Origin of the sequence: Thioclava marina, assembly GCF_002020135.1 — a bacterium.
Lineage (GTDB): Bacteria > Pseudomonadota > Alphaproteobacteria > Rhodobacterales > Rhodobacteraceae > Thioclava > Thioclava marina.
Window position 1 is genome coordinate 1,173,895 of sequence record NZ_MPZS01000001.1, and the last position, 447,378, is coordinate 1,621,272.

The following is a 447,378-nucleotide window of genomic DNA, read 5'->3' on the forward strand; positions in this document are numbered from 1 at the left end:
ACACCAAGCTCTTCCCGAAAATGGCGGCCTCCGCGGCCGACGTGATCAACCTCGACCTCGAGGATTCGGTCGCACCGAACGACAAGGCCCAGGCCCGCCGCAACATCATTGCCGCCAGCCACGAGATCGACTGGAACACCAAATATCTCTCTGTCCGCATCAACGGGCTCGACACCCCCTACTGGTATCGCGACGTGGTCGAACTGCTCGAGGAAGGCTCCGAGCGCATCGACCAGATCATGATCCCGAAAGTCGGCTGCGCGGCCGATGTCTATGCCGTGGACGCGCTCGTGACCGCGATCGAGGCCGCCAAGGGCCGCACCAAGAAAATCTCGCTCGAGGTGATCATCGAGAGCGCCGCGGGCATCGCCCATGTCGAAGAGATCGCCGCCGCCTCGCCGCGCCTGCAGGCGATGAGCCTCGGCGCGGCCGATTTTGCAGCCTCCATGGGCATGCAGACGACCGGTATCGGCGGGACTCAGGAAAACTACTACATGCTGCGGGACGGCGCGAAATACTGGTCGGACCCCTGGCACTGGGCACAAGCCGCGATCGTCGCCGCCTGCCGCACCCATGGCATCCTGCCGGTCGACGGCCCGTTCGGCGATTTCTCCGACGATGACGGCTTCCGCGCGCAGGCGCTGCGCTCGGCCACGCTCGGCATGGTCGGCAAGTGGGCAATCCACCCAAAACAAATTGCCCTTGCAAACGAAGTCTTTACGCCTTCTGATGAGGCCGTGACCGAGGCCCGCGAGATTCTCGCCGCGATGGAAGAGGCCAAGGCACGTGGTGAAGGTGCGACCGTGTACAAGGGTCGTCTTGTCGATATCGCTTCGATCAAACAGGCCGAGGTGATTGTCAGACAGGCCGAAATGATTAAAGATTAAGCCCCGCGCGAACGAATCGCGGCAAGATTTGAGATCCCGGAGTGGTTGGGAGGGGAGGCCCGACCGCATGAGGGAAGAGGAACGCCCCGGCCCATGGCTGGGGCGTCTCCGTTCAGCCCTCTTGACGCGAACGTAAGCGGCCCGCAGCTCACCCCTTCAGGGCAAGCCGGACTTCGGTGATAAGATCTTCCGGTTTCGTGTCGGACGGGTCGTTGAGATAGGCCTCGAAGGCAGGCAAATCGCGGTGCCGCTCGCCAGAGGCCGGGAACCACTCTTCCGACAGCCACCGATAGGCCTCGGGCAATTGCGCGTAGGGCCCCTTCACCGTCATCACCGCGTATTTCCCCGCCGGATAACGGATCTCCTCGAGAGGCGGCACCATCGCGAAACCCTCGCTCACGATGAAACAGGCATGCGAGCGCAGCTTCTCGGGCGCGACCTCGCGTGGATTGTCATGGCCGATCATCGCCGCGCCCTCGACCTCCACCCAGGAGGGCTCCGGGATCAGCCCGGCCAACTCCTGAAAGATCGGGCCGATCGTCGGATAGGGTCCGCAATGTGGCAATCCGGCCAGACGCACCGCCGGCAGATGTTTCAGTTCGATATCAAAAGCCATCTTCGCCCCCTCATGTCAGCGCGCGCGTATCCTCAGGCACAAAGCATATCACCCCCGGCGACCTTCGCATATGCGGCATGACCCCGCCCCCCGGCCCGAGCCCCGGACCAAGCCCCGGACCGAGCCCCGTTGCATTTCCCCCCCGACCACGACATACAGGCCCGAGTTTCGGATGCGGAGTGATCCATGACCTATCTTGAATTCGAAAAGCCCCTGGCGGAAATCGAAGGCAAGGCCGAAGAGCTGCGCGCGCTCGCCCGGCAGAACGAGGAGATGGATGTCGAGAAAGAGGCTGCGGCCCTCGACAAAAAGGCCGAGGGCATGTTGCGCGACCTCTACAAGGACCTCTCGCCCTGGCGCAAATGCCAGGTCGCGCGCCACCCCGACCGTCCGCATTGCAAGGATTACATCGACCAGCTCTTCACCGAGTTCACGCCGCTCGCGGGCGATCGCAACTTCGCCGACGACCACGCGGTGATGGGCGGCCTCGCACGTCTGGGCGACAAGCCGGTGATGGTGATCGGCCATGAGAAGGGCCACGACACCGCCTCGCGCATCGAGCGCAATTTCGGCATGGCCCGTCCCGAGGGCTACCGCAAGGCGATCCGCCTGATGGACATGGCCGCTCGCTTCGGCCTGCCGGTCGTGGCGCTGATCGACACCCCCGGCGCCTATCCCGGCAAAGGCGCGGAAGAGCGCGGCCAGTCCGAGGCCATCGCCCGCTCGACCGAGAAATGCCTGCAGATCGGCGTGCCGCTCGTGTCGGTGATCATCGGCGAGGGTGGCTCCGGCGGCGCCGTGGCCTTCGCCACCGGTGACCGGGTCGCGATGCTCGAACATTCCGTCTATTCGGTGATCTCGCCTGAAGGCTGCGCCTCGATCCTGTGGAAGGATGCCGAGAAGATGCGCGAAGCCGCCGAGGCGCTGCGCCTGACCGCGCAGGACCTCAAGAAGCTCGGCGTGATCGACCGCATCATCAAGGAACCGATGGGCGGCGCGCAGCGCGACAAACAGGCCGCGATCGCCTCGGTGGGCTCGGAAATCTCGCTGATGCTGGCCGAGCTCGAAGGCAAGAAGCCCGCCGAACTGATCAAGGCGCGGCGCAAGAAATTCCTCGACATGGGGTCGAAGGGCCTCTCGGCCTGATCACCACATCGTCCTGGCGGCGCGCCCCGGCCAGTCCCGGTCATAGCCCGCGCCGTCGAAATCGCCTTCGCTGATCTCGCGCAGCATGTCGCCCACCGTGGGCAACCCTCCCGAGAGATCCCCCTCACGCCAGAGCCCCGCGCGCATCACCGCGCGGGCGCATTGCGAATAGACCTCCGCAATCGCGATCTCGACCACCGTGCGCGGCTGCTTCCCCTGCCGTTCGAAACGCGCCACCATCTCGGGATCGGCGGTGATCCGCGCCCGCCCGTTCACCCGGATCACCGTGTTCGACCCGGCAATCATGAACATCAGCGAGACCCGCGGATCCCGAAGGATATTGCGCAGGCTGTCGATCCGCTCATTGCCGCGCCAGTCGGGCAGCAACAGCGTTCCCTCGTCCTCGACGTGCACCACCGGACCGTCATCGCCGCGCGGGCTGCCATCGGTGCCCTCGGGCCCGACCGTCGAGAGCACGCAAAACCGCGAGCGTTCGATCCAGGCCCGATAGGCAGGGGTCAGGCGCGGCGTGACCTTGATCGCCGCCGCCTCCCCCGGCGTGCCGTAAATCGCCTCGAGATCCTCGATCCGGTCGAGATAGCGCATCGCCATCTCCTTCCTCTTGGCTCAAATATCCCCGCCGGAGGCTCCCGCCCGCGTCACCTTGCGGGCCCTTAGCCGATCTTGAACCCGGCCTCTGCCATCAGCGCATCCGATTGCGGCTCGACCACCGCCTCGATCGCCTTGAGCATCGCCGCGGCATTGCCGTCCGGCTCGATCGGCGGCAGGAACTCGGTCACCGCGACCCCGGACAGGATCGGCCAGCCCCGCTTCGACCAGAAGAGACCGGCATTGGTCGCGACGGGCACCACCGGCAGCCCCGTGGCCTCGGCGATCACGCCCGCCCCCTGCTTGTAGCGGCGGCGCTCTCCGGGCGGCACACGGGTGCCCTCGGGATAGATGATGAGCTGACCGAGGCCATGCGTCGCCCGCGCCTCCTCGACCGCTTCGAGCATCACCTTCATCGCCTCAGATCCTTTCGAACGGTCGATCGGGATGCAGCCCGCCTTATGCGCGAACCAGCCCATGATCGGCACGCGCAGCAGGACCTTCTTCATCACGAAGGCCCGGCGCGGCAGGTGATTGGCGAGGATCAGGATGTCGAAGAAGCTCTGATGTTTCGCGGCCACGATGCAGTCGCCCGTGGGCGGGGTGCCGCGCAGCTCGTAGCGCAGCCCCAGATAGATCCGCGCCATGTCGAGCAGATGCTGCGTCCAGACGCTCGCCGTGCGATGGACCCCCTCGCGCCCGCGCGGCAGCACCTGGAACAGCAGCCCCCAGGCGCCGATCAGCACCGTCGCCAGCGCGATATGGACATAGTAGAGCGCCGTCATCACATAGGTCACCGGCGTTGCCTTCCCGGGAAGGCGCGATTTGTCGGCCATCAGCGAATTCTCCTCAGCATCCGCAGCGCGGCGAAACGCGTTGCGGCAAAAGCCACGATCGCGGCGATCGGCGGAATGATCAATGGCCAGAGCCAGCTGAGCCCCGAAAAGCCCAAGCCTGTCAGGAAGCCGCCCGCCGCCTCCGCCGAAGGCAGAAGCGCAATCGCCACCATCCCCAGCACCGTGCCCGCCACCGCGCCAATGAGCCCGCGCGTCGTAAAACGGCGCACGAAGGCGCGCGCGATGAAGGCGTCTTTCGCGCCCACGAGCCGCAGCGTCGCGATCACCTGCCCGTTCGCCGCGAGTGCCGCCTGCGCGGCCAGCGTGATCATCCCCGCCATCGCCCCGAAGATCAGCAGAAGCGACATCAGGCCAAGCATCCTGAGCCGCTCGGCCGCGGCCACCAGCGGGCGGCGCCAGCGCGTGTGGTCGTCGAAGATCGCACCGGGCGCCTCGGCTTGGAGCCGCAGCCGCAGCCCCTCGGCATCGACGCCTTCAGCGGTTTCGGTCACCGCGATCAGCTTGGGCAGCGGCAGCGCATCGACCGGCAGGTCGGGGCCGAACCAGGGCTTTAGAAGCCCCTTCATTTCCGCGTCGTCCAGCACCCGTGAACTCTCTATCCCCGGGGTCGTCTTGAGCACCTCCTGCACGGCGGCGACCTGCGCCTCCATCTGCTCGGGCGGGGCCGAGATCCGGATCGTGGCCGAGCGCGCAAGGCTGTCGGCCCAGCGATCGGCCAACCGCCCCGTCGCAAGCGATAACGCCAGTGCAAAGACCGCAAGGAAAGCCATCGCCGCCGCCGTGACCAGCGTCAGACGCGCGGTAAAGCCGGTCGGCGGCACGACCCGGTCGGGCCCGGTCGTCTCGGCACTCAGGATCGCGAAGGTCGCGCGCATCACAGATCCGCCCCCGCCGCTTGCAGATGGCGGTTCGCGATGCGCAGCACACGCGCGGAGACCTGCGCCTTGGTCTGGCGGATCAGGTTCAGGTCATGGGTCGCGATCACCACCGTCTTGCCCATCCGGTTCAGCTCCACCAGCAGCGACAGCAGCCGCAACGACATCTCCCAGTCGAGATTGCCCGTCGGCTCGTCGGCGAGAATCACGTCAGGCGACATGATCACCGCCCGGGCCAGCGCCGCGCGTTGTCGCTCGCCGCCCGAAAGCTGCGGCGGGCGCGCATTCGCCTGATGCTTGAGCCCGACCCAGCTGAGCAATTCGCGCAGCTGATCCATGTCGGGCGCGCGGTTCGACACCGTCAGTGGTAGCGCCACGTTTTCCTCGACCGACAGGTGATCGAGGAACTGGCAATCCTGATGAACGACCCCGATACGCTGACGCAGGCCCGCGATCTCGTCACGGCTCATCGCGCGCACGTCCTTGCCAAAGAGCGACAGATGCCCCGCCGAGGGCAGCAATTCCGCATAGCACAGCTTGAGAAAAGTCGTCTTGCCTGCGCCCGAAGGGCCAGTCAGAAAATGGAACGACCCGGGTGCGAGATGCAGGTTCATGTCGCTCAAGAGCTCTGCCCCGCTATAACTCATAGCCACATTTTGCAGCTCGATCACTGCCAGCCCCTTTATTTGGTGCGTTTCAAGCGAGTTTTCCGCCCGTTTTTCTTGGACATTCGCCCAGCGCTTGCTACAACATAAGACAACTGTTGGCCAGAACAGCAAACGACCAACAAGGGCAGGGGTGGGACAGAATGCGGTTGGTTTGCCCCAATTGCGGAGCGCAATACGAAGTCGATGACGCGGTCATTCCCGAAGGTGGGCGCGATGTGCAATGCTCGAATTGCGGCCACGGCTGGTTTCAGCCGAGCAAATCGATGCTGGAGGCCGATGCCGATCCGGTAAGCCCCGATCCGATTCCCGACGAATGGGACGTCGAACCCGCGCCTTTCGCCGCAGCGCCCGCCCCGGAATCCGAGCCCGAAGTCACGCCCGAACCGGAACCAATCGCAACGGCGCCTGAGCCTGAGCCTGAGCCTGAGCCTGAGCCTGAGCCTGAGCCTGAGCCTGAGCCTGAAGAGGATGAGGCTGCCTCCGCCATCTCGGCAATGATGGGCACTCAGCCCGCGCCGGTGCTCGAGGTGCCGCCGGAACCCGAGGACAGTTACGAAGACGACGCACTCACCCCGGCCCCGCAACCCGGCGTCACCCCGCGCAAGGCGCTCGACGACGGCTTGCTGTCGATCCTGCGCGAAGAGGCCGAGCGCGAAGCGGCCCATCGCCGCGCCGAGGGCGTGAGCGAGCTCGAGACCCAGGAAGAGATGAACCTCGAAGAGGGCGAAAGCTCTGCCGATGCCGAACAGGCCGCCGCAGCCGCCGCAGCCCAGCTCGCACAGGCCCGCAAGTCGCGCTTCGATTTCAGCGACCTGAGCGAGGAGACCGAGGAAGACCGCGTCGCCGACCTCCTTGCCGAGGAAGAGGAAGATCTCCGCGCCGCGCGTGGCCGCGAGCGCCTGCCCGATATCGACGAGATCAACTCGACCCTGACCGCCACCTCCGATCGCGAGGGCGACAGCGTGGCTGAGTTCTCGCCCGAGATGGCCAAGCGCCGTCGCAGCGGGTTCAGCGCGGGTTTTCTCTTCGTGATGGCGATCGCGCTGCTTCTCGCCGCGCTCTACATCTTCGCACCGACGATCGTGTCGCGCGTCCCCGCGCTCAAGACCCCGCTTCAGGCCTATGTCGTGAACGTGGACGAGGGGCGGATCTGGCTCGACCAGCAGCTGCGCGGGGCGATCCTTCGGCTCCAGCCCGATAACGGCAGCGAGGCCCCGATAACCGAATAAGCGTGCCGCGGGCTGTCCCGGGGCGCGCCGACCTCGTGTCGGGCCGCGCATAAGTTCCGCTTATCTGCCTCTCAAATGAATAAGCGCAGCTTATCGCGCGCCTCCGCGAGACAGGCCCTCAGCCCGCATTCCCGAACTGGTCGAGCAGCCGCTTGAGATAATCGAGCTCTTCCTCGGGGCGCAGCCGGTCGGCGGAGCGGCGACGGATCTCGTCGAGCAGATCCTGCGCGCGGCGATAGACATCCTCGCCCTGCAACATGTCGCGATCGGTACCGACACGGCTGCCGTCGCCCTGCGAACGGCCCAGCGGATCGCGCGGCATCTCGCGTCCGCCCATCTGGCCTGGCTGGCCCGACTGCTGCTGGCCGGTGTCTCCGGGGGTGCCCTGCTGGCGCGCCTGATCCTGACGCATCGCCTGACCGAGCGCGCGCATGCCTTCGCGCAGCGCCTCGATCGCATCGGCCTGCCGGTCGATCGCGCGGGAATTGTCGCCCTCGCGCAGGGCTTCCTCGGCCTGATCCATCGCGCGGCCCGCCTCGTCGAAGCGCTTTTCGGCCTGCTGGCCCGCCTCGTTGCCGAAGCCCGGCAACAGACCGCGCTGACGGTCGAGCTCGCGGCGCAGCGCGCGCTGGCGATCGGCGAGGCTCTGGCCGTCCACACCGCCCTGCCCGCCTTCGAGACCGGGCTGGTCGCCTTGTCCCTGACCGTCACGCTGGGCCTGGCCATCCTGCCCCTCGCCCTGCCCTTGCTGGTCGCCCGGCTGCTGGCCCTGACCCTGCTGGCCCTGCCCCTGCTGCTGGCCTTCGCCCTGCGGCATGCCCTGACCTTGCTGCGGGCTCTGGCCCTGCTGACCTTGCTGGCCCTGCTGTTCGGCCTGACGCTGGCGTTCCTCGGGCGTCATGAACTGGTCCTGCAAATTGCGGAACGCATCGTCGGAGAGCTCCTGCTGCTTGCGCAGCGTGTCCTGCATGTCGCGCATCGCCTGACCGCCGGGCATGTCGCCCTGACCGCCCTGCCCCTGCTGGACCTTGAGGTTCTCCATCATCCGGGCGAGCTGATCCAAGAGCTCCTGCGCCTCGGCCATCCGGCCCTCCTCCATCAGCTTCTGGATCTGGTCCATCATCTGCTGGATCTGGTCGCCGGTGATCTGCTGGCTGGGCTGGTTCTGCTGGCCGAATTCGGGGCCTTGATCCTGCTCCTGCGCACGCTCGGCGAGCATGCGGATGTAGTTGTCGGTGGCCTCTTTCAGCTCCTGCATGAGCTTTTCGATCTCGTCTTGCGAGGCGCCGTTGCGGATCGCCTCCGAGAGCTTCTGTTGCGCCTGCTGCATCGCGGCCAGCGCATCGGCCAGACCGCCATCCTCGACCAGCTCGGCGATTTTCCACAGGGCTTCGGCTATCTCGTCGCGCGCCTCGGGGCTGAGGTCGGGGTCGTCGAGCCGGCCGATCACGAGGCGGATCATCATGTAGACCTCCTCGCGCTTGATGAAGCCCTCGTGCCGGTTCGAGATCGCCCGCAAAAGCTGATCCGAGACGGCGCGGTTGTCGCGCGACCAAAGGAGATCGCGGCGCACCTCGATCAGGGCAGCGGCGAGCGGGTCGAAGAAGCGCTTGCCGGGCAGGATGATCTCCTGAACGCCGGAGCTGCCGGTCTGGCCGCGGCCGTCCTCGACCTCGAGCGTCAGTTTCACCGGCAGGTTCGCCCAAGGATGCTTGGCCGCGTCTTCGACCAGCGTCTCGGTGAACTCGGCGCGCGAGCCCGAGATCGGCAGCGGCAGATCATAGATGAGATCGCCGCGCGGCTCGGGGTCGATCCTGAGCCCGTAGCGGCGGTCCACCTTGGCCAGATCGAGCGAGATCAGCGCCCGCCCCGAGGTCACGGCGTAATCGTCCTGCGCGGTGAACGGCAGGCTCAGCTTGCCATCGGCGCGGCGCTCGGGCGTGCCCGCGAGGCTGATCGAGGGCGCGGTGTCGGGGCGCACGGCGACGTGGAAGGTGCGCCCGGCCGGCCCCTTCATCGCGATCACCCCGTTGCGCACGGCCTCGAACTCACGGGTTTCGATCCCGGAGGTTTTCTGCGCAGCGCCCTGTTCGGGCAGGGCCGCGGGGTTCGAGACGCTCTCGGAAAAACCGATCGCGCCCGCAGAGCCATAAAGCCGGATCGAGAAGCGGGTGCCTTCGGGCACGATCAGCTCGTCGCCCTCGACCTTGTTGAGATAGAGCCCCGGCTTGCCGGTGTAGCGCGGCGGCGAGGCCCAGCCCTCCCAGCTCGGCCCCATCGCGGCCTCGGCCGACCCGCTCGTTCCGGGCAGCCCCTCGGTCGGGTTCAAAAGCCGCTGCGGCACGCCGAAGACAATCGCGATCACCAGAGCGGTGAGCGCGGTGATGCGCAGTGCATAGGGGTCGCGGCGGGCGAGATCGGGATCGGGGCGCGGCGCGCGGGCGGCCTGAGCCGCTTTCGCCATGCGCCGCAGATGCGCGGCCCAGAGCGCGCGGGCGGCGGGGTCATCCTGCCCGAGCGCCATCTCGTCGGTGAGCGCGGAGAGCGGCCGCCCCGGAAGCGTCGCATCGAGGCGCGCGATTGCCTCGGCGCGGCTGGGCCAGCGCAATTTCCACAAGCCCCAGCCCAGCGCGATCAGCACCGCCACGAGCGATGCCAGCCAGAACCAGCGCGATTGCGCGCCCAGATAGGCGGGCAGCGCGAAGGCGATGGCGGTGGCGACAAGGGCCAGCAGCGACAGGAGGGGCCAGAAGGCACGAAGCGTGCGTTCAAGCATCAAGCCCGCATGGGTCAGGGCGATCGGACGCGCGAAGGGTACGAGCATCAGCTCCCCATCCACGACCGTCGCCCCGTCGCGCGGCTTGCGTCTAAACCAGTTCCTGACCGGCATGTCTCCCTATCCGTCGGCCCCGATTCCCTGACTACGGATCAGAGCCACTCCGGGATCGTATCGCGGGAGAGCATTTCCTCAAAGCTCGGTCTTGCGCGGATGAGAGCAAATTCGCCGCCCTTGACCAGCACCTCCGGGATCAGGGGGCGGGAATTGTATTCCGAGGACATCACCGCGCCATAGGCACCGGCCGAGCGGAACGCCACCAGATCGCCCGGACCAAGCGGGGTCAGATCGCGCGCCTTGGCGAAGGTGTCGCCGGTCTCGCAGACCGGACCCACGATGTCGTAGGGGGCGGATTCCGTGCCCGCTGCGGGCTCGACCACCGGGATGATGTCGTGATGCGCGCCATACATCGAGGGCCGCACGAGGTCGTTCATCGCCGCGTCGAGAATGAGGAAATCGCGCCCCTCGCCTTCCTTCAGCCAGATTACCGAGGAAACGAGAAGCCCGGCATTGCCCGAGATCAGGCGGCCTGGTTCGATCTCGATCTCGCAGCCCAGATCGCCCACGGTGCGCTGGATCACCTGCCCGTATTCGATGGGCAAGGGCGGTGCGGAATTCGAGCGCTCATAGGGAATGCCAAGCCCGCCGCCAAGGTCGAGACGGCGGATGTCGTGGCCGTCTTCGCGCAGGGCCAGCGTGAGATCGCGGACCTTGAGGAAGGCGGCCTCGAAAGGTTCGAGATCGGTCAGCTGCGAGCCGATATGCACATCGATGCCCACGACCTCGATGCCCGGAAGCTTCGCAGCCTCGGCATAGACGGCGCGGGATTTGGCGATCGGGATGCCGAACTTGTTCTCGGATTTCCCGGTCGCGATCTTCTCATGGGTCTTGGCGTCGACATCGGGGTTCACGCGCAGCGCGATCGGGGCAGTGACACCCATCTTGCTGGCGATTTCCGAAATCGCCAGCAGCTCGGGCTCGGATTCCACGTTGAACTGGCGGATGCCGTTTTCGAGAACGTAAGCGATTTCCTCGCGGGTCTTGCCGACGCCCGAGAACACCACCCGCTCGCCCGGAACGCCTGCCGCCCGCGCCCGGCGATATTCACCGCCCGAGACCACATCCATCCCCGCGCCAAGATCACCCAGCACCTTGAGAACGGCGAGGTTCGAGTTCGACTTGATCGCGAAACAGATCAGGTGATCAGTCCAGCCCAGAGCCTCTTCGAACAGCTTGAAATGGCGCTCCAGCGTGGCGGTCGAATAGACGTAGAAGGGCGTGCCGACAGCCGCCGCGATCTCGGGGATCGGCACGTCCTCGGCATGGAGGATACCGTCGCGATAGAGGAAATGATCCATGGGAGGTCTCGATTGCTGGGCCGGGGTTACTGGGCCGGGTTACTGGGCCGGGGCCGTCTGGGATTGCGCGCTGTCCGCTTGCGACGGCGGGACGGGCTCGCCGTCCACCCCGCAGGCTGCGAGTGCGAAAAGGGCGAGAAGCGCGAGCGTGGCGGGCTTGGTCATGGCGTCACCGACAGTGTCATGATGCCGACCCGCGCGGTCGCGGCGGGGGTGACATGCACCCCGTCGCGATTCAGGCCAATATCGGTATGCAATGTCGGATCTGCGGCGCAGGCGCCGAGCAGGCCGAAAAACGCGAACGGTGCCACGAGTCTCATCCAAGGTGGTCCTTCCAGCGAGCGATCTGGGCGCGCACCTGATCGGGCGCCGTTCCGCCGTAAGATTGCCGCGAGGCGACCGAGTTGTGAACCCCGAGCACGTCGAAGACGCTCTCGGTGATGGCGGCGTTGACCGATTGCATCTCGGCCAGGCTCAGATCGGGCAGATCGCAGCCCTTCTCTTCGGCCATGGCCACCAGCGAGCCGGTCACGTGATGCGCGTCGCGGAAAGGCAGCCCCGCCTCGCGCACCAGCCAGTCGGCCAGATCGGTCGCGGTCGAGAACCCGCCCGAGGCCGCGGCCTCCAGCTTGTCGGCATTGACCACCATGTCCGAGATCATCCCCGCCATCGCGCCAAGCGCCAGCATCAGGTTGTCGGCCGCGTCGAAGACCTGTTCCTTGTCTTCCTGCATGTCCTTGGAATAGGCGAGCGGCAGGCCCTTCATCACCGTGAACAGCGCGACCGAGGCCCCGAGGATGCGGCCGATCTTGGCGCGGATCAGCTCGGCCGCGTCGGGGTTGCGCTTTTGCGGCATGATCGAAGAGCCCGTCGACCACTTGTCCGACATCGCGACGAAGCGGAATTGGGCCGAGGACCAGATCACAAGTTCCTCGGCGAGGCGCGACAGATGCACCGCACAGATCGAGGCGGCCGAGAGGAACTCCAGCGCGAAATCGCGATCCGAGACCGCGTCGAGCGAATTAGCCATCGGGCGATCGAAGCCAAGCGCGGCGGCCGTCGCATGACGGTCGATCGGGAAGCCGGTGCCGGCGAGCGCCGCGGCCCCGAGCGGGCATTCGTTCATCCGCTTGCGCGCGTCTTCAAAGCGGGATTTGTCGCGCGCGAACATCTCGACATAGGCCATCATGTGATGGCCGAAGGTCACGGGCTGCGCGGTTTGCAGATGGGTGAAGCCGGGCATGACCCAATCGGCGCCCTCCTCGGCCCGGCGCAACGCCGCGCGGATCAGCGCGTCGAGCCCCGAGATCGCGGCGTCGCATTGCTCGCGCACCCAGAGACGGAAATCGGTCGCGACCTGATCGTTGCGCGAGCGCGCAGTGTGCAGACGGCCCGCCGGTTCGCCCACGATCTCCTTCAGCCGCGCCTCGACATTCATGTGGATGTCTTCGAGCGCGGTCGAGAAGGGAAAATCGCCCGCCTCGATTTCTGACAAAACCGTGATCAAGCCTTCCCCGATCGCCTCGGCATCCTTATCAGTAATGATGCCTTGCGCGGCGAGCATCGCTGCGTGGGCCCGGCTGCCGCGGATATCTTGCGCGTAGAGCCGCTGGTCGAACCCGATCGAGGCGTTGATCGCCTCCATGATCGCGTCGGGACCTGCGGCGAAACGCCCGCCCCACATCGCGTTGGAGGCCTTGTTCTCAGCGGTGTCGTCGGTCATGGTTTGGGCCCTTTTACGGAGGCGATATGTTACGTTTTCTCGTCCTTTATACGGCGCTGGCGCTGGGTGCAAATGTTGCGCAGGCCGCAGATCTCGATGCGGTGAAGGATGGGCAGATGGAGTCGCTCGTCACATATTCGAAGCCGCTGCCGCTTCCGCCCTTCTCCTTCACCGACGAGACGGGCGCCGAACACTCGATGAAGGAGTTCGAAGGCAAGGTCGTGCTGATCAACTTCTGGGCCACCTGGTGTCCGCCGTGTCGCGAGGAAATGCCTTCGCTGAACGCGCTGCAAAAAGAGTTCGGGCCCGACGATTTCGCGGTGTTGACGATCGCGACGGGGGGCTCCAACTCGCCCGAGAAAGTCGCCTCCTTCTTTGACAAGGAAGGTATCGACGTCCTGCCGCGCTTTCATGACGACGCGAATTTCGCCGCGCGCGCGATGGGCGTGCTGGGCCTGCCGGTCTCGGTGCTGATCGACCATAATGGCCATGAGGTCGGGCGGATGATCGGCGGGGCGGAGTGGGATTCGCCCGAGGCCAAGAAAGTCATTCAGGCACTGATCGACGACAAGTAAGCGTATCGGCCCGAAGAGCGGGGTCGCGGCACGAGCCGGCGATCCGAGGCCGCGAACGCCAGAGGCGCTCGCGGCAAACGGATGCGGGAAATCCGTGTGACCGAGATCTCCCGGGCGGCATTTCCACGGCGGCAGGAGCGCATCTGGCGAACCATTTGGGGCCCGCGCCATCGTCGGCCCGCGTCGCTCGGCCTCTCGCCGCTGGCCCCGCGAGCCCGCGAAAGATAAAGGCGGCATCGGGCGTCATTCAGGCGGCCTGGGCGAACTGCGGGCCCCGCCGCACCGCCACCGTCCCGACCCTGCGTCGCGACGCTAGGCCGCAGCCTGTTCAAGCCGCACGTAGCGCATCAGCGAATGCTCCACCCCCTCGGACAGGCGCATGATCGACTCGAGCCGAGACTTGATATCGTCGTGGAAGGTATCGAGCTGGTCGATCGTGGCGCTGAGCCCTTCGCTCGCATCGCGCATCCGTCCGCACTCGACCCGGCCAAGCACCCGGATCGTATCGAGCCCGAGCATCTGGCGGCGGATATCGCGGCTTTGCTGCGTCATCTGCGCGGCGAAATCGGTGGCCGATTGCATTGCCGCGCGGGCATCCGCGATGCCTTTCGCTTCGAGTTGCGCGAGAAATCTCCGCTCCCCCTCCAGGTCGATCTGCGCATTTGCTTCTTCCGCGCGAAAACCGCGATTCATCTCGGGCAGGATCCGGCTGCACCCAAGCAGAAAGAGCGCGCGCGCCACTTGCCAGGCCATCTGCGCGCAGAGATTGTCGCGCCCGACCACGAATTGACGCAATCGCTCGGAGATCACCACCGAGGAGGCCTTGTAGTTCTCGGAAATCGCCGAGACAGGCCCGCCCGAGGGTTCCAGCCGGGAGGCCACGATGCGCATGTTGTTGGGCACGGATTGCAAGGCTTCGAAACTGCGCAGCAATCCCATCTGCTCCTTCGTCAGCTCCGCCATCGCCTCGTTCATCTCGCCAAGCATGCGCGTGCGCGCATCGTCGGGGCGCCGAAGCTGGCGGTCGCGCTCGGCCAGTTCGAGCGACAGCGCATGGGCCATGAAAGCGGTGTAACTGCCATAGCCGTCGGCCTCTGCCCGGTTGCGCAGGATCGCCACCGATTGTTCGGGGTCGAGCCCCTCGGCCCGTTCACGCGCGGCAATCTCGGAATAGAGTTTCAGCATCCGGCCCGAGAGCGCGCTGGACGGCTTGAGCCGCACCGACAGATAGCCGCCGTCGAACGGCAGCATGACGGCGAAGACCCAGTACCAGCCGCCGTTCTTCGCGCGGTTCTTGACATAGGCGCCCATCGGATGGCCCTTCTGGATCGCGTCCCAGAGCAGGCGGAACACGCCTTTAGGCGTGTCCGGGTGACGCACGAGCTTGTGCGGGGCACCGATCAGTTCGGACCAGTCATAGCCCGAGACCCTGCGAAAGATCTCGTTTCCCGCACGGATCACCCCGCGCGGGTCGGTGCGCGAATAGAACAGCTCATGCAATGCGAAGGGTACTTCCCCGCCAAAGCGGTCGTTCGGATCGGTCTCGGGTTTCATGGCGCGCGGCATCCTACCACCTGAAGATTCGTCCCGAGCCTAGCGCCCGCACCCTTACGATTCCCTTTACGCCCCCGTGCTCACGCAGGCCATTAACCTCAATGCGACGACGCCGGGCGCTCTTTACACCTTCTTAGCCGCTTGGCGCGATGGTGGGCGGCAACGGTGTCGGTCGGAGGGACAGATGACGAATCGAGAGGCGCAAACGGGCAAGGGGGTCAGTCCCGATCTCGACAGCCCGCTGAGCTACGCGGTGGCGGAGCAGGATCGCGCCACCATTTCCATGGTCCGACGCGCGATCGAGCGCCGCGATGTCATGCTCGCCTACCAGCCGGTGATCCAGACCCGACGCCCCGAACAGCCCGCCTTCTACGAGGCGTTGATCCGCGTGCTCGACGACACCGGACGGATCATCCCGGCCAAGGATTTCATCGAGACGGTCGAGATGACGGAGCTTGGACGAAAACTCGACTGCATCGCGCTCGAGATGGGATTGCAGGCTTTGCTCGAACGCGAGGATCTGCGCCTGGCGGTCAACATGTCGGCGCGTTCGATCGGATATCCGAGCTGGATGAAGGCGCTCAATCGCGGACTGGCGATCGACGAGACCATCGCTGACCGGCTGATCCTGGAAATCACCGAAAGCTCGGCCATGCACATGCCCGAGCTGGTGACGGTCTTCATGGAGGATCTGCAGGCGCGCGGGGTGAGCTTCGCGCTCGACGATTTCGGCGCCGGCCACACCTCGTTTCGATACCTGCGCGATTTCTACTTCGACATCCTCAAGATCGATGGACAGTTCATCCGCGGCATCGCGATCGACCCCGACAATCAGGCGCTGACGAAATCGCTGCTCGATATCGCGCGCCATTTCGAGATGTTCACCGTGGCCGAAACAGTGGAGTGCAGCGCCGACGCCGATTATCTGGCCACACTGGGTGTCGATTGCATGCAAGGATTTTATTTTGGCGCCCCCACCGTGCATCCGGCATGGGAGCTGCAGTCAACTTCGGGGCGAAAGACTGCATGAGTTTGGGCGCCCATTTGCGCAATAAAATTGCGCTAACAATCGGATGATCCGCGCGATTCGGCTTGACCTCACGTCCGCTTCCGCCATGCTGCGCGGCAGCAAGCGGGCGCGTATTGGCGCCCGCTCCTAACGTGATGAGGAGGTTCCCATGACAAATGTCGTCATCGTCTCGGCCGCGCGCACGGCCGTCGGCTCGTTCAACGGCTCGTTCGCCAACACCCCGGCCCATGATCTCGGCGCCGCGGTGCTCGAGGCGGTCGTCGCCCGTGCGGGTATCGAGAAAGGCGAGGTCTCGGAAACCATCCTCGGTCAGGTCCTGACCGCCGGTCAGGGCCAGAACCCCGCCCGTCAGGCCCATATCAATGCAGGTCTTCCGATCGAATCCGCCGCGTGGTCGATCAACCAGGTCTGTGGCTCGGGCCTGCGCACCGTCGCGCTCGGCGCCCAGCACATCATGTGCGGTGACGCCGATATCGTGATCGCGGGCGGCCAGGAAAGCATGTCGCTGTCGCCCCATGTCGCGCATCTGCGCGCGGGCCAGAAGATGGGCGACATGAAGATGATCGACTCGATGATCAAGGACGGGCTGTGGGACGCGTTCAACGGCTACCACATGGGCCAGACCGCCGAGAATGTCGCGAACCAGTGGCAGATCTCGCGCGAAATGCAGGATGAGTTCGCGCTCGCCTCGCAAAACAAGGCCGAGGCCGCACAGAAGGCCGGAAAATTCGCCGACGAGATCACCCCCTTCACCGTGAAGACCCGCAAGGGCGAGACGATCGTCGACAGCGACGAGTATATCCGCCACGGCGCGACGCTGGAATCGATGCAGAAGTTGCGTCCGGCCTTCACCAAGGATGGCTCGGTCACCGCAGGCAATGCGAGCGGCATCAACGATGGCGCGGCTGCCGTGCTGCTGATGACCGAAGAAGAGGCCGCCAAGCGCGGGCTCACCCCGATGGCGCGGATCGCCTCTTACGCGACCGCCGGTCTCGATCCGTCGATCATGGGCTGCGGCCCGATCCCGTCGTCGCGCAAGGCGCTGGAAAAGGCGGGCTGGAAAGCCTCCGATCTCGACCTGATCGAGGCGAACGAGGCTTTCGCGGCGCAGGCCTGCGCGGTGAACAAGGACATGGGCTGGGATACCGACAAGGTGAACGTGAACGGCGGCGCGATCGCCATCGGTCACCCGATCGGTGCGAGCGGCGCGCGCATCCTCAACACCTTGCTGTTCGAGATGAAGCGTCAGAGCGCGCAGAAAGGCCTCGCCACGCTGTGCATCGGCGGCGGCATGGGCGTCGCAATGTGCATCGAAGGGCTCTGATCCGACAGGTCAGCGCGTAATAAATTGCTGCAAAAGCAAAAAAGGCGCGCAACAATGTTGCGCGCCTTTCTCAATTTCGGTAACAGCGTTTCAACGGAATTTCACCTGGAGGAGGAATCATGTCCAGAGTTGCATTGGTCACCGGCGGGTCGCGCGGCATCGGCGCCGCCATCTCGAAAGCGCTTCAGGCGGCGGGCTACACCGTCGTCGCGAACTATGCCGGCAATGACGAGGCTGCGGCCAAATTCACCGCGGAAACCGGCATCAAGACCTACAAATGGTCGGTCGCCGATTACGACGCCTGCTCCGCCGGTATCGAGAAGATCGAAGCCGAGGTCGGCCCGATCGACGTGCTGGTGAACAATGCCGGCATCACCCGCGATGCGCCCTTCCACAAGATGACCCGCGAGCAGTGGAACGAGGTGATCGACACCAACCTCAGCGGCATCTTCAACATGACCCATCCGCTCTGGGCGAAGATGCGCGAGCGCAAGTTCGGCCGGATCGTGAACATCTCGTCGATCAACGGTCAGAAGGGGCAGTTCGGTCAGGCAAACTACTCGGCGGCAAAGGCGGGCGATCTGGGCTTCACCAAGGCGCTGGCGCAGGAGGGCGCGCGCGCGGGCATCACCGTGAACGCGATCTGCCCCGGCTATATCGCGACCGAGATGGTGATGGCGGTGCCCGAGAAGGTGCGCGAGGCGATCATCGGTCAGATCCCGGTCGGCCGTCTGGGCGAGCCCGAAGAGATCGCGCGCTGCGTGGTCTTCCTGTCCTCGGACGACGCAGGCTTCATCACCGGCTCGACGATCACCGCGAATGGCGGTCAGTATTTCGTCTGATTTCGCCTCTTGGCAATCGGACCCGAGGCCCGCATCTTGCGGGCCTCTTTCATTTCGCGGGGGCAACATGACGCGGGGCAAGGCAACATCCATCGGTTTCAGCGCCGTCCTGCTCTGGGCGCTGCTCGCCTTGCTCACCGTGGGCTCGGCGCCGGTGCCGCCACTGCTGCTCAATGCGTTGTGCTTCGCGGTCGGCGGCGTGATCGGAGTGATCTGGCTGATCGCCACCGGCACGCTCGGGCAATTGCGCGAGGTGTCTTGGAAGGTCTATGCGGCGGGCACGGCGGGGCTGTTTGGCTATCACCTGTTCTATTTCTCGGCGCTGCGCCTCGCGCCCCCGGCCGAGGCGGGTCTGATCGCCTATCTCTGGCCGCTACTGATCGTGCTGTTCTCGGGGCTGCTGCCGGGGGAGCGGTTGACGATCTGGCATATCGCGGGGGCGGCGATGGCGTTTCTGGGTGCGGCGTTGATCCTTGGCGGCGGGCTCTCGGCGGATGCGAGCGCGCTACCCGGCTATGCGCTGGCGCTGGTCTGCGCGCTGACATGGTCGAGCTATTCGCTGCTCTCGCGGCGCTTCGGCTCGGTGCCGACGGCGGCGGTGGCGGTTTATTGCCTCGCGACCTCGGTGCTGTCGGGGCTGGCGCATCTGGTGCTGGAGCCGACCGTCTGGCCGGAAAATGCGCTTGGCTGGGCCTCGGTTCTGGCGCTGGGACTGGGGCCGGTGGGGCTGGCTTTCTACACCTGGGATCTCGGCGTGAAGCGCGGGGATATCCAGCTTCTGGGCACGGCCTCCTATGCCGCGCCGCTGGTCTCGACACTGGTGCTGGTGGCGGTGGGGATTGCACCCGCGAGCGCGACATTGCTGATCTCGGCGGCGCTGATCGCGGGGGGCGCGGGGTTGGCGGCCCTTGGCGGGCGTCGGAAGGTCCGCCCGGAACCGGGCGTCTGAACGAGACCCTGAAATGCCACGGGCCGCCCCAAAAAGGGCGGCCCGGAAAATTCGTGAGAGGGGCCTGAACTCAGGCCGATTCGAGCCGGTTGATCTCCTCTTTCAACCGCAGCTTCTGCTTCTTCATCTGGGCGATTTCGAGATCGTCGATACTCGGGCGGCGCGTAGCGCGCTCAACCTCCATCGACAGAGCCTCATGTTTTTTGCGAAGTTCGTTGATATGCGAACCAAGCGACATGGCAGTCTCCTCTCTAGTTGTCAGCATCATGATTGCAGCACAGGATTTGAGTCGTGTCACGAGATTGTCGTGAAAAGATGCCTTATCCCCAGATTTTTCGCGAAATCTTGCGAAAGCGTTAACGCGAGATCGGCAATATTTGACCATCACGCAGGATTGCGCGCGCAACTTTCGTTAAATCCTCCGCATCCCGTGAATGCTCGGGGGCTGCATGCAGCACGAGCGGCGCAAGCAGTTTCAGGGGCGTCCGTGCACCCTTTCGGGCGGTGACGATGACGCGCCGGGCCGCGCGACCTTCCCGCGGGGCTATAGGGAGAATCGTGGTGGCTCCGGCGCGCGATTTCAACCCTTCGAGCAGATCCGCCAACCTGTCCGCCTGCTGAATGATGGTGATCCAGCCCTCGGGCTTGAGCCGGCGCAATCCCGCATCGATCCAGGCGGCGATCGGCGTGGCCTCGCGCTGTGCGCGTTCGCGGCCCGGATCGAGGGCGGGCGTTCCGTCCGAGCTGCCGAAATAGGGCGGATTGGCGATCACGTGATCGAAGCTGCGCGCCCTCAGGTCGGGCGGCATCTGCGAGAGATCCCCCTCGACCACCTCGAAGGGGATCGCGTTGCGCGCGGCATTGGCGCGGGCGAGCGCGGCATAGGCCGGTTGCAGCTCGAGCCCGGTCAGCGCGAGCCCCGGCACGCGGTAGCCCAGACACAGGCTCGCCACCCCTGCCCCGCAGCCCAGTTCCAGCACCGACTGACCCGGGCGCGCATCGCAGGCGGCCGCCAGAAGCACCGGGTCCATCGCCGCGCGATAGCCCGCACGGGGTTGCGCGATGCGCAAACGCCCACCGAGAAAGCCGTCCTCGGTCAGGTCCTCGGGGGCGAACGGCGCGACCTGCATCAGTCCGACCGGATCTCGTTGTCGCGCAAGACCGCCTGCGCCATGAACAGATCGCTGTCGCGCACCATCAGCCGCCGCGGCAGAATGCCCAAGGAGCCTTCGAGCACGCTCGTATGGACGTCGAGCTGAAAGGTGCTTATACCCTCGCCCTCGAGAAGGGCGGTGGCCATGGCCAGTTTCACCGGGTCCGTGCTGCGCAGAAGCTCTTTCATATTCCTCACTTACGGCCCCGATGCCGGGCTGTCGAGATGAGGCAGAGCGAAGGGATGACGATGAGCCTCGACGACAAGGCGGAGAAACCGCATGACAGGCTGGCCAAAGCGCTGGCGGGCGATATGGCGGCGGTGGACGCGCTGATCGCCGAGCGTATGGCCTCGCGCCACGCACCGCGCATCCCCGAAGTGACAGCGCATCTGGTGGGCGCGGGCGGCAAGCGGCTGCGGCCGATGCTGACGGTGGCCGCCGCGAAGCTCTGCGGCTATGAGGGCAACCTGCATCACAACCTGGCCGCCGCGGTCGAGTTCATCCACACCGCGACGCTCCTGCATGACGACGTGGTCGATGAAAGCAAGCAGCGCCGGGGCCGCCCGACCGCGAACCTGCTGTGGGACAACAAGTCGAGCGTTCTGGTGGGCGATTACCTCTTCGCGCGGTCCTTCCAGCTGATGACCGATACTGACAATCTGCGGGTGCTGTCGATCCTGTCGAGCGCGAGCGCGGTGATCACCGAGGGCGAGGTTCTGCAACTGAGCGCCGCGGAGGACATGAAGACCACCGAGGAGACCTATTACACGGTGATCCGCGGCAAGACCGCCGCGCTGTTCTCGGCCTCGACCGAAGCGGGCGCGGTGCTGTCGGGTGCTCCGGAGGAGCAGGTCGAGGCGTTGCGCGATTACGGCGAGGCGCTCGGGATCGCGTTTCAGGTGGTCGACGATCTGCTGGACTACCTCAGCGACGCGGAGACCATGGGCAAGAACGTGGGCGACGATTTCCGCGAGCGCAAGCTGACCCTGCCGGTGATCAAGGCGATCGCGAAAGCCGGTGACGAGGATCGCGCCTTCTGGATCCGGGTGATCGAGAAGGGCGACCAGCGCGAAGGCGATTTGGAGCATGCGCTGGAGCTGATGCAGACCAATGGCGCGCTCGACGAGACCCGCGCCGCGGCGCTCGACTGGGCCGATCGGGGTCGTGCGCGGCTGGCGGTACTGCCCGAGAGCGAGCTGCGCGACATGCTCGACGATCTGGCCGATTACGTGGTGGCGCGGCTGCGCTGACCGGCGGACGCACCGGGGGGCACACCCGTCGCCGCTTGGTTCTCGACCCAATGGCGTACCTGTCGACGCCCCCCGCGAGATATCTGGATCAAGAAGAAGGGGCGTGGCTTCGGGGCTGCGCCTTTTGCGTCTGATCGCCGAGGTTCCCGGAGGCGATCCACCAGCCGGGGCGTTGCGCGGCAAGGCGCACTTCGGCATCGCACGCGGCGTCTTCCGTCTCGAAAAGCGCAACACAGGTGGCTCCCGATCCCGACATCCGAGCAAGGCGGCATCCGGGCAACGTGCTGAGCTCCGTGATCACCTCGGCGATGACCGGCGCGGTGGCGATGGCCGGCGCCTGAAGGTCGTTGCGCTGGGTGGCCAGCCACTCGATGCAGTCGGAAGTGCCTGCGAAATTCGGCAGCGTCTCGGGCATGGCCGGATTGTCCTTGAGCGCGAGGGCCTTGAAAACGGCAGGCGTCGGCACCTCGACACGCGGGTTCACCAGAAGCGCGGGCAAAGGCGGCAAATCGACACGCGTGAGCACCTCACCGATGCCGCCGACGCGCAGCGGTCGCGGGACCAAGCACATCGGCACATCCGCCCCCAGCTTCGCCAGCCCGCGAGAGAGCCCCGCAAGACGGGGCGGCATCTCTGCCGTCATGGCCTCTTGTTGCGCCGGGTCTTGCGCGCGCGCCCCATGCGCGGGATCGAGATCGGTTTCGGGCGAAAGCTCCCAGAACGCCATCAGCCCCCGGATCGCCGCCGCCGCATCCGACGAGCCCCCACCGATGCCCGAGGCGGGCGGCAGGCGCTTGTCGAGAAGGAAGGACGCCCCACGTGCGACGCCCGCGCTCTCTGCCAGAAATGCGGCGGCCTTCAGGACAAGGTTCGACATGTCGGCCGGCACGCCGGCCGCCTCGGGCCCCTCGACGGTCACCGAAAGCGTATCACCCGGCTCGATGACCAGCCCGTCCCCTACCGGCGCGAAGGCAACGAGGCTGTCGAGCAGGTGATAGCCATCCGTCCGCAGGCCGGTGACGTGAAGCGTGAGGTTGATCTTGGCCGGCGCGAAGACGCTAGTTGCTCGCATCGGCACCCTTGCTCGGCCCCAGATCCTTGAGCGGCGGCAGCCCCTCTTCCTTGCGCACCTGATCCAGACCCACTTCGATCTTGCGGCGGATCTGATCGGGATCGAGCTCTTCGGTGGTCTCCGCGTCATCGGTCGCGAAAGAGAGCGCGCGGCGCCACTGGAACTCGGCTTCGCGCTTGCGCCCGACCGCCCAGAGCACATCGCCCAGGTGATCGTTGAGTAGCGGATCGCGGGGCTCGAGCTCGACGGCGCGTTCCATCTCTTCGGCGGCTTCCTGATAGTGGCCAAGCTTGAAGAGCGCCCAGCCCAGACTGTCGATGATGAAGCCCGCATCGGGGCGTTCCTCGGCCGCCTTGCGGATCATCGCGAGTGCCTCGTCGAGATTCTCGCCGCGATCGACATAGGAATAGCCCAGGTAGTTGAGCACCGAAGGCTGGTCGGGCGAAAGCGTGAGCGCCTCGCGGAAGCCTTTCTCGGCCTCGGACCAATTGCCCGAGCGCTCCTGCGCGATGGCGCGCGAATACCAGACGAACCAGTCGTTGGGCTTGGGCTCTCCCAGAAGCGCAACCGCCTTGTCATAGGCCTTGGCGGCCTCGGGGAAGCGGCTCTCGCGGCGCAGCGTGTCACCCAATGCGGTCCACACGCCCACCAGATTGGGCCGGATCCGCGACAGGTTTTCCAAGACCTCGATCGCCGCATCGTTGCGGCCCGCGCGCACCATCGACTCCGCCCGGCCGATCTCGGCGGCATGGTAGATCGGGCTCTCGGGCGAGATCGCGGCATAGGCCGCAATCGCGAGGTCGTACTGCTTTTGCTGATCGAGCAGCGAGGCCGTCAACAGGTTGGAATCGTCAAGCCCCGGGGCGACCAGATTGGCCAGCCGCGAATGCATCAGCGTGAAGGTGTCGGGCGCATCCCCCACCAGTGCCTGGGCGACCGAGTAATAGACCTCGGCCACGCCATCGGTGGCGTTGCGCACGATATCATAGGGCAGCGTCTCGCCCTTGAGCAGCGCGGCACGCATCGCCTCGAGCTGCGGATCGAGATCGGGGCCGAAGCTGTCCTCGATCAGCTTGGCCGCCTCATCGTTCTTCTCGAGCTGCGAGAGGATCTCGGCATGGGCGATCACGCCGCGCCGGGTCGAGGTGATGGTCGCGCCATGCTCGCCGGTGAAGATCTTGTCCGCGCCCTCGTAATCCCCCACCAGCGCAAGCGCGAGCGCCTTGTGGAAATCGGCGAATGCGCCGAGCCCCTTCTCTTCGCCCACCTTGTCGAAAGCGGAAGCGGCATCGGACATCTTGCCCTCGCCCACCAGCGCCCAGGCCCGCGAGAGGCCGCCCACGAGCGGTCCGGGATCGGCATCGCTGTCGAGCAGAGCAAGCGCACCTGCCCAATCCTTGTCGCGCGCGAATTGGGCGAGATCGACGAGCGCCGCGATCTGGCTGCCGGTTTCGGCGTCGATCATCTGCCGGGCCAGCGGGACCGCCCGTTCGAAATCTCCGATCGCGATTTCCGAAACCAACGTCGCCTCGGCGGTCGCAGCGCTGCTATCTCCGCTCGCCATCAGCTTGCGGTAGTAATGCGCGGCCTCGGCGAAATCGAATTGCTGCGAGGCGATGCGCGCCGCGAGATAGGCGCCCGCCTCCTGCGGGCTTGGGTCGTTGGACGTATCGCCCGCCGCCTGCGCAGCCGCGGCGGCGTCGGCCGCATCGGCTGCGGCCTCTGGGCTGTCCGCTGCCGGTGCGTCTTGCGCATGGAGCGGCAGGGCCGCGGAAGAGCCCATCAGGAAAGCAATCAGCGCAAGGCGCAGCGGGGTCGGAAAACTCGGCACGAAACGGTCCTTTCGATCGGTTCGGCGCGAGGGTAACGGGGCGCCCCCGGCAAGGCAATGCGGCGCGCACGCCCGCGCGGGAAGCTGCCGGTGAGGACACGACGTTGTGACCGACGAGAACGGCCAAGGGAAAGGGGGCAGCGCCCCCTGCCCACTCAGCCGTCGACGCGGATGCGGATGTTCGCGGGATCGTGCGGGCTGTCTTCGGTCACTTCGGCGGGGTAGTCGGCTCCGAGGATACGCACGCTCAGCTTCGTGCCGGGTTCCGCCAGATCGGGGCGCACATAGCCCATGCCGATCTGCTTGCCGAAGGTCACCGACCAGCCGCCCGAGGTCAGACGACCGACCCGCTCGCCATCAAGCTTGATCACTTCCTTACCCCACGGATCCGCGTCCTCGGGCCCGTCGATCAGCAGCGTCACGCATTTCGAGCGGATGCCGGTGTCGAGCATCGCCTGTTTGCCGGTGAAGTCCTTCTCGAGATCGATGAAGCGGTCGAGACCGGCCTCTTGCGGGGTCGCGTCGCGGCCAAGCTCGTTGCCGAAGGCGCGGTAGCTCTTTTCCTGACGCAGCCAGTTCTGGGCGCGCGCACCGACGAGCTTGAGCCCGTGCTTCTCGCCCGCCTTGACCAGCAGTTCCCAGAGGTAGCGCGACATCTCGACGGGGTGGTGCAATTCCCAGCCAAGCTCGCCCGTATAGGCCACGCGCACCGCGCGCACCGGGCACATGCCCAGCTCGATATTGCGCATCGACAGCCACGGGAAGCGTTTGTTCGACAGCACGGTTTCCGGATAGGCGTCCTTTACCACGTCCTGCAGGATCGCACGCGCATTCGGCCCCGCAAGCGCGAAGACACCCCATTGCGTGGTGATGTCGTGGCAATCGACGTAATCGCCGCCCGCCGCGCGGAAATCCTCGATCGACTTGCGCAGGAAATCTCCATCATAGTCGGCCCACGCACCGGCCGAGATCAGGTAATATTCGTCCTCGGCCAGACGCACGATGGTGTATTCGGTGCGCGTCGTGCCCGCTTCGGTCAGCGCGTAGGTCAGGTTGATCCGGCCGACTTTCGGCAGCTTGTTGCAGGTGAACCGGTCGAGGAAGGCGGTTGCGCCGGGGCCGCGCACGAGATGCTTGGCGAAGGCGGTCGCGTCGATCAGACCGGCGGTTTTGCGGATCGCGCGAGCCTCGGCCTCGGCATATTGCCACCAGCCGCCCCGGCGGAAGCTGCGGCTGTCATGATCGAAGCTCGCGGGCGCATCCTTGGGCCCGTAATAGTTCGGGCGTTCCCAACCGTTGACCTGCCCCATCTGCGCGCCCTCGGCGATCTGGCGGTCGTAATTCGGCGCGGTGCGCAGCGGACGGCACGCTTCGCGCTCTTCATCGGGGTGGTGCAGGATGAAGACGTGCTCGTAGCATTCCTCGTTCTTGCGCGCGGCATATTCGGTCGTCATCCACGAGCCGTAACGCTTGGGATCGAGGCTCGCCATGTCGATCTCGGCCTCGCCGTGCACCATCATCTGGGCGAGGTAATAGCCCGTGCCGCCCGCGGCGGTGATGCCGAAGCTGAAACCCTCGGCCAGCCACATGTTGCGCAGCCCCGGCGCGGGACCGACCAGCGGGTTGCCGTCGGGCGTGTAGCAGATCGGACCGTTGAAATCATCCTTGAGGCCGACGGTTTCGGAGGTCGGCAGACGATGGATCATCGACATGTATTCTTCCTCGATCCGCTCCAGATCGAGCTGGAACAGGTCGGCGCGGAAGCTCTCGGGCACGTCATAGCAGAACCGCGCGGGCGCGTTGCGCTCGTAAGGGCCGAGGATCCAGCCGCCGCGCTCTTCGCGGACATACCATTTCGCATCGGCGTCACGCAGCACCGGGTGCTCGGGATTGCCCTCGGCGCGCCATTTCACCAGCGCGGGATCGGGTTCGGTCACGATGAACTGGTGCTCGACCGGGATTGCCGGGATCTTGATGCCCAAAAGGCGCGCGGTGCGCTGCGCGTGGTTGCCGGTGCAGGTCACGACATGCTCGGCGCGGATTTCGATCTCTTCGCCCGAGCCGACGAGGTTGCCGCCCTTCTCGACCATCTTCTCGAGCGTGACGACCCATTCCGAGCCGGTCCAGCGATAGGCGTTGACCTGCAGCTTGCGCGCGATCTCGGCGCCGTGCTGGCGTGCGCCCTTGGCCATCGCCTGCGTCACGTCGGCGGGGTTGATATAGCCGTCCTGCGGGTGGAACAGCGCGCCCACGAGATCTTCGGTGTTCAGAAGCGGCCAGCGTTCCTTCATCTGCGCAGGCGTCAGGAACTCGTGATAGACCTCCGCCGTATCGGCGACGCTCGAATAGAGTTTGTATTCGTCCATCCGCGCCTGGGTCTGCGCCATGCGCAGGTTGCCGCAGATCGAGAAGCCCGCGTTCAGACCGGTTTCCGCCTCGAGCGTCTTGTAGAAATCGACCGAGTATTTGTGGATGTGGGTCGTCGCGTAGCTCATGTTGAAGAGGGGCAGCAGACCGGCCGCGTGCCAGGTCGAGCCCGAGGTCAGCTCGTCGCGCTCCACCAGAAGCGTATCCCAGCCCGCCTTGGCCAGGTGATAGGCGACCCCGCATCCGACGGCACCGCCGCCAACGACCAGAGCTTTGACATGGGTTTTCATCGCGGGCTGTCTCCTTGGGGATCTCCGAACTCAGATTGCCCCGTTCGGGGCGCTCGGCAATCCGATCCGGGCGACATTCGCGCGACAAAAACGACATTGCATCGCGGGCGCAGCGCGCGTGACCGATCGCGGCGGCGCTTGCGACAGCCTCGCGCGACGAAAACCTGCGCGGCGATCCGCCGGACGCGACGGGCCGCAAGTCACCGGTTTGGGCAAGTTTCAGCCGCTTCCGCCGCCCGGGATTTGTCCTGAGACAAATCTCCCCGCGCATTCACGAAACCCCGCCATGGTTCCCCGAAAATTAAAAAATTTTTGCCTGTCCGGGACAGGAACTGAGCGCCGCGGCACGGGTTTGGTCACCATCTGACGGCGGCACAACCCGACGGGTCCGGAGCCGCCCGAACTCGCAAAAACCAAGGGAGACGAGAATGAAAAAGCTCATCACCACCACGGCCATCGGCCTCATGCTGGCGCTGCCCGCGGCGGCGGAAACCAAAACCGACGTTCAGGTGACCTCGCCCACCGATTCGGCGCAGGTCAATGTCGAACAGGGCACGACCAATGACATGTTCTTCAAGGCGATCCCGCATTCGATCAGCGCCTCGGGACTGATCGGCAAGCGCGTCTATGTCTCGGAGGCCGCGATGGACCCGAGCGAGGCGGTGAAGGCTGCCGACCAGAACTGGGAAGATATCGGTGAGGTCAGCGATGTCGTGATCGACATGAACGGCAATGTCGACGCGGTGCTCGTCGATGTGGGCGGCTTCCTCGGCATTGGCGAGAAGACCATCGCGATTTCGATGGGCTCGCTGCGCCTGATCCCCGATGGCGACACCGAGAACGCCTATTTCGTCGTGATGAAGGGCGACAAGGCGATGCTCGACCAGGCGCCCGCCTATGAAGGCAACATGCAGACGAGCTGGGCCGACACGAGCGAGACCGAAGCCACGATGAACAAGACTGGCGATGAAGCCGAAGCTTCGGCTGAATCCGCGGGTCAGGCTATGGATGACGCCGCCGATGCGACCAAACAAGCGGCCTCGGATGCGGCGGACAAGACCAAGGCGATGACCGAGGAAGCGGCGCAAAACACCGAGCAGGCGGCGCAGAACGCCGGCGAGGCGATGGGCGATGCCGCCGACAAGGCGGAGGCCGCGACCAAGGACGCGGCGGCCAAGACCGGCTCGGCGATCGACAATGCCGTCGACAGCACCGCGGCTGCGGTCGGCCAGGCCGGTCAGGCCACGGCTGAGAGCGGCAAGCAAGTCGACATCGCTTCGGTCGATCCCGACGTGCTTCGCGGCGAAGGCGTCTACGGCCCGAACGATGACAAGGTCGGCGATGTCTCGGAACTCGTGACCGGTCCCGATGGCTCGATCCAGGGCGTGGTGATCGACGTGGGTGGCTTCCTCGGCATCGGCGCCAAGCCGGTCCAAATCGAGGCCAACCAGCTCACCGTGCTGCAAGACGACCACTCGATTACGGTTCATACCGACCTGACCGAGGAACAGCTCAAGCAGATGCCGAAATACGAAGGCTGAGCTTCAAGAGAGTGATGGAGAGCGGGGGTGACCCCGCCTCCAAGACGAAGGCCCCGGGCGAACCCCGGGGCCTTTTGTCCATCACACCATCGAGGGCACGACGAGATCCGGCGGGCGGTGCCCGTCGGCATAGGTCTTGATGTTCACGAGAACCTTTTCGCCCATCTCGATACGCCCCTCGACCGTGGCCGAGCCCATATGTGGCAACAGCACGACATTTGGCAGCTCGCGCAGGCGCGGATTGACCTCGGAGCCGTGCTCGAAGACGTCAAGCCCCGCCCCGGCAAACTCGCCCGCACGCAGCGCCCGGGTCAGCGCGTTCTCGTCGATCACCTCGCCGCGCGACGTGTTCACGATCACCGCCTCGGGCTTGAGCATCTTCAGGCGACGTGCGTTCAGAAGATGGAATGTCGAGGGCGTATGCGGGCAATTCACCGAGATCACGTCCATCCGGCTCACCATCTGGTCGAGGCTGTCCCAATAGGTCGCCTCCAGCTCGGCTTCGATATCGGGATGGACCTTGGTGCGATTGTGATAGTGGATCTGCATGCCGAACGCCTTGGCGCGACGCGCCACCGCCTGACCGATCCGGCCCATCCCCAAAATACCTAGCCGCTTGCCGCCGATGCGGTGCCCCAGGAAAGCCGTGGGCGCCCAGCCCTGCCAGTTGCCCGCCTGCATATGGGCAAGCCCCTCGGGGATGCGCCGCGTCACCGCGAGCATCAGCGCAATCGTCATATCGGCGGTGTCATCGGTCACGACGCCGGGCGTGTTCGACACCAGCACCCCGCGCTGACGGGCCGAGGTCACGTCGATATGATCGACCCCCGCGCCGTAATTCGCGATCAGCTTCAGCTTGTCGCCCGCCTGCGCGATCATGCTCGCATCGATCTTGTCGGTGACGCAGGGCACGAGAACATCGGCGCGCATCATCGCATCGACCAGCTCGTCGCGGCTCATCTTGCGGTCGTCGTGGTTGAGTTCGACGTCGAACAATTCCTTCATCCGGGTCTCGACAACCTCGGGCAGGCGTCGCGTCACGACAACACTCAGGCGCGGTGCGGGCATCTCGGGCCTCTCCTCTCTTCCATCGCTGGGCTCTTGCATGCAAACTGCCCATCAACGCGGGCAGGCACAAGGCCCGGAACGAGCAGAAATGGCCCGAATCGACATGAAGGCGTAATTTTATTGCGCGCCGAAATGCCGACGAGCCGCGAAGGGCGCGGGATCGGGCCGTGGACATGGGGCAAGCAATGACGGTCAGCAAGATCTTTGCGGCGGTTTCCGGGATCGCGATTCTCGTCGGGGCGACCTGGAGCGTCTCGGGCGGCAATGCGCAGGCGACGTCAAAGGCGCAAGGCGCGCCCGAACAGACGACCGTGCAGACCTCCGAGGTCGCCGACACGACCGCCCCACAGCCCAAACCCCAGCCCAAACCGGAATCGGTCCAGCCCGGGCCAAGCACGCCCGAGGTGCAACTCTCGGCACCGGTCGCGCGCGGTCCCGTCACACACTTGCCGCTCCCGCGCTATGTCTCGCTCAAGGGCGGCAAGGGCAATGCCCGGCGCGGCCCCTCGCTCTCGCATCGCATCGACTGGGTCTTCACCCATCCAGGCATGCCGTTGCGCGTGACCGCGGAATTCGGCCATTGGCGTCGCGTCGAGGACAGCGAGGGCCAGGGCGGCTGGATCCATTACACCCTGCTTTCGGGCGTGCGCCATGTGATCGTGACGCAGGATATGGTTGACCTCCACGCACGCCCCGACGAAAAGGCCGAGGTTACCGCCAAGGCCCAGATGGGCGCGATCGCACGACTCGGCGCGTGCAATCATGACTGGTGCGAGATCGAGGGCGGCGGGGCCGATGGCTGGCTTCGCAAGGCCGCTCTCTGGGGCGTGGACCCCGACGAGACGCGTGACTGATCCGGGCAGCCGCGCTAGGTAAAGCCGCGGCAAGGAGTCCGAAGACAAGATGGCCTATTCCAACCAAGAGCAGCGGATGAACGCCTCGGCGGGTCTCGCCTCGGTCGGCACGGCGGGCCTGCTCGTCGCGATCAAGGCCTGGGCGCTGTGGCAGACCGGGGCGCTCTCGGTCGGCGCGTCACTGGCAGACAGCGCGGTCGATCTGGTGATCTCGGCGGCGGGGCTGGTGGCGATCCTTTATGCCGCGAAACCCGCCGATGACGATCATGCCTTCGGACATAGCTCGGCCGAGGATCTCGCAGCCCTCGGGCAGGCGCTGATCGTGCTGGGCTCGGCCGCGGCGATCGGGATTGCCGCAGTCCGGCGCCTGCTGTCCCCCACCCCGCCCGAACTGGCCGCTCAAGGGGCGGGCATCGCGGTGATGATCGCCTCGGCCCTGATCACGGCAGCGCTGGTCTGGTGGCAGGGCCGCGTCGCGCGTTCGACCGGCAACAAGGTCGTGGCCGCCGACCGGCTGCATTACGTGGGCGACCTGCTGCCGACGCTGGGCGCGATCCTCGCGCTCTGGCTGTCGCATGATTTCGGCTGGAGCGATGTCGACAGTATCGTCGCGCTGATCGCGGCGGCGATCATGCTGTCGGGCGCGGGGCGGATCGGTGTTGGTGCCTGGAACGCGCTGATGGACCGCGCCGCGCCCGATGACGTGATCGAAGGCATCGCCGCGATCGCCCGCGACTGGCCCGGCGTGCGTGGCTTTCACGACCTCAAGACCCGCACAGCCGGCGCGCAGATCTTCGTGAACCTGCATATCGAGCTCGATGGCGATCAGACGCTGGAGGAGGCCCATGACATCGGCGCTGCCCTCAAGCGCGCCATCGTCGAGGCCTATCCGCAGGCCGATGTCATCATCCACAAGGATGTCTATCGCAGCTGAGCGTCGAGGGGGCGCCGCCCCCGCGCTTCGCGCCCCCCGGGATATTTCCAGCAGTTGGAACGCAGGAGCCTCGCCGGAGGCTCTTGCCCCGCGCCGCCCGCTCAGGCGGCGGGATCGAGCAGACCACGGCCTTTCAGAAGCGGCTCGACGCCGGGCATTCTGCCACGGAACTCGGTATAAAGCTCTTCGGGCGGGCGCGAATTGCCGGCCGAGAGGATGAAACGCTCGAGCTTGGCCGCCGTCGCCGCGTCGAACACATCGCCCGCCTCCTCGAAGGCCTCGAACGCGTCGGCATCCATCACTTCCGACCACATGTAGCTGTAATAGCCCGCCGAATAGCCGTCGCCCGAGAAGACATGTGAGAAATGCGGGGTCGCGTGGCGCATCCGGATCGCATGCGGCAGCCCGATCCCGGCGAGAACCTCGGCCTGTTTTTCCATCGGATCCTCGGGCGCCGCGCCCTCGTGGAAGGCCAGATCGACCAGCGCCGAGGCCAGATATTCCACCGTCGAGAAGCCCTGATCGAAGGTGGCGGCGCCCTTGAGCTTGTCGCGCAGCGCCACCGGCATCGGTTCACCCGTCTTGTAATGGCGGGCGTGCTTTTCGAGCGTCGCGGGCACGTCGAGCCAATGTTCGTAAAGCTGGCTCGGCAGCTCCACGAAATCGCGCGCAACGGAGGTGCCCGAGAGGAACTGATAGGTCACGTTCGACAGCATCTGGTGCAGCGCGTGGCCGAATTCATGGAACAGCGTGCGCGCATCGTCATGGGACAGAAGCGCCGGATCGCCCTTGGCGAAGTTGCACACATTGACCACGATCGGCACCGGCGCGCCGCCGAGCTTGCGCTGCGAGCGCATCGCCGAACACCAAGCGCCCGAACGTTTCGAGCCGCGCGCGAAATAGTCGCCCAAGAACACGGCCAGCACGTCGCCGTTGCGCGAAACCTCCCAGCCACGCACATCCGGGTGGTAGAACGGCCCCTCGATTTCCTTGAACTCCAGCCCGAAGAGGCGGTTCGCGGTGTCGAACGCCGCGCCGATCATCGCGTCGAGCGACAGGTAAGGCTTGATCTGCCCCTCGTCGAAATCATGCTCGGCCACGCGGCGTTTCTCGGCGTAGTAGCGCCAGTCCCAGGGCTCCAGATCGCCGTTGATCCCGTCTTCGCGCATCATCTCGGTCAGCTTCGCGGCATCCGCCTCGGCCGCCGCCTTGGCAGGAGCCCAGACCCGCATCAGCAGATCGCGCACCGCCTGCGGGGTCTTCGCCATCTCGGGTTCGAGCTTGTAGGCCGCGAAGCTCTCATACCCCAGCAGCTTGGCGCGTTCCTCGCGCAGCTTCAGGATCTCGGCGGCGATGGCGCGGTTGTCGGTCTCGCCCCCATTCGCGCCGCGCGCGGTCCAGGCCTCATAGGCGATCCGGCGCAATTCGCGATTGGGCGAGAATTGCAGGAAGGGCACGATCAGCGAGCGCGAAAGCGTGAGCACCGGGCCTGCCTCCCCGCGTTCCTTGCCGGCCGCGCGCGCGGTGTCGATGACGAAATCGGGCAGGCCTTCGAGCTCGTCCTCGGCCAGAGGGCGGAACCATTCGCTCTCATCGGCCAGAAGATTCTGGCTGAACTGCGTGGTGATCGTCGCGAAACGCTGCTTGATCTCCTTCATCCGCTCGGCCGCCGCCCCCTCCAGCCCCGCGCCGGCGCGGGTGAACATCTGGTGATACTGTTCGAGAAGCCGTGCCTGTTCGTCGCTCAACCCGAGGCTGTCGCGCGACTGCCAGAGCTCGTCGATGCGCGCAAACAGCGCCTTGTTCATCGTGATTTCCGAGGAAAACGCCGCGAGCTTCGGCGCCAGATCGCGCATCAGGGTCTGCCGCGCGGGCGTCGCATCGGCACCGGCGAGATTGTAGAACACACCCGCCACCTTATCGAGCGCACCTTCGGCCAGTTCCATCGCCTCGATCGTATTGGCGAAGCTGGGCGGCGCGGCGGTTTCGGCAATGGCAGCGACATTCTCACGGGCTTCCGCGAGCGCCGCGTCGAAAGCAGGGGCGAAATCCTCGTCGGAAATCTTTGCGAAGGGCGGCAATTCGTAGGGGCCGGTCCAGTCGGAAAGAAGCGGGTTGGTCATGGCGGGTCTCCTTTGACGGAGAAGCTAGGGCCTGCCCTCAGGAATGACCATCCCCCGCCGCGGGCCCCGGGCCGCATACCGCGCAATCGGCGCGGCGCTTGACCCCGATCTGGCGGCTCTCTCCCCAGAGCGCGTCATAAATCATCAGCCGCCCGCGCGCGGACTGGCCCGCGCCGGTGATCTCCTTGATCGCCTCTGCGGCCATCATAGCCCCGACCACGCCGGGCAGCGCGCCGACCACCCCGGCCTCGGCACAAGAAGGTGCCAACCCCGGCGCGGGCGCTTGCGGGAAGACGCAGGCATAGCAGGGCGCGCCACGCGCGGGATCGTAGAGCGAGAGCTGCCCTTCCCATTGCGTGATCGCGCCGGAGATCAGCGGCTTGCCCGTCGCCACGCAGGCGGCGTTCACCAGATAGCGGGTGTCGAAATTGTCGGTGCCGTCGAGGACGAGATCGTATTCCGAGATCAGCGCCTCGGCATCCTCCGCCGTCAACCGGCGGTTAAAGGGCCGTATCTCGATATGCGGGTTGAGCGCAGCCATCGCCTTTTGCGCCGAAAAGACCTTGGGCATCCCGATATCGGCGTCGCGATGGATCACCTGCCGCTGCAGGTTGGAGTTCGACACCACATCGTCATCCACGACCCCGATCTGTCCCACCCCGGCGGCGGCGAGGTAAAGCAGCGCGGGCGAGCCCAGCCCCCCGGCCCCGATCACCAGCACTTTCGCCTGTTTGAGCTTCTTCTGCCCCGGCCCGCCGATCTCACGCAGCATGATATGGCGGGCGTAGCGGTCAAGCTCTGCCTCCGAGAACGCGCCGGGCTTGGGCACCGTTTTCGGCTCGGGATCGGCGGCGCGCGCGCGGATGGCACGCAGGAGTTTGCGATAAATGAGAACGAGAGCGACCAGAACGCCAAACCCGAGCCAGGCCGCGAGCGATCCCCCCAGCACCCGGCCGATCGGGGCGAAACCGGGGATCGGCAGATGGGCGATCACCAACGCGGCCCAGACCAGAACGAGCATGCCGGAAATCGCACGCGCCGAGGCCTTGAGCACCAGTCCCAACCCCACGATCGCCGCCAACAGGACCAGTCCGAGCATCGCTTACCCCTTGCCGGTCGAGCCGAACCCGCCCGCGCCGCGCGCCGTCTCGCCGAGCTCTTCGATGATTTCGAAGCGCGCCTGCACGACCGGTGTAATGATCGCCTGCGCGATGCGTGCGCCATGTTCTATCAGGTAAGGCTCAGTGCCAAGATTGATCAGCAACACACCCAGAGGCCCTCGATAATCGGCGTCGATCGTGCCGGGGGTGTTGGGCAGGCTGATGCCATGTTTCAGCGCCAGACCCGAACGCGGCCGGATCTGCATCTCGAAACCCTCGGGGATCTCGACGCGCAAGCCCGTCGGGATGATCGCGCGCTGCATCGGGGAAAGCATCATCCCGGAGGCGCGGTCCTCAAGGGCAAGATTGGCGCGGATATCTGCGCCCGCCGCCCCGTGCGTCTCGTAGCGCGGCAATGCGATTTCGGGATCGGCCCAGTCCTCGCGCAGCACCTTGATCGTGGGTGTGTTCACTGTCGCTCTCCTGCCCCGCCTTGCGCGGGTGTCACTTGCGGATGCCTCCGGCGGGGATATTTGGACCAATTCGAAAGATGCACGTGGCTTCGAATTGGCTCAAATATCCCCCGCGGAGCGTCCTTACTCTCCAGATGCGCTCAAGGCCCGCGCGATGCGCGCAGCGAGCCGCTGGGCGACCTCCGCTTTGCTCATCCGCTCCCAGCTCTCGGCACCCTTTGCGTCGATGATCGTCACCGCGTTCTCGGTTCCGCCCATGATCCCCGTGCCGGGGCTCACATCATTGGCAACGATCCAGTCGCAGCCCTTGCGGGCGCGCTTTTCGGTGGCGTGGCGGGTGACGTCATGGGTCTCGGCGGCAAAGCCCACGACGAGGCCGGGGCGGCCCGTTTTCATCTGCGACACGGTCGCGAGAATATCGGGGTTCTCGGCGAAATCGAGCGCGGGCAGGTTGCCGGTACCATCCTTCTTCATTTTCTTTTCCGCCGCATTGGCGACGCGCCAATCGGCCACGGCCGCCGAGAAGATCGCGGCATCGGCGGGCAGCGCGGCTTGTACGGCTTCGAGCATCTCGCTGGCGGTCTCGACCTTGATCACCTTCACGCCATCGGGCGGCGAAACAGTGGCCGGGCCGGTGACGAAACTCACCTGCGCGCCCAGATCACGCAGCGCCGCCGCCAGCGCCGTGCCCTGCGCCCCCGAGGAACGGTTCGCGATGTAGCGCACCGGGTCGATCGGCTCATGGGTTGGGCCGGAGGTCACGAGGATATGGCGGCCTTTCAGCGGCCCGTCGGCAAGCGCGTCCTCTATCGCGGCCAGGATCTGCGCGGGTTCGACCATCCGGCCCTCACCGAACTCACCGCACGCCATATCGCCCTCGGTCGGACCCGCGAAAAGCACGCCATCGGCCCTCAAGGTAGCGATATTGCGCTGCGTCGCGGGATGCTCCCACATGCGCACATTCATCGCCGGCGCGATCAGCACGCGCTTGTCGGTCGCAAGGAGCAGCGTCGAGGCCAGATCATTGGCCAGCCCGTTCGCCATCTTCGCCATCAGATCCGCGGTGGCCGCGACCACGACGACCATATCGGCCGCGCGCGAAAGCTGGATATGGCCGATCTCGGCCTCGTGGGTCAGATCGAAGAGATCGGAATGCACCGCTTCGCCCGCGAGTGAGGACACCGTCAACGGCGTCACGAATTCGGCCCCGGCCTTGGTCAGCACCGGGCTGACGGCCGCACCCGCGCCCCGCAGGAGCCGGATCAGCTCGGGCGCCTTGAAGGCCGCGATGCCGCCGCCGATGATCAACAGGATGCGTTTGCCCGCAAGCATTTGCCCCTCCGCATAAACTCCCCAAAGGGATAAGCGCCGGGGCGCAGCGGCGCAAGGTTCACTTGAAGGCGGCGCAGGGGTCCTCGCGCGGCGTGGGCGGGGTGACGATCCACAGATCGTAGGGCAACGCGCCGGTCTCCTTGCCCGGCTCGGCCTCGACCTGCCCCAGAGCGAGCACCTTCGCCGCGGGGTCGGCCTCGCGGATCAGGGCAGGCACGGCGAGGTCGGTCTTGGCATGGCCCGAGCCGGTGATGACCGCGACCGGGCCGCCGGTTTCCTTGAGCGCCTGAAGCGCGGTGCGCGCAAAGGCGGCATCGCGGAAGCGCTGCGCCGCAACCATTCCGGGCAGCATCGCGGGCGGCAGCGCATTGCAGTGATCGACCTGAGCTTCGTCCTCAAGCGTCTTCTGAAGATCTTCGGGATAAGGCTGGTCGAGCCCGTAGGCGGCAGCATCGGCGCCAAAGATCTCTGGCAGCGGCTCGGTCATCGCGGCGCGCACCACGTCGCGCGGCTGGGCAGCGCCGTAGATCTTCGCATCGCCCAGCGCCTCGAAAATCGGATAGTATATCGCGAAATCGGGCCAGCCCGCCTGCTCCCAGCCCAGCGTCATCCCCAATGCCTTCTCGTCCTTCAGAAGCGCGGGCGTGATCTTGGCCGCCTGCCCCGGCGTGAGCTGTTCGAAGACCACGGCCCTGGGTTTCAACGCCCGGATCGCGCGGGCCTGATTGAGGTGATGCTGCGGGTTGTCGTGGATTTCGCCCAGCACAACGACATCGCCCGAGATCGCGTCAAGCGCCTCGGGCGTGACCTCCTCGGCGAGAACCGGAGAGGCGAGAGCGAAGGTGATAAGACCGAAGAAAAGCCGCTTCATACGAAGAAGCTTTGCACCTCGCCCTGATGCGTTTCAAGCGATTTGCGCATCTTGCCGAAGGCCTGCGCCTCGAGCTGCCGGATGCGCTCCTTCGACAGGCCCAGCTCTTCGCCGAGGCTTTCGAGCGTGCGCGGATCTTCGATCAGGCGGCGCTCGGTCACGATATAACGTTCGCGGTCGGTCAGCGTCTGCATCGCTTCGCCAAGCCAGACGCGCATCGTCTCGCCGTCATGGGTCTCGGCCACGGCCTCTTCGGGGCTCGCACCGTCATCCTCAAGCGTGTCGACCCATTCGCGGCCCTCTTCATCGCTCGACTGGGTGGCGTTGAGCGAAAAATCGGAGCCCGAAAGGCGGCCTTCCATCATCTCGACATCCGCGATCGGCACGCCGATCACTTCGGCGACGCGCTGACGCAGCTGCATCGCATCGAGTTGCTGACCCTCTTGCGCGGCTTCGCGCGAGAGCTGCGCCTGCACCCGGCGCATGTTGAAGAACAGGGCCTTTTGCGACGAGGTCGAACCGGTGCGCACCATCGACCAGTTGCGCATCACGAATTCCTGGATCGACGCCTTGATCCACCAGACCGCATAGGTCGAAAAGCGAACGCCGCGCTCTGGGTCGAACTTGTCGGCGGCCTTCATCAGGCCCAGCGAGGCTTCCTGGATCAGGTCGTTCATCGGGGCGCCGTAGCGGCGGAATTTGGAGGCCATGGAGATCGCGAGGCGCATATAGGCAGTGACGAGCCGGTGGAGCGCCTGTTCGTCACGTCGATCGCGCCAGGCGCGTGCAAGTTCCGCTTCGGTTTCGGCATCGAGGAACTCCGCGCGCATGGCTTCGCGCGGAAGGGTTTCATCGGTCATACCATCAAGTGCCATTTACCAATCTCCCTGGGTCTCCCGCCCATTTGGACGCAGCCTAATGCGAGTGGCTGCATTGCTCTTACAATCCGCTTCTCATGAAAAGGTTCCTCACGGAAATGTTGATTTTGAGCTGTAACTTTGTGCGCAGGCTGCCCTTGACGCGTGAATTTTGTAAAAAACAATGGGATTTCAAATTCATAAGCCATGCTTACCGTATGATCTTGAGCGCCACATATCGTAAGCCTGCTCACGAATACTTGACCGGCTGTAACGCTGCGCCATACGAACCTGCGCAAGAATGCGAAATTGGTTGTGCAATCACGCGCAAAATCAACGAATTGGAGCCTCCCGGCCGGATGACGGCATCGAGGATCGAGCGCCTGAGTCGGCGCCTTCTCAGCCCTCTAAGCGCGTCTATCGAACGTTAACCTTTCCTAAACCATGCTCCCCTAGCACTGGGACGAGCACCCGGAGAGGAAATGGTCAGCCAGAGCTACACGGTCGCGTTCGAAGGGGTGGAGGCCCGGCTGGTCGAGGTGCAATGCGCACTTTCCGACGGGCTTCCGGCTTTCGCGGTCGTGGGGCTGCCGGACAAGGCTGTGCAGGAAGCGCGTGAGCGGGTGCGTGCAGCGCTTGGTGCGCTCGGCGTGGCGCTTCCGATGCAGCGGATCACGGTCAATCTCTCGCCGGCCGATCTGCCAAAGGAAGGTTCGCATTTCGACCTGCCCATCGCGCTGGCACTGCTGGGAGCGATCGGGCTCGTACCGCGCGACAAGCTCGAAGCCCTTGTCGCACTCGGAGAGCTATCCCTCGACGGCAGGTTGCTGGCAGTCGCCGGCGCGCTGCCCGCGGCAATGGCCGCCGCAACCAGCGAGCGGAGCCTGATCTGTCCGAAAGCCTCCGGCGCCGAAGCCGCCTGGGTCGGCGCGACCGAGGTGTTCGCGCCCGCAACACTTTCCGCCGCGATCGACCATCTGACAGGGCGCGCGCCGCTCGACCCAGCCCGCCCCGGCCTCATCTCGCCCGATCCGCACCCGCGCGACCTGCGCGACGTGAAGGGGCAGGAACGGGCCAAGCGCGCGCTGGAGATCGCAGCCGCAGGCCGCCACCACCTGATGATGATCGGTGCGCCCGGCTCGGGCAAATCCATGCTCGCCGCGCGCCTGCCCTCGATCCTGCCGGAAATGAGCCCCGAGGAGATGCTGGAAACCTCGATGATCCATTCGCTCTCGGGACTGATCAACGAGGGCGGGATTTCGCGCGCGCGCCCGTTCCGCGAGCCCCATCACACCGCCTCGATGGCCGCGATGATCGGCGGCGGGCGCGGCGCGCGGCCCGGCGAAGTGAGCCTTGCCCATAATGGCGTGCTGTTCATGGACGAATTTCCCGAATTCCCCCGGGCCGTGCTCGAAACCCTTCGGCAGCCGATCGAAACCGGGGAAGTCGTCGTCTCGCGCGCCAATGCGCATATGCGCTACCCCTGCCGCTTCCTGCTCGTCGCGGCAGCGAACCCATGCAAATGCGGCTATCTCGGCGATGCCGGGCGCGCCTGCTCGCGCGCCCCCTCTTGCGGCGAGGATTACCTTGCACGGATCTCCGGGCCCCTGATGGACCGGTTCGATCTGCGGCTCGAAGTACCGCCTGTCCGTTACGCGGATCTCGATCTTCCCGCGACCGGAGAAAACTCGGGCGCGGTCGCGGCCCGCGTGGCCCAAGCGCGCGCGCTCCAGTCCCGGCGATTTGCCAAAGCTCCGACGGTGCGGGTCAATGCCGAGGCGGAAGGCGCGCTGCTCGAGGAAATCGCGACGCCCGATGCGGAGGGCCGCGCGCTGCTGTCGCGCATGGCCGAACGGGTCGGCCTCTCGGCGCGGGGCTATCACCGGGTTTTGCGGGTCGCGCGCACGATTGCCGATCTCGATGCCGAAGACGCGGTGCGCCAGCCCCATATCGCAGAGGCGCTGAGCTACCGGATCACCGTGCAGGCAGGTTGAGCATCGCGCGCGCAGCCTTCGCCGCATCTTCGAGCGCCGCCCGCGCCTCGGGCACGCGCCCGTCGAAGAACTGCCAGACATGCGGGGCGTCAGGCCAGCTTTGCACCGTCACACTCGCGCCGAATTCGCGCAACCGGTCGGCCATGCGCAACGCGTCGTCAGCCAGGATCTCGGTCATCGAATGCTGGATCAGGACCGGCGGCGCATCGGGGAACGCGGCAAAGAGCGGAGAGACTTCGGGATCGCTCGCGGGATGGCCTTGCAGCGCCAGATCCACCGTGTCCCCGATCCGCTCCACCGGCAACAGCGCATCCTTGCGGGCATTCGTGCGCAGGCTGCCCCCCGAACAGGTCAGGTCGGTCCAGGGCGAGAAGGCGATCACGCCCGCGGGCGCCCGCCCCTGCCGGCAAAGCCGTCCCAGAAGCGAAAACGCCAACCCGCCACCGGCGCTATCACCCGCAAGAACGATCTGCGCGGGCTCATAGCCCGCAGCAATAAGCCCATCGAAGGCCGCCTGAGCATCCGCAATCGCCGCCGGAAACGGTGCCTCGGGCGCGAGCCTGTAGTCGACCGCCAGAACTTCGATCCCGCTCAGCTGCGCCAGTCGCGCGGCGACACCGCGATACATCCAGGGCGAACCCGCGATATAGCCGCCGCCGTGGAAATAGAAGATCACCTTGCCGATCGAGGTCTGGCCCACGCGCAACGACAAGGCCGGCCGCCCGCCGAGCGTTGTCCGCAACAGGCACAGGCCTTCGGGTTCGCGCACCACCCAGCTCGCCATCCGCTCCATCTCGCGCCGCGTTGCAACCGGTTCGCGGAACCGTCGCACCATCGGCTTGGCCGCGATCCGCAGCCAGGCGTTCAGGAATCTGAGCCGGATAGACATTTCAGCCCCGCTTTGCCTCGATGGCCTCCCAGATCCGCGCAGCGATATTCACGCCGTCGAACCGCTCAAGTTCCTGAATGCCCGTGGGCGAGGTCACGTTGATCTCGGTAAGCCAGTCGCCGATCACGTCGATGCCAACGAAGATCTGCCCTTTCTCGCGCAGGACCGGCCCAATCGCGGCGCAAATCTCCCGATCTCGCGCTGTCAGTTCGACCTTCTCGGGCCGCCCCCCGACATGCATGTTCGAGCGCGTCTCGCCCTCGGCGGGCACGCGGTTGATCGCGCCGACCGCTTCGCCATCGACGAGGATGATCCGCTTGTCGCCTTTCGAAACCGCGGGCAGGAACTTCTGCGCAATCAGCGGCTCGCGATTGATCCCCATGAAGAGCTCGTGCAGCGAGGACAGGTTGCGATCGTTCGGATCGAGCCGGAAGACGCCTGCGCCACCATTGCCATAAAGCGGCTTGAGGATGATGTCGCCATGCTTGGCCTTGAAATCGCGAATCACCGACAGATCCCGCGCAATCAGCGTCGGCGGCGTGAGATCGGGGAAATTCAGCACCAGAAGCTTTTCAGGCGAATTGCGCACCCAGAACGGATCGTTGACGACAAGCGTCTGCGGATGGATCCGCTCGAGCAGATGCGTCGTCGTGATATACCCCATGTCGAACGGCGGATCCTGGCGCAGCCAGACGACATCCCAATCCGCGAGGTCGACTTCGGTTTCCTCGCCAAGCGTGAAATGATTGCCCCGCTCGCGCCGCACCGTCAGCGGCCATCCCCGCGCAAGGATCCGCCCCTCGCGATAGATCAGCCGGTCAGGCGTATAGTAGAACAGCTCATGGCCCCGCGCCTGCGCCTCTTCGGCGATGCGAAAGGTACTGTCGGCCCCGATATCGATTGCTTCGATCGGGTCCATCTGAATTGCGACTTTCAAACCCATTCGCGCCCCCTTTCATTGCAGCCTTGATGCAATGTGGCGCGCGCCAATGCAATCTCAACTCACATTCCGAGATAGGCATTCTCCAAAACCCGGATTTTCCCGACCTCATCGACCAGCGCGAGGTCGAAGCGGACCTTGCGGTTGGTATTGGCCGGCACGGGATGGCGCATCAGATACTCTTCGACCGAGATGCAGATCCGCCGCATCTGGCGCGGACTGAGACGTTCGGCGGCCCGGGCATGGCTGCGCGATTTCTTCACCTCGATGAAGATCAGCATATCACCGTCGCGCGCGATCAGGTCGATCTCTCCGCCGAAACGACCGCGCCAACGATGTGCCGCCACTTCGCGCCCATCGCGCTCATAGAGACGCGCGACCTGCTCTTCGGCAGCAAGCCCGGAATAATAGGACAAAGCTCCGCTCATTTTTCCTTCTCCAATGCCAGCGCGGCCTGATACACCTTTCGCCGCGGCAGCCCGGTCTGGGCCACGACCTCATCCACGGCATCACGCAGACTTGCCTGTGCCATGACCTCCCGCAGCCGTTCCTCGAGTTCCTCCGCCCCGATCTCCACCGCATGGGCGCGGTCGATCACGAGCACGATTTCCCCTTTCACGGGGGTTTCTTCGAGGCTCTCGGAGATCTCGCTCAGGCTACCCCGGCGGACCTCTTCGAAGCGTTTGGTCAGTTCACGACACAGCGCCGCTTGCCGTTCTTCTCCGAAGGTTTGCACGCAGTCCCTTAACATTTCGCGAATGCGTTTGGGACTTTCATAAAAGACGAGTGTCGCCGGGACAGTCTTGAACTCCGACAACCAGTTGAGCCGTGCACCGCGGGTATTGGGGGCGAATCCGGCGAACAGGAAACGATCGCTTGGCAGGCCCGACAGGGTCAGTGCAGTCAGCACCGCCGAAGGCCCCGGAGCGCTGTGCAGCGCAAATCCCGCCTCGATCACCGCGCGGGCGAGCTGATAGCCGGGATCGGCCACCAGCGGAGTACCAGCCTCCGAAGCATAGACGACGCTGCGCCCATCCTCGATCGCGCGGAGAATTTTCGGGCGCATCGCGGCCCCATTGTGGTCGTGATAGGCCAGTAGCGGGCGACCGGCGAGCGGGACGCCATGGATCTCCATGAGGTGACGCAAGCTGCGGGTATCCTCGGCCGCCAGAACATCCGCGGTGCGCAGCAGGTCGAGCGCGCGCAGGGTGATGTCGCGCGCGGCCCCGATCGGCGTCGCGATAAAGTAGAGCCCGGCGGCAAGCCCACCCTTGCTGCGCGCTTGCGCCTCTGCGCTCGGCATGGTTTCGCCGGTTTCGTCTGGCTCCTGCATGGGCCCTCTCATCCGCTGCGTGGATCGTTTACTTCGCGCCGGGTTATGCGTAGGCTCGGCCGCGCGCCATAGCGCTTCGCGCACCAGTTTTCCCGAACGCCCATAAAGGACGTAGCATGTTTGATCTTCTCCGTAACCCCCGTGCCCTCGCTGCCCGAATCGTCGCGGTTTTCGCGCTCTTCTGGCTTGCCGCCTGTCAGCCCGGAGGTATGGGGAATACCGGCCAGCGCATCGACACGAGCGCGCCTGTGAAGGTCGCGTTACTGGTGCCTGCGGGTTCGGGCAATGCCGGAGACGAAACCCTCGCCGCCCAGCTGCGCAACGCCGCGAACATGGCGATCGCCGATCTGCAGGGCGTGAAGATCGACCTCCAGGTCTACAACACCGCCGGCAGCCCCGCGCAGGCGGCGGCGATGGCGAGCAAGGCGGTCGACGAGGGCGCGAAGATCATTCTCGGGCCGGTCTATGCGGAATCGGCCAACGCTGCGGGCCTCGCGGTCGCCTCGCGCAATGTCAACGTGCTCGCCTTCTCGAACGTCACCAGCGTGGCTGGCGGCAATGTCTTCGTGCTTGGCCCGACGTTCGAAAACACGGCCAACCGGCTCGTGTCCTACGCGGTGCGCCAGGGCAAGCGCCGGATCATGGTCGTGCATGAGCAGACCACCGCAGGCGAGATCGGCGCACAGGCGATCCAGACCGCGATCTCGCGCCGAGGCGGCGCGCTCGCGGGCGTTGCCTCCTACCCGTTCTCCCAGCAAGGGCTGGTCGATGCGATGCCGCAGATTGCAGGCCGCGTGAAAGCCGGCGATATCGATGCGGTCTTCATGACGGCAGATACCGCAGGTGCGTTGCCCTTGCTCACTCAGCTCATGTCCGAACAGGGCGTGAACCCACAGAGCACGCAATACCTCGGCCTCACCCGCTGGGACATCCCGCCGGCGACGCTCGCGCTGCCGGGCGTGCAAGGCGGCTGGTTCGCCAAACCCGATCCGGGTCTTCAGGCACAATTCGCGGCGCGCTACCAGGCGGCCTATGGCTCGGCGCCGCTCGCGATCGCGGGGCTGGGTTATGACGGCATCGCCGCGATCGGCGCGCTCGTGAAATCGGGCAATCCGAACGCGCTGACCAAACAGGCGCTGACCCAGCGCTCGGGATTCGTCGGGGTCAACGGCGTCTTCCGCCTCCTGCCCGACGGCACCAACGAACGCGGGCTTGCCATCGCGCAGGTCCAGAACGGCCAGGCCGTGGTGATCGACCCCGCGCCGCGCAGCTTCGGCGGAGCCGGGTACTGACCCGCGCCCTTCCATGACATCAGAGGGCCCGAGAGGGGACGAGACCGAGAAGTGAGCACCAAGACCGACCTCGCCCCGGACCAGTCCGGGGCGCCCCTTCTTCTGAATGGCGACCATCTCTTCGAAGCGCTTGATGCCGCGATCGGGGATCTGAGCGAACCGCGCGAGATCCGCGCCGCCACCGTCTCCTTCCTCGCCGAGGAGCGCGCCCGCGCCAATGACTGGATCGAGGCGGATTTCCGAACCCACCCGCGCGCTGCGCGGGCGACCGTCGAAGCCTACGCGCAGATGACCGACGGCATCGTGCGATCGGTGCTGCGCATCGCCACGACCCGGCTGCACCGGCTCGGCACGCCGACCGAGGCCGAGCGCTTCGCAGTGCTGGCGGTGGGCGGTTATGGCCGCGCCGAGATGGCCCCCCATTCCGATGTCGATCTGTTGTTTCTGACCCCCTACAAGATCACCCCTTGGGCCGAGAGCGTGGTCGAATCCATGCTCTACATCCTGTGGGATCTGAAGCTGAAGGTCGGCCACTCCTCGCGCACGCTCGACGATTGCATCCGGCTCGGGCGCGAGGACATCACGATCCGCACCGCGCTTCTCGAACACCGCTGCGTGGGTGGCGACGAGAAACTGGCCGAAGCGCTTTCGCAGCGGTTGCGGCACGATCTTTTCGAGGGCAGCGAGGCCGAGTTCATCGAGGCGAAACTGGCCGAACGCTCGGCCCGCCACCGGCGTCAGGGCGGGCAGCGCTATGTGCTCGAACCCAACGTCAAGGAAGGCAAGGGCGGCCTGCGCGACCTGCAGACGCTCTACTGGATCGGCAAATATATCCACCATGTCGGTCGGGCGCGCGAGCTGATGGAGATCGGCGCCTTCTCACCCGAGGAATACGAGACGTTCCACGATGCCGAGGATTACCTCTGGGCGGTGCGTTGCCACCTGCACCTGATCGCGCGGCGCGCCGCCGATCAGCTGACATTCGACATGCAGGTCGAGGTGGCCGAGCGGATGGGCTATCGCGATCTCGCGGGCCGTCGCGCAGTCGAGGTCTTCATGCAGGATTATTTCCGTCACGCGACCGCCGTTGGGGATGTGACCCGGATCTTCCTCACCAAGCTCGAAGCGCAGCATGTGAAGAGCGCGCCGGTGCTGCAGCGCATCTTCCGCAGGCGGCGCAAGCTCAAGGCGCCCTATTCCGAGCAGAACGGGCGTATCAACGTCGCCGACGAACAGGCTTTTCTCGGCGATCCCGTCAACCTGCTGCGGCTCTTCGAGGAAGGGCTGCGTACGGGGATGCTGATCCACCCGGATGCGATGCGGCTGGTCTCGGCCAATCTCGATCTGATCGACGACGAGATGCGCAACAATCGCGAGGCGCAACGGATTTTCCTCGACCTGCTGCTGAAGCACGGCAATCCCGAACGCGCGCTGCGGCGGATGAACGAGCTGGGCGTTCTCGCCGCCTTCATTCCCGAATTCGAGCCGATCGTCGCGATGATGCAGTTCAACATGTATCACAGCTACACGGTGGACGAGCACACGATCCAGGTCGTCTCGACACTGGCCCAGATCGAGCGGCGCGAACTGATCGAAGACCTGCCTCTGAGCTCGCACATCCTCGAGGAGGGGATCAATCGCAAGGTGCTCTATGTGGCGCTGTTGCTGCACGATATCGGCAAGGGGCGGCCCGAGGATCATTCGATCCTGGGAGCCAGGATCTCGCGCAAGGTGGCGCCGCGTCTCGGGCTCAATCAAGAGGAGTGCGAAACAGTCGAATGGCTGGTGCGCCATCACCTGTTGATGTCGGATGTGGCGCAGAAACGCGATCTGAGCGACCCGCGCACGATCCGCGATTTCGCGCGACAGGTGAAGTCGCGCAAGCGGCTCGACCTGCTGACCGTGCTGACCGTCTGCGACATTCGAGGGGTCGGCCCGAACGTGTGGAACAACTGGAAAGCGACACTGCTGCGCAAACTCCACGCCGAGACATCGCTTGCGCTCGAACACGGGCTCGAAGCGATCAATCGCGAGCAGCGCACCGACGAAGCCAAGCGCGCGCTGCGCGAAGTGCTCGAGACGCTCGGCGACTGGGACGCGCGCGAGATCCGCACCGAGCTTGGGCGTCATTACGATCCCTATTGGCAGTCGCTCAACACCGCCAATCACGAGATTTTCGCACGATTGCTGCGCGGGCTTGGCGACAATGAGATCCGCATCGATCTGCACCCCGACGACGATCACGACGCGACGCGGGCGAGTTTCGCACTCGCCGACCACCCCGGCATCTTCTCGCGGCTCGCGGGCGCTCTGGCGCTGGTCGGTGCGAACGTGGTCGATGCGCGCACCTACACGTCGAAGGACGGTTACGCGACGGCGGTGTTCTGGATTCAGGACGCCGAGGGCCACCCTTACGAAGCCTCAAAGCTGTCCCGCCTGCGCGGCATGATCGAGAAGACGCTGAAGGGCGAAGTGGTCGCGCGCGATGCGCTCAAGGATCGCGACAAGATCAAGAAGCGCGAGCGGGAGTTCAAATTCCCGACCCATATCACCTTCGACAATGAGGGCTCGGATATCTACACGATCATCGAGGTCGATACACGCGACCGCCCCGGCCTGCTTTATGACCTGACGCGGGCGCTGGCCTCGAACAATATCTCGATCTCCTCGGCGGTGATCGCAACCTACGGGGCGCAGGTGGTCGACAGCTTCTACGTCAAGGACATGTTCGGGCTGAAGCTGCATTCCAAATCGCGTCAGGGGGCTTTGGAAAACCGTCTGCGCGATGCCATCGCGTCGGGCGCGAAACGAGCGGGCAACTGACATGAAACCGATCCGGCTGGTGCGCGGCTTCATGACGGTGGGCGGCTGGACGATGGCGAGCCGCGTGCTCGGCTTCGCCCGAGACATGATGATCGCGGCTTTCCTCGGCGCAGGCCCGGTGGCCGAGGCGTTCCTCGTGGCGTTCTCGCTCCCCAACCTCTTCCGCCGTTTCTTCGCCGAGGGGGCGTTCAACACCGCCTTCATCCCGATCTTCTCGAAGAAGCTCGAAGGGGGCGAGGATGCGCAAGGGTTCGCCCGCGAGGCGATGGGCGGGCTGGCCTCGGTGCTGATCGTTCTCACGCTGATCGCCTCGGCCGCGATGCCGTGGCTGGTGCTGGCGATGGCTTCGGGCTTTGCCTCCGATGAGCGTTTCGAGATCGCGACGACCTATGGGCGCATCGCCTTTCCCTATATCCTTTTCATCTCGCTTGGCGCTCTGCTCTCGGGCGTGCTGAATGCCGCCGGCCACTTCGCCGCCGCAGCCGCCGCGCCTGTGCTGCTGAACGTGACCTTCGTCATTGCGATGCTTCTGGCGGATCATTTCGGTCTGCCGGTGGGCGATGCGCTGGCCTGGTCGGTGCCGCTCGCGGGGGTGGCGCAATTGGCGCTGGTCTGGGTCGCGGCATGGCGTACTGGCTTCAGGATCATCCCGGCCCGACCGCGCCTGAGCCCCGATATGAAACGCCTGATCCGCATCGCGATCCCGGCGATGCTGGCCGGTGGCGTGGTTCAGATCAACCTGCTGGTGGGCCGTCAGGTCGCCTCGCATTTCGACGGCGCGATTGCCTGGCTCAACTATGCCGACCGGCTTTATCAACTGCCCTTGGGCGTGGTGGGCATCGCGATCGGCGTGGTGCTGCTACCGGACCTGTCGCGCCGGTTGCGGGCGCGTGACGTGGCGGGCAGCCGTTACTCCTTCTCGCGCGCGGGCGAATTCGCGCTGCTGCTGACGGTTGGCCCCGCCGTGGCGCTTCTGGTCGCGGCGCAGCCCATCGTCTCGGTCCTCTTCGAGCGCGGGCAGTTCACCCATGACGACACCATCGCCACCGCCTGGGCCACCGCGATCTACGGGCTGGGGCTGCCCGCCTTCGTGCTGCAAAAGGTGCTGCAACCGCTCTATTTCGCTCGCGAGAATACTCGCACACCGTTCAATTACGCGCTGGTCGCGATGGTGGTGAACGCGGTGCTGGCGATCGGCCTTTCACCCTTCATCGGTTATCTCGCCGCCGCCTGCGGCACCACTTTCGCCGCTTGGGCCATGGTCGGGCAGCTCTGGCTCGGCTCGCGTTCGATGGGAGAGGCTGCGCATTTCGATCACCGCTTCCACCGCCGCCTGCCGCGCATCGTGGTTTCGGCTCTGGTGATGGGCGCGGCGATCTGGGTCGTGACCTGGGCCGCTCCGGGCCTCTTCACCGTGCCGGGACTGCGCGCATTGGCGCTGCTGGGGCTCGTGCTGTTCGGGATGGCGGTCTATTTCGGCACTGCGATCGCGATCGGCGCGATGCACATGGCCGATCTCAGGGGCGCGGTGCGCAAGGGCCCGGGCGGCGCCTGACGCCGACCCTTAGCGCAGCCAGAGCTTCGCGCGCTTGATCCGGTTGCGCAGCATCTTCTCGGTGCGCGGCATTCCCTCGCTCGCGATGATCTCGCGCAGTTTGCGGCCCTTGCCCTGATAGATCAGCTTCTTCGCAGGCTCGTAGAGCTTGAGCACCTTCTTGATCGGGTTTGGCGCCACGACCGTCTCGACCATCTCGATTGCCGCATCGCTTTCGCGCGCATAGAGCAGCGGCAGCGCACGGTAATGGCAGCTCACCGCCCCGTCGACCCCGTCGAGCTCGGGCCCCGGCCTTCCGCCTCCGAAGGAATGGATCACCAGCGGCAGCGCCACCTGATCGAGCCAGGGATCGAGCGACTGACACGCGAGCTCGTCAGGCGTCTCGTCGCGAATAGCCCGGGCATAATTCAGGAAGCGCGCGCCGAACTCTGCCGGATCCGCCCCGAAGAACCAGCCCGCGTTGAAATACATGTAGCGCCGCCAATACTCGTCGGGTTGGCTCAGATCGAGCGTCTCCTCGAATCCGTCGAGGCCGAACTTGTCGTAAAGCGATTTCCAGATCGCAGTATAGCCGGGCCCGTAAAGCGGCGGCTCGGGCCAGGTCCCCGTGCGGCGCATCGAGGCGGAGGGCTTCGTGAAATCGAAACCCACATCCGAGAGCGGACCGGTGAAGACCGTATCGGTATCGAAGAAGACGAAAGGCTCGCCCGCAGGCAGCGCCGCAAGAGCTTCGATCTTGTTGCCATAGGGATAGGACTGGCCGAAGACCTTGCTTTCGAAAGGCACGATTTCGGCCCCTGCCCCTTCCAGAATCGCGCGCACCGGCCCCGAGATTCGCACTTCCTCGGACCAGCGCGGCCCGGGTTGCGGTTCGGCCACCAGAAGCCTGCCGGCGAAATCGGGATTGGCCGCGCGGAAACTCAGCACGAACAGAATAGCCTCGTATTCCAGACGACCCGATTGTGCGATGCAGAAGACGTTGAAGGGTTGAGGTCTCGGGGTTTTCGCCGTCATACTGCCGCCCAGGGAGGATTTTTGCGCAGTATAGCGAGAAAGCCCGGGGGTGAAAGTGATGAGCGTGCGGAAGTTGAGCGGGGCCGTACTCGCAGCGATGCTGGTGGCGGCGCCGGTGGCAGCGCAGAATTTCACCACCGCCGCCGAGGTCCGCCCGATCCTCGACATGACCCGCGATTCCTGGGTGGCGATCCGCGAACGCGGTGACAAGGATCTGGTCTATTTCACCCATCTTCTCGCCTGGCGCTGCGGGCTGAGCGAGATCCGCTACGGCTTCAACGGCGCGGCCCCCAACGCGAAATTCAAGATGGAAAAATGCCACGAAGGCAGCGCCCAGCCCAATGCGATCTCGGGCGACAATGTCTTCGTGTCGCAGCCCAAGGGGTCGGTGAAGGACGTCCGCGTGAAGCTGATCTACGATGACGGCAGCTCCGAGGAAGCCCGCTTCAAGCGCAACGCAGTGCTCTCACGATGAACCGCCTGCAAGCCCCGGAGGCTTGCGAGATCACCAGTTCCGAAAAGGGGGGAAGTGGTGGGTGACCCTGGAATCGAACCAGGCATGGGTCTCCCCGGCGGAGTTACAGTCCGCTGCCGCACCTTGCAGCACGTCACCCGACGCTTGGCGGGAGATACAAAAGGGGGCGGGGGGCGTCAAGAGCCGGATTTGCGAAAAATCGCGCTCCGAGATCGCCGCTTGCCAAAGCCCGCCTTTGCGCGCAGGTAGGGGCAAAGGAGACAGCGATGAAAAAACCGGCCTGGGTGATCGAAAAGGAACGTGCCAAGCGCGCAGCGGCATCGGAAACGGTGTGGCTGTTCGGCCTGCACGCGGTGCGCGATGCGCTCCAGAACCCGATGCGCGAGAGACTTCGGCTGGTCTGCTCGAAGAATGCCGCCGACAAGCTGTCCGACGCGATCGCTGCCTCGGGCATGGAGCCCGAGATCGTCGATGTGCGCAAGTTCGACAAACACGTGCCGATCTCGCAGGATTCGGTGCATCAGGGCGCGGCCCTCGAGGTCAAACCGCTCGACTGGGGCGCGCTGAAGGATGTCTGCTATGATGCACGCATCGTGGTGCTGCTCGACCGGGTGACCGACCCGCATAACGTGGGCGCGATCCTGCGCTCTGCCGAGGTGTTCGGCGCTGCCGCCGTGATCGCCCCGCACCGCCATTCCGCCCCCGAGACCGGGGCGCTCGCCAAGACCGCGAGCGGCGCGTTGGAGCGTCAGCCCTATCTGCGCGTGAAGAACCTCTCCGACGCGATGGAGGAGCTACGTTCGATGGGGTTCCGGCTGCTTGGCCTCGCGGGCGAGGCGAACATGAGCCTCGAGGACGGGCTGAGCGAGGCCGGGATGGAGCCGGTGGCGCTTGTGCTTGGCGCCGAAGGTCCGGGCCTGCGCGAGAAAACCCGCGAGACCTGCGACCGGCTGGTGCGCATCCCCTTCGCCGGGGAGTTCGGCTCGCTCAACGTCTCGAACGCCGCGGCCGTGTCGCTCTATGCGGCGGCGAACCGCTGATTTTCACAAGAACGCGAGCTTGTGGCGCGAAGGTCTTTAAGACCGGCGGGGGGCTTCCTATCTCATTAACAGAAGCGCCGCTCCGGAACCGCAGCGCTTCTAGTTCACTGTCCCTCGTTCCGCCACTTATGCGCCCTTGCTTCATGCTCGGGCGCATTTTTCTTTGGCGGGAAAGCGAACGGACAGGGCAACCCCGCCGTCGGCGCGTTCTTGAAGCGCCCCGGCATTTGTCCCTATACCAACAAGGCAAGACAGGAGGCCCCAATGCAAGACGAGATCCGCGATATTCTGCGCGAGGCGAAGGTAATCGCCGTGGTGGGGATTTCCCACAAGACCGATCGCCCCTCCTACGATGTCGCGCGTTACCTGCAATCGAAGGGCTACCGGGTCATCCCGGTCAATCCCGGCCTCGCTGGGCAGGAGTTGCTGGGTGAGACGGTCTATGCCGATCTCGGAGCGATCCCGGACGAGATCGAGGTGGACATGGTGGATGTGTTCCGGCGCTCCGAGGCCGTGCCCGAGGTGGTCGAGGACGCGCTCGCCCATCTGCCGAAACTGCGCACGATCTGGATGCAGCTTGGCGTCACGCATGAAGAGGCTGCGGAAAAGGCGCGCGCGAAAGGCGTGCGCGTCGTGATGAACCGCTGCCCGAAAATCGACTATCCGCGCCTGATGGTGGGCTGAGGGGGCAAGCCGCCCCCTCCCCCATTCAATCAGCGCGAGCGGATCATTCCCATGATTTCGAGCGTGCGCGCGAGGATCGGCTGCGCAATCTCGTCAGCGCGATTTGCACCGTCGCCCAGGATCCGGTCGATCTCGGCAGGGTCGTTCATCAGCCGGGTCATCTCATCCGAGATCGGCGCGAGTTTCGCGACCGCGAGCTCAGCCAGCGCCGGTTTGAACTTTCCGAAGCCCTCGCCGCCGAACTCGCCCAGCACCTGGGCCGGCGTCATGTCCGCCAGCGCCGCGTAGATGTTCACGAGATTGCGTGCCTCGGGCCGGTCCTTGAGCCCGTCCAGCTCGGAGGGCAGCGGCTCGGGATCGGTCACAGCCTTGCGGATCTTCTTCGCGATCGTGCCGGCATCGTCGGTCAGGTTGATGCGGCTCGCATCCGACGGGTCGGATTTCGACATCTTCTTCGTGCCGTCGCGCAGGGACATCACGCGGGTCGCGGCGCCCTCGATCAGAGGCTCGGGAGCGGGGAAGAACTCGGTCTTGAAGTCATGGTTGAACTTCGCCGCGATGTCGCGGGTCAGCTCCACATGCTGCTTCTGGTCCTCGCCCACCGGCACCATCGTCGCGTGATACAGCAGGATGTCGGCGGCCATCAGCGCGGGATAGGCGTAAAGGCCAAGCGAGGCCTTCTCGGCATTCTTGCCCGCCTTGTCCTTGAACTGGGTCATCCGGTTCATCCAGCCCAGACGCGCCACGCAGTTCAGGAGCCATGCCAGTTCCGCATGGGCCGACACTTGCGATTGGTTGAACAGGATCGAGCGTTTCGGATCGACGCCCGAGGCGATGAAGGCGGCGGCGGCTTCGCGAGTGTTGCGGCGCAGCGCTTCGGGGTCTTGCCAGACCGTGATCGCGTGCAGGTCGACGAGGCAATAGATCGTCTCGATCCCCTCATCCTGCTTCTGGGCAAAGCGCTTGAGCGCGCCCAGATAGTTGCCCAGCGTCAACCCGCCCGAGGGCTGGATGCCTGAGAAGATCCGCGGTTTGAAATTGGCGTTCGGGGTCTGCGCGTCGTCGCTCATCTGATGCTCCTGATCTGCGGGGGGTGGAAGCCCGCCTCCTGCGGTTCCCGGGGTGGAAATCCGCTCCCCGCTCGCTTATCGCTAAAGCGCATAGGGCGCAACTGAGCCCCGGCGAATTGGAGACGAGATGCGCGACGGCTATGATGAGAACCCGGTGAACCCGCTCCCCCCGGTGGTGTGGCTGCTCGCGCTGCCGATCATCGCGACCGAGCTGTTCTTCGCGATGGGGAGCAGCGGTTTGATCGGTGGGCCGGGCGCTGCGGGCTGGCGGCTCGATGCGCTGCAGAAATTCGCCTTCTCGCCGCAGTTGATGCGCGCCATGGTCGAAACCGGGCAATACCCGCCCGAACATCTGATGCGGTTGGTGACCTATCCGTTCGTGAATGCCTCCGTGACCCAGGCGATCTTCGTGCTCGTCTTCCTTCTGGCGCTTGGCAAGATGGTGGGCGAGGTCTTCTCGAACCTCGCCGTGGCAGTGGTGTTCCTCGGCGCGAGCATCGCCGGCGCTCTGATCTATGGCGCGATGCCCTTCACCGAGATCGGACTCTATGGCGGCTATCCGGGCGATTACGGGCTGATCGGCGCGTTCACCTGGATCCTGTGGACACGGCTGGGGCAGGAGAACGCGAACCAGTTGCGGGCCTTCTCGCTGATCGGCGCGCTGATGGGGATCCAGTTGATCTTCGCGATGATCTTCGGCGCACAGCCCGACTGGATCGCAGATATCGCGGGGTTCGCGACCGGCTTCGTGCTGAGCTTCCTCGTCGCCCCCGGCGGGATGAAACGTACATTGGCGCGGCTGCGGCGGCGTTAGTCCCGCAGGACAAGGGCAGCCGCCCCCACCGAGCCAAGAACGACCTCCCGGTATTCCATCACCAAAAACGAATGTGTTTGAAGCCCCTCGGGTGCGCCGCTAACGTCGCGCCCGAGAACAGAGGAGCCCCGAGATGTCCGACTACAAATTCGACACGCTTCAGATCCACGCCGCCGCCGCGCCCGACCCGACGACCGGCGCATTGCAGGTGCCGATCTACCTGACCACCGCCTACGCGTTCAAGGATGCCGATCACGCGGCACGGCTCTTCAATCTCGAGGAAGTGGGCTACATCTATTCGCGCCTCACCAACCCGACGGTGATGAAGCTCGCCGAAAAGGTCGCCGTGCTCGAAGGCGGCGCGGGCGGGGTGGCCTGCTCCTCGGGGCACGCGGCGCAGATCATGGCGCTCTTCCCGCTGATGGGGCCGGGGCTCAACGTGGTCGCCTCGACCCGGCTCTATGGCGGCACGATCACCCAGTTCAGCCAGACGATCAAACGCTTCGGCTGGTCGGCCAAGTTTGTCGATTTCGACGATCTCGACGCATTGGAAGAAGCGATCGACGAGAACACCCGCGCGATCTTCTGCGAGTCGATCTCGAACCCGGGCGGCTACATCACCGATATTCCGGCCGTGGCGAAACTGGCCGACAAGGCTGGCCTGCCGCTGATCGTCGACAACACGCTTGCCACGCCCTACCTGTGCCGCCCGATCGAGATGGGCGCGACGCTCGTCGTGCACTCGCTGACCAAATACATGACCGGCAACGGTACCGTCACCGGCGGCTGCGTGATTGACAGCGGCAAGTTCGATTGGTCGGCCTCGGACAAGTTCCCCTCGCTCAGCGCGCCCGAGCCCGCCTATCACGGGTTGAAGTTCCACGAAGCGCTGGGGCCGATGGCCTTCACTTTCCACTCGATCGCGGTGGGGCTGCGCGACCTCGGCATGACGATGAACCCGCAAGGGGCGCATTACACGATGATGGGGCTCGAGACGCTGAGCTTGCGCATGGACAAACACGTCGCCAACGCCAAGGCCGTGGCCGAATGGCTCGAGAAGGACCCGCGCATCGATTTCGTGACCTATGCCGGACTCGAGAGCTCGCCCTGGCACGATCGCGTCGCCAAGGTCTGCCCGAAAGGCGCGGGCGCGCTTTTCACCGTCGCGGTGAAGGGTGGCTACGAGGCCTGCGTGAAGCTGGTGAACAATCTCAAGCTCTTCAGCCATGTCGCGAATCTGGGAGATGCGCGCTCGCTGATCATCCATTCCGCCTCGACCACGCATCGCCAGCTGACCGAGGCGCAGCAGATCGCGGCAGGCGCGGCGCCGAACGTGGTGCGGCTCTCGATCGGGATCGAGAATGCCGAGGATCTGATCGCCGATCTCGATCAGGCGCTGACGGCGGCAACCGCCTGATCCGCAAGCGTCCGATCGCAGGTTTTCACAATTTGGCTCGCCCCGGATCCGCTCCGGGGCGAGCTGACTGTGGAAAACCGGCAATCTGCCGCTCGCTCCCTCCGCGACGCTTTTCAGGGGCCGCAAACTGCTTTACGAAGATGTGAGTATCCAGCGTTCCTGACGGCCCAAGCCCACCCAAATGAAACCCGATTTTGCATTGATCCTTTCGCATGACGGCATCGCCCTGGTGCATCGCGCGAAAGAGGGTTGGCGGCTTCTTGGCGAGGTCTCGCTGGAAGACGACGATCCCGGCCCCGCGATCGAGGCATTGCGCGACAATGCGCGCGCGCTTGCGCCGCGCGGGTTTGCCACCAAGCTGGTCCTGCCGGATTCGCAAATCCTGTACACGGCAATCTACGCCCCTGGGCCGAGCCCCGCGCAGCGCCGCCGTCAGATCGAGGTCGCCCTCGAGGGGATGACCCCTTACCCCGTGCCGGACCTCGTCTACGATTTCGCAGGCGGCGGGCAGACTGTGCAGGTCGCCGTGATCGCACGCGAGACGCTGGGCGAGGCGGAAGGGTTCGCAGAAAGCTACGGCTTCAACCCGGTCGGCTTCGTCGCGGCCCCCGAGCTTGCGGATTTTCCCGGCGAGCCGCATTTCGGCCTGACCTCCGTCGCGGCGCGCTACATCCCCGAGGGCGCGCGGGTCGATCCCGATCCGCAGGTGATCGTGCTCCTGCCCGGCCCGGTCGCTGCAAATGAGCCCACCCCAGAGGCCATCGCCGAACCGCAGGCCGGGCCTGTCGCGGATATGCCCGCCTCTCCCGCGGCACCCGCGCTCGAAGCGGACGCCCGCGACGAAGCCGCCGAGCAGGATCCCGAGCCCAATACTGAAATTGCCCCGGTGCCTGACACCGGGCGGGAAGCCCTCGCCATAGAGCCTGAGCCTGAGCCTGAGCCTGAGCCTGAGCCTGAGAAGGCTGAGGCCGAGCCTCCTGTCACGCAAGAGCCCGCCGAGCTTTCCGACCCCGAGGAAGACGGGATCGAACCCGAGGAATTGGCCGAGCTGGGCGCGCTCGATCTGCCGCCCGAGCCGGTCGCGGATCTGCCGCAGGAAGCGGCGATGCTCGAAGGGCTGCTCGACGAGGCCCCCTCGACAGAGACAAGCGATGCGCCCCAGGTGGACGCCTCCGACGACATCGCACCTAAGACGACCGACGAGGCCGCGTCCGACGCCGCGCCAACGGACATGCCCGACGAGGCTGCATCCGAAGAATCCGCCGTGGATCTCCCGCCCAAGCTGCCCGAGAGTCTCATCGCAGCCTTTGCGACCCGTCGCGATCGGGACACCGCGCAGGAGGAGACAGCGGCGCCGCGTCTCGGCGGCGTCGGCCGTCTGAGCCCGCCGCAGCCGGACCGCAAGAAGATCCTGACCGGAGAGGCCGGGATCAACGCACCCAAGCTCGATCTGCCCGAACCCGATCCGCGCTTCGCCCCTCCCGAGCCCAAGGCCACGGAAAAGGCGGCAAAGGCGATGGGGCGCGCCGCGCGCAAGGGGCTCGGCAGTACGGCGGCCCTTGGCCAGAAAACCGCGAAGGCGCTGACGAAATCCCGGGCGAAACCTGCGCAGGTTCCGCCGAAACCCGCCGATACGCCAACGGAAAAGACCGTCTTTGGGGGCGACAAGCGCGCTGCTGTACCCGGCAAGCCGCGCTATCTCGGCGCGATGTTGACCGGCGCGCTGGTGATCTTACTGGCGATCATCGCGCTTTGGTCGAGCCTGCTCAAGGATCCCGTCGGCCCCGAAGAAATCGCGCAGATCCCTGCCGCGCCAAGCGCGCCGCCCGAGGTCTCGCAACCGGTCGAAACCGCGGCTGCGCCACAAGCCGAACCCTCCCCCGAAGCGGAACCGGTCGCGCCCGTTCCCGAGCCCCAACCCGAGGCGAGCGCGCCCGAGCCGCAAGCGCCCCCGGCCGAGATGCCCGCCTTGCCGCAAGTCACGCTCGCTCCGCCGCAGGCGACGACCGCGCCGGAAACCGAGACGCAATCCGGGTCTGAACCGGAGCCGACCGGCACGCTGTCGACCGCGAGCCCCGAAGGCATGCCGTCCTTCGACGCCACCCCGCTACCCCCGCCAGTGGCCGAGCCTGCCCCCGAGCCGGAGGTCACGCCGACCCCCGAGGGTACGCAGATGCCGGGCGGCTTCACGCTTTACGCCGGCAAACCCGATACCCTGCCCGCGCCGCGCCCCGATGCGGTAAGCGACGCCTATGCCGCGACCCTGCCGCCCACGCCCGACGCGACCTTCGAGGCAATCCCGGCGCTTCGCGGCTTCAGCCCCCGGCCCCGGCCCGACGATCTGACCGGCGCTGCGGCCGCGCCGCAACCCGCCCCTGCGACGCCTCCGGCGGATCAGACCGCCCCGCCGACGCCCACGCCGCCCGTCGACCAGGGCGCGCTCGATCCCGCGCTCCAACCGCACCCGGAGCTGCAAGATGCGCGTCCGACCGCCCGCCCCGAGGCCGTCACCCGTTTCGCGGCAAGTCAGGCGCCCGCAGGCGAACCTGCCGCCGCAGCCAATCCCCAACTCGCCGAGATCCGTCCCGAGCGTCGTCCCGCGACGATCCAGGAGGCCGTGCAGGGCGCAGTCGCCGCGCAAGATGCCGCCGCCGCCGCCAATAGCGACCCGTTCGCGGGCGCGACCGCGCTTGCGGTGGCACGCTCTGCGAATCCGCCGGAGAAACCGCGCAACTTCTCGCGTTCGGTCGAGCGCGCGCTGGCTGCGGCAATCGCTGCCGAGCCTGCGCCCTCCGTTGCCGTGGCGGCTGCCGCAGCACCCGCCGCAGCGCCCAAAGCCCAGCCGGTCGAGATCGACGAGCCCGAACCCGTCGCGCCTGCGCCCAAACTGCCGACTTCGGCTTCGGTCGCCAAACAGGCCACCGAAAAGAACGCGATCAACCTGCGCAAGATCAATCTGATCGGGCTTTACGGCTCTTCGTCGAACCGTCGCGCGCTGGTGCGTCTGGCCAATGGGCGCTTCGTGAAGGTGGGGGTGGGCGACCGGCTCGATGGCGGTCAGGTCACAGCGATCGGCTCGGGCCAGCTGACCTACAAGAAAGGCTCGCGTAGTTACACGCTCAAGCTGCTCGAAGGCAGCTGACGCAGAGCCGCCCCGCCGCCGCTGCATATCCCGCAACGCCGCGCCCTCTTGAACCCGCCCGTCCCGAAGCTACGCTAGAACTGACCGTTATTTTCTCAGGCGCACATCGCGCCCCAGCCCGAGGACGCACGCCCCGCGATGGAAAGCTTCCTGTTCCAAGCCACGCTCTATCTCGTTGCGATGGTTATCGCGGTGCCGCTCGCCTCACGTGCCGGGCTCGGCTCGGTCTTGGGCTACCTGATCGCGGGCATCCTGATCGGTCCGGTGACCGGGCTGTCGGGCGCGGAAATGAGCGACTTGCAGCACTTCGCGGAGTTCGGCGTGGTGATGATGCTCTTCCTGATCGGGCTCGAGCTGGAACCCCGTGCGCTCTGGGCGATGCGCGACAAGCTGATCGGCCTGGGCGGCATGCAGGTTCTGATCACGATGGTGCTGGTCACCGCGATCGTGATGGCGATGGGCGAGGATTTCCGCGTCTCGCTGGCGATCGGGATGACGCTGTCGCTGTCCTCGACCGCGATCGTGTTGCAGACGCTCAATGAAAAGCAGCTGATGCAGACCGCGGGCGGGCGGTCTTCCTTCGCAGTGCTTCTGACGCAGGATATCGCCGTGATCCCGATGCTCGCGCTGATGCCTCTTTTGGCGCTGCCGGGCGCTCGCGCCGTCGCGAAGGCCGATCATGGCGATCACGTCGTGGCCCGCCTCATCGACGCGCTACCCGCCTGGGGCGTGACCTTGATCACACTGGCGGCGGTGGTTTTCACGGTGCTGATCGGGCACTACCTCGTGCGGCCGCTGTTCCGCTTCGTCCAGACCGCGAAGCTGCGCGAAATCAACACCGCAATGGCCCTGCTGATCGTGGTGGGCATCGCGAGCCTGATGAACCTCGTGGGGCTTTCGCCCGCGCTCGGCACCTTCCTCGCCGGCGTGGTTCTCGCCGACAGCGAGTTCAAGCACGAGATGGAATCCGATATCGAGCCCTTCAAGGGACTCCTGATGGGGCTCTTCTTCATCACCGTCGGCGCGGGCATCAATTTCGCCGTCATCACGGCTCAGCCCTGGAACATCTTCGCCCTCGTGGGGCTGCTCGTCGGGCTGAAATCGGCGATCCTTTATGGCCTCGCCCGTGTCTTCAAACTGCGCGGCAAGGACCGCTCGCTCTTCACGCTGAGCCTCGCACAGGCGGGTGAATTCGGTTTCGTGCTCGTCTCATTTGCTGTCGGGCAGCGCATCTTGCCCAATGTTCTCGCCGAGAAGCTGCTGGTCGTCATCGCGCTGTCGATGCTGATCACGCCCTTGCTGTTCATCCTGCACGAGCAGATCGGCAAGCGCCTGCGCAGCTCGGACGCGCCCGATCCCGACGCGATCGACGAACAGCAGCCGATCATCATCGCCGGCGTGGGCCGCTTCGGTCAGGTGGTGAACCGGCTGGTGACCATGTCGGGGCTGCGCACGACCGTTCTCGATGCAGACCTCAAGACGATCCAATTGATGCGCACCTTCGGCTTCAAGGGCTATTTCGGGGACCCCACGCGGCCGGACCTGCTCGCGGCGGCTGGCATCAATCAGGCGCGCGTGCTGGTGGTGGCGCTCGACGGGCGAGAGCAAACCACGAAGCTGGTCGAATATGCCCGCAGGATCCGGCCCGATCTGCATATCGTCGCGCGCGCGCGCGACCGCACCCATGTGTTCGATCTCTACCGGGCTGGCGCGAACGACATCGTGCGCGAGATGTTCGACAGCTCACTGCGCGCAGGCCGTTACGTGCTGGAAAATGCCGGCCTGTCGGAATTCGAGGCGGCCGAACTCGAGAAACTGTTCTTCAAGCTGGACCGGGCTGCCGTGCGCGATCTCGCCAAGCTGTGGAAGCCGGGTGTACCGATGGAGCAGAACGCCGATTACATCGCGCGCACTAAGGAACTGAACGCCGATCTTGAAGCTGCGATGATGGAGCAGTTCCGCCGCCGTGACGATCGCGAGGAGAGCGACCGAGAGGCTCCAGGCACACTAGAGGGTGGGCCCGACGCGTGAGCTCACGCTGTGGGCGCGGCGCCTATCTCTGAAAGCGGAAAAGCCCCGCTCACAACAAAAAACGCGAGGCCCGAAAGCCTCGCGTCTCAATCAGTCTATTCGTCTCGGGATCAGGCGGCGCGGCCGACCAGAACCTCGTCGACGGTTTTTGCGGCACGGGCCTCATCGGTGCCCGACACGGCGGCGACTTCGCGGGTCAGGCGTTCGAGCGCGGCCTCGTAGAGCTGGCGCTCCGAATAGGACTGCTCGCGCTGGTCGTCATTGCGGTGCAGGTCGCGCACCACTTCGGCGATCGACAGCAGGTCGCCCGAATTGATCTTCTGTTCGTATTCCTGCGCGCGGCGCGACCACATCGCACGTTTGACCTTCGCCTTGCCCTTGAGGGTCTCAAGCGCCTTGGTCACGATGTCGGGCGAGGACAGGCTGCGCATACCCACTTCCGTCGCCTTGTTCGTCGGGACACGCAGGGTCATCTTGTCCTTCTCGAAGGAAATCACGAACAGCTCAAGCTTGAGCCCGGCGATTTCCTGTTCTTCGATGGACATGATCTTACCCACCCCATGCGCCGGATAGACGACGAAATCATTGGGGCGGAATTCGGTCTTCTTGGTTTTGGTCATGCGGTTCGTTTCCTTGCAGCCAGCCTCGAACCCCGGCATCAGGCGAGCACAAGACGCCCACGGGGCGCTTTGGCTCCGCGTTCGTCCGTTTATCGCGAGATCGCATCCGCAGGCGAGCAGGTCACTGCGAAAGGTGGGGTCGAAACTCTTATGTAACAATAATATAGCAGAAAACGCATGTATTTCAAAGCGCGATACGCTCGCGCTTTGTTGAACACCTTGTTTCCCAATGGGTTACGCAGCTAAAAGGGGCAACATGCCGCAGCGTAACCCAGGCTCCGAAGGCTCGAATCGACCCCCGGCGCGGTAGAATCGGGGATCAGCTGTCCCCTTCGCCCGGCTTCTCCGAGAAATACTTCTCGAGCTTGCCCGTCTCGCCATCATACTTCTCGGCTTCAGGCATCGGGTCTTTCTTCTGGGTGATGACCGGCCAAAGCTCGGAGTATTTCCGGTTCATCTCGACCCAGCTTTCCATCCCCGGCTCGGTGTCGGGACGGATCGCATCGGCGGGGCATTCTGGCTCGCACACACCGCAATCGATGCACTCGTCGGGATGGATCACCAGCGTGTTCTCACCCTCGTAGAAACAGTCCACCGGGCAGACCTCGACGCAGTCGGTATATTTGCAGTTGATGCAGTTGTCGATGACGACATAGGTCATGGCGAAACCCCGGTTTATCAGCTTCCTGACCCGTCCTAGCGGGGGAAGCGTCGTGTTTCAAGGGAACGTTCGGCCTTTTCGCTGCGGCATGACGCGCAGGTTTCAGGCTTCGGGTACGATCTCTTCGTAGAGGCCCTGCGCCTCGCTCGCCGGGCCGCGCCGGGTGCCGCATTCGAGGATGCGCAGCACCCGCACCTGTGCCCCGAGCCGAACCGTCAGAACATCTCCCGGGCCGACACCGCGGCCCGGTTTCTCGATACGTTGCCCGTTGAGGCGCACCTTGCCGCCCTGCACCGCGTCCTGCGCAAGGCCGCGGGTCTTGCAGAACCGCGCCTGCCAGAGCCATTTGTCGATGCGGATGCGCTCGGGCGCGTCCATGGCAGGGGCTTACTTCTTGTCCTTGAGGGCTGCGAGCACCGCGAAAGGATTGTCCGGATCGATCGGCTTGTCCTTCTTCGGCGGGCGCGCCTCGAAGTTGCGCGCGCCTTGCGGTTTGCCGCCCTTCTTGCCGCCCTTGAACCCGTCGCGGTCGCGCTTGCCCTGCGGCTTGCCGCCGCCCTTGCGCTCACCACGCTCGCCACCGGGCTTTCCGCCCTGCCCCTGATCACGGCGCGGCGGACGATTGCCGCGCGGACGCGGCGCCCAGGTGAAGGTGAAGAAGGTCTCGACCTCGTCGCCCGCAACCTCTTCGGCGGCGATCATGTCACCGCCCGCCTCGGCCGCGGCTTCCGCCTCGGGATGGGTCTCGGGGGTCTCCTCGCCGCCACCGGCTTCGGCCGTGGCTTCGGTCGCGAGCTCATCGGAGAGCGCCTGCGCGCCGGCCTCTTCCTCGGCCTTCTCGAGATCGGCAGCTTTCACCTTCGCGCGCTCGCCCTTCTCGGCCTTGTAGCCGAGCCCTTCCATAAGGTCGGCGAACTGCTCGAGCGTCATGCCGGTGATCGAGAGCATGTCCGGGTTGGCCTCGAAGCCGCCACGGCTGTCCTGACCGCGCAGCAGATCGGCGAGGCGTTCGAGCATGTCGATACGGATCGCGCGCGCGCCGGCCGGACGATAGCCCGAGAGGCGATAGGTCTCGGCGTCGAAACTGCCGAGATTGGGAATCGTCACGAGGCCCGGGGGCGGGCTTTCGGGGAACTCATCCGCACCCGACCAGAGCGAGGCCAGCACCAGCCGAAGCCGGGTCGGCGCGGGCTTCAGAAGCGCGGGCATGAAGATCGTATACTGGCCGAAACGCACGCCGTGCTTGCGCAGAGAACCGCGCGCGTCCTGATCGAGATCCTTGACCTCGGCGGCGATCTGCTCGCGCGGGATGATGCCGAGCGCTTCGACCATGCGGAAGGCGAAGCCGCGCGCGAGGCCCGTCAGTGCCTCGTCACGGCTCATCGCGAGGAGCGGTTCGAACAGGGCCGCGACCTTGCGGTCGATGAAATGCTGAAGACGGCGCGTGACCTTCTCGGCCACGTCCGAACCGGCTTCTTCGTCGACGAAGGCCTGCACGGAGGGGCGCAGCAGATCGGCCCCCTTCACCAGTTTGCCCACGGCGATCTCGCCCCACATCAGGCCGCCCTGTTCGGTGAAATCCATCTCCGTATCGGGCGCGTTGTAGAAGCGGTCCGCGCGCAGGGAGAACTCGGGTGCGAGCGCCTCATAGGCCGCGCGGGCGAGCATCTTCGCCTCGTCGGGCGATCCGGTTTCGTCCTGACGGAAGCGGAATCCTTCCAGACGGCCTGCGAATTCGCCGCTTACCGTCACTTCGCCCTTGTCGTTCACCTCGGCCACGAGGGTCTCCTTCTGCTTGAGCCGGCGCAGCAACACGGATGTGCGCCGGTCCACAAATCTTTGCGTCAGAGCGCCATGCAGCGCGTCCGACAGGCGGTCTTCTACAGCGCGGGTCGCGTCGCGCCAATGACTTTCGTCATCGACCCAGCCCTTGCGTTGCGCAACGTAAGTCCAGGTCCGGATGAAGGCGAGACGGCGGCTCAGCGTGTCGATATCGCCGCCTGTCCGGTCGATGCGCTCGATCTGACGCGCAAGCCAGTCCGAAGGCACGCCCTTGCCCGTTTGCAAGAATTCGAAGATGCGCGCGAGAAGGGTGGCATGTTCGGCCTCGGAAATCGAACGAAAATCGGGGATTCGGCAAACATCCCACAGGAGTTGCACATCCTTTGGGCTGTTGACCCGATCGCGGATCGCAGGGTCTTCGCCCAGCATTTTGAGTGCGCGCAGATCGTCGGCCTCGCGGCCTTTGGTCAGCCATTCGCCGCCATCGCGCTCGGCGGGGCGCGCCTCGAGCGACTGGATCAGCCGGTCGAGCGAGCCGAATTCAAGTCGCGCGCTGCGCCATTGCAGCCGTTGCAGCGGTGCGAAACGGTGCTGTTCGATCGCCTCGATCACCTCGGGCTGGAGAGGCCGCGCCTCGCCCGTCACGCCAAAGGTGCCGTCGGAGGTATGCCGCCCTGCCCGCCCCGCGATCTGCGCCAGCTCATGCGGGAAGAGCGCGCGCATCCGCCGCCCGTCGAATTTCGAAGTGGCCGAGAAGGCGACATGGTCGATATCGAGGTTCAACCCCATCCCGATCGCATCGGTGGCCACCAGATAATCGACGTCGCCATTCTGATACATCGCCACCTGCGCGTTGCGGGTGCGGGGCGAGAGCGCCCCCATCACCACCGCGCAGCCGCCCTTCTGGCGGCGGATCAGCTCGGCGATGGCATAGGTATTCTCGACCGAGAACCCGACGATGGCCGAGCGCGGCTTCATCCGGGAGATCTTCTTCGAGCCCGCATAGGTCAGCTCGGAGAACCGCTCGCGCTTGGTGAACTGCACCTTCGGCACCAGCGCGGCAATCGCCCCGCGCATCGTCTCGGAACCAAGAAACAGCGTCTCGTGCAGACCGCGCGCGTGCAGCAACCGGTCGGTGAAGACATGGCCGCGCTCGGGGTCGCCGCAAAGCTGGATCTCGTCGATGGCAAGGAAATCCGCGCCGATCCCCGTGGGCATCGCCTCGACCGTGCAGACCCAGTATTGCGTGCGCTCGGGCACGATGCGCTCTTCGCCGGTGACCAGCGCCACGACGGAAGGCCCGCGCTGCTCGACGATCCGGTCATAGACCTCGCGCGCCAGAAGCCGCAAAGGCAGGCCGATGACGCCGGTACGATGCGCCAGCATCCGCTCGATCGCGTAATGCGTCTTGCCGGTATTGGTCGGCCCCAGAACGGCCGTGATCCGCCCGCTTTGCATCGCTGCTCCGTTCCGGCCTCAGAGAGCCGTGCCCTGATGCGCCTTCTCGAGACGCGCAATGGCGTCTTTCACATCCTGTTGATGCGGGTTCAAGGCGAAAGAGGCGCGATAGGCTTCCAACGCGCGCGCATCGTCGCCCATCTCCTCGAGAATCGCGCCAAGCCCTGCGAGCGCACCCCAGTGGCGGGGCTCCAGTTGCAGCGTATGCGCGATATCGGAGGCCGCGGGGCCATAGAGACCGGCCATGAAATAGGCCGTGGCGCGTCCGTTCCATCCGGCGGCGAAATCCGGCGCATGATCGGTGAGTGCGGTGAAATGCTCGATCGCGGCATCTGCATCGCCTTCGTCAAGCGCCTGTTCACCGCGTTTCAGCAGCAAATCCATTGTCGCCGAACCCGAACGCGACCACGCCCTGCGGATATCCGCCTCGGCGCGCGCCCAGCCCTGTTCGGAGGGGTCGGCGAGCTCCTTGAAATAGGGATCGAGCCCCTCCGTTTCGGCGCGGGCAGGGAAAGCCGCAATTGTCGCGAGCGCGAGGCTTACGCAAAATGCCGTGACGACACATTTGTATCTGTGAATTCGGTGCCACATAGTTTCGACTGTAACGCAAATGCCGGAGAAAGCGAGAGCCCGGCCATCAAAACTGGAGGACTTCCATGAGCGAGGTAATCGACAAGGCTGTCGAGGCGCTGCAGGCGAAAATGCCGGACGGTTTTTCGTCCACCGCGAAATTCGTGATCGAGGATGAAGGCTCGATCATCGTCGACGAAAACGGCGTGCGCGCCGGCGACGACGAAGCCGAGGTCGTGCTGACCGCCGATCGCGACACCTTCGAAGGCATGCTCAACGGGGATGTGAACCCGACCTCGGCCTTCATGTCGGGCAAGCTCAAGATCGACGGCTCGATGGGCCTTGCGATGCAGCTGGGAGCGGCTCTGGCCTGATGGAGCGCGCGCCCCTTTTCGAACAGATCGCGCGCGGCCCCGGGGGCGGCGCGGCCTATTGGCTGACGGCCCGCGACGGTGTTCGCATCCGCTTCGGTCACTGGCCCAGCCCCCCTCAGCCGCGCGGGACCGTGTTCCTGTTGTGCGGGCGCACCGAATACATCGAAAAATACGGCCCTGCCGCGGCGGATTTCGCCGCGCGGGGCTACGCGATGCTGGCCATCGACTGGCGCGGCCAGGGCCTTGCCGATCGCATTCTGACCCATGCCCCCGAAAAGGGCCATGTCGGCGGGCTTCAGGACTACCAGTGGGATCTTCACGCGGTGATCGACGCCGCGGACGAGTTGGGTCTTCCCCAGCCCTATTTTCTGGTCGGGCATTCGATGGGCGGCGCAATCGGCCTGCGCGCGATCGAACACGAGCATCACCGTTTTTCCGCAGCCGCCTTCTCCGCTCCGATGTGGGGGATCAAGGCCCCCGCGCTGCTGCACCCGTTCCGCATCCTGATCGCGCAGCTTCTGGGGGATTCCTTCCTTGCCGAAGCCTACCCGCCCGGGATGAATGGCACGACCTATGTCTACCGCGACAGCTTTCTCGCGAACCGGCTGACACGCGACCCCGAGATGTGGTCCTGGCTGATCGACCAGGCCGCGAAACACCCCGACTTGACGCTTGCCGGCCCGACGATCCACTGGGTTGCCGAAAGCCTTCTGGAGTGCGAGGCGCTGGCTGCCCTGCCTTCGCCCGACCTGCCCTGCTATTGCGGGCTCGGGGCGGCGGAGAAAATCGTGCATTGCCCGGCGGTGCATGACCGCATGAACCGCTGGCCCAAGGGCAAGCTCGACGTCATCCCCGAGGCCGAGCACGAACTCATGATGGAGATCCCCTCCACGCGCGCGCGCTTCTATGACGGCTGTGCGGCGCTGTTCGATGCGGCCGGCGGGCTCGCGGCCCGCGACGGCCTTACAGCTGAATCTGCGTGAACCCTTCGCGCAGCGCGTTCGACCAGGCTTCGGACATGCGCGCGAAATCGGAATCACCCGCCTCGATCCGGCGGCGCGTGCCGATCTTGCATTCGTCCTTGCGGATCACCGCGAGATCGAGCGGCATCCCCACCGAGAGGTTCGAGCGCAGCGTCGAATCCATCGACAAAAGCACGGCCTTTTGCGCGTCCTCGAGACTCGTCTCGGGGCGCACAACGCGATCGAGGATGGGCTTGCCATATTTGTGCTCGCCGATCTGCAGGAAGGGCGTGTCCTCGGTGGCTTCGATGAAATTGCCTTCCGGGTAGATCAGGAACATCCGCATCTCGCCGCCCGCGCGCTGACCCGCGACGATCATCGAGGCCGAGGTCGAAATCCGCTCGGCATCCATGCGGCTGACGATATCCTTGCGAACGCCCGCCATCGTGTTGCCGATGATCTCGGCCACTTTGAGCATGGTCGGCGCTTCCATGATCGAGGTCTCGCCGGTCGCGTCCGACGCATCGACCGCTTCGCGCAGGCGCGCAAGCGTCGTCTGCGTGACCGAGAGCGAGCCCGCCGTCATGATCGCGATCACCCGCTCACCGGGGTCTTCGAAGGTAAACATCTTGCGATAGGTCGCGATATTGTCGAGCCCGCCATTCGTCCGGGTGTCGGACAGCAAAACCATGCCTTCATTGAGCAGAAGGCCCACACAGTAGGTCATAGTCGTCCCCTGATCCCCTGACAGACGCGCAATCTATTGCTGGAGCTGTTCCAGCGCAACTGTGACGTCCAGTCGCTCCTCGCCCGCGCCCTGAGTGATCCCACGGATCGGCGCGGCCTCGCGCGCATCCAACCCGGAGCCAAGCCGGATATAGCGCTCGTCGGGGCAGCATGCGTTGGCCGGGTCGAAGCCGATCCAGCCGATCCCCTCGACCCAGATCTCGGCCCAGGCATGGGCCGCCTCATGCGGCGCGCCATCTTCGGTCGCGAACAGGTAACCCGAAACGTAACGCGCTGGCATATCGACCGCGCGCGCCGCCGCGATCAGCGCATGGGCATGGTCCTGACAGACCCCCTCGCCCTGCGTCAGCGCCTCGGCGGCGGTGGTGTGGGTGTGGGTGACTCCGGGCTTGTAGGCGATCGCCTCGGCGACAGCGGAGCTGAGACGGTGCGCCCGATCAAGCATGTCCGACGCGCCCTCGACGGCGCTCTCGCCCAGTTCCTGAAGCGCATCGTCGATCCAGGTCGCAACGGTCTCGCGCAGATATGCCATGGGATGAACGAGCTCGCGGTGGCCGCGCAGCACGCCCGAGGTGTCGAAGGTTTCGACCTGCCCGGTGACCGTGACCGTGACGGCCTCCACCGGCGGGCGGATCGACCAACCCTCGACCCGGTCACCCGCGCCATCGCGAAACGCCCCCCCCTTCACGCCCCCTTCGACGGACACCGACCAGTCGATCGTGCGTTGTCCGTCGAAGCGCGAGGGAAAGAGGCGCAGCGATTGCACCGCAGCCCCCATCGGCGCGTCGTAATCATAGGTCGTGACATGATTGACCGTGAGGATCATCGCGCATCTCCCGACAGGTAGTTGCGTTGCACAAGCCCGGCCAGATCGCCGATCTCACCGATGAAGCGGGTGAGAAACTCGTGCAGCCCCTCGTCGAATATCTCTGTCACCTGGGTTTGTTCGAGTTCGCGCACGAGGCCGCGCACCCGGATCTGCACCGGTCCGCTCGCCGTCTCGTCCCCATAGAAGCGCCCGATATTCTCGAGATGATGCAGCGCCTTGCGCATTGCCGACATCAGCGAGCGCGGGCTCGCCGGGTTGAGAATGAGGAAATCGGCGATTTTCGAAGCGGTGATGTCGCCGCCGTAAGCCCAGTGGAAGGCGCGATAGGATTGAAGTGCCCGCAAGAGGACCTGCCACTGGTAATTGTCGAAGCCCGTGCCGACCATCTCCACCGAGGGCAGCAGCACGAAATACTTCACGTCGATCAGGCGCGCGGTGTTGTCGGCCCGTTCCAGCGCATAGCCGAGGTTCATGAAGAAGAACCCGTCATTGCGCAGCATCGTCGCGTCCATCGCGCCGCGCATCATCGCGGATTGGCGCGCAACCCATTCGCAGAGCTCCGTCGTCTCCCATTCCGAACGCGGCTGGCGTTCGATCTGGCGGATTTCCTGAAACGCGGTGTTGAGCGTATCCCAGACCTGACCGGTGATCGCGGTGCGCACGATCCGTGCATTCTCGCGGGCACGCTCGATGCAGGAAATCACCGAGGACGGATTGTCGCGGTCAAAGAACAGGTAGCTCTCGATATTGCGCTGTACCGGATCGCCATATTTCTCGGCAAAGCCATCCGCAGTGCCCGAAGCCTGCAAAAGGCTCTCCCATTCCGAGCGATAGCCGTGCCCTGCCGAGGGCGTCAGCGCGATCCGGGCACCCACCTCAAGCAGGCGCGCCATGGTTTCCGCACGCTCCATGTAGCGCGCGATCCAGAAGAGGTTTTCCGCCGTCCGGCTCAGCATGTCACAATCACTCCGCCAGAACCCAGGTATCCTTGACCCCGCCACCCTGCGACGAGTTCACCACGAGCGAGCCTTCGGTCAGCGCCACGCGCGTCAGCCCACCCGGCACCAGCTCGACCTTCTCGCCCACGAGGCAATAGGGACGCAGGTCGACATGACGTGGCGCCACCCCCTCTTCCACGAAGGTCGGCGTCGTCGAGAGCGCCAGCGTCGGCTGGGCGATGTAGTTAACCGGGTTGTCCTGGATCTTGATGCGGAAGGTCTCGATCTGCTCCTTCGTGGCTTTCGGCCCTACGAGCATCCCGTAACCGCCCGATCCGTGAACCTCCTTGACCACCAGCTCGGGCAGGTGATCGAGCACGTATTTCAGGTCATCGGGCTTGGCGCACTGCCATGTCGGCACATTCTCCAGAAGCGGCTCCTCACCGAGATAGAAACGCACCATCTCGGGCACGAACGTGTAGATCGCCTTGTCGTCGGCCACGCCCGCTCCCGGCGCCGAACAGATCGTCACCCCGCCCGAACGGTAGACATCCATCAGCCCCGGCACGCCCAGCATCGAGTCGGGCCGGAAACAGAGCGGGTCGATGAAAGCGTCGTCGATGCGGCGATAGATCACGTCGACCTTCTTCGGGCCTTCGGTCGTGCGCATCCAGCAGAACCCGCCCTCGACAAACAGATCCGCCCCCTCGACCAGCTCGACCCCCATCAGGTCGGCAAGGAAGGAGTGCTCGTAATAGGCGGAGTTGAAATGACCCGGCGTGAGAATTGCGATCGTCGGTTCACGGTCGCATTTCGCGGGCGCCACCGAGGCCAGCGTACGGCGGAGCGCGTCGGGATAGCCATCGACCGGCTCGATCCGGTTCTCGCGGAAGAGCTGCGGGAACATGCGCATCATGATCTCGCGGTTCTCGAGCATGTAGGAGACGCCCGAGGGCGTGCGGCAATTGTCCTCGAGCACATAGAACTCGTCCGGCCCGGTCCGCACGAGATCGATGCCGACGATATGGGAATAGATACCGCGCGGCGGAATAAACCCTGAAACCGCCCGCTCATAGGCCTCGTTCTGATAGACAAGCCGCGCCGGGATGCGGCCAGCGCGCACGATCTCGCCGCGCCCGTACACATCGAGAAGGAAGGCGTTGAGCGCGCGGGCACGTTGCTTGATGCCGCGCTCGAGCTTGCGCCATTCGCTCTGCGTGAAGACACGGGGGAACATGTCGAAGGGGATCAGACGATCCGGGTCGCCGCCTTCGCCATAAACCGCGAAGGTGATGCCGATGCGGCGAAACAGCGCCTCGGCCTCGGCCTGTTTCATTGCGCGCAGTTCCGCAGGCATTTCGCGCATCCAGCCATCAAGCCCGGAATAGGGCTGGCGAACCCTGCCCCCATCGAACATCTCGTTGAAATACTCGGTCATCGCGAACGCATTCACTCCCCTGCTCTTTCCCCATCTCTAGGTCGTGATCACGATGAGGAAAAGCCGATCCCCGATGTTAACGTTCCCAATAGCTTCAGAGAAACGCCATTTGACAGGCATTGCCTAAAATTTGTGCACACCCTTTACACCTGCCCCACCCTTGCCAGTCCCGCCTCGCTGCCCCTATCTGAGTGACAACGCCAAACGTTGAGAGGATAGCATGACCATTTCGCCCCGCCGCCCCGTCTTCGATGCCAATGCAACCGGAGGCGCGTTCGGAGATCTGCCCGAATGGAACCTCAGCGACCTCTACACCGCCCCCGACGCACCCGAGCTGGCGCAAGACATGGAATGGCTGGAAAAGGCCTGCGCCGCCTTTGCCGCCGACTATGAGGGCAAACTCGCCGATCTCGACGCTGCGGGCATGGCAGAGTGCATCGCGCGCTATGAGGCGATCGAAGAGAAGGCAGGTCGCGTGATGTCCTATACGGGGCTGCGCTACTACCAGAACACCGTGGACGCCGGCCGGGTGAAACTGCTGTCGGATGCGCAGGACAAGATCACCACCTACACCACGCCGCTCGTTTTCTTCAGCCTCGAATTTAACCGCATCCCGGACGACAGATACGAGGCCGTCTTCGCCGATCCGAAAGTGTCGCGCTACAAGCCCGTCTTCGACCGGATGCGCGCGATGAAGCCCTACCAGCTCTCCGACGAGCTGGAGAAGTTCCTGCATGATCAATCGGTCGTGGGCGCTGCCGCCTGGAACCGCCTCTTCGACGAGACCACCGCCGCGCTGGAATTCGACGTCGACGGCGAGATGCTCTCGCTGGAAGCCACAACCACGCTTCTCTCCGATCACGACCGCGCCAAGCGCGAAGCGGCCGCCCATGCGCTCGCCAAGGTCTTCGGCGAGAACATCCGCACTTTCTCGCGCATCCACAACACGCTGGCGAAGGAAAAGGAAATCGAGGATCGCTGGCGCAAGATGCCGACGCCCCAGACCGGCCGGCACCTGTCGAACGATGTCGAGCCCGAGGTGGTCGAGGCCCTGCGCAATGCCGTGGTCGCCGCCTATCCGCGCCTGTCGCATCGCTACTACGCGCTGAAAGCGAAATGGCTCGGCCTCGACAAGCTTCAGGTCTGGGACCGCAACGCACCCCTGCCGACCGAGGCGCCGCGCGACATCCAGTGGGACGAGGCGAAGGAAACCGTGCTCGACGCCTATGCGGGCTTCGATCCGCGCATGGCCGAGATCGCCCAGCCCTTCTTCGAGAAAGGCTGGATCGACGCGGGCGTGAAACCGGGCAAGGCGCCGGGTGCCTTCGCCCATCCGACCGTGACCACCGTGCACCCCTACGTGATGCTCAACTACCTGGGCAAACCGCGCGACGTGATGACGCTCGCGCATGAGCTGGGCCACGGCGTCCATCAGGTGCTGGCCGCGAAACAGGGCGAAATGCTCTCCTCGACCCCGCTGACGCTCGCGGAAACCGCGTCGGTCTTCGGCGAGATGCTGACCTTCCGCAAGCTGCTCGCCGCCGCCAAGACCCGCGAAGAACGCAAGACGCTGCTCGCCGGCAAGGTCGAAGACATGATCAACACCGTCGTGCGCCAGATCGCCTTCTACGATTTCGAATGCAAACTGCACGCAGCGCGCGCCCAAGGGGAGCTCACCCCCGAGGATATCAACGCGCTTTGGATGTCAGTGCAGGGCGAAAGCCTCGGCCCGGCCTTCGAGTTCATGGACGGATACGAAACCTTCTGGTCCTACATCCCGCACTTCGTCCACTCGCCCTTCTACGTCTACGCCTATGCCTTCGGCGACGGGTTGGTGAACGCGCTCTACGCCGCCTACGAGGCCCAGCCGAAGGGCTTCCAGGACAAGTATTTCGCGATGCTGGAGGCGGGCGGCTCGATGCACCACAAGCAACTGCTCGCCCCCTTCGACCTCGACGCCTCGGACCCGGCCTTCTGGGACAAGGGCCTGTCGATGATCGAAGGCTTCATCGACGAGCTGGAGGCAATGGAAGAGGCCTGATCGCCCCTTCCTCTTGGCCTAAATATCCCGGGGGTGAGGCGCATCGCGCCGAGGGGGCAGCGCCCCCTCCCCCTCCCGAAAAGCAAACGCCCGCGCCGAGGTCATTGGCACGGGCGTTCTTCATTTTCGGCTGCCCGGACAGGGATCAGATCAGCATTTCCTCGACCTCGAAGCGGGTCAGGCGCGGCGCGCAGAGCGGGCCGAAATCGCGCAACCGTTCGATTTGCGGGAAAAGCGCGGTGAAGAGCTCGGCCATGCGCGGGTCGATCATTCGCTCGATCCCCTCTCCGGGATGATAGCTCTCGATCTCCATGCCGCCGACCTTGAGCGACCCGTGATGCTCAAGCAAGACGTGATAGGCGCTGACCGGCGAGGCCGGCGTGACCTCGATCACGCTGACCCCGTCGACGAAACCCGCGATCGGCGCATAGGCGGTTTCGATCCCCATCCGCGCGCGCAGCCGCGCATCGCGCAGGCAAAGCCGCGCATGTGGGCCAAGCACCAGATCTGGCATCGGACGGCCATGGCCAAAGGCCTCGGCTGTGATACGGATCAGCTTGTGCGCCTCCTCGGCCGAGGCGGGAAAAAGCGTCATCGAGCCGATCCAGGTCACGGTTTCGATACGCTCGTCGGCGGTGATCACCCGCATCCCCGGCACGAGATCCTCGACCGCGACGGGGCCGTCCTCGGTCGCGAGGACCGAGCCGCGCGCGAGCGCCGAGAAGGCTTCCTCGAAGAGCGGAATCGCCGGGGCAATGCGGACTTCCTCCTCGATGTGCCCGGTCGGGCCGAGCCACATCGTGGTATAGCGCCGCGTCATCGCCGAAGCGCGCAGCGTGCGCTTCGGCGAAGGCGGTGTGGCACGCAGAACGCGGGGCGCCTGCATGTCAGTCGCAGTGCGGAGAGAACCTGCCTCCGCGGACCGGTGGGTCATATTCATGCGATCAGCCTTTCGGTCTGGTCACATCTGCTACGGCCCCCACCGGTTGCAGAGAGACAACCCAAAAATGCGCAGCTTGGGGCTCTGCGTCAAATTTTCCGTATTATTGTCCTCGCAGTGGAGCGCAGTCCGCAGGTGGCTTGTCGGAGTGTTTCGGGTGCGCGAACCGGCGGCCGTAATTTCGCCACATTGCAGATTCGAATCACCCGCGCCCCGGGAGCAGACCGAGACGCGGGTGACAGTGGCCGGACTTGGCAGCGTCCGGCCGGGTCTCGCCCCGCGCGCCGGCATGACCAAAAGCGGTGCGCGGACGAGGTTCGGATCAGCGTGCGGCGGAGCGCGTCCGCTGCGGCCGCTCGGCGGCACGACGCTCGGCCAGCGGCTTGCGGTTGGCGCGCGCCCAGGGCATGGGCGTTTCGCAGCGGGCGGCCTCGGCCAGCATCGATTTCATCCAGCGGCGCGTCGGGTTTTTCTGGGTCATTTTTCTGTGCCTCCTCTTGGGACCGGCTAGGTCCGGTTCGCCCCTTATATTACGAGCCAATGGGGCCAGCTTGAGGCGTTGAACATTTTTTTCAGGGGCCTGGCAGCGACCGATTGTGGCGCAGGCGCATTGTTTCAAATCACTGTGAAATCAGGGGCGTTTTACCAGCTTTGCCGCTGGAGCCGTCACAAATGGGGCGTCATTCGGTCCATCGCCCCCGCATTCATGCCCAATTCATAAACGAATCGCCGAGATCAGGCGGCCGTAATCAGCCTCGCCGGCATGGGTCGTGCGGCGGTAGGAATAGAAGCGGTCGGGATCGGCATAAGTGCAATGGCGGATCCATTCCGCCTCCCCCACACCCGCTGCACGCAGACGATCGAGAGAGAAGCTCGGCAGGTCGAAATGCGGCCGACCATTCGGCCCACCCGAGAAGAACCGCGCATAGGCGGGATCCTCGATGATGAAGCGCTCCATGAATTCCTCACCCACCTCGTAGGCATGGACGGAAATGCACGGCCCGATCACCGCGACCGTGTCCTCGCGATGCGCGCCGAGCGCCTCCATCGCGTCGAGCGTGTTCTCGAGAACCCCTTCGAGCGCTCCGCGCCAGCCCGCATGGGCCGCACCGATCACGCCCGCCTTGGCATCGGCAAAGAGAACCGGCTGGCAATCCGCCGTCAGAACGGAGATCGCGACGCCCGGCGTGGCGGTGACGATGGCATCGGCTTCGATGGGCCCGGCGGGCGGACCGGCGAGCGTCGCGACATCGGGGGAATGGATCTGGTGAACGCCAAGCAACGCCTCGGGGGCAATACCAAGCGCATCTGCGGCACGCGCGCGGTTGGTGCGCACCGCCTCGGATTGATCCGACGAACCGGGGCCGCAATTGAGCCCCGAGAAGATACCGGACGACGCCCCTCCGCGTCGGGTGAAAAAACCGTGCCGAACGCCGTTCAGCGCAGGGGAGGTCAGGATTTCGAGCGTAGTCGCCATCGCGTCCTCTCGGGCTCAGGGTCGGGCAGGATCGAAACCGGGCGGCAAGGCCGCACCCGGCGCAACGATCGCCAGAGACTGGAACAGGTGACCCATTTCCTCGGGGTGGGTCAAGCGGCGATGCGCGGCGATATGGGCATCGAGCGCAGCACCGTCCAAGCTTTGAGCAAGCATCTGCGCACGCGCCGTGATCCCGAGCCGTTCGAGTAGAACGCCCTGTGCCGTCATGGCAGAGACCTCAGCGCCAGCCGCGCGCGCAGCCAGGGCGAGCGGCTCGAAATCGACATGGGCCGTCAGGTCCGCTTCACCGGGCGCCTCGAAGGGATCGACGGGCTGATGCGCCTTGAGCGCCTGGAAGGTGTCGCCAAGGCTGTGCCAGTTCCCGTAGTCGATCAGCAGCGCCGCTCCGCCCTGTGCAGCGATCCGGGCCGCCAGCGTTTCGGTGAAACTCCGCGCGGGTGCGCAGGTTTCGACCACGTCACAGGGCTTGGTATCCATGATACGCGGCTCCAGCGCCTCGAGCCGCACGGGGGGCGCGAGACCGGGGGCCAGCGATCCATCAGGGGCAAGCCCCACCTGACGCTCGGCCCAGCCCTTTTCGACCCGCTGGAATTGCCGGATCGGCAGCGCGTCGAGGAATTCGTTGGCGACGAAGAAGAGCGGCGCCTCGGGCAGCGTGTCGATACTGTCATGCCAGGTGACCGCATGCCCCTCCAGTCGCGCGCGCTGGATCTCGCGCAGAGTGGACGAGGCTTCGATCAGGTGGACCTGCGCGGCCTCGACCATCCCCGGCACCGAGCGCATCGCGCGCAGCATGTCGGCCATCAGCGTGCCCCGCCCCGGCCCGGCCTCGGCCAGCAGGAACGGTGCAGGCCGACCCTGATCGAGCCAAGCCTGCGCCAGACACAGCCCCAGCATCTCTCCGAACATTTGCGAGATCTCGGGGGCGGTGATGAAATCGCCCTTGCCTCCGAACGGGTCGCGCGTCGCGTAGTAGCCATGCTCGGGATGGAGCAGGCAGGCCCCCATATAGCGGTCGAGCCGCATCGGCCCTTCGGCGACGATCTGCGCCGCGAGTATCCGGCCCAGCGGCGTCACGAGGCTTTCGGCGCGCGCAACGCGCGGATCACGAAATACAGCCCCACCGCGATCATCGGCAGCGAGAGCACCTGCCCCATCGTAAGCCCCAGCCCGTCGGTAAAGCGGATCACATGACCGTAGGGATTGTCGAGGCTGACGAATTGCACATCGCCTTGGCGGAACAGCTCGACGAAGGCACGCGCGGCCCCATAGCCCGTAAGGAAGATCCCGAGGCTGAGCCCCGGGCGTTTGAGGGACCGGGCAAAGCGCACCAGCCCCCAAAGGATCAGGCCCAACAGCAGTCCTTCCAGCCCCGCCTCGTAAAGCTGCGAGGGGTGGCGGGCACAAGTGCCGTCCACCTGCCCAGCGATACCCAGACAGGTCTGCGCCACCTCGCCGGGGAAGATCACGCCCCAGGGCACATCCGTCGGACGCCCCCACAACTCGGGCTTGATGAAATTCGCGATACGGCCAAGAAACAGCCCGATCGGCACGACCAGCGCCATCGCGTCGGCCAGCTGCAGTTTCGGGATCGAATGGCGCCGCGCGAACCACCATCCCGCAACCAGCGTGCCGAGGAAACCGCCATGGAAGGACATGCCCCCTTCCCAGACCTTGAAGATGTCGAGTGGATGCGAGAGATACCAACTTGCATCATAGAACAGCACGAAGCCGATCCGTCCGCCCAGCACCACACCGAGGATCACCGCCGTCAGGAGATCCTCGACCTTGCTCGCCTCCATCGGCGCGCGGTCGCCGGGCCAGAGACCCGGGCGCTTCATCAAGCCTACGATGATCCGCCAACCCGCCACGAGCCCCGCGATATAAGCCAGCGCATACCAGCGGATCGGCAGGCCAAGTCCGGGAATGGTGAAGGCAACCGAGTCGAATTGCGGGAAGGGAATGGCAAGGGGCAGCACGCTTGTCTCCTGTCATGGGCCGCGGCGAGAAAGCCCTGCGCGCGTCGGGAAGTCAACCTTGCCACCGCCGCGCACACAGCCCATATAAACGGGGAACCTTTTTTTGACCGTGAGGGGATGGACATGCAGCCGCCCAACAAGATTTTCGACGAGATGTCCAAGCTTATGACCAACGCGATGGGCGTTGCTCAGGGCGCGAAGGACGAGGCCGAAACGGCGATGAAGAGCTGGATGGACCGCTGGCTCGCCGATCGCAACCTCGTGACCCGCGAGGAGTTCGACGCGGTGCGCGCGATGGCCCAGAAGGCGCGCGAGGAAAACGAGGCGCTTAAGGCGCGGATCGAGGCGCTCGAAGGCAAGAAATAGGGCTGATTGCGGTCCTGTCGGAATTGGAAACGCCCGGTCGTGAGGACCGGGCGTTTTCCGTTTTGTTGATGGCACAGGGCGACGAGCCCCGGTGCCGCGCCCGACCCTCCAGCCGGGAGGGCGCGTTGGCGATGGCGTCGCGGGTTCAAGCGACCTGCGGGCTTTTGAGATAAAGTGTAGACCACTGAGGTCGCAGAGCGCCCACCCGAGGCTCGGGCGCGTCCCTCAGTTAGACGTCCCGCCGTAGCTCATAACGAAACCAGACCTTCTCCCCACAGCTCGGGCAGGTAATTTCCAGTCTTGGCGAGGAACGAGAGTGTCTCTCGCCCCGGCACGCAGGCAGGAGCGAGAGGAAAAGCCGTCAGAAGGCGTTACTCGCCTTCGGCCTTGTCGTAGGCGTCAATGATCTTCGCGACCATCGGGTGCCGCACCACGTCCTTGGCGGTGAAGTAGTTGAAGCTGATCCCCTCGACATGGCCGAGGATGCGTTCGGCATCGGCGAGTCCCGAGGGCATGCCGCGCGGCAGGTCGACCTGCGAGCGGTCGCCAGTGATCACCATGCGCGAGCCTTGGCCCAGACGTGTGAGGAACATCTTCATCTGCATCGTCGTCGCGTTCTGCGCCTCATCGAGCACCACGAAGGCGTTCGACAATGTGCGGCCCCGCATGAAGGCAAGGGGCGCGATCTCGATGCGCTTTTCCTCCATCAGCTTCGCGAGCTGCTTGGCGGGCAAGAAATCATTCAGCGCGTCATAGAGAGGCTGCATGTAGGGATCGACCTTCTCCTTCATGTCGCCGGGCAGGAAGCCCAGACGCTCGCCCGCCTCCACGGCCGGACGCGAGAGGATGATCTTGTCGACATGGCCGCCCACCAGCATCGTCACGCCCACGGCGACAGCGAGATAGGTCTTGCCGGTCCCCGCCGGGCCGATCCCGAAGGCCAGCTCGTTCTCGAAGAGGTGTTTGACATAGGCCTTCTGCGCCTCGGTGCGCGGCTCGACCTGCTTCTTGCGGGTGCGGATCTCGTATTTGCCGGCCTCGAACATCTCGAGCTGTTCGTCCATCGACGTGCCAGCCCCGCCCAGATCGGCCATGCGCAGCGCGGCATCCACCTCTTCCGCGTCGATCGATTTGCCCTGTTCGAGACGCTGATAGAGCTGATGGAGAACCGAAGCCGCCTGAAGCTGCGCCTCTTGCCCTCCGACCACGGCCAACTGGTTGCCGCGTCGCAGGATATGCACCTGGAGCTTGTGCTCTATCTGGGCCAGGTTGCGGTCAAATTCACCGCACAGGTCGATCAACAGCCGGTTGTCGGGGAACTCAAGAAGCGACTCGTGAGCATCCTGAGTGCGGGGCGGGGGTGTGATCGCGCTGAAGCCCAAAAACAGTGTCTCCCTAGCTGGTATGGTAAAGATATGGTGCCTCCGACCGGAGATTCACGCAAGCACTGGTTTCGTGAGCCTCGGGCAACCGGGTCCAGATTTCATCAAACCGAAACAAAAAGGCCCGCGCGGCAATGCGCGCGAGCCTTTTGCACAAATTTTGTGCAACTCGGTTTTCGATCAGAGCGGATCTTCGACAGTCGAGCCGGATTTGAAAGGGCCCACGACAGTATTGGCGGGCCCTGCGCCCGAACAGATCGGGCGTCCGTAATCATCGACTCGGGCGGTCAGGTAGCCCTCGACGCCATCGTCGATAATCCAGTGATCGCAGCCCTCGGGGTCGATCCAGACCCCGGCCTTGAGCTGGCTGAGATGCTTTGCGTCGACGCCCCGGTCGATGGATTTGTCCGGTCCGACATCGCCCATGTCGAGCGCGGCGCAGCCCGAGATCGAAAGCGCAGCCGCAGCCAGCGTCAGGTATTTCAGAATTGCCATGTCCCCAGCCCTCACTTCACGCAGATGATCTCGACCCGACGGTTCTGGGCCATACCCACTGCCGTCTTGTTGGTCGCACGCGGCATCCGCTCGCCATACCAGTTCACCGCCAGAACCGACGCACCGACGGATTTGGCCACCGAGGCGACCGCCTCGGCCCGACGCTTGGACAGCCGCATGTTATATTCGTCCGAAGCGCGACTGTCGGTATGGCCGGTAATGATGAAGGCCCGGGCCTGCGCGCTGGTGAAAAACTTGCGCAGGTATTCCCGGCCCGAAGCCGAGATCCCGGAACGGTTGGTCGCGAAGAGCTGATCGGTGGGGACGATGCCGCAGACATTGCGGTGACAGACCGGACGACCGTCGCGGGTCTTGCGTGCATCCATGTACCCTTCGGCGCCGTCATCCATGACCCAATGCTCGCAGCCGTCGGGATCAATCCAGATCGTCGGTTTGTAGGTCTCAGGGGCTGCGCCTTTCTGTTGCGCGGCGACCGGCAGCGGCGCCGTTGCGAGAGCGATCATGGCCACCCCCAACACCCCTGCAAAACGAGTTACAAAGGAAGAAAATATCATATCCGCCAGCGTCCCTTGCTCCGAGGGCTTGCTCGGCAAAATTCGCGCCGCCGGCCCTGCATTGTTAACTCTTGCCATTGTAACGAAAATTTGTGGGTTAGAAAGGAACAATCTCCACATATTGTGGCCTACACGGCGCGAAGCGCGAGACTCGGGCCAGATGCCTCAAGGACGCGCTGATCCTTGTCTTGCACCTGCACGATACGCACCTCCGTCCGCGAATCGCGCACTCTCTTGGGCGCCACAGTCCGAGCTGCGGAAATCCGGGTGTGAAATATGGCAAGAACTCGCCCCAAACGGGAATACTGTAGCAATCAGAAAAACATCTCGGATTTTTGATCCAGATTGTCCCCCAGAGAGGCGTAAATGCCGACAAAGTCTCGCCAAAATACGAAAAATGACAGAAGAATAGCGCGGGTCGACGCCGGCTTAGTAGGGATGGCGGGCGTCGGGATCATTTTCGCTGCCCGAAACAAGGGCTGCCCGACCAGGAGTGTCTCTGAGATGAAGTTCTTTGCAATCACCGCTTCCGTGCTGCTGTCCGGCATGGTGCTCGCCGACAGCGCACAGGCCGGCTCGAGCTGCTATACCGGCCCGGTCGGACGCGAGCGCGCCAACAACGTCACCACCTGCGGCCCGGTCCGCAAGCAACCCATTCATATCGACTGCTTCCGTGGCCCCTGGCGCGAGACGATCTGGGATCATCCGCAGGGCAGCTTCGTCAACGACCTGGTGAAATTCGGCTACGATTACGGCGACGCGATGGGGATCGCGACCAACATCTGCAGGGACATCAACCTCGTGGGCGATGAAGAAGGACTGCGTCGCGCGCTGATGCAGGCAATCGCCGCCGACCCGCCGGGCTCGAAGTAAGACTGACGCCGCGCGGCGGGCTCAGACGAGCTCGCCGGCGAGCGAATTGGGGGCCGATGCGGTGATCCGCACCCGGGCCAGAACGCCCGGAGCCAGCCCCTCGCCGGTCACATGGACGGCCTGTAGGTAGTCGGATTTGCCGACCCACTGGCCCTCCAGCCGACCGGGCTTTTCGAAAAGCACTCCGACCTCACGCCCGACCATCGAGTTCTGGCAGGCACGTTGCTGCGCGGTCAGCAGCGCCTGCACCTCTTGCAGCCGCGCATCGGCGATCTCGGACGGCACCGCGCCCTTTGCACCGGCTGCCGGCGTGCCCGGGCGGGGCGAGTATTTGAACGAATAGGCCATCCCGTAATTGACCTCGCGGATCAGCGCCATCGTGTCGGCGAAGTCCTGATCGCTCTCGCCCGGGAAGCCCACGATGAAATCGCCCGAGATGACCATATCGGGACGCGCGGCGCGGATGCGTTCAATCAGACGGATATATTCCTCGGCGGTGTGCTTGCGGTTCATCGCCTTGAGGATCTTGTCCGAGCCCGATTGCACCGGCAGGTGCAGATAGGGCATCAGCTTCGGCTCGTCGCCATGCGCCGCGATCAGGTCGTCTTCCATGTCGTTCGGGTGCGAGGTGGTGTAGCGGATGCGCTCCAACCCGTCGATCTTGGCCAGCGCGCGGGCGAGCCGTGCCAGCGACCAGTCGCCCCCCTCACCCTCGCCATGATAGGCGTTGACGTTCTGACCGAGCAGCGTGATCTCGCGAACGCCCTTTTCCACCAGAGCCCGCGCCTCGCGCAGGATCTTCTCGGCCGGGCGCGACACCTCGGCGCCTCGGGTATAGGGCACGACACAGAAGGCGCAGAACTTGTCGCAGCCCTCCTGCACCGTCAGGAAGGCGGTCGGACGCGCCTGCACGGGCCGCGCGGGCAGGTGGTCGAACTTGTCCTCGGCAGGAAATTCGGTCTCCACGGGGCGCGCCCCATTGCCTGCACGCGCCACCAATTCGGGCAGCTTGTGATAGCTTTGCGAGCCCACCACCAGATCAACCAGATCCGAGCGGCGCAGGATCTCGTCGCCCTCGGCCTGTGCGACACAACCCGCCACGCCGATCTTCAGATCGGGCTTGGCCTCCTTGAAGGGACGCAGCCGGCCCAGATCCGAATAGACCTTCTCGGCGGCCTTCTCGCGGATATGGCACGTGTTGAGCAGCACCATGTCGGCCGCCGCCACATCGTCGGTCAGCTCATAGCCTTGGGCCCCCATCGCCTCGGCCATGCGTTCGCTGTCATAGACGTTCATCTGACAGCCATAGGTCTTGATGTGCAGCTTCTTCGGAGCGTCGCTCATGGCATCCTCGCGCGTTTGCCTTGAGCGGGCCTGATACAGCCAAAAGACCCTTTGCCGCAAGGCCGCCCGGAGCGACCGGCCGTAAACGCTTGATTTCACGCGGGGCTTGCCCGATCCTGCCGCGAAAGACCCCGCGAAAGGGCCGGATCGGGCATGAAACACACCTCACTCACAGAGTTTCTCACTCACCATCGCGCCGTCTTCGCGAAGGGTCCGGTCGGCGTCATTCTCGCCGAGGATGGTGTCGAACTCGAAGGCACGATCCGCCACCATCTCAATCTCGGCTTTCCGGTGCTTCTGGTGATCGGGCGCGCGGCGATGGAGCTGGACGAAGGCCTCATTGCCGAGCCCCCCGCGAAGATCCATTGCATCGATTTCAATCTCGCGCGGCGCGATGCGGCGCCGATGGCTCTCAACCCGATCATCTCGGCGCTGCCCGAGGGCACTTGGGCCTATTACTGCTTCAACGCGGAATACCTGTTCTACCCGTTCTGCGAGACGCGTTCGGTAGGCGAGTTGCTGACCTTCCATACCGAAGAACGCCGCTCGGCGATGCTGAGCTATGTGATCGACCTCTATGCAGGCAATCTCGAGACCCATCCCGGCGGTGTTGATGTCGACGGAGCGATGTTCGACCGGGCGGGCTATTACGCGCTCGCGCGTCCCGATCCGGACAATCACGGCCACCCCAAGGAACGGCAGCTCGATTTCTTCGGCGGACTGCGCTGGCGCTTCGAGGAGCACGTCCCCATGCTTCGCCGCAAGATCGACCGGATCGCGCTGTTTCGGGCCAAGCGTGGGCTGGTCCTGCGCAGTGACCACACGTTCAACGACGAGGAATACAACACCTTTGCCTGTCCCTGGCACCACAACCTGACCTGCGCGATCGCCTCATTCCGGGTCGCAAAGGCGCTGAAATTCAATCCCGGCTCTACCTATGACGTCCGGAGCTTCACCTGGGTAAACTCGGCGCGGTTCGACTGGTCGAGCCAGCAATTGATGGACCTGGGACTGATGGAGCCCGGTCAGTGGTTTTGACCATCTGCCGCTTTGTGCATCGGCGCAGAACCACCTGCGCAAAACCCGACTGAAAGAATCAACTTTACAAATCCGATCATTTCACTCAGGTTATCCGCACCAGCCAGTCGATCCCCGACGAGCCCGCTGCAATAAAGGAGACCGGAGATGAAACGCGCCCCCATTCCCGGCCCCCGTTTCGGGGCCGACCCTTATCACGAGACCGAACCGCCGTTGAGCCTGCGCGACATCGTCGATGCGCTGTGCTGCGGTCTGACCCCTGCCCCGAGCGCGCTCGAAGCCGCGCTCGACCGCATCGAGGGGGCCCGCAGATGAGCATCAACGAGCAATTCACCTCTGCCCTGCCCGTGCATGACGCGCTGGCGCTCACCGGTCAGGGCAATCTCGCCCATATCGTGCTGGCCGGGCAGGTCTACACCTTGCGCATCACCAAGGCCGGCAAGCTGATCCTGACGAAATAAGATCGTGGCGCGCATCCCACGTCCCAAACTCCGCGCGCCCGTCACGAGAAACCGCCCGGGAAGTCCCCTCGGGCGGTTTCTTCATACCTGCTACTGCGCGACAGCCATGTGGCGGTTGCGCGGATGATCCGGCGATGTCTCGGGAAGAGTGGAGCGGGTGATGGGAATCGAACCCACGTCTTCAGCTTGGAAGGCTGCGGCTCTACCATTGAGCTACACCCGCACTCCGGCCCCTCTTAGCCGCCCGCGCAGCACCATTCAAGCACGATCGGCAAGCGGCGCGCGCAAACCCGGCCCCGAGGCCCGGTTCGAATTCACCTGCGCGCCCACCCGCCAGGCCTGCAAGATGCCCTCCGGCCGCGGCTTCATCAGAAGGGCGGCGCCGCGCCCTTCCTCGCCCAGCCATTTCGCCCAGTCCTCCTTTTCGAGAACCAGCGGCTCGCGGTGATGGATCGGCGCGAGCGCCGGTCCCGCCTCGACCGTGACGATGGCGCAGGTGGTCAGCAATTCACCACCCCGCTCCCAGTTCTGCCAGAGCCCGCCGAAGACCAGGGGCTCGCCATCGCGGCGCGAGACATAAAAGGGCAGTTTCGCCTCGCCCTCACGGTGCCATTCGTAAAAGCCATCGGCCGGGATCAGGCAGCGCCGCGCGCGGATCGCCTCGCGGAAGGCCGGTTTCTCCGCGACCGTCTCGGAACGCGCATTGATCAGAAGCGGCCCATCGGCCGGGCTTTCATACCAAGTCGGCACGAACCCCCAGCGCATCGCGCGCAACTGTCGCTGCCCCTCGGTCGAGATGCAGACCGGCAGGCTCTCGGTCGGGCAGATGTTGAACCGCTCACCATCCGGCACGTCATTGCCCGGCACGGCCTTGAAAAGCCGCGCCATCGCATCGACGGGAAGGGTATTGGCCATGCGTCCGCACATGGGCCAAGCCTACCCCGCCCAAAGTCCCGCTTGAAGCCCCGCGCTTGACCGGGCGCCCCCTTTTCGGGCAAGGGAAAGCGATGCTGATCTACAAGATTTTCCGCCGCCCCGAATGGGATGCGTTTCGCGAGGCCGGGCACACGCTCGGCGCGCCCGTGGATCTGGCCGATGGCTATATCCATTTCTCCACCGCCGAGCAGGTCGTCGAGACCGCCGCGAAACATTTCGCGGGCGAATCCGATCTGGTGCTGGTCGCCTTCGAGCCTGACGCGATGGGCGCGCAACTGAAATGGGAGCCCTCGCGCGGCAACCAGCTTTTCCCACATCTCTATCGCCCGCTGCAAATGACCGAGGTGGTCTGGGATCATGCCCTGCCGCTTGGGGCCGCAGGCCATATCTTCCCGAAGGAAATGTCGTGACCTCCCTCATCGAGCGCGCCGGGCTCGCGGCGCTGCATTGCATCGACCCGGAAACCGGGCATGGCCTGTCGCTGCGCGCGCTGCGCATGGGACTGGTGCCGCTGCCCGGGCCCGTTACCTCGACGCGGCTGAAAACCGATCTCGCGGGACTGTCCCTGCTCAACCCGGTCGGCCTCGCTGCGGGCTTCGACAAGAACGCGGAGGCCGTCCCGCAACTGATGCGCGCGGGGTTCGGCTTCATCGAGGTGGGCGCCGCCACGCCGCGCGCACAAGAAGGCAACCCGCGCCCGCGCCTCTGGCGCCTGCCCGCCGACCGCGCCGCGATCAACCGCTTCGGTTTCAACAATCAGGGCATGGGGCCGATCACCGCGCGCCTCGCGCAGCGCCCCCAAGGCATCCCCGTCGGCCTCAATCTCGGGGCCAACAAGGACGCGGCCGATCGCGCGAAGGATTTCGCCACCGTGCTGGCCCATGCCGGACCGCATCTCGATTTCGCGACCGTCAACGTCTCCTCGCCCAATACCGAGAAGCTGCGCGACCTTCAGGGCAAAGCCGCACTTTCGGCCCTGCTCGCGGGCGTGATCGAGACCCGCGACGGTCTTGCGAAGCAGATCCCGGTCTTCCTGAAGATCGCCCCCGATCTGAGCCACGAGGAACTGGCCGAGATCGCCGAGGTGGCGCTGGAGAGCGGTATCGACGGGATCATCGCAACCAATACGACGCTCTCGCGCGACGGCCTCACCTCGCCCAACCCCTCGGATCAGGGCGGGCTTTCGGGCGCGCCGCTCTTCGAGAAATCGACCCGCGTGCTCGCGCAGCTCTCGAAGCTGACCGACGGCAGACTGCCCCTGATCGGCGTCGGCGGTGTCGGCTCTGCCGAACAGGCCTACGAGAAAATCCGCGCGGGCGCTTCGGCCGTGCAGCTTTATACGGCCATGGTCTTCTCGGGCCTTTCCCTCGCCGCCGAGATCGCGCGTGGCCTGGATGCCCTGCTGGAACGCGATGGGTTCGCCAGCGTAGCGGAGGCGGTCGGAACCGGGAGGGACACATGGCTCTGACGATCTGGCACAATCCCCGCTGCTCCAAATCGCGCCAGACACTCGCGTTGCTGCAAGAGCGCGGGCTCGACCCGGTGATCCGCGATTACCAGAAAGACCCGCCCACCATGGCGGAATTGCAGGACGCGATGATGAAGCTCGACCAGCCCGCGTCCGCCCTGATGCGCTGGAAGGATAGCGACCTTCCGAAAGACTCGGGCGAGAACGAGATCCTCTCGGCCCTCGCGGCCAATCCCAAACTGATCGAACGCCCGCTGGTCCTGACCGACACCGCCGCGCGGATCGGCCGCCCGCCCGAAGCGGTTCTGGAAATTCTCTGACAGCAGGGGCGCTGCCCCTCTTCGGCTACGCCGAATTCACCCCGAGATATTTTCATCAAGAAGAAGAAAAACGCGGCTTCTTCTTGATCCAAATATCTCGGAGGGCCCGAAGGGCGGGGGCAGCGCCCCCTAGTCGTTCAGATCCTTGATCAGACGTCCGTGCTTGCGCAGCTCGGCGACCAACTCGCCAAATGTTTTCAGACCGCGCGCCTGAAGTGCAGGCATCATCTTGAGGAAAGCATCCGCCGTGGCCACCGTGTCGCCGATCGCGGTGTGGCGCGCCTCTTCGGGAATGGTGATTCCGAGCCGGTGGGTAAGCGCGTCGAGCGTGTGGGTCTCGGACTGCCCGAACACCACCGCCGAGAGCAGCACCGTGTCGAGGATCGGATGTTCGAAGCGCTCACCGATCACAGTTTCCTTGCGATGCAGGAATTCCATGTCGAAAGGCGCGTTATGGGCGATCAGCACCGCCCCTTCGGCAAATTTATGGAAACGCCGCCCCACCTCGGCGATATCGGGCGCGCCCTGCACCATCGCGTTCGAGATCCCGTGCACCTCGGTCGAGCCGGGCGGGATCGGGCGTTTGGGATCGACGAGCGTATCGAAGACTTCGGTGTCGATCCGCCGTCCGTTGACGATACGCACGGCGGCGATCTGCACGATCTCGTCACCCTCGGTGGGCAAGAGCCCCGTCGTCTCTGTGTCGAAGACGACATAGGTCAGATCGATCAGCGGCGTGTCGGCGATCTCGGCCACGCGCTCGCGAGAGAGCAGGTCGAAATCGTAGACGACCGCGCGCGGCACCGGCTTCGGGCGCCTGGTGACATGGCGCGCCTCGCGCAGCGGCAGGCAGAGGCGCGCTCGGCTGTCGCCCAACTTCTCGGGCCAGATTTCGGCGGCGTGGGTCGTCAGCACGCGGTGGCCGGTGACATCCTCGAGCCCGACATCGAGCGGCTGGTCGAGCCAGCTTTCCAGCTCGGCGATCGGCACGGGCGCGCCTTCCCATTCCAGCGCGATCAGCGCGCCGGGTCCATCCTCGGTGATCTCGAGACGGAAATTGTGGCGCCCCTTGAGATTGCGCACGAGACCTGCAAGCAGCGCCACCATCTCGAACCCCTCGCAGCGCAGCATCAGCGCGGCGGTGACGGGCAGGATAGAGCCCCCCTCGGCCTCGACCCGCGCCGCCACGGCCTGCCCCAGATCGGAGGCACGGATCATCGCGAGCGGCCACCAATCGGCGCGGTTCGCCTCGTGGCGCTCGAAGAATTCGTGGATCGCGGCAGAGAGATGCGTGGCCTCGGAATTGGCGGCCTCGCGGACGCGGTCGCGCTCGGGCCCCGGCGCGGGGCCGTCATCGGCGGTGAGCACCCCGATCAGCGATTGTAGCGCGGCGGCGGGGCGGCGGATGCGATCGAATAGTTCGTCCATCAGCTGCTCGCGCTGCGCATGGGACGCCATGTCGCCCGACACATCGCGCAGGGTCAGCACATAGCCTGGGCGCGTGGCCAGATGATGATCCTCGCCTTCCGAGAGAAGCCGCATCCGGGCGGCGAGCACCCGTCCTTCGGCCTTGGTCGAGCAGAGCAGGTCCGAAGCCGCATCCGGGTCTTCGGTTGCCAGAAGCCGGTCATAGGCATGGGCAATGGGTGGCTGGTTGAGATAATCGAAGACGCGGCGGTCGAGTCCCGGCGCATGGGCCGAGCCCAGCAGTTCCACCGCCTGCCCGTTATAGAAGGCCAGTTGGTGATCGGAAGTGCAGAGCAGCACGCCCACGGGCACATCTGACAGAAGCGCCTCGAGCCGTTCCTTTTCCTGCGCGAGCCGGGTTGTCTCGCGCTGCACGGCCTCGGTCAGGGCGTTGCGGGTTTCCGACAAATGGCGGGTGACGGAGGCTGCGGCGGGGGCCAGATCACCCAGGTAGCGCGCGATATCCTCGTCCATCTCGCCTTCGATCTCGGCGGTGGTGCGCGCCCGTAACATGCCCGACAGTCGCTCGATCGGCTTGGCGACGTTTTCATCGAAGAGGAACCAGACCCAGACGATCAACCCGAGGATCACGAAACCGGCGACCGCACCGCCGATCACCATCGCATCGAGTGCCTGCGCATCGCCGATCCGGATGAACCCGAACCACAGCCCCGCCACGAGCGCCGCCAGATTGCCGATCGCCAGCGCGGCGAAGAAGAGGAACACCCGGGTGCGAAGGGAGAGCCGGGCGAGATCCATCAGGCCGTCTCCCCGTCGAGAATGCGATGTACCTCCTCGCGCAACTCGCGCAGCTCGAAGGGTTTGGCGATGAAACCGTCGGCCCCGAGCGCGAGGCCCTTGCGGCGCTCCATCGCGGAGCCGCGCGCAGTCATCATCAGGATCTTCACATCGCCGAGGCCCTTATCGGCGCGGACCTCCTGGCAGATCTCGTAGCCCGAGACCTCGGGCAGCATCACATCGAGCAGCACCAGATCGGGGCGGGTCTCGCGGATGCGCTCCAGCGCGCCGCGCCCGGTGTCGATCCGGTCATGCTCGTAGCCCTCGCGGCTCATCAGGTAGTCGAGCGCGATGGCGATATTGTCCTCATCCTCGACGATCAGGACGCGATGTTTCCTCCCCCCCGACATTCCTTCATCCTCCTGCACAGACCGCCGTCAGACCCGGATCTTCCGCCGGCAGCTTCAACCAACCGCCCCCGGTGAGCTCTCCCTGATCGGAAAGCTCCGCGCCGTTCACCAGATCGGCGCGGCTGCCGGTTGCGCAATCGTAGACCGTGGGCACCGTCATCAGCGGCTGCCAGCGCCCGATCAGAAGAAGGTCGGTCTCGACCAGCTCGGGCTTGTCGGCGACGGGGCGCGTTATCTTGGCCGCATCGATCGCCATGAAGCGTGTGACCATCGGCACCAGGTAGGTCCAGGGACGCCATGGCACGCTTTCATCGACTTCCTGAAGCACGACGACCGTGTCGGGCATGCCCCCGCGCACCGTCGGATACCAGCCGTATTCGTTCCAGATCGTGTAACCGATGAGCGCCACGCCGATCGCCAGCGGCATCACCACCTTGGGCAGTTTCTCGCCGCGGAACTTCTTGCTCAGTTGATTGAGCAGGAAGACCACGAGGGCGGCGAGCGCCCCGGCTGCCATGGTCGAGATGAAGTCGTTCGTCATGAGGTCTCCTTAGCTGACCGGGCCCTTGCCGTGCCCGGCTGCCGATTGCATCGTGCGCACCACGACGAAGGCATCGCGCAGATGCGAGCGCTCGAAGTCCGACAGGTCGGAGGGTGCGAGGTAATTGTCTGGTTTGCGCCCGGAGCGCGCGAGATGTGCCTGGTTCTCGAGCCGCATCGAGGCGATCAAGTCATAGGCTTCGATCAGATCGCGCGCGCCCGAATGCGAGAGTACGCCCGCATGTTCGGCCTCGACGAGTCGCGCGCGGGTGTTCACTTCGGGCAGGCGGGCGCGCAGCGCATAGATGCGCGCGAGATCGGTGACCGGCACCACGCCGTTATGCTTCATGTCGATATGGTTGCGATGCTCGCCCGAGCGGATCGTGGCGAAGCCGCGGATCAGACCGAGCGGCGGTGTGTGCTTGAGTGAATTGGCGATCATGTGGGCCACGAAGATCGAGTTCTTCGCGGCTTTCGCCAGCGTGTCTTCCTGCAATTGCTGGAACAGCGCGACGCCCGTGCCACCGATCGCGCGCAGGTCGAACATCACCGAGGCAAGCATCTGCGCCTCGGGGTTGGGCGTGTTGATCCAGCCGTCGAAATATTCGCGCCAGACCCGCACGGGCTGACACCAGCGCGGGTTGGTGGCCATCATGTCACCCGGGCAATAGACATAGCCGCAAGCATCCAGCCCGTCGGAGACGATCTTCGCGAGCTGGCGGAAATAGACCATGTCCTCCTCGGTCACCGCGTCATCGAGGATGAGGCAATTGTCCTGATCCGAGACGCCGGTCTGCTCCTGGCGCCCCTGCGATCCGCAGGCCAGCCAGAGGTAGGGAACCGGCGCCGGGCCCAATTCGGCCTCGGCCAGCGCCAGCAATCGGCGGGTCACCGCATCGGCGATATCCGTGATCAGTCGCGTGACCACCTCATGCGCGTGGTGCCCCCCCACGAGCTGCACCAGAAGCTGCGGGATCTGCGCCGTCACGGCGGCCATCTCGGCCACCGTCTTCGCGCCAGCCACATCGCGGATCAGCACCGCCGAACTCACCGCCTGGAAACGCGTCAGATCCGTCTGGGTGATCATGCCCACGAAGCGACCGTGATCGGTGATCGGCAGGTGACCGATCCGCTTCTCGAGCATGATATGAAGCAGGTCCGAACCCAGCCCCTCTGGCGTAAGCGAGATCGGATCGGGGGTCATCACCGCGCGCACCGGCGTGTCGAAGGCCATCTCGTCGGCAAGCACCTTGCTGGACAGGTCGCGCACCGTGACGATCCCTTCGAGCTGACCTTCCACGCCGGTCACGCCGAGCGAGGAGACCTGTGCATCACGCATCTTGCGCGCGGCTTCGGCCACGGTTGTCTCGGGAGTGCAGGCGACGGGGTCATGGGCCAGAAGATCCGCGATCTTCATCGTCGCGATCGAATCCGTCCGTGTTTCGCCGCCGCGCACGCGGTTGAAAAAGCGCGCGAAGGCGGGCTCGTTTTGGGACAGTTCGCGAAATTCATCGGCCGGAAGCTCGAGCAGCACCGTATCGGAGGTCACCCGCGCCGTGGTCGCGGCAAGCCCGTCACGCATCAGACCGCGTTCACCGAAGGTATTCCGGGGCCCCAGGATCGAGACCAGCGCCCCGTTCTGGTCGGTGACTTCAACCGAACCTTTCTTGATCAGGTAGATGCCCTTGAGGGGTTCACGGTAGGCGTAGACGACATCGCCCTCGGAGAATTCCCTGCGGCGGAAGGAACTGGCGACATGCTCCAGCTCGTTGCGCGGCAGGTTGTCGTAAGGGTGGACGCCTTCGAGAAATGCGAGGATCGGGGTCAGATCGGCGGCCATGATCTTGTCCTTTGGGTGGTGGCGGCGCCCCGAGGGGCGCCTGCCGATCGTTCAGAGGTCGGGACGAGGATAGCCCCCGTCCCGAGCCGTGTCTCAGTGGTCGACTGCCGCACCGGCGCCCTTGGGCACACGGATCGACTCGACGAGCTCCTGGATGTCTTCCGGGGTCTCCTTGGTCGCGTTCGACACCACGAAGGCCGTGATGAAGTTGAGGATCGCGCCGATCACGCCGAACGAGGTCGACTTGATCGAGAGGATCATCGGAGCGCTGTCCGAGAAGGACGCGGTCGACGCCACGAAGAACCAGCCCTTGTGCAGGAAGATGTAGACCAGCGTGGTCACGAGACCCACGAGCATCCCTGCCACGGCGCCGGTGTTGTTAATCTTCTTCGAGAAGATCCCCATCATCAGAGCCGGGAAAATCGACGAAGCGGCGAGGCCGAAGGCAAGTGCCACGGTCTGCGCGGCGAAGCCGGGCGGGTTCAGACCCAGGTAGGTCGCGATCGCGATCGCCACGGCCATCGAGATACGGGCGGCCAGAAGCTCGCCTTTTTCCGAGATGTTCGGGTTGATCTGCGACTTGATCAGGTCATGCGACACAGCCGACGAAATCGCCATCAGCAGGCCTGCCGCGGTCGAGAGCGCGGCGGCGAGACCACCGGCGGCGACCAGAGCGATCACCCAACCCGGCAGGTTGGCGATCTCGGGGTTGGCAAGCGTGATGATGTCGCGGTTCACGGTCAGTTCGTTGCTGTCGCCTGCACTGTATTCGATGCGGCCGTCAGCGTTTTTGTCGTCGAACGTCAGAAGACCGGTCTTCGCCCAGTTGCGAACCCAGGCGAGGTTCTGGTCGTTCTCGATCGCGGTCATTTCCACGGCCGGCTGGTCGACGCCGTTCGGGTAGAAGGTCTTGACCAGGTTCAGACGCGCCATCGCACCCACGGCCGGAGCGGTGAGGTAGAGAAGCGCGATGAACACCAGTGCCCAACCAGCGGACGAACGTGCATCGGCCACACGCGGAACGGTGAAGAAGCGCACGATGACGTGGGGCAGACCGGCGGTACCGATCATCAGCGTCATGGTGAACAGGAACATGTTCAGCGTGGTGTCATGCTGCCCGGTATAGGACTTGAAGCCCAGCGCCTCGACGGTGTCGTTGAGCGTCGACAGGATCGGCGCACCGGAGCTGGTGTCGTTCGAGAACAGGCCCAGACCCGGGATCGGGTTGCCGGTCAGCTGCAGCGAGATGAAGATCGCCGGGATGGTGTAGGCGATGATGAGAACCACATACTGCGCAACCTGCGTGTAGGTGATGCCCTTCATGCCGCCCAGAACGGCATACATGAACACGATCGCCGCACCGATGAAGAGGCCGGTGGTGTTCGACACTTCGAGGAAGCGCGAGAACGCCACGCCCACACCGGTCATCTGGCCGATAACGTAGGTGATCGACGCGATGATGAGGCAGATAACCGCCACGGTCCGCGCGGTCTGCGAGTAGAAACGGTCGCCGATGAATTCCGGCACGGTGAACTTGCCGAACTTGCGCAGGTAGGGCGCAAGCAGCATGGCCAGCAGCACGTAACCACCGGTCCAGCCCATCAGGTAGGCCGAGGTGTCGTAGCCGCCGAAGGCGATGATACCGGCCATCGAGATGAACGAGGCGGCCGACATCCAGTCAGCGCCCGTGGCCATCCCGTTGACGATGGGGTGAACGCCGCGACCGGCGGCGTAGAATTCCGACGTGGAACCCGCACGGGCCCAGATCGCAATGCCGATGTAGAGCACGAAGGTCGCGCCCACCACCAGCAAGTTGAGGGTAAACTGATCCATGTCCCTCTAGTCCTCCCTGAAACTTATTCTTCGACGCCGTGTTCGCGATCGAGCTTATTCATCCGCCACGCGTAGGCGAAGATCAGCACGAGGAACACGAGGATCGAGCCCTGCTGGGCAAACCAGAAGCCAAGATCGGTGCCACCGACCTTGATGCCTGCCAGCATCGGACGCAGCAGGATACCGAAGCCGAAGGAACAGACGAACCAGATCACCAGAAACAACTGGATCGTCCGGATGTTCGCCTTCCAGTAGGCGTTGGAAGAGGATTTGTCCGCCATGAGCGTAACTCCCTTTTCGTTTCTCTCCAGACGGGCCCCTCATGGGCCCGCCCCTCCCCAAAATCAGGCCGAGACGCGCTCTACGATCGACCCAAGCCCCGAGGCGATCTCGTCGATGGAACCCATCGCGTCGATTTCCTCGAGAACGCCGAGCGCCTTGTAATGGGCGATCAGCGGCGCCGTTTGCGCGTGATAGGCCTCCAGCCTCGCACGCGCCGTCTCGGCATTGTCGTCGGCACGGCGCTTGAATTCCGTGCCGCCGCATTTGTCGCAAACGCCCGAAACCTCGGGCTGTTTGAATTCGTCGTGATAGCCTTCGCCGCACTTGGCGCAGGTGTAGCGGCCGGCGACGCGGGCGATCATCGCCTCGTCATCGACCTCGAGGCTGATCGCCGCGGTGACCGACTGGCCCGTCGAGGCCAGAAGGTCGTCGAGGGCGGCCGCCTGACCTGCGGTGCGCGGGAAGCCATCGAGGATGACCCCCTTGGCGACATCGGGCTCGGCCATGCGGTCCTTGAGGATCGCCAGCACGATCTCGTCCGAGACGAGCCCGCCCGATTCCATGACCGCCTTCGCTGCGAGACCGGCCTCCGTGCCCTGCGCCACGGCTGCGCGCAGAAGATCGCCCGTCGAGAGTTGCACGAGGCCGAATTTTTCCTCGAGCATCCGCGCTTGCGTGCCCTTGCCCGCGCCCGGAGGCCCGAGCAGGATCAGAACGGCCGGTTTCGTCTCGGTCATGGTCTCCACCTCGCCCGACATCATGCGTTCCCGCGATTGGCGATCAGGTCATCGACCACGGACGGATCGGCCAGCGTGGAGGTGTCGCCAAGCGAGCCGAAATCGTTCTCGGCGATCTTGCGCAGGATGCGGCGCATGATCTTGCCCGAACGGGTCTTCGGCAGGCCGGGAGCCCACTGGATGACATCGGGCTTGGCGATCGGACCGATCTCGGTGCGGACCCACTTCTCGAGCTCCTTGCGCAGCTCGTCGGTCGGCTCGACGTCGTTCATCAGCGTGACATAGGCGTAGATGCCCTGACCCTTGAGTTCGTGCGGATAGCCCACAACGGCAGCCTCGGCGACAGCCTGGTGCGCGACCAGCGCGGATTCGACTTCCGCCGTGCCCATGCGGTGGCCCGAGACGTTGATCACGTCATCGACGCGGCCGGTGATCCAGTAATAGCCATCGCTATCGCGGCGGCAGCCGTCACCGGTGAAGTAATAGCCTTTGTACTGGCTGAAATAGGTGTCCTGGAAACGCTCGTGATCGCCCCAGATCGTCCGCATCTGGCCCGGCCAGCTGTCGGAGATGCACAGCACGCCCTCGGTCTCGGTCTCGTCTTGCTTGACCGCCGTCTGCGGGTCGAGAACGACCGGCTTCACGCCGAAGAACGGACGGGTCGCCGAGCCCGGCTTCGTGGGCGTCGCGCCCGGAAGCGGGGTCAGCATGTGGCCACCCGTTTCGGTCTGCCAGAACGTGTCTACGATCGGGCATTTGCCCTTTCCGACGTATTTGTCATACCAGGCCCAGGCTTCGGGGTTGATCGGTTCACCGACCGACCCCAGCACCTTGAGATCCGACAGATCATATTTCTCGACCCATTCAGGTCCCTGCCCCATCAGCGAGCGGATCGCCGTCGGCGCGGTGTAGAACTGGTTGACCTTGTGCTTTTCGCAAACGGCCCAGAAGCGGCCCGCATCCGGGTAGGTCGGCACGCCTTCGAACATGATCGTCGTCGCGCCATTGGCGAGCGGACCGTAGACGATGTAGCTGTGGCCGGTGACCCAGCCCACATCCGCGGTGCACCAGAACACGTCGCCGTCATGATAGTCGAACGTGTACTGATGGGTCATCGAGGCATAGACGAGATAGCCGCCGGTCGAGTGCACGACGCCCTTCGGCTTGCCGGTCGAGCCCGAGGTGTAGAGGATGAAAAGCGGATCTTCCGCGTTCATCGGGCGCGGCGGGCATTGCGGCGAGACATTCTCCATCATCGCCTTCACATCGACATCGCGGCCGTCGATCCAGGTGGTCTGGTCGCCCGTGTGCTTCACGACGAGGCAACGCACCTTGTCCGAGCAGTGCAGCAGAGCGGCATCGGTATTGGCCTTGAGCGGCGTGCGGCGGCCACCACGCGGCGCGGTGTCGGCGGTGATGACGACCTTGGCGCCCGAGTCGTTGATACGGTTGGCAAGCGCGTCGGGCGAGAAGCCCGCGAACACGATCGAGTGGATCGCGCCGATGCGCGCACAGGCGAGCATCGCGTAAGCCGCTTCCGGGATCATCGGCAGGTAGATCACGACACGGTCACCACGCATCACGCCCTGGCTCAGCAGCACATTGGCGAAGCGGTTCACCTTTTCCGAAAGCTCGTTGTAGGTGATGTGCTGCGCGGGCGTCTCCGGGTCATCGGGCTCGAAGATGATTGCGGTCTGCTCGCCGCGGGTGGCGAGGTGACGATCGATGCAGTTCACGGCGACGTTGAGCACGCCATCCTCGAACCACTTGATATTGACATGGCCGAAGGTGAAATCGGTGTTCTTCACCTTGGTGTAGGGGGTGATCCAGTCGAGGCGCTTGCCCTCACGACCCCAGAACTTCTCGGGGTCAGTGATCGATTCCTGATACATCTCGCGATATTTCGCAGCATCGGCATGGGCATTCTCGAACCCCGGAGGGACTTCTTTCACGTCCGGAACCTGAGAAACCTGTTCTTGAGCAGCCATCGGCTTCCTCCCAACAATTTCGACATGCGGCCCAACAGCCGCCAATCAGCCCACGACGGATCGCGGGCACTCTACCCCGCAGACACTGTAACTCAAACGTTAACGTTCATGTAAGCCCCTTTGTGCATTGAATTTTTTTGTTAAGTTTTTCACACAAAACGCCGCGAAATTGTAAATGATGCAAAAGGTGGCAGAAAATAGGCATGAGGTTTCAGGGGCTTGCCTGTTCACGGGAGGTCGAGAAACGCGCCTCTGTAAATTTGACTGCCGGGTAAAGACCCGCGCAGATGCCGCGGAAACCTGCAGTGGCCCTTTTTTGATTCGACCCGGTCAGAAAACGCTCGAGACTGTGGATAAGTCACACAAGCCGCCCGGCTTGCCGCAGCGCAGGACAAGGCTTAGCTGTGAGAGGACCGCCACCCGAACCTGCGGAGCCCCGATGTCACAAGCGCCCGGCCCCTCGCCCGCGAACCCGATCCGCCCCACCGACGAAGAGGCGCGCACCCTCGCGCGCGAGCTGATCGCCGGGGCCCGGTTCGGCGCGATCGGCACGCTCGACCCGGCCACCGGCCACCCGGTCGTGACGCGCATCGCGCTCGGCCCCGGTCCCGGTCCCGGGAACGAAATCCTGACATTGGTCTCCGGCCTCTCGGCCCACACCAAGGCGCTGCGCGCGGATCCTCGCGCAGGCCTGTTGCTGGGCGAGCCCGGCCCCAAGGGCGACCCGCTCACCCATCCACGCCTCTCGCTTCAGGTCGAAGCGCGTCCGATCCACCGCGACGACCCGCGTTTCGCGGCGATGCGCGCGCGGTGGCTCGCCGACCATCCGAAATCAAAGCTCTATATCAACCTGCCCGACTTTTTCTTCTTCGAGCTGCACCCTCTTGCGGCCGCGCTCAATGGCGGTTTTGGTCGCGCCTACAACCTCACGACCAGCGATCTCGTATGAGAAAGGCGCGCGAGATCTCTCCCGCGCGCCCGTTTTGCTCGAAGGCCCAACCGATCAGATCGGGTTGTCCATCCGCAGCGTGACCTGCATCCGCCCCTTCGCCAGATCCGGCCAATTGATCGTCGCAAGCGTCTTGTCGGCGCCCTGCTCGACCGCGACATAGGGCATCGCGGTGACCCGCGCACCCGATGCATTGGTCACCGCCCCCTCGGCCACGAGGCTCTGGACGTTGCGCGCCCAGCCAGCGAAGGGCAGATAATCACCCGCATCTACCGTCCAGACCGTTTGCGCGGTGCCCTGGTTCACTTCGACCATCACCGGGTTCTGCGTGATCTGGCTGACCGCGTTGAACATGTTGCCTTCGAACACCACGTTGCGCATCCGCCCCCGATCGAGATCCGCAAAGCTCGTATCCACCGTTTCGATCCGGTCGATGCTGCCGTTGAGCGACTTGAAGACGTTGTTGGTGACGCTCAGCCCCTGCACGAAATGCCCTGCCCCATAGGGCTTGATCGACAGCCAGTTGAACCACGGCGCCACGTTGATGCACACGCAGGTATTGCCGGTAATCGTCAGGCCGCCGAAACTGTACTCGTTCGAGAACCCCGGGAACGCATCGTGCTCGTTCGTCCACTCGATGACCGAGTTGTCGATGTAGTTTCCGGTCACTGCCGATTGAACATTGGTCTGGGTGAAGACGAGCCCCGCCACACGCACGCCGCTTGTTTCCTCGTCCCCTTGGAACCAATGATTGCCCACCAGCAGGTGCCCCGACCCGTTGAGCACGAAGGTGGTGCCGAAGCGCACGAAACGCGAGTCGCGGATCTTGGTGTCATTGGCATTGACGTTGAGCACCATCGAGACTCGATCCTGCGCAGGTACCAACATCTCGTTCGAGAGGAACTGGCAGCCGTCGATCAGCAGATCCTGACAACCGCGCCCGATCGAAGTGATCACCCGATCCTTCGGTCGCACGACATAGCTGTCGCGGATCTGGAACATCTGCCCCTCGGGCGCGAGCATGATGCAACTCGCGGCGCCGTTGCAAAGGAACTCGACATTGGCGACGTTGAACCGGTCGAGCTTGTCCATGCCCGAGAAGTCGAGCACGTATTGATAGCGTGTGAACGTGTAGGTCCGCGTCCCCGAGCCGCCGTAAAGCGGCTGCGAGAGATAGAGCGTCCCCGCCCCCACATTCTTCGATTTCACATAGACCTCGCGCCCGACTCCCGTGCCGCTCACCCGCGCACCCACCGGGATATTCGCGATATTGGCGACATTGGTCAGCTGCATCGAGAGCGAGGTCGAATAGGTCGCCTGCGACGTGACCACCTCATCATCCCAGGCCGCGCCCGCGATCACGTTGAATTGGCCGTTCTGCAACACGCGGCGGTTCGAGAAGCTCGCGAGATCGGGGGCCAGTTCCTCGATCCGGATCGGCTCGCTCACCTCGACGCGCCGCCCCTTGAGGTCGAGCACGTTGTGATCGGTATAACCGAAGAGCGCCTGCAACGCCTTCTTGAACCCTGTCAGCTCGTCGCCGAACGCCTCCGCATAGGTCGGGAAATCGAAAGACGACATCAGCGACAGTTTCGCTGCCGCAGGCATCACCAGCGTCCCCACGAACTCGATCGGCGCGGAGATCGAAATCGAGTTGCCGATAAAATAGCTGCCCTCCGGGACGAGGATCTTGCGCCCCTCGGCGGCCTGGTCTGCGGCGTTGAAGGCGGCCGCGTCATCGCTCACGCCATCGCCTTTCGCGCCGAAATCACGCACATCGACCCAGCCCATCATGTCGCGCAGGAAGGCCTCGGTCACATCCTCGATCTCGATATCGTCGATGCGCACGACCGCACCATTTGCACCGGTCAGGTCGACCCCGAAATGGCCGTAAACCGCCTCGAGCCCCCAAGCCATATCGACGCCGCTGCGGCTGCCCGTGCCGACAATCGCCTCGACCTCGACGACGGTGCCGTAGGTTTGCAGCGTCACTGTCGGGCCGACCTCGATCAGCCCGCCTACATGCGCACCACTTCCGTTTACCGCGTAACCCGCGATGCGCACCTCCGGAAGATTGCCGCTCACCGCCTTCACCCGAGAGCGGATGCGCAGGTAGGTTCCCGGCAGGATCGGTGTCTCTCCCATGTAACGCAGTTTTTGCAGCGTCTGGGTCTTGAGCATCTCCAGACAGCCACCAAAATCGGCATCGGCAGGCACCTGCACCGCATTGGCCGCCCCCTCATAAGTGGTCGAGCCCGGCATCCCGTCCTCACTCGACCATTGATCGAGCCCTTCTGCGAAAGCGGCCGGGGTCAGCACCAGCCCTTCGGTAATCGCGACGTTCATCAGCAATCCTCTTGTCCAAGTTCCCGCCCGCCCCGTCCGCCGCGCCGCTGCGATCGAAACCGGGATGCGCCGAGGGCACCCGCCTCGACTGCAAAAGAGCTACGGGCAAAGGTTAAAGAAGCCCTGAGACGAGCGTGCGCTGACAACGTCACGCCGCTGTCATATGCTAAGGGGAGAAGGGAGCCGCACTGGACGGAGAACCCGATGGCCTACGCAATTTCCCGCGACGACAAGAGCCCGACGAAATCCCTGCGCCGAATCGCGCGCGAAGAACTTGGCTCGGCCCTCAAACAGGCCGCGATCGAGGCCCCGTCCGTCCACACCATTCGCAAGTCGATCAAGAAGACACGCGGTTTGCTACGCCTTTTCGCTCCGCGCTTCGACGACTTCGACACCGCCAATGCCGCACTGTCCGAGGCTGCTCGGGGCATCTCGGGGCTGCGTGATGCCGAGGTTTTGCGCGCGACGCTGGCCCGCCTCGGCCGCGAGGGCCCCGACCTCGATGGTGCGGCGGCCGCCCGCGCCTTTCTCGAAAGCCTCCCGCCGCTCGAAATTACGACGCAAGCCGAAGATCTCGCCCTTTTCGTCGAACGGGTGAGGGACGTCCGTCGTCAGGCGAAGCACTGGAAAGTGACGGGAAGGGGCTGGCCAGCATATGAAGACGGGCTGCTCAAGACACTCGCGGATTGCCGCAAGAGAATGAAGACCGCCCACGCCACGGGTTGCGAAGAGGATTTTCACGCCTGGCGCACGCGGGTCAAGCAGCACTGGTATCACACCCGCCTTCTCGCGCCGATCTGGCCCGAGATGCTCCACCCGCGCGAAGACGCGCTCGACATTCTCGGCGAACTGATTGGCGACCATCACGACCTGCACGTGCTGCGCGGCGCGATCCCCGACAATTTCGATCCGGAACATTCAGAGGCGCTCGCGCAGTTGATCACGACCGAGCAAGCCCGGCTCGAGACCGAGGCCTTCACCCTTGGCGCCCGGCTCTTTGCCGAAAAACCCGAGGCGCTGACCGCACGCTGGGGTGCGTGGTACCGGCTCTGGCGGGATTAACCCGCCAGTTCACCCGCCAGCGCCCGCTCGATCAGAGCGACCGTTTCATCGACACCGTAAAGCGCGATGAAGCCGCCGAAACGCGGTCCCTGACTCTGGCCGAGCAGCACTTCGTAAAGCGCCTTGAACCAGTCGCGCAGGTTGGCAAAACCATGGTTCTTGCCCACCGCGAACACGAGCGACTGCAGGAACTCGTCGCTGTGGTAGTCGACTTCCGGCAAAGCCTCGTCGCTGCCCGCAGCCGCATTCTTGCGCGCAAGCTGATCGAGCGCGACCTCCTCGGATTTCAGCGCCTTGACCAGATCTTCCAGAGCCGCGCGCTCCTCGTCGGTGGGCAGGCGGAAGACCAGCGTCGGCTTCACGAAATCCTCGAAATACTTCAGCGCGAACCCGGCCGCCTGATCGAGATCGGGATTGCCCTCCGGGCTCGCCTCAGGCGCATAGCGTTTGATAAAGCCCCAAAGGCCTTCCTTTTCCGACGCCCCAGCCACGCTCGCGAGGTTCAGCAGCATCGAGAACGGCACCACCATCTTGCTCTCAGGCGGGTTGCCGCCGTGAATGTGCCAGACCGGGTTGTTGACCTGCGCGTCGATCTCCTGGTCGGGATAGGCGCGCAGCTGTTGGTGATACTCGTCCACCATTTTCGGGATCACGTCCCACCACAGCCGCTTCGCGGTCTTGGGCTTGAGATACATGAAGTAGCTCAAGGATTCCGTCGCGGCATAGGTCAGCCATTCGTCGATCGATAGGCCATTGCCCTTCGATTTCGAAATCTTCTCGCCATTGGCATCGAGGAACAGCTCGTAGGTGAAATGCTCCGGCGCACGCCCGCCCAGCACGCGGCAAATCCCGTCATAGATCGGCGTGTTGGTCGAGTGGTCCTTGCCATACATCTCGAAATCGACGTCGAGCGCGGCCCAACGCATCCCGAAATCGGGCTTCCACTGCAGCTTCACATTGCCGCCGGTGACCGGCAGCGTCCACTCGCGCCCATCTTCGTCATCGAAGGTCACAGTGCCATCCTTGGCATTGACCTCCTTCATCGGCACGTAGAGTACGCGGCCGGTTTCGGGATGGATCGGCAGAAAGCACGAATAGGTCTGCTGACGCTCTTCGCGCAGCGATTTCAGCATGATCGCCATGATCTCATCATACTTTTCCGCCGAGCGGATCAGCATGTCGTCGAACTTGCCCGACTTGTAATAGTCGGTCGCCGAAGCGAATTCGTAATCGAAGCCGAACGTATCGAGGAAACGGCGCAGCATGGCGTTGTTGTGGTTGCCGAAGCTGTCGAACTCACCGAACGGATCGGGCACTGCGGTCAGGGGCTTCTGCTCATGCGCGCGCAGCATGTCCTGATTGGGCACGTTGGTCGGCACCTTGCGCATCCCGTCCATATCGTCCGAGAAGCACAGCAGCTTCGTCGGGATGTCCGAGATAACTTCGAAAGCGCGGCGGATCATCGTCGTGCGCGCGACCTCTCCGAAAGTCCCGATATGGGGCAGACCCGAGGGGCCGTAACCCGTCTCGAAGAGGACGAAGCCCTTCTCCGGATCCTTCTTCTCGTAACGCTTGAGCACCCGGCGCGCCTCTTCAAAGGGCCAGGCCTTGGATTTCATCGCAGCGTCACGCAAGCTCGTCATGGCATACCTCATGAGGGCGCCCTGTGCGCCCGGTCGCGCCTGACCTATTGAAGCGGAGGGGGACAGTCAATAATTTGCACCCCAACCACAGTCAGGAGCCCCAAAACCGTGCCCGATGTCCTCTCCTCGCTTTCGCCCCAGGATGCCCTTGTCGCCGTGATGGTCGCAGTCTCGGCTGCCGACGAGGACGTTCCGACCTCGGAACTCGTTGCGATCGAACGCATCGTGAACCACATGCCGATCTTCGCCGGCTACGATTTCGACCGGATCGCGCGGGTCTCACGCTCGGTTTTTGCACTGTTCGAGGAAGAAGACGGCCTCGAAGCCCTCTTCGGGCTGATCCGCGACTCGCTTCCCGAACGTCTCTTCGAAACTGCCTATGCGCTCGCCTGCGACGTGGCGGCGGCCGATGGCACGATCCGACAGACCGAACTGCGCCTGCTCGAAGAAATCCGCGGCGAGCTGGCGATCGACCGGCTTCATGCTGTTGCGATCGAATGGGGCGCAAAGGTACGGCACGTCACTCTCTGAGGCGTGCGTTAATCACGCAGAAACCGACGGGTGCTAAGCCGGTCCAGTTCATGGACCGGAGCCTCGTCGATGCGCTTTTTTCGTCTGTTCTTCCTCCTTCTTGGGCTCTGCTTCGCAGACCCTTTGCGCGCCTCCGAGGCTGATCGCGCACAAATCGCCATGCAACGCATGGAGATCGCCGCGAGGCAGGAATTTCTTGGCCAGCGCATCGCGACAGCGGCCTGTTTTGCCACGCTCGCGATCGATCGTGCCGCACAACTTCGTCGCCTCGGCGTATCGCTCGCCCAGTTCGAGGACAGCCTGGATCAACTCGAACACGGCGATCCGACAAAAGATCTTCCTCCTCTGCGTGGCGCGATGAGCCTTGCGTCGCTGCATGAAACGCGACTCGCCTGGTCGCGTCTGCACGCTGCCGCCGAGGCGATCCGCAACGAAGCATCCGATCAAGCGGCACTCGACCGTCTTCTTGCGGCCGAAACCTCGCTGGCAGGCGCTTCGCGCAGCTTGATCGCAGTTTTCGAAACGGACCTTTCCGATCCCGACCCCGCGCGCACGCGCCAAATCGGTGCCATCGGCGCACAACGCAGACGCGGGCAGGCGATTGTTCTCGCGATTTGCCGGCAACAGATCGCCCCGTCCCCCGACGCACCAACGCTGATCACGACTCTCACAACGTCTTTCGAAGGCACGACATTCGCGCTGATCCGGGGCGATAAGAATCTGGGCCTATCGCCCCCGCGCGATACCAAGGCGCGCGATGCCCTTCTCGAGACCCATTACGCCTGGAGCGATCTGCGCTTCCTGCTCGCCCCTGCGCGCGAAGGTCGGGTGCTCCAATCCATCGACCTCTATGACATCGCGCAAGGATACGAGGCTCTTCTCGATCAGCTCGACATTGTGATGGCGCATTACCTCGAAGCCTGAATCGGCTCAGCGCCCGTAGATCGCCGCCCAACGTTCGAGCAACCGGCTTTGGAGCATCTTCGACGCTTTCACCCAGGCCCGCCCTCCCGGGGGCTGCGGATCGGTTCCGGCCCGTCGCCGCCGGGCGAGATCGCCGGTGAAGATCGCGAAGACCAGTTCCGTCCCGTCCGGCGCAGTCATGTACCCCGCGAGGGTCGAGACGAAATTCAGCGTGCCGGTCTTGGCATCGACCTCAAACGGCTGGGACTTCATCGGTCGACCAGTCGCGTCGCGCAGCTGGAAAGGTTTCATCAACCCCCGAAGCCCCATCGGCGCCCCAAGCTGCCGCAGCGCTGCAACCATGTCCTGCGGCGAGATCTTCGCATCCACACCAAGCCCGGAATGATCGGTGAAGCGGGCCGAGCGCGCGCCCGTCCGCTGCGCGAGCCACTCCGACATCGCTCGCCCCGAGGCTCCAAGCGAGCCGCCCGCACCGAGCCGCGCACTCACTGTCATCCCCACGGCCTCGGCAGTTATATTGGTCGAATATTTCATCATCGATCGTAGCAGCGGGGCCAGAGCATCGCTCGAATGGCTCACGAGAGCAGTCCCGCCGGGCGGGTTGCGCACCTCCTCCGGGTTTGGCAGCGGAACGCCCTGCGCGCGCGCCAGCGTCTGAAACACGTCACCCGCATAGGCCGCCGGGTGGCGCACCGGCAGCCAGCGTGAACCGCCCTTGCCCAGTGCCGCCGAGGCGACCGTCCAGGCCTCAACCCCGCCGCGATCCGAATAGGTGAACGTGGGCCGCGCCCGGTTCGCGATCGCGACCTTGGCGGTATAGGCTTGGGGCTGCACATCGCGCCCGCGCGCATCCATCGTCAGCGCCCAGCCCCCGCCCGCGCGTTTCCAGCCGAAATGCACGCGGTTGAAATTCAGCATCAGCCCCGAAATCGACGGGTTGTAACTCGCGTAAACCGGCTGATCGCCCGCGATCTCGCGCTCATAGGGCAACGCCCCTCCCCATGTCAGGAACCGCCCCGTCACACCGCGCACACCCTTGCCCGCCAGCGCCTTCGCCATCGCCTGGAGATCGTCGGTCGACAGGGTCGGATCGCCACCGCCCGCAAGGACCAGATCGCCCTGGATCAGGCCGCCCACGATCGGCCCGGTCGCGATAAGATGTGTGCCAAAACGAAAACCGGCCCCAAGCTGTTCAAGCGCATAGAGCGAGGTGATCGACTTGAGCGCAGAGGCCGGCGGCATTGCATTGCCGCCCCAGCGCTGTTCCAGCACCTGCCCGCTGCGCAGATCCGCGACGACGAAACCGATATCACCGCTCAACCCGGCCGCGCGAACAAGCTCAGTGCTCGACGCGATCCCTTGCGCCCGTAGCAGCGAGGGACAGGCGATCGAGCCGGCACCCGCCGCCAGAGCCTGCAAGACCTTCCGCCGCGACAGCGCGTCCATGATACGATTCCCCCTGGTTGCAAGGGTCAGCCTAGCGTCTCGTTCAGCCGCTTCAAGCGCTTGAAAACCGCAGCTGTCCTGCTTTGGCCGGCTTCAGCCGACGCGCCAGTCGCCGCGTTTGCGAATCTCGGTCGAGGATTGACCGGACATCGGGATATTGATGAAGCACCAGCGGGGTGCAAGCCCGTCGGCAAGACGGAAAGACTGCGAGGGCGGAAGTTCGGCCTGCGCATAGATACGCGCCGCGCGCGCGTAACGCCCCTTCATCCGCCAGCCCGGACGCGCGAGAACACCGATCGGCACAGTCTCGATGATGTCGTGCCAGTGATCCCAGCGATCGAATTGCACGAGGTTGTCTGCGCCCATCAGCCATACGAAGCGCACCCCGGGATAGAGCCCGCGTAGCTGCGATAGCGTATCCGCGGTGAAGCGCGTCCCCAGCCGCGCCTCGATATCGCTGACCACGACGCGGGGATCTCCATGCAGGATCTTGCGCGCATACTCCACGCGCTGCGCAAGCGGCGCGGGGCCATGCGCCTTGAGCGGGTTCCCCGGGCTCACCATCCACCACACCCGGTCGAGCGCGAAGCGACGCAGCGCCTCGCGGGTAATCAGCGCGTGCCCCTGATGGGCCGGATCGAACGATCCGCCCAACAGGCCGATTTTCTGGCCCGGCATCGCAATGGGAAAGCCCTGTTTCATGGGCTGTGCCCTTACCTCATTGCGCGCGCACAGGAAAAGAGAAAACCCACACCGAGCGTACGAAGCGCAAAAGATCCAGACCCATAGCCGTCTCGCTCAGCGCGGAGCCGACTGCGCGAACCGCACGCAGCCGCGCCCCGCTTCCTTGGCCGCATAGGTCGCCACGTCCGCATCACCCTGCATAGCGTCGAGATCATGTATCGCGTAATCGTCGGAGACCACCACACCGATCGAGCCGGAAATCAGGCATTCATTCCCGGCGAACCATTTGGGCTCCTCCAGTCGGGCGATGATCCGCTGCGCCAGAGCCTCGAGCGCCTTGTGTTCGATCGGGCCTCGCAAGAGCAGAAGGAACTCGTCACCCCCCATGCGTCCGGCCAGGTCGCCATGTCGCACTGTCTCATTCAGTATCCGCGCCACCGATTGCAAAACGTAATCGCCCGCCGCATGACCGTAGCTGTCATTCACCCGTTTGAAATGATCGAGATCGATCTGCATCAATGCAAAAGGCGCGCCGCCTTGGGTCACGCCGCTGAGCGCCTGCGCAAGCGCACGCTCCATCGCGCGCCGGTTCGACAGGCGGGTGAGAGCATCCGTCAGCGCCAACCGCTCGGCCTCCTGCCGCGCATGATCGAGCCTTGCGGTCAGGGCGCTCAACTCGCCCATAACCATCGATTTCGTCTCGAGCAGATAGAGCATCTCCATTGCGAGATCAGCCACGGCAAAATCGCGTTCCGTCAGATCCAGACTCGCGACCACCTCGCTGAGATAAATCCCGAAGCTGAGATTCATCAACACTCCCCCGCCTTCAGCCTGCGGCAGGCTCAGCACATCGCCGCGCAAGCCGATCTCGGGCCGGGCCTGCAAGGTGAGGTGGATGCTTCGTCTTTCCTTGAGATGCCGCAATGAGGATCCGCAGGCCCCGACCTTGCGCGAACAGTTCGAGAATTCGCATCTGGGGATGGTGGCATCAGGGCATCGCAGCAAATCGGCCTCGTGGCGGCCGATGGTGAAATGGCGCGTGAAAGCGTCTCCGATCATCACGCCCTCGCCCAAAACCTTGTGCAAGGTGCGGCCTAGCGCGCGGATCCGTGCCTGTCCGTCGATCCAGAGAAACATCGGCATCAGCGCCGAGAAAAGCGGTTCGGCCTGTGTCAGGACATCTATCGCGTCCGTGCGCTGGCGCGCCGCTACAGGTTCGGTCGTCGAAAGGGAGGAGAGCGGCAAACACCCCTGCGCTTCGGGCATTGCGTCGCTCATAAACTGCCCTCCAAGGGACGTGAGAGGGCAAAGTTGCGTCCCTTCGCATAGGAACTGTCAAGAAGACGGATCGAGACGATTTCGCCGTTCTCTTCCGACTCGATCAACGCCAGAACGCCGTAATCATCGGCCATCGCACGCAGGATACCCGCAAAGACGGTTGCCCAGCCCGGAAGGCGTCCTGCGACCCGCAAACGGTATTCGCCGTCGTCCAATGTCTCAAGCGACAGTTCTGGCAGGTCGAGATCTGCCAGCGCCATGCGCGCGCGATCGTGCAGATCATCCAGGGTGTTGAGAAAATCTGTGTAATCGCAGCCGCCATAGCGAAGCAGCCGGCGCACGGGTTCGCGGGTCGCGAGATAGGTGCCGAGATCTTCCAGAAGATCGGTACGACTTCGCCCGAGTTCCGCACAAGCAGCCTCGATCAGCTTCAGGCTCTGTCCCTTCTCGTACTTGAGCATCGGTTCGAACCCCGCCGCCGACAGCCCCAGCCGGGCCGCCACGCGGCGCCAGACCTCGACCCCGTGCGTGTCGGTCAGGAAATTCTGGATCGAGCGGTTGATCAGGCCAAGCATGGTGCCTCCTGCCGGAAACGGTAGCGGCAGGAGGTTAAGAAAGATCGAAAATCCGATGGGTTACCGCGATAGCGGCAAAATCATCTGGCCGCCGGCACGCAACCCGAAGATCCCGCTGGGCACAATTTCCAGCGCTCCTTTCGCGATCGCGGCGATGACCGGGTCGAGACTGCCCTGCGCAGTCCCCGCCTCAACGACGACCTGCCCCCGCGACACACGCCGCCAGCTTCCGTCCCTTTCGGCATAGAGGTCGATCAGACCGGAATAGTCGCCCTGACGGACGAACATCGCCTCGTCTCCCGGCAGATCAGGCAGGAAATCGGCGCGCACCAGCGCGCAACTCGGCTGGCCATCGGGGTGAGGCAGGCAGAGACTTGCAGCTCCCGGCCCCGCTTCTTGCAACAGCAATGAAAGCAAGGCTTCGGGCGGTGCGCCCGCGCCCGGGGGAAGGACGATATCCTCGCGCAAACCGGTCAGGCGCGTCTCGCTTTCGGCAGGGGCCTTGCCTCGGGCAAGTGCCGATGCGAGGGACGGGTCGGTTTCGGCCAATTCCCGCAATCGGGCGACCCCGGCCTTGCCGGCAAGCCCCCAATCGGTCTCCATCGCGTAGATCGGCAGGCGCGCGGCCTCGATCCGCCCGGCCTCGTAGAGCGCAATCTGCGAACGCGTCGCAATCTTGTAAGGCGCGATCAACGGGGTCAGCCAGAGCAGCGCGACGGCCACCAGCATCAGCGCCATCGCAATATTCACCCGCCGCACCCGCTCCATCCAGAGCCGCCCGCTGAGCGTCGCCAGAGCATAGCCGATGCCATAGCCTGCCAGCAGCGCTGTCAGCACGAATTCCGCAACGCGCGAAGGCGTCCATCCCGTGTCCGCGATGCGTTGCCACTCGATCCAGACCGCCACCGCGACCATGACCGGCAGGATAAGCGCCAGCCCACGCGCCGAAAGCCGCAGCACCGGCGCCTCGACTGCCTCGTGATCCTCGCGTTCGACCCCGATCGAGATCAGCGTCACCGCCGCCACGGCCATCGCGAGCAACGTCTCGGTCTCGGGGAAATCGCCTGCGGCGCCCTGCATCCGGCGCAGTACGAGACCGATCAGGAAGACCGCGACCACGATCACCACAGCTGGCAGCAAAAGTCGCAGCAGCCGCAGGATCAGCGTGGGCGAGATCATCTCCTCAAGCTCGGTGACCACCGCCAGCCCGAGCCCGAGGATGGCCCCGGACAGCGGCAGCGCGATTTCGGAGCGCTGGAACAATGTCTGCAGGATGTCGATATCGACGCTTTCCAGCAGCCGTGAAGACAGGAATAGAACGAGCCACACCAGCCCCAGGAACAACCAGGCCGCACCGTAGCGCACGACAATGTTCCAGCTATGGGTGAACAGCTCCGGGTAATTGGCCCAATGGCTGCGCCCGCGCGTCAACGACACCATAGCGAAGGGGATCGGCACCGTCGCCAGCACGAAAAGCGCCAGCAGACCATAGCGCATCTGCGCCGCGATCGGTCTTTCGGGTCCGAAACCTGCCGCATCCCACCACCCCAGAAGAGCCACCGGAATCGCGATGACGATCGCGGCACCCAGTGCCTTGCGCGCCCCGATCTCGCCCAGCATCGCGAGCGCGGCACCGAAGAAGACCGTTCCCAGTACCGCCAGTGCGAAGAACGCGCGCGGGTCGAGCCCAAGCGCGTGCCAGGTCCCTTCCTCAAGCGACCAGAAGAACAGCCCCGCCAGCGCCCCGAGCAGACTGTGTTGCAATCTCGAATGCATAGCTCCTCCTCGGGTCGTTCAGCGACCGCTCCGCGTCAGCCAGTCCGGCAGGCCCCCGATATGATCGAGTACTGCATCGGCGTTCGGTTCAAGCTCCGCGCGGCTCGCCGGGCCACTCAGCACCGCCACGGCGACCATACCTGCCGCGCGTGCAGCCCTCATGTCATGCAAACTGTCGCCGATCATCACCACCTCGGCCGGATCGATCCCGAGCGCGTCCGCAAAGGCGAGCAGCGGGCGGGGCGTTGGCTTGGCCCCGTGACCGCTATCGTATCCGATGATTGCATCGAACATCTGCGACACACCCGCGCGTTCGGCATGGGCACGCGCTGTGGATTCCGCATCATTGGTGCAGATCCCGAGACGCAACCCCCGCGCCTTCAACCCGCCGAGCAATTCGCCTAGCGGGACCGGCGCGACCAGCGGCACATCACGTGCAGCCGCGTCCAGCTCGGCCACCAGGCCCGGCAGATCCCGCCCGGGCAGATGCGGAAGCAACAGTTCGGCCGCCTCCTCCACCGTTCCCGCGATCACGGCCGAATGAGCGTCGAACTCGGCCGTCACGAGATCGAAGCCGATCGCCTCGGCCATCGCCAGCGCGTGTGTTTCATCCACGGCCATCGCGTCGATTCGTGCCTTCGCCCACGCCCCCCAGGTCGCGTCGAAATCGAACAGTGTGCCGTCCTTGTCGAAAAGAACCGCACGAATCTTACCGCCTGCCATGAAGTCTCCTGCCCCCTCTTTGCAGGTCAGACTGCCCCGAGCCGGCGCTCAGGTCCAGTGCCGCAAATCGCCCCGCCCCAGAACCGCGCGCGCCTGCATCAGCGCCTCGGGCGCCTCGGCCAGATCGCTCGCGCAATCAAGCACCCAGCGATCCTCCATCAACAGGTAATCGAGCAGGCCCGCAAGGAAATCGGGATCCTGCGCCTGCGCCCGTAGATCCTCGACGCTCGCCCCGGAGACCGAGAGAAACCCTTCGATCAGCTCCTCTTGGGACGCCATCCAGCCAAGCGCGCGGATGGCGAGAATTTTGGCGCTTTCCTGCCGCATCGAGCTCTTCTCCCTATCGTCGGAAACCCTTTGTTAACTGATCGCCCGATATCTTCAAGACACGGGCAATCGGAGCCCGGCATCAACAGGGAGCAAGCAGGCAATGGCGGGGTCCATCCTCATCGTCGATGATGTCGCGACCAATCGCATCGTACTCAAGGCGAAGCTGTCGGGCGCGCGCTACGCTACCTCTCAGGCTGCTGACGGGCGTGCTGCGCTCGCGCTCGCTGCGACGGAAAAACCCGGCCTGATCCTGCTCGACACCAATCTGCCCGACATGAGCGGAAGCGAGATGATCGCCCGGCTGCGCGCTGACCCTGAAACCCGGCGAATCCCGGTGATCGCGATGACGGTGCATGACGATCCCGAACTGCGTATCGACTTGCTCAAGGCTGGCGCGAACGAGATCCTGACGAAGCCATTCGATGAACTGGTATTGCTCGCGCGGCTGCGCAGCCTCTTGCGGGCCCATGCCAGCGCGGACGAGACCGCGCTGCGGGCGCTGACCTGTCACGAACTGGGCTTTGCCGAGTCGCTTCATGATTTTGCGCCGCCCGCGCGCATCGCCCTGATTGCCCATCAACCCGAGCAAGCGCTGCGTTGGAAGGCCGCGCTTACGCGGAACCTCCCTGGCGACCGGATCGAAATCCTCTGCGGAGAGATGCCTCTCGATGATCCGCGCGCTGGGGTCGTGCCCGATATCTTCGTGATCGCGGCCGATCTGGAGCGTCGCGGAGACGGGCTTCGCCTGATGTCAGAGCTGCGCTCGCGCGCCGAGACCCGGGACGCGGTGATTGCTATCGCGACCCCGCGCAATGCGCACGAGATTCAGGCCACGGCGCTCGATCTGGGCGCAGACGAGCTGCTGCCATGCGACCTCTCCGGTCAGGCCGCGCAGGAAGCTGCGCTGCGGCTGCGCGCGCAGCTCGCGCAGAAACGCGTACGGGACCGGCTGCGCGTCTCGGTGGACGAGGGGCTGCGTCTGGCAATGGTCGATCCGCTGACCGGCCTCTACAACCGCCGCTATGCCAATGCCCATCTCGCACGGATGTCCGACCGCGCGCGCCGCACCGGCCGCACCAGCGTCGTGATGGTGCTCGATCTCGACCGTTTCAAGCGGATCAACGACTCCTACGGACACCGCGCCGGCGACCACGTCCTCACCGCCTTTGCGAAAGCGCTTCGTTCCAATCTGCGCGGCGTCAATCTGATTGCGCGCATCGGCGGCGAGGAATTCCTTGTCGTTTTGCCCGACACCACGCTCGATGCCGGTTACCGCACCGCTGAGCGGCTCCGCCACGCAATCGAGACACAACCGATCCGGCTTCCGAACGGAGAAGTCATCTCGATCACCCTCTCGATCGGACTCGCGATCGGCGGAACCCGGGACACCGACCCGCAGCATCTGGTGGACGAGGCCGACGCCGCCCTGCTGAATGCCAAGGCGACGGGCCGCAATCAGGTTGCCATCGCCCAAGCCAGCAATGCAGCCTGAGCGAGACCGATCTCCACGAACAGGTTAAGCGTCGTCAGGGCCGTGGCGGACGGTTGTCGTCACGGTCGAGGCGCTTGTCAAACCTTTGCGCGCCTTTCAACAGCCGCTCGGCAAAGGCGCGCCGCTCTTCGGGCGTCATCTCCTCGAGCCGCTCAAAGATCAGCGCCTCGCCGATATCCACCCGATCGATCGTGCGCGCCTTGTGCCGCGCAAGGATCTGCTCGACCTCCGCCCGGTTCCAGGGGTCAGCCTGAAGAGCAGCGATCAGCGCCGTCATATCCGTACGCGCGGCTTGGCGCATGTCACGAAAATCTCCGACGCGCTTCTGTGCCGCCCGACGCAGAGCGTCGCGATCCTCGGGGCTGAGCGCTTCGGTGAACGCGCCGAGGCTCACATCGCCCACCACCGGACGCGGCGGATGGCGGTCATGGGCTACGAAGCCGCCGACAATCACCCCTGCCACCAGCAGGTTAAGCGTGACCGATCCGATCAACGCCCAGCGCAACCCACGGCATTTGCTGTTCTCGCTGCCTGCCATCAGAACCCTCCTTCATCGGCGAAGGCGAATACCTCTGCCTCGGGCATCAGGTTGACCGTGCCGAGGCTTTCGGTCGTGCTGCCGTAAAGCGAGGCGAAGCTTGCCATGTCTTCGGCGCCGACGAAACCGATCCAGACCCCGGCGAGCGCCGCTGTGACCAGGCCGCCCATCGGTGCCCAACCCCCGAACGCACCGCGCAGCGCCTCCCAGATCCCGCCGAGAACGCCCGCCCCCTCATCGCCCGACGCAATCGTCGGCGCGGCGAACCCCGCCTGTACCCTTTCGGCATCCGCCATCACCCGTGCGAGGAAATCCGCGCGCGGCTCGGGCGCCTGCACGCGCGCCTCAGCGAAAAACGCCTCGAGCAGCGCCTCTTCGCTCTGATCATCTGTCTCGCGATAGACCCGTTTGTCACTCATCGCCAAACCCCAATTCTTCCCGCCGCCCCGCAAGGAGCTTGCCCAGAGCGCGCTTTCCGCGCGCTGTCAGACTTTCTACGGCCTCTACCCCGGTTTCCATCGCTGCGGCGATTTCGGGATTGGACAAACCGTCAATATGTCGCAGCGTGACCGCGATCCTCTGCCGCTCCGGCAGTTCGGCCAGCGCCGTCTCGAGCGCCGCGACACGGTCACGCGCCATCAGATCATCAAGCACCGAGGCCCTGTCGTCGGCCACCTCGGGCGCCTCGTCGAGTCCGACACCGCGCCGTTTGCGCAACCTGTCAGTCGCGAGATTGGCCACCACGCGATAGAGCCAGGTCGAGACTTTCGCCTCACCGGCGCGCCACTCGGGTGCTATCCTCCACAGCCGGAGCAACGCCTCCTGTGCCACGTCCTCGGCCTCGGCCCCATCGCGCAGATAGCGAAAGGCAAGCCGATAGGCCAAGGGGCCCATCCGCAGCGTCAATGCACGCGCCGCAGACGGATCGCCTTGCGCATAGAGCTCCAGAAGAGCCTCGTCGGAAGCTTCGGTCATCGCATCCAGCGCCATTGTCTCTCCGCCAAACGCCTATCGCGGTCGGGCCGCGGGTGCAATTCGGCAATGGGCCGAGGCGTGCCTGTCGCGCCCCGGCCCCTGCTCCGCGCGATCAGTTCGCGCCGTTTTGCTGCTGGGCGCCCGGGCCATTACCCGGCACCATCGGACCGTTGCCCATCGGACCGTTACCGACCGGCCCCTGACCCACCGGACCGTTGCCCATCGGTCCCTGACCCATCGGAGCATTGCCCCTCGGACCCTGGCCCTGGCCCATCATCCGGCCGTAACCGTCGCGATCGCCCGTGCGGTTCATCCAGCAACCGCCATCGCGGCCGCCCATCTTCGCCATACGGCCCTGACCATCGCGATCGCCCATTCGGCCATGCCAGTCGTGGCCATCCTTGTAGCCGCGTCCATCACGATCACCGAAGCGTTGCATCATCTTGCGCGCCATCTGCATTTCGTCTGCACTCAGTGCACCGTCGCCATTGCGGTCGAGGCGGGAGAACATCTGCATCGGCATCGGCCGGTCAATCAACTCAGCGGCCGAAAGCTGGCCATCGCCATTGACGTCCTGCGAGGCGAAACGCGCCTTCACACGGGTCTCGATCCGGGCCTTCGTCTTGGCGAGTTCGGCGTTGACCAGTTCCTCTTCCGAGATCAGCCCGTCGCCATTGGCGTCGAGGGCCTTGGCATCGGCCTCCCGCTTGGCCTGAATTTCCTCGAGGGTGATCTGACCGTCGTCATTGGAGTCGAACACGGTGATATCGAAGCCGAAGCCGTCGCGCATCCCGTCGCGGTCACCCATCATGCCAATCATCGGAATGCCAGTGCCCGGACCTGCGGTCTGCGCCACGGCGGGCAAAGTAAAGGCAAGGCCGGTTCCGGCCAGAAGGGCGGCAATAACGGTCTGCCTGCTGAACAGTTTCATCTCTTTACTCCTCATAACTTTTCCCGGACGCGCGTTGCGCCGTCGATATCTACCAAACGGGAAGCATCCGGTTTTCCGTCGCGCGGATTGCCGCCTCACGCAGCCGTGATCGACAAGCCTCCCTTTCCAAGCCCCGCCTTCCCCGCCATACTGCGCCGCGACGGCGCGCCCGAGAGGCGCGCAAAGGGGAGAGGCGCGATGTATTCAGACGAGGCTTTTCACGACGATCGACCGCTGGGCCGGTCGATCCTGCGCGGACTGACCTGTCGGTGTCCGGCCTGCGGCAAGGGCCGCATCTTGCACAGCTACCTCAAGGTACGCGAAACCTGTCCGAGTTGCGGCGAAGACCTCTCGCATCAGCGCGCCGATGACGGGCCGGCCTATCTCACGATCCTGATCGTCGGGCACCTGATGATCCCGCTGATGGCCGCCTATTTCATCGCATTCCGGCCAGAGCCCTGGCAGATGATCGCCCTGTTCGGGACCGGCTCGATCCTGCTCTCGGCACTGCTCCTGCCCTTGATGAAGGGGATGCTCGTCGGCATTCAGTGGTCGCGGCGGATGCATGGCTTCGGCGAGGGCGAAATCGCGCATGACTGAAACGAAAACCCCGGTGGACAAGACCGCTCTGCGTGATGCGGCAAGTGTAATCGTGCTGCGGCGCGATGCAGATGACGCGCCCCGGGTCTTGATGGGGCAGCGCGGGGCGGGGGCAGCCTTCATGCCATCGAAATACGTCTTCCCGGGCGGCGCACTCGATGCAGACGACTGGCAGGTGCCGCTCGCCGCGCCGCTTCCCCAACCCGATGCTGCGCGCCTCGAAGAGGATGCGCCACACGGGATCGCGGCGGCGCTGGCTGCGGCTGCGCTGCGCGAGCTTTGGGAGGAAACCGGGCTCATTCTTGGTCAACGCGCAGGCTGGCCCGGTTCTGTTCCAACGGACTGGCAGGGCTTTGCCAATCTCGGCTTTGCTCCTTCGGCCGCCGACTTGCGTTTCGTGTTTCGCGCGATCACGCCGCCCGGACGGCCGCGCCGGTTCGACGCCCGCTTTTTCCTGATCGACGCGGGCGCGATCCATGGAGATCTCGATGATTTCTCGCGCGCCTGCGACGAGCTTTCGCATCTACACTGGGTGCCGCTGCCGGAGGCGCGCGCACTCAACCTGCCCTTCATCACCGAGGTCGTTCTGGCCGAAATCGCAGCGCTGATCACAACCCGGCACGCGCGCGGAGCGCCCCATTCGGTGCCGTTTTTCGACAATCGCGGACCGCGTTCGGAGTTCCGCCGGATCGGGCTCTAGCGCCCCGCCAGAACGATGACGATCAGCGAAACGACCACAAGCGCAATGCCAATGCCTTCGCGCTTGTGAAGCTTTTCGCGAAAGACCAGCGCCGAGACGAGCAGCGTGAACACGATCTCGACCTGCCCCAAGGCCCGTACGAAAGCCGCATTTTGCAGCGAAAAAGCGGTAAACCAGCCAGCCGACCCCATGACGCCAGTGATCCCGACGAGCACCGTGCGCCGCCACGCGCCGAAGACGCGGGTCAGTTCTCCGGGTTCGCGCAGCCGCAGATAGAGCCCCATCCCGATCGACTGGGCAAAGGTGGTGCAGGCAAGCGCCACAATGGCACGGCCGAAGAAGCCCATAGGTTCGAGTTCCAGCGTCGCACCGCGATAGAAGATCGACGACAGCCCGAAGAGCGCGCCCGCCCCGATGCCGTAGAGGGCCGCGCGCGGATTGAATTGTCCCTCGGGTGGCTTGGTCAGGAACAGCACCCCAGCCATTCCGATCACGATGCCGACCCAGCCCAGCGGCCCCACCGTTTCGCTCAGGATGACAGCCGAGAAAAGCGCGACCTGCACGGTTTCGGTCTTCGTGAAGGCGACACCCACGGCGAAGTTGCGCAAGCCGAACAGCGCGACCGTCAGGAATGTTGCAGCAACCTGCCCCGCGCCGCCCGCGAGCGTGAAGCCCCAGAAGGCCAAGCTCAGATCAGGCCAGGGCGTGCCGGTCGCGGCAAGAAAGCCCAGCGCCGTCGCCGCTGCGAGCGGAAACCCGAAAAGAAAACGCGAGAAAGTCGCCCCGCCCACCGAAAGCTGCGCCCCGGCAAGGAGCTTCTGGAGCATGAAGCGCACCGTCTGCACGGCAGCGGCAAAGAGCGTCACCCATATCCACAGATGGGTGGGCGCTTCGGTCACGGCTGCATCCTTGCCAGATCGTAGCCGTTGAAATCGAGAACCTCGCGGGCCGCCTTCAGCAGATCGGGACGTGCCGGCGTCTGGCGCGACAAGATCAAGCCCCAGCTGCCCGAAGGCGTGCCGAGCGCCGCGATCCGATAGTCGTAGTCAACCCAGAGAACCCAGATCGGCTCGCCGCCATAGCTCGCGCGACCGATCATCCGCCCTCCCGGCCCGGTCAGCACGATCCGGTCATCGAGCTGTGCGGTCGCGCCGGTGCAATCAGTGCCCTTCACCTGATAGGCAGCCTTGCCGTCCCACGCCCAGCTCTGCGCGCCCGAACAGCCTGGCACACCGCTCTGGACGACATGCCATTGTCCAGCAAAACGTGCCGGATCAAACAGAGCCGCCGACGAGATAAGACCTTTGGGGTCGCGCAGCGGCGCGGGCTTCTCGGGCACGCAAGCCGCAAGCGCCAACGCGGCGATCAGAGCCGCGATTACTGCACGCATGTCTGCATCGGGAAGCCCGCCTCTGTCAGAACCTCATTGCAGCCCAGAAGCGGGGTCACCGGCGCGCAGGTTCGCGAACGCGCGAGGCAAGCGCCCTCGCAATCGCTGCTCGCGCGGCACGCCTTCCCTGCATCCTTGGTTACCCTCTGGCAGATCCAGCCGCCATTGTTCTCGACCCAGTTGCCACCGCGCGCGACGCATTCGAACTTCTCGGCATCCTGCTTTTCCTGACCCACGAGCGGCAGATCGCCGCCCTCTGGCCCCGAGGGTTTGCAGGCGGCAAGCGCAAGCGACGCGAGAAGGATGAGGGCCGGGGCGCGCATCAGAAGGGCATCGGGTGGTGTTGGTGGATCACCGCGATCTTGTCGAGGAGTTCCTTGGGCAATTCCATCCCGGCCGCGTCGAGATTGGGCTTGAGCTGCTCGACCGAGGTGGCCCCCACGATCGGGATCACCGGGAAGGGTCGGCTCATCACCCATGCGATCGCCATCGTCACCGGGTCGAGACCGGCCTCTTTCGCAAGCCCGGTATAGACATCGGCCACATCGAAGGCGCGCGGATTGGCCCGCCCGCCGAGGTTGTGAACCAGCGCGCGGCGCGTGCCTTCGGGGATCACGTCCCCCGAATACTTGCCCGTGAGGATACCCGCGGCGAGCGGCGAATAGGCCAGCAGCGTGACCTGCTCGTGATAGCCAAGCTCGCCCAGATCGAGATCGTAATAGCGGCACATCAGCGAATATTCATTCTGGATCGCCTGCACCCGCGGCCCCTTGCCCGCCTCGGCCAGATCGAGCCATTGCGTGGTGCCCCAGGCGGTCTCGTTCGACAGGCCGAACTCGCGGATCTTGCCTTCCTTCTGCAACTCGGCGAGCGTCTCCAGACAGGCGCTCATGTCGTCACGCACCTGCGCCTTGGAGGGCTGTTTCGACGGGTCCCACCGCCAGGTCTTGCGGAAATGGTAGGAGCCGCGATTGGGCCAGTGGAACTGGTAGAGATCGACGTAATCGGTTTGCAGGCGGCGCAGCGAGTCCTCGATCGCCTGCCGTATACGGGAGGGCGAAATCTCGGGGCCGCCGGGGATCGCGTTCGACCCCTCGCCGGTGATCTTCGTCGCGATCACCAGGTCGTCGCGCTTGCCACGCTTGGCCAGGTAGGTCCCCACGATTTCCTCGGTCCGGCCTGCCGTCTCGGCCTTGACCGGGTTGACCGGGTACATCTCGGCCGTGTCGAGGAAGTTCACCCCGCGATCGAGCGCGAGATCGATCTGGGCATGACCCTCGGCCTCGGTGTTCTGACTGCCCCAGGTCATCGTGCCAAGGCAGATCTCGGACACCATGATCCCGCTTTGGCCAAGTTCGAGCTTGCGCATTCCCGCGCCCCCTTTTCGAATGTGAAGTTGAACGGACCCTGCCACCGGGGTCCGGTAAGGTAAAGGCCCCTGCCCTTGTTCGGGCTTACTCGACCTTGTCGATCAGATCGCCATAGCCTTCGGCCTCCATCTCCTCGAGCGGAATGAAGCGCAGCGAAGCGGAGTTGATGCAATAGCGCAGACCGCCCTGATCGCGCGGCCCATCGGGGAAAACGTGGCCCAGATGGCTGTCACCATGTTTCGAGCGCACCTCGACCCGCGTCATGCCGTGGGTGGTATCGGTCAGCTCGACGATATGGTCATCAAAAAGAGGGCGGGTGAAGGAAGGCCAGCCGCAACCGGATTCGTATTGCGTCGAGGAGGCGAAAAGCGGCTCTCCCGAGACCACGTCGACGTAAATCCCTTTCGCCTTGTTCTCGGTATACTCCCCCGTCCAGGGGCGCTCGGTGCCGTTTTGCTGCGTGACGCGATATTGCTCGGGGGTGAGCTTCGCGAGTGCGGCGTCGGTTTTCTGCCATTTGCTCATCATCGATCTCCCTTTCGCGACTGATCTAGGAGGCAGGACGCGTGTGAAAAGCCCCGCGACGCGGTTTTACAGGTTCTGGCCGACGGGGTGGCTCTGTTATTCTCACGCAAGGTGCAAGCTCGGCGGGCAGCCTGCCTCCGGCGGGGATATTTGAAGCAATTGGAAAGGAGACGCGATGAGCGAAGACCGGTATCTGATCCGCGCGAATGAGATCGCGGCGATGGAAGGGCTCTCGAAGGCGCATTTCCTCAACCCGAACGCGCGGCGGATCAACAAGTCGCTCGGCGACGCGACCGGGCTGACGGGGATCGGGTTTCACATCATCGAGGTCGCGCCGGGCTGCGAGACGACTGAGTTTCATCGCCATTACCACGAGGACGAGGCGATCTTCGTGCTCGCGGGTCAGGCGACGGCGCGGATCGGGGAGACGAGGACGCAGATCGGGCCGGGCGATTTCATCGGCTACCGCGCGGGCGGAGAGGCGCACACGATCGAGAATACCGGAAGCGCGGTACTGCGGCTGATCGTGGTCGGGCAGCGCCTGCCGCATGACGTGGGCGACTACCCCGACAAGGGCAAGCGGATTTACCGCAACGCGGGCATGGCGTGGCAGCTGGTGGATATCAGCGCGGTGGAAGAGGTGACGGCGGGCGCGAAGCAATAAGCGCCCGTCCGCGTCACGCGTTGAACAGGAAGTGCAGGACGTCGCCGTCCTTGACCTCGTAGGTTTTGCCCTCGACGCGGAACTTGCCCGCTTCCTTCGCACCCGCCTCGCCCTTGTTCGCGACGTAATCGTCGAAAGCGATGGTCTCGGCACGGATGAAGCCACGCTCGAAGTCACCATGGATCACGCCTGCCGCCGCCGGGGCCAGCGTTCCCTTGCGGATCGTCCAGGCGCGGGCTTCTTTCGGGCCGACGGTGAAATAGGTCTGCAGGCCGAGAAGGTCGTAGCCCGCGCGGATCAGGCGGTCGAGACCAGCCTCTTCCAGCCCCATCTCTTCGAGGAACATCGAGGCTTCCTCGGCGTCGAGCTGCGAGATTTCCTCTTCGATCTTGGCCGAGATCACCACCGTGCCCGCGCCCTGCTCGGCCGCCATCTTGGCGACGGCTTCCGATTTCGCGTTGCCGGTGGAGGCAGAGCTTTCCTCGACATTGCAGACATAAAGGACAGGCTTCGCGGTCAGCAGTTGCAGCATGTTCCACGCTTTGCGGTCGTCATCGGAGACTTCTACGGTGCGCGCGGGGCGGCCCGCTTCAAGCGCCTCTTTCGCCTGCTCGAGAAGGCGCATTGCCTCTTTCGCTTCCTTGTCGCCGGATTTGACCTTGCGCGCGAGGTTCGCGATCCGCTTCTCGAGGCTTTCGAGATCGGCGATCATCAGCTCGGTCTCGATGGTCTCGGCATCGGCCACCGGATCGACCCGGCCTTCGACGTGCGTCACGTCGCCATCCTCGAAGCAGCGCAACACATGGGCGATGGCATCGACCTCGCGGATATTGGCGAGGAACTGGTTGCCGAGGCCCTCGCCCTTGGACGCGCCTTTCACCAGACCCGCGATATCGACGAAGGTCATGCGGGTCGGGATGATCTCTTTGGAGCCCGCGATGGCGGCGAGCTGGTCGAGCCGTTCATCGGGCACGGCCACTTCGCCCACATTGGGCTCGATGGTGCAGAAGGGGAAATTCGCCGCCTGCGCGGCCGCCGTCTTGGTCAGCGCGTTGAAGAGGGTCGATTTGCCCACATTCGGCAGACCCACGATACCCATCTTGAAACCCATTTCGCCCTCCTGATTGCGGCTTCGCGCTTCATAGGGACAAGGGCACGCCCGCGCAAGCCACGCTGCGCACCCGATCCGGGAGGCCACGGCGCGTCTGGGCAAGCTTTGCCGCGAGGCATTGATTTTCCCGCCTTCATCGCGCAAACCGCTTCGGGACCATCCGGAGGGACGCCATGACTCGCATCGACGCCAAATTCGCCAGCCTCAAGGCCGAGGGCAAGAAAGCCTTCGTCTCCTATATCATGGCGGGCGACCCGGATCTGGGAACCTCGCTCGAGGTGATGAAGGGTCTGCCGGGTGCGGGCGTGGACATCATCGAACTGGGCGTACCTTTCACCGATCCGATGGCCGACGGCCCGACGATCCAGCTTGCGGGCCAGCGCGCGCTCGATGGCGGGCAGACCTTGCAGAAGACGCTCGACATGGCCGCCGAGTTCCGCAAGACCGACGACACGACGCCGATCGTGCTGATGGGCTATTACAATCCGATCTACAATCGCGGCGTGGACAAGTTCCTCGTGGACGCCAAGACCGCCGGGATCGACGGTCTGATCGTCGTGGACCTGCCGCCTGAAGAAGATGTGGAGCTGTGCATCCCCGCGCGCGATGCCGGGATCAACTTCATCCGTCTTGCGACGCCCACCACCGATGACAAGCGCCTGCCGAAGGTCCTGCAGAACACCTCCGGGTTCGTCTATTACGTCTCGGTCACGGGGATCACCGGAAGCCAGGCTGCACAGGCGACCGAGGTCGGCCCCGAGGTCGCGCGGATCAAGGCGCAGACCGATCTGCCGGTGATCGTGGGCTTCGGCATCAACACGCCCGAAGCCGCGAAGACCATCGCGAGCGTGGCGGATGGTTGCGTTGTCGGCTCGGCCATCGTGAAGGAAATCGCGGATGGCAAGCCGGTGGCAGAGGTGCTGGACTTCGTGTCTGGTCTCGCGGACGGCGCACATTCGGCCTGAGGCCTGACGCGCCGAAGCCCTGTCCTCAGGGCTTCATGCGATAGCCGGTGCGCAGCCAATACCAGCCCAGACCCAGCACCAGAACGAGCGCGGCGCAGATCACTGCGAGCCCGTGCCAGGGCGACGCATCGGACACGCCCAGAAAACCGAAACGCGCCATGTCGATCAGGTAGAAGACCGGGTTGTAATGGGTCAGGATCTGGAAAGCGGGCGGCAGCGCCTTGGCCGAATAGAAGGTGCCTGACAGGAACGACAGCGGCGTGATGATGAAATTGGTAATCGCCGCCATCTGGTCGAATTTGTCGGCGAAGACTGCGGCGAGGATCCCAAGGCCTCCAAGGAACGCCGCGCCAAGGATGACGGCGGCGAGCGCCCACATCGGATGCGCGATCCCCTGCCCCAGCACCACGAACAGCCCCAGCCAGATCACCACCGCCACGATCAGCGCGCGCGCCACCGCCCCGGTCAGATAGCCCACCAAGATCTCCCACGGTGCAAGCGGCGGCATCAGCGTGTCGACGATATTGCCCTGAACCTTCGCGATGACGATCGAGCTGGAGGTATTGGCAAACGCGTTCTGGATCACCGTCATCATCAGGATGCCCGGCGCGATGAAATGCAGGAAATCCACGCCCATCACATCGGCGCGGTTGCGCCCGAAAGCCAATGCGAAGACGGTCAGGAACAGCCCTGCGGTGATCAGCGGCGCAAGCACCGTCTGCTGCCAGACAGCCAGAAACCGGCGGATTTCGCGCCAGCCCAGCATCCGCAGACCCATCCAGTTCACTGCGCCGAAGCGGCGCACGCCCATCTCATACATCGTCATCTCCCCAATCTTCCCGCCCCTACCACCGCACGGGCGCGAGCTCAACGCCGCCAGCGCACAAGGGGTTTCATCTTCGGGCAGAGGCAGTGTGCCGCGCGCACCAACCCTTGAAATGCAAGGGCTGCGATTGTATCTGTGCGCTCTCCCGTTAGAATGCGGGTCGATCGAGGGTGCCTGCCGCACCTGGTGGCAGGAAACAAGGAAAGGATGCCCATGTCCTGGACCGATGAACGCGTCGAGTTGCTCAAGAAGATGTGGACCGAAGGCCAATCGGCCAGCCAGATCGCGAAGGAGCTCGGCGGCGTCACGCGCAATGCGGTGATCGGCAAGGTGCACCGCCTTGGCCTTTCGAACCGTGCCGGCGGCGCGGCCGAACCCGCGAAGCCCGAACCCAAGGCGAAGCCCGAGAAAGTCGAGGCAAAGGCCGAAAAGCCCGCAGTCCAGCCCGCGGCCGAAGCTCCCGAGCCCAAACCGGCCGCGAAACCTGCGGCACCCGTTCAGGCCGCGGCTCCGGTCACGACGCCCGCGCGCAAGGCGATCATCCCCGCCGGTCAACCGCTGCCGCCTCAGCCCTCGGCCAACGAGATCGACCCCGCCGCGCTCGCGAAGGTCGGCGAGATCGAAAAACATTCGAAGAAGCTGAGCCTGATGGAGCTGACCGAGCGCACCTGCAAATGGCCGATCGGCGACCCGGCGACCGAGGATTTCTGGTTCTGCGGCCTGCCGAGCCAGGCAGGCAAGCCCTATTGCGAGGCCCATGTCGGCGTCGCCTTCCAGCCGATGAGCGCGCGCCGCGACCGTCGCCGCTGAGACTTGCTGAAAGGCGGAAATGACAAAGGGCGCCCTCGGGCGCCCTTCGTGTTTTCTGGCAGCCTCATACCTCAGAACCGGCGGGTCCAACCGATCGAGGCGGAGAACTGCTTCATCTCCAGTTCGACCTCGCTGCCTTCCGGGTAGAGGAAGGACGGTCCCTTGACCTTGTGCGGCAGCACGTAGTTCACGGCGAAATCGAGCGTGTCGTTGTCGTTGAGCTTCTTCGCGCCACCGAAGCTGATGTGATGTTCCACAACGCCCGGAGCGAGCACACCAAGAACGACATCTTCAGGCCCGATCGGGTTGGTCGCATGGGCATAGCCGAAGCGCCAGGTCATGTCGGGGCTCTGCTGCCATTCCGCGCCGATGCGGAGCACATCCACATCATCCCAGCCGAAGCCCGCACCGCCCGGAGCCCCGAAGGGGAGCGCCGTATTCGGATTGCCCACCGCGCCGATCGCGCTGTAGAAAATCTTCTGGTAGTCGAGCATCACCGTCAGGTCGCGGCGCGGCTTGAACGCCACACCCGCAGTGACCGATGCGGGAATATCGAACGACCCGTTGCCCTCGAAGAGGCCCGCATATTTGTCGAATTTCGACATCTTGAAGCGGGTCTGGCCCGACAGGCCGATCGTGACCTGCGGATTGATCTCGTATTTGATACCGGCGCGCAGGCCGATACCGGTCGAGAAATCATAGCCGTTGCCGGTGAGCTTGCCCGGCGTCGCGGTGTAGCCTTCCTGATCGAACATGTTCAGACCGCGCGCCGCGAAGCGCTGGACGGCGATGGTCGGGGCGATACCCCAGCTGAGATTGCCGTCCTTGCGGCCGTAACCCACCGAGGCGAAAAGCTGCATCAGATCCACGCCGGCCTTGCCCGCGCAGAAGATGCCATAACCGCCACCTTCGCCACAGTTGGGATTGACGACGGCCGGATAGCTCGTGTTCATGCCCCCGTTGCCATAGACCATGACGTTGAGCGCCCCGCCATTCGCGAGCGGACGGTTATAGCCGAAATTGGGGATCGGAAACCATTCATGGCCCGACTCGACCTTGCCCTCGGGAAGCGGCGGCGCCCCGGTTGCGGTGAAGCCGCGCCGCGGAGAGAACGCCTCGACACCAAAGGTCAGCTGATGACCGATATCGGCGATGTTCGCGGGGTTGATCGCCGCCGACATGGGGTCGACCGAATAGGCGACGCCGGCACCGCCGACGCCTCGTTGCGCAGGCCCGTAGGCGAGCGCGAAATATCCCTCGGTCGCGCTTGCAATCCCCGGCGCTCCAAGTGCCAGGCAAAACGCAGCCGTTCCCGCAAAGCGGGTTAGGTTCTGATTCTTCATTACTTTCCTCCCTGGAGGCCGACATCCCTTGCACCTGCGGGATCTCCCTTCCCGAAGCTGCGCCGACCGAGCCGTGCATAGACGGCTTCAGATATTCAACTTTAATTATGCGTAATCTTGCAAGCCTTTTTTCGGCGCGCCCCGAGATTTGCCGATGCAGGCTTTTCGTGGCCATCCGCGCAAGCTATATCGCGTCAATGAGCACGAACCCTCCGAACCTGCGCCCCGACCTGGCGCCCCGCGCCCGCATCACCGATGCCCCCCGTCCCGGACAGCCGGTGATCGGGATGGTTTCGCTTGGCTGCCCGAAAGCGCTTGTCGACAGCGAACGCATCCTGACGCGGCTGCGCGCCGAGGGCTACGCGATCTCGGCGGATTACGCAGGCGCGGATGCGGTGATCGTCAACACCTGTGGCTTTCTCGACAGCGCCAAAGCCGAGAGCCTCGAAGCGATCGGCGAGGCACTGAAGGAAAACGGCCGCGTCATCGTGACCGGCTGTCTCGGCGCCGAGCCCGACTACATCACTGGCGCGCACCCCTCGGTGCTGGCAGTGACGGGCCCGCATCAATATGAACAGGTGCTTGATGCCGTGCATGGCGCGGTGCCGCCCGATCCCGATCCGTTTGTCGATCTGCTGCCGGCGGCAGGAGTGAAATTGACCCCGCGCCATTACAGCTATCTGAAGATTTCCGAGGGCTGCAATCACCACTGCAAGTTCTGCATCATCCCCGACATGCGCGGGCGCCTTGTCAGTCGCCCCGCCCATGCGGTCGTGCGCGAGGCCGAGAAGCTCGTCGACGCGGGCGTGCGAGAATTGCTGGTGATCTCTCAGGACACCTCGGCCTATGGCGTCGATCTCAAACATGCGGAAGAGCGCGGCCACCGCGCCCACATCACAGATCTTGCACGCGACCTCGGATCGCTTGGCGCGTGGGTGCGGCTGCATTACGTCTATCCCTACCCCCATGTGCGCAACCTGATCCCGCTGATGGCGGAAGCGCATGAGAACGGCGGCGGCGTGCTGCCCTATCTGGACATCCCCTTCCAGCACGCGCACCCCGACACGCTCAAGCGCATGGCACGACCCGCCGCCAGTGCGAAGACCCTCGACGAGATCGCGGCATGGCGTGCGACGTGCCCCGACATCACGCTGCGCTCGACTTTCATCGTCGGCTATCCCGGCGAGACCGAGGACGAGTTCCAATATCTGCTCGACTGGATGGACGAGGCGCAGCTCGATCGCGTCGGCTGCTTCCAGTATGAAAATGTCGAGGGCGCGCGCTCGAACGCGCTGCCCGATCATGTGCCCGATGAGGTGAAGCAGGACCGCTGGGATCGCTTCATGCAGAAGGCGCAGGCGATCTCCGAGGCGAAACTGCAAGCCAAGGTCGGCACCATCCAGCAGGTGATCGTGGATGAGATCGACGAGGAAGGCGCGACCTGCCGCACCAAGGCGGACGCGCCCGAGATCGACGGCAATCTCTTCATAGACGAAGGGTTCGAGGCCCTCTCGCCCGGTGATATCGTGACGGTCGAGGTCGACGAGGCCTCGGAATACGATCTCTGGGGGAGGCTCGTTTGATCCGCATTCTCGCCGCGCTGACGTTCCTGTTGCCCGCCGCCATCCTGCCCGCTTCGGCACAGGCCAATGGCTGCTATATCAATGACGGGCTGGGCTGGGTGATCGCGAAAGCGACCTCGCAGCAGCGGCAGGTCAACGGGCTCGGGCCGGTCGAGATGGACCCACGCCTCATCCTCACGGCCGAGGCGCAGGCCTGCGACATGGCGCAGAAGGGCTTTTTCGATCACACGGGCTCGGACGGCTCGACGGTGATGATCCGGGCCAAGCGCGAAGGCTATCGCGCCTGCCTGATCGCCGAGAATATCGCGATGGGGCAGCGCAACCCGCGCGTGACGTTCGATGACTGGATGAAATCGCCCGGCCATCGTCGCAATATCCTGCTCAAGGACGTGACCCAGATCGGTGTCGCGGTCGTGCCCAAGCGCGGCGGCAACGGGCCGTGGTATGTGATGGTGCTGGCGCGTCCCTGCGACTGAGTCGCATGTCGCCTCAGGTCAGCCCCTCGGTGTCGATATGCACCACCGCCCCGCAATGCTTGCAGTGGATCGCGTCGGCATCATGCAGGCTCAGCCCGCATTTCTTGCACTCATAGCGCACTTTCGAGGGCCGGAAGAGCACCTGCGCGAGCCGCAAGAACAGCGTCACTCCGAAGATCATGATCGCGACCGAGATCATCCGGCCCCATTCGCCTTTCGGCGTGATATCCCCGAAACCCGTAGTGGTCAGCGTGGTCACGGTGAAATAGAGCGCATCGGCATAGTTGTTGATCTGAGGATTGATCCGCACCTGCGTCGCATAGATCAGCCCCGTCATCACGAAGAGGAACACGCCGAGATTGATCCCCGCGATCACCACGTCCTCGTGGCGGCGGAAGAAGGCAAAGTCGCGCCGCATCCGCGCCAGCAGCTGATAGGTGCGCAACAGCCGCAAGGTGCGCAGGATCCGCAGGAAGCCCAGTCCTTCGCCGGTGATCGGCGCCAGGAAGGAAATGATCGCGATGATGTCGGCCCAGGTCGCGGGACGCGCCCAGAAGCGGAACTTCTCGTCCGAGATGGCGTAGCGCGCGGCGAAATCGGTGACGATCACCACACCGATCAGCGCATCGACAACCTCGATCCAGATCGTGTGCTGGAAAAAGGACGTGATGATCACGAAAGCAATCGTCACGAGGTCGAAGATCAGCAGCCCGTATCGAAACGCATGCGCGCGCGGCGTGTCGGCTTCGTAGAGATGGTGCAGGCGCTTGATCATCGAAATTCCCCAAGTCTTGCTCAGGGATACAGGCTTTCGTCTGGCTGTCAAAGTATGCAAGAAGCGGCTCCCTTGCGGGGGCCGCCTCTGCATGGGTCGGACATGGATAAGATCGCGGATCTCACTTCACCACGACGGGGACGAAAGTCAGTCGACCACCCGGCGCGGAGCTGCCTTGCGCGGCTACCAGCTTCGCGGTCTCGTAATCATCGTGGCGCACCGCTTGCGCGATCTGTTCGAGCTGTACGACCGTATAGGCCTCAGGGTTCAGCCCCAGCTCGGCTGCGAGCTGCGCCTTGCCCTGATTGGTCGCACCGACACCCGGACCGCCCGGCAGGCGGTCTTCATGGCTGCGATAGTAAGTGACCGTGCTCGGATCCCCTTTGCGTGCGGCTTGCAGCATGTTTTGCAGCTCCGCCACGGTGTATTTCGTCGGGTCGACATTGTGCAGCCCCGGGAACGTTTGAAGTTCGGCCGCGATCTGGGTCTTGCCCTGGTTCGTTGCCCCGGGCGCCATCGGACCTGAAGCGGGCGAGCTCACCGACATCGGAGCGGCAATCACGCCCTGACCGGAGTCATGGGTAGAGTAAGAAAAACCAGCGGCCGAAGCGATCCCGGAGGAACCGGCGACCAAGGTGGCAGCTGCGATGGCAGTGGTGAAAAGATTGCGGGTCATGATGACCTCCTAACTCATCAAATAGTTTATCTGTCTGGCGCCGTTCGGGCGTCGATGAGGGTCATTTAAGTGTTCAATAGAGCGAGCAAAGGCCGTTAGGGACCTGAGGTCTGTTCGTCTCCGCGCATATTCCCCGGGAACCGGATTTTGCGTCGCACCAATCACATCCATTTGACTTCAAATCGAAAAAACCAAGACGGCCCTCCTGCTGGAGGGCCGTCTCTCGCAACTGGAATGTGGTGCGATCAGTTCGTGATTACCGGATAAACACGATGTAGCCACGGGGGGCCGGGTCACCGTGGGTCGCCACGAAATTCGCGGCGTCCATATGCCCGCGTTGCACGTCGTTCTGCATCCGCTCGAGCTGACCGACAGTGTAATTGCCAGGATCCACGCCGAGCTGCGCGGCAAGTTGCGACTTGCCCTGATCGGTCGCGCCGATCCCCGGACCGCCCGGCATCAGGTTCTCATGATTGGCGAAATAGAGCGCGACATCCATCCGGCCGCGACGCGCGGCGTGCAGCATGTTGGTCAGCTCCGCGACGGTATAATCGCTCGCCCGGATGCCGCGAAACTGCGGGAAGGTCTGAAGCTCGGCCGCGATCTGGGTCTTGCCCTGATTGGTCCAGCCGATGCCCGGACCGCCCGAGGACTGGGCGACAGTGCCCATGGGCGCGATGATCACACCTTGTGAAGCGCCGGGCGTGCCGGCGTCACGCGCAGCGGCGGCACCAACAGAGCTGACGGTCACCCCGAGGGCGGCGAGAAGTGCAAGAAGCGGTTTGCGTGTCATGACAATCTCCTTTCATGACATTCGGTTTGAAAATGACTTTCGGCGCTAAGCGTCGTCGGTGGTGTTGACGTGGTCACGTTCCGACCTGCGAAAAGGACATCAATTAGCCTGCAGGTTGCGATCCCACGCACATAACTCGAGGGAACCCGGCCCAAATCCGGGCCACTCAAATGGCATTCGGACAAGGCCCAGCGAAAACCTCACTGAAAACACGGGGAAAAAACGAAGCGGCCCTCACAAGGAGGGCCGCTCGCGCGCGTTTCAATTTGTGGGGACTTAGCTATCGCGGCCCATCACGGGTTGCGGAGCCACGTCAACCGGCTTGCGGTTCTGGTGCGAAATCACGAAATTCGCCGCCTCGACTTCATTGTCATAGAGCGCCGACTGGATGCGGGCGAGCTCGGCCGAGGTGTATTTTGCGGGGTCCAGACCCAGCTGAGCGGCGAGCTGCGCCTTGCCCGGAGTGACTTCGCCGACCGAAGAGCCGGTGCTCGTGCTGTAGGATTTCGACATCGACGGCGCGATGGAACCCTGACCGTCGCCACCTGCGGCGGCGAAGCTGGTGCTCAGGGCAAGGGCGGCGATGGCGGTGCTGATGATCGTTTTCATTCTCTCTCTCCAATGATGAAGCTTTTTTCGATGTATCTGCGGGAGATCGGCGACAGGGGAGGCGTCGGTCCCGCGATGAGGATGATTTAGGATCGTTCGCCCGTGCGGTGTATTGGATAATTTAGACATCGACTTGCGCAAATATGCACATTGAAATCCGTCGAAGCCACGACACAAACCGCGCGCACCTGCCTTGCGGCCCGCGAGCCCTTTCCCTGCCGCCCCTTTCCGACTAGAAGGCCCCGAAACCCTTATTTTCCGAGAGGTCGACCATGGCGTCCTATCAATATGTCTATCACATGGATGGTGTCTCGAAGACCTATCCGGGCGGCAAGAAATGCTTCGAGAACATCCGCCTGTCCTTCCTGCCCGGCGTCAAGATCGGCGTCGTGGGCGTCAACGGCGCGGGTAAATCGACGCTGCTGCGCATCATGGCGGGCATCGACAAGGATTTCTCGGGCGAGGCCTGGGCCGCGAAAGGCGCGAAAGTCGGCTATCTGCCGCAGGAGCCCGTGCTCGACCCCGCGCTGAACGTGCGCGGCAACGTCATGGAAGGCGTGGCCGCGAAGAAAGCCAAGCTCGACCGCTTCAACGAACTGGCGATGAACTACTCGGACGAGACCGCCGACGAGATGGCGCAGCTTCAGGACGAGATCGATTCCGAGAACCTCTGGGATCTCGACAGCCAGGTCGACGTTGCGATGGAAGCCCTGCGCTGCCCGCCCGACGAGGCCGATGTCGAAACCCTCTCGGGCGGTGAGCGCCGCCGGGTGGCGCTGTGCAAGCTGCTGCTCGAAGCGCCCGACATGCTGCTCTTGGACGAACCGACCAACCACCTCGACGCGGAAACCATCGCCTGGCTGCAAAAGCACCTGATCGACTACAAGGGCACGATCCTGTGCGTCACGCACGACCGCTATTTCCTCGACGACATCACCTCGTGGATCCTCGAACTCGAGCGCGGCCGCGGCATCCCCTACGAGGGCAACTACTCGAGCTGGCTCGAGCAGAAGGCCAAGCGCCTCGAGCAGGAAGCCCGCGAGGACAAGGCCAAGCAGAAGGTCCTCGAGAAGGAACTTCAGTGGATCCGCGCCGGTGCCAAGGCCCGTCAGGCGAAATCCAAGGCCCGTATCTCGGCCTATGAGAAGATGGCGGACCAGTCCGAGCGCGAGCGCGTCGGCAAGGCCCAGATCATCATCCCGAACGGCCCGCGTCTGGGCGGCAAGGTGATCGAGGTCGAGGGCCTGTCGAAGCATTACGGCGACAAGCAACTGATCGAGAACCTGAGCTTCTCGATCCCGCCGGGCGCCATCGTCGGCGTGATCGGCCCGAACGGCGCCGGTAAATCCACGCTCTTCAAGATGATCACCGGGCAGGACACGCCCGATAGCGGCACCGTCACGCTGGGCGACACCGTGAAGCTGGCCTATGTTGATCAGTCGCGCGATGCGCTCGACCCGAACAAGACCGTCTGGGAGGAAATCTCGGGCGGCGCGGAACTGATCGAGCTGGGCGACGCGCAGGTGAACTCCCGCGCCTATTGCGGTGCGTTCAACTTCAAGGGCGGCGACCAGCAGAAGAAAGTGGGTCTGCTCTCGGGTGGTGAGCGCAACCGCGTCCACATGGCCAAGCTGCTGAAAGAGGGCGGCAACGTGCTGCTGCTCGACGAACCGACCAACGATCTGGACGTCGAAACCCTGCAAGCGCTGGAAGCTGCGATCGAGGACTTCGCCGGCAACGCGATCATCATCTCGCACGACCGCTTCTTCCTCGACCGCCTCTGCACCCACATCCTCGCCTTCGAGGGCGAGGCCCATGTGGAATTCTTCGAGGGCAACTTCGAGGATTACGAGGAAGACAAGATCCGTCGTCTAGGCCCGGATGCGGTCGAGCCGAAGCGGGTGAAGTACAAGAAGTTCAGCCGGTGAGGCTGGACAAAGTTTGATGCGACCTGTTCTCTGAAAGCGAAAATATGCTTTCAGAGAATATAGACTAATGGAAAACTGGGTTGCTGAAACGTTACGCTCCAATGGCTTGTCGGACAAAGCAAAATTGGTCGCGGCCTCCGATGAATCTATTAAGGAAATAGCACATCAACCCATTTACGACGAGCAGGCTTTCAAACGCTCCCTTCGACACAAGAGCAAACTGACACAACTGCTCAATACCCATCTTCTGCTCAGCCAAATCGTGTCAGTATTTCTGATGCAAAATTTAGAGAACGCGACGGCCTTAAAGTTCGAACGATGGGGGCTCGAAAAGAAGGTCGACTTACTTCTCGCGCTTGGCGCGTGTCCTCCAATGATCACAGAAGTAATCAAGCAAATTAACTCTCTTAGAAACAAGGTAGCTCACGAGTTCGGCTACAAGATCGATCCCGTTGATCTAAGAAGAATTCATGAAAAGTTCCCTCGAGAGTTTTGGAAGGAACTTGATGAAGAGGTCTCGTTCAGCAAAACCATGTTCGTCGTGACGTACATGTTCGAAGAAGATCGTCGCGAGAACGCTGAAAGGTTGCTTAATAAACAAAAAGCCTTTGCGCGGTTGCGCATTGCGTTGGATGGTTTTCAGCAGCAGACCTCCTAACCCCCGACCAAAACCACACACCCCTCCCCCATCTGACCGCGCCGTTCACACCCCGCCTTCCCCCTCCCTCTTGAGCCATCTATAGTGGTCCGCAAGGGACAAGACACAAGACAAGGCAGGGACAGCGAAGTGGCGCATATCATCGTGATGGGCAACGAAAAGGGTGGCTCGGGCAAGTCCACCACCTCGATGCATGTGGCGACCGCTCTGGCGCGGATGGGCTGGAAAGTGGGCGCGCTCGATCTCGATCTGCGCCAGCGCAGCTTCGGGCGTTATGTCGAAAATCGCCTCGCTTTCATGGATCGCGAAGGGCTCGACCTGCCGACCCCGGATTATCGCGAGCTGCCCGAGGTGGATGCGGCGACGCTGGCGCCGGGCGAGAACCCCTATGACCATCGCCTCTCCACCGCCGTGGCCGAGATGGAGCCCTCGTGCGATTTCATCCTGATCGACTGCCCCGGCTCGCATACGCGCCTGAGCCAGGTCGCGCATTCGCTGGCCGATACGCTGGTCACGCCGCTCAATGACAGTTTCATCGATTTCGACCTTCTGGCGCGGATCGACCCGGTGACCTCGAAGGTAATCGGCCCCTCGATCTATTCCGAGATGGTCTGGTCGGCCCGCCAGCTGCGCGCCAAGGCGGGGCTGAAGCCGATCGACTGGGTGGTGCTGCGCAACCGCGTGGGCGCCCAGCAGATGCACAACAAGCGCAAGGTGGGCGCAGCGCTGGAGCAGCTTTCCAAGCGCATCGGTTTCCGCGTAGCGCCGGGTTTCTCCGAGCGCGTGATCTTCCGCGAGCTGTTCCCGCGCGGACTGACCTTGCTGGACCTGAAGGATCTGGGCGTCGAGAACCTCAACATCTCGAACGTGGCCGCACGTCAGGAACTGCGCGACCTGATGAAGGAACTCGACCTGCCGGGCGTCACGATCGACTTCTGAGCGCGCACAGTCGCTCTGTGCCACCTCTGGAAACGCAGAACGCCCGGGCGATTGCCCGGGCGTCTTGTTTGCGCGCTTGCGGTCTGGGGAGGAGAGCGGCGCTCAGACGGCGCGCGGCAACTGGGTGAAGGGCGAGACATGCTGGCGCTGCCTCTTGAGCTCGGGCAACGAACGCAGGGCATCGTATCGTGCGTCGAGAACATCATCGCGACGCTTGCTGAACAGCTTGAAGATCGAAACGAAGGTGCGGGGCATCTTTGGCTCCTGGGGTCTGTTGCTTGCCGTCAAACACAACCTGGCGGTGAATTATGGCCGGTAAATGGCGCTTGTGAGGAATGTGCGAGGCCAAGTCGCGGCGGCAGCGTGCTTGTTGAAAACCGCCGAACAATGAGCCGCCGAAGGCTTTATTTTCCAAGCAAATATGCGGGAATCGCGGCCGGCATCTGCAGGCGGGAGACACAGGCGCGCGACCATCTATCGGCGTGGCGACACGTCATCAGAGCACACGCATAAGGTGTGAACCCGATCAGGGCCAACCGACACGATTTAAGATGTTGGGAAATGGCGGACCCGGAGCGATTCGAACGCCCGACCCCTTGATTCGTAGTCAAGTGCTCTATCCAGCTGAGCTACGGGTCCGCTTGTGGGGGGCGATTTAGCCCCCGGGGCTGGCCATTGCAAGGGCAAAACGCGACCTATTTCGGAAATTTGCCGAAAATTTCCGCGCACCCCTTATTTGCCTAGCTCTGCGCACAGGCCGCCTTCTCGGAGCCCCCGTCGAAACTGATCCCGGAGGGCAGGAAGATGCGAAATTCGGTGCCGGTCTCGTCGGTGCGCACCAGATCGAGACGCCCCCCATGGCCACGCACCAGCTCTGCCGCGATGGCGAGGCCGAGCCCCGTGCCGCCCGCGCGGGTGCCCCCGGTGAAGGGCTGGAAGAGATGCTCTCGGGCACGCTCGGGCAGGCCCGGGCCGCTATCTTGCACCCGGATCCACCAGCCATCGCTGTTCTCCCCCGCCCCGATCTCGATCGTTCCGAGGCTCCCCGTGGCTTCGATCGCCTGACGCGCATTGCGCACGAGATTGTTGAGCACGCGGTAGAGCTGCTCGCGATCGGCCCGGATCACGAGGTTGGGCGGGACATCCGTGATGAACTCGACCGTCGGCGCGTCGCCGGGGTGCTCCTCGTTCTCCAGCACCTCCTGCGCAAGCTCGCTGAACATGAAGCGCGAGAGCGTCGGCGGCGGCTCTTTCGCCTTGCCGAAGGCCAGCGTCGTTTCGCACAGGTTGATCGCCCGCCCGATCGAGCCCATCAGCTTCGGCGCGGCGCGCTTCACGCCGGGATCCTCGGAGCTTTCCATCCGGTCGGCGAAAAGCTGGGCGGTGGTGAGGATGTTGCGAAGATCGTGGCTGATCTTGGCCACCGCCTGACCAAGCTGCGCCAACCGCTCCTTCTGGCGCAAAGAGGAGGTGAGCTGGGTCTGCATCGAGGCCAGCGCCTCTTCGGCCACCCGCAGCTCCTCGACCCCGGCCTGCGGGGTGATGATGCGTCGCGCATCCTCGGGCGCCTCGGCATAGGCGGCCATATGCGCCACCAGCCGTTTGATCGGCACCACCATCAGCCGGCGCACGAGGAAGAACAGCAAGACAGCGGTGATCATCGAAAACACCGCCGAGATCGACAGGAGCCGCAGCCCGTATTCGACCATCGCGATCCGCATCGGTTCGGTGGCGAGCGTGACCTCGATCACGATGCCGCCTTTCTGCACCGGCTCGCCGAGCACGCGGATCACCTTGTTGTCGACATCAAAGAGCGCGTGGACCGCATCGCGAATCCGCGTCCATTCCGTCGAATTGCGCAGATCGTAGGTCTCGGTCACCGGCGAGGGAATCGGTGAGGACAGCACCAGCTGGCGCACCGCGTCGCGCCGGAGCACCACGTTGAACACGCCCGCATTCGCCAGAAGCTCCTTTTCGAGATCCGGTGCGATCGTGGTGTCGGTGGTCAGAAGCGCGAGCGAGGCGATCTGGGCCCGCTCAAGTCGGGTCAGCAGATAGTCCTCGCGGAAGTTCGCGAGACCCGGCAGAAGGATCAACGCTTCGGCGAGCACGACGAAAACCGTCGTCAGGATCAGAAACCGACCTGAAAGAGTGTTGACTTTCATCGTCTATCAAACGCTGGGGTGGCGTTGTGCCGTCCCGTCCCTCGCCTCTTTACGCCCCTCGAGGCACTTGACGCAACCAGGGGGCTTTGCGGACAAGATAGGGGGCTCGCGGAAAAGGCAAAACCCCGTGAGCCATCACGTTTCGCGCTTGGGCCCGAATAAAGCGCGAAAAAAGCGCTTGAGGCGAATTGACTTGGCGCGGAGAGGCCACTAAAGACCGGGCTTCGAATGCTATCAGGCCTCGAATCCCGTATTCAGGGGCCCGAACCGGAGTGACAACGATGAAACGCACGTTCCAGCCGTCGAACCTCGTTCGCGCCCGCCGCCACGGCTTCCGTAGCCGTATGGCGACCAAGGGTGGCCGCAAGGTTCTCAACGCCCGCCGCGCGAAGGGCCGCAAGCGTCTGTCGGCCTAAGGCCGTCTGCGCCGCGACAGGCTTTTGACGCCGCCGGTAGCTTTTCGGGATCAGGCCTCGTGCCCCGATCGCGGATCGCGCCCGGCGGTTTCGCTATTTGCGCCGCCGATCTGCGAGGTGCCGTGATGGCCGCCATCCGCTCGTCCGATCCTGCCCGTCCGACCGCGATTCTGCGCCAGCGCGCGGATTACCTGCGGGCGGCCTCGGCGCAGCGCAAGAGCATGCCCGGCTTCCTCTTGCAGGCGCGCGCACGGCGCGAAGACGAACCCGTCGCGCCCGATCTGATCCGAGTGGGCTTCACCTGTTCGAAGAAACTCGGCAATGCGGTCGCGCGCAACCGCGCCAAGCGCCGCCTGCGCGAACTCGCCCGTGCCGTGCTGCCTGACGCGGGCCGCCCGGGCTGGGATTACGTGCTGGTCGGGCGCCCTGAGGCCACCGCCTCCCGCGATTTCGCACAGTTACTCGTCGAGTTTGCCGCCGCCCTCGCGGTGATCCACGACCTGCCCATCTCGCCGCCGCGCCCGCGCAAGCCCAGAGGCAAGAAGAAATGAGCCCCTTCGCCCATATCGTTGCCCTGCCCGTGCGCGCCTATCGGCTTCTGCTGAGCCCCTGGATGGGCCATGGCTGCCGCTATCAGCCGACCTGTTCGGTCTACGCGCTGGAGGCGCTGGAGCGGCACGGGGCGATCAAGGGCGGCTGGCTCGCAGCAAAGCGGCTTTTGAGCTGCCATCCCTGGGGCGGGCACGGCTATGATCCGGTGCCCGGCGCCGATCCCGATTTCGACGCCGCCCATCGCGGCTGTTCGCACAAGGACCATTCCGATGCTTGACGACGAAGAGAGCCCGATCCACCCGCTTTTCGCAGGCGCGCCCTCGACGACCGAGTTCAAGAAGCTGCGCAAGCGTATCGTCCGCGAGACCCGCGAGGCGATCGAGAAATACGGCATGATCGAGCGCGGCGCGAAATGGCTCGTCTGCCTGTCGGGCGGCAAGGACAGCTACACGCTGCTCGCCGTTCTGCACGAGCTACAATGGCGTGGCCTGCTGCCGGTCGAGCTGCTCGCCTGCAATCTCGATCAGGGCCAGCCGGGTTTCCCCGCGACGGTTCTGCCCGAGTTTCTCGAAACGATGGGCGTCCCGCACCGGATCGAATATCAGGACACCTATTCGATCGTGATGGACAAGGTTCCGCAGGGCCGCACCTATTGCGCGCTGTGCTCGCGCCTGCGCCGGGGCAACCTCTACCGCATCGCGCGCGAAGAGGGCTGCTCGGCGGTCGTGCTCGGCCATCACCGCGACGACATCCTCGAGACCTTCTTCATGAACCTCTTCCACGGCGGACGTCTGGCGACGATGCCGCCGAAACTGGTGAACGAAGAGGGAGACCTTTTCGTCTATCGCCCTCTCTCCTTCGTGGCCGAGGCCGATTGCGAAAAGTTCGCGAACCAGATGAACTACCCGATCATTCCGTGCGATCTTTGCGGGTCACAGGACGGGCTGCAACGCCAGCAGGTCAAGGCAATCCTCGACGGCTGGGAAAAGAACGCCCCCGGGCGGCGCAACAAGATGTTCCGCGCTCTGATGAACGCCCGCCCCTCGCACCTGTGCGACCCCGCGCTGTTCGACTTCGCCGGGCTCGCACTGCGCTCGTCGGATAAAGCGGATTTTAACGAAAACATCCCCGATCTGCGCGGCGAGGCTTAACCTGGCACTCACCAAATCGCCCTAGGCTTTCCCGATCGGTCCCGTTTGGGGCTGTCTCGAGATGCACGGGGGCATTTGTGATGGGGAACACCGAAAAAGCAACGCATGTGCGCAGCTCGCAGCTGCGCGCTCGAGCAAGTGGCAAGGCCGGGCCGATCCTGCTGCGCCGCGAGATGATCGCCTTCGTGCCTGCCTGTGGGCTCGCGCTGCTCTGGATCGGGCCCGAGGCGATGGTGCTTCTTGGGTTCACCGCGATTCTCGTGGGCTGGATGACCCGCCCGCTACCGATCCCCCCGGAAGACGAGGATGACGATCGTGACCCGGCGACAGGTCTTCCCGAGAAAGAGGCCGCCGTCGAGGCGTTCGCAGACATTTTGGAAGAGGCGCGCGAGCAGATGCGCCCGAGCGCCTGCCTGGTCCTCGGCATCGACTCGGTCGATCAGCTCTTGCGGCAACTCCATCGCGACGAATTCGATCTCCTTCTGCGCCGGATGGGCGAGCGTCTGGGGGCGCAGCTGCGGGCGGGCGATCAGGTCGCGCGCTGGGACGGCGCCGAGTTCGCGGTCCTGCTCAAACCGACGCCACGGCTCAATCTCGAGGGGATGATCCAGCTTTGCGGGCGTTTGCAGGATGCGCTGGCCGAGCCCTATTCGATCAGCGCGCGCGAAGTCACGCTCAGCGCATATGTCGGCTTCCGGCTCCTTCGACGGTCAGATCTCGAGGCCCGCGAGCCCTTTGATGCAAACCTTCTTCTTGCTGAAGCCGAGGCTGCCGCCCGAGATGCGCATCGCATCGGCCCCGGCGCGATACGCGCTTTCTCCCAATCCGCCGGTGGGGCCAAGACAGTCGGGCACAGCCTCGCACGCGATTGCGGCGATTCGCTTGAGGCGGGTCACATCACGGCATTCTTCTGCCCACAGATCTCGACCGATACCGGCGAAATCTGCGGTATCGAGGTGAAACCGCGCTGGCTGCACCGCGAGTGCGGCATGCTCGATGAAAGCCAAATTCTGCCCGCGATCGAGGCTGCGGGGCTCATTGAGCGGTTTTCCGAGGTTTTGCTCTTCGAAACCTTCGGCGCCCTGCGCGAATTCGACCGACGTGGCGAGGCAGTCGGCCCGGCCTCTCTCCTGTTACCGATCCCCCAGCTCGACAACCCGAAATTGATCGAACGCCTCGCTTGGGAATGCGACCGGTTCTCGATCGCCCCAGAAAGACTGAGCTTCGTATCGCCGCAAGCCTCCGTTGCTCGCCTTGCCGAGGATCTCGTCGACCACAACCTGCGCGCGTTGCGTCGGCTGGGCTGCCGGATCGAACTTGCAGGCTTCGGCACTGGCCCCATCTCTGCGGACACGATGCGGAAGCTCGCTCCGGAGCGGCTGCGCATCGATCGTCCCTTCATCGCTGGAATCGATCACAACGCGGAAAACCAGAAACTGGTGGCCGCTATCGCCTCGATGGCCGAAAACCTCCGCATGACCACGCTGGCTGAGGGCGTGGCGAGCATTGCCGAACATGCAATGCTTGGCCAACTCGGTTGCTCGGCCGTACAGGGCCCGGCGATCGCGCCCCCCATGCCGCCGGAGGACTTTCACGATTGGGCAGAGCGCCACCGGGCCAAGCTCGAAGCGACTCCGCGCCTCGATCTCAGAAAAGGATGAGGGACGTCGGCGCACGCGGGTACGGCATCCCGTCGGGCGCCCTGCGAATGAAGGGGCTTCTGCCGCAACATGCTGACCCGAGCGACCGTGCATTCGCGCCTCGTACCCCCTTTCGGGCGCGATCATGGCGGACCGGGACGAGCTCACGCGTCCCTCTCAGGCATGCCCCGAAACCGGCCCGCAACGCGCCGCCTGCTCCCGATGACCGCCACTTTCGCGCCAAAGCTTTCACAAACCTGCCCCGCCACCCTGTTTTAAGGGAAAATGGCTTGACCTTTGCCTGCCCCTTCTGTTGAACCTCCCCAAGTTTTCGACAGGCTGGTGGACTAGGGTCTTCATGGATAATCAGAATAAGAACCTCATTCTCGCCGTCGTGCTTTCGGCACTGGTGCTCGGCGTCTGGACCTATTTCTTCCCCCCCGAGCAAACCGCCGTGCCGCCGCAGGGCGAGAATGTCTCTGGTCAGGTTGCTTCGCCCGAAGCCCCTGACATCACTCCCAATACCGCCGCGCTGGACAGCCAGACCGTCAATTCGGACATGATGTCGAACGCCACGGGCGCTGCCGTGCAGGCCGCGCCGCGGATCGAGATCGACACCCCCGATCTGAAGGGCTCGATCTCGCTTCTGGGCGGTCGTCTCGATGACCTCCAGCTGAAGAAATACAAGGAAACGCTGGCCGAGGATTCGCCCGATGTGCGCCTTCTGGCCCCCGTCGGCGGCGCGCAGGGCGATGCCACCAAGCCCTATTACGTTGTCTATGGCTGGATGCCCGCCGGCGGCCTGCCTACCGATCAGGTCCCCGGGCCGAACACCCCTTGGACCCAGCTCGGCAGCGGCTCCCTGACCCCGGACGCCCCCGTCACGCTGCAGTGGAACAACGGCCATGGGCTGACCTTCCGGCGCGAGATCTCGGTCGACGACAAATACCTCTTCACCATCAAGCAGACCGTGCAGAACGGCACCGATCAGCTAGTGAAGCTCGCCCCTTACGGCATCATCGCGCGCCACGGCATCCCCGAGGAACGCCGCGTCTACGTGCTGCACGAGGGCGCCGTGCGGATGACCGACGGCAAGCTCGAAGAGATCAAGTACAAGAAAATCACCAAGCTCGACCAGCAAGGCGCCGAGGGCCAGGCAGAACTGTTGCAGGCTACGGATGCCGGTTGGACCGGTTTCACCGACAAGTACTGGATGACGGTGCTCGCGCCGATCTCGGGTCCCTTCACCTCGGTGGTGAAATATTCGGGCGAGAACTCGGACATCTACCAGACCGAGACCCGCCTGCCGGTGATCGAGGTCGCCCCCGGTGCGACCGGCGATGCCCAGACCCATCTCTTCGCAGGCGCGAAGGAATGGGAGACCATTCGCAACTATCAGGACAACGTGCCGATCCAGAACTTCGTCGACTCGATCGACTGGGGCTGGTTCTACTTCCTGACCAAGCCGATGTTCCGCCTGCTGCACTGGCTGCACGGCGCGATCGGCAACATGGGCTGGGCGATCATCGCACTGACCTTCATCATCAAGCTGATCGTCTTCCCGCTCGCGCGCAAATCCTACATCTCGATGGCGAAGATGAAGGAACTCCAGCCCGAGATGGAACGACTGAAGGAAGCTGCCGGCGACGACCGCCAGAAGATGCAGCAGGGCATGATGGAGCTCTACAAGAAGAACAAGGTGAACCCCGCCGCGGGCTGCCTGCCGCTTCTGATCCAGATCCCGATCTTCTTCTCGCTCTACAAGGTGATCTACGTCACGATCGAACTGTATCACGCGCCCTGGATCGGCTGGATCCATGACCTGTCGGCGCCCGATCCGACCTCGATCCTGAACCTCTTCGGTCTGCTGCCCTTCACCCCTCCGGATCCAGGTTCGCCGCTCTTCATCCTGTCGCTGGGCGTGCTGCCGATCCTGCTGGGTGTCTCGATGTGGTTCCAGCAAAAGCTGAACCCCGCGCCGACCGACCAGACGCAGGCAATGATCTTCGCCTGGATGCCCTGGGTCTTCATGTTCATGCTGGGCAGCTTTGCCAGCGGGCTCGTGCTCTACTGGATCACGAACAACACGATCACCTTCATCCAGCAGTACACGATCATGTCGATGCACGGGAAACGCCCGGATCTCTTCGGCAATATCAAGTCGAGTTTCCAGAAGAAGAAACCGGCGGCTGACGAGAAGAAATGACGGCGAGCCTCGCCCATATCTACCGCCACCCGATCAAGTCGATCGGGGTGGAGGAGCTGGAAAACGCGTCCCTCGAGGAGGGGCGCGTTTTGCCCTTTGACCGGGAATGGGCGGTGCTACATGAGCGCTCGAAAATCGGTGCGGGCCCGGACGGACGGGCCTCGGGCTGGGGGCCGAAGATCAATTTCGTGATCGGGCGGTCCGCGCCGGGGCTTATGGGGGGCACCTCGCGGCTGCTGGAGGACGGACGAATCGGCCTCGATCATCCGCGCCGAGAGCCTCTCGAGATCGACCCAACGCAGGAGACCGATCAGCACAGGCTTTTCGACTGGCTCCGCCCCTTCTGGTCCGAAGCCGCACCGCGCCCGACGGCACTGGTGCGCGCGGGCGAGCGGGCGCTGACCGACGATCCGCTGCCTTATGTCTCGCTGATCGGGCAGGCCTCGCTCGATGACCTGTCCAAACGCGTCGGCAAGGAGCTCGACCGCCGCCGCTTTCGCGCCAACCTCTGGGTCGAGGGCTGGGAGCCCTTCGCCGAGTTCGATCTGGTCGGCAAGACCCTGAGGATCGGTGACGCCGAGTTGCAGGTGCGCGCCTGTATCGAGCGCTGCCGCGCGACGGATGCGAATATCGAGACCGGCGAGCGCGACGTCGATATGCTGGCCGAGCTGGAACGCCATTACGGTCATCGCGATCTGGGCGTTTTCTGCCTCGTGACCGCGCCGGGCCGGATCGGCCGTGGAGATAAGGTGGAGGTGCTCTGATGGAGCTGAATTTCCCGCTGGCTGAAGAGCCCGACGATTTCGCCCGCGAGGCGGGGCGCAAGCTCTTTGCGGCGCCGGTCGAGTTCCTCAAGGGGGTCGTCGCGATGTCGGGCCTGCCGCCTGCGGACCGGATCGAGGTCTGTTTCGCGGGCCGCTCGAATGTCGGCAAGTCGAGCCTGATCAATGCGCTGACCAACCGCCGCAACCTCGCGCGCGCGTCGAACACGCCGGGTCGCACGCAGGAGATCAACTATTTCACCACGCAGGACGGCCCCTATCTGGTCGACCTTCCGGGCTATGGTTTCGCCCAGGCCCCGGTCGCGGTCGTCGCGAAATGGCAGGCGCTTCTGAAGAACTATCTCTCGGGCCGCGCCACCTTGCGCCGCGCCTTCGTGCTGATCGACACGCGCCACGGGGTAAAAGCCGTGGATGAAGAAATCCTGAAGCTCCTCGACCGTTCGGCCGTGACCTTCCAGGTGGTGATGACGAAGGCCGACAAAGTCTCGGCCAAAGATCGCGAGAAGGTGCTGACTCAGGTGCGTCAGGCGCTGTCGAAGCACCCGGCTGCCTATCCGGAGATCGTGCTGACCTCGTCGGAGAAAGGCGAAGGGATCGAAACCCTGCGCGCGATCATCGCCGGGCTCGACTGAGCCGGGCATGGCAGGACCGGGCAAGGCAGACGCCCTGCCCGGCTGAAAGCTTTACACACCGAGGCAGTAGCGCATCACCGCCTTTTGCGCGTGCAGACGGTTCTCGGCCTCGTCGAAGATCACCGAGTTAGGACCATCCATGACACCGCTCGTGGCCTCGTCGTTGCGATGCGCGGGCAGGCAATGCATGAAGAGCGCATCCGGCTTGGCGTGGCTCATCAGCTCTTCGTTGACCTGATAGGGGCGCAGCTGGTTATGGCGACGCTCCTTCGCGGATTCCGGGTCATGCATCGAAACCCAGGTATCGGTGACGACGAGATCGGCGCCCTCAACCGCCTTGATCGGATCGCGTTCGATGGTGACCGGGTGGCCCGCCTTCTCGGCGAGATCGAGCCAGGCGCGCTCGGGGTCGAGCGTTTCGGGCCCGGTGAAGGTCAGATCGAAGCCGAATTGCGCGGCAGCATGGGCGAAGCTCGCGAACACGTTGTTGCCGTCGCCCGACCAGACCACCTTCTTGCCCGCGATCGGGCCGCGATGCTCCTCATAGGTCATGATGTCTGCCATGATCTGGCAGGGATGCGTGCGATCCGTCAGACCGTTGATCACCGGCACGGAGGCATATTCCGCCATCTCGAGCAGGGTTTCTTCCTCGAAGGTACGGATCATTATCAGATCGACATAGCGCGACAGCACCCGCGCCGTGTCGGCAATCGTCTCGCCGTGGCCAAGCTGCATATCCGCGCCCGAGAGCACCATCGACTGCCCGCCCATCTGGCGCACGCCAACATCGAAGCTGACGCGAGTCCGGGTCGAGGGTTTCTCGAAGATCAGTGCGACCATGCGACCGGCGAGCGGCTGGTCGTCATCGAGCGCACCCTTCGGGCGATCGGCGCGCGCCTGTTTCATCGCTATGCCCTGGTCGATCATCGATCTGAGGGCGGCGGGGTCGGTCTTGTGGATATCGAGGAAGTGGTTCATTGCGTCGTCTTTCTTGGAGGGGTGCGAAGAGGCTGTCCGCCCCGCTGCGCTGACGCGCAGCCCCCGAGGATATTTCAAGCAGTTGGAAAATCAGCTCTCGAGTTGCGTCGCCGCGGCATCGAGACGCTTCACCGCCTCGCTCAGATCCGCTTCGGAGATGTTGAGCGCGGGCAGCAGGCGCAGCACGTTATCGGCCGCAGGCACCGTCAGCAGCTTCTGGTCATAGGCGGCGGCCACGACATCCGTCGGTGCACGCTTGCATTTCAGGCCGAGCATGAGGCCCGCGCCGCGCACGCTTTCGAAGGTGTCGGGATGGGCGGCGACCAGGCCTTCGAGCTTCTGGCGCAGGAAACCGGCCTTGGCGTTCACCTGATCGAGGAAGGCAGGATCGGAGACGATTTCCATCACCTTCGCGCCTACCGCGCAGCCCAGCGGGTTGCCGCCATAGGTCGAACCATGCGTGCCCGCAGTCATACCCGAGGCCGCGTTTTCGGTCGCTAGCACGGCACCCAGCGGGAAGCCCCCGCCGATGCCTTTCGCGACCATCATGATATCGGGGGTCACGCCCGCCCATTCATGCGCGAAGAGCTTGCCGGTGCGGCCGACGCCGCACTGCACCTCGTCGAAAATCAAAAGCGCGCCGGTCTCGTCGCACAGATCGCGCAGGCCCTTGAGGCATTGATCGGGCACGGGGCGGATACCGCCCTCGCCCTGCACCGGTTCGATCAGGATCGCCGCCGTGCTGTCGGTAACCGCCGCACGCAACGCGTCGTGATCGCCCCAGGGCAGCTGGGTGAAGCCGGGCAGCAAGGGCCCGAAGCCCTTCACCATCTTCTCGGATTTCGGCGTGGCCGAGATCGCGCCCGTGGAACGGCCATGGAACGCGCCCTCGAAGGTGATGATCTCGATCCGGTCCTCGCCCTTCGAGGACCAGTATTTCCGCGCCATCTTGATCGCGAGTTCAGCCGCCTCGGTACCCGAGTTGGTGAAGAAGACCGTGTCGGCGAAGGTCTTCTCGACGAGAGCGTCGGCCAGCGCCTGTTGCTGCGGGATCTGGTAGAGGTTCGAGACATGCCAGAGCTTGCCCGCCTGCTCGGTCAGCGCCTGCACCAGTTCGGGCGCGGCATGCCCCAGCGCATTCACCGCGATGCCCGCGCCCATGTCGAGATATCGGGTGCTATCCGCCGTCTCAAGCCAGGAACCCTCGCCCTTCACGAAGGCAAGCGGCGCGCGATTATAGGTCGGCAGAACGGAGGGGATCATCGGGTCAAACTCCAGTAAGAGAAGGCAAATGCGTGCAACAGTCCCGTGGGGCTGTCAACATTCAGGGGCCTTCGGTCAGCGATTTTAGGGAGATGTGGCGCGGGGCCACAGAAGATCGGACGTCAGGCGCGCGAGCGGCGACGTCGGGGACGGGCGATATATGCGGTCCGTGTGATCATGCGACGGCGATTACGCTGGGTCAGACGCAAAGTAAAGAGGAAAGCTTTCCGCCCTTCGCGAGGCTCAGCCCAGCGTCACGTCAAGGAACATCATCAGGATCAACCCGAAGAGAAGCCCCGCGGTCGCCCGGTTCTGATGGCCGTTGCGATGGGTCTCGGGAAGGATTTCATGGCTGATGATATAGAGCATCGCGCCAGCGGCGAAGGTGAGCCCCCACGGCAGGAGCGCGCCCGAGACGGAGACCGCCGCCGCGCCCAACAATGCGCCAACCGGTTCGACCGCGCCCGTCATCGCGGTGACGAAGAAGGCCTTGCGACGGGTATAGCCCTGCCCGATCAGTGCGACGGCGACGGCCAGCCCCTCGGGGATGTCTTGCAGCGAGATCCCGGTCATCACCGAGAAACCGTTATCGGTGCCCGCGCCGAAGGCGACGCCGATTGACAGGCCCTCTGGGAAATTGTGGATGGTGATCGCGATCACGAAGAGCCAGATCCGCGCCAGCTGCGCCGCATCGGCGCCTTCGCGGCCGGTGGTGAAATGCTCATGCGGGAGCGTCGCGTTGAGCCAGGCCACGAAACCTGCCCCGAGTGCGATCCCGGTCGCCGCGATTGCCGCCGCGACCCAAACCGAGCCGAACATCGTCTCGGCCACGTCGATCCCCGGAAGGATCAGCGAGAAATAGGAAGCCGAGAGCATCACGCCCGCGGCAAAGCCCAGCATCGTGTCGGCGGTACGTTGGCTCATTGAACGACCGAGCAGCGCAGGGATCGCCCCGGCGGCGGTCGCCCCGGCGGCCACCATGCCGCCCATCAGTCCAAGCCAGATCTCAGACACGCATCTCTCTCCTGTTCTCCCAATGCGCAGATGGGAACGGATCACGCGTTTTTGCAATAGCGGCGAAGAAAGATTGCTCTTTTCCTGCATGATTGGTAAGGAAACCTGACCACAGATAGGGAGCACCCCATGCCCGTCATCACCTCCATCGCCGATCTGAAGCGCCTGCATAAACGCCGCACGCCGAAGATGTTCTACGATTACGCGGAAAGCGGCTCCTACACCGAGCAGACCTTCCGCGAGAACACCGAGGATTTCGCGCAGATCCGGCTCAACCAGCGCGTTGCGGTGGACATGACGGGGCGCTCGACGAAATCGACGATGCTGGGCCAGGAAGTCGCGATGCCGGTGGCGCTCGCGCCGGTCGGGCTGACCGGCATGCAGCGCGCCGATGGCGAGATCAAGGCGAACCGCGCGGCCGGAAAGTTCGGCGTGCCCTTCACCCTCTCGACGATGTCGATCTGCTCGATCGAGGATGTGGCGGAGAATTCCGACGCGCCCTTCTGGTTCCAGATCTATACGCTCACCGATGACGATTATAACAAGAAAGTCCTCGCGCGCGCGAAGGCGGCGGGCTGTAGCGCGCTGGTGATCACCGTCGATCTGCAACTGCTCGGCCAGCGGCACAAGGATCTCAAGAACGGCCTAACCGCCCCGCCGAAATTCACCCTGCCCGTGCTGATGGATCTCGCGACGAAATGGCGTTGGGGGATCGAGATGCTGCAAACCAAGCGGCGCTTCTTCGGCAATATCGTGGGCCATGTCGAGAGCGCGGCGGACCCTGCCTCGCTGTCGAGCTGGACCGCGGAGAAATTCGACCAGTCGCTGAACTGGGACCGCATCAAGCAATTGATGGACATGTGGGGCGGCAAGGTGATCCTCAAGGGCATCCTGACCCCTGAAGATGCCGAGATGGCTGCGGCCACGGGCGCAGATGCGATCGTCGTGTCGAACCATGGCGGGCGCCAGCTCGACGGCGCGCTGAGCTCGATCCGGGTGCTGCCCTCGATCGTCTCGGCGGTCGGCGACAAGACCGAGGTCTGGCTCGATAGCGGCATCCGCTCGGGCCAGGACGTGCTCAAGGCGCTGGCGCTCGGCGCGAAGGGCGTGATGATCGGGCGGGCCTATGTGAACGGGCTTGGTGCGATGGGCGAGCAAGGCGTGACCAAGGCGCTTGAGGTGATCCAGAAGGAGCTCGACACCTCGATGGCACTTTGCGGAGAGCGCCGGATCGACGCGCTCGGCCGCCACAATGTGCTTTTGCCGAAGGACTTCCTCGACAATTACAGCTGATCAGGGCGACCGAGTTCGCCCCACAACCCCGAATCCCCTTGCCTTTCCGGGCGATCCGGTCTATCGGCAGCCGTTCTTGGGCCCGACACCCTTGGAGGCGGCCCATCACTTTGACTTATTTGGAGACCAATCATGGCCAAAGAGATCGAAACGATCGAAGCCGTGGCGCGTACGGGGACGGGCAAGGGGGCCGCTCGGCAAGCGCGTCGCGAGGGCTACGTGCCCGGCATCGTCTACGGCGACGGCAAAGACCCGCAGCCGATCAACCTCGACTATAACAAGCTGCTCACCCGCCTGCGCAAGGGCCGCTTCATGTCGACCCTGTTCAACCTGACCCTCGACGGCCAGGAAGACCAGCGCGTGATCTGCCGCGGCGTGCAGAAAGACGTGGTCAAGGACCTGCCGACCCATGTCGACTTCATGCGCACCCACCGCAACTCGCGCATCTCGCTCTTCGTGCATGTCGAGTTCATCAACCACGAGAAAGCTCCGGGCCTCAAGCGCGGCGGCACCCTCGTCGTGGTGCGTCAGGAAGTCGAACTCAACGTTCTCGCCGGTGAAATCCCCGACCAGATCGTCGTCGACCTCGACGGCAAGCAGATCGGCGACACGATCCACATCTCGGACGTGACCCTGCCGACCGGCGCGAAGCCCACGATCGACCGCGACTTCGTGATCGCCAACGTCGCCCCGCCGAAAGGCTTCGGTGGCGGCTCCTCGGACGAGGACGAAGGCGAAGAGGCCGCTGCCGAGGAATAATTCCTCCGCCGAAAAATGCGCCATTTGGCCAAAAAAAATGCAAACGGAGCCTGCGGGCTCCGTTTTTTTTCGTTTTTTTCATTGCCGAAGGTCGATTCTCAACTACTTGTGAAATCAAGGCAGTCGCATAACGCGATATAAATTAAAAAAATACACCCGTGAGGCGAAAAAAATGCAGACATACGGCGTGCAAATCTTAGCTGCCATGACAGCACTTACGATTTGCTACAGAGAACGTCGCAAGTTCGCGCAGGTTTTCCAAGAGGTCAAAGCGCGCCGCTCCGACCGCTCGATCATGCATCGACTGGCTCGGGACGTGAAGCGTCGCAAATTGCAAACCCCGTCATCTATCACAAACTCCCGCGGGACGCTCAAGAGAGAGTCGCTGGTGGATCGCCTCATGGAAGAGGTTGCGCGCCGCGAGAAGACCGACGAGGCGCATCGCAACTTCTCGGGCGTTTCGATCTCGCGCGTGGCAAGGGCGACAATCCGCTCCTACGGGCGTGACGACACCCTGCTCTGACACCCCCCTTTCCGTTTGCGTCGCCATCCAATATCCCAAGGGTGAGGATGACGCCGACGCGCAACGATGAGAAAGGTGGCGGATGCAGCTCTGGGTAGGTCTCGGAAATCCGGGCGCGAAATATGCGGGAAACCGGCACAATATCGGTTTCATGGCACTCGACAGGATCGCCGCCGACCATGGCTTCGCACCATGGCGCGCGAAATTTCAGGGCCAGGTGAGCGAGGGGCGCTTTGGTTCGACCCGCGTGGTATTGCTCAAACCCGAAACCTTCATGAACCTCTCGGGTCAATCCGTTCGCGCAGCGGCGGATTTCTACAAATTCACCCCCGCCGACATCACCGTTTTTCATGACGAGCTGGACCTCGCGCCGGGCAAATGCCGCCTCAAGCAAGGGGGCGGCCATGCTGGCCATAACGGGCTGCGCTCCATCCATCAGCATATCGGCCCCGACTATGCGCGGGTGCGGCTTGGGATCGGCCATCCCGGTCACAAGGATCGCGTGGCGGGCTACGTGCTCAATGACTTCCCGAAGGCGGAACAGGACATGCTCGACGATCTGTTGCGCGGCATTTCAGACGGAGCTCCGGCTCTGGCCGCGGGAGAGAGCTCGAAATTCCTCAACGCGGTGAGCCTGCGCGTCGCGCCTCCGCGCTCCTCGACCGGGACGAAGCCCCCCGAGAAAACCGACACGCCCACTCCGAAAAAGAAAGAGGCCGCGGAAAACACCCGCAGCCCCTTCGACAAGCTCAAGGATCATTTCCGGAAATAACCCTGGCCCCTTCCTCTTGGCCCAAATATCCCGGGGTGAGGCGCGACAGCGCCGAGGGGCAGCGCCCCTCGACCCCGCATCTCACCAGTGACCGGTGTTCTCCATGCTCGCCCAAGGCTCCTGCGCGGGCAGCGCATCGCCCATCTGCAACAGCTCCACCGAGATATTGTCAGGCGAGCGCACGAAGGCCATGTGCCCGTCGCGCGGCGGCCGGTTGATCGTCACCCCGTTGTCCATCAGGTGCTGGCACATTTCGTAGATATTCTCGACCCGGTAGGCGAGATGCCCGAAATGGCGGCTGTCCGAGGGCAGGCCGGTATCGCCATCCCAGTTCCAGGTCAGTTCCAGATCGGCGCGCCCATCCTCCTGACCCGGCGGGCAGAGATAGACCAGCGTGAAGCGGCCCTGCTCGCTCTCGTAGCGCTTGCGCTCCTTCAACCCGAGCAACTGGTAGAAAGCGATGGATTTCTCGAGATCGAGCACGCGCACCATCGTGTGCAGATATTCGATTTTCATCGGTCCGTATCTCCTCATGTCTTGGCGTCTCCCCGAGGATAGCTCACCTCCGCGCCCCGGCAAGAAGAACGATTTATCCACAGGATATGGCGGTTCCTAGAGCGCAACATCGCAGATATAGTAAATCCGATTCGAGAGCTGCGGAGGATGAAATGGCGCTTACCCCGGAACAGAAAGCCGAGATCGAGGCGCAGCGCGCCGAGACGCAAATGACCGCGCGCGCGGTCTCGCCGGGGATGGAGAAGCGCCTCTATACCGCCCATGAGGTGCTCGATCACGGGCTCGTCCGGGTCATCGACTATATGGGCGACGATGCCGCGATCTGTCAGGCCGCGCGGGTCTCCTATGGACGCGGCACCAAGGCGGTGAGCAACGATACCGGGTTGATCCGCTACCTGATGCGGCACTGGCACTCGACCCCCTTCGAGATGTGCGAGGTCAAATTTCACGTCAAGCTGCCGGTCTTCGTCGCCCGGCAATGGATCCGCCACCGCACCGCGAACGTGAACGAATATTCCGCGCGCTACTCGATCCTCGACCGCGAATTCTACATCCCCGCCCCCGACCAGCTCGCCGCGCAATCGACGGTGAACAACCAGGGCCGCGGCGCGGTGCTGGAAGGCGCCGAGGCCGCCCGCGTGCTCGACATCCTGCGCGAGGACGCGATGCGCGCCTATGACCATTACGAGGACATGCTGACCCCCGACGAGGACGCCGGCAAACAGGGCCTCGCACGGGAACTCGCGCGGATGAACCTGCCCGCGAATGTCTACACGCAGTGGTATTGGAAGATCGACCTGCACAACCTCTTCCACTTCCTGCGCCTGCGCGCCGACCACCACGCGCAATACGAGATCCGGGTCTATGCCGAGGTGATGTGCGACATCGTCAAGGACTGGGTGCCTGCGGCCTATTCGGCCTTCGAGGATTATCGTCTGGGCGGGGTGAACCTGTCGGGCAAATCGGTGGAGCTGCTGAAACGGCGTTTGGCCGGTGAGGTCGTCACGCAGGAAAACTCCGGCATGAGCAAGGGTGAATGGCGGGAGTTCGAGGAGGTTTGGGGGTAATACCACTCGCCCATAGGGAGCATTCTCAAGAGGAGCGGCGTAACGTCGCGGCCTCGAAATATGGCGACGCCCCCTATTTAACCTTTTAGGCCGTCGCGGGTATATACCCGTCATGGTTGTATTCTCTTTCTGGCATCAAGGAATAACTCACGCCCCCGGGATGATCCAACGGCTTCAGTGGATCTGGCAAAAAACCCACGGGACGGATGAGGTCAAGCTTATCGCTGCCCCCGAATCCGACGATTTGATCGCGGACGAGGGGATTGATCCGGCACGTCTATCGATGCAGATCCGATCCGATATCCTTCGCCTTCTCCTTCTGGCAAAGCATGGCGGCGTTTGGGTTGATGCGACTCTGCTCCCGTCGACGCATCTGAACACTTGGCTCCCGGGCGCCCTGGGAGCCTCAGGATTTTTTGCATTTTACAACGAACATCGAGACCGGGCTATTTCGAGCTGGTTTCTTGCCGCGCAGCAGGGTGATCCGCTCATCGCCCGTTGGCGCGACGCTTTCGTTGAATACTTCAGGACGCCTCGCCAACTGAACAAAACGGCTCCGCTTTGGACACGCGCGGCGCAAGAACTGCGGCGCGCGATCAATCCAGCCTCATTTGCAGACCCAAGCGTCGCGGGGCGCTCTTCTTATTATCCCTATTTCATCTTGCACTATCACTTCGACAAACTCGTGAGGACGGACCCGGTCTGTGCAGCGATCTGGCAGCAGACGACCAAGCTTTCAGGTTCAGATGCGGGGCGGCTGAAAAGCGCGTGCGTGGCGGCAAATGGCGATCTCGATGACGAGACAATGGCGTCTCTTTTTCAGGCATCACCGGTCCACAAGCTGAATTGGCGCAAGCCTGAAAAATTCGAAAAACTCTTGAACTTCGTGGAAGCGGGCCTGTCTAACCGACCGGAAACGCCTTGAACCTTAGGGGAAGTCTGCCATGACCATCCGCTTCCACGCCCCCCAAGCCCGCGACTACCCGACCGCTCTGCGCGAGCTGCGCCACGGATGCAAGACAACGCATTGGATCTGGTGGATCTTCCCGCAACTGGCCGCGCTCGGGCGCAGCCCCCGCGCCAAGGAATACGGAATCGCGGATCTCGGTGAGGCGCGGGACTATCTCGCCGACCCGGTGCTACGGGCGCGGTTGGTGGAGGCGTCGGAGGCGGTGCTGACCTACGCGAACACGCCGATCGAGGAGATCATGGGACCGGTCGATGCGCTGAAGCTGCGCTCCTGCGCGACGTTGTTCGAGGCCGCCTCAAATGGAAAGGAGCCGGTGTTCACCCGGCTCCTTGAAACGTTCTATGAGGGCGAGCGTTGCCCGTTGACGCTGGACGCCTTAGCCCGGTGACATGCCGCGCAGGCGCTCGGAGCGGCGGCGCAGGAGTTCCACCGTGGTCAGAAGCGCGATCGACACGAAGACGAGGATCGTGGCGACTGCGAGGATCGCGGGGCTGATCTGCTCGCGGATACCGTTCCACATCTGGCGCGGGATCGTCTGCTGGTCGTAGCCGGCCACGAAGAGCACCACCACCACCTCGTCGAACGAGGTCACGAAGGCAAACAGCGCACCCGAGACCACGCCCGGCAGGATGAGCGGCATCACGATCTTGAAGAAGGTCGTGCGCGGATCGGCCCCGAGGTTCGCGGCCGCGCGGCTCAGCGAATGGTCAAAGCCTACCAGCGTCGCCGTCACCGTGATGATGACGAAGGGAATGCCCAAGGTCGCGTGGGCCATGATGATGCCCGGATAGGAATGCGCCAGCCCGGTCTTGGAGTAGAAGAAGAACAGCCCCGTCGCGGTGATGATGATCGGCACGATCATCGGCGAGATCAGGACCGCCATCACGGCGCGGCGGAACGGCATCTCGGGACGCGACAGGCCAAGGGCGGCCAGCGTGCCCAGCACGGTCGCGAGGATCGTCGAGAAGAAACCGATGATGATCGAGTTCTTCGCCACGTCGATCCAGGTGGCGTGCTGCCAGACATCCATCCACCACGACCAGCCGCGCTCGGCCTGAGGCTCCTGCATCCCGAAGGTCAGGAGCATGTCGTACCAGCGCATCGAATAGCCGGTCGGATCGAAGCTGAGCATCTTCTCGGTGAAGGTGAAATAGGGCTCGGCGTTGAACGAGAGCGGAATGATCACGATGATCGGGGCGATCAGGAAGAAGAAAATCAGGCCACAGATCACCAGATAGGTGTAGTGCCAGGTTCTCTCGAGCGGGCTTGCATATGCGGGAACGGCCATGTGTTTCTCCTCAGCCCAGCTTCATGTTGTCGATGCCCACCAGCCGGTCATAGAGCCAGTAGAGGACCAGAACCCCGCCAAGCAGAAGCGAGGCAAGTGCGGCCGCCAGCGACCAGTTGAGCGACTTCTGCATGTGGAAGGCGATCATGTTCGAGATCAACTGACCATCTGCACCACCGACAAGGGCGGGGGTGATGTAGTAGCCGACCGACAGGATGAACACGAGAAGCGCGCCCGCGCCGATCCCCGGAAGGGTCTGCGGCAGATAGATGCGGCGGAACGCGGTCCAGGACGTGGCGCCCAGGCTGCGGGCGGCGCGCACATAGCTCGGCGGGATGGTCCGCATCACCGAATAGAGCGGCAGCACCATGAAGGGCAGAAGGATGTGCGTCATCGCGACGATCGTGCCGGTCTTGTTGTACATCATCTCAAGCCGGCCGTTGTCGCTGACGATCCCCAGCCAGACCATGATGTCGTTGAGCACGCCTTGTTGTTGCAGCAGCACCATCCAGGAGGTCGTGCGCACCAGAAGCGAGGTCCAGAAGGGCAGCAGGACGAAGATCATCAGCAGGTTCGATTTCGCCAGCGGCAGCGAGGCCAGCAGATGCGCGATCGGGAAAGCGAGGAGCATGCACAGCACGGTGATGATCAACGACAGGAGCGCCGTGCGCGTGAACAGCGTGCCATAGATCGAGCGCGTCTTGTCGACCGACACGATATTGTTGTCCTGGTCGCGGGTCATGTCGAGCGCGGCGAGGTAGAAGTCGATCGTATAGGGATGCGACGCGGATCGCATCGCGCGCCAAAGGTTCGGATCTTCCCATCCCTTGTTGATGTCGAGAATCGCTTCCTTGTAGGGCGGCTCCAGCTTGTCGGCCTTGCGCGCAGTCGAGGTGAAGAGCGAGCGCGTACCGGGAACATCATAGTTGATCCGGGTGCCAGCTTCGCCTTGTGTGCGGTTCGCCTTCATCTCCTTGAGATCAGTGGCCAGCGCGGCAAAGGCGCTCTCGTCGATGGGCGCTTCGAGCGGGTGCTCGGCAAACCATTGTCCAAGCGCGGGGGCGTTCTTAGAGAAACTGTCGTTATAAACCGACTGGAACAGCATCTGCCCGATCGGAACGACGAAAGTGATCAGCACGAACAGGAACAGCGGCGCGACGAGCAGAAAGGCCCGTCTTTTGGCCCGCGCCTGCGATTTCGCCAGCGCTTTCTTGAGCGGCAGGCCGTCGGCTGTTCTCAGCTCTGTTGGTTCCATCGTGGCGTCGCTCATCATCTCTCCTTTGCCGCTCAGGGCAGCGGGGCCAGGATCGCGCGCAGACGCGCCGCCTCATCCTGGGGTAACTCGGGCAGCATCACCCGGGTCGTGTAATTGCCATGGAGCTTGCCGTCGCGGCGGTAGCTCCAATCCGAAATCTGTTCGGGCGCGAAGGTGATCTCGTCACCGACATGGCCCTCGAAATAGACCGGCTCGTTGACGAGCTCCGCCGTAATCTCGGTCGAGGAGATCGAGATCGGTGCGGTCCAGATATGCTCGCGCCCGTTGCCGGGCGTATCGATCCCCGCCTTGAGGAGGAAATCCTCACCCTCACGCGCGCGGATCGCGCCGAGGAAAGCGGAGGGATAGCTCTCGCGGGCGGCAGCCATTGCGGCGTTCATCTGCGCGTCGCTCGTTGAGTAACCAACGACCGGGTCACCGGCCTGGACCGCCTGTGGCGCGACGGGCACCAAAAGGCAGAGGCATGCAGCCAAGATCCGGAGGGTCGACATCGCCAGACGCTTCCTTGCGAGAGAAAGAAGTCGGGCCGCGCGGGATGATCGCGCGGCCCGGTGTGGCATCAGCCGGCGAGCCAGGCGTTGAAGCGCTCGCTCAGTTCGGTGTCGTGGTCAGCCCAGAACTCCGAGTCGTTGACCAGCGCGTTGCCCATGTTCTCGGGCGCGGTGGGCATATGCGGCCCCATTTCGGTCTTGCCGTCCTGATACATGCCGACCATCGGGGCCGAGGACTTGCGTGCCGGACCGTAGGAGATCCACTTCGCCTGGTTGGCGAGTTGCGCGGTCTCGGTGGCGAACTTCAGGTAAGCCTTTGCGGCGTCCATATGCGGCGCGCCTTTCGGGATCACGAAGAAGTCGAAGTCCATCAGCTGGCCGTCCCAGACGATCTTGAAGGGCTGGCCTTCAGCGACCTCGGCGTTGAAGATACGGCCGTTATAGGCGGTCGACATCACGACCTCGCCATCGGCGAGCAGCTGCGGCGGCTGTGCGCCGGCATCCCACCACACGACATCGCCCTTGATCTTGTCGAGTTCGGCAAAGGCCTTGTCCACGCCTTCCGGGGTGCCCAATTCCTTGTAGACATCCGCCGCCGGGACGCCCGCGCCCATCAGAGCGAATTCCAGCGTGCCCTTGGCCGATTTGCGCAGACCGCGCTTGCCCGGGTATTTTGCGGTGTCGAAGAAGTCCGCGATCGTGGTGGGCGAACCATCGACCTTCGAGGTGTTATAGGCCATCACGGTCGACCACACGATGTTCGCAACGCCGCAATCGGTGAAGGAGCCATCGATGAAGTCTTCCGAAGCCGGGGTTCCGTCGGGCGCGGCTGCCAGATCCGCGTCGGGATCGAGCGGCTCGAGCAAACCTTCGTCGCACAGGCGGATCGCGTCGGATTTCTCAACGTCGGCCACGTCGACCGAAACGTTGCCCGCCTCGACCTGCGCCTTGATCGGGGTCGCCGGGTTGTCGGCGGCTTCCATGTTCACGTCGATGCCGGTCGATTCGGCGAAGGGCTTGTTGTAGGCCTCGACCTGGCTCTTCTCGTAAGCGCCGCCCCAGGACAGGACAGTCACGCTTTCCGCCTGTGCGGCGGCAGCGGTGAAGCCTGCGAGCGCGGTGCTCAGGATCAGAAGTTTTTTCATTCTCGGTTACTCCCAGTTGGTTGGTCTGTTGTTTTCTCGACGTTTCGTCGATTGGCCACCTTCGGGTGGCGTATCAGGGCGCGCGGCTATCACGCGCCCGGAATGCTTGGCTCACATCGGATCGAGAGCGCGGGCGTCTTGGGGATGCCAGCCAATCTTGACGGTATCCCCTTCCTTGAGCCGCACCTGATCGAGCGTGTTACGCGATTTCATCACGAAATCATCCGATCCCGCAACGCGCATCCGGGTGCGAAGGATGTCGCCCATATAGATCACCTCGAGAACCTCGGCGTTGATCGTGTGGGCGCCCGCAGGCATCATCTCGGGCTTGAACTCGACGCGCTCGGGACGGATCGACACCAGCGTATCCTGACCGGATTCGCGGATATTGACCGCAGTCGCATCGATCAGTTCGCCCGTGCTCAGGCGCACCGTGCACGTCTCCCCCGTCAGGCTCTCGACCTTTCCGGGCAGCTTGTTGTTCTCGCCGATGAACTGGGCGACGAAGCTGTTTTGCGGGCGCTCGTAAAGCTCATCCGGCGGCGCGAGCTGCTGGATGCGGCCATCGTTGAACACGGCCACGCGGTCCGACATCGTCAAAGCCTCGCCCTGATCGTGGGTCACATAGACCACGGTGATGCCGAGCGTCTCGTGAAGGTGCTTGATCTCGAACTGCATATGCTCGCGCAACTGCTTGTCGAGCGCACCGAGCGGTTCGTCCATCAGGACCAGTTCGGGATCGAACACCAGCGCGCGGGCCAAGGCGATCCGCTGCTGTTGGCCGCCCGAAAGCTGCGCCGGTCGACGATTGATGAAGTTGCCCATCTGGACCATGTCGAGCGCACGCTTGACCTTGGTCTCACGCTCGTCCTTGCCCATGCCCCGCACTTCGAGCGGGAAGGCGAGGTTCTCGCCGACCGTCATGTGCGGAAAGAGTGCGTAGTTCTGGAACACCATGCCAATTCCGCGCTTATGCGGCGGCACCATGTTGATGTTGCGGCCATCCAGCCGGATCTCGCCATTGGTCGCGGTCTCGAAACCGGCCAGCATCATCAGGCAGGTCGTCTTGCCCGACCCCGACGGCCCCAGCATGGTGAGAAATTCACCCTTGCCGATCGAGAGATTGAGATCCTTCACGACGAGCGTCTCGCCGTCATAGCTTTTTTGCACGCGGTCGAATACGACGAATCCTTCGCCGTCAGCTGCGTTGGTCAAAGCGGGCTCCCCGTTGTTTTTGTCTTTGGTCATTTCCCGTGCATATGACTAAAGCAAGGGCAATTCTGGATTTCAACCCGGAATCCAAAAACTCCGAACATAAGCCTATCGCAGCACAGAACCGCCCGAAAAACCGCCGCTTTGCGGCATTTCCCGCGCAAGGAGCGACCATTTCCTGCACATTTCTCGCGAAACCTTACTCGGCGTCATTCGAGGGTAGGCAGAGGGACCGTAGACGGATTCAACCTCGGCGGAAGTCCAATGCACCAATGTCAGACGGGGGTAGGCGCGCAGAAGGGCCGAGAGCTGGTCGCGAGGAAGCACACGCATCGCCTGTCGCCCGGGCCAGAAGCTCTCGACCCACGCGCCCTCGGCTTGCACCAAGGAGTGGCGCGGCAAGAGAAGATGGTGATATCGCGCCCGTCGTCGTCCCTGCATCACCCGCGCCCCGCCCCAGCCACTGGCGGCAAGATGGCGTGCACGGACCAGCGCCCCGGAACCTTCTGTAATGTAAAGGCAATGCTGACCCGAAAGGCGCAGCGGGCGGGTATTGCCGAACGCGCCCGCCCGGATCTCGACCGGTCGCAATCGCGAATCGTGGCGCAACTGATTTGCCGAGAGCACCCGCACCCCATGCCAGAGCACCGGTTGCGCAGGCCCGTCACGGGTGAGGACCAGGTCGCCGGGTCGCAAGGCCTCGACCAAGCACGGGCCGCGCGGCGTCGCAATCCTCGTGCCTTCGAGGAAACAGGGAATGCCCATCGCATGGAGCTGCGGCGCGGTCGAGACCTCCTGGGGCGCAACTCCGATCAGGGTCACGCTCTCGCCATTGGGGAAACTCAGGACCGCGTTGCCCGAGGCATCGGTCCCGACGGTGACGTCCCAGGCGTTCACGGGTGCACCGGCCGCATCAGTCAGCCCCGTCACGTCGAGTTGATCGGTGGTGAAGCCCGATCCGTCATCGCTCATATCGAAATCAGCGATCTTATCGGCACCACCGCCATCGGCGAAAACGAGCGTGTCCCCACCTTCGCCGCTCCAGAGCGTGTCGTCGCCCGTTCCACCGACGATGATGTCATCCCCCGCACCGCCGGTGATCGTGTCGTCACCGCCGCCGCCGTCCAGATAGACGCCAGCACCGCTCGCGGATGCATCGAGACGATCGGAAAGGGCGCTGCCTGTGATCCCTTCGATCTCCGAGAAGTCGACCCTTTCGGCGCCCGCCGTTACGCTTCCGCTCTCGCTCCCCCCGTAGATCGCGGTGATGCCGCTCGTGGTGACGGCGCTGAAATCGAGCAGATCGAAATCCGTGCCGTTGGTGACGGTCTCGCCACCCAGCACGACATCGATGCCCCAGCTGTCCGCGAAGAGGAACCTGTCGTCATCCGCCCCACCCGAAAGCAGGTCGTTGCCGCCATCGCCCCAGATCGTGTCGGCACCATCACCACCCGAGACGGTGTCGTCGCCCGCATCCCCGTGAAGCGAATCCGCCCCGCCTTCGCCGAGGATGGAATCGTTCCCGCCGCCACCCCGGATCGTATCGTCACCCGCCCCGCCAAGGAGCGTGTCATTGCCGCTCTCTCCGAAGATCAGGTCATTGTCTGCGCCGCCATCGACATGGTCGTCGCCGCCGCCGGCCCAGATCGTGTCATCGCCCGCATCACCGTAGAGCGTATCGTTGAAATCGTATTCGACACCCGAGGCGTCATCGATGACATCGGAGCCAGAGCCGCCATGAACCAGATCACCTTTGCTCGGATCCGATCCGCCGGTGCCGTAATAGATGACATCATTGCCATCGCCGCCGTCGATCGTATCGGCCCCTGCGCCTGCGGAAATCGTGTCGTTGAGCGCGCCGCCCTGAAGCGAATCCGCGTAGACCCCGCCGCGGATGTAATTCGGATCATCTGGATCGTAATTGGCCGAGAAGAGCGAATTGTAGGTCGGACCGGTCGAGGTGTTCGTGACCGCGGTAACCTCGTAGGTAACACCGGGCTGGAGGGGCGCGCTCGTGATTTCGCCGACAATGACGCCGTTCACCTCAAGGACATAAAGCTCGATCGAACTGCCATCGGGGCCAGCGAGCGTCGCGGCGCTTTCGATATAGACCTTGCCGGAGGTGATCACCGCGCCGTCGGGACCGGTCACCGTGACATATTGGTTCGGATCATTGCCGCTCTCATCGGCGTAGGGATCGCTATCGCCCGAAAGATGGCTGTCGTCATCCGTGAAGCTGAAGGTTCGACTAGAGGTGTCGACGTCCCAGGCGGGATCGACCATCAGCCGGGAGCCGACCGAGACGGTCGAGCCACCGCCCTCGACGAGGAAATCTTCCCCGTAATACCCTTTGAAGACGAAAGTCGCCATCCGCCCGACGCCTTGCAACCGCCCACCGACATGGCGGGCATACCCGGTTCAACATTGGCGTGCGGTTCTTCAAGACTTGGTTAAAGCGACTACGAAAATCCGTGCATTCATTTCAAACGCATGACGAGGGCGCGATGCTCAGGGGCCGAAGATGCGCAGGCGCCGAAAACGACAAAGCCCGGGCACTTGGCCCGGGCTCTGTCGGATGAATGGTGCGGTCGAGAAGACTCGAACTTCCACGGGAGTTACCCCACAGCGACCTCAACGCTGCGCGTCTACCAATTCCGCCACGACCGCACTGTCTTGGCTTGGTGTGGCGCGTATTAGCCAAAGGCCGGGGGGAAGAAAAGGGGGTATTTCGGGATTGCCGCGAATTTTTCGCCCCATGTGAGCGCGGGCCGAGTTACCCCGACCCGCGCCTAGCTCTTATTGCGGCGCCGCGGTCTCGATCAGCTGTGCGGCCTTGGACGCAAAGCCCGCAAGACTTGCGGCTGGACCAGAGGCGGCCTTGGGGGCGGCGCTTGCGTCGGCGCGGCCATTCATCATCAGCGCCGCCTTGTGGATCAGGCCGTTGCGCTCCGGTTGGCCCGGCGCGAAGACCGGCGTGGCCTTGATACCCGATTCGTACCAGCCCAGGGCCAGGTCGGGCCGCTCATCGGTGCCGACCCCCTGCATCAGGTGATGGCCGACAAGCTCGTCATAACCGCCCTCGCCGATCGCACCGAGAACAAGTGCCGAGCCAAGCGCGACCGGCATGTCATCGGTGCGATAGCCCACCGAGAGACAGACCTTGGCCGTGCCCGACAGCTGCGCGGGGCTCATGCCCGAACCGGCGACGAAACCCTTTACCTTCTCGATCATCGCGGGCTGCGGCGTCGTGCCGACCGCCGCGACCTGATCGGAGAGCAACGCGCCGAAATCGCGACATTGCGCGGCGATCTGATCGGGGGTGAAGCCGGTGATCTTCGCGGCCATAGCCTCGCCTTCGTCGATCGCATAGCCCCGCGCGAGACAGAACTGCTCACCCAGCGCCTGTCCCGGATCGGTGAGGCTCGCCTCAGTCAGGAAGCCGCCATTCGAAGAGGTCACCAGCCCGACCTTCGCGCAATATGAGGCCAGCGAGACCGGGACCGGCTCGGGCATCGCGGCGAAAGAGGGCATCGCAGGCACCGGTTGTGCGGCCAACTGCGTACCGAAGGAGGGCGCTTGCGGCTGCGGCTGCGGGGCCACGGCCATCGTGGTTGGAGGCAGGCTCGCCGCCGGCGCCGCGTCACCCGTCATCTGGCACGCGCCCGCCTGGCAGGTGAACATCGCCGGCGTCGCGTTATAGGCTTGGAAGTCATTGCGCGCGAAACCGCTCGGGGTCGAGGCGAACACCCGCACCGCGCAGCTTTTGTCATTGCACCAGAAGCCCGGGCCAAGCACCGAGGTGTCGAGCAGGTAATCCGTGCGCCCGTCATTGTTCAAATCCGCCAGCTGAACGAAGCCCGAGCGTGCGATCAGCTGCTGCGGCTCGACATTGGAGCTGCGTGCGATCTCGTAGACCGCCTCGGAGATCTGCGGCGGCAGCCCTCCGATCGAGCCACCCGCATAAGTCGCCCCGCCCGTGCCCAGCATCTGCGCCCGCGTCTCCAGAAGCAACCCGCGCATCCCCTGGGGATGGGTGGAAATCGTCTGTGTCACCGCCGAACCGCCCAGCAGCGCCTTCTGATAGGCGGTGGTGAGGATCGTGCGCTCCATGTCATTGAGCCGGCCGGTGATCGGGAATTCCATGAAGGCCTGGTATTGCGAAATTCCCGCGCGCGATTTCGGCCCGAGCGAGCCATCGGGCGTGCCGACATTCCACCCGAAATGGTTCAGCGCGACCTGCACCTCCCGGTTGGCCTCACGCTGCGCCGAGGAAACCCTCGGCGCGGCATAGGTGCGCGTGGTCGTGGTGGTCCGGCGCTGGTTGCTGCGATTCGCCTCGTTCACGATCGCGCCGCCGATGATGCCGCCGATCACACCGCCGACGATGTCGGACCCGCCCGCGAGCGCCGGCGCGCCCGGCCCGCCCGTGGCCATCAGCACGGCAAGCCCCGTCAACAGAAACTTGTGTTTCATCCCTGAACCCTCCAATCAATAAATTCCGGTTTTGCCTGTCGCCCCGCAGTCCCCAGTTTTCGTCTGCGCGATAGGTCCGACCCTGAAAATGGCCGGTGCGGTGGCGGCGAACCTCACGAATGGGTGAAGTCTGCGCCCCGAACCGCACGAGGGGCAAGAAATTTTGACGTTGGGTAAGGAATTCCCGCGCTGGAGGTTGAGAATGGTTGAATGGCGCATCAGCGAGGCCCCCGTGCCTTACGAGGAGGCGCTCGCGTTCATGGAGGATCGGGTTGCCAGGATCGCCGCGGGCGAGGCAGAGGAAATGGTCTGGCTGCTCGAACACCCGCCGCTTTATACCGCCGGCACCTCGGCGAAGCGCGAGGATCTCGTCGATCCCGACCGCTTCCCGGTCTACGACGCCGGGCGCGGAGGGCAATATACCTATCACGGACCGGGTCAGCGCGTCGCCTATGTCATGCTCGATCTCAACAAGCGCGGGCGCGACGTGCGCTGCTTCGTGCGCAAGCTCGAGGACTGGGTGATCACAGCCCTCGCCGAGTTCAACGTGAAGGGTGAGATCCGGGACGGCCGTGTCGGTGTCTGGGTCACCCGGCCGGACAAGCCCAGATCGGCCGATGGTGCGCTGCGCGAAGACAAGATCGCCGCGATCGGGGTCAAGCTGCGCAAATGGGTGAGCTTTCACGGAATCTCTATCAATCTCGAGCCCGAGCTCGAGCATTTCAGCGGAATCGTCCCCTGCGGAATCCGCGAGCACGGGGTCACAAGCCTGGTCGATCTCGGCATTCCCGCGACTATGGTCGATCTTGACCTCGCGTTGCGTGCGACATTCGACCGCATCATGGGCGATTCCTCACGCACAAACACAGAAAGTTGCTGACAAGGGCCTGCTCACGCATGTTACAAGCCCCTTCAAGGCAGCGTGACTGCCCGTGAAAGCCGGGTCGGGAGGACCCGCGCCAACGCAAAAAACAAAGAGGACGCGATGAAATTCAGCCTGATTGCCACGATCGCCGCAGTCTCCCTTGCCGCACCCGCTTTCGCGAGTGACGCCGCCAAGGGCGAGAAGGAATTCAAGAAGTGCAAGGCCTGCCACTCGATTATCGCCCCGGACGGGACGGCGATCTTCAAGGGCGGCAAGGTCGGCCCGAACCTCTATAACGTCGTCGGCCGTCCGGTCGCGTCGGAAGAGGGCTTCAGCTACAAAGATGGCATCAAGGAATACGCCGCGACCGGCGCCGTCTGGACCGAAGAGCTGATCGCCGAATACATCACCGATCCCTCGAAATTCCTCGAGGAGCAGACCGGCGACCCGAAAGCAAAATCGGGCATGAGCTACAAGCAGAAGAAAGATCAGGAAGACGTCGCCGCCTATCTCGGCTCGGCAGACGTTTCGCCCGACAATCCGGCAAACAAGTAATCCGCAAGCAGCGGAGAGCTGATCGAGGCGGGCCGGCAGGCCCGCCTTTTTGCATTCAAGAGCTGGCTCATTTCCCGAGAGAACGCCTCATCCTGACAATGGCGGTCATCCTCCCTTCGGCGCGGTTCGTGCCATCGGACACGCGGCAAAGAGGCAACTCACTCATATCGTCATCGGCGCTGGTCTGATCGCCGAAATCAAACTCTTTGGAGCCAAGCGCCCCTGCGGACCGACGCGACCTCATTAGCCATCCTCTTCGCTGTTCTTCTTGAGATACGGTTGACCAAAACGCTCACCACCATGACGGCCGCGCCAGACCTCGCGAAGATGCTCTCGCGGACTTGCCTGTGCCCCTCGGCCACGGTGATGCGACAATTTTTCACAGCTATGTGCGTGAAATCCTTGCCCTGCTCGGAATTCGCTCCTAACCTCCGGCTATTCAGGCCAATCGGGACGGGAGACCCGGGTCTGTTGGGAGAAATGGGAGATCACTATGGCGGACGCAGCCGTTCACGGCGAGGGTGCGCATGGCACGCGTGGGTTCTTCACGCGCTGGTTCATGTCCACCAACCACAAGGATATCGGGATTCTGTATCTCTTCACCGCAGGCGCGGTGGGGCTGATATCGGTCCTTTTCACCGTTTATATGCGCCTCGAGCTCATGGAGCCGGGCGTGCAGTACATGTGCGCCGAAGGGGCGCGCTTCGTCGCCAACGCGGCGGAGGAATGTACGCCTGACGGTCATCTGTGGAACGTGATGATCACCTATCACGGCGTCCTGATGATGTTCTTCGTGGTGATTCCCGCGCTCTTTGGTGGTTTCGGCAACTACTTCATGCCGCTCCAGATCGGCGCGCCGGACATGGCCTTCCCGCGGATGAACAACCTCAGCTACTGGCTCTATGTCGCGGGCACCGGCCTCGGCATCGCCTCGCTGCTCGCCCCGGGTGGCGGCGGCGGCTCGGGTTCGGGCGTGGGCTGGGTGCTGTATCCGCCGCTCTCGACGAACGAAGCGGGCTATTCGATGGATCTCGCGATCTTCGCCGTGCACGTCTCGGGCGCGAGCTCGATCCTCGGCGCGATCAACATGATCACCACCTTCCTGAACATGCGCGCACCGGGCATGACGCTGCACAAGGTGCCGCTCTTCGCCTGGTCGATCTTCGTGACCTCCTGGCTGATCCTGCTCTCGCTGCCGGTTCTGGCGGGCGCGATCACGATGCTGCTGATGGACCGCAACTTCGGCACCACCTTCTTCGACCCGTCGGGCGGCGGTGATCCGATCCTGTATCAGCACATCCTGTGGTTCTTCGGACACCCGGAAGTGTACATCATCATCCTGCCGGGCTTCGGCATCATCAGCCACGTCATCGCGACCTTCTCGCGCAAGCCCGTCTTTGGCTACCTGCCGATGGTCTACGCCATGGTGGCGATCGGTGTTCTGGGCTTCGTCGTCTGGGCGCACCACATGTACACGGTCGGCCTGTCGCTGACCCAGCAGAGCTACTTCATGGTGGCGACGATGGTTATCGCGGTCCCCACGGGCGTGAAGGTGTTCAGCTGGATCGCGACGATGTGGGGCGGCTCGATCGAGTTCAAGACGCCGATGCTCTGGGCGATCGGCTTCCTGTTCCTCTTCACCGTCGGCGGCGTGACCGGCGTGGTGCTGAGCCAGGCGCCGCTCGACCGTGTCTATCACGACACCTATTACGTCGTGGCGCACTTCCACTACGTGATGTCGCTGGGGGCTGTCTTCGCCATCTTCGCCGGGATCTACTTCTGGATCGGCAAGATGTCGGGTCGCCAATACCCGGAATGGGCCGGCAAGCTGCACTTCTGGATGATGTTCATCGGGTCGAACCTGATCTTCTTCCCGCAGCACTTCCTCGGCCGCCAGGGCATGCCGCGCCGCTATATCGACTATCCGGAGGCTTTCGCCACCTGGAACTACATCAGCTCGATCGGCGCGTTCATCTCGTTTGCCAGCTTCGTGTTCTTCATCGGCATCGTGTTCTACACCCTCTTCAAGGGCAAGCGCGTCACCGAGAACAACTACTGGAACGAATACGCCGATACGCTGGAGTGGACCCTGCCCTCCCCGCCGCCGGAGCACACTTTCGAGCAGCTCCCCAAGCGTGAGGACTGGGATCACGCCCACGCGCACTAGCGATCTTCATCTCCTGATAACGAAAACGGCCCCGGATCGCTCCGGGGCCGTTTGACAAAGGGAGCCCAAGACATGCCCTATCGCTGGACAGATGCTGAAGGCCACGCCGTGCCATCGCCTGCCTCCGACAGCACGACCGCAGCCGATCAACTGCATCTATGGCCTTATCGCTCGCTGCCGCGCAAAGGCTTCGTCTTCTTCATCGTTGCGACCGTCGCCATGATCAGCCTGCCGCTTTTCGCGGTGCTGGGACGGGTCGAACTGTGGTGGCTGTTGCCCTTCATCGCGCTGGCCGTGGCAGGCGTGTGGTGGGCGATCTCGCACAGCTACCGCACCGGTGAGGTACTCGAAGTGCTCAGTTTTCGCGGGCCCGAACTGCACCTGATCCGGCACGATCCGGGCAAGCGACCGCGCGATTGGGAAGCCAACCCGCATTGGGTCCGCGTCGAGATGCATGCGTCAGGAGGGCCGGTGCCGGACTACCTGACTTTGCGTGGCGGTACCCGCGAAGTCGAGATCGGCGCTTTTCTCACCCCGGAAGAACGTCGCCAGCTTCACCGCGAATTGCAGCTGCGGCTCGATCAGGCGCGCGCGCCTGCAGCGTCCTGATCAGTCTCCCAACCCAACACCGGGAGCTGCGACTGGCAGGCATTGAAAATCCGACTCGATCTCCAGCGCCGCCGCGCGCGCCCAGGCGTCGCTCTCGCTATTGACCTTGTTCGCGGCCGTGCCCGGCGCGGCCCCAGATTGCAGCGCCCCGACCAGTGCCTCCGCGAAGGTGTCGCCGTAGCGTCGGACCTCGGCCTCATAAGCGGCATGCGCCTTGGCCGCACGCGCTTTCGTCGCCGCATCGGTCTCACCGGGGGCGCAGAGATAACTGATCTCGCCCCCGGCAATGGCAGAATGGAAATGAAAGAGCTGCCGGTCCGGATAGCTGCGCTTGAGATCGTCCGGCCCCGCCGTCGGCACGCAGCCTGAAACCAAGACACACGCGACTGACAAGCCTATCGTTACGGCGCAAACCCGACGCATCCTTCTCCTCCACTCGTTACGCGATCGAGACTATAGGGCCTGCGCCCGATCCGGCGAGTTCAGTTCTTGCGCTCAGGCAGATCTCCGCGCGCGGTCCCGGCCATTTCCTCGAGCTCGCCTTCGGTCATCGTCTCGTACATGTCCTTCGAGGCGCCTTGCAGATCCTTGACCTTGGCCTCCCCGCGCTTGGCCGCGAGCGCCGCCCCTGCCGCTTTCTGCTGGATTTGAGATTGTGCCTTCATGTCGTCTCCTTTCCGCATGAGTTGCGAAAAGAAAAACGCCCCCGAGGGGGCGCTGTTCCGAGCTTATCTCCCGCATGGCGGCACACCGCCCATCGCTTATGAGGCGAGGCAGTCCTTCACCATAGGCCCGGCCTTCGAGAAGTCCATCTGGCCAGTATATTGGCCCTTCAGTTCGGCCATCACTCTCCCCATGTCGCGGATCGAGTTCGCGCCAAGCTTGGCGATTGCAGCGTCGATCGCAGCCTTGACCTCGTCCTCGTTGAGCTGGCGGGGCAGGAACTCCTCGATCACCTTGATCTCGGCCTGTTCCTTCTCGGCCAGTTCAAGCCGCCCGCCTTCTTCATAGGCGCGCGCGCTTTCCTGACGCTGCTTGACCATCTTGCCCATGATCGCGAGCACTTCGGCATCCCCCACGGTACCGTCGCCCTCCCCTTCGGAGCGCATCGCGATCTCGCGGTCCTTGATGGCGGCATTGATCAGTCGCAGCGTCGAGAGGCGCTCCTGATCCTTTTCCTTCATCGCCGTTTTCAGCGCGGCGGCGATCTTTTCGCGCATTTCCATCGGTTCTCGTGTCCCTACTTGCGTCAAGGCGTCAGAATAGCTGTATTGCGAAACGCGCACAACGTTTGCAACTCATTGAAAAATATGGAAAAGACAAATCTGTCGCAGGGCCTTGACCCGCGCGCGGGAGCCGTCTAGGTTCCGGCGAATTTTGACCTCGGGGGAGTCGCGCCATGCCTGCCAGCCAGTCCGCATCGGAAAAGCCCACCGCGCTGATCGCGCTCGCCGATGGTCAGCTCTTCTATGGTAAGGGCTTCGGTGCAACCGGGGATACGGTGGCCGAACTGGTCTTCAACACCGCGATGACCGGCTATCAGGAAATCATGACCGATCCCTCCTATGCGGGCCAGGTCGTGACCTTCACCTTCCCCCATGTCGGCAATGTCGGCGTGAACCCCGATGACGACGAGACCGGCGATCCCGTGGCCGCCGGGATGATCGTGAAATGGGACCCAACCGAGCCGTCGAACTGGCGCGCCACCGAGAACCTCGTCGATTGGCTGGAAAAGCGTGGCCGGATCGGAATCGGCGGCGTCGACACCCGTCGCCTGACCCGCGCGATCCGCCAGCAGGGCGCGCCGCATGTGGCGATCGCACACCATCCCGACGGGATCTTCAATATCGAAGCGCTGGTGAAGAAGGCGCGCGAGTGGAAGGGCCTCGTCGGCCTCGATCTCGCCAAGGACGTGACCTGCGCGCAGAGCTATCGCTGGGACGAAATGCGCTGGGCCTGGCCCGACGGCTACAAGAAAGCTGTGGGCAATGATCTCAAGGTCGTCGCCATCGACTTCGGCGCCAAGCGCAATATCCTGCGCTGCCTCGCCTCGGCGGGCTGCGACGTGACCGTCCTGCCCGCGACCGCGACCGCCGAAGAGGTGCTCGCGCTCAACCCCGATGGCGTGTTCCTCTCGAACGGCCCGGGCGATCCGGCGGCGACCGGCGAATATGCGGTGCCGATGATCAAAGGCGTTCTGGAAACCGAGGTGCCGGTCTTCGGTATCTGCCTCGGCCACCAGATGCTGGCGCTGGCGCTCGGCGCAAAGACGATCAAGATGAATCACGGCCACCACGGCGCGAACCACCCGGTGAAGGATCTCACCACCGGCAAGGTCGAGATCACCTCGATGAACCACGGCTTCGCGGTCGACAGCCAGACCCTGCCCAAGGGCGTCGCCGAGACTCATATCTCACTCTTCGACGGTTCGAATTGCGGGATCTCGATGGAAAGCCGCCCGGTCTTCTCGGTGCAGTATCACCCCGAGGCAAGCCCCGGTCCGCAGGACAGCTACTACCTGTTCGAGCGTTTCGCCGAGGCCATGCGCGCCCGCAAGAGCGCCTGATCGACGACACACCCATATCGGGCCCCCTTTCGTGTTAACGATACATTAACCATCCGCGCGCATCTTGTCCGGCGGGACAGATACGAGGTTGGACATGGGCTCGACGCCGCTCAGGATCGTCGATTCGCCGGCGGCGCCGTCGGCTGCGCACGCGCGTGCATCGACGCCCGAGGGCAAACCTCTGCGCGCGGGGTCGCAAAAGGCCGATCCGACGCGCCGCAAACCGCTCGGTCAGCTTCTGCTCGAGATGAACGCGATCGAGCCGGGCAACCTCCTCAAGGCCGTCGCCCTGCGCAAGCGCGAGGATGTGCGCCTCGGGGACATCCTGCTCAGCCATGGCTGGGTGAACGAGGCCGACCTGATGGCGGCGCTGGCGCTGCAGTGGCAAAGCTCGGTCGTAGATCTGTATCAGGAGCCCCCCGACCCCCGGCTGATCGACGCGATCGGGGCCGAGCGATGCCTGGCTCATGCGATGGTGCCCTGGCGGCGGGTCGGCGGTGTCACCCTGATCGCCACCGCGCGTCCCGAGGCGTTCCTGCGCCTGCGCGACAGCCTCCCGGCGCGCTTCGCCCCCTACCGGATGATGATCGCACCCGAGCGCGACGTGCACGAAAGCCTCCTCGTGCGCCGTCAGACCGCCCTGATCCGCCGCGCGGAGACCAAGGTCGATCCTGCAGAAAGTTGCCGCAGTCGCAACGAACGCCGCACCGCATTGATTGCAGCGGGCTTCGCGGGCAGCTCGATTCTCGGCCTGCTGATCGCGCCGCAGGCGGTGATGTGGGTGCTTTTTCTCTGGACGATGCTGACGCTGGTGACCGCGATGGCGCTCAAACTCGCCGCCGTCACCAGCGAGATCTCCGCGCAGCGCCGCGCGCGCGCCTTGAGCGAACCTCAGCCCCGCCATGGCGCTCCGCCGCTCCTCCCGGTCATCTCGGTGATGGTGCCGCTTTTCCATGAGACCGACATCGCGCCGCGCCTGATCGAGCGGCTCGGGCGGCTGCGCTATCCGCGCGAATTGCTCGATATCGTGCTGGTGGTCGAGGAAACCGATCAGATGACCCGTGTCGCGCTCGCGGGGCGTCGCCTGCCGCGCTGGATGCGGGTCGTGACCGTACCCGACGGACCGATCAAGACCAAGCCGCGCGCGTTGAATTACGCGCTGAGCTTCTGTCGCGGCTCGGTGATCGGTGTCTGGGATGCCGAGGACGCCCCCGACCCCGACCAGCTCCAGATCGTCGCCCGCCATTTCGCGGCCGCCCCGCCCGAGGTCGCGTGCCTGCAAGGCATCCTCGACTATTACAACCCGCGCACCAACTGGCTCGCGCGCTGTTTCACCATAGAATACGCGGTCTGGTTCCGCGCCTTCCTGCCCGGTCTCGCGCGGCTGGGCTTCGTCGTGCCCTTGGGCGGCACCACCCTGTTTTTCCGCCGCGAAGCGCTGGAACGCCTGGGCGGTTGGGATGCGCATAACGTGACCGAGGATGCCGATCTCGGCGTACGGCTGGCGCGGCACGGCTATCGCACCGAGTTGATCCCCGCCGTCACCTACGAGGAGGCCAACTGCCGCGCGTTGCCCTGGGTCAAGCAGCGCTCACGCTGGCTCAAAGGGTATGCGATGACTTGGGCGGTGCATATGCGCGATCCGCGCAGGCTCTGGCGCGAATTGGGCGCCAAACGCTTCATCGGGGTGCAGATCCTGATTCTCGGTTCGCTCTCGCAATATGTGCTCGCGCCTGTTCTCTGGAGCTTCTGGCTTGCGCTTCTCGGGTTCTGGCATCCGATCACGAGCGTTCTGCCCGAGCCCGCCTTTCTCGCGGTGATGGGAACATTCCTTCTGTCCGAGGTGGTCTCGATCCTCGCAGGGGTTTGGGCCACGCACGGCAGGACACATCGTCACCTGATCAAGTGGGTGCCCACACTGCATCTCTATTTCCCGCTTGGCGCGCTGGCAGGCTGGAAGGCGCTCTACGAACTGATCGCGAAACCTTTCTACTGGGACAAGACGCATCACGGGATCTTCGATGCCGGGCAGGCACGCCCCCTTCACCAAGAGGCCACCCGCTCGACATTGCTGCCCGCGATCCGCGCAGCGACCGCGCGGGCCCGCACGGCCCGGACCCGCACCGCGCGCGCACCGCTCATCGATTGATCAGAGCGCTTCGGCCCAATGCCCCGCAGTGCCATGGCGCGTGGCGTCGAGCTTGAGACGCGTCTCGAACGCGCGCGAGATATGCGCGCGCAACGCCTGCGCCGCGGCTTCACCATCGCCATCCCGGATCGCATCGACAATCGCCTGATGCTCGTCGAGTGCGGCCGTACCGCGTCCTTTCACCGCCAGCGAGGTCGTCGCCAGCAGCGCCATGGAGCGATGCACGAGATCGAGCTGCTGGACGAGGTAACGATTGTGCGAGGCGAGGTGGATCTGGTGGTGGAACCGCCGGTTCGCCCGGCTCAGCGCCTCGGGATCCTCGAGCTGACCGCGATCCTCGTCGATCATGTTCTGAAGCACGCGCACCTCTTCGGGGGCGGCATGCTTGGCGGCCAGTCGTGCGGCCAGCGCCTCAAGTTCGGCGCGCACAACGTAAAGCTCTGCCAACTGGTTGTGATCGAGCGATGCCACGATCAGGGAACGCCCGTCTCGCGCCAGCATTTGTTGGGTTTCAAGCCGTTGCAGCGCCTCGCGCACGGGGGTGCGAGACACCCCGAAACGTTCAGCCAGTTCGGACTCCACGAGCCGGTCGCCGGGACGGTAGATCCCTTCGTCGATCGCTTCGAGAATGAGGGTATAGGCGTCTTTTTGCATCTGTCCTGCCTTGTCTTGCGGCAAGATTAGGCGCGCGCCCCATCCCGTGACAAGCAGATTGCGCTCCGCCGGCCTCCCGCTTAGCTTGCGCGCCATGACAACGCCTCGCCCTCAAGCCAATCCGGGACTCGATTTCGACCACGTCACCGACTGGGTCTTCGACCTCGACAACACGCTCTATCCGCCCTCGGCGCGCCTCTTCGACCAGATCGAGGTGAAGATGACCGATTACGTGATGCGCTCGCTTGGCGTGGATCGTCTTGAAGCCGATCACCTGCGCGATCATTACTGGAAGCTCTATGGCACGACGCTCGCCGGGCTGATGCACGAACACGATGTGGACCCTGCGCCCTATCTGCACGAGGTCCACGAAATCTCGCTCGATCACCTGCAACCCGACCCCGCACTGCGTGCAGGGATCGCGGCGCTTCCGGGGCGCAAGATCGTCTACACCAACGGATCGGCGCCCTATGCCGAGCGGGTTCTCGAAGCGCGCGGGCTCAGCGGGCTATTCGACGGAATCTTCGGGGTCGAGCATGCCGAATTCCACCCCAAGCCCCACCCGCAGGCCTTTGATACGGTCTTTGCGCGCGCTGGCATCACACCCGAGCGCGGCGCGATGTTCGAGGACGACACCCGCAACTTGCGCCACCCCCACGCGATCGGGATGAAGACGGTGCATGTCGCCCCGACGCCCGCGCCCGAGGAGCACATCCATCACCATACGGACGATCTTGCGCGGTTCCTCGCCAATCTCGCGAAAACCTGACCCGAATGTGACACAGATGCGACAATTTGGCACGGGGTTGTGTCTTTAAACGACGTCCCCGGGTCGATAAGTCGATGTGGCTATCAGGGAGATAGTCTCGGGAGATTCGATTATGACCATGACGACCGCCGACACCGGCGCGGCGACCTACGTTGCCGACCACCACGACACCGACGCGAAAGAGGTTTCGCGTGGCTTCATGTACACGCTCGCGCTCGTGATCCTCGGCCTCGCTGCGGGCATGACCGCCATCATGGGCCTCGGTGGCCTGATCCTCTGGGCCGTTGGCGCCACCTGGATCATGCTTGCCGTTCTGGTTGTGATGACCGCCGGCGGCTGAGCCGTCGCGACTGGCCTCTCGGCCAAAGCACCGTTTTTTCCGCGCAAGCGGCCAAGGCCCGGATCGCCAGATCCGGGCCTTCAACATGCGACAAGATGCGCCCTGTCCGAAAAGTTATGTCATAACATAACATGCGTGTGTGACAGACCTTTTCTCCTGTCTTGCCTTGGAGGACATCATGAGCGCCACCGCAACCCCCGCTGACACCACCAGCCCCGTCACCTTCTACATCATCGCCGCGATCATCGTGCTCGGCCTTGTCGTCGGCACCGCCCTTTACGGCCTGCTCGGCCTCACGGTCTGGATGGTTATCCTGACGCTGGCGATCTTCGTCACCCTCATCGGCATCTCGATCAGTTGACGCCGCGAAGGATCGCCGCAGGGCGGTTCGGGCGATTGCCTCTTGAGGGCGCGCGCGGCATGGTATGCGCGAAACAGCCGGAGGCGAGCCATGTCTGAGCAATCCAAGATCCTCGAGACCGATATCCTGATCTCCGGGGGCGGCGTCGCGGGCCTGACTGCGGCAGCGGCCTTCGGAAGCGCGGGCTTCACCACGATCTGCGTCGATCCCACCCCGCCCGTGACCGAAGAAGGCGCAAGCGGGGCCGATATGCGCTCCACCGCCTTCCTGCATCCCTCGCGCGGCGTGCTCGAGGCTTCGGGTCTCTGGGCGCGGCTCGCGCCCCATGCGGCACCGTTGCAGATCATGCGCATCATCGACGCGGGCGGCGAAGAGCATGAAGCGCGCCTGACCCGCGATTTCGACGCGGCGGACCTCTCCGACGAGCCCTTTGGCTGGAACTTCCCGAACTGGCTTTTGCGCCGCGAGATGGTCGCGCATCTGGCCGAGATCCCGCAGGTCGATTTCCGCCCCGGCGTGGCGACCACCGGGCTCGTGACCCGCGAGAGCGGGGCCGAGGTGACACTGTCCGATGGCACCCATGTGCGCGCGCGGCTCGTCGTGGCCGCGGACGGTCGCAACTCCTTCGTGCGCGAAGCTGCCGGGATCGGCATCAAGACGGTCCGCTACGGGCAGAAGGCGCTGGCCTTCTCGGTCACGCATCCAATCCCGCATGGCAATGTCTCGACCGAGATCCACCGCTCGGGCGGCCCCTTCACGCTGGTGCCGCTGCCCGACCGCGACGGCTCGCCCTCCTCCGCGATCGTCTGGATGGAACGCGCCGCCGAGGCCGAACGCCTCGCCGCCCTACCCGTCGAGGAATTCGAGGCGGCGATGCTGGAGCGCTCGACCGGGCTGCTCGGCCCGCTGAAACTTGTCACCCGCCGCGCCGTCTGGCCGATGATGACCCAGATCGCGGATCGGTTCTCGGCGCAGCGCGTTGCACTGATCGCAGAGGCCGCGCATGTGATCCCGCCGATCGGCGCGCAGGGTCTCAACATGAGCCTCGCCGATCTCACCTTCCTTTTGAAACTGGCAGAGGAAGATCCGGCACATCTGGGCGAGGCGAAGATGCTCGACGCCTATCATCGCCGCCGCTGGCCCGAGGTGAAGGCCCGCGAGATCGGGATCGACCTGCTCAACCGGGCCTCCATGGTCGAGGCGCGCCCGCTGCGCGATCTGCGCGCAGGGGTGCTCGGCGCGCTCTATTCGCTCAAGCCCGTACGCAAGACGCTGATGCGGGCGGGGCTCGGGGTGCGCTGAATCGCAACGGGGCCGAGCGGGGTGCGCCTCGCTCAGCCCGTCAGCCAAGGCCCGCGCCAGAAGCGCCACATCATCATCCCGCCCGCCGAGGCAAGGCCGAGCACCAGACCGAACCAAAGCCCGACACCGCCATAACCCAGCACGAAAGCGAGCAGATAGCTCGCCGGGATGCCGATCAGCCAATAGCTCAGCCCCGCCATCCACATCGGCACGCGCGTGTCCTGCACTCCGCGCAACAGCCCCAGCGCCATCACCTGCATCAGATCAAAAAGCTGGAAGAGCCCCGCGACCATCAGGAAGCGCACGCCATAAGTGACGATCTCGGCGGAGGCCGGGTTCGCCTCGTCGAGAAACAGCTCCGTCAGCCATTTGCCCGCAAAGACGAAGGCCAGCACCGTCAGCAGCCCGACCCCGAGCGACAGCGTAACGGAGACCAGAGCCCCGTCGCGCAACAGCCGTACGTCGCGCGCACCATGGGCCCGCCCCGCACGCACCGTGGCCGCGTTCGACAATCCCATATGCACCATGAAGACGATCGAGGCGATCTGGAGCGCGATCCCGTGCGCGGCCAGCTCCACCGTGCCGATCCAGCCCATCATCAGCGCCGAGGCCTGGAACATCGAGCCCTCGGCCACGGCGGTCAGCCCCACCGGCAAGCCAACCCGCGCGACTGCCCAGAACGCTTCCCAGTCGGGGCGCCAGAAGCGCTGGAAGAGTTGCACATGTTCAAGCCCGCGCGCCCGCGTCGCATAGATCGCCTGTACGAGCAGGCTGATCAGGTTCACCAGCAACGAAGCCAGCGCGGCGCCCCGCACGCCCATTTCGGGCACTCCCCAATTCCCGAAGATGAAGAGCCAGTTCAAACCGGCATTCACCGCCACCGCGGCAAGCGTGATCCAAAGCAAGACCGCCGTGCGCTCCTGCGCCGAGAGATAGGCGCGGATCACCATCATCACGAGCGCCGGCGCCAGCCCGAAGCCCAGGATGCGCAGGTAATCCTGCGCCAGCGCCGCGATCCCGGGTTGCTGGCCCAGCGCGCGCAGGATGGCGGCCGAGTTCCAGAAGACCGGAAGCATCGCCAGCCCGAACAGGATCGAGAGCCACATCCCCATCCGCGTATCGCGCCGCACCTGCAGCTCGTCGCCCGCGCCGAGGCTGGCCGAGACCCTCCCCATCATCGCCAGCGCGATCCCGTTGCCGAGCATGAAGATCGAAAAGAAGAACGATGTGCCGAGCACCAGCGCAGCGAGCGCCTCGACCCCGTACCAGCCCACCATCACCGTGTCTGTGACATTGAGCAGCATCTGCGCGAGGTTCGACCCGATCAGCGGCAGACCAAGCAAAAGGATCGCCCGCAGGTGACGGGCGATCGGCATCGGCTCGGTTGAGGTCGGGGCGGGTGCATGCATTTCGGCTCGCTAGACCCGCGAACGGGACCGGTCAAGAGAGGGTTACTCCTCCTCGACCTCCTTCTTGCCGGTGATCATCGGCTTGACGAGGTTCTCGCCCTTCCAGCGTTTGTAGAAGACGATCGCCCCGATGTGGATCACGACGACGATCAGCAGGAGGGTGGAAACGACCTCGTGGATCTGCGGGGCGAGATCAACGCTGAAGCTTTCGGGGACATAGCCGGCGAGCGGGCCGACATTGATGTAATCCTTCGGATCGGCCGTCAGCCCGGTCACGACCTGCACGATCAGCAGACCGAGCATCGCCAGGACAGACCAGCCGCCCAGCGGATTATGCCCGACCCAGTTCGAGGGGGACCGGTCGGGCAAGTGACGCAGATAGTCCACCACCTTGCCCGGACCGTAGAGGAAGTTCGCGAAGCGCGCGTTGCGCGTCCCCACGAACCCCCAGATCAGACGGATCACCACCAGCGCGCCGACCGTGTAACCGAAATAGAAATGCCAGGTCATCTGGTTCGGCCCCCATTCGCCCAGCCCCCAGGCCGCGGCGAACGCGAGCACCAGAAGCCAGTGGAAGGACCGAACGACCGGATCCCAGACTTTCACGACACGGGTCTTCATGCCTCGGGTGTCCTTCATCGCACTTACTTCGCGCGGAACTCGTCGTGGCAACCCTTGCAGGTGCCGCCGAGTTTGCCGACCGCCGGTTGCAGCGTCTCGAGGCTGCCAGCTGCAGCGGGCATCTCGGCTGCGGCCTCGTGGAAGGCGGTCGCCTTTTCACCGAAGAGCTCCATGTTCGACCAGATTTCCGGTTTGGCCTTGGTGTCGGCCATGTCGTCGGTCGAGGTGCCTTCCATGAAGAGCGGAGCGACGTTGACCTTGGCGAGCGCCGCGATGTTGTCGGCAGCGATCTGCGCCTTGGTGGCATCGAAGTCGATCTTGCCCTGGGCCATCGGGCCGAGCACCGCCATCTGGGCACCGAGCATTTCGAAATAGCCCTGGCGTGCTTCCACGGCGTCTTCGGGCGATTGCGCGAGAACGGCGGTGGCGGGAAGGATGAAGGTCAGGGCGAGGAGGGACTTGCGCATGTGATGATCTCCCAATCAATTCGTTAGGTCAGACGTTTCCCGGAAAGAGTGTTACACATCCCCGTGAAAGCCTAAAGACACCCGTTTTGTGCGCGAAAGCACATGCGACCTGCTGACGCTGTCGCGAACCCTTTGGAATTCGGCGCTTTTACGCCGAATTTGCCCGGCACGATCACACTCGCGACGGAACCTGACCGTCGGGCCGTATAAAGCGGTCGTGACGCGTCCGGGCGCACTTAGCGCACCGGTTTGCGGGCGACGAAATCAACCAGAGCGGCAGGGCCCGAATGGCCCTCCCCCTCGTCGAGCTCGCCGTCGTAATCCGCCTGATGGAGAACCTCCCAACGCGGAAAGGCGTCGCGCAAAAGATCGAGATCGTAAAGCTGCTCGACATTGCCGGGCCCGCCGGTGCCATAACGCGGCTGGCGGCGCGCGAAGCCGTGGATCAGCGCGATGCCGCCCGGTTTGAGTGCCTTCGCGATCCCGTCGAAAATCTCGGCGCGAAAAGCCGGGTCGGCAAACTGAATGAAACAGGCGAGCACGGCGTCATATTCCGCCTCGGGCCAGTCGAAGCCCCGCAGGTCCGCCGGAACGATTTGGAGCGGCACGCCCCTCTCGGCGGCGAGCGCCGTCGCCTTGCGCCGTGCGTTCGCTGCGCCTTCGAGGGCCGTAACCTGCACCCCGAGGCTCGCGAGATAGGTGCCGTTGCGCCCCTCGCCCTCGGCCACGCTCAACAGCTTTGAGCCCGGCGCGACGCGCCAGGCCTGCCGCGCGACAAAGTCGGCAGGCGCTTTGCCGTATACGTAATCCGCTCCTGCAAAGCGCTCATTCCAACTCATCACACCCTCCATCTCTTCAACCAGAGATGGAATGCCCGGGCCGGCGCGACAAGTCCCCGAAGGTTCACGCGCCGGTCACGGGCGGGTCATTGCTCACTTGCTGCCGCGTCGTTGATCAGGATGGAGCGATGCGCCCAAAATGTGATCAGCCGAATGCACGACATGGCTTGCATGCCCCACGATCAGCGGATCGGGCGGCAGCGCGATCGACGGATCCTTGTCGGGATAGTCGAGCGTCGAGAGGAAATGCTTCATGCAGTTCAGACGCGCGCGCTTCTTGTCGTTCGACTTCACGATGGTCCAGGGCGCATCCGCGGTGTCCGTGTAGAAGAACATCGCCTCCTTGGCCTCGGTGTAATCGTCCCAGCGATCGAGACTGGCGAGATCGATCGGCGAGAGCTTCCAGCGCTTGAGCGGATCGGTTTCGCGCGATGTGAACCGCCGACGCTGCTCCTCGCGGGTCACCGAGAACCAGTATTTGTAGAGACGGATTCCTGAACGCACGAACATCCGCTCGAGCTCCGGCGTCTGACGCATGAATTCGAGATAGTCATTGGGTTTGCAAAACCCCATCACACGCTCCACGCCCGCACGGTTATACCAGCTGCGGTCATAGAAGGTCATCTCGCCCGCGGTGGGAAGATGCTCGACATAGCGCTGGAAATACCACTGCCCCTGCTCTTCCTCGGAAGGCTTGTTGAGCGCCACGACACGCGCGAAACGCGGGTTGAGATGTTCAGTGAAGCGCTTGATCGTGCCGCCCTTGCCCGCGGCATCGCGCCCCTCGAAGAGGATGACGAATTTCTGCCCGGTCTCCAGCGCCCATTTCTGGACCTTCAGCAACTCTGCCTGAAGCAGCGCCTTTTCCTTTTCGTAGGCTGGTCGACCCATCTTGCGCGCATAGGGATATTTGCCGGTCTCGAAGGCAAGCCGCACTGCGTTCGGATCGACGCGCGGGAAACTCTTCGTTCCGCTCATCCCCGGCTTGCCCGGCTGAATCGCAGGGTGGTTATCCGCAGGATCGGCAGGCTTCTCGATCACTTCTACAGGCGAGGCCACTGTAACCTCTGTGACCGTCTGTTCACTCGCGTTCATTTTCTCGGTGACAACCTGTTCCGTCATGCACATCCCTCCGTTTTCCAATCGCGAAACCTTTAGCGCAAATGTCGGATTTCCGCCTTGATACGCATCAAAAACGCGTGTCTGCTGGCTTTCCCTGGTGCATTGACGCGCCAGATTGCGGGCACGGATCGGAGCGACAGATGATCACGATTTACGGCAACTACCATTCCCGCGCGAGCCGCGCGCTTTGGCTGCTCGAAGAGCTCGGCCTGCCTTTCAAGTTGCGCTTCGTGGCGCAGGCAAATCGCTTCAAGGATCCGCTTGCGCCGAACGTGCCCCTCAACACCCGCTCGCCGGAGTTTCGCAAGCTCTCCCCAATGGGCGCGATCCCCGTGCTCGAGGAAGACGGCCTGGTCCTGACCGAGTCGCTCGCGATCAACCTGCACCTTGCCCGAAAGGCTGGCGGGCCGCTGGCCCCTGCGCATGAGAACGAGCTCGCCCAGATGGAGCAATGGGCGCTCTTTGCCGCGACCTGGATCGAGACCGACGCGCTCGCGCTGAGCTTCATCTACCGCCGCAAGGAGCAGGACACGCCCGAGGGCAGGGCCGAGATCGCGGCGCTCTGCTCGAAACTGGCCCGCCCCCTTCTTGCGCTCGAGGCGCATCTGGGCAGCCACAGCCACATGGTCGGCGGCCGCTTCACCGTGGCCGATCTCAACCTCGCCGAGATCCTGCGATACGGCCAGGACCATCCTCCCCTCCTCGATCCCTATCCACGGCTGCAAAGCTGGATCGCGCTTTGCCAGAAGCGGCCGGCCTTCCGCGAGATGTGGGCCAAGCGCGAAGCCGAACCGATCTGAACGATTCGGAGCAAATTCAGGGGGATTCGCGTCCCGCCTGCGGGCGCACGCCCACTCCTTGAGCAATCCCTCAAAACGAACCTGACTTTTTGGTCAGGTCCTCCTTACCGAACGGTCAGGATTTCCCTACCAGCGCCCGTTTCGTCCTTGGTAGATTGGCTGACCTTGCGTCATGTTGAGGCAGTGAAGAGGAGTGGTGTGTGATGTCTGCCTTGCTCGGATACGGTCTGTGCCTCGGTGCGACGCTTGTAGTGATTGCTGGCGATTTCGTTCTGAAATCTGCCGTTGATAGGGGTCATGCGTTGCACTCGCCGTCTGTCTTCCTGGGCTGCGCGCTTTATGCGGCTTCGGCGGCAGGCTGGTTTCTTGCGTTGCGTCACGTTTCGCTGGCGCAAACGGGCGTTGCCTCCGCCCTCTTCACGCTGATGGCTCTGGTGACGATGGGGGTCGTCCTGTTCGGTGAGAAAGTCGCCTTGCGGGAGGTTCTCGGAATCGCGATGGCGGTGGGGTCGATGCTGCTGATGGCGCGCGTTGCTTAAGAGCTTCTTTTCCGTGGGAGTGGGGCCCGCGGAGGGGACCGGGACGGAGGGGCAATCTTGCCCCTCCGCCCCAACCTGCTGTATCTCTTGAGTAGCAAACTACAAGAGAAAGCGAGCAGCATGGCCGACGATCTTCTGACGCCCAAGGATGAGAAAGCCTATGACGCCTCCTCGATCGAGGTGCTCGAAGGTCTCGAACCCGTGCGCAAACGCCCCGGCATGTATATCGGCGGCACGGATGAACGCGCCCTGCATCACATGGTGGCCGAGATCCTCGACAACTCGATGGATGAGGCCGTCGCCGGTCACGCATCCCGCATCGAGGTCGAACTGCTCGCCGACCATTCGATCGTCGTGCGCGACAACGGGCGCGGCATCCCGATCGACCCGCACCCGAAATTTCCCGGCAAATCCGCACTCGAGGTGATCCTCTGCACGCTGCACGCGGGCGGCAAGTTTTCGGGCGACGCCTATGAGACCTCGGGCGGTCTGCACGGGGTGGGCGCCTCGGTCGTGAACGCGCTGTCGGATCTAATGGTGGTGCAGGTCGCGAAGAACAAGGAGCTGTTCGAGCAACGCTTCTCGCGCGGCATTCCCGAAGGCCCGGTGCAGAAGATCGGCGCGGCGCCGAACCGCCGCGGCACCACCGTGACCTTCCATGCCGACGAGCAGATTTTCGGCCACCACCGTTTCAAGCCCGCCCGCCTTTTGAAGATGGTGCGCTCGAAGGCCTATCTCTTCTCGGGCGTCGAGATCCGCTGGAAATCCGAGATCGACGATGGCGAAACACCGACCGAGGCGACCTTCCACTTCCCCGGCGGCCTTGCCGATTACCTCACCGAAAGCCTCACCGGCGCGAGCACCTATGCCGACCGTCCCTTCTCGGGCAAGGTCGAGTTCCGCGAGAAGTTCAACGTGCCGGGCTCGGTCGAATGGGCGATCAACTGGACGCCCTCGCGCGACGGCTTCATCCAGAGCTACTGTAACACCGTGCCCACCCCCGAGGGCGGCACGCACGAAGCGGGCTTCTGGTCCGCGATCCTCAAGGGCATCCGCGCCTATGGCGAGCTGGTCTCGAACAAGAAGGCCGCGCAGATTACCCGCGACGATCTGATCACGGGCGGCTGCGCGCTGGTGTCGTGCTTCATCCGCGAACCGGAATTCGTCGGCCAGACGAAGGACCGCCTTGCCACCGTCGAGGCGCAGCGCCTCGTCGAAGGCGCGGTGCGCGACCATTTCGACAACTGGCTCGCCTCGGACACGAAATCGGCCGGCGCGATCCTCGATTTCCTCGTGCTGCGCGCCGAGGAGCGCCTGCGCCGCCGTCAGGAAAAGGAAACGCAGCGCAAGACGGCCACCAAAAAGCTGCGCCTGCCCGGCAAGCTGGTCGATTGCTCGGCCACCAATCGCGAGGGCACGGAGCTGTTCATCGTCGAGGGCGACTCGGCGGGCGGTTCGGCCAAGATGGCACGCGACCGCAAGACCCAGGCGCTGCTGCCGCTGCGCGGCAAGATCCTCAACGTGCTGGGCGCGGCAAGCTCGAAACTTGGCTCGAACCAGGAGATCAACGACCTGACGCAGGCGCTGGGTGTCGGCCTTGGCACCAAGTTCAACCCCGACGATCTGCGCTATGACAAGATCATCATCATGACCGACGCGGATGTGGACGGCGCGCACATCGCCTCGCTGCTGATGACCTTCTTCTTCACCCAGATGCGCCCGATGATTGACCAGGGGCACCTCTATCTGGCCTGCCCGCCGCTCTATCGCCTGACCCAAGGCGCGAAGCGCATCTACGTGGCCGACGACGCCGAGAAAGAGGTGATGCTCGCCAAGGGTCTCGGCGGCAAAGGCAAGATCGACGTGCAACGCTTCAAGGGTCTGGGCGAGATGGACGCGAAGGACCTGAAAGACACCACGATGAACCCCGAAACGCGCAAGCTGATCCGGGTCACGATCCACGACGACGAGCCCGGGGAGACCGGCGATCTGGTGGAGCGTCTGATGGGGAAAAAGCCCGAACTGCGGTTCCAGTATATTCAGGAGAACGCGCAGTTCGTGGAGGAGCTGGATGTTTGAGTGAGGCGCGGTGACGGAGCCTCGCTATCAGGTCCAAGAAGATCTACCTGACGACTATTTGCTAGCGCTCGGAATCTACGTGCAGACTTGCGCGCGGATCGAGTTGTGGGCAGCCCGTCTCGTCTGTCTGGTGGAAGGTTTAGAGCCGACTTCTTCAGAGTTTACGAAAAGATCTGACAAACTAAGGCAATCGACGAAGCAATTAGCAGACAAATTGAAATCTACTTTAGATTCGCTTTCGCCCAGTGAAAAAGCGAAGCCAGAACTATTGGAACTTGGACAACAAATCCTGAAAAGCTTAGACGATCGACACAGAGCAGTGCACGGAGTTCATTTCATCCATGAGGGCCGTCTAGTGATCGAAGCAGGCACAAAAGGAAACAGCGAGCGGTTAAAGATAGCTGCATACGACCCAGTGCTCATACAGATGGCCATCACAAGTGCCGATCGGGTGCTTTGCCTCCTGAAAGAGTATTGCGAGATGCATAGATGATATGCTCGCCCGGGCGACCAGCCCGGGCAGCGCCCGACCCTCCCCCCGGGAGGGCGCACTGGCGATGTCGGACACTGCTCGCCCCTCGTCCGGGCTTTCGAGATAAACCGCCCATCACACCCGGCGGCAAAGCGCCCACCCAAGGGTCGGGCGCTGCCCTCATCGCTTTGCACTGGCGCCCCCTGCGCCGCGACGGTCTCTTCTCGCCCGCCCCCTCCGCAAATAGAGTACGGGCATGACGCTCCCCTATCTCGCCTACGGTTCCAACCTGCTCACCGCCCGGCTTGCCGCGCGCTGCCCCTCGGCCCGCGCGATCGGGGCCGCCATGATCCTCGGCCATACGCTCGATTTCGCGAAACATGGCCGCGACGGGACCGGCAAGGCGACGATCACGCAAGGGGCGGCGCGTGCCCCCGGCGTGCTGTTCGAGATCGCGGCGGAGGACATCCCCGCGCTCGATGCGGCCGAAGGGGCGGGCGTGCACTATGAGAAGATCGAGCTGTTGCTCGAGACCGGTCAGCGTGCCTTCACCTATCGTGCGCTGATGCGGCAGGCGGGGCTCGCGCCGTTCGACTGGTACCTCGCACTGATCCGGGCGGGCCGGCATGAGCATGGGCTGGGCCTCGAAGATCTCGCCGCCGTCACTCCCATCCCCGACCCCGAACCCAACCGCCCCGGCTTCATCGCCGCGCGCGAGGCCCTAAGCCGCGCGGGCTATCGTGACTGGCGCGCCGCGCTCTGACCGATCGGACGCACGGGCATACCCGGCCCGGTCAGCACCGCGATCCCCGGTCCGACCAGTGCGCGCAGCTCGGGCCCGTCGCAATCCAGACCCCCGGTATAGGTGCCGAATGCGGGCAGGATCAGGTGATCGCCCCCCACCAGAAACGCCCGGTGCGACCGCCGCGCGATCTTCGCCTTCGGGTGGTAATGGCCCGACACGTCCGGCCCCGCACCCGCGATATGGCGCAGGGTGAGCGGGCCGAGACGCATGTCTTCCACCGCCCGGCCAAGCCCCACCGGATCGTGGTTGCCCGCGATCCAGACCGTCTCGATCCGTGCCGCCAGAGCGGAGAGACGCGCAGAGATCTCGGGCGCGATCTCTCCAGCGGCGCGATCGTCATCGAAGGTATCGCCAAGGCTGATCAGCCGCCGAGGCCCGATCCGCGCCACCTCCGCCTCGAGCCGCGCCACCGTGTCGAGCGTCTCGAAGGGCGGCAGCAGAGCCCCCCCGCGCCGTGCCATCCGCGCGGATTTGCCCAAATGGAGATCCGCCACGATCAGCGCCCCTTGCTCGGGCCAGTAAAGCGCGCCCGAAGGCTGCGCGATCAGGCGCACCCCGGAGAAGGTGATCTCTCTCATGCCAGCCCCGCTTCGCGCATCATCGCCTGCGCCTCTTCCTCCATCAGCCGCGCCTCGCCCGTGCCGCCCCGAATGCCGACCTGCCCGTGTTCGAGCAGCAGCGGCGCGGCCAAAGGCGTCACATGCGGCGCGCGGATATGCACGATCTCGGAGGCCTGCGCCAGCATCTCCTCGATCCGGTCGAAATCGACGAGGCCGCGGTTCGCCTCTTCGCGGGTGATGCGCAGCAGCAGGTGGTCGGGGTCGTAGCGGCGCAAGGTGTCATAGAGAATGTCGGAGGAAAACGTCGCCTGCTTGCCCGACTTGCGCTGCCCCGGCAGGTTGCGCTGGATCAGGCCCGCAATCGTGGCGACCGAGCGGAAGGCGCGTTTCATCACCGCATTGCTTTCCAGCCAGTCGCGCAAACCGTCGCGCAGACCCTCCGCGGACAGAAGCGGCGCGGGGTCCTCGACGGGATCGACCGACCAGATCAGCAGCGCGTAATCGGTGGCCACGAACCCCAGAGGTCCGAGCCCCGCCTGCTCCATCCGATGCGTCAGCAGCAGCGCGAGCGTCTGATGCGCGTTGCGGCCCGCGAAGCCGTAGAGGCAAAAGAAGGCCCGACCGCCGCGCAGGAAGCTCTCGCAGGTGAGCGTGCCCGGCGCCGGCAGCGTGGAAATCTCGCATTGCAGCGCCAGCCAGTCGCGCGTGTCGGGCGGCAGCTGGTCCCAGTCCTCGGGTGAGGCGATCAGGCGCTGCACCCGCTGCGACAGCTCCAGCGAGGTCGCCATCTTCAGCCCGGAGAAGACCGCGATCTTGGGTTCTCGCGTTGCGGCATCGGTGACCTCGACGATCATCTCGCGCAGGCCCTCGTAGCGCACGACCTGACCGCCGATCAGGAATGTGTCGCCGGGCGTGAGCGAGGCGGCGAAACCTTCCTCGACCTCACCCAGGGGCGTTCCGCCGCGTCGGGACTTCCGGCGCACTTTCAGCTTCTCGGTCTCGGTGATCGTGCCGATATTCATCCGCAGATCACGCGCTGCTCGAGGATCACGCAACTGCCATTTTCCGTCGCGCTCGAGCAGCCGCTGCCAGCGGTCATAGGCGCGCAGCGCGTAGCCGCCGGTGGCACAGAACTCCAGGCAATCGTCGAAATCGGCGCGAGGCAGGGAGGTATAGGGTCCGGCGTGGCGGACCTCTTCATAAAGCGTGTCCGCCTCGAATAGCCCCGCGCAGGCCGTGAGAAGAATATGCTGGCACAAGACGTCGAGCGGACCGCGCCAGCGCCGCCCGCCTCCATCAAGATCGCCCTCTCGCACGGCCTCCAAAGCCGCCGCGCATTCGACCACCTCGAAGCGGTTCGCCGCTACGATACGGGCGCGCGAGGGTTCGTCATAGCGGTGATTGGCTCGCCCGATCCGCTGCACGAGGCGCTTGACGTTCTTCGGCGCACCGACCTGCAGGACCAGATCGACATCCCCCCAGTCGAGGCCGAGATCGAGCGACCCGGTGCAAACCACCGCCCGCAGCGCCCCGGTCGCCATCGCCTCCTCGACCTTGTGGCGGGCCTCGCGAGAGAGCGAGCCGTGATGCAGCCCGATCGGAAGCGCCTTGTCGTTGACCTCCCAGAGCGCCTGAAAGAACAGCTCCGCCTGCGCGCGGGTGTTGAGAAAGACGAGGCTGAGGCGCGCGTCTTCGATCGCCGCCATCACGTCGCGGGCTGCGTGCCGCCCGCCGCCGCCCGCCCAGGGCGCAGGGCGCTCGGTCGGCAGCATCGCGATATCTGGCGGCGGACCGGGATCGGCTTCGATCACCCGCGCCCCGCCCATGAAACCGGCCAGCGCCTGCGGGGCCTCGACCGTGGCCGACAGGCCCGTGACGGTCAGCCCCGGCGACAGGCTGCGCAGCCGCGCCACGCCAAGCATGAGCTGATCGCCGCGTTTGCTTTCGGCGAGCGCGTGGATTTCGTCGAGCACCACCCGCCTGACCCCCGCGAAGATCTTCGGCGCCTCCGGGTAGGAGAGCATCAGCGCGAGGCTTTCGGGGGTCGTGAGCAGGATCTGCGGCGGATCGACCCTCTGACGGCGGCGCTGGCTGGAGGAAGTGTCTCCGGTGCGGTCCTCTATACGCAGGTCCAGACCGATCTCGTCGACCGGCGCGCGCAGGTTGCGCGCGATATCTTTCGAGAGTGCCTTGAGAGGCGAGACGTAAAGCGTATGCAACCCCACATACCCCTCGGCCAGATCGACGAGCGAGGGCAGAAACCCCGCCAGTGTCTTCCCGCCCCCCGTCGGCGCAATCAGGAGCGTATCTTCATGCGCCGCCAGAACCTCCAGCTGGTGCCTGTGCGGCTGCCAGCCACGGCTGGCGAACCAAACGGCAAAGCTCGGCGGCAACGGGGGTGGGGTTCGGGTATCAGGCATCGGGTGATAGGTAGGCTTGAGGGCGTTTCGCACAAGAGAACGCAAATTCTACGTGCCCGCGACAGGTCGAGATCAGGACGCTCCCCAACATCTCGCACCATTGCACATCCGCCCCGCGCCATCTCGCCACTGTTCATCGCGCCGCCCATGCTATATTCAGGCCCGCGACAGGAAATTGCCCGAGTCCCCTCGGGCGCGACAGAAATGGAAAATCCCATGGCGCATTATCGTTCTCGCAGATCCACCCATGGTCGCAACATGGCGGGCGCGCGCGGTCTCTGGCGTGCGACCGGCATGACCGATGACGACTTCGGCAAGCCGATCATCGCGGTGGTGAACTCGTTCACGCAATTCGTGCCCGGCCACGTCCACCTCAAGGATCTGGGCCAGATGGTCGCGCGCGAGATCGAGAGCGCGGGCGGTGTCGCCAAGGAATTCAACACCATCGCCGTCGATGACGGAATCGCGATGGGCCATGACGGGATGCTCTATTCGCTGCCCTCGCGCGAGGTGATCGCCGATTCCGTGGAATACATGGTCAACGCGCATTGCGCCGATGCGATGGTCTGCATTTCGAACTGCGACAAGATCACGCCCGGCATGATGATGGCGGCGATGCGCCTGAACATCCCGGTGATCTTCGTCTCGGGCGGCCCGATGGAAGCCGGCAAGGAAGGCGCCGAGATCATCGGCCATGACCTCGATCTGGTCGATGCGATGGTGGCCGCAGCCGACGACAAATATACCGACGAGGAAGTGCTCGCGATCGAAAAGGCGGCCTGTCCGACCTGCGGGTCTTGCTCGGGCATGTTCACCGCGAACTCGATGAACTGTCTGGCCGAGGCGCTGGGTCTGGCGCTGCCGGGCAATGGCTCGATGCTGGCCACCCATGCCGATCGCAAGGAACTGTTCCTCGAAGCCGGCCGCAAGATCGTCGAGATCACGCGCCGCCACTATGAGCTGGAAGACAAGGGCCTGCTGCCGCGCGAGATCGCGACGTTTGAGGCCTTCGAGAACGCGATGAGCCTCGATATCGCGATGGGCGGCTCGACCAACACCGTGCTGCACCTGCTGGCGATCGCGCATGAGGGCAAGGTTGATTTCACGATGGAAGACATCGACCGCCTCAGCCGCAAGGTGCCGGTGCTGTGCAAGGTCGCGCCCGCCAAGCAGGACGTCCATATGGAAGACGTGCACCGCGCGGGCGGCATCATGGGGATCCTCGGCGAGATGAACCGCGCGGGCCTGATCCATGCCGAGGCGCGCACCGTGCATTCCGAGACGATGGGCGAAGCACTCGCAAAATGGGACGTGATGACGGCCAATGACGATGCGGTGCACGAGTTCTATCGCGCGGCGCCGGGTGGCGTGCGCACCACCGAAGCCTTCTCGACCCAGAACCGCTACAAGGAGCTTGATCGCGACCGCGAAGGCGGCGTGATCCGCACGGCGGAACACGCCTTCTCGAAGGATGGCGGTCTGGCCGTTCTCTACGGCAACATCGCCGAACAGGGCTGTATCGTGAAGACCGCAGGCGTGGACGACTCGATCCTCAAATTCTCTGGCCCCGCGAAAGTCTTCGAGAGCCAGGACGACGCGGTGTCGGGCATCCTGACCGGCAAGGTTATCGAGGGCGAAGTGGTCATCATCCGCTACGAGGGCCCGCGCGGCGGTCCGGGGATGCAGGAAATGCTCTACCCGACCTCCTACCTCAAATCGAAGGGCCTCGGGGCGAAATGCGCACTGCTGACCGACGGGCGGTTCTCGGGCGGCACCTCGGGCCTCTCGATCGGGCATGTCAGCCCCGAAGCCGAGGAAGGCGGGCTGATCGGCCTCGTCGAGACCGGCGACATCATCGAGATCGACATCCCGAACCGCACGATCAACCTCGCCGTGGCCGACAATGTGCTGGCTGCGCGCCGCGAGGCGAAAGGCCCGCTGCCGTGGAAACCGGCCGCCCCGCGCAAGCGTCAGGTCTCGACCGCGCTCAAGGCCTATGCGCTTCTGGCCTCCTCGGCGGCGAAGGGCGGGGTGCGTATCCTGCCCGAGTGACCTCGCGCCGAAACTGCTCAAGCGGCCGTCCCTCGGGGCGGCCGTTCTCGTTTGGGGCATGGCGCCCCATTCACACCCCGAGCCGGTCCAGCAACCCCGCGACCATCCCGTGATAACCCGACCCGAACAGGCGCACATGCACCAGCGCGGGCCAGAGCTGGTAGATCGAGCGACGCACTTGCCAGCCGGGGGCGAGCGGGCCATAGGCCGCTTGAAACTCCGGATGAGGCGCGCCGAACAGATGCAGCATGGCGAGATCGACCTCGCCATCGCCATAATAGCTCGCCGGGTCGATCACCCCGCTCAGCCTCCCGCCCGAAGCCAGCACGTTCCCCGTCCAGAGATCGCCATGGAGCAAGGCCGGGGCCGGCTGAGCAGGGAGGTGGTCTGGCAATCGCGCGGCGAGCGCATCAATCCGGTGCGCGAGCGCGGCAGGCAGAAACGGCGACGCGGGCAGGAGCCGCCGCTCGGCCCAGAAGGACGGCCAGTCCGCGAGCGGCGCATTGGGGATCAAGACAGGGCCGAAGGCGTAATCCTCGCCCCAGCCAAAGGGCCGCGCGGGATCGAAACCGGGACTGCGGGACGGCGCGCCATGCACCCCGCGCAGCATCGTGCCGAGCTCTGACCACCCCGGCGCGCGAAGAGCTCCCTGATCGGGTAGCATTTCCATGACGAGAAGGTCTTCGCACACAGCGAGAACGCAAGGTACGCGTGCACCGGCAGCCCGCAGAGCCGCGAGCATCCGTGCCTCGACCTGCGGCGCGGGCCCGCCCTTGGCGACCGCCTTGCGACCATCGGCGAGAAAGAGCGCCACGACCGGGCTCAGATCGCCACCAGCGAGCGGTCGAGCCTCGACCAGTTCGGCACCGAGCAGTTGTGCCGCCCGCCCCGCCAGATCGATCGCACCGCCATTTCGCTCTCGCATTCTCACCCCCAAATCACACATTTTCGCGATGTGCTCGTCCCAAGCTGCACCGGCCTTCCTGCGTCACGGACCCGAGAATATACCCGTGACCGCGCTGCCCGATGCCACCGGCTCCCCGGATTTTCAGGCGCACCGCATCGGATAAACCCTGCCAGGTTGACGTTACGGACCGGCGAAGTTTTGCCGGAGGCGAGGGCGAACACAGTTGCACTCACCACAACTATAGGTGCAAATGCGGCGAATTGCGTGGTAGCGCCCGACGTGGCTTTGCGATCAAGTGAGACTGGAGAGAAAGCCAAAAGAATCAAAAGCGTGTTTTTTCCCGGTGCACAGAACCGTGCGCTGCGAGGGATCAGCACGAAAGGGCTGAACGTTACCGAGGGCGTTGCGTGATCACCGCCTCTTTCGGGGCGTCACGAGACCCTGACGGAGATTCCCCACACAAGTCTCTGTCGGGCAGCAGCCGCCGCATCCCCTTTGCGGCGGCTGCGACTTTTCCAGAAGGCAGGCAGGTTCGAACGCAGGAGTGGGGGCGCTGCCCCCGTCGCCTGACGGCGCCTCCCCCGAGATATTTGGATCAAGAAGAAGGCTCAGCGCAGGAAGTTGTCGCGCATCAGCGACACGACCTCGTCCGCGCGCCCGTTGAGCACCGCCTTCACACCGAAAAGCGCGGTCGAGGCGACCTGGGAAGGTTCGATTTTCGGCGGCATGACCAACTCCATCCGGCTCACTTTCACATCGAGCAATGCCGGGCCGGGGGCGGCGAGCCATTCGGTCATCGCGGCCTCGAGATCGTCGGCCGTCTCGACCCGCGCGCCCTGCATCCCGATCGCCCGCGCCATGGTGCCGAAATCGGGATTGTGCAACTCGGTGAAAGCGTCGAGCATTCCCTCGACGCGCTGCTCCATCTCGACGAAGCCGAGCGAGGCGTTGTTGAAGATCAGCAGCTTCACCGGGAGTTTTCCCTGCACCAGCGTCAGCAGATCGCCCATCAGCATCGTCATGCCACCATCACCGCACATCGCAATCACCTGGCGGTCGGGATAGGCTTTCTGAATGCCAAGCGCCTGCGGATAGGCATTGGCCATCGTGCCGTGCAAGAGGCTTGTGAGAAAGCGGCGCTCGCCATTGGCCGAAAGGTGGCGCAGCAACCAGACCATGGGCGAGCCGCCGTCAGCGGTGAAGATCGCGTCTTTTGCCGCGAGCCGGTCCAGCGTCTCGGTCAGATGCTGCGGGTGGATCAGGCTTGGATCGGGTTCCTCGGCGCTTTCCAGATAGCCCTTGAGATCTTCGGCATAGGATTTGAGCGCGCGGTTAAGATGCCTGCCATGCTCGCGCGGCGTCAGGCGCGGCAAGAGTGCGTCAATCGTGTCGCCGACATCGCCCACAAGCCCCAGATTGACCGGCGCGCGGCGGCCGAGGCGGGTGGGGTCGATATCGACCTGCACGATCCGGGCCTTGCCGGGATAGAACTGGGTATAGGCGAAATCGGAGCCGAGGCAGAGCAACAGATCGCAATCGCCGACCGCTTGCATCCCGGCGCGATTGCCGAGGATTCCGGTCATGCCGACATTATTCGGCATGTCGGGTTCGATGAATTCCTTGGCGCGCGTGGTATGGGCGACGGGGGCCGCGAGACGCTCCGAGAGAGCGCGGATCTGCGCCGCCGCGCCCCTCGCGCCGATACCTGCATAGATCGTGATACGCTCGGCCGCCTCGATCATTGCGGCAAGCGCGTCGATCTCGGCCTCGGAGGGGCGGATCACCGGATCAGGGCGATGGACATCCCAAGGCAGATCGTCCGAAGCAGTCTCGCGGAACATGTCCCCATTCACGACCACCACCGCCACGCCATGACGGGTCAGCGCCGCCTGCGCGGCCTGGGCCACGATCCGGCGGGCCTGATCGGGATGCGAGATCTTCTCGCAGAACACCGAGGTTTGCTCATAGATCTTCTTCTGATCGACCTCTTGCGGGAAACCCAGACCCTCCTCGGCCCGCGCGATATTCGACGCGATCAGCACGACAGGCGCACCGTTGCGATGGCTCTCGAAGATGCCGTTGACGAAATGGAGACTTCCCGGCCCGGTCGTGCCCGCGCAGACCGACAATTCGCCCGTCATGTAGCTTTCCCCGCCCGCGGCGAGCGCGCCCACCTCTTCGTGGCGCACATGAACCCAGTCGAGATCGGAGCGGCGCACCGCATCGGTGAAATGGTTGATCGTGTCGCCCACGATGCCATAGACCCGCCGCGCGCCCGCGGCGACCAGCGTGTCTGCGATGATGTCGGAAACGGTCTTGCTCATGTCAGGCCTCTTTCAAATGCGAATTGTGGTGAAGGCTGGTGCGTGCACGTCCCAGATCAGTGCGCGGCTTGAAACTGTCGGGATCGGCCGCCGCCCACCAATCGGCGTAATCGGTGCTGCCGGGATCATCGTTGAGGACGCCCTCGGGCAGGAAGGGATAGACCTTGTCGATGGTGCGCGCCTGCGTCACGCCGATCCGGTGCACGATGTGATGGGGTTCGAGTTCGCGTGGATGCCTGAGGCCAGCCGAGGCGGTGATCTCGCTCAGCGCCTCGACGGTCTTGCGGTGGAACCGAGCGGCGCGTTCGCCCTGCACCTCGGGAACGAGACCGCGCTGGCGGCGCGGATCCTGGGTGGTGACGCCGGTGGGGCAGGTTCCGAGATGGCAGCGCTGCGCCTGGATGCAGCCGATCGAGAACATGAAGGCGCGCGCCGCGTTGCACCAATCCGCACCGATGGCGAGGTTGTGGGCAAGACCGTAGCCCGAATAGACCTTGCCCGAGGCGGCAAGACGCACCTTGTCCTTCACCCCTGCCCCGACCAGCGCGTTGCGCATCACGATAAGCCCGTCGATCAGCGGCATCCCCACATGATCGGACAACTCGAGCGGTGCCGCACCGGTGCCGCCCTCAGCCCCGTCGACCACGATGAAATCGGGGAAAATGCCGGTCTTCTGCATCGCCTTCACAAGCGCGAAGGCCTCGTGCGGCTGGCCAATGCATAGCTTCAGCCCGACCGGCTTGCCCCCTGACAGATCGCGCATTCTCGCGGCGAATTCCATCATCTCTGCGGGCGTCTTGAAGGCCTTGTGGCCGCGCGGGCTCAGGCAGTCCTGATGGGCGGGGACCTTGCGGGTTTCAGCGATCTCCCGCGTGACCTTCGCTGCCGGGAGCAAGCCACCATGTCCCGGTTTCGCGCCCTGGCTGAGCTTGATCTCGGTCATCTTGACCTGATCGCGGCTGGCCTGTTCGGCGAAAAGCGAGGGGTCGAAATTTCCACCCTTGTCGCGCGCACCGAAATAGCCCGAGCCCAGCTCCCAGACGATGTCACCGCCGTGCTTTTGGTGATAGGGCGAGAAGCCACCCTCGCCGGTGTCGTGGTAGAACCCGCCGTGCTTGGCGCCCCAGTTGAGCGCCTCGACCGCATTGGCCGAAAGCGCTCCGAAACTCATCGCCGAGATGTTGAGCACCGAGGCCGAATAGGGTTTCGCGCATTGCTCATTGCCGACGGTGACGCGCGGGTCGGTATCGGGATCGTCTGCGGGGGCGATGGAATGGTTCACCCACTGGTATTCTTCGCCTGCGACATCGCGTTCCGTGCCGAAAGGATGGGTGTCGGTCTCGCCGCGGGCGCGGGCATGGACGAGGTTGCGCGCCTCGTAGGGGTAGGGTTTCCCCTCCAGATCGCCCTCGACGATATAGGCGCGCAGGAAGGGGCGCAGGTCGTAGAACAGCCAGCGCAGGCGGGCGGCGACCGGATAATTCCGGGTGATCGTCCAGCGCTTCTGGAAATAGTCATAAAGCCCGAGCGCCACCACCGGCAGGGTGACCAGCAAAAGGATCAGCCACCATGGGCTGATCCAGACAGCCAGCGCGAGCGCCAGCAGGCTCAGGCAGAGTGCCGCGAGGGGGACGATATTGCGCAAGATCGCGTTCATGATCTCCTCCTCGCGGCATTCGGTACGTGATCAGGTGAGCGCCTGATTGCCTTTGGGGCCCGCGACGAGCCAGATCACGAAGCCAAGAAGCGGCAGGATGACGATCAACAAGATCCAGAGCACTTTCGAGCCGGTGGACGCACCGGAGCTCAGGATCGAAACGATGGCCCAGATATCGAGAATGAGGACGACGAGGCCCCCGATCATGCTCAGCATGGGGTATCTCCTTTCCGTGTCAGGTTGGAAAGGAAACCCGCGTGTCGGGCGCTTTGTTCCGCGCAAACGCCCGTTCAAGCCGAAGTGATCGCTGCCCCCGAGGCTCAGCGCCCCGGGGTCAGCTTGCGCACGATCACGTAGAAGGCCGGCACCATGAAGACACCGATGAAGGTCGCCGCCGCCATGCCGCCCAGCACGCCGATGCCGATCGCGTTTTGCGCCGCCGCCCCTGCCCCCGTCGCGATTGCCAGGGGCACCACGCCGAGCATGAAGGCCAGCGAGGTCATCAGGATCGGTCGCAGGCGCAGCCGCGCGGCCTCGACGGTCGCCGCAACCAGCTCCTTGCCCTCGGCCTCGAGGTTGCGCGCGAATTCCACGATCAGGATCGCGTTCTTCGCGGCAAGGCCGATTGTCGTCAGGATACCCACCTTGAAATAGACGTCGTTCGACTGCCCGAAGACCCAGGCGGCGCCCAGTGCCCCCAGGACCCCCACCGGCACGGCGAGCATCACCGAAAGCGGGATAGACCAACTCTCGTAGAGCGCCGCGAGGCAGAGGAAGACCACCAGTACAGAGAGCGCGTAGAGGTAGGGCGCCTGATCGCCCGATTGCCGCTCCTGATAGCTGAGCCCCGTCCAGGCGATGCCGTAACCGCCGGGGAGGTCGCTCACCAGCTGCTCCATCGCATCCATCGCCGCGCCAGAGCTCGCGCTCTCCGAGGCCTGCCCCGAGATCTCGATCGCGTTGGTGGCATTGTAGCGCGACAATTTCGGCGCGACCGAGACCCATTTCGTCGTCATGAAGGCCGAGAAGGGCACCATCTCTCCGCTGGAGTTGCGCGCATACCAGCCGTCGATATCCTCGGGCTGCATCCGATAGGGCGCGTCCGCCTGCACGATGACCGGGCGGAGGTTGCCGTCGAGATCGAAGTCATTGACGGACTTGCCCGCGAAGATCACCGAAAGCAGCGAGTTGAGACTGCTCAGCGTCAGGCCGAAGCTCTCGGCCTTCTGCTGGTCGATGTCGAGCTGCAGCGCCGCCTTGTTCTCGTCGCCGCTGACGCGGACGTTGCTCAGGTTCGGGTTGGTTTTCGCTGCGGCCACGAGTTGGTCGGCGGCCTCCTTGAGCGCGTCGGTTCCGTTATTGGCCTGATCGACCAGATACATCTGGAAGCCCGAGGTGTTGCCGATGCCACGGATCGCGGGCGGTTGCAGGAAGAACACCTGGCCCGCGCGCAGCCCCGCGAAATGGGCATTGGCCCGTGCGGCAATGGCGGCAGCAGTCTGGTCCGCGCCGGTGCGTTCGTCGAAATCCTTGAGCTTGGTGAAGACCATCGCGGTATTCTGTCCGCTGCCCCCAAAAGAGAACCCGAGCGTCGCGAAAACCGAGGCCACGTCGGATTTCTCCTGCGTGAGCATGTAATCGGTGATCTGGTCCACCACGTCGGAGGTCTGCGCCGTGGTCGAGCCTTCCGAGAGGGTCACCATCGCCATCAGCACGCCCTGATCCTCGCTGGGCAGGAAAGACGAAGGCAGCCGCGTGGCCACGCCCCAGGCCGAAGCCAGCACCAGAACAAGCACCAGCGCCATTGCGAAAGGCTTGCGCAGGATACGCGCAACGGACGAGGAATAGCCCGACTGCACCTTGCCGAAGCCCGCGTTGAAGGCGCGCGCCGGCGCGATCGCTCGGCCCGTCGCGGGACGCAGCAGCTTTGCCGCAAGCGCGGGCGTGAGGATCAGCGCGACCACGGCCGAGAGCACCATGGCGGTGATGATCGTCACCGAGAATTGCCGGTAGATCACCCCGGTCGACCCCGGAAAGAAGGCCATCGGCAGGAACACCGCCGAAAGGACCAACGCCACGCCCACCAGCGCGCCGGTGATTTGCGACATGCTCTTCTCGGTCGCCCGGAGCGGGCTGAGGCCCTCTTCCTCCATCACCCGCTCGACGTTTTCCACAACGACGATCGCGTCGTCGACCAGAAGGCCGATCGCCAGAACCATCGCGAACATCGTCAGCGTATTGATCGAATAGCCCGCGACCAGCAGCACCGCGAAAGTGCCCATCAGCACCACCGGCACCGCGACGATGGGGATCAGCGTCGCGCGCCATTTCTGCAAGAACACGAGGATCACCAGCAGAACCAGCACGATCGCTTCGGCCAGCGTGTGATAAACCTTCTCGATCGACAGCTCGACGAAGGGCGAGGTGTCATAGGCCACCTGGAACTCCACGCCCTCGGGCAGGGACGGCGCCAGACGCGCAAGCGTCGCGCGCACCGCACTCGCCGTATCGACCGCATTCGCCCCGTTCGCGAGATTGACGCCGAAGCCCGCCGCATTCTGGCTGTTGAACTTCGACCTGGAACCGTAATCCTCCTGCCCGATCTCGATCCGCGCGACATCGCCCAGATAGACGGCCGAACCGTCGCTCTCGGTCTTGAGCAGGATTTTCTCGAACTGCTCGACCGAGGTGAGCTGGCTTTGCGCGGTGATCGTCGCGGTGAATTGCTGGCCTTCAGTCGTCGGCAGATCACCGAGTGACCCGACCGAGACAGTCGTGTTCTGTGCCTGCACCGCCGAAGTCACGTCGTTGGGCGTCAGCTGATATTGTTCAAGCCTGTAGGGATCGAGCCAAACCCGCATCGCATAGCCCGAGCCGAACACATTGAGACCGCCGACGCCAGTGGTACGCTCGATCGCCCCCTTGATCTCGGTATCGAGGATATTGCCCAGCTCAACGGTCGAGAACCGCCCGTCGGTCGAGACCAGCGCGCCGACCATCAGGATATCGGAGGACGACCGCGAGACGCTCACCCCGGAGCTTTGCACCGCATCGGGCAGCGTGCTTTCGACCTTGCGGATCTTGGTCTGCACCTCGTTCTCGGCGTCGATCGGATCGACAGAACCGTCGAACGTGATCGTGACGCGCGACGATCCCTGCTGCGACGAGCTCTCCATGTAGAGCATCCCGTCGAGCCCGGTCAGCGCATCCTCGATCGGTGTGGTGACCGAGTTCTCGACCGCCGCCGCCGTCGCGCCGGAGTAACTGGCAGAGATCCGGATCGTGGTGGGCGCCACCTCGGGATATTGCGAGACGGGCAGTTGGGTGATCGCATAGCCACCGGCGAGGATCGTCACCAGCGCGAGCACGATCGCGAAGACGGGGCGGTGAATGAAGAAGCGGATCATCTGGGTTCACTCCGCCTTGGCGGTGGTATCCGCCGGGGCTGCGTCTTTCACGACACCCTCGGCGTTGATCGTCACCGGCACTGTCTTGATCTCGGCCCCGTCGCGCAGGTTCTTCAGCCCGTCGAGGATCACCTCATCGCCGGATGCGACGCCGCCCGTCACGATCCAAGCGTTCTGATAGGTGCCCGCCGTGCTCAGCGTCACCTTCTTCGCCTTGCCATCCGCCTCGATATAAGCCGAGAGCGAGCCGTCACCCTCCCGCGTCGTCGCGCGCTGCGGCACGAGGATCGCCTGCGTCGTCCCCAGAGTGATCTTCGCGCGCAGGAATTGCCCCGGCATGATCAGCCGCTCGGGATTGTCGAACTTGAAGCGGAAATCGACCGTTCCGGTGGTCGAGGACACCGTCGCGCCGGGACTGATCAGCGTGCCGGTCCCGTCATATTCCTCCCCCGTTTCCAAGAGCAGCGAGACCTTGAGCTCCTCGCCGCGCTGAAGCGTACCCTGGCTGATACGCTGGCGCACCCGCATGATCCGCGCCGAGCTTTCCGAGACATCGACATAGATCGGATCGAGCCGCGTCACCGTGGTCAGCGCATCCGTCTGGTTCGCCGTCACCAGCGAACCCACCGAGACCTGCGCCACATCCGGCACCCCGTCGATCGGCGAGCGGATCACCGTGCGGTCAAGATTGAGCTGGGCGGTTTGCAGATCGGCCTGCGCGGTCAGAAGCGACGCCTTGGCCTGCGCCAGCGTGACCTGCGCACTTTCCAGGTCGCTGATCGAGACAGAGGTCTGTTCGAGCTTGGTGTAGCGGTCCACCTGCGCCTGCGCGGCCTTCACATTGGCCTCGGCGCTGGCTCTCTCGGCCTGCGCGGCGGTGAGTTCGGCCCGGTAGGTGTCGTCATCGATATGGAAAAGCGGATCGCCCGTCTTCACCCGGTGACCGGCCTCATAATCGATCGAGGCGATGGTGCCCGCCACACGCGGTCGGATATCGGTCTGCTCATAGGCCACCGCGCGGCCCGGCAGGGTGACGATATAGGGCACAGCCTGGGTCTGAACCTGCATCACGCCGACCTCGGTCGGCGCGCTGGCTGCACCGGACACCCCTTGCGCAAAGGCTGCGACACTCATCACTCCACTCGCCAGCGCCGCCAAAACCGCGCGCCGTGCCATTGCACCAAAGCCCATGCGTCCATTCTCCCCGTTCTTGTGCCGATCCATTCCGGCGAATTGACCTCTCTTACGATAGCGGTCTCATTATCTGTCGCCACTTGAACGAGAGCGGCCATGCGCAGGGATCATGGCTCGACCACGCGAAAGGGGCGCCGAAGCGCCCCACGAAACCCATTATTTTCAAGTATATCACAGCGTGATCCGATAGAGCCCAAAGCCCCCCTCGCCGTCTCCGGCCGGTTCGATCTTCAGCCCGCGCGACTTCACATCTTCGAGATAGCCTGCGGCCTTGGGGCCGGTCTCGAACAAAACCGTCGCGCCCCCCGCAGGCGCGAAGCTCCAGTTCGCATCGGCCTTCGGATTGATCGTGCCGGCCTCGTGGATGTAGCGCACGATCACGTCGCGGTTGGTGTCGGGCGCTCGGTAGATCACCGTCGAGCCATCCGCACCGGGGAAGCTGCCCCCGCCCGAGGCGCGGTAATTGTTCGTCGCGATCACGAACTCCGCCTGCGGGTCGATCGGCCTGCCCTGATAGCTCAGATCGACGATCCGGTTCGCATCCGCATTCACCAGATTGCCGTCGCTGTCGTATTTCGAGGGCTGGGTGAGGTCGATCTGATAGGTCACCCCGTCGATCACGTCGAAATTGTAGGACGGGAAATCGGGGTTCAGAAGCGTGGCATCCTTCGCGCCCGGTTCGATCTGGTTGAACATGCCCGCCGAGCGTTCCAGCCAGTCCTTCACCTGCCCGCCGGTCACTTTCACCACCTGCAGCGTGTTCGGGTAGAGGTAGAGATCGGCCACGTTCTTGATCGCGACCGGGCCCGCGGGAACGTCCGTGTAATAGTCCGGGCCACCGCGCCCGCCCGCCTTGAAGGGCGCTGCCGCCGACAGGAGCGGCAGTTTGCCCTCGGGGGTGCCCTCGAGCAGCGTCTTCATATACCAGATCTGCGCGTTCGAGACGATCTGCACCGACGGATCATCGGCCACCAGCGCGAAATAGGAATAAAGCGGCGCCGAGGTCTCGCCCACTTTCGCTCGGACATAGGTCAGAGTTTCTTCATGCACCGCGTTGGAACTTGCCAGAACCGGCTCGTAATCGGCGGTCAGCGGGGTGATCGACCGATCCTCGCCGCGCGAGAAGATCGGGCGGATCTCGGAGCTATGCGCCGCGATCTGCCACTTGCCGCCGTCATGGCTCAGCATCAGGTCGATCAGGCCCATATGGTTGCCCCAGAAGCCCGCCTGCACCGCCGGTTTGCCCTGTAGCGTGCCCTTCTCGTTGTCGATCCCGGGGCCGTCGAAATCCTTGCCCGGGAAGTTGCGGTGCTGGTGACCGGTGATCACCGCGTCGATCCCGTCAACACCCGCAAGATAGAAGGCCGCGTTCTCCATCCCGTCGCTTTGCGGGCCGTTGTCGATCCCCGTATGGGCGAGCGCGACGATGAGGTCGGCGCCCTCCTCGCGCATCTGCGGCACCCAGGCTTCGGCCGCCTGCACGATATCGCGGGTCTGATAATCGCCTTCGAGATGCGCGCGGTCCCATTGCATGATCTGCGGCGGCACGAACCCGATCACTCCGATGCGGATTGGCATCTTGTTCCCCGCCCCGTCGGTCAGGTCGCGATCGAGGATCAGGTAGGGCGGCAGGTACAGGTCATCCTCGCGCGGGGAAGCCCCGAGCTTATGGGCGAAGTTCGCACAGACCATCGGATAGTTCGCGCGGTCGTTCACCTTCTTGAGGAAATCCATCCCGTAATTGAACTCGTGGTTCCCGAGCGTACCGCAATCGTAGCCGAGCAGGTTCATCGCCGCGATCACCGGGTGCGTGTCGCCCTCTTTCATCCCCTTCGAATAGGCGATGTAATCGGCCATGGGGTTGCCCTGCATGTAATCGCCGTTGTCGAAGGTCATCGTATTGGCGGCTTCCGCGCGCACCCCTTCGATCAGCTGTGCGGTTCGCGACAGGCCGACCGTATCGACGGGCTTGTCGGCGTAATAGTCGTAGGGTCGGATATGGCAGTGAATATCGGTGGTGCAGAGCAGGCGCAGGTGAGCCTGTCCGGCAGCAGCGTGCGCGGTGAACGGATGGACCATCACCAACCCGCCGGCGGCAGTGGTCGTGATCAAGAAATGACGGCGCGACATGAGCGACATGGGGTTCCTCCGGGGACATTGGCTCTTTGACGGAGCGCTCTATTCCCGGAGCGTAACAGCGATTTGACCGATCGGAAAAATACCTTCGCGGCAATCGGCGCAAATTGGCGTGAGCGGGCGGGGGCGCCCCCGCCCGTCGCCCAAGTTTTCAGCTTTCCGCCAGGACCGCCTGCACTTCGGGCGCAGGCCCGGGATGGTGACAGAACACCTGCCGCCCCGCGATCTGAGCAGTCGGCGGCTTCGTGGCGCAGATGTCGGTTGCGCGCGGGCAACGCGTGCGCAGCGGGCAGCCCGACGGCGGGTTGAGCGGGCTCGGCAGGTCGCCTTCCAGCGCGATCAGTACCTTGTTGCGCTCGACCTCCGGATCGGGGATCGGCACCGCCGACAAGAGCGCTTGGGTGTAAGGGTGCTGCGGCTCGGTGAAGAGCTTCTCGGTCGCACCGGCCTCCATCATCTGCCCCAGATAGAGCACCATCACCTCGTCGCAGACATGGCGCACGACGCTCAGGTCATGGGCGATGAAGACGATCGTCAGGCCCAGATCGCGGCGCAGGTCTTCGAGAAGCGCGATCACCTGCGCCTGGATCGAGACGTCGAGCGCCGAGACGGGCTCGTCGCAGATCAAGAGCTTCGGCTCCACCACCAGCGCGCGGGCGATGCCGATGCGCTGACACTGGCCGCCCGAGAACTCGTGCGGGTAGCGGTTGATCTGGTTCGGCAGCAACCCGACCTTCTCCATCACCTCGCGGACCTTCTCCTTGCGCGCCGCACGGCCCATCTTCGGGCGATGGGTGCGCAGGGGCTCGGCAATGATCTCGCCCACCGTCATGCGCGGATCGAGCGAGGCCAGCGGGTCCTGGAAGATCATCTGGATGTCGGAGCGGTATTTCAGCATCTGCCGCGGCGACAGCTTGAGCAGATCGGTCTTGCCCTCCCAGATCACCTCGCCCTCGGCGGGCAGCATGCGGATCAGCGCGCGCGCCAGCGTGGACTTGCCGCAACCGGACTCGCCCACGATGCCGAGCGTCTTGCCCTGTTCGAGCTTGAAGCTCACGCCATTCACCGCGCGCAGCTGCGGCGGCGTGTGCCACGGCAGGTCCGAGGCGCGACGGATGTCGAACGTGACCCGAACGTCGCGGGCCTCGATCAGCGGGGTCGTCATGCGGCGGCCTCCTCGATCGTTTCAATGGAACGGTGACAGGCGCGAGCGCGGCCCTCGGTGAATTGCGTCAGCGCCGGCATATCCTGCGCGCAAATCTCTTCGGCGAAATCGCAGCGCGGGCAGAACGGGCAGCCCTTCGGCGCGCCCGTCATGTTCGGCGGATTACCCCGGATCGGGGTCATCGCGACCTCCGCATCGAGCCGCGGCAGCGCCCCCAGAAGACCGCGCGTGTAAGGATGGGTCGGCTGCGCGAAGAGCGGATCGACGGGGGACTGCTCCATCACCTGACCGCCATACATCACGATCGCACGTTCGCAGAAGCCCGCGACGACGCCGAGGTCATGGGTAATCAGCACGGTCGCCATCCCCAGCTCGCGGCGCAGCTCGCCCAGCAGGTCCATGATCTGCGCCTGCACCGTCACGTCGAGCGCGGTGGTCGGCTCATCCGCGATCAGCACATCGGGTTTGCACAAGAGCGCCATCGCGATCATCACACGCTGACGCATCCCGCCCGAGAATTCATGCGGGAAGAGCCGCACGCGGTTCTTCGCGTCGGGGATCTTCACCAGATCGAGCATATGCGCGGCCTCGGCCACCGCATCGCGCTTGGAAAGCCTCTTGTGCAGCATCAGCACCTCGGCCATCTGGTCCGAGATCCGCATGTAAGGATTGAGCGCCGTCATCGGGTCCTGAAACACCATCGCGATTCTCTCGGCCCGGATCTTGTTCAGCTCCGCTTCCGGCAGGTTCAGGATCTCGCGCCCGTCGAACTTGACCGAGCCCGAGGCCCGGCCATTCGCCGCCAACAGCCCGAGGATCGAGAAGCTGAGCTGCGACTTGCCCGACCCGGACTCGCCCACGATCCCCAGCGCCTCGCCCTTTTCCAGCGCGAAGCTGACGCCGTTGACCGCGTGAATCTCGCCCTCGGGCGTCGCGAAACGGACATTGAGGTCTTTTACGTCCAGCAAGGCCATATCAGCGCTCCTTCGGGTCGAGCGCATCGCGCAGCCCGTCCCCCACGAAATAGAAACCGAAGAGGGTGATGACGAAGAAGAAGAGGGGAAAGGCCAGCTGCCACAGCGTGCCGTAGCTCATCGTCCCCGCCCCTTCCGAGATCAGCGCGCCCAGCGAAGTCTGCGGTTCCTGCACGCCAAGGCCAAGGAAGGAGATGAAGCTCTCCGTCAGGATCATCAGCGGCACCAGAAGCGTCGCGAAGACCACCACCACGCCCACGAGGTTGGGCAGTATATGGCGGCGGATGATCGTGGGTGCAGGCACGCCGATGGCGCGGGCGGCCTCGACATATTCGCGGTTCTTCAGGGTCAGGGTCTGGCCCCGCACGATCCGCGCCATCTCCAGCCACGAGATCAGGCCGACGCCCACAAATAGCATTCCGATCGAGCGGCCATACATGACCAGCAGCAGGATCAGCACGAACATGTAGGGGATCGCCAGCAGGATATCGACGAGGCGCATCATGAACCCGTCGACGCGGCCGCCGAAATAGCCCGAGATCGCGCCATAGACCGTGCCCACAGAGACCGCGATGAGCGTGCCGATCACGCCCACCAGCAGCGATATCTGGGTGCCCTGCACGGTGCGCGCGAACAGATCGCGCCCCAGATCGTCGGCGCCGAAATAGTGGCCATTGGCAAAGGACGGCGCAGACGCCATGGCGTCGCCCATCACGTCATAATCGATATCGGAATTGTTCCACGCCGCCAGCCAGTTGCCGAACAGCGCGAAGCTCACGACGAAGATCAGCAGCCCCAGCCCGAAGATCGCTGCCTTGTTGCGGAAGAAGCGGCGGCGCGCATCGGCCCAGAGCGAGCGGCCCGCCACGTCCTCGCGGCTCGTTGCCTCGGCCAGCGAGGTCATCTTGGTTTCATCTATGACCATCTCAATACCGGATTTTCGGGTCGATCCATCCGTAGATGATGTCGACGACAAGGTTGAACAGGATGGTGAGCGTGCCCAGCAGGATCGTGATCCCCATCATCACCGCGTAATCGCGGTTGAGCGCGCTATCGACGAAGCTTTTGCCGATCCCGCCCGTGGTGAAATACACGTCCACGATCACCGAGCCGGTGATCATCGAGACAAAGGCCGGCCCTAGATAGGAGATCACCGGCAGCAGCGCGGGTTTCAGAGCGTGCCGCAGGATGATCTTGCGCTTCGGCAGGCCCTTGGCGCGCGCGGTGCGGATGTGGTTCGAGCTCAACGTTTCCAGCATCGAAGACCGCGTGATCCGCGCGATCGAGGCCATGTAGGAGGTCGAGAGCGCGATCACCGGCATGATCCAGAACCGCGGATCGTCGAAGCTCCAGCCGCCACCGGGCAGCCAGTGCAGCGCGAGGGTGAAGATCAGCACGAGAATCGGCGCCATCACGAAATTCGGCAGCACCTGCGCGCCGATCGAGATGCCGACGGCGAGATAGTCGAGCCAGGAATTGCGCTTGATCGCGGCCGTCACACCGAGACTCACACCGACCAGAACGGCGGTGATGAAGCTCAGGAAGCCATAGGTCAGCGTCACCGGAAAGCCCTGCGCGATGATGTCGTTCACCGAGCGGTCCTTGTAGGTGAAGGAGGGTCCGAAATCGAAATGGGCGACCACGTTCCACAGATAGGTGCCTATCTGTTTCCACAGCGGCTGGTCGAGCCCGTATTTCGCGTTGAGATTGGCAAGAACTTCGGGCGGCACGGCGCGCTCGGCGGTGAAAGGCCCGCCCGGCGCCACATGCATCAGCACGAAGCTCGCGATGATAAGCGTGAGCAGCGTCGGGATCGCAATGGCCAGACGCTTGAGAATATAGACGATCATACGATTACCCCGGAATGGCTCGGGCGGGCCGATCGCTCAGCCCGCCCGATTTGGGTCAGCGCGGCTTACTTCGCCGTGCGATACATGTTCTTCGCGTACCAGTTCAGCTCCACGTTCTCGAACGGGTAACCCTTGATCTGCGAGTTCAGCAGCATCGGCAGCGAGTAGTGATAGACCGGGGCGAGCGGCATCTGCTCGGCGAGGATCTGCTCGGCCTTGGTGTAATCGGCCTGCGGATCGGCGGCGGTCTTGCTGTCTTTCAGCAGCGCGTCATAGGCCGGGTCCTTCCACTCGCCCACGTCCTGATCCGACCACGAGGTCAGCACGTCGAGATAGGTCGAGGGTTCGTTGTAATCCGCGCACCAGCCGTAGCGCGAGATATCGAAATCGTGCTGCTGCTGTTTCTCGAGATAGACCTTCCACTCGTAATTCTCGAGCGTGACGTCGATCCCGAGCGGCTTCCAGAACTGCTGCACCGCGATGGCGAGCTTCTTGTGATCCGACGAGGTGTTATACATGAGACGCAGCTTGAGCGGATTTTCGGGACCGTAGCCAGCCTCTTTCAGCAGCTCCTTGGCCTTTGCCATACGCTCGTCCTGGGTCATCGTCGAGTAATCCGTCTCGGGCATGGTGAAGCCCGCGGTCGCCCAGTGGGTCCAGCTATAGGCCGGCTTCTGGCCGCCCTTGAGGATCTTGTCGACGATGATGTCGCGGTTGATCGCGTAGCTGAGCGCCTTGCGCACGCGCACATCCTTCAGCGCCTCGGGGCCGCTGTCACCCACGTTGAAGATGTAGGAATACGAGCACGAACGCGGCGGGGCGAAAGCCTGATCCGGATACTCGTCCTTGAGACGCGGATATTGGCCCGCCGGGGTCTGCACGAAATCGAGTTCGCCCGCCTCATAGCGCGTGAGCGCCTGGTTGAGATCGGTGATCGGGACGAATTTGAGATCGGTGAGCGTGGTGTTCGCTGCATCCCAATAGCTGTCGCTCTTCACCAGTTCGATGCTCTCGCCGATCTTCCACGACTTGAGATTATAGGCCCCGTTCGAGACCATGTTCTCGGGCTTCGTCCATTCCGAGCCGAACTTCTCGACCACCTTCTGCGGCACCGGGAAGGTCGAGGAGTTCACCAGCATCTGGCGGAAATAGGGAATCGGGGTTTCGAGCTGGACCTCAAGGGTCATGTCGTCGATCGCCTTCACCCCCAGATCGGTCAGCGGCTTCTCGCCCGCGATCACGTCATGGGCATTCTTCACCTGCATCAGTTCCATGTACCAGGCGTAATCCGAGGCAGTGTTCGGATTGGCGAGGCGCTGCCAGGCATAGACGAAATCCTGCGCGGTGACCGGATCGCCATTCGACCATTTCGCACCCTCGCGCAGGTGGAACGTGTAGGTCATCTTGTCGTCGGAGACATCGAAGCTGGTCGCGAGCGCCGGCACGAGATTGCCTTCGGCATCCTGATCGTAGAGCCCCTCGAAGAGCTGGTGCAGCACGTCATTGCCGTCCTTCGAGGTGTTCAGATCGGGATCGAGCGTCTTGAGATCGTCCTGCATCCAGTAGGTGAAGGTCTGGTTCGCGGCGAGCTTGGTGCCTTCGGGGACGTGGCTCGACTGTGCAAGAACGGGTGCGGCGCTGCCCAGCATCAGGGCGAGGGCGGAAATCGCGGCTATGGACTTCAAGGGATACCTCCGATTTTTCCGGGGTCGGAGCGTCAAGCCGCGCAACCTAAGGGCGAGCTGAACACCCCCCGGTTTTTCATTGATGCGCCATCAAGAGCGAACTTCACCGCACGTGCAAGTCTGACGTGGCGACGGTCACATCCATGTGAGCAGGCTTTCGCGCGAAGCCGTAAAATCTTCGCAAAACTTGCGCGACACACGCAAAAAGCGAAACGAAATACCTCGATCAGGCGTGGCCGGCAGCCGCCGACAGGGTGCGTGGGTCGATTCCCATGCCCTCGAGCGCGCGCGTCCACTTGGTCGCGTGATCGCCGTCGAGCGCAAGATCGGCATCGCTGTCAGCGATGAGCCAGCCATTGTCGAGGATCTCCTCCTCGAGCTGCCCCGGCCCCCAGCCCGCATAACCCAAGGCCATCAGCGCCTGATCGGGACCACGCCCCATCGCGATATCCTCGAGGATGTCGCGCGTGCCGGTCATTCGCAGCCGGTCGGTCACTTCCATCTGCCCCTCGCTGCGCCGCCAGTCGGGCGAATGCAGCACGAAGCCCCGCCCGGTCTCGACCGGGCCGCCGAAGAGGATCGGGCGGGTGAGGCGAATGTCGGAACCCGGCTCTTCGATCCCGAGCGTCTCGAGCAGTTCGGAAAAATCGGGCTTGGGCAGCGGCTTGTTGACGATCAGCCCCATCGCCCCCTCGGGCGAATGTGCGCAGACCGCGATCACCGAATGCTCGAAGCGCGGATCGCCCATGCCCGGCATCGCGATCAGGAATTTGCCCGTGAGATCCATTGTCGCAGTCCTTTGAGATCTATCGCTGCTTATCTAAAGGTGGCGTCGCGCGCAGTCGGGTTCAAGGCTGTTGCGACCGCTAGACGAAATCGCGGCCCAATTGTTGCAACGGCCTGTCGCGTTTGTGACTTTGGCAGGCACGCGGCAGAGGCTAGGGAGAGAGCATGACACGTCTGTTACCAGTCCTGAGCCTTGCACTTGCCACCATGCCCTTTGCCGCGCACGCGCAGCAAAGCGCCCTGCCGACGCCGCCCCCTCCGCCGGGGCTGGAGAACGCCGAGTTGCTGCCCGGCTGGCAGCGGGCGGACGGCTCGCGCGTGGCGGCGCTGGAGATTTCGCTGGCACCGGGCTGGAAGACCTATTGGCGCACGCCGGGCGATGCGGGCATCCCGCCACGCGTCGACTTTTCAGGCTCGCGGAACGTGGCCGCAGTGAGATTGCATTGGCCCGCGCCGGAGATCTTCACCTCCGCCGGGATGCGCACGATCGGCTATCACGACGGTGTGCTGCTGCCGGTCTCGATCACGCCCGCCGATCCCGCGAAACCAGTGGCACTGAAGGCCGAGGCGATGATCGGGATCTGCGACCGGATCTGCGTGCCGGTAACGCTGCGTCTCGACGCGGAACTTTCGGGCAAAGGCGCGCCCGATCCGCGGATCGAACAGGCACTGGCCGCAGAGCCGAAATCGGTCGATGCCAGAACCCATTGCCAGACCGAGCCGGTGCGCGACGGCGTCAAAGTCACCGCGCGGATCGACCTGCCGCCTGCCATCGGTCCGGAAGAGACCCTGTTCGAGCTCGCCTCGAAACCGGTCTGGGTCTCGGAAGCGACCAGCCACCGCGAGGGCGATGTGCTCGTGGCCTCAGCCGACTTTGTTCCGCCCGAGGCGCAACCTTTCGACCTCGATCTCAGCGACGTGCGCATCACCGTCCTCTCGGATCGCGGCCCGGTGCAGATCAAGGGTTGCGACGACTAAGCCTTCCCCGGCCCAGGCCTATCAGCCCTCGGGCGGCGCCATGTGGCGGATATGACCACGCAGCAAGCGCGGCGCGATCAGCCCAGCGGCAAGCACGATCATCGTGGCGATCAGCGCAAAGCCTCCGAAGGCGGGCATCATCGCCTGACCCGTCAGCATCGCGCGGCCCAGCGTGATCGCGAAAGCCACGATCAGGAGCGCCGCGACACCGCCCAGAATGCCGCGCAGCTTCACCACGCGCGCGCCATGGCGCACCGCCGTGATCTGGCGCCCGAAATCGAGCTGGATCGCGAGCATCGCGGGTACGACCAGCAGCACGATCACCATGCCGAAGCCCAGACCGTAGACCAGCGTGATGACGGTGGATTTCAGGAACAGCGCCGAGCTCGACTGTTCATAAAGGAGCGGCGCAAGGCCCAGCACGGTCGTCAGCGTGGTCAGAAGCACCGGGCGCAGGCGATCGGAAACCGCATCGACGATGGCCGGGACGATGCCGCGCCTCTCGGCATATTCATCCACGGTAGAGATCAGCACGATCGCGTCGTTGATGATGATCCCCACCATGCCGATCCCGCCGACAACGGCGAACATCGACATCGGCAGGTTCCAGATGTAATGGCCCCAGATCGCACCGACCGCGCCGAAGGGGATGACCGACATCACCACCAGCGGCCGGGTCCAGCTCGCGAAGATCCAGGCGAGCACGATATAGATCCCGATCACCACCATCGACAGGCCAACCGTGGCATCGGACATGAAATCGCGTTCCTGTTCGGCCTGGCCCGACATCACATAGGCCACGCCGCGTTCCTCGGCGATACGCGGCAGGATCTCGGTCTCGACCTGGGTCAGGATCGCATTGGCCCGCGCTGGATCGTCCTCGGAGACATCTCCCGTCACCGAGACCTGCCGCACCCCATCCTCGCGCCGGATCGTCGAGAAGCCGGTCTGGCTGCGCACTGAGACGATATCGGCGAGCGGCACCCATTGGCCTGCGGGCGTACGCAGCTGCATCCGGTCGATGAAATCGGCGGCCAGTTCCTCGGGCGGTAGTTCCACCCGGATCGTGGCGGAGCGCACGCCATCGGGGAAGCTCGCCGCTTCGGTCCCGTTCAGGCGCGCGCGCAGTTCGCGCCCGAGCGTCGCGATATCGAAGCCCAGCGCATCGCCCTGCGGGGTGAGGTCGAGCACCAGCTCCTGCTTGTCATAGGCGAGGTTATCCTCGACCGCGGAAACTTCGGGGAATTGCGCCAGCGCCGTCTTGAGATCCTCGGCGGCCTCCTTGAGCACCCGCGTCTCCGCGCCCGAGAACTGCACCGCGATCCCGTCACCCGCCCCGCCCATCGAGAAGCGGCGGAAGCTGATCTCCTCGACCAGCGGCAGGCGCGGTGTTTCCTGTTGCAGCCGCGAGACGAAATCGAAGCTCGAATAGGGACGGTAATCGGGGTCGATCACCTCGATCGAAATCGAGCCGAGCAGATCGGTGTCCTTGGTATCGGCCGAGGCGAGCGCACGCCCCGACGCCCCGCCGATTTGCGCGATGGCGTATTCGACCGGGTTCACGCCGTACTCGTCTTCGAACTCCTTGGCGACGCGCGTCACAGTCGCCTGCATCGCGCGCATCATCGCCTCGGTGTCAGCGCGCGTCGCGCCCTCGACCATCGAGAAGGAGCCGTTGACGGTGGACTGCTCGGGCGGATTGAAGAAACGCCACTGCACCTTGCCCGACATCACGAAGGAGACCTGCCACAAGAGTAGTGCGATCGCCGCCGCGATGACCGGATAGCGCGCGGTGACAATCGCCCGCGTCAGCGGCTTCATCACCTTCCGGCGGAACCAGTCGAGCCCGCGATTCACCTGACGCGAAGGCCAGTCATACCACTTGCCTTCCGAGGTATGGCGCAATGCGTGGCTCATGTGATTGGGCAGGATCACGAAACACTCGACCAGCGAGGCCAGCAGCACCGCGATCACGGTATAGGGAATATCGACGATCATGTTGCCCATGCGCCCGCCGATCACGGTCAGGCCCGCGAAGGCGATCACCGTCGTCAGGGTCGAGGCGAAGACCGGGGCGGCCATGCGCCGCGCACCGTTCTCGGCCGCCAGCGTGGGATGCTCGCCCAGGTGGCGCGCGCGGAAATCGGCGTGCTCGCCCACCACGATCGCATCATCGACCACGATCCCCAGCGTCAGGATGAGCGCGAAGATCGAGATCATGTTCAGCGTCATGCCGGAGAAATACATCACCGCCAGAGCCGCCGCCATCGAGGTTGGGATACCCATCGCCACCCAGAAGGCGGTACGCGCATTGAGGAACAGGAACAGCAGCGCCAGCACGAGCCCAAGGCCCAGAACGCCGTTATTCACCAGGAGGTCGAGGCGCTGCGTGATCCGGTCGGAGCGCGTGCGCACGAGATCCATCGTGGTCCCGGCAGGGAGCGTCGGCTCCATCTGCGAGACCACGGCCTGCACCTTCTTCTGAATGGCGATCGCATCCCCTGCCGCCGAGCGCGCAACGTTGATCACCACGGCCGGATGGTCACCGACGAAATAAGCCTTGTTGCGATCGCCGCCTGCGACATGGATGCGCGCGACATCGCCCACGGTGAGCTGCGAGCCATCGGGCTCTGTGCGGATCACAAGCGCCGCGATCTCGGGGGCGGAGCGGCGTTCCTCGCCGGTGGTGACACGGGTCGCACCGCCCGCCACATCGCCCGCAGGATCGGTCGCGGCCTCGGCGGCGATCACGTTGATGATCTGCGTGAGCGTCACGTCATGCGCCATCATCGAGACGGTCGGAACCTCGACCACGGTCTCGGGCGCGGCGATCCCGGCCAAGGCTGTGCGCGTGACGCCTTGCTGATAAAGCCGTACCACCGCCTCGTCGCCGAGCCGCCCGAGCTGTTCGGTCGAAAGCGGCCCGGTGATCACCAGATCGGTCACAGTGTCGCGCCAGACGCCCCGGTTGACTTCTGGCTCCTCGGCCCCTTCGGGAAGGTCGCCCGCTGTCGCCAGCGCGTTCTCGACATCGTTGACCGCGCGCGACATGTCCCAGCCGGGTTCGAAATCCAGGCTGATGCGGGCCGAGCCCTCGGACGCACGGCTTTCGGAATTCTCGACACCCTCGACCGCTATCAGCGAAGGTTCGAGCACCTGAACGATGGCGCGATCGACCTCTTCGGCCCCCGCCCCTTCCCACGTGACCGAGACCGACACCGATTCCTCGACCGAGTCGGGAAAGAACTGCGCGCGCATCCGCGGCAGCGCGATCAGACCGGCGCAGAGCATCACCACGAGCACGATATTGGCGAGCGTCGCGTGGCGGGTGAACATTCCGATCAGTCCGCGCGCGGGTGGCAATTCCCTGGGGTCCAGATTCGCTGCCATCTCAGCCCCCGATCCGCGATTCGAGCTTCTCGACGGTCGCGACAGGCACCTCGTCCTGCTTCAGTTCAGCGAGGAAGCGCTGTTTGGCGCGGTCGGGCATGGCGGGGTTCGCCTCGACGAAATCGATCAGTTTCGCGCGCCGCGCCGGGTCGAGCTTCATCATCTCGGGACCAGCGGCCGCTTCGGGTTGACCGGGGCGCATCGGGCGCAGCTTGATACCGCGGCCCAGAAGCGGAGTGCGTTCGGTCACGATCTCGTTACCGGGGGCAAAACTCGCACGAATGATCACCGCATCGCCCTGGCGGCGCAGAATGGTGACCGGCGCCTCATCCAGCCGATCCTCGGCCCCGAGCACGAGCACCGTGCTTTTGGCATCGACCGCCGCCGAGGGGATCTCTGCCACGGTGTCGAGCGCGGGTTCGCTCAGACGCACGGTGACGAAATCGCCCGGACGCAGGTTCGCGGCACCGTCCTCGATCCGCGCAAAGAGCAGCCGCCCCGTGACGCCATCATCGACGGCGGCCGAGACACGCGAGAGCCGCCCCTGGGCGGTCAACATTTCTTCTCCGGCCACCAGCTCGACCAATACAGGGAGGTCGCGCAGCTCCCCCCGCGTGTCGGTCAACCGCGCGAATTGCGCAGTCGAGACGCGAAAGGCAATCTCCAGCGCGGCCGGGTCGATCAGCTTGCCCAGCATCTCGTTGGTCGACACCAGGCCGCCCGCCACCGCGTTCACCTCGGCCAGACGGCCCGCGAATTCGGCACGGATCTCGGTATCGGCGAGTTTGCGTTCGGCCTCCGAGAGCGTGATCTTCGCCCGGGTCAGCCCGGTGCGCGCGGTATCGAGCTGCGCCTGCGCACTCGAGAGCGCCGAGCGACGATTGAGTACTGCCTGATCGGCGGCAGAAGACGCAAGCTCCGCTGTCTCCAGTGTCGCAGCCGAACCCACACCGCGATCCGAAAGCGATTGCTGCCGGTCGAGCGCCTTGCGCCGCAGATCGGCCTGACGCTGCGCGGCGCTCACATCGTCGCGGGCGATGAGCAAGGCGCGCTCGGCCTGCGCCAGCGCGGCCTCCGCCTCGGCCACCGACGCCGCAGCGCTGTCGCGGGCCGCCTGGGCTTCGGCCGGATCGAGCTTTACCAGAAGCTGACCCTTCTCGACCTCCGCGCCGTCCTCGAAATCGGGCGCAAGTTCCACGATCGTCCCGGCAGCAGCCGCGCGCAGTTCCAACTCGCGCGTCGAACGCACCTCACCGTAGGCGGTCAGCACCGGTGCGATGGTGCCGAACTCGACCGGCATCACATTGGCCGCGAAGACCCGCTCGCGTTGCATCTGTGCATTTCCACCCCGCGCCTTGCGCGCCTCGACTGCCTTGTAGATCGAGAACCCGCCCATCGCGAGCAGGCCCAGCGTCAAGGCCAGTAGAAACAGCCCCATCAGGGAGCGGGTCAGAAACCGCATGTCGACTCCAGTCTCAATATTGAGCGGGCGCTCACCGTCACCCACATTCGCGCGAGAACATGTTACCCCGCCGAAATAGGCACGGGGAATGGTTTTCTCTACGTGGCAGGGCGCCGCGTCCGTCACTTTTTCACGGATCTGCGACGGTTTGGCGCGATTTTCAGCCCTGATCGAGCCGCGCGCGCAGCGACAGAAGATCCGCCCACGCCTCGCGTTTGGCGGCCGGGTTGCGCAGCAGATAGGCCGGATGGGTCATCGGAAGGGCCGGTCGGCCGAAAGCCTCGGCCCAGGTGCCGCGCAGCCGCAGGATGCCGCGCTTGCCAAGCGCGGCCGAACAGGCGGCATTGCCCATCAGAACGATCAGGTCGGGATCGGCCAGATCGACGTGACGGGCCAGGAAGGGCAGCATCTGAGCGATCTCCGCGGGTTCGGGATCGCGATTGCCCGGCGGACGCCAGGGCAGGACATTGGTGATATAGAGCGCGGCCTCGGCATCGGGCGATTGCCGCGAAAGGCCGATTGCCGCGAACATCTTGTCGAGCAGGTGCCCCGCACGTCCCACGAAGGGCAGGCCCTTCTGGTCTTCGTCACGCCCCGGCGCCTCGCCGATAATCATCACCCGCGCGGCCGGTTTGCCATCGGCAAAGACCGTGTTGCGCGCCCCCATCTTCAAATCACACAGGTCATAGGCCTCGATCGCCGCGCGCAGCGCTTCGAGAGTTTCGGCCTTGCCCGCCGCCTCGCGCGCCACCACGACCGGATCGGGCCCCTCGACCAGCGCGACCTGAGCCACCGGCGGCAAGGCCGGATCGGGCGCGGCCGCCGCGTCGGGCGCGCGCGCCTTCGCCTGCGCGGATTTCTCGGGCAATTCGTAGCAATCGAAGGGCTCATCCGCGATCGCGGTATCGACGCCCATTTCCAGCTGCCATTCGAGGGCGGCCAGAGCGGCGTGATAGTCGAGTTCGGATGTCGGCTGAGTCTCCATTGCGCCACCCTAAGCTGCCGCCCCGCGACGGTAAAGCGGCTGGACGCCCGCCCCCCCGTTTGCCATAAGCGAACCAGTCTAATCGGAGCATCGCGCAATGGCTTTTCGCCCAAGGCACCTGCTGGGGATCGAGCATCTGAGCCCCGAGGATATCCTCACCGTTCTCGACCTCGCCGAACAATATGTCGATCTCAACCGCCGCACGGTGAAGAAAACCGACGCGCTGGCAGGGCTGACCGCGATCAACATGTTCTTCGAGAACTCGACGCGGACGCAGTCGAGCTTCGAGCTGGCCGGAAAGCGGCTCGGCGCGGATGTGATGAACATGTCGATGCAGACATCGAGCGTGAAAAAAGGCGAGACGCTGATCGACACGGCATTGACGCTCAACGCGATGCACCCGGATCTGCTGGTGGTGCGGCATGGTTCGTCGGGCGCGGTGGACCTGCTGGCGCAGAAGGTCGAATGCGCGGTCATCAATGCGGGCGACGGCAAGCATGAACACCCGACGCAGGCGCTTCTCGATGCGCTGACGATCCGGCGCGAGAAAGGCCGCATCCATCGACTGACCGTCGCGATCTGCGGCGATGTCGCCCACAGCCGGGTGGCGCGCTCGAACCTGATCCTGCTCGGCAAGATGGAGAACCGCGTGCGCCTGATCGCACCGCCGACCCTGATGCCTTCGGGCGTGTCCGAGTTCGGCTGCGAGGTCTATGACGATATGCGCGAAGGGCTGAAGGACGCCGACGTCGTGATGATGCTGCGGCTTCAGAAAGAGCGCATGGATGGCGGTTTCATCCCCTCCGAGCGCGAGTATTTTCACCGCTATGGTCTCGACGCCGAGAAGCTCGCCTATGCCAAGGACGATGCGATCGTGATGCATCCGGGGCCGATGAACCGCGGCGTCGAGATCGACGGCACCATCGCCGACGACATCAACCGCTCGGTCATCCAGGAACAGGTGGAAATGGGCGTGGCGGTGCGCATGGCGGTGATGGACCTGCTGGCGCGCAACCTGCGCGCCGAACGCGGCCGCGCGCTCGCGGGGGAGACCTATGTCTAAGATCGAACGCGACGAGGTTCTCAATTACCGCCCCGGCCCGGAAAGCGAATTGCCGCTCGACGAGGGCGAACAGGTTCTGGCCATCTTCACCCCCGATCAAAAACGCTACTGGACGGATCACGCCGTGCTGGCGGTGATCGGGGCGGTGATCGTCTCGGCGGTGCTGTTCTGGCTCGGCAAGGGCAATCAGGTGACGATCGCGGCTTTCGCCATCGTGCTCGGGATGGCGCTGCGGGGGCTCTATTTCCGCTCGGAAGCCTTCGCGCGGCGCTGGCAGCTCACCGACCGGAGGTTGATCGGACCGCAGGGCAAGCAGGTCATGCTGCTCGAGATCGACGCCGTGCGCTCGCTGATGGGCGACGTGCAGGTGGTGACGAAGGGTGGTGACAAGCACCTGATCCGCCACCTCGCCGATGCGGCCCCGGTGGCGCGCGAGATCGAAAGCGCGCAAGCCGCGCGCAAGCTGGTGGCGAAGTGAGACGAGAGCGATGACCCTGTTTCTTGAAAATGCCCGCCTGATCGACCCCGAGGCCCTGACTGAAACGATCGGCAATGTGGTGATCGACGCTGGCAAGATCGCGGCGATCGGCGAGATGTCCGCGCCTGCAGACGCCAAGGTGATCGATTGCGGCGGCAAATGCCTTGCGCCGGGAATCGTTGATCTCGGCGTGAAAATCGGTGAGCCGGGCGAGCGGCACATGGAAAGCTTCCGCTCGGCGGCTCTGGCGGCTGCGGCGGGCGGCGTGACGACCATCGTCGCGCGCCCCGACACCGCGCCTGCCATCGACACGCCCGAGACGCTGGAATTCGTCACCCGCCGCGCCGCCGACGCGCCCGTGCGCATCCTGCACATGGCGGCGCTGACGAAGAGCCGCGAAGGGCAGGAGATGACCGAGATCGGTTTTCTCAAGGATGCCGGCGCGGTGGCCTTCACCGATGTCGCGCGCGTCTCTGACCAGACCAAGGCGCTGCAACGGGCCTTCACCTATGCCGCGCATCTTGGCGTGCTGGTGATCGGCCACCCGCAGGAGCCGGGCCTTTCGAAAGGTGCGGCCGTGACGAGCGGAAAATTCGCGAGCCTGCGCGGGTTGCCGGGCGTCTCTCCCATGGCCGAGCGGATGGGGCTGGAGCGCGATCTGGCGCTGGTCGAGATGACCGGGCTTTCCTATCACGCCGATCAGATCACCACCGCGAAGGCGCTGCCCGCGCTCAAACGCGCGAAACACGCGGGGCTTGATGTGACCGCCGGTGTCTCGATCCATCACCTGACGCTCAACGCGCTCGACGTGGGCGATTACCGCACCTTCTTCAAGCTGACCCCCCCCCTGCGCGACGAGGAAGATCGTCTCGCGGTGATCGGCGCGGTGGCCGACGGGGTGATCGACGTGATCTGCTCGATGCACACGCCCGCCGACGAGGAATCCAAGCGCCTGCCCTTCGAGGAAGCGGCCTCGGGCGCGGTGGGGCTCGAGACGATCCTGCCCGCCGCGATGCGCCTCTATCACGCGGGTCAGTTGAGCCTGCCGCAGCTTTTCCGGGCGATGTCGCTCAACCCGGCGAAGCGCCTCGGACTGCCGCAAGGACGGCTTTGCGAAGGTGCTCCCGCCGATCTCGTGCTCTTCGATCCGGACGCGCCCTTCGTGCTCGATCGCTTCAAACTGCGCTCGAAATCGAAGAATACGCCCTTCGATACCGCCCGAATGGAAGGCAAAACGCTTGCCACATTCGTCGCGGGGGTGCAGGTTTACGACAACAATAACGACTCATAAACGAGGCGAGGGCAGGCATATGCCGGGAATTGAGAACGGGTCCGCTTGGCTCGGGCTGGTGGCTGGACTGAGCTACCTGCTCGGTTCTGTGCCTTTCGGCCTCGTGATCACGAAGCTTCTCGGTCTCGGCGATCTCCGCAAGATCGGCTCTGGAAATATAGGTGCGACGAACGTTCTGCGCACCGGCAACAAGCCCGCCGCGCTGGCAACTTTGCTTCTCGACAGTGGCAAGGGCGCGATCGCGGTTCTGATCGCCCGCTACACGCTTGGCGAGACGGCAGCGCAGATTGCGGGGGCGGCAGCCTTCATCGGTCACATCTACCCCGTCTGGCTGCGCTTTCAGGGTGGCAAGGGTGTGGCAACCTTCCTAGGCACGATGCTGGCGCTGGCTTGGCCGGTCGGGCTGGCTGCCTGTGGTGTCTGGCTTGTGACGGCCGTCGTGACGCGGATCTCCTCGCTCTCGGCGCTGGTCTCGGCGGCAGCGACGGTTCCCTTGGCCTATTTCCTCGGCCATCGCGACCTGATGATGCTGGCCGCCGGCCTGTCGGTCCTGATCTTCTGGCGTCATCGCAGCAACATCGCTCGGCTCGCGATGGGAACCGAGCCCCGGATCGGCAAGAAGGGCTGAGACGCCTCAGACGTGCTGGCCCGCGTTCACCTCGATCTCGGTGCCGGTGACATAGCTCGACGCATCCGAGCACAGGAACCAGATCACATCCGCCACTTCGGAAGGCTGGCCTAGACGGCGCAGCGGCAGATTTTCGACGATCTTCTCGGTGCCGGGGCTGAGGATCGAGGTCTCGATCTCACCCGGTGCGATCGCGTTCACGCGCACCCCGAGCGGCCCGAAATCATGCGCCATCTCGCGCGTCAGCGCCTTCAGCGCGGCTTTCGAGGTCGCATAGGCCGCGCCTGCGAAGGGGTGGACGCGCGATCCCGCAATAGAGGTCACGTTGACCACCGCGCCATGCGCGGCTGAAAGTTCCTCCATCAGTCCGCGCGCCAGCACGATCGAGGCGAAGAAATTGACGTGGAAGACATGGCCCCAGGTCATCAGATCAGTATCGAGCGTGTTGAGCCGCTCACCGTTGGAACCTTTCGGCGAAATGCCCGCATTGTTAACGAGCGCGTGCAGCTTGCCGCCTTCCAACCGTTCGCGGATTACCTCCACCGCATTGATCGTGTCCGCCGGATCGGCGAGGTCAACCTGAATGTGATCCTCGCGCCCACCGCCCCAGGGGCATTTCTCGGGAAAGGGTTGGCGTGAGCAGGTGATCACCCGCCACCCCTCGGCGGCGAAGCGTTTCACCGTGGCATGGCCGATCCCCCGGCTCGCCCCCGTCAGCAGCATCACCTTGCGATCACCCATGATCCAGACTCCCGTTCGCGCGCTCGCCCCGACCCTAGCTGCTTTTGACCCGAGCGCAACGGGCGTTCCAACGGGGCTCTTCCAAACGCCGCGCGAACGGTCTAGCAAGATGAGGCCCACCCTGCCCGAGGACCAGCAAGATGAGAAAGCAGAACATGGATCGTGACTGGATCGCCACCGCCCGCACCCTCTCCGAAGCCCTGCCCTATCTGCAACGCTACACCGGCGCGGTCGTGGTGGTGAAATTCGGCGGCAACGCGATGGGCGACGATGAGGCGATGGCCGAGTTCGCACGCGACATCGTTCTGATGCGGCAAGTCGGGATGAACCCGGTCGTGGTGCATGGCGGCGGCCCGATGATCAACGACATGCTGAAAAAGCTCGGGATCGAGAGCGAATGGGTGCGCGGCAAGCGCGTCACCGACAAGGCCACCGTCGAGGTGGTCGAGATGATCCTCTCGGGGCTCGTCAACAAGCGCATCGTGCAGGCGATCAACGATCAGGGCGGACGTGCGGTCGGCATTTCCGGCAAGGATGACGACCTGATGGTCTGCGAGGCGGATGATCCCGAACTGGGCTTCGTCGGCAGGCCGGTCGAGATGAATGTGCAGATCGTGCGCGATCTCTACAATGCCGGGCTGATCCCGGTGATCGCGCCGGTGGCGACCGGCGTGGCCGATAACGAGACCTTCAACGTCAATGGCGACACGGCGGCCGGCGCCATCGCGGGCGCGCTGCAAGCCGACCGCCTGCTGCTGCTCACCGACGTAGCCGGCGTGAAGAACAAGCAGGGCGAGGTCATCACACAGCTCACCCCCGAGGACGTAGCCGCCCTGATCGAGGACGGGACCATTGCGGGCGGCATGATCCCGAAAGTCGAGACCGCGTTGCAGGCCGTCAAGGAAGGCGTGCGCGCCGTGGTCATCGTCGACGGCCGCGTCGCCAATGCCTGCCTGCTCGAACTGTTCACCGAACATGGCGCGGGCTCGATGATCCGCTCCACGATCCCGCGCGTGACGCCGCGCGGACGGTGATCGCGGAACTCGAAGAGTCGCTCGGCGCGCATCGGCTTTTTGTCTCGGGCCTTCTGCATGACGGGGCTGAGACGATCGCGCTGATCTCGCCGGACGAGCCGGGCTTCTGGGCCCATGTCACCGCGCAGCCCGAGTTTTTCGACGGCGGCCCCGACCCGCTCGACCGCTGGTCGGAACGGGTGATCGGCGCACTGGCGCCCCGGTTCGGCGCGCGCGCCCTCTACCCGTTCACCGGCCCGCCCTGGCAGCCCTTCGTGAGCTGGGCGCTGCGCAGCGGGCAGAGCTTCGCCTCGCCCCTGCACCTGATGTGCCATAGCCGCATGGGGCTCTGGGCCTCGGTTCGCGGGGCGCTGGCGCTGCCGGGCCTCTTGGCGCTGCCAACCCCGGCCCCAGAGACCTGCACGAATTGTCCGGCGCCCTGCACGACCGCCTGCCCGGTCGATGCGCTTGGCCCGGACGGATATGACACCGAAACCTGCCGCGCTCATCTCGATACGCCCGAGGGGGCGGATTGCCGCACGCAAGGCTGCCTTGCACGCCGCGCTTGCCCGGTGGGCGAAAGCTATGGCAGGCTGCCTTCACAATCGGCCTGGCATATGAGGCAATTCCACCCATGACCCCGCTCGGACACCGCCGCCTGATCCTGACGCGCCACGCGAAATCGAGCTGGGACGACCCGCTCGTCGAAGATCGCGACCGCCCCCTGAACGCCCGTGGCCGCGCCGCCGCGCTTGAACTGGGCGACTTTCTCGCCTCGCGGGGCCTCGAGCCCGAAGAGGTGCTTTGCTCCTCGGCGCAGCGCACCCGCGAAACCTGGGATCAGGTCGCTGCCGCCGTGATCGAGACCCGTCCCGAAGTGAACTATGTCGAGAGCCTCTATCACGCCGCTCCCGAAATGATGCTGCAAGTTTTACGCACGGCGTCGGCGCCGACGGTGATGATGCTCGGCCACAATCCCGGCATTGCCGAATTTGCCCATCAGCTTCCCGCCCGGCCCCTCCTCGATCCCGATTTCCGCCGCTACCCGACCTGCGCCACCCTGATCGTCGATTTCCAGATCGACGACTGGTCCGAGGTGATGCCGGGTCAGGGTTCGGTGCTTGATTTCTTCACGCCGACACGGCGTGGCTGACTGGAGGAGACTGAATGGGCTATCTGAAATCCACCCCCGACGCACAGGGCTTTTTCGGCGAGTATGGCGGGGCCGAACTGCCGCCGCCGCTGGTGCCGCATTTCAAGGAGATAACAGAGGCCTATGAGCGCCTCGCCCATTCCGCCGAATTCATCCGCGACCTGCGCTATATCCGCAAGCATTTCCAGGGCCGCCCCACCCCGGTGAGCTACCTGCGCAACCTCTCCGACATGTGCGGCGGTGCGCAAATCTACGCCAAGCGCGAGGATCTCAACCACACCGGGGCCCACAAGCTCAACCATTGCATGGCCGAAGCACTTCTCGCGAAGTTCATGGGCAAGACCAAGCTGATGGCCGAAACCGGCGCGGGCCAGCATGGCGTGGCGCTGGCCACGGCCGCGGCCTATTTCGGCCTGGAATGCGAGATCCACATGGGCGAGATCGACATCGCCAAGGAAGCGCCGAACGTCACCCGGATGAAACTGCTCGGCGCCGAGGTCGTGCCGGTGGGCTTCGGTGGACGCTCGCTGAAGGAAGCCGTCGACAGCTGCTTTCAGAGCTATGTCGCCCAGGCCGATACCGCGCTCTTCGCGATCGGCTCGGTCGTGGGGCCGCACCCCTTCCCGCGCATGGTCCGTGATTTCCAGCATGTCGTGGGGATCGAAGCGCGCGAGCAATTCCTGGAGATGACCGGACAGCTGCCCGACATGGTCGCGGCCTGCGTGGGCGGTGGTTCGAATGCGATGGGGATTTTCGCAGGCTTCATCGACGATGAGGACGTGTCGCTGCACGGGGTGGAGCCGATGGGCACCTCCTCGAAACTTGGCGATCACGCCGCCACCATCACCTACGGAAAGGACGGGATGATCCACGGCTTCCGCACGATGGTGCTCGAGGATGAAAACGGCGAGCCCGCCCCGGTTCACACCATCGCCTCGGGGCTCGATTATCCCGGCGTCGGACCGGAACACGCCCATCTGTATCGCACCGGGCGCGTGAACTATTCGGCCGCCGATGACAAGGAGGCGCTCGACGCCTTCTACAAGCTCTCGCGCCACGAGGGGATCATCCCTGCGCTCGAAAGCTCCCATGCGGTGGCCTTCGCGATGCGCGAGGCCAAGAAGAACCCGGGCAAGTCGATCCTGATCAACCTCTCGGGCCGCGGCGACAAGGATATCGACTACGTCACCGAGACCTTCGGCTTCGGCGAAAGCTGATCCGCGCATCGACGGGAAATCAAAGAGGGGCCGGTTCACCACCGGCCCCTTCTTCTTGATCGAAATATCTCGGGGGGTGAATGGCCGCGAGGCCAGAGGGGGGCAGCGCCCCCCTGCCCCGATCAGTGCCCGAGGATCTGGCTCAGGAACTGCTTGGTGCGTTCCGACTGCGGGTTGTTGAAGAAATCATGCGGGTTGTTCTGCTCGACGATCTGACCGTCGGCCATGAAGATCACCCGGTTCGCGACCGCCTGTGCGAAGCCCATCTCGTGGGTCACGCAGAGCATGGTCATGCCCTCTTCGGCGAGCTCGATCATCGTGTCGAGAACTTCCTTGATCATCTCCGGGTCGAGCGCCGAGGTCGGTTCGTCGAAGAGCATGATCCGCGGCTTCATGCACAGCGAGCGCGCGATCGCCACACGCTGCTGCTGACCGCCCGAGAGCTGGCCGGGATATTTCTGCGCCTGATCGGGGATCTTCACCTTCTCGAGGAAATGCATCGCGGTCTCGATCGCTTCCTTCTTGGGCGTCTTGCGCACCCAGATCGGCGCCAGCGTCAAGTTCTCGAGAATCGTCAGATGCGGGAAGAGATTGAAGTGCTGGAACACCATCCCCACCTCGCGGCGGATCTTGTCGATGTTCTTCAGGTCATTGGTCAGCTCGATCCCGTCAACGACGATCTTGCCCGCTTGATGCTCTTCAAGCCGGTTGATGCAGCGGATCAGAGTCGATTTCCCCGAGCCCGAAGGCCCGGCGATGACGATGCGCTCGCCACGCTGCACGGTCAGGTCGATGTCGCGCAGGACGTGGAACTGGCCATACCACTTGTTCATGTTCTCGATCTGGATCGCGACCTCGTCGCTCACCGTCATGTGGCTGCGGTCGATTTGCGCGTCGAAATGTGGTTCGGTCATTGAGTTTCTCCCTTAGCGATGGTCGCGCTTGAGCCGGTTCTCGAGATACATCGAGTAACGCGACATCGCGAAGTTCAGGATGAAGAAGATGGCGCCGACGAAGATGAAGGGCTCCCAGTAGATGCCCTTCCACGCGAAATCGGCGCGAATGAAATCGGGAATGCCCTTGAGCGGGTCGAACAGACCCACGAAGGCCACGAGGGTCGTGTCCTTGAACATGCCGATGAAGGTCGAGACGATCCCGGGGATCGAGATCTTGAGCGCCTGCGGCAGGATGATCAGCCGCTGCGCCTTCCAGTAATCGAGCCCGAGCGCGTCGGCTGCCTCGTACTGCCCGCGCGGCAGCGCCGCGAGACCACCCCGGATCACCTCCGCGATATAGGCGGCGGCGAACATGGTCACGAGGATCATCACCCGCAGGATGATGTCGAAATTCGTACCCGGCGGCAGGAAGTAGTTCAGCAGAAGCGACGCCACGAAGAGCAGCGTGATCAGCGGCACGCCCCGGATGAACTCGATGAAGATCACCGAGAAGGTCCGGATCAGGAACATGTCCGACTGACGCCCGAGTGCAAGGATCACGCCCAGCGGCAACGACATCGCAATGCCACCCGCGCCCAGCGTGATCGCCAGCAGGAAGCCACCGAACTTCGCCGATTCCACCGGCTCGATGCCGAGCGGGATCGCGGCGTGCAGCATCTCGGCCAGAGGGGAAACGCCGAACAGCCAGAACAGGATCGCGAAGATCGCCCCGGCCGCAAAACCGCCGATCGTGCCGAAACGCGACACGAAATTGAAGACGACATAGGCCAGCACGAAACCGAGTGCGACAAGCACCGGGCCCCAGACCGAGCCGCCCCAGAGCAGCCAGACGGCGAGGAACGGATAGGCTGGCGTGAACCAGATCAGCTTCTTCGGCACCCATTGGAACAGCACCGGCCCTACCGCTACGAAAAGCAGCAGGAAGGTCAGGATCGGGCGCCAATACAGCTCCGGCGGGTAGAAGCCGAAGATGAACTGGTGCCAGCGATCGCGGATCACCCCCCAGCAGGCGCCGGTCGCGCCCTGGCCGTATTGATCGGTGATGATCTGACGGCACTCGGCGAGCGAATTGGCGTTCCAGACACCGTGCAGGAACCATCCGTAGAAATGCGAGACGAAGCCGTAGATCGCGAGGATCCCGAGGACTGTCAGCAGCGTGTTGAGCCAGCCCGAGAACAGGTTCTCGCGCAGCCACTGGATGGCACCGGATTGATTGGCCGGAGCCGGTTTCGGGTCCAGCATCGTGTCGCGGACATAGGCGACGGTTTGGGCGTGGGTATCGCTCATCTCACCGCTCCTTCAGCTTCACGCGATTGTTGTAGACATTCATCACGCCCGAGATCGACAGCGAGATCGCAAGATAGATCAGCATCATCAGCGAGATCGCCTCGAGCTCGCGGCCCGTCTGGTTGAGCGTGATCCCCCCGAGCGTGCCGCGCAGTTCGAGATAGCCGACTGCGATGGCGAGCGAGGAGTTCTTCGTCAGGTTCAGATATTGTGAGATCAGCGGCGGGATGATGACCCGCAGCGCCTGCGGCAGGATCACGAGGTTCATCGTGCGGTTGGGGCGCAGCCCCAGCGCATAGGCCGCCTCGGTCTGGCCCTTGGAAATTGCGAGGATACCGGCGCGGACGATCTCGGCGATGAAGGCCGCGGTATAGAGCGTCAGCCCCAGCCAGAGCGCCACGAAGGAGTTCGAGACGTTCGTCCCGTTCTTGAAGTTGAAGCCCTGAAGGACCGGCTCATCGGGGTTGAACCCCAGCGCGAACAGCAAGGCGACCATCGGCACGATCAGGATCAGCGCGCTCTTCCACCAGGTCGTCGGGCGCACGCCCGTCGCCTCCTGCATGTTCGCGGCATGGGTCAGAACCCGTTTGTTCACCCAAAGCGAGGCGATGAGCAGCGCCACGATCGCAAGGACGTTCAGCGAGATCGGCGCAAGCGCGGTGTCGATCACCCCGAGCGAGCGGTCGAAATGGATCGAAGGGATCGCGGTGTAACGGTTGGTGAAGGCGATCGAGTCGAGGATCATGCTCGCGCTCGCCTCTCCCGTCGTCGGGTTGATCTTGTAGGCGTTCGGTGCGGGAGCGGCTTCCGTCAGCAGCGCGATCGCCACGAGGATCCACAGCAGCACGGGGATGTTGCGAAAGACCTCGACATAGACCGTCATCAGACGCGCGACGAGCCAGTTCTTCGACAGGCGCAGAACGCCCACGAAGATCCCGATGATCGTTGCCGCGACACAGCCCAGAAACGAGATCCAGAGCGTGTTGATCAGACCGACGAGCAGCGCGCGCCCATGGGTCATGTCGTTGTTATAGGGGATTATGGCGTTGCCGATATCATAGCCTGCGCGCTGCGACAGGAAGGAGAAGTTGAAGTCCTTGCCCAGAGCGCTGAGGTTCTGAATGGTGTTATCTACGAGCCAGCCGACGAAGGCCATCACGATGAAGAACACCACCACCTGAATGGTCAGCGATCTGTATCGCGTGTCGTAAATGAGCTGGCTGAGCCGGAAGCCTTGGCTCTCCGGCGCGTCATGCGCGGTAGTCATTGCGTATTTCCCCTGTCGCCGCGTGCTTATCTTTATCTGGCCGTTTTATCCCGGCCTTCGGGGGATTGGTCCCCCGCCCACGGTCTTTTGAAAATTGGTCAGGGCGCGGTTTGACCCGCGCCCTGCCAGGCCCTTCTTAGCGGAAGGGCGGAGCGTACATCAGGCCGCCCTGGGTCCACTGGGCGTTGAGCCCGCGGGCCAGACCGATCGGGGTTTGCTCACCGATGGTGGCGGCAAAGATCTCACCGTAGTTGCCGTTCGCCTTGATGGCGTTGACAGCCCAGGTCTTGTCGAGGCCGATCATTGCGCCGAGGTCACCCTCGGTGCCGAGCAGGCGGTTGACTTCCGGGTTCTCGGTGCCCTTGGCCAGCTCGTCGATATTGGCCGAGGTCACGCCGTATTCTTCGGCAGCGATCAGCGCGAAGATGGTCCAGCGCACGATGTCGGTCCACTGGTCGTCACCCTGGCGCACGGCCGGAGCCAGCGGCTCTTTCGAGATGATTTCCGGAAGGATCACGTAATCCGACGGATTGGCAAAGGCGGCGCGGGTCGCGGCGAGGCCGGACGCGTCGGTGGTGTAGGCGTCGCAAGCACCGGCGAGGAACTGCTGTTCGCCTTCGGCATTCGAATCAACCGTGATCGGCTGATACGACATGTTGTTGGCCTTGAAGTAGTCGGCGAGGTTGAGCTCGGTGGTGGTGCCGGTCTGGATACAGACCGAAGCGCCGTCGAGTTCCTTGGCCGAGGTCACGCCCGAGTCCTTGCGAACCATGAAGCCCTGACCGTCATAATAGTTGGTCGCGGTGAACTGGAGCTTCAGATCGGTGTCGCGCGAGAAGGTCCAGGTGGTGTTACGAGCCAGCACGTCGACTTCCCCCGAGCCGAGTGCGGTGAAGCGGGTCTGACCGGTGGTCGGGACGTATTTCACCTTCGAGGCATCGCCGAGAACGGCCGCGGCGACCGCCTGGCAGATTGCCACGTCGAAGCCGGACCAGTTGCCGTTCGCATCCGGAGCCGCGAAGCCGACGAGACCGGTGTTCACGCCGCAGATCAGTTCGCCGCGCGACTTGACGTCGTCAAGCGTGGCAGCACCCGCCAGACCAGCGGTCAGCGTGGCGGCCGTCAGCGCGCCGAAAAAGACGGATTTCTTCATTTTTACCTCTTCCTGTTTCGCCACCCTCTTGGGGCGGTTCTTTGGTCCAGTGCGGACCTGGTCGATCGTGTCCCATGACACGTAGTAACAAAAGAGTGGTCCAATTGATCAAAGAAGGTCAAGCCCACATTCGAGTTTCCGTGAGCGGAACTGCACATTTGATCAGCAGGCGCCAATGGCTTTGGCAAAACCGCGGGCAGAGTGCAAAATCGCGCAGGATCACCTCTGGGCGAGCTCCCAGATTCGCCCCGCGTCACTCAGCGCCTCACGCTTGAGCGATGCGATCTCCGCGGCCTCTTCGTCCTCACCCCATTGCGAGATCTGCCAATCCTCGTCGAGGCGCGAAAGATCCCATGCCTCCAAGGCAGTCAACCGCCCGCGCGCCACCGCAAGCCCAAGCACCAGCGAGCCGGTGATGCCCACGAGATCGTGCAACGCTGCCAGCGCGAAAGCATCACAGGCGGCAACCTCCGAACGCAGCCGCGACAGCACGTCTTCCGATTGCGCCACCGGCAAGACCCCAGCCGTGACTGCAAGCCGGACGCCAAAGGTCTCCGAGGCCCAATCGAGAAGTGGATCCCATTTCTCGGCCTGAAGCGCGACCAGTTCGGCGGGGTTGTCGGCCCGATAGCACAGCAGATCGGTGCCGCCATATTCGGCGACGTGCTCGACCACCTCGTCATGCTGATGGGCGACCTTGTCGATCGCTGCGTTGGCGGAGCGGGTTACAGGCATGGTATGCGGGGCGATCTGGCCCTCCTGTGCCTCCCATTCCGCCGCGATCGCCTCGGCCAGCGCCCGGGTCGGCACCACGAGCGGCGCCTTGGCGGGCGTCTTCACCGCGCGCCCGTCGAGCGCCACGCCGAAGCCCTCGGGATGGTCCGTCACCGAGGTCTCTTTCCAGAACCGCTTCGCCGCCCATTCGCTCATGCACTCAACTCCCACAGATCGAGAAGCGCCGCCTCCAGCGCCTCGAAATCACTCACCATGCGATGCGCACCCGCGGCCTCCAGGTCGGCAGGCGGGTGATAGCCCCAGCGCACGCCGATCGTGGCGACGCCCGCGCTGCGGCCCATCTCGATGTCGAAGCTCGTGTCGCCGATCATCACCGCATCCACCGCACTCACCCCGGCATCAGCCAGCGCCGCCCCGATCATCGAGGGGTGCGGCTTCGAAGGGTGATCGTCGGCGGTCTGCTGGCTGATGAAGAGCCCCTCGAGCCCGTGATGCTCGATCAGCGCCCGCAGGCCCCGGCGCGACTTGCCCGTCGCCACCGCAAGCAGCATGTCATCGCGCGCGGCCAGCTTGCGCAGCAGATCCTCGGCCCCGGGATAAAGCGGTGCGGGCGAGGCCGCGCGCTGGCTCATGTAGCTTTGCTTGTAGCCCTCGACGATGCGTGCCTGCGTGTCCTCGTCGAGTTCCGGCGCGAGCCGTGCCACCGCAAGCGGCAGCGAGAGCCCGACGATCTGCAACACCGAAGACGCCGGCGGCGCGGGCACGCCCGCCGCCTCGAAGCCCAGCGTCATCGCATGAGTGATGTGGTTCTGGCTGTCCGAGATCGTGCCGTCGACATCGAAGATCGCGAGCTTCATTTCAGATCCTCGAACGGGTCGGCGGGCACATCGCCCTCGTGCCAGTCCAAGAGATCCCAGGTCCGCTTCATATGTTCGGGAAGAGGCGCGGTGATTGTCATGCGCTTGCCGGTCACCGGATGATCGAAGCTGATCTGGCGGGCATGCAGGTGCAGCTTCCGAGAAATCTCGCCGCCCAGCTGCGCGCCCCAGCCGTCGCCGAGGTTCTCCTGGCTCGAACCGCCATATTTGCCATCCCCGATGATCGGGTTGCCGATCTCGGCCATATGCGCGCGCAGCTGATGCGTGCGCCCGGTGATCGGGACCAGCGCGACCCAGCTCAGCCTTTGGCCGAGGATGTGCAGCGTGAAATAGTCGGTCGTGGCGCGCTTGGCGCCCTCCACCTGGTCGATCTTTGCCGGGTGGATGCAGAGCATCTTCTCCCCCTCTCCACCACGCCCGTGCCCCGGCGCCTTCACCAGGCCGAAGCGGATCGTGCCGGTCTTGGGCTCGGGTGCGCCAGCCACGGCGGCCCAGTAGATCTTGCGGGTGGTCTTGGAGCGAAACGCCTCCGACAGGCGGCGCGCGACGCGATCGGTGCGCGCCAGCAGCAGCACGCCCGAGGTGTCCTTGTCGAGACGATGCACCAGCTTCGGCTTGTCCTTGTAGCCGAAGGTCAGCGCTTCGCTCAGCCCGTCGACATGGCGGTTGCCCTGCCCCGAGCCACCCTGCGAGGGCAGACCCGGCGGCTTGTTGAGCGCGATGATATGCTCGTCCTTCCACAGCACACAGCTCTGGATGAATTTCGCATCCGCGTCGGAAATGCCTTCGACCTTGGGCTTCGGCGCTTCATCGGGGATCGGCGGCACGCGGATCTCCTGTCCCGGCGCGACGCGGGTATTGGCCTTCACCCGGCCCTTGTCGACACGCAGATCGCCCTTGCGGCAGAACTTCTCGATCATGCCCTGAGAAAGCTGCGGGAAGCGTTTCTTGAGGAAACGGTCCAGGCGCTGCTCGCCATCTTCCTCGGTTACCTTGATATGTTGAACACCGCTCATAGCACCGCCCGCATCAGATGGATCCCCGCAATCAGCCCGACCAGCGCCGCGACCAGCGTGAGGCCCACGTAGAAGGCCGCAAGGCCCGTCTGGCCCCGCTCGATCAGCGTCCATGTCTCGAGCGAGAAGGAGGAATATGTGGTGAAACCGCCCAGCACCCCGGTCGCGAGGAAGGCGTTCCAGTGGGTGAGCTGTTTGTCACCGAGAAAGGTGATCAGCATCCCCATGAAGAAGGAACCGAGGATGTTCACCGTGATCACGCCAAGCGGCATCGGCTGCGGGCCGAAACTGCGCATCATGCCCACGCCGACCAGATAACGTCCCGAGGCGCCGATCGCACCACCTAGCGCGACCTGCAAAACCGTTGAAAGCATCGCTGTCTCCTTTGGCGCCCTTGGACCTTCGGACGCGCGAAATGTCAAGTTTGGCGGCGCTCGCGCTGCTTGGAGAACCAGTCGAGGCGCTTTTTCAACTCACGCTCGAAGCCGCGTTCGACGGGCTGGTAGAGGACGGGGCGCTTCATCGTATCGGGGAAGAAGTTCTGCCCCGAGAACCCGTCCTCGGCGTCATGGTCATACTGATACCCCGCGCCGAAGCCCTGCTCTTCCATCAGCTTCGTCGGTGCGTTCAGGATATGCATCGGCGGCGGCTCGGAACCAGTGCGCTTGGCCTCCTTGCGCGCGGCCTTGTAGGCGATGTAGCCCGCGTTGGATTTCGGCGCGAGCGCGAGATAGAGCACCGCCTGCGCCAGTGCCAATTCGCCCTCGGGCGAGCCGAGACGCTCATAGGTGTTCCATGCGTCGATACACAGCACCTGCGCCTGCGGGTCGGCCAGCCCGATATCCTCGACCGCCATGCGGGTAATGCGCCGGGCAAGGTAGCGCGGGTCCTCGCCACCCTCGAGCATCCGCGCAAACCAGTAGAGCGCGGCATCCGGGTCCGAGCCGCGCACCGATTTATGCAGCGCCGAGATCAGGTTGTAATGCTCGTCGCCCGACTTGTCGTATTTCGCGGCGCGCTTCATCAGCCGTGTCGAGAGCGCGTCGGTATCGAGATTGCCCGTCACCTTCCACGCCGCGACCTGCTCGATCAGATTGAGCAGCGCCCGCCCGTCGCCGTCGGCCATCTCCAGCAGCGCATCGCGCGCCTTGCCGGTCAGCGGCAGCGGCTTGCCCAGAGCCTTCTCGGCGCGTTGCGCGAGCCGTTCGAGATCGGCCAGATCGAGCCGCTGCAGGATCATCACCTGCGCGCGGCTCAGCACAGCGGCGTTCAGCTCGAAGCTCGGGTTCTCGGTGGTGGCGCCGACCAGAAGGATCGTACCGTCCTCCATATGCGGCAGGAAACTATCCTGCTGCGCCTTGTTGAAGCGGTGGATCTCGTCGACGAAAAGCAACGTGCCACGGCCTTGGGTGCGGCGCAGCTTTGCGGCCTCGAAGACCTTTCGCAGCTCCGGCACCCCGGTGAAGATCGCCGAGATCTGCACGAAGGCACGGTCGGACGCGTCAGCCAGCAGCCGCGCGATCGTCGTCTTGCCCACACCGGGCGGCCCCCAGAGGATCAGCGATCCAAGGCTACCCGCCGCAAGCATCGCTCCGAGTGGTCCATCCGGGCCAAGCACCTGCTCCTGCCCGATCACCTCGGAGAGCGATTTCGGGCGAATGCGGTCCGCCAGCGGGCGGGGAGCCTCGGTCGCGGGGCGGGATGGGGAAGGAGAGTCGAAGAGATCGGCCATGATGGGCGTGAAGGTAGTGCCTGGACCGTTGCTCGAAAAGCCCCCGCGCGTGTGAGCGCGCAGGGGCTTGTTTTTCGATCAGTGAAGGTTCTGCGAGAAGTCCATGGAGACCACCTGGTTATTGATCCCGTCGATCTCAAGCACCGGCCCCATCGCGGTCATGTCTACCCCCACACGCCCCGCCCAACGCGGCCAGTTCGCGTTGAGCAGCGTGAGCGCCGAACGCGCACCCAGGCGACGCGCGGCATTGCCGATCTCCATCACCAGCTTGGCGTGGACGCGGCGACGCATTGCGGCGGGCACATCATGGGCCACGAAGAGGCGCGAGCTTTCCCAGACCGTCTCGGCAACGGGTGCCTCGTCATAGAGAAGATTCGACGGGATGGTGTCGAGCAGGCCACGCTGTGCATCGCGGATCATGTAGGTGTAGATGCCGCATTTGGTGGTGGTGGGCGTCAGACGGTTGCCTGCGAGCACCTTGCCCAACTCGTCATGGACGACGACCCAGCGGCTTGCGGGGGTGTCGTACTGGTCGTATTCCATGCCCATCGCTTCGGGCAGATCCCATTTGTTGTGGACGATGAAAAGTTCTCGCCGAGCGCGAAGCATGTTCGCGAACAGCTCGCCATGGTTGTGGAAATTGGTGAACGAAAGCGTGGTGGTCTGCATGTCTTCCTCCTGCAGGGTTGGTTGGTCAAATCAGCCGTGCGGAGGGCGACAGCCACTAGAGCAGTCGAAAGTCCTTGGCGCGCTGGATGGCTTCGGCCGTAGTCCGGGCCATCAGCCTTGTTCGCGCAGAATTCAGACGCGCCTTTAGAGCGCTCTCAGAAATCCCCAGTTTTGCGGCTGCTGCCGCGTGTCGGTCGCCCCCAGCAACACAGCGCAAAGCCTCGATCTGAGCCTTCGTGAGCTCCTCGGGAGGTTCGGTCATCTCGTGCAATTCGTGCACGATCTTCTCGAACGTACCGATCTCTTCGTCGAGGAATTCCCGATCATCGCGGGCAAAGCTCGCGATCGTTCGGGACCGGATTGGTCCACAAGAGACCGTGACCCCATATACGAGGCCATATTTCCGGGCTTCATCGAAGAGGTGGAACGGATCCGGCAGGCGCGGGTCGCTCCACCGGATTGCTCCGGTCTCGCTAAACCCCCACGCGGTCATCGGGTCGCGCAGCACATATCCTTTCTCGGTGTAATGATCCAGCCAGGCCTTGTCGTAGGTCTGGTAGGTCATCAACGGAGCCGTGAAGCGGATATGCAACCCGACGAAAAAGCCGCGCGGAGCCATACGGCCCAACTCTCTCAGCTTCAAATCGATTCTGCTCTGTATCGACATACCTTTTTTAGACATGTTGAAAAAAATTCGGTCAACTTAAAAGTGTTAACCGGTTTTACGGTTTCCGTTGGGGAACCGCGGCGAAGGGAATAATCTGACGAGCGCGCCGGTGCTCGAGAACGAATCTGACGCGTCAATGGCAGACTGTCAGGCAAGAAGGGCAAAATGAGGGCGAAATGAAAAAATCCCGCCCTTTCGGACGGGATTCTGAAGTCTTTCGTCAACCTCGAGGGTCGGCGCGAGGATCAATCCTCGGCGGCCTCTTCGGCTTCGACACGCGCCTTGTCGGCAGCGCCTTTGGCGGCCGGGTCACGATCGACGAATTCGATGATCGCCATCGGCGCCATGTCGCCATAGCGGAAGCCGGCTTTCAGAACGCGAACATAACCGCCCTGACGCTCGGCGTAGCGCGGGCCGAGCACGTCGAACAGCTTCGAGACGTACTGGTCCTGCTTGAGCTGCGCCGCAGCCTGACGGCGGGCGTGCAGGTCGCCGCGCTTGGCGAGCGTGACCAGCTTCTCGATGATCGGACGGAGTTCTTTTGCCTTCGGCAGGGTCGTCTTGATCTGCTCGTGCTCGATCAGCGAGCCAGCCATGTTGGCGAAGAGCGCCTTGCGGTGCTCATGGGTACGGTTGAGGCGGCGGTAGCCACGTGCGTGACGCATTGTCATTCTCCAATCTTGCGTTTTGCTTTGTCAGGCCGGCGATGCGTGTCACCGGCTCACCTTGGGGCCTCTCGACCCAGATCGTCCCCGGCAGCCCGGGCATTTGTGAGGGGCGTTTATCCAACGCCCCTCAAATCGTCAATCAGAACTGGTCTTCGAAACGCTTGGCCAGATCTTCGATGTTCTCCGGCGGCCAGTCTTCGACTTCCATACCGAGATGCAGGCCCATGCCCGAGAGCACTTCCTTGATCTCGTTGAGCGACTTGCGGCCGAAGTTCGGAGTGCGGAGCATCTCGGCTTCGGTCTTCTGGATCAGGTCGCCGATATAGACGATGTTGTCGTTCTTCAGGCAGTTCGCCGAACGCACCGAAAGCTCGAGCTCGTCGACCTTCTTCAGCAGCAGCGGGTTGAACTCGAGACCGTCGTCCGCGTCCTGCTTCGAGGCCGATTCCGGCTCTTCGAAGTTCACGAAGATCGACAGCTGGTCCTGGAGGATGCGGGCAGCGAAGGCCACCGCGTCTTCCGCCGAGATCGAACCGTCGGTTTCGACCTTCATGGTCAGCTTGTCATAGTCGAGCACCTGACCTTCGCGGGTCGGCTGCACTTCGTAGGCGACTTTCTTCACCGGCGAGTAGATCGCGTCGACCGGGATCAGGCCGATCGGCGCATCCTCGGGACGGTTCTTGTCGGCGGCGACATAGCCCTTGCCGGTGTTCACGGTCAGCTCCATGAACAGGTCGGCGCCGTCGTCGAGGTGGCAAACCACGTGATCCTTGTTCAGGACCTCGATGCCGGCGGTCTCGGTGATGTCACCGGCGGTGACGACGCCCGGGCCCTTGGCCGAGATCGAGAGACGCTTCGGCCCTTCGACATCCATGCGCAGCGCGACGCCCTTGAGGTTCAGGACGATGTCGGTGACGTCTTCACGCACACCGGCGACCGAGGAGAACTCGTGCAGCACGTTGTCGATCTGAACGCTGGTGATCGCGGCGCCCTGGAGCGACGAGAGCAGTACGCGACGCAGCGCGTTGCCGAGCGTCAGGCCGAAGCCGCGCTCGAGCGGTTCGGCGACGATAGTCGCCTGGCGCAGCGGGTCGTTGCCGGGCTTGATTTCAAGCTGCGTCGGCTTGATGAGTTCGGCCCAATTCTTGTGGATCATGCGTTTGCCTCCATACCAGTCCCAGACCCATGCCCAATGTCGGGGACGCCCGAGGATAAAACCGAAAAATGCGGCAGGGCCGCGCGGGAAATCCGCACGGCCCGACCGTCGTAATCTAGATCAGACGCGGCGACGCTTCGGCGGGCGGCAGCCGTTGTGCGCGATCGGGGTCACGTCACGAATCGAGGTGACGGTGAGACCGACAGCAGCCAGCGCGCGCAGCGCCGATTCACGACCCGAACCGGGGCCCTGAACTTCGACGTCCACGGTGCGCAGACCGTGTTCCTGAGCCTTCTTGGCCGCATCTTCTGCAGCCATCTGAGCGGCATAGGGGGTCGACTTACGCGAACCCTTGAAGCCCATCGTGCCGGCCGACGACCACGAGATCGCATTGCCCTGCACGTCCGAGATCAGGATCTTGGTGTTGTTGAACGAGGAGTTCACATGAACGACGCCAGCGGCGATGTTCTTGCGTTCCTTGCGCTTAGCGCGAACCTTATCACGAGCCATTGTTCCTGCCTCCCCTTACTTCTTCTTGCCGGCGATCGGCTTGGCCGGGCCCTTGCGGGTACGGGCGTTGGTATGGGTGCGCTGACCACGCACGGGCAGGTTGCGGCGATGACGCAGGCCACGGTAGCAGCCGAGGTCCATCAGGCGCTTGATGTTCATCTGAACTTCACGGCGCAGGTCGCCTTCGACGGTGTGGTTGGCGTCGATGTATTCGCGGATCGCGAGCACTTCGGCATCCGAAAGCTCGTTCACGCGGCGGGTCTGGTCGATGCCGACGGCGTCGCAGATCTGCTTGGCCGAGTGGGGACCGATCCCGGTGATGTAGGTAAGTGCGATCGGGACGCGTTTCCCGGTCGGAATGTTGACGCCAGCAATACGTGCCAAAGCGCTTATCCTTTCGTTGCGAGCCCGTAACCCCAGGCCCTTTTTTCACAACACAAGGCCCGAAACTGGCGCTTCGGGCCCGCGACTGCTTCCCGTCGGGGAATCTTCCGTAAACGGAAACGATTCTCAGAAGAGACGCCGTGACCTAGAGGGAAACGCCCTCCGGGTCAAGACTTGATTCACGATTGCGAGACGCCGTCGAGAATTCGAGCAATCTCGCCCGCCACGTCCTCGATCTCGGCGAGACCGTCGACGGTCAAAAGATCTCCCGCGTGATAGTAGTAGCCGATCAGCGGAGAGGTCTTCTTGTAGTACTCCATCAGGCGGGTACGCAGGCTGTCCTCGTTGTCGTCGGCACGGCGCTTGACATCCGTGCTGCCGCATTTGGCGCATTTGCCGTCGGCAGGCCAGGGCTTGGTCTGGTCGTGATAGACCTCGCCGCAACCGCCGCAGGTCGAGCGGCCGGTGATGCGCGAGACGAGTGCCTCGTCATCGACCTGCATCTCGATCACCGCGTCGAGCTTGGCGCCCATCTTCGCGAGCAGTTCCCCCAGCGCGTCGGCTTGCGCCAGCGTGCGCGGGAACCCGTCGAAGATGAAGCCTTCGCCGCCACCGGACAGTTTCTCTTCGATCAGACCGATCACGATCTCATCGGTCACGAGTTGGCCCTTGGCCATGACTTCCGCGACGCGGTTGCCCATCTCGCTGCCCGAGTCCTTGGCCTCGCGCAGCATGTCCCCGGTGGAGAGCTGGACCATGCCACGCTCTTCGACGAGACGGCGGGCCTGCGTGCCTTTACCGGCGCCGGGCGGGCCGAGGAGGATGATATTCGCCATGATGGATCCTTCCCGAGATCAGGTTTCGGTTAGCGACGCGCGGGCGGCTTGCGCGGCCCCTTCTTCTTCGAACGGCCCCGCAGCTGCGAGCGCTCGATCAGGCCTTCATACTGATGGGCCAGAAGATGCGACTGGATCTGGTTGATCGTATCCATCGACACGGTCACCACGATCAGCACCGAGGTGCCGCCGAAATAGAACGGGATCGACAGCTGCGAGCGAAGGATCTCGGGCAGGAGGCAGACCGCGGCGAGATAGGCCGCACCGATCACCAGCACTCGGCTGACGACGTAGTCGAGGTAATCCTCGGTCTTCTTGCCGGGACGAATACCGGGCACGAAGCCGCCCTGGTTCTTCAGGTTGTCCGCCACCTCGTCCGATTTGAACGAAACGTTCGCCGTGTAGAAATAGGCGAAGAAGACGATCATCGCGACGTAGAACAGCAGGTAGAGCGGCTGACCGGGACCGAAATAGGCAAGGATCGTCGACATCACCGGACCGGTATTTTGGCCCGAGAAGGTCGCGATCGTGGTCGGCAGCAGCAGCAGCGAAGAGGCGAAGATCGCCGGGATCACGCCCGCCGGGTTCACCTTGATCGGCAGGTGCGAAGAGCCTCCGTCATAGACCTTCATCCCCACCTGACGGCGCGGATACTGGATATGGATTTTGCGCAGCGCGCGCTCCATGAAGACCACGAAGGTGATCACGAGCGCGATCATCACGATCACGCCAAGGATCACCGGGGTCGAGATCGCACCGGCGCGGCCCTGCTCGAGGAAGCGGGCGAGGGCTGCGGGGATCTCGGCAACGATGCCGACGAAGATGATCAGCGAGATGCCGTTACCGATGCCGCGTGCGGTGATCTGCTCACCGATCCACATCAGGAACATGGTGCCGCCGACGAGGGTGATGACCACAGCCGCGATGAAGAACAGGCCCGGATCATGGGCGAGATCGCCCTTCTCGAGCGACACGGCCAGACCCCAGGCCTGGAAGGTCGCGAGCGCAACGGTCGAGTAGCGCGTGATCTGGTTGATCTTCTTGCGGCCCTGCTCGCCCTCTTTCTTCATCTGCTCAAGAGCCGGAACGAGCGCGGTCAGAAGCTGGATGATGATCGAGGCGGAGATATAGGGCATGATGCCGAGCGCGAAGACACCCATGCGGCCCAGTGCGCCGCCGGTGAACATCGAGAGGACGCCGCCCAGGCCCGAGCCCGCGCTTTGCATGAACTCGCGCAGCGCCTGCGCATCGATGCCCGGAACCGGAATATAGGTGCCGAGGCGGTAGATGATCAGCAAACCGATGGTGAAGAAGATGCGCTGGCGCAGCTCTGTGGCCTTGCCAAGGGCGTCCCAGCTCAGGTTCGCCGCCATTTGCTCTGCAGCAGATGCCATATGCTCGTCTCTTTCATGTAAAGCGCCGCCCAACCGGTTCCCGGTCGGCGGCGCCTAGAAAACCTTCGCCTATGTAATCGGGCCGGAGCCCGCTCACAACAGCTTATTCAGCAGCCTGCGCCACCGTGATCGAGCCGCCAGCCTTCTCGACAGCCTCGATGGCCGACTTCGAAGCGCCGGTGACGTTGAGCGTCACTTTCGACTTGATGTCGCCCTTGGCGAGAACACGCACGCCATCGAGCTTGCGGCGAACCACACCGGCCGCGACCAGCGCGTCTTCGGTGATCTCGGCTTTCGCGTCGAGCTTGCCGGCTTCGATGAAGGTCTCGATCTGACCGAGGTTCACGACGTTGAACTTCTTCGCGTTCGGCTTGGTGAAGCCACGCTTCGGAAGACGACGGTAGAGCGGCATCTGGCCGCCTTCGTAACCGTTCAGGGCCACGCCCGAACGCGATTTCTGACCTTTGATACCACGGCCAGCCATCTTGCCCTTGCCCGAGCCCGGACCGCGAGCAACGCGTTTCTGTTTCTTGGCAGCGCCGGGATTGTCGCGCAGTTCGTTGAGTTTCATATCGCTTCTCCTTGCCGGAGCACCTTCCCGAAGCGAGTGCGGAAGGGACACGGCTTTTCTTGGTTGATTCTGATGCGGCCTCGCGGCCACCGGGGGCGTATAGAGCGTTTGTCCGCGCCTTGCAACTCCTGCCTGCACAGGCCCCGCGGGCCGTTGCGCGCCGTTGCGCACGCAGCCCCAACCCTTTCCTAAGCGCCGCTTTGCACGATTGCCGCAACGCCGAAATCCTTATCCAGAAGCGGAGCCAGACGATGACCAATCCTTTCCACAACCGCGCGCCTTCTCTCTCGGGCCCCGCCCTCGACATCGTGCCTGTGACGCCCGATGACGCGACCGATCTGCCGACGGTGGCGGTGGCGCTTTATGTCGAGACCGGGGGCGTGGTGAGCTTCGTCACCGCGAAGGGCAATGCGCGCTCGGTCGCGGTCGCCGATTTCACCATCCTGCCCGTCGGCGCCGAGCGCGTGCTGGCAACCGGCACCACGGCCACGGGCATCCACGCGCTGACGGTGGTGTGATGCTGGGCTTCGGTATCAACACGTTGACGCAGGCCGGGCGTCGGCGGGCGGCTGGCTGGTCGCCCGCCGCACTCGCGCCGATTGCCTGGTACGAGCCCGCGGACCGAGCGACGCTGTTCCAGGACGCGGCGATGACGGTGCCGGTGCTCGTCGATGGCGATCCGGTCGGGGCGATGCGCGACAAGTCGGGCCAGGGGCGCGACCTGATCCAGAGCATCGATGCACGCCGCCCGCTCTATCGCACCGATGGCGCGTCGCATTGGCTCGAATATGACGGGATCGACGACGCGCTGAGCGTCGTGCAACTGCCCTTCACCACCGAGGCCACGGTGGGCCTGGCCTTCTCGGTCCAGTCCAATGCCAGCGGCTACCCGCCGGTTCTGCGCAACGGCACGGCGGCGACGGATGGCTCGGGGCGCCAGCCGATGATCTATCTCGACGCCAACGCCCCGCAGGTGGTCAAGACCTGGTGGGGCAATCGCGGGCTTGCGGTGACCCTGCCCGCGCAGGTGACGCAAATGGGGCCGCTCTCGCTGGTCAGCTCGATCTCGGGCGGCGCGGCGCAGATGCGCATCGGCACACTGAGCGCAAGCACAACAGGCGTCAGCATGGCCCCGGACATGAGCGGAAATTTCGCCCTCGGCATGGCAGGTTTCGTCGGTCGGATCTATGGCGTGGTGATCTGCGCCACCGAGCAGCCGCCCGAAGCGCGCGATGCGCTGGCCGCGCATCTGGATGCGCTGTCGCGGGGATAAGACTCAATCGCCGAAGAACCAGACGCCCCCGCAGCAAGCCGTTGCGGGGGCTTTTTCGTGCCGTACACACGCGAAGGTTGCATTTTGTCACACCTCGCCGCAGGATCGACGGCAGAGCCCCGGGCCAAGAGGAGGGCGCACCATGCCGATCGCTCTGACGGCCTACGCTCTGACCCTGATCGTCGCCCTGACGAGCCTGGTCTTGCTTTATCGCGCAGGAATGCTGAGCGCGGTGGCGATGCTCCTTTATCTCTGCGTCCTGCTGCTGATCCGGCCGTTGACGCTCTTTTCCGGTCTGGATATGCCACAACCGGCGAATGCCTTTGACGATGTGGCGCTCGACGCGGCGTTAGCACTGCTTGCGGCGCTACTCTGGATCGGGCTCTTCACACTTTGCGCACTGGCGATGCGCGCCTATCTGCCCCGGCTGGGCGCAGCATTTCTTCCCCGCCCGGTCAGCACCCCCGACCCCGCGCGTTTGCGCCTGTTCGCGGCGGGGCTGGCACTGCTCGCAGGCGCGATCACGGCGGGGTTCGTCCTTCAGTCGGGGTCGCCCGGCGCCTTTATCTACAGGGTGAAGGTCGCGCGCGAGATGTCGGGGCTTTTCCTCTTTCTCCATCTCGCGGTGCTCAGCCTGATGTTGAGCCTCTACGGACTGCTTGAGGAGATCCGCCGGGCCGAGACCCCAGCCCGCCGCCGCTCTGCCTTCCTCTTTTACGCGCCGCTGTTGCTCATAGCGATGGGGGCGAGCTTTGCCTGGGGCAACCGAGGCAATATCGCCTATATCCTGATCGCGGGCGCGCTGTCCTGGCATGTGCTGATCGCACCGCTGCGGCCAATACGCGTGCTGATCGGTGCCGCGATCCTGTTTGTCGCGCTTTTCGCGATGGGCAACCTGCGCGAGGCGCGGCTCGAAGCTCTCACCGGCACGCCCTATTCCGAGCGCAGCCTGACACGCAGCCTCTCGAACTCGCTGCACCTCGCGGAATTCGACGCGCTCAGCCTCGCGATCAAGGATGCGGGCAACCGCTACGAATTGCGCGAGGGCGCCGATTTCCGCAACGGGATCCTCGCCATGGTGCCGCGCCAGATCCTGCCCGAACGCCAGATCTTCAATGTCGGCGGTTGGTTCCGGCAGGTCTACGAACCCGGCAAGGTCAATGGCTGGCCCGTCACGGTGATCGGCGACTGGTTCGTCAATTTCGGCTGGATCGGGGTGGTATTGGGCGCAGCGCTCTCGGGCGCGGTCGCGGGGCTATTCGACAGCGCCTACAGCCGGGTAAGCAGCCGGACATGGGACGCGGTGCTAGCCCCCGTGCTCGGCATCCTGATCCTCAAGGGTGGGGTCGGAACGGGAGCGCCCCAGCAGATCGTGCTGACGTTGATCCCGCTTGCCATCCTGTCGCTGGCGCTTCGCCTGCGCGGGGAAACTGGCCGAGCCAGCGCGCGATGGCGGTCCGGGGAAGCGTGACGCTCAGGGGCGCGCCCTGTGCGATCCGCGCCGCGATCTCGACCTCGGGCGCATCGCGCGCGATCACCGGCAGGCCGGTATCGCGGGCGATCTCGGCCGCACGGTTGTCGATCGACAGGATAAGCGCGCGCCGTCCCTTTTGCAGTGCGCGGATGCCGCCATGCAGCCGGTTGCCGACATAATCGAGCCCCCGGCCGCTTGCGAGAAGCGCATCATAGGCCTCGAGTGTGGGCGCGAGGATCTCGGCTCGGCCTTGCGTGACCTGTGTGACATAATCGAGATCGTCGATCCCTTGCGGCCAGACATGGACCTTGCGATAGCTCCGCGCGAGCAGATCGAAGATGCGTGCGTCGGCCGGGGACGGTTTTCGCATCGTGAAGGTGGTGACGACCTCCTCTGCCCTGGTTTGCGGGATGTGGGAGAGGGGCTCGGGCTCCAGCCCCCACATCGTGACACAAGCAGTCACCTCGACATTCTCGATCCCTGCCTTCGCGAGCATCTCCTTGGTGTGACTGTCGCGCACCGAATGGACCGCATCGCGTGACAGCAGCCGCCGCAGCATCGCCGCCGTCATCGCGCTGGGCGGGCGCTCGTAATCGCGCCAGCCGGCAGCGAGCAGCACCAGTTTATTTACCAGCGCCAAGTCGCGTAGCCCGACCCGCCACCCCCGATCAGAAAGCAGCCGCGAGGTCAGCAGGTTGCTCCCCCCGACGATCGCATGATCGGCCTGCCGGATCAGCCGGTGCGAGCGAATGCCCATGCGCTCATGCGTCGGCAGATGCGTCAGGAAGTGATCCGGCAGCGCCTGACGGATCCAGTGGCGCGCGGCCTGCGAGATGATCTCGTCGCCCGCGTTGCGCGTGGCGATGGCCGGGTCGAGGATCGCCACGGCGCGGCGCGGGGCAAAGAATGCGTCAGACACGGGCGGGCTCCTTTGAGAGGCAGGACGTGGTCGGGCGCGACAGCGCAATGAGCAGCGCCAGCTGCGCGCTCGAGACGATCAGCAGAGCAAGGGCCACTCCTTCGAGCCCGGCAAATTGCGCCCCCGCCACCGCACCACTGAGGATCGCGAGCATGACCCCGAACCGCAAACCCGCGAGGCAGGCAAAGCGACGCTGCGCGACGAGCCCGGTCTGCAGCGCCGCAATCGGCAGGCGCAGTGCCAGAACGCCCGCCATCAGAGTGAGAAGCCGGGTTTCAGCCGCCAAACCGGGACCGAAGACGAGGTTGAGAAGCGGGCCGCCGAAGAGCGCGGCAATCACCAGAGCCGCGCAGCCGAGCGCCGCGAGCCCCCCGGCAAAACGCGCCAGCATCCGGCCGAACGCGCCCTGCCCTTCGCGGTTCGCGCGGGCAAGCCGCATCGCCATCGCCTGGCTCAGCGCGGCGGCGAAGGCGGTGCCGAGCACCAGCACGTAGCCGACCGCAGTATAGATCCCGGCCAGCGTCAGAGGCAGCAGCGCCCCCACGATCAGCCTTGGCGCAGCGGTTCCGATTTCGCCCAGCAGCATCGCGAGGCCGAGCGCCCGGGTCTCGCGCAGCAACGCCACGAGCCGCGTGCGCGTGAGATCGGGACGCAAGCGAACGAAGCGCGCGGCCTGTGGCAGATCATGTCCCAGCGCCACCGCAGCCCACGCGACCGCCTGCCCCGCGACAGCCAGTGCCACCGATCCGCTCGCAAGAAGGACTGCGACAAAGGCCGACAATCCCGCCAGCCCGCGCAGCGCAAGCGAGCGCGCAACCGGGTCCATCCGCCCCGCCGACTGAAAGGCGCCATAGCTCAGATCGCTGAGCGCATCGGCACCGCGCGCCAGCGCCACCATCACGAGGATCGCACCCAGCGCCGGGTCGCGCAGCCCCAAAGCCAGTGCCGCCACCGCCATCACCGCGAGCGCGGCCACCGTCGTCAGCCCGCGCAGCCCGAAATACACCCCGAAGCGCGCGCGGCCCTTGGCATCGGTCGCGAGCCCCATACGCAGACCCAACCCCGCAGCGAGGAAGGTGATCGAGGCCAGCGACACCGCGATGCCATAGCGCCCGACATCCTCGAGCGGCGCCAGCCGCGCCAGCGCCACGACCAGCCCGGCCTGCGCCAGAAGAAATGTCCCCTGCCCCAACAGCGACCAGCCCAGATCCGAGCGGATCGAGTTCATCGCCGCCGGGACGGAGAGGGACGACCGCGCCGCCACCTTTACTCCGCCGTCTTGCTGATCGAGGCGCTCAGCATCCTCGGCATGATCGCGTTGACCACGTTGCTCCAATGCGTGACCTTCTGCGCCGCGACGAAAACCACGTCATTGGGGCGCAGCTCGAACCGGGTCGCAAGCAAGAGCCCCGCCGCATTGCCCGCATCGAGATGCCAGGCGGTGACCTGCCCCTGAGATCCGGGCACCTCCGCCGCCCGCAGCACGTAGATCTGACGCGGGTCGGCGGTCTGGGTGAAGATCCCGCCCGCCTCGTCGAACAGCGCATCGGCAAGCGAGGCGGTCTGACCGAAGGGGAGCGCATAGCGGCTCTGTTTGGGCAACTCGCCCGCGATATAGACATAGTCGCGCTTCTCCGCGCCCAACTCCAGCCGCGCGGCGAAGCTCTCGCGTTTCTCTTTCAGCGCGGCGCGGCGCAGCTCGACCTGCGTCGCTAGCATTTTCATCTCACTCTCCCGGTAGGCGCCGAGCTTGAGCTGCTGTTCGAAATAGGCCGCCGCCTTGTCGAGATCATATTCCGAGCCGACAAAGACGCTATCGCCCGAGGCAAGCCGGACCCTCTGCGCACCGGAGCGCTTGTAGAGATCAACGAGCGGGATCTGGTAGAGTTTTCCCGCGCGGAAAATCCGCACCAGCGCATACTCGGGATCGGAGCCGCGCACCCCGCCGCGCTCGGCCAGCGCCTCGTCGAGATAAAGCGGGCTCAGCCCGATCGCGATCACGCCGGGATCGGCGACCGCCCCCCCAATAGTGACCTTCTGCGAATGGAACTCGGCCAGTTCGACCGAGAAATTCGGGTTCGCGTTCTTGTCGAGGAACTGCCGAAAGAGCGCGGCTTCGGCCTCTTCGATCGTCATGCCCGCGATCTCGACGCGCCCGATACCCGGAATCGAGATCGTCCCGTCATCCTGCACCGTGTAGCCCTGCCGCGCGTTCTGCGCCGCGAGCAGGCCCGAAAGTTCCTCCACGCTCGAGCCGGTCTTCGGCGTGGCAAGCAGCACTACGTCACCGACCCCGATCCGGTAGCTGCCCGGGCTGGCGGGCGGCGGCAGGAGTGTCGCGAGTTGCGCCGGACGCGCGGGCCGGTCAATTGCCGGGGCTGGCGCGCCCCCCGTTCTGCGCAGCCCCTCGCCGCCCGCGCTCTGGACGAAATAGGCCGGCAGCGCACGCGGCGAATAGCCCGCGCCATTGGCCTCCAGCACGGCTTGCGGGGTGATTTCGCGCACCGTCACATCGCCTTGCGCGCTTTGCCCGGGCATCACCGCGCTCTTGTTATAGACCACGCCGCAGCCCGGCAACATCAAGACAAGGGCCAGTACCGGCCCGCGCCAAAGCTCTGCTTTCCAATCCCTCATTTGCCCCTGCCTCATTAAATTTTTTTATCTTTGACCGGCGCGGGCGCTCACTGCCCGGTCCGGGCCAGCACCACCGCGACGGTGCGTAGCAAGATCCCCAGATCGTGCAGCAGCGAGCAGCGCATGAAATACCAGACATCGAAGGCCACCCGCGCCTCGTATGAGACCGCGTTGCGCCCCGAGACCTGCCAGAGCCCGGTCATCCCCGGACGTTGCGCCTCGTAGATGGGACGGAACCGCCCGTAGAAGCTCAGTTCCTCGCGCATCACGGGGCGGGGACCGACGAGGCTCATCTCTCCGCGCCACACGTTCCAGAGTTGCGGCAGTTCGTCGAGGCTGGTGGCGCGCAGGAACCGCCCGAGCCGGGTCACCCGCGGATCGTTGTCGAGCTTGCGGGCGCTTTGCCATTGCGCAGCCGCCGCCGCGTCCTGCCCCAGATGATCCGCCAGTCTCAACTCGGCATCGGGGACCATGGTGCGCAGCTTCCAGCAGCGGAAGCTGCGCCCGCCACGCCCGACCCGGCGATGCGCGTAAAACCCTGCCGCCCCGTCGCGGCGCACCGCGAGCCAGAGCAGCCCGATCACCGGGAGCACGATCGGTGCAAGCAGAAGAACGCCGACCAGATCGAACAGCCGTTTGCCAATACGGAAATAGACAGGACGCCAGCCGCCCGGAGCGGCAAGCCCCGGCGGTACCGGGATGGCATCCTGAGTATAGAAGCCTTGCACATCGAAGGTGCTCATCAGCCTCTCCTCGCCCAGAACACCCCTGCCCCACGGTAGCGAGTCCCGTTCACGAAGCGGCCTGTCCCCGGCCATTTCGTTCACAAGAAGTTTATCCATTGCGAAATTTCGTGAGCCGGTCAACTATAAGTTGTCGCAAGGCCTATTTTTCCGTTTTGAGTTGCGCCCTCAGAGTCCATTTCCGCGCGGAGACCCCGTTGAAGAAGTTTCAGATCCCTCGCGCCTCCGGCCATTCAAGCCGCCCCTCCCCTTCCGATACCGAGACCGTCGATCCGCTGGTAACGCTTGCGATGCTGGGGCGGGGCTGGCGGGTGATCCTCGCGGCACTCGCGCTCGCGCTGGTGGCGGCGGGGCTCTATCTCACGATGCTCGCCACGCCGCGCTACGTGGCGCGCGCAACGGTGATCCTCGACACCCATCGCACCGAGGTCGTCGACTTCAACGGGGTGGTCGACGGAATTCGCGGCGATGCGGATGAACTCAACAGCGAGGTCGAGGTGCTTCGCTCGCGAGGCTTGCTCAATCGGGTCGTCGAAGCGCTTGATTTGGTGCAGGACCCGGAGTTCAACCCCCGCCTTGCATCGCCCTCGTGGCTCGATCGCGGGCTTTCGCTCCTGCGCCCCGCGCGGCCCGATGCCTCGCCACAGCAGATCCGCGATGCGACCACGACCGCGCTGATCGACGCGCTCAAGGTCCGCAACCTGCCCTCGAGCTACGTCTTCGAAATCGCCGTCACCTCCGAAGATCCCGCGAAGGCCGCCCGGATCGCGGATACGATCGCGCAGCTCTACATCCGCAACCAGATCGAGGTGAAGTTCGAGGCGACCGAGACCGCGACGAGCTGGCTGACCGAACGGGTCGGCATGCTCAAGCAGGAGCTGGAGACCGCCGAGGGGCGGGTGAAGACCTTCAACACGCAAAGCCCGCTGATCTCGGCCACAGCCCTTGGCGCGCTGGAGGTTCAGCTCAAGGACATCCGCGACAGGCTGAGCCGGATCCGACATGAACGCGACGCCCGCGAGACCTATCTCGGGGCGCTGAGCGAGGCGCAGGGCGCAGGTGACAAGCGCGCCGCCGCCGCCGATCCCGCACTCGACCGGATCGCGCCCGACGATCAAGCCGGTTTCGATGCCCGCTTCGCCGCGCTCGTTGCGCAGGCCGAGGCCGACCTGCTGCGCGCCGAGGATCAGATCGCGGCGCTCGAAACCTCGGAAGTGGCGCTTCAGGGGCAGATTTCCCGGCAGGGCGAGGACATGATCGAACTGCAACAGCTCTCTCGCGAGGCCGAGGCAAGCCGGATGCTCTATGAGTTCTTCCTCAACCGCCTCAAGGAAACCTCTGCGCAAAACGGCATCCAGCAGGCGGATGCACGCATCCTCTCGCAAGCGGTAATCCCCGATCACCCCGCGAGCCCGCGCAGGGGGCTGGTGCTGGGACTTGCCGCCGCGATCGGGATCGTGGCGGGGATCGCTCTGGTCGCCGCCCGCGAGTTGCGCAACACCGCCTTCCGCACCGCGCGCGAACTCGAGGCTGCGAGCCACACGCTGGTGATGGGGCAGATCCCGCTTCTGCGCGCCCATGCGCGCCCCGAGATGCTGCGCTTCCTGCTCAACTCGCCCGGCTCGCCGGCGATGGAGGCGGTGCGCAACCTGCGCACTTCGCTGATGCTCGCCAATGTCGATGCGCCGCCGCGCGTCATCCTGACAACCTCGGCTCTGCCCGGCGAGGGCAAGACCACCACCGCGATCGCGTTGGCGGTGAACCTCGCGGCCTCGGGCAAGGCGGTCCTGCTGGTCGAGGGCGATCTGCGCCGCCACACTCTCGGCGAGTACTTCCCCGGTCTGGCGCGCGGAGCGGGGCTCGCCTCCGTTCTCTCGGGGCAGGTGGAGCTGGAAGAGGCCGTGCAACACGACGCGGAAAGCGGCCTGTCGCTGCTGATCGGTGACGAAAGCACGGCGAATGGCGCCGATCTCTTCGCCTCGGCCACCTATCGCCATTTTCTCGAGGAGGCGCGCGGCCATTACGACCATGTCATCATCGACACCCCCCCGGTGCTGATCGTCCCCGACGCCCGCATTCAGGCGCAGGCTGCCGATGCGGTTCTCTTCGCCGTGCGCTGGAACGCGACCACGCAGGGACAGCTCGACGAGGCGCTGCGCATGTTCGAGACGGTGAACCGGCCCGTGACGGGATTGGTGCTGACGCAAGTCGACATGGCAAAGATGCGCCGCTATGCGCAGGACCGTTCCGACCTGCGCTATGGCAGCTATGCAGCTTACGGGGCAGCCGAATAGGGATGGGCGCTTGACCTTCCTCCCCGGCCCTCGCTACTGCGGAGGCAGGCGAAAGCGAAGGGCAGCAGACATGACGCGCATCCTGATCACCGGCACCGCTGGGTTCATCGGCTATCACCTGGCAAAGCTGCTCCTCGACGAGGGCTTCCGGGTGCATGGCTATGACGGGATGACCGACTATTACGACGTGGCCCTCAAACAGCGCCGCCACGCGATGCTGCTGCAGAACCCGAATTTCACCGCGACCGAGGGGATGCTCGAAGATCTCGAGACCTTTGACGCGATGGCGGATGACTTCAAACCCGAAATCATCGTCCATCTCGCGGCGCAAGCCGGCGTGCGTTACAGCCTCGAACAGCCCCGCGCCTATATCGACGCGAATGTCGTGGGCACGTTCAACGTGATGGAGGCCGCCCGGCGCCACGCGGTTCAGCACCTGCTGATGGCCTCGACTTCGTCGGTCTACGGCGCCAACGAGGACATGCCCTATGCCGAGACCGACAAGGCCGACACGCAGCTGACGATCTATGCGGCGACCAAGAAAGCGACCGAGTCGATGGGCCATTCCTATGCCCATCTGTGGAATATCCCCACCACCATGTTCCGCTTCTTCACCGTTTACGGCCCCTGGGGGCGGCCCGACATGGCGCTGTTCAAGTTCACCGACGCGATCCTCGATGGCCGCCCGATCGACATCTACAATCACGGCGAGATGTATCGCGACTTCACCTATGTCGAAGACCTCGTGCGCGGCATCCGCCTGCTGATCGACGCGATCCCCGAGCGTCCCGCTTCACGCGACGACATCGCCGAGGGCGACAGCCTCTCGCCCGTGGCCCCCTACCGGATCGTCAATATCGGCAACTCGGACAAGGTGAAGCTCCTCGATTTCGTCGATGCGCTGGAGGCCGAGCTGGGTCGCCCCGCGATCCGCAATTACATGGAGATGCAGAAAGGCGACGTGCCCGCGACATGGGCGGATGCCTCGCTGCTGCAACGCCTGACCGGCTACCGCCCGCAAACGGATGTGCGCGACGGGATCGCGAAATTCGTGGCGTGGTTCCGCGACTATTACGGGAAATGACGCCCTGCCCCCTTGCAGCGACGTGGCAAGAGGCTAGATCGCGGCTTTGACGCGAAACCTCGCCCTTCTTCGGAGACCTCCCATGACGCTCAGCCCCCGCCACGCGCGGGCCGTGATCCTGTCGCTGGCCCTTGGCACCTTCGGTATCGGTGTGATCGAGTTCGCCACGATGGGGCTGCTACCCTATTACGCCGCCGATTTCGGCGTGAGCGAGGCGCAGGCGGGCCACGCGATCTCGGCCTATGCGCTTGGCGTGGTGATCGGTGCGCCGGTGCTCGCGGTGGTCGGGGCGAAGATCCCGCGCAAACAGTTCCTGATCGGCTTGATGGGCTTTTACGCGGTGGCAAATCTGCTTGCGGGTTTTGCGCCGAACATGGATGCATTCATGATCGCGCGCTTCGCATCGGGCCTCCCGCATGGCGCCTATTTCGGGATGGCGATGCTCTTTGCCGCCGACCTGATGCCGAAGGGCAAACGCGCGCAGGGCGTGGCCTGGGTGATCACGGGGCTGACGGTCGCCAATGTCGTGGGCGTGCCGCTGGCGGGCGCGATCGGGCAGAATTTCGGCTGGCGCTGGGGATTTGCGATCGTCGCAGTGATCTGCGGGCTCTCGGCGGCGATGATCTGGCGCGTCGCCCCGGTCACGCCGCGTGATCCGAACGCAAGCCCGATGCGCGAGCTGGGCGCGTTGGCCAACCGCTCGGTCTGGCTGACGCTGCTGGTCGGATCGGTCGGTTTCGGCGGCATCTTCGCGGTCTATTCCTACCTGTCGGCCGCGATGATCGACACCCAAGCCGGACCGGCCTGGACGATCCCGGTCGCGCTCTCGGCCTTCGGGGTGGGCGGCACGATCGGCAACATGATCGCGGGAAAGCTCTCGGACTGGTCGCGGTTCGGCGCGGGGTTCATCCTGCTGTGCGGGATGTTCGTGATGGTGCTGCTCTATACGGTCACCATCGGCAACTGGGTCGCAATGTCTCTCGCGATGGTGGCGCTCGGCTCGACGGCCGGGATGGTGATCCCGATGCAGGTGCGCCTGATGGAGGTCGCGGGCGATGCCCAGACGCTCGCCGCAGCCCTCAACCATGCCGCCTTCAACCTCGCCAATGCGATCGGGCCGTTCCTTGCCGGGATCGCGCTTGCGCACGGCTTCGGTTGGGAAGCGACCGGCTATGTCGGCGCGGGGCTCGCGCTAGCGGGGCTCATGTTCCTCGGCATAGCCTGGCTCGACAGCCGCCGTCCGACGGCCTCCCTCGCCTGAACCGGCCCAGCTGATCCGACCGCTCCGACAAAAAGCGCGCGCGCCCCAAAGGACGCGCGCAGACCGGACTGGCCGGAGGAGCAGAGGGAAAGGCTCTGTACGAGTGAACGGAACGTATCGCCACACCCCGTTCGCCGGACGGTCCGGGTCGTCTCAGTAGTGGTGCTCATGCTCCGAGGTTTTCCCCCGGAAGACGTAATAGGCATAGGCCGTGTAGCCGAGAATGATCGGCAGGAAGATCACCGCACCGACAAGGATGAACCCCTGCGAGATCGGGGGCGTCGCGGCTTCCCGGATCGTGATCGACATCGGCACGATATAGGGGAAGATCGACAGGCCCAGCCCCGCGAAACACAGCACGAAGATCGCGATCCCCGAGAGATAGGCCACCACGCCGCGATCCGTGCGGATCCCCTTCCAGTAGCCATAGCCCGCCGCCAGAAGCAGGAGCGGGACGACACCACTCAGGATGATCCCCGGCCAGGCGAACCAGCGCTGGAAATACTCGGGGTGCAGGAAGGGCGTCGCGAGCGAGGCCAGCCCGATGAAACCGAGCGTCGCGACCAGCGCCCCCTGCCCGATCCGGCGCGCGAGATCATAAAGGTCATGCGAGGTCTTGATCACCAGCCAGGCCGCACCGAGCATCACATAACCCGCCACCAACGCCAGCGCCGTGCCCAACGAGAAAAAGCTCACCCAGTCGAGCGGGCCGCCGGTGAAGGCGCGCCCGGTGACCTCGGGGCCGCGCAGCAGACCGCCTAGGACTGCGCCCTGCGCCAGTGTCGCCACCAGCGAGCCGCCGAAGAAGGCCTTGTCCCAGAGCGGTTTCCAGCGCCGGGTCTTGCCGCGGAACTCGAAAGCCACGCCGCGGAAGGCCAACGCCAGCAGCATGATGATGATCGGCACGTAAAGCGCGTTCAGGATCACCCCATAGGCCAGCGGGAAAACGGCAAGCAGCCCCCCGCCCCCCATCACCAGCCAGGTCTCGTTGCCGTCCCAGACCGGCGCGACAGAGTTCATCGCGCGGGTCCGGTTCTCGTCCGAGCCGAGGAAGGGGAAGAGGATTCCGATGCCAAGGTCGAACCCGTCGAGCACGACATAGGTCATGATGGCAAAGGCGATGATCGCGGCCCAGATATCGGGCAGGTGATGGGCGAAGCCGCTCATGCGTGGGCCTCCTCTTTGTCGGTGGTGACGTCCTTGGCGAGCATCGCGCCCGCCACGCCCGCGGCGCGCTGCGGCGTGTTCTCGACCGGTTCGGCGCCTTCGGGGCCGCGCTTCATCAGCCGCCCGAGGTAGAAGATCCCCGAGCCGAAGAGGAAGGCATAGACCAGCACGAAGCCGATCAGGCCCGCCCAGGCCGCCGTGTGGCTCAGGTTCGACACGGACTCGGCCGTCGTGAAATGGCCATAGACCGTGTAAGGCTGGCGGCCGAATTCGGTGGTGAACCAGCCCATGATGATCGCGAGGAACCCGCCCGGCGCGAAGACCAGCGCCACCTTGTGATAGAGCCCCGGCTCGTGCAGGCGTTTTCTCCACATCAGCCAGCCCCCCCAGAGCCCGATCGCGGCGAAGGCGAAACCAAGCCCCACCATGATCCGGAACGTGAAGAACACGATCGTCATCGGCGGACGCTCATCCTTCGGGAAATCGCCCAGACCGGGTACCTCGCCATCGAGCGAGTGGGTCAGGATCAGCGACGAGGCATAGGGGATTTCGATCTTGTAATCAGTGCTCTCCGTCTTGTCGTTCGGGATACCGAACAGGATCAGCCCAGCGCCCTTGCTCGTCTCCCAGTGACCTTCCATCGCGGCGATCTTCGCGGGTTGATGCTCGAGCGTGTTGAGCCCGTGCTGATCGCCCGCAAGGATCTGGATCGGCGCGGTCACGAGGATCATCGCCACCGCCATGCGGAACATCACGCGCACCGCGTCATCCGCCGTGCCCTTGATGTGATGCCAGGCGCCGACACCGGCCACGACAAGCGCCGTGGTCAGGTAGGCCGCCAGCACCATATGCACGAAGCGATAGGGCAGCGAGGGGTTGAAGATGATCTCCCACCAGTCCTTCGGTATGAACTGCCCGACATCGTTCATCGCGAAGCCCGCGGGCGTCTGCATCCAGCTATTGACCGAGAGAATCCAGAAGGCCGAGAGCAACGTGCCGAACGCGACCATCGCCACCGCGAACATGTAGATCCACTTGTTCACCCGGTTGCGGCCGAACAGCATGATCCCGAGGAAACCCGCCTCGAGGAAGAAGGCCGTCATCACCTCGTAGCCCATCAGCGGCCCGATCACCGGCCCCGCCTTGTCGGAGAAATGCGCGAAGTTCAGACCGAACTCGTAGGACATCACGACGCCCGAGACGACGCCCATCCCGAAGACCACCGCGAAGATGTGTTTCCAGAACTCGAAAATCCTGAGGAAGACCTCTTTTCCGGTGATCATCCTGAGCGCTTCGAGCACCATCAGGAAGCTCGCCGTGCCGATCGAGAAAGCTGGGAAAACGATATGTGCCGAGACGACGAAGGCGAATTGCGCCCTTGCCAGATCGAGTGTCGGTATGTCGAAAATACTCATGTCCGTCCGCGTTTCTGCTATGGTTGAGGGGCGAGCTAGACTACGCAGTGGTTACGGCAACCGACGGGCCGTGGTTCACCTTGTCGCACTGTGGCGGCTTGTCGCAGACCCAATGAAACAAGCCCGCGCGACAGGTCGCACGGGCTCTCAACGTTCATTGGGTTTTGGGCGCTCAGGCCGCCTGTTTCAGGTCAACTCGCGACGGGATGAACTCTCCGTGAAGCGCCTTGATGACGGGCTTCAGATCGTCGCGTTCGAGCACGAATTGCACGTCCACGTTGCGCGGTCCCTGAGTCGCGCCGAGGCTTTCCATACCCGCATTGGCGATCGCCTGCAGGCCCCGGGTCAGCACCGAAAGACCCTTCAGATCGCGCCCGATGACCGAGGCCATCGCGAGCATCCGCGCCGAGATCTCGGCCGAGGGATAGAGCTTGTTGAGGTCTTTCTCGACCTTTTGCAGCACCTCGATCGGGGCATCGACGTAATGGGTGATCGTGTTCGCGTTCGAGGCCTTCGAGATGATGCGCACGTCATGGCGCGTCAGCACTTCGAGGATCGCCGCGTCATAGCCCTTCACGCCGACCATGTCCTGTTCGAACACCTCGAGCGCGATGATCTCGAGCCCGGTCACCATCTCGACGGCGGCCTCTTCGGCGGGCTTGTCGTCGATCAGCGTGCCCGGATCGCCCGGATCGAAGGCATTGGTCACACGCAGCGGCACATCGGCCTGGCGCAGTGTCTTGGCGGCTTTCGGGTGGATCGCCTCCATGCCCATGTTCGACATCTGGTCGGCCACGTCATAGTTCGTATGGCCCAGCTTGCGCACCTTGCCTTCGCCCACCAGTTTCGGGTCGGCAGAGGAGAGGTGGAATTCCTTGTGGATGATCGCCTCGCGCGCGCCGGTGAGGGCCGCAAGCTTCGAGAAGGTCACTTCGGAATAGCCACGGTCGAACTCGCGCATCAACCCTTCGGCGCATTGCGCATAGCCCGTCACGATCGGCATCTCGGTTGCGGGATCGACGTCTTTCATCGCCCCCAGGATCCGGCCTTCGAGGTCGTGATCGGTCTCGTCGCGCCAGCCAGACAGATCGACCAACCGCGCGTTGACGCCATTACGTTGAAGCAGGAGCGTGGTGACGAAGGCCGAATGCGCCTCGCCCAGACCCGAAAGCAACTCGCGGATCTGCAGCATGTGCTCGGAAAGACGGAAATGCCCGTAAGAGCAAAGCCGCTGCAGGTCGATCAGGCAGTTGCGCGCGCCTTCGATGCGCTCGCGCACGAATTCGCTGGCCTGCGCGATATCGCCCGGATGCTTGAGCACTTTCTCATGGGCCGCGATCATCGCGGCCGAGACGCGGCTGAGCGCCTCGTGCCAGCCGTGGTCGCCGTCAGCCTTGGCGAATTGCGCATAGACCCCCGCCTCGCCCGACTTCTTGTGTTCGAGCAGCAGATTCGTGATGCCGCCGAAGGCGGAGACGACGAAGATACGGTTGTAAAGATCGGCGTCCTTGCGTTTGCCGATGAAGAGCGTGTCGAGCAGTTCGTCGACGCGGCTCATCGAGGTGCCGCCGATCTTTTCGACTGTATGGGCAGGTTGGGTCAATTTGGCCCCCTTACGAATTTTCGAGTTCCTCGGCCGGCGCGTAGGAGCCATCCTCGCGGTGCACTTCCTTGCCGGTCACCGGCGGGTTGAAGCAGCAGGCCATGACGAGATCTTCGTCGCCCGCAACGAGGCGGTGATGGTCATGCAGGTTCAGCGCATACATCACGCCCGGCTTGATCTCGTGGCGGGTGCCGTTGTCGAGCTCGGTGATGTGGCCATTGCCCGAGATGCAGTAGACGCTCTCGAAATGGTGCTTGTAGTGGAAGGTATGGTCAGAACCCGCCTTCAGCGTGGTGATGTGAAAGCTGAAGCCCATGTTGTCATCGGCCAGCAGCATCCGCACGCTGGTCCATTCCTCGTTGGAAACGGCGCGGTCGGTGTTTTTCAGTTCATTGAAGTCGCGAACGATCATTGTCGTCTCTCCATGTCTTAAATCGTCAAGGTCGCCGGGGGAGAAAGCGGCGGATTATTCCGCCGCGATCCGCGTGCGTCCGGCCATCACCTCGGTGGTGGCGTCGCGCAGGATCTGCAGCCCCTTGCGGAATTGGTCCATCGGCGTGGTCAGCGGCGCAAGCACTTTCACGACCTGATCCTCATTGCCGGAGGTCTCGATCACGAGCCCCTTCTCGAAGCAGCGACCACAGATCGCCGACGCAAGCTCACCGGTGCCGACATCGACACCTTGCATCAGGCCACGGCCTTTCAGGAAGGCGCCCGGCACGAGATCGGCCACGGCGGCGAGACCTTCGCGCAGGACATCCGACTTCACGGCCAGCTCGCGCTGGAACGCATCATCTGCCCAGAACTTCTTGATCGCGACGGTGGCGGTCACGAAGGCATGGGTGTTGCCGCGGAAGGTGCCGTTATGCTCGGCCGGGCCGAACACATCGTAATCGGGACGCACCAGAACCAGCGCCATCGGCAGACCGAAACCCGAGATCGATTTGGCTTGCGTGACGATGTCGGGCATCACGCCCATCCCCTCGAAAGAGAAGAAGGTGCCCGTGCGGCCGCAGCCCGCCTGAATATCGTCGATGATGAAGAGCGCGCCGTGTTTGCGGGCGACCTTCTCGACACCTTGGATGAATTCGGGACTGGCGGCATTCAGACCACCCTCGCCCTGCACCGTCTCGAGCATGATCGCGGCGGGCGCGTCGATGCCGCCGGAAGCGTCCGAAAGCATCTGGTCGAGCAGCGCGACCGAATCCACACCCTCGGCATAGGCGTCATAAGGCATGCGGGTCACACCCTGCGTCTCCATGCCCGCGCCGCCCCGGTGATAGCCGTTGCCGGTCGCAGACAGCGCACCCATGGTCACGCCATGAAAGCCGTTGGTGAAGGCGATGATATTGGTGCGCCCCGTGGCCTTGCGCGCGATCTTCATCGCGGCCTCGACGGCGTTCGCGCCCGTCGGGCCCACGAACATCAGCTTGTGATCCATGCCGCGCGGGGCGAGGATATGTTCCTCGAAGGTGCGCAGGAATTCGCCCTTGCTGTCGGTATGCAGATCGAGCGCATGGCCCATCTTGTTTTCCAGAAGATGGTTGATCAGCGCCTCTTTCATGTCCGGGTCGTTATGCCCGTAATTCAGCGACGAGCAGCCGGCGAGAAAGTCGATATAGGTGTTGCCCTCGGCGTCGGTCAGTTCCGAACCCTGCGCGCTGGTGAAAACGGTATCGAAGCCACGGCAGTAGGAGCGGGCTTCGGATTCGCGTTGGGTAAAGATCGTCTTATCCGTCGAATGAACGGTCATGGGGTATCTCCGTCGAATTGGGGGAAGGAAGGGCAAGGCGTGGCCGCGATCAGGCCGCGGCGCGGGCCTCTTCCGGGAAGGTGATGGTGACCATGTGCTCTGTCGCGGCATGGCCGTCGAAATGGTCGTCTTCGTGGAAATGCGCCTCGTCGGTCAGCTCGCCGCCGATGGACCGGGCGAAGGAGCGGAACAGGGCCCAGCTCGCCTCGTTGCTTTCCGTGATGGTCGTCTTGAGCTGGGTGCATTCGGAGGCTTCGTCGCGTTCGATCAGGTGGCGCAGCATCCGTTTACCAAGCCCAAGACCACGCGCTTCAGGCGCGACAGCGACCTGCCACACGAAAAAGGTCTGCGGCTCGGACGGAGCGATGTAGCCCGAGATCCAGCCGACGACCTCGCCATCGCGCTCGACGAGGACACAGGTGTCGCCGAAGTGGTCGCATTGCAGCAGGTTGCAGTACATCGAATTTTCATCAAGCGGCTTGCAGCGGCGAACCAGCTTCCAGATTTCGCTGCCATCCTCGGCTTCCGGCTTGCGGAAGACCAGCGCGGATCCCTTCTTGATCGACTCGACTTGCGGCACGTTTTCATTCCTCTCGCTTGCTTCGGGAGACTAAGTAGTTCATCAGGTCGAAATTTTCAACTACCTAACCAATATGACGACCCGAAGTTCCATTTACGCCTTAATTTTAAGGATATATGCCCTATATAACATTAGCATGACTAAGCACATAAACGCTGAAGATACAAATAAACTTAGCAAAGCCAAGCAATTGCAGAGCGCCGAACTCTCTGCGATACTTGGCCGTCTGGACCAAAAAGGGGCCCTCCGGCTGATGGAGCGCGTTGATACGAGCCTGATCGCGCTGCGCCGAATTCTGCGCGCGACCGAAATGTTCGGCAAAGATCTTGCCAAATCCGCCGGCCTCACCCCGGCGCAATTTCGCGTCCTTCAGGTGATCTCGGAAAAAGGCTGGTCGACCCCCAAGGCGATCTCGCAGCGTATGGGCGTGAGCCAGGCGACAATGACGGCACTCATCGACAAGCTCGAGAAGAAAGGCATGGTCACGCGCCAACGCTCGGAGCGCGACCGGCGCCAGACGGATGTCGTCATCACGGCGAAAGGCGCGAGCGCGATCGAAGACGCCCCCGACGCGCTGCAACAGATCTTCGTGCGCAGGTTCGAGGCGCTCGAAGATTGGGAGCAGGCACAGCTCATCGCTTCGCTGGAACGGGTTGCAGCCATGCTGGACGCCCATGAAATCGACGCCGCTCCGGTGCTCGACTGGGGCGATATTTCGGGCAAGCCGAATTAATTCGAGCGCACGCGCCCCTGTATGCCCTCGGGTTGACCTGCCCAATTCCGGGCCTTCACTCCCAATCCAGCGCAAAACGGGCTCGAAAAGGTTGCACCCGCGGCCTTGGCGTTTTACGACATCAGCATGTCGGATTTTGACAAGTTCCTGCGCCACACCTCAATGAGCGTGGCTAAACAAGATCCCGTCGGCCTCGCGCCGTCGCCAGAGGCCAATTCCGCGGCGGTAGCCCGCTTGGCCGTCGAATGAATGCTGCCACGACAGGAGGACCTGAATGAACAAGAAAACGCTCGCCGCATTGCTGACCGCATTGCCGCTGACCGCGCTGGCCGCTCCCGCTTTTGCTGCTGACGGCGAATGTGGCTCGGTCACCGAAGCCGAGATGAACTGGGCCTCGGCCGGTGTCGCCGCCTGGGTCGACAAGATCATCCTCGAGAACGGCTACGGCTGTGATGTGACGCTGGTGACCGGCGACACGATGCCCACCTTTACCTCGATGAACGAGAAAGGCGAACCCGATATCGCCCCCGAGCTCTGGGTGAACGCGGTAAAGGTCGCGCTCGACAAGGCCGTCAGCGAAGATCGCCTCGTTATCGCCGCCGAGATCCTCAAGGACGGCGGTGAAGAGGGCTGGTGGATCCCGAAATATGTTGCCGACGCCCATCCCGAGATCAAGACGGTCGACGACGCGCTCGCCCATCCCGAGCTGTTCCCCGACCCGGAAGAACCCTCGATGGGCGGCGTGTACAACTGCCCGTCGGGATGGAACTGCCAGATCTCGACCGCGAACCGCTTCAAGGCACACAAGGCCGAGGAAAAGGGCTTCAAGCTGGTCGATACCGGATCGGCTGCGGGTCTCGACGGCTCGATCGCCAATGCCTACGAGTCGAAGAAAGGCTGGCTCGGCTATTACTGGGCACCGACCGCGATCCTCGGCAAATACCCGATGGTGAAGCTTGACGCGGGCGTCCCGAACGACAAGCAGGCCTGGGACGAGTGCAACTCGCAAGCCGATTGCGTCGATCCCAAGCCGAACGCCTATCCGATTTCGGATGTCTACACCGTCGTGACCAAGGAATTCTCCGAAGAGAACGCGATCGCGATGGACTACCTCTCGAAGCGTGAATGGTCGAACCAGACCGTGGGCGAATTCCTCGCATGGCAGGCCGACAATCAGGGCACCAACGAGGACACCGCCTACTATTTCCTCGAGAACTATCCGGATGTCTGGAAAGCCTGGGTTTCCGAGGACGTGGCCAAGAAAGTCGAGGACGCGCTCTGAGCGGCCTGAAGACCAGATTTCGGCGCGCGCGAGGCCTCCTCGCGCGCGCCTTCCTTTAACCGGCGGCGATAACAGACCGGAGGACACAAGAAGATGGCATCATCCTGCTGGGGGCTACCGGAAATCCTTTGCGAATTCCCCTCCCTTCCGAACAAGACCTTGCGCCACATGCGCATGGGCATCGATGACGGGTTTCGCGGCATTGTCCGCGCCTATTCCGACCAGATCGACGCGGCGACCCGACCGCTGCAATGGTTCCTCAACATGCTTGAACACGCGTTTGTGGACACCCCATGGTTCATCATCTTCGGGCTCATCCTCGTCGTTGTCTGGTTCGCCTCGCGTAGCGCGAAGATCGTGATCGGCTCGGCCATCGGTCTGGCAATGATCGGCGTCTTCGGCCTCTGGGAAGATACGATGACGACGCTCGCGATGGTCACGGTGGCCACGATGATCGCGATCATTCTCGGGCTGCCCATCGGTATCCTGATGGCCCGCTCCGACAGGATGCAGAAAATCCTGACACCGGTCCTCGACGTCATGCAGACCATGCCCTCCTTCGTCTACCTCATCCCGGTCGTCGTGATCTTCGGTATCGGCAAGGTGCCGGGCGTGATCGCCGTGGTCATTTACGCGATCCCGCCGATGATCCGCCTGACCAATCTGGGCATCCGGCTGGTGGACAAGGAAGTGATCGAAGCAGCCGACGCCTTCGGAGCCAACCCGCGCCAAAAGCTCTGGGGCGTGCAGCTACCGCTGTCGCTGCCGACGATCATGGCGGGTGTCAACCAGACGATCATGATGGCGCTGGCGATGGTCGTCGTGGCTTCGATGGTGGGCGTTGGTGGTCTCGGCAAGAACGTGCTTCAGGCGATCAACAACCAGTTCTTCACCATCGGTTTCCTGAACGGCTTCGCCCTTGTCGCGATCGCCATCATCTTCGACCGCGCGAGCCAGGCCTTCGGCAAGCGGCTGCAGAAACATTCGGAGGCGGGCCATGACTGATGTGACGACGAATGCAGGCACCGGGCCGCGCTCGGGCATCGAGATCCGCAATCTTTACAAGATTTTCGGCGCGAACCCCTCGGCCTATGTCGAGAAGGTTCAGGCCGGGATGGGAAAGGAAGAGCTCAACGACAAGCACAACCACGTGCTGGGCCTTCAGGATATCAATCTCGACCTTCCGCCGGGCAAGATCTCGGTGATCATGGGGCTGTCGGGCTCGGGCAAATCGACCCTGATCCGCCATATCAACGGGCTGATCATGCCGACCTCGGGCCAGATCCTCTACAATGGCCGCGACGTGGTGAAGATGAACGAAGAGGAGTTGCGCGAATTCCGCCGCCACGAAACGGCGATGGTATTCCAGAAATTCGCGCTTCTGCCGCACCGGACCGTGCTCGAGAATACCTGCTACGGGCTGGATATCCAGGGGGTGCCGCGCTCGAAATCCGAGCCGGTCGCGAAGAAGTGGATCGATCGGGTCGGCCTCGCGGGCTACGAGGATTACTATCCCAACCAGCTCTCTGGCGGCATGCAACAGCGGGTGGGCCTCGCCCGGGCGCTGGCCAACGACGCCGATATTCTCCTCATGGACGAGGCGTTTTCAGCCCTCGATCCGCTGATCCGGATGGATATGCAGAAGGTCCTGCTCGACCTTCAGGCGGAGCTGCAAAAGACCATCATCTTCATCACCCACGACCTCGACGAAGCGCTGCGGCTGGGCGACAAGATCGCGATCCTGCGCGACGGGGCGCTCAACCAGGTCGGTACAGGCCAGGAAATCGTGCTGCGCCCGGCGAATGAATATATCGCCGAGTTCGTGCGTGAGGTGAACCGCGGCCGCGTTATCCGCGCCGAGACAATCGCGATGCCGCTGCCCGAGGGCGAGCTTCCGAAGATGAAGGTCAAGGCAAGCTCGGTGCTCGAAAAGATCGCGCGGCGGATGGCCGATGCCGAGGTGCGCGCGGCCACGGTGGTCGACAAGGCCAACAAGCCGATCGGCGTGCTGGACATGCCGACGATCCTGACCGCTATGGTCACGCCCGCCAGCGTAGAAGAGGGCGACGACGCGGTGGAAGACAACGCCGCCTGACCCGGTTGGCCAAAGCGGAAAAACAAAGCGCAGCGGGCACAGGCTCGCGGCGTTTTTCTGTAGGAGTTGCGGCTTCCCGCGCGTCGATCAGGCCCAGCTAGGCCCCCGGCGCGACAGGCGCGCGAGATTGGCACTGGTATGACGGCCGATTTCGGACATCGAGGCCGAGATCGCCCGATCCGCGCTATGCCCCTTGAGGATCGCCCAAGCTGCGGCCTCTGTCGCCTCTGCCACAGCAACGGGTTTTTCATGCAACATCTGGAAAGTTTCGTGCATCGGCACGTCCCAGAGACCCGCCATACCCGCCAGCCGCATCGCGATCACCGCCTGAGCTTCGACACCAATTCGCGCGGCCTCGAAGCCGATGCGCACCAACGAGAGTGGATCCATTTGAAATCCTTTCGAAACTCACAAAGCCAGGGCAGAAACACGCCGTATACGCTAACATTCAGAAGTTAATATATTGCCTGGTTTCGGAAGGTCGAGCCATCCAAAAGTAGCATGACAGCCACCCAGCGCGCGCAGGCGCACAAAGAGCTCGTCGTACACGCGCGAAGCGGTGCTTGAATTCACAGCCACGTGAGCCATCATCGGTGCGAAATCGAACGGATTGACTCCGGGACCAAAATTGAACCATCTGGTTCACAAAGAATGCGCCTCACTTTCGGGCTTGGCGCGCAACGATATTCGACGGGACTTCTCATGATCAAACGTCTTCTCATCGCCATTGTCGCGCTCGTCCTCGTCGTGGGCGGCATCGTCGGCTATAACATGTTCCGCTCGAAGATGATCGCGCAATACTTCGCGAACATGACGCAGCCCCCTGTCGCCGTTTCGGTGAGCGAAGTGAAACCGATCACCTGGACGCCGGGTCTGGAAGCGATCGGGACCGCCTCGGCCGTGCGCGGGACCGAGCTGGCCGTCGAGATGGGCGGCACGGTTCAGGAAATCCATTTCAAGGCCAATGACCGCGTCGAGAAAGGCCAGCTTCTGCTGCAGATCGACGACCGGTCCGAACGCGCCGACCTCACCTCGGCCAAGGCAGCTCTGGAGCTGGCGGAGACCAACCTCACCCGTGCGCGTCAACTGGCCGAACGCGGAGTTTCGGCCACCTCGAACCTCGATCAAGCAGAGGCTTCGGCGCAGGAAGCCCGCGCCACCGTCGCGAAGCTGCAAGCCGTGCTGGAAAAGAAGCGTCTCGTCGCGCCCTTCGCGGGCGTGATCGGCATCCCGCAAGTCGAGATCGGCCAATATGCCGCGACCGGCACCGCCTTTGCCACGCTCCAAGACCGCGATCACATGCGCGTCGACTTCACCCTTCCCGAACAGCAGGCCCGGGAGGCCGAAACCGGACAGAAAGTCGAAGTGACGACCGAGGACGGCTCGCTGAACCTGAAAGGCGAAATCACTGGTATCGAACCCAAGATCGACCCGAATTCCCGCCTCGTGACCCTGCGCGCCGAAGTCGGCAATGACGGAAATCAGCTCACGCCAGGGCAATTCGTCCATGTGCGCGTCGTGCTGCCCTCCGAGGACGGGGTGATCGCGCTGCCGCAAACGGTCGTCAGCTCAAACCTCTATGGCGACTCGGTGTTCGTAGTGCGCAAGGAGACGCCCGAGGGAGCGGACGCACCGAAGCTGATCGCCAAGCAGGTCTTCATCACGCTCGGGCGCCGTTCGGGCCCGCTGGTCGAGATCAGCAAAGGGCTGAAGGCGGGCGACATGGTGGTGAACGCGGGTCAGAACAAACTCAACTCCGGGGCCACGGTGTCGATCGACAACACGATCTCGCCCGACCCGGACGCGCCCGCGACCGCCGACGTGATGAAAGCTTTCGACATGCCCGCCCCGGCGGCGGCGCAGTAAGGGCGATCCCATGAATATCTCGGAAATCTTCATCCGCCGCCCTGTCCTGTCGATGGTGCTGGGCGCGTTCATGCTCCTGCTGGGCGCGCAGGCCTATTTCAACCTGCCAGTCCGCGAATACCCCGAGGTCGAGGAGACCGTGGTCACCATCACCACGACCTATCCCGGCGCCTCGCCCGAGCTGATCCAGGGCTTCATCACTTCGCCAATCGCTGCTGCCGTCGCGACCACGGAGAACGTCGACTACGTCACCACGCAATCGCGCCCCTCGGCCTCGGTCATCTCGGTGCATATGAAGCTCGGCTCTAACTCCGACGCGGCGATGACCGAGGTGCTCTCGAAGGTGCAGCAGGTGAAAGGCCAGCTGCCTTCGGCGGCGAAAGACCCGGTGATCGTGAAGGGTACGGGGCGGACCTTCGCGCTCATGTATCTTGCCGCGATCAACCCCAACATGACGCCCGAGCAGTTGACCGAATATCTGCGCCGCGTCATCCGCCCGCGCATGTCGACCATTCCCGGCGTGGCACAGACGCAGATCATCGGGGCTTCGGACTATGCGATGCGGATCTGGATCGACCCGGACAAGCTCGCAGCGCGCGGCGTGACCGCATCTGAAGTGCTGGCGGCGATCCAGGCGTCGAACTTCCTCTCGGCTCCGGGCAAGACGAAGAACGAATACGTGGCGCAATCGATCACGCTGCAATCGACCCTTCAAACCCCGGACGCGTTCGGCAAGCTGCCGATCCGGTCGTCGGGCGACGAGGTGGTCCGGCTGCGCGATGTCGCGAAAATCGAGCTTTCGAAGGCCGCCGACAATGAGATCGTCACCTTCGATGGCAAGCAGGGCACCTTCCTTGGCGTCTTCCCGACGCCCGCCGCGAACCCGCTCGACACCGCCGCCGCCGTCAACGACGAATTGCCGGCGATCAACGCCACCCTGCCCGAGGGCATGAAGATCGAGCTCGTTTACGACTCGACCGAGACGATCTCGGCCTCGATCCATGAGGTGTTCAAGACCATCGGCGAGGCGGTCGCGATCGTGACGGTGGTGATCCTTCTCTTCCTCGGCTCCTTCCGCTCGGTCGCGATGCCGATCGTGACCATTCCGCTCTCTCTGATCGGGGTGCTCGCGGTGCTGATGGCCTTGGGCTATTCGATCAATCTTCTGACGCTGCTGGCGATGGTGCTTGCGATCGGCCTCGTGGTCGATGACGCGATCGTCGTGGTGGAGAACATCCACCGCCATATCGATGACGGGATGAAGCCTATCCCCGCCGCCGTTCAGGGGATGAAAGAAATCACCGGCCCGGTGATCGCGATGACGATCACGCTGGCCGCGGTGCTGGCCCCTCTGGGCTTCACCGGCGGGCTGACCGGGCAGCTCTTCCGCGAGTTCGCCTTCGCGCTGGCAGGCTCGGTGATCCTGTCGGGCGTGATCGCGCTGACCATCACCCCGATGATGTCCGGGCGCTTGCTGAAACACGGCGACGCCAAGGGGTTCCAGGCCTTCATCGACCGCAACTTCGACCGGCTCGCGGGCTGGTACGGGCGGCGCGTGAACGGCTCGCTCGACCTGCGCGGCATCACCATTCTGGTCGTGGTCTCGCTGATCGGCGTCACCGGTTTCATGCTCGTGAACACCAACACCGAGCTTGCCCCGGAAGAGGATAACGGCGCGCTCTTCGCGATCCTCAATGGCCCGCGCTATGCGACGAGCGACTACACCCAGAAATACATCGACCAGGTAAGCAAGGACACCGCCGGCATCCCCGAGGTGCGCACCGATTTCTCGATTGCGGGCTTTGGCGGCGACAGCTCACAGGGTATCTATATCTGGGCGCTCAAGGACTGGGCCGAACGTCAGCGCAGCCAGAAAGAGATCCAGCAGGAGATTCAAGCGGATCTGGGCAAATCGACCGGCCTCAAGGGCTTCGCCTTCGCTCCGCCTTCGCTGCCGGGGACCGGGGGTGGCCTGCCGATCTCGGTGGTGATCCAGTCGATCCACTCCGCGAAACGGGTGGCCGAGGTCGCCGAGGAGATCAAGAACAAGGCGATGGCCTCGGGCAAATTCATCATCGTGCAGAACTCGCTCAATTTCGACAGCCCGCAGGTGGATGTGACCATCGACCGCGACCGGGCGGCGGCGCTGAACGTTCCGGTCTCGGATATCGGCTCCACTCTCGGGCTGCTGGTCGGCGAGGCCTCGGTCGCGCAGTTCGACCGGGATTCGAACAGCTATGACATCATCCCTCAGGTGCCGCAGAAATTCCGTGCCAATCCCGAAGAGCTTGGCCGCTACTATGTGCGCTCGGCATCGGGCGCGATGGTGCCGCTCTCGGCGCTGGTCAAGATCGAGAATGGGGTGAACGCGGCTTCGATCGAACAGTTCGACCAGCTCAACGCGGCGACGATCACCGCCCTGCCGCTGCCCGGCCAATCGACCGGCGCGGGGCTCCAGACCATCGTCGATATCGCCAATCAGGTGATGCCAGAGGGGTTCTTGGTGAACTATTCCGGCCAGTCGCGGATCGAGACGCAGCAGGGCAACACCATCCTGATCGCTTTCGGTGCGGCGGTCCTCGTGATCTATCTCGTGCTGGCCGCCCAGTTCGAAAGCTTCCGCGACCCGTTCATCATCATGATGACGGTGCCGCTGACGATCTTCGGAGCGGTGCTGCCGCTCAACCTCGGGCTCGGAACGCTCAATATCTATTCCGAGGTCGGGCTGATCACGCTTGTCGGCCTGATCACCAAGCACGGCATCCTGATGGTGGAATTCGCCAATCAGCAACGCGAGAGCGCTGGTCTTACCCGCCGTCAGGCAATCGTGAAAGCCGCCCAGATCCGACTGCGTCCGATACTGATGACCACGGCCGCGATGGCGCTTGCCGTGGTGCCGCTGATCCTTGCGCAAGGCGCAGGCGCCGCGGCACGTCAGGCGATGGGGCTGGTGATCTTCTCGGGGCTGCTGATCGGGACGATGTTCACGCTCTTCGTTGTGCCGATGTTCTACAGCTTCATCGCGCCTTCGGACGCCGCATTCGACGCCGCTGCAAAACGCCGCGCCGAGGCCGGCTGAGACGCGCGCTCAAGCGAAGACGACAATTCAGGGGCACGGGCAAAAACCGTGCCCCTGGTTCATTACCCGGCCGCTTTCTCCCCCGCCTTCCAGGCTTGGAGCGCCGCATTCTCCTCGGGCGCCTCGGGGGCCCGGAGCGCGGCTGGCGGCGGTGCGACTGCCTTGTTCATCCGAAAATAGAATGCCTCGCGTGCGCCGAAATAGAAGCTCACCACCGCGCCCAGCAGCCACCAGAGCGGTTCGGGCACGTAGTTGAGCCCCACCATGCGCTGTGCGAAACCGACGGGATCGACCATGGCGTAGATCATGAGCCCGACAATACCGAAGGCGAGCGTCGGACGCGGCAGGCGGTTTATTCCGTTCACGATCCGGTCGAATATGCCGGGGCGGATGTATTGGAACTCTGTGCCGTGCTCTTCGAGGGCCGCGAGATAGGCCGCCTGCGCGGCCTCAAGCTTTTTCGTGGCATTGGGCACGAACACCTCGGCTACCGAAGTCGCCGCCTCTCCCACCGCCTTCGCGGCAGAGGCGCCGCCCACGAGCCTGTCGATCACGCCCATGCCGACACCCGCTTGCGATGTTCGGTCTCGGTCAGGTGGAAGCGTGGCGAGATGAATTCTTCCGCACGCCGGATCCACCCGCCCTTCTGTCCTGCCCGGGTGGTCGCGAATTTGCGGCTGGCGGGGCGGGCATCGGCGACGCGGTAATAGTAGTTGCGCCGCGCGATCCCGTAGGCATCGGCAAAATACCCGGGCGCGGTGGCATCGGCGATCTCGGCGGCGGCGACGGTCTGCGGGCCGATGATGCCGTCGACGATGATGCGCTGCCCCATATCGCCCAGCAACCTTTGAAGGATCACCACGGCATTGCCGCCCGCATTCACATACATGTCGAAGACCGAGGGCTGAATTGCCGCCGGAAGCCGGTCGATCCGGGGTGCTTCGTAATAATGCTGGATGAAGATTTCGGAGGCCTGCGCGGGATCGAGCGCGCGAACATCCATCTCGTCGATGCGCCCGTCGCCGGTAAGATCACGTCCGAGCCGCCTGAGCGTGCCGAGCGTCACCCCGTGTTTCGTAGCCCCGCCGGGATCATCGGGATCGTCGACGTAGCCCCCTTCGCGCGCGACGATCTCCGCCGCGATCTGCGTGACCGTTTTCATGGCCTGCCTCCGTTACTGCGAACGGCGACAGGCTCAGATTTCGGGATTAAGCCTCGGGCAAGCCAGCGTGCGCTGGCGCAAGGATCACGATGTGATCACGAGGGATCAGGACGAGGGCGGCTCGTAGACGCCCTGCTCCTTGAGCGCATCGACGACTTCCTTGGGCATGTAATTCTCGTCGTGCTTGGCAAGGATCTCGGAGGCCACGAAGGTGCCCCCTTCCATCTTGCCGGTGCCGATCATGCCCTGACCTTCCTTGAACAGGTCCGGCAGGACGCCCGCGAATTTCACCGGAACGGTCGCGCCGCCATCGGTGACATTGAATTCGATCACCTCGCCCTGGCCGCGCTTGAGCGACCCGGCTTCGACCAGACCGCCGAGGCGGAACACTTCGCCGGGCTGCGGCGGCTCCGTCGCGAGCTGCGAGGGCGCGCGGAAGAAGTTGATCCCGTTGCGCATGGAATAGCCGATCGTGCCGGTGGCGATCACCAGCGCAAGGGCGGCCACGGCCAGCACCTGGATACGACGTTTCTTCTTGAGGCTCTTCATCGTCTTTCCTCCTCGGATGCCGCTTCGTCTACCTTCCCCGGCATGGCTGCGCCATGACCTTGGTCAAGGGAAGACGGGGGCGAGCATCAGCCCTTCGCTTTCCTCCAGCCCGAGCATCAGGTTCGCGTTCTGGATCGCTTGCCCCGACGAGCCCTTGCACAGGTTGTCGAGCGCCACGACCACGAGCGCGCGCCCGGGAATCCTGTCTCCTGATACACCAATATGGACAAAATTGGAGCCAGTTACAGACCTGGTGGAGGGAACTGCGCCGAAAGGTAGCATTTCGATGAATGTTTCCGTTACGTAACGGTCCGAAAGCGCGGCGTAAACAGCCTCCGGATCCCCTTTCACATAGGCCGAGGCAAGGATGCCGCGGTTGAAAGGTGCGAGATGCGGGGTGAATTGCACCAGCACGGGGCGGCCCGCCAAGGCGCTGAACTCCTGATCGAATTCGCCCAGGTGACGGTGCTTGCCGCCTTGCGAATAGGGATAGGTGCCCCCCGAAAGCTCTGCATGGAGCAGGTTCTCCTTGAGCGAACGGCCAGCGCCGGAAACGCCGTTCTTCAGATCGAGGATGATGTCGTCGAGGTCGATCACGCCCGCCTCGATCAGCGGGCGGATCGCGTACTGGCCCGCAGCAGCGTTGCAGCCCGTGCCCGCGACCAACCGGGCCTCGCGAATCGCGTCGCGGTAGAATTCGGTCAGCCCGTAGACCGCCTCTTTCTGCAACTCGACCGCAGCGTGGGGCTTGCCATACCACTTTTCGTATTCGGCCGGATCGCGCAGCCGGAAGTCCGCCGAGAGGTCCACGACCTTCAGATCACGCGGCAATTCCTTGATCACCGCCTGCGAGGTCGCATGGGGCAGCGCGCAGAAGGCCAGATCGACATCCGAAAAATCGATCTCCTCGATCTTTACCAGATCGGGCAGCCCGAGATGACGCAGATGCGGGAAGACATCGCCCATCGCCATGCCAGCCTTGCGCTCACCCGACAGCGCCACGATCTCCATGCCGGGATGGGTGGCAATGAGCCGGACCAGCTCTGCACCGGTATAGCCCGATGCGCCCAGGATTGCGATTTTCTTGGTCATGTCTTTCTCCGCGCTTGTCGCTTGGCATTCCATTACCCTAACCTCACGCTCAAATAAACTCCGCGTGACGACGGGGGAGAGCCGATTTTCAGACAGGTATTTTCATGGTCCAGGACTGGTATTACGCGGACGGACAGGCACCCACCGGCCCGCACACAGGCGAACAGATCGAAGATATGATCCGGGCGGGACGGATCAAGCCCGAGACCCTCGTCTGGCAAGAGGGGATGGCGGGCTGGGAACCCGCGGCGGCTCACTTCTTCACCGCCCCGCCCGAGGGCGGCGATGTGCCCGAGACCGACCCGTCGCAAAGCTTCTCCCATTCCGGCGTCGATCATGGCGGCGCGACCAATTACGCCGCGCGCGTCGCCCAGCGCCATCAGACAGAGGGCAAGCTCTCGACCAATGATCCGCGCGCCTATGCCGACGCCTCGATCGAGACAGAGCGGGCGAAACGCGGCATCGGCCCGGACGGGCTCTATGTCGACGCACCCTCGCGCGGGCCGATCGAAGCGGTGAAGGTCTGCTTTCGCAAATACGCAACCTTCAAGGGCCGGGCGAGCCGGTCGGAATACTGGTGGTTCATCCTGTTTGTGGCGATTGCCAGCGTGATCGGAGAAATCGCAGAAGGCGCGATGGGCTCGGACGGGGCCGCGATCAATGGCGTGATCGCGATTGCGACCTTCATGCCCTCGCTCTCGGCACAGGTGCGCCGCATCCATGACATCAATCGCTCCGGCTGGTGGGTGGGCTGCTACTGGCTTCTGTCGAGTGTCGGCGGTGCCTATATGGGCCACATCGCCTGGCAGAGCGGCGCGATGGAGACAGCTTCAGGCGGGACCGCGATGATGGCGCTCTTGTCCCTTTGGGGCATCGCGGTGCTGGCCTATTCGCTCACCCTGCTCATTTTCACCGTGCGACGGGGCACCTACGGCAGGAACGACTACGGATAAGCTCAGGCCGCCTCGAAACGGATCGGATGGCGCAGGAACTGCGTCGCGTGGCTCGAGACCGAGGCCGGATCACCGGTCGTCAGGAATTTCGACTCCGTTCCCGATCCGATGAATTCCGGCCGGCGTTCGAGATAGTCGGCAAGGCTCTCGGCCACCAGATTGGCCTGGCTATAGACATCCACGCCCGCGCCCAACGCCTCCTGGAACGTCTTCTGCATCAGCGGGTAATGGGTGCAGCCAAGGATTGCAGCCTCGGGATGCGGCATCCGCCGCTTGAGCGCCTCGACATGGCTTTTCACCAGCGCCTCGGCGAGGATCTCGTCGCCCGCCTCGATCGCATCGACAACACCGCCGCAGGGTTGCGCCTCGACATCGACGCCGATCGCGCGGAAGGCCAACTCGCGCTGGAACGCGCGCGAGGCTACCGTCGCGGGCGTCGCGAACAGCGCCACATGCTTCACGGCCACTTCGCGCGGCGGGGAATTGTCGCCCCATTTGCGCTCGGTCAAGGCCTCGATCATCGGCACGAAAACCCCAAGCACGCGCTTGCCCTCGGGGATCCAGGTCTCCTGCATCCGTTTGAGCGCGGCGGCCGAGGCCGTGTTACAGGCGAGGATGACCAGATCGCAGCCTTCGCCCCAGAGCCGCTCCACCCCCGCGCAGGTCAGGTTGAAGATGTCATCGGCATCGCGCACCCCGTAAGGTGCATGGGCATTGTCGCCGTAATAGCAGAAGGCCACGTCGGGCAGTCGCTTCGCGCAGGCATCATAGACCGTCAGCCCGCCCAGACCCGAATCGAACACACCTACCGCCATGGCACTCCCCGCGCGAAAGCCCGGTGCAGAAATTGCACCGGGTAGGCATCATTTACGCCCAAGTTTTCGCGAAAGAAACGCCTTTTAAGTCACTCGGCCGCGAGGGCCTGCGGGCTTCCGCCTTCGCGGAACGCCGCGAGCAGTTCCTCGCGCCGCTTCGCCGCCATATGCTCGGCCTGTGCCTTGACCGGGCCGAAGCCCCGGATGCTCAGCGGCAGTTCGGCCAGTTCGCGCGCGATCTCCAGCGTCTCGGGGGTGACCTTGGGCAGCACTTCGGCCATGTCGGCCTCGTATTGCCTGATCAGGGCGCGCTCCATCTTGCGCTCGTCCGAGTAGCCGAAAATGTCGAACGGAGTGCCGCGCAGGCCCTTCAGCTTGGCCAGAAGACGGAAGTTACGCTCCATGCCGGGGCCGAATTCACGCTTCTTCGGGCGGCCGTCCGGGCCTTGCTTGGACAGGATCGGCGGGGCGAGATGGAAGTGCATCTCGAAATCGCCCTCGAACTCGGCGCGCGCCTTTTCCGCCGTTTCCAGATGGAGCCGCGCGACCTCGTATTCATCCTTGTAGGCCAGAAGCTTGTGATAGCCCTTCGCGACCGCCTCGCGCAGTTCAGAGGGAGCACCATCCACCAACTTACGGAAACGCTTGGCAAGGCGCTTGTTCTGGTAGTCCACAAGATGGTTCGCACGGAACTCGATCGGATCGACGGGGGCCTTCACGACCTCCGACGCCATCGCTTTCGCGGCCTCCTCGGGGAAGGCCATCGCCCAGCGGCCCAGCTCGAACGCCCGCTTGTTTTCCTCGGGCTTGGCGCCGTTCAACTCGATCGCACGGAAGATCGCCTCATGGGTCAGCGGGATGTATCCCTGCTGCCACGCGGCCCCCAGCACGACCATGTTCGAGTAGATCGAGTCGCCCAGCATCCGCCGCGCCAGCTCCGAGGTATCGGCAAAGGCCACACGGTCCTTCAACCGCGCCTCAAGGCTCAGCTTGAGCTGCTCGCCCGGCAGCCGGAAATCGCGGTTGCGGGTGAACTCGCCGGTGACGATCTCGTGGCTGTTGATCACGGCACCGGTGCGGCCCGTGGTCATCAGGCCCAGCGTCTTGGCGCCCGCCGAGACCACCAGATCCCCGCCGATCACGCAATCGGCCTCGCCCACGGCCACGCGGATCGCCGAAATATCCTCGGGCTTGTTCGCGAGCCGCAGGTGGATATGCACCGCGCCCCCCTTCTGGGCGAGACCGGCCATCTCCATCATGCCCGCGCCCTTGCCGTCGATATGGGCCGCCATCGCCAGCACCGCGCCCACGGTCACCACACCCGTGCCACCGACGCCGGTGATCACGAGGTTATGCGTGCCCTCGATCGCGGGCAGTGCAGGTTGCGGCAGATCGGGCAGGTCGAGCGCCTGCGCCTTGGCCTTCTTCACCTTCGCCCCCTTGAGCGTCACGAAGCTCGGGCAGAACCCGTCGAGGCAACGGAAGTCCTTGTTGCACGACGACTGGTCGATCGCGCGCTTGGTGCCAAGCTCGGTCTCCACCGGCACGATCGAGACGCAGTTCGACTGCACCCCGCAATCGCCACAGCCTTCGCAGACATCGGTATTGATGAAGACGCGCTTGTCCGGGTCGGGGAACTGGCCGCGCTTGCGGCGGCGGCGTTTCTCGGCCGCGCAGGTCTGCACATAGATCAGCGCCGAGACGCCCTTGGTCTTCGCCAGCCGCTTTTGCACCGGCATCAACTCGGCGCGTTCGACCTTCTCGATCCCTGCCGGGAAGGTGGACAGGTCCAACTCTTCCTTCTCGTCATAGACCACCACGACGGGCTTCACGCCCATCGCCACGATCTCGGCGGCGATCTGCTGCGCGGTCAGGCCGCCCTCGTTCTCCTGCCCGCCGGTCATCGCGACCGCATCGTTGAACAGGATCTTGTAGGTGATATTCGTGCCTGCCGCCAAAGCCGCCCGGATCGCTTGCGCGCCCGAGTGGTTATAGGTGCCGTCACCGAGGTTCTGGAACATATGCTCGCGCGTCGAGAACGGGGCCTCGCCGACCCAGTTCACGCCCTCGCCGCCCATATGGGTGAAACCTTCGGTGTTCCGGCCCATCCACTGCACCATGTAGTGACAGCCGATCCCGGCATAGGCGCGCTCACCCTCGGGAACCTTGGTCGAGCTGTTATGCGGGCAGCCCGAGCAATACCACGGCGTCCGCGTCGCGATCTCGGGCGCGTTGTCGGCGCGCTGCGCGGCTTCGATCTTGGCGATGCCCGCCTTGATAGCGTCCGTGCCCCGGCCTTCCTCGATGAAGATGTCGCCCAGCTTTCGCGCGATCATCACCGGGTCGAGCGCGTAGCGCGTCGGGAACAGCTCTACCTGGCGGCCATTCTTCCAATTGTCGCCCTTGTGCCAGCCATAGACGCGGCGGCCCCGGCGATCGTCGAAAATCGCCTCCTTGACCTGCACCTCGATCAGCTTGCGCTTTTCCTCGACGACGATGATCAGCTCCAGCCCCTCGGCCCATTCATGGAAGCTCTCCATGTCGAGCGGGAAGGTCTGGCCGATCTTGTAGGTAGTGATGCCAAGCCGTTCGGCCTCGGCCTCGTCGATACCCAGAAGCGAGAGCGCATGAACCAGATCGAGCCAGTTCTTGCCTGCCGCCACCAGACCGATCTTCGCGCCCGGCTTGCCCCAGACGCGGTTGTCGATGCGGTTCGCGCGGGCAAAGGCCTCGGCCGCGAAACGCTTGTAATCGATCATCCGCGCTTCTTGCGCGACCGGCGTGTCGCCGAGCCGGATGTTCAGCCCGCCTTCGGGCATCTTGAACTCAGGCGACACGAATTGCTGGCGGAAGGGATCGCCATCGACGACCGCCGTGGCCTCGACCGTGTCCTTCATCGTCTTGAGACCGACCCAGACCCCTGCGAAACGGCTCAGCGCATAGCCGTAAAGCCCGTAATCGAGGATTTCCTGCACGCCTGCGGGCGACAGAACCGGCATATAAGCATCGACCATCGCCCAGTCGGACTGGTGCAGCACGGTCGAGGATTCCCCCGTGTGGTCATCGCCCATTGCCATGATGACGCCGCCATGGGGCGAGGTGCCCGCCATGTTCGCGTGGCGCATCACGTCGCCCGAGCGGTCCACGCCCGGCCCCTTGCCGTACCAGAGGCCGAAGACGCCGTCATATTTTCCTTCGCCGCGCAGCTCCGCCTGTTGCGAGCCCCAAAGCGCCGTCGCCGCGAGGTCTTCGTTCAGGCCCGGCTCGAAGCGAACCTGGCTCTCTTCAAGCACCTTTCGCGCGCGCGCCATCTGCAAATCGACCGCCCCCAGGGGCGAACCGCGATAGCCGGTCACATAGCCGGCCGTATTCAGGCCCGCCGCCTTGTCGCGCGCTGCCTGAGCCAGAACCAGACGCACCAAAGCCTGCGTCCCGTTCAGCAAAACCGGAGATTTCGTAAGGTCAAACCGATCCGCGAGGGATATTTCTTGCCTTCCCATTAAGCACCTCCCCTTGCTAATTGGGCATAGGGCGATGATAGGTCACAAACTCTGACCTAGAAAGCGAAAAATAGTTACGAAGCGGTTTCTTAAATCGCCCGGAGTAATGTAAAGAAACTTGCGCAGGCAGTCTTCGCGACGAACCGAAAGTGACCGGAATGGATTGGGATAAGCTCAGAATCTTCCACGCAGTGGCCGATGCGGGGTCTCTCACCCATGCCGGTGATGCGCTGCATCTTTCTCAATCTGCCGTGAGCAGACAGATTCGCGCGCTCGAAGAGGCGCTCGGAACGACACTGTTTCACCGTCATGCCCGCGGACTGATTCTCACCGAGCAGGGAGAACTTCTGTTCGAGGCGACCTCGGCGATGGCGAAAAAGCTCGACAGCGCCTCTGCGCGGATCCGCGACAGCGAAGAGGAAGTCTTCGGCGAACTGCGTGTGACGACCACGACCGGCTTCGGCACACTCTGGCTCGCGCCACGCCTGACCAAGCTCTACGAGAAATACCCCGATCTGAAGATCGACCTGATGCTGGAAGAACGCGTGCTCGACCTTCCGATGCGCGAGGCCGATGTCGCGATCCGCATGAAGGAACCGGCACAGGCAGACCTGATCCGCAAGCGCCTGTTGAATATCCGCATGCGGCTCTATGCGACGCCGGAATATCTTGCGAAAGCCGGTCGCCCCGAAAAGATCGAGGACCTGCAAGACCATAGACTGATCTGCCAGACGCCGCGCACTCCGCAGGTTCAGGCGGGCGCACAGCTTGCGCGGCAGGTCCTGGCCTTCGATCAAAGCTCGACGCTGACGGTGAACAACTATTTCGGCGTGCTGCAAGCGGTACTCAACCATATCGGCGTCGGCATCCTGCCCGACTATCTGACCGCCGACTTCCCCGGCATCGAGCAAGTACTGCCGGATGTGGAATCGGTCGAGATTCCGATCTTCCTCGCCTATCCCGAAGAGCTGCGCTCCTCGCGCCGGGTGACCGCGTTCCGCGACTTCATCCAGGAAGAAATCCTGTCCTATCGCCGCCAACAGGCAGGCGATTCAACCTAAGGTTGCACCGCGACATTACCGCAACGCATAGCGGACATGTTGCGCATGCAGCATGTTTTCCCTTGATGCGTTTACAAACCGCCCATAAATGAGGCGAAGAAGGGTTGGACGCGCTTCTTGGCGCATCACCTTCTACCTCCCTGTTGGACTTTGGCCGAGCTTCGTCTCGGCCTTTTTTTTGCTTAGCCTCCTGCGTTCCCGAGGCAGCCCTCAACCGAAGGGTCAAATCTCACATCCGCTCACGCAGGCGAGATTGAGAAGAACGCGCCATACGCGTGACTTCCGCTCCGGTTCAAAATTTCCGAGCGCCGGAAGGTCACAATTATTTCAGTGAACTTTCTCCTCCACCCCGCCGTTGCCTTTCCAGACGCCACGACGGCGCAAGTGATTGAATGTCACGCCAAACCGAAAGGAGATTGACATGACCAACCAGAAAAAACTTCTCGCTGCCTCGACCACCCTCTTCGGCGCTCTCGCGATTGCAGGCTCGGCCTCCGCGCTGAATCTGTCTGATGTCTCGGGCAGCAACATCGATGCGGGCCAGTATTACGGCATTGCCGATTATCGCACTGGCACCGTTCCGGCTCAGGAAAGCTCGGCTGGTACGCCGCCTGCGGTGACCGCCTCCAACACGTCGGATTTCACCAACCAATACGGCATCACCGATGTGACCACCGGCACCGCCACCGTGCCCAGCACCTCGGCTGGCGAGACCCTGATTCCCGCCGAGAACCAACTGGCCGATGAAGCTGGTATCGCGGGGATGAAAGCTGCGGCCCATGCCGAAGATGCGGTGATGAGCGTCAACGGGAACGTGATCGGCTCGATCGAGAAGGTCGAGAGTCACGATGCCTACGACACGATCTACGTGCGCACCTCGGAGAAGCTCGACACCACCGTTTCGCTCTTCAAGCTGAACGTACCCAAGACCGCCGCGATGGATGGCAAGGTCAAGCTCGGCTGGACCGTTTCCGAGCTGCTGACCTCGCTCGAAAATCAGGTCGACATGCGCTCGTAACGCGACACGCATTCCCTTGAGAGAACGCGGGGCCCCCGGGCCTCGCGTTTTTTATTGCCGCAACGTCGGGCAAATCCCTTTTCCCCTTGCACGGATTGGCCTAATAGGTGCCCCAAACCCGATGCCCGGAGGCCCTCCCATGAACGAGCCGCAGATTACGCCCGATCTCATCGCAGCCCATGGCCTGAAGCCCGATGAATACGAGCGTATCCTCGAAATCATCGGCCGCGAGCCTACTTTCACCGAGCTCGGCATCTTCTCGGCCATGTGGAACGAGCATTGCTCCTACAAATCGTCGAAGAAGTGGCTGCGCACGCTGCACACTACCGGCGATCAGGTCATTTGCGGCCCCGGCGAGAATGCGGGCGTCGTCGATATCGGCGACGGGCAGGCCGTGGTCTTCAAGATGGAGAGCCACAACCACCCCTCCTATATCGAACCGCACCAGGGCGCCGCGACCGGCGTTGGCGGCATCTTGCGCGACGTGTTCACCATGGGCGCGCGCCCGATCGCCGCGATGGACAGCCTCAGCTTCGGCATGCCCGACCATCCCAAGACCTCCCACATCGTGAAAGGCGTGGTCGAGGGCGTTGGTAGCTACGGCAACTGCTTCGGCGTGCCGAACGTGGGCGGCGAAGTGCGCTTTCACCCGTCCTATAATGGCAACTGCCTTGTGAACGCTTTCGCGGCGGGCCTCGCGGATGCCGACAAGATCTTCTACTCGGCGGCCTCCGGCATCGGCATGCCGGTCGTCTATCTCGGTGCCAAGACGGGGCGCGATGGCGTCGGCGGTGCGACCATGGCCTCGGCCGAGTTCGACGACACGATCGAGGAAAAGCGCCCCACCGTTCAGGTCGGCGACCCCTTCACCGAGAAATGCCTGCTCGAGGCCTGCCTCGAACTGATGCAGACCGGCGCCGTGATCTCGATCCAGGACATGGGGGCCGCGGGCCTGACCTGCTCGGCCGTCGAGATGGGCGACAAGGGCGGCCTGGGCGTACAGCTCAACCTCGACGCCGTGCCGCAGCGCGAAACCAACATGACCGCCTATGAGATGATGCTGTCCGAGAGCCAGGAGCGGATGCTCATGGTGCTCAACCCCGAGAAGGAAGAGATCGCGCGCGAGATCTTCGTGAAATGGGATCTCGACTTCGCCATCGTCGGTGAGACCATCGCGGAAGACCGCTTCCTGATCGTGCATGGCAACGAGGTGAAAGCGGATCTTCCTCTCTCGAAGCTCTCCTCGGAAGCGCCGGAATATGACCGCCCCTGGGTGCCGACGCCCGAGGCGACCGCTGGCGCGGCCCTGCCCGAGATCGGCGCGATCGACGCACTCAAGGCGCTGATCGGTTCGCCGAACTATGCCGACAAGTCGTGGGTCTACGAGCAATACGACACGCAGGTGATGGGCGACACGGTGCGCCGTCCGGGCCTCGGTGCTGGCGTGGTGCGCGTGCATGGCACGGAAAAAGCGCTGGCCTTCACCGCCGACGTGACGCCCCGCTACGTCAAGGCGAACCCGTTTGAGGGTGGCAAGCAGGCCGTGGCCGAGGCGTATCGCAACCTCTCGGCGGTCGGTGCCAAGCCGCTCGCCTCGACCGACAACCTGAACTTCGGCAACCCCGAGAAGCCCGAGATCATGGGCCAGTTCGTGGGCGCCATCAAAGGCATCGACGCCGCCGTGCGCGCACTCGACATGCCGATCGTGTCGGGCAACGTCTCGCTTTATAACGAAACCGACGGCACCGGCATCCTGCCCACGCCGACGATCGGCGCAGTGGGCCTGCTGAACTCGCTCGACGAGCTGATTGCGGGTCTGCCCACGGCAGGCGACGTGGCGATGGTGATCGGCGAGACCAAGGGCCACCTCGATCAATCCGCGCTGGCATTCGAGGCCTTCGGGATCGAGTCGGGCGATGCGCCCGAGGTCGATCTTGACGCCGAGAAGCGCAATGGCGAGTTCCTCCGCGAGAACCGCGCGCTGATCAAGGGCGCCGCGGACCTCTCGGACGGGGGCCTTGCGCTTGCGGCCTTCGAGATGGCCGAGGCCGCAGGTGTCGGCGTCACGCTCGACGCGGACGACATCCCGACCCTCTTCGGAGAAGATCAGGCCCGTTATCTCGTGGCGTGTTCCTTCGATCAGGCCGAGGCATTGATGGTCGCTGCCCGCAAGGCCGAAGTGCCGCTCGCCACCGTGGGCCGGTTCGGCGGCGACACGGTAAGCTTCGGCTCCGAAAGCGCCCCGCTGGCGGAACTCTCGAGCCTCTACAAATCCGCCTTCAAGGCGGCGGTCGACGCCTGATCTCTGTGAGCTGATGCAGATCGGCCATGCGCGCGGGGGCAGTTTTCTTCGCCCGCGCGCAGGGTAACCTGTCCGCGGACCTTACCGGCTCAGGATTTCCCCTTGCACGCATCGACACTCGCCTATGCCACGCGGCTCTTTCTCGCCGCGACGCTCGCCCTGACCTTCGCCCGCTGGCTCGGGCTGAGCAATATCTACTGGGCGGCGATGCCGGTCTGGGTGGTGATCCAACCCAATCGCGAGGACATGGCGCTGCGCGCCGTACTGCGCGTCGCCGGAACGCTGGTCGGCGCCGGCATCGGGATCGCGGCGCTGCGCTGGCTGCCAGTGCCGGGAATCGCACTGACCGTAGCACTGACCGCCGCGATCGGCGTCGGCATCGCCTACAGAATCGGCACGCACTGGGCCTATGGTTTCACGCTGATGGCAATCACCATCGGCGTCGTCGTGATGCCCGCGCTCGGGATGGGAGCCGAGGCGATCCCCCTCGCGCTTGACCGGGTTTATTGCACGCTGATCGGGGTGGCTTCGGTTACTGCCGTCAACTGGCTGTTCACCCCGGCACGTGCGGTCCCGATGGCCCCGCGGCCCAATCCGCATTTTGCACAACAGCTCTGGATTCGCATGGCGGCGGTTGCGACCCTGACCGGGGCGGCAACCTTGCTCGACGCGCATTTCAGTCATCCCGCCGCGACCGCAGCGGGATTGTCGGTGGTCGTCTTCTCGGCGGTTCTCGGCTCAATGCCCAACCCGCGCCCCGCAGTGCGTTTTCTCGTGCCGGGCGTGGCGCTTGGTGTGCTGGCGGCCGTCAGCTATCGCACGCTCGCGCCGCTCACCGGCGGCGATCCGGCCGCACCACTGATCCTCGCCTTCGCCTTCATCGCGGGCGGCGCCCTGCTGCGCGCGCACCCGCGTACCAGCCTGATGGGAATCGACATCAACATGTGTTTCCTGCTGGCCGGAGAAATCGGCGCGCCGGGCCATTCCCTGCCCGTCATCGCCGCCGGGGCGGCCACGATGTTCCTCACCAGTGCGGCGATCGCGGCGCTCATGTTTTTCCTCTCGCACCTGCATCCGCCGCTCGAGACCGCATGAGCATCCCCTTGCGGCCAGACGCTGCCCCGCCTAGATTTGCCGCAAAGGACGAGGAGCCCTATCTATGCCGATGGAAGCGCATGACATCGAAGCCCTGATCCGGGCGGAATTTCCCGATGCCAAGATCACGATCACCGACCTGGCCGGCGACGGCAATCACTGGGCGGCCGAAGTGATCGACGAAAGCTTTCGTGGCAAGAACCGCGTTCAGCAGCAACGCGCGGTCTATGCCGCGCTCAAAGGGGCGATGGACGGGCCGGACGGGGCGCTGCATGCGCTCGCGCTGACCACCAAGGCGCCCGACTGAATTTACACGCATCCCGCAGACGGGATGGAGAAAGGACAAAGCGATGACCGCGCAAGACCAGATCGCCCAGCAGATCGCCGAGAATGACGTCGTGCTCTACATGAAAGGCACGCGGGACATGCCCCAATGTGGCTTCTCGAGCCGCGTCGCGGGCGTGCTCAACTTCATGGGTGTGAACTACAAGGACGTGAATGTGCTGGCCGATCAGGAGATCCGTCAGGGCATCAAGGATTACTCGGACTGGCCGACGATCCCGCAGCTCTACGTAAAGGGCGAATTCGTCGGCGGCTGCGATATTGTGACAGAGATGACGCTGTCGGGCGAGCTCGATCAGCTCTTCGAGACCAAGGGCGTGAGCTTCAACAAGGAAGCCGCCGAACAGATCCGCGCCGCCAACGCCTGAACGCGGCCAGATCGCCTAGGAAATGCCCCGCTCCGGCGGGGCTTTTTCATTCGTGGGAGGCGCATGGCCGGGCGCATCGTGCACCCGGGGCCGCCCGCCAAAATCAGGCTCGATCATCCGCCAGATCGCGAAAGCCCCCCGCGCACCATCGTTACCAAACGTCATCGCCCCGGCCTGTCTGGGCCGCCGCGCGAAGCAGAGTTGCCGAAAGTCCTTGCCGCGCAAGCAGTTCGCTTCATTTGCCCGAACCTTATCGCCTGATGCGGCAGGACACCGCCTTTGACCAAATGGTTGAAGGATCGCGCGGCCTTCGCTAGCCTTTCGCCAAATCTCCAGTCGGGTTTGCTCATGACTTCCCCCACAATCGACCTTCATCCGCCGCGCAATCCGGGCATGCCGCTCGACCTGTCGTGGTTCGACCGTATCGCGGTGAACACGCCTGCGGCTCAGTCGCGCGCCGCTCAACTGAGCACGCGCCGCTCCCTCAAGAAGGAGTGGCAGGCGGCCTGGCTCGTGAACGCGATCCGCTGCATCGACCTGACGACCCTTGCGGGCGATGATACCGAAGCCCGCGTGGCGCGTCTTTGCGCCAAGGCGCGCCGCCCGCTGGCCGATCATATCCTCGAAGGGCTCGGGCTCGATCAGGTCCAGACAGGGGCGGTCTGCGTCTACCCGACGATGGTGCGCGCGGCCGTGCGCGCGCTTGATGGCTCGGGCATTCCCGTCGCCTCGGTTGCAACCGGCTTCCCGGCGGGGCTGATGCCGATGAACCTGCGGCTGGCCGAGATTCTTTACGCCGTCGAGGAAGGCGCCGCCGAGATCGACATCGTCATCACCCGCGCCCATGTGCTCGAAGGCAACTGGCAGGCGCTCTATGACGAAATCGCCGCGATGCGCGAGGCCTGTGGCGACGCGCATCTCAAGGCGATCCTTGCGACGGGCGAGCTTGGCTCGCTGCGCAATGTCTACAAGGCCTCGATGGTCGCGATGCAGGCGGGCGCCGATTTCATCAAGACCTCGACCGGCAAGGAAGGCGTGAACGCGACCCTGCCCGTCAGCCTCACGATGGTCCGCGCGCTGCGTGATTACGGCGCAAAGACCGGCTACAAGATCGGGTTCAAGCCCGCAGGGGGCCTCAAGACCGCCAAGGACGCGCTCGCCTGGCAGATCCTGATGCGCGAGGAGATGGGGACCGAATGGCTCCAGCCGCACCTGTTCCGCATCGGCGCCAGCTCGCTTCTGGGCGATATCGAGCGCCAGCTCGAACACCATGTCACCGGGCGCTATGCGTCCTCGTCCCGCCACGCACTCGCCTGAGGGAAAGATGCCGACCGTGAAAGAAATCCTTGAGACGATGGATTATGGCCCCGCCCCCGAGAGTGCCTCGGAGGTGATGGCCTGGCTGAAGGACCGTGGCGATTTCGGTCACTTCATTGATGGCGGTTTCACCAAGCCGGGCGATGGGTTCGCCACCGAGAACCCCGCCACGGGCGAGGTGTTGGCCAAGGTCACGCAAGGCAGCCCAGAGGATGTCGAGGCTGCGGTGAAGGCCGCCCGCAAAGCCGCGCCGAAATGGGCGGGGCTCTCGGGCCATGAGCGCGCGAAATACCTCTACGCGATCGCGCGCCACCTGCAAAAACGCGCACGCTTCCTTGCGGTGCTGGAAACGCTCGACAACGGCAAGCCGATCCGTGAGAGCCGCGACATCGACATCCCGCTCGCGATCCGCCATTTTTACCATCATGCGGGCTGGGCCGAACTGGTGGCCGAGGAATTCCCGAACCACGCGCCGCACGGCGTCTGCGGCCAGATCATCCCGTGGAACTTCCCGCTGCTGATGCTGGCCTGGAAGGTCGCGCCTGCGCTGGCCGCCGGGAACACGGTCGTTCTGAAACCCGCCGAATACACCCCGCTGACCGCGCTGGCCCTCGCCGAGATCTGCGCCGAGATCGGCCTGCCCAAAGGCGTCGTGAACATCGTGACCGGCGACGGCGCGACCGGCGCCGCGCTGGTGGAGGCGGAGGTCGACAAGATCGCCTTCACCGGCTCGACCGAGGTGGGCCGCATCATCCGCCGCGCCACCGCCGGGACGGCCAAGGCCCTGACGCTGGAACTGGGCGGTAAATCCCCCTTCATCGTCTTTCCCGACGCCGATCTCGATGCCGCCGTCGAAGGCGTGGTCGATGCGATCTGGTTCAACCAGGGTCAGGTCTGCTGCGCGGGCTCGCGCATCCTCGTCTCCGAGGCCGTCGCGCAGGAATTCACCGCACGGCTGACCGCGCGCCTGCACAAGCTGCGCGTGGGCGACCCGCTGGATAAATGCACCGATATGGGCGCGATCGTGCATCCGACCCAGCTCGCGCGCATCCGCGATCTCGTCTCGCAGGGCGAGGCCGCAGGTGCGACGCTCGTCCAGCCCGAGACGCAACTGCCCGTGAAAGGCTCGTTCTTCGCGCCCGGCCTGCTGACCGGCGCGGAACCCGCGAACCCGGCCAGCGTCGAGGAAATCTTCGGCCCCGTCGCCACGCTTACCACCTTCCGCACGCCCTCTGAAGCCGTGCAGCTCGCCAATACCACGCGCTACGGCCTCTCGGCCTCGATCTGGTCGGAGAACGTGACGCTCGCGATGGATGTCGCGGCGCAGGCGAAGGCGGGCGTGGTCTGGATCAACTGCACCAACCAATTCGACGCGGCCGCAGGCTTCGGCGGGATGCGCGAAAGCGGCTTCGGCCGCGAAGGCGGGCGCGAGGGGATGCTGGCCTATCTCAAGACCCCCGAGCCAAAAGCGAAACCCGAGGCGAAGACCCCCGATTTCGCCGCCCAACCCTCGCCCGACACCCCGAGCGCCGCCACGATCGACCGCACGCCGAAACTCTATATCGGCGGCAAACAGGCGCGCCCCGATAGCGGGCAGAGCTACACGATCGCCGTGAAGGGCCGCGAGCTGGGCCTCGCGCCGCTGGGCTCGCGCAAGGATATTCGCAACGCGGTCGAGGCCGCGCATAAGGCGGGCGGCTGGGGCAAGCAGACCGGGCATAACCGGGCGCAGGTGATCTACTACATCGCCGAGAACCTCGCCGCGCGCGCCGAGGAATTCGCGGCACGGCTGAAAGAGGCAGGCCACGACCCGAAAGAGGCCGAGGCCACCGTGCAGCGCGCCTTCTATTACGCCGCCTGGGCCGACAAGCTCGACGGCGCGGTGAAATCGACGCAAAGCGCCAAGATCACCGTCGCGATGAACGAGCCCTGGGGCGTTATGGGTATCGCCTGCCCCGATGCGGCCCCCCTTCTGGGCTTTGCTTCGCTGGTGCTGCCCGCGATCGCGATGGGCAACCGCGTGATCGCGGTCCCGGCCCAGTCGATGCCGCTGATGGCCACCGATCTCTATCAAGTCTTCGAGACCTCCGACCTGCCCGGCGGCGTGGTCAATATCGTCACCGGCCCGCGCGACGAGCTCGCGAAGACTTTGGCCCAGCACGACGATGTGGCCGCGATGTGGTATTGCGGCGGGCCCGAGGGCCGCGCGATGGTCGAGGCGGAAAGCGCCGGGAACCTGAAGGCGACCTGGGTGATGGAAAACCGCGACTGGGCGCAGGCTCAAGGGCGCGCGTTCCTGACCCGCGCGACCCAGATCAAGACGATCTGGGTGCCATACGGGGAGTGAGGGGGCGTTGCCCCCTCGGCGCATCGCGCCTCCCCCCCGGGATATTGGGAGCAGTTGGAAATGAAGGCTGGGGCGCGAAACCTGATCACCGATGTCCCCGGCCTGCGCGTCGGAAACGCGCAGGATGAGGGGTTGCGCTCGGGCGTCAGCGTGTTGACCGGCAAACGGCCCTTCACCGCTGCGGTGCAGGTGATGGGCGGTGCGCCCGGCACCCGCGAGAGCGATCTTCTGGCGCCCGACAAGCTGGTGCAGGAGGTCGACGCGCTGGTGCTCTCGGGCGGGTCGGCCTTCGGGCTGGCGTCCTGCGACGGGGTGATGGCGGGGCTTCGCGATCAGGGGCGCGGCTTTGCAGTCGGCGCTCAGCGCGTCCCGATCGTGCCGGGCGCGATCGTCTTCGATCTGCTCAATGGCGGGGCGAAGGACTGGCGCGACAATCCCTATCCCAAGTTGGGCCGCACGGCGCTGGAGGCGGCTGCGGAGGATTTCGAAATCGGCACATCCGGGGCGGGCTTTGGCGCGATGACCGGGACGCTGAAGGGCGGGCTCGGGTCGGCCTCGGCGGTGCTCGAGAGCGGGTTCACGGTCGGGGCGTTGGTGGTGGTGAATGCGCTTGGGGCGGCTACGACCGGGACCGAGGGCCAGTTCTGGGCCGCACCTTGGGAGATGGAAGACGAATTCGGCGGTCTCGGCTCGGCGCAGAGTTATGCGCCCGGCTTTGAACCCGAACCGATGAAGCAACAGGGCGAAGCCACGACCATCGCCATCGTCGCGACGGATGCCGCGCTCACCCAGGCACAGGCGCAGCGCATGGCGGTCGCGGCGCATGACGGGATGGCCCGCGCCATCGTGCCCTCGCATACGCTTCTTGACGGGGATCTCGTCTTTGCCGCCGCGACCGGGGAGAAACCGCTCGCCGATCCGATCCGCGATCCGTTCCAGCTGGGTCATGCCGCCGCCTGTGTGCTGGCCCGGGCGATCGCGCGCGCCATATACGAAGCGCAGCCCCGGCCCGGCGATCTACAGCCTTGCTGGCAGAGCCTTTACGGAACACAGTCGCCACCGGGGAATTGACCCGGTGAGATACAAAAACCTTCGGGAGGACACCATGCTCGACGACAAGACCGATCTCAAATCCATCCTAAAGGACCCCTCGCTGCTCGCGACCAAGGCCTTCGTCGCGGGCGAATGGGTCGATGCCGATGACGGCAGCACTTTCGAGGTCACCAACCCCGCGCGGGGCGACGTGATCTGCACCGTGCCCGATCTGGGCCGCGCCGAGACCGCCCGCGCCATCGAGGCCGCCCGCGTCGCGATGAAGGACTGGGCCGCGCGCACCGGCAAGGAACGCGCCGCCGTGCTGCGCAAATGGTTCGACCTGATGATGGAGAATCAGGACGATCTCGGCGCGATCCTGACCGCCGAGATGGGCAAGCCGCTGGCCGAGGCGAAGGGCGAGATCGCCTATGGCGCGGGCTTCATCGAATGGTTCGGCGAAGAGGCCAAGCGCGTCTATGGCGAGACCATCCCCGGCCATCAGCGCGACAAGCGCATCACCGTGATCAAGCAGCCGATCGGAGTCGCGGCCTCTATCACGCCTTGGAACTTCCCCAATGCGATGATCGCGCGCAAGGCGGGCCCGGCGCTGGCCGTGGGCTGCGGTTTCGTCTGTCGTCCGGCCTCGGAAACGCCGCTCTCGGCGCTCGCGATGGCGGTGCTGGGCGAGCGCGCGGGCCTGCCCAAAGGCATCCTGTCGGTGATCACCTCGGCGAAAGCCTCCGATATCGGCAAGGAGTTCTGCGAGAACCACACAGTGCGCAAGCTGACCTTCACCGGCTCGACCGAGGTGGGCCGCATCCTGCTGCGTCAGGCCGCCGATCAGGTGATGAAATGCTCGATGGAGCTGGGCGGCAACGCGCCCTTCATCGTCTTTGACGACGCCGATCTCGATGCCGCGGTCGAGGGCGCGATGGCCTCCAAATTCCGCAATAACGGCCAGACCTGTGTCTGTGCGAACCGGATCTATGTGCAGGCCGGGGTCTATGACGCCTTTGCTGAAAAGCTCGCCAAGGCAGTCGCGGCGCTGAAAGTCGGCGACGGTCTCGACGAGGGCACAGAGGCCGGGCCGCTCATCAACGAGGACGCGGTCGAGAAGGTGCAAGAGCATATCAAGGACGTGCTCGACCGTGGCGGCGCGGTCATCACCGGCGGCGAGCGGCACGAGATGGGCGGCACCTTCTTCAAACCGACAGTGCTGACCGGGGTGACGCAAGACGCCAAGGTCTCGACCGAGGAAACCTTCGGGCCCGTCGCACCGCTCTTCAAGTTCGAGACCGAAGAGGAAGTCATCGAGAAAGCCAATGCGACGATCTTCGGCCTGGCCTCTTACTTCTACGCCCGCGACATCGGCCGCATCACCCGCGTTCAGGAGGGGCTCGAATACGGGATCGTCGGGGTGAATACCGGCATCATCTCGACCGAGGTCGCGCCGTTCGGCGGGGTCAAGCAATCGGGTCTCGGCCGCGAGGGCAGCCATCACGGGATCGAGGATTACCTCGAGATGAAATATATCTGCCTCTCGGTCTGAGGCGGAACGGGCAGAGGGCGGGCCACAAACCCGCCCTCTCTTTTATTAAGGCCCGCCGCCGCTTATCTTGAAACCCAAGAAAGCGAGAGAGGCATCATTTGGGCATTTCCGACATTGCGGACGGGATCACGCGCGGGATCGAAGGCATCGGCCATTCGGTCTCCGAGGCGCTGTTCGAACCGGTGATCCGGCTCGGCGTGACGGGGCTGTCGCGCGCGGGCAAGACGGTGTTCATCACGTCGCTGGTGGCGAACCTGCTCGACCGGGGGCGGATGCCCGCGCTCGGGGCGGCCTCGGATATCACGGCGGCCTACCTTCAGCCCCAGCCCGACGATACCGTGCCGCGCTTCGACTACGAAAGCCATCTCGCAGCCCTCACCGGCCCCTCCCCGCGTTGGCCCGAGGGGACACGCGCGGTGTCGGAATTGCGGCTTTCTTTCCGCATCCAGCCGCGCGGTATCCTGGGCGCGGTTCGCGGCCCTCGCGTCGTGCATCTCGATATCGTGGATTATCCCGGTGAATGGCTGCTCGATCTGGGACTGATGGACAAGAGCTATGCCGAGTGGTCGGCAGAGGTTCTGGCCCGACTGCCGAACCGCCCACAAGGCGCCGGCTATCTGGCGCAGGCCGGGGCGGCGGATGGTGCGGCAGAGTTCAACGAACCGCAGGCGAAGGCGCTCGCCGCCGGTTTCACCGACTATCTGGTCGAGGCACGGAAGGCAGGGTTTTCCGACTGCACCCCGGGCCGCTTCCTGCTGCCCGGAGAGATGGCGGGATCGCCCGCCCTGACCTTCGCGCCGCTGCCCGCGGGCGAGGCCCCGCGCGGCTCGCTGCGGCGCGAGATGGAACGCCGCTACGACGCCTATAAGCGCGAGGTGGTCAAACCCTTCTTCCGCGACCACTTCGCCAAGATCGACCGGCAAGTGGTGCTGGTGGATGTGCTCGGCGCGATCCATGCGGGGCCCGCAGCCCTCGACGATCTGCGCCAGTCGATGGCGGATATTCTCGCGGCCTTCCGTCCCGGTCGCGCCGGGTGGCTGACCTCGCTTCTGGGCGGCAAACGGGTCGAGAAGATCCTCTTCGCCGCGACCAAGGCCGACCATCTGCACCACACGCAACACGCCCGCCTGACCGCGATCACCGGGGCGCTTCTGCGCGAGGCCAAGGACCGCGCCGATTTTGCGGGCGCCAAGACGCTGGCCCTTTCCGTCGCCGCACTGCGCACCACGACCGAGGAAGTCATCACCCATGACGGGGCCGAGTTGCAGGCCGTGCGAGGCAGGTTGGAGGGCGGCAAATCCGTGGCCCTCTATCCCGGTGAATTGCCCGCCGATCCGGCGCAGCTTCTCTCGCCCGCAGCCCAAGGGGCCGAGGCCTGGCTCGACGAGGATTATGCGATCATGAATTTCGCCCCCGCCCCGGTGATCCTCAAACCCGGCGAAGGCCCGCCACATATCCGGCTCGACCGCGCGGCAGATTTCCTGATCGGGGACAAGCTATGAAAAAACCGGTGATGATCGAAATCGAGGAGGCGCCCTCCCCCGCCGAGGCTGCGCCGATCGAGGACATGCCCGCCGCGACCGAAGAGCGCCTCGAAGGCCGCGCGATGCAGATCGCGACCCGGCTTGGCGCGCGCCGCGCCTCTCCCATCGTGCGCTTCTTCTGGCGCGCGACGGTGGCGCTGGTGGGCTTCCTGATCTCGGTCGCGCTCTGGCGCTTCATCGACGGGCTGTTCGCCACCCACCCGATCCTCGGCTGGATCGGCACCGGGCTTGTCGCGGCCTTCGCGCTCGGCGCGCTTCTGATCGCCGCGCGCGAAATCGCCGCCTTCTCGCGACTTGCGCGGCTCGACAAGGTCCACAAGGAAGTCTCCGAGGCGCTGAGCACGGATGACCTGAGCCGCGCGCGCAAGGTCGTCACTCATGTCTCCGGCCTCTACGCCGCGCGCCCCGAGATGGACTGGGCGCGCAAACGGCTGGCCGAGCGAACCGACGAAGTGCTCGACACCGATACCCTGATGGGGCTAGCCGAGGCCGAACTGATGGCGCCGCTCGACGCCGCCGCCCGGCTGGAGATCGAGGCAGCCGCACGCACCGTCGCGACTGTCACCGCCATCGTCCCGCTGGCGCTCGCCGACGTCTTCACTGCTCTGACCGCGAACCTGCGGATGATCCGGCGCATCGCGGAAATCTATGGCGGGCGCGCGGGTTCGCTCGGTTCGATCCGGCTCGCACGGACCGTGATGACACACCTCGTCGCAACCGGCGCGGTCGCCGCGGGCGACGACCTGATCGAAACCGTCACCGGCGGTCATCTCGTCTCGAAACTCTCGCGCCGCTTCGGCGAGGGCGTCATCAACGGCGCCCTCACAGCCCGCGTCGGCATCGCCGCCCTCGAAGTGTGCCGCCCGATGCCTTTCCGCAAGCTGCAAAAGCCGCGCGTGACGAACCTGATCGGCCGGTCGCTTACCGGCGTCTTCGGCAAGAAAGACGACTGACAAGTTCATCTTGCACCAAATACCTCGGGGGGAGCTGGCGCAGCCAGCGGGGGCGGAGCCCCCTTGCCTCATTTCAGCTTCGGAATGCCGCCCGCAAAGGTTTCACGCTCGACTACGCCCTGACGCAGACTCCTGCCGATCCGATGGGCGAGAGCCGACCATCCCTCGGCCTGCGCCGGGTCCAGTTCCGCGCGCAAGACCTTGTCGAACTCCGCCAGCCAGGCCGAGAACATGCCCGGGCGCACATTGCCCGCCGCACGATGCACCTGCATGGGCGAGCCATCGTAACCCGGCTTGCGCAGGATCGCGTTCTTCCAGAATCGCGCGACCTTCGCCTCGTGCGCGGGCCAATCGTCGACATGCACGGCGAAGACCGGTCCAAGCATCGAATGCGCGCGCACCCGTTCGTAGAACCGGGCGACGACCCGGTCGATCTCCTCCTCCGATACCTCGAAACGGGCCAGCGGGTCAGCCATCGCCGAACAGGTCCGTTTGCGGGGTGGCGGGCTTCGGCGCCTCCAGCCCCAGATGCCGCCACGCCCGCGCGCCAAGCATCCGCCCACGCGGGGTGCGGCTGATCAGGCCTTGCTGCAGCAGGTAGGGCTCGATCACCTCCTCGATCGCGTCGCGGCTTTCCGACAGCGCCGCCGAGAGCGTCTCCACCCCCACCGGGCCACCGCCGTAATGCTCCGCCATCAGCATCATGTAGCGCCGGTCCGCCCCGTCGAGGCCGAGATTATCGACGCCAAGCCGCGTCAGCGCCCTGTCGGCGATGGCGCGCGTCAGCCGCCCATCGCCTTCGACCAGCGCGAAATCGACGACCCGGCGCAGGAGCCGTCCGGCGATGCGCGGGGTGCCGCGGGCGCGCTTGGCGATCTCGCGGGTGCCTTCGGGATCGGAGGGCAGCCCGAGAAGCCGCGCGCCGCGTGTCACGATCAGATCCAGCTCATCCTCGGTGTAGAATTGCAGACGGGTCGGGATGCCGAACCGGTCGCGCAGCGGCGTGGTCAGCAGGCCAAGCCGGGTGGTCGCGCCGACCAGCGTGAAGGGCTGCAACTCGATCCGCACGGTGCGCGCGGCCGGCCCTTCGCCGATCACGAGGTCCAGCTCGAAATCCTCCATCGCCGGGTAGAGCACTTCTTCGACCGCCGGGTTCAGGCGGTGGATCTCGTCGATGAAGAGCACATCGCGCGCTTCGAGATTGGTCAGGATCGCGGCCAGATCGCCCGCTTTCGCAAGCACCGGCCCCGAGGTCATCTTGAAATTCACGCCCAGCTCGCGCGCCATGATCTGCGCCAGCGTCGTCTTGCCCAAGCCCGGTGGCCCGTGAAACAGCGTGTGATCCATCGCCTGAGACCGCATCTTCGCGCTCTCGATGAAGACGCGGAGATTGGCGCGCGCCTCGGCCTGACCCACGAATTCCTCGAGCGCCTGCGGGCGCAGGGCGCGGTCGGCATCTTCGGGCAGGCGGTCGGGCCGCAGCGTGGGATCGGGTTCGCTCATCGTCATTTACTGTCGCGCCTTTGGCGGGGCTGGGCAAGCGGGGCTCTGCCCCGCACCCCGGGATATTTGGACCAATTCGAAGGCATCAGTCTTTCGGGGCAAGGAGCCGCAAGGCAGCGCGGATCAATTTCGCGGTGTCGGTGACATCCGGGTCATCGCTGGCCCGCGCGACCGCGCCCGCCGCATCGGAAGGGCTATAGCCGAGATTGGTCAGCGCCGAGATCGCCTCGGCGGTGAAATTGACCTTGGGCTGCGCAGTGGGGGAGGGTTTCTTCGCCGGTCTTTTCACCGGCGCATCCTCGATCACCTCGGGGGCGGCATCGACGGTCAGCTCCGCGCCCATCGCCATCACCGTCGGAGCTTTCTCTTTCAGTTCCATCACCACGCGCTGCGCGAGTTTCGGGCCGACGCCGGGGGCGGATTTCACCGCCGACCAGTCCCCCAGCGCAATCGCGCGGCCCAGACCTTCGGCGCCGAGCGTCCCGAGGATCGCAAGCGAGGCTTTCGCGCCGATCCCCTGCACCGAGGTCAGAAGCCGGTGCCATTCCTTCTCCAGCAGCGTCGGGAAGCCGAAGAGCTGCAGCAGATCCTCGCGCACCAGAAGATCGGTATAGAGCGCGCAGGCCTCGCCCACGGGCGGCAGCGATTGCGCGGTGCGCTGGCTGACATGGACGATATAGCCCACGCCGCGCACGTCGATCATGACGTGATCGAGCGCGCGGTGGATAATGACCCCTGCGATGCGGCCGATCATGCGCGCCTCCGTTGGGTTGCACCCAGAGCCGCCCGCGACAGCTGCGCTGCCCCCATCCGGGCCGCCGATTGCAGGTGGAAGGCGTGGCAGATCGCGATGGCCAGCGCATCGGCGGCGTCCGGTCCCTCGAACTGCACCCCGGGAAGCTGGTGTCGCACCATGTGTTGCACCTGGACCTTGTCGGCATGACCGACGCCGACGACAGTCTTCTTGATCGCGTTGGGGGCGTATTCGCCGACCTCCAGCCCCGCCTGCGCGGGTGCCAGAAGCGCGATGCCGCGCGCCTGACCGAGCTTCAGCGTGGCCACCGCATCCTTGTTGACGAAGGTCTGCTCCACCGCCGCGGCTTCAGGCGCATGGGTGGCGATCACCGCCACCAGCCCCTCGTGCAATACCAGCAGACGCTTTGCCAGATCCTTGCCTTCGGAATGGAGAATTCCGTTCGCGACATGGCGTAGCCGCGAGCCTTCCATCTCGATCACGCCCCAACCAAGGTTGCGCAATCCCGGATCGATCCCGATCACCCGCATCCAGCCCGTGCCCCGTTTCGTTTTCGTTGCGCCACGATTAGCACGAAAAGGGAACATCGGCCAGAGGAATGCACGGGACCCCTGATCGTCACATGCGAATCCTGCATGGCGGGGCTGCCGAAACGGCGATTGTTTTCACAAACCACCCACCTTATTTGCGCATCAGAACATGAAATGACCGAAACTTGAGCAGTTTTTGAACGAAGGAACCTCCCCATGTCCTCGATCGATATCCACGCCCGTATGTCGCGCAATGCGCGCCCGGGCTTCTTCTCCTCGGTGATCGCCGCGCTCCATGATTGGAACGATGCTCGCGTGACCCGCAAGGCGCTGTCGAAACTTTCCGACCGCGCTCTCGAAGATATCGGCCTGACCCGGTTCGACGTCGCGCGCATGCGCTGAACCGCCGTCTGGTGATGCGAAAAGGGCTGCGCCGGCAACGGCGCGGCCCTTTTTCATGCCACGATGAAGAAATTCAATGCAAGAGCGGCCCGATAACCCCGGCAATAGCCTGCGTTGCCGCATCTGCATGCATCACCCAAGCGCCGATCCGCTCGAAGATCGAGCCATCCGCGAGGCTGGCCACACGAGCGTTGTAATCCTGCTGGCCGATCTCTGCCAGCATCAGCCCCTTGAAGAGCAGCGCTCCGGCAAGCACCAGAGCGACCCCGCGCAGCGGAAGAGCGCGGCGGGCCTTGGGGCGAACGGAATCGAAATAGCTACGCCCGAGCGAGCCACTGGCCTCGAAGGCGCCGCCGGCTTGATGGATCTGGTCGATCCGGTGCAGGCGTTTTTCAAACTCGTTGAACTGAGGATCGCGCATCGCTGTTCTCACTGACACATAAAGCCCGACCAACCGGAGCCTACGAGAACAGGGTAAACCGAATCTTACCTCAATCTGAGCAAATTTGTGGCAGATTATCCGCACTGCATCACCAATGTCGTCCATTCGCCAAACTCCTTCCGCGAATAGAGAACAAAGCCCTGCGCCTCATAGGCGGCGATCACCTCATCGGCCTGCTCGTTGAGCAAACCGCTCAGGATGACGAAGCCCGATTCGGCACAATGACGGACCATGTCGGGAGCAAGCGCCACGAGCGGACCCTTCAGGATGTTGGCGAAAATCAGGTCATAGGGCGCGGCCTGTTCGAGGCGCTCATGGTTGAACCCCGCTGCCTCGAGACAGATCACGCGGCCTTCGAGACCGTTCAGCGCGACATTGGCCGCCGCAGTCTCGACCGCGACGGGATCGATATCGGAGGCCAGAACCGGATCGGGCCAAAGCTTTGCGGCCGCCATCGCCAGCACCGCCGTGCCGCAACCGATATCCGCGACCTTGTGGAAAGCATGGCCTTCGGCGGCGAGCTGATCGAGCGCGCTCAGGCAGCCCGAGGTCGTCCCGTGATGGCCGGTCCCGAAGGCCATCGCCGCGTCGATGCGCAGCGCCACCGCATCGGCGGGCACCTTGTCCGCATCGTGGCTGCCATAGAGGAAGAACCGCCCCGCCTGCACCGGAGCCAGCTCGCGCCGGACATGGGCCACCCAATCGGTCTCGGGCAGTTCCGAGACCGCAAAGGGCTGCGCGTCATGCGCTATCGCCAGCAGATCGAGCGCCACTCCGTCAGGCGCCTCGAGAAAATATCCCGAGACCTCGTAGCGCCCCGACCCGTCCTCGATCTCGAAAACGCCGGTTCCATAGGGACCGGGCTCGAGATCCTCGAGCCGCAGCGACAGCGCCTCGGCCGCATCGCGATCGGCCAGCGTGGTGAAGGCGGTGAAGGTGGTCATGTCGGCTCCTCGATTGGGTTGCGCCGGGATTAGGCGCGCGGGGGCGAGGCGTCAAGCGCGGGAGGGACTGCGCGTTGCGGCGGCACGCCCTCCGCTTGCGCGGTCCGGGCGTCCGGCGGGTGTCCGCTCACTGGAAGGCCCCGGCTCCCGCCCTCCCGGAATTTCGAGCAAGGAGACCGGATCAGGCCTTGAGCCCGATCGGGCAGCTCACGCCAGTCCCGCCGATCCCGCAATAGCCCTCGGGGTTCTTGGCCAGGTATTGCTGGTGATAGTCCTCGGCGTAGTAGAAGGGCGGGGCGTCGATGATCTCGGTGGTGATCGCGCCATAGCCAGCCTGCGAAAGACGCTCGGCATAGGTCGCGCGCGAGGCCTCGGCGGCTTCGGCCTGCGCGGGGCTGTAGGTGTAGATGCCCGAGCGATATTGCGTGCCGCGATCATTGCCCTGGCGCATCCCCTGCGTGGGGTCATGGTTCTCCCAGAACACCCGCAGCAGGTCGTCATAGCTGACCTTGGCGGGATCATAGATCACACGCACCACCTCGTTATGGCCGGTCATGCCGGTGCAGACCTCGCGATAGGTGGGGTTGGGCGTGGGACCACCCGCATAGCCGACCATGCTCAGCCAGACGCCATCGGTGTTCCAGAAGATCCGCTCGACACCCCAGAAACATCCCATGCCGAACATCGCCTCTTCCATACCCTCCGGCACGGGCGCGCGCAGGTCGCGGCCCCAGAGGAAATGGGGCTCTGCCAGAGGCATCGCCTCGGGGCGGCCCGGAAGCGCCTCGGATTTCGACGGGATGGTGGCAGGTTTTCCAAACAGCATGGCGGATCTCCCTATTCGCGCCCCTCTGAAATAGGCCGGGTGCGGGGGAATTTCCAGTTCACGCAGGTACCGGCCCAAGCCCCTGAAGCACCGTCTCGTAGCCCTTCGAGGGGTGGCGCGGCACCAGAAGCGCGAGCCCGAGCGAGACCACGGCCATCCCGGCCGCCAGCCCGAATACCGCACCGGGCGAGACCATCCACAGATAGCCCAGCGTCGCGGGCAGGAACACGGCGGCGATATGGTTGATCGTGAAGGCCACGGCCGCGGTCGGCGCGATATCCTGCGGATCGCAGATCTTCTGGAAATAGGTCTTCTGCGCGAAGGCGAGCGCGAACAACAGATGGTCGATCACGTAAAGCGCAGCGGCCAGCCACAGCCCCCAGCCGAACCAGTAGATCCCGCCATATGCGAGGAAGAGCAGCGTCAGGCCGGTATATTCGAAGACCAGCGCACGGCGCTCGCCGAAGCGTCCGACGAAGCGCCCCATCGCAGGAGCGGCGGCCATGTTGACCGCGAAATTGATCAGGAACAGGGCCGAGATCTCATCGACCCGCAGACCGAACCGCTCGACCATCATGAAGGCCGCGAAGACCACGAAGATCTGCCGCCGCGCCCCCGCCATGAAGGTGATCGCGTAATAGAGCCAGTAGCGCTTACGCAGCACGAATTTCTTCGATTGCGGCTCGCGGGTGTGGAATTGCGGATAGATCAGCGCCGCGGCTCCGATCATCACCATCGTCGTCAGCCCCGCAGCCGCGTAGACGAATTCGTAGCTGAGGTTGAAGGTCTTCCAGGTCAGCACCAGCAGCGCGTAGGCCGCCAGCGACGCGCCCGAGCCGATCGCCACGATCCGGCCCAGCGTCTGCGGCGCCTCCGACTTGTCGATCCATTGCAGCTGGAGCGACTGATTCACCGCCTGGAAATAGTGAAACCCGATCGAGGAGAGCAGCGTCACGATGATCAGTCCGGCGAAGCTCGGGAAAAGCGCGGTCACCGCCGTTGCCGCGCCCAGCAGCAGCAGTGACAGGATTGCCAATGTCTGCTCGCGCATCACCCAGAGTACCACGATCACCCCGATCGCAAGGAACCCCGGCACTTCGCGGAAGCTCTGCAGCCAGCCGATATCGACCCCGTCGAAATTCACCACGTCGATGACGAAGTTGTTCAAGAGCGCCGACCAGGTGGCAAACGAGATCGGCATCGCCGCCGCCATGACGTAAAGAAGGGCCTCGGGCCTGCGCCAGCGCGGCAGGGTGTGGGCCTCGTCGAGATGAACGTCACGCAGTTTGATCATGCAGACCTTAGACGCGATGCCTGACGTTCGGGCAAGGATACAAAGGTGCATTCTGATACAGATCAATGTGCATTGGTGCAAAATCTGGCATCAGCCCGGATGCGAACGGGAGGATTGTCATGGACATCATCGAGCTTGTCGAACGGATTGGCGAGGGGCCCACGGCGGCGCTCTTCGGACTGATCACCGGCCTCATTTTCGGCGTTGCCGCCCAGCGCTCGAACTTTTGCCTGCGCGCAGCGACGGTGGAATTCGCCCGCGGCAAGCTCGGCGGCAAGGTCGCGGTCTGGTTCCTGACATTCTCGACAGCGCTCGTCTGGGTTCAATCGGCGCAGCTTCTGGGTCTGTTCCGTCAGGCCGACAGCCGGGTGATGTCGGTGCCGGGTTCGTGGTCGGGCGCGATCGTCGGCGGGCTTCTCTTCGGCGTGGGCATGGTGCTTTCGCGCGGCTGTTCGGGCCGCCTGCTGGTTCTGGCCGCCACGGGCAACCTGCGCTCCGTCGTCTCGGGGCTGATCTTTGCCGTGACCGCCACGATGAGCCTCAAGGGCATCCTCGCGCCCGTGCGCGACAAGCTCGCGGGCCTTTGGATCACCGGGGCGGAGAACGTGAATATCCTCTCCGCACTGCACCTGCCCGACTGGACGGGGCTTGCCGTGGGCATCGTATTCGCCGTGGCGGGCATGTATCTCGCCGCGCGCAACCAGATCGGCGTGAAGACCTGGATCTTCGCTTCGGGCGTCGGCTTTTCCGTGGCCGTTGGCTGGGTTCTGACCTTCACCCTCAGCCAGGTCGCCTTCGAGCCGGTCCCGGTCAACTCGGTCACCTTCTCCGGCCCCTCGGCCAACACGCTTCTGTTCTTCCTTGATCGCGGCGCCGTGCTGGAGTTTGACGTGGGCCTCGTGCCGGGCGTGGTTCTCGGCGCCTTCCTCAGCTCGCTCGCCGCGCGCCAGTTCGCCTGGCAGGCGTTCGATTCCGTGCCGGTGATGCGGCGCTCGATGATCGGCGCTGTCCTGATGGGCTTCGGCGCAATGCTCGCGGGCGGTTGCGCGATCGGCAACGGCGTCACGGGCACCTCGGTTCTCGCGGGCACGGCATGGCTGGCGCTCTTCTGCATGTGGATCGGCGCGATGCTCACCGATTTCCTGCTCGACCAACGGTCCATGGCGCCTGCCGAGGCCTGCTGAAACTTTTTTTCGTGGCTGCGGGATTATTCCCGCGCCCGTCGCGTCATTGCTATCGGGTCCGACGGAAACGGGCCTGATACGCATCACCGACAAGGAGCCACGAGATGACCTTCCGTTCCCTGACCCTACCGCTGGCAATGGCGCTGTGCCTTCCCGCCGCGCTGGCCGCTGCCGCCCCGACGATGACCGCCGCAAGCGGCAAGGGCGAGATCCTGACCGATGACGCCGGGATGACCCTCTATGTCTTCGACAAGGACGCCAATGGCCGCTCGGCCTGCAATGGCGAGTGCGCCACCAAATGGCCGCCACTGGCCGCCTCGGCAGACGACAAGCCTACCGGCGACTACGCGATCATCGCCCGTGATGATGGCACGCTGCAATGGAGCTACAAGGGCAAACCGCTCTATGCGTGGTTCAAAGACGCGAAACCGGGCGATCTGACGGGCGATGGCGTCAATGGTGTATGGCACCTCGCGCGGCCCTGACGCGAGGACACCATGCCGGTTCTGGACGAGATCGAAGCCGAAATCCCCGCTCTGCGTCGATATGCGCGTGCGTTGCTGCGCGATGCCGACGCGGCTGACGATCTCGTCCAGGATTGCCTGGAGCGCGCGGTGGCCCGGCGCCGCGACTGGCGCGGCGAAGGCCCGCTGCGCGCCTGGCTGTTCCGGATCCTGCTCAACCGGCTGCGCGACCTGCAACGCTGCGCACCCCGCCCCGGTCATCTGGTTCCGGTCGACGATCTCTACCCCGAGCCAGGCCAGCCCGCCGCGCAAGAAGATCACATGGCCTTAAGCGAGGTGCGCGCCGCAATGGCGCGCCTGCCCGAGGATCAGCGCCGCGCGCTCCTGCTCGTGGCGCTCGAAGGGTTCAGCTTCGACGAAGCGGCGCTGGCGCTCGAGATTCCGAAGGGCACATTGATGTCGCGCCTCGCGCGCGCGCGCGAGACATTGCGCGAGATGACCGGGCGCACAGCAAAGACGAAAGGCATCCAGAGATGAACGACGAAGAGCTTCTCGCCTATCACGCAGGCGCGCTGGATGCGGCGGCGTGTGCGCGCGTCGAAGCCCGGCTGGCAGGCGACCCCGAGGCCCGCGCCCGGCTCGCCGATTGGGCAGCCCAGGATGCGGCCCTTGCGCAAGCCTTCGGCGATCCGGCCTCGGAGCCCGTGCCCGAACGGCTCCGCGCGGTGATTGGCGAGGCGCGCAATTCTCCCGCGCCGCCCCCCGCGTGGACCTTCGGTCTCTCCAGAATCGCTGCCGCCGTCGCCCTGCTGGCACTCGGCGCCACGGGCGGCTGGCTCGCGCATGGCCCCACCACGCCGCAGCCCGGCACATCGCTCGCGCAGGCCGCGACCACGGCCTATCGCACCTATGTCACCGAAGTCGTCCACCCGGTCGAGGTCCCCGCAAGCGACGCGGCGCATCTTACCTCCTGGGTCTCGAAACGGCTCGGCCATCCGATCCACGCCCCCGATTTCGCCACGCTGGGCTTCCGGCTGATGGGCGGGCGCGTCCTGCCCGGCGAGCCCGGCACGGCCGCGCAATTCATGTATGAAAACGACCTCGGCCAGCGCATCACCCTCTACGTCACACAACGCGCGCAAGGAGAGGACGACACCGCCTTCCGCTTTTTCGATCAGGGTCGCGAGAGCGGTTTCTGGTGGGTCGATGGCCCCTTCGGCTATGCGCTCGTCGGCGACATCAGCCGGGACGCGCTGCGCAAGATCGCCACCGCCGCCTATGAGCAGCTGATCTAGAGGAAACTCTGCGGGTCGATATCCACCGCGAGCCGCGCATTGGGTGGCAGCTTAAGCCCCTTCAGCCAGCCCTTGAGCGCCGCCTGCAACGGCGCGCCCTTTTCGGCCTTCACCAGCATCCGCACCCGATGCCGCCCGCGCACCCGCGCAATCGGCGCGGGCGCGGGGCCGAAGACCTGCGCCCCGATCCGGCGCAGCGCCGCGTCGTTGCGCGCAAGATGATTGCCGATCTCGAAAAGCGGCTGAAGATCCGGCCCCGACAGGATGATCCCGGCCATCCGCCCGTAAGGCGGCACGCCTTGCGCCTGACGCGCGGCGGCCTCCTGCGCCCAGAACGCTTCCTCGTCACCGCCGAGAATCGCGCGGATCACCGGGTGCTCGGGCTGATAGGTCTGCAAAAGCGCCACGCCCTTTTCCTCGGCCCGCCCCGCACGACCCGCCACCTGCCGCATCAGCTGGAAAGTCTTCTCCGCCGCGCGCAGGTCCGAGCCCTGCAACCCCAGATCGGCATCGATCACGCCCACAAGGGTCAGGCGCGGAAAGTTGTGCCCCTTCGCCACGATCTGCGTGCCGATGATGATATCGGCCTCCCCCTCGGCGATCTCGGCGATCTTCTCCTTCAGCGCGCGCGCCGAGCCGAAGAGATCCGAGGACAGTACCGCCACCCGCGCATCGGGGAAGCGCTCGGCGACCTCTTCGGCCAGCCGTTCGACCCCCGGCCCGACCGGCGCCAGTTTCCCCTCCACCTCGCAGCTCGGGCATTTGGTCGGGATCGGCTTCGTCTCGCCGCATTGATGGCAGACGAGGCGCTTGAGGAACCGGTGCTCCACCATCCGCGCATCGCAATGATCGCAGCCGATCTGATGCCCGCAGGCCCGGCAGATCGTGACCGGCGCATAGCCGCGACGGTTGAGAAACAGCATCGCCTGCTGGCCGAGCGCTATCCGCGAAACGACCTCTTTCACCAGCGTCGGCCCGATCCAATGCGCGCTCTCGATCGCCTCGTCGCGCATGTCGATCGCCGCCATCTCGGGTAGCTCCGCCGTGCCGAACCGCGCGCCGAGATCGAGCCGTTTGTATTTCCCGCCCTCAGCATTGGCCCAGGTCTCGAGGCTCGGCGTCGCCGAGGCCAGCACCACCTGCGCCGAACAGCCCGAAGCGCGCAGCACCGCCATGTCGCGCGCGTTGTACAGAACGCCCTCCTCCTGCTTGTAGGAACTGTCATGTTCCTCATCGACAACGATCAGCCCCAGATCGCGGAAGGGCAGGAACAGCGCCGAACGTGCGCCCACCACCAGCTGCACCTCGCCCGCCCCGCAGGCCTTCCACAGCCTGCGCCGCTCGGATTGGGTCACCCCGGAATGCCACTCTCCGGGCAACGCGCCGAACCGCGCCTCGACCCGCGAGAGGAACTCCGAACTCAGCGCGATCTCGGGCAAAAGCACGAGCGCCTGCCGCCCCTTGCGCAGACACTCCGCGACCGCTTCCAGATAGACCTCGGTCTTGCCCGAGCCCGTCACCCCTTTCAGGAGCGTCGTCGAATAGCCCCCGCAGCCCGCGCGCAGGGCTTCCGCCGCCGCGGCCTGCGCCTCGGACAACTCCTTGCCGGGCAGATCCGGATCGAGCCGCGGAAAGGGCAGATCGCGGGGAACCTCGGCCTCGACCAGCGCGCCGGTCTTCACCAGCCCCTTCACCACCTGCGTCGTCACCCCGGCCAGATGCGCCAGCTCGCCCAGATGAAACCCCGCCCCGCCATGCTCCTGCAAAACGTCCAGAACCCGCGCCCGCGCATCGGTCATCCGCGCCGGCTCCTGATCCCCGAGTCGGTAGATCTTGCGCATCCCCGGCGGGTCGCCCAGCCCCGGCGCGCGTGTCGCCAGCCGCAAGACCTGCGGCAAGGGCGTCATCGTGTACTCGCCCATCCGCACCAGAAACTCGCGCAGCTCGCCACGCATCGGCGCCACGTCGAAGACCCGCGAGACCGAGCGCAGCTTGGCGGCATCAAAGCCCCCCTCGCCCGGCCCCCAGACCACGCCCAGAACCTTGCGCGGGCCCAGCGGCACCTCGACGAAGGCACCCTCGCGACAGCCGCCCTCGGGTGCGCGGTAATCCAGCGGCCGTCCGATCGGCTCGGCCGTCAGAACCGCGACGCGGCTTCCTTGTGCGAACCAGCCCGGTTCAGACATCGCCTTGCCTTCCAACTGCGCTAAATATCCCGGGGTGAGGCTGCAGGCCGAGGGGCAGAGCCCCTTTTCGGGCCTGCCGGAAACGGCAGGCAATCGACCCTTTCGCGCGGGCAGCATTTGCGCTAACAGGCTCGCGATTGCCGCCAAGGAGTGCCGCCATGAAATTCTTCGTCGATACCGCTGACACCGCCGCGATCCGCGAGCTCAACGATCTGGGCATGGTCGATGGCGTGACCACCAACCCGTCGCTGATCCTGAAATCGGGTCGTGACATTCTCGAAGTGACCAAGGAGATCTGCGAGATGGTCTCGGGTCCGGTCTCGGCCGAGGTCGTCGCGACCGAAGCCAAGGACATGATCGAAGAAGGTCTGAAACTCGCCAAGATCGCCCCCAATATCGCGATCAAGGTTCCGCTGACCTGGGATGGCCTGACCGCCTGCAAGGCTTTCGCATCCGAAGGCCATATGGTCAATGTCACGCTCTGCTTCTCGGCAGCGCAGGCGATCCTCGCCGCGAAGGCGGGCGCGACCTTCATTTCGCCCTTCATCGGCCGTCTCGACGACATCAACCTTGACGGGATGCAGCTGATCGAAGACATCCGCACGATCTACGACAATTATGAGTTCTCGACGCAGATCCTCGCCGCCTCGATCCGCTCGGTCAACCACATCACCGATGCGGGCCGCATCGGCGCCGACGTGATCACCGCGCCGCCCGCCGTGATCAAGGCGATGGCCAACCACCCGCTGACCGACAAGGGTCTCGACCAGTTCCTGAAGGACTGGGCGGCGACGGGGCAGAAGATCCTCTGATCCCGCGACACGCGATGACAGGTATGAAGGCCCGCCCCCGGCGGGCCTTTTTCGTCCCGAACCGGGGATTTTTTCGACTGCACCGGCGCACTCTTCGTGTATGCTTTGAGAAAATGACAACCGATCCGAGCGACGAGACAGGCATGACCGAGACGGCCCTCGTGGAGCAACTCCGCGACAAGATCATTTCCGACCCCGATGTGATTCTCGAAGACCGCGACCTGATGCGCGCGCTGATCGCCGCTAACGAGTCGGCGATGGGCAGCAATATCGTCGACCTGCGCGGCGCGGCCATGGCCCGACTCGAGGCCCGGCTCGACCGGCTCGAAGATACCCATCGCTCGGTGATCGCGGCAGCCTATGAAAATCTCGCCGGTACGAACCAGATCCACCGCGCCGTTCTCAAGATGCTCGACCCACATGAGTTTGAGGGCTTCCTGAAGAACCTCTCGACCGAGGTGGCCGAGATCCTGCGCGTCGATGCGGTGCGTCTTGTGCTGGAGAGCCACCAGAACGAGGACGATCCGGCACTGCGCGTGCTTGGCGAGGTTCTTTGCGTCGCCGAACCGGGCTTCATCCACGAATACATGCGCGGCGGGCGCGGAGGACAACCGCGCGGCGTCGTGCTGCGCCAGACCGTGCCCGGGTCCGAGGCGATCTATGGCGAGGCGGCGGACTGGGTGCGCTCCGAGGCGCTGATGCAGCTTGACCTCGGACCGGGGCGGCTGCCGGGAATGCTCGTGATGGGGGCCGAAGACCCGCATCAGTTCAAACCCTCGCAGGGCACCGATCTTCTGGCCTTCTTCGCTGGCGTATTCGAACGCACGATGCGCCGCTGGCTCGAGTGATGGCGGCGCCCTCGGAGGGGTTGCAGGCGGCGCTGGCCGAATGGCTCACGCATCTGCGCGGGCTGCGCGACGCCTCCGATCATACCCTCACCGCCTATCAGCGCGATGTCGCGGGGTTCCTGGGGTTCCTGCAAAACCATCACGGCGAGAGCTTGGGAACGGCGCGGATCGCCTCGCTCGGCCCGTCGGAGATGCGCGCCTGGATGGCGCATGAACGCACGCGCGGCCTTTCGGCGCGCTCGCTGGCCCGGGCGCTCTCCTCGGTGAAAAGTTTCATCCGATGGCTCGCCGATCGCGACGGGTTCGACGCCAGCCACATCCTCTCGGCGCGCAGCCCGAAATATCAACGCAAACTGCCCCGCCCGCTCAGCGAGACGGCCGCGGTGGATATGATCGATCAGGTCGACACCCAGGCGATGGAGCCCTGGATCGCGGCGCGCGATGCCGCCGTGCTTACGCTGCTCTACGGCTGCGGCTTGCGGATCTCGGAGGCGCTCGGGCTGACCGGCGAGGCCCATCCCCTGCCAGAAGTGATGCGCATTCGCGGCAAGGGCGACAAGGAGCGGCTCGTGCCGGTCGTGCCTGCCGCGCGCGAGGCGGTGGCGGAATATGTGCGCCTCTGCCCCTACCCGTGCGAGTCGGGCGCGCCGCTCTTTTACGGCGCGCGAGGGAAGGCGCTCAATCCGCGCATGATCTCGAAGGCGATGGAGCGGGCGCGGATGTCGCTCGGCCTGCCCTCGACCGCCACCCCCCATGCGATGCGCCACAGCTTCGCGACCCATCTTCTGGCCGCCGGAGGCGACCTGCGCGCGATCCAGGAATTGCTGGGCCATGCGAGCCTCGGCACGACCCAGATCTACACCGCCGTCGATGCCGCCCGGCTGATGGAGATCTATGACCGGGCCCATCCGCGCGCCTGAAGGCGACGCTTGCCCCAACGTCGCGAATGCGGCATCAGGGGCGGATGGATATCCGCATAAAAGCACTTTTCGTTCACCTGCTGACCGCCACCGGCGCGGTGCTCTCGATGCTGGCACTTCTGGCTGCAGCCGAAGGCCAATGGAGCATGATGTTCCTCTGGCTTGTCGTAGCTTTCTTCGTTGACGGAATCGATGGCCCGTTGGCGCGTCGCTATGACGTGAAGGCGAATGCTCCGGTCTATGACGGTGTGCTGATGGATCTGATCGTGGACTATCTGACCTATGTCTTCATTCCGGCCTTCGCGCTTTTCAAATCGGGCTTGCTGCCGGGCTGGTCGGGCTGGCTCGCGATCATCGCCATCACCTATACGAGCGTCGTCTATTTTTCCGACACGCGCATGAAGATGAAGGACAATTCCTTCTCGGGATTCCCCGGATGCTGGAACATGCTGGTGCTTGTGCTCTTCGCGCTCAAGCCGGGCTATTGGACAAGCCTGATCGTCGTGCTCGCGCTGGCTGTGGCGATGTTCCTGCCGCTGAAATTCATCCATCCCGTGCGCACACAGCGCTGGCGCGGCCTGTCGCTGCCGATTGCGCTTTTGTGGACCTTCTTCGCGGGCTGGGCCGCGTGGGTCGATTTCGATCCGGCAAGCTGGGCGCATTGGGGACTTATCGTGACCTCGCTCTACCTGCTCTTTGTGGGCATCGCACAGCAGATCCTCCCGGAGCGCGCATAAGCCCGCCGAGCGTGCTTTCCTCACCGGATCCGGGTCACCCGGAACGACAAGACAGGAGGTTTCCGATGCGCCGGCTTTTCGCTTCGCTGATCGTCGTCCTGACCGCGCAGGCAGCGACGGCCGATCCCGCCTATCTCGACAATCGCTCGACTCCGGCCGATCTTGTCCGGTCCCTCTACAACGCGATCGCCCTGCACCAATACGCCCGGGCCTGGAGCTATTTCGCCCATCACGAGCCGAGCGAAGACTATGGCGTTTTCGCAGCAGGCTATGCCGAGACGGCAGATGTGTCGGTCGAGATCGGCCCTGTGACCTCAGAAGGGGCTGCCGGCTCGATCTACTCCCGCGTTCCGGTGAGCGTGGCCTCAAAGCAGACCGATGGCAGCAACCGGCTTTATGGAGGTTGCTATATCCTGCGTCAGATCCAGCCGGCAATTCAGGAGCCGCCCTTCACACCGCTGCAAATCGTCAACGGCCATCTGGTGCTGCGGGGACCGGGCGAACAGGCGATGCCGCGCGCCTGCGACGATCAGGGAAATCCGCAGTTCTGAACCCTCAGAGCCGCGTCAGCACAATGCCCACCACGATCAGCACCGCCGCGATCGCCTTGCTTGCGCGCATCTTCTCGCCGAAGACCAGCCAACCGATCAGCACCGCGAAGAGGATCGAGGTCTCGCGAAGCGTCGCGACCAGCGCGATCGGCGCGCGCGTCATCGCCCAGATCGAGATCGCGTAGGCCCCGTAGGAAGCCACTGCCCCCAGCGCCGCGATCTCCCATTCGCGCCCGCTCGCCCGCAGCATCGCCGGGCCACGCCGCGCGACCATCACCGCCGCGAAGAGCAACCCGCCCAGCACCATCAGCCAACCGACATAGCCCACCGGCTCGCCCGAGACCCGCGCGCCGATGCCGTCGACCAGCGTGTAGGTGGCCGTGGCGAGTGCCGAGCCCATCGCATAAGGCAGCAAGCGACGGCTCTCGCCATCGGTGAAGACCCCGCGCGCCATCAGCGCGATCCCAATGCCCAGCACCGCGATGCCCGCATATTCGATGCCCGAGATAGCATCGATCGCGAGGGCTGCGCTGACGATCGCGACCATCATCGGCGCGGAGCCGCGCGCGATCGGGTAGACCCGGCTCAGATCGCCCTGCTCATAGGCATGGGCGAGGAAGAACTTGTAACCGAAATGGACAATGCCCGCGCCGAGGATCCACCAGACCGCTTCGAGACGCGGCATCGGCTGCGACAGCGCCACGACGAGCCCGACCGCCGCCTCCATCAGCGAGAGCATCACCATGGCGCGGATCTTCGAGCCGCCCAACCGGATCAGCGCGTTCCAGAGTGCGTGCAGGAAGGCCGCCCCCAGCACCGCGAGCATGATCGAAAGGCTCATCCTGACCCGTCCCGCGATCCCCGATCCGCCATCGGTAGCCGCGCTCACCCAAGCTGGCAAGACGGGTTCTAGTGCGACAGGGGATTGCGAAAGCGGCGGGGCTCGGGATATGGGCGATCCATGCCCAGATACGCGTTCAAGATCGAATATGATGGAGGTCCCTTCGCCGGCTGGCAGAGGCAGGCCGATCAGCCCTCGGTGCAAGGTGCGATCGAGGCGGCGCTGTCGCGCCTCGAACCCGGCGACCATACGATCGCAGCGGCGGGCCGGACCGATGCGGGCGTGCATGCGACGGCGCAGGTCGCCCATGTCGATCTCGAAAAGGACTGGGACCCGTTCCGCCTGTCAGAGGCGCTCAACTATCATCTGCGCCCTGACCCGGTCGCGATCCTCGCCTGCGCGCGTGTGGCCGAGGATTTTCACGCCCGATTTTCAGCGCAGGAACGGCGCTACCTCTTCCGGCTGGTGCAGCGTCGCGCGCCGATGACCCATGATCGCGGGCTGGTCTGGCGGGTGCAGAATGCGCTCGATATCAAGGCGATGCGAGAGGGGGCAGCCCATCTGATCGGACATCACGACTTCACCACTTTCCGCTCGAGCATGTGCCAGTCGAACTCCCCGGTGAAGACCCTCGACGAGATCTCGATCGAAGAGATGATGATCCCGCATGGGCGTGAATACCGTTTTCATCTGCGCGCGCGGAGTTTTCTGCACAATCAAGTCCGCTCGATCGTCGGCACGCTCGAGCGCGTCGGCGCAGGCGCCTGGCCGCCCGGGCGGGTCGGAACCGCGCTCGCCGCACGCGACCGCGCCGCCTGCGGCCCGGTCTGTCCTCCGCAGGGGCTCTATCTCAGCGGGGTCGGCTACCCCGAGGACCCGTTCATTGGGCCGGCCACGCCCTGAGCTAATGACCTCATCGACGCCCCGTGGAACAATCTGATCGGGCTCTGAGATAGCGGCCTCGGGAAGACGCGCCAGAAAGGCATCCAATCGAAACGGATCGGGCGCATCGATCGCTTCGCGCAGATCCCGCAGCAGGGCCGCGATCCCGATCTCGGGCAGGCAAGGCGGGTGGATCCGCCCGATCTTGGGATGCGCGGTGGGGCCGGTCTGAGGGCCGGTCATCTGCTCTTCGTGCAGTTTCTCTCCCGGACGCAGGCCAATCTCCACGATCTCGATCTCGCCGTCAGGCGTCGCGGCCTCGCGCAGCCGCAGCCCACGCGCCACAACCATCTGGCGCGCCAGATCGAGCATGCGGATCGGACGCCCCATATCGAGCGCGTAGACGGCACAGCTGTCATCCCACGTACCGCACAGCAAAACGAGCCGCGCCGCCTCGGCGATCGTCATGAAATAGCGTGTCGCGCGGCGGTCTGTCAGCGTCAAAGGTCCGCCCGCCTGGATCTGCTCTTCGAAGAGGGGCACAACCGACCCCGAAGAGCCCAAAACATTGCCGAAACGCACGATCGCGAAGACCGTCCCTCCGGCGCGTGAGGCGAGTTCCTGCACGACCAGCTCGGCCATCCGTTTCGAGGCTCCCATCACCGAGCGCGGCGCGACCGCCTTGTCGGAGGAGATCAGAACGAACCGGGCGACACCCGCATCCAGCGCGGCGCGGGCAAGGCCGGCGGTTGCAAAGACATTGTTGGACAGACCTGCACGTGGATTCTCCTCCACGATGGGAACGTGCTTGTAGGCTGCCGCGTGAAGAACGACATCGATGCTGTGCTGCGTGAAGATCGCGCGCACAAGCAGCGGATCGCCCGCGGATCCCAGCTTTGGAACGAGATGCGCTCCGACCGCTTCGGCCAGCCCGCGCAATTCCGCCTCGGCGTGATAGAGCGCGGGCTCTGACAACTCGAGCATGATCAGCCGGGCCGGACCCGCTGCGAGAATCTGGCGGCACAACTCCCGCCCGATCGAGCCGCCGGCGCCCGAGACGAGAACCGCCTTGCCCGCGTAGTAGCTGTGAATTGGCAGCACCGTATCCTCGAATTCCGCGCGATGCAGAAGCGCCGGAGCGGATACCGGTTCGAGCCGGGCCGCGAGATCGCGATCCTCGATGAACTGCGCGAAGGCAGGCAAGGACTCCACCCGCAACCCCAGCGCCGCGAGCCGTCGCGACAGCGCGTCCCGTCGCGCCCCTGTCAAAGCGGGATCTGCCATGATCACGCGGTCAATATTGAAATCGCGCCGCAACCGATCAGCCTCTGCGGGCTCGAGGATCGGCAATCCGTTGAGCTGTGCGCCGCGCAGCGCCGGACTCTCGTCAAGAAATGCACAGGTAAGCAGACCGGAGCGATCCCTGAGCACATTGGACAGGGCAATGCCAGAAGAGCTCGCACCGTAGATGGCAATGCGAGAGACCACCCTGGAGTGGCGATAGATCCGGGTCGCAAGCCGCAAGAGCAGCGCGCGCTGGCCGATCTGGACAAGAAAATAGAGCAGGCCGAAGAAGACCGGCAGCGCCAGCTCGAGCCGTCCGGTCGTCACGCTCAACACCACCCCCCCGGTGAGAACGAGCGTGAGCGAAAGCAACGCCGCACGACCGAGGCCTTCGCTTGCAAACGCCTTCAGGCGGATGCGCGCAAGCCCGCTCAGATGGCTCATGACACCCGCGGCGAGCACGAGAACTGGCGCGGCGTTGGCAAGGGCCCCGCCGATCTCGGGCTGAAGCGGGCGGAAGAGCAGGATCGTCAACGCGACGAGCGGCGCGACCAAAGCGCTGTCGAGAGCCAGCAAGATCAGCGCCTTACGCGGACGCGGCCACGCGATCAGTTGCTCGAACATACCGAGCTGAGAATGCGCGGCCCTCATGCAATTCCTCCCCGCAGGGTTTGCCAAATCAACATGAGATCGAACCTGCGCGAAGCGCGGCGCAGATAGATCAGGTCAAGCCGCGCCTTCACCGGGACGCAGCGCCGGTCATACAGGTCCTGTGCCTGCGCCGGATCCGAGCAATCGGCCATGATCCGCGCCTCCCGAGCGTGAAAGCGCAAGGTGGCGAGCCCCGTGACGCCGGGAGGCGACACGAGAACCTTCTCATAAAGATCGGGAAAGCGCGCCACGACATCCGGCAAGGGGGGACGGGGGCCGACAAAGCTCATATCGCCGCGCAAGACATTCCATATCTGGGGCAATTCATCAGCGCGTGTGCGCCGGAGAACCCGCCCGAGCGGGGTGATCCGGGCAGCCTTGTGCCCGCCCGAGACGCCATGATCGCCGGGGTCAGGGACCATGGTGCGGAATTTCCACATGCGGAACCGCCGCGAGGGCGATTTCATCCGCTCTTGCACGTGAAACCACGGGCGGCCGTGACACAGGGCGAGGACGACCACAAGCACCGCCATAAGCGGTAGCAGGAGCGGCAGCAAAACGAGAGCGAGGGAAAAATCGAAGAGCCGTTTGCTGAAACGTTGCGCCCGGGTCATGCGAATTCCTCCTTCTGCCGGGGTCGCACCGGAATACCGCCACCGGTCGACCCATGTGGCAGATTATGCACGCCACAGTTGCAAATGCGTTAATTCCCAAGCATATCTCGGACAGGCTCCGGCAAAGGGGCGACACCTGCGCGCAACCCAAGATGCAGGGACAAACTGGGGACGGTACATGCACTTCTCGCTTCGCGGGGCACTTGGCCTTTGCTTCCTTGTCGCGCTCGGAGCGTGCACCTTGCCGCGTGGGGCAGCACTGCAATCCGAGATCGTGACGAAGGCTCGCGATGAAAATGCAAGCTTCGATTACCTGCCCGTCACCCGCACGAGCCTTGCCAAGATCGCGCATTGGCCCGAAGGTCTTCATGCGCGGCCTCAGGGCGCCTGGCCACGCGCGAGCAGGGGAAGTGCGGATCCGCTGATCGCGCCGGGAGACACGGTGCAGCTTACGATCTGGGAGAGCGGCGAGAACAAGCTGCTCAGCCCACCCGAATCTCAGGTCGTGGGGCTGCGTCAGACCAGGGTGAGCGCGGGCGGCACGATCTTCGTCCCCTATCTTGGCACGACCGAAGTGGCGGGCAAGACGCCGACGCAAGCGCGCGCCGATGTGCAGCAGAAGCTCGCCGCCCTGATCCCCGACGCGCAGGTCGAGCTTGACGCGGTGCCCGGACCGGGGCGGACGGTCGCGCTGATCGGAGGGGTCAGGCATCCCGGCAAGGTCGCGCTTGAAAATCGCGACCTGAGCGTGCTCGATCTGCTCTCCGAAGGCGGCGGGCCGGACCCGAAATTCCACAACCCGCAGCTGCGCCTGATCCGGGGCGAAAAAGTCTACCGCGCTTCGCTTGCGACCGTGCTCGACTCGCCCTCCCTCGATACGCGCCTTCTGCCGGGCGACAAGCTCTCGGTCGAGGAGGATGACCGCTATTTCCTCGCGCTTGGCGCGACGGGAAAGGAAACGCTGATCCCTTTCGGGCAGGCGCGGCTGAGCGCGCTCGAGGCGGTCACGCTGGCGGGCGGGCTCTCGGATAACCGCGCCGATCCGAAAGGCTTGATGATCCTGCGCGAATACCCTCGCGCAGCGCTACGCGGCGATCTCGGCCGGGGACCGACGAAAACGAGGGTTATCTTCGCGATCGACCTTACCACTTCGGACGGGCTGTTCTCGGCGCAGAATTTACGCATCGAGCCGCGAGATATCGTGCTGGCGACCGAAAGCCCCGCCGTTCCCGCCCGTACATTCCTGGGGCTGATCGGCTCGTCGGTGGGCGTGGCCAATTCGGTGAGCAACGTCGCGAACTGACCCGGACGCGCTCTCGCATGTGTGACCCGGCCCCCATGCGTCACCATGACACCGATACAATTGCGCTTCTGGACTTCGCCCCGCCGCGGTGATTGGATCGCGCGCGATACGAAGGAGACTGGCATGGCATTCGGCAAGAACATCCGCACCTGGTTCGAGGGCAAGTGGCACGAGGGCGATATCGCGGTGATGCGCGCCGCCGATCACGGCATCTGGCAGGGCAGCTCGGTCTTCGATGGTGCACGGCTGTTCGACGGGCTGGTCCCCGATCTCGAACCGCATTGCGCGCGCACCAATGCCTCGGCCGATGCGCTGATGATCGAGCCGACGATCGAGACCGGGAAAATGGTCGAGATCGCGCGCGAAGGGCTTAAAGCCTATGCCAAGGGCGCGGCGGTCTATATCCGTCCGATGTACTGGGCGATCAACGGCTCCGATCTGGGCGTTGCGCCCGCGCGCGGAGCGACGGGCTTCGCGCTCTGCCTCGAAGAGGTGGCGATGCCCGATCCGTCGAAAGCCACGACACTCACCACGACCCAGTTTCGCCGCCCGGTGATGGCCGATAACGTGACCAATGCGAAGGCGGGCTGCCTTTATCCGAACAACGCCCGGATGCTGGTCGAGGCGCAGCGCAAGGGTTTCGGCAACGCTCTGGTGCAGGACGCGATGGGCAATGTCGCCGAAACCGCGACCGCGAATGTCTGGATGGTGAAGGATGGCGAGTATTTCACCCCCGTCGCCAATGGCACCTTCCTCGCAGGCCTGACCCGCAAGCGTGTGATGGGGCTTTTGCGCGATGCAGGCGAGGTGGTGAACGAGGCGGTGCTGACGCTCGACGATTTCCGCTCGGCCGACGAGGTCTTCCTGACCGGCAACTTCGCGAAGATCACCCCGGTCTCGGCATTCGACGACGTGGGCTACCAGCCCGGCAAGGGCACGCAGCGCGCCCGCGAAGCCTATATGGACTGGGCGCTCGGCTCTCCTCTCTGAGCGTGGTTGCCAAAGCCGCGCCTGCGGGCGATGATCTGCGCCCAAACCCTGCCGGAGGATCCATGCGCAAGTTCCTTGTCGTTCTCGACGATACACGCGAGTGCCTCAACGCGATGCGCTTCGCGGCTATGCGCGCGTCCCATACCGGGGGCGGCGTGATCATCCTCTCCGTGATTCCGCCCGACGAGTACCAGCACTGGATCGGCGTGGCAGAGATCATGCGCGAAGAGGCTCGCGACCGGATCGAAGCGCATTTCGAGGTCTTCGCCAAATGGATGCGCGACCGTCAGGGCGTCGATCCCGAATTGCAGATCCGCGAAGGCGAACCCGTCAACGAGATCCTCGACGTGGTCAACGCAAACCCCGAGATCGGCGTGCTTGTGCTGGGCGCCGGGACTGGCAAGGGCGGTCCCGGACCGCTCGTGACGCAGATGGTGAAACAGGCCGGGACGCTGCCCTGCCCGCTCACCATCGTTCCGGGCGAGATGTCGAAGGAAAAGCTCGAACAGATCACCTGAGCGATGCCGATGCCCTGGACTTATCGCCACGCGCAAAAGGAGTTCGCCTCCTTTCTCTCGGACGCGCGCGAGCGAATGGGTCTCGACTCCGACAACATGACCTATACCGCCGTCGAAGGCGTATTCGTCACCTTCCGCGCGCGGCTCCGCCCTCCCGAGGCTATCGCTTTCGCTGATTGCCTCCCATCGGTGCTGCGCGCCATTTTCGTGTTCAACTGGGATGTGGAGGCTACGCCGCGCCCCTTCGCCAGCCGCTCCGAGATGACACGCGAAGCCCAATCCCTGCGCCCACACCACAACCTGACGCCGGACAATGCGATCGAGGCCACGGCCTTCGCGATTTGGCGCCACGTCGACCACCGCGCCTTCAAAGTCGCCCTTGCACGGATCGGCCCCGAGGCCGAAGCGTTCTGGCGCCCCGAGATCGTCGATCCTGCCGAGATTGCCCCCCGCATCATATGAGCGCACCCGCCGCCCATTACTTGATTAATTCAGTCGGAAGGCGCATATGGGCGGCAAGCCAAGGAGGCACGCGATGTTTATTCAGACCGAGACCACCCCGAACCCCGCGACGCTGAAATTCCTGCCCGGTCAAACCGTGCTGGAAACCGGCACTGCCGATTTCCCGAGCGCCGAGGCCGCCGCCAAATCGCCGCTCGCGACCCGCATCTTCTCGGTGCCGGGCGTGACGGGCGTGTTCTTCGGCTCGGATTTCGTGACCGTGACGAAAGAAGACGCCACCAGCTGGGACCACGCGAAACCCGCGATCCTCGGCGCGATCATGGAGCATTTCCAGTCCGGCGCGCCGGTAATGGAAGGCGAGGCCGGCCCGGCCCATGCCGAGCATGACGGCGAGGACGGCGCGATCGTGGCTCAGATCAAGGAACTGCTCGACACCCGTGTGCGCCCCGCAGTGGCGCAGGATGGCGGCGACATCACCTTCCACGGCTTCGAGCGCGGCGTGGTCTACCTGCACATGCAAGGCGCCTGCGCAGGCTGCCCGTCCTCGACGCTCACGCTGAAGATGGGGATCGAGAACCTGCTGCGGCACTACATCCCCGAGGTTTCCGAGGTCCGTCCGGTCAATGCCTGATCTGGTTCTGGCTTTCGACACATCGGCCGCGCATTGCGCGGCCGCTTTGCTGTCTGGGGAGACGGTGCTGGCCGCCCATGCCGAAGAGATGGGGCGTGGGCAGGCTGAACGCCTGATGCCGATGATCGAGGAGATGCTGGCCGCGCAAGGCGTCGGCTGGCGTGACCTCTCGGCGATCGGCGTGGGTATCGGCCCGGGCAATTTCACCGGTGTGCGCATCGCGGTTTCCGCCGCGCGCGGGCTGGCTCTCAGCCTCAAGATCCCGGCGATCGGGGTGTCCAGCCTCGACGCCATGGCCGAAGGGGCCACACCGCCGTTGCGCGTGCTGCTCGATGCCCGGCGGGACGAGGCCTATGTGCAGGATTTCGGAAGCGGACCGTATGGCGCGCCCGTTCTGATCCCGCGCGCGCAGGCGCTTGCCGAGGCCGATGCTGCGGGGCTTGCCTGCCTCGAAAGCCGGACGCCGACAGAGCTTGCAACCGCCATCGCGCGCATCGCGGCGCGGCGTGCAAACGCCCCGCAACCGCGCCCCGCGCCGCTCTATCTGCGCGCGGCCGATGCGGCCCCTCCCTCCGATCCCCCGCCGAAGATCCTCGACTGATGAAGCGCGAAGCCCTTGCCGCCCTCCACCGGGCCTGTTTCACCACGCCGCGCCCCTGGAGCGAAGAGGAGTTCGCAGAGCTGCTCAAAAGCCCGGGCGTCTTCCTGCTCGAGGAAACGCATGGCTTTCTGCTCGGGCGGGTCATCGCGGGCGAGGCGGAACTTCTGACCCTCGCCGTCGCCCCGGATGCCCGCCGCCGCGGCGTCGGCCGCCGTCTTGTCGATGGCTTTGCCGAGGCTGCCCGCGCACGCGACGCCGTCAACGCTTTCCTGGAGGTCGCCGCCGACAATGCCGGTGCGCGCGCGCTCTACGCTGCGACCGGCTGGACGGAATCGGGGTGCCGCAAGGGCTATTACCGCGCCCCGGACGGTTCCCGGATCGACGCGCTCGTTCTCAATCTGCCTCTTGGTGATCAGACCGCCTGACCAAACAATCAAAATTTCAGGCGGACCCTGCGTCAAACCGATTTTGTTGCTTGACCCCTTCGGCAAGCTCTGCCCAAATCCGAAGGTCTGCGGGTGGCTTCACCCGCCAATAGGCTTATGCAAAAAGCCCCAATGACCGGGAGTGATCCATGACTTTCTTCAAACAGTTTCTCGGCGCAGCCGCCACGCTGGCACTGACCGCAGGCGCGGCGATGGCCGAACCGGCGCTGATCTACGACCTCGGCGGCAAGTTCGACAAGAGCTTCAACGAGGCGGCCTATAACGGCGCCAAGAAATGGGCCGAAGAAACAGGTGGTTCGTACAAGGAACTGGAAATGCAGTCGGAAGCCCAGCGCGAGCAGGCGCTGCGTAAGCTCGCCGAGTCGGGCGCCAATCCGATCGTCATGACCGGCTTTGCCTTCGGCGACACGCTCAACACCGTCGCTCCCGATTACCCCGACACCAAATTCGCAATCATCGACATGGTGGTCGACCAGCCCAACGTCGAGTCGGTCGTCTTCACCGAGGAGCAGGGCTCCTACCTCGTCGGCCTGATGGCCGGCATGGCCTCGAAGACCGGCACCGTTGGCTTTGTCGGCGGCATGGACATCCCACTGATCCGTAAATTCGCCTGCGGCTACGTTCAGGGTGTCAAAGCGGCCAACCCGGACGCGAAAGTCGTCCAGAACATGACCGGCACCACCCCGGCGGCCTGGAACGACCCGGTGAAGGGCGGCGAGATCGCGAAGGCCCAGATCAGCCAGGGCGCAGACGTGATCTATGCGGCCGCCGGCGGCACCGGCATCGGCGTCCTGCAAGCGGCGGCCGATGGCGGCATCCTGTCGATCGGCGTCGATTCCAACCAGAACTACCTGCACCCGGGCCAGGTTCTGACCTCGATGCTCAAGCGCGTCGACAATGCGGTCTATGACGCCTTCAAGGAAGGTGCCGATCTCAAGCCGGGCATCAAGGTCATGAGCCTCGCCGATGACGGCGTGGGCGTGGCGCTCGACGACAACAACAAATCGCTGGTGACCCCTGAGATGCTCGCCGCCGTGGATCAGGCCAAGGCCGACATCATCGCGGGCAAGGTCACGGTGCATGACTACATGTCGGACGACAGCTGCCCGGTGCAGTAATGGTCGACGTACAGGCAAACGAGGCGGGGCGGCAGGCAACTGCCGCCCTTGCCACTCAGGCACCCGCGATCGAGCTGAAAGGCATCTCGAAAGCCTTCGGCACCGTGCAGGCCAACAAGGACATTTCGATCCGGGTCATGCCCGGCACGATCCACGGGATCATCGGCGAGAACGGCGCGGGCAAATCCACGCTGATGTCGATCCTCTACGGCTTCTACAAGGCCGATGCGGGCGAGATCTGGATCAAGGGCCAGCGCACCCAGATCCCCGACAGCCAGGCCGCGATCTCGGCCGGTATCGGCATGGTGTTCCAGCATTTCAAGCTGGTGCAGAATTTCACCGTGCTGGAAAACATCATCCTTGGTGCCGAAGACGGAGCGCTCCTGCGCCCTTCGCTCGCCAAGGCCCGCAAGGAACTCAAGCGCCTCGCCGAGGAATACGAGCTCAATGTCGACCCCGACGAGCTGATCGAAGAGCTTTCCGTCGGCCACCAGCAGCGCGTGGAGATCCTCAAGGCGCTCTACCGGCAGGCCGATATCCTGATCCTCGACGAACCGACCGGCGTTCTGACTCCCGCCGAGGCCGACCACCTATTCCGGATCCTCGACAACCTCCGCAAGGAGGGCAAGACGATCATCCTGATCACCCACAAGCTGCGCGAGATCATGGAGATCACCGACACGGTGAGCGTGATGCGCCGCGGCGAGATGACCGCGACGGTAAAAACCGCCGAGACCTCGCCCGAACAACTCGCCGAGCTGATGGTGGGCCGCAAGGTGCTGCTCAATGTCACCAAGACGCCCGCGCAACCGGGCAAGACGGTGCTGGAAGTCGAAAACCTGCGCGTGGTCGATGAAGACCGGGTCGAGAGGCTCAAGGGCATCAACCTGACGATCCGCGCCGGAGAGATCCTCGGCATCGCGGGTGTGGCGGGCAATGGCCAGTCGGAATTGCTCGAGGTGCTGGGCGGGTTCGCCAAGGGCACCGGCACGATCCGCATCAACGGCGAAGAGATTGACCTGACCGGCAAGCATTCCGACGGGCAGTCGCGCCGCCGCCGGGGCATTTCCCATGTCCCCGAGGACCGCCATCACCTTGGCCTGATCCTCGATTTCGCCGCATGGGAGAACATGATCTTCGGCTATCACAAGGATGCGGCGTATCAGAAGAACGCCTTCATCATGGATAACGCCGGAATCGTGAAGCACACGCAAGAAGCGATGGAGCGCTTCGACGTACGCCCGCCGATCCCGACGCTGCCCGCGAAAAGCTTCTCGGGCGGCAACCAGCAAAAGATCGTGCTGGCGCGCGAGATCGAACGCAGCCCGGCGCTGCTTCTCGTGGGCCAGCCCACGCGCGGCGTCGACATCGGTGCGATCGAGTTCATCCACAAGCGCATCGTGGAGCTGCGCGACGAGGGTGCGGCGATCCTGCTCGTCTCGGTCGAGCTTGACGAGATCCGCTCGCTCTCGGACCGGATCGCGGTGATGTTCGACGGCCAGATCATGGGGGAGCGTCTCCCCGAGGAAACCGACGAGAAGGAACTGGGTCTGATGATGGCCGGGGTGGTGAACTGATGGAAAAGACACCGAAATGGGTCGATGTGGCCCTTATCCCCTTCCTCAACCTTCTGATTGCCTTCGTGATTTCCGGCATCGTGGTGCTGCTGATCGGGGAAGACCCGATCAAGGCGATCAAGGTGATGGTCTCTGGCGCGCTCGGCTCGCCCTATGGCTGGGGTTACACGCTCTATTACGCCACGAACTTCATCTTCACCGGTCTTGCGGTCGCGGTCGCCTATCACGCCAGCCAGTTCAATATCGGCGGCGAGGGACAGGCGACACTGGGCGGTCTTGGTGTGGCGTTGGTCTGCCTCGCCCTGCCCTGGCCGCATTGGTCGGTCGCGCTTGTCGCGGCGATGATCGGCGGCGCGCTTTTCGGCGCGGCTTGGGCTGCCATCCCCGCCTGGCTGCAGGCCAAGCGCGGCAGCCATATCGTGATCACCACGATCATGTTCAACTTCATCGGCGCCTCGCTTCTCAATTACATGCTGGTCAACGTGCTGCGCCCGCGCGGTGCGATGGATCCGGCAACCGCGCGCTTCGCCAGAGAAACCTATCTGCCGACCTTCCATGACCTGCCGGTGATCGGACAGTTCTTCTCGAAATCGGTCCCGGCGAATATCTCCTTCTTCATCGCGCTACTGGCCTGCTGGCTGGTCTGGATCCTGATCTGGCGCACCAAGCTCGGCTTCGAGATCCGCGCCTACGGGCGTTCGGAATCGGCGGCGCGCTATGCCGGGATCTCGCCGGTGAAGGTGATCATGGTGGCGATGCTGATCTCGGGCGGGCTCGCCGGTCTGATGGCGATCAACAACGTGATGGGCCAAGGCCACCGCCTCGTGCTGAACTCGGTCGAGGGGGCGGGCTTCATCGGGATCGCAGTCGCGCTGATGGGGCGCAATCACCCGGTTGGGGTCTTCCTCGCGGCGATCCTGTTCGGCTTCCTCTATCAGGGCGGCGGTGAGCTGGCGCTGGAAACGACGATCCCGCGCGAGCTGATCACCGTGATCCAGGCGCTGGTGATCCTCTTCACAGGGGCGTTCGACAACATGCTGCGCGCGCCGATCGAGAGCTTCTTCGTCGCCCGCGCCAATGCCCGGAAGGAGGCCTGAGATGGATTTCGGAACAATCGTCGAAATTCTCGATAGCGCCGTGCGTCTGGGCACGCCGCTTTTGCTGGCCTGCCTTGCAGGCCTTTTCTCGGAACGTGCGGGCATCTTCGACATCGGGCTCGAGGGGAAGATGCTGATGGCGGCGTTCTTCTCGGGTGCGGTGGCCGCCGTGACGGGCAGCGCCTGGCTCGGGCTTCTGGCCGGCGTCGGAGGTTCGATGAGCCTTGCGATGGTGCACGGGCTCGCCTCGATCACCTTCCGCGGCAATCAGCTGATCTCGGGGGTCGCAGTGAACTTCCTCGCCTCGGGTTTCACGGTGCTGATCGCGCAAAGCTGGTTCCAGCAGGGCGGACGCACACCGCAGCTTTCGGGCCATGCCCGGTTCGAGCCGATCACCCTGCCCGGTGCGAGCGCCGTGAAGGATGTGCCGGTCATCGGGCCGCTTTATTCCAACCTGATCTCGGGCCATACGATCCTGGTCTATGTCGCCTTCGCAATGGTGCCGCTGACCTGGTGGGTGCTGTTCCGGACGCGCTTCGGCCTGCGCCTGCGCGCGGTGGGCGAGAACCCGGAATCGGTCGATACCGCCGGGGTCTCGGTGATCCGCCTGCGCTATACCGCCGTGGCGATCACCGGTGTTCTGGCGGGGCTCGCAGGAACCTATCTCGCGACCGGTCTCGCGGCGGGCTTCGTGAAAGAGATGACGGCGGGCCGCGGCTATATTGCGCTGGCCGCCCTGATCTTCGCGAAATGGCGCCCGGTTCCGGCGCTGGGAGCGACGATGCTCTTTGGCCTGCTGGAAGCGATCTCGAACCGCTATCCGAATATCGACCTCGGAGTCGTGACCCTGCCGATCCAGTTCATGCAGGCGGTGCCCTATATCCTGACCGTGGTCATCCTTGCCGGTTTCATCGGCAAGGCGATCCCGCCGCGCGCCGGAGGACAGCCCTATGTCAAAGAGCGTTGAGCTTGCCGCCCTCCTCCGTGAACGCGCGGGAAGCGAGCCCCCGCGTCTCGGCCTGATCCTCGGCTCCGGTCTCGGCCATCTGGCCGAGCAAGTCGAAGGCGTCGCGATCCCCTACACGGAGCTTCCGGGTTTCCCGGATGCGGGCGTATCGGGGCATAACCCGAAGCTGGTGATCGGTACGCTGGAAGGCGTCCGTGTCGCAGTCTTCGGCGGCCGGGTTCACTATTACGAGCACGGCAACCCCGCCGAGATGCGCCTGCCGCTGGAAATCCTAAAGGAGCTTGGCTGCGAGAGCCTGCTCCTGACGAACGCGGCGGGAAGTCTGCGCGAGGATATCCGCCCCGGCGGGCTGATGATGCTGAACGATCACATCAATTTTTCGGGAAACAACCCGCTGATCGGCGAGCCCTCGGATGCGCGCTTCGTGCCGTTGACCGAGGCGCATGACCCTGACATCCGCGCCGCCCTGAAAGCCGCCGCAGAGGCCGAGGGGATCGAGCTTCCGGAGGGCGTCTACTGCTGGTTCTCCGGCCCCACTTTCGAGACCCCGGCCGAGATCCGCGCCGCCAAGATCTTCGGGGCCGATGCGGTGGGCATGTCCACCGTGCCGGAAGTGATCCTCGCGCGCTTCCTCGGGCTGCGCGTGGCGGCCATCTCGGTGATCACGAATATGGGGGCAGGCATGGCCGACGAAAACATCAGCCACGAGCAGACAAAGGCAATCGCGCCGATGGGGGCCGCCAAGCTTGAACGGGTGCTCCGACGATATCTGCAACAGTTGTAAACTCGCGCGCATACGCGGGTTTGACTCCGAAGGCCCTTGCGGGCAAAGACGTTGCAACCTCCTCAGCCGGTGCGGCCCATGCAGATCTACCTGCCCATCGCCGAAGTCTCGGTCAACATGTTCACCCTTCTGGGGCTTGGCGGCATTGTCGGGCTTTTGTCGGGGCTCTTCGGCGTGGGCGGCGGCTTCCTGATCACGCCGCTTCTGTTCTTCATAGGTATCCCGCCCTCGGTGGCGGTGGCGACGGGCGCGAACCAGGTGGTGGCCTCGTCCGTCTCGGGCGTTCTGGCCCAGCTCAAACGCAAGGCGGTCGACATTCCGATGGGGCTGGTGCTGCTGGTGGGCGGCATCCTCGGCTCGGCAGGCGGTATCTGGGTGTTCAACCTGCTTACCCAGCTCGGCCAGATCGACCTCGCGGTGCAGCTTTGCTACGTCGTCTTCCTCGGCCTGATCGGCCTCTTGATGCTGCAAGAAGCAGTCCGCACGCTGCAAAAGCAAAGAAAAGGCACCAGCGTGCGCAAGAAACGCGTGCAGCATACCTGGGTGCACAAACTGCCCTTCAAGCTCAAGTTCCGCGCCTCGGGGCTCTATATCTCGGTGATCCCGCCACTTCTGGTAGGTATCTCGGTCGGCGTTCTCGCGGCGATCATGGGCGTGGGCGGCGGCTTCATCATGGTTCCGGCCATGATCTACCTGCTGAACATGCCGACCAAGGTCGTGATCGGCACCTCGCTGTTCCAGATCCTGTTCGTGTCGGCCTTCACGACCCTCATGCACGCGATCACCAACCAGACGGTCGACGTGATGCTCGCGCTGCTCCTGATCGTCGGCGGCGTGGTGGGCGCGCAGATCGGCTCGCGGCTGGGCGCTCGGCTCAAGGCCGAGCAATTGCGCATCCTTCTGGCGCTCCTGGTGATCATCGTCGCGGCCAAGCTGGGCCTCGACCTGATCCTGCGCCCCTCGGACCTGTTCTCGATCACCACGGGAGGGGAAGGATGATCCGCGCCACGCTTCTTTCCCTCGCATTCGCGGCGACCGCCCTGCCCACCTTGGCGCAGGAGGCCCCCACCCCCGCGCCCGCGCCCGCCCCCGCGACGCCCGCCCCCGCGCCCGAACAAATCGTCGCCGGTCTCAGCCGCGACAACATCGGCATCACCACCTCCTTTGACGGCTCGCAGATCCTCATCTACGGCGCCGTCAAGCGTGAAGCACCCGAACCGGACGATGAAAAACTCGCGGTGATCGTCACCCTCGAAGGCCCGCTCGGTCCGGTCACGATCCGCCGCAAGTCACGCGAGTTCGGCATCTGGGTAAACACCGCTTCGGTTGGCGTCGCCGCCGCACCCAGCTATTACGCCGTTGCCACCTCCGGCCCGATGGATGAGATCCTCCCCCCCCGCGTAGACACGCAGCAACGCATTTCGATCCCGCTCGCGATGCGCGCTTTCTCCGGCCCGCTCGAGGTCGAGGACAGCAAGCCCTTCACCGAGGCCCTGCTGCGCATTCGAGAGCGCCAGGGGCTCTACGAGATGGAAACGGGCGGGGTGCATATCGTCGACAACACGCTCTTCCGAGCGGATTTCGATCTGCCTGCGAACCTCACCGAGGGCGACTACAAGACCCGCATCTTCCTGTTGCGCGGCGGCAAGCTCGTGGACCAGTATCAATCCGCAATCGAGGTGCGCAAGGTCGGGCTCGAACGCTGGCTCTACACGCTGGCGCATCAGCAAGCGGCCCTCTACGGGCTCTTGTCGCTCGCGCTCGCCGTCTTTGCCGGTTGGGCCGCCGCCGCGATCTTCCGCTTCGTGCGCTAACCGCGCCCGACGAAGGGCATCCCGCTCGCCATCACCGTCATGTTGAGCACATTCGCCTCGAGCGGCAGCGACGCCATGTGCAGGACCGAGCGCGCCACATCACCCACATCCATCGTCGGCTCCGCGGTCTTGGTGGCTGCCGCATCGATATTCGCCAAAAGCCCCGTGCGCGCATTGCCGACGTCGATCTGTCCGCAGGCGATGTCGAACTCGCGCCCATCAAGCGCGATCTGCTTCGTCATTCCGTTGATCGCGTGTTTCGTGACGGTATAGGCGAGCGATTTCGCACGCGGCACCTGACCCGAGATCGACCCGTTATTGATGATCCGCCCGCCGCGCGGGCTCTGTCCCCGCATCTGCCCGAAGGCAGCCCGGGCACACAGGAACATCCCCGTCAGGTTCACCGCGATACACGCGTCCCAATCGGCCATCTTGACCTCGTCGGGCAAGACAGCCGGCGGGAACATCCCCGCATTGTTGAAGAGCACATCGATGCGCCCGAACCGCGCTACCACCTGCGCGAACGCCCGACCGACCGCCGCCTCATCACTCACATCGCAGGCCACGGCCAGTCCGTCGCCCTGCGCGGCAACCTCGGCCAGCTTGTCCTCGGAGCGCGCCAGGCAGGCCACCTGCCACCCGTCAGCCAAGGCCTTCTCGGCCACGGCCCGCCCGATCCCGGCGCTCGCCCCGGTCACAACCATCACACCCATCGCAGTCCTCCCTTCCTCTTGGCCCAAATATCCCCGCCGGAGGCTCCTGCCCTACCCGTCCTGCGGCTCGGCCTGCAATTCCAGCTTTCCGCCGCCACGCGGCAGATCGTCGATCGACAGCGGCGCCGAGGGGCGCGCCAGCCGCGCCCGCACCACCCAGAGCAGGCGATGTTGCGCCCGGGTAATCGCCACGTAAGCCAGCCGCTTCCACAGCGGAATGCCCGCCTCGACGCGGCCCGCCCGCGCTGCGGCATAGATATCCGGCGCGAAGACCTGCACATCTTCCCATTGGGACCCTTGCGCCTTGTGGATCGTCACCGCCGCGCCATGCAGGAAGGTCGCTCCCATCCGCGCGGCGAAGGGGATGAACGGCTCCTCCTCGTCCGGCATCTCGATCTTCACGATCGAGGCCGCAGACAGGCGCGGATCCTCCGCCCCCATCACATGCAGCCGCGAGAAACCGGGCTTCTTGCCGGGGCCGAGATAGATCACCTGCGCGCCCTTGATCAGCCCGCGCGCCTCCAGGTCGATCCGCTTCTTGCGATGCTTCACCGGCAGCTCGATCCCGTCGCAGATCAGAGGCTCGCCCGGCAGCATCATGTCGGCCGGCGCGGAATGCGCTGCGCGAAACGCATGGATCAGCCGGATCCGCGTCGCGTTGCGCCAGACCAGCACAGGCGAGCGCGCCATCAGGTCGCTCTCCACCCGCTCGGCCCAGACGACGCGGTCATCCTTTGCCGCCGCCTTCTCGATCTCGCGCTCGAACTGCTCGAAGGTCAGAGATTCATCGCCCAGCATATGCGCCAGATCGAGGATCGGGTTGTCCTCGGCCTGCCGGTGGATCCGGTGCAGGATATGCTTTCGACTGTCGGGCAGGCGCTCGAAGACCATCTCCCCCGACTGGTTGACGGGCGCCAGCTGTGCCGGATCGCCGAACAGCACGAGCGTCGGGAAGATCTCGCGCAGATCGTCGAACTGGCGCTCGTCGAGCATCGAAGCCTCGTCGACAAACCCGATATCGAGCGGGTCTTCGCGCCGCTTCCAGCCATTGATGAAATCCGAACCCCGCAGCCCTGCCGAGGCCAGCGCCGCCGGGATCGACTTGTGAAGATCGTAGAACGCCTTGGCGCGGTCTAAAGCTTCCTCGGTCAGCCCCATCTCGCTCAGCAGATCGGGCTTGGGCCGCTCGCCCTGCCCCGTCAGCCATTCCGCGATCCGTTCATATTCCGGATCGTAAACAGGCGTGTAAAGAATGCGGTGAATGGTCGTCGCCGGCACCCCGCGCGAGCGCAACACGCTCGCCGCCTTGTTCGTGGGTGCGAGGATCGCCAACGTGCGCCGCTCCTTGCGCCGCTTGCCCTCGAAATCACCCGAGACCAGATCAACCCCGGCGGCTTCGAGCGCCTTGTAAAGCTCGGCCAGCAGAAGCGTCTTGCCCGAGCCCGCCTTGCCGATCACCGAAAGCACGCGATTGCCGCCGCCGTCCGGCGAAAGCGAGCCTTCGAGAATATCGACGCCCGCCGCCTCCAAAGCCTCGGCCACGGCATCCCAGGCCTCGGCCTGATCATCGGAAAACTGGATCGCTGGGGTCGTCATGGCGCGACCTTACCTGCGCGCCTTGGGAGGCGGAAGAGCGAAAGGCCGAGGCTTCGCGCCGCTTGCAGCTTCGAGAGCCTCCGGCGGGGATATTTAGGACCAAATCGAAGGATGGTTTTCGATTTGGCCCAAATATCCCGGGGGTCCGGGGGCAGCGCCCCCGGCGGCGTTCAGGCAGCTTTTTCCGCCGGGGTGGCGAGCGCCACGATATCCATCATGATCCGGTTCAGCTCGAAATCCTTGGGGGTATAGACGCGCGCCACGCCGAATCCCTTGAGCTTGACCGCGTCTTCGTCGGGGATGATCCCGCCGACGACCACGGGGACATGGTCAAGGCCAGCCGCGCGCATCCGCTCCATCAGCTCCTCGACCAGAGGGATATGCGAGCCCGAGAGGATCGACAGGCCCACCACATGCGCTTCGTCCTCGATGGCTTTCGCGACGATCTGTTCGGGCGTCAGGCGGATGCCGTCATAGGTGATGTCCATCCCGCAATCGCGGGCGCGGAAGGCGATCTGTTCGGCGCCGTTGGAATGGCCATCTAGCCCCGGCTTGCCGACGAGGAATTTCAGGCGGCGACCAAGCTGGGTGCTGACCGCATCGACGGCCTCGCGGATGTCTTCGAGACCTTCGGTCTGGTTCGAGGGCGAACGCGAGACGCCCGTGGGGCCGCGATACTCGCCATGAACGGCACGCATCACGCCGGCCCATTCGCCGGTTGTGGCACCCGCCTTGGCGGCGGCAATCGAGGCGTCCATGATGTTCTTGCCCGCCTTCGCGTCCGCCTTGAGCTGCGCGAGAGCGACCTGCACTGCGGCCTCGTCACGCTCGGCGCGCCAGGCATTGAGGCGCTCGATCTGCTCCTGCTCCACCGCCGGATCGACGACCATGATGCCGCCGTCGCCTGCGGTCAGCGGCGAGGGCTCGCCCTGCTGCCAGCGATTCACGCCGACGACGATGGTTTCCTCGGCCTCGATACGGTTGATCCGGGCGGCATTCGATTCCACCAGACGCGATTTCATGTAGTCGATCGCGGCAATCGCGCCGCCCATCGAGTCGAGCGTTTCCAGCTCGGCGCGCGCGCCATCCTTCAGCGCCTCGACCTTCGCGGTCACGGCCGGGTTGCCATCGAACAGATCGCCATATTCGAGAAGGTCGGTCTCATAGGCCATGATCTGCTGCATCCGCAGCGACCATTGCTGATCCCACGGGCGCGGCAGGCCGAGCGCCTCGTTCCAGGCGGGCAGCTGTACCGCGCGGGCGCGGGCGTTCTTCGAGAGCGTCACGGCCAGCATCTCGATCAGGATGCGGTAGACATTGTTTTCGGGCTGCTGCTCGGTCAGGCCGAGCGAGTTCACCTGCACGCCATAGCGGAAACGGCGAAATTTCTCTTCTTCGATGCCATAGCGCTCGCGGGTGATCTCGTCCCAGAGCTCGGTGAAGGCGCGCATCTTGCACATCTCGGTCACGAAGCGGATGCCCGCGTTCACGAAGAAGGAGATCCGCCCCACCATCGCGGGGAACTGATCGGCGGGGACCTTGGTCTTCAGATCGTCGAGCACGGCAATTGCGGTCGCGAGCGCGAAGGCCAGCTCCTGCTCGGGCGTCGCACCAGCCTCTTGCAGGTGGTAGGAACACACGTTCATCGGGTTCCATTTCGGAAGATGCTCACGCGTATAGGCGGCGACATCGGTGATCATCGCGAGCGAGGGCTTGGGCGGGCAGATATAGGTGCCGCGGCTCAGATATTCCTTCACCAGATCATTCTGCACCGTGCCTTGCAGTTTCGAGATATCCGCGCCCTGCTCCTCGGCCACCGCGATATAGAGCGACAGAAGCCAGGGCGCGGTCGCGTTGATCGTCATCGAGGTGTTCATCTGCTCGAGCGGGATTTGATCGAAAAGCGCGCGCATGTCGCCCAGATGGCAGACCGGCACGCCGACCTTGCCCACTTCGCCACGTGACAGCGTATGGTCGCTGTCATAGCCGGTCTGGGTGGGCAGATCGAAGGCGACCGAAAGACCGGTCTGACCTTTCGAGAGGTTCGTGCGATAGAGCTCGTTCGATTTCTTCGCCGTGGAGTGGCCCGCATAGGTGCGGAAAAGCCAGGGACGGTCTTTGGCGGGCATCGTGTCGGTCATGGCGGCCTCCATCGGCTTGCGAATCTCGTTTGCGCAATATTGTTGCGCGCTGACACGGTTTAAATTGAAGTTTGTGATCCTGTCAATTCGCTGCGATGCGGCGATAGGTATGAAAATCGTCTCTGCCGCGGCATCCCGTCAGTCTTTGGCGAGTAGCTCAGGAAGTTGGTCGCGGGAATTGAGCCGGGTGGAGTGCCCGGAAAGCCGCCACGCGCGCGCCCGCGCGCGAAGCGTTCATGTCTCCATCTCGGCTGCAATTGCATCGCGGTCGGGGCCGTCCGGGACCAGTTCGAGCAGCGCGAAACCGAATCGGATCTTTTCGAGCGGAACGACCATTCAGAGATGACGTAACGTCCCCCCGGCCGCACGCCCTGCACGCCTGACCCGCTCGGATTCGGTTCTGCCGCCATTTATGCCGCAATTGCAGCATGAAAGGTGCAAATGAAAATCCGCCAAGACATAAAATTACAAAATCTCTCGTTCGGGGATTGCAAAGTTGCGCAGCGATGCGTATCCCTCAGGTCGAACACCGCCCGATTCTGCGGCGCGGCAAGGACAAACAGGAGAGAGCCATGGCCCTTGACCAAGAAACCGGTATCGCCCCCTACGACGCGCCGGAGAAGGACCTTTACGAGATCGGCGAGATGCCGCCCCTCGGCTACGTCCCCAAGAACATGTACGCATGGGCGATCCGCCGCGAGCGCCATGGCGAGCCCGAGCAATCCTTCCAGGTGGAGGTCGTGCCGACCTGGGAAATCGACAGCCATGAAGTGCTCGTCCTCGTGATGGCCGCTGGCGTGAACTACAACGGCATCTGGGCCGGTCTGGGCGTTCCGATCTCGCCCTTCGACGGCCACAAGCAGCCCTATCACATCGCAGGCTCCGACGCCTCGGGCATCGTGTGGAAAGTGGGCGACAAGGTCAAACGCTGGAAAGTCGGCGACGAGGTGGTGATCCACTGCAACCAGGACGATGGCGACGACGAGGAGTGCAACGGCGGCGACCCGATGTTCTCGCCCAGCCAGCGCATCTGGGGCTACGAGACCCATGACGGCTCGTTCTCGCAATTCACCCGCGTTCAGGCCCAGCAGCTGATGCCGCGCCCCAAGCACCTGACCTGGGAAGAGGCGGCCTGCTACACGCTGACGCTGGCCACCGCCTACCGGATGCTCTTCGGCCACGAGCCGCATGACCTCAAGCCCGGCCAGAACGTGCTGGTCTGGGGCGCCTCGGGGGGCCTTGGCTCCTTCGCGATCCAGCTGGCGAATGCCGCGGGCGCGAACGCGATCGGCGTGATCTCGGACGAGGACAAGCGCGACTTCGTGATGAGCCTCGGCGCCAAGGGCGTGATCAACCGCAAGGACTTCAAGTGCTGGGGTCAGCTGCCCAAGGTGAACTCGGAAGAGTACAACGCCTGGCTGAAGGAAGCGCGCAAGTTCGGCAAGGCGATCTGGGACATCACCGGCAAGGGCGTGAACGTGGACATGGTCTTCGAACACCCCGGCGAGGCGACCTTCCCTGTCTCGACGCTGGTGGTGAAGAAAGGTGGCATGGTCGTGATCTGCGCCGGCACCTCGGGCTTCAACTGCACCTTCGACGTGCGCTACATGTGGATGCACCAGAAGCGTCTGCAGGGCTCGCACTTCGCGCATCTCAAGCAGGCGTCGGCCGCCAACAAGCTGGTGATCGAACGCCGCATCGATCCGTGCATGTCGGAAGTCTTCCCGTGGGACGAGATCCCGCAGGCCCATACCAAGATGCTGCGCAACGAGCACAAGCCCGGCAACATGGCGGTGCTCGTGCAGGCTCCGAAAACCGGGTTGCGCACCTTCGAGGACGCGCTGGAGGCTGGCCCCAAGGCGTAATGATGCGCCTGGTCTCCAGAGTGAAACCCGCGCCTGAGAGGGCGCGGGTTCTTTCTTTTGGATGTTCGCTCGCGCGGTATACCCGGTTCTGAGCACCGCTCAGGCGGCGGGGAAACTCAGCGTCACGGACAGGCCGGGATGATTGTCGCCAAGGGTCAGCTCGGCTTCGTGCAACCCCGCCACAGCCTGAACCAGCGCCAGACCCAGCCCGTTGCCCGGCGTGGTTCGCGACCGCTCCAGCCGATAGAGCCGCCGCAGCACCTTGGCGCGTTCCGCCTCCGGGATCCCCGGCCCGTGATCACGCACGACAAGGTCCACCCGTCCTTCGCGACGCGCCAGCTCGACGCGGATCTGCGGCGCAGGTCCAGCATGGCGGATCGCGTTCTCGATCAGGTTCGACAGCATCTGACCGAGCAATCCCCGGTCCCCCTGAACGGTACACGCTCCTTCCGGGCGCGACAGGGTGAGCGTGCCGCCCGCCTCTTCGGCAGATGCCTCGTATAGCTCGGTGATATCGCTCGCCAGGGCGCCGAGATCGACGGTAGCGAACCGCGATTTCGGGCTGCCTCCCTCGATCTGCGCGATGCGCAGCAACGAATGGAACACCGCCACCGCGCCTTCCGCCTCGATGCCCGCGCGCTCGGCCAGATGGCGCGCCTCTCCCTCGGGCAGGCTGTCGCGAAGCTCCGCAAGCAGGACCGAAATCCGCTGCATCGGCGTTTTCAGATCATGCGCGATATCGGCCGAGACCTGACGCAGCGCTGCAACCGTCGCCTCTTGCGTTTCGGCCATCGCATTCAGCCGCGCCCCGATCCGCGCGAGATCGTCGCCGCGCGCCGATTTCACCTCATCCTCGGGCACGCGCGCCTCAAGTCGACCCTCGGTCAGCTGATCGAGCGTCTCCTCGATCGCGCTCACCCTCCGGCGCGCCCGCATCCCCGCCCAGGCGCCATAGGCGGCCGAGATCAGCAGCGACGGCACGAAAGAGAAGATCAGGATCGCGAGAAAGGTCGAGCTCAGCTCGGCAATCGGTGCGCGGCTTTCCCCGATCACCAGCAGACCGCCCGCCAGCGGCATGGTCAGGGTAAAATAGCCATGTTTCGAGAGCGGCTCATAATCGGGATGGCGCGAGACGACCCATTGATCTCCCTGATGGATCACCCGCACATTGCCGACCTGCCGCCCGTCGGGAAGCACGAAGGCGATGGCACGTTCGGAGGGGTCGGAGGCCCGCGCCTCGGCCGAGACGATCACCGAAAGCGTCTCGGGATTGGCCGCGACCTGAAACACCGCAGTCTGCTGTTTCAGATCGGCCTGAATGGCATCTTCGGTCGAGGTTCGCAGTGCGACATAGGCAAAGCCCAGCGTCACCAGCAGAATCGCGAAGACGATCCCCATGAGTCCAAGCGCCTGCCGCAGCGGCGTCGAGGCGAGGATCGCCGCGCGATTGAGCCGACCGCTCATCAGCCCTCGATCCGGTAGCCCGCGCCGCGCACGGTGTGGATCAGATCACGCTCGAACGGCTTGTCGACCTTGTTCCTGAGCCGTGAGATATGGGTCTCGACCACATTGGTCTGGGGATCGAAATTCAGATCCCACACCCCTTCGAGCAGCATCGTGCGGGTTTGCACGCGGCCCTTGCGGCGCAGCAGAAATTCCAGCAGCGCAAATTCCCGCGGCAACAGGTCGATCTCCCGCCCTGCCCGCGTCACCTTGCGCGCGATCAGATCCATCTTCAGATCCGCGGCCTCGAGAACGACCTGCTCCGCCTGCGCCTGCGGACGCCGCGCCAGCGCCGCGAGCCGGGCGGAGAGCTCTCCGAAGGCGAAAGGCTTCACGAGGTAGTCGTCGCCACCGGCATTGAGTCCCTCGATCCGATCATCCACTCCGCCGATTGCGGTGAGAAAGATCACCGGTGTCGCGACCTTGGCCGCACGCACCGCGCGCACGATCGACAGCCCATCGAGCTCGGGGAGCATCCGGTCCACGATCATCACGTCATATTCGCCCGCGAGCGCCTGGGTCAGACCCTCGCGCCCGTTGGCGAGGTGATCGACCGTGTGACCTTCCTCGCGCAGCCCGCGCGTGACGTAATCGGCCGTCGTCGCATCGTCTTCGATCAGCAGGAGCTTCATTGCGTCTTCTTTCTCGTTGCCCGACATAAGTGGCCGCAGAGCGCGCGCAAGTCACGCCCCCCTCGCCCAAAGGTGAAAAGGATTACACGACTGCAATCTTTCCGCAGTCTCCCTGACAGGCTAGGCCCCAAGATGGGATGCATCCCTGTCATAAAGGAGAGAGAGATGCAGGACATTCGCAAAACCCGTCTGCTGCGCACCCTGGCGGTCACCGCGATGATCGGCGCGGGCTCGGTCGCGACGAGCGGTCTGGCACTGGCGCCGAACATGGCCTCGGCCGAGACGTTCACCAACACCGTCGATCTGGTGAAGAAGGTGATGCCCGCCGTCGTCACCATCGAGATCAAGAAACAGGCCGACGATCAGGAAATGGCGCAGATGGGGATGCCGCAGGATTTCCCCTTCGAGTATTTCTCGCGCCGCTTCGGCGTACCGATGCCCAACGGCGTCCCGAACGGTCAGGACCAGCAGATGCAGCGCCCCGAGATTACGGGCCTCGGCACCGGCTTCGTGATTGAAAAAGACGGCCATATCGTCACCAACGCCCATGTCGTCGATGGCGCCGAGAGCGTGAAGGTCACCTTCTCGGACGGCTCGACTGCGGACGCGAAGGTCATCGGCGTCGACAAGGCCACCGACATCGCGCTGATCAAGGTCGATACCGACAAGGATCTGCAAACCGTGGGCTTCGGCGACTCGGACAAGGCCGAGGTGGGCGAGCCGGTCGTGGCGATCGGCAACCCGTTCGGCCTGGGCACCTCGGTGTCGACCGGCATTGTCTCGGCCAAGGGCCGCGACCTGCAATCGGGTCCTTTCGACAACTACATCCAGACCGACGCGGCGATCAACAAGGGCAACTCGGGCGGTCCGCTCTTTGATGCCGATGGCGAGGTGATCGGCATGAACACCGCGATCGTGTCGCCCACCGGCGGCTCGGTCGGGATCGGCTTCTCGGTGCCGTCCGATACGATCAAATCGGTCGTTGCGGACCTTCAGGATGACGGCACCGTCAAGCGCGGCTTCCTCGGCGTCTCGATCCAGCCGGTCAGCGAAGACATTGCCGCGGCCCTCGGCCTCGACAAGCCCGAGGGCGTGCTCGTGGCCGATGTCTCCGACGACACCCCGGCCAAGAAGGCGGGCCTGAAGCGCGGTGACATCATCGTCGCGGTCGACGGCAAGCCGATGAAGGCCCCGCGCGATCTGACCCGCGCGATCGGCTCGGACGTACCGGGCTCCGAAGTGCAGCTCTCGTTGCTGCGCGCGAACAAGCCGCTCACTCTCTCCGTCACTCTCGATGAGCGGCCCACCGAGAAGACGCCGTCGTAAGACGCGCGCTCTATCGGTTTGACGTCACGCCCGGAGCCAAGGCTTCGGGCGTGATGCGTTTTGCGCTTGCCTGACGCGGGCCACGCTTTGCCGCCCAGCCGCGCGATCGCCGTCCTGCGAACGCCTTATTGCGCGGCCTCAGGTTGTGCGGGCGCAGGTTGCGCGGGCACGGGCACGGGGGCCGGATCCGACGCGGGCTCCGGCGCAGGCGCGATCGTCGCGGCCACCTGATAGAGCCGCCAGTCGCGCTGACGGAAATGCCGCTCGGCGATTTCGGTTAGCCCGTCGACGCCTTCGAGCGCTTTCGGCGCCAGCACCAGCCCGCCCGGATGATCGGCCATCCATCGCCCCAGATCGGCGCTGTTATCGAGCACGTTCACCGGCGTCTCGAGCCGCGCGGCATAGGAGAACTGCCCGGCATAGTTTCCATCGGTCGTGGCCACCCCTTGTGCCGAATGCGAGGCGATCAGCTCTGCGATCGGGCGCGTATCGTAGACCGACCACAGGATCTGCCAGAGCATCGCCTGGATCGCCACCAACACCAGCGGCGCGACAAAGGCCTCGGCGCGCCAGCCCTCACGCGCGCGCATCAGAACGAACCCCGCGAACGCAAGGATCACCAGCCCCACGATCAGGAAGAGCCACGAACCAGACCCCTCGGGCAGCTCCGGGAAAGCGCCGAAATGCACCGCGACCGCCCCGATCGCGACGAGGATGCCGGGCAGCAGCCAGAGCAGCCGAAGCGCGCGCATCCGCGGCTCCGCAGTCGGCAGCAAGCCCGACAGCAGCAGTGCCAGCGCCGGCAGTTCGGGCAGAAGGTAGTGCGCCTGCTTGCCCGAGATCAGCGAAAAGGCGACCAGCGCCGACACCGCCCAGATCGTCACCATGCGCGAACCTGCATCGGCCCACAGATGCGACGGCTTGAGCGCGGCCAGCCCCGCACGGCTCCAACCCCAGGGCCAGAGATAGGCGGGCAGAAGTGCGATGAAGAACCAGATCGGACGGCCATGGGCGAAACTCTCTACCATGCGGCCAGCACTCTGCTTCCAAAGGATCTGTTCGCGATATTCCGCGCCCCCCAGCACCACCGCCGGGCCAAGCCAGAACAGCACGAGCGCGAAGCCGATCAGGAAGGCGATCCCGATCCGCCCGTACCAGCCCTTGAGCGCCGGGCGCCCCTCGCCACGCGCCCAAAGCGGCATCAGCAGCGCGGCAGGCATGACATGCACGAGGATCACCGGCCCCTTGGCCAGAACCCCCAGACCGAGTGCGAACCCGAGCCCGATCACCGGCCCCGTGCGCAGCCCGTCCTTGAGCCCCCAGATCGCGATCATCCCGAGAAGCGTCGCCGCGCTCAGCATCGTGTCGAACATCGTCGTCGAGCCGAAGATCAGGAACACCCCGGTCGTGGCGAGGATCAGCGCGGCCAGCCCCGCGCGTTCGGGCGCTTCGGGCCAGAGCTTGCGCGCGAGAACCGACACCAGCCAGACCGACAGCAAACCGAAGAAGGGCGCGACCAGCCGCGCCACCCATTCGCTTTGGCCGAACACGCCCCAGACGAGATTGATCAGCCAGAATAGCAGCGGCGGCTTGTCGCTGTAGATCCCGCCATTGAGATGCGGGATGATCTTCGAGCTTCCCGTCCACATCTCCCAGGCGACGGTGAGATAGCGCGTCTCGTCGATCGCCATCAGCGGACGCATGATCATCAGCACCGTCGCGGCGAGGGCGAAAGTCACGAGCGCACCGATCAGCGGGACGCGCCAGGCGGAAGAGGTCATCGGTTCGGGCCTTTCTTTGCGGGCGCGCACGTGCGCGTTATCGCATGCAAGAGGCCAATCCGGGCCGCCCTGTCAAGCCCGCGTGGCGTCTCGGTCCGATCACGAATGCCGCGCGCGAAATTGAGATTGCATGGAACAAGGCTCTTGCGGGCGGCGTTTAGAGGCCAGACTGACATCCAAGGGAGACGTGTTCCATGAAAAAGATCCTGCTTGTTCTGCCGCTCACGGCGAGCGTTGCCGCCTGCCAGATGACGCCGGAAAACCAGTCCGCCGTGACCGGCGGCGTGGCCGGTGCCGCTATCGGCGCCGCCGTGTCCGATGACGGCGATCGCCTCGAAGGCGCGGCGCTCGGTGCGGCCGTGGGCACCGCGGCGGGCGCGCTCATCGGTGCGGCCAACCAGCCGGGCCAGTGCCGCTATCGTGACGCCTATGGCCGCGAATATATCGCGCCCTGCTAAGGCCCCGATACAGATAACCCTCGAAAGCCGTTCGGGCCCCGTGCCCGGACGGTTTTTCTTTGTTCCGAGCCCGTCCCGAAGCGGCACGGATTGTCGCACTCCATTGCCGCACGGGGCTCTGTCCTCTATCTGGCCCCTCAAAGCCGGATAGGAAACGATGACAAGCGCGACCGAAGCCCCGAAGCCGAAGACCATCCTCAACCGCATCGCCGCTCCCGTGTCGGGCAAGCTACGCGCCGCAGGCTGGATCGGGGTCGCCGCCGCGCTGGTCTGGCCCGCACAGGCCGCGCTGGTCGGTTTGGTGCTGGGCAATCTGGTCGCGCCGGGCGTGAGCCCGCCGCTCTCTCCGCTTGCCGGGGCCGCCGGGTTCGTGGCGCTCGCGCTGCTGCGCATCGTGCTCGACTGGATATCGCAGAAACTCAGCGCGGATGCGGCCGAGATCGTGCTGCGCGAGGCGCGCGGCAAGCTGATCACCCGCTCGCTGCGCCAGGCCAGCGGCGCAGCCGCGCTGTCGCCCGCCGAGCTCGCCTCGCTGGCCGCCGAGAAACTGGCGGCCCTGGGCCCCTGGGCCACGCGCTATCAGCCCGCCTTCCTGCGCGCGAAATTTGTCCCCCTCGCATTCCTGCTCCTCGCGGCCACGCAAAGCTGGGCGGCCGCCGGCATCCTTCTGATCGCAGGACCGCTGATCCCGGTCTTCATGGCGCTGGTCGGCATGGCCGCGCAGGAGGCCTCGGAAAAGCAGATGGTCGAGATCGGTTCGCTCAACAAGCTGCTGATCGACCGCATCGCCGCGATCACCGACCTTCGGCTTCTGGGAGCCGAGGCCCGCTCGCGGGCCGATCTGGAGATGAAATCCGACGACCTGCGCGTACGCACGATGGCGGTGTTGCGGGTTGCGTTCTTGTCTTCCACCACGTTGGAGCTTTTCGCCGCGATCGGGGTGGCGTTGATGGCGGTCTTTGTCGGCTTTTCGCTGATCGGCTGGATGAATTTCGGCACCTGGGGTACGAAGATGACCCCTGCCGAGGGCATCTTCCTGCTGATGATCGCGCCCGAATTCTTCCAGCCGCTGCGCGATCTCGCCGCCGCATGGCATGACCGCGCAGCCGCCCTTGCCGTGGCCTCCGAGCTCGACACGGCCGAGGCCGAGATCGCGCAATCGGCAACGCTTCTGGGAAGCGGCGGCGAAGGCACCGCACCGGCGCTCGGCACGCTCCGCTGGCAGGGGCTACGCGTCCCGCCCGGCCACGCTGCCGAGCCGATCGTTTTGCCCGACGGGCAGGTCTCCCCGGGAGAGGCGGTGGCGATCACCGGCCTTTCGGGCGCAGGCAAGACGACACTGCTGACAGCACTGGTCGGGCTGATCCGCCCTGAGGCGGGCACGATCCGTCTGGGCGATCTGGCACTGAGCGACGAGAGCGCGGACGACTGGCGCGCAGTGTTCGGCTGGATCCCGCAAAGCCCGCGCTTCGCCGATGCCACCCTGCGCGAGCTGATCACGCTGGGCCGTCCGGGCGATCTCGAGGCAGCGCTCGACGCCGCGCAAGCCGCCGAGGTGGTCGCGGGGCTTCCCGGCGGGCTCGAGGCCCGGCTGGGAGATATGGGCGGCGGTGTTTCCGGCGGTGAGGCCCGGCGCTTGCTGATCGCGCGCGCCCATTACGCGAACCGACCGATCGTGCTGGCCGACGAACCGACCGCGGATCTCGACCCCGAAACCGGCGCGAAGATCATCCAGGGCCTGCTGGCGCTGCGTGCGCGCGGCGCGTCGGTGATCGTCGCAAGCCATGACCCCGCGCTGATCGCCGCGATGGATCGCCGGATCGAGCTGGAGGGCGCGGCATGAAAACGCTTCTGACCCTGACGACGCGTCTGATTGCGGGCCAGAAATGGTCCTTCCTGCGCGGGCTCGCGCTCTCATTCCTCGTGCTTGCGATGGGCGCGGCGCTGCTGGGCCTGTCGGGCTGGTTCGTCACCGCCGCCGCCGTGGCCGGCATCACCGGGCTCGGGCTCGACTTCGATTTCTTCCGCCCCTCGGCGGGGGTGCGGGGCCTCGCGCTTGGCCGCGCCGTCGCGCGCTATGGCGAGCGGCTGCTGACCCATGACGCCACGCTGCGCGCACTGGCCGATCTGCGTATCGCCCTGATGGATGGGGTCGCGCGGCGACCACATGAGGAACAGGCGCGGCTGCGCGGTGCACAGGCGCTCAACCGGTTGACCTCGGATGTGGATGCGCTGGACGGGTTGCTGCTGCGGCTCGTTCTGCCCTTCCTCGCGGCGGGCATGGTGCAGCTGTCGGCGCTGCTGATGCTGTGGTGGCTCGAAGGGCTGCCGATCGGCCTTGCGGTCTTCCTGATTTACCTCGTCGGTGGCGGCTTCGGGCTGATCTGGGTGGCGCGCGCAGCGCGTCATGACGCACGCGCCGCCGAAACCGCGCTTCAGAACATTCGCCGTCGCGCGCTGGAAACGATGCGTGCGCGCGCCGATCTCGCCGTCGCGGGTCAACTGGAAGCGGCAACCGCGCAGACCCTCGCCGAGGTCGAGGCCGATGCGCTCGCACGGCGCAATCTCGAGGCGCTCGACCGGCGCGTGGCGGCGGTGATCTCGCTGACGACCGCGCTGGCGGGGGCCGCTGCACTTGCAATCGCGGGGCAGATGGCGATGGCCGGACAGATCACCCCGGCGCGCGCCGCCGTGGGCCTGTTCGTCGCGCTCGCGCTCGCCGAGTCGCTGATGCTGTTGCGCCGGGGTATGGCCGAGATCGGCCGGATGCAGGAGGCGGGCGCGCGGGTGCTTGCACTCACCGATACGCCCGAGCGTACCGAGCCCGAAAACCCTCGCAGCGCACCGGATCCGACCGCACCGCTTCTTGTGGCCCGCGCGCTCAGCTTCACCCGGCCCGCGGCCGCCCGCCCTGTTTTCACCAACCTCACGCTGGAATTGCACCCGGGCGAGACGGTCTTCCTCACCGGCCCCTCCGGTGCGGGCAAATCCACCGCGCTCGCCGTGCTCGCGGGGCTGATGGCACCCGATGACGGAGAGCTGATGTTGGCCGGGCAGCCGCTGGCGCACTGGCCCGAGGCGAAACTGCGCTCGATGCTCACGATGGTGCCGCAACGCAGCCAGCTGATCGGCGGCACGATTGCCGAAAACCTCGCTCTGGCCCTGCCGATGGGCGAAGACCTGCCCGACGCCGAGGCCTGGGCTGCGCTGCGCGCGGTCGCGCTCGATGAGGTGATCGACGCGCGCGGCGGGCTTGGTGCGCTGCTCGGCGAAGGCGGCACTGGTCTCTCTGGCGGGCAATCGAAGCGTCTCGCGCTTGCCCGCGCGGCGCTCAGAAAGCCGAAAATCCTTCTCCTCGACGAGCCGACCGAAGGCCTCGATGCCGAAACCGCGCGCGCGACTCTCACCGGCCTGCGCGCCCTTCTGCCTGAGTCGGCCTTCCTCGTCGTGTCGCACAGAACTCCCGATCTGGCCCTCGCGACTCGTTCCATTCCCTTGGGTTAACGCCGAAGCTGCGACACTAAGCCACGGTGAAACTGAGACAAATCGTCCATCACGCCCGTTCACAGGGGCGTGCGACACATCGTCAATTTGATTTGGCTCAAGGTGAGGCGCAGACCCCCGCCCATAAGTTGCATCCGGGAAAAACATTTCCGGGAAACTCGGCTTTTCACAAAACCGAGAGCAAGTAGGGAAACTGGAGAACGAGATATGGATTTCGGGATCGTCGAGCTGTCACGGCTGCAATTTGCCATGACCGCGATGTATCACTTCCTCTTCGTGCCGCTGACGCTTGGTCTGTCGATCATCGTCGCGATCATGGAGACGGTCTACGTCATGACCAACCGCCCCATCTGGCGGCAAATGACCAAGTTCTGGGCCACCCTGTTCGGCATCAACTTCGTGTTGGGCGTGGCCACGGGCATCACCATGGAATTCCAGTTCGGCATGAACTGGAGCTACTACTCGCATTACGTGGGTGACATCTTCGGCGCACCGCTCGCCATCGAGGGCCTGATGGCCTTCTTCATGGAAGCGACCTTCGTCGGCCTGATGTTCTTCGGCTGGGAAAAGCTCTCGCCGGTCAAGCACCTCGTTGTGACCTGGTTGGTGGCGATTGGCTCGAACTTCTCGGCGCTCTGGATCCTCATTGCGAATGGCTGGATGCAGAACCCCGTCGGCTCCGAATTCAACCCCCTCACGATGCGCATGGAAATGACCTCGTTCTTCGACGTCGTCTTCAACCCGGTTGCGCAGGCGAAATTCGTGCACACGGTTTCGGCCGGTTACGTGACCGCCGCCGTCTTCGTGCTGGGCGTGTCGAGCTGGTACATGCTCAAGGGCCGTCACTTCGAACTCGCCCGCCGCTCGATCGCTGTGGCCGCGTCCTTCGGTCTGGCCTCGGCGCTCTCGGTCGTCATTCTCGGCGACGAGTCGGGCTATGAGACGACCCACAACCAGAAAATGAAGCTCGCCGCGATGGAAGCCATGTGGGACACCGAGCCCGCGCCGGCCTCTTTCACCCTCTTCGGCATTCCCGATCAGCAGGCGCGCGAAACCAAATACGCGATCCATATTCCGTGGGTCATGGGCCTCATCGGCACCCGCTCGCTGACCGATCAGATCGAGGGTATCAACGATCTCGTCAAAGGGTCGGAAGAGCGGATCCGCAACGGGATCGTCGCCTATGATGACCTGCTGAAGATCCACGAAGCGAAGGGCGACGTCACCCCCGAGGTCAAGGCGCAGTTCGAAGCGAACGCGGGCGATCTGGGCTATGCCTACCTGCTCAAGCGCTACGTCGATGACCCGCGTCAGGCGACCGACGCGCAAATCAAGATGGCCGCGGATGACACAGTTCCGACCGTCTGGCCGATCTTCTGGTCGTTCCGCCTGATGGTGGCGCTTGGCTTCTCCTTCATCGCGCTGATGATCTACTTCTTCGTCATCGCGAACTGGAAAGGCATGCAATATCCGCGTTGGGCGCTGCGCATGGCCGTGATCGTCATCCCGGCGCCGTGGATCGCTGCGGAACTGGGCTGGTTCACCGCAGAATTCGGTCGCCAACCCTGGACTGTCGACGGCGTGTTGCCGACGGCGCTCTCGGTCAGCCACCTCTCGGTAGGCGACCTTCTGGTGACGCTGGCAGGCTTCGTGGCCTTCTACACCGTGCTCTTCATCATCGAGATGGGCCTGATGATCAAATACATCAAGAAAGGCCCCTATCAGGATGTCGAGATCACCCAGGAATGGCAAACGCGCCATGAAAACCGTCTCGCGGGCCGCAAGAACGACCCCCTCGTGACCATGCCTGCGGAGTAAGACAAATGATCCTTTATGAACTCTTCAGCTTCGACTTCCTTCGTGTCGTCTGGTGGATCCTGCTCGGGGTGCTGCTGATCGGTTTCGCGCTGACCGACGGCTTCGACATGGGCGTGGGCGCATTGCTCCCCTTCGTCGGCAAGACCGATGTCGAGCGTCGCGTGGCGATCAACACCATCGGCCCTGTCTGGGAAGGCAACCAGGTATGGTTCATCCTTGGCGGGGGCGCGATCTTCGCGGCCTGGCCACCGCTCTACGCGGTGAGCTTCTCGGGCTTCTACCTCGCGATGTTCCTGATCCTCGCGGCGCTGATCCTGCGTCCCGTCGGCTTCAAGTACCGCTCCAAACGGGACTCGGCTGCATGGCGCAACGGTTGGGACTGGGCGCTCTTCGTGGGCGGTGCGGTTCCGGCGCTGGTCTTCGGCGTCGCGGTCGGCAACGTGCTCCAGGGCGTGCCGTTCGAGCTGAACGACATGCTTATGCCGCTCTACCCGGGCAACTTCATCATGAAGCTTCTGGGCCTGCTGAACCCCTATGCGCTGCTTGCGGGTGTGGTGTCGCTGTCGATGCTGATGATGCACGGCGCGGCGTGGCTGACGCTGAAAACCGAAGGCCCGGTGCAGGAACGTGCCCGCGCCATCGGCTCGGTGGCAGGGATGGTGGCTTTCGTCACCTACATCCTCGCCGGCATCTGGCTCGCCTTTGGCATCAAGGGCTACCAGATCACGTCGGTCGTTCCCGCGAACGGCCCTTCCAACCCGCTCTTCTCGACTGTCGAGCATGGCGGCAGCTGGATGCAGGCCTATGCCGACCGTCCCTGGATCGCGATTGCTCCGATCCTCGGTCTGGCCGGGATCGCGCTGGCCACGATGGGCTTGCGTGCGGGCAAGGAAGTCTCGACGCTGCTGTGGTCGAAACTGGGCATCTTCGGCGTGATCTCCTCGGTCGGCCTGACGATGTTCCCCTTCATCCTGCCGAGCTCGAAACAGCCTGACGCCTCGCTGACGGTCTGGGACAGCTCCTCCTCGCACCAGACGCTGTTCGTGATGCTCGTCTGCGCGCTGATCTTCATGCCGATCATTCTCGCCTACACCGCATGGGTCTATAAGGTCCTGTGGGGCAAGGTGACGGTTGAAGATGTCGAGCGTGACAGCCACTCGGTTTACTAAGGAGACGCAAGATATGTGGTATTTCGCATGGATCCTCGGGCTTCCGCTGGCCGCACTGGTCGCCGTCGCCAACGCGATGTGGCTCGAGATGCAGAACGACTGCAAGATCGCCGGTGAATGCAAGAAGGACTGATCCTTCCCGGTATGAAAACCTTGAAAGGCCGCCTCGGGGCGGCCTTTTTCATGGCCCGGTTACCGGCTCAGGGCGACGCTGCGGCAATTTGCGCAGGCCGCTAGCGCAAACAGTCGAAAAGACGTGACGTTTCAGTGCCAAAACGGGGCGTTTTCCCCCTGTCCCTCCGGGTCTCGCTCTTGTAACAAAATTGCCGAAAGAATCCGTTCGCCGCAATTTGGCGGACCAGACAAGGGAGACACGCCATGAAGGTTCTCGTGCCTGTGAAGCGCGTGATCGACTATAACGTGAAAGCCCGCGTGAAAGCGGACGGTAGCGGTGTCGATCTCGCCAATGTCAAAATGTCGATGAACCCGTTCGACGAAATCGCTGTCGAAGAGGCGATCCGTCTGAAGGAGAAGGGTGCCGTCGAGGAGATCGTCGTGGTCTCGATCGGCGTGAAGCAGGCGCAGGAAACGCTGCGCACGGCGCTGGCGATGGGCGCGGATCGCGCGATCCTCGTCGTGGCCGCCGATGACGTGCACACCGATATCGAACCGCTGGCCGTGGCGAAGATCCTCGCCAAGATCGTCGAGGAAGAAGCGCCCAAGATGGTGATCCTCGGCAAGCAGGCGATCGACAACGACATGAACGCGACCGGCCAGATGCTGGCAGCACTTCTGGGCTGGGGTCAGGCGACCTTCGCCTCGGAAGTCGTGGTCGAGGGCGAGGCCGCGAACGTCACCCGCGAAGTCGACGGCGGCCTGCAGACCATCGAGGTCAAGCTGCCCGCGATCGTCACCACCGACCTGCGCCTGAACGAGCCGCGCTACGCGTCGCTCCCGAACATCATGAAGGCGAAGAAGAAGCCGCTCGACGAGAAGACCGCCGCCGATTACGGCGTCGACGTCTCGCCGCGCCTCGAAGTGGTGAAAACCACCGAGCCCGAAGCGCGTCAGGCCGGCGAGATGGTGCCGGATGTCGATACGCTCATTGCGAAACTCAAAGAGAAGGGGGTCGTGTGATGGCCGTTCTGCTGCTGGGTGAAGTGAATAATGGCGAACTGTCGGTCGACGCGACCGCCAAGGCCGTGACCGCCGCGAAAAGCCTGGGCGATGTGACCGTGCTCTGCGCGGGCGCCTCGGCTGCCGCCGCCGGCGAAGCCGCTGCCAAGATCGACGGCGTCGCGAAGGTCCTCGTGGCCGAGGACGCGTCGCTGAGCCACCGTCTTGCCGAACCGACCGCCGCGCTGATCGTGTCGCTCGCGGGCGATTATTCGCATATCGTGGCGCCCGCCACGACCGATGCAAAGAACGTGATGCCTCGCGTCGCGGCCCTGCTTGACGTGATGGTGATCTCGGATGTCTCGGGCGTCGTCGACGCCGACACGTTCGAGCGCCCGATCTACGCCGGCAACGCGATCCAGACCGTGAAGTCGAAGGATTCCAAGAAGGTCATCACCTTCCGCACCTCGACTTTCGATGCGGCTGGCGAAGGTGGTTCAGCCGCGGTCGAGACCGTGAGCGTCTCGGATGCGCCGTCGCTGTCGTCCTGGATCGAGGACAAGGTTGCCGAGAGCGATCGTCCCGAACTCACCTCGGCGAAGATCGTCGTCTCGGGTGGCCGTGGCGTCGGCTCGGAAGAAGACTTCAAGGTGATCGAAGCGCTGGCCGACAAGCTCGGCGCCGCTGTCGGCGCCTCGCGCGCCGCCGTCGACTCGGGCTTTGCGCCGAACGACTGGCAGGTCGGCCAGACCGGCAAGGTCGTGGCCCCCGAGCTCTATATCGCCGCCGGCATCTCGGGCGCGATCCAGCACCTTGCGGGGATGAAGGACTCGAAGATCATCGTCGCGATCAACAAGGACGAAGAAGCGCCGATCTTCCAGGTCGCCGATTTCGGCCTCGTCGCGGATCTCTTCGACGCCGTGCCGGAACTGACCTCGAAGCTCTGATCCGCACCGGATCGACAAATCATGAAGGGCCGGGATTTCCCGGCCCTTTTGCATCAGAGGTAGCGCGGAACCACCCGGCCCAGCGCCTCCGCGATCTCGCGATGCACCATCGGCCCCGGAACCATCGCCGCAGCAGGTTCCTCAAGAGCCGAGAACTGCATCCCCGCCGTGCCCGCGCTACGCGCCATCACAGAGGGCTCCACCCGCAGGATTTCGGTCGCGAGGGGACGTAGCTCGTCCACCATCCGCTCGGTAACCAGAAGCGGCTCGGCCCCCAACGGATCGGCCATTTCGGGCGGGTGATAATCCCCCATCCAGAGCAGGATCTTCACCCCCTCGATCTTGGTCAGAAGCGTTTTCATCCGCTGCACCCAGGAAGCCTGCAAGTCCTGCACGAGAAATTCGAACTTCTCGGGCTCGCGCTGCTTGAGAGCCCCCAGCATATGTCGGGTGAAATTGAATTCGGTGAAATCGATCCCGCGGAAGGCCGTCCGCATCTGGTTCGAGGCGCGCAGGAAGCGATCATTGCGGCGCGGATGAACGGCATAGTAGGGATTCGACATGTTCTGCGCACCCAGAAGCTGGATCACCGTAAGCTTTGCCGCCTTTGACGCCGCCGCAAGCTGCGGTTCCTGCAAGAACACGTCGATACCCGCGTTGAGCACCCCGAAATTCACCACCGGACGGCCCAGACCCGCCTCAAGCAACGAAGGCCAGGGTTCTGCCACGAATTTCCCATAGGTCTCCGTTCCGCCCATCGCGGCGATGAACTCCCCCTCGAGAGCCCGGCGTGGACCGCGAAAGAGCAGTTTCGATTTGCCATATCGGCACGGAAAATAATCAAGGGCGCCATCGCCCGCATATTCGAAAGCCATCAACCCGCCTCAGTCCAGTTCGACTCGTTCACGGCCAGATTGCGCCCAAATCGTTACCAAAGGCCTAATCTTAAAATTCTCTCAATCGAGCGTTTCGCTTGCATGCCGGTGCGTGCTGATTATGGTCAGGGCGAAACTCAGCGAGAGAGATGGATATGGCGATCGAAAAAGTGGGTATCGTGGGCGCAGGCCAGATGGGCAACGGGATCGCCCATGTCTTCGCGCTGGCGGGCTATCAGGTTCTGCTCAACGATATCAGCGAGGATGCGCTGGCAAAGGCCGTCGCCGTCATCACCAAGAATCTCGATCGCCAGGTCTCGCGCGGCAAGATTTCCGAGGAGGAAAAGAACGCCGCGCTGGGGCGCATCTCGACCACGACGAAGCTCACCGATCTCGGCCCCACCGATCTCGTGATCGAGGCCGCGACCGAGCGAGAAACCGTCAAACAGGCGATCTTCGAGGATCTGTTGCCGCATCTGAAACCGACCACGATCCTGACCTCGAACACGTCTTCGATCTCGATCACGCGCCTTGCCTCGCGCACCGACCGGCCCGAGAAATTCATGGGGTTCCACTTCATGAACCCGGTGCCGGTGATGCAACTGGTCGAACTGATCCGCGGCATTGCCACCGATCAGGACACCTACGAGCAGCTGCTGGCCGTCGTCGAGAAGCTCGGCAAGACTGCGGCCTCGGCCGAAGATTTCCCCGCCTTCATCGTGAACCGCATCCTGATGCCGATGATCAACGAGGCGGTCTACACGCTCTATGAAGGCGTGGGCAATGTGCGCTCTATCGACGAGTCGATGAAGCTTGGCGCGAACCATCCGATGGGGCCGCTCGAACTGGCCGACTTCATCGGGCTCGATACCTGCCTTGCAATCATGAACGTGCTCCATGACGGGCTGGCCGACACGAAATACCGCCCCTGTCCGCTTCTGACGAAATATGTCGAGGCGGGCTGGCTTGGCCGCAAGACCGGGCGCGGCTTCTACGACTACCGCGGCGAGACCCCGGTTCCGACGCGCTGAAGCGCGCCGGCCCGCGAGGGGGCCCTGCCCCCTCTTTGCTCACGCAAATTCACCCCCGAGATATTTGGTTCAAGAAGAAGATAGGATTTCTCCTTCCTCTTGGCTGAAATATCCCGGGGGAGTCTGCCGTCAGGCAGACGGGGGCAGCGCCCCCCTGTTCGGCCATCATCTGTCACCCTCCGGCAAGGAAGGCCGCACGCCCTTCCTCCAGCCTTTCAGAGCGCCAGCGTTTCCTTGCGCAGATCGGAGAGGAACTTGCGCGGATTCTTCAGCGGCTCGGCGATCTCTTCGGCAGATTTGGCATGGCCGATCACCGGATGTTGCGGCTTGTAGAGCGCGCGCTTGATCTCATAGAGCAACAGCCCCTGACGCACCGTCGCCGAGAGCTTGTTTGCGATCTGATAGGCGCGCGAGTTGCGGCCCGGAAAATGGATCGGCAGCACAGAGGCCCCCGATCGCGCGAGCATCTTCGCGGTGAAAGGGTTCCATTCCTGCTCGATCACCGGCCCCATCAGAGTCTCGGAATGGGCAACCTGGCCGGCCGGGAAGAGCACCACGACGCCACCGCGCTTGAGCTGTGCCATGCAGGCGGCGCGCATCTTCAAGCTGTCCTCGCGCGCGTTTTCCTCATGCGGGAAAGGTACCGGCAGCATGTATTGCTCGATTTCGGGGATCCCGGTCAGCAATGAGCGCGTGAGGATCAGGTAGTCATCGCGCACCTGACCGATCAGGTAGGCCAGCACCATCCCGTCCACCAGCCCGTGCGGATGGTTCGCGACCACGACGAGCGGGCCCTCCTTGGGGATGCGCGCGATTTGTTCGGGCGGGGTGGTGACCTCGATCCCCATCACGTCGAGCGCCTGCGGCCAGAACTCCGCCCCCACCGGCGCGCCGCGTTTCTCGAACTTGCGGATCAGGCGAAGCAGGTGGGTCTTGGCGGTGAGCCATTCCAGGGTCTGGATCGTGCCGACCTTGAAAGGGTTCGTGAACGTGCCCGCATAGGACAAGCGACGCTTGTCATAGGGTTTGGACAGGGCTTGGGCTTCGGCGATTTCGACCTGTTGATCCACGACCGGACCTCTTGGCTATGCGCGGGTCACATGCCTTCGCCGAACTTGTCCTCCACGAGCGCCTGCAGCGCATCGGCGAGCTTCTCGGCCTCGGCCCCGCTTGTCGTGACCTCAATAGTGGTTCCGCGCGAGGCTGCCAACATCAAAAGCCCCATGATGCTGTCTCCCGAGACCGACTGGCCATCCTTTGCCACCTCGGCCCGCGCGTCGTGATCCTCGACAACCTCGACGAAGCGGGCGGAGGCGCGCGCGTGGAGCCCCTTCTCGTTCACAATCTCGAGGCGGCGGATCACGGACATTTGGCAGCTCCTTCGCGGGCGTTGTAGCTGTTGATGTATTTGCGGCCCGCATCGAGCGCGGCCTCGACGGCCGCGTGCACGCCAAGGCTGCGTGATTTCGCGAGCTTGATCAGCAACGGCAGGTTGGCACCGTAGATGATTTCCCGGTCGCAGGCCTCGCAGGCCATAAGGGAGAGATTGGAGGGCGAGCCGCCGAACATGTCGGTGACGACCACGACACCCTCGCCGCTATCGACCGCATCGGCGGCGGCGCGAATCTCGGCCTGTTTTCCCGCGCGGTCGTGATCATCCTCGATGGTGATGGCGCGGATACCGTTCTGGGGGCCGACGACATGTTCGACCGCTGCGAGATATTCCCGCGCAAGCCCCCCATGTGCCACGATCACGATCCCGATCACGCGCCCGTCCTCACACTCGTACCGGCGCCCTCAGGCGCGCGACGTTCCAATTCTCTATGACGTTTAGACACTTGCCACCCGGCTTCCGCAAGCGCTTTGGCAATGCTTTCGGTCATCGCGACCGAGCGGTGTTGCCCCCCGGTGCAACCGAAGCCAATCGAGAGATGCGTCTTGCCCTCGGCCACATAGGCCGGAAGGAGAAACAGCAACAGATCGAGCACGCGCTGGTGAAATTCACCGTAGCGGGGATCGTCTGCCACATACTCCGCCACGGCGGCATCGCGACCGTCATGCGGGCGCAGCGCCGGCTCCCAATGCGGGTTCGCAAGAAATCGACAATCGAACATGAGATCGAGCCCGCGCGGCACCCCGCGCTTGTAGCTGAAGGAATTGACCGAGACGGAGAGCTTTTCGATCTGGCCGGTATCGAAGAACCGGCCGATCTCGGCGCGCAGGTCATGCGGGCTCATCTCGGAGGTGTCGATCAATACATCGGCGCGCAGCTTGATCGGGGCCAGGATGTCGAGCTCCTGCACGATGCCCGCACCCGGATCGTCGTCGCGGGCGAGCGGATGGCGGCGGCGTGTCTCGGAATAGCGCCGCTCGAGCACCTCGGGACGCGCATCGAGATAGACGAGCTCGAGGTTGAGTTCGGGCAGGCGGGTAAGCGCGTCGATCAGCTCGATCAAGGCCGAGGCCGAAAAATCGCGCGCACGCACATCGACACCAAGCGCCACCGGATGCGGCAAGTGGCCCGAGAGCAGGCGCGGAACGAGGCCGAGGGGCAGGTTCGTGATCGGCTCATAGCCGAGATCCTCGAGCGCGCCGATCGCGGTCGTGCGCCCGGCCCCCGAAGGTCCGGTCACCAGAACCACGCGCTGGCCCGACTGTGTCCATGCCGGATCGGATCGGGTCACGCCCATCGGCCTCCTTTGAGCCATTGCAGAATTGCCACGTCAAAATGATCATGTTGCACCCGCAGCACAAGAGGAAGTTCGACCCCCAAGAGACTGTCTTTTCGACAGTTCGGAAGGCGCTCGGTCTCCTCTCGGTCGAGATCGACGCTCAGGGTGATGCGCGCATGCGACAGCGGATCGGCACGCAGGATACCCACGCCGCGCGCTTCGATCCGGCCAGCGATCGGTGTGGGCGCGCGCGCGATCAGGTGCCCTCCTTCGACAGTCAGATTGGTCCGGTCATCCGCCACGAGCCGCGCGCCATATGCCATCAGTCTCAGCGCGAGCAGGGATTTTCCCGTGCCCGATGCGCCTTTGATCAAAACGCCGCGCTCGGGATCGAGCGCGACGACGCTGGCGTGAAGATTGAGAGAGGCGGTGCCGGGCCCGCCCATCGGATCAGACCGGCAAACCGACGACGAAACGCGCTCCGAGCGGATCGGAGGTCGGGTCGGCATCGGTCGGCCGGATATTCTCTGCCCAGATCACGCCGCCATGCGCCTCGACGATCTGCTTCGAGATCGCGAGGCCGAGACCGGAGTGGTCGCCGAACTGGCCCACGGGGCGTTCCGAATAGAAGCGTTTGAAGACCTTAGTCAGCGCCTCTTCGGGAATCCCAGGCCCCGTATCCTCGACCACGACCAGCACGCGATTGTCGCGTTGGCGGGCCCAGACACGGACCGCGTCGCCCTCTTCGCAGAAAGAGGTCGCGTTAGTGATCAGGTTGACGAAAACCTGCGCAAGCCGCGCTTCCAGCCCCGAGATCACCACAGGTTGCTGCGGCAGGTCGGTGATGAAATCGACGCCCTTCTCGCGCGCCTGCTGACCGAGATACTCGCTGAGGTTCGCCACCATCTTGATCAGGTCGAACGGCTCTTCCTCTTCCTTCACAAGCTCGGAATCGAGCCGCGAGGCATTGGAAATGTCGCTCACCAGACGGTCGAGGCGGCGCACGTCGTGATCGATCACCTCAAGCAGGCGTGTGCGCTGCTCATCTTTCTTGACCATGTGCAGCGACGCCACCGCAGAGCGCAGGCTGGCCAGCGGGTTCTTGATCTCATGGGCCACGTCGGCCGCGAATTGCTCGTTCGCGTCGATACGTTCGTAAAGCGCGCCCACCATGCCGCGCATCGCGCCCGAAAGCCGCCCAATCTCGTCGGGCCGTGCGGTCAGGTCGGGGATGCGCACGCGCGACGGCGACATCTTGCGGGCGTTCTTGTCGCGCCCGATCTCGGCAGCGGCGGCCAGATCGGACAGCGGGTTGGCGATGGTCGAGGCCAGAACCAGCGACAGACCGATAGAGACGATGATCGCGATCACGAACATCTGGAGCACCTGTTCGCGCTCGACCCGGACCAGCGCGTCGATCTGACCCGCCACCGAGCTCAGGCCGACGACGCCCACCACACGCTCGCCCTGACGGATCGGGGTGGCGACGGCGAAGATCGTCGAGCCGGAAGCGTTCTTCTTCGATGCGATCTGGGTGCGCCCATCAAGTGCCGCGGGAACGAGCGCGCGCACCATTTCGAGCGCGCTGTCGCCATTCGTGCCGCCTCCGCGCGAAATCAACTGCGCGACGCCATCCCAGGCGCGGCCCAGAACATCGGTGAGGAAGGTCGAGCGATGATCGAGATCGAGGCCCTCGACCTTCTCGACCGGTGCGCGGTCTCCGCTGGTCGTGGTGCCGATCAGCGCCTGACCCGGATCGAAGAGAAACAGATCGGCCCCGTCGGGCAGCTCGATCCCGCGGATCGTGGCGAGCGGGTCGATCCCGTCACCGGCCGCGAGATTGACCGGCGCGCCCGCAGGCAGCTGCGCCTCGAACACGTCGGCGGCGAGCTGAGCCTCGTTCACCAGGCCGCTTTCGCGTTGCAGCACGAGACTGTCGCGGAAGGGATTGAGATACAGCACCCCCGCCACCAACACGATCATCGCCAACAGGTTGAAGGTGATGATCTTGCGCGCAAGCGGGGAGCGGTTGAGCGAAATGATCGTGCGCCGGGCGCGCCCCTGACGCAGATCGTCGTCGATCATGCCATCGGGCGCGACCCAGTCTTCACCCAGGACGACATCCGTCTCCAGCGCCTTTCTCGGCACCTTTCGGGGGTTCTTGCGCCCCATTCCGACCCTCCCCGCGATACTCATGAGGCTGGGATCACTCTTCGTTGTAGCGATAACCGATGCCGTAGAGTGTCTCGATCGCCGAGAACTCCTCGTCCACCGACCGCATCTTCTTGCGCAGCCGCTTGATATGGCTGTCGATCGTGCGGTCGTCGACATAGACCTGATCGTCATAGGCCACGTCCATCAGCTGATCGCGCGACTTCACGAAGCCTGGCCGCTGGGCAAGCGCCTGAAGCAGCAGGAATTCGGTCACGGTCAGCGTGACGTCCCGCCCCTTCCACATCACCGCGTGACGCAGCGGGTCCATCTCGAGCGAGCCGCGCACCATCACCTTGGTGTCTTCGGTCGTCGCCACCTCGCCGGTCGAAATCGCTTCCTGACGGCGCAGCAGCGCGCGGATGCGTTCGACCAGAAGACGCTGGCTGAAGGGCTTCTTGACGTAATCGTCGGCGCCCATGCGCAGGCCGAGAACCTCGTCGATCTCGTCATCCTTGGAGGTGAGGAAAATCACCGGCATCGCGGTCTTCTGGCGCAGCTTCTGCAGCAGCTCCATTCCGTCCATCCGCGGCATCTTGATGTCGAGAACGGCCATGTCGGGCAGACGCTTGGTGAACGCATCGAAGGCCGCCTGACCATCGTTGTAGGTCTCTACATCATACCCCTCAGCTTCGAGAGTCATCGAAACGGAAGTCAGAATATTGCGGTCGTCATCGACCAGCGCGATCCTCGACATGGCGGAAAATCCCTTTACTGCTCTTGTTTGTTATTGGCAGCCATCATCATCTTTCAGAACGGCCAAATCAACAGGAACGTGCGAATCAGACTGTTTTCACGAATCATCCGTCGCGAAAATCCTGATGGATTGACTAATTTGCCTCACCTTTCCGCGACAATCCGCTCTGGTGGCGCTAAACGTGACAATGGTTGCGCTAACTGCGTCAATGCTTCCTGTTCCTTCGCAAAATTGTCATGCTATAGGGCGGCCATCCGAGTAAGATTATTGCTCGGATCGGCGCTCCGAGACCCCGAAGCGCCGGGAGGAACCCAATGAACGCCGCGAGACGGCATCGGGAGCGAGAGATGAGCATCGGACGTGTGAACCCGGCGAAACGCCTTGAAGATCAAGGTATCACTGGTCTCGGCAACGTTTATTACAACCTGATTGAGCCGGCACTGATCGAGCACGCCCTGAAGCGTGAAGAAGGCGTTCTGGGCAAGGGTGGCGCCTTTTATTGCTCGACCGGTCAGCACACTGGCCGCTCGCCGAAGGACAAGTTCGTCGTTCGCACTCCGTCCGTCGAAAACACGATCTGGTGGGAAAACAACAAGCCGATGGCGGCTGACGCGTTCGACCGCCTGCATGCCGACATGCTCGCCCACATGCAGGGCAAGGACTATTTCGTCGAGGATCTCTACGGCGGTGCCGATCCGGAGCATCGCCTCGACGTGCGCCTCGTGGCCGAGCTTGCGTGGCACGGGTTGTTCCTGCGCACCATGCTGCGCCGCCCCGAGCGCGCCGAGCTTGATACGTTCGAGCCGGAATGGACGATCATCAACTGCCCGTCGTTCAAAGCCGACCCCGAACGCCATGGCTGCCGCACCGAAACCGTCATCGCGCTCAACTTCGACAAGAAGCTGATCCTCATCGGCAACACGGCCTATGCGGGCGAGAACAAGAAAGGCGTGTTCACGCTTCTCAACTACATCCTGCCCGGCAAGGGCATCATGGCGATGCACTGCTCGGCGAACCACGCGATCGGCAACCCCGATGACTCGGCGGTCTTCTTCGGCCTGTCGGGCACCGGCAAGACCACGCTTTCGGCCGATCCCTCGCGCGTGCTGATCGGCGATGACGAGCATGGCTGGTCGGAAAACGGCATCTTCAACTTCGAAGGTGGTTGCTACGCCAAGACGATCAACCTCTCGAAGGAAGCCGAACCCGACATCTACAACACCTGCTCGATGTTCGGCACCGTGGTCGAGAACATGGTCTACGATCCCGAGACCCTGGAGCTGGACTTCGAAGACAACTCGCTGACCGACAACATGCGCTGCGCCTATCCGCTGCATTACATCTCGAATGCCTCGGAGACCTCGCTCGGTGGTCATCCGAAGAACGTGATCATGCTGACCTGCGACGCTTATGGCGTGCTGCCGCCGATCGCGCGTCTGACCCCGGCGCAGGCGATGTATCACTTCCTCTCGGGCTTCACCTCGAAGACCCCGGGCACTGAAGTGGGCGTGACCGAACCGCTTCCGACCTTCTCGACCTGCTTCGGCGCGCCCTTCATGCCGCGCCGTCCCGAGGTCTACGGCAAGCTGCTTCAGGAGAAGATCCACGAGCATGGCGCCTCGTGCTGGCTGGTCAACACCGGCTGGACCGGCGGCGCCTTCGGCACCGGGTCGCGCATGCCGATCCGCGCCACACGCGCGTTGCTGACCGCCGCGCTCGACGGCTCGCTGCACGATGTCGAATTCCGCAAGGACGAGAACTTCGGCTTCGACGTGCCGGTCGCGGTTCCGGGCGTCTCTGACGTCCTGCTCGACCCGCGCCGCACCTGGGACGACAAGGACGCCTATGACGCGCAGGCGGCCAAGCTCGTGCAGATGTTCGCCGACAATTTCGCGCAATACGTCCCCTATATCGATGACGAGGTGAAGGCCGTCGCCATCGGCTGATCCTACGCGAACACGAAATTGAAAGGGCCGGCATTTTTGCCGGCCCTTTTTTCATTCCAAACAGGGACTTCCCCAACTCCATGATCCCGCTACATGATGCGGGTCATGGTGTTCTCGCTGATCCTTATCCTCGCGCTGTCGGCCGTAGCCGCACTCATCGGGCTCATCGGCCTGACCCTGGTGGTGGCACGACTCTCTCATCGCCTCCCGAGAGGGCCTTTCCCGCATGGCGAAATCCGGATGGCACCCGAAACGGGCCGCATCGCACGCGCTCTCGCGGCCCGGCTCGCCAAAGCGGCTGACAAGAACGCGGTCCAGCTCCTGACCGACCCTGTGGACGCGCTTGCGGCACGGCTCGAGCTTGTTGCTGCGGCCGAGGCCTCACTCGATCTGCAATACTACATCTGGCAAGACGACATCGCGGGAGCGCTAATGCTGGGCGCGTTGAGGGCTGCCGCAGCGCGAGGCGTCCGGGTGCGGCTCCTGATCGACGACAATGGCACGGCAGGGCTGGACCGCACGCTCGCGGCTCTCGATCAGCTTCCGAATATCGAAGTGCGGCTCTTCAATCCCTTCCCGATCCGGCGCGCACGGGTGCTGGGCTACCTGTCGGATTTCCGCCGCCTGAACCGGCGCATGCACAACAAGGCGATGATCGCCGACGGGCGAATCGCGATCCTTGGCGGGCGCAATATCGGAGACGACTATTTCAACGACCTTTCTTCCGCCGGCCTCTACATGGACATGGATGTTGCCGTCGCGGGCCCGGTTCTCCCGCAGGTCGGTCGTCAGTTCGATCTCTATTGGAACGCCCCGTCGGCAATTCCGGCCAGAGTGATGCTCGGCGGCTGCGCCGAAGAGGAGGCCCGCGCCATCGTGGAGAACGAAGAGTTGCGGCTGTGCTCCCCCGACGCCAGCGCCTATGCCGCAGCCATTGCGAGCCCAGAACGCGGGAAACGGATCCTCGACCCGGATGCGCCGAACATCGCCGCCGAGGCGCAGCTCATCTACGACCACCCCTCGAAGATCCATGGGCTTCTGAAAGGTCGCAAGCTGCTTTGGGAATATCTCATCCGCGCGCTCGGCACGCCGACGCAGGAACTGGTGCTGATCACGCCTTACCTCGTGCCGACGCGTGCCGGGGTGGGCTACCTGCGCCGGATCGCGAAAGCGGGCGCGAAGATCCGGGTGCTCACCAACTCATATGCCGCGACCGATGTTCCGCTCGTGCATTCTGGCTATGCGCATCGCCGCAAGAGCCTCCTGCGCGCTGGGATCGAGCTTTACGAATACGCCCCGGACGCCGAGGCAAGACTCCCCACGCGGCTCCGGCCGGGGCAGTTCGTGGGCTCGGATATTCGCGGCACCTCCCCCTTTTCGCGCAACAAGCTGCACGCGAAAGTCTTTGCGGCGGATCGTGAGCGCGTCTTCATCGGGTCATTCAACTTCGATCCCCGCTCGATGCGGCTCAATACCGAGCTGGGGCTGGTGCTCGTATCGCCCGAGATCGCAGCGCATATCTCCGATGCCTTCCGCGAGTTCTTCCCCGAGCGCGCATGGCGGCTACGCCTGACGCGCACGCAGCAACTGCGCTGGTCGCGCCCCGGTCAGCCGGTGCTCAAACGCGAACCGGGCGTGCCGCTGACACACCGCATCGTGCTCTGGATCGCCCAGCGCCTGCCGATCGAGTGGATGCTGTAGGCCCTATTTCTTGCGGGTGCGCTTGACCTTGCGCGCGATGGCCTTCTTCTTCGCCGCATCGCGGGCCGGCTTGCGCGGCGGGCGCGTACCCGGACGACGGCCCTTGCGGCGCTTGCCATTGCCCGAGGGCATCCCCTGCCCCTCGACCTCCAAGAGCTCCAGCATCAGCCCGCCCGTGATCGGCACGGCCTCTGCGAGTCGCACCCGGACACGCTGGCCGATGGTGATCGTCATGCCGGTCTCCGAGCCCACCAGTTCCTGCGCCTCGCGGTCGAAATGGAAGAACTCGCGCCCGATCTCGCGGATCGGGATCAGCCCGTCGGCTCCGGTTTCGTCGAGTTTCACGAAGGCGCCGAATTTCTGCACGCCCGAGATGCGTCCGGTGAACTCGCTGCCCACCCGATCCGACAGGTAAGCCGCGAGGTAGCGGTCGGTCGTGTCGCGCTCGGCGGCCATCGAACGGCGCTCGGTGTCGGAGATCTGCTGCGCGGTCTCTTCGAGATTGTCGATATCCCACTGGCTCAGCCCGTCCTTGCCCCAGCCATGACCGAGGATCAGCGCGCGATGCACGATCAGGTCGGAATAGCGCCGGATCGGCGAGGTGAAATGTGCGTAGGATCGCAGCGCGAGGCCGAAATGCCCGTAATTCGTCGGCGCGTAATAGGCCTGCGTCATCGAGCGCAGCGTCGAGATATTGATCAGCTCGTCGAACTCGGAACCCTCGGACTGGCTGAGCAGGTTGTTGAGATGCGCGGTTTGGAGCACCTGCCCCTTGGCCAGCGTGAACCCCGACGCCTGCGCCACCTCGCGCAGCGCCTCGATCTTCTCGAGGCTGGGCTCTTCGTGGACGCGATAAAGCAGCGGACGGCGCAGCTTTTCGAGTTCCTCGGCGGCCGCGACATTGGCCAGCACCATGAATTCCTCGATCAGCTTGTGGGCATCGAGACGCGTCTTGAACTGGATCGAGGTGACATGCCCGTCATCCCCGATCACGATCTGCCGCTCGGGCAGGTCCAGCTCCAGCGGCTGACGCAGCGCGCGGGCACGCTTGAGCGCCTCATAGGCCTCGTAGATCGGGTCGATGATCTCCTCGACCATGGCTTCGGTCTTCTCGTCCGGGTTGCCGTCACGCGCCGATTGCACCTGCCCGTATTCCAGCGAGCCCACCGAACGGATCATGCCCCGCGTGAAGCGATGGCTCAGCTTGCGGCCATGTTCGTCGATCTTCATCCGAACCGCGAGAACCGCGCGGTCGACATTTTCATGCAAAGAGCACAAATCGCCCGAAAGCCGGTCGGGCAGCATCGGCACGACGCGGTCGGGGAAATAGGTCGAATTCCCTCGTTTACGCGCCTCACGATCGAGCGCGGAGCCCGGCGTCACGTAATGCGCCACGTCCGCGATCGCGACCCAGATCAGGAAGCCGTTTTCGTTCTTCGGATCGTCATCGCGCTCGACGAGCACCGCATCGTCGCGGTCGCGCGCATCCGCCGGGTCGATCGTCACGAAGGGCAGCTTGCGCAGGTCTTCGCGATCGCCCAGAGGCGCCGGTTCGGCAGCGTCTGCCTCGGCCACGACCTCATCGGGGAAATCGTCGGGGATGCCGTGTTGGTGGATCGCGATGAGCGAGACGGCCTTGGGCGCCGACGGATCGCCCAGCACCTCGAGCACCCGCGCGCGCGGCAGCCCCATGCGACCACGCGGACCGGTCTGCTCGGCCTCGACCAGTTCGCCATCCTTGGCGCCTTCGGTCACGGCGGCGGGCACCTGCCATTCGCTCTCGGCACCCTTGTCGATCGGCATGATCCGCCCGCCTTCGGCGGTCTTGCGGAAGATGCCGACAATGCGATGGGAGGCGGTGCCGATCTTGCGGATCAGACGCGCCACATAGCCATAGCTTTCATCTTCGACCGGCGTGAGACGCCCGAGAACCCGGTCACCCTGCGCCAAAGCGGGATCGCCTTCGCGGCGCACATAAAGCACGACCGGCGCCGGCCCCTCGCCCGTCCATTCGGCGGGCTCGGCCCATTGGTCGCCCTGGCTGTCCTCGCGCAGCATCCGCAGCACCGTCACCGGCGGCAGCGTGCTCGGATCACGGAACTGGCGGCGGCGCTTCTCGATCAGCCCCTCGGCCTCCATCTCGCGCAGGATCCGCTTGAGCTCGATCTTCGCTTGCCCCTTGACGCCGAAGGCCCGCGCGATGTCGCGCTTGGCCGTCTGGTCGGGGTTATCGTTGAGCCAGTCGAGGATCTGCTGGCGCGAGGGAATGGGGGCGGCTTTGCTCATGGCCCTGCCTAGCATGGGCTTGGCGGGCCGTCACGCGGGGAAATCGCAACACTGGCACCGCGAGAGCCGCTCAGGATTCCGCTTGCGGGGGCGGCGGCGCAGGCCTAGCCTCCGCGCGAAACTGATGGAGGCCCTCATGGCAAAAATCGAAGCCCGTCTGGCAGAACTTGGAATCAGCTTGCCCGATGCGCCGATGCCCGCAGCGAATTACGTGCCCTTCGTGCGCAGCGGCAACCAGCTTTTCGTGTCGGGCCAGATCTCGAACGGCCCCGAAGGCCTGATCCTCGGCAAGCTCGGTGACAGCATGGACGTGGCCGAGGGCGCGATGGCCGCGCGGTTCTGCGGCCTCGCGCTGATCGCACAGGCCAAAGCGGCGCTTGGCGATCTCGACAAGGTCAAGCGCGTGGTAAAGCTCGTGGGCTTCGTCAATTCCACGTCTGATTTCACCGACCAGCCCAAAGTGGTCAACGGCTGCTCGGACCTGATGGTCGAGGTCTTCGGCGAGGCTGGCCGTCACGCTCGCTCCGCGGTCTCCGCCGGGTCTCTCCCGCTTGGCGTCTCGGTCGAGATCGAGGCGATTTTCGAGGTCGAGTGATGGCGCTGCACCCCGATTTTCTTCGCCTGCCGATCGCGCATCGGGCGTTGCATGATTTCGCGCTCGGCCGGCCCGAGAACAGCCGCGGGGCGATCCGGGCGGCGATCGCGGCGGGCTACGGGATCGAGATCGACGTGCAGCTTTCGGCCGATGGCGTGCCGATGGTGTTTCACGACTACTCGCTGCATCGGCTGACCGGTGAGACCGGGCCGGTGCGCGGGCGCACGGCGGCGGAACTGGGGGCGATCACGCTCAAAGGCACGGAAGAAGGCATCCCGACGCTGGCTGAAGTGCTCGAGATCGTCGCCGGTCAGGTGCCGCTTCTGGTCGAGATCAAGGATCAGGATGGCGCGCTCGGACTACAGGTCGGCCCGCTCGAAGAGGCAACCGCGAAGCTGCTGAGCACCTATGACGGCCCCGTCGCGGTGATGTCCTTCAACCCGCATGCGATCGAGGCTTTCGGCAAGTTCGCGCCGGGGGTGCCGGTGGGGCTGACGACTTCCGCCTATCAGCCCCATGACTGGGCCCTCCTGCCGGCCGCGCGCGGCGATGAGCTGCGCCACATCCCGGATTTCGAACGGCTCGGGGCGGCCTTCATTTCGCATGAGGCCAAAGATCTGACCGCGGCGCGCGTGACCGAGCTGAAAGGTCTCGGCGTGCCGGTTCTGTGCTGGACGATCCGCTCCGTCGACGAAGAGGCGCTGGCGCGGCAGGTGGCCGACAATGTGACCTTCGAGGGATATCTTTCGGCGCTGCCTGCTTGACCGATGGGCCGAAGGGCCCAGATTCAGCGCAAAGACCTCGCAACCTCCCCCGGGGGATCATGGATCAAAGCGTTGAAATCACGCTTCATTCGGATATTTCCGAAATAAGTGAAGTCGACTGGAACGCCTGCGCCTGCCCCGAAACCGGGGATGGGCGGCGGGCGTTCGACCCTTTCACCACCCATCGCTTCCTTGCCGCACTGGAGACCTCGGGGTCTGTCGGGCCGGGGACGGGCTGGGACGCGCGCCATGTTGTCGCGCGCATGGGTGGGCAGGTGATCGCCGTCGCCCCGCTCTATGTCAAATCGCACAGCCAGGGAGAATATGTCTTCGACCACGGCTGGGCCGACGCCTATGAGCGCGCGGGCGGGCACTATTATCCCAAGCTGCAATGCGCCGTGCCGTTTACCCCGGTTGCGGGGCCGCGCCTTCTGACCTTGCCGGGGCTGGAAGACGCGGGCAAGCGCGCGCTGCTGGCGGGTATGGAGCAGATCGCCAGCGGCGCGGGCGTTTCCTCCGTCCACATCACCTTCTGCACCGAGGACGAGGCAGAACTGGCCGCGGACGTGGGCTGGCTGCACCGGATCGGTCAGCAATTCCACTGGATCAATCGCGACTACCCCAGTTTCGACGCCTTCCTTGGCGAGCTCAGCTCCCGCAAGCGCAAGGCGCTGCGCAAGGAACGTCAGCGCGCCCAGGCCTTCGGCGGCGAGATCGTGCAGCTCTCCGGCGACGACATCAGCCCCGAGCATTGGGATGCGTTCTGGGCGTTTTACCAGGATACCGGCAGCCGGAAATGGGGCCGCCCCTACCTGACGCGCGACTTCTTCGACCGCTTGCACGAGATGCGCGAGGACGTGCTGCTCGTACTGGCGATGAACGGACCACGTCCGATCGCGGGGGCACTCAACTTGATCGGGCGCGAGGCGCTCTTCGGCCGCTATTGGGGCTGCGTCGAGGACCACCCGTTCCTGCATTTCGAGCTTTGTTACCATCAGGCCGTCGATTACGCGATCGCCCATGGCCTGAAACGTGTCGAGGCCGGTGCACAAGGCGAGCACAAGCTGGCGCGCGGCTACCTGCCTGTCGCGACCCATTCCGCGCATTGGATCGCTCATCCGGGTCTGCGCCGCGCCGTGTCCGAGTATCTCGAAGCTGAACGCGCCGCCGTGGACGAGGATATCGAGATCCTGACCGAGATGGGCCCGTTCCGCAGCCCTTCGGAACCCGAACGCTAAGCCGGCGTTTGTCACAAGACATATGACAGGAGAGACGAATGAACCTTGAGGACCTGACCCAAGTCAGCAGCTGGCTGACGCAGGATCGGATCGACGCCGCGATCATGGTCGCGGTGAACGTGGTGGCGGCGCTGGTGATCTTGTTGGTCGCGATAGCGATCTCGGCCTGGGCGAAGCGTCGCATCGTGGCGCTCTCGAACCGATATGCGCGGCTCGACGACACGCTCTTCGGCTTCCTCGGGAACATGGTCAAATACCTGGTCCTCGCGATCGGGGTGATTTTCATCCTCAACCGCTTCGGCATCCAGACCACTTCGCTTGCCGCCCTCGTCGGCGCTGCCGGTCTTGCCATCGGCCTCGCGCTGCAAGGCACGCTGTCGAACCTCGCCGCAGGTGTGATGATCATTCTCTTCCGCCCGTTCCGGCAGGGTGACTTCATCGCGGCCGGGTCGGAAAGCGGCACTGTCACCGAGATACAGCTCTTTTATACGGTGCTGACCACCTATGACGGCATCCAGATCATCGTGCCCAACGGCGATATCTGGTCGAAGTCGATCATCAACTATTCCGCCAACCCGACCCGGATGATGGATCTGACGATCGGCGTCGCCTATGACGCCGATCTGAAGAAGACGCAGGAAGTGCTGGAGCGCATCTCGCTTTCGGACGAGCGCGCCCTGAAAGACCCGGCGCCGACGATCCGGGTGAAGGCTCTTGGCGACAGCTCGGTGGATTTCACCTTCCGCGTCTGGGCAAATTCCTCGGATTTCTGGGCCTTGCAGGCCGATTACACCCGCAAGATCAAGGAAGAGTTCGACGCGAACGGCATCGGCATTCCCTTCCCGACCCGTACGCTCGAAGTGGTTCAGGTGCCCAAGATCGAAACTGCCCCGGTAAAATCCGAGGGCAGCGCTGCGTGATCTGGTCAGAGGCGCGCAAGATGCTACCATTGACCCAAAGCTGAAGGGAGCGAGCCATGACATCAAAGCTTGACGCCGAAGAACGCAAGGCCCTTCTGGGCGCACTCGAAGACAGCGGCTGGCGCGCCGCCGAAGAGGGCGACGCGATGGTCAAGCGGCTGATCTTCAAAGATTTCTCGGCCGCCTGGGGGCTCATGTCGCGCGCCGCGCTCTGCGCCGAGACGATGAACCATCATCCCGACTGGCGCAATGTCTACAACAAGCTCGAGATCACGCTTTCGACCCATGATTGCGGCGGGGTGAGCGTGCTCGACATCGAGCTCGCCCGCGCGCTGGATGCTTTGGCCGAAGGTGTGGCGGAGGTCGACCGCGATATCGGTCGTCCGCTGATGCGGCTTGCCGATCAGGTCGAGGACTGAACGCGAGCCTCGAAGCCAGCCCGAATGAAAACGCCCGGCAGATTGCCGGGCGTTTCCGTTTACAGCGCAAGCGCGATCACATCTCGGCCAGCAAACCCTCACCCGCCGAGGCCTCGCAAGTGCCGGGGCTCTCCTCGACATGCAGGACCTTCACAACCCCGTCCTCGACGAGCATCGCATAGCGACGCGAGCGGTTGATGAGCCCGGCCGGCGGAGCGGTGAAATCCATTTCGATCGCCTGGGTGAACGCCGCTTCGGCATCGGCGAGCATCGTGATCCCGGCAGCCTCCGCGCCGGTCGCCTCGCCCCAGGCCTTCATCACGAAGGGATCGTTCACTGCGATGCAGATGATCTCGTCCACGCCCTTCGCGGCGAACGCCTCCTTGGTGCGGATGAAGCTCGGCACATGGGCGGTGGTGCACACGCCCGTATAGGCGCCGGGCACCGCGAAGATCACGACCTTGCGGCCCTTCATCTTATCGCCAAGGCTCACGGGTTGCGGCCCCTCCGGCCCCATCACGAGGAAAGTCGCGCCGGGAAGGGTGTCGCCAGTCGTTAAGGTCATGGAAAGCTCCGATGCTGTCGCGTTGCGTTTGTTCCGCAGCTCGATATAGGGTCGGGCGCGAAACGGGCCAGTGGAGAATGAGATGAGCGGGATCGTGATCGTCGGAGCGGGTCAGGCGGCAGCCTCGATGGCCGCCAAGCTGCGCGCCTTGGGCCATGAGGGAACGATCACCATTATCGGCTCGGAGTCGCTCCCGCCCTATCAGCGCCCACCGCTCTCGAAGGCCTATCTGCTGGGCGACATGGGCGTCGAGCGGCTGACGCTTCGCGCGCCGGACTGGTGGGAAGAAAACGCCATCACCTTGCGGCTCGGCACCTCCGTCACCGCGATCGACACCGAGGCGCAGCGCGTCACCCTTTCCGACGGCGAAAGCCTCGCCTATTCCGAACTCGCTATTTGCACCGGCGCCACACCGCGCCGACTGCCTGCCGCGATCGGCGGCGAACTGGGCAATGTCTTCACCGTCCGCAACCTCGCCGATGTCGATGCGATGCGACCGCTCTTCGACGCGGGCAAACGCCTCGTCGTCGTGGGCGGTGGCTATATCGGGCTCGAAGCGGCGGCCGTCGCACGCAAGCTCGGCCTTGAGGTCACCCTGATCGAGGCAGCTCCGCGCATCCTCGGCCGCGTCGCCTGCGCGCAAACGGCCGATGCGATCCGTGCCTTGCACCAAAGCCACGGCGTCGAGATCCTCGAAGGCATCGGCCTTGCGCGGCTCACCGGCGAGACCGATGTCACAGGCGCAGAACTGGCAGACGGGCGCACTCTCCCGGCCGATTTCGTGATCGTCGGCATAGGCGTGACCCCCGATGAAGCGATCGCCCGCGAGGCCGGTATCCAGTGCGAAAACGGCGTCGCTGTGGACGCCCAGGGACAAAGCTCGACCCCCCATGTCTGGGCGGCGGGCGACTGCGCTTCCTTCCCCGGACCGGAGGAGCGGTTGCGCCTCGAATCCGTGGGCAACGCGATCGACATGGGCGAATTGGTCGCCGCCAACATGCTCGGCGCGGCCAAGGATTACGCTCCCAAACCGTGGTTCTGGTCGGACCAGTTCGACGCGAAGCTCCAGATCGCGGGGCTCAACGCAGACTATGACCGGGTCGTCACCCGCCACGATGACGGCGCGAGCTTCTGGTATTTCCGCGACGGCCGCCTGATCGCCGTCGACGCGCTCAACGACGCGCGCGCCTACATGGTCGGCAAACGCCTGATCGAAGCCGCGAAACCCGTCACCCCCGAGCAGGTCGAAACCACGCCCGAGCTGAAGGCGCTGATGAAATGAGGATCATCGGGGGCGAACGGCGCGGGTTGAAACTGGCCGATGTCGGTGAAGGCGATGCGGCGGCGCATCTGCGCCCGACGACGGACCGCGTGCGTGAAAGCATCTTCAACCTTCTGATCAATGGCAGCCACGGCAATCCCGTGCCCGGCGCCCGGGTACTCGATCTCTTCGCAGGCACCGGCGCTCTGGGCCTCGAGGCGCTCTCGCGCGGCGCGGCGCGCGTGGCCTTCGTCGATGACGGCGCCACGGCCCGCGCGCTCTTGCGCCGCAATATCGAGGCGATGCGCGCGATGGGCGTCACGGATGTCTGGCGTCGCGACGCGACCAATATGGGCCCCAATCGCGGCCCCGGTTACGACCTGATCTTTCTCGATCCGCCCTATGGAATGGGGCTGGGCGAACGCGCCATCGCGTCGTGCCTCGAAGGCGGCTGGTTCGCTCCGGGCGCCACCATCGTCTGGGAAGAAAACACCCCGCCGATCCTCGCCCAACCCCTGATTCAACTCGACCAACGTCGCTATGGCGATACGCTGGTCACCCTCGCCCGGATGCCAGAATGATCCCGCAAGCCGTTCTCTTCGACTGCGACGGAGTGCTCGTCGACAGCGAGCCCGCCACCTTCCTGCTGATCCAGCAGGAATTCGCCCGCCACGGCGTCGAGAAATCAATCCCCGAGCTTGAAGAGGCCTTCATCGGCTCGACGATCGAACATGTCGCCAGCTGGGGCCGCGCGCGCGGTGCCGCCCTGCCCGAAACCTGGGTCGATGACTATTACGAGGCGCTTTACTCACGGCTGCGCGCGGGCACCGACCTGATGCCCGGCATCCCGGCATTACTGGCCCGCCTCGACGCCTCCGGCATCCCCTTCGCGGTCGGCTCGAATGGGCGGCAGGCGAAGATGGAGGCGACGCTCGGCCAACACCCCGAGATCCGCGCCCGGCTCGACGGGCTTCTGTTCTCGGGACAGGACCTGAACATGCCCAAGCCGAAACCCGATCTCTACCTCCATGCCGCCTCCGTGCTCGGCGCCGATCCGCAGGCTTGCGTCGTGATCGAGGACAGCCCAACGGGTGCACGCGCCGCGAAAGCGGCCGGGATGCGCTGCCTCGGTTATGCCCCTCAAGGCGCGAACCCGCGCCTCGCGGCCGAGGGCGCAGAGTTGTTCACCGACATTGCAGATGTGCCGCGCCTGATCGGGCTCGAGACCTGAAAGCGCTTCGCTTCTTCTTGATGAAAATATCTCGGGGGTGAGGCGCGCAACGCGCCGAGGGGGCAGCGCCCCCTCCTACCCTCCGACGATCGCGATCCCGCGTCGGATGAGGCCGCTCCCCCTCTTTCTCAGCCCTTGGCGTCCTCGAGGATCATCTGCGCCGCCTTCTCCGCAATCATCATCGTCGGCGCGTTTGTATTGCCCGAGGTGATCGTCGGCATGATCGAGGCATCCGCGATGCGCAAGCCTTTCAGGGCCTTCAGACGCAGGCGCGGATCGACAACCGCCGCGTCATCCGCGCCCATCCGGCAGGTTCCGACGGGGTGGAAGATCGTGGTGCCGATCTCGCCTGCGGCTTTCACCAGATCCTCTTCGGACTGGTAATCCGGGCCGGGCTTGTATTCCTCGGGGTGGTATTTCGCGAAAGCGGGCTGCTGCGCCACGCGACGCACCTGACGGATCGCCTCGGCGGCGACGCGCTTGTCTCCCTCGGTCGAGAGGTAGTTCGGCGCGATCTCCGGATGGGCACGGAAATCGGGCGAAGTGATGTGAACATGTCCACGGCTTTCGGGGCGCAGGTTGCACACGCTCGCCGTCATGCCGGGGAAGGGGTGCACGGGGTCGCCGAACTTCTCGAGGCTCACAGGCTGGACATGGTATTCCAGATCCGGCGTTTCCTTTTCCGGGAAGCTCCGGGTGAAGACACCCGCCTGGCTCGGCGACATCGACATCGGGCCCGAGCGGAACAGCGCGTATTCCATCCCGATCTTCGCCTTGCCCCAGAGTGTCGATGACATGGTGTTGAGGCTTTTCACCCCCTGCACCTTGTAGACGAGGCGCAGTTGCAGGTGATCTTGAAGGTTCTCGCCCACGCCATTCACCTCGGCGACCGGGGTAATCCCATGCGCGGAAAGCACATCGCCGCACCCGATGCCCGACAGCTCGAGGATCTGGACCGAGCCGATCGCGCCCGCCGAGAGCACCGTCTCGCCCGCCTTCACGTCATGGCTCTGACCGTTGCGGTTGTAGCGGATGCCGGTGACGCGGCCCTCCTCGATCAGCAGCTTCTCGACCTGGGCATGCGTCTCGATGCGGAGGTTCGGGCGGTTCATCGCGGGCTTGAGGAAAGCCTTCACCGCGTTCCAGCGCCAGCCCGCCTTCTGCGTGACATGGAAATAACCGCCGCCCTCATTGGTGCCGGCGTTGAAATCATCGGTGCGCGGGAAACCTGCCTGTTCGGCGGCTTCGAGGAAAGAGTCGAGCAGATCCCAGCGCACCCGCGCCTCTTCCACGCGCAGCTCGCCGCCCGCGCCATGCAGGTCGCTCTCGCCGCGATAGAAATCTTCCTGCTTCTTGAACAAGGGCAGCACGTCATCCCAGCCCCAGCCCGGATTGCCAGCCTGCGCCCACATGTCGTAGTCGCGCGCCTGGCCGCGCATGTAGATCATGCCGTTGATCGAGGAACAGCCGCCGAGGATACGCCCGCGCGGATAGAGCAGCTGGCGCCCGTTCAGCCCCGTGTCGGCGGCGGTCTTGTAGCCCCAGTCGGTGCGCGGATTGCCGATGCAGTAAAGATAGCCCACCGGGATATGAACCCAGTGGTAATTGTCGCGCCCCCCCGCTTCGAGCAGAAGCACCTTGTTCTTCGGATTTTCCGAAAGCCGATTGGCCAGAACGCAACCCGCGCTGCCCGCGCCCACGACGATATAATCGTATTGATCCATGATCCCCTCCCGCGATGCGCCTCCGTCCTCGTTTTCGCAAGCAAGCGACGCTGCGGCAAGGGCCGCACCGGGGCAATCGCGCAAAATCGCTTTGCACAAACGCAAGGAAGGGCTTGCCTGTCAGGGGGGTGATCCGTTCTATGGCGCAAACCTCTCGGAGCCATCCCGTGTTCGCCTATCGCCTCCTCGTAAGCTTCGCGACCCTGCCGGTTCTGGTCCGGCTGGGCTGGCGCGTGCTGCGCGGCAAGGAAAGCGCGCAGGCGGCGGGTGAACGGCTTGGCGGGGGGGAAGCTGCACCCGGGCGGGTCTGGCTGCACGCCGCATCGAATGGCGAACTGACCTCGGCGCGCCCGCTGATAGAGGCGATGCTGGCGCGCGATCCGGAGTTGCGGCTCATGGTGACGGTGAACACCGCGACGGCGCGCGCGATGGGAGAGGGCTGGGCCGATCCGCGCATCGCGATACGCATGGCGCCGCTCGATCATCGCGCGGTGCTGGGTCGGTTCCTGCGCCGCCATGCGCCGCGCGCGCTGATCGTGATCGAGAATGAGCTTTGGCCGAACCGGATGGCGCTGGCGGCGCGGGCGGGCTTGCCGATCCTCGTGATCGGGGCGCGGATCTCCGAACGCTCGGCGGCGCGCTGGGGCAAGACCGGGCTCGGGCAGAAGATGGTCGCGCAGATCGGGGCGCTCTCGGCGCAGGATGCGGGGTCGGAAAGCCGGTTCGTGAAACTTGGCCTGTCGCCCGAGCGGCTCTTGCCACAGGCGAACCTGAAAACCGCGATCACGCTGGAGCGCGGCGCGCCGCTTGATTGGGATCGCAGCGAGACGGTGCTCGCCGCGTCGACGCATGAGGGCGAGGAGACGCTGGTTCTGAGCGCCTTCGCCGAGGCCCGCACCCGCCGCCCCGGGTTGCGCCTGATCCTCGCCCCACGCCATCCGCGCCGCGCCCCCGAGATCGCGGCACTGATCGCGAAGGCGGGGCTGTCTCATACCAGCCGCTCGAAGGATGAGCCGCCCGCAGCAGAGGTCTATCTTGCCGATACGATGGGCGAGATGGGGCGCTGGTATGCAAGCGCCGGGATCTGTTTCGTAGGCGGTTCGCTCGTCGAGAAAGGCGGGCACACGCCCTACGAACCTGCGGGCTTCGACAGTGCGATCCTGCACGGGCCGCATGTCGCGAATTTCCGCGAGGCTTACGGCGCCCTTGATGAACAAGGCGGTGCAACGCTTTGCAAGGATGTGGCGGACCTCGCGGAGCAATTCGCGACGCTCGACGCCCCCGAGCAGGCGGAGATGGCCCGCGCGGCGCGGGCGGCGCTTGGCCCGCCCGCCGATATCGAGGCGTTGTCGCAGGCCGTGCTCGACCGGCTCTGAGCCGCGCGAGAGGCTTGCATTGCAGGCCAAAACGCTTATCTGCTCAGACATTCTGGAGATGATGCGCAGATGATCCGTTACACGCTGCAATGCGATCAGGACCACCGTTTTGAAAGCTGGTTCCCCTCGGCCGACGGGTTCGAGGCGCTAAAGGCTGCCGGTCAGCTGGAATGCGCGATCTGCGGCTCGCGCAGGGTCGAGAAATCGCTGATGGCGCCCTCGGTGACGCCCGCGCGCAAGAAGGCCGACGCGCCCGAGGCAAAGCCCGAACGCCCGCTGTCGGAACCCCAGTCGGAAGCCGAAAAGGCCTTCGCCGCGATGCGCCGCCACATCGAGGAGAACTCGGATTACGTCGGCATGAACTTCGCCAGCGAGGCCCGCGCCATGCATGCCGGCGAGACCGAAGCCCGCGCCATCCATGGCGAGGCGAAACTTGAAGAAGCGCGCGAGATGCTCGAAGAAGGCTTGCCCGTTCTTCCGCTCCCGTTCCTGACCCGCCGCAAGACGAACTGAGCCCGCTCAGCCCGCGATCTGCTCCGCCTGCCGCAACGCCAGCGCGCCGATGGTGAGCGAAGGGGCCTCGCCGCCTCCGGTCGAGGAGAAAAGGCTCGCATCCGAGATCCACAGGTTCGCGTGATCGTGGCTGCGCCCGAACGCATCGGCGACCGAGCTCGCACTGTCCGTCCCCATCCGCGCCGTGCCAAAGACGTGGGTTGCGGAAAAGCTGTCCCAGCTGCCGCGCTCCTCGAGCAGGGCCCCGGCCCCGGTTGCGCGCAAAAGGCTTCGGCAACCCTCGGCCATCTTGCGCAGCAGCGCGAGGCTGTTTTGCGTCAAAACCGAGCTAATCACCGGTAGCGGCACACCGTTGGCGTCGCGTCGTTCGGGCGAAAGTGTCACGTGGCTGCGCTCGTCAGGGATCACCGCCCCTATCGCCGCAACCGTGATCGCCGAACCGAACTGCGCCTGCATCGCCCGATGAAACGCGGCACCATGCCCCGGCACCAGTCGCTGTGCATAACCAATCGGCCCGCTCAGGCCCAGCTCGCGCACTGCAGAGGTGTAACGACATCCGCCTACAGCGCCCTGCACCCCGTCCGGCGCGGATTGCGCCCAGCAGATTGCGTCTGCGGGCAGACCCATATGACTATTCTCGAGCCCCGGCAGAATGGCCGTGCTCGACCAGCCCAGCGTTTCCATGAAGTTGCGCCCGACCTGCCCCGAGCCGTTCGCCACACCGTCGGGGGCACCGGGTTGGGCGCTCGCCAGCAGCAGGCGCGGGGTCTGTACGGCACCGCCCGAAAGGATGAGGATCGGGGTCTCCTGCCGAACCGTCCGTCCCGCATGGACATAGTGAACCGCCGCCGCCCGCCCGTTCGGGCCGAGCTCGATCCGCGTCACCGGCGCGTTCGCGATCAGCGTCAGGTGTCCGCTTTCCTGCGCATGACGCAGATATGTGACATCGGCCGAGCCCTTGTCGCCCAGCGGACAGCCCCGGCTGCACTGGCCACAATAATTGCACGAGGGCCGGCCGTCATAGGGCACGCTGTTGGCCGCACGCATATTGGCCTCGAAGGGCAGGCCGACCTTGCCCCCCGCCTCGACCAGACGCCGTGCGGGCGGGCTGAGCGGATGAGCGGGCAAAGGCGGCGGCGCGGCGCGCGGACGGGCATCGCTCCCCGACGGCTCCGCAGGCCCGGCCACCCCCATCATCGCCTCGGCCTGCACATAATAGGGCGCGAGTTCGTCATAGGAGAGCGGCCAGTCCGCCCCGACGCCATGATCGCGCGCAAGGTGAAAGCTCGCGGGATGGAGACGATGCGCCTCGCCCACGAAATGCAGCGTGCTTCCACCGACCCCCATCACATGCGCATAGCCGATGCCACCCGCCTCGCGAGACGCGGGTGGAGGCTGGCGCGGCGTCACGGCATCAAAGCTTTGAAGATCGCGGTCCGCTGGATCGAGCCGCCCCAAGTCGCCATACAGGATCTCGCCCCGGCTGCCCGGAGGAGCGGGGAACAGATGGCGCTCCCAGTCGGTATTGGTAAGCGAGTAATCCCTGACCGGATCGAAGACCGGCCCCGCCTCGAGCAAGAGAACTGAAAGCCCCCGCTTGGTCAGCGCCCAGGCAGAGGCCGCACCGCCCGCTCCCGAGCCAATGATCACGACATCGGGCGCATTCATGCCGTCCCCCATGGCGGCGGATATCCCAAGGGTTGCGGCGCAGGTTCGAGCGGCAAACCGGCAAGCGCCTCGGGATGGATGAAATAGTAGCCCACGGCAAGAAGCCGCGTCACATGATAGAACCTGCCCGGGATCTCGTTGTAATCCGCCTGCGCGAGCCAGTCGACGATCTCGTCACGCGCGGCGGGCGGCAGATCGGCAAAGCGCGCGGGCCCGACGCTGTCGAGAAAACCGGTCCCCGCGGCAATCAATCGCTCAGTGAGGCTGCCCGGCTCGATCTCTGCGCGCAGCTCCGCCCCGACGCCAAGTTCGCTTGCCGAGGGAACGCCCTCGAAACCGGGCAAAAGACTGTCGAGAAAGGCGTCGAACGTTGCGGGCGCGATGGTGGGCGACCCGAGATCTTGCGCGCGCAACACCCCCGGCGCGAGCCCCGAGGCAATCCCCGCCGCCATGGCGAGCAATGTGGCACGTCGCGTTGGATTACCGATGGCCCGACCCATGCAATTACCGGCCTTTCCTGTGATATTTCGGCCAAACTGCGGAGAACCTTACCCGTGGAAGCACTCGCGTTTCCTTGCGTAAACTCACGCTTTGGTGAATGCTTGCCGCGAAACCAAAAGAAATTCCACCCAGAATGACGGAGATCTGGATGAAACGCCTCGCAAGCGCAGCAATCATCGCCCTGACCACCCTCGCATCGGCCGCACATGCCGGCGAAATCATGCCGCCGATCTTCGGACCGAGCAAGAATTCCGAAAGCGAAACGCGCCTCTTTGCCGGTCTGAACTGGACCTTCGGCAAGCAGGGCGGCGGGCTGTCGACCCGCGTCGGCGCGATCTATACCGACATCGATTCCGACGATGACGTGCAAGGCGCGCGCGTCTTTCTCGATCTCGACCTGTTCAAGCAGGGCGGCACTCCCAGCGTCTTCGTGACGGGCTTCAAGGGGACGACCTATGGCATGGGCGAGCTGGGTCTGGGTTACGACTTCGGCAACGGCGAGATGATCGGCCAGTTCGGCGGTCTGATGAACCATTTCGAAATCGGCGGAAATTACGGCTTTTCGGGCAGCGGCATGAACGGCTACGTGGGCGTCACGAGCTTCAAGTTCGACAAGGTCCAGCCGAATGCCCCGTATGAAATGTACTGATAAAGACCCGCTCTAGATCAGATCGGTAGTCAAAGCCAACTCTGCGCGAGCCCGCCTCGCGCAGAGGTCCCGACCGGCGCGGACGCCACGTCCCCCCGGCACCACCTTTTCCAACGTCTTCGCGGGTTTGCCTCGCCCCTTTCCCCGACGCCAAGCAAATCTCTTGCGCGCGCCAACTGCTTGGGCTAGCAGGGGCGCGACTCTGCCCAAGGGGGTTTCCATGCCAATTCTGGTGATGAAATTCGGCGGCACTTCGGTCGCTGATCTCGACCGGATCGCCAACGCCGCCGAAAAGGTGAAGCGCGAGGTCGAGCGCGGCTATGACGTGATCGTCATCGTCTCGGCGATGTCGGGCAAGACCAATGAGCTGGTGAACTGGGTCGAAACGACCTCGCCGCTCTATGATGCCCGCGAATACGACGCGGTCGTTGCCTCGGGCGAGAACGTCACCGCCGGTCTGATGGCGCTGCGCCTGCAGGAGATGGGCGTCTCGGCGCGCAGCTGGCAGGGCTGGCAGGTTCCGATCAACACCACCTCGGCGCATAGCGCCGCGCGTTTCGTGTCGATCCCGCGCGACAATATCGATGCCAAGTTCGCCGAAGGCTTCCGCGTCGCGGTCGTCGCCGGCTTCCAGGGCCTTTCGGCCGAGGGCCGGATCACCACACTGGGCCGCGGCGGCTCGGACACCACGGCGGTGGCCTTCGCCGCCGCCTTCGGCGCGGAGCGTTGCGACATCTACACCGATGTCGACGGCATCTACACGACCGACCCGCGCATCTCTTCCAAGGCGCGCAAGCTCGACAAGATCGCCTTCGAGGAGATGCTCGAGCTCGCATCTCTCGGCGCGAAGGTGCTGCAAACCCGCTCGGTCGAGCTCGCGATGCGCTACAATGTGCGCCTGCGGGTGCTCTCCTCCTTCGAGGAGACCGATGAAAACTCTGGAACCCTCGTTTGCGGTGAGGATGAAATCATGGAATCGAAAGTCGTCTCCGGCGTCGCCTATTCGCGTGACGAGGCCAAGATCACGCTCTTCACCATCGAAGACCGCCCCGGCATCGCCTCGGCAATCTTCGGACCGCTGGCGGAGGCCGGGATCAACGTGGACATGATCGTCCAGAACATCTCCGAGAAGGACTATGACGACGCCCATACCGGCGCCGTGACCGACATGACCTTCTCCTGCCCGACCAACCAGGTCGCCCGCGCCCGCAAGGCGATGGAAGACGCGATGGCCGCGGGTCTGATCAAATATGACGACCTGATCATCGACACCGAGGTCGCCAAGATCTCCGTGGTCGGCATCGGCATGCGCAGCCATGCGGGCGTCGCGGCGAAGATGTTCGAGGCGCTGGCTGCTGAAAACGTCAACATCAAGGTCATCGCAACGTCCGAAATCAAGATTTCGGTGCTCGTCGACCGCAAATATCTGGAACTGGCGGTTCAGGCCCTGCATGATGCCTTCGAGCTCGACAAGGCCTGACTGACCGGCGGCCTTCATCAAACGGGGGCAGACTTTACAGATGGTGGAACTGAGCGAAAGTGACAGTCGCACGCTGCTTCGACGGCTGCGCGACACGCTGGCCACCGAGGGGAGCGGTCAGGATCGCCTGAACCACATCACCCGGATCATCGCGGATTCGATGGGCACGCAGGTGTGCTCGATCTACCTGTTCCGCGACCCCGAGACGCTGGAGCTTTGCGCCACCGAGGGCCTCAAACCCGAGGCCGTCCACCACACGCGGATGCGGCTGGGCGAGGGTCTCGTGGGCCGCGTCGCGCGGTCTGGCCGCCCGATCAACTCCGCCGATGCGCCCTCCGAGCCCGGTTTCCGCTACATGCCCGAGACCGGCGAAGAGATCTATTCCAGCTTCGTCGGCGTGCCGATCCAGCGCGTAGGCGAAAAACTCGGCGTGTTGGTCGTGCAATCGAAAGAGAAGCGCTCCTTCTCCGATGACGAGCTTTACGGGCTCGAAGTCGTCGCGATGGTGCTGGCCGAGATGACCGAGCTTGGCGCCTTCGTAGGCGGCGAGAATTCGGAAATCGGCGCGACCCACCGTTTCCCCGTGATGTTTCGCGGCGCGACCGGACAGGAGGGCGCGGCGGAAGGCCGGGTCTGGCTGCACGAGCCCCGCGTGGTCGTGACCAACCCGGTGGGCGAAGACCCGGAGGCCGAGGCGTCACGTCTCGAGGCCGCGATCAAGGAATTGCGTGGGCAGATCGACACCATGCTCAAGAGCCCGACCCTGATCGACAAGGATCAGCGTCAGGTTCTCGAGACCTTCAAGATGCTCGCCGCCTCGAAGGGCTGGAAGCGGCGTATGCTCGAGGATATCGCGGCGGGCCTCTCGGCCGAAGCCGCGGTCGAGAAGGAACAGAACGCCGCCCGCGACCGGATGGCGAAATCGCCCGATCCCTATCTGCGCGAGCGGCTCAACGATCTCGACGATCTGTCCAACCGGCTGCTGCGCCAACTCACGGGTCAGGGCACCGATACCGGCGCCGAACTCCCCGCCAACCCGGTGCTGATCGCGCGCAATATCGGCCCGGCGGAGCTGCTCGATTACGACCGCAAGCTCAAGGGGATCGTGCTCGAGGAAGGCTCGGTCGGGTCTCACGCCGCGATCGTGGCGCGCGCCCTGTCGATCCCGCTGGTGATCCATGCGGGCCGGATCACGGCCGAAGCCCTCAACGGAGACCCGATCCTCGTCGATGGCGATCAGGGTGTGGTGCATCTGCGCCCCGAGGAAAGCGTGACCCACGCCTTCCGCGACAAGATCGCGATGCAGGCCGAGGCACAGAAGCGCTATGCCAGCCTGCGCGACCTGCCCGCGCAGGACCGCAACGGCACCACCATCTCGCTGATGATGAACGCAGGTCTCATGGCCGACCTGCCCTCGCTGAAAGGCTCGGGCGCGGACGGTGTCGGCCTCTTCCGCACCGAGCTGCAATTTCTCACCCGCACCCGCGTGCCGCGCCGCGACGAGCTCGCCCAGCTCTATCGCCGCGTGATGGATGCGGCCGACGGCAAGCGGGTCCATTTCCGCACGCTCGATATCGGATCGGACAAGGTCGTGCCCTACATGAAACCGCAAGACGAGCCGAACCCCGCGATGGGCTGGCGCGCGCTGCGCGTGGGGCTCGACAAACCCGGCGTTCTGCGAATGCAGCTCCAGGCGCTGCTGCGCGCGGGCAATGGGCGGCCGATGTCGATCATGTTCCCCTTCATCGCGCTTCCCGAGGAGTTCACCGCCGCGCGCGACATGCTGCTGCGCGTACGCGATCGCGAAGCGCAGCTGGGTCGCCCCGTCCCCGAGGATCTCCGTGTCGGCGCGATGCTTGAGACCCCTTCACTCGGCTTCGCCCCCGACAGCTTCTATCGCGACTGCGATTTCATCTCGATCGGCGGCAATGACCTCAAGCAGTTCTTCTTCGCCGCCGACCGCGAGAACGAGCGCGTGCGCCGTCGCTACGACACGCTCGACGGCTCTTTCCTGAATTTCCTCGAACGGATCATCGCGCGCTGCTCGGTCTCGGGCACGCCGCTGAGTTTCTGCGGCGAGGATGCCGGCCGGCCGATCGAGGCGCTGACTCTCGCAGCACTCGGGATCCGCACGCTCTCGATGCGGCCCGCCTCCATCGGTCCGGTCAAACATCTGATCCGCCGCGCGGACCTGACCGAGCTTCGCCAGGTCATTCAAAGGGCACGCAACGAAGGCCAAAGCTCCGTGCGCGGCGCTGTCACCAACTACCTCGCGCATCTCTGAGGACAGCGGGAGGCGCGGCCCTTCCCAGCGCTGGACGACGACAAAGACCGGGATGAGAGGGGGCGCTGCCCCCTCGGCGCTTCGCGCCTCACCCCCGAGATATTTTCGTCAAGAAGAAGCGAGACCTCTTCTTCGAGTTGGCCCAAATATCCCTGCCGGAGGCATCCGAAGCCCGAAAGACGTGCCCGGCCGGGTCACTTCGCGATGCGCGCCACCAGCTCCTCGCGTAAGAGCCCCTCATCGGTGCCGCTGTCGCGGGCGAGTCGCTTGAGCCCGAAATGGACGCGGGCGATTTCCTGATAATAGCTGGTGAAGGCATAGTTCACCGCAGCACCCGCGACCGCGCCCAGGATCGGGGCCGCCTGGGCCGCGAGTTTCTGACCGAGCACCGCCGAAAGCCGCGGAGCGACCTTGGCGATGAGGGATTTCATGCTCGGCCCGGTGATCGTGGCGCGCGCGGCGAGAAAGCTCAGATCCATCCCGTCATCGTTTTCGAGCGGCCCGGCCGAGGCGAAGACGCGCAGGCATTCGAGGCGCACCTCGTCGGACGCCGGATCGAAACCATGTTCGGCGGCGATGCCCTGGATCGCACGCAGAAGCATCGTCACGGTGAAGGGCAATTCGGCGAGCGAGCTTGCAAGACCGCCTGCGCCCCCGGCCGCGCCCATCGCCGCCGTCAGCGTACGGTTGAGCCAGTCGGGGCGGTCCGACACGATGCCGCGCGAGCGTTCGGCCGCCACCATCGCACCGGACAGCGCGCGCTCCGTCGCCCCGTCGAGCCCACCCCGGACCGGGGCCGGAAGTTTCTCCAGCAGGCTCTCAGCGGAGGTGCCGACATAGCCGATCAGCTGCATCACGACGCCGCCCGCCGCGCGGTGGCGTCTGGCCAGCGCGTCGAGCTCTCCGAGCAGTGCGGGGTCGGTCACGGGGGGAAGGATCTCGGCCATGGGCATCTCCTGCTTTTGGCCAAATATGGGGGCAGCCGCGCCGTTCGGCAATCAGGCGGCCTTCTCGACGGGGCCTTTCACGCCCTCCCAGGCGCCGGGGACAAGTTCGAGCCCGAGCACGCGGTCGGGGTTGGTGGGGGGTGGCATCTCGACCCCTTCGAGCTTTTCGAACCCGAAGCGCGAATAATAGGGCTCATCGCCGACCAGCAGCACCCGCTCCCAGCCCAGACGATGCGCCTCGGCGAGGCTCTCATGCATCAAGAGCCCGCCCAGCCCTTCCCCCTGCCGCGTCGGGTGCACCGCGACCGGCCCCAGGAGCAACACCCGTTTGCCGCCGACGCGCACCGGCCAGTAGCGGATCACCGCGGCGAGAATGCCATCCTGGCGCAAGGTGAGGCACAGGGGCGCGACCTTTTTAACCCCGTCGCGCAGACGATAGGAGGACAGCGCCGTGCGCCCGGGCGCGAAGCAGAGGTCATAGAGCGCCTCGACTTCCCACCAGTCCTCGTCCGTTTCCTCTTCGAGCTGATACATCGCGCCCGTCCTTTTGCCCTGTTCGACGCGGTAGCACGCACTAAGATCAGGATCAAACAGGAGAAAGCATGTTCTATCGACCGCAAGATGGCCATGGGCTGCCGCATAATCCCTTCAACGCGATCGTGGCGCCACGTCCGATCGGCTGGATCTCGACGCGCGGAACAATGGGCGACAATCTCGCGCCCTATTCCTTCTTCAATGCCGTGGCCTATACGCCGCCGCAGGTGATCTTTTCCTCGACCTCGGCCAAGCCGGATCGTGAGGGCACCAAGGACAGCGTCGCGCAGATCCGCGAGTCTGGCGTGTTCTGCGTCAATCTGGTGACCTATGCGCTGAAGGATCAGATGAACGCGTCTTGCGCCAATTTCCCCGCAGGCACGGATGAGTTTGCCGAATGTGGGATCGAGAAAGCCGAATGCGAGACGATCGACTGCCCGCGCGTGGCGGCGGCCCCTGCGAGCCTCGAATGCCGTTTGGTGCAGGTGGTGGATCTTCTGGGCGAGGCGAACTTCCTCGTCCATGGCGAGGTCACGGGCGTTCATATCGCAGATGACTGTTTGCGCGAAGGCTTCTACCGCCCCAAGGACCGGCTGGTGCGCTTTGGCTATCGGGGGGATTATGCCGCAGTGAACGAGGCCTTCGAGATGCTGCGCCCCGCCGGGGGATGAGCCCTGCCCTCAGGCCTCCGGCTCGCCCTCCGTCTCAGGCCCCGACCTCAAGCCCCGACCTCAAGCCCTGCGTGCGCGGCGGCCTTCGACCAGCGTGTAGAGCCCGCTCGCCACGATCAGCACCGCCCCCGCAATCATCGCCGCGTCCGGGCGCTCTCCGAAGACGACCGCGCCAAGGATCAGCGCGAAGATCAGGCGGGTATAGCGGAAGGGCGTGATGACCGAGACCTCGCCCATCCGCATCGCCTTGGTCAGCGACCAGTAGGCGAAAGTGCCGAAGGCGACCGCACCTGCGATATCGCGCAGCGCGATCAGGTCCGGCGTGCTCGGCCCGCCGAAGATCATCAGGATCAGCGCGCCGGTCGGGATCAGCATCATGAACCCGTAGAAGCTGAGCTGGAAATTCGACAGCACCGGCGGGCAGGCGCGAGTCGCCAGATCGCGGCCCGCGAAGCCCAGCATCCCCAGCACCGTCCAGAGCGCGGCGGGCACGAACCCGTCGAGGCCGGGGCGCAGCACGATCAGTACGCCGAGAAAGCCGATGCCGACCGCGACCCAGCGACGCATCCCCACGCGCTCGGAAAACACCACCGCCGCGCCTGCGACCACGACCAGCGGCGTGGCCTGCAGGATGGCGGAGGCGTTCGACAGCGGCGTCAGCGCGATCCCCAGCGTATAGCCAAGACGCCCCACCACCTCGAGTACGAGCTTGATTAGCATCGGCTTCGAGAGCAGCGCCGGATGCAGCAGCCGTTGCCCGCGCGCGGTCACCAGTGTCGCGAAGACCGCCATGCCGCCAAGGCCGAACAGCATCAGCACCACGCCGACCGCGACATGGGTCGACGCTGATTTGACGAACATGTCTTCCATCGCAAAAGCCGCCATCGCGACCACCATCAGCACCGAACCGCGGATATTTTCCATATCTCCTCCCGAGGGGGCACTCCCTCGCCCCGCCTTTCGCCGATAGACCGCGCGGCAAGCGGCTGCAATCCCTCTTTCCTCCTGCGCGCCCGGGGCTTAGGCTCGCCGCGACAGTTTGCGGCTAACCGGAGGATGCGCGGGATGGAGAAGATGATCGGGGTGATCGGCGGCTCGGGCGTCTACCAGATCGACGGGCTGGAAGGGGCCGAATGGGTCACGGTCGACACGCCCTTCGGCGCGCCCTCCGATCAGGTTCTGACCGGCACGCTGCACGGCGTGAAGATGGCCTTCCTGCCCCGCCACGGGCGCGGCCATGTCGAGACCCCGACCACCGTCCCCTACCGCGCCAATATCGCCGCGATGAAGCAGCTGGGCGTGACCGATCTCGTCGCGGTCTCGGCGGTGGGCTCGCTGAAAGAGGCCTATGCGCCGGGCGATTTCCTGATCGTGGATCAATATATCGACCGCACCTTCGCCCGCGAAAAATCCTTCTTCGGCCCCGGCATGGTGGGCCATGTCTCGGTCGCCCATCCCGTCTGCGCGGACCTGTCCGCCGCCTGCGCCGAGGCCGCGCGCAAGACCGGCGTAAAGGTCCATGAGGGCGGCACCTATGTCGCGATGGAAGGCCCGCAATTCTCGACAAAGGCCGAGAGCGAGCTTTACCGCCAATGGGGCGCCGACGTGATCGGCATGACCGGGATGCCCGAAGTGAAGCTCGCCCGCGAGGCGGAACTCCATTACGCCTGCGTCGCGATGATCACCGATTTCGACTGCTGGCACCCCGATCACGACGCCGTGGACGTGGCGCAGGTCGTGGCCGTCGCGATGAAGAACGCGAGCAAGGCCCGCGATCTGGTCGCGGCCCTGCCCGCACTGCTCAAAGGCGCTGCGGGAGAATGTACGACCGGCTGCACCCGCGCGCTCGACAGCGCGATCATGACCGCGCCCGACAAGCGCTCGGCCGAGATGAAAGAGAAACTGAAGACTATCGCGGGCCGCGTGCTCGACCTCTGAGGACCGAATGAAAGACGTCAAAGACTATATCCGCACCATCGCCGATTTCCCGCATGAAGGGATCATGTTCCGCGATGTGACGACCCTGTTTGCCGATCCGCGCGGCTTCCGCATGGCGATCGACCAGCTTCTTCACCCCTGGGCGGGCCAGCAGATCGACAAGGTCGTGGGGCTGGAGGCGCGCGGCTTCATCCTTGGCGGCGCGATTGCCCATCAGCTTTCGAAAGGGTTCGTGCCGATCCGCAAGAAGGGCAAACTGCCCGGCCAGACCATCAGCCAAGCCTACCAGCTCGAATATGGCGAGGCGGTGATGGAGATGCATGAAGACGCGATCCAGCCCGGCGAGAAGGTTCTGATCGTCGATGACCTTCTGGCCACGGGCGGCACCGCGCGGGCGGGCATCCAGCTGATCGAGCGCGTCGGCGGCGATATCGTCGGCCTGTCCTTCATTGTCGATCTCCCGGAACTGGGCGGGCGGAAACTGCTCGAAAGCCTCGGGATGAATGTGAACGTGCTCTGCGAGTTCGAGGGGCTGTGAGCCCGGGTCCGGTCGCTGCCGTCCTTGCCGTGGTGATCCGCGACGGGCAGGCCCTTCTGGTGCAGCGCGCGAACCCGCCCGATGCCGGACTCTGGGGATTTCCCGGCGGCAAGATCGAGTTCGGTGAGACGCTTCTCTCGGCAGCCGAGCGCGAGCTGCGCGAAGAGACCGGCGTGCGCGCAGAGGCAACGCACGCCTTCAACGCGCTTGATGTCCTTGCACAGGGCGCAGATGAGATGCTGGAGCATCATTACGTGCTGATCGCGGTCGAATGCCGTTGGCTGGCCGGAGAGCCAAGTGCTGCCGATGATGCGCTGGATGCCCGCTGGGTCGATCTCGACCGGATCGAGGATCTTCCCCTGAGCCGCGATGTGGCACGCGTCGCGCGGCAGGCCGCAGCACTGTACCATTCTCATTCGCGTTAACCCATCGCTAATTCGAATCGCGCTAGGCTGACCGCGCCTGATGGTTCGGCTGCTTGCATACACACGTGAACCGGAATGCCGCGCCCCGCCTGCTCTCCTGGCGGGGCGCGTCTCGTCTCCACCTCAGCGTTCGGCCAGAACCGCGCCGGGATTGAGGATGCCTTTCGGGTCCAGCGCCGATTTGATCGCCCGCATCGCCGCCAGCTTGCCCGGATCGCCGTAACGCTCCAGATCGCCGACCTTGAGCCGCCCGATCCCATGCTCGGCCGAGATCGAGCCGCCGAAGCGATCCACCAGATCGTAGACCGTCTCGGGAATCGCGCGGCGCAGGTTTTCGTATTCCTTGCGATCGCGCCCTTCCGCCGGGAAGGCGTTGAAATGCAGGTTGCCGTCCCCGACATGACCGAAGCAGTTGATGCGGATATCGGCAAGCGCGCGCAGGGCCGCCTCGGCCTCTTCGATGAACTGAGCCAGCTTCGGCAGCGGCAGCGAAATGTCATGGCTGGAAATCGAGCCGATCCGCTTGTTCGCCTCCGGCAGGCTCTCGCGCAGGGTCCACATCTGGGCGCGCTGGCTCTCGGAGCTTGCGATGACCCCGTCACGTACAAGGCCCTCGCCCGCCACGAAGAGCCCCGCCAACGCTTCTTCCGGCGCCAGCCCCTCCGGCAGGCCGATCTCGATCAGCACCGACCAGTCCGGGCGCGCGGCAAATGGCTGATGCACCTCCGGGCCGACGGCATCCAGAAACCGCAGCCCCTGCCCCGAAATCAGCTCGAAAGCCGAGACACAACCCGGCATCCGCGCTTCGGCCAGTTCCAGCAATGCCAGCGCCGCCGACGGGCTTTCGACCACCATCATCGCCGTGCCGACCGCCGCAGGTTTTGGCAACAGCCGCAACGTCGCCGCAGTGATGATCCCCAACGTGCCCTCGGACCCGATCAGCAGGTCCTTCAGGTCGTAGCCCGTGTTGTCCTTGCGCAGATGTTTCAACCCCGAGATCACCGTGCCATCGGCCAGCACCGCCTCGACCCCCAGGCAAAGCTCGCGGGCATTGCCATAGCGTAGCACGTTCACGCCGCCCGCATTGGTCGCCAGCACGCCACCGATCCGCGCCGAACCTTGGCTCGCGATGGTCAGCGGGAACAGCCGTCCCGCGCGATCCGCCGCCTGCTGCGCGTCCAGAAGTGTCGCGCCCGCCTCGATCTCCAGCACATGGCCCGTGACCGCCCGCACCGACGCCATCTTCTCAAGGCTCACGATCACCGGCGCGGGGCCCTCTTCGATGATCTGCCCGCCGACCAGCCCGGTCCCGCCGCCAAAGGGCACCACCCCTACACCCGCACTGTGGCAGGTCCGCAGAATCGCCGCGACCTGCGCCGTCGAGACGGGCTTCACCAAAACCCCGCCGCAACCCTTGTAACGCCCGCGCGGCTCCTCGAGATAAGATACCCCCGGCGCGCCGATGCTCAGCCCCGGCACCTCTGCGCGCAGCGTCTCGACAAAGCTCTCATCGGCAGGTGCGCGCATCGAACACTCCTTCGAATTGGCCCAAATATCCCGGGGGTGAGGCTGTCAAGCCGAGGGGGCAGCGCCCCCTTCCTGACCTGTCTCATTCGTCTTGCGGCAGAGGTGTCCGCACCTCCGCCCCGTATGCGTGGCCCGCCTTATCGCCAGGTCGGATGGAAACGGTTCGCCGGGCTCAACGTGAAGATCTCGCAGCCATCCGCGGTCACCCCAACCGAATGCTCGAATTGCGCGCTCAGCGACTTGTCACGCGTCACGGCGGTCCAGTCATCGGCGAGAACCTTGGTTTCGGGGCGGCCTAGATTGACCATCGGCTCGATCGTAAAGATCATGCCTTCCTCGAGCACCGCACCCGAACCCGCGCGCCCGTAATGGAGCACGTTCGGCGGTGCGTGGAAGACCTTGCCGACACCATGGCCGCAGAAGTCACGCACCACCGACATCCGGTGGCCTTCGACGAATTTCTGGATCGCATGGCCGATATCGCCGAAGGTGTTGCCCGGCTTGACCTGTTCGATCCCGATCATCAGCGCGTCATGGGTGACCTGGATCAGCCGCTCGGCCTTCCGGCTCAGGGTACCCGCGACATACATGCGCGAGCTGTCCCCGTACCAGCCATCGAGGATCACCGTCACGTCGATATTGATGATATCGCCATCCTTGAGCTTCTTGTCGCCCGGGATGCCGTGGCAGACCACATGGTTGACCGAGATGCAGCTCGCATGGCGATACCCGCGATAGCCGATCGTGGCCGAAGTCGCGCCCAGCTCGGTGACGCGCTTGTCGATGAAAGCGTCGAGCTCGCCGGTGCTTACCCCCGGCTTCACCAGATCCGCCACCTCGTCGAGGATCTGCGCGGTCACCTGCGAGGCGGCGCGCATTCCAGCGAAATCGCTCTGGTCGTAAATCCGGATACCGTCTTTGGTCACTCGGGCCTGATTGTCGTCCAAGGGTCCACTCCTTGCAGGTTGCGGGCTCTAGATAGTCACAAAAGAACGCCTTGGCCAGTGCCCGCTCTTTTCCCCTGCCCCGCTGCGCCCTATACCAAGGCGAAAGGAGCCTCCCAGATGCCCAATCCCACCGCAGCGATCCTGATCATCGGCGACGAGATCCTCACCGGCCGCACCCGCGAGGGCAACGCCCATTTCCTTGCCGGAAAGCTGGCCGAACATGGCATCACCTGCCGCCAGATCCGGGTCGTGCCGGACGATAACGACGTGATCGTGGCGGCGGTGCGTGAGCTTTCGACAAGCCACGATCATCTTTTCACGAGCGGCGGCATCGGCCCGACCCATGACGACATCACCGCCGATGCGGTGGCCGAGGCGATGGGGGCCTCGCTCGACATACGCGACGACGCGCGCATGATCCTCGCAGAACATTACGCCGCGCGCGGGGTCGAGTTCACCACCGCCCGGCTGCGCATGGCCCGCATTCCCGCGGGCGCCGAGCTGATCGACAACCCGGTCTCGGGCGCACCGGGCTTCTCGCTGGGCAATGTCCATGTGATGGCGGGCGTGCCCAACATCTTCCAGGCGATGGTCGAGGGGCTCTTGCCGAAGCTCACCGGGGGCGCACCGCTGATCTCGCGAAACTGGCAGGTGATGGTCGCGGAGGCCTCCGTGGCCGATGAGCTGCGCGAGATCGCGGCGCGCTTTCCCGATCTCTCGATCGGGTCCTATCCCTTCGTGCAGGAGGGGCGATACGGGACAAATCTCGTCACCCGCGGCACCGATCCCGGGCGGGTCGAGGTGGGCTGGCAAGCGCTGAAGACCGCTTTCCCGGAGGGCAAATGACCGACGCCTACGCGATCATCGATGCAACCTGGCCCCCCGCGCAGTTTCGCCGTGCCGGAGGGTTCCTGATCCGCGACGGTCAGGGTGGCGGCTCGCGCGTCAGCTGCGCCACGCTCGAAGGTCCGCTGGAAGAGGCCGACATCCCGGCCGCGGAGGCTGCCCACCGCGCCCTCGGCCAGACCCCGCGCTTCATGATCCGCGATGGCGAAGACGCATTCGATGCGGTGCTCGAAGGGCGGGGCTACGAGGCCTATGATCCGGTCCGTCTGTGGTCGGCACCGATCGAGCAGGTGCAAGGTGAGGTGCCTCCCGTCACGGCCTTCGCCCATTGGCCACCGCTCCAGATCGCCCGCGATCTCTGGTCTGAGCTTGACGTCGGCCCCGAACGTCAGGCGATCATGGAGCGCGTCACCGGCCCGAAAGCCTGTGTCCTGGGCCGCAAGCAGGATCGCGCGGCAGGCGTGGCCTTCGTCGCCCTCCACGAGGGTGCGGCGATGCTGCACGCGCTTGCTGTCGCCCCCCGGTTCCGCCGCATGGGGCTCGCGCGCCAGATGGTTCACGAGGCCGCCCGCTGGGCCGCCGAGGCAGGGGCTACGCGCTTCGAGATGATCGTGACGCTTGCCAATGATGCCTCGAACGGGCTTGCGCGTGACCTCGGGATGGAAGCGCGCGCGCAGTATCACTACCGCCGCAAGGAGGATGCCCTGTGACCCGTCTGGCTGGCTTCGCGCTCGCGACGTTGATCGCCGCGCCCGCGCTGGCCGAGCCGCTCGCGCTCAGCCTGCCCGGTGGCGCGACCCAATCGGCGCAGGCGTCGAGCCCGGCGACAAGCTACGCGCTCGCCGTCGGCCCGTGGCAGGATGGCGCGATCGAGCATATCGCGCTTGAGGGCGCGCGCAGCGACACCGCCTGGCGGCTCCGGGCGAACCAGAACACGACGCTCCAGATCCTCGCACCGCTGCGCGACCAGTTGACCGAGGCTGGTTACACACTGCTTTACGAGTGCGACACCGATGCCTGTGGCGGCTTCGATTTTCGCTATGCGCTCGACCTGCTGCCCGAGCCGTCGATGCATGTCGACCTGGGCGATTTTCGCTATCTCGCAGCGCGCAAGGGCGAGGAATATGTCGCGATCACGGTCTCGCGCTCGTCGGAGTCGGGATTTATCCAGATTACCGATCTCAGCGTACAGGACGTGACCCCGGCGCGGCCCGACAATCCGCTCGCGACACCTCTGCCCGCCGCCCCGTTGACGACGAATGCCACTGCGACCCCACCTTCGGCATTCGCCCGCGCGCTCGAAACCCGGGGCTCCGTCGCGCTCGACGATCTCGACTTTCCGTCTGGCGCGGCGACCCTCGGACCCGGAGAATTCGCCTCGCTTGCGGCCCTGGCGGAGTTTCTGAAGGCCAACCCGGACATGCAGGTCATGCTGGTCGGGCATACCGATGCGGTTGGCTCGCTGGCCGCGAATATCGCGCTTTCGAAGAAACGCGCCCAGTCTGTGCGCAGCAAGTTGATCTCCGACTATGGCACCGACCCGGCCCAGGTCAGCGCCGAGGGCGCGGGCTTCCTCGCGCCGCGCGCGAGCAGCCTGACGAAAGAGGGGCGCGAGAAAAACAGACGGGTCGAAGTGGTTCTCACTTCGACCCGCAGTTAGCGCGGTCCGGGCTGCTCGGACCCCGCAGGGGAAGATCGGCTCACCAGTTGTCAGGACCCTTCTCGGCGAAGGTCTGGGCGAGAAAATCGATGAAGGCGCGCACTTTCGGCTGGGTGAAACGGCCCGGCGGATAGATCGCGTAGATGCCCAGCGTCTCCATCGGCAGGTCGGGCATTGCCTCTTCCACGAGGCCCTGGCGCATCGCATCGGCATAAAGGAAGGACGGCAGGTAGGCGATGCCGAGCCCAGCGATGCAGGCATGCAGCAGCGATTGGCCGTCATTGACCGTCAGCCAGCCCGCCGAGCGCACCTGACGACGCTCGCCCGAGGGCGCGGTCAGCTTCCAGACATTGCCCGCCGACTGGTTCGAGTAATGCAGCAGCTTGTGTTCGTTGAGGTCGTCGATCCGCTCGGGGCGGCCGTATTTCGCGAAATACTCGGGTGCGGCGATCATCCGGCGCGAGGTTTCGGTCAGCTTGCGCGCGCGCAGGCTGCTATCCTCCAGCTCGCCGACGCGGATCGCCATGTCGAACCCTTCCGAGATCAGTTCGACATAACGGTTGTTCAGCACCATGTTCACGGTGATATCGGGGAATTCCTGCAGGAAATCGCCCAGAACGGGCGACAGAAGGTTCACGCCGAAATCCGTCGCGACCGAAATGCGCAGCAGACCCGAAGGCGCGGTCTGCATCGAGGTGACCAGCGCGTCGGCCTCGCCCGCATCGTTGAGCACCCGGCGTGCGCGATCGTAATAGGCCAGACCGATCTCGGTCGGGGAAACGCGGCGCGTGGTGCGGTTGAGCAGACGCGCGCCAAGGCGCGCCTCGAGCGCGGAGACGTGCTTCGACACGGCGGATTTGGAAATGCCCATCTTCTTCGCGGCATCTGTGAAGCCGCCCTGGTCGACGACCATTGCGAAGGCTTCCATTTCAGTCAGGCGATCCATCTAGCGCACCTTTGCGGAACTCGTTTTGTTTGTCGTTGTCGTCCGTTTTCGAGGTCAAATCGGGCGCAAATGGGGCCTCAGGGCGACAATAAGGGGGAAATGTCACGGGTTGGTTACTCTCACGAAACGGTCTCACCGCCTATGGATTTCCAAGGAAACAAGGCGATTACACATCTTCCGCGACGGATCCGAAGGCGCAATGACGCCGCGTTTGACGTGACAATGCGGGTCGCGCTCGCAACAGTGCTGCCCAAATCAGGGAGGGTTTCATGAGCCAGTATCCGCATCTCTTCACGCCGCTCGATCTGGGCCATGTCACGCTGCCTAACCGCGTGCTGATGGGCTCGATGCACACCAATCTCGAAGAGCGCGGCAATTGGAACGCGGTAGCCGAGTTCTATGCCGAGCGCGCGCGCGGCGGCGTCGCACTGATGGTGACCGGCGGCATGGCCCCCAATGCCGAAGGGGGCGTGTTTCCCGGTGCGGCGGGTCTTTTCACGCCGCAGGACATCGCCAACCACCGCCTGATCACCGATCGCGTCCATGAAGCGGGCGGGCGGATCGCGATGCAGATCCTCCATGCGGGCCGCTATGCTTACGGTCCCGATTGTGTCTCGGCCTCGGCCATCAAGTCCCCGATCTCCCCTTTCCCGCCGAAAGAACTCGACGAGGCCGGGATCGAGAAGCAGATCGCCGATATAGCGACCTCTGCCGCGCGCGCGCGCGAGGCGGGCTATGACGGGGTCGAGGTGATGGGCTCGGAAGGGTATTTCCTCAACCAGTTCCTCGTGCGCCATACGAACAAGCGCGAGGATCGCTGGGGCGGATCGTTCGAGAACCGGATGCGCCTTCCCGTCGAGGTGGTGCGCCGCGTGCGTGAGGCGGTCGGCCCCGATTTCATCGTGATCTACCGCATCTCGCTCATCGATCTGATCCCCGACGGCTCGACCTGGGAGGAAGTCGTCACACTTGCCAAGGCCATCGAGGCGGCCGGAGCCACGATCCTCAACACCGGCATCGGTTGGCACGAGGCCCGCGTGCCCACCATCGCGACCTCGGTGCCGCGCGCAGCCTTCACCTGGCTGACCGGACGGCTGCGCCCCGAGGTCTCGATCCCCGTCATCACCTCGAACCGGATCAACAATCCCGCCACCGCGGAAAGCGTGCTGGCCGAAGGTTGCGCCGATATGGTGTCGATGGCGCGCCCCTTCCTCGCCGATCCCGATTTCGTGGTGAAAGCCCGGGAAGGCCGCGCCGCAGAGATCGCGCCTTGCATCGCCTGCAACCAGGCCTGCCTCGACCACACCTTCCAGGGCAAGGTGTCGTCCTGCCTCGTGAACCCGCGCGCGGGCCACGAGACCGAGATCACCATCACGCCGACCGACGCGCCCAAGACCATCGCCGTCGTCGGCGCCGGACCCGCGGGCCTTTCGGCCGCGATAACCGCCGCGCAGCGCGGCCACGCGGTCACCGTCTTCGATCGCGGCGCCGAGATCGGCGGCCAGCTGACGATGGCGCGTGCGATCCCCGGCAAGGAAGAGTTCCACGGCCTCACCGACTGGTTCGCCACGATGGTCGCGAAGACCGGGGTGACGCTGAAACTCAACACCGAAGCGACGGTCGAGGCGCTGGCCGGGTTCGACGAGATCATCATCGCCACCGGCGTCCTGCCGCGCGACCCCGCGATCCCGAACGAGGGCGGGCAGGTCGTCAGCTACATCGACATCCTCAAGGGCCGTGTGACCGCAGGACCGCGTGTCGCGGTAATCGGCGCGGGCGGGATTGGCTTCGACGTGGCCGAGTTCCTGACCGTCAGCGACAGCCCGACGCTCGACCTCGAGGAATGGAAGCGCGAATGGGGCGTCGGTGATCCGGCGGCAACCCCGGGCGGTCTGGCCGAGCCGCAGCCCGAAGCCCCCGCGCGCACCGTCACCCTGCTACAGCGCAAGCGCGAGAAGCTGGGGCGTCGCCTTGGGAAAACCACCGGCTGGATTCACCGCGCGGCGCTTCAGATGAAGGACGTGAAGATGATCGGCGGGGTGAATTACGAGAAGATCACCACCGAGGGGCTGCATGTCACCTTCGGCGAGGCGCGTGAGAACCCGACGCTGATCCAAGCCGATACGGTCGTGCTTTGCGCGGGTCAGCTCTCGGATCGCACGCTTGCCGATCAGCTGATCGCGGCGGGCCGCAGCCCGCATGTGATCGGCGGCGCGGATGTCGCGGCCGAGCTGGACGCGAAACGCGCGATCGATCAGGGCACGCGCCTCGCCGCCGCGCTTTGAGGAATGGGAGGGGCGCGCCCCTCCCGCTCAGATACAGCGCCCGCCATCGACCTCCATCGCGACGCCGGTGATCATGCTCGCTTCGTCCGAGCACAGAAACAGCGCCGCGTTGGCCATATCCTCGGGGGTCGAAAACCGCCCGAGCGGGATCGTGGCGAGGAATTTCGCGCGTACCTCGGGCGTGTCTTCGCCCATGAAGCTTTTCAGAAGCGGCGTCTCTCCGGCGACCGGATTGATTGCGTTGACGCGGATACCCTCGGGAGCAAGCTCCACCGCCATCGCGCGGGTCGCGGTGATCATCCAGCCCTTCGAGGCATTGTACCAGTTGAGCCTGGGTCGCGGGCTCACGCCAGCGGTGGAGGCCACGTTGAGGATCGCACCCGAGCCCTGCGCCTTCATCAGCGGTACGATGTGGCGCGCGGTCAGGTAGACCGACTTGGCATTCACGTTGAGGACACGGTCGAACTCTTCCTCGGTGACCTCTTCCATCGGTTTGGGCAGATGGGTCGTGCCTGCATTGTTCACGAGGATGTCGATCCGACCCCAGGTGTCCTGCGCGGCCCTGGTCATCGCGGCGACATCCGCATTGCGGCTGACATCGACAGCGCAGGCGATCCCGCCGATCTCCTTGGCGACCGCCTGCGCGGCGTCTTCGTTCAGATCGGCGACCATGACGCGCGCGCCCTCGGCGGCGAAACGGCGCGCGATGCCCGCGCCGAAGCCCGAACCCGCACCGGTGACGATGGCGGTCTTGTTCTCAAGTCTCATGTGGCTCCTCCCTCCGGCGCACTGTGGCAGAAGGGAGGACGCACGCAAGGGGCTCGGTCGCCCCGCTCAGACGGCGATATTGTCGATCAGACGCACGTCGCCCAGCCAGAGCGCGGCAAGCATCCGCACCGGCTCCGCCAGATCTTCCGCAGGACGCAGCCCGTCGACGGTGCGAAGTTCGAGATATTCGATCTCGCGGAACCCAGCCTCAAGCAGCGCGGCTTCGGCATTGGTCAGCGCGATCTCCGCCGAGGCGCCGTCCCGGATCTCGGAGGCCGCAAGCTGCATGATCTCATGCAGACGCGGGGCGACCTCACGCTCGGCCTCGGTCAGACGCACGTTGCGCGAGGACATGGCGAGCCCGTCTTCCTCGCGGATCGTCGGGCAGCCGATGATGCGGGTCGGAATGTTGAGATCGCGCACGAGGCGCTGGACGACCTGCAATTGCTGCCAGTCCTTCTCACCGAAAAAGGCACGCCCCGCCTGCGTCATCCCGAAGAGCTTCGAGCAGACCGTGGCAACCCCGTCGAAATGGCCGGGCCGGAACGCGCCCTCGAGCGGCTCGGTGATGCCCGTGATCGAAACGGTCGTGGCAAAGCCATCGGGATAGACCTCGTCCACGCCGGGCGCGAAGAGCACATCGACGCCCTCGGCCTCAAGCAACGCCAGATCGCGGGCCTCGTCGCGCGGGTATTTGTCGAGGTCAGAGGCATTGTTGAACTGCATCGGGTTGACGAAGACTGTCACGATCACCCGGTCCGACTGCTCGCGGGCTGCACGTGCGAGGCTCAGATGGCCATCATGCAGCGCCCCCATCGTCGGTACCACGCCCACCAGCATGCCCGAGCGTTTCCAGGCGGCCACCTTGTCGCGCAGCTCGGCGGCGGTACGGATTACTTGCGTCATTTCTTGACCTCATCGGCAAAGCTGTGCTCGGCCGCCGGGAAGGAGCGCTCGCGCACCTCCGCCGCGTAATCGGCCACGGCCGCATCGGCCGCCACCCCGAGCTGCCCGAAACGCTTGACGAATTTCGGTTTGAAATCGGTGAACAGGCCCAGCATGTCATCGACCACGAGCACCTGACCGTCGCAACCCGCACCGGCACCGATCCCCACGGTCGGGATCGCGACCTCGGCGGTAATCTCATCGGCCAGCCCCTGCGGCACTTTCTCGAGCACGACCGAGAACGCCCCCGCTTCGGCGACGGCCTTCGCATCCGCGATCAACCGGGCACGGCCCTCGCCACGGCCCTGCACCTTGTAACCCCCCAGCGTGTTCACCGATTGCGGCGTCAGCCCGATATGCGCCATCACCGGGATGCCGCGCGCCACGAGAAACGCGATCGTCTCGGCCATGTGCACCCCGCCTTCAAGCTTCACCGCCCCCGCGCCGGTCTCGGCCATCAGCCGGGCGGCGTTGCGAAACGCCTGCGCGGGGCTTTCCTCGTAAGAGCCGAAGGGCATGTCGATCACCATCAGCGCGTTCGACAGCCCCCGCGCGACGGCCCGACCGTGCATCACCATCATCTCCATCGTGACGCCCAGGGTCGAGGGCAGCCCGTGCAACACCATGCCGACAGAGTCGCCCACCAGCACCAGATCGCAATGCGGATCGACCAGCTTCGCGATCGGCGTCGTATAGGCGGTGAGGCACACGATCGGCGCGCCGCCCTTCATGGCAAGAATGTCGGCGGGCATCTTCTGACGCGAGGTTCCAGTGGCGCTCATGGGGCAATCCTCCCTGATCTGCTTGGTCGCGACTCCTAACGTTCCAAGCCGCACAAGGGAAGATAGGAATGCCGCAACGCCGCAACACGGGGGAGATCGGAGGGGCTTTTCCCCTCTTTCAAAAACGAAAAAAGGCGCGGCCCATCAGGCGCCGCGCCGTTTTCGTGGTGCATGAATTTTGGCTCAGTTGCTTGCCAGTGTCCCGACGGGACAAGGCGCGGTGCCAGGATAACCGCAATCGGCCGATTGTGCGGTTTCACCCGACGCGCCCACCTGCTCTGCCAGCGCCACCGAGGCTTCGTGCTGCTCCTGCTCGACCTTGTTCTGATCGGCGATCAGCCCGGCCTCCCAGGCCTTCTGGTCTTCCGCGATCGCGACCTGATTATAGGCCGAGACGACATAGCCCGAATGGAGCTGGACCACCGGCCCTTCCATGTCGAGGCTTTCCTCGCGGTTGCGCACCTTCACCTCGGTCCCTTTCGGAATCTTGTTGAAGAGGTCGATGATGTCTTGGTTGAACAGACGGATACAGCCCGCCGAGGTCGCCCGCCCGATCGAGGAGGGGTCCATCGTGCCGTGGATGCGGTAATAGGTATCCTTGCCGTCCTTGTAGAGATAAAGCGCCCGAGCCCCGAGCGGGTTATCGAGACCACCGGGCAGACCATCCTTGAGCGGCCCGTAAAGATCGGGATCTTCATTGATCATGTTCTGCGTGGGCGTCCAGCTGGGATATTCCTGCTTGCGCTGGATCGTGGCATCGCCCGCGAAGCCCTTGCCGTCACGGCCCACGGCAACGCCGTAACGCTCGGCCTGTCCGGGGGCGGTGATGTAATAGAGGAAGCGCGCATAGGGATCGACGACGATCGTGCCGACCGGCTCGGGGCCATGGTAGGGCACGATCTGACGACGGTTGCGCTCGACGAGATATTTTGGGTTCACCGCCGGGATTTCCTTCCCGTCATCGTTGCGGGCCTGATACTCCGCGGGGACCGTTTTGCTCGACTGGGTCGGCTGGGCATATTGGTGCGGCTCGCTCGCGCAGGCCGCCAGAATGCCGAGAAGACCCACCAGCAATGCAGGCCGGGTCACACGATTGAGCGTCATCGAACACGTGGTCACTTGCAATTCCCTGTCTCTCTTCGGAGGGCGCGCCCGCGCCCGGTTCCCGATCACCAATCCGCTAGATAGGTGAAAGTTCCCTCCTCTCACACTAACATGAATGTGATCGAGTCCCCTTCTCTCCCCGTCGGCGGAAAGCCGCCCCCTTGACCTCGCCCGATCAGCGACGGACCTTGACACCATTCGCGAGACGAGAGGAGGCGCCCCGGATGACCCTGCCGCTATGGTTCGACCCCGAAGAAATGCTGATCGGGGGCCGCTGGCGCCGCGGCTCCGAGACCTTGGCCGTCGAGAATCCCTCGGATGGATCAGAAATGGCGAGGGTCGCACGCGGCACCCCCTTTGACATCGACGAGGCCGTGGCCGCGGCGCAAGACGCGCTCGATGGCGACTGGGGCCGGTTTACCGCCGTCGAGCGTGGCCGTCTCCTGATGAAGATGTCGGCCCTCGTGCTCTCGCGCATCGATGATCTAGCGGTGATCGAGGCAATGGATGTCGGAAAACCTCTGAGCCAGGCACGCGCCGATGTGACCGCACTCGCCCGCTACCTGGAATTCTACGGCGGCGCCGCCGACAAGGTGATGGGCGAGACGATCCCCTACCTGAACGGTTACACCGCCTATACCCTGCGCGAACCCCATGGCGTGACGGCCCATATCGTGCCCTGGAATTACCCGATGCAAATCATCGGCCGGTCCGTCGGCGCAGCCCTCGCGATGGGCAATGCCGCTGTCGTCAAGCCGGCCGAGGAAGCCTCGCTGACAGCCCTTGCCTTCGCCCGGATCGCCGAAGAGGCCGGAATGCCCGCAGGCGCGCTGAACATCGTCCCCGGGCTGGGCGAGGAAGCGGGGGCCGCGCTGTCTTCGCATCCGGGCATCAACCACATCTCCTTCACCGGCTCGGTCGCGGTGGGACAGCTCATTCAGGCCGCCGCTGCGGCAAATGTCGTGCCCGTCACGCTCGAACTGGGCGGCAAATCCCCCCAGCTCGTCTTCGCCGATGCCGATCTCGACCGCGCGCTGCCATTCCTGATCAATGCGGGCATCCAGAATGCGGGGCAGACCTGCTCGGCGGCCTCGCGGATCCTGGTCGAGCGCACGCGCTACGATGAAGTGCTCGAGAAGATGGCTGCATGCTATCGCGAGCTGGTCGTGGGCCCGGCGCTTGCCGATCACAATCTCGGCCCGCTGATCTCACGCCACCAGAAACACATCGTCGAGGCCTATCTGAGTCTCGCCTCGGATCTGACCATCGCCGCGCAAGGCACGATCGCCGGGGACGCACCCGCGACCGGCCATTACGTCGCGCCCACCCTGATTGGTGGCGGCCATGGTGGGCACAGGCTTGCACAAGAGGAGATCTTCGGCCCGGCGCAGATCGTCATTCCCTTCGAGGATGAGGAAGACGCCGTCGCCATCGCCAACGGGACCGATTATGGGCTCGTGGCTTCGGTCTGGTCCGAAAACGGCCCCCGCCTGATGCGCCTCGCCAAACGGTTGCGCGCAGGACAGGTGTTTCTCAACAATTACGGCGCAGGCGGCGGGGTCGAACTTCCCTTCGGCGGGACCGGAAAATCCGGCCATGGCCGCGAGAAGGGGTTCGAAGCGCTCTACGGCTTTTCCAGCCTGAAGACCGTCGCTGCCTGGCACGGCTGATCCCGCTTCTTCTTGACGAAAATATCTCGGGGGAGTCCGCGCCAGCGGACGGGGGCAGAGCCCCCTTCTCTTCCATTATCTGTCGCCCTCCAGCGACGGGGCAGAGCCCCCCTTCGCAAGTAAAGGTCTCGCTCAGGGTGTCAGCAACTCCGCCAGCACCAGCGCCATCACCTTGGCACTGTCGGCCATGTCGGTGATGCCCACCCATTCGTCGGGCTGATGGGCCAGTTCCAGCAATCCCGGACCATAGGCGATGCAGTTCTTCAGCCGCCCGATCCGGTCGATATGTTTCTGGTCATAAGTGCCCGGACTGACGACATAGGCCGCCTCGCGCCCCAGCACCGCTTCGATCGCGGCGGCGGTCGAGCGCACCACGGGCGCATCGTGCTCCGTCATCGAGGGCTGCACCTCGAAGAGATCGCGGATCTCGTAGCGAAACGTAGGCCGGCGCACCTTTACCCGCTCCATCAGCGCGGTGATCTCTGCCTTCACCTCGGCGAGATCCTCCTCGATGAGGAAGCGCCGGTCGATCACGATGCGGCAGCGATCGGCCACGCAGGGCGCGGGCAGGCCGGTATAGTCCGCCTCCTGCTCGGCTTCGCCGCCATGGATCGAGTTGATGTTCAGCGTCGAGGCCCGCGCGCCCTCGGGGATCACCGGCATCTCGGTGCGCTTGCCCAGCAGGAGCGGATAGAGCGTCTCCTCCATCTCGGCCAGAACCGCCCCCATATGGCGGATCGCGCTGTCGCCGAGGAATGGCATCGAGCCATGCGCGATCCGACCCATCGTCTCGATTTCCGCCCACCAGACGCCGCGATGACCGAGGCAGATCTGATCCTTGTGGAGGGGCTCGGGGATGATGACGTGCTGAACGCGTGCGGGATCGAACCGGCCTTGCGTCGCGAGATAGGCCACCCCTCCATAGCCTCCCGTTTCCTCGTCAGCCGTGGCCGAGATCTCGATCGTACCCGCGAAATCCGGGCACACCGCCAGGAACGCCTCCGCCGCGATCACCGAGGCGGCAAGCCCGCCCTTCATGTCGCAAGCCCCGCGCCCGTAGATCCGATCACCCTCGATCTCTGCGCCGAACGGATCGCGGGTCCAGCCGTGGCCGACCTCGACCACGTCGTGATGCGAGTTGAAATGCACGCACTCACCGACGCGCGCTCCCTCGATCCGCGCGATGAGGTTCCAGCGCGGATACCGTTCGCTGTCGCCGGGCGCATCCTGCGCGCGGATCAGCTCCGTCGCAAAGCCTCGCGCGCCGAGCCGGTCCGCGAGATATTCGCAGATCTCGAGATAATGCCGCCCCGGCGGGTTGAGCGTCGGGATGCGGATGAGATCCTGGGTCAGCGCGACCAGATCGTCGCGACGGCTGTAGATCTCGAGCTTGAGGCGCGCAGCAAGGTCCATGCCGCCACGCTAGACCCGCCCCGGCCCGCGCTCCAAGCGGAAAACGCATGGCCAAGAACGACCCGGCGCGCTATTGCAGGGCAAACCCGGCGAGGGCGTCGGGCAGGAGGACGATGATGAACCTGTTTCTGGGCTTTGCGCTGGTGATCTGCATCGCCGTGGGCGGCTGGCTGTCGAAATATGACTGGGCGAAACTGCTCGCGCTGGTACCGGTCGGAATGCTGCTGCCGGCCTTCTACATGACCGGCACCGCCTGCGGCGCGGGCTTCGTGTTCAATTTCTTCTCGGATGCTGGCAGCTGCACGAACGGCTACGCCCCGCGCCAGATGTTCGCCGCGACCTATGTGATGGCGCTGATCCCCGTCGCCGTCGCTGCCATCGCGATCAAGCTGATCCGCATGGCCATGGCCGCGCGCAAGGGCTGAGACCGGGGTCGGAGCGAGGGCAGAGGCTGGCCTTCGCCGCCGCGCACGCTTAGGCTTCACCCGTTCTGGCAAGGAGCGCAGGATGCTGGCACTTATCCGCCTGGCGATTTTCGGCCTGATCGCGCTGACGATCCTGTTCTGGCTGGTGCGGATCTATGCCCGCTCGCTGCGTCGAGAATCGCTCGAGAAGGAATGGGACGTCACCCATGCCTATGGTGAGACGGCACAGCCCCGCGACGCTTTTGTCGAAGAAGGCATGCGGGATTACGAAAAGAGTCTGCTGCGCAAGCTGATCTGGCTTGTGTATGTGCTGCCGATCGGGCTGATCGCGGTAATTGTCTATTTCATGAATTACAGGTGAGGGTGCGATGCGTTACGTGAAATGGGGCTTCTGGGCGGTGCTGTTCGCCATCGTGGCGACGTTCCTGCATTACAACCTGCCGCGCCACGACATCGTGCGCATCGTGGGCACCGAGGTGCGCCGCGTCGATTTCGGCGAGAACTCGATCTTCTGGGCCACGCCGGATGTGGGCACCGCGAATGCCACGAGCCGCGACGTGCGCTTCATCAACACGGTACGCCCGAACGGCAAGACGCTGGTGTTTCGCAACGAGGATACCGGCTGGGGCTGGCCGCCCTATTTCAAGCTCGACAGCTCCGATCTTCAGGCCCAGGCCGAATCGCAGATCTCGACCCAGGCGGACCCGATCTGGGTGTCGGTGACGCGCTATGGCTGGCGTTCGCGCTGGCTGAGCATCTTCCCCAACGCGGTTGGGCTGAAAGTCGTGCCCAGCCCCGATACGCGGATCATCCCTTGGGCGAATATCATCATCCTCACCCTGCTCGTTCTGATCTTGCTCACGATCCGCGCCATGTGGCGGCAATTCCGCGAGCGCTCGATTGACCCGCTGATCGACGATGCGGGCGAGGCCTGGGACGATGCCGAAGAGGGTGCGAAAGGGTTCTTCGACCGGCTCTTCGGAAGGAAATGAGCGCGAGGGGCACTGCCCCCGCGCGCATCCTCCCCGGTATATTGCAAGCAGCTGGAGGGACGAGGATCAGACCTCGCCGTGCGCGAACCGCTCGCGCATGAGACGGTCGGCCACCTCGAGCACCAGTGCGTCCTCGCCCAGTCGGCCCACGACCTGCACCCCGATCGGGCGGCCCGCGCTGTCTTCGAGCACCGGGACCGTGCAGGCGGGAAAGCCCAGAAGCGACCAGATCCGGTTGAAGGCGGGATCGCCCGTGCCGCTCTCGAAAGCCGGGGCTGCGCCGGCGGCGGCCGGGGTCAGCCAGATGTCTCCGGGAGAGGTCTCTGCCATCATGCGCTGACGGAAGGCCAGCATCGCGGCCCGGTCGGTCAGACGCTGCTCGGACGTTTGCGCCGCGCCCTCCTCGATCTGCGCGCGCAGTTTTTCGGAAAGACGGTCAGCGCCGATCTCATATTCATGCGCCAGCGCCTCGGAGGCTTCGACGGCCATGATCCGGGCATGTAGCGCGGGAATATCGCGCATCGTGGCGCTCAACGCGGCACCGAATGGCGCGCTCTGGGCGGCGGGCAGGCTGGCCTCGAAATCCGTCCAGGCGGAATGGAGGTCGGGCGTTCCCATCTCCCATGTCGGCCCCCGGAAAACTGCAAGGCGCGGTGTGACCCCTGTCTGCCCCGGTTGCAGGGCGAGCCCCGAGAGCGCCTCGATCGCGAGCGCCGCATCAGGCACCGAGCGTGCGAAAGCTCCGACCGTGTCGAAAGAGCGGGCGAAGACGGCCACGCCCCAGGTCTCGACCAGATCGAAAGAGGGTTTGTAGCCGACCACCCCGCAGAAGGAAGCGGGACGGATGATCGAGCCGGAGGTCTGCGTACCCAGCGCGAGCGGCACCATTCCGGCGGCGACCGCAGCGGCCGAACCCGAGGAAGAGCCGCCCGGCGTCGCCCCCGGCACCGCCGGGTTGCGGGTGCGGCAGGGCTGATAGCCCGCGAATTCCGTCGTCTCGGTCTTGCCAAGGATTACCGCCCCGGCCGCCCGTGCAAGCGCCACCGACCCCGCGTCGAATTGCGCGATCCGGTCGGCCCAGATCGGCGAACCGCAGCGCCAGGGCATATCGCGCACCGCGAAGATATCCTTGATCCCGAGCGTCACCCCGTGCAGCCGCCCGCGCATCGGTCCCGCATCAAGCGTGCGGGCACGGGCCAGTGCGCCTTCGCTGTCCAGATGCACCCACGCCCCGATCTCGTCTTCCGCAGCGGCGCACCGTTCAAGCCGCGCACGCAGAGCGCGTTCCGCGCTCAGCCGCCCCTCCGAGATGGCGCGCACCGTCGCGACCGCTCCGGGCAGATTCTCCGCAAGATCCTTCATCGGCTCATCCCTCCCACTGGCCCAGCGCCGCGCGGTAGATCCTAACCGCTTCTTCGAGACGTGACAGGGCGACATATTCGTCGGTTTTATGTGCAAGCCCCGGCTCTCCAGGACCAAGAATGACGGTCGGCACCCCTTCCAGAGCGGGCGTGAAGATCGACGCGTCGGTGAAATAGCTCATCGCCATCGGATCGGAGGGCTGGCCCGCCTCGAGGGCGGTGAGTGCGGTGATCGCCGCCAACCACGGAACGTTCGGATCGGTCCAGACGGCGGGCAGGTCGATGATCCGCGACAGCTCTGCCCCGGCGGGCAGGCACGCTTCTATTTTCGCCACGAGTTCGTCATGCACCACGCCCGGAACCGAGCGCAGATCGAGCGTAACCTCGCAGCGATCGGGAACGGAATTGGTGTTCAGCCCGCCGGAGATCGTGCCGATATTCAGGCTCGGCGCGCCCATCACCGGATGCGCAGAGCCGAGATCGACCATCTTGATCTGCGCAAGCGCGGCCATCGCGAGTTCGATCGCATTCACCCCCGCCTCGGGGGCCGAGCCATGCGCGGTCACCCCGTGGAAAACGAGCCGCAGCCAGAGTGCGCCCTTATGCCCGGGCACTGCACGGTTCGCGGTGGGTTCGGCCACAATCAGCGCGCCGATCGGCGGCAGCGGGCCGGCCGCGACCATCGCGCGGGCGCCGTCACTGCCGGTTTCCTCGCCCGCAGTGAGCAGGATCGCGATCCCACCCGGCGGCACCGGCGCATCGAGCGCAGCGCAGAGAAAGGCCGCGACGCCGCCTTTCATGTCGGTGCTGCCCCGCCCGTAGAGCTTGCCGTCTTCGATCAGACCGTCATGCGGCGGGTAGCGCCACGCGGAACCACCCAGCGGCACCGTGTCGAGATGCCCGGTGAAGCCAAGCGCCTGACCAGCACCGGTCCCCTTCGTAGCGATCAGGTTGCTGCGGTCCGGGCCTTGCGCAATGACCTCGACATCGAACCCGCCACCGCGCAGCAGATCGGCGCAGAAGGCCATCGCCTCGGCCTCCTGTCCGGGCGGGTTGATGGTGTCGAAACCGATCAGGCGGCGGGTGAGGTCAGTGACATCCATCCCGTCACCCGAAATAGGCTTCGTGCACGGCCTCATCAGAGGCGAGATCGGCGGCCGCCCCCTGCGCGACCAGCTTGCCGCCCGAGAGCACATAACCGTAATCGGAAATCGCGAGCGTCTGGCGCACGTTCTGTTCGACGAGGAACACGGTGATACCCTCGTCCCGGATGCCCTGGATGATGCGGAAGTTTTCTTTCACGTAGAGCGGCGAGAGGCCGAGCGAGGGCTCGTCGATCAGCAGGATCTTCGGCCCGCCCATCAGCCCGCGCCCGATCGAGACCATCGCCTGTTCACCGCCCGACATCGTGCCCGCGAGCTGGTCGCGTCGCTCGGCAAGCCGCGGGAACAGCGTGAAGACCTTGTCGAGCCGCTGCCGGATCAGCGCCTCGTCACGGACCTGATAGGCCCCGAGACGCAGGTTCTCGGTCACGCTCATCTTGGGGAACATGCGACGGCCTTCGGGGATCGCGGCGATGCCGCGCGCGATCACCTTGTGGGTCGGCAGACCCGTGATGTCCTCGCCCTCGAGCTTGATCGTGCCCGCATTGGGCGGCGTCAGCCCGAGGATCGCGCGGATCAGGGTCGATTTCCCCGCGCCGTTCGAGCCCAGCAAGCAGGTGATCTTGCCCGGCGCGACGTCGAGCGAGACATCGTGGAGTACATCGGCCTTGTCATAGGCAGCGCGGAGGTTGCGGATTTCGATCCCTGCCATCAGTCGGCTCCCAGATAGGCATTTTGCACTTCGCTGTCGGCGGCCACCTCGGCATAGGTGCCCTCGGCGATCTTGCGGCCATAGCTCAGCACGATGCAGCGGTCGGTGATACGTTCGATCACGCCCATCTCGTGCTCGACGATGATGATCGAGAGCCCTTCGCCGCGCGCGCGCACGTCGAGGATATCGTCCATCAGCTGGTGGGTTTCGTCATGGGTCATCCCCGCCGAGGGCTCGTCGAGCAGCAAAAGGCGCGGGCCCGAGATCAACGCGCGGCAGATCTCGATCCGGCGGCGCTCGATCATCGGCAAGGTGCCCACGGGCTGATCCATCCGATCGGCCAGATGCCCCGAGAAGGTCGCCACGAGATCACGCGCCTGGCGGCGGGTCATGTCGAGCTGCTCTTGCAGCCCGCGCCGTGAAATCAGGTTCGACCACAGCCCACGCACGAGCCGCGAGGTGTCGCCGATCATGATATTGTCGTAAATCGAGAGCGGCAGGCACAGGCGCGAGCGCTGGAAGGTCCGCACGATCCCCGCCTCATAGACCGCGCGCGGATCGGCACCGGTGATTTCCTGCCCCTCGAAGAAGACCTGCCCCCCGGTCGGTCCGTAGATGCCGGTGAGCACGTTGAAACTGGTGGTCTTGCCCGAACCGTTCGGGCCGATCAGGCCGAGGATCTCGCTCTGGTCGAGCGTCATCGAAAAATCGTCCAGTGCGGTGACCCCGCCGAAACGCTTCACGACATTGCGGAATTCAAGCAACGGTCCGGTCATGCGTCGGTCCTCCGGTTCGGGAAGAAGTTGCGAAGATGGCGCGGCAGGATGCCCTCGGGGCGGAACAGCAGCACCAGCATCACGAGGATCGAGAAGAGCAGGAACCGGTATTCCTGAAGGAGTTGCAGCTTCTCGGGCAAGAGCACCACGATCGCGGCTGCAATCGCGCCGCCCCAGGGACTGCCGAGGCCGCCCAGGAGCACGATCGACACCAGCAGCAGGCTGTCGGAAAAGGTGAAGGAGGCCGGCGCGATGAAGGAGATCATCATCCCGTAAAGCGCCCCGCTCACCCCGAGGATCACGTTGCCAAGCAGGAAGGCGAGGATCTTCGTGCGCTTGACCGAGATCCCGAAACAGGCAGCGGCCGTCTCATCGAGCCGCACCGCATCCATGTGCAACCCGATCCAGCTGCGCTCCAAGCGTCGGAACAGGACGAAGACCAGCGCCGCCAGCCCCGCCGCAAGCAGCGCGTAGTTGACGTAGAAGGAAATCTCGAGGTTGCCGAGGCTCGGCGCGTTGAAGAAATCCCACCCGAAGAGCTTCATCGAATTGACCATCAGCCCCTGCGGACCGCCGAGGATCTCGTTGACCTCGAGAAAGGTGCGGAACAGCACGCCGAAGGCGATGGTGACGACAGCGGCGTAATGGCCCGTCGTGCGCACGATCGGGATCAGCAGCGGCAGGCTGATCGCCATCGCGACGATCCCGCCCGCAAGCAGGATCAAGAGCGGCGGGATCTCCGCCACATTGCCCAGTACCGCGGCCGTATAAGCGCCTGCGCCGAAGAAAGCCGCGCCCGCGAAATTCACGAGGCCGGTGAAGCCGAACTGGATGTTCAGCCCCAGCGACGCCACGAAATAGAGCAACACCGTCGAGATCATCAGCAGCGCGAAATGCGAGCCCGACAGGACCAGGATCAACCCGATCAGCACCGCAAAGGCGAGCCGATTGAGCCGCGTCTCCGAGGCCGCCCAATCACGCTCGACGCGCCGCACGAAGCCGGTTTTGATCGCGACGCCGGTCGCCACGACTGCAAGCACGAGCAGCGAGAGAACCTGCCAGGTTTCCTCGGCCATCAGCAGTGCCCAGGAGTAGAGCCCCGCGGCCACGATTACCGCAGCGGCGGAGATCCAGGGGCGCGAGAGCTGCGATTGCGGGAGGGAAATATCGGTCATCTGTCTTACACCCGGTCGCTGGAACGTTCAGGGATCAGCCCGGTCGGCTTCCATGCCATCAGGGCAATCACCACGGCGAAGGCGAACACGTCCTTGTAGGCCGAGGCAAAGGGCAGAAGGGCCGCGCCGATGACCTGAAGCCCCGCGAAGAGGAAGCCGCCCAGGATCGCGCCATAGAGATTGCCCAGCCCCCCGATGATCGCCGCCGAGAAGCCGATCAGGCCGAGGATCAGTCCCATGCCGAAATTGATCTCGTTGTAGTAGAGCCCGTTCATGATGCCCGCGAAGGCCGCCACGCCCGAGCCGATCGCGAAGGTCGCCAGCACGACGAGCGTGTAGTTGATCCCCATCGTGCGCGCCGTCTCTTCGTCCTGCGCCACGGCGCGGATCGCGAGGCCCAGACGCGTGCGGTTGATCACGAGATTCAGAAGCCCGATCAGCCCCAGCCCAGACACCACCAGGATCACACTGTCGGCGCGCAGCGCAAAGCTGCCGATCTCGACCGAGGCGTCGGGCAGCAGCGCCGGAAAGGCCTTGGGGTTCGAACCGTTCGGGTAGAACAGCCGCACCGCCTCGCGGATCGCCGTGCCCAGCATCAGCGTGATCAGCAGCGTATTGAGCTGCGGCGCCTTCTTGAGCGGGAGGATCAGCCAGTTCGCGATCGCCGCCCCGATCAGGGCCGTGCCTGCGAGGCTGCACAACAGCACACCCGCGAGCTGGATCCATGGATTGACGATCCCGATCGCCTCCAGGCCGAGCCAGGCGGTAAAGCCGATGAAGGTGCCCAGCATGAGCACATCGCCGTGGCTGAACTTGATGACATCGAGCACGCCGAAGAACAGCGTGAACCCCACCGCAACGAGCGCATACATTGTTCCGAGCAGGATGCCGTTGGCGAGGTATTGAGCGATCAGACCGAGATCCATTCGTGCCTCTTCGTTTCCCGAGAAATTGGAGAGGCGGGCCGCGACCGGCCCGCCCGTGTTCAGATGTTCCGCCTTATTTCGGCGCGACGAGCGACAGCGTGCCCTTGGCGTAATCGCTGTCCTCCCACACGACCCACTTGCCGCCCTGCGCCACATAGGCGGTGATCAGCGCGACAGTGTTCTGGCCGTGATCGTCGAAGGTGATCGGGCCGGTGATCGAGTCGTGCTCCTTGACCTTCGACATGTAGTCGACGACCGCCTTGCGATCCGGGCCCGAGGCCTCGACCGCGTCGATCAGCAGATCCATCGCGGCGAAGGCGAAGGGACCGTAGGCTTCGGGCGGGCTGTCGTAACCGGCGGCGTTGTATTCCTTGAGGAAATAGGCGCCACCCGGCAGTTTCTCGGCCGGCGCGCCTTCGAGGAAGGTCACGGTGCCTTCGGCGAGATCGCCGCCCAGACCCTCGAAGAAGGCATCGGACTTGATCCCCGAGACACCCTCGAAGACGGCCTCGATGCCCAGCTTCTCCATCTGCTGACGCACGCGCACACCACCCGGGGTGAGGCCCGCATAGACCACGACATCGGGGTTGAGTGCCTTCACCTGGGTCAGCTCGGCAGTGAAGTCCTGCTGATCGGAGGTCACGCCGAAGGTGCCGACCACCTCGGCCCCGTCCTGAGCGAGGAATTGCGATAGGTACTTGTTGTGACCTTTGCCGTAATCGGTCGTGTCATGGATGATCGCGAAGGTCTTGTAGCCAAGCCCGGTCATGAACTGGGCGGCCTTTTCGTTCTGGTTGATCATCGTGCCGTTGACGCGGGTGATCTCGGGGTAGTCGTTGCCATAGGTGATATCGGGCAGCACCGCGCCCCAGACCGTCATCGGCAGGCCGAAGCGGTGATAGACATCGACCGTGCCCATCGCCACGGCCGAGCAGTAATGCGCGATCGTGCCGATGACCTTGCGATCGGTCGCCATCTTGGTTGCGACCTGCACGCCGACATTCGGTTTGCATTCGTCATCGAGCGCGACGAGCTCGTAATGATATTTCGAGTCCGGGTCGGCATTGCGCAGCTTCACCGCAAGTTCAGCCGAATTGCGCCCGCCCAGCCCCATCGAGGAGACGCCGCCCGTCAGCGGTCCGATGAAGCCCAGCTCGACCGTATCCTTGGCCTGCGCACCTGTCGCGACGAGCAGCCCTGCCGTGGCGCCGAGCGTGAAGACGATCCGGCGAAGCCCGTTTCCAGTATTGAATTTCATTCCACTTTCCTCAAGGTTGCCTGACGAAGATTGAGATGTGAGGAAAGTTTGCGTCGCGCTTTTGAATAGGGTTCAACTTTTTCTCGATATTTTTGATATTTTTGACATACATTACAAACACGACGCTTCTATGAGCCAGGTTTCGAGGGATGGGCGTAAAAATTAGGCACGATGACGATCGCGGGACGGGACGAGACGGCGACAGAGGCACGGCCGAGTCGACGCAGCGCACCATGTCGGATCTGGGGGCGCGGTTGCGTGAGACGCGCAAGGCACGCGGCAAGACCTTGCAGGTGCTGGCAAAGGAGGTCGGCTGCTCACCCTCCATGCTCTCGAAGATCGAGACCGATCAGGCGACGCCCTCGTTACGCACCTTGCATCGCATTCTCGCGGCGCTCGACACCTCCATCGTGGCGTTGTTTGCCAGCGAAGGCTCGCAGGACGAGATCAGCGTGATGCGCGCCGAACAGCGCCCCTCGGTCAAGGTCAGCCACGGCGGCGCGAGCGGGGCGATCCTCCTCGAGCGCCTGACGCCGACCTTCCCCGACCTGATGCTCGACGCGAATATCCACGCGCTCGAACCCGGTGCCGAAAGCGGCGGCGACATCCATCACGCGGGCCAGGAAGTCGGATATATCCTGGAAGGCCGGGTGGAGCTGATCGTGGACGGGCAGAGCCACTTCCTCGGCCCGGGCGACAGCTTCTTCTTCGCGTCGAACCTCCCGCATCGCTATCGCAACATCGATCCGGGCACCTCGCGCATTCTGTGGGTGGCAACGCCCGCAACCTTCTGAGGCGCAAGGCGCCAAGCCAGACACACGGGCTGTGGGGAGCCGGTCAGGATTGCATGCACCCCGGCGGGATTGCGCGAACGACCGACGAGAGCGCCTGTCCCCTTTGCACCGTCCCACCGTTCTTCGGGCATTTGGCCGCTGGCGGGAATATCGCCACTGTGAGCGCCTGGGGGAGCTGCTGAAGCGCACCGTGGAACGCATTTCTCTTCCGGATTGTATTTTGCCCACGGCACAGATGGCCCCTTCGGCTTTGGTTGAGGCAAGCGGGTTTCCATCGACGCCACTTTCAACCTCGGATGCGTGGCGCCGCAGCGAGCCCCCGGCCCTCGCCCTGACAAATCCCGATCTCGCCAAGAAACGCTACGAAACCAGGCGAACACTCACAGTCATCGGCCGAAAACCCGACGTCCCAAGGCCGCACAAGATTCGAGACTTTTCGCGGAACGCTCCGCACCAAACCATCGATTTCGGGGAAAATCCCGGATGGATCCATACGTGAAGCGCGCAAATTTCGTGCACACATCGTCAATTTTTAACTATTTTTGTATACAAAATGACTTTGCGGACGTATTCGCAGGTTCAACTCTTTGGCATCGCGCCGTGATCGTTTCTCTAAGAGCTGTGTCTTACCTCCCCGATGAAAGGACAGCCAATGGACAGACGTAAATTTCTCGCCGCAGGCGCGACCCTCGCCGCCGTTCCCCTCGCGACCCCCTCGATCGCCCGCGCGCAGACGAGCTTCAGCTGGAAGATGACCAATGCTTACGGTCCCGGCTCGCCTTTCTATGTCGAAGGCCCCGGCAGCCCGACCGATTTCTGCAAGAAGGTCGAGGCGATGTCCGACGGCCGCCTGAAGATCCAGCATTTCGCGGCCGGAGAGCTGATCCCGGCGCTCGAAGGGTTCGATGCGGTGCGTTCGGGCGCAGTCGAGATGAACGCGGCCAATGCCTATTTCTGGGCCGGCAAGCTTCCGGCGGCGCAGTATTTCACCACCGTTCCTTTCGGCCTGAACTTCCAGGGCATGAATGCCTGGCTCTATCACGGCGGCGGCATGGAACTCTGGGACGAGCTTTACGCTCCGCTCGGGCTCAAGGCGCTGCCGATGGGCAATACCGGCGTGCAGATGACCGGCTGGTTCCGCAAGCCGATCGAAACGGTTGCAGATTTCCAGGATCTGAAGATGCGGATTCCGGGCCTGGCGGGCAAGGTCTATGCCAAGCTCGGCGTCGACGTGAAACTCCTGCCTGGCGGCGAGATCTTCCCGGCGCTCGAGCGTGGCGTGATCGACGCGGCGGAATTCGTCGGCCCCTATCAGGATCGCCGCCTCGGCCTGCAGAACGCTGCGAAATACTACTACACGACCGGCTGGCACGAGCCCTCGAACGTCACCGAGCTGCTGATTGGCAAGGCCGCCTGGGACAGCCTGCCCGCCGATCTTCAGGCGATCGTCTCGACCGCTGCGATGGCCTGCAACCTCGAGAGCCACACCTGGTGCGAGGCGAATAACGCCGCGGCGCTGAAGGATCTCGTCGAGAATTCGGGCGTGATCGCGAATGTCCTTCCCGATGAGGTCGTGGCCCAGCTGCGTACCGTCACCGAGGAAGTTCTTGCAGAGGGCGCCGCGGCTGATCCCGCGACCAAGAAGGTGCATGATGCGTTCATGGCGTTCCGCGCCGAGCACCGGGAATGGGCGGCGATCTCCGAGAAGCCCTACCACAACCTGCCGGCGTGAGACGATGACCGGTCTTCTCCATAAGATCGCGGGCGGTGCCGGAGGCACCGTCCGTATCATTGGCCAGATCGCGGCCTGGAGCGGGCTCGCGCTCGTTCTGCTCGTCGCGCTCAACGTGCTGTTTCGCTATTTCTTCTCCTTCGGCTCCGTCGCCCTCCAGGAGGGCGAATGGCACCTGATGGCGGTGGGCGCGCTCTTCGGCATGTCCTACGGGCTCAATCAGGGCGGCGAGGTGCGTGTCGATATCTTCTACGCGAAGATGGCGCCCGGAATGCAGGCGCTGATCGACCTGGTTTCGAACATCACGCTCGGCGCAATCGCGGTGATCATCGGCTGGCTCTCGATCGCCTATGTCCAGAGCAGCTACGCGATCGGTGAGGGCTCTCCCGATCCCGGCGGCCTGCCCTATCGCTACATCCTCAAGGCGGCGATCCCCGCAGCCTTCGCCCTTCTCGCCCTTCAAGCCGTCGCGATGACGGCCGAAAGCCTCGCGCGGCTGATCCCCCATATCACCCGCGACGGGCGCTCGACCTGATGGATACCCTCTCCCGATGCCCGTGAATGAAATCCTTGCCCTGTGCATGATCGGAGCTTTCTTCGTGCTCCTGCTCGGCGGCCTGCCGGTGGCGGTATGCCTTGGCGCAACCGGCCTGATCTTCGGCTATGCCGGGTTCGGCCCGATGCTGTTCTCGCTCCTGCCCGCGCGGATCTTCGGCGTGGTCACCAACTACACCCTGCTTGCGCTGCCCCTGTTCATCTTCATGGGGATCATGCTCGAGCGATCTAAGATCGCCGAGAACCTGTTAGAAGTGATCGGTCTCGCCATGGGCGGGCTGCGCGGGGGGATGGCGCTGGCGATCATCCTCGTGGGCGTGCTGATGGGCGCGGCGTCGGGCGTCGTTGGCGCGACGGTCGTCACGGTCGGCCTGATCGCACTCGGCCCGATCATCCGGCGCGGGTACGACGCGGGCGTTGCCTGCGGCGTGATCTGCGCCTCCGGCACGCTCGGGCAGATCATCCCGCCGAGCCTTGTGCTGATTTTGCTGGCCGATATCACCGGCGAATCCGTCGGCACGCTTTTCGCCGCGGCGCTGATCCCGGGCCTGCTGCTCTCGGGGCTCTTCATCGCCTATGTGCTGATCCTCGGCATCATGAGCCCCCATCGCGTCCCGGCCATCCCGGCGGAGGAGCGCGCGACCTATTCCAGACGCGACATCGGGATGAAGCTGCTCAAAGTGGTGCTGCCGCCGATCCTGCTGATCGTCGCGGTGCTAGGATCGATCATCGGCGGCGTCGCGGCGCCGACCGAGGCCGCCTCGATGGGCGCGTTCGGCTCGATCCTGCTGGCTGCCGCCTCCGGACGGCTGAACTTCACGATCCTGCGCGAGACGGTGCGCTCGGCCTTCGTCACGAGCGCGATGGTCTTCCTGATCCTGATCTTCGCGCAGCCCTTCGGCCTCGCCTTCCGCGGCCTTGGCGGCGAACGGCTCGTGCAGGACGCCTTCAGCGCGGTTCCGGGCGGGCTGACCGGACAGATCTTCTTCCTGATGGCGCTGTTATTCGTGCTGGGCTTTTTCCTCGAATGGATCGAGATCTCCTATATCGCCCTGCCGCTTTTCCTGCCGATCTTTCATGCGGCCGGCGTCGACATGGCGTGGATTTCGATCCTCGTCGCGGTAAACCTGCAAACATCCTTCCTGACGCCGCCCTTCGGCTGGTCGCTCTTCTTCCTCAAGGGGGTCGCGCCCCCTTCGGTGAAGACGAGTGACATCTATCGCGGCGTCATCCCCTTCATCGGCTTGCAGCTCATCGGGCTGTGGCTCGTCTATCTCTTCCCGCAGCTCACGACCTGGCTGCCCAATCTGATCGGATGGTAAGACATGCTCTATTCGGCACTCGGCTATAACGGCGCGATGAGCGCGCCCCACCGCGCTGCTGCGCTGGCCGGACAGGAAATCCTGGCGGCGGGCGGCACCGCCATCGAGGCGATGGTGGCCGCGGCCGCGACCGTCGCGGTGACATACCCGCATATGAACGGGATCGGAGGGGACGGGTTCTGGCTGATCCATCGCCCGGGAGAGAAACCGATCGGGATCTTCGCGGGCGGTCATGCCGCGGCGCTGGCGACGCCCGAATGGTATGCGGCCCAAGGCCATTCGGACACGATCCCCGCGCGCGGCGGGCTGGCCGCGCTGACCGTGCCGGGTACGATCGGCGGCTGGGAGGCGGCGCTCGATCTGGTCGATCCGGCCAAGCGTCTGCCGCTCGAGCGGCTGCTCGCGAACGCGATCGGCTATGCGCGCGACGGGATCGCGGTGACCGGCAACCAGAGCCGCACGACAGCGGAAAAACTCGCGGGGCTCGAGGCCGTACCGGGCTTTGCCGAGACCTTCCTGATCGATGGCAAGGTGCCTCAGGCCGGCGCGCGCATGAAACAGGAAGCCCTGGGGCGCACGCTGGAACGTCTCGCCACCGAGGGTCTGCGCAGCTATTACGAGGGGGATCTCGCCCGCATTCACGGCGACTTCCTCGAGGCGCAAGGCAGCCCGCTGCGCGCCAGCGATTTTGCCGCCTACCGCGCACAGCAGGTGACGCCGCTTGAAGTCACCACCTCTCAAGGCACGCTTTACAACATGACCCCGCCCACGCAGGGCATCGCCTCGCTGATGATCCTCGGGATCTTCGACCGGTTGGGCGTCAGCGAAGGCGAAGGGTTCGACCATATCCACGGGCTGATTGAATCCACCAAACAGGCCTTCATCCTGCGCAACGCCGAGCTGGGCGACCCCGCCACGATGCGCGAACCCGCGCAGGACTGGCTGACAGAGGACCGGCTCGACGCGATGGCCGCGAAGATCGACCGTGAAACCGCGCTGGAATGGCCCTACGACCCCAAGCAGGGCGACACGATCTGGATGGGCGCCGCGGATCGCGACGGCACCGTGGTCAGCTTCATCCAGAGCGTGTTCTGGGAGTTCGGCTCGGGCCTCACCTGCCCGGAAACGGGGGTCTTCTTCCAGAACCGGGGCGCGGGCTTCTCGCTGCAGCCGGGGCCGAACCAGCTCGCACCGAGCAAGCGTCCTTTCCACACGCTCAACCCTGCGCTCGCGCATCTGCCTGACGGGCGTGTCTTCGCCTATGGGACGATGGGCGGCGAGGGCCAGCCGCAGACGCAATCGGCGGTCTTCACCCGCTACGCGCAATTCGGCATGGACCTGCAAGCCGCCGTCACCGCGCCGCGCTGGCTGCTGGGCAAGACCTGGGGGGATGCGACGACGACGCTCAAGCTCGAAAGCCGCTTCGATCCCGAGCTGATCGAGGCACTGCGCGCGGCCGGCCATCAGGTCGAGATGATCCCCGACTATTCCGATCTCGCGGGTCACGCCGGCGGTGTCGTCCTCCACCCTGACGGGCTTATCGAATCCGCAACCGACCCGCGCGCCGATGGCGCCGCCTTGAGTTTCTGACCATGACCGATCTTTCCCTTCTTCAACTCGCGATGATCCTCGGCGGCGTCGCGCTCACCGCAATCCTCGCCGGCATTCTCGCGGGCCTGCTGGGCGTAGGCGGGGGCATCGTGCTGGTCCCGGTGCTGTTCTGGATCCTCTCGATGACGAATTTCCCACCCGAGCTGTCGATGCACATGGCGGTGGCGACCTCGCTCGCGACGATCATCTTCACCTCGATCTCCTCCGCCCGCGCCCATAACAAGCGCGGGTCGGTCGATCGCAGCCTGCTGCGGCTCTGGGCGCCCGGCATCGTGCTCGGCGCGTTCAGCGGCGGCCTGGCTGCGAAATATATCGACGCGAGCGGACTCAAGGCGATCTTCGGCACGATCGCGCTTCTGGTCTCGATCAACATGGCGACGCCGAAAACGCTTGTAATCAGTGATCACCTGCCGCGCTCCAAGGCGGTGAACGGGGCCATCTCCTATCTCACGGGGCTATTCTCGGCACTGATGGGGATCGGTGGCGGCACGCTCTCGGTCCCCTTGCTGAGCGGCTTTTCGGTCGAGATCCGCCGCGCGGTCGGTACGGCTTCGGCTTTCGGCTTCATCATCGCGGTGCCGGCGGTGCTGGGCTTCATCTATTCGGGTCTTGGCGTAGAGGGACGTCCGCCCCTCTCGCTGGGCTATGTGAACCTGATCGCCGCGGGCATCATCCTGCCCTTCACGGTCGGCTTCGCCCCGGTGGGCGCAGCGCTTGCGCACAATCTCGACACGGTCTGGATCAAGCGTGCCTTTGCGCTCTTCCTCGGGATCACCGCGATCCGGATGCTGCTCTCGGTCTTCGGCTGAGCCTCAGCGCATCCGCGTCAGAACCTCGCGCGCGGCACTCACAAGGTGCCGCCGCAACGCATTCTCGGTCCGCTTGGGATCGTGGTCGAGCAGCGCCGAGACGATCGCCTCGTGTTCTTCGTTCGAGACCTCCATCCGCACATCGTTGCGCAGCTGCGACTTGCGGAACGGAGCGAGCTTGAGCCGCAGCGCGTTCGACAGCTCGATCAGATCGCGGTTATGGGTCGCGTCGTAGATGCGCTGGTGGAATTCGGTATTGGCGGCCTCATAGGCCTCGAACTCGCCGCGCTGCGCCATCTGCCCCATCGCGCGATGCAGATCCTCGATCTCCGCCCGCTCGCCGATCGTCATCCGGTCCGCAGCCAGACGCCCGCACATCGCCTCGATCTCGCCCATCGCCTCGAACATCTGCTCGATCCGCTCGCGCGTGATGTTGGCGACGACCACGCCTCGATAGGGCATCCGCTCGGCCAGCGACATCGCGACGAGCTTGTGCAGCGCCTCGCGGATCGGCGTGCGCGAGACACCGAAACGCTGAACGAGCGACAACTCGTCGAGCTTGCTGCCCGCCGTCAGATCGCCTGAAACGATCTCGGCTTCGAGCTGTTCAGCGATCACCGTTCCCTGCAATTTGCGCGGTGCCGGCGTCTGCGTCCCTTCTGATGCCGGCATGCGCCCTCCCTGGTTCATCAGCTGCCCTTTATCTCCCTGTTTTTTATAGGATCGACGCACGAGTTTCCAGAGCGATGGCCCACCTAGCCCCTATTCTCCCATCGGTTTTCGGGCGGCACGGACCGCCTTGCGAGGAAGCCACCCGCGCCGAGGGCTGCCTGCCGCCTCAGCGCGAGGCAATCGGCAAGATGCCGACCCGGGCCCGCCCCCCTTCGCCCTTCCCAAATCGTGGAAGTTGCGGCAATCTCCTTGCCAACCAAAAGGAGCAGTTCATGCCCAATCAAAGAATGGCATCGGCCTGATGGGCGTGCTTTTCAGCCTTTTCGCAACGGCTGGCTCGCGGCTTGTCGGGATCGCGCTGGCGCTTGCGATCTGGCTGATCTCTCGCCCCGGCGGGTGGGCGGTATTGGTTGTGTTGATCTTGCTGGGATTGAAGGTCTTTCCCGACGGAAATTCGTAAAAGGGAATAGGGGACAAAATGGGTATCGAGAACATTCTGGGCGGCGGCGACATCGTGATGATCGCCGTCGCGGCGCTGCTGATCCTGTCGGTTTTCCTTGGAGTCCGGATCGTGCCGCAATCCGAAAAACACGTGGTCGAGCGCTTTGGACGGCTGCGCGCCGTGCTCGGACCGGGGATCAACTTCATCGTCCCCTTCCTCGACCGCGTCCCCCACAAGATCTCGATCCTCGAACGCCAGCTCCCCAATGCGCTGCAAGACGCGATCACCGCCGACAACGTGCTGGTAAAGGTCGAAACCTCGGTCTTCTACCGCATCACCGAGCCTGAAAAGACCGTCTACCGGATCCGCGACGTGGATGCGGCGATCGCGACGACGGTCGCGGGGATCGTGCGCTCCGAAATCGGCGTGATGGAACTCGACGAGGTGCAATCGAACCGCTCGCAACTCATCGCCAAGGTGCGTGAGCAGGTCGCCGCGATGGTCGATGACTGGGGGATCGAGGTGACGCGCGCCGAGATTCTCGACGTCAATCTCGACGAGGCGACGCGGGCCGCGATGCTCCAGCAGCTCAATGCCGAGCGGGCCCGCCGGGCGCTCGTCACCGAAGCCGAGGGCAAGAAACGCGCGGTGGAACTTGCCGCCGAGGCACAGCTTTTTCAGGCGCAGAAAGAGGCCGAAGCCCGCCGGATCGGCGCCGACGCCGAGGCCTACGCAACTGAGGTGGTGGCCGCAGCCATTGCCAAGAACGGGCTTGAAGCCGCGCAATATCAGGTGGCGCTGAAACAGGTCGATGCGCTCTCGCAGGTCGCCAAGGGTGAGGGCAAGCAGACGGTGATCCTGCCTGCCGCGGCACTCGAAGCCTTCACCAATGCGTTCAAGCTTTTGGGGGCGAAATGATGGAATACTGGCAAATGCCCTGGGTCTGGGTGCTTGCGGGCGTGATCCTCGCCGGTGCAGAGATGCTGATCCCGGGCTTCCTCTTCCTCGGTTTCGCAATCGGCGCGGTACTGGTCGGCGCGCTGATCTGGATCGGGCTGTTGGGCAACTCCATAGCCGTAACCCTCGTGGTCTTCGCCGTGCTCTCGATCATCGCCTGGCTCGCACTGCGCAAGGGAATGGGCGTGCGCAAGGGGCAAACCAAGCTCTGGGATCGCGACATCAACGAAAACTGAGCCCGCGTGACGGAACGGTGTGCTGGCGTCGCCGGTTCTTCGATAAGTCTTTGAACGGCAGATTTTCACCTGTAACGATTACCCAAGCGAGACCCGCGGTCGGCTTTTTCCGATCGCGCTCGTCTTCGCTCCGGGGTCGTCACTAGTATTACGGTGGCAACCTCCCTGAGCGGCAACGAGAGCGTCGAGGTGACGCTTGTCCCGGCTTCCAAGTGAGAGGCCCGGTCCGGCCATTTCCGGGTGGGCGGGCAAAAGAAAGCGGCGCCCCGATGGGCGCCGTTTTGCCTATGTCGAGAGTTTTTCGGAACTGCCCGGTTGGTCCCACGTTGATGTGCCGAAGACATGCACAAGAGTGATGGGAGAACATCATGGCTACTGAAATTCGTAACGAGAAATCCGGCCTCGGCGGGATCTACTTTGTCCTCGGCGCTGTCGTCGTCGCACTCGGCCTCGTCCTGTGGTTCGTCATGGCCCCGACCGCGGACGGCCCCGGCGTGCCCACCGGCGACGCCAATTCCACTTCGGTCACGATCGAGAGCCAGACCACGGCGCCGGCCCCGGCCGACAGCGCCCCGGCCAGCGATGGCGGCACGAGCGCTCAGGGTTCGGCTTCGGGCGGCACCGCGAACTGATCCGAGACCACATCGAGCCTTCACGGCCTATTGAAGCGGCGTCCTGCGGGGCGCCGCTTTATCATTGGCAACGACCTGCCGATGCCACAGGCCAAAAGGAACGTGGCCACCGGCGGCGCGTTAACCCTTTGGAACAAGATATGGAGCTGTCATGGCGCGCGACCCTTCCCGGCAGACCAGCCTTGGCGGGCTTTTATTTACCCTCGTGGCCCTCGCGGTCGCCTTGGGCGTGGTTGTCTGGCTGGTGGCCGATACCCCCATCGACGGTGGATCGCAGACCGCGACGGATCCGCCGCCGTTGAACCCCGTCAGCGATTCGGAGGCGACGATCGAGGTCTCGCCCGCGCCGCATACGAGCGGCCCGGCAACGGGCGGTGCGGGCCAGTAATTCAGCTGCGCAGTTCTGCGACGATCGCCTCTGCCGCCGCACGCGGATCGGCGGCGCGGTGGATCGGGCGGCCGACAACGATATGATCCACGCCGGCTTCGACAGCCGCGGCGGGCGTGGCGATACGCTTCTGATCACCCAGCTCGGCCCCGGCGGGACGCACGCCCGGCGTCACGATCAGCTTGCCGTTCGCTTCCGGAAGCGCGCGGATCATCGCGGCCTCCTGCGGCGAGGCGATCACCCCGTCGGCGCCCGCCTCGAAGGCGCGTCCGGCCCGTTCCGCCACGAGATCGCGGATCGCGCCTTCCTTGATCAGAGCCCCATCAAGATCCTCGCGATCAAGCGAGGTCAGGATCGTCACCGCGAGGATTTTCAGGTCTTTGCCCGCCGCGCCTTCCTTCGCGGCTTTCACCACGTAGGGATCGCCGTGCACGGTCAGGAAATCGAGGTCGAACTGCGCCAGCCCGCGCACGGCATTTTCCACCGTCGCGCCAATATCGAAGAGCTTCATGTCGAGGAAGATCCGCTTGCCCTGATCCTGCTTGAGCTCGGTCGCGAGCGCCAGCCCGCCCCCGGTCAGCATACCCAGCCCGATCTTGTAGAAGGAGACCGCGTCACCAAGCTGGTTGGCCAGCATCAGGCCTTCATATGCGTTGGGCACGTCGAGAGCGACGATCAGGCGGTCATCGGCAGGCAGGGTCAGGTCGGTCATCGGGGGGCTCCTTTGCGGGTCGCCCCCTGATGCGGGTCAATGGCCGCGACGTCAAGCGGGCGCGGCCCGATCAGAGACCGCCGATCCCGCGCCGCTGCGCCTCGCGCGTCAGCGCGCGGGTCAATTGGCGATGGCTGATGCCGGGCGCGGCGTCAACGCGAACGGGAACCCGCAGGGGTTCGACGAGGCCGGGGGTGAAGAATTCAACGACCGCCTCGAACCGGCGATGCGCGGCGTTATAGATCAGGCGGGCGATACGCGTGGCCGTGGCGTGATGCATCGGCGGAGCCTCCATTCCATCGGGACTGTCGAAAGGTAAACGCCAATTCTTGCGATTTGGTTTCCTGCTGCGGCGAAATGGCCGGTCCGGACCCTTGAAGCCCCCGCGCTCAGCGCCCATTTTCCTATCGAGACCCGGTCAGGACGGCGCCTATTCAGGGCCAGACACATCCCGGGGGCTTTAGAAAAGGAGAATACCGATGAACATGGAGAAGTTCACGGAGCGGTCTCGCGGTTTCCTTCAGGCCGCGCAGACCATTGCGATGCGCGAGGGGCATCAACGTGTGGTGCCCGAGCATCTTCTGAAGGCATTGATGGATGACGACCAGGGCCTTTCGGCCAACCTGATCAAACGATCGGGCGGCGAGCCTGTGCGCGTGCAGGAGGCGGTCGATCTGGCGGTCTCGAAACTCCCGAAAGTGTCGGGCGGCGACGGTCAGGTCTATGTCGAGCAGAACCTCGTGCGGGTGCTCGACGAGGCCGAGAAACTCGCCAAGAAGGCGGGCGACAGCTTCGTTCCGGTCGAGCGCGTGCTGATGGCACTCGCGATGGTCAACACAAAGGCGAAGGACTGCCTTGATGCGGGCGCTGTGACCGCACAAAAACTCAACGCCGCGATCAACGACCTGCGCAAGGGCCGCACCGCCGACACGGCCTCGGCCGAAGAGGGCTATGAGGCGCTAAAGAAATACGCGCGCGATCTGACAGAGGCCGCCGAACAGGGCAAGATCGACCCGATCATCGGCCGCGACGAGGAAATCCGCCGCGCGATGCAGGTGCTGTCGCGCCGGACCAAGAACAACCCGGTTCTGATCGGTGAGCCCGGCGTGGGTAAGACCGCGATCGCGGAAGGCCTTGCGCTGCGCATCATCGACGGCGACGTGCCGGAATCGCTGCGCGACAAGAAGCTTCTCGCGCTCGACATGGGTGCGCTGATCGCGGGCGCGAAATATCGCGGCGAATTCGAGGAACGTCTGAAGGCGATCCTCAAGGAGATCGAGGCCGCAGCCGGCGAGATCATCCTCTTCATCGACGAGATGCACACGCTCGTCGGCGCGGGGAAATCCGACGGCGCGATGGATGCCGCGAACCTGATCAAGCCTGCGCTGGCCCGTGGTGAGCTGCACTGCGTGGGGGCTACGACGCTTGATGAGTACCGCAAATATGTCGAGAAGGACGCGGCTCTGGCCCGGCGTTTCCAGCCCGTTATGGTGGAAGAGCCGACGGTCGAGGACACGATCTCGATCCTGCGTGGCATCAAGGAGAAATACGAGCTTCACCACGGGGTGAAGATCTCGGACTCGGCGCTGGTGGCGGCCGCGACGCTCTCGCATCGCTATATCACCGACCGTTTCCTGCCCGACAAGGCAATCGACCTCGTCGACGAGGCCGCCTCGCGTCTGCGCATGGAAGTGGACAGCAAGCCCGAGGAGCTCGACGCCCTCGACCGTCAGATCCTGCAGATGCAGATCGAGGCGGAAGCGCTGAAGAAAGAGGACGACACCGCGTCGAGGGATCGTCTTGAAAAGCTCGAGAAGGAGCTGGCCGATCTGCAGGACCGCGCCTCGGAGATGACCGCCAAATGGCAGGCCGAGCGCGACAAGCTGGAATCGAGCCGTCACCTGAAAGAGCAGCTCGACAAGGCCCGGGCCGAGCTCGATCAGGCCAAGCGCGAGGGCAATCTCGCCCGCGCAGGTGAGCTGTCCTACGGGATCATCCCGAGCCTCGAGAAGCAACTTTCCCAGGCCGAAGAGGCCGAGGGCGAAGAGCTGATGGTCGAGGAATCGGTACGTCCCGAACAGATCGCCGAAGTGGTCGAACGCTGGACCGGCATCCCGACCTCGAAGATGCTCGAAGGCGAGCGCGAAAAGCTCTTGAAGATGGAAGACGAGCTGCACAAGCGCGTCATCGGTCAGGATGCGGCGATCACCGCCGTGTCGAACGCCGTGCGCCGCGCGCGTGCGGGGCTCAACGACGAGAACCGTCCGCTGGGCAGCTTCCTATTCCTCGGCCCGACCGGGGTGGGCAAGACCGAACTGACCAAGGCCGTCGCGAATTACCTCTTCGACGACGATCAGGCGATGGTGCGGATCGACATGTCCGAGTTCATGGAGAAACACTCCGTGGCGCGGCTCATCGGCGCCCCGCCCGGCTATGTCGGCTATGACGAGGGTGGCGTTCTGACCGAAGCGGTGCGGCGTCGTCCCTATCAGGTCGTACTCTTCGACGAGGTCGAGAAGGCGCACCCGGACGTGTTCAACGTGCTGCTGCAAGTGCTTGACGATGGTGTGCTGACGGATGGTCAGGGCCGCACGGTCGATTTCAAGCAGACGCTGATCGTGCTGACCTCGAACCTCGGGTCTCAGGCGCTCAGCCAGCTGCCGGAAGGCACGGACGACGCGGCTCAGGCCAAGGCGCAGGTCATGGATGCGGTGCGGGCGCATTTCCGCCCCGAATTCCTGAACCGTCTCGACGAGATGGTGATCTTCGATCGCCTGAACCGTGAGAATATGGACGGGATCGTGGAGATCCAGCTCAAGCGGCTGGAGAAACGTCTGGCGCAGCGCAAGATCACGCTCGATCTCGACGCGGCGGCCCGCAAATGGCTTGCCGATGCGGGTTACGACCCAGTCTATGGCGCACGTCCGCTCAAGCGGGTGATCCAGCGCGCCCTGCAAGACCCGCTGGCCGAGGCGATCCTCGGCGGCGAGGTGATCGACGGCGCGACGGTCAACGTCACCGCTGGGCCGGACGGCCTGATCGTGGGCGGTCACAGCGCGCCGCTGGGCGGGACGCAACCCGCCGATGGCGTGCCGCTGCACTGAGGCCGGGTTCAAACCGATTGCGAGGGGCGGAGCGATCCGCCCCTTTTCCATGTCCGGGTCAGGGGGCGCTGCCCCCTCGGGCTTCGCCCTCACCCCCGAGATATTTGGATCAAGAAGAAGCGCGCGATTCCTTCTTCTTGACGAAAATATCTCGGGGGAGGCCGCTGGCGGCCGGGGGCAGCGCCCCCTTTTGCTCGCGTCACATTTGGACGGATGGAAACAAAAAGGCCGTGCCGGGATAACCCTGGCACGGCCTTTTCATTCGTTTCGGCTCTGTCGCCTCAGCCCTGGCGGGCTTTGAAGCGCTTCTGCGTCTTGTTGATCACGTAGACGCGGCCTTTGCGGCGCACGACCTGGCAATCGCGATGACGCTGCTTGAGCGAGCGGAGCGAGTTGCGGACCTTCATCGGCCTTCTCCTGTATCGCGGCGCAAGGTGCGCCTTGAAAAACGAATGCCCCGGGCCTCTCAGCCGGGGCGGCGAATAGATGGTGGGCGGTACTGGGATCGAACCAGTGGCCACTACGATGTCAACGTAGTGCTCTACCGCTGAGCTAACCGCCCACGCCCGTTCGACCCCGTTTTATTGCCTTTGATTCGCGCTTGCGGGCTGGGCCGCTAAGGGAACCGAAAGGCGCGGTGTCGCGTCGGTCTGGGGGTCTATATAAAGAGTCGAAACGGCTTTCAAGAGGGTTTTGGTGCGAAAGCGTTCCGGTGTAGGATATTAGCCGATCACAAGAGGTTCCATGAGCGACAGCCCAGCCCTTCCGCCGCCGTTCCGGCTGATCCGCCCCGCGGCGGTACACACGGCTGCGATCTTCGCCTCGCCGCATTCGGGTGCGCATTATCCGCAAAGTCTCCGCGATCGCACGGTGCTCGACATGGCGCGGCTGCGTTCTTCCGAGGATGCTTTCGTGGATCGCTTGCTTGCGCCGGTGCCGCGGCTTGGGGCGCCTTTGCTTGCAGCGGAGTATCCGCGCGCCTGGGTGGATCTCAACCGCGGGCCCGAGGAGCTCGATTCGGCCCTGATCGCAGGGTTGGAACGTTCGACCCCGAGCCCGCGCGTCGCCGCCGGTCTCGGCGTCATTCCGCGGGTCGTTTCGGGCGCGCGCGCGATCTATCGCGGCAAGATCCCCAGGATGGAGGCCGAGGCGCGGCTCAACCATGTCTGGCATCCCTATCACGACCAGCTGGCGGCGCTGATGATCGAGGCGCATCGCGCGTTCGGTCAGGCGATCCTGCTCGACGTGCATTCCATGCCCTCCGAGGCGCTCGATTCGCTTGGCCATCGGCGCCCTCAGATCGTGCTCGGGGATCGCTACGGAGCGAGTGCGGATCGCGCGCTGATGCGCGAGGTCGAGCTCGCCTTCAGCGATGAGGGGCTTTCGGTGTCGCGCAACAGTCCGTTTGCCGGGGCGTATATCGCGCAACGCTACGGGCGGCCGCGCGAGGGATATCACGTCATCCAGATCGAGATCGACCGGGCGCTCTACATGGATCAGGAAGCGATCGCGCCGAGCGCCGAGTTCAAGGCCTTTGCCGCGGTGATGGAGCGGGTGGCCGCGAAGATCGTGAGGCTCGGGGCGCAGCCGTTGCGTCACGCCGCAGAGTAGATCACGACCCGTCCCAACCGCGCCCGAGCCGGATTGCATCCGCGCCGAACTTCGCCCGGATCGCATCCTTCGCCCGTTCCGCGCCCGCGCGTCTGCCTGCCTGCGGATCGAGAAGATCGCCCGCCGGATCGCGCCCGTCCGCTGCCGTGAGGTCCGAAAACCCGATCCCGATCAGCCGGTAGGGCGTGTTTGGGGGGAGCTTGTCGAACAAGGTCTCGCCCGCCCGGAAGAGCGTATCGGCGAGCTGGCTCGGCTCCTCCAGCCGGGTCTGCCGGGTCACGGTGGTGAAATCGGCGCGTTTGAGCTTCAGCGTCACCGTGCGCCCGGCCAGATCGCGCGCCTTCATCCGCGCCGAGACCTTCTCGGCCATGTGCCAGAGCTTGCCCATCAGGGTCTCGCGATCCGAAATATCCTCGTTGAAGGTCGTCTCGTTCGACACCGATTTGATCGGGGTATCGGGTGAGACGCGGCGCGCATCCTGACCGTTCGCCAGTTCGAAAAGCCGCCGCCCCGAGGCTCCGAACCGATCCTCCATCCGGGCGAGCCCTGCGCGGCGGATATCGGCCAGCGTTCGAATTCCGGCCCGCCCCAGCGCAGCCCGCGTCGCCGCCCCCACGCCCCAAAGGATCGACACCGGCTTGTCGCGCAGGAAGTCTTCGGTGTCGGCGCGCCCGATCACCGAAAACCCGCGCGGCTTGTCGAGATCGGAGGCGATCTTGGCGAGGAACTTGTTATGCGACAGCCCGACCGAAGCCGTCACCCCGATTTGCGTCTCGATCTCGCGGGCGAGCCGCGCCATCTGCACCGCGGGCGGGGCGTGATGCAGCCGCGCGGTGCCGGTCAGATCGAGGAACGCTTCGTCCAGCGAAAGCGGTTCGATCAGCGGTGTCAGCGCCGCCATCTTCTCCCGGATCTCGCGCGAGACGGCGGCGTAATGATCCATGCGCGGCCTGATGATCACCGCCTCGGGGCAGAGCTTGCGCGCCTGAAACATCGGCATCGCCGAGCGCACGCCGGAAATCCGCGCGATATAGCAGCAGGTGGTGACCACCCCGCGCGTGCCGCCGCCGACGATCACCGCTTGCGAGGACAGCGCGGGATTGTCGCGCTTCTCGACAGACGCATAGAAGCTGTCGCAGTCGATATGCGCAATGGGCAGATCGAAAAGTTCGGGCTGCGCGATCACACGCGCCTTGCCGCAATTGGGGCAGCGTTTGGGGGCATCATCAAAGGTGCTCAGACAGTCGCGGCAAAGGGCAGGCATGGGCTCACATCCGGGAATAGACCCTAGATATCCCTTCTTCCTCTTGGCGCAAATATCCCGTGGGGGTGAGGCGGAAGCAGCGGCCTTCCCGTGGAAGGACGCCCGCCGACCGCCCGGAGTGGGAGCGGAGGGCCGGAATGGCGGCGCCAAGAGGGGGCAGCGCCCCCTCCCCCCGCTCACCGAAAGCCGATCGATCCGGCCAGCAGCTGCGCCACCGTCGGCTGGTCGAGATAACCGGTCACCGTCAGCCCACCAGCTTTCTGGAAGCGGCGAATCGCGCGGCGGGTGTTGTCGTCGAACACGCCATCGACCTTGCCTGGCTTGAGGCCCATCTGGGCGAGCCGCTGCTCGACGAGGGACTTCACCACGCTGGGCAGGCCAAGCGCATCCTCGCGGGCCTTCGCAGCCTTGATCGCATCGCTCTCCTGACTTTGTTGCTGCAACTCGGCGATGCGCGCCTCGGCCTCGGCCTTGAAGGCAGGGTTGGAGCGGCTCGCGAGATAGTCGCGATAGGAGGCGATCGTGTCCGCCTGACGCGCGACATCCCAATCGGCACGATCGGCGGCCTGCGCCTCGGCGCGGCGGTCCGCCTCGATCGTGTCGAGCCTTTCCTGCGCAAGCTCGGCAAAGAGCCCGTCGGGATATTTCTTCAGATAGGCGCGCAGCCCCGCCTCATCGCCAGCCTTGCCGGTCTGCTCCCAATAGGCGCGGTCCTGACGGTCGATTTCGGCCTGACGCGCCTCGGCCTCGGCTTTCAGCTCGGCTGCGCGCTTCTCGCCTTGCGCCGAAAGTGCGGTAAGCTGGGCACGGGTGAGATAGCCGGTCGGTTCGAACCCGCTCGCACGTTGCCAGCGCGTGATCGCCCCGCGCGATCCGGGGCCAAAGATGCCGTCCACGCCCTTCGGATCGAAATCGAGGATCGTCAGGTTCTGTTGGACTTCGCGGCGCTGATCGCGGGAAAGGTTGAGCGCCGCCTCATCGGCCTTTGCCTGTCGCTCGGGTTCGGCCTTGAGCGTGGCGATCCGGGCACGGGCCTCGTCAGCATTCGGCCCCCTGGGATAGCGATCGAGATAGAGCTGATAGGCGGTGATGGAATCCTCGGCGCGCGCCATGTCCCAATAGGGAGCAGAAGGATCGGCCTGCGGCGTCGCAATCGGTGCAGGCGCATCCTGCGTCCCGGCGGCAAGGAAACTGTAGCTGCCGGGCAGGAAGCCGCTCGCGATCAGACCTTCGGATTGCGCCGCGCGCATCAGCGGCGCGCCGGGCTTGACCAGATCCCCCGACATCAGCGAGGCGACCTCCCGGGGGCTGCCGCGCAAGACGGTGACGCCCTGCGGAATCGCGAGATCACCGATACCGGGTTGCGTCAGACCCCGACCCGTTCCCTCGTCATCCGCGCCCCCCAGCAGCAGCACCGCCTGCCCGGGATGGGAGGCGAGCACCGACATCACCGCCGAGAGCGGCAGTGCCTCGCTCACAGCCTCGGGCAGAGAGATGTCGCGCATGTCGGTAGGCAGGAACCAGGTCTCTGCGTCGGTATGGATGAAACGCCCCGAGAGGGCGACGACGATCCGGTCGGCATCCGCCGCACGCGTCACGAAGTCGCGAAAGCGCGCGCGAATCTCGGAAGCATCTGCGTCATCCTCAGTCAGCACCGAGAAGCCGGCCTGTTGCAAACCGGCCTCGGCCTTGGTCGGCGCATCGGCGCCACGCAGGTCGTCGATCCGGTCGTAATTCGCGTTGCCCAGCACCAGCGCAAGATCGGCGGCATTGGCGGGCAATCCCAGCGCCGCAAGTGCGACACCTGTCAGAAGTAGTTTTCGCATGGGGTCCTCCATCTCTCTCGACGAAGGAACCCGCGATCTACCCTCCCGGTTCCTCAGTCGTATTTGCGCTGGTCGTCGATCACCTTGCCATCATTGGGCAGCGAGCCCGGCGCGACAAGCTCGATCACGCCCTTCATCTTCAAGGCTTCGCGAATGCCGCTGTCGAAGCGTGCGGGATCGGAGGCCTCGGTCTCGATCTGCACGGTCATCACGTCCATCTCGCCCTCGCGGGTCGCGACGACCCGGGCCCTGGAAATTTCGGCATGGGCCGCGACGAAGGCGGCGACCTGCTCGGGGCGCACGAACATGCCCTTGATCTTGGTGGTCTGATCGGCGCGGCCCATCCAGCCCTTGATGCGCATATTGGTGCGACCGCAGGGGCTGATCCCGTCCATCACGGCGGAAAGATCGCCTGTCGCGAACCGGATCAGCGGGTAATCCGGGTTGAGCGTGGTTACGACCACTTCGCCAACCTCACCGGGAGCGACCGGGTCACCCGTGCCGGGGCGGACGATTTCGACGATCACACCTTCGTCCACAATCATCCCCTCCATCGCTGCGCTCTCGTAGGCGATATTGCCCAGATCGGCGGTGGCGTAGCATTGCAGGCAGGAAATGCCGCGATCCGCATAGCTCTGGCGTAGACTGGGGAAAAGCGCGCCGCCCGAAACGGTCGCCTTGGTGATCTTGAGCCTCTCGCCCATCTCTTCGGCTTTTTCGAGAATGATACGCAGATAGTCCGGCGTGCCCGCATAGCAGGTGGTGCCGATATCCGCGGCGGCGCGGACTTGCAGCTCTGTCTGGCCGGTCCCGGCGGGCAGGACGGCGGCGCCCACGGCGCGTGCGGCGTTCTCGAACATCATACCGGCAGGCGTCAGGTGGTAGCCGAAGCAGTTCTGCACGATATCGCCGGGTCCGACACCTGCGGCATGGGCGAACCGTCCCAGCCGCCACCAATCGCGGCTCACGTCACCGGGCTCGTAGATCGGGCCGGGCGACTGGAAGATATGGGCGAACGCATGGGCGGGCTTCGTGGTCAGGCCACCGAAGGGCGGCGCGCCCTTCTGTGCGGCCCCGAGATCGGATTTCCGCAGGACCGGGAGCTTCGCGAGCGCCGCGCGCGAGGTGACGGAAGACGGATCGACGCCTTCCAGATGTGCCGCGATCCCCGGCGCTCTCATCGCCGCCCCGATCAGCGCGGGAAGGCATTCGGCCAGAGAGGCCTCGCGCGCGTCGGCGCTGCGGGTTTCCAACTCGTCGAAATGCTCAACCATCCCTCGACCCTTTCCATTCGGCGGACAGACCGCCCCCGAGCCGCGCCCAAAATGCTGCGCAGCAATCGTTTAATTTCAATACGTTACGATCACGCCAGCCAACGCTTGCGGCGGCGATAGCTGCGAACGTCCCGGAAGCTCTTGCGGCCCTCGTCCGACATGCCGAGATAGAATTCCTTCACGTCCGGATTCTCGCGCAGATCAGCCGCGGGGCCGTCCATCACGATGCGGCCCGATTCCAGGATATAGCCGTAATGGGCATAGCGCAGCGCGACGTTGGTGTTCTGTTCGGCGAGAAGGAAGGTCACGCCCTCGTTCTCGTTGACCGATTTCACGATCTCGAAGATCTGCTCCACCAGCTGCGGCGCGAGACCCATCGAGGGTTCGTCCAGCAGGATCGTCTCGGGGCGGCTCATCAGCGCGCGACCCATCGCGACCATCTGCTGCTCCCCGCCCGAGGTATAACCCGCCTGCGATTTGCGGCGCTCCTTCAGGCGCGGGAAGTAATTGTAGACCATCTCGAGATCGGCCTGGATCGCGCCACGCCCGTCCTTGCGGGTATAGGCACCGGTCAGCAGATTTTCCTCGACGGTGAGGTGTTCGAAACAGTGACGGCCTTCCATCACCTGGATCACGCCCTTGCGCACGAGATCGGCAGGGCTCATTTCCTGCACGCGCTCGCCGCGATAGGTGATCGAGCCTTTGGTGACCTCGCCGCGCTCGGATTTGAGCAGGTTCGAGACCGCCTTGAGCGTCGTCGTCTTGCCCGCGCCATTGCCGCCCAGCAGCGCGGTGATCCCGCCCTTGGGAACGTTCAGGCTGACCCCCTTCAGCACGAGGATGACGTGATTGTAGATCACCTCGATATTGTTGACCTCGAGAAGGGTCGTGTCGGTTTTCGCAGCGTCCAGCATGGCTTTCTCCGGGGCGTTGGGGTGGCCCCCGGCGCAAGACGCCGGAGGCCGGTTTGGCTTAGTTGCACCGCTCTGCGATGTTGTTTTCCTTGGCGAAGGCCGCGGAATCTTCGGCGATCAGCGGGTCGATCACGCTCGAATCCGCTGAGATCCAGTCCGAAGCGGCGTCCCATTTGCCGTCAGCCGCGTTCCATTTGTACATGAGGCCCGAGCCCGGACCGCCGTGATCCGCACAGGTCGCCTGGATCGGCTGGGCGAAGTTCGGCAGGCCGAGTTCATTCAGACGCGCCTCGGTCAGGTCGAGCTGTTCGAAACCGTCACGCACCTCTGCCGGCGTGACCGCCGAATGACCGTGGATCTCCTGCGCCTTGCGGATCGCTTCGGAGATGATCATCGCCGCATACATGCCGCGCGAATAGAGCATCGTGCCCACTTCGTCGCCCGCGCCCGCAGCCTTGCCGGCGTCGATCACGTATTTCTGGATGTCACCATAGACCGGGAAGTCCATGCCCGTGCCGTGGAAGGAAACGGTGGTGTAGCCATCGGCCTTGTCACCAGCCGAGCGCACGTCGTTTTCCGAACCCGACCACCAGATGCCGACGAAGTTCTCCATCGGGAAGCGGATGTTCACGGCTTCCTGGATCGCGACCTGGTTCATAACGCCCCAGCCATACATGATGACGAAATCGGGTTTCGAGCGACGGACCTGCAGCCATTGCGACTTCTGTTCCTGACCCGGATGGTCGACCGGCAGCAATTCGAGTTCGAAACCGTCGCGCTTGGCGAGTTCCTGAAGGGTGCGGATCGGCTCCTTGCCGTAGGCCGAGTTGTGATAGACCAGAGCGATCTTCTTGCCTTCGAGCGATCCGCCGGCCTTGCCCATCAGGTATTGCTCGATGATCGAGGCGCCGTCCCAGTAGTTGGCCGGGTAGTTGAAGACCCATTCAAACACCTTGCCGTTCGCCGCCGAGGTGCGGCCATAGCCGGGCGTGTACAGAACATGCCCGTCGGCGGTCACTTTCGGAATCAGCTGGTAGGTGATGCCGGTCGAGAGCGGGTTATAGGCCAGTGCGCCGTCGCCCTTGGTCGACTCGTAGCATTCCACACCTTTCTCGGTGTTGTACGCGGTCTCGCATTCCGGCACGCGCACCATCTCGCCGCCGATCCCGCCGTCACGTTCGTTGAGCAGCGTGAAATAGTCGTTGAAGCCATCGGCATAGGGAATGCCGTTCGCGGCGTAGGGGCCGGTGCGATAGCTGAGGTTCGGCACCACCAGCTCGGCGAAGGCCGGAGCCGTGGTCAGCGTCATCGCCGCCGCGACCAGAGCGGTAAAGGTCTTCTTCATAGAGTTCTCCTCCCAGAGATATCTTCGTTCACGCCGGGCTCGTCCCGGTTCTTGGGGTTGTTGGGCGGCCCCGCCTTAGTGCGGGAAGGGCCAAAGCCGGAGTTTCTCTTTCGCCACGCGCCAGAGCTGCGCGAGGCCATGCGGTTCCGCGATCAGGAAGGTCACGATCAGACCGCCGACGATCATCAGCTCGATATGAGCGGCCAGATCGGTCGGCCATCCAAGCGTGCCGACGAGCACGTTCTTGAGGAAGACCGGCAGAAGCACGAGGAAGGCCGCGCCCGCAAACGAACCGAAGATCGAGCCCAGACCGCCGATGATCACCATGAAGAGGATCAGGAAGGATTTCTGGATCCCGAAAGCTTCGCCCACTTCGGCCGCGCCCAGGTAGACCGCGAAGAACAGCGCGCCTGCGATACCGATGAAGAAGGAGCTGACTGCAAAGGCCGAAAGCTTCGTCGTCAGCGGGTTCACCCCGATGATCTCGGCCGCGATATCCATGTCGCGGATCGCCATCCATTTGCGCCCCACCGTGCCGCGCGTCAGGTTGCGAGCCACCAGCGCCACGATCGTCAGCATCACCAGGCAGAACATGTATTTCGCCATCGCCGAGGTCTGCGCACCTGTGACGAACACGCCGAAAACCGTGCGCTCGGGCGCGTTGATCTGACCCGAGGCCGAGTAGTTGTAGAACCACGGCACCTTGTTGAAGAGCCAGACCAGGAAGAACTGCGCCGCCAGCGTGGCCACCGCGAGGTAGAACCCCTTGATGCGCAGGCTCGGCAGGCCGAACAGAACCCCGACCGCAGCCGTGATACCGCCCGCGAGAAGGACGTGGATGAAGATCGACACTTCGGGGAAGGCGGTCATCAGCTTGTAGACGGCATATGCGCCCACAGCCATGAAGCCCCCGGTCCCGAGCGACACCTGCCCCGCATAGCCCACGAGGATGTTCAGACCGATCGCCGCGATGGCGTAGATCAGGAACGGCACCGCGACCGCGTTCGCCCAGTAATCGTTGATCAGCAGCGGCACGACTCCGAAGGCAATCGCCAGCACCACATAGTAACGCAGCCGGTCGAACTTGATCGGGAAAGTCTGGCTGTCCTCCCGGTAGGACGTTTTGAAATCACCTGCTTCGCGGTAAAACATCAGCCTCTCCCTTTCCCGAGGGAGAGACGATGTCCTCCCGTCAGCAGCCGCGCCGGATCCTGACCCAGGCCCAGAGCCCGGCCCCGGCGCCAAGCGCCGCCAGTGCGATATTCAGTGTTTGCAGTTGCGTCGGTTCTTCCGGCGGCGCGGCCAGCGCGATCCAGCCGAAGGCCAGCGCGGCCCCCCAGCCGATCGTGAAAACGGTTGCGCAGGTCTTCATCGGTAACGGTCCTCCCAAAGCTCGTCACGGTGTCGTGACGGCGGGCTCCCTTCCCGTTGACGCCACGACATGTGACAGCTTGTCGCACCCCTGCGCACCGATCAAGAAATTTCTCTCGCTGCAGTTGCATCATGGCTCAGACCCTCTCGATGATCTTCTCGCCGAACAGGCCCTGCGGCCGGAACACGAGGAAGACGAGCGCGAGGACATAGGCGAACCAGTTCTCGGTCGCGCCGCCCAGGAAGGGGGCGCCGATCAGAAGTTCGAACAGTTTTTCGCCCACACCGATGATCAGGCCGCCCACGATGGCGCCCGGGATCGAGGTGAAGCCGCCCAGCATCAGCACCGGAAGCGCCTTGAGCGCGATCAGCGAGAGCGAGAACTGCACGCCCGATTTCGAGCCCCACATGATCCCCGCGACCAGCGCCACGAAGCCCGCGATCGACCAGACGAGGATCCAGATGAAGCGCAGCGAGATCCCGACCGACAGCGCGGCTTGGTGATCGTCGGCCACGGCGCGCAACGCCCGGCCCTGCTTGGAGTATTGCGAGAACACCGTCAGCGCCGCTACCAGCAGCACCGCCACGACCGCGGCGACGATATCGAGATTGTCGATGAAGAAGCCGTAGCCGAACATGTTGTAGGTGACGGAATCGATGGTCTCGTTGATGCCCTGCGGCAGGCCCACATCGAGCGTCTTGATGTCCGACCCCCACATCACGTCCCCGAAGCCTTCGAGGAAATAGGCCATCCCAATCGTCGCCATGAAGAGGATGATCGGAGCCTGGTTCACCAGATGCTTGAGCACCAGCTTCTCGATGATGATGGCGAGCACCACCATCACGCCAGCGGCCAGCAGGATTGCGACGAGTGCCGGCACTTCCCACGGGAAATTCGTGTAATGCTTGCCCGTCATCGCGTTGAGGAGATGGGCGAAGGGCACCTGACCCTTCTGAATGCCGACCAGCGTCAGCGCCGCGAACAGCGCCAGCACGCCCTGCGCATAGTTGAAGATGCCCGAGGCCTTGAAGATCAGCACGAAGCCGAGCGCCACGAGCGCATAAAGCACCCCTGCCATCAGGCCGTTCAGCGTCACCTCGGCGGCGTAGAGAACGATATCAGGCATGACGCGCCTCCGATTTCTGAATTGCGATGCGGATGGTGTCAGTCATGGGCCACCCCCAGATAGGCGTCGATGACGTCCTGATTGTTGCGCACCTCGTCGGGGGTGCCGTCGCCGATCTTCTTGCCGTAATCCATCACCACGACGCGGTCGGAGAGGTCCATGACCACGCCCATGTCGTGTTCGATCAGCACGATCGTGGTGCCGAATTCGTCGTTCACGTCGAGAATGAAGCGGCTCATGTCCTCTTTTTCCTCGACGTTCATCCCCGCCATCGGTTCGTCGAGCAGCAACAGCTTCGGCTCTGCGGCCAGCGCGCGCGCCAGCTCGACCCGCTTCTTGAGACCATAGGGCAGACGACCGACCGGCGTTTTCCGTATATTCTGGATCTCGAGAAAGTCGATGATCTTCTCGACCTTTTCGCGATGCTCGTCCTCTTCCTTGGCAGCCCCCGTCCACCACCAGCCGGCCTGCGCCAGAAGACCGCTTTTCATATGAGTCAGGCGTCCGGTCATGATGTTGTCGAGCACCGACATGCCATCAAACAACGCGATGTTCTGGAAGGTCCGGGCGATGCCGAGGCGGGCGACCTGGTAGGGCTTCATCGGCCCGCGCTTGACGCCCTTGAACATCACCTCGCCCTCGGTCGGGATGTAGAAGCCCGAGATCACGTTCAGCATCGAGGATTTGCCCGCGCCGTTCGGACCGATGATCGCGCGGATCTCGCCGTCGCGAATGTCGAAGGAGATGTCCTTGATCGCCACGACCCCGCCGAAGCGCAGCGTGATGTTCTTCATCTCCATGATCACGCCGCCGATCTGGCGGCCGTCGGCGGTGACGTAGCCGTCGCTCATATCATTCATTCCGCTGCCTCCGCCATCGTCTTCGCCGACACGACCTTCGCATCCGCGATCTTCAGCGTCGCCTTGATCGAGCCCTTGCGGCCGTCCTCGTAGGTCACTTCGGTCTCGGTGTAGATCTCGTCGCGGCCGTCATAGAGCGCCCCGATCAGATCGGCGAATTTCTCGCCGATCACGTTGCGGCGCACCTTGCGGGTGCGGGTCATCTCGCCGTCATCAGCATCGAGTTCCTTGTGCAGGATCAGGAAGCGATGGACCTGACAGCCAGAGAGCATCGGGTCTTCGGCGATATTCGCATTCACCTCTTCGACATGCTCGCGGATCATCTCGTAGACGCGCGGATGACCCGCAAGCTCCTGATAGGAGGCGTAGGAGATGTTGTTGCGCTCGGCCCAGTTGCCGACCGCCGTGAGGTCGATATTGATGAAGGCCGTGCAGCGGTCACGCCCTGCGCCGAACACCACCGCCTCGAGGATCGAGGGATAGAATTTCAGCTTGTTTTCCACGTATTTGGGCGCGAACAGGCGGCCGTCGGCCATCTTGCCCACATCCTTCGCGCGGTCGATGATCCGCAGGTGGCCGGTGTCTTCCTCGAAGAAACCCGCATCGCCCGTCGCGACCCAACCTTCCGGGTCCTTGGTCGAGGCCGTGCTCTCGGCGTTCTTGTAGTATTCCACGAAGGTGCCGGGGCTGCGGTAATAGACCTCGCCATTCTCGCCGATCTTTACCTCGACGCCCGGGCTGGGCACGCCCACGGTATCGGCGCGCACTTCGCCATCGGGCTGCTGCGTGATGAAGACCGAGGCCTCGGTCTGACCGTAAAGCTGCTTCAGGTTGATCCCGAGCGAACGATAGAAGGAGAAGATCTCCGGCCCGATCGCCTCGCCCGCGGTGTAGCCCACGCGGATGCGCGAGAAACCAAGCGTGTTCTTCAACGGCCCGTAGATGAACAGATTGCCCAGTGCATAGGAAAGACGCTGGCCGAAGCTGACAGGTTTGCCGTCGAGAATATCGGGGCCAACCTCGCGCGCGACTTTCATGTAGCGGTCGAACAGCTTCTTCTTCAGCTTGCCCGCATCTTCCATGCGGATCATCACCGAGGTGAGCTGATTTTCGAACACCCGCGGCGGCGCGAAGAAATAGGTCGGGCCGATCTCACGCAGGTCGGTCATCATCGTCTCGGGGCTTTCGGGGCAGTTCACGGTGAAACCCGCCCACATCGCCTGACCGATCGAGAAGATGAAGTCCCCCACCCAGGCCATCGGCAGATAGGCGAGCACTTCGTCATTGTGGTTGAGATGGTCGAACTCACTCGAGGCTTTCGCGGTCTCGATGATGTTGCGGTTCGACAGAACCACGCCTTTCGGCTTCCCGGTCGTGCCCGAGGTGTAGAGCATCACGCAGGTGCTGTCATAGGTCAGCTCGGCGATGCGCTTGTCGAGCTCCGCCTCATAGCGTTGATGGCCAGCACGGCCCTCATCCTGCACGTCCTCCAGCGCATTCATGCGCGAGTGGTCGTATTTCCGCATGCCGCGCTTGTCGGTATACATCACGTGCTTGATGGCGTGGATGCGGTCTTCGATCTCGACGATCTTGTCGACCTGCTCCTGATCGCCGCACACGACGAAGCGCGCGCCGCAGTGCTCCATCACATAGGCCATCTCTTCGGCCGCTGCGTCCTGATAGAGCGGCACAGGGACCGCGCCACACATCTGCGCGGCCACCATCGACCAGTAATGCATCGGACGGTTACGCCCGATGATGGCGATATGATCGCCCCGTTCCACGCCAAGGCTCAGGAAGCCAAGCGCCATGGAGCGGATTTCCTCCGCCGCCTGCGCCCAGGTCCAGCTCTGCCAGATGCCGAATTCCTTTTCGCGATAGGCGGGGTAGCCGCCATATCGGGCCACGTTCCGCGCCAAAAGCGCAGGAATCGATTGGGCAGATGTCTGCCCCTTCGCGACTGCGTCAGCCAAATTTTCCTCCCTCGCGCCGGTTGCCCGGCGTCCCTTTCCGCACAGGGCGAATCCTCCGCGCCCAGTTCGGCATGAGCGAAGACTGGCTGTCAAAGTTTTCGTGATCTTTTCGCGATTCTAACGAATTCTTACAGCTTCGCTGCGCAGCGAAACGCTCTTTGCCACGACCTTTGCGAATGCTACGCACACGGTTGGAGCGGGAGGTAAAGACGTGAGCGAAACGAGCCGCGAGAGGCTGACTCAGGCCGGGTTGAACCTGATCGGTCAGGCGCTGTCGATCTTCGACAGCGATCTGCGGCTGGCGGTCTCGAACCGCCAGTACCAGCTGATGTTCAATCTTCCCGAAGACCTCACGCGCCCCGGAACCTCCTTCGAAGACACGATCCGCTTTCTCGTGGCGCGCGGCGAATATGGCGAGGTCGATGATTTCGAGGTCGCCGTGCGCGAGCGCGTCGAGACCGCGCGAGCCTTCGAGGCCCATTACATGGAGCGGATGCGCGCCAATGGCCGGACGATTTCGGTGGAGGGCGCGCCGCTGCCGCAAGGCGGCTGGATCACCGTCTATACCGACATCACCGAAATCAAACGGCAGGAATCGCTTCTGCGTGCCCGCTCCGAGGAACTGTCCGGCCAGCTTCTCGATCACACGGAGGCGCTAGCGGCCGCGAACCGTGAACTTGCGGCGACCAACGCGGCGCTGGAGGAAACCTCGCGCCAACTCGCCATAACGGAGGCGCGCACCCGCCAGGTCACCGAGATGACCCCCGCCCATATCGCGCGGGTCGATCGCGATCTCACCTATACCTTTTCGAACCGCCGCCTCTCATCGGTCATGCCCGGGTCGCTCGCCGATGCCGTCGGCCGTCATGCAAACGAGGCTCTCGGCGCCGGAACCTTCGCCAAGATCGAACCGGGCTTCACCAAGGCCTTCGCCGGAGAGGCCAATGTGATCGAGATCACCCACGACCCGTCGGGCCGCCGGATTCGCATCGCCCTCACCCCCGACAGGGACGCCGAGGGCGCGGTGATCGGCGTCTTCATCCTCTCGACCGACGTCACCCACGAGGCACAGGCGCGAGCAGCACTCGCACAGGCCAGCAAACGCGAACTGGCGGCGAAACTCTCCTCGGGGCTCGCGCATGATTTCGCCAACCTGCTGACGATCATCCTGGGGCTGCAAGGGCGGCTCGAACGGATGGAGGATCTTGCTCCCGAGGCACATGAGGCGATCCGCGCGACGCTGGCCGCCGCGCGACGTGGCGGCACGCTCCTTGACCGGATCGCTGCCATCTCGGGCCCCCGCGAGCTGCGCCCCGAAGCGGTCATCCTGTCCGATCTGCTCGACGATCTTGCGGCGATGGCCGGACCCACGCTTCACGGGCCGATCACGCTCGAGATCAAAATCGAAGGTCTCGACGCGCCGATCCTGCTCGATCCCGGCCCGCTCCAGGACAGTCTCCTGAACCTGATTCTCAATGCCAATGACGCGATGCGCGAAACCGGCGGCACGATCGCGATCACGGCTCATCCGGTGCGCGACACCTGGGTCGAGATCTCCGTCAGCGATCAGGGGCCGGGATTTTCGCGCGAGGCGCTCGAACACGCGCTCGACCCGTTCTTCACCACGAAGGGCAGCGAAGGCTCGGGGCTTGGCCTGTCGATGGTCTACGACCAGACCAAGCTTGCGGGCGGAACGGTGAGGCTGCGCAATACCGGGAAAGGCGCGCAGGTCACTTTGCGCCTGCCGCTGCGCGAAGTCGCAGCTCAGCCAGCGCCGATGCTCGTCCTGCTTGTGGAGGATGACGAGGATATCCGTGCGACGACCCGCGACATGCTGCGCTCGATGGACCACACCGTGATCGAGGCTGGCACCGTCGCCGAGGCCGAGGCGCTGCTGTCCCTGCCCGATATCGGGGTCGTGCTTTCTGATATCCAACTTCCCGACGGGCGGACAGGGGTGGACCTTGCCCGCGCCATCGGCGATCAGGTGCCCGTGATCCTGATGACCTCGCTGCCCCCGGGCGACGCATTGCGCGCTGCGGCCCCCTGCCCGGTCATCCAGAAACCTTTCACGGCCGCCCAACTCGCGGCCATGCTTGTCGGAGCCCGCGGATGAATGCCGATTTGCCCCTTGTCGCCATTCTCGACGATGAACCCGAGATCCGACGGATGCTGTCGGATGCGCTGGAAGAAGCAGGCTTCCGCACCCAATCCTATGCCCGTGCGACCGAGTTCGAGGCGGGACTGAAGCGCTCTTCGCCCGATGTCTGCCTCGTCGATCTGGGCCTGCCCGATCGCGACGGGCTGGCGCTGGTGCATCGGCTGGCGCTGGAATCGGGCGCTGCGATCATCATCATCTCCGGGCGCGCGCAGGTGCAGGACCGGGTGACGGGGCTGGAGCTGGGCGCGGATGACTACATCATCAAGCCCTTCGACCCGACCGAGGTGGTGGCCCGCATCCGCGCGCGCCTGCGCAAGGGCCGCACCGAGAGCCCGAGCGTGTCGCAGACCGCGCATTTCGCAGGCTGGAGCGCGCATTTCGACCGTTACCTGCTGATCGACGAGGCCGGACGCGAAACCTCTTTCTCCCATGCCGAGGGTGAGGTTCTGCGACTATTCCTCGAAAGCCCGAACCGACTGATCACCCGCGCACAAATGCAGGAATCCTTGGGCGGCGCTGCGGGCGAAAGCTTCGACCGGGCGATGGATGTGCGGATCTCGCGGCTGCGCACAAAGCTTGGCGAAGACCCGAAGAACCCACGCCTGATCAAGACCATCTACGGCGCGGGCTACATCTTCCTCGGCGAGGTACGTTGGGGCTGAACCTTCGCGTTAACCCTTTTGTTCTGGCCAAGGCGGCCGGGTTCTGATTCACTTCACGAAATCGGGATGTTCGGAGCACTGCCATGCTCAACCTCATTCTTCATACGCCGGAAGCCCGGCGGTTCTACCGCGTCGAGATCTCCGACAATCTCTTCGGGGAGTATACCGTGCTGCGCGAATGGGGGATGCAAGGCCACGCCGGAAGCCAATGCCTTCGCTGGTTTTCAAACCTGCGCGACGCCGTGACTGCGGCCGAAACCTTCCGCAGACGTGCCCAGCGGCGCGGCTACCGGCTGAGCGAGGCCGCTGCCGGCAAGGCCAGCGCCTGAGCGCAATCGTCAACCCTCGGGGGTCGACTTGTCGCCCTTTTCATCGCGCTTGATCTTTGCCCGGATCTTCTCGAGCCGCGCTTTCAGACGCATCCGCCGACGGTTCTGATATGCGGTGATGATCGGCAGCGAGATATAGTAGCAGATCGTCGCCGCGACCACGCCCGGGCCCAACCCGCCCACCAGATAGGGCAGCCAGACATCGGTGAAGAAACGTTCGAGCCCGCCCCATTCGGCATGGGCCGGGGTGAACATGGCCCAGAAATTATGAAGCAGATCGTGGCTCGCCGCCTGGAAGGTCGTGAGCAGCCCCTCGGGCGCCGCCCCGCGGTCCAGCCGGTCCCCAAGGATCTTGTGGCCGAGCTTTGTCGAGAAGACCGCGATGATCGGGAAGGTGACCGGGTTTCCAAAGAAGGTCGCAAGGATCGCAGCGAGGATATTGCCGCGCATGATCCAGGCCACCGTCGCGGCGCTCAGGAAGTGAAACCCGAAGAGCGGCGTGAAGGACACGAAGACCCCCGCCCAGACCCCGCGTGCGATCCGATGCGGTCTGTCGGGCAGGCGGTTCACCCGGTGCTTGACGTATTGGAACGCCCGCGACCAGCCGGATTTCGGCCAGATCGCCTCGCGCAGGTTTTCCCACACGCCCCGTTTCTCGCGTCGTCTGAAGACCACGCTGCCGTCCTTTCCCCCCGCCCGACGCCATGCGCGTCAGGGTTTGCGCGACAGGTCTCGTATCCGCTCTACATGCGCCACGTCGCTTTCCGCCTCAAGCGCGGTCAGCAGCCGGTGCATGTGCTCGGCATCGCACAGCTCGACCTCGACCAGAAGCGAATAGAAATCCGGTTTCCGGTCGATGAAATTGAGATCCGAAATATTGGCCTTCTGCTGCCCAATCAAGGTGCAGATATGTCCCAGAACCCCCGCATCGTTCGAGATCGTGACCTTGAGCGTCGCGGTATAGACCGGCGGGTGATGGCCCGTCTTCCAGTGAAGATCGACCCAGCGCTCGGGCTGATCCTCGAATTCCTCCAGCGCGGGGCAGTCGATCGCATGGATCACCACACCCTTGCCGCGATAGGTGATGCCGATGATCCGTTCGCCCGGCAAGGGTTGGCAGCAATCGGCGCGGCGGAAACTCTGATCAGCGCCAAGCCCCAGAACCGCGCGGGTCGGCTCGATCTCGGCCTCGTTCTGACGCGCGGCAAGCTCGGGATAAAGCGCCTCCAGGACAACCGAGGTCGCAAGCTCGGCCGAACCCAGACGCGCCAGAACCTCATCCTCATCGGCAAGCCCCAGCGTCTTCGCCGCCGTCCGCAACGCCTTGTCGGAAACCTTGCGGCCCACATGTTCGAACGCCACCCGGGCCAATTCGTGACCGAGCTTGATGAAGCGATCGCGATCTTCCTCGCGCAGGCTCTTGCGGATCGCGGCTTTGGCCCGTCCCGTCGCCACGATGTCGAGCCAGGTAAGCTGCGGACGCTGGCCCGACGCGGTGATCACCTCGACCGATTGCCCGTTCTTCAGCCGCGTCCAGAGCGGCACCCGGATACCATCGACCTTCGCGCCGACACAGCTGTTGCCGATCCGCGTGTGGATTGCATAGGCGAAATCGATCGGGGTCGCCCCTTTGGGCAGCTTCACCACATCGCCCTTGGGCGTGAAGCAGAAGACCTGATCGGAATACATCTCGAGTTTGACGTTCTCGAGAAACTCGTCGTGATCGCCCTCGCCTTCCGAGAATCGCTCCGTCAGCGAGGTGAGCCATTTCGCCGGATCGACCGCGAAGGGGTTCGCTGCGCGTTCACCATCGCGATAGGACCAGTGCGCGGCAACGCCGGCCTCGGCGACCTCGTGCATCTGGCGCGTGCGGATCTGCACCTCGACGCGCTTGCCGTCGCGGCCCGACACCGTGGTGTGGATCGAGCGATAGCCGTTCGTCTTGGGCTGGCTGATGTAATCCTTGAAGCGCGTCGGCACCGCGCGCCAGCGATGATGGATAAGCCCGAGCACGCGATAGCAATCCATCTCGTTGCGGGTGATGACGCGGAAACCGTAGATATCGGAGAGGCGCGAGAAGGTAAGCTGCTTTTCCTCCATCTTGCGCCAGATCGAATAGGGGCGCTTGGCGCGGCCGAAAACGTCCGCCTCGATGCCCTCGTCCTCCAGCAGCGCCCGGATATCGGCGGTGATCTGCGGGATCACATCGCCGGTTTCCTTCTGTAGCGAAACGAAACGACGGATGATCGAGGTGCGCGCCTCTGGGTTGAGCACCTTGAAGGCAAGGTCTTCAAGCTCCTCGCGCATCCACTGCATCCCCATCCGGCCCGCGAGCGGCGCATAGATCTCCATCGTCTCGCGCGCCTTTTGGGCCTGCTTCTCGACGCGCATCGCGCGGATCGTGCGCATGTTGTGCAGCCGGTCGGCAAGCTTCACGAGGATCACCCGCAGATCCTTCGACATCGCCATGAACAGCTTGCGGAAGTTCTCCGCCTGCTTCGAGGCCGCGTTCGACAGTTGCAGGTTGGTCAGCTTGGTGACGCCATCGACCAGTTCGGCGATCTCTTCACCAAAGAGCCGCGCGACCTCGGTATAGGTCGAGCGCGTGTCCTCGATCGTGTCGTGCAGAAGGGCCGTGATGATCGTCGCATCATCCAGCCGCTGTTCGGTCAGGATCGCGGCGACGGCGACGGGATGGGTGAAATAAGGCTCGCCCGAGTGGCGAAACTGCCCCTCATGCATTTCCTTTCCGTAGGCATAAGCCTTGCGGATCAGATCGGCATCGGTCTGGGGATTGTAGTTGCGGACGAGCGCGATCAGGTCTTCGACGTCGATCATTCGCGCTCGTTCCGACCTTTCTGGCGATTACTCGCGGCCCTGCGCATCCATAAGCGCGCGCAGCATACGCTCTTCGCTCATGTCGTCCTCGACAGCGCGATCGGGGCTCTCGCCGCCCATCAGCATAGCCATCGAGTCCTCTTCGGGCTCGTCGACCTCGATCTGGGTCTGGTTGCTCTCGATCAGACGCTCGCGCAGATCCTCGGCCGACTGGGTTTCCTCGGCGATTTCGCGCAGGGCGACGACGGGGTTCTTGTCGTTGTCGCGGTCGATCGTGATCGGGGCGCCAGCCGCAATTTCGCGGGCACGATGCGAAGCAAGCATCACCAGCTCGAAGCGGTTCGGAACCTTATCAACGCAATCTTCAACCGTCACGCGGGCCATGGGTCTCTCCAGAAGAACTCGGATTGAGAGGTCTACTTAGGCGCTGCAACTGCGAAAGACAAGCGTTCATTGGCCCGAACGGGCCGCTCAAAGGGGCTCGATCGCGGCTTTTTCGGCCTCTGGGAGCGTCGCAAGCATTTCCATGACGGTCAGCCCGCTGACCGGATGGCGCCATAGCGGCGCGATATCGGAGAAGGGAATCAGCACGAAACCGCGTTCGTGCAGCCGCGGATGCGGCAGGATCAGCTCTTCGGGCGCGTCACGCATCTGACGTTCGAGCGGCAAATCGCGCCAGTGCGTCCAGGTTTCGAGGTCGGGACAGACCTGGTCCCCGACCGCCAAAAGGTCCAGATCAAGGCCCCGAGACGCCCAGCGTCCGTCACGCTGGCGGCCAAACTCGTTTTCTACCTTATGGAGAGTCGCGAGGATCGCATCTTTTTGCAAATCGCTTCGCACCTTGCAAACGGCGTTCACATAGTCCGGGCCGCTCCCGCTTGGAAACGCCGGAGTTCGCCAAAAGCGACTTATCGCTACAAACGAAAAACCAAGTTCTCCCAAACGACAAAGCGCTGCCCCAAGGGAAACTTCCGGCCTTCCCACTGCACTCGGGAGATTTCCCCCAAGTGCGATATATGAGAGGGTGTCCATATAGACAGATTCCGTTTTCATCGCGAATTGCGATATGTCGAACAACACATCTGGTTCGCCCTACTGATATGCGCAAGCGCTTTTACCCAATTCGCTTTGACTCACGCAAACAGGTTTCGGGCTTCAGGACTTACCTGCGCGAGAGGAATGCATGTTCTATAAGGACGAACGGCTAGCCCTATTCATCGACGGCTCAAATCTTTATGCCGCCGCAAAGGCTCTTGGCTTCGATATTGATTACAAGCTTCTGCGTCAGGAATTCGAGCGCCGCGGAAAACTGGTCCGCGCCTTCTATTACACGGCGCTTCTCGAAAACGAGGAATATTCCCCGATCCGCCCGCTGGTGGATTGGCTGAACTACAACGGCTTCGCGATGGTGACGAAACCTGCCAAGGAATACACCGATTCCATGGGGCGCCGCAAAGTGAAGGGCAACATGGATATCGAGCTCGCCGTGGATGCGATGGAGCTCGCGCCGCGCCTCGATCATATCGTGTTGTTCTCGGGTGACGGCGATTTCCGTCCGCTGGTCGAAAGCCTGCAGCGTCAGGGTTGCCGCGTTTCGGTCGTCTCGACCATCCGCAGCCAGCCGCCGATGATTGCCGACGAACTGCGCCGTCAGGCCGATAATTTCATCGAGCTCGACGCACTTCGCGACGTGATCGGTCGCCCTCCGCGCGAGCCGCGCGACGACGACACCAGCACGGAAAACTGATCCGGGCCTGACGCTGGACGCAAAACATGATTGAAAGGGCGCGCGGAGTTCCCGCGCGCCCTTCGTCTTTTTCGGTCCACCTCGCTCATGTTCGAAAACGTTTCCCTCTTCGGCCTCTTCATTTCGGCGCTGCTTGCGGCAACGCCGATCCCCTTCCAGTCCGAGGTGGTCTTCGTTGCGCTCCAAACCGCGGGGCGCACGAATATCTGGGCGATGATCCTGATTGCGGCGATCGGAAACACGATCGGAGCGCTGATCACCTACGTGATGGGCTTCGGCGTCACCCACTGGAAGGACCGCAAATGGTTCCCCGCCACCGAGGCCCAGCTCGCGCGCGGGCATCGCTGGTTCGAACGTTGGGGGATCGGGCTGCTGCTGCTGAGCTGGGCGCCTGGAGGCGATCTGATCTGCCTCGTCGCGGGCGTTTTGCGCATGTCGCTATGGCTCTTCATCCCGCTCGTCTTCCTTGCAAAGGCGGGGCGCTATGCGGTTCTGGCCTGGCTGACGGCGCAGGCGCTGGGGATGATCGGCTGATCGCTCCCTTTACGAGCAAGCGCCAGAGCTTTACCTGTGAGACCGAAACGAAGGAGAGCGCGATGAAACCGTCCCTGACCCTCTATCTCGCCGCCCCGCGCGGGTTCTGCGCCGGAGTCGACCGCGCGATCAAGATCGTCGAGATGGCGCTCGAGAAATGGGGCGCGCCTGTCTATGTGCGCCACGAGATCGTGCACAACAAATATGTCGTCGACAGCCTGCGCGACAAAGGTGCGGTCTTCGTCGAGGAGCTCGACGAATGCCCCGACGACCGCCCGGTGATCTTCTCGGCGCATGGCGTGCCGAAATCGGTTCCCGCCGAGGCCGCGCGCCGCGAGATGATCTATGTCGATGCGACCTGCCCGCTGGTGAGCAAGGTTCACAAGGAGGCCGAGCGCCATTCCGAGAACGGGCTCCAGATGGTGATGATCGGCCATGCCGGCCACCCGGAGGTTCTCGGGACGATGGGTCAGCTCCCCGAGGGTGAGGTTCTGCTGGTCGAGACGGTCGAGGATGTCGCGACGATCACGCCGCGCGATCCCGAACAGCTCGCTTTCATCACCCAGACGACGCTCTCGGTCGATGACACGGCGGCGATCGTGGCGGCTCTGCAAGCGCGCTTCCCGAAGATCGTCGGCCCCGCGAAGGAAGATATCTGCTATGCGACCACGAACCGTCAGGCGGCGGTGAAGGCGATGGCGCATGAGATCGACGCGCTTCTCGTGATCGGGGCGCCGAATTCGTCGAATTCGCGCCGTCTGGTCGAGGTGGGACGCGCCGCAGGATGCCGCTATGCCCAGCTCGTGCAGCGCGCCGCCGATATCGATTGGCGGGCACTCGAAGGCGCGCGTTCGGTCGGTGTGACGGCCGGGGCCTCCGCGCCCGAGGTGCTGATCGACGAAGTGATCGACGCCTTCCGCCAGCGCTATGACCTGACCGTGGACCAGATCGAGACCGCCCGCGAGGATATCGAATTCAAGGTGCCGCGCGTGCTGCGGGAGGCCTCGTGATGCGCGGCGTGGGGCCGAAGATACCGGGGCTGGCGCTGCTTCTCGGGCTGGCTGGTCTGATCCCGTTTGTCTGGGGTGTGCTGGTCGTGCAGACCGGAGCGATGATGCTGCCCGGCATGGCCGATCCGCGCGTCGCTGTGCTGGCCTATGCGCTGATGATCTTCTGCTTCATGGCGGGCTGCCTCTGGGGCTTTGCGGCGAAGGGTGAGTGGACGCCGGGCTACGCGATCTCGATCGCGCCGGTGCTCTATTTCATCCTCTTCGCGGGCTTCGGCATGCCGATCAATTTCGTGTTGCTGATCGGGTTCGTTCTCCTGTTGCCGCTCGATTGGGTTTTCGCGAGCCGTGGTCTCGCCCCCGGCTGGTGGATGAAGCTGCGCCTCGTCTTGACGGCAGTCGTCGTCGCCTGTCTGATCGCGATTGTGCGCACCGGCAGCTGAGCGGAGATCCCTTTGATGAAACTCTATTCGATGCCCTCCTCGGGCAACAGCTACAAGGTGCGCCTGCTGCTCTCGCTTCTGGGGCAGAGTGCCGAGCTGATCAACGTGGAATATGACAGCACGGCATTGAACGAGGCCCACGCCTCGGGTGCGCTGCCCTTTGGCAAGGCGCCGGTTCTCCTGCTCGATGATGGCCGCGCCCTGCCCGAGAGCAACGCGATCCTCAACTGGCTGGGTGAGGGCACGCGCTTCATTCCCGAAGATGCGTTTGAGAAGGCCCAGATGCTGAGCTGGATGTTCTGGGAGCAGAACCAGCACGAGGGCGTCATTGCCGTGCGCGCAGCGATCCTGACCTACGCCCACCGCACCGCCGAGCGCACGCCCGAACGTCTCGAAGCGCTCCTGACCCGCGGCAACGCCTTGTTGCAGGTGATGGAAGATCGCCTGTCGCGCGCAGACTGGCTTGTGGGCGATGCGGTCAGCCTCGCCGATATCTGCCTTTATGCCTACACCCATACTGCCGAGACCCGCGGCGGCTATGACCTCGCCGCTTTCCCGGCGCTGCGGGGCTGGCTCGACCGGATCGCCGCACAGAGCGGATATGTGGGGTTGGATGGCTGATCTCTACGCATGGACCGACGGCGCGTGCAGCGGCAACCCCGGCCCCGGCGGCTGGGGTGTCTTGATGCGCGCGATGGAGGGAGACACGATCGTCAAGGAACGCGAGCTCAAGGGCGGCGAGGCCGAAACCACGAATAACCGGATGGAGCTTCTGGCCGCTATCAACGCGCTCGAGGCGCTGACCCGCGGCACCGCGATCACCATCACCACCGATTCCGCCTACGTGAAGAACGGCGTGACCGGCTGGATCCACGGCTGGAAGCGCAACGGCTGGAAGACCTCGAACAAGAAGCCGGTGAAGAATGTCGATCTCTGGCAGCGGCTTGATGAGGCGCAGCGCCGCCACAAGGTCACCTGGGAATGGATCAAGGGCCATGCCGGCCATCCCGAGAACGAGCGCGCCGACGAACTGGCCCGCGCCGGGATGGAGCCCTTCAAACCGGCCAAGGCAAAATGACCGCCCTGCCCGACTGGATGGCGCAGGTGCCGCTCGGGGCGGCCCTCGATTACGCGGCGGTCGTCGTCTTCGCGCTGACGGGGGCACTGGTGGCCTCGCGCCAGCAACTCGACCTCGTGGGGTTCATCTTCATCGCCGCGCTGACCGCCGTTGGCGGGGGCACGCTGCGCGACCTTCTGATCGGGCGCGACACGGTCTTCTGGGTCGGAAATCCGACCTATGTGCTGATCGCCGCCAGCGCGGCGGTGGTGGTGTTCTTCACCGCCCATCTCCTCGAAAGCCGCTACAGGGCGCTTTTGTGGCTCGATGCCTGGGCGCTCGCGGTGGCTGTTCCGGCCGGTGTCGCGGTGACGATGCGACTGGATCATGGGCCGATTATCGTGCTGATCATGGGCGTCGTCACCGGCACTTTCGGCGGGCTGATGCGCGACGTGGTGTGCAACGAGGTGCCGCTCGTGCTGAAACAGGGTGAGCTGTATCTCACCTGCGCCTTCGCGGGCGCTGCGAGCGCACTCATCGCCAATGCCGCGGGGCTCGACCGTCTCACCGCGCTCCTGATCTGCGGCGCGGTCACCTTCATCCTGCGCGCGGGCTCGCTGCGTTTCGGATGGAAACTGCCGGTCTACAAGGCGCGCCCGCCGCGGCAGTATTAACCGAAGAGACTTAGCAGCACCGGAGCGAGGAAGGCGGTGAGCACCGCGTTCAGCCCCATCCCGATCGAGGCGAAGGCCCCGGCGGTCTCATGCACTTGAAACGCGCGCGCCGTACCGATCCCGTGCGCAGCCACCCCCACGGCGAAGCCCCGCGCGCGCCAGTCGCGAAAACCCAACACATTGAGCATCGGCGTTACCGTGATCGCCCCGATCATCCCCGTCAGGATCACCAGCGCCGCCGTCAGCGAGGGCTCGCCGCCCAAGGATTGCGAGATCCCGATCGCCACCGGCGCGGTCACCGATTTCGGCGCGAGCGAGGCAAGCAGCTCCGGCCCCGCCCCCATCGCCTTCGCGATCGCAAGAACCGAGACGATTGCCGTCGCGGACCCAGCGAGCAGCCCCGCAAGGATCGGCAACAGTGCCTTGCGGACCTTGGGCAGGTTCGCCTGCAACGGAACGGCAAGGCACACCGTCGCGGGGCCGAGCATGAAATGGACGAATTGCGCCCCGTCGAAATAGCGCTGATAGGGCGTGCCCGTCATCAGCAGCACGCCTCCCAACAGCACCACCGCCACCATCACCGGATTGGCGAAAGGGCTGCGCCCGCTCAGTTTGAACAGCGTGTCTCCGATCCAGTAGGCGATCAGCGTCGCCCAGAGCCAAAGGAGCGGCCCCGAGGCCAGATAGGACCAGAGCTTGAACGGATCAGTCATCGCTCGCGCTCCCCGTCAGTTTTGCGACCGCTGCGAAGACCGCCGCGCCGACCACGATCGCCAGCATCGTTGACCCGATCAGCGCCACCGCCAGCCCGAGACCATGTTCACGCAGCGCATCGAGATGCGCGACGACACCCACGCCCGCTGGCACGAAGAGAAGGGACAGATGCTGGAGGATGAACAGTGCGACCGGCCGGATCACCTCCCGGATCTTCTCCGAGACGCTCATCAGGACGAGCAGGAAGATCATTCCCAGCACCGGGCCGGGCAAGGGCAGCATCAACGCGCGCGAGAGGATCTCTCCGCTAAGCTGGCAGGCAAGGATCAGGGACAGGGCTGGGATCATCGGAAAACCTCCTCGGGTCAGCTCCGATGCTAAGCGACCGCGCGCAAAAGAAAAGGGCGGAGCGGGTATACCCCCGCGCCGCCCCGGATGCTTCATGTGGCTCGCCCTTACTCGGCGGGAACCGGGGTCGCTTCGGCCTTGCCGAAATGACGGCGGTTGAGATGCAGCACCAGCCAGATCGCCAGAGCCTGCGCCGCGAGGGCCACCAGCGTCACGATCCAGTAAGCGATCGAGAACTTCGTCAGAAGCCCCGACTGCACCAGCCCCGCGTTGATCCAGAACTGGGTCATCACGCCGAAGGCCACCGCCGGACAGACCAGTGCATAGGCGCCGACCGAGTTCTCCGCGCCGAACAGGAAGCGCTTGGCGTAACCCACCCGGCGCAACATCTCGATCCCGAACAGCGCGAAGAGGATCTGCACCGAATAGGTCTTGGTCAGGAACATCAGCACCTGCGCCGCCGTGCCGTGATCCTCGAAATTCACATGCAGCCCGTGATTGACCCGCATCCCGAGGATACCGAGCACCGTCAGGATCGGGATCACGATGAGGATCGTGGGAACCGCTTCGACCGCGGTCCCGTGGCTCAACATCGAGTGGATGCCCAGCACCAGCGCCACGACCCCGACCATCAGCGCCGCCATCATGAAGAAGGTCGCAAGCATGATCCCGATGCCCGAGGTAAGCGCGACATTCGACAGCGCACCGGGGGCGGCAAGCCCCACGCCGACCATCGACAGCGCGAAGGCCGGCATCATCTGAGCAAAGGACCCGTTCGCGGTCCAGTCGAAATTGCCGTCGGTCTTGACGCGTCCAAGGAACTGGCCGAGCTGAACCAGCGCGAGCGCACCGGTCGCTGTGAAGGCTGCAATCGCGATCGGGAAGAGATATTCGACGACCGTCCATAGGCCCGGCACGAAGACCATGCCAAGGATGAAGCCCACATTGATCGTCATCGCGATCGTCAGAGGCATCGCCAGGAGCTGCGTCTCGGCATTGGAGGCGCGCAGCTGCGCATAACTGTCAGTCTTCTTGAAAGCCGAGAGCTGGCGCAGGTTCCAGATCAGCAGGCGGATGTTGAGATATGCGAAGACGATGATCCCCGCCATCGCCGCGAAGATCATCCCCTTGGTCAGCATCGAGCCGGTCGACAGCGCCCTGGCGATGTCTGCGAAGACCGGGACGCTCTGGCCGGGATGCGGGATCCAGAAATAGAGCCAGAGGAAGAAGGTGACAGCCGTCCCGCCCGCTCCGAGCGAGGCGAGAAAATAAAGCGGCGAATAACGGTCCGCCGGGCGCGCGAAAGTGGTCATGGCAGGACTCCGGTTGCGGTGTGAGCTTAAAAAATTCGACGTGTTGAATATGGTGGTAACGCCTCCGTGAGGATTCCATGCGTCAGGCAGTCGCGGCTCTCTCGCAGGCCGAATATCGCCTCCCTCGCCCGCCGCGCGCCCGGCTCCATCATCCGCCCGGATGGTAAAATTGCGCGAGAAAGCGCCAATATCTTGTGGATAACCAACCCGAGAACGCCAGATACAGGGCGTTTTCATTGACTCGCCGCGCGCCCCTGCCGACACTTTCCAGAACCGCACCCAGATTCGGAAAGGCAGTGCATTGCGCTTCTCCCGGCTTCGTCTCAACGGCTTCAAGAGCTTCGTGGACCCCACGGACCTCGTGATCCATGACGGCCTGACTGGGGTCGTGGGGCCCAATGGCTGCGGCAAGTCGAACCTGCTCGAGGCATTGCGCTGGGTGATGGGTGAAAACCGCCCCTCGGCGATGCGCGGTGGCGGAATGGAAGACGTGATCTTCGCGGGCGCCTCGTCGCGTGGGGCGCGCAACTTCGCGGAAGTCTCGCTCCAGATCGACAATACCGAACGTCTGGCGCCCTCGGGGTTCAACGACAGCGACGGGCTGGAGATCGTGCGCCGGATCACCCGCGATGCCGGCTCGGCCTACAAGGTGAACTCGAAGGACGTGCGCGCCCGCGACGTGCAGATGCTGTTCGCCGATGCCTCGACCGGCGCGCATTCGCCCGCGCTCGTGCGGCAAGGCCAGATCTCGGAACTGATCAATGCCAAGCCGAAGAACCGCCGCCGCATTCTGGAAGAGGCGGCGGGGATCTCGGGTCTTTATCAGCGCCGCCACGAGGCCGAACTGAAACTCAACGGGGCCGAGCAGAACCTGACCCGCGTCGACGACGTGATCGAACAGCTTGCCGCACAGCTTGCGACGCTCGCACGGCAGGCCCGGCAGGCGGCACGCTATCGCTCCATCGGCGAGGAACTGCGCCGCGCCGAAGGGATGCTGCTTTACCGCCGCTGGCGCGAGGCCGACATCGCGCGGGCCACCGCCGAAGATGGCCACCGCGAGAAGATCACCGCCGCATCGCAGGCCGAACGTACTGCGCGCGAAGCCGCGAAGACCCGTCAGGGCAAGGAAGATGCGCTCCCGCCGCTGCGCGAGGAAGAGGCCATCGCGGGGGCGATCCTGCAACGTCTGACCGTGCAGCGCGATGCGCTCTCGGATCAGGAAGATCAGGCGCTCGCCCGGATCGAGACACTCAAGGCCCGGATCGAACAGCTCATCCGCGACATGGAACGCGAGGCGGGGCTGAACCGCGACGCCGGAGAGACGATCGCGCGGCTCGAATGGGAGCAGGGCCAGATCGCCAAGGCCTCCGAAGGCCATGCCGACAAGCTCGACGCGGCCGCCGATGCCGCCCATGAGGCCGCGCAGATCCTGCAGGAACGCGAGGCGCAGCTCTCGGAGCTGACCGAGGATGTCGCCCGTCTCGCAGCCCGCCACCAATCGGCGCAGCGCCTCGTCACGGACAACCGCGCCACCGCCGAGAAATCCGAAGCTGCCGCCGAACAGGCGAAAGCCGCCGCCGAAGCCGCTGCCGCCGCGCTGTCGAAGGCCGCCGAGGATTACGAGATCGCCGAGGCCCAGCAGGGCGAGGCGCAGGACGCCGCCGAGGCCGCCGAAGAGGCGCTTGCCGCCGCCGACGAGGCCCGTTCTGAGGCTCAGTCGCGCGAAAGCGCCGCGCGCGCGGCCCGATCGGAAGCCGAAGGCGAAGCCGGGGCCCTGCGCGCCGAGGTCACCGCTCTCGCCCGCCTCGTCGAGCGTGAGGCGGCGAGCGGCACCCAGCTTCTTGATCGCGTGCGCGTCGACAAGGGCTACGAGGCGGCATTGGGTGCGGCGCTCGCCGATGACCTGCGCGCCCCCGAGGTCGATGACGACGCTCCGACCGGCTGGCAGACCCTGTCCGATTACCCCGCGCCCCAACCCCTGCCAGTCGGCGTCGAACCGCTCTCGGCTCATGTCGACGTGCCCGGCGTGCTGTCGCGGCGGATCTCGCAGATCGGGCTCGTGGCCGATTACGACGAGGGCGCGCGCCTTCAGGAACAGCTGGCCCCCGGTCAACGGCTCGTTTCACCCGAGGGTGATCTGTGGCGCTGGGATGGCTATCGCGCGGGCGCCGAGGATGCGCCCACCGCCGCCGCGCTGCGCCTGCAACAGCTCAACCGGCTGGTCGAGCTCAAGCGCGATCTGGAAGAGGCCGCGGCGCGTGCAGACGGAGCGAAGGACGCCCATGAAGCCCTGACCGCACAGCTGGCCGAAGCCACCCGCGCCGATGCCGCCGCCCGCGAAGCCCGCCGCGAAGCCGATCGCCGTCTGGCCGAGGCGGGCCGAGCGCTCAGCCGCGCCGAGGCCGATCGTTCGATTGCCAGCTCCAAGCTCGAAAGCGCCACGCTCGCCGTCGCGCGCCATGAGGAGGAGGCAAGCTCTGCCCGGATGGCGCTGCGCGAGGCGACCAATGCCCAGGACTCGCTGCCTGATCTCGACGCCGCGCGCGGCGAGGTCGAGGCGGTGAAGATGACCGTGGAGGCCGCGCGGGTGACGATGCTCACCAAGCGCTCCGTCCATGACGAGATCCGCCGCGAGGGCGAGGCACGCCTGAAGCGTCGGCAGGAGATCACCAAGGAAATCTCGGGCTGGCGGCATCGTCTCGAGACCGCCGAGAAACGATCGGCCGAGCTCGCGACCCGCAAGACCGAGACCGAGGAGGAGCTGAAAGAGGCCTCCGCCGCGCCCGAAGAATTGGCCGCCAAGCGCGCCGAGCTGTCCGAGGCGATCTCGGATGCGGAGGCACGCAAGGCCGAGGCGTCCGACAAGCTCTCGAGCGCCGAAAGCGCGCTGCGCGAGGCGCAGATCGCCGAGCGCGAGGCCGAGCGCCTGGCAGGCGAGGCCCGCGAGGCTCGCGCACGCGCCGAGGCTCGCGTCGATGCCGCGCGCGAAACCGTCGCCTATGCCGCCGAACGTATCGCGGACGAGACCGAGAAGACGCCACAGGAGCTTCTCGACAGCCTCGACGCCGATCCCGAGAAAATGCCCGACGCCGAGACGCTGGATGCGGATGTGAACCGGCTCAAACGCCAGCGCGAAAGCCTTGGTGCGGTGAACCTGCGCGCCGAGGAAGACGCGCGCGAGGTGCAGGAAGAGCATGACGCGCTAGTCAAGGAGAAGTCCGATCTCGAGGAGGCGATCCGCAAGCTGCGCGCCGGGATCTCGGGCCTCAACCGCGAAGGGCGCGAGCGACTGCTGACCGCCTTCGAGCAAGTGAACGAGAACTTCCGCACGCTGTTCACGCACCTCTTCGGGGGTGGCTCGGCCAATCTGCAACTGGTCGAGAGCGACGACCCGCTGGAAGCGGGCCTCGAGATCATGTGCCAGCCGCCGGGCAAGAAGCTTTCGACGCTCTCGCTGCTCTCGGGCGGCGAGCAGACCCTGACCGCGATGGCGCTGATCTTCGCGGTGTTCCTCGCCAACCCGGCGCCGATCTGCGTGCTCGACGAGGTCGACGCGCCGCTCGACGATGCGAACGTGACGCGCTTCTGCGACCTGCTCGACGAGATGACGCGCCGCACCGATACGCGCTTTCTGATCATCACCCACCACGCGGTGACGATGGCGCGGATGGACCGGCTGTTTGGCGTCACCATGCAGGAACAGGGCGTGAGCCAGCTCGTCTCGGTCGATCTGAAGAAGGCCGAAGCGCTGGTCGCCTGACGCCCGTCGCGGGGCCGCCAGGTCAGAGCGCCTTTTCCATGTCCCGGTGTGGGATGCCCGCGTCGTCATAGGCCTCGCCATAGGCGGCAAAGCCGAGTTTTTCGTAAAACGGGATCGCGTAGACCTGCGCCGAGAGATAGGCGCGGGTGCAGCCCAGTTCCTTAAAGCGTGCGCAGGCATCATTCACCATCGCCGCGCCGAGGCCGGTTCCGCGCGCGGATTTTACCACGCAGATACGGCCGATCTTGCCGGTCTCGCCCTTGCGGATCAGCCGCGCCGTGCCGAGCGGCGTTTCGCCCTCGCGCGCGAGCAGATGGATCGCCTCGTCATCGAGATCGTCCCACTCCTCGGGCTCGGGGATACCCTGCTCCTCGATGAAGACCTCGCGGCGCAGCGCGTGACAGGGGGTGTAATCCTCGACCGCCTCGATCCTGATCATGCGAAATAGTCTCGCAAAATGCGGGCATAGATGCGTTTGAGGGTTTCGATCTGATCGACGGGCACGCGCTCGTCCACCTGATGCATGGTCGCGCCGACGAGGCCGAACTCCACCACCGGACAATGATCCTTCACGAAACGCGCGTCCGAGGTGCCGCCCGAGGTGGACAGTTCCGGCGCGCGGCCGGTTTCCGCCTCGACCGAGCGGGCGACGAGATCGACGAAGGGGCCGGGCGGGGTGACGAAGCTCTCGCCCGAGATGTCGGGGTTGAGCGCGAAGGTGACGCCGGTCTCCATCGTCACCGCGAGCGCCAGCGCCTCGGCCCAGGTAACCAGGCTTTCGCCGCTATGGGCATCGTTGAAGCGGATATTGACCGTCGCGCGGGCCTTGGCCGGGATCACGTTATTGGCCGGGTTGCCGCAGTCGATCGTGGTGATCTGCAGGCTGGAGGGCTGGAAATGCTCGGTGCCCTGGTCGAGCGGCTCGGCGGTCATCCGGCCCAGCAGATCGACCAGCGCATGCAGCGGGTTCTTCGCGCGATGCGGATAGGCGGCATGGCCCTGCACGCCCTCGGCTTCGATATAGAAGGTCATCGATCCGCGCCGCCCGATCTTCATCATCTCGCCCATCTCGTTCGGGCAGGTGGGCTCGCCCACCAGACAGACCGACATCGCCTCGCCCTCGGCCTGCATCCAGTCGAGAAGGGCCCGCGTGCCGTCGCGGCCCGGGCCTTCCTCATCGCCGGTGATAGTCAGGATCACCGCGCCCTCGGGCGGGGTCTGCGTCACGAAATCCACCGCTGCCGCCGCGAAAGCCGCAACGCCCGTCTTCATGTCGGTGGCGCCGCGCCCCCACATCACGCCATCGACGATCTCGGCGCCGAAGGGATCATGCGTCCAGGCGGCCGCGTCGCCCACCGGCACGACATCGGTATGACCGTTGAACCCGAAGCTCTTCGCCGCCCCCTTCTCGCCCCAGCGTGCGAACAGGTTCGGCGTGCCATTGCGATCGACGCGGGTGCAGGCGAACCCGGCCTTCGAGAGCAGGGTTTCCAGCAGAACCAGCGCGCCGCCCTCTTCGGGGGTCACGGAGGGGCAGCGGATCAGCTCGGCGCTCAGGGCTACGGGATCGGTGGTCATGGGCTCTCCTTGTCTGAGCCACAGGCTTAGAGCGCGCGGGCGCGCGGAGCAATGGCTGTTGCGTCCTCGCTACTGGCGCCCGGCCCGCGCTCGGCTGCGGCGAAGAGGGCTTCGCAAAAGCCGGCGGTCATGTCATAAAACAACACAATGATAAGCCCATGGCAGGGCAGACGAGCAGGGCAAAGCCCGACACCAGAGACGACGACCCGCGCTGTTGCGCGGCGCGCCTTCACACGCTCGCCCTCTGACCACAACCGGGCCGGAGACAGGCAATGGCACGACAGGTAGCCCTCTCCACGCATGGGGAGGATCACGCATGAGACCGCAAGGCGGCTGGATCGCCGCCCATATCGCGCATCGCGGCGCACATCGTTTCGACGATCATCGTCTGCCCGAGCTGGTCGCGCAGGGCACCCTGATGCTCGAATTCACGCTGATGCGCGGCGAAGAGGCGCCGCTGCCGCTGATCCATCTCAACCATTGTGGCGACTGGCAGGATTTCCTGTCGCTCCAGCTCGATGCCGAGGGCCGCATCGTCATGGCTCAGCGTCGCGGCGATGCGGTGCATGCGGTCTCGCTCGATGCGACGCAGGAACGGCTCGCGGGCGGGCGGATGCGGCTGAGCTGGCGCTGGGACGGTCCGGGCCGCGAGAGCCTGCTGACGCTTGAGGCGCTCGATCTGGGGACGATCCGCCAGCAAGCCGGCCTTGCACCGCTGCCGCTCACGCGCGCCGAGATCGTGGCGCTCGTTCAAGGATCTGGCCCTGCAACGCTCGGGCCGCGCGTGGACTGGCTCGCGATTGGCGATCATCTCCAGCCGGTGGGCCCTGCCGCCTGTTTCGCCCCCGCCACGCCAATCGAGACGCCGGAGGGGCTGCGCCCTGCCGCCCATCTGCAAGCGGGAGATCTAGTGCTGACCGCCGATGCCGGCCCGCAGCCCGTGCTCTGGTCGGGTCGCCTCACCCTGCCCGCGCTCGGGCATCTGCGCCCGGTGAAACTCTGCGCACCGGTGTTCTCGAAGACCCGCGACCTCTGGGTGATGCCGCAACATCGCGTGGTACTCGAAGGTCCGGCGGTCGATTTCCTCTTCGGTCTCGACGAGGTGCTGATCGCCGCCGGGGATCTGGTCGACGGCTGCGCGGCGCTACAACCCGATCGTCCCGGCCTGCTTAGCTGGCACGGGATCTTGCTCGAGGGCCATCACCTGTTGATCGCCGATGGCTGCAAGATCGAAAGCCTGCATCTGGGCCGC

430 protein-coding genes, 5 tRNA genes and 2 pseudogenes (2 of these 437 cut by a window edge) are annotated in these 447,378 nt (G+C 64.5%); 202 read left to right on the forward strand and 235 right to left on the reverse strand.

The annotated features are described in order from the left end of the window. Positions 1-887, forward strand: partial view of an L-malyl-CoA/beta-methylmalyl-CoA lyase gene (locus tag BMG00_RS05660; protein ID WP_078525275.1) — the 3' portion only. Its footprint begins 70 nt before the window's first position; only the last 887 of its 957 coding nucleotides appear in the window; its start codon lies beyond the left edge, outside the window; it ends in the stop codon at positions 885-887. Positions 888-1,035: 148 nt separating this feature from the next. On the opposite strand, the gene BMG00_RS05665 is transcribed toward BMG00_RS05660, so the two are convergent. Continuing rightward, a complete protein-coding gene (locus BMG00_RS05665; RefSeq protein ID WP_078525277.1) occupies positions 1,036-1,503 on the reverse strand; it encodes an AraC family transcriptional regulator in 468 nt (155 codons plus the stop codon). Between the two features lie 186 nt (positions 1,504-1,689). Between BMG00_RS05665 and BMG00_RS05670 the strand changes: the two genes are divergently transcribed. Then, positions 1,690-2,649, forward strand: coding sequence for an acetyl-CoA carboxylase carboxyltransferase subunit alpha (locus tag BMG00_RS05670; protein WP_078525280.1), 960 nt, complete (start codon positions 1,690-1,692; stop codon positions 2,647-2,649). On the opposite strand, the gene BMG00_RS05675 is transcribed toward BMG00_RS05670, so the two are convergent. The 4 genes from BMG00_RS05675 to BMG00_RS05690 form a co-directional block, all read right to left on the reverse strand. Continuing rightward, positions 2,650-3,255 carry a pyridoxamine 5'-phosphate oxidase family protein gene (locus BMG00_RS05675; RefSeq protein ID WP_078574254.1) on the reverse strand — a complete coding sequence of 202 codons (606 nt, stop codon included), beginning with the start codon at positions 3,253-3,255 and terminating at the stop codon, positions 2,650-2,652. 68 nt (positions 3,256-3,323) lie between these two features. Continuing rightward, complete coding sequence (locus BMG00_RS05680; protein ID WP_078525282.1) at positions 3,324-4,094, reverse strand: lysophospholipid acyltransferase family protein; 771 nt, start codon at positions 4,092-4,094, stop codon at positions 3,324-3,326. Then, positions 4,094-4,990, reverse strand: coding sequence for a cell division protein FtsX (locus BMG00_RS05685; protein WP_078573622.1), 897 nt, complete (start codon positions 4,988-4,990; stop codon positions 4,094-4,096). Before BMG00_RS05685 ends, BMG00_RS05680 begins: the two co-directional genes overlap by 1 nt. Further along, the gene (locus tag BMG00_RS05690; protein WP_078525289.1) at positions 4,990-5,661 is read right to left on the reverse strand and encodes a cell division ATP-binding protein FtsE; all 672 of its coding nucleotides are present in this window, start codon (positions 5,659-5,661) and stop codon (positions 4,990-4,992) included. Before BMG00_RS05690 ends, BMG00_RS05685 begins: the two co-directional genes overlap by 1 nt. Before the next feature lie 137 nt (positions 5,662-5,798). Between BMG00_RS05690 and BMG00_RS05695 the strand changes: the two genes are divergently transcribed. Further along, entirely contained in the window at positions 5,799-6,887 is a 1,089-nt protein-coding gene (locus tag BMG00_RS05695) for a zinc-ribbon domain-containing protein (RefSeq protein WP_078573623.1), read from the forward strand. Positions 6,888-7,005: 118 nt separating this feature from the next. Here the strand turns inward: BMG00_RS05695 and BMG00_RS05700 are convergent, their stop codons facing one another. From BMG00_RS05700 to argH, 5 genes are read right to left on the reverse strand one after another with little or no spacing between them, the layout of a single operon-like run. After that, positions 7,006-9,777 (reverse strand): DUF4175 domain-containing protein, encoded by a 2,772-nt coding sequence (locus BMG00_RS05700; protein ID WP_245794956.1) that lies wholly within the window; start codon positions 9,775-9,777, stop codon positions 7,006-7,008. Positions 9,778-9,815: 38 nt separating this feature from the next. Continuing rightward, the gene (gene lysA / locus BMG00_RS05705; protein ID WP_078525294.1) at positions 9,816-11,081 is read right to left on the reverse strand and encodes a diaminopimelate decarboxylase; all 1,266 of its coding nucleotides are present in this window, start codon (positions 11,079-11,081) and stop codon (positions 9,816-9,818) included. Between the two features lie 39 nt (positions 11,082-11,120). Beyond that, positions 11,121-11,246 carry a hypothetical protein gene (locus BMG00_RS17865; protein ID WP_281251060.1) on the reverse strand — a complete coding sequence of 42 codons (126 nt, stop codon included), beginning with the start codon at positions 11,244-11,246 and terminating at the stop codon, positions 11,121-11,123. Further along, positions 11,243-11,401, reverse strand: a complete 159-nt coding sequence (locus BMG00_RS17585) for a hypothetical protein (protein WP_158521684.1) — start codon at positions 11,399-11,401, stop codon at positions 11,243-11,245. Before BMG00_RS17585 ends, BMG00_RS17865 begins: the two co-directional genes overlap by 4 nt. Then, on the reverse strand, positions 11,398-12,804 hold the full coding sequence (gene argH / locus BMG00_RS05710; protein WP_078573624.1) for an argininosuccinate lyase: 1,407 nt from the start codon (positions 12,802-12,804) through the stop codon (positions 11,398-11,400). The genes BMG00_RS17585 and argH overlap by 4 nt, the downstream gene beginning before the upstream one ends. Positions 12,805-12,830: 26 nt before the next feature. Here argH and BMG00_RS05715 point away from each other — a divergent pair, with 26 nt between their 5' ends. Next, on the forward strand, positions 12,831-13,379 hold the full coding sequence (locus tag BMG00_RS05715) for a TlpA family protein disulfide reductase (RefSeq protein ID WP_078525300.1): 549 nt from the start codon (positions 12,831-12,833) through the stop codon (positions 13,377-13,379). Positions 13,380-13,691: 312 nt separating this feature from the next. Here the strand turns inward: BMG00_RS05715 and BMG00_RS05720 are convergent, their stop codons facing one another. Then, positions 13,692-14,933, reverse strand: coding sequence for a PAS domain-containing protein (locus BMG00_RS05720; protein ID WP_078574256.1), 1,242 nt, complete (start codon positions 14,931-14,933; stop codon positions 13,692-13,694). Between the two features lie 184 nt (positions 14,934-15,117). On the opposite strand from BMG00_RS05720, the gene BMG00_RS05725 reads away from it, so the two are divergent. The 4 genes from BMG00_RS05725 (at position 15,118) to yddG (ending at position 19,078) form a co-directional block, all read left to right on the forward strand. After that, on the forward strand, positions 15,118-15,963 hold the full coding sequence (locus tag BMG00_RS05725) for an EAL domain-containing protein (RefSeq protein WP_078573625.1): 846 nt from the start codon (positions 15,118-15,120) through the stop codon (positions 15,961-15,963). Between the two features lie 148 nt (positions 15,964-16,111). After that, entirely contained in the window at positions 16,112-17,287 is a 1,176-nt protein-coding gene (locus BMG00_RS05730; protein WP_078573626.1) for an acetyl-CoA C-acetyltransferase, read from the forward strand. A 119-nt stretch (positions 17,288-17,406) separates the two neighbouring features. Continuing rightward, positions 17,407-18,129 (forward strand): beta-ketoacyl-ACP reductase, encoded by a 723-nt coding sequence (phbB, locus tag BMG00_RS05735; RefSeq protein ID WP_078525309.1) that lies wholly within the window; start codon positions 17,407-17,409, stop codon positions 18,127-18,129. Positions 18,130-18,196: 67 nt separating this feature from the next. Further along, the gene (gene yddG, locus BMG00_RS05740) at positions 18,197-19,078 is read left to right on the forward strand and encodes an aromatic amino acid exporter YddG (RefSeq protein ID WP_078525312.1); all 882 of its coding nucleotides are present in this window, start codon (positions 18,197-18,199) and stop codon (positions 19,076-19,078) included. Between the two features lie 70 nt (positions 19,079-19,148). Here yddG and BMG00_RS05745 read toward each other — a convergent pair whose 3' ends face one another. From BMG00_RS05745 to BMG00_RS05755, 3 genes are all read right to left on the reverse strand, one after another. Continuing rightward, entirely contained in the window at positions 19,149-19,316 is a 168-nt protein-coding gene (locus BMG00_RS05745) for a YdcH family protein (RefSeq protein ID WP_078525314.1), read from the reverse strand. A 118-nt stretch (positions 19,317-19,434) separates the two neighbouring features. Further along, the gene (locus BMG00_RS05750; protein WP_078573627.1) at positions 19,435-20,208 is read right to left on the reverse strand and encodes a tRNA1(Val) (adenine(37)-N6)-methyltransferase; all 774 of its coding nucleotides are present in this window, start codon (positions 20,206-20,208) and stop codon (positions 19,435-19,437) included. After that, positions 20,208-20,420: a putative signal transducing protein gene (locus tag BMG00_RS05755; RefSeq protein ID WP_038077279.1), complete on the reverse strand. Its 213-nt coding sequence runs from the start codon at positions 20,418-20,420 to the stop codon at positions 20,208-20,210. Before BMG00_RS05755 ends, BMG00_RS05750 begins: the two co-directional genes overlap by 1 nt. Before the next feature lie 60 nt (positions 20,421-20,480). Here BMG00_RS05755 and BMG00_RS05760 point away from each other — a divergent pair, with 60 nt between their 5' ends. Next, entirely contained in the window at positions 20,481-21,482 is a 1,002-nt protein-coding gene (locus tag BMG00_RS05760) for a polyprenyl synthetase family protein (protein ID WP_078574257.1), read from the forward strand. Between the two features lie 88 nt (positions 21,483-21,570). On the opposite strand, the gene BMG00_RS05765 is transcribed toward BMG00_RS05760, so the two are convergent. The 3 genes from BMG00_RS05765 to BMG00_RS05775 all read right to left on the reverse strand — a co-directional run bounded on the left by BMG00_RS05765 (position 21,571) and on the right by BMG00_RS05775 (position 27,042). After that, the gene (locus tag BMG00_RS05765) at positions 21,571-22,554 is read right to left on the reverse strand and encodes a 4-(cytidine 5'-diphospho)-2-C-methyl-D-erythritol kinase (RefSeq protein ID WP_078573628.1); all 984 of its coding nucleotides are present in this window, start codon (positions 22,552-22,554) and stop codon (positions 21,571-21,573) included. After that, positions 22,541-24,385 (reverse strand): tetratricopeptide repeat protein, encoded by a 1,845-nt coding sequence (locus tag BMG00_RS05770; RefSeq protein ID WP_078573629.1) that lies wholly within the window; start codon positions 24,383-24,385, stop codon positions 22,541-22,543. Before BMG00_RS05770 ends, BMG00_RS05765 begins: the two co-directional genes overlap by 14 nt. A 155-nt stretch (positions 24,386-24,540) precedes the next feature. Next, complete coding sequence (locus tag BMG00_RS05775; RefSeq protein WP_078573630.1) at positions 24,541-27,042, reverse strand: GcvT family protein; 2,502 nt, start codon at positions 27,040-27,042, stop codon at positions 24,541-24,543. A gap of 428 nt (positions 27,043-27,470) precedes the next feature. On the opposite strand from BMG00_RS05775, the gene BMG00_RS05780 reads away from it, so the two are divergent. Beyond that, positions 27,471-28,583 (forward strand): PRC-barrel domain-containing protein, encoded by a 1,113-nt coding sequence (locus BMG00_RS05780; protein WP_078573631.1) that lies wholly within the window; start codon positions 27,471-27,473, stop codon positions 28,581-28,583. A gap of 81 nt (positions 28,584-28,664) precedes the next feature. Here BMG00_RS05780 and BMG00_RS05785 read toward each other — a convergent pair whose 3' ends face one another. Then, the gene (locus BMG00_RS05785) at positions 28,665-29,651 is read right to left on the reverse strand and encodes a 2-hydroxyacid dehydrogenase (RefSeq protein WP_078525327.1); all 987 of its coding nucleotides are present in this window, start codon (positions 29,649-29,651) and stop codon (positions 28,665-28,667) included. A gap of 185 nt (positions 29,652-29,836) precedes the next feature. On the opposite strand from BMG00_RS05785, the gene BMG00_RS05790 reads away from it, so the two are divergent. Together BMG00_RS05790 and BMG00_RS05795 are read left to right on the forward strand one after the other, a co-directional pair. Further along, on the forward strand, positions 29,837-30,505 hold the full coding sequence (locus BMG00_RS05790; RefSeq protein WP_078525329.1) for an SH3 domain-containing protein: 669 nt from the start codon (positions 29,837-29,839) through the stop codon (positions 30,503-30,505). A 49-nt stretch (positions 30,506-30,554) separates the two neighbouring features. Further along, positions 30,555-31,439 carry a cation diffusion facilitator family transporter gene (locus BMG00_RS05795; protein WP_078525331.1) on the forward strand — a complete coding sequence of 295 codons (885 nt, stop codon included), beginning with the start codon at positions 30,555-30,557 and terminating at the stop codon, positions 31,437-31,439. Positions 31,440-31,540: 101 nt separating this feature from the next. On the opposite strand, the gene BMG00_RS05800 is transcribed toward BMG00_RS05795, so the two are convergent. From BMG00_RS05800 to BMG00_RS05825, 6 genes are all read right to left on the reverse strand, one after another. Further along, a complete protein-coding gene (locus tag BMG00_RS05800) occupies positions 31,541-33,562 on the reverse strand; it encodes a M3 family metallopeptidase (RefSeq protein ID WP_078573632.1) in 2,022 nt (673 codons plus the stop codon). A gap of 37 nt (positions 33,563-33,599) precedes the next feature. Beyond that, entirely contained in the window at positions 33,600-34,661 is a 1,062-nt protein-coding gene (locus BMG00_RS05805) for a HesA/MoeB/ThiF family protein (RefSeq protein ID WP_078573633.1), read from the reverse strand. Positions 34,662-34,664: 3 nt separating this feature from the next. Further along, positions 34,665-35,135, reverse strand: a complete 471-nt coding sequence (gene dut, locus BMG00_RS05810; protein ID WP_078573634.1) for a dUTP diphosphatase — start codon at positions 35,133-35,135, stop codon at positions 34,665-34,667. A 123-nt stretch (positions 35,136-35,258) separates the two neighbouring features. Beyond that, positions 35,259-36,467 carry a bifunctional phosphopantothenoylcysteine decarboxylase/phosphopantothenate--cysteine ligase CoaBC gene (gene coaBC, locus BMG00_RS05815; protein WP_078573635.1) on the reverse strand — a complete coding sequence of 403 codons (1,209 nt, stop codon included), beginning with the start codon at positions 36,465-36,467 and terminating at the stop codon, positions 35,259-35,261. 58 nt (positions 36,468-36,525) lie between these two features. Continuing rightward, complete coding sequence (locus tag BMG00_RS05820) at positions 36,526-37,338, reverse strand: ChaN family lipoprotein (protein ID WP_078573636.1); 813 nt, start codon at positions 37,336-37,338, stop codon at positions 36,526-36,528. Then, the gene (locus tag BMG00_RS05825; RefSeq protein ID WP_078525343.1) at positions 37,335-38,213 is read right to left on the reverse strand and encodes an RNA polymerase factor sigma-32; all 879 of its coding nucleotides are present in this window, start codon (positions 38,211-38,213) and stop codon (positions 37,335-37,337) included. Before BMG00_RS05825 ends, BMG00_RS05820 begins: the two co-directional genes overlap by 4 nt. 464 nt (positions 38,214-38,677) lie before the next feature. Between BMG00_RS05825 and BMG00_RS05830 the strand changes: the two genes are divergently transcribed. Continuing rightward, positions 38,678-40,189 (forward strand): YifB family Mg chelatase-like AAA ATPase, encoded by a 1,512-nt coding sequence (locus tag BMG00_RS05830; RefSeq protein ID WP_078573637.1) that lies wholly within the window; start codon positions 38,678-38,680, stop codon positions 40,187-40,189. On the opposite strand, the gene BMG00_RS05835 is transcribed toward BMG00_RS05830, so the two are convergent. Genes BMG00_RS05835 through rsmI form a run of 4 tightly spaced genes read right to left on the reverse strand, consistent with a single transcriptional unit; the run spans position 40,170 to position 43,321 of the window. Beyond that, positions 40,170-41,078, reverse strand: a complete 909-nt coding sequence (locus BMG00_RS05835) for an alpha/beta hydrolase (RefSeq protein ID WP_078573638.1) — start codon at positions 41,076-41,078, stop codon at positions 40,170-40,172. The genes BMG00_RS05830 and BMG00_RS05835 overlap by 20 nt on opposite strands. A 1-nt stretch (position 41,079) precedes the next feature. After that, positions 41,080-42,021, reverse strand: coding sequence for a glutathione synthase (gene gshB, locus BMG00_RS05840; protein WP_078525349.1), 942 nt, complete (start codon positions 42,019-42,021; stop codon positions 41,080-41,082). A 59-nt stretch (positions 42,022-42,080) separates the two neighbouring features. After that, positions 42,081-42,446: a YraN family protein gene (locus tag BMG00_RS05845; RefSeq protein ID WP_078573639.1), complete on the reverse strand. Its 366-nt coding sequence runs from the start codon at positions 42,444-42,446 to the stop codon at positions 42,081-42,083. Next, positions 42,443-43,321, reverse strand: coding sequence for a 16S rRNA (cytidine(1402)-2'-O)-methyltransferase (gene rsmI / locus BMG00_RS05850; RefSeq protein WP_078527156.1), 879 nt, complete (start codon positions 43,319-43,321; stop codon positions 42,443-42,445). The genes BMG00_RS05845 and rsmI overlap by 4 nt, the downstream gene beginning before the upstream one ends. Positions 43,322-43,467: 146 nt before the next feature. Between rsmI and BMG00_RS05855 the strand changes: the two genes are divergently transcribed. The 3 genes from BMG00_RS05855 (at position 43,468) to murJ (ending at position 49,021) form a co-directional block, all read left to right on the forward strand. Beyond that, entirely contained in the window at positions 43,468-44,643 is a 1,176-nt protein-coding gene (locus tag BMG00_RS05855; RefSeq protein ID WP_078573640.1) for a penicillin-binding protein activator, read from the forward strand. Positions 44,644-44,745: 102 nt separating this feature from the next. Beyond that, on the forward strand, positions 44,746-47,466 hold the full coding sequence (locus BMG00_RS05860; RefSeq protein ID WP_245795000.1) for a [protein-PII] uridylyltransferase: 2,721 nt from the start codon (positions 44,746-44,748) through the stop codon (positions 47,464-47,466). 1 nt (position 47,467) lies between these two features. After that, positions 47,468-49,021 (forward strand): murein biosynthesis integral membrane protein MurJ, encoded by a 1,554-nt coding sequence (gene murJ, locus BMG00_RS05865; protein ID WP_078525357.1) that lies wholly within the window; start codon positions 47,468-47,470, stop codon positions 49,019-49,021. 9 nt (positions 49,022-49,030) lie between these two features. Here murJ and BMG00_RS05870 read toward each other — a convergent pair whose 3' ends face one another. Next, complete coding sequence (locus BMG00_RS05870; RefSeq protein ID WP_078573642.1) at positions 49,031-50,035, reverse strand: hypothetical protein; 1,005 nt, start codon at positions 50,033-50,035, stop codon at positions 49,031-49,033. 58 nt (positions 50,036-50,093) lie between these two features. Here BMG00_RS05870 and BMG00_RS05875 point away from each other — a divergent pair, with 58 nt between their 5' ends. Then, positions 50,094-50,510, forward strand: coding sequence for a hypothetical protein (locus BMG00_RS05875; protein ID WP_078527158.1), 417 nt, complete (start codon positions 50,094-50,096; stop codon positions 50,508-50,510). Positions 50,511-50,565: 55 nt separating this feature from the next. On the opposite strand, the gene BMG00_RS05880 is transcribed toward BMG00_RS05875, so the two are convergent. Next, positions 50,566-50,649, reverse strand: a tRNA-Tyr gene (locus BMG00_RS05880). Between the two features lie 127 nt (positions 50,650-50,776). Between BMG00_RS05880 and rlmB the strand changes: the two genes are divergently transcribed. Continuing rightward, a complete protein-coding gene (rlmB, locus tag BMG00_RS05885; RefSeq protein WP_078525360.1) occupies positions 50,777-51,550 on the forward strand; it encodes a 23S rRNA (guanosine(2251)-2'-O)-methyltransferase RlmB in 774 nt (257 codons plus the stop codon). A gap of 264 nt (positions 51,551-51,814) precedes the next feature. Continuing rightward, positions 51,815-52,234, forward strand: coding sequence for a CoA-binding protein (locus BMG00_RS05890; RefSeq protein WP_078573643.1), 420 nt, complete (start codon positions 51,815-51,817; stop codon positions 52,232-52,234). Positions 52,235-52,263: 29 nt separating this feature from the next. Here BMG00_RS05890 and trpS read toward each other — a convergent pair whose 3' ends face one another. After that, positions 52,264-53,304, reverse strand: a complete 1,041-nt coding sequence (gene trpS, locus BMG00_RS05895; RefSeq protein ID WP_078573644.1) for a tryptophan--tRNA ligase — start codon at positions 53,302-53,304, stop codon at positions 52,264-52,266. Between the two features lie 127 nt (positions 53,305-53,431). On the opposite strand from trpS, the gene BMG00_RS05900 reads away from it, so the two are divergent. The 4 genes from BMG00_RS05900 to BMG00_RS05915 all read left to right on the forward strand — a co-directional run bounded on the left by BMG00_RS05900 (position 53,432) and on the right by BMG00_RS05915 (position 60,708). Beyond that, the gene (locus BMG00_RS05900; protein ID WP_078573645.1) at positions 53,432-54,118 is read left to right on the forward strand and encodes a rhomboid family intramembrane serine protease; all 687 of its coding nucleotides are present in this window, start codon (positions 53,432-53,434) and stop codon (positions 54,116-54,118) included. A gap of 133 nt (positions 54,119-54,251) precedes the next feature. Beyond that, on the forward strand, positions 54,252-55,535 hold the full coding sequence (locus BMG00_RS05905; RefSeq protein ID WP_078525368.1) for an O-acetylhomoserine aminocarboxypropyltransferase/cysteine synthase family protein: 1,284 nt from the start codon (positions 54,252-54,254) through the stop codon (positions 55,533-55,535). A 181-nt stretch (positions 55,536-55,716) separates the two neighbouring features. Continuing rightward, on the forward strand, positions 55,717-58,677 hold the full coding sequence (locus BMG00_RS05910; protein ID WP_078573646.1) for a hypothetical protein: 2,961 nt from the start codon (positions 55,717-55,719) through the stop codon (positions 58,675-58,677). Positions 58,678-58,815: 138 nt separating this feature from the next. Beyond that, positions 58,816-60,708, forward strand: coding sequence for a monovalent cation:proton antiporter-2 (CPA2) family protein (locus tag BMG00_RS05915; protein WP_078525372.1), 1,893 nt, complete (start codon positions 58,816-58,818; stop codon positions 60,706-60,708). 110 nt (positions 60,709-60,818) lie between these two features. Here the strand turns inward: BMG00_RS05915 and BMG00_RS05920 are convergent, their stop codons facing one another. The 5 genes from BMG00_RS05920 to BMG00_RS05940 all read right to left on the reverse strand — a co-directional run bounded on the left by BMG00_RS05920 (position 60,819) and on the right by BMG00_RS05940 (position 65,820). Then, entirely contained in the window at positions 60,819-61,328 is a 510-nt protein-coding gene (locus BMG00_RS05920; RefSeq protein WP_078527160.1) for a CarD family transcriptional regulator, read from the reverse strand. Between the two features lie 319 nt (positions 61,329-61,647). Next, complete coding sequence (gene fdxA / locus BMG00_RS05925; RefSeq protein ID WP_078525374.1) at positions 61,648-61,989, reverse strand: ferredoxin FdxA; 342 nt, start codon at positions 61,987-61,989, stop codon at positions 61,648-61,650. A 102-nt stretch (positions 61,990-62,091) separates the two neighbouring features. Next, entirely contained in the window at positions 62,092-62,367 is a 276-nt protein-coding gene (locus tag BMG00_RS05930) for an RNA-binding S4 domain-containing protein (RefSeq protein WP_078573647.1), read from the reverse strand. A 9-nt stretch (positions 62,368-62,376) separates the two neighbouring features. After that, on the reverse strand, positions 62,377-65,229 hold the full coding sequence (locus BMG00_RS05935) for a helicase-related protein (protein ID WP_078573648.1): 2,853 nt from the start codon (positions 65,227-65,229) through the stop codon (positions 62,377-62,379). 18 nt (positions 65,230-65,247) lie between these two features. Then, entirely contained in the window at positions 65,248-65,820 is a 573-nt protein-coding gene (locus BMG00_RS05940; protein ID WP_078525380.1) for a tetratricopeptide repeat protein, read from the reverse strand. Positions 65,821-65,885: 65 nt separating this feature from the next. On the opposite strand from BMG00_RS05940, the gene BMG00_RS05945 reads away from it, so the two are divergent. Both BMG00_RS05945 and BMG00_RS05950 read left to right on the forward strand, forming a co-directional pair. After that, entirely contained in the window at positions 65,886-66,173 is a 288-nt protein-coding gene (locus BMG00_RS05945) for an SCP2 sterol-binding domain-containing protein (RefSeq protein ID WP_078525382.1), read from the forward strand. Then, positions 66,173-67,156: an alpha/beta fold hydrolase gene (locus BMG00_RS05950; RefSeq protein ID WP_078525384.1), complete on the forward strand. Its 984-nt coding sequence runs from the start codon at positions 66,173-66,175 to the stop codon at positions 67,154-67,156. The genes BMG00_RS05945 and BMG00_RS05950 overlap by 1 nt, the downstream gene beginning before the upstream one ends. Here the strand turns inward: BMG00_RS05950 and BMG00_RS05955 are convergent. Genes BMG00_RS05955 through BMG00_RS05970 form a run of 4 tightly spaced genes read right to left on the reverse strand, consistent with a single transcriptional unit; the run spans position 67,137 to position 71,087 of the window. Beyond that, a complete protein-coding gene (locus tag BMG00_RS05955; RefSeq protein WP_078525386.1) occupies positions 67,137-67,862 on the reverse strand; it encodes a proteasome-type protease in 726 nt (241 codons plus the stop codon). The two genes, BMG00_RS05950 and BMG00_RS05955, sit on opposite strands and share 20 nt — an antisense overlap. A 33-nt stretch (positions 67,863-67,895) precedes the next feature. Further along, positions 67,896-68,708, reverse strand: coding sequence for a transglutaminase family protein (locus BMG00_RS05960; protein ID WP_078525388.1), 813 nt, complete (start codon positions 68,706-68,708; stop codon positions 67,896-67,898). Further along, positions 68,705-69,667, reverse strand: a complete 963-nt coding sequence (locus BMG00_RS05965) for an alpha-E domain-containing protein (RefSeq protein WP_078525390.1) — start codon at positions 69,665-69,667, stop codon at positions 68,705-68,707. The genes BMG00_RS05960 and BMG00_RS05965 overlap by 4 nt, the downstream gene beginning before the upstream one ends. 7 nt (positions 69,668-69,674) lie before the next feature. Further along, the gene (locus tag BMG00_RS05970) at positions 69,675-71,087 is read right to left on the reverse strand and encodes a circularly permuted type 2 ATP-grasp protein (protein ID WP_078527162.1); all 1,413 of its coding nucleotides are present in this window, start codon (positions 71,085-71,087) and stop codon (positions 69,675-69,677) included. Between the two features lie 220 nt (positions 71,088-71,307). Between BMG00_RS05970 and BMG00_RS05975 the strand changes: the two genes are divergently transcribed. Further along, on the forward strand, positions 71,308-73,128 hold the full coding sequence (locus tag BMG00_RS05975) for a M3 family oligoendopeptidase (RefSeq protein WP_078573649.1): 1,821 nt from the start codon (positions 71,308-71,310) through the stop codon (positions 73,126-73,128). Positions 73,129-73,273: 145 nt separating this feature from the next. On the opposite strand, the gene BMG00_RS05980 is transcribed toward BMG00_RS05975, so the two are convergent. The 5 genes from BMG00_RS05980 to lgt form a co-directional block, all read right to left on the reverse strand. Next, positions 73,274-74,014 (reverse strand): Hint domain-containing protein, encoded by a 741-nt coding sequence (locus BMG00_RS05980; protein WP_158521685.1) that lies wholly within the window; start codon positions 74,012-74,014, stop codon positions 73,274-73,276. Positions 74,015-74,390: 376 nt separating this feature from the next. Continuing rightward, positions 74,391-74,549, reverse strand: coding sequence for a hypothetical protein (locus BMG00_RS17590; protein ID WP_158521686.1), 159 nt, complete (start codon positions 74,547-74,549; stop codon positions 74,391-74,393). A gap of 234 nt (positions 74,550-74,783) precedes the next feature. Beyond that, on the reverse strand, positions 74,784-75,545 hold the full coding sequence (pgeF, locus tag BMG00_RS05985; protein WP_078573651.1) for a peptidoglycan editing factor PgeF: 762 nt from the start codon (positions 75,543-75,545) through the stop codon (positions 74,784-74,786). Positions 75,546-75,560: 15 nt separating this feature from the next. Further along, a complete protein-coding gene (locus BMG00_RS05990; RefSeq protein ID WP_078573652.1) occupies positions 75,561-76,643 on the reverse strand; it encodes a class I SAM-dependent methyltransferase in 1,083 nt (360 codons plus the stop codon). Continuing rightward, entirely contained in the window at positions 76,640-77,542 is a 903-nt protein-coding gene (lgt, locus tag BMG00_RS05995; RefSeq protein WP_425444003.1) for a prolipoprotein diacylglyceryl transferase, read from the reverse strand. The genes BMG00_RS05990 and lgt overlap by 4 nt, the downstream gene beginning before the upstream one ends. A 126-nt stretch (positions 77,543-77,668) precedes the next feature. Between lgt and BMG00_RS06000 the strand changes: the two genes are divergently transcribed. Further along, complete coding sequence (locus BMG00_RS06000) at positions 77,669-77,911, forward strand: accessory factor UbiK family protein (protein WP_078574258.1); 243 nt, start codon at positions 77,669-77,671, stop codon at positions 77,909-77,911. 371 nt (positions 77,912-78,282) lie between these two features. Here the strand turns inward: BMG00_RS06000 and BMG00_RS06005 are convergent, their stop codons facing one another. The 3 genes from BMG00_RS06005 to BMG00_RS06015 form a co-directional block, all read right to left on the reverse strand. Continuing rightward, the gene (locus tag BMG00_RS06005) at positions 78,283-79,293 is read right to left on the reverse strand and encodes a PhoH family protein (RefSeq protein WP_078573654.1); all 1,011 of its coding nucleotides are present in this window, start codon (positions 79,291-79,293) and stop codon (positions 78,283-78,285) included. A gap of 180 nt (positions 79,294-79,473) precedes the next feature. Continuing rightward, positions 79,474-79,788, reverse strand: a complete 315-nt coding sequence (locus tag BMG00_RS06010) for a hypothetical protein (RefSeq protein ID WP_078525401.1) — start codon at positions 79,786-79,788, stop codon at positions 79,474-79,476. 11 nt (positions 79,789-79,799) lie between these two features. Next, positions 79,800-80,312, reverse strand: a complete 513-nt coding sequence (locus BMG00_RS06015; protein WP_078525402.1) for an OmpA family protein — start codon at positions 80,310-80,312, stop codon at positions 79,800-79,802. Positions 80,313-80,867: 555 nt separating this feature from the next. On the opposite strand from BMG00_RS06015, the gene BMG00_RS06020 reads away from it, so the two are divergent. Further along, positions 80,868-81,236: a hypothetical protein gene (locus BMG00_RS06020; protein ID WP_078573655.1), complete on the forward strand. Its 369-nt coding sequence runs from the start codon at positions 80,868-80,870 to the stop codon at positions 81,234-81,236. A 21-nt stretch (positions 81,237-81,257) separates the two neighbouring features. On the opposite strand, the gene miaB is transcribed toward BMG00_RS06020, so the two are convergent. Beyond that, on the reverse strand, positions 81,258-82,580 hold the full coding sequence (gene miaB / locus BMG00_RS06025; protein WP_078573656.1) for a tRNA (N6-isopentenyl adenosine(37)-C2)-methylthiotransferase MiaB: 1,323 nt from the start codon (positions 82,578-82,580) through the stop codon (positions 81,258-81,260). Positions 82,581-82,733: 153 nt separating this feature from the next. Between miaB and BMG00_RS06030 the strand changes: the two genes are divergently transcribed. From BMG00_RS06030 to hemP, 3 genes are all read left to right on the forward strand, one after another. Continuing rightward, a complete protein-coding gene (locus BMG00_RS06030; protein WP_078573657.1) occupies positions 82,734-83,618 on the forward strand; it encodes a hypothetical protein in 885 nt (294 codons plus the stop codon). A 147-nt stretch (positions 83,619-83,765) separates the two neighbouring features. Then, a complete protein-coding gene (locus BMG00_RS17595; RefSeq protein WP_158521687.1) occupies positions 83,766-83,933 on the forward strand; it encodes a hypothetical protein in 168 nt (55 codons plus the stop codon). Further along, positions 83,930-84,079 carry a hemin uptake protein HemP gene (hemP, locus tag BMG00_RS06035; protein WP_078525409.1) on the forward strand — a complete coding sequence of 50 codons (150 nt, stop codon included), beginning with the start codon at positions 83,930-83,932 and terminating at the stop codon, positions 84,077-84,079. Before BMG00_RS17595 ends, hemP begins: the two co-directional genes overlap by 4 nt. Positions 84,080-84,228: 149 nt before the next feature. Here hemP and BMG00_RS06040 read toward each other — a convergent pair. Beyond that, positions 84,229-84,302 (reverse strand) — tRNA-Gly (locus tag BMG00_RS06040). Between the two features lie 35 nt (positions 84,303-84,337). After that, on the reverse strand, positions 84,338-84,994 hold the full coding sequence (locus BMG00_RS06045) for an SOS response-associated peptidase (protein WP_342745839.1): 657 nt from the start codon (positions 84,992-84,994) through the stop codon (positions 84,338-84,340). A gap of 92 nt (positions 84,995-85,086) precedes the next feature. On the opposite strand from BMG00_RS06045, the gene BMG00_RS06050 reads away from it, so the two are divergent. From BMG00_RS06050 to arsC, 3 genes are read left to right on the forward strand one after another with little or no spacing between them, the layout of a single operon-like run. Continuing rightward, positions 85,087-85,425, forward strand: coding sequence for a DUF952 domain-containing protein (locus tag BMG00_RS06050; RefSeq protein WP_078525412.1), 339 nt, complete (start codon positions 85,087-85,089; stop codon positions 85,423-85,425). Further along, positions 85,422-86,483, forward strand: coding sequence for a quinone-dependent dihydroorotate dehydrogenase (locus tag BMG00_RS06055; protein ID WP_078573659.1), 1,062 nt, complete (start codon positions 85,422-85,424; stop codon positions 86,481-86,483). The genes BMG00_RS06050 and BMG00_RS06055 overlap by 4 nt, the downstream gene beginning before the upstream one ends. Further along, positions 86,474-86,803, forward strand: a complete 330-nt coding sequence (gene arsC, locus BMG00_RS06060) for an arsenate reductase (glutaredoxin) (protein WP_078573660.1) — start codon at positions 86,474-86,476, stop codon at positions 86,801-86,803. Before BMG00_RS06055 ends, arsC begins: the two co-directional genes overlap by 10 nt. A 129-nt stretch (positions 86,804-86,932) precedes the next feature. Here arsC and BMG00_RS06065 read toward each other — a convergent pair whose 3' ends face one another. From BMG00_RS06065 to acs, 8 genes are all read right to left on the reverse strand, one after another. After that, complete coding sequence (locus BMG00_RS06065) at positions 86,933-89,029, reverse strand: 3'-5' exonuclease (protein ID WP_078525417.1); 2,097 nt, start codon at positions 89,027-89,029, stop codon at positions 86,933-86,935. Next, the gene (locus tag BMG00_RS06070) at positions 89,029-89,418 is read right to left on the reverse strand and encodes a response regulator transcription factor (RefSeq protein WP_078525418.1); all 390 of its coding nucleotides are present in this window, start codon (positions 89,416-89,418) and stop codon (positions 89,029-89,031) included. Before BMG00_RS06070 ends, BMG00_RS06065 begins: the two co-directional genes overlap by 1 nt. Before the next feature lie 4 nt (positions 89,419-89,422). Next, positions 89,423-89,959, reverse strand: coding sequence for a hypothetical protein (locus tag BMG00_RS06075; RefSeq protein ID WP_078525419.1), 537 nt, complete (start codon positions 89,957-89,959; stop codon positions 89,423-89,425). A gap of 9 nt (positions 89,960-89,968) precedes the next feature. Beyond that, positions 89,969-91,798: a DUF294 nucleotidyltransferase-like domain-containing protein gene (locus BMG00_RS06080; RefSeq protein ID WP_078573661.1), complete on the reverse strand. Its 1,830-nt coding sequence runs from the start codon at positions 91,796-91,798 to the stop codon at positions 89,969-89,971. 93 nt (positions 91,799-91,891) lie between these two features. Beyond that, complete coding sequence (locus BMG00_RS06085; protein ID WP_078525422.1) at positions 91,892-93,631, reverse strand: sodium:solute symporter family protein; 1,740 nt, start codon at positions 93,629-93,631, stop codon at positions 91,892-91,894. Between the two features lie 23 nt (positions 93,632-93,654). Further along, entirely contained in the window at positions 93,655-93,912 is a 258-nt protein-coding gene (locus BMG00_RS06090; protein WP_078525424.1) for a DUF4212 domain-containing protein, read from the reverse strand. A 63-nt stretch (positions 93,913-93,975) separates the two neighbouring features. After that, on the reverse strand, positions 93,976-94,650 hold the full coding sequence (locus BMG00_RS06095) for an adenylate kinase (protein WP_093470023.1): 675 nt from the start codon (positions 94,648-94,650) through the stop codon (positions 93,976-93,978). A gap of 20 nt (positions 94,651-94,670) precedes the next feature. Then, positions 94,671-96,638 (reverse strand): acetate--CoA ligase, encoded by a 1,968-nt coding sequence (gene acs, locus BMG00_RS06100; protein WP_078525427.1) that lies wholly within the window; start codon positions 96,636-96,638, stop codon positions 94,671-94,673. A gap of 439 nt (positions 96,639-97,077) precedes the next feature. Here acs and BMG00_RS06105 point away from each other — a divergent pair, with 439 nt between their 5' ends. Next, positions 97,078-97,587 (forward strand): HugZ family pyridoxamine 5'-phosphate oxidase, encoded by a 510-nt coding sequence (locus BMG00_RS06105; RefSeq protein WP_078573662.1) that lies wholly within the window; start codon positions 97,078-97,080, stop codon positions 97,585-97,587. 54 nt (positions 97,588-97,641) lie between these two features. On the opposite strand, the gene BMG00_RS06110 is transcribed toward BMG00_RS06105, so the two are convergent. Further along, positions 97,642-99,933 carry a glycosyl hydrolase family 28-related protein gene (locus tag BMG00_RS06110; RefSeq protein WP_078573663.1) on the reverse strand — a complete coding sequence of 764 codons (2,292 nt, stop codon included), beginning with the start codon at positions 99,931-99,933 and terminating at the stop codon, positions 97,642-97,644. A gap of 204 nt (positions 99,934-100,137) precedes the next feature. Between BMG00_RS06110 and BMG00_RS06115 the strand changes: the two genes are divergently transcribed. After that, positions 100,138-100,995: a CHAD domain-containing protein gene (locus BMG00_RS06115; protein ID WP_078525432.1), complete on the forward strand. Its 858-nt coding sequence runs from the start codon at positions 100,138-100,140 to the stop codon at positions 100,993-100,995. Here BMG00_RS06115 and BMG00_RS06120 read toward each other — a convergent pair. Then, positions 100,992-102,638 (reverse strand): lysine--tRNA ligase, encoded by a 1,647-nt coding sequence (locus tag BMG00_RS06120; RefSeq protein ID WP_078525434.1) that lies wholly within the window; start codon positions 102,636-102,638, stop codon positions 100,992-100,994. The two genes, BMG00_RS06115 and BMG00_RS06120, sit on opposite strands and share 4 nt — an antisense overlap. A gap of 108 nt (positions 102,639-102,746) precedes the next feature. On the opposite strand from BMG00_RS06120, the gene BMG00_RS06125 reads away from it, so the two are divergent. Further along, positions 102,747-103,169, forward strand: coding sequence for a tellurite resistance TerB family protein (locus BMG00_RS06125; protein ID WP_078525436.1), 423 nt, complete (start codon positions 102,747-102,749; stop codon positions 103,167-103,169). A gap of 69 nt (positions 103,170-103,238) precedes the next feature. Next, positions 103,239-104,093, forward strand: a complete 855-nt coding sequence (locus tag BMG00_RS06130; protein ID WP_078525437.1) for a type IV pili methyl-accepting chemotaxis transducer N-terminal domain-containing protein — start codon at positions 103,239-103,241, stop codon at positions 104,091-104,093. A gap of 6 nt (positions 104,094-104,099) precedes the next feature. Here the strand turns inward: BMG00_RS06130 and dacB are convergent, their stop codons facing one another. From dacB to BMG00_RS06165, 7 genes are all read right to left on the reverse strand, one after another. Continuing rightward, positions 104,100-105,539, reverse strand: coding sequence for a D-alanyl-D-alanine carboxypeptidase/D-alanyl-D-alanine endopeptidase (gene dacB, locus BMG00_RS06135; protein WP_078573664.1), 1,440 nt, complete (start codon positions 105,537-105,539; stop codon positions 104,100-104,102). A gap of 93 nt (positions 105,540-105,632) precedes the next feature. Then, positions 105,633-106,241 (reverse strand): nicotinate-nucleotide adenylyltransferase, encoded by a 609-nt coding sequence (locus BMG00_RS06140; protein WP_078573665.1) that lies wholly within the window; start codon positions 106,239-106,241, stop codon positions 105,633-105,635. 96 nt (positions 106,242-106,337) lie between these two features. Continuing rightward, on the reverse strand, positions 106,338-107,501 hold the full coding sequence (locus tag BMG00_RS06145) for a GGDEF domain-containing protein (protein WP_078573666.1): 1,164 nt from the start codon (positions 107,499-107,501) through the stop codon (positions 106,338-106,340). Further along, entirely contained in the window at positions 107,498-108,076 is a 579-nt protein-coding gene (locus tag BMG00_RS06150) for a heme NO-binding domain-containing protein (RefSeq protein ID WP_078573667.1), read from the reverse strand. The genes BMG00_RS06145 and BMG00_RS06150 overlap by 4 nt, the downstream gene beginning before the upstream one ends. Before the next feature lie 60 nt (positions 108,077-108,136). Further along, the gene (locus BMG00_RS06155) at positions 108,137-109,852 is read right to left on the reverse strand and encodes a DUF4153 domain-containing protein (RefSeq protein WP_078573668.1); all 1,716 of its coding nucleotides are present in this window, start codon (positions 109,850-109,852) and stop codon (positions 108,137-108,139) included. Between the two features lie 18 nt (positions 109,853-109,870). Further along, positions 109,871-110,575: an HAD family hydrolase gene (locus BMG00_RS06160; protein ID WP_078525449.1), complete on the reverse strand. Its 705-nt coding sequence runs from the start codon at positions 110,573-110,575 to the stop codon at positions 109,871-109,873. A gap of 48 nt (positions 110,576-110,623) precedes the next feature. After that, positions 110,624-110,902: a DUF3572 domain-containing protein gene (locus BMG00_RS06165; protein ID WP_078525451.1), complete on the reverse strand. Its 279-nt coding sequence runs from the start codon at positions 110,900-110,902 to the stop codon at positions 110,624-110,626. Positions 110,903-111,005: 103 nt separating this feature from the next. On the opposite strand from BMG00_RS06165, the gene BMG00_RS06170 reads away from it, so the two are divergent. After that, entirely contained in the window at positions 111,006-112,397 is a 1,392-nt protein-coding gene (locus tag BMG00_RS06170; RefSeq protein ID WP_078573669.1) for a diguanylate cyclase, read from the forward strand. A 34-nt stretch (positions 112,398-112,431) separates the two neighbouring features. On the opposite strand, the gene BMG00_RS06175 is transcribed toward BMG00_RS06170, so the two are convergent. The 4 genes from BMG00_RS06175 to BMG00_RS06190 form a co-directional block, all read right to left on the reverse strand. Beyond that, positions 112,432-112,935 (reverse strand): periplasmic heavy metal sensor, encoded by a 504-nt coding sequence (locus BMG00_RS06175; protein ID WP_078573670.1) that lies wholly within the window; start codon positions 112,933-112,935, stop codon positions 112,432-112,434. Further along, positions 112,935-113,354: a hypothetical protein gene (locus BMG00_RS06180; protein WP_078573671.1), complete on the reverse strand. Its 420-nt coding sequence runs from the start codon at positions 113,352-113,354 to the stop codon at positions 112,935-112,937. The genes BMG00_RS06175 and BMG00_RS06180 overlap by 1 nt, the downstream gene beginning before the upstream one ends. After that, the gene (locus tag BMG00_RS06185; protein ID WP_078525459.1) at positions 113,347-113,925 is read right to left on the reverse strand and encodes an RNA polymerase sigma factor; all 579 of its coding nucleotides are present in this window, start codon (positions 113,923-113,925) and stop codon (positions 113,347-113,349) included. Before BMG00_RS06185 ends, BMG00_RS06180 begins: the two co-directional genes overlap by 8 nt. Positions 113,926-114,022: 97 nt before the next feature. Continuing rightward, positions 114,023-114,841: a CREC-EF hand family protein gene (locus BMG00_RS06190; protein ID WP_158521688.1), complete on the reverse strand. Its 819-nt coding sequence runs from the start codon at positions 114,839-114,841 to the stop codon at positions 114,023-114,025. A gap of 198 nt (positions 114,842-115,039) precedes the next feature. Here BMG00_RS06190 and BMG00_RS06195 point away from each other — a divergent pair, with 198 nt between their 5' ends. After that, a complete protein-coding gene (locus tag BMG00_RS06195) occupies positions 115,040-115,441 on the forward strand; it encodes a DUF983 domain-containing protein (protein WP_078525463.1) in 402 nt (133 codons plus the stop codon). Next, a complete protein-coding gene (locus tag BMG00_RS06200; RefSeq protein ID WP_078573673.1) occupies positions 115,434-116,141 on the forward strand; it encodes an NUDIX hydrolase in 708 nt (235 codons plus the stop codon). Before BMG00_RS06195 ends, BMG00_RS06200 begins: the two co-directional genes overlap by 8 nt. Here BMG00_RS06200 and BMG00_RS06205 read toward each other — a convergent pair. The 5 genes from BMG00_RS06205 to msrB form a co-directional block, all read right to left on the reverse strand. After that, on the reverse strand, positions 116,138-117,040 hold the full coding sequence (locus tag BMG00_RS06205) for a DMT family transporter (protein WP_245794957.1): 903 nt from the start codon (positions 117,038-117,040) through the stop codon (positions 116,138-116,140). The genes BMG00_RS06200 and BMG00_RS06205 overlap by 4 nt on opposite strands. Next, a complete protein-coding gene (locus BMG00_RS06210) occupies positions 117,037-117,531 on the reverse strand; it encodes a lipocalin family protein (protein ID WP_078525467.1) in 495 nt (164 codons plus the stop codon). The genes BMG00_RS06205 and BMG00_RS06210 overlap by 4 nt, the downstream gene beginning before the upstream one ends. Continuing rightward, entirely contained in the window at positions 117,519-117,854 is a 336-nt protein-coding gene (locus tag BMG00_RS06215; protein ID WP_078525469.1) for a hypothetical protein, read from the reverse strand. The genes BMG00_RS06210 and BMG00_RS06215 overlap by 13 nt, the downstream gene beginning before the upstream one ends. Then, entirely contained in the window at positions 117,854-118,900 is a 1,047-nt protein-coding gene (locus tag BMG00_RS06220) for an aldo/keto reductase (protein ID WP_078573674.1), read from the reverse strand. Before BMG00_RS06220 ends, BMG00_RS06215 begins: the two co-directional genes overlap by 1 nt. Positions 118,901-118,985: 85 nt before the next feature. Beyond that, on the reverse strand, positions 118,986-119,426 hold the full coding sequence (msrB, locus tag BMG00_RS06225) for a peptide-methionine (R)-S-oxide reductase MsrB (protein ID WP_078574259.1): 441 nt from the start codon (positions 119,424-119,426) through the stop codon (positions 118,986-118,988). Positions 119,427-119,601: 175 nt separating this feature from the next. Between msrB and BMG00_RS06230 the strand changes: the two genes are divergently transcribed. Beyond that, positions 119,602-120,090, forward strand: coding sequence for a cupin domain-containing protein (locus tag BMG00_RS06230; protein ID WP_078525475.1), 489 nt, complete (start codon positions 119,602-119,604; stop codon positions 120,088-120,090). A gap of 13 nt (positions 120,091-120,103) precedes the next feature. On the opposite strand, the gene ychF is transcribed toward BMG00_RS06230, so the two are convergent. Continuing rightward, the gene (gene ychF / locus BMG00_RS06235) at positions 120,104-121,201 is read right to left on the reverse strand and encodes a redox-regulated ATPase YchF (RefSeq protein WP_078525477.1); all 1,098 of its coding nucleotides are present in this window, start codon (positions 121,199-121,201) and stop codon (positions 120,104-120,106) included. 173 nt (positions 121,202-121,374) lie between these two features. On the opposite strand from ychF, the gene trpA reads away from it, so the two are divergent. Continuing rightward, entirely contained in the window at positions 121,375-122,166 is a 792-nt protein-coding gene (gene trpA, locus BMG00_RS06240; RefSeq protein ID WP_078573675.1) for a tryptophan synthase subunit alpha, read from the forward strand. 25 nt (positions 122,167-122,191) lie between these two features. On the opposite strand, the gene BMG00_RS06245 is transcribed toward trpA, so the two are convergent. After that, positions 122,192-122,992 carry an ABC transporter permease gene (locus BMG00_RS06245; protein ID WP_420604781.1) on the reverse strand — a complete coding sequence of 267 codons (801 nt, stop codon included), beginning with the start codon at positions 122,990-122,992 and terminating at the stop codon, positions 122,192-122,194. A gap of 213 nt (positions 122,993-123,205) precedes the next feature. On the opposite strand from BMG00_RS06245, the gene BMG00_RS06250 reads away from it, so the two are divergent. Continuing rightward, positions 123,206-123,802 carry a GcrA family cell cycle regulator gene (locus tag BMG00_RS06250; RefSeq protein ID WP_078573676.1) on the forward strand — a complete coding sequence of 199 codons (597 nt, stop codon included), beginning with the start codon at positions 123,206-123,208 and terminating at the stop codon, positions 123,800-123,802. A 71-nt stretch (positions 123,803-123,873) separates the two neighbouring features. Here the strand turns inward: BMG00_RS06250 and BMG00_RS06255 are convergent, their stop codons facing one another. Beyond that, a complete protein-coding gene (locus BMG00_RS06255) occupies positions 123,874-125,145 on the reverse strand; it encodes an OmpP1/FadL family transporter (protein WP_078573677.1) in 1,272 nt (423 codons plus the stop codon). A gap of 197 nt (positions 125,146-125,342) precedes the next feature. Here BMG00_RS06255 and rimO point away from each other — a divergent pair, with 197 nt between their 5' ends. Together rimO and BMG00_RS06265 are read left to right on the forward strand one after the other, a co-directional pair. Continuing rightward, positions 125,343-126,728, forward strand: coding sequence for a 30S ribosomal protein S12 methylthiotransferase RimO (gene rimO, locus BMG00_RS06260; RefSeq protein ID WP_078573678.1), 1,386 nt, complete (start codon positions 125,343-125,345; stop codon positions 126,726-126,728). Then, positions 126,725-127,204: a CAP domain-containing protein gene (locus tag BMG00_RS06265; protein ID WP_078573679.1), complete on the forward strand. Its 480-nt coding sequence runs from the start codon at positions 126,725-126,727 to the stop codon at positions 127,202-127,204. The genes rimO and BMG00_RS06265 overlap by 4 nt, the downstream gene beginning before the upstream one ends. A 13-nt stretch (positions 127,205-127,217) precedes the next feature. Here BMG00_RS06265 and BMG00_RS06270 read toward each other — a convergent pair whose 3' ends face one another. From BMG00_RS06270 to BMG00_RS06285, 4 genes are all read right to left on the reverse strand, one after another. Next, entirely contained in the window at positions 127,218-127,979 is a 762-nt protein-coding gene (locus BMG00_RS06270) for a potassium channel family protein (protein ID WP_078525489.1), read from the reverse strand. 121 nt (positions 127,980-128,100) lie between these two features. Continuing rightward, positions 128,101-128,655, reverse strand: a complete 555-nt coding sequence (locus BMG00_RS06275; protein ID WP_078573680.1) for a hypothetical protein — start codon at positions 128,653-128,655, stop codon at positions 128,101-128,103. A 256-nt stretch (positions 128,656-128,911) separates the two neighbouring features. Further along, positions 128,912-129,448, reverse strand: coding sequence for a hypothetical protein (locus tag BMG00_RS06280; RefSeq protein ID WP_078525493.1), 537 nt, complete (start codon positions 129,446-129,448; stop codon positions 128,912-128,914). 276 nt (positions 129,449-129,724) lie between these two features. Continuing rightward, entirely contained in the window at positions 129,725-130,057 is a 333-nt protein-coding gene (locus tag BMG00_RS06285; RefSeq protein ID WP_078525495.1) for a hypothetical protein, read from the reverse strand. Positions 130,058-130,329: 272 nt separating this feature from the next. On the opposite strand from BMG00_RS06285, the gene ettA reads away from it, so the two are divergent. From ettA to BMG00_RS06300, 3 genes are all read left to right on the forward strand, one after another. After that, positions 130,330-131,985, forward strand: a complete 1,656-nt coding sequence (gene ettA / locus BMG00_RS06290; RefSeq protein ID WP_078525497.1) for an energy-dependent translational throttle protein EttA — start codon at positions 130,330-130,332, stop codon at positions 131,983-131,985. A 67-nt stretch (positions 131,986-132,052) separates the two neighbouring features. After that, positions 132,053-132,643 (forward strand): hypothetical protein, encoded by a 591-nt coding sequence (locus tag BMG00_RS06295; protein ID WP_078573681.1) that lies wholly within the window; start codon positions 132,053-132,055, stop codon positions 132,641-132,643. Positions 132,644-132,772: 129 nt separating this feature from the next. Next, positions 132,773-133,582, forward strand: coding sequence for a division plane positioning ATPase MipZ (locus BMG00_RS06300; protein ID WP_078525501.1), 810 nt, complete (start codon positions 132,773-132,775; stop codon positions 133,580-133,582). Positions 133,583-133,684: 102 nt separating this feature from the next. Here BMG00_RS06300 and BMG00_RS17600 read toward each other — a convergent pair whose 3' ends face one another. The 3 genes from BMG00_RS17600 to BMG00_RS06310 form a co-directional block, all read right to left on the reverse strand. Next, positions 133,685-133,837 (reverse strand): hypothetical protein, encoded by a 153-nt coding sequence (locus tag BMG00_RS17600; RefSeq protein WP_158521689.1) that lies wholly within the window; start codon positions 133,835-133,837, stop codon positions 133,685-133,687. A 307-nt stretch (positions 133,838-134,144) separates the two neighbouring features. Beyond that, positions 134,145-134,221 (reverse strand) — tRNA-Arg (locus BMG00_RS06305). Positions 134,222-134,322: 101 nt separating this feature from the next. Further along, positions 134,323-135,747 carry a sensor histidine kinase gene (locus tag BMG00_RS06310; protein WP_078525503.1) on the reverse strand — a complete coding sequence of 475 codons (1,425 nt, stop codon included), beginning with the start codon at positions 135,745-135,747 and terminating at the stop codon, positions 134,323-134,325. Positions 135,748-136,028: 281 nt separating this feature from the next. Here BMG00_RS06310 and rpmH point away from each other — a divergent pair, with 281 nt between their 5' ends. From rpmH to yihA, 8 genes are all read left to right on the forward strand, one after another. Further along, positions 136,029-136,163 carry a 50S ribosomal protein L34 gene (rpmH, locus tag BMG00_RS06315; RefSeq protein ID WP_038142532.1) on the forward strand — a complete coding sequence of 45 codons (135 nt, stop codon included), beginning with the start codon at positions 136,029-136,031 and terminating at the stop codon, positions 136,161-136,163. A gap of 125 nt (positions 136,164-136,288) precedes the next feature. Then, positions 136,289-136,714 carry a ribonuclease P protein component gene (rnpA, locus tag BMG00_RS06320; RefSeq protein WP_078525505.1) on the forward strand — a complete coding sequence of 142 codons (426 nt, stop codon included), beginning with the start codon at positions 136,289-136,291 and terminating at the stop codon, positions 136,712-136,714. After that, complete coding sequence (gene yidD, locus BMG00_RS06325) at positions 136,711-136,992, forward strand: membrane protein insertion efficiency factor YidD (RefSeq protein WP_078525507.1); 282 nt, start codon at positions 136,711-136,713, stop codon at positions 136,990-136,992. Before rnpA ends, yidD begins: the two co-directional genes overlap by 4 nt. Next, the gene (gene ttcA, locus BMG00_RS06330) at positions 136,985-137,866 is read left to right on the forward strand and encodes a tRNA 2-thiocytidine(32) synthetase TtcA (RefSeq protein WP_078525509.1); all 882 of its coding nucleotides are present in this window, start codon (positions 136,985-136,987) and stop codon (positions 137,864-137,866) included. The genes yidD and ttcA overlap by 8 nt, the downstream gene beginning before the upstream one ends. Before the next feature lie 80 nt (positions 137,867-137,946). Beyond that, positions 137,947-139,527, forward strand: coding sequence for an EAL domain-containing protein (locus BMG00_RS06335; protein WP_078573682.1), 1,581 nt, complete (start codon positions 137,947-137,949; stop codon positions 139,525-139,527). Between the two features lie 337 nt (positions 139,528-139,864). Continuing rightward, complete coding sequence (gene yidC, locus BMG00_RS06340; RefSeq protein WP_078573683.1) at positions 139,865-141,712, forward strand: membrane protein insertase YidC; 1,848 nt, start codon at positions 139,865-139,867, stop codon at positions 141,710-141,712. Continuing rightward, a complete protein-coding gene (locus BMG00_RS06345; RefSeq protein WP_078573684.1) occupies positions 141,709-142,476 on the forward strand; it encodes an MOSC domain-containing protein in 768 nt (255 codons plus the stop codon). The genes yidC and BMG00_RS06345 overlap by 4 nt, the downstream gene beginning before the upstream one ends. Next, positions 142,476-143,126 carry a ribosome biogenesis GTP-binding protein YihA/YsxC gene (gene yihA / locus BMG00_RS06350; protein WP_078573685.1) on the forward strand — a complete coding sequence of 217 codons (651 nt, stop codon included), beginning with the start codon at positions 142,476-142,478 and terminating at the stop codon, positions 143,124-143,126. The genes BMG00_RS06345 and yihA overlap by 1 nt, the downstream gene beginning before the upstream one ends. A 51-nt stretch (positions 143,127-143,177) precedes the next feature. Here the strand turns inward: yihA and argF are convergent, their stop codons facing one another. From argF to BMG00_RS06365, 3 genes are all read right to left on the reverse strand, one after another. Further along, positions 143,178-144,104 carry an ornithine carbamoyltransferase gene (gene argF / locus BMG00_RS06355; protein ID WP_078525519.1) on the reverse strand — a complete coding sequence of 309 codons (927 nt, stop codon included), beginning with the start codon at positions 144,102-144,104 and terminating at the stop codon, positions 143,178-143,180. A 90-nt stretch (positions 144,105-144,194) separates the two neighbouring features. Continuing rightward, positions 144,195-145,367 (reverse strand): aspartate aminotransferase family protein, encoded by a 1,173-nt coding sequence (locus BMG00_RS06360; RefSeq protein ID WP_078573686.1) that lies wholly within the window; start codon positions 145,365-145,367, stop codon positions 144,195-144,197. Positions 145,368-145,610: 243 nt separating this feature from the next. After that, positions 145,611-146,357: a ZIP family metal transporter gene (locus tag BMG00_RS06365; RefSeq protein WP_210401918.1), complete on the reverse strand. Its 747-nt coding sequence runs from the start codon at positions 146,355-146,357 to the stop codon at positions 145,611-145,613. 153 nt (positions 146,358-146,510) lie between these two features. On the opposite strand from BMG00_RS06365, the gene BMG00_RS06370 reads away from it, so the two are divergent. The 4 genes from BMG00_RS06370 to pth all read left to right on the forward strand — a co-directional run bounded on the left by BMG00_RS06370 (position 146,511) and on the right by pth (position 149,728). After that, on the forward strand, positions 146,511-147,674 hold the full coding sequence (locus tag BMG00_RS06370) for an alpha-hydroxy acid oxidase (protein WP_078573687.1): 1,164 nt from the start codon (positions 146,511-146,513) through the stop codon (positions 147,672-147,674). Between the two features lie 132 nt (positions 147,675-147,806). Next, positions 147,807-148,433, forward strand: coding sequence for a 50S ribosomal protein L25/general stress protein Ctc (locus BMG00_RS06375; protein WP_078525527.1), 627 nt, complete (start codon positions 147,807-147,809; stop codon positions 148,431-148,433). Positions 148,434-148,821: 388 nt separating this feature from the next. Continuing rightward, on the forward strand, positions 148,822-148,956 hold the full coding sequence (locus BMG00_RS17870; protein WP_273068691.1) for a hypothetical protein: 135 nt from the start codon (positions 148,822-148,824) through the stop codon (positions 148,954-148,956). Positions 148,957-149,038: 82 nt separating this feature from the next. Continuing rightward, positions 149,039-149,728, forward strand: a complete 690-nt coding sequence (gene pth, locus BMG00_RS06380) for an aminoacyl-tRNA hydrolase (RefSeq protein ID WP_078525531.1) — start codon at positions 149,039-149,041, stop codon at positions 149,726-149,728. 81 nt (positions 149,729-149,809) lie between these two features. Here the strand turns inward: pth and BMG00_RS06385 are convergent, their stop codons facing one another. Beyond that, positions 149,810-150,244, reverse strand: a complete 435-nt coding sequence (locus tag BMG00_RS06385; RefSeq protein WP_078525541.1) for a VOC family protein — start codon at positions 150,242-150,244, stop codon at positions 149,810-149,812. Between the two features lie 152 nt (positions 150,245-150,396). Here BMG00_RS06385 and thyX point away from each other — a divergent pair, with 152 nt between their 5' ends. The 3 genes from thyX to BMG00_RS06400 all read left to right on the forward strand — a co-directional run bounded on the left by thyX (position 150,397) and on the right by BMG00_RS06400 (position 152,669). After that, positions 150,397-151,311 carry an FAD-dependent thymidylate synthase gene (thyX, locus tag BMG00_RS06390; RefSeq protein ID WP_078525556.1) on the forward strand — a complete coding sequence of 305 codons (915 nt, stop codon included), beginning with the start codon at positions 150,397-150,399 and terminating at the stop codon, positions 151,309-151,311. A gap of 112 nt (positions 151,312-151,423) precedes the next feature. After that, the gene (locus tag BMG00_RS06395) at positions 151,424-152,236 is read left to right on the forward strand and encodes a capsular polysaccharide synthesis protein (RefSeq protein ID WP_078573688.1); all 813 of its coding nucleotides are present in this window, start codon (positions 151,424-151,426) and stop codon (positions 152,234-152,236) included. Positions 152,237-152,255: 19 nt separating this feature from the next. Beyond that, positions 152,256-152,669 (forward strand): DUF1810 domain-containing protein, encoded by a 414-nt coding sequence (locus tag BMG00_RS06400; protein WP_078525560.1) that lies wholly within the window; start codon positions 152,256-152,258, stop codon positions 152,667-152,669. Here the strand turns inward: BMG00_RS06400 and BMG00_RS06405 are convergent. From BMG00_RS06405 to BMG00_RS06440, 8 genes are all read right to left on the reverse strand, one after another. Further along, positions 152,658-153,569 carry an ABC transporter permease gene (locus BMG00_RS06405; RefSeq protein WP_078525561.1) on the reverse strand — a complete coding sequence of 304 codons (912 nt, stop codon included), beginning with the start codon at positions 153,567-153,569 and terminating at the stop codon, positions 152,658-152,660. The genes BMG00_RS06400 and BMG00_RS06405 overlap by 12 nt on opposite strands. Positions 153,570-153,579: 10 nt before the next feature. Then, positions 153,580-154,839, reverse strand: a complete 1,260-nt coding sequence (locus BMG00_RS06410) for an ABC transporter permease (protein ID WP_078525563.1) — start codon at positions 154,837-154,839, stop codon at positions 153,580-153,582. A 17-nt stretch (positions 154,840-154,856) separates the two neighbouring features. After that, on the reverse strand, positions 154,857-155,225 hold the full coding sequence (locus tag BMG00_RS06415) for a YegJ family protein (protein ID WP_158521690.1): 369 nt from the start codon (positions 155,223-155,225) through the stop codon (positions 154,857-154,859). A gap of 179 nt (positions 155,226-155,404) precedes the next feature. Further along, the gene (locus BMG00_RS06420) at positions 155,405-156,481 is read right to left on the reverse strand and encodes an ABC transporter substrate-binding protein (protein ID WP_078573689.1); all 1,077 of its coding nucleotides are present in this window, start codon (positions 156,479-156,481) and stop codon (positions 155,405-155,407) included. A gap of 111 nt (positions 156,482-156,592) precedes the next feature. Beyond that, positions 156,593-157,729 carry an ABC transporter ATP-binding protein gene (locus tag BMG00_RS06425; RefSeq protein WP_093469923.1) on the reverse strand — a complete coding sequence of 379 codons (1,137 nt, stop codon included), beginning with the start codon at positions 157,727-157,729 and terminating at the stop codon, positions 156,593-156,595. A 72-nt stretch (positions 157,730-157,801) separates the two neighbouring features. Continuing rightward, the gene (locus BMG00_RS06430; RefSeq protein ID WP_078573690.1) at positions 157,802-160,063 is read right to left on the reverse strand and encodes a Hint domain-containing protein; all 2,262 of its coding nucleotides are present in this window, start codon (positions 160,061-160,063) and stop codon (positions 157,802-157,804) included. Positions 160,064-160,273: 210 nt separating this feature from the next. Next, positions 160,274-160,360, reverse strand: a tRNA-Leu gene (locus BMG00_RS06435). A 129-nt stretch (positions 160,361-160,489) separates the two neighbouring features. After that, positions 160,490-162,166 carry a peptidoglycan-binding domain-containing protein gene (locus tag BMG00_RS06440; RefSeq protein ID WP_078573691.1) on the reverse strand — a complete coding sequence of 559 codons (1,677 nt, stop codon included), beginning with the start codon at positions 162,164-162,166 and terminating at the stop codon, positions 160,490-160,492. A gap of 202 nt (positions 162,167-162,368) precedes the next feature. Here BMG00_RS06440 and lipB point away from each other — a divergent pair, with 202 nt between their 5' ends. The 4 genes from lipB to BMG00_RS06460 all read left to right on the forward strand — a co-directional run bounded on the left by lipB (position 162,369) and on the right by BMG00_RS06460 (position 166,362). Then, positions 162,369-163,046 (forward strand): lipoyl(octanoyl) transferase LipB, encoded by a 678-nt coding sequence (gene lipB, locus BMG00_RS06445; RefSeq protein WP_078573692.1) that lies wholly within the window; start codon positions 162,369-162,371, stop codon positions 163,044-163,046. Between the two features lie 105 nt (positions 163,047-163,151). After that, the gene (locus tag BMG00_RS06450; RefSeq protein WP_078525572.1) at positions 163,152-163,586 is read left to right on the forward strand and encodes a c-type cytochrome; all 435 of its coding nucleotides are present in this window, start codon (positions 163,152-163,154) and stop codon (positions 163,584-163,586) included. A gap of 493 nt (positions 163,587-164,079) precedes the next feature. Then, the gene (ctaD, locus tag BMG00_RS06455; protein ID WP_078525573.1) at positions 164,080-165,753 is read left to right on the forward strand and encodes a cytochrome c oxidase subunit I; all 1,674 of its coding nucleotides are present in this window, start codon (positions 164,080-164,082) and stop codon (positions 165,751-165,753) included. Positions 165,754-165,825: 72 nt separating this feature from the next. Then, positions 165,826-166,362: a DUF2244 domain-containing protein gene (locus BMG00_RS06460; RefSeq protein WP_078573693.1), complete on the forward strand. Its 537-nt coding sequence runs from the start codon at positions 165,826-165,828 to the stop codon at positions 166,360-166,362. On the opposite strand, the gene BMG00_RS06465 is transcribed toward BMG00_RS06460, so the two are convergent. From BMG00_RS06465 to BMG00_RS06475, 3 genes are all read right to left on the reverse strand, one after another. Continuing rightward, a complete protein-coding gene (locus BMG00_RS06465; RefSeq protein WP_146642565.1) occupies positions 166,363-166,737 on the reverse strand; it encodes a hypothetical protein in 375 nt (124 codons plus the stop codon). Positions 166,738-166,844: 107 nt separating this feature from the next. Next, positions 166,845-167,027: a DUF3008 family protein gene (locus BMG00_RS06470; protein WP_078573695.1), complete on the reverse strand. Its 183-nt coding sequence runs from the start codon at positions 167,025-167,027 to the stop codon at positions 166,845-166,847. A 96-nt stretch (positions 167,028-167,123) separates the two neighbouring features. Continuing rightward, positions 167,124-167,588 (reverse strand): GatB/YqeY domain-containing protein, encoded by a 465-nt coding sequence (locus tag BMG00_RS06475; protein WP_078525580.1) that lies wholly within the window; start codon positions 167,586-167,588, stop codon positions 167,124-167,126. A gap of 173 nt (positions 167,589-167,761) precedes the next feature. On the opposite strand from BMG00_RS06475, the gene carA reads away from it, so the two are divergent. Continuing rightward, a complete protein-coding gene (gene carA, locus BMG00_RS06480; RefSeq protein ID WP_078573696.1) occupies positions 167,762-168,928 on the forward strand; it encodes a glutamine-hydrolyzing carbamoyl-phosphate synthase small subunit in 1,167 nt (388 codons plus the stop codon). A 94-nt stretch (positions 168,929-169,022) separates the two neighbouring features. Continuing rightward, positions 169,023-171,077 carry a glycosyltransferase family 2 protein gene (locus BMG00_RS06485; protein ID WP_078573697.1) on the forward strand — a complete coding sequence of 685 codons (2,055 nt, stop codon included), beginning with the start codon at positions 169,023-169,025 and terminating at the stop codon, positions 171,075-171,077. On the opposite strand, the gene BMG00_RS06490 is transcribed toward BMG00_RS06485, so the two are convergent. Next, positions 171,078-171,731 (reverse strand): GntR family transcriptional regulator, encoded by a 654-nt coding sequence (locus BMG00_RS06490; RefSeq protein WP_078574261.1) that lies wholly within the window; start codon positions 171,729-171,731, stop codon positions 171,078-171,080. It abuts the gene before it with no gap. A 94-nt stretch (positions 171,732-171,825) separates the two neighbouring features. On the opposite strand from BMG00_RS06490, the gene BMG00_RS06495 reads away from it, so the two are divergent. From BMG00_RS06495 to BMG00_RS06510, 4 genes are all read left to right on the forward strand, one after another. Next, positions 171,826-172,500, forward strand: coding sequence for a pyrimidine 5'-nucleotidase (locus BMG00_RS06495; protein WP_078574262.1), 675 nt, complete (start codon positions 171,826-171,828; stop codon positions 172,498-172,500). A gap of 112 nt (positions 172,501-172,612) precedes the next feature. After that, a complete protein-coding gene (locus BMG00_RS06500) occupies positions 172,613-172,840 on the forward strand; it encodes a hypothetical protein (protein ID WP_038077038.1) in 228 nt (75 codons plus the stop codon). 178 nt (positions 172,841-173,018) lie between these two features. Next, positions 173,019-173,201: a hypothetical protein gene (locus tag BMG00_RS06505; RefSeq protein ID WP_078525586.1), complete on the forward strand. Its 183-nt coding sequence runs from the start codon at positions 173,019-173,021 to the stop codon at positions 173,199-173,201. Between the two features lie 90 nt (positions 173,202-173,291). Continuing rightward, positions 173,292-174,503, forward strand: a complete 1,212-nt coding sequence (locus tag BMG00_RS06510; protein ID WP_078573698.1) for a UbiH/UbiF family hydroxylase — start codon at positions 173,292-173,294, stop codon at positions 174,501-174,503. 32 nt (positions 174,504-174,535) lie between these two features. Here the strand turns inward: BMG00_RS06510 and BMG00_RS06515 are convergent, their stop codons facing one another. The 5 genes from BMG00_RS06515 to ppk2 all read right to left on the reverse strand — a co-directional run bounded on the left by BMG00_RS06515 (position 174,536) and on the right by ppk2 (position 178,817). Then, positions 174,536-175,912 (reverse strand): MATE family efflux transporter, encoded by a 1,377-nt coding sequence (locus tag BMG00_RS06515; RefSeq protein ID WP_245794959.1) that lies wholly within the window; start codon positions 175,910-175,912, stop codon positions 174,536-174,538. Between the two features lie 42 nt (positions 175,913-175,954). Further along, positions 175,955-176,551 carry a cytochrome b/b6 domain-containing protein gene (locus BMG00_RS06520; protein WP_245794960.1) on the reverse strand — a complete coding sequence of 199 codons (597 nt, stop codon included), beginning with the start codon at positions 176,549-176,551 and terminating at the stop codon, positions 175,955-175,957. A gap of 5 nt (positions 176,552-176,556) precedes the next feature. Then, entirely contained in the window at positions 176,557-177,000 is a 444-nt protein-coding gene (locus BMG00_RS06525; RefSeq protein WP_078573699.1) for a c-type cytochrome, read from the reverse strand. Between the two features lie 236 nt (positions 177,001-177,236). Next, entirely contained in the window at positions 177,237-177,839 is a 603-nt protein-coding gene (locus tag BMG00_RS06530) for an SAM-dependent methyltransferase (RefSeq protein WP_093470029.1), read from the reverse strand. Between the two features lie 93 nt (positions 177,840-177,932). After that, entirely contained in the window at positions 177,933-178,817 is an 885-nt protein-coding gene (gene ppk2, locus BMG00_RS06535) for a polyphosphate kinase 2 (RefSeq protein WP_245795002.1), read from the reverse strand. 284 nt (positions 178,818-179,101) lie between these two features. Between ppk2 and BMG00_RS06540 the strand changes: the two genes are divergently transcribed. The 4 genes from BMG00_RS06540 to BMG00_RS06555 all read left to right on the forward strand — a co-directional run bounded on the left by BMG00_RS06540 (position 179,102) and on the right by BMG00_RS06555 (position 183,614). Then, positions 179,102-179,761 (forward strand): glutathione S-transferase family protein, encoded by a 660-nt coding sequence (locus BMG00_RS06540; RefSeq protein ID WP_078573701.1) that lies wholly within the window; start codon positions 179,102-179,104, stop codon positions 179,759-179,761. A 203-nt stretch (positions 179,762-179,964) separates the two neighbouring features. Continuing rightward, positions 179,965-180,300 (forward strand): hypothetical protein, encoded by a 336-nt coding sequence (locus BMG00_RS06545; protein ID WP_078525607.1) that lies wholly within the window; start codon positions 179,965-179,967, stop codon positions 180,298-180,300. A gap of 120 nt (positions 180,301-180,420) precedes the next feature. Then, positions 180,421-182,379 carry a DNA topoisomerase IV subunit B gene (gene parE / locus BMG00_RS06550; RefSeq protein ID WP_078525609.1) on the forward strand — a complete coding sequence of 653 codons (1,959 nt, stop codon included), beginning with the start codon at positions 180,421-180,423 and terminating at the stop codon, positions 182,377-182,379. 728 nt (positions 182,380-183,107) lie between these two features. Further along, positions 183,108-183,614, forward strand: a complete 507-nt coding sequence (locus tag BMG00_RS06555; RefSeq protein WP_078573702.1) for a gamma-glutamylcyclotransferase family protein — start codon at positions 183,108-183,110, stop codon at positions 183,612-183,614. Here BMG00_RS06555 and pdeM read toward each other — a convergent pair. After that, a complete protein-coding gene (pdeM, locus tag BMG00_RS06560; protein ID WP_078573703.1) occupies positions 183,587-184,234 on the reverse strand; it encodes a ligase-associated DNA damage response endonuclease PdeM in 648 nt (215 codons plus the stop codon). The two genes, BMG00_RS06555 and pdeM, sit on opposite strands and share 28 nt — an antisense overlap. Further along, on the reverse strand, positions 184,231-186,636 hold the full coding sequence (locus BMG00_RS06565; RefSeq protein ID WP_078573704.1) for a ligase-associated DNA damage response DEXH box helicase: 2,406 nt from the start codon (positions 186,634-186,636) through the stop codon (positions 184,231-184,233). The genes pdeM and BMG00_RS06565 overlap by 4 nt, the downstream gene beginning before the upstream one ends. 216 nt (positions 186,637-186,852) lie before the next feature. Between BMG00_RS06565 and ilvD the strand changes: the two genes are divergently transcribed. Beyond that, on the forward strand, positions 186,853-188,688 hold the full coding sequence (ilvD, locus tag BMG00_RS06570; RefSeq protein ID WP_078574264.1) for a dihydroxy-acid dehydratase: 1,836 nt from the start codon (positions 186,853-186,855) through the stop codon (positions 188,686-188,688). 70 nt (positions 188,689-188,758) lie between these two features. Here the strand turns inward: ilvD and BMG00_RS06575 are convergent, their stop codons facing one another. The 13 genes from BMG00_RS06575 to BMG00_RS06635 form a co-directional block, all read right to left on the reverse strand. Continuing rightward, positions 188,759-189,613: a fructosamine kinase family protein gene (locus tag BMG00_RS06575; RefSeq protein WP_078573705.1), complete on the reverse strand. Its 855-nt coding sequence runs from the start codon at positions 189,611-189,613 to the stop codon at positions 188,759-188,761. 590 nt (positions 189,614-190,203) lie between these two features. After that, positions 190,204-191,919 carry a thiamine pyrophosphate-dependent enzyme gene (locus BMG00_RS06580; RefSeq protein ID WP_078573706.1) on the reverse strand — a complete coding sequence of 572 codons (1,716 nt, stop codon included), beginning with the start codon at positions 191,917-191,919 and terminating at the stop codon, positions 190,204-190,206. A gap of 1 nt (position 191,920) precedes the next feature. Then, entirely contained in the window at positions 191,921-193,576 is a 1,656-nt protein-coding gene (locus BMG00_RS06585) for an FMN-binding glutamate synthase family protein (protein ID WP_078573707.1), read from the reverse strand. Between the two features lie 30 nt (positions 193,577-193,606). After that, entirely contained in the window at positions 193,607-193,792 is a 186-nt protein-coding gene (locus BMG00_RS06590) for a PLDc N-terminal domain-containing protein (protein WP_078525625.1), read from the reverse strand. A 104-nt stretch (positions 193,793-193,896) separates the two neighbouring features. Further along, positions 193,897-196,983 (reverse strand): efflux RND transporter permease subunit, encoded by a 3,087-nt coding sequence (locus BMG00_RS06595; protein WP_078573708.1) that lies wholly within the window; start codon positions 196,981-196,983, stop codon positions 193,897-193,899. Between the two features lie 6 nt (positions 196,984-196,989). Next, positions 196,990-198,174, reverse strand: a complete 1,185-nt coding sequence (locus BMG00_RS06600; protein WP_078573709.1) for an efflux RND transporter periplasmic adaptor subunit — start codon at positions 198,172-198,174, stop codon at positions 196,990-196,992. Positions 198,175-198,348: 174 nt separating this feature from the next. Continuing rightward, positions 198,349-200,316: a bifunctional 2',3'-cyclic-nucleotide 2'-phosphodiesterase/3'-nucleotidase gene (locus tag BMG00_RS06605; protein WP_078573710.1), complete on the reverse strand. Its 1,968-nt coding sequence runs from the start codon at positions 200,314-200,316 to the stop codon at positions 198,349-198,351. Between the two features lie 148 nt (positions 200,317-200,464). Next, the gene (locus BMG00_RS06610) at positions 200,465-201,478 is read right to left on the reverse strand and encodes an ABC transporter ATP-binding protein (RefSeq protein WP_078573711.1); all 1,014 of its coding nucleotides are present in this window, start codon (positions 201,476-201,478) and stop codon (positions 200,465-200,467) included. Further along, positions 201,475-202,452 carry an oligopeptide/dipeptide ABC transporter ATP-binding protein gene (locus BMG00_RS06615; protein WP_078573712.1) on the reverse strand — a complete coding sequence of 326 codons (978 nt, stop codon included), beginning with the start codon at positions 202,450-202,452 and terminating at the stop codon, positions 201,475-201,477. The genes BMG00_RS06610 and BMG00_RS06615 overlap by 4 nt, the downstream gene beginning before the upstream one ends. A 1-nt stretch (position 202,453) precedes the next feature. Continuing rightward, entirely contained in the window at positions 202,454-203,377 is a 924-nt protein-coding gene (locus BMG00_RS06620; RefSeq protein ID WP_078573713.1) for an ABC transporter permease, read from the reverse strand. 1 nt (position 203,378) lies between these two features. Then, complete coding sequence (gene oppB / locus BMG00_RS06625; RefSeq protein WP_078573714.1) at positions 203,379-204,302, reverse strand: oligopeptide ABC transporter permease OppB; 924 nt, start codon at positions 204,300-204,302, stop codon at positions 203,379-203,381. 65 nt (positions 204,303-204,367) lie between these two features. Next, the gene (locus BMG00_RS06630; RefSeq protein WP_078574265.1) at positions 204,368-205,951 is read right to left on the reverse strand and encodes a peptide ABC transporter substrate-binding protein; all 1,584 of its coding nucleotides are present in this window, start codon (positions 205,949-205,951) and stop codon (positions 204,368-204,370) included. Positions 205,952-206,213: 262 nt separating this feature from the next. Further along, positions 206,214-206,774 (reverse strand): YqgE/AlgH family protein, encoded by a 561-nt coding sequence (locus BMG00_RS06635; protein WP_078573715.1) that lies wholly within the window; start codon positions 206,772-206,774, stop codon positions 206,214-206,216. Positions 206,775-206,938: 164 nt separating this feature from the next. Between BMG00_RS06635 and BMG00_RS06640 the strand changes: the two genes are divergently transcribed. Continuing rightward, positions 206,939-207,751 carry a protein-disulfide reductase DsbD domain-containing protein gene (locus tag BMG00_RS06640; RefSeq protein ID WP_078573716.1) on the forward strand — a complete coding sequence of 271 codons (813 nt, stop codon included), beginning with the start codon at positions 206,939-206,941 and terminating at the stop codon, positions 207,749-207,751. Positions 207,752-207,772: 21 nt separating this feature from the next. Here BMG00_RS06640 and BMG00_RS06645 read toward each other — a convergent pair whose 3' ends face one another. From BMG00_RS06645 to BMG00_RS06655, 3 genes are all read right to left on the reverse strand, one after another. Beyond that, positions 207,773-211,141, reverse strand: a complete 3,369-nt coding sequence (locus BMG00_RS06645) for an efflux RND transporter permease subunit (protein ID WP_078573717.1) — start codon at positions 211,139-211,141, stop codon at positions 207,773-207,775. A gap of 1 nt (position 211,142) precedes the next feature. After that, complete coding sequence (locus BMG00_RS06650) at positions 211,143-212,603, reverse strand: efflux RND transporter periplasmic adaptor subunit (RefSeq protein WP_078573718.1); 1,461 nt, start codon at positions 212,601-212,603, stop codon at positions 211,143-211,145. A 160-nt stretch (positions 212,604-212,763) separates the two neighbouring features. Further along, positions 212,764-213,588, reverse strand: coding sequence for a uracil-DNA glycosylase (locus BMG00_RS06655; RefSeq protein ID WP_078573719.1), 825 nt, complete (start codon positions 213,586-213,588; stop codon positions 212,764-212,766). A gap of 97 nt (positions 213,589-213,685) precedes the next feature. Here BMG00_RS06655 and BMG00_RS06660 point away from each other — a divergent pair, with 97 nt between their 5' ends. Genes BMG00_RS06660 through plsY form a run of 4 tightly spaced genes read left to right on the forward strand, consistent with a single transcriptional unit; the run spans position 213,686 to position 217,048 of the window. Continuing rightward, on the forward strand, positions 213,686-214,651 hold the full coding sequence (locus BMG00_RS06660) for an aspartate carbamoyltransferase catalytic subunit (RefSeq protein ID WP_078525653.1): 966 nt from the start codon (positions 213,686-213,688) through the stop codon (positions 214,649-214,651). After that, positions 214,644-215,129, forward strand: a complete 486-nt coding sequence (locus BMG00_RS06665) for a hypothetical protein (RefSeq protein WP_078573720.1) — start codon at positions 214,644-214,646, stop codon at positions 215,127-215,129. Before BMG00_RS06660 ends, BMG00_RS06665 begins: the two co-directional genes overlap by 8 nt. 10 nt (positions 215,130-215,139) lie before the next feature. Beyond that, a complete protein-coding gene (gene pyrC, locus BMG00_RS06670; RefSeq protein ID WP_078573721.1) occupies positions 215,140-216,420 on the forward strand; it encodes a dihydroorotase in 1,281 nt (426 codons plus the stop codon). Positions 216,421-216,439: 19 nt separating this feature from the next. Then, positions 216,440-217,048 carry a glycerol-3-phosphate 1-O-acyltransferase PlsY gene (plsY, locus tag BMG00_RS06675; protein WP_078525659.1) on the forward strand — a complete coding sequence of 203 codons (609 nt, stop codon included), beginning with the start codon at positions 216,440-216,442 and terminating at the stop codon, positions 217,046-217,048. Positions 217,049-217,054: 6 nt separating this feature from the next. Here the strand turns inward: plsY and BMG00_RS06680 are convergent, their stop codons facing one another. After that, complete coding sequence (locus BMG00_RS06680) at positions 217,055-217,789, reverse strand: SDR family NAD(P)-dependent oxidoreductase (protein ID WP_078573722.1); 735 nt, start codon at positions 217,787-217,789, stop codon at positions 217,055-217,057. Between the two features lie 155 nt (positions 217,790-217,944). On the opposite strand from BMG00_RS06680, the gene argB reads away from it, so the two are divergent. The 4 genes from argB to trpB are packed head-to-tail and all read left to right on the forward strand — an operon-like array spanning position 217,945 to position 221,172. Continuing rightward, positions 217,945-218,823 (forward strand): acetylglutamate kinase, encoded by an 879-nt coding sequence (gene argB / locus BMG00_RS06685; protein WP_078525663.1) that lies wholly within the window; start codon positions 217,945-217,947, stop codon positions 218,821-218,823. Then, positions 218,820-219,440: a ferredoxin gene (locus tag BMG00_RS06690; RefSeq protein WP_078525665.1), complete on the forward strand. Its 621-nt coding sequence runs from the start codon at positions 218,820-218,822 to the stop codon at positions 219,438-219,440. The genes argB and BMG00_RS06690 overlap by 4 nt, the downstream gene beginning before the upstream one ends. Continuing rightward, on the forward strand, positions 219,437-219,955 hold the full coding sequence (locus BMG00_RS06695) for a SixA phosphatase family protein (protein WP_078525667.1): 519 nt from the start codon (positions 219,437-219,439) through the stop codon (positions 219,953-219,955). The genes BMG00_RS06690 and BMG00_RS06695 overlap by 4 nt, the downstream gene beginning before the upstream one ends. Positions 219,956-219,969: 14 nt before the next feature. Beyond that, the gene (gene trpB / locus BMG00_RS06700; RefSeq protein ID WP_078525669.1) at positions 219,970-221,172 is read left to right on the forward strand and encodes a tryptophan synthase subunit beta; all 1,203 of its coding nucleotides are present in this window, start codon (positions 219,970-219,972) and stop codon (positions 221,170-221,172) included. Between the two features lie 122 nt (positions 221,173-221,294). Here the strand turns inward: trpB and BMG00_RS06705 are convergent, their stop codons facing one another. The 18 genes from BMG00_RS06705 to rplO all read right to left on the reverse strand — a co-directional run bounded on the left by BMG00_RS06705 (position 221,295) and on the right by rplO (position 237,051). Beyond that, positions 221,295-222,086 carry an amino acid ABC transporter ATP-binding protein gene (locus BMG00_RS06705; RefSeq protein ID WP_078525671.1) on the reverse strand — a complete coding sequence of 264 codons (792 nt, stop codon included), beginning with the start codon at positions 222,084-222,086 and terminating at the stop codon, positions 221,295-221,297. Positions 222,087-222,098: 12 nt separating this feature from the next. After that, positions 222,099-223,415, reverse strand: coding sequence for an amino acid ABC transporter permease (locus BMG00_RS06710; RefSeq protein WP_078525673.1), 1,317 nt, complete (start codon positions 223,413-223,415; stop codon positions 222,099-222,101). Position 223,416: 1 nt separating this feature from the next. Then, positions 223,417-224,682: an amino acid ABC transporter permease gene (locus BMG00_RS06715; protein ID WP_078525675.1), complete on the reverse strand. Its 1,266-nt coding sequence runs from the start codon at positions 224,680-224,682 to the stop codon at positions 223,417-223,419. A 136-nt stretch (positions 224,683-224,818) separates the two neighbouring features. Continuing rightward, positions 224,819-225,835: an amino acid ABC transporter substrate-binding protein gene (locus BMG00_RS06720; protein WP_078525677.1), complete on the reverse strand. Its 1,017-nt coding sequence runs from the start codon at positions 225,833-225,835 to the stop codon at positions 224,819-224,821. Positions 225,836-226,054: 219 nt separating this feature from the next. After that, the gene (locus tag BMG00_RS06725; protein ID WP_078573723.1) at positions 226,055-226,765 is read right to left on the reverse strand and encodes an ATP12 family chaperone protein; all 711 of its coding nucleotides are present in this window, start codon (positions 226,763-226,765) and stop codon (positions 226,055-226,057) included. Continuing rightward, positions 226,762-227,427, reverse strand: coding sequence for an HAD-IA family hydrolase (locus BMG00_RS06730; protein ID WP_078573724.1), 666 nt, complete (start codon positions 227,425-227,427; stop codon positions 226,762-226,764). Before BMG00_RS06730 ends, BMG00_RS06725 begins: the two co-directional genes overlap by 4 nt. Next, on the reverse strand, positions 227,424-228,464 hold the full coding sequence (locus BMG00_RS06735; protein ID WP_078525683.1) for an RluA family pseudouridine synthase: 1,041 nt from the start codon (positions 228,462-228,464) through the stop codon (positions 227,424-227,426). Before BMG00_RS06735 ends, BMG00_RS06730 begins: the two co-directional genes overlap by 4 nt. Continuing rightward, complete coding sequence (crcB, locus tag BMG00_RS06740; protein ID WP_078573725.1) at positions 228,461-228,838, reverse strand: fluoride efflux transporter CrcB; 378 nt, start codon at positions 228,836-228,838, stop codon at positions 228,461-228,463. Before crcB ends, BMG00_RS06735 begins: the two co-directional genes overlap by 4 nt. A 44-nt stretch (positions 228,839-228,882) precedes the next feature. After that, a complete protein-coding gene (locus BMG00_RS06745) occupies positions 228,883-230,196 on the reverse strand; it encodes a replication-associated recombination protein A (RefSeq protein ID WP_078573726.1) in 1,314 nt (437 codons plus the stop codon). Positions 230,197-230,274: 78 nt separating this feature from the next. Beyond that, complete coding sequence (locus tag BMG00_RS06750; RefSeq protein ID WP_078525689.1) at positions 230,275-230,865, reverse strand: acyl-homoserine-lactone synthase; 591 nt, start codon at positions 230,863-230,865, stop codon at positions 230,275-230,277. A gap of 55 nt (positions 230,866-230,920) precedes the next feature. Then, positions 230,921-231,532 (reverse strand): autoinducer binding domain-containing protein, encoded by a 612-nt coding sequence (locus tag BMG00_RS06755; RefSeq protein ID WP_078525691.1) that lies wholly within the window; start codon positions 231,530-231,532, stop codon positions 230,921-230,923. Between the two features lie 245 nt (positions 231,533-231,777). Then, positions 231,778-232,197 (reverse strand): 50S ribosomal protein L17, encoded by a 420-nt coding sequence (rplQ, locus tag BMG00_RS06760; protein ID WP_078527180.1) that lies wholly within the window; start codon positions 232,195-232,197, stop codon positions 231,778-231,780. Between the two features lie 142 nt (positions 232,198-232,339). Continuing rightward, positions 232,340-233,356, reverse strand: a complete 1,017-nt coding sequence (locus tag BMG00_RS06765; RefSeq protein WP_078525693.1) for a DNA-directed RNA polymerase subunit alpha — start codon at positions 233,354-233,356, stop codon at positions 232,340-232,342. A gap of 120 nt (positions 233,357-233,476) precedes the next feature. Next, complete coding sequence (rpsK, locus tag BMG00_RS06770; protein ID WP_038076914.1) at positions 233,477-233,866, reverse strand: 30S ribosomal protein S11; 390 nt, start codon at positions 233,864-233,866, stop codon at positions 233,477-233,479. Positions 233,867-233,881: 15 nt separating this feature from the next. Then, positions 233,882-234,250 carry a 30S ribosomal protein S13 gene (gene rpsM / locus BMG00_RS06775; protein ID WP_078573727.1) on the reverse strand — a complete coding sequence of 123 codons (369 nt, stop codon included), beginning with the start codon at positions 234,248-234,250 and terminating at the stop codon, positions 233,882-233,884. Between the two features lie 179 nt (positions 234,251-234,429). After that, entirely contained in the window at positions 234,430-235,086 is a 657-nt protein-coding gene (locus BMG00_RS06780; RefSeq protein WP_078573728.1) for an adenylate kinase, read from the reverse strand. A gap of 29 nt (positions 235,087-235,115) precedes the next feature. Next, the gene (gene secY / locus BMG00_RS06785; protein WP_078525697.1) at positions 235,116-236,480 is read right to left on the reverse strand and encodes a preprotein translocase subunit SecY; all 1,365 of its coding nucleotides are present in this window, start codon (positions 236,478-236,480) and stop codon (positions 235,116-235,118) included. 103 nt (positions 236,481-236,583) lie between these two features. Then, a complete protein-coding gene (gene rplO / locus BMG00_RS06790) occupies positions 236,584-237,051 on the reverse strand; it encodes a 50S ribosomal protein L15 (RefSeq protein ID WP_078525699.1) in 468 nt (155 codons plus the stop codon). Positions 237,052-237,302: 251 nt separating this feature from the next. Here rplO and BMG00_RS06795 point away from each other — a divergent pair, with 251 nt between their 5' ends. The 3 genes from BMG00_RS06795 (at position 237,303) to BMG00_RS17900 (ending at position 239,795) form a co-directional block, all read left to right on the forward strand. After that, entirely contained in the window at positions 237,303-237,569 is a 267-nt protein-coding gene (locus tag BMG00_RS06795) for a spike base protein, RCAP_Rcc01079 family (protein WP_078525701.1), read from the forward strand. Next, the gene (locus BMG00_RS06800; protein ID WP_078525703.1) at positions 237,569-238,324 is read left to right on the forward strand and encodes a hypothetical protein; all 756 of its coding nucleotides are present in this window, start codon (positions 237,569-237,571) and stop codon (positions 238,322-238,324) included. Before BMG00_RS06795 ends, BMG00_RS06800 begins: the two co-directional genes overlap by 1 nt. A gap of 142 nt (positions 238,325-238,466) precedes the next feature. Continuing rightward, positions 238,467-239,795, forward strand: a complete 1,329-nt coding sequence (locus tag BMG00_RS17900) for an O-antigen polymerase (RefSeq protein ID WP_158521691.1) — start codon at positions 238,467-238,469, stop codon at positions 239,793-239,795. Positions 239,796-239,910: 115 nt separating this feature from the next. Here BMG00_RS17900 and BMG00_RS17785 read toward each other — a convergent pair. The 4 genes and pseudogenes from BMG00_RS17785 to BMG00_RS06825 form a co-directional block, all read right to left on the reverse strand. Further along, a pseudogene (locus tag BMG00_RS17785) lies at positions 239,911-240,717 on the reverse strand (polysaccharide pyruvyl transferase family protein); the annotation flags it as partial. Further along, positions 240,710-242,053: a lipopolysaccharide biosynthesis protein gene (locus BMG00_RS06815; protein WP_146642567.1), complete on the reverse strand. Its 1,344-nt coding sequence runs from the start codon at positions 242,051-242,053 to the stop codon at positions 240,710-240,712. The pseudogene BMG00_RS17785 and the gene BMG00_RS06815, both read right to left, overlap by 8 nt. After that, positions 241,984-243,351, reverse strand: a complete 1,368-nt coding sequence (locus BMG00_RS06820; protein ID WP_211274113.1) for a polysaccharide biosynthesis/export family protein — start codon at positions 243,349-243,351, stop codon at positions 241,984-241,986. The genes BMG00_RS06815 and BMG00_RS06820 overlap by 70 nt, the downstream gene beginning before the upstream one ends. Positions 243,352-243,398: 47 nt before the next feature. Continuing rightward, positions 243,399-244,094: a sugar transferase gene (locus BMG00_RS06825; protein ID WP_078573732.1), complete on the reverse strand. Its 696-nt coding sequence runs from the start codon at positions 244,092-244,094 to the stop codon at positions 243,399-243,401. 197 nt (positions 244,095-244,291) lie between these two features. Between BMG00_RS06825 and BMG00_RS06830 the strand changes: the two genes are divergently transcribed. From BMG00_RS06830 to BMG00_RS06840, 3 genes are all read left to right on the forward strand, one after another. Beyond that, positions 244,292-246,388, forward strand: a complete 2,097-nt coding sequence (locus BMG00_RS06830; RefSeq protein WP_078573733.1) for a polysaccharide biosynthesis tyrosine autokinase — start codon at positions 244,292-244,294, stop codon at positions 246,386-246,388. Positions 246,389-246,458: 70 nt separating this feature from the next. Beyond that, the gene (locus BMG00_RS06835) at positions 246,459-247,472 is read left to right on the forward strand and encodes an SDR family NAD(P)-dependent oxidoreductase (protein ID WP_078573734.1); all 1,014 of its coding nucleotides are present in this window, start codon (positions 246,459-246,461) and stop codon (positions 247,470-247,472) included. An 82-nt stretch (positions 247,473-247,554) separates the two neighbouring features. Further along, complete coding sequence (locus BMG00_RS06840; protein ID WP_078525717.1) at positions 247,555-248,733, forward strand: MFS transporter; 1,179 nt, start codon at positions 247,555-247,557, stop codon at positions 248,731-248,733. A 153-nt stretch (positions 248,734-248,886) separates the two neighbouring features. On the opposite strand, the gene cydB (BMG00_RS06845) is transcribed toward BMG00_RS06840, so the two are convergent. The 6 genes from cydB (BMG00_RS06845) to ectA form a co-directional block, all read right to left on the reverse strand. Beyond that, positions 248,887-249,900 carry a cytochrome d ubiquinol oxidase subunit II gene (cydB, locus tag BMG00_RS06845; protein WP_078573735.1) on the reverse strand — a complete coding sequence of 338 codons (1,014 nt, stop codon included), beginning with the start codon at positions 249,898-249,900 and terminating at the stop codon, positions 248,887-248,889. Continuing rightward, entirely contained in the window at positions 249,897-251,315 is a 1,419-nt protein-coding gene (locus BMG00_RS06850; RefSeq protein WP_078573736.1) for a cytochrome ubiquinol oxidase subunit I, read from the reverse strand. The genes cydB (BMG00_RS06845) and BMG00_RS06850 overlap by 4 nt, the downstream gene beginning before the upstream one ends. A gap of 172 nt (positions 251,316-251,487) precedes the next feature. After that, positions 251,488-252,918, reverse strand: a complete 1,431-nt coding sequence (locus tag BMG00_RS06855) for an aspartate kinase (protein WP_281251061.1) — start codon at positions 252,916-252,918, stop codon at positions 251,488-251,490. A gap of 10 nt (positions 252,919-252,928) precedes the next feature. Beyond that, positions 252,929-253,330, reverse strand: coding sequence for an ectoine synthase (locus BMG00_RS06860; protein WP_078525739.1), 402 nt, complete (start codon positions 253,328-253,330; stop codon positions 252,929-252,931). A 54-nt stretch (positions 253,331-253,384) separates the two neighbouring features. Then, the gene (gene ectB / locus BMG00_RS06865; protein ID WP_078573738.1) at positions 253,385-254,671 is read right to left on the reverse strand and encodes a diaminobutyrate--2-oxoglutarate transaminase; all 1,287 of its coding nucleotides are present in this window, start codon (positions 254,669-254,671) and stop codon (positions 253,385-253,387) included. Positions 254,672-254,720: 49 nt separating this feature from the next. Next, a complete protein-coding gene (gene ectA / locus BMG00_RS06870) occupies positions 254,721-255,251 on the reverse strand; it encodes a diaminobutyrate acetyltransferase (protein ID WP_078573739.1) in 531 nt (176 codons plus the stop codon). A 253-nt stretch (positions 255,252-255,504) separates the two neighbouring features. Here ectA and BMG00_RS06875 point away from each other — a divergent pair, with 253 nt between their 5' ends. The 4 genes from BMG00_RS06875 (at position 255,505) to BMG00_RS06890 (ending at position 259,361) form a co-directional block, all read left to right on the forward strand. Beyond that, positions 255,505-255,984: a MarR family winged helix-turn-helix transcriptional regulator gene (locus BMG00_RS06875; protein WP_078525746.1), complete on the forward strand. Its 480-nt coding sequence runs from the start codon at positions 255,505-255,507 to the stop codon at positions 255,982-255,984. Between the two features lie 274 nt (positions 255,985-256,258). Then, complete coding sequence (locus tag BMG00_RS06880; RefSeq protein WP_078573740.1) at positions 256,259-257,266, forward strand: ABC transporter substrate-binding protein; 1,008 nt, start codon at positions 256,259-256,261, stop codon at positions 257,264-257,266. Positions 257,267-257,359: 93 nt separating this feature from the next. After that, the gene (locus BMG00_RS06885; RefSeq protein ID WP_078525752.1) at positions 257,360-258,271 is read left to right on the forward strand and encodes an ABC transporter permease; all 912 of its coding nucleotides are present in this window, start codon (positions 257,360-257,362) and stop codon (positions 258,269-258,271) included. Beyond that, a complete protein-coding gene (locus tag BMG00_RS06890; protein ID WP_078573741.1) occupies positions 258,264-259,361 on the forward strand; it encodes a quaternary amine ABC transporter ATP-binding protein in 1,098 nt (365 codons plus the stop codon). Before BMG00_RS06885 ends, BMG00_RS06890 begins: the two co-directional genes overlap by 8 nt. Positions 259,362-259,448: 87 nt before the next feature. On the opposite strand, the gene BMG00_RS06895 is transcribed toward BMG00_RS06890, so the two are convergent. Next, the gene (locus BMG00_RS06895; protein ID WP_078525758.1) at positions 259,449-259,751 is read right to left on the reverse strand and encodes a hypothetical protein; all 303 of its coding nucleotides are present in this window, start codon (positions 259,749-259,751) and stop codon (positions 259,449-259,451) included. A gap of 312 nt (positions 259,752-260,063) precedes the next feature. On the opposite strand from BMG00_RS06895, the gene BMG00_RS06900 reads away from it, so the two are divergent. Next, complete coding sequence (locus BMG00_RS06900; RefSeq protein ID WP_078525761.1) at positions 260,064-261,227, forward strand: efflux RND transporter periplasmic adaptor subunit; 1,164 nt, start codon at positions 260,064-260,066, stop codon at positions 261,225-261,227. Positions 261,228-261,237: 10 nt separating this feature from the next. Beyond that, complete coding sequence (locus tag BMG00_RS06905; RefSeq protein WP_078525763.1) at positions 261,238-264,306, forward strand: efflux RND transporter permease subunit; 3,069 nt, start codon at positions 261,238-261,240, stop codon at positions 264,304-264,306. A 62-nt stretch (positions 264,307-264,368) separates the two neighbouring features. On the opposite strand, the gene BMG00_RS06910 is transcribed toward BMG00_RS06905, so the two are convergent. The 4 genes from BMG00_RS06910 to argC all read right to left on the reverse strand — a co-directional run bounded on the left by BMG00_RS06910 (position 264,369) and on the right by argC (position 267,109). Continuing rightward, positions 264,369-264,866, reverse strand: coding sequence for a holin family protein (locus BMG00_RS06910; RefSeq protein ID WP_078525765.1), 498 nt, complete (start codon positions 264,864-264,866; stop codon positions 264,369-264,371). Then, positions 264,857-265,468: a holin-associated N-acetylmuramidase gene (locus tag BMG00_RS06915; protein WP_078525768.1), complete on the reverse strand. Its 612-nt coding sequence runs from the start codon at positions 265,466-265,468 to the stop codon at positions 264,857-264,859. Before BMG00_RS06915 ends, BMG00_RS06910 begins: the two co-directional genes overlap by 10 nt. Before the next feature lie 105 nt (positions 265,469-265,573). Beyond that, the gene (gene ccmE / locus BMG00_RS06920) at positions 265,574-266,017 is read right to left on the reverse strand and encodes a cytochrome c maturation protein CcmE (protein WP_078525770.1); all 444 of its coding nucleotides are present in this window, start codon (positions 266,015-266,017) and stop codon (positions 265,574-265,576) included. A 63-nt stretch (positions 266,018-266,080) separates the two neighbouring features. Then, entirely contained in the window at positions 266,081-267,109 is a 1,029-nt protein-coding gene (gene argC, locus BMG00_RS06925; RefSeq protein WP_078527184.1) for an N-acetyl-gamma-glutamyl-phosphate reductase, read from the reverse strand. A gap of 104 nt (positions 267,110-267,213) precedes the next feature. Here argC and BMG00_RS06930 point away from each other — a divergent pair, with 104 nt between their 5' ends. Further along, entirely contained in the window at positions 267,214-268,062 is an 849-nt protein-coding gene (locus BMG00_RS06930) for a DUF805 domain-containing protein (protein WP_078525773.1), read from the forward strand. 2 nt (positions 268,063-268,064) lie between these two features. Here the strand turns inward: BMG00_RS06930 and BMG00_RS06935 are convergent, their stop codons facing one another. Next, a complete protein-coding gene (locus BMG00_RS06935) occupies positions 268,065-268,877 on the reverse strand; it encodes a glutamate racemase (RefSeq protein ID WP_078573742.1) in 813 nt (270 codons plus the stop codon). An 89-nt stretch (positions 268,878-268,966) separates the two neighbouring features. After that, entirely contained in the window at positions 268,967-272,377 is a 3,411-nt protein-coding gene (locus BMG00_RS06940; RefSeq protein WP_078573743.1) for an indolepyruvate ferredoxin oxidoreductase family protein, read from the reverse strand. 158 nt (positions 272,378-272,535) lie between these two features. Here BMG00_RS06940 and BMG00_RS06945 point away from each other — a divergent pair, with 158 nt between their 5' ends. The 13 genes from BMG00_RS06945 to BMG00_RS07000 all read left to right on the forward strand — a co-directional run bounded on the left by BMG00_RS06945 (position 272,536) and on the right by BMG00_RS07000 (position 287,308). Continuing rightward, positions 272,536-273,438, forward strand: coding sequence for a LysR family transcriptional regulator (locus BMG00_RS06945; RefSeq protein WP_078527186.1), 903 nt, complete (start codon positions 272,536-272,538; stop codon positions 273,436-273,438). 421 nt (positions 273,439-273,859) lie between these two features. Then, entirely contained in the window at positions 273,860-274,456 is a 597-nt protein-coding gene (locus BMG00_RS06950) for a hypothetical protein (protein WP_078525779.1), read from the forward strand. A gap of 139 nt (positions 274,457-274,595) precedes the next feature. Beyond that, positions 274,596-276,758, forward strand: a complete 2,163-nt coding sequence (gene purL / locus BMG00_RS06955; protein WP_078573744.1) for a phosphoribosylformylglycinamidine synthase subunit PurL — start codon at positions 274,596-274,598, stop codon at positions 276,756-276,758. Positions 276,759-276,860: 102 nt separating this feature from the next. Beyond that, on the forward strand, positions 276,861-277,853 hold the full coding sequence (locus BMG00_RS06960) for an FUSC family protein (RefSeq protein WP_078573745.1): 993 nt from the start codon (positions 276,861-276,863) through the stop codon (positions 277,851-277,853). Between the two features lie 64 nt (positions 277,854-277,917). Continuing rightward, a complete protein-coding gene (locus BMG00_RS06965) occupies positions 277,918-278,160 on the forward strand; it encodes a BolA/IbaG family iron-sulfur metabolism protein (protein WP_038144987.1) in 243 nt (80 codons plus the stop codon). A gap of 43 nt (positions 278,161-278,203) precedes the next feature. Then, entirely contained in the window at positions 278,204-278,563 is a 360-nt protein-coding gene (gene grxD / locus BMG00_RS06970) for a Grx4 family monothiol glutaredoxin (RefSeq protein ID WP_078525785.1), read from the forward strand. Positions 278,564-278,626: 63 nt separating this feature from the next. Further along, the gene (locus BMG00_RS17475; RefSeq protein ID WP_146642568.1) at positions 278,627-278,824 is read left to right on the forward strand and encodes a hypothetical protein; all 198 of its coding nucleotides are present in this window, start codon (positions 278,627-278,629) and stop codon (positions 278,822-278,824) included. A gap of 87 nt (positions 278,825-278,911) precedes the next feature. Continuing rightward, a complete protein-coding gene (gene deoC / locus BMG00_RS06975; protein WP_078574267.1) occupies positions 278,912-279,880 on the forward strand; it encodes a deoxyribose-phosphate aldolase in 969 nt (322 codons plus the stop codon). Between the two features lie 7 nt (positions 279,881-279,887). Continuing rightward, on the forward strand, positions 279,888-282,227 hold the full coding sequence (locus BMG00_RS06980; protein ID WP_078573746.1) for an aldehyde dehydrogenase family protein: 2,340 nt from the start codon (positions 279,888-279,890) through the stop codon (positions 282,225-282,227). 60 nt (positions 282,228-282,287) lie between these two features. Continuing rightward, a complete protein-coding gene (locus BMG00_RS06985) occupies positions 282,288-283,298 on the forward strand; it encodes a P1 family peptidase (protein ID WP_078573747.1) in 1,011 nt (336 codons plus the stop codon). A gap of 34 nt (positions 283,299-283,332) precedes the next feature. Then, positions 283,333-284,811: an NAD-dependent succinate-semialdehyde dehydrogenase gene (locus tag BMG00_RS06990; RefSeq protein ID WP_078573748.1), complete on the forward strand. Its 1,479-nt coding sequence runs from the start codon at positions 283,333-283,335 to the stop codon at positions 284,809-284,811. A gap of 98 nt (positions 284,812-284,909) precedes the next feature. After that, complete coding sequence (locus BMG00_RS06995; protein ID WP_078573749.1) at positions 284,910-286,313, forward strand: YcjX family GTP-binding protein; 1,404 nt, start codon at positions 284,910-284,912, stop codon at positions 286,311-286,313. Continuing rightward, a complete protein-coding gene (locus BMG00_RS07000) occupies positions 286,310-287,308 on the forward strand; it encodes a YcjF family protein (protein WP_146642571.1) in 999 nt (332 codons plus the stop codon). The genes BMG00_RS06995 and BMG00_RS07000 overlap by 4 nt, the downstream gene beginning before the upstream one ends. Before the next feature lie 68 nt (positions 287,309-287,376). On the opposite strand, the gene BMG00_RS07005 is transcribed toward BMG00_RS07000, so the two are convergent. The 4 genes from BMG00_RS07005 to ruvC form a co-directional block, all read right to left on the reverse strand. Further along, entirely contained in the window at positions 287,377-287,784 is a 408-nt protein-coding gene (locus BMG00_RS07005; protein ID WP_078525808.1) for a group III truncated hemoglobin, read from the reverse strand. Beyond that, entirely contained in the window at positions 287,777-288,811 is a 1,035-nt protein-coding gene (ruvB, locus tag BMG00_RS07010) for a Holliday junction branch migration DNA helicase RuvB (protein ID WP_078527190.1), read from the reverse strand. Before ruvB ends, BMG00_RS07005 begins: the two co-directional genes overlap by 8 nt. A gap of 85 nt (positions 288,812-288,896) precedes the next feature. Continuing rightward, positions 288,897-289,565: a Holliday junction branch migration protein RuvA gene (gene ruvA / locus BMG00_RS07015; RefSeq protein WP_078525810.1), complete on the reverse strand. Its 669-nt coding sequence runs from the start codon at positions 289,563-289,565 to the stop codon at positions 288,897-288,899. Then, positions 289,562-290,095, reverse strand: a complete 534-nt coding sequence (gene ruvC / locus BMG00_RS07020; protein ID WP_078573750.1) for a crossover junction endodeoxyribonuclease RuvC — start codon at positions 290,093-290,095, stop codon at positions 289,562-289,564. Before ruvC ends, ruvA begins: the two co-directional genes overlap by 4 nt. 216 nt (positions 290,096-290,311) lie before the next feature. Between ruvC and BMG00_RS07025 the strand changes: the two genes are divergently transcribed. Then, positions 290,312-290,497 (forward strand): DUF1127 domain-containing protein, encoded by a 186-nt coding sequence (locus BMG00_RS07025; RefSeq protein WP_078525814.1) that lies wholly within the window; start codon positions 290,312-290,314, stop codon positions 290,495-290,497. Between the two features lie 73 nt (positions 290,498-290,570). Here the strand turns inward: BMG00_RS07025 and BMG00_RS07030 are convergent, their stop codons facing one another. From BMG00_RS07030 to BMG00_RS07045, 4 genes are all read right to left on the reverse strand, one after another. Continuing rightward, entirely contained in the window at positions 290,571-290,918 is a 348-nt protein-coding gene (locus BMG00_RS07030; protein ID WP_078573751.1) for a hypothetical protein, read from the reverse strand. Between the two features lie 95 nt (positions 290,919-291,013). Then, positions 291,014-291,883: a 50S ribosomal protein L11 methyltransferase gene (locus BMG00_RS07035; RefSeq protein ID WP_078573752.1), complete on the reverse strand. Its 870-nt coding sequence runs from the start codon at positions 291,881-291,883 to the stop codon at positions 291,014-291,016. A 181-nt stretch (positions 291,884-292,064) separates the two neighbouring features. Next, complete coding sequence (gene msrA, locus BMG00_RS07040) at positions 292,065-292,709, reverse strand: peptide-methionine (S)-S-oxide reductase MsrA (protein WP_078573753.1); 645 nt, start codon at positions 292,707-292,709, stop codon at positions 292,065-292,067. A gap of 58 nt (positions 292,710-292,767) precedes the next feature. Next, positions 292,768-294,003, reverse strand: coding sequence for an MFS transporter (locus tag BMG00_RS07045; RefSeq protein ID WP_038076785.1), 1,236 nt, complete (start codon positions 294,001-294,003; stop codon positions 292,768-292,770). Between the two features lie 119 nt (positions 294,004-294,122). On the opposite strand from BMG00_RS07045, the gene BMG00_RS07050 reads away from it, so the two are divergent. The 4 genes from BMG00_RS07050 to BMG00_RS07065 all read left to right on the forward strand — a co-directional run bounded on the left by BMG00_RS07050 (position 294,123) and on the right by BMG00_RS07065 (position 296,946). After that, positions 294,123-295,187 (forward strand): YeeE/YedE family protein, encoded by a 1,065-nt coding sequence (locus BMG00_RS07050; RefSeq protein ID WP_078573754.1) that lies wholly within the window; start codon positions 294,123-294,125, stop codon positions 295,185-295,187. 104 nt (positions 295,188-295,291) lie between these two features. Continuing rightward, positions 295,292-295,672, forward strand: a complete 381-nt coding sequence (locus BMG00_RS07055; protein ID WP_078573755.1) for a COG4315 family predicted lipoprotein — start codon at positions 295,292-295,294, stop codon at positions 295,670-295,672. 12 nt (positions 295,673-295,684) lie between these two features. Then, entirely contained in the window at positions 295,685-296,188 is a 504-nt protein-coding gene (locus tag BMG00_RS07060) for a sigma-70 family RNA polymerase sigma factor (protein WP_078573756.1), read from the forward strand. Further along, positions 296,185-296,946 carry an anti-sigma factor family protein gene (locus BMG00_RS07065; protein ID WP_078573757.1) on the forward strand — a complete coding sequence of 254 codons (762 nt, stop codon included), beginning with the start codon at positions 296,185-296,187 and terminating at the stop codon, positions 296,944-296,946. Before BMG00_RS07060 ends, BMG00_RS07065 begins: the two co-directional genes overlap by 4 nt. Here BMG00_RS07065 and BMG00_RS07070 read toward each other — a convergent pair. After that, positions 296,943-299,132 carry a primosomal protein N' gene (locus tag BMG00_RS07070; RefSeq protein ID WP_078573758.1) on the reverse strand — a complete coding sequence of 730 codons (2,190 nt, stop codon included), beginning with the start codon at positions 299,130-299,132 and terminating at the stop codon, positions 296,943-296,945. The two genes, BMG00_RS07065 and BMG00_RS07070, sit on opposite strands and share 4 nt — an antisense overlap. 158 nt (positions 299,133-299,290) lie before the next feature. Between BMG00_RS07070 and fsa the strand changes: the two genes are divergently transcribed. The 5 genes from fsa (at position 299,291) to BMG00_RS07095 (ending at position 303,000) form a co-directional block, all read left to right on the forward strand. Beyond that, complete coding sequence (gene fsa / locus BMG00_RS07075; protein WP_078525846.1) at positions 299,291-299,944, forward strand: fructose-6-phosphate aldolase; 654 nt, start codon at positions 299,291-299,293, stop codon at positions 299,942-299,944. 143 nt (positions 299,945-300,087) lie between these two features. Continuing rightward, positions 300,088-300,792: a DUF484 family protein gene (locus tag BMG00_RS07080; protein ID WP_078525848.1), complete on the forward strand. Its 705-nt coding sequence runs from the start codon at positions 300,088-300,090 to the stop codon at positions 300,790-300,792. Then, on the forward strand, positions 300,792-301,712 hold the full coding sequence (locus BMG00_RS07085; RefSeq protein ID WP_078573759.1) for a tyrosine recombinase XerC: 921 nt from the start codon (positions 300,792-300,794) through the stop codon (positions 301,710-301,712). The genes BMG00_RS07080 and BMG00_RS07085 overlap by 1 nt, the downstream gene beginning before the upstream one ends. A gap of 44 nt (positions 301,713-301,756) precedes the next feature. Next, entirely contained in the window at positions 301,757-302,449 is a 693-nt protein-coding gene (locus BMG00_RS07090) for a CDP-alcohol phosphatidyltransferase family protein (protein ID WP_078574268.1), read from the forward strand. A 65-nt stretch (positions 302,450-302,514) separates the two neighbouring features. After that, entirely contained in the window at positions 302,515-303,000 is a 486-nt protein-coding gene (locus BMG00_RS07095; protein WP_078573760.1) for a hypothetical protein, read from the forward strand. Positions 303,001-303,004: 4 nt separating this feature from the next. On the opposite strand, the gene BMG00_RS07100 is transcribed toward BMG00_RS07095, so the two are convergent. After that, positions 303,005-303,841: a DMT family transporter gene (locus BMG00_RS07100; RefSeq protein ID WP_078573761.1), complete on the reverse strand. Its 837-nt coding sequence runs from the start codon at positions 303,839-303,841 to the stop codon at positions 303,005-303,007. Between the two features lie 120 nt (positions 303,842-303,961). Here BMG00_RS07100 and truA point away from each other — a divergent pair, with 120 nt between their 5' ends. Then, positions 303,962-304,744, forward strand: a complete 783-nt coding sequence (gene truA / locus BMG00_RS07105; protein WP_078573762.1) for a tRNA pseudouridine(38-40) synthase TruA — start codon at positions 303,962-303,964, stop codon at positions 304,742-304,744. A 183-nt stretch (positions 304,745-304,927) separates the two neighbouring features. Here truA and BMG00_RS17905 read toward each other — a convergent pair. Together BMG00_RS17905 and BMG00_RS07115 are read right to left on the reverse strand one after the other, a co-directional pair. Beyond that, positions 304,928-306,658 (reverse strand): annotated as a pseudogene (locus BMG00_RS17905) (polysaccharide biosynthesis protein); the annotation flags it as partial. Further along, positions 306,655-307,272 carry a sugar transferase gene (locus tag BMG00_RS07115; protein WP_078525861.1) on the reverse strand — a complete coding sequence of 206 codons (618 nt, stop codon included), beginning with the start codon at positions 307,270-307,272 and terminating at the stop codon, positions 306,655-306,657. The pseudogene BMG00_RS17905 and the gene BMG00_RS07115, both read right to left, overlap by 4 nt. Before the next feature lie 178 nt (positions 307,273-307,450). Here BMG00_RS07115 and BMG00_RS07120 point away from each other — a divergent pair, with 178 nt between their 5' ends. The 14 genes from BMG00_RS07120 (at position 307,451) to BMG00_RS07185 (ending at position 319,580) form a co-directional block, all read left to right on the forward strand. Beyond that, positions 307,451-308,575: a polysaccharide biosynthesis/export family protein gene (locus tag BMG00_RS07120; protein ID WP_158521693.1), complete on the forward strand. Its 1,125-nt coding sequence runs from the start codon at positions 307,451-307,453 to the stop codon at positions 308,573-308,575. A 123-nt stretch (positions 308,576-308,698) separates the two neighbouring features. Then, a complete protein-coding gene (locus tag BMG00_RS07125; protein WP_078525865.1) occupies positions 308,699-309,565 on the forward strand; it encodes a branched-chain amino acid aminotransferase in 867 nt (288 codons plus the stop codon). 62 nt (positions 309,566-309,627) lie between these two features. After that, complete coding sequence (locus BMG00_RS07130; protein ID WP_078525867.1) at positions 309,628-310,083, forward strand: universal stress protein; 456 nt, start codon at positions 309,628-309,630, stop codon at positions 310,081-310,083. Between the two features lie 9 nt (positions 310,084-310,092). Continuing rightward, positions 310,093-310,545, forward strand: coding sequence for a DUF2267 domain-containing protein (locus BMG00_RS07135; protein ID WP_245794961.1), 453 nt, complete (start codon positions 310,093-310,095; stop codon positions 310,543-310,545). Between the two features lie 73 nt (positions 310,546-310,618). Next, positions 310,619-311,176 carry a NifU family protein gene (locus tag BMG00_RS07140; protein ID WP_078525871.1) on the forward strand — a complete coding sequence of 186 codons (558 nt, stop codon included), beginning with the start codon at positions 310,619-310,621 and terminating at the stop codon, positions 311,174-311,176. Further along, entirely contained in the window at positions 311,169-311,777 is a 609-nt protein-coding gene (gene tsaB / locus BMG00_RS07145; protein WP_078573766.1) for a tRNA (adenosine(37)-N6)-threonylcarbamoyltransferase complex dimerization subunit type 1 TsaB, read from the forward strand. Before BMG00_RS07140 ends, tsaB begins: the two co-directional genes overlap by 8 nt. Then, complete coding sequence (locus tag BMG00_RS07150) at positions 311,777-312,202, forward strand: GNAT family N-acetyltransferase (protein WP_078573767.1); 426 nt, start codon at positions 311,777-311,779, stop codon at positions 312,200-312,202. Before tsaB ends, BMG00_RS07150 begins: the two co-directional genes overlap by 1 nt. A 149-nt stretch (positions 312,203-312,351) precedes the next feature. After that, positions 312,352-313,341, forward strand: coding sequence for a BMP family lipoprotein (locus BMG00_RS07155; protein WP_078525878.1), 990 nt, complete (start codon positions 312,352-312,354; stop codon positions 313,339-313,341). Further along, positions 313,341-314,918 (forward strand): ABC transporter ATP-binding protein, encoded by a 1,578-nt coding sequence (locus BMG00_RS07160; protein ID WP_078525880.1) that lies wholly within the window; start codon positions 313,341-313,343, stop codon positions 314,916-314,918. Before BMG00_RS07155 ends, BMG00_RS07160 begins: the two co-directional genes overlap by 1 nt. Beyond that, positions 314,918-316,015, forward strand: a complete 1,098-nt coding sequence (locus tag BMG00_RS07165) for an ABC transporter permease (protein WP_078525882.1) — start codon at positions 314,918-314,920, stop codon at positions 316,013-316,015. The genes BMG00_RS07160 and BMG00_RS07165 overlap by 1 nt, the downstream gene beginning before the upstream one ends. Position 316,016: 1 nt before the next feature. After that, positions 316,017-316,982: an ABC transporter permease gene (locus BMG00_RS07170; RefSeq protein WP_078573768.1), complete on the forward strand. Its 966-nt coding sequence runs from the start codon at positions 316,017-316,019 to the stop codon at positions 316,980-316,982. Then, entirely contained in the window at positions 316,966-317,766 is an 801-nt protein-coding gene (locus tag BMG00_RS07175) for a purine-nucleoside phosphorylase (protein ID WP_078573769.1), read from the forward strand. Before BMG00_RS07170 ends, BMG00_RS07175 begins: the two co-directional genes overlap by 17 nt. Before the next feature lie 78 nt (positions 317,767-317,844). Next, complete coding sequence (locus tag BMG00_RS07180) at positions 317,845-318,765, forward strand: sulfite exporter TauE/SafE family protein (RefSeq protein WP_078525891.1); 921 nt, start codon at positions 317,845-317,847, stop codon at positions 318,763-318,765. After that, positions 318,762-319,580, forward strand: coding sequence for a TIGR02186 family protein (locus BMG00_RS07185; protein ID WP_078525894.1), 819 nt, complete (start codon positions 318,762-318,764; stop codon positions 319,578-319,580). The genes BMG00_RS07180 and BMG00_RS07185 overlap by 4 nt, the downstream gene beginning before the upstream one ends. Here the strand turns inward: BMG00_RS07185 and BMG00_RS07190 are convergent. The 3 genes from BMG00_RS07190 to BMG00_RS07200 all read right to left on the reverse strand — a co-directional run bounded on the left by BMG00_RS07190 (position 319,577) and on the right by BMG00_RS07200 (position 324,042). Next, the gene (locus tag BMG00_RS07190; protein ID WP_078525897.1) at positions 319,577-320,293 is read right to left on the reverse strand and encodes an SDR family oxidoreductase; all 717 of its coding nucleotides are present in this window, start codon (positions 320,291-320,293) and stop codon (positions 319,577-319,579) included. The genes BMG00_RS07185 and BMG00_RS07190 overlap by 4 nt on opposite strands. A 51-nt stretch (positions 320,294-320,344) precedes the next feature. Then, positions 320,345-321,889 carry an ATP-dependent DNA helicase gene (locus BMG00_RS07195; protein WP_078573770.1) on the reverse strand — a complete coding sequence of 515 codons (1,545 nt, stop codon included), beginning with the start codon at positions 321,887-321,889 and terminating at the stop codon, positions 320,345-320,347. 170 nt (positions 321,890-322,059) lie between these two features. After that, positions 322,060-324,042, reverse strand: a complete 1,983-nt coding sequence (locus tag BMG00_RS07200) for a protein meaA (RefSeq protein ID WP_078573771.1) — start codon at positions 324,040-324,042, stop codon at positions 322,060-322,062. Between the two features lie 560 nt (positions 324,043-324,602). Here BMG00_RS07200 and ccrA point away from each other — a divergent pair. Further along, positions 324,603-325,895 (forward strand): crotonyl-CoA carboxylase/reductase, encoded by a 1,293-nt coding sequence (ccrA, locus tag BMG00_RS07205; RefSeq protein ID WP_078525902.1) that lies wholly within the window; start codon positions 324,603-324,605, stop codon positions 325,893-325,895. A gap of 99 nt (positions 325,896-325,994) precedes the next feature. On the opposite strand, the gene BMG00_RS07210 is transcribed toward ccrA, so the two are convergent. Beyond that, the gene (locus BMG00_RS07210; RefSeq protein WP_078525905.1) at positions 325,995-327,359 is read right to left on the reverse strand and encodes a sensor histidine kinase; all 1,365 of its coding nucleotides are present in this window, start codon (positions 327,357-327,359) and stop codon (positions 325,995-325,997) included. Then, positions 327,359-328,030: a winged helix-turn-helix domain-containing protein gene (locus BMG00_RS07215; RefSeq protein ID WP_078525907.1), complete on the reverse strand. Its 672-nt coding sequence runs from the start codon at positions 328,028-328,030 to the stop codon at positions 327,359-327,361. Before BMG00_RS07215 ends, BMG00_RS07210 begins: the two co-directional genes overlap by 1 nt. 165 nt (positions 328,031-328,195) lie before the next feature. Here BMG00_RS07215 and BMG00_RS07220 point away from each other — a divergent pair, with 165 nt between their 5' ends. Beyond that, on the forward strand, positions 328,196-329,356 hold the full coding sequence (locus BMG00_RS07220) for a S1C family serine protease (protein WP_078573772.1): 1,161 nt from the start codon (positions 328,196-328,198) through the stop codon (positions 329,354-329,356). Positions 329,357-329,481: 125 nt separating this feature from the next. On the opposite strand, the gene BMG00_RS07225 is transcribed toward BMG00_RS07220, so the two are convergent. After that, entirely contained in the window at positions 329,482-331,137 is a 1,656-nt protein-coding gene (locus BMG00_RS07225; protein WP_078573773.1) for an ArnT family glycosyltransferase, read from the reverse strand. A 194-nt stretch (positions 331,138-331,331) separates the two neighbouring features. Between BMG00_RS07225 and BMG00_RS07230 the strand changes: the two genes are divergently transcribed. The 8 genes from BMG00_RS07230 to BMG00_RS07265 all read left to right on the forward strand — a co-directional run bounded on the left by BMG00_RS07230 (position 331,332) and on the right by BMG00_RS07265 (position 340,149). Continuing rightward, positions 331,332-331,595 (forward strand): YMGG-like glycine zipper-containing protein, encoded by a 264-nt coding sequence (locus BMG00_RS07230; protein ID WP_038076708.1) that lies wholly within the window; start codon positions 331,332-331,334, stop codon positions 331,593-331,595. A gap of 157 nt (positions 331,596-331,752) precedes the next feature. Beyond that, positions 331,753-333,438 carry an ABC transporter ATP-binding protein/permease gene (locus BMG00_RS07235; RefSeq protein ID WP_078573774.1) on the forward strand — a complete coding sequence of 562 codons (1,686 nt, stop codon included), beginning with the start codon at positions 331,753-331,755 and terminating at the stop codon, positions 333,436-333,438. Next, positions 333,435-335,099 carry a thiol reductant ABC exporter subunit CydC gene (gene cydC / locus BMG00_RS07240; RefSeq protein WP_078573775.1) on the forward strand — a complete coding sequence of 555 codons (1,665 nt, stop codon included), beginning with the start codon at positions 333,435-333,437 and terminating at the stop codon, positions 335,097-335,099. The genes BMG00_RS07235 and cydC overlap by 4 nt, the downstream gene beginning before the upstream one ends. A gap of 207 nt (positions 335,100-335,306) precedes the next feature. Further along, a complete protein-coding gene (locus BMG00_RS07245; RefSeq protein ID WP_078573776.1) occupies positions 335,307-336,917 on the forward strand; it encodes a cytochrome ubiquinol oxidase subunit I in 1,611 nt (536 codons plus the stop codon). A 5-nt stretch (positions 336,918-336,922) separates the two neighbouring features. Continuing rightward, complete coding sequence (gene cydB, locus BMG00_RS07250; protein WP_078525932.1) at positions 336,923-338,086, forward strand: cytochrome d ubiquinol oxidase subunit II; 1,164 nt, start codon at positions 336,923-336,925, stop codon at positions 338,084-338,086. Between the two features lie 13 nt (positions 338,087-338,099). Next, on the forward strand, positions 338,100-338,219 hold the full coding sequence (gene cydX / locus BMG00_RS07255; RefSeq protein ID WP_051692443.1) for a cytochrome bd-I oxidase subunit CydX: 120 nt from the start codon (positions 338,100-338,102) through the stop codon (positions 338,217-338,219). A 245-nt stretch (positions 338,220-338,464) separates the two neighbouring features. Beyond that, on the forward strand, positions 338,465-339,223 hold the full coding sequence (locus BMG00_RS07260) for an electron transfer flavoprotein subunit beta/FixA family protein (RefSeq protein ID WP_078525934.1): 759 nt from the start codon (positions 338,465-338,467) through the stop codon (positions 339,221-339,223). Further along, the gene (locus BMG00_RS07265; RefSeq protein ID WP_078525936.1) at positions 339,223-340,149 is read left to right on the forward strand and encodes an electron transfer flavoprotein subunit alpha/FixB family protein; all 927 of its coding nucleotides are present in this window, start codon (positions 339,223-339,225) and stop codon (positions 340,147-340,149) included. Before BMG00_RS07260 ends, BMG00_RS07265 begins: the two co-directional genes overlap by 1 nt. A 53-nt stretch (positions 340,150-340,202) precedes the next feature. On the opposite strand, the gene BMG00_RS07270 is transcribed toward BMG00_RS07265, so the two are convergent. Next, positions 340,203-341,024, reverse strand: a complete 822-nt coding sequence (locus BMG00_RS07270) for a DUF6473 family protein (protein ID WP_078525938.1) — start codon at positions 341,022-341,024, stop codon at positions 340,203-340,205. 155 nt (positions 341,025-341,179) lie between these two features. Between BMG00_RS07270 and BMG00_RS07275 the strand changes: the two genes are divergently transcribed. After that, positions 341,180-342,055, forward strand: a complete 876-nt coding sequence (locus BMG00_RS07275; protein WP_078525940.1) for a 3-hydroxybutyryl-CoA dehydrogenase — start codon at positions 341,180-341,182, stop codon at positions 342,053-342,055. 215 nt (positions 342,056-342,270) lie between these two features. Here the strand turns inward: BMG00_RS07275 and BMG00_RS07280 are convergent, their stop codons facing one another. The 7 genes from BMG00_RS07280 to BMG00_RS07310 are packed head-to-tail and all read right to left on the reverse strand — an operon-like array spanning position 342,271 to position 347,635. Next, entirely contained in the window at positions 342,271-343,125 is an 855-nt protein-coding gene (locus BMG00_RS07280; RefSeq protein WP_078573777.1) for a lysophospholipid acyltransferase family protein, read from the reverse strand. 26 nt (positions 343,126-343,151) lie between these two features. Further along, positions 343,152-343,424, reverse strand: coding sequence for an HPr family phosphocarrier protein (locus tag BMG00_RS07285; protein ID WP_078525944.1), 273 nt, complete (start codon positions 343,422-343,424; stop codon positions 343,152-343,154). Then, positions 343,415-343,822 carry a PTS sugar transporter subunit IIA gene (locus BMG00_RS07290; protein WP_078573778.1) on the reverse strand — a complete coding sequence of 136 codons (408 nt, stop codon included), beginning with the start codon at positions 343,820-343,822 and terminating at the stop codon, positions 343,415-343,417. The genes BMG00_RS07285 and BMG00_RS07290 overlap by 10 nt, the downstream gene beginning before the upstream one ends. Beyond that, complete coding sequence (gene rapZ, locus BMG00_RS07295) at positions 343,819-344,745, reverse strand: RNase adapter RapZ (RefSeq protein ID WP_078525948.1); 927 nt, start codon at positions 344,743-344,745, stop codon at positions 343,819-343,821. The genes BMG00_RS07290 and rapZ overlap by 4 nt, the downstream gene beginning before the upstream one ends. Beyond that, positions 344,736-345,173 (reverse strand): HPr kinase/phosphorylase, encoded by a 438-nt coding sequence (locus BMG00_RS07300; RefSeq protein ID WP_078573779.1) that lies wholly within the window; start codon positions 345,171-345,173, stop codon positions 344,736-344,738. The genes rapZ and BMG00_RS07300 overlap by 10 nt, the downstream gene beginning before the upstream one ends. Positions 345,174-345,177: 4 nt before the next feature. After that, positions 345,178-346,899 carry a sensor histidine kinase gene (locus BMG00_RS07305; RefSeq protein WP_245794963.1) on the reverse strand — a complete coding sequence of 574 codons (1,722 nt, stop codon included), beginning with the start codon at positions 346,897-346,899 and terminating at the stop codon, positions 345,178-345,180. 34 nt (positions 346,900-346,933) lie between these two features. Then, positions 346,934-347,635, reverse strand: coding sequence for a response regulator transcription factor (locus tag BMG00_RS07310; protein WP_078525954.1), 702 nt, complete (start codon positions 347,633-347,635; stop codon positions 346,934-346,936). A 347-nt stretch (positions 347,636-347,982) separates the two neighbouring features. On the opposite strand from BMG00_RS07310, the gene BMG00_RS07315 reads away from it, so the two are divergent. Continuing rightward, the gene (locus tag BMG00_RS07315) at positions 347,983-349,581 is read left to right on the forward strand and encodes a phosphoenolpyruvate carboxykinase (RefSeq protein ID WP_078525957.1); all 1,599 of its coding nucleotides are present in this window, start codon (positions 347,983-347,985) and stop codon (positions 349,579-349,581) included. A gap of 93 nt (positions 349,582-349,674) precedes the next feature. Next, entirely contained in the window at positions 349,675-351,282 is a 1,608-nt protein-coding gene (locus BMG00_RS07320) for a phospholipase D family protein (RefSeq protein WP_078573780.1), read from the forward strand. A 3-nt stretch (positions 351,283-351,285) separates the two neighbouring features. On the opposite strand, the gene rnr is transcribed toward BMG00_RS07320, so the two are convergent. Then, positions 351,286-353,568, reverse strand: a complete 2,283-nt coding sequence (gene rnr / locus BMG00_RS07325) for a ribonuclease R (protein ID WP_078573781.1) — start codon at positions 353,566-353,568, stop codon at positions 351,286-351,288. A 136-nt stretch (positions 353,569-353,704) separates the two neighbouring features. On the opposite strand from rnr, the gene BMG00_RS07330 reads away from it, so the two are divergent. From BMG00_RS07330 to BMG00_RS07350, 5 genes are read left to right on the forward strand one after another with little or no spacing between them, the layout of a single operon-like run. Next, a complete protein-coding gene (locus BMG00_RS07330; protein WP_078574269.1) occupies positions 353,705-354,163 on the forward strand; it encodes a RidA family protein in 459 nt (152 codons plus the stop codon). After that, entirely contained in the window at positions 354,163-354,927 is a 765-nt protein-coding gene (locus BMG00_RS07335; RefSeq protein ID WP_093469927.1) for a glycerophosphodiester phosphodiesterase family protein, read from the forward strand. Before BMG00_RS07330 ends, BMG00_RS07335 begins: the two co-directional genes overlap by 1 nt. Before the next feature lie 59 nt (positions 354,928-354,986). Then, positions 354,987-356,165, forward strand: a complete 1,179-nt coding sequence (locus tag BMG00_RS07340) for a GNAT family N-acetyltransferase (protein ID WP_078573783.1) — start codon at positions 354,987-354,989, stop codon at positions 356,163-356,165. 38 nt (positions 356,166-356,203) lie between these two features. Next, on the forward strand, positions 356,204-357,085 hold the full coding sequence (locus tag BMG00_RS07345; RefSeq protein WP_078573784.1) for a mechanosensitive ion channel family protein: 882 nt from the start codon (positions 356,204-356,206) through the stop codon (positions 357,083-357,085). A 56-nt stretch (positions 357,086-357,141) separates the two neighbouring features. Next, positions 357,142-357,504: a 4a-hydroxytetrahydrobiopterin dehydratase gene (locus BMG00_RS07350; RefSeq protein WP_078573785.1), complete on the forward strand. Its 363-nt coding sequence runs from the start codon at positions 357,142-357,144 to the stop codon at positions 357,502-357,504. 76 nt (positions 357,505-357,580) lie between these two features. Here the strand turns inward: BMG00_RS07350 and BMG00_RS07355 are convergent, their stop codons facing one another. Continuing rightward, positions 357,581-358,069 carry a peroxiredoxin gene (locus BMG00_RS07355; RefSeq protein ID WP_078525985.1) on the reverse strand — a complete coding sequence of 163 codons (489 nt, stop codon included), beginning with the start codon at positions 358,067-358,069 and terminating at the stop codon, positions 357,581-357,583. Between the two features lie 82 nt (positions 358,070-358,151). Here BMG00_RS07355 and BMG00_RS07360 point away from each other — a divergent pair, with 82 nt between their 5' ends. The 3 genes from BMG00_RS07360 to BMG00_RS07370 are packed head-to-tail and all read left to right on the forward strand — an operon-like array spanning position 358,152 to position 360,561. Next, the gene (locus BMG00_RS07360) at positions 358,152-359,351 is read left to right on the forward strand and encodes an NAD(P)/FAD-dependent oxidoreductase (protein WP_078573786.1); all 1,200 of its coding nucleotides are present in this window, start codon (positions 358,152-358,154) and stop codon (positions 359,349-359,351) included. After that, positions 359,348-359,911: a 16S rRNA (guanine(966)-N(2))-methyltransferase RsmD gene (gene rsmD / locus BMG00_RS07365; RefSeq protein ID WP_078525989.1), complete on the forward strand. Its 564-nt coding sequence runs from the start codon at positions 359,348-359,350 to the stop codon at positions 359,909-359,911. The genes BMG00_RS07360 and rsmD overlap by 4 nt, the downstream gene beginning before the upstream one ends. Then, positions 359,908-360,561, forward strand: coding sequence for an HAD family hydrolase (locus tag BMG00_RS07370; protein ID WP_245794964.1), 654 nt, complete (start codon positions 359,908-359,910; stop codon positions 360,559-360,561). Before rsmD ends, BMG00_RS07370 begins: the two co-directional genes overlap by 4 nt. Positions 360,562-360,689: 128 nt before the next feature. Here the strand turns inward: BMG00_RS07370 and BMG00_RS07375 are convergent, their stop codons facing one another. After that, positions 360,690-362,285 carry a GMC family oxidoreductase gene (locus BMG00_RS07375; RefSeq protein ID WP_078573787.1) on the reverse strand — a complete coding sequence of 532 codons (1,596 nt, stop codon included), beginning with the start codon at positions 362,283-362,285 and terminating at the stop codon, positions 360,690-360,692. A 167-nt stretch (positions 362,286-362,452) separates the two neighbouring features. On the opposite strand from BMG00_RS07375, the gene BMG00_RS07380 reads away from it, so the two are divergent. Next, entirely contained in the window at positions 362,453-363,661 is a 1,209-nt protein-coding gene (locus tag BMG00_RS07380; RefSeq protein ID WP_093470035.1) for a 3-deoxy-D-manno-octulosonic acid transferase, read from the forward strand. Positions 363,662-363,730: 69 nt separating this feature from the next. Beyond that, entirely contained in the window at positions 363,731-364,174 is a 444-nt protein-coding gene (locus BMG00_RS07385) for a DUF1178 family protein (protein ID WP_078525995.1), read from the forward strand. A 6-nt stretch (positions 364,175-364,180) separates the two neighbouring features. On the opposite strand, the gene BMG00_RS07390 is transcribed toward BMG00_RS07385, so the two are convergent. Next, complete coding sequence (locus tag BMG00_RS07390; protein ID WP_078573789.1) at positions 364,181-365,842, reverse strand: GMC family oxidoreductase; 1,662 nt, start codon at positions 365,840-365,842, stop codon at positions 364,181-364,183. Continuing rightward, on the reverse strand, positions 365,839-366,342 hold the full coding sequence (locus BMG00_RS07395; RefSeq protein WP_146642575.1) for a hypothetical protein: 504 nt from the start codon (positions 366,340-366,342) through the stop codon (positions 365,839-365,841). The genes BMG00_RS07390 and BMG00_RS07395 overlap by 4 nt, the downstream gene beginning before the upstream one ends. A gap of 149 nt (positions 366,343-366,491) precedes the next feature. On the opposite strand from BMG00_RS07395, the gene BMG00_RS07400 reads away from it, so the two are divergent. From BMG00_RS07400 to ptsP, 3 genes are all read left to right on the forward strand, one after another. Then, entirely contained in the window at positions 366,492-366,992 is a 501-nt protein-coding gene (locus BMG00_RS07400) for a hypothetical protein (protein ID WP_146642577.1), read from the forward strand. Positions 366,993-367,212: 220 nt separating this feature from the next. Then, complete coding sequence (locus BMG00_RS07405; RefSeq protein WP_078526001.1) at positions 367,213-368,472, forward strand: aspartate kinase; 1,260 nt, start codon at positions 367,213-367,215, stop codon at positions 368,470-368,472. Between the two features lie 40 nt (positions 368,473-368,512). Continuing rightward, positions 368,513-370,756 carry a phosphoenolpyruvate--protein phosphotransferase gene (ptsP, locus tag BMG00_RS07410; protein WP_078526003.1) on the forward strand — a complete coding sequence of 748 codons (2,244 nt, stop codon included), beginning with the start codon at positions 368,513-368,515 and terminating at the stop codon, positions 370,754-370,756. A 194-nt stretch (positions 370,757-370,950) separates the two neighbouring features. Here ptsP and BMG00_RS07415 read toward each other — a convergent pair whose 3' ends face one another. Beyond that, complete coding sequence (locus BMG00_RS07415; protein WP_078573791.1) at positions 370,951-371,709, reverse strand: EcsC family protein; 759 nt, start codon at positions 371,707-371,709, stop codon at positions 370,951-370,953. Positions 371,710-371,754: 45 nt separating this feature from the next. Further along, on the reverse strand, positions 371,755-372,237 hold the full coding sequence (locus BMG00_RS07420) for a GNAT family N-acetyltransferase (protein ID WP_078526007.1): 483 nt from the start codon (positions 372,235-372,237) through the stop codon (positions 371,755-371,757). A gap of 68 nt (positions 372,238-372,305) precedes the next feature. On the opposite strand from BMG00_RS07420, the gene BMG00_RS07425 reads away from it, so the two are divergent. Further along, complete coding sequence (locus tag BMG00_RS07425) at positions 372,306-372,908, forward strand: flavin reductase family protein (protein ID WP_078573792.1); 603 nt, start codon at positions 372,306-372,308, stop codon at positions 372,906-372,908. Between the two features lie 60 nt (positions 372,909-372,968). Here BMG00_RS07425 and BMG00_RS07430 read toward each other — a convergent pair whose 3' ends face one another. Then, a complete protein-coding gene (locus BMG00_RS07430) occupies positions 372,969-373,832 on the reverse strand; it encodes a DMT family transporter (protein WP_078526011.1) in 864 nt (287 codons plus the stop codon). A gap of 141 nt (positions 373,833-373,973) precedes the next feature. Here BMG00_RS07430 and BMG00_RS07435 point away from each other — a divergent pair, with 141 nt between their 5' ends. The 3 genes from BMG00_RS07435 to BMG00_RS07445 are packed head-to-tail and all read left to right on the forward strand — an operon-like array spanning position 373,974 to position 375,809. Beyond that, complete coding sequence (locus BMG00_RS07435) at positions 373,974-374,846, forward strand: S-methyl-5'-thioadenosine phosphorylase (protein WP_078573793.1); 873 nt, start codon at positions 373,974-373,976, stop codon at positions 374,844-374,846. Between the two features lie 7 nt (positions 374,847-374,853). Next, the gene (locus BMG00_RS07440) at positions 374,854-375,384 is read left to right on the forward strand and encodes an adenine phosphoribosyltransferase (protein ID WP_078526015.1); all 531 of its coding nucleotides are present in this window, start codon (positions 374,854-374,856) and stop codon (positions 375,382-375,384) included. Then, on the forward strand, positions 375,381-375,809 hold the full coding sequence (locus tag BMG00_RS07445) for an NUDIX hydrolase (RefSeq protein WP_078573794.1): 429 nt from the start codon (positions 375,381-375,383) through the stop codon (positions 375,807-375,809). Before BMG00_RS07440 ends, BMG00_RS07445 begins: the two co-directional genes overlap by 4 nt. A gap of 123 nt (positions 375,810-375,932) precedes the next feature. Here BMG00_RS07445 and BMG00_RS07450 read toward each other — a convergent pair whose 3' ends face one another. Then, positions 375,933-377,336, reverse strand: coding sequence for an FAD-binding oxidoreductase (locus tag BMG00_RS07450; RefSeq protein WP_078573795.1), 1,404 nt, complete (start codon positions 377,334-377,336; stop codon positions 375,933-375,935). Positions 377,337-377,473: 137 nt separating this feature from the next. Further along, positions 377,474-378,283, reverse strand: coding sequence for a type I methionyl aminopeptidase (gene map / locus BMG00_RS07455; RefSeq protein WP_078526021.1), 810 nt, complete (start codon positions 378,281-378,283; stop codon positions 377,474-377,476). A 117-nt stretch (positions 378,284-378,400) separates the two neighbouring features. Between map and BMG00_RS07460 the strand changes: the two genes are divergently transcribed. Genes BMG00_RS07460 through BMG00_RS07470 form a run of 3 tightly spaced genes read left to right on the forward strand, consistent with a single transcriptional unit; the run spans position 378,401 to position 380,789 of the window. Next, on the forward strand, positions 378,401-379,129 hold the full coding sequence (locus BMG00_RS07460; RefSeq protein ID WP_078573796.1) for a competence/damage-inducible protein A: 729 nt from the start codon (positions 378,401-378,403) through the stop codon (positions 379,127-379,129). Next, a complete protein-coding gene (locus BMG00_RS07465) occupies positions 379,126-379,839 on the forward strand; it encodes a GNAT family N-acetyltransferase (RefSeq protein WP_078526025.1) in 714 nt (237 codons plus the stop codon). Before BMG00_RS07460 ends, BMG00_RS07465 begins: the two co-directional genes overlap by 4 nt. Next, positions 379,836-380,789 (forward strand): OmpA family protein, encoded by a 954-nt coding sequence (locus BMG00_RS07470; protein WP_078526027.1) that lies wholly within the window; start codon positions 379,836-379,838, stop codon positions 380,787-380,789. The genes BMG00_RS07465 and BMG00_RS07470 overlap by 4 nt, the downstream gene beginning before the upstream one ends. A gap of 40 nt (positions 380,790-380,829) precedes the next feature. Here the strand turns inward: BMG00_RS07470 and BMG00_RS07475 are convergent, their stop codons facing one another. Continuing rightward, a complete protein-coding gene (locus BMG00_RS07475) occupies positions 380,830-381,735 on the reverse strand; it encodes a LysR family transcriptional regulator (protein ID WP_078526029.1) in 906 nt (301 codons plus the stop codon). 269 nt (positions 381,736-382,004) lie between these two features. Here BMG00_RS07475 and BMG00_RS07480 point away from each other — a divergent pair, with 269 nt between their 5' ends. Then, entirely contained in the window at positions 382,005-384,020 is a 2,016-nt protein-coding gene (locus BMG00_RS07480; protein WP_078573797.1) for an NADPH-dependent 2,4-dienoyl-CoA reductase, read from the forward strand. A gap of 27 nt (positions 384,021-384,047) precedes the next feature. Here BMG00_RS07480 and BMG00_RS07485 read toward each other — a convergent pair whose 3' ends face one another. From BMG00_RS07485 to BMG00_RS07500, 4 genes are all read right to left on the reverse strand, one after another. After that, positions 384,048-384,788, reverse strand: coding sequence for an SDR family oxidoreductase (locus BMG00_RS07485; protein WP_078526033.1), 741 nt, complete (start codon positions 384,786-384,788; stop codon positions 384,048-384,050). A 66-nt stretch (positions 384,789-384,854) separates the two neighbouring features. Further along, entirely contained in the window at positions 384,855-385,694 is an 840-nt protein-coding gene (panC, locus tag BMG00_RS07490) for a pantoate--beta-alanine ligase (RefSeq protein WP_078526035.1), read from the reverse strand. After that, positions 385,691-386,515, reverse strand: a complete 825-nt coding sequence (gene panB / locus BMG00_RS07495) for a 3-methyl-2-oxobutanoate hydroxymethyltransferase (RefSeq protein WP_078573798.1) — start codon at positions 386,513-386,515, stop codon at positions 385,691-385,693. The genes panC and panB overlap by 4 nt, the downstream gene beginning before the upstream one ends. Positions 386,516-386,698: 183 nt before the next feature. Next, positions 386,699-387,634, reverse strand: a complete 936-nt coding sequence (locus BMG00_RS07500) for a L,D-transpeptidase (RefSeq protein WP_337957669.1) — start codon at positions 387,632-387,634, stop codon at positions 386,699-386,701. 209 nt (positions 387,635-387,843) lie between these two features. Here BMG00_RS07500 and BMG00_RS07505 point away from each other — a divergent pair, with 209 nt between their 5' ends. After that, positions 387,844-389,289, forward strand: coding sequence for an aldehyde dehydrogenase family protein (locus BMG00_RS07505; RefSeq protein ID WP_078573799.1), 1,446 nt, complete (start codon positions 387,844-387,846; stop codon positions 389,287-389,289). Positions 389,290-389,421: 132 nt separating this feature from the next. On the opposite strand, the gene BMG00_RS07510 is transcribed toward BMG00_RS07505, so the two are convergent. Further along, positions 389,422-390,702: an acetylornithine deacetylase/succinyl-diaminopimelate desuccinylase family protein gene (locus BMG00_RS07510; RefSeq protein WP_078526043.1), complete on the reverse strand. Its 1,281-nt coding sequence runs from the start codon at positions 390,700-390,702 to the stop codon at positions 389,422-389,424. 116 nt (positions 390,703-390,818) lie between these two features. Between BMG00_RS07510 and BMG00_RS07515 the strand changes: the two genes are divergently transcribed. From BMG00_RS07515 to BMG00_RS07525, 3 genes are all read left to right on the forward strand, one after another. After that, positions 390,819-391,127 (forward strand): hypothetical protein, encoded by a 309-nt coding sequence (locus BMG00_RS07515; protein WP_078526045.1) that lies wholly within the window; start codon positions 390,819-390,821, stop codon positions 391,125-391,127. A gap of 82 nt (positions 391,128-391,209) precedes the next feature. Continuing rightward, the gene (locus BMG00_RS07520) at positions 391,210-391,488 is read left to right on the forward strand and encodes a hypothetical protein (protein WP_078526047.1); all 279 of its coding nucleotides are present in this window, start codon (positions 391,210-391,212) and stop codon (positions 391,486-391,488) included. A gap of 7 nt (positions 391,489-391,495) precedes the next feature. Then, positions 391,496-392,119, forward strand: coding sequence for a DUF1523 family protein (locus BMG00_RS07525; protein WP_078573801.1), 624 nt, complete (start codon positions 391,496-391,498; stop codon positions 392,117-392,119). Between the two features lie 66 nt (positions 392,120-392,185). On the opposite strand, the gene BMG00_RS07530 is transcribed toward BMG00_RS07525, so the two are convergent. From BMG00_RS07530 to BMG00_RS07560, 7 genes are all read right to left on the reverse strand, one after another. Further along, positions 392,186-393,481 (reverse strand): amidase, encoded by a 1,296-nt coding sequence (locus BMG00_RS07530; RefSeq protein WP_158521694.1) that lies wholly within the window; start codon positions 393,479-393,481, stop codon positions 392,186-392,188. A 4-nt stretch (positions 393,482-393,485) separates the two neighbouring features. Next, positions 393,486-394,583, reverse strand: a complete 1,098-nt coding sequence (locus BMG00_RS07535; protein WP_078573803.1) for a M20 family metallopeptidase — start codon at positions 394,581-394,583, stop codon at positions 393,486-393,488. A 4-nt stretch (positions 394,584-394,587) separates the two neighbouring features. Then, on the reverse strand, positions 394,588-395,295 hold the full coding sequence (locus tag BMG00_RS07540; protein ID WP_078573804.1) for an ABC transporter ATP-binding protein: 708 nt from the start codon (positions 395,293-395,295) through the stop codon (positions 394,588-394,590). Continuing rightward, positions 395,295-396,071, reverse strand: coding sequence for an ABC transporter ATP-binding protein (locus BMG00_RS07545; protein ID WP_078526057.1), 777 nt, complete (start codon positions 396,069-396,071; stop codon positions 395,295-395,297). Before BMG00_RS07545 ends, BMG00_RS07540 begins: the two co-directional genes overlap by 1 nt. Beyond that, positions 396,068-397,246 carry a branched-chain amino acid ABC transporter permease gene (locus BMG00_RS07550; protein WP_078573805.1) on the reverse strand — a complete coding sequence of 393 codons (1,179 nt, stop codon included), beginning with the start codon at positions 397,244-397,246 and terminating at the stop codon, positions 396,068-396,070. Before BMG00_RS07550 ends, BMG00_RS07545 begins: the two co-directional genes overlap by 4 nt. 5 nt (positions 397,247-397,251) lie before the next feature. Continuing rightward, a complete protein-coding gene (locus tag BMG00_RS07555; RefSeq protein WP_078526061.1) occupies positions 397,252-398,172 on the reverse strand; it encodes a branched-chain amino acid ABC transporter permease in 921 nt (306 codons plus the stop codon). A gap of 73 nt (positions 398,173-398,245) precedes the next feature. Then, on the reverse strand, positions 398,246-399,430 hold the full coding sequence (locus BMG00_RS07560; protein WP_078526063.1) for a branched-chain amino acid ABC transporter substrate-binding protein: 1,185 nt from the start codon (positions 399,428-399,430) through the stop codon (positions 398,246-398,248). A 233-nt stretch (positions 399,431-399,663) separates the two neighbouring features. On the opposite strand from BMG00_RS07560, the gene BMG00_RS07565 reads away from it, so the two are divergent. The 6 genes from BMG00_RS07565 (at position 399,664) to BMG00_RS07590 (ending at position 406,253) form a co-directional block, all read left to right on the forward strand. Then, complete coding sequence (locus tag BMG00_RS07565; protein ID WP_158521695.1) at positions 399,664-400,224, forward strand: cupin domain-containing protein; 561 nt, start codon at positions 399,664-399,666, stop codon at positions 400,222-400,224. A 652-nt stretch (positions 400,225-400,876) separates the two neighbouring features. Further along, on the forward strand, positions 400,877-401,956 hold the full coding sequence (locus BMG00_RS07570; RefSeq protein WP_078526067.1) for a TRAP transporter substrate-binding protein: 1,080 nt from the start codon (positions 400,877-400,879) through the stop codon (positions 401,954-401,956). 4 nt (positions 401,957-401,960) lie between these two features. After that, positions 401,961-402,491: a TRAP transporter small permease subunit gene (locus BMG00_RS07575; protein ID WP_078526069.1), complete on the forward strand. Its 531-nt coding sequence runs from the start codon at positions 401,961-401,963 to the stop codon at positions 402,489-402,491. 16 nt (positions 402,492-402,507) lie between these two features. Further along, entirely contained in the window at positions 402,508-403,833 is a 1,326-nt protein-coding gene (locus tag BMG00_RS07580; protein ID WP_078526072.1) for a TRAP transporter large permease, read from the forward strand. 3 nt (positions 403,834-403,836) lie between these two features. Then, on the forward strand, positions 403,837-405,423 hold the full coding sequence (locus tag BMG00_RS07585) for a gamma-glutamyltransferase family protein (RefSeq protein WP_078573807.1): 1,587 nt from the start codon (positions 403,837-403,839) through the stop codon (positions 405,421-405,423). Positions 405,424-405,425: 2 nt separating this feature from the next. Continuing rightward, positions 405,426-406,253 carry a sulfite exporter TauE/SafE family protein gene (locus BMG00_RS07590; RefSeq protein WP_078573808.1) on the forward strand — a complete coding sequence of 276 codons (828 nt, stop codon included), beginning with the start codon at positions 405,426-405,428 and terminating at the stop codon, positions 406,251-406,253. A gap of 3 nt (positions 406,254-406,256) precedes the next feature. Here the strand turns inward: BMG00_RS07590 and BMG00_RS07595 are convergent, their stop codons facing one another. Further along, the gene (locus tag BMG00_RS07595; protein WP_168172712.1) at positions 406,257-406,925 is read right to left on the reverse strand and encodes a GntR family transcriptional regulator; all 669 of its coding nucleotides are present in this window, start codon (positions 406,923-406,925) and stop codon (positions 406,257-406,259) included. A 301-nt stretch (positions 406,926-407,226) separates the two neighbouring features. Between BMG00_RS07595 and BMG00_RS17605 the strand changes: the two genes are divergently transcribed. The 5 genes from BMG00_RS17605 (at position 407,227) to BMG00_RS07615 (ending at position 409,580) form a co-directional block, all read left to right on the forward strand. Next, complete coding sequence (locus BMG00_RS17605) at positions 407,227-407,385, forward strand: hypothetical protein (RefSeq protein WP_158521696.1); 159 nt, start codon at positions 407,227-407,229, stop codon at positions 407,383-407,385. A gap of 18 nt (positions 407,386-407,403) precedes the next feature. Beyond that, entirely contained in the window at positions 407,404-408,285 is an 882-nt protein-coding gene (locus BMG00_RS07600) for an SPFH domain-containing protein (RefSeq protein WP_078526080.1), read from the forward strand. Then, positions 408,285-408,560, forward strand: coding sequence for an NfeD family protein (locus BMG00_RS07605; RefSeq protein WP_420604812.1), 276 nt, complete (start codon positions 408,285-408,287; stop codon positions 408,558-408,560). Before BMG00_RS07600 ends, BMG00_RS07605 begins: the two co-directional genes overlap by 1 nt. Before the next feature lie 368 nt (positions 408,561-408,928). Next, positions 408,929-409,192 carry a hypothetical protein gene (locus tag BMG00_RS07610; RefSeq protein WP_078526084.1) on the forward strand — a complete coding sequence of 88 codons (264 nt, stop codon included), beginning with the start codon at positions 408,929-408,931 and terminating at the stop codon, positions 409,190-409,192. 151 nt (positions 409,193-409,343) lie between these two features. Next, positions 409,344-409,580: a hypothetical protein gene (locus tag BMG00_RS07615; protein WP_078573810.1), complete on the forward strand. Its 237-nt coding sequence runs from the start codon at positions 409,344-409,346 to the stop codon at positions 409,578-409,580. A 1-nt stretch (position 409,581) separates the two neighbouring features. On the opposite strand, the gene pyrF is transcribed toward BMG00_RS07615, so the two are convergent. Together pyrF and BMG00_RS07625 are read right to left on the reverse strand one after the other, a co-directional pair. Continuing rightward, positions 409,582-410,292 (reverse strand): orotidine-5'-phosphate decarboxylase, encoded by a 711-nt coding sequence (pyrF, locus tag BMG00_RS07620; RefSeq protein WP_211274114.1) that lies wholly within the window; start codon positions 410,290-410,292, stop codon positions 409,582-409,584. Between the two features lie 70 nt (positions 410,293-410,362). Further along, the gene (locus tag BMG00_RS07625) at positions 410,363-410,572 is read right to left on the reverse strand and encodes a hypothetical protein (protein WP_146642581.1); all 210 of its coding nucleotides are present in this window, start codon (positions 410,570-410,572) and stop codon (positions 410,363-410,365) included. A 199-nt stretch (positions 410,573-410,771) separates the two neighbouring features. Here BMG00_RS07625 and clpB point away from each other — a divergent pair, with 199 nt between their 5' ends. Then, positions 410,772-413,396, forward strand: a complete 2,625-nt coding sequence (clpB, locus tag BMG00_RS07630; protein ID WP_078573812.1) for an ATP-dependent chaperone ClpB — start codon at positions 410,772-410,774, stop codon at positions 413,394-413,396. A 281-nt stretch (positions 413,397-413,677) separates the two neighbouring features. Here the strand turns inward: clpB and ykgO are convergent, their stop codons facing one another. Further along, positions 413,678-413,803, reverse strand: a complete 126-nt coding sequence (gene ykgO, locus BMG00_RS07635; protein ID WP_038074920.1) for a type B 50S ribosomal protein L36 — start codon at positions 413,801-413,803, stop codon at positions 413,678-413,680. A gap of 80 nt (positions 413,804-413,883) precedes the next feature. Further along, positions 413,884-413,958: transfer RNA gene (locus tag BMG00_RS07640), tRNA-Val, on the reverse strand. 182 nt (positions 413,959-414,140) lie between these two features. On the opposite strand from BMG00_RS07640, the gene BMG00_RS07645 reads away from it, so the two are divergent. After that, entirely contained in the window at positions 414,141-415,007 is an 867-nt protein-coding gene (locus tag BMG00_RS07645) for an N-formylglutamate amidohydrolase (protein ID WP_078573814.1), read from the forward strand. Position 415,008: 1 nt separating this feature from the next. Here the strand turns inward: BMG00_RS07645 and BMG00_RS07650 are convergent, their stop codons facing one another. The 10 genes from BMG00_RS07650 to BMG00_RS07695 all read right to left on the reverse strand — a co-directional run bounded on the left by BMG00_RS07650 (position 415,009) and on the right by BMG00_RS07695 (position 426,961). After that, positions 415,009-416,271, reverse strand: coding sequence for a DNA polymerase IV (locus tag BMG00_RS07650; RefSeq protein WP_078573816.1), 1,263 nt, complete (start codon positions 416,269-416,271; stop codon positions 415,009-415,011). 176 nt (positions 416,272-416,447) lie between these two features. After that, the gene (locus BMG00_RS07655; RefSeq protein WP_158521697.1) at positions 416,448-418,097 is read right to left on the reverse strand and encodes a peptidoglycan-binding domain-containing protein; all 1,650 of its coding nucleotides are present in this window, start codon (positions 418,095-418,097) and stop codon (positions 416,448-416,450) included. A gap of 53 nt (positions 418,098-418,150) precedes the next feature. Further along, complete coding sequence (locus BMG00_RS07660) at positions 418,151-419,371, reverse strand: phenylacetate--CoA ligase family protein (RefSeq protein ID WP_078573819.1); 1,221 nt, start codon at positions 419,369-419,371, stop codon at positions 418,151-418,153. 89 nt (positions 419,372-419,460) lie between these two features. After that, complete coding sequence (locus BMG00_RS07665) at positions 419,461-420,285, reverse strand: ABC transporter ATP-binding protein (protein ID WP_038075036.1); 825 nt, start codon at positions 420,283-420,285, stop codon at positions 419,461-419,463. A gap of 58 nt (positions 420,286-420,343) precedes the next feature. Further along, positions 420,344-421,630 (reverse strand): ABC transporter substrate-binding protein, encoded by a 1,287-nt coding sequence (locus BMG00_RS07670; RefSeq protein WP_078526103.1) that lies wholly within the window; start codon positions 421,628-421,630, stop codon positions 420,344-420,346. Positions 421,631-421,705: 75 nt separating this feature from the next. Beyond that, positions 421,706-422,782, reverse strand: coding sequence for a branched-chain amino acid ABC transporter permease (locus BMG00_RS07675; protein ID WP_078526106.1), 1,077 nt, complete (start codon positions 422,780-422,782; stop codon positions 421,706-421,708). A gap of 40 nt (positions 422,783-422,822) precedes the next feature. After that, positions 422,823-423,002, reverse strand: a complete 180-nt coding sequence (locus BMG00_RS07680; RefSeq protein ID WP_038075043.1) for a hypothetical protein — start codon at positions 423,000-423,002, stop codon at positions 422,823-422,825. A gap of 136 nt (positions 423,003-423,138) precedes the next feature. After that, positions 423,139-424,128, reverse strand: a complete 990-nt coding sequence (locus BMG00_RS07685; RefSeq protein ID WP_078573820.1) for a branched-chain amino acid ABC transporter permease — start codon at positions 424,126-424,128, stop codon at positions 423,139-423,141. Positions 424,129-424,166: 38 nt separating this feature from the next. Further along, a complete protein-coding gene (locus BMG00_RS07690; protein ID WP_078526110.1) occupies positions 424,167-424,988 on the reverse strand; it encodes an ABC transporter ATP-binding protein in 822 nt (273 codons plus the stop codon). Then, positions 424,985-426,961 carry a long-chain fatty acid--CoA ligase gene (locus tag BMG00_RS07695; protein WP_078573822.1) on the reverse strand — a complete coding sequence of 659 codons (1,977 nt, stop codon included), beginning with the start codon at positions 426,959-426,961 and terminating at the stop codon, positions 424,985-424,987. Before BMG00_RS07695 ends, BMG00_RS07690 begins: the two co-directional genes overlap by 4 nt. 211 nt (positions 426,962-427,172) lie before the next feature. Here BMG00_RS07695 and BMG00_RS07700 point away from each other — a divergent pair, with 211 nt between their 5' ends. From BMG00_RS07700 to BMG00_RS07710, 3 genes are all read left to right on the forward strand, one after another. Next, complete coding sequence (locus BMG00_RS07700) at positions 427,173-429,077, forward strand: hybrid sensor histidine kinase/response regulator (RefSeq protein WP_078573823.1); 1,905 nt, start codon at positions 427,173-427,175, stop codon at positions 429,075-429,077. Beyond that, positions 429,074-429,784 (forward strand): response regulator transcription factor, encoded by a 711-nt coding sequence (locus BMG00_RS07705; protein WP_078573824.1) that lies wholly within the window; start codon positions 429,074-429,076, stop codon positions 429,782-429,784. The genes BMG00_RS07700 and BMG00_RS07705 overlap by 4 nt, the downstream gene beginning before the upstream one ends. A gap of 83 nt (positions 429,785-429,867) precedes the next feature. Next, on the forward strand, positions 429,868-430,113 hold the full coding sequence (locus BMG00_RS07710) for a WGR domain-containing protein (RefSeq protein ID WP_078526118.1): 246 nt from the start codon (positions 429,868-429,870) through the stop codon (positions 430,111-430,113). Positions 430,114-430,122: 9 nt separating this feature from the next. Here BMG00_RS07710 and BMG00_RS07715 read toward each other — a convergent pair whose 3' ends face one another. The 4 genes from BMG00_RS07715 to folK form a co-directional block, all read right to left on the reverse strand. Next, entirely contained in the window at positions 430,123-430,788 is a 666-nt protein-coding gene (locus BMG00_RS07715) for a DUF2062 domain-containing protein (RefSeq protein WP_078526120.1), read from the reverse strand. A gap of 36 nt (positions 430,789-430,824) precedes the next feature. After that, positions 430,825-432,951, reverse strand: a complete 2,127-nt coding sequence (locus BMG00_RS07720) for a RelA/SpoT family protein (protein ID WP_078526122.1) — start codon at positions 432,949-432,951, stop codon at positions 430,825-430,827. A 27-nt stretch (positions 432,952-432,978) separates the two neighbouring features. Next, positions 432,979-433,335 (reverse strand): DNA-directed RNA polymerase subunit omega, encoded by a 357-nt coding sequence (rpoZ, locus tag BMG00_RS07725; RefSeq protein WP_078526124.1) that lies wholly within the window; start codon positions 433,333-433,335, stop codon positions 432,979-432,981. An 87-nt stretch (positions 433,336-433,422) separates the two neighbouring features. Further along, positions 433,423-434,031, reverse strand: a complete 609-nt coding sequence (gene folK / locus BMG00_RS07730; protein WP_245794965.1) for a 2-amino-4-hydroxy-6-hydroxymethyldihydropteridine diphosphokinase — start codon at positions 434,029-434,031, stop codon at positions 433,423-433,425. Between the two features lie 103 nt (positions 434,032-434,134). Between folK and BMG00_RS07735 the strand changes: the two genes are divergently transcribed. From BMG00_RS07735 to BMG00_RS07765, 7 genes are all read left to right on the forward strand, one after another. Beyond that, positions 434,135-434,698, forward strand: a complete 564-nt coding sequence (locus tag BMG00_RS07735; protein ID WP_078526126.1) for a LabA-like NYN domain-containing protein — start codon at positions 434,135-434,137, stop codon at positions 434,696-434,698. Positions 434,699-434,785: 87 nt separating this feature from the next. Then, complete coding sequence (locus tag BMG00_RS07740; protein WP_078527204.1) at positions 434,786-435,232, forward strand: YqaA family protein; 447 nt, start codon at positions 434,786-434,788, stop codon at positions 435,230-435,232. Positions 435,233-435,294: 62 nt separating this feature from the next. Continuing rightward, entirely contained in the window at positions 435,295-436,242 is a 948-nt protein-coding gene (gene ispH / locus BMG00_RS07745) for a 4-hydroxy-3-methylbut-2-enyl diphosphate reductase (RefSeq protein WP_078526128.1), read from the forward strand. Continuing rightward, positions 436,242-436,682, forward strand: coding sequence for a DUF3429 domain-containing protein (locus BMG00_RS07750; protein ID WP_078526130.1), 441 nt, complete (start codon positions 436,242-436,244; stop codon positions 436,680-436,682). Before ispH ends, BMG00_RS07750 begins: the two co-directional genes overlap by 1 nt. 15 nt (positions 436,683-436,697) lie before the next feature. Next, a complete protein-coding gene (locus BMG00_RS07755; RefSeq protein WP_078573826.1) occupies positions 436,698-437,303 on the forward strand; it encodes a glutathione S-transferase family protein in 606 nt (201 codons plus the stop codon). Continuing rightward, positions 437,296-437,760 (forward strand): ribonuclease HI, encoded by a 465-nt coding sequence (gene rnhA, locus BMG00_RS07760; protein WP_078527206.1) that lies wholly within the window; start codon positions 437,296-437,298, stop codon positions 437,758-437,760. The genes BMG00_RS07755 and rnhA overlap by 8 nt, the downstream gene beginning before the upstream one ends. After that, complete coding sequence (locus BMG00_RS07765; protein ID WP_245794966.1) at positions 437,757-438,413, forward strand: trimeric intracellular cation channel family protein; 657 nt, start codon at positions 437,757-437,759, stop codon at positions 438,411-438,413. Before rnhA ends, BMG00_RS07765 begins: the two co-directional genes overlap by 4 nt. On the opposite strand, the gene BMG00_RS07770 is transcribed toward BMG00_RS07765, so the two are convergent. From BMG00_RS07770 to BMG00_RS07780, 3 genes are all read right to left on the reverse strand, one after another. Next, positions 438,410-439,126: an LrgB family protein gene (locus tag BMG00_RS07770; protein WP_078526134.1), complete on the reverse strand. Its 717-nt coding sequence runs from the start codon at positions 439,124-439,126 to the stop codon at positions 438,410-438,412. The two genes, BMG00_RS07765 and BMG00_RS07770, sit on opposite strands and share 4 nt — an antisense overlap. Continuing rightward, positions 439,119-439,475 (reverse strand): CidA/LrgA family protein, encoded by a 357-nt coding sequence (locus BMG00_RS07775; protein WP_078526136.1) that lies wholly within the window; start codon positions 439,473-439,475, stop codon positions 439,119-439,121. The genes BMG00_RS07770 and BMG00_RS07775 overlap by 8 nt, the downstream gene beginning before the upstream one ends. A 107-nt stretch (positions 439,476-439,582) precedes the next feature. Beyond that, on the reverse strand, positions 439,583-440,788 hold the full coding sequence (locus BMG00_RS07780; RefSeq protein WP_078573827.1) for a TsoY family (seleno)protein: 1,206 nt from the start codon (positions 440,786-440,788) through the stop codon (positions 439,583-439,585). A 301-nt stretch (positions 440,789-441,089) separates the two neighbouring features. Between BMG00_RS07780 and smc the strand changes: the two genes are divergently transcribed. After that, positions 441,090-444,548 carry a chromosome segregation protein SMC gene (gene smc, locus BMG00_RS07785; protein WP_078573837.1) on the forward strand — a complete coding sequence of 1,153 codons (3,459 nt, stop codon included), beginning with the start codon at positions 441,090-441,092 and terminating at the stop codon, positions 444,546-444,548. Positions 444,549-444,570: 22 nt separating this feature from the next. Here smc and BMG00_RS07790 read toward each other — a convergent pair whose 3' ends face one another. After that, positions 444,571-444,987: a GNAT family N-acetyltransferase gene (locus tag BMG00_RS07790; RefSeq protein WP_093469932.1), complete on the reverse strand. Its 417-nt coding sequence runs from the start codon at positions 444,985-444,987 to the stop codon at positions 444,571-444,573. Then, complete coding sequence (gene dapE, locus BMG00_RS07795) at positions 444,984-446,126, reverse strand: succinyl-diaminopimelate desuccinylase (protein WP_078573839.1); 1,143 nt, start codon at positions 446,124-446,126, stop codon at positions 444,984-444,986. Before dapE ends, BMG00_RS07790 begins: the two co-directional genes overlap by 4 nt. A 316-nt stretch (positions 446,127-446,442) precedes the next feature. On the opposite strand from dapE, the gene BMG00_RS07800 reads away from it, so the two are divergent. Beyond that, positions 446,443-447,378: the 5' portion of a Hint domain-containing protein gene (locus BMG00_RS07800; protein WP_078526145.1), read on the forward strand. The gene runs 165 nt beyond the window's last position; the window shows 936 of its 1,101 coding nt (coding positions 1-936); it begins with the start codon at positions 446,443-446,445; its stop codon lies beyond the right edge, outside the window.

What these genes read in the sequence shown, in the direction of transcription:
- BMG00_RS05855 (WP_078573640.1), top strand. Translation starts at nt 43,468, where the DNA reads ATGTTTGATCTTCTCCGTAACCCCCGTGCCCTCGCTGCCCGAATCGTC.
- msrA (WP_078573753.1), bottom strand. Translation starts at nt 292,709, where the DNA reads ATGCTGTTTGGAAAACCTGCCACCATCCCGTCGAAATCCGAGGCGCTT.
- BMG00_RS07195 (WP_078573770.1), bottom strand. Translation starts at nt 321,889, where the DNA reads ATGACGACCCCAGCGATCCAGTTTTCCGATGATCAGGCCGAGGCCTGG.
- BMG00_RS06705 (WP_078525671.1), bottom strand. Translation starts at nt 222,086, where the DNA reads ATGACCGAACCACATTTCGACGCGCAAATCGACCGCAGCCACATGACG.
- BMG00_RS07710 (WP_078526118.1), top strand. Translation starts at nt 429,868, where the DNA reads ATGCTCAACCTCATTCTTCATACGCCGGAAGCCCGGCGGTTCTACCGC.
- BMG00_RS07165 (WP_078525882.1), top strand. Translation starts at nt 314,918, where the DNA reads ATGGAAAAGACACCGAAATGGGTCGATGTGGCCCTTATCCCCTTCCTC.
- BMG00_RS06160 (WP_078525449.1), bottom strand. Translation starts at nt 110,575, where the DNA reads ATGGCAGGCGGTAAGATTCGTGCGGTTCTTTTCGACAAGGACGGCACA.
- BMG00_RS05870 (WP_078573642.1), bottom strand. Translation starts at nt 50,035, where the DNA reads ATGACGGCGAAAACCCCGAGACCTCAACCCTTCAACGTCTTCTGCATC.
- BMG00_RS05680 (WP_078525282.1), bottom strand. Translation starts at nt 4,094, where the DNA reads ATGGCCGACAAATCGCGCCTTCCCGGGAAGGCAACGCCGGTGACCTAT.
- argH (WP_078573624.1), bottom strand. Translation starts at nt 12,804, where the DNA reads ATGACCGACGACACCGCTGAGAACAAGGCCTCCAACGCGATGTGGGGC.
- BMG00_RS07260 (WP_078525934.1), top strand. Translation starts at nt 338,465, where the DNA reads ATGAAGGTTCTCGTGCCTGTGAAGCGCGTGATCGACTATAACGTGAAA.
- BMG00_RS07230 (WP_038076708.1), top strand. Translation starts at nt 331,332, where the DNA reads ATGAAAAAGATCCTGCTTGTTCTGCCGCTCACGGCGAGCGTTGCCGCC.
- BMG00_RS06460 (WP_078573693.1), top strand. Translation starts at nt 165,826, where the DNA reads ATGCCCTATCGCTGGACAGATGCTGAAGGCCACGCCGTGCCATCGCCT.
- BMG00_RS07055 (WP_078573755.1), top strand. Translation starts at nt 295,292, where the DNA reads ATGACCTTCCGTTCCCTGACCCTACCGCTGGCAATGGCGCTGTGCCTT.
- BMG00_RS07170 (WP_078573768.1), top strand. Translation starts at nt 316,017, where the DNA reads ATGGATTTCGGAACAATCGTCGAAATTCTCGATAGCGCCGTGCGTCTG.
- BMG00_RS07305 (WP_245794963.1), bottom strand. Translation starts at nt 346,899, where the DNA reads ATGGGGCGCAAGAACCCCCGAAAGGTGCCGAGAAAGGCGCTGGAGACG.
- BMG00_RS06440 (WP_078573691.1), bottom strand. Translation starts at nt 162,166, where the DNA reads ATGAAACACAAGTTTCTGTTGACGGGGCTTGCCGTGCTGATGGCCACG.
- BMG00_RS06470 (WP_078573695.1), bottom strand. Translation starts at nt 167,027, where the DNA reads ATGAAGGCACAATCTCAAATCCAGCAGAAAGCGGCAGGGGCGGCGCTC.
- BMG00_RS05755 (WP_038077279.1), bottom strand. Translation starts at nt 20,420, where the DNA reads ATGAAAGAGCTTCTGCGCAGCACGGACCCGGTGAAACTGGCCATGGCC.
- BMG00_RS07220 (WP_078573772.1), top strand. Translation starts at nt 328,196, where the DNA reads ATGCAGGACATTCGCAAAACCCGTCTGCTGCGCACCCTGGCGGTCACC.
- hemP (WP_078525409.1), top strand. Translation starts at nt 83,930, where the DNA reads ATGAGCATCAACGAGCAATTCACCTCTGCCCTGCCCGTGCATGACGCG.
- BMG00_RS06765 (WP_078525693.1), bottom strand. Translation starts at nt 233,356, where the DNA reads ATGATCCACAAGAATTGGGCCGAACTCATCAAGCCGACGCAGCTTGAA.
- BMG00_RS05730 (WP_078573626.1), top strand. Translation starts at nt 16,112, where the DNA reads ATGACAAATGTCGTCATCGTCTCGGCCGCGCGCACGGCCGTCGGCTCG.
- BMG00_RS07315 (WP_078525957.1), top strand. Translation starts at nt 347,983, where the DNA reads ATGAGCATCGGACGTGTGAACCCGGCGAAACGCCTTGAAGATCAAGGT.
- BMG00_RS07200 (WP_078573771.1), bottom strand. Translation starts at nt 324,042, where the DNA reads ATGGAGGCCGCCATGACCGACACGATGCCCGCCAAAGACCGTCCCTGG.
- BMG00_RS06420 (WP_078573689.1), bottom strand. Translation starts at nt 156,481, where the DNA reads ATGAAAAAACTTCTGATCCTGAGCACCGCGCTCGCAGGCTTCACCGCT.
- msrB (WP_078574259.1), bottom strand. Translation starts at nt 119,426, where the DNA reads ATGAGCAAATGGCAGAAAACCGACGCCGCACTCGCGAAGCTCACCCCC.
- ykgO (WP_038074920.1), bottom strand. Translation starts at nt 413,803, where the DNA reads ATGAAGGTCCGCAACTCGCTCCGCTCGCTCAAGCAGCGTCATCGCGAT.
- oppB (WP_078573714.1), bottom strand. Translation starts at nt 204,302, where the DNA reads ATGATCGTCTATATTCTCAAGCGTCTGGCCATTGCGATCCCGACGCTG.
- BMG00_RS06295 (WP_078573681.1), top strand. Translation starts at nt 132,053, where the DNA reads ATGGAAAACTGGGTTGCTGAAACGTTACGCTCCAATGGCTTGTCGGAC.
- BMG00_RS05915 (WP_078525372.1), top strand. Translation starts at nt 58,816, where the DNA reads ATGGAAAGCTTCCTGTTCCAAGCCACGCTCTATCTCGTTGCGATGGTT.
- BMG00_RS06110 (WP_078573663.1), bottom strand. Translation starts at nt 99,933, where the DNA reads ATGAACGTCGCGATTACCGAAGGGCTGGTGCTGACCCCGGCCGCTTTC.
- BMG00_RS06015 (WP_078525402.1), bottom strand. Translation starts at nt 80,312, where the DNA reads ATGATCGCTCTCGCAACGGCGCCGCTGCCGGTCGCCGCGCAACAGAAA.
- argB (WP_078525663.1), top strand. Translation starts at nt 217,945, where the DNA reads ATGGATCGTGACTGGATCGCCACCGCCCGCACCCTCTCCGAAGCCCTG.
- BMG00_RS05670 (WP_078525280.1), top strand. Translation starts at nt 1,690, where the DNA reads ATGACCTATCTTGAATTCGAAAAGCCCCTGGCGGAAATCGAAGGCAAG.
- BMG00_RS07160 (WP_078525880.1), top strand. Translation starts at nt 313,341, where the DNA reads ATGGTCGACGTACAGGCAAACGAGGCGGGGCGGCAGGCAACTGCCGCC.
- BMG00_RS05715 (WP_078525300.1), top strand. Translation starts at nt 12,831, where the DNA reads ATGTTACGTTTTCTCGTCCTTTATACGGCGCTGGCGCTGGGTGCAAAT.
- BMG00_RS07740 (WP_078527204.1), top strand. Translation starts at nt 434,786, where the DNA reads ATGTTCGAAAACGTTTCCCTCTTCGGCCTCTTCATTTCGGCGCTGCTT.
- BMG00_RS07090 (WP_078574268.1), top strand. Translation starts at nt 301,757, where the DNA reads ATGGATATCCGCATAAAAGCACTTTTCGTTCACCTGCTGACCGCCACC.
- BMG00_RS07185 (WP_078525894.1), top strand. Translation starts at nt 318,762, where the DNA reads ATGATCCGCGCCACGCTTCTTTCCCTCGCATTCGCGGCGACCGCCCTG.
- ilvD (WP_078574264.1), top strand. Translation starts at nt 186,853, where the DNA reads ATGGCGCATTATCGTTCTCGCAGATCCACCCATGGTCGCAACATGGCG.
- BMG00_RS06950 (WP_078525779.1), top strand. Translation starts at nt 273,860, where the DNA reads ATGACCAACCAGAAAAAACTTCTCGCTGCCTCGACCACCCTCTTCGGC.
- BMG00_RS06400 (WP_078525560.1), top strand. Translation starts at nt 152,256, where the DNA reads ATGACCATCCGCTTCCACGCCCCCCAAGCCCGCGACTACCCGACCGCT.
- BMG00_RS06285 (WP_078525495.1), bottom strand. Translation starts at nt 130,057, where the DNA reads ATGAAAACGATCATCAGCACCGCCATCGCCGCCCTTGCCCTGAGCACC.
- BMG00_RS06885 (WP_078525752.1), top strand. Translation starts at nt 257,360, where the DNA reads ATGGCATCATCCTGCTGGGGGCTACCGGAAATCCTTTGCGAATTCCCC.
- BMG00_RS06510 (WP_078573698.1), top strand. Translation starts at nt 173,292, where the DNA reads ATGTCTGAGCAATCCAAGATCCTCGAGACCGATATCCTGATCTCCGGG.
- BMG00_RS07555 (WP_078526061.1), bottom strand. Translation starts at nt 398,172, where the DNA reads ATGGATCTCGGTCTGATCGCTCAATACCTCGCCAACGGCATCCTGCTC.
- BMG00_RS06085 (WP_078525422.1), bottom strand. Translation starts at nt 93,631, where the DNA reads ATGGATCAGTTTACCCTCAACTTGCTGGTGGTGGGCGCGACCTTCGTG.
- BMG00_RS06520 (WP_245794960.1), bottom strand. Translation starts at nt 176,551, where the DNA reads ATGAAGGACACCCGAGGCATGAAGACCCGTGTCGTGAAAGTCTGGGAT.
- BMG00_RS06050 (WP_078525412.1), top strand. Translation starts at nt 85,087, where the DNA reads ATGCTGATCTACAAGATTTTCCGCCGCCCCGAATGGGATGCGTTTCGC.
- BMG00_RS07685 (WP_078573820.1), bottom strand. Translation starts at nt 424,128, where the DNA reads ATGCCTGATATCGTTCTCTACGCCGCCGAGGTGACGCTGAACGGCCTG.
- BMG00_RS17595 (WP_158521687.1), top strand. Translation starts at nt 83,766, where the DNA reads ATGAAACGCGCCCCCATTCCCGGCCCCCGTTTCGGGGCCGACCCTTAT.
- BMG00_RS06130 (WP_078525437.1), top strand. Translation starts at nt 103,239, where the DNA reads ATGCGCTTTTTTCGTCTGTTCTTCCTCCTTCTTGGGCTCTGCTTCGCA.
- BMG00_RS06595 (WP_078573708.1), bottom strand. Translation starts at nt 196,983, where the DNA reads ATGATCCGCTTCTTCATTCACCGCCCCGTCTTCGCGATCGTGCTCGCG.
- BMG00_RS17900 (WP_158521691.1), top strand. Translation starts at nt 238,467, where the DNA reads ATGCCGATCGCTCTGACGGCCTACGCTCTGACCCTGATCGTCGCCCTG.
- BMG00_RS06210 (WP_078525467.1), bottom strand. Translation starts at nt 117,531, where the DNA reads ATGCGTGCAGTAATCGCGGCTCTGATCGCCGCGTTGGCGCTTGCGGCT.
- BMG00_RS06145 (WP_078573666.1), bottom strand. Translation starts at nt 107,501, where the DNA reads ATGAGCGACGCAATGCCCGAAGCGCAGGGGTGTTTGCCGCTCTCCTCC.
- BMG00_RS07705 (WP_078573824.1), top strand. Translation starts at nt 429,074, where the DNA reads ATGAATGCCGATTTGCCCCTTGTCGCCATTCTCGACGATGAACCCGAG.
- BMG00_RS07435 (WP_078573793.1), top strand. Translation starts at nt 373,974, where the DNA reads ATGGAGAAGATGATCGGGGTGATCGGCGGCTCGGGCGTCTACCAGATC.
- BMG00_RS06600 (WP_078573709.1), bottom strand. Translation starts at nt 198,174, where the DNA reads ATGGGCTTTGGTGCAATGGCACGGCGCGCGGTTTTGGCGGCGCTGGCG.
- yihA (WP_078573685.1), top strand. Translation starts at nt 142,476, where the DNA reads ATGGAGCTGAATTTCCCGCTGGCTGAAGAGCCCGACGATTTCGCCCGC.
- BMG00_RS06980 (WP_078573746.1), top strand. Translation starts at nt 279,888, where the DNA reads ATGCCGACCGTGAAAGAAATCCTTGAGACGATGGATTATGGCCCCGCC.
- BMG00_RS07050 (WP_078573754.1), top strand. Translation starts at nt 294,123, where the DNA reads ATGGACATCATCGAGCTTGTCGAACGGATTGGCGAGGGGCCCACGGCG.
- BMG00_RS07565 (WP_158521695.1), top strand. Translation starts at nt 399,664, where the DNA reads ATGTCGGATCTGGGGGCGCGGTTGCGTGAGACGCGCAAGGCACGCGGC.
- ctaD (WP_078525573.1), top strand. Translation starts at nt 164,080, where the DNA reads ATGGCGGACGCAGCCGTTCACGGCGAGGGTGCGCATGGCACGCGTGGG.
- rsmI (WP_078527156.1), bottom strand. Translation starts at nt 43,321, where the DNA reads ATGCCGAGCGCAGAGGCGCAAGCGCGCAGCAAGGGTGGGCTTGCCGCC.
- BMG00_RS06875 (WP_078525746.1), top strand. Translation starts at nt 255,505, where the DNA reads ATGGAGCGCGTTGATACGAGCCTGATCGCGCTGCGCCGAATTCTGCGC.
- BMG00_RS07650 (WP_078573816.1), bottom strand. Translation starts at nt 416,271, where the DNA reads ATGCCTGCCCTTTGCCGCGACTGTCTGAGCACCTTTGATGATGCCCCC.
- BMG00_RS07265 (WP_078525936.1), top strand. Translation starts at nt 339,223, where the DNA reads ATGGCCGTTCTGCTGCTGGGTGAAGTGAATAATGGCGAACTGTCGGTC.
- BMG00_RS06585 (WP_078573707.1), bottom strand. Translation starts at nt 193,576, where the DNA reads ATGAACGCGATCTTGCGCAATATCGTCCCCCTCGCGGCACTCTGCCTG.
- BMG00_RS07385 (WP_078525995.1), top strand. Translation starts at nt 363,731, where the DNA reads ATGATCCGTTACACGCTGCAATGCGATCAGGACCACCGTTTTGAAAGC.
- BMG00_RS06475 (WP_078525580.1), bottom strand. Translation starts at nt 167,588, where the DNA reads ATGGAAATGCGCGAAAAGATCGCCGCCGCGCTGAAAACGGCGATGAAG.
- BMG00_RS06245 (WP_420604781.1), bottom strand. Translation starts at nt 122,992, where the DNA reads ATGACGATGTATGAGATGGGCGTGCGCCGCTTCGGCGCAGTGAACTGG.
- BMG00_RS06215 (WP_078525469.1), bottom strand. Translation starts at nt 117,854, where the DNA reads ATGCGCGCCCCGGCCCTCATCCTTCTCGCGTCGCTTGCGCTTGCCGCC.
- BMG00_RS07360 (WP_078573786.1), top strand. Translation starts at nt 358,152, where the DNA reads ATGAGCGGGATCGTGATCGTCGGAGCGGGTCAGGCGGCAGCCTCGATG.
- BMG00_RS06185 (WP_078525459.1), bottom strand. Translation starts at nt 113,925, where the DNA reads ATGGCGCTGGATGCGATGACCGAAGCTTCCGACGAGGCTCTTCTGGAG.
- BMG00_RS07310 (WP_078525954.1), bottom strand. Translation starts at nt 347,635, where the DNA reads ATGTCGAGGATCGCGCTGGTCGATGACGACCGCAATATTCTGACTTCC.
- BMG00_RS06000 (WP_078574258.1), top strand. Translation starts at nt 77,669, where the DNA reads ATGCAGCCGCCCAACAAGATTTTCGACGAGATGTCCAAGCTTATGACC.
- BMG00_RS07460 (WP_078573796.1), top strand. Translation starts at nt 378,401, where the DNA reads ATGCCCAATCCCACCGCAGCGATCCTGATCATCGGCGACGAGATCCTC.
- BMG00_RS07615 (WP_078573810.1), top strand. Translation starts at nt 409,344, where the DNA reads ATGGCGCGCGACCCTTCCCGGCAGACCAGCCTTGGCGGGCTTTTATTT.
- dacB (WP_078573664.1), bottom strand. Translation starts at nt 105,539, where the DNA reads ATGGACGCGCTGTCGCGGCGGAAGGTCTTGCAGGCTCTGGCGGCGGGT.
- cydB (WP_078573735.1), bottom strand. Translation starts at nt 249,900, where the DNA reads ATGAGCGGCTTCGCCCATCACCTGCCCGATATCTGGGCCGCGATCATC.
- yidC (WP_078573683.1), top strand. Translation starts at nt 139,865, where the DNA reads ATGGATAATCAGAATAAGAACCTCATTCTCGCCGTCGTGCTTTCGGCA.
- BMG00_RS05890 (WP_078573643.1), top strand. Translation starts at nt 51,815, where the DNA reads ATGCAAGACGAGATCCGCGATATTCTGCGCGAGGCGAAGGTAATCGCC.
- BMG00_RS06500 (WP_038077038.1), top strand. Translation starts at nt 172,613, where the DNA reads ATGACCATGACGACCGCCGACACCGGCGCGGCGACCTACGTTGCCGAC.
- BMG00_RS06310 (WP_078525503.1), bottom strand. Translation starts at nt 135,747, where the DNA reads ATGAAAGTCAACACTCTTTCAGGTCGGTTTCTGATCCTGACGACGGTT.
- rnpA (WP_078525505.1), top strand. Translation starts at nt 136,289, where the DNA reads ATGGCCGCCATCCGCTCGTCCGATCCTGCCCGTCCGACCGCGATTCTG.
- BMG00_RS06655 (WP_078573719.1), bottom strand. Translation starts at nt 213,588, where the DNA reads ATGGAGACTCAGCCGACATCCGAACTCGACTATCACGCCGCTCTGGCC.
- BMG00_RS06280 (WP_078525493.1), bottom strand. Translation starts at nt 129,448, where the DNA reads ATGACACGCAAACCGCTTCTTGCACTTCTCGCCGCCCTCGGGGTGACC.
- BMG00_RS06115 (WP_078525432.1), top strand. Translation starts at nt 100,138, where the DNA reads ATGGCCTACGCAATTTCCCGCGACGACAAGAGCCCGACGAAATCCCTG.
- BMG00_RS07585 (WP_078573807.1), top strand. Translation starts at nt 403,837, where the DNA reads ATGCTCTATTCGGCACTCGGCTATAACGGCGCGATGAGCGCGCCCCAC.
- BMG00_RS05685 (WP_078573622.1), bottom strand. Translation starts at nt 4,990, where the DNA reads ATGCGCGCGACCTTCGCGATCCTGAGTGCCGAGACGACCGGGCCCGAC.
- rpoZ (WP_078526124.1), bottom strand. Translation starts at nt 433,335, where the DNA reads ATGGCCCGCGTGACGGTTGAAGATTGCGTTGATAAGGTTCCGAACCGC.
- BMG00_RS07780 (WP_078573827.1), bottom strand. Translation starts at nt 440,788, where the DNA reads ATGACCACTTTCGCGCGCCCGGCGGACCGTTATTCGCCGCTTTATTTT.
- BMG00_RS07245 (WP_078573776.1), top strand. Translation starts at nt 335,307, where the DNA reads ATGGATTTCGGGATCGTCGAGCTGTCACGGCTGCAATTTGCCATGACC.
- BMG00_RS06495 (WP_078574262.1), top strand. Translation starts at nt 171,826, where the DNA reads ATGACAACGCCTCGCCCTCAAGCCAATCCGGGACTCGATTTCGACCAC.
- BMG00_RS07340 (WP_078573783.1), top strand. Translation starts at nt 354,987, where the DNA reads ATGGATCAAAGCGTTGAAATCACGCTTCATTCGGATATTTCCGAAATA.
- BMG00_RS07755 (WP_078573826.1), top strand. Translation starts at nt 436,698, where the DNA reads ATGAAACTCTATTCGATGCCCTCCTCGGGCAACAGCTACAAGGTGCGC.
- BMG00_RS07645 (WP_078573814.1), top strand. Translation starts at nt 414,141, where the DNA reads ATGAGCGACAGCCCAGCCCTTCCGCCGCCGTTCCGGCTGATCCGCCCC.
- BMG00_RS06840 (WP_078525717.1), top strand. Translation starts at nt 247,555, where the DNA reads ATGACGCTCAGCCCCCGCCACGCGCGGGCCGTGATCCTGTCGCTGGCC.
- fdxA (WP_078525374.1), bottom strand. Translation starts at nt 61,989, where the DNA reads ATGACCTATGTCGTCATCGACAACTGCATCAACTGCAAATATACCGAC.
- BMG00_RS06345 (WP_078573684.1), top strand. Translation starts at nt 141,709, where the DNA reads ATGACGGCGAGCCTCGCCCATATCTACCGCCACCCGATCAAGTCGATC.
- BMG00_RS07235 (WP_078573774.1), top strand. Translation starts at nt 331,753, where the DNA reads ATGACAAGCGCGACCGAAGCCCCGAAGCCGAAGACCATCCTCAACCGC.
- BMG00_RS06515 (WP_245794959.1), bottom strand. Translation starts at nt 175,912, where the DNA reads ATGCATGCACCCGCCCCGACCTCAACCGAGCCGATGCCGATCGCCCGT.
- BMG00_RS07035 (WP_078573752.1), bottom strand. Translation starts at nt 291,883, where the DNA reads ATGACCACCTTCACCGCCTTCACCACGCTGGCCGATCGCGATGCGGCC.
- BMG00_RS17865 (WP_281251060.1), bottom strand. Translation starts at nt 11,246, where the DNA reads ATGACCAAGCCCGCCACGCTCGCGCTTCTCGCCCTTTTCGCACTCGCA.
- BMG00_RS07115 (WP_078525861.1), bottom strand. Translation starts at nt 307,272, where the DNA reads ATGACCCGGGCGCAACGTTTCAGCAAACGGCTCTTCGATTTTTCCCTC.
- BMG00_RS06910 (WP_078525765.1), bottom strand. Translation starts at nt 264,866, where the DNA reads ATGGGCGTGATCGACAGGCTCGTGGGCGGCGCCTCTGCCGCGAAGGCG.
- BMG00_RS06555 (WP_078573702.1), top strand. Translation starts at nt 183,108, where the DNA reads ATGACGCTCCCCTATCTCGCCTACGGTTCCAACCTGCTCACCGCCCGG.
- BMG00_RS06745 (WP_078573726.1), bottom strand. Translation starts at nt 230,196, where the DNA reads ATGGCCGATCTCTTCGACTCTCCTTCCCCATCCCGCCCCGCGACCGAG.
- BMG00_RS07600 (WP_078526080.1), top strand. Translation starts at nt 407,404, where the DNA reads ATGGGTATCGAGAACATTCTGGGCGGCGGCGACATCGTGATGATCGCC.
- BMG00_RS07625 (WP_146642581.1), bottom strand. Translation starts at nt 410,572, where the DNA reads ATGCATCACGCCACGGCCACGCGTATCGCCCGCCTGATCTATAACGCC.
- ptsP (WP_078526003.1), top strand. Translation starts at nt 368,513, where the DNA reads ATGGTGGAACTGAGCGAAAGTGACAGTCGCACGCTGCTTCGACGGCTG.
- BMG00_RS06540 (WP_078573701.1), top strand. Translation starts at nt 179,102, where the DNA reads ATGATCACGATTTACGGCAACTACCATTCCCGCGCGAGCCGCGCGCTT.
- BMG00_RS06735 (WP_078525683.1), bottom strand. Translation starts at nt 228,464, where the DNA reads ATGAGCGGTGTTCAACATATCAAGGTAACCGAGGAAGATGGCGAGCAG.
- BMG00_RS06935 (WP_078573742.1), bottom strand. Translation starts at nt 268,877, where the DNA reads ATGGCGGTAGGTGTGTTCGATTCGGGTCTGGGCGGGCTGACGGTCTAT.
- purL (WP_078573744.1), top strand. Translation starts at nt 274,596, where the DNA reads ATGAACGAGCCGCAGATTACGCCCGATCTCATCGCAGCCCATGGCCTG.
- BMG00_RS06375 (WP_078525527.1), top strand. Translation starts at nt 147,807, where the DNA reads ATGGCCAAAGAGATCGAAACGATCGAAGCCGTGGCGCGTACGGGGACG.
- BMG00_RS07060 (WP_078573756.1), top strand. Translation starts at nt 295,685, where the DNA reads ATGCCGGTTCTGGACGAGATCGAAGCCGAAATCCCCGCTCTGCGTCGA.
- phbB (WP_078525309.1), top strand. Translation starts at nt 17,407, where the DNA reads ATGTCCAGAGTTGCATTGGTCACCGGCGGGTCGCGCGGCATCGGCGCC.
- BMG00_RS06940 (WP_078573743.1), bottom strand. Translation starts at nt 272,377, where the DNA reads ATGGGAAGGCAAGAAATATCCCTCGCGGATCGGTTTGACCTTACGAAA.
- ruvB (WP_078527190.1), bottom strand. Translation starts at nt 288,811, where the DNA reads ATGAGCGAACCCGATCCCACGCTGCGGCCCGACCGCCTGCCCGAAGAT.
- BMG00_RS07660 (WP_078573819.1), bottom strand. Translation starts at nt 419,371, where the DNA reads ATGGTTGAGCATTTCGACGAGTTGGAAACCCGCAGCGCCGACGCGCGC.
- crcB (WP_078573725.1), bottom strand. Translation starts at nt 228,838, where the DNA reads ATGCTTTCAACGGTTTTGCAGGTCGCGCTAGGTGGTGCGATCGGCGCC.
- BMG00_RS06530 (WP_093470029.1), bottom strand. Translation starts at nt 177,839, where the DNA reads ATGAGTTGGAATGAGCGCTTTGCAGGAGCGGATTACGTATACGGCAAA.
- truA (WP_078573762.1), top strand. Translation starts at nt 303,962, where the DNA reads ATGCCCAGATACGCGTTCAAGATCGAATATGATGGAGGTCCCTTCGCC.
- BMG00_RS06140 (WP_078573665.1), bottom strand. Translation starts at nt 106,241, where the DNA reads ATGAAACAGGGCTTTCCCATTGCGATGCCGGGCCAGAAAATCGGCCTG.
- BMG00_RS06860 (WP_078525739.1), bottom strand. Translation starts at nt 253,330, where the DNA reads ATGATCGTTCGCGACTTCAATGAACTGAAAAACACCGACCGCGCCGTT.
- BMG00_RS06415 (WP_158521690.1), bottom strand. Translation starts at nt 155,225, where the DNA reads ATGAACGCCGCAATGGCTGCCGCCCGCGAGAGCTATCCCTCCGCTTTC.
- BMG00_RS07300 (WP_078573779.1), bottom strand. Translation starts at nt 345,173, where the DNA reads ATGGGCGGGCCCGGCACCGCCTCTCTCAATCTTCACGCCAGCGTCGTC.
- BMG00_RS06360 (WP_078573686.1), bottom strand. Translation starts at nt 145,367, where the DNA reads ATGATCCCCTCCGTTCTGCCGACCTATAATCGCGCGCCGCTTGCCTTC.
- BMG00_RS07025 (WP_078525814.1), top strand. Translation starts at nt 290,312, where the DNA reads ATGTCCTCGATCGATATCCACGCCCGTATGTCGCGCAATGCGCGCCCG.
- BMG00_RS07190 (WP_078525897.1), bottom strand. Translation starts at nt 320,293, where the DNA reads ATGGGTGTGATGGTTGTGACCGGGGCGAGCGCCGGGATCGGGCGGGCC.
- deoC (WP_078574267.1), top strand. Translation starts at nt 278,912, where the DNA reads ATGACTTCCCCCACAATCGACCTTCATCCGCCGCGCAATCCGGGCATG.
- gshB (WP_078525349.1), bottom strand. Translation starts at nt 42,021, where the DNA reads ATGGGTTTGAAAGTCGCAATTCAGATGGACCCGATCGAAGCAATCGAT.
- BMG00_RS07095 (WP_078573760.1), top strand. Translation starts at nt 302,515, where the DNA reads ATGCGCCGGCTTTTCGCTTCGCTGATCGTCGTCCTGACCGCGCAGGCA.
- BMG00_RS06630 (WP_078574265.1), bottom strand. Translation starts at nt 205,951, where the DNA reads ATGCTGGGCAGCGCCGCACCCGTTCTTGCACAGTCGAGCCACGTCCCC.
- BMG00_RS07525 (WP_078573801.1), top strand. Translation starts at nt 391,496, where the DNA reads ATGCGTTACGTGAAATGGGGCTTCTGGGCGGTGCTGTTCGCCATCGTG.
- BMG00_RS06780 (WP_078573728.1), bottom strand. Translation starts at nt 235,086, where the DNA reads ATGGCGAATATCATCCTCCTCGGCCCGCCCGGCGCCGGTAAAGGCACG.
- BMG00_RS07065 (WP_078573757.1), top strand. Translation starts at nt 296,185, where the DNA reads ATGAACGACGAAGAGCTTCTCGCCTATCACGCAGGCGCGCTGGATGCG.
- BMG00_RS07330 (WP_078574269.1), top strand. Translation starts at nt 353,705, where the DNA reads ATGGCAAAAATCGAAGCCCGTCTGGCAGAACTTGGAATCAGCTTGCCC.
- BMG00_RS07225 (WP_078573773.1), bottom strand. Translation starts at nt 331,137, where the DNA reads ATGACCTCTTCCGCCTGGCGCGTCCCGCTGATCGGTGCGCTCGTGACT.
- rimO (WP_078573678.1), top strand. Translation starts at nt 125,343, where the DNA reads ATGAGCACGAACCCTCCGAACCTGCGCCCCGACCTGGCGCCCCGCGCC.
- BMG00_RS07390 (WP_078573789.1), bottom strand. Translation starts at nt 365,842, where the DNA reads ATGAATGCGCCCGATGTCGTGATCATTGGCTCGGGAGCGGGCGGTGCG.
- argC (WP_078527184.1), bottom strand. Translation starts at nt 267,109, where the DNA reads ATGACCAAGAAAATCGCAATCCTGGGCGCATCGGGCTATACCGGTGCA.
- BMG00_RS06010 (WP_078525401.1), bottom strand. Translation starts at nt 79,788, where the DNA reads ATGGCAATTCTGAAATACCTGACGCTGGCTGCGGCTGCGCTTTCGATC.
- BMG00_RS05905 (WP_078525368.1), top strand. Translation starts at nt 54,252, where the DNA reads ATGTCCGACTACAAATTCGACACGCTTCAGATCCACGCCGCCGCCGCG.
- BMG00_RS05700 (WP_245794956.1), bottom strand. Translation starts at nt 9,777, where the DNA reads ATGCCGGTCAGGAACTGGTTTAGACGCAAGCCGCGCGACGGGGCGACG.
- parE (WP_078525609.1), top strand. Translation starts at nt 180,421, where the DNA reads ATGGCCGACGATCTTCTGACGCCCAAGGATGAGAAAGCCTATGACGCC.
- BMG00_RS07545 (WP_078526057.1), bottom strand. Translation starts at nt 396,071, where the DNA reads ATGACCGGACCGTTGCTTGAATTCCGCAATGTCGTGAAGCGTTTCGGC.
- BMG00_RS05720 (WP_078574256.1), bottom strand. Translation starts at nt 14,933, where the DNA reads ATGAAACCCGAGACCGATCCGAACGACCGCTTTGGCGGGGAAGTACCC.
- BMG00_RS06905 (WP_078525763.1), top strand. Translation starts at nt 261,238, where the DNA reads ATGAATATCTCGGAAATCTTCATCCGCCGCCCTGTCCTGTCGATGGTG.
- BMG00_RS06080 (WP_078573661.1), bottom strand. Translation starts at nt 91,798, where the DNA reads ATGGCCGCCGATCTGACCCCGATCCTCGCATTTCTCGAAGGCGTCCAC.
- panB (WP_078573798.1), bottom strand. Translation starts at nt 386,515, where the DNA reads ATGAGCGCCACTGGAACCTCGCGTCAGAAGATGCCCGCCGACATTCTT.
- BMG00_RS05785 (WP_078525327.1), bottom strand. Translation starts at nt 29,651, where the DNA reads ATGCCCGCACCGCGCCTGAGTGTTGTCGTGACGCGACGCCTGCCCGAG.
- BMG00_RS06730 (WP_078573724.1), bottom strand. Translation starts at nt 227,427, where the DNA reads ATGAAGCTCGCGATCTTCGATGTCGACGGCACGATCTCGGACAGCCAG.
- BMG00_RS07135 (WP_245794961.1), top strand. Translation starts at nt 310,093, where the DNA reads ATGCCCTGGACTTATCGCCACGCGCAAAAGGAGTTCGCCTCCTTTCTC.
- BMG00_RS06120 (WP_078525434.1), bottom strand. Translation starts at nt 102,638, where the DNA reads ATGACGAGCTTGCGTGACGCTGCGATGAAATCCAAGGCCTGGCCCTTT.
- BMG00_RS17605 (WP_158521696.1), top strand. Translation starts at nt 407,227, where the DNA reads ATGGGCGTGCTTTTCAGCCTTTTCGCAACGGCTGGCTCGCGGCTTGTC.
- BMG00_RS07665 (WP_038075036.1), bottom strand. Translation starts at nt 420,285, where the DNA reads ATGCTGGACGCTGCGAAAACCGACACGACCCTTCTCGAGGTCAACAAT.
- BMG00_RS06880 (WP_078573740.1), top strand. Translation starts at nt 256,259, where the DNA reads ATGAACAAGAAAACGCTCGCCGCATTGCTGACCGCATTGCCGCTGACC.
- BMG00_RS07175 (WP_078573769.1), top strand. Translation starts at nt 316,966, where the DNA reads ATGTCAAAGAGCGTTGAGCTTGCCGCCCTCCTCCGTGAACGCGCGGGA.
- rpmH (WP_038142532.1), top strand. Translation starts at nt 136,029, where the DNA reads ATGAAACGCACGTTCCAGCCGTCGAACCTCGTTCGCGCCCGCCGCCAC.
- BMG00_RS07610 (WP_078526084.1), top strand. Translation starts at nt 408,929, where the DNA reads ATGGCTACTGAAATTCGTAACGAGAAATCCGGCCTCGGCGGGATCTAC.
- BMG00_RS06075 (WP_078525419.1), bottom strand. Translation starts at nt 89,959, where the DNA reads ATGACGAACGACTTCATCTCGACCATGGCAGCCGGGGCGCTCGCCGCC.
- BMG00_RS06255 (WP_078573677.1), bottom strand. Translation starts at nt 125,145, where the DNA reads ATGAAGAATCAGAACCTAACCCGCTTTGCGGGAACGGCTGCGTTTTGC.
- BMG00_RS07320 (WP_078573780.1), top strand. Translation starts at nt 349,675, where the DNA reads ATGATGCGGGTCATGGTGTTCTCGCTGATCCTTATCCTCGCGCTGTCG.
- BMG00_RS07765 (WP_245794966.1), top strand. Translation starts at nt 437,757, where the DNA reads ATGACCGCCCTGCCCGACTGGATGGCGCAGGTGCCGCTCGGGGCGGCC.
- rnhA (WP_078527206.1), top strand. Translation starts at nt 437,296, where the DNA reads ATGGCTGATCTCTACGCATGGACCGACGGCGCGTGCAGCGGCAACCCC.
- BMG00_RS06485 (WP_078573697.1), top strand. Translation starts at nt 169,023, where the DNA reads ATGGGCTCGACGCCGCTCAGGATCGTCGATTCGCCGGCGGCGCCGTCG.
- ispH (WP_078526128.1), top strand. Translation starts at nt 435,295, where the DNA reads ATGAAACCGTCCCTGACCCTCTATCTCGCCGCCCCGCGCGGGTTCTGC.
- BMG00_RS06750 (WP_078525689.1), bottom strand. Translation starts at nt 230,865, where the DNA reads ATGCAGACCACCACGCTTTCGTTCACCAATTTCCACAACCATGGCGAG.
- BMG00_RS06590 (WP_078525625.1), bottom strand. Translation starts at nt 193,792, where the DNA reads ATGCTGAGCATGATCGGGGGCCTCGTCGTCCTCATTCTCGATATCTGG.
- BMG00_RS06660 (WP_078525653.1), top strand. Translation starts at nt 213,686, where the DNA reads ATGGCTTTTCGCCCAAGGCACCTGCTGGGGATCGAGCATCTGAGCCCC.
- BMG00_RS06990 (WP_078573748.1), top strand. Translation starts at nt 283,333, where the DNA reads ATGCTCGACGACAAGACCGATCTCAAATCCATCCTAAAGGACCCCTCG.
- BMG00_RS05780 (WP_078573631.1), top strand. Translation starts at nt 27,471, where the DNA reads ATGAAAAAGCTCATCACCACCACGGCCATCGGCCTCATGCTGGCGCTG.
- BMG00_RS06425 (WP_093469923.1), bottom strand. Translation starts at nt 157,729, where the DNA reads ATGACCAAAGACAAAAACAACGGGGAGCCCGCTTTGACCAACGCAGCT.
- BMG00_RS06610 (WP_078573711.1), bottom strand. Translation starts at nt 201,478, where the DNA reads ATGACGACCCCGCTGATCGAGGCCCGCGACGTTCGGGTCACGTTCGAC.
- BMG00_RS07420 (WP_078526007.1), bottom strand. Translation starts at nt 372,237, where the DNA reads ATGTATCAGCTCGAAGAGGAAACGGACGAGGACTGGTGGGAAGTCGAG.
- BMG00_RS06915 (WP_078525768.1), bottom strand. Translation starts at nt 265,468, where the DNA reads ATGAAAACGGTCACGCAGATCGCGGCGGAGATCGTCGCGCGCGAAGGG.
- BMG00_RS05835 (WP_078573638.1), bottom strand. Translation starts at nt 41,078, where the DNA reads ATGTCTATCCGGCTCAGATTCCTGAACGCCTGGCTGCGGATCGCGGCC.
- BMG00_RS07775 (WP_078526136.1), bottom strand. Translation starts at nt 439,475, where the DNA reads ATGATCCCAGCCCTGTCCCTGATCCTTGCCTGCCAGCTTAGCGGAGAG.
- BMG00_RS06155 (WP_078573668.1), bottom strand. Translation starts at nt 109,852, where the DNA reads ATGCATTCGAGATTGCAACACAGTCTGCTCGGGGCGCTGGCGGGGCTG.
- BMG00_RS07670 (WP_078526103.1), bottom strand. Translation starts at nt 421,630, where the DNA reads ATGAAGAAGACCTTTACCGCTCTGGTCGCGGCGGCGATGACGCTGACC.
- trpS (WP_078573644.1), bottom strand. Translation starts at nt 53,304, where the DNA reads ATGAGCGACGACGCGCAGACCCCGAACGCCAATTTCAAACCGCGGATC.
- BMG00_RS06680 (WP_078573722.1), bottom strand. Translation starts at nt 217,789, where the DNA reads ATGGGTGATCGCAAGGTGATGCTGCTGACGGGGGCGAGCCGGGGGATC.
- BMG00_RS07430 (WP_078526011.1), bottom strand. Translation starts at nt 373,832, where the DNA reads ATGGAAAATATCCGCGGTTCGGTGCTGATGGTGGTCGCGATGGCGGCT.
- BMG00_RS06795 (WP_078525701.1), top strand. Translation starts at nt 237,303, where the DNA reads ATGACCAATCCTTTCCACAACCGCGCGCCTTCTCTCTCGGGCCCCGCC.
- BMG00_RS06715 (WP_078525675.1), bottom strand. Translation starts at nt 224,682, where the DNA reads ATGACTACCGCGCATGACGCGCCGGAGAGCCAAGGCTTCCGGCTCAGC.
- BMG00_RS06275 (WP_078573680.1), bottom strand. Translation starts at nt 128,655, where the DNA reads ATGACCCGCAATCTTTTCACCACTGCCATCGCAGCTGCCACCTTGGTC.
- BMG00_RS06250 (WP_078573676.1), top strand. Translation starts at nt 123,206, where the DNA reads ATGTCCTGGACCGATGAACGCGTCGAGTTGCTCAAGAAGATGTGGACC.
- ychF (WP_078525477.1), bottom strand. Translation starts at nt 121,201, where the DNA reads ATGGGTTTCAAGATGGGTATCGTGGGTCTGCCGAATGTGGGCAAATCG.
- BMG00_RS06725 (WP_078573723.1), bottom strand. Translation starts at nt 226,765, where the DNA reads ATGAGCGAATGGGCGGCGAAGCGGTTCTGGAAAGAGACCTCGGTGACG.
- BMG00_RS06615 (WP_078573712.1), bottom strand. Translation starts at nt 202,452, where the DNA reads ATGGCCTTGCTGGACGTAAAAGACCTCAATGTCCGTTTCGCGACGCCC.
- BMG00_RS07000 (WP_146642571.1), top strand. Translation starts at nt 286,310, where the DNA reads ATGAAAAAACCGGTGATGATCGAAATCGAGGAGGCGCCCTCCCCCGCC.
- BMG00_RS06890 (WP_078573741.1), top strand. Translation starts at nt 258,264, where the DNA reads ATGACTGATGTGACGACGAATGCAGGCACCGGGCCGCGCTCGGGCATC.
- BMG00_RS07440 (WP_078526015.1), top strand. Translation starts at nt 374,854, where the DNA reads ATGAAAGACGTCAAAGACTATATCCGCACCATCGCCGATTTCCCGCAT.
- BMG00_RS07465 (WP_078526025.1), top strand. Translation starts at nt 379,126, where the DNA reads ATGACCGACGCCTACGCGATCATCGATGCAACCTGGCCCCCCGCGCAG.
- BMG00_RS06105 (WP_078573662.1), top strand. Translation starts at nt 97,078, where the DNA reads ATGTCACAAGCGCCCGGCCCCTCGCCCGCGAACCCGATCCGCCCCACC.
- BMG00_RS06985 (WP_078573747.1), top strand. Translation starts at nt 282,288, where the DNA reads ATGAAGGCTGGGGCGCGAAACCTGATCACCGATGTCCCCGGCCTGCGC.
- BMG00_RS07480 (WP_078573797.1), top strand. Translation starts at nt 382,005, where the DNA reads ATGAGCCAGTATCCGCATCTCTTCACGCCGCTCGATCTGGGCCATGTC.
- cydX (WP_051692443.1), top strand. Translation starts at nt 338,100, where the DNA reads ATGTGGTATTTCGCATGGATCCTCGGGCTTCCGCTGGCCGCACTGGTC.
- lipB (WP_078573692.1), top strand. Translation starts at nt 162,369, where the DNA reads ATGGTTGAATGGCGCATCAGCGAGGCCCCCGTGCCTTACGAGGAGGCG.
- BMG00_RS05795 (WP_078525331.1), top strand. Translation starts at nt 30,555, where the DNA reads ATGGCCTATTCCAACCAAGAGCAGCGGATGAACGCCTCGGCGGGTCTC.
- BMG00_RS07150 (WP_078573767.1), top strand. Translation starts at nt 311,777, where the DNA reads ATGAAGCGCGAAGCCCTTGCCGCCCTCCACCGGGCCTGTTTCACCACG.
- ectB (WP_078573738.1), bottom strand. Translation starts at nt 254,671, where the DNA reads ATGACCGTTCATTCGACGGATAAGACGATCTTTACCCAACGCGAATCC.
- BMG00_RS06605 (WP_078573710.1), bottom strand. Translation starts at nt 200,316, where the DNA reads ATGTCGCTCATGTCGCGCCGTCATTTCTTGATCACGACCACTGCCGCC.
- BMG00_RS06710 (WP_078525673.1), bottom strand. Translation starts at nt 223,415, where the DNA reads ATGAGCGATACCCACGCCCAAACCGTCGCCTATGTCCGCGACACGATG.
- BMG00_RS07130 (WP_078525867.1), top strand. Translation starts at nt 309,628, where the DNA reads ATGCGCAAGTTCCTTGTCGTTCTCGACGATACACGCGAGTGCCTCAAC.
- BMG00_RS06430 (WP_078573690.1), bottom strand. Translation starts at nt 160,063, where the DNA reads ATGGCGACTTTCGTCTTCAAAGGGTATTACGGGGAAGATTTCCTCGTC.
- BMG00_RS07100 (WP_078573761.1), bottom strand. Translation starts at nt 303,841, where the DNA reads ATGAGCCTTTCGATCATGCTCGCGGTGCTGGGGGCGGCCTTCCTGCAC.
- BMG00_RS07575 (WP_078526069.1), top strand. Translation starts at nt 401,961, where the DNA reads ATGACCGGTCTTCTCCATAAGATCGCGGGCGGTGCCGGAGGCACCGTC.
- pyrC (WP_078573721.1), top strand. Translation starts at nt 215,140, where the DNA reads ATGACCCTGTTTCTTGAAAATGCCCGCCTGATCGACCCCGAGGCCCTG.
- BMG00_RS06030 (WP_078573657.1), top strand. Translation starts at nt 82,734, where the DNA reads ATGAAACACACCTCACTCACAGAGTTTCTCACTCACCATCGCGCCGTC.
- BMG00_RS07515 (WP_078526045.1), top strand. Translation starts at nt 390,819, where the DNA reads ATGAACCTGTTTCTGGGCTTTGCGCTGGTGATCTGCATCGCCGTGGGC.
- BMG00_RS05675 (WP_078574254.1), bottom strand. Translation starts at nt 3,255, where the DNA reads ATGCGCTATCTCGACCGGATCGAGGATCTCGAGGCGATTTACGGCACG.
- BMG00_RS07540 (WP_078573804.1), bottom strand. Translation starts at nt 395,295, where the DNA reads ATGGCAGGGATCGAAATCCGCAACCTCCGCGCTGCCTATGACAAGGCC.
- BMG00_RS06175 (WP_078573670.1), bottom strand. Translation starts at nt 112,935, where the DNA reads ATGGCAGGCAGCGAGAACAGCAAATGCCGTGGGTTGCGCTGGGCGTTG.
- BMG00_RS06070 (WP_078525418.1), bottom strand. Translation starts at nt 89,418, where the DNA reads ATGTCGGGGGGGAGGAAACATCGCGTCCTGATCGTCGAGGATGAGGAC.
- BMG00_RS05825 (WP_078525343.1), bottom strand. Translation starts at nt 38,213, where the DNA reads ATGGCACTTGATGGTATGACCGATGAAACCCTTCCGCGCGAAGCCATG.
- BMG00_RS05950 (WP_078525384.1), top strand. Translation starts at nt 66,173, where the DNA reads ATGGAGCGCGCGCCCCTTTTCGAACAGATCGCGCGCGGCCCCGGGGGC.
- BMG00_RS07070 (WP_078573758.1), bottom strand. Translation starts at nt 299,132, where the DNA reads ATGTCTGAACCGGGCTGGTTCGCACAAGGAAGCCGCGTCGCGGTTCTG.
- murJ (WP_078525357.1), top strand. Translation starts at nt 47,468, where the DNA reads ATGAAACCGATCCGGCTGGTGCGCGGCTTCATGACGGTGGGCGGCTGG.
- BMG00_RS05900 (WP_078573645.1), top strand. Translation starts at nt 53,432, where the DNA reads ATGCGCGACGGCTATGATGAGAACCCGGTGAACCCGCTCCCCCCGGTG.
- BMG00_RS06580 (WP_078573706.1), bottom strand. Translation starts at nt 191,919, where the DNA reads ATGAGCAAGACCGTTTCCGACATCATCGCAGACACGCTGGTCGCCGCG.
- coaBC (WP_078573635.1), bottom strand. Translation starts at nt 36,467, where the DNA reads ATGCTTGCGGGCAAACGCATCCTGTTGATCATCGGCGGCGGCATCGCG.
- trpA (WP_078573675.1), top strand. Translation starts at nt 121,375, where the DNA reads ATGACTCGCATCGACGCCAAATTCGCCAGCCTCAAGGCCGAGGGCAAG.
- BMG00_RS07215 (WP_078525907.1), bottom strand. Translation starts at nt 328,030, where the DNA reads ATGAAGCTCCTGCTGATCGAAGACGATGCGACGACGGCCGATTACGTC.
- dapE (WP_078573839.1), bottom strand. Translation starts at nt 446,126, where the DNA reads ATGACCACCGATCCCGTAGCCCTGAGCGCCGAGCTGATCCGCTGCCCC.
- BMG00_RS06490 (WP_078574261.1), bottom strand. Translation starts at nt 171,731, where the DNA reads ATGCAAAAAGACGCCTATACCCTCATTCTCGAAGCGATCGACGAAGGG.
- BMG00_RS05800 (WP_078573632.1), bottom strand. Translation starts at nt 33,562, where the DNA reads ATGACCAACCCGCTTCTTTCCGACTGGACCGGCCCCTACGAATTGCCG.
- BMG00_RS06190 (WP_158521688.1), bottom strand. Translation starts at nt 114,841, where the DNA reads ATGAAACTGTTCAGCAGGCAGACCGTTATTGCCGCCCTTCTGGCCGGA.
- BMG00_RS07180 (WP_078525891.1), top strand. Translation starts at nt 317,845, where the DNA reads ATGCAGATCTACCTGCCCATCGCCGAAGTCTCGGTCAACATGTTCACC.
- BMG00_RS07560 (WP_078526063.1), bottom strand. Translation starts at nt 399,430, where the DNA reads ATGAAATTCAATACTGGAAACGGGCTTCGCCGGATCGTCTTCACGCTC.
- tsaB (WP_078573766.1), top strand. Translation starts at nt 311,169, where the DNA reads ATGCCTGATCTGGTTCTGGCTTTCGACACATCGGCCGCGCATTGCGCG.
- BMG00_RS07520 (WP_078526047.1), top strand. Translation starts at nt 391,210, where the DNA reads ATGCTGGCACTTATCCGCCTGGCGATTTTCGGCCTGATCGCGCTGACG.
- BMG00_RS05955 (WP_078525386.1), bottom strand. Translation starts at nt 67,862, where the DNA reads ATGACCTACTGTGTGGGCCTTCTGCTCAATGAAGGCATGGTTTTGCTG.
- BMG00_RS05830 (WP_078573637.1), top strand. Translation starts at nt 38,678, where the DNA reads ATGGTCAGCCAGAGCTACACGGTCGCGTTCGAAGGGGTGGAGGCCCGG.
- BMG00_RS06220 (WP_078573674.1), bottom strand. Translation starts at nt 118,900, where the DNA reads ATGCGCAAGCTCGAACTTGGCCAAAGCGGGATCATGGTGTCCGAGATC.
- BMG00_RS05960 (WP_078525388.1), bottom strand. Translation starts at nt 68,708, where the DNA reads ATGATCCTCACGGTCAATCATGTCACGACCTATGATTACGACGCGCCG.
- pdeM (WP_078573703.1), bottom strand. Translation starts at nt 184,234, where the DNA reads ATGAGAGAGATCACCTTCTCCGGGGTGCGCCTGATCGCGCAGCCTTCG.
- BMG00_RS06825 (WP_078573732.1), bottom strand. Translation starts at nt 244,094, where the DNA reads ATGAGCACCTTCGATGTGCAAGGCTTCTATACTCAGGATGCCATCCCG.
- BMG00_RS07210 (WP_078525905.1), bottom strand. Translation starts at nt 327,359, where the DNA reads ATGAGCGGTCGGCTCAATCGCGCGGCGATCCTCGCCTCGACGCCGCTG.
- BMG00_RS07750 (WP_078526130.1), top strand. Translation starts at nt 436,242, where the DNA reads ATGCGCGGCGTGGGGCCGAAGATACCGGGGCTGGCGCTGCTTCTCGGG.
- miaB (WP_078573656.1), bottom strand. Translation starts at nt 82,580, where the DNA reads ATGAGCGACGCTCCGAAGAAGCTGCACATCAAGACCTATGGCTGTCAG.
- BMG00_RS07735 (WP_078526126.1), top strand. Translation starts at nt 434,135, where the DNA reads ATGTTCTATAAGGACGAACGGCTAGCCCTATTCATCGACGGCTCAAAT.
- BMG00_RS07355 (WP_078525985.1), bottom strand. Translation starts at nt 358,069, where the DNA reads ATGACCTTAACGACTGGCGACACCCTTCCCGGCGCGACTTTCCTCGTG.
- rpsK (WP_038076914.1), bottom strand. Translation starts at nt 233,866, where the DNA reads ATGGCTCGTGATAAGGTTCGCGCTAAGCGCAAGGAACGCAAGAACATC.
- BMG00_RS05845 (WP_078573639.1), bottom strand. Translation starts at nt 42,446, where the DNA reads ATGAGCGGAGCTTTGTCCTATTATTCCGGGCTTGCTGCCGAAGAGCAG.
- BMG00_RS05820 (WP_078573636.1), bottom strand. Translation starts at nt 37,338, where the DNA reads ATGAAGCGGCTTTTCTTCGGTCTTATCACCTTCGCTCTCGCCTCTCCG.
- BMG00_RS05760 (WP_078574257.1), top strand. Translation starts at nt 20,481, where the DNA reads ATGAGCCTCGACGACAAGGCGGAGAAACCGCATGACAGGCTGGCCAAA.
- secY (WP_078525697.1), bottom strand. Translation starts at nt 236,480, where the DNA reads ATGGCATCTGCTGCAGAGCAAATGGCGGCGAACCTGAGCTGGGACGCC.
- BMG00_RS06410 (WP_078525563.1), bottom strand. Translation starts at nt 154,839, where the DNA reads ATGAGCGACGCCACGATGGAACCAACAGAGCTGAGAACAGCCGACGGC.
- BMG00_RS07605 (WP_420604812.1), top strand. Translation starts at nt 408,285, where the DNA reads ATGGAATACTGGCAAATGCCCTGGGTCTGGGTGCTTGCGGGCGTGATC.
- BMG00_RS06150 (WP_078573667.1), bottom strand. Translation starts at nt 108,076, where the DNA reads ATGCTTGGCCTGATCAACCGCTCGATCCAGAATTTCCTGACCGACACG.
- BMG00_RS06695 (WP_078525667.1), top strand. Translation starts at nt 219,437, where the DNA reads ATGACCCCGCTCGGACACCGCCGCCTGATCCTGACGCGCCACGCGAAA.
- ettA (WP_078525497.1), top strand. Translation starts at nt 130,330, where the DNA reads ATGGCGTCCTATCAATATGTCTATCACATGGATGGTGTCTCGAAGACC.
- BMG00_RS05790 (WP_078525329.1), top strand. Translation starts at nt 29,837, where the DNA reads ATGACGGTCAGCAAGATCTTTGCGGCGGTTTCCGGGATCGCGATTCTC.
- ruvA (WP_078525810.1), bottom strand. Translation starts at nt 289,565, where the DNA reads ATGATCGGCCGCATCGCAGGGGTCATTATCCACCGCGCGCTCGATCAC.
- BMG00_RS06405 (WP_078525561.1), bottom strand. Translation starts at nt 153,569, where the DNA reads ATGGCCGTTCCCGCATATGCAAGCCCGCTCGAGAGAACCTGGCACTAC.
- argF (WP_078525519.1), bottom strand. Translation starts at nt 144,104, where the DNA reads ATGAACCACTTCCTCGATATCCACAAGACCGACCCCGCCGCCCTCAGA.
- BMG00_RS06045 (WP_342745839.1), bottom strand. Translation starts at nt 84,994, where the DNA reads ATGGCCAATACCCTTCCCGTCGATGCGATGGCGCGGCTTTTCAAGGCC.
- BMG00_RS07535 (WP_078573803.1), bottom strand. Translation starts at nt 394,583, where the DNA reads ATGGATGTCACTGACCTCACCCGCCGCCTGATCGGTTTCGACACCATC.
- BMG00_RS07655 (WP_158521697.1), bottom strand. Translation starts at nt 418,097, where the DNA reads ATGCGAAAACTACTTCTGACAGGTGTCGCACTTGCGGCGCTGGGATTG.
- rsmD (WP_078525989.1), top strand. Translation starts at nt 359,348, where the DNA reads ATGAGGATCATCGGGGGCGAACGGCGCGGGTTGAAACTGGCCGATGTC.
- BMG00_RS06645 (WP_078573717.1), bottom strand. Translation starts at nt 211,141, where the DNA reads ATGGCAGCGAATCTGGACCCCAGGGAATTGCCACCCGCGCGCGGACTG.
- panC (WP_078526035.1), bottom strand. Translation starts at nt 385,694, where the DNA reads ATGACGCAAGTAATCCGTACCGCCGCCGAGCTGCGCGACAAGGTGGCC.
- acs (WP_078525427.1), bottom strand. Translation starts at nt 96,638, where the DNA reads ATGGCTGCTCAAGAACAGGTTTCTCAGGTTCCGGACGTGAAAGAAGTC.
- BMG00_RS05665 (WP_078525277.1), bottom strand. Translation starts at nt 1,503, where the DNA reads ATGGCTTTTGATATCGAACTGAAACATCTGCCGGCGGTGCGTCTGGCC.
- BMG00_RS06545 (WP_078525607.1), top strand. Translation starts at nt 179,965, where the DNA reads ATGTCTGCCTTGCTCGGATACGGTCTGTGCCTCGGTGCGACGCTTGTA.
- BMG00_RS07505 (WP_078573799.1), top strand. Translation starts at nt 387,844, where the DNA reads ATGACCCTGCCGCTATGGTTCGACCCCGAAGAAATGCTGATCGGGGGC.
- BMG00_RS05945 (WP_078525382.1), top strand. Translation starts at nt 65,886, where the DNA reads ATGAGCGAGGTAATCGACAAGGCTGTCGAGGCGCTGCAGGCGAAAATG.
- BMG00_RS06365 (WP_210401918.1), bottom strand. Translation starts at nt 146,357, where the DNA reads ATGGGCGGCATGGTGGCCGCCGGGGCGACCGCCGCCGGGGCGATCCCT.
- BMG00_RS06020 (WP_078573655.1), top strand. Translation starts at nt 80,868, where the DNA reads ATGAAGTTCTTTGCAATCACCGCTTCCGTGCTGCTGTCCGGCATGGTG.
- BMG00_RS07680 (WP_038075043.1), bottom strand. Translation starts at nt 423,002, where the DNA reads ATGAAGACCTGCGCAACCGTTTTCACGATCGGCTGGGGGGCCGCGCTG.
- pth (WP_078525531.1), top strand. Translation starts at nt 149,039, where the DNA reads ATGCAGCTCTGGGTAGGTCTCGGAAATCCGGGCGCGAAATATGCGGGA.
- BMG00_RS06270 (WP_078525489.1), bottom strand. Translation starts at nt 127,979, where the DNA reads ATGATCAAGCGCCTGCACCATCTCTACGAAGCCGACACGCCGCGCGCG.
- BMG00_RS07375 (WP_078573787.1), bottom strand. Translation starts at nt 362,285, where the DNA reads ATGGATCAATACGATTATATCGTCGTGGGCGCGGGCAGCGCGGGTTGC.
- yidD (WP_078525507.1), top strand. Translation starts at nt 136,711, where the DNA reads ATGAGCCCCTTCGCCCATATCGTTGCCCTGCCCGTGCGCGCCTATCGG.
- BMG00_RS07125 (WP_078525865.1), top strand. Translation starts at nt 308,699, where the DNA reads ATGGCATTCGGCAAGAACATCCGCACCTGGTTCGAGGGCAAGTGGCAC.
- BMG00_RS06720 (WP_078525677.1), bottom strand. Translation starts at nt 225,835, where the DNA reads ATGAAGAAATCCGTCTTTTTCGGCGCGCTGACGGCCGCCACGCTGACC.
- BMG00_RS07080 (WP_078525848.1), top strand. Translation starts at nt 300,088, where the DNA reads ATGACCGAGACGGCCCTCGTGGAGCAACTCCGCGACAAGATCATTTCC.
- fsa (WP_078525846.1), top strand. Translation starts at nt 299,291, where the DNA reads ATGAAATTCTTCGTCGATACCGCTGACACCGCCGCGATCCGCGAGCTC.
- rplQ (WP_078527180.1), bottom strand. Translation starts at nt 232,197, where the DNA reads ATGCGTCACGCACGTGGCTACCGCCGCCTCAACCGTACCCATGAGCAC.
- BMG00_RS07720 (WP_078526122.1), bottom strand. Translation starts at nt 432,951, where the DNA reads ATGATCGACGTCGAAGACCTGATCGCGCTCGTCCGCAACTACAATCCC.
- ccrA (WP_078525902.1), top strand. Translation starts at nt 324,603, where the DNA reads ATGGCCCTTGACCAAGAAACCGGTATCGCCCCCTACGACGCGCCGGAG.
- plsY (WP_078525659.1), top strand. Translation starts at nt 216,440, where the DNA reads ATGCCGGGAATTGAGAACGGGTCCGCTTGGCTCGGGCTGGTGGCTGGA.
- BMG00_RS05935 (WP_078573648.1), bottom strand. Translation starts at nt 65,229, where the DNA reads ATGCAAAGCGGGCGGATCACGGCCGTTCTGGGGCCGACCAATACCGGC.
- ccmE (WP_078525770.1), bottom strand. Translation starts at nt 266,017, where the DNA reads ATGAAGAGCCTCAAGAAGAAACGTCGTATCCAGGTGCTGGCCGTGGCC.
- lysA (WP_078525294.1), bottom strand. Translation starts at nt 11,081, where the DNA reads ATGGATCATTTCCTCTATCGCGACGGTATCCTCCATGCCGAGGACGTG.
- cydC (WP_078573775.1), top strand. Translation starts at nt 333,435, where the DNA reads ATGAAAACGCTTCTGACCCTGACGACGCGTCTGATTGCGGGCCAGAAA.
- BMG00_RS05940 (WP_078525380.1), bottom strand. Translation starts at nt 65,820, where the DNA reads ATGTGGCACCGAATTCACAGATACAAATGTGTCGTCACGGCATTTTGC.
- BMG00_RS07530 (WP_158521694.1), bottom strand. Translation starts at nt 393,481, where the DNA reads ATGAAGGATCTTGCGGAGAATCTGCCCGGAGCGGTCGCGACGGTGCGC.
- BMG00_RS06945 (WP_078527186.1), top strand. Translation starts at nt 272,536, where the DNA reads ATGGATTGGGATAAGCTCAGAATCTTCCACGCAGTGGCCGATGCGGGG.
- BMG00_RS07400 (WP_146642577.1), top strand. Translation starts at nt 366,492, where the DNA reads ATGAAACGCCTCGCAAGCGCAGCAATCATCGCCCTGACCACCCTCGCA.
- BMG00_RS07675 (WP_078526106.1), bottom strand. Translation starts at nt 422,782, where the DNA reads ATGTTTTACCGCGAAGCAGGTGATTTCAAAACGTCCTACCGGGAGGAC.
- BMG00_RS07425 (WP_078573792.1), top strand. Translation starts at nt 372,306, where the DNA reads ATGTTCTATCGACCGCAAGATGGCCATGGGCTGCCGCATAATCCCTTC.
- BMG00_RS06200 (WP_078573673.1), top strand. Translation starts at nt 115,434, where the DNA reads ATGACTGAAACGAAAACCCCGGTGGACAAGACCGCTCTGCGTGATGCG.
- BMG00_RS07045 (WP_038076785.1), bottom strand. Translation starts at nt 294,003, where the DNA reads ATGATCAAACTGCGTGACGTTCATCTCGACGAGGCCCACACCCTGCCG.
- BMG00_RS07790 (WP_093469932.1), bottom strand. Translation starts at nt 444,987, where the DNA reads ATGATCAGGATCGAGGCGGTCGAGGATTACACCCCCTGTCACGCGCTG.
- BMG00_RS07085 (WP_078573759.1), top strand. Translation starts at nt 300,792, where the DNA reads ATGGCGGCGCCCTCGGAGGGGTTGCAGGCGGCGCTGGCCGAATGGCTC.
- BMG00_RS07030 (WP_078573751.1), bottom strand. Translation starts at nt 290,918, where the DNA reads ATGCGCGATCCTCAGTTCAACGAGTTTGAAAAACGCCTGCACCGGATC.
- BMG00_RS06965 (WP_038144987.1), top strand. Translation starts at nt 277,918, where the DNA reads ATGCCGATGGAAGCGCATGACATCGAAGCCCTGATCCGGGCGGAATTT.
- BMG00_RS06065 (WP_078525417.1), bottom strand. Translation starts at nt 89,029, where the DNA reads ATGGATCTCGCCCGGCTCTCCCTTCGCACCCGGGTGTTCCTCTTCTTC.
- BMG00_RS05765 (WP_078573628.1), bottom strand. Translation starts at nt 22,554, where the DNA reads ATGCGAGCAACTAGCGTCTTCGCGCCGGCCAAGATCAACCTCACGCTT.
- BMG00_RS07415 (WP_078573791.1), bottom strand. Translation starts at nt 371,709, where the DNA reads ATGCCCATGGCCGAGATCCTTCCCCCCGTGACCGACCCCGCACTGCTC.
- pgeF (WP_078573651.1), bottom strand. Translation starts at nt 75,545, where the DNA reads ATGGCGACTACGCTCGAAATCCTGACCTCCCCTGCGCTGAACGGCGTT.
- BMG00_RS06835 (WP_078573734.1), top strand. Translation starts at nt 246,459, where the DNA reads ATGACGCGCATCCTGATCACCGGCACCGCTGGGTTCATCGGCTATCAC.
- BMG00_RS05975 (WP_078573649.1), top strand. Translation starts at nt 71,308, where the DNA reads ATGACCATTTCGCCCCGCCGCCCCGTCTTCGATGCCAATGCAACCGGA.
- BMG00_RS06395 (WP_078573688.1), top strand. Translation starts at nt 151,424, where the DNA reads ATGGTTGTATTCTCTTTCTGGCATCAAGGAATAACTCACGCCCCCGGG.
- BMG00_RS05970 (WP_078527162.1), bottom strand. Translation starts at nt 71,087, where the DNA reads ATGACCGAGTATTTCAACGAGATGTTCGATGGGGGCAGGGTTCGCCAG.
- BMG00_RS06095 (WP_093470023.1), bottom strand. Translation starts at nt 94,650, where the DNA reads ATGACCGAGACGAAACCGGCCGTTCTGATCCTGCTCGGGCCTCCGGGC.
- BMG00_RS05920 (WP_078527160.1), bottom strand. Translation starts at nt 61,328, where the DNA reads ATGACCAAAACCAAGAAGACCGAATTCCGCCCCAATGATTTCGTCGTC.
- BMG00_RS06565 (WP_078573704.1), bottom strand. Translation starts at nt 186,636, where the DNA reads ATGCCTGATACCCGAACCCCACCCCCGTTGCCGCCGAGCTTTGCCGTT.
- BMG00_RS06195 (WP_078525463.1), top strand. Translation starts at nt 115,040, where the DNA reads ATGTATTCAGACGAGGCTTTTCACGACGATCGACCGCTGGGCCGGTCG.
- BMG00_RS17475 (WP_146642568.1), top strand. Translation starts at nt 278,627, where the DNA reads ATGGCCGGGCGCATCGTGCACCCGGGGCCGCCCGCCAAAATCAGGCTC.
- ppk2 (WP_245795002.1), bottom strand. Translation starts at nt 178,817, where the DNA reads ATGAGCGGAACGAAGAGTTTCCCGCGCGTCGATCCGAACGCAGTGCGG.
- BMG00_RS06635 (WP_078573715.1), bottom strand. Translation starts at nt 206,774, where the DNA reads ATGGATCTCACGGGCAAATTCCTGATCGCGATGCCGGGCATGGGCGAT.
- BMG00_RS07690 (WP_078526110.1), bottom strand. Translation starts at nt 424,988, where the DNA reads ATGAATGATATGAGCGACGGCTACGTCACCGCCGACGGCCGCCAGATC.
- thyX (WP_078525556.1), top strand. Translation starts at nt 150,397, where the DNA reads ATGGCGCTTACCCCGGAACAGAAAGCCGAGATCGAGGCGCAGCGCGCC.
- BMG00_RS06820 (WP_211274113.1), bottom strand. Translation starts at nt 243,351, where the DNA reads ATGAGGGATTGGAAAGCAGAGCTTTGGCGCGGGCCGGTACTGGCCCTT.
- BMG00_RS07485 (WP_078526033.1), bottom strand. Translation starts at nt 384,788, where the DNA reads ATGAGACTTGAGAACAAGACCGCCATCGTCACCGGTGCGGGTTCGGGC.
- BMG00_RS06505 (WP_078525586.1), top strand. Translation starts at nt 173,019, where the DNA reads ATGAGCGCCACCGCAACCCCCGCTGACACCACCAGCCCCGTCACCTTC.
- BMG00_RS06335 (WP_078573682.1), top strand. Translation starts at nt 137,947, where the DNA reads ATGGGGAACACCGAAAAAGCAACGCATGTGCGCAGCTCGCAGCTGCGC.
- BMG00_RS17590 (WP_158521686.1), bottom strand. Translation starts at nt 74,549, where the DNA reads ATGACCCAGAAAAACCCGACGCGCCGCTGGATGAAATCGATGCTGGCC.
- BMG00_RS07580 (WP_078526072.1), top strand. Translation starts at nt 402,508, where the DNA reads ATGCCCGTGAATGAAATCCTTGCCCTGTGCATGATCGGAGCTTTCTTC.
- BMG00_RS05745 (WP_078525314.1), bottom strand. Translation starts at nt 19,316, where the DNA reads ATGTCGCTTGGTTCGCATATCAACGAACTTCGCAAAAAACATGAGGCT.
- BMG00_RS06640 (WP_078573716.1), top strand. Translation starts at nt 206,939, where the DNA reads ATGACACGTCTGTTACCAGTCCTGAGCCTTGCACTTGCCACCATGCCC.
- BMG00_RS06620 (WP_078573713.1), bottom strand. Translation starts at nt 203,377, where the DNA reads ATGGTCATAGATGAAACCAAGATGACCTCGCTGGCCGAGGCAACGAGC.
- BMG00_RS07475 (WP_078526029.1), bottom strand. Translation starts at nt 381,735, where the DNA reads ATGGATCGCCTGACTGAAATGGAAGCCTTCGCAATGGTCGTCGACCAG.
- rplO (WP_078525699.1), bottom strand. Translation starts at nt 237,051, where the DNA reads ATGAAACTCAACGAACTGCGCGACAATCCCGGCGCTGCCAAGAAACAG.
- BMG00_RS05775 (WP_078573630.1), bottom strand. Translation starts at nt 27,042, where the DNA reads ATGAAAACCCATGTCAAAGCTCTGGTCGTTGGCGGCGGTGCCGTCGGA.
- BMG00_RS07155 (WP_078525878.1), top strand. Translation starts at nt 312,352, where the DNA reads ATGACTTTCTTCAAACAGTTTCTCGGCGCAGCCGCCACGCTGGCACTG.
- ruvC (WP_078573750.1), bottom strand. Translation starts at nt 290,095, where the DNA reads ATGCGGGTGATCGGGATCGATCCGGGATTGCGCAACCTTGGTTGGGGC.
- BMG00_RS05980 (WP_158521685.1), bottom strand. Translation starts at nt 74,014, where the DNA reads ATGCAGGCGCCCCGCGTTCTGCGTGCCACACCGCCTTCGCCGAAGCGC.
- clpB (WP_078573812.1), top strand. Translation starts at nt 410,772, where the DNA reads ATGAACATGGAGAAGTTCACGGAGCGGTCTCGCGGTTTCCTTCAGGCC.
- BMG00_RS07120 (WP_158521693.1), top strand. Translation starts at nt 307,451, where the DNA reads ATGCACTTCTCGCTTCGCGGGGCACTTGGCCTTTGCTTCCTTGTCGCG.
- BMG00_RS05965 (WP_078525390.1), bottom strand. Translation starts at nt 69,667, where the DNA reads ATGCTGAGCCGGACGGCGGAAAACCTCTTCTGGATCGCGCGCTACATG.
- BMG00_RS06895 (WP_078525758.1), bottom strand. Translation starts at nt 259,751, where the DNA reads ATGGATCCACTCTCGTTGGTGCGCATCGGCTTCGAGGCCGCGCGAATT.
- cydB (WP_078525932.1), top strand. Translation starts at nt 336,923, where the DNA reads ATGATCCTTTATGAACTCTTCAGCTTCGACTTCCTTCGTGTCGTCTGG.
- BMG00_RS05805 (WP_078573633.1), bottom strand. Translation starts at nt 34,661, where the DNA reads ATGCTCGGACTGGTCCTGTTGGCGGCGATCGTGGGGTTGGGACTGGTG.
- BMG00_RS06230 (WP_078525475.1), top strand. Translation starts at nt 119,602, where the DNA reads ATGAGCGAAGACCGGTATCTGATCCGCGCGAATGAGATCGCGGCGATG.
- BMG00_RS06665 (WP_078573720.1), top strand. Translation starts at nt 214,644, where the DNA reads ATGTCTAAGATCGAACGCGACGAGGTTCTCAATTACCGCCCCGGCCCG.
- BMG00_RS06525 (WP_078573699.1), bottom strand. Translation starts at nt 177,000, where the DNA reads ATGCGCAAGTCCCTCCTCGCCCTGACCTTCATCCTTCCCGCCACCGCC.
- BMG00_RS07275 (WP_078525940.1), top strand. Translation starts at nt 341,180, where the DNA reads ATGGCGATCGAAAAAGTGGGTATCGTGGGCGCAGGCCAGATGGGCAAC.
- BMG00_RS06850 (WP_078573736.1), bottom strand. Translation starts at nt 251,315, where the DNA reads ATGAGTATTTTCGACATACCGACACTCGATCTGGCAAGGGCGCAATTC.
- trpB (WP_078525669.1), top strand. Translation starts at nt 219,970, where the DNA reads ATGGGCTATCTGAAATCCACCCCCGACGCACAGGGCTTTTTCGGCGAG.
- BMG00_RS07285 (WP_078525944.1), bottom strand. Translation starts at nt 343,424, where the DNA reads ATGTCCGTGATCCGCCGCCTCGAGATTGTGAACGAGAAGGGGCTCCAC.
- BMG00_RS07005 (WP_078525808.1), bottom strand. Translation starts at nt 287,784, where the DNA reads ATGGCTGACCCGCTGGCCCGTTTCGAGGTATCGGAGGAGGAGATCGAC.
- BMG00_RS06165 (WP_078525451.1), bottom strand. Translation starts at nt 110,902, where the DNA reads ATGCGGCAGGAAAGCGCCAAAATTCTCGCCATCCGCGCGCTTGGCTGG.
- BMG00_RS05750 (WP_078573627.1), bottom strand. Translation starts at nt 20,208, where the DNA reads ATGCAGGTCGCGCCGTTCGCCCCCGAGGACCTGACCGAGGACGGCTTT.
- rapZ (WP_078525948.1), bottom strand. Translation starts at nt 344,745, where the DNA reads ATGGGCGTGACCCGATCCGATCCGGCATGGACACAGTCGGGCCAGCGC.
- BMG00_RS07770 (WP_078526134.1), bottom strand. Translation starts at nt 439,126, where the DNA reads ATGACTGATCCGTTCAAGCTCTGGTCCTATCTGGCCTCGGGGCCGCTC.
- BMG00_RS07550 (WP_078573805.1), bottom strand. Translation starts at nt 397,246, where the DNA reads ATGACCGATATTTCCCTCCCGCAATCGCAGCTCTCGCGCCCCTGGATC.
- BMG00_RS06180 (WP_078573671.1), bottom strand. Translation starts at nt 113,354, where the DNA reads ATGAGTGACAAACGGGTCTATCGCGAGACAGATGATCAGAGCGAAGAG.
- BMG00_RS07590 (WP_078573808.1), top strand. Translation starts at nt 405,426, where the DNA reads ATGACCGATCTTTCCCTTCTTCAACTCGCGATGATCCTCGGCGGCGTC.
- BMG00_RS06650 (WP_078573718.1), bottom strand. Translation starts at nt 212,603, where the DNA reads ATGCGGTTTCTGACCCGCTCCCTGATGGGGCTGTTTCTACTGGCCTTG.
- BMG00_RS06170 (WP_078573669.1), top strand. Translation starts at nt 111,006, where the DNA reads ATGGCGGGGTCCATCCTCATCGTCGATGATGTCGCGACCAATCGCATC.
- carA (WP_078573696.1), top strand. Translation starts at nt 167,762, where the DNA reads ATGCCTGCCAGCCAGTCCGCATCGGAAAAGCCCACCGCGCTGATCGCG.
- BMG00_RS05910 (WP_078573646.1), top strand. Translation starts at nt 55,717, where the DNA reads ATGAAACCCGATTTTGCATTGATCCTTTCGCATGACGGCATCGCCCTG.
- BMG00_RS06930 (WP_078525773.1), top strand. Translation starts at nt 267,214, where the DNA reads ATGGTCCAGGACTGGTATTACGCGGACGGACAGGCACCCACCGGCCCG.
- BMG00_RS05725 (WP_078573625.1), top strand. Translation starts at nt 15,118, where the DNA reads ATGACGAATCGAGAGGCGCAAACGGGCAAGGGGGTCAGTCCCGATCTC.
- arsC (WP_078573660.1), top strand. Translation starts at nt 86,474, where the DNA reads ATGGCTCTGACGATCTGGCACAATCCCCGCTGCTCCAAATCGCGCCAG.
- BMG00_RS06900 (WP_078525761.1), top strand. Translation starts at nt 260,064, where the DNA reads ATGATCAAACGTCTTCTCATCGCCATTGTCGCGCTCGTCCTCGTCGTG.
- BMG00_RS07270 (WP_078525938.1), bottom strand. Translation starts at nt 341,024, where the DNA reads ATGGCTTTCGAATATGCGGGCGATGGCGCCCTTGATTATTTTCCGTGC.
- BMG00_RS17600 (WP_158521689.1), bottom strand. Translation starts at nt 133,837, where the DNA reads ATGCCCCGCACCTTCGTTTCGATCTTCAAGCTGTTCAGCAAGCGTCGC.
- yddG (WP_078525312.1), top strand. Translation starts at nt 18,197, where the DNA reads ATGACGCGGGGCAAGGCAACATCCATCGGTTTCAGCGCCGTCCTGCTC.
- BMG00_RS07405 (WP_078526001.1), top strand. Translation starts at nt 367,213, where the DNA reads ATGCCAATTCTGGTGATGAAATTCGGCGGCACTTCGGTCGCTGATCTC.
- BMG00_RS07350 (WP_078573785.1), top strand. Translation starts at nt 357,142, where the DNA reads ATGACATCAAAGCTTGACGCCGAAGAACGCAAGGCCCTTCTGGGCGCA.
- BMG00_RS07595 (WP_168172712.1), bottom strand. Translation starts at nt 406,925, where the DNA reads ATGCCGGCATCAGAAGGGACGCAGACGCCGGCACCGCGCAAATTGCAG.
- BMG00_RS05875 (WP_078527158.1), top strand. Translation starts at nt 50,094, where the DNA reads ATGAGCGTGCGGAAGTTGAGCGGGGCCGTACTCGCAGCGATGCTGGTG.
- BMG00_RS05695 (WP_078573623.1), top strand. Translation starts at nt 5,799, where the DNA reads ATGCGGTTGGTTTGCCCCAATTGCGGAGCGCAATACGAAGTCGATGAC.
- BMG00_RS07510 (WP_078526043.1), bottom strand. Translation starts at nt 390,702, where the DNA reads ATGGACCTTGCTGCGCGCCTCAAGCTCGAGATCTACAGCCGTCGCGAC.
- BMG00_RS07335 (WP_093469927.1), top strand. Translation starts at nt 354,163, where the DNA reads ATGGCGCTGCACCCCGATTTTCTTCGCCTGCCGATCGCGCATCGGGCG.
- pyrF (WP_211274114.1), bottom strand. Translation starts at nt 410,292, where the DNA reads ATGACCGACCTGACCCTGCCTGCCGATGACCGCCTGATCGTCGCTCTC.
- BMG00_RS07395 (WP_146642575.1), bottom strand. Translation starts at nt 366,342, where the DNA reads ATGGGTCGGGCCATCGGTAATCCAACGCGACGTGCCACATTGCTCGCC.
- rnr (WP_078573781.1), bottom strand. Translation starts at nt 353,568, where the DNA reads ATGAGCAAAGCCGCCCCCATTCCCTCGCGCCAGCAGATCCTCGACTGG.
- BMG00_RS07370 (WP_245794964.1), top strand. Translation starts at nt 359,908, where the DNA reads ATGATCCCGCAAGCCGTTCTCTTCGACTGCGACGGAGTGCTCGTCGAC.
- grxD (WP_078525785.1), top strand. Translation starts at nt 278,204, where the DNA reads ATGACCGCGCAAGACCAGATCGCCCAGCAGATCGCCGAGAATGACGTC.
- BMG00_RS06370 (WP_078573687.1), top strand. Translation starts at nt 146,511, where the DNA reads ATGCCCGTCATCACCTCCATCGCCGATCTGAAGCGCCTGCATAAACGC.
- BMG00_RS06755 (WP_078525691.1), bottom strand. Translation starts at nt 231,532, where the DNA reads ATGTCGATACAGAGCAGAATCGATTTGAAGCTGAGAGAGTTGGGCCGT.
- BMG00_RS07450 (WP_078573795.1), bottom strand. Translation starts at nt 377,336, where the DNA reads ATGCGCGCACCTGCCGATGAGAGCTTTGTCGAGACGCTGCGCGCAGAG.
- BMG00_RS17585 (WP_158521684.1), bottom strand. Translation starts at nt 11,401, where the DNA reads ATGAGACTCGTGGCACCGTTCGCGTTTTTCGGCCTGCTCGGCGCCTGC.
- ttcA (WP_078525509.1), top strand. Translation starts at nt 136,985, where the DNA reads ATGCTTGACGACGAAGAGAGCCCGATCCACCCGCTTTTCGCAGGCGCG.
- BMG00_RS07345 (WP_078573784.1), top strand. Translation starts at nt 356,204, where the DNA reads ATGAACCTTGAGGACCTGACCCAAGTCAGCAGCTGGCTGACGCAGGAT.
- BMG00_RS05930 (WP_078573647.1), bottom strand. Translation starts at nt 62,367, where the DNA reads ATGGACGCGCCCGAGCGCATCCGCATCGACAAATGGCTCTGGCAGGCG.
- BMG00_RS06090 (WP_078525424.1), bottom strand. Translation starts at nt 93,912, where the DNA reads ATGGCGGACAAATCCTCTTCCAACGCCTACTGGAAGGCGAACATCCGG.
- BMG00_RS07570 (WP_078526067.1), top strand. Translation starts at nt 400,877, where the DNA reads ATGGACAGACGTAAATTTCTCGCCGCAGGCGCGACCCTCGCCGCCGTT.
- BMG00_RS07140 (WP_078525871.1), top strand. Translation starts at nt 310,619, where the DNA reads ATGTTTATTCAGACCGAGACCACCCCGAACCCCGCGACGCTGAAATTC.
- BMG00_RS06575 (WP_078573705.1), bottom strand. Translation starts at nt 189,613, where the DNA reads ATGCGAGAGCGAAATGGCGGTGCGATCGATCTGGCGGGGCGGGCGGCA.
- rlmB (WP_078525360.1), top strand. Translation starts at nt 50,777, where the DNA reads ATGAAAAAACCGGCCTGGGTGATCGAAAAGGAACGTGCCAAGCGCGCA.
- BMG00_RS06800 (WP_078525703.1), top strand. Translation starts at nt 237,569, where the DNA reads ATGCTGGGCTTCGGTATCAACACGTTGACGCAGGCCGGGCGTCGGCGG.
- BMG00_RS06450 (WP_078525572.1), top strand. Translation starts at nt 163,152, where the DNA reads ATGAAATTCAGCCTGATTGCCACGATCGCCGCAGTCTCCCTTGCCGCA.
- BMG00_RS06385 (WP_078525541.1), bottom strand. Translation starts at nt 150,244, where the DNA reads ATGAAAATCGAATATCTGCACACGATGGTGCGCGTGCTCGATCTCGAG.